This window comes from Mycobacterium sp. TY814, assembly GCF_030755175.1.
In the GTDB taxonomy this organism is placed as follows: Bacteria; Actinomycetota; Actinomycetes; order Mycobacteriales; family Mycobacteriaceae; genus Mycobacterium.
In genome coordinates, this window is sequence record NZ_JAUFRY010000001.1 from 461,372 (window position 1) to 922,744 (window position 461,373).

At 68.4% G+C, this 461,373-nt stretch carries 410 protein-coding genes, 4 tRNA genes and 8 pseudogenes (1 of these 422 running past the window's edge); 152 read left to right on the forward strand and 270 right to left on the reverse strand.

Features of this window, described 5'->3' with window-relative positions:
* The 10 genes from mihF to QXH22_RS01720 all read right to left on the reverse strand — a co-directional run.
* Positions 1–310, reverse strand: the 5' portion of a protein-coding gene (gene mihF, locus QXH22_RS01675; protein WP_036355303.1) for an integration host factor, actinobacterial type. Its footprint begins 5 nt before the window's first position; 310 of the gene's 315 nt are visible here — the first part of the coding sequence; its start codon is at positions 308–310; its stop codon lies off the left edge, out of view.
* Between the two features lie 395 nt (positions 311–705).
* The gene (pyrF, locus tag QXH22_RS01680; protein WP_306241039.1) at positions 706–1,524 is read right to left on the reverse strand and encodes an orotidine-5'-phosphate decarboxylase; all 819 of its coding nucleotides are present in this window, start codon (positions 1,522–1,524) and stop codon (positions 706–708) included.
* Entirely contained in the window at positions 1,521–4,865 is a 3,345-nt protein-coding gene (carB, locus tag QXH22_RS01685) for a carbamoyl-phosphate synthase large subunit (protein WP_306274799.1), read from the reverse strand. Before carB ends, pyrF begins: the two co-directional genes overlap by 4 nt.
* Positions 4,865–5,983 carry a glutamine-hydrolyzing carbamoyl-phosphate synthase small subunit gene (gene carA, locus QXH22_RS01690; RefSeq protein ID WP_306274800.1) on the reverse strand — a complete coding sequence of 373 codons (1,119 nt, stop codon included), beginning with the start codon at positions 5,981–5,983 and terminating at the stop codon, positions 4,865–4,867. Before carA ends, carB begins: the two co-directional genes overlap by 1 nt.
* A gap of 12 nt (positions 5,984–5,995) precedes the next feature.
* Complete coding sequence (locus QXH22_RS01695) at positions 5,996–6,496, reverse strand: transporter (protein ID WP_306241042.1); 501 nt, start codon at positions 6,494–6,496, stop codon at positions 5,996–5,998.
* Complete coding sequence (locus tag QXH22_RS01700) at positions 6,493–7,785, reverse strand: dihydroorotase (protein WP_306274801.1); 1,293 nt, start codon at positions 7,783–7,785, stop codon at positions 6,493–6,495. The genes QXH22_RS01695 and QXH22_RS01700 overlap by 4 nt, the downstream gene beginning before the upstream one ends.
* Positions 7,782–8,729, reverse strand: a complete 948-nt coding sequence (locus QXH22_RS01705) for an aspartate carbamoyltransferase catalytic subunit (protein WP_306241044.1) — start codon at positions 8,727–8,729, stop codon at positions 7,782–7,784. The genes QXH22_RS01700 and QXH22_RS01705 overlap by 4 nt, the downstream gene beginning before the upstream one ends.
* Positions 8,726–9,277 carry a bifunctional pyr operon transcriptional regulator/uracil phosphoribosyltransferase PyrR gene (pyrR, locus tag QXH22_RS01710; protein WP_306241045.1) on the reverse strand — a complete coding sequence of 184 codons (552 nt, stop codon included), beginning with the start codon at positions 9,275–9,277 and terminating at the stop codon, positions 8,726–8,728. Before pyrR ends, QXH22_RS01705 begins: the two co-directional genes overlap by 4 nt.
* A 154-nt stretch (positions 9,278–9,431) precedes the next feature.
* Positions 9,432–10,793: a PPE family protein gene (locus QXH22_RS01715; RefSeq protein ID WP_306241046.1), complete on the reverse strand. Its 1,362-nt coding sequence runs from the start codon at positions 10,791–10,793 to the stop codon at positions 9,432–9,434.
* A 50-nt stretch (positions 10,794–10,843) separates the two neighbouring features.
* Positions 10,844–12,250 carry a PPE domain-containing protein gene (locus QXH22_RS01720; RefSeq protein WP_306241047.1) on the reverse strand — a complete coding sequence of 469 codons (1,407 nt, stop codon included), beginning with the start codon at positions 12,248–12,250 and terminating at the stop codon, positions 10,844–10,846.
* Between the two features lie 276 nt (positions 12,251–12,526).
* Between QXH22_RS01720 and QXH22_RS01725 the strand changes: the two genes are divergently transcribed.
* A complete protein-coding gene (locus QXH22_RS01725; protein WP_306241048.1) occupies positions 12,527–13,189 on the forward strand; it encodes a bifunctional 2-polyprenyl-6-hydroxyphenol methylase/3-demethylubiquinol 3-O-methyltransferase UbiG in 663 nt (220 codons plus the stop codon).
* On the opposite strand, the gene QXH22_RS01730 is transcribed toward QXH22_RS01725, so the two are convergent.
* The 5 genes from QXH22_RS01730 to QXH22_RS01750 all read right to left on the reverse strand — a co-directional run bounded on the left by QXH22_RS01730 (position 13,178) and on the right by QXH22_RS01750 (position 20,524).
* On the reverse strand, positions 13,178–15,430 hold the full coding sequence (locus QXH22_RS01730; RefSeq protein ID WP_306241049.1) for a PE family protein: 2,253 nt from the start codon (positions 15,428–15,430) through the stop codon (positions 13,178–13,180). The two genes, QXH22_RS01725 and QXH22_RS01730, sit on opposite strands and share 12 nt — an antisense overlap.
* A 296-nt stretch (positions 15,431–15,726) precedes the next feature.
* Complete coding sequence (locus tag QXH22_RS01735; RefSeq protein ID WP_306241050.1) at positions 15,727–16,710, reverse strand: sulfotransferase domain-containing protein; 984 nt, start codon at positions 16,708–16,710, stop codon at positions 15,727–15,729.
* 5 nt (positions 16,711–16,715) lie between these two features.
* Positions 16,716–17,897 carry a type III polyketide synthase gene (locus QXH22_RS01740; RefSeq protein ID WP_306241051.1) on the reverse strand — a complete coding sequence of 394 codons (1,182 nt, stop codon included), beginning with the start codon at positions 17,895–17,897 and terminating at the stop codon, positions 16,716–16,718.
* On the reverse strand, positions 17,894–19,363 hold the full coding sequence (locus QXH22_RS01745; protein ID WP_306241052.1) for a fatty acid desaturase: 1,470 nt from the start codon (positions 19,361–19,363) through the stop codon (positions 17,894–17,896). Before QXH22_RS01745 ends, QXH22_RS01740 begins: the two co-directional genes overlap by 4 nt.
* A 297-nt stretch (positions 19,364–19,660) precedes the next feature.
* Positions 19,661–20,524 (reverse strand): LppX_LprAFG lipoprotein, encoded by an 864-nt coding sequence (locus tag QXH22_RS01750; protein WP_306241053.1) that lies wholly within the window; start codon positions 20,522–20,524, stop codon positions 19,661–19,663.
* 393 nt (positions 20,525–20,917) lie between these two features.
* Here QXH22_RS01750 and QXH22_RS01755 point away from each other — a divergent pair, with 393 nt between their 5' ends.
* Positions 20,918–22,126, forward strand: a complete 1,209-nt coding sequence (locus QXH22_RS01755) for a serine hydrolase (RefSeq protein ID WP_306241054.1) — start codon at positions 20,918–20,920, stop codon at positions 22,124–22,126.
* Entirely contained in the window at positions 22,123–22,674 is a 552-nt protein-coding gene (locus tag QXH22_RS01760) for a GNAT family N-acetyltransferase (RefSeq protein ID WP_306241055.1), read from the forward strand. The genes QXH22_RS01755 and QXH22_RS01760 overlap by 4 nt, the downstream gene beginning before the upstream one ends.
* A gap of 98 nt (positions 22,675–22,772) precedes the next feature.
* Here QXH22_RS01760 and QXH22_RS01765 read toward each other — a convergent pair whose 3' ends face one another.
* The 6 genes from QXH22_RS01765 to QXH22_RS01790 form a co-directional block, all read right to left on the reverse strand.
* The gene (locus QXH22_RS01765) at positions 22,773–25,616 is read right to left on the reverse strand and encodes an aminotransferase class I/II-fold pyridoxal phosphate-dependent enzyme (protein WP_371934145.1); all 2,844 of its coding nucleotides are present in this window, start codon (positions 25,614–25,616) and stop codon (positions 22,773–22,775) included.
* A gap of 21 nt (positions 25,617–25,637) precedes the next feature.
* On the reverse strand, positions 25,638–26,066 hold the full coding sequence (locus tag QXH22_RS01770; protein WP_306241056.1) for a DUF6636 domain-containing protein: 429 nt from the start codon (positions 26,064–26,066) through the stop codon (positions 25,638–25,640).
* Between the two features lie 114 nt (positions 26,067–26,180).
* Complete coding sequence (locus tag QXH22_RS01775) at positions 26,181–26,585, reverse strand: antitermination protein NusB (RefSeq protein WP_306241057.1); 405 nt, start codon at positions 26,583–26,585, stop codon at positions 26,181–26,183.
* On the reverse strand, positions 26,582–27,094 hold the full coding sequence (nusB, locus tag QXH22_RS01780; RefSeq protein ID WP_306241058.1) for a transcription antitermination factor NusB: 513 nt from the start codon (positions 27,092–27,094) through the stop codon (positions 26,582–26,584). Before nusB ends, QXH22_RS01775 begins: the two co-directional genes overlap by 4 nt.
* A 2-nt stretch (positions 27,095–27,096) precedes the next feature.
* On the reverse strand, positions 27,097–27,660 hold the full coding sequence (gene efp / locus QXH22_RS01785) for an elongation factor P (protein ID WP_205877699.1): 564 nt from the start codon (positions 27,658–27,660) through the stop codon (positions 27,097–27,099).
* Between the two features lie 14 nt (positions 27,661–27,674).
* Positions 27,675–28,781: a Xaa-Pro peptidase family protein gene (locus tag QXH22_RS01790; protein WP_306241059.1), complete on the reverse strand. Its 1,107-nt coding sequence runs from the start codon at positions 28,779–28,781 to the stop codon at positions 27,675–27,677.
* Positions 28,782–28,814: 33 nt separating this feature from the next.
* On the opposite strand from QXH22_RS01790, the gene QXH22_RS01795 reads away from it, so the two are divergent.
* A complete protein-coding gene (locus QXH22_RS01795) occupies positions 28,815–29,570 on the forward strand; it encodes a B-4DMT family transporter (protein WP_306274802.1) in 756 nt (251 codons plus the stop codon).
* Here QXH22_RS01795 and aroQ read toward each other — a convergent pair whose 3' ends face one another.
* The 10 genes and pseudogenes from aroQ to QXH22_RS01845 all read right to left on the reverse strand — a co-directional run bounded on the left by aroQ (position 29,571) and on the right by QXH22_RS01845 (position 39,208).
* Entirely contained in the window at positions 29,571–29,996 is a 426-nt protein-coding gene (gene aroQ, locus QXH22_RS01800) for a type II 3-dehydroquinate dehydratase (RefSeq protein ID WP_371934146.1), read from the reverse strand.
* Entirely contained in the window at positions 29,993–31,078 is a 1,086-nt protein-coding gene (gene aroB / locus QXH22_RS01805; protein ID WP_306241061.1) for a 3-dehydroquinate synthase, read from the reverse strand. The genes aroQ and aroB overlap by 4 nt, the downstream gene beginning before the upstream one ends.
* Complete coding sequence (locus tag QXH22_RS01810; RefSeq protein ID WP_306241062.1) at positions 31,075–31,599, reverse strand: shikimate kinase; 525 nt, start codon at positions 31,597–31,599, stop codon at positions 31,075–31,077. Before QXH22_RS01810 ends, aroB begins: the two co-directional genes overlap by 4 nt.
* 6 nt (positions 31,600–31,605) lie before the next feature.
* Complete coding sequence (aroC, locus tag QXH22_RS01815; protein ID WP_306241063.1) at positions 31,606–32,814, reverse strand: chorismate synthase; 1,209 nt, start codon at positions 32,812–32,814, stop codon at positions 31,606–31,608.
* A gap of 117 nt (positions 32,815–32,931) precedes the next feature.
* Positions 32,932–33,351, reverse strand: coding sequence for an A24 family peptidase (locus QXH22_RS01820; protein ID WP_306274803.1), 420 nt, complete (start codon positions 33,349–33,351; stop codon positions 32,932–32,934).
* 10 nt (positions 33,352–33,361) lie between these two features.
* A complete protein-coding gene (locus QXH22_RS01825; RefSeq protein WP_306274804.1) occupies positions 33,362–34,168 on the reverse strand; it encodes a shikimate dehydrogenase in 807 nt (268 codons plus the stop codon).
* A gap of 44 nt (positions 34,169–34,212) precedes the next feature.
* Positions 34,213–35,448, reverse strand: a complete 1,236-nt coding sequence (mltG, locus tag QXH22_RS01830; protein ID WP_306241066.1) for an endolytic transglycosylase MltG — start codon at positions 35,446–35,448, stop codon at positions 34,213–34,215.
* Positions 35,441–35,935, reverse strand: a pseudogene (gene ruvX, locus QXH22_RS01835) (Holliday junction resolvase RuvX); the annotation flags it as partial. The pseudogene ruvX and the gene mltG, both read right to left, overlap by 8 nt.
* A 72-nt stretch (positions 35,936–36,007) precedes the next feature.
* Positions 36,008–38,713 carry an alanine--tRNA ligase gene (gene alaS / locus QXH22_RS01840; protein WP_306274805.1) on the reverse strand — a complete coding sequence of 902 codons (2,706 nt, stop codon included), beginning with the start codon at positions 38,711–38,713 and terminating at the stop codon, positions 36,008–36,010.
* Between the two features lie 105 nt (positions 38,714–38,818).
* Positions 38,819–39,208 (reverse strand): secondary thiamine-phosphate synthase enzyme YjbQ, encoded by a 390-nt coding sequence (locus QXH22_RS01845; protein ID WP_306244258.1) that lies wholly within the window; start codon positions 39,206–39,208, stop codon positions 38,819–38,821.
* Between the two features lie 118 nt (positions 39,209–39,326).
* On the opposite strand from QXH22_RS01845, the gene QXH22_RS01850 reads away from it, so the two are divergent.
* A complete protein-coding gene (locus QXH22_RS01850) occupies positions 39,327–39,947 on the forward strand; it encodes a hypothetical protein (RefSeq protein WP_306241069.1) in 621 nt (206 codons plus the stop codon).
* Between the two features lie 90 nt (positions 39,948–40,037).
* Here QXH22_RS01850 and QXH22_RS01855 read toward each other — a convergent pair whose 3' ends face one another.
* Positions 40,038–41,390, reverse strand: coding sequence for a replication-associated recombination protein A (locus QXH22_RS01855; protein WP_306275936.1), 1,353 nt, complete (start codon positions 41,388–41,390; stop codon positions 40,038–40,040).
* A 135-nt stretch (positions 41,391–41,525) separates the two neighbouring features.
* Here QXH22_RS01855 and QXH22_RS01860 point away from each other — a divergent pair, with 135 nt between their 5' ends.
* From QXH22_RS01860 to QXH22_RS01885, 6 genes are all read left to right on the forward strand, one after another.
* Positions 41,526–42,623 carry a hypothetical protein gene (locus QXH22_RS01860; protein ID WP_306241070.1) on the forward strand — a complete coding sequence of 366 codons (1,098 nt, stop codon included), beginning with the start codon at positions 41,526–41,528 and terminating at the stop codon, positions 42,621–42,623.
* A gap of 149 nt (positions 42,624–42,772) precedes the next feature.
* On the forward strand, positions 42,773–46,090 hold the full coding sequence (locus QXH22_RS01865) for a DUF2126 domain-containing protein (protein ID WP_306274806.1): 3,318 nt from the start codon (positions 42,773–42,775) through the stop codon (positions 46,088–46,090).
* Positions 46,090–48,753, forward strand: coding sequence for a circularly permuted type 2 ATP-grasp protein (locus tag QXH22_RS01870; RefSeq protein WP_306274807.1), 2,664 nt, complete (start codon positions 46,090–46,092; stop codon positions 48,751–48,753). Before QXH22_RS01865 ends, QXH22_RS01870 begins: the two co-directional genes overlap by 1 nt.
* 138 nt (positions 48,754–48,891) lie before the next feature.
* On the forward strand, positions 48,892–49,767 hold the full coding sequence (locus QXH22_RS01875) for a ribose-phosphate pyrophosphokinase (RefSeq protein WP_306241073.1): 876 nt from the start codon (positions 48,892–48,894) through the stop codon (positions 49,765–49,767).
* On the forward strand, positions 49,767–51,269 hold the full coding sequence (locus QXH22_RS01880) for a nicotinate phosphoribosyltransferase (protein WP_306275938.1): 1,503 nt from the start codon (positions 49,767–49,769) through the stop codon (positions 51,267–51,269). The genes QXH22_RS01875 and QXH22_RS01880 overlap by 1 nt, the downstream gene beginning before the upstream one ends.
* On the forward strand, positions 51,266–51,874 hold the full coding sequence (locus QXH22_RS01885; protein ID WP_306274808.1) for an NUDIX domain-containing protein: 609 nt from the start codon (positions 51,266–51,268) through the stop codon (positions 51,872–51,874). Before QXH22_RS01880 ends, QXH22_RS01885 begins: the two co-directional genes overlap by 4 nt.
* Before the next feature lie 108 nt (positions 51,875–51,982).
* Here QXH22_RS01885 and QXH22_RS01890 read toward each other — a convergent pair whose 3' ends face one another.
* Both QXH22_RS01890 and QXH22_RS01895 read right to left on the reverse strand, forming a co-directional pair.
* Positions 51,983–53,026 carry a putative zinc-binding metallopeptidase gene (locus tag QXH22_RS01890; protein WP_306274809.1) on the reverse strand — a complete coding sequence of 348 codons (1,044 nt, stop codon included), beginning with the start codon at positions 53,024–53,026 and terminating at the stop codon, positions 51,983–51,985.
* Complete coding sequence (locus QXH22_RS01895) at positions 53,019–53,930, reverse strand: transglutaminase family protein (RefSeq protein ID WP_306244264.1); 912 nt, start codon at positions 53,928–53,930, stop codon at positions 53,019–53,021. The genes QXH22_RS01890 and QXH22_RS01895 overlap by 8 nt, the downstream gene beginning before the upstream one ends.
* Before the next feature lie 173 nt (positions 53,931–54,103).
* Here QXH22_RS01895 and QXH22_RS01900 point away from each other — a divergent pair, with 173 nt between their 5' ends.
* The 3 genes and pseudogenes from QXH22_RS01900 (at position 54,104) to QXH22_RS01910 (ending at position 56,311) form a co-directional block, all read left to right on the forward strand.
* Positions 54,104–55,384 carry a triacylglycerol lipase gene (locus QXH22_RS01900; RefSeq protein ID WP_306274810.1) on the forward strand — a complete coding sequence of 427 codons (1,281 nt, stop codon included), beginning with the start codon at positions 54,104–54,106 and terminating at the stop codon, positions 55,382–55,384.
* Positions 55,381–55,840: pseudogene (locus tag QXH22_RS01905) on the forward strand (SDR family oxidoreductase). Before QXH22_RS01900 ends, QXH22_RS01905 begins: the two are co-directional and overlap by 4 nt.
* Before the next feature lie 72 nt (positions 55,841–55,912).
* Positions 55,913–56,311 carry an MmcQ/YjbR family DNA-binding protein gene (locus QXH22_RS01910; RefSeq protein ID WP_306241077.1) on the forward strand — a complete coding sequence of 133 codons (399 nt, stop codon included), beginning with the start codon at positions 55,913–55,915 and terminating at the stop codon, positions 56,309–56,311.
* On the opposite strand, the gene QXH22_RS01915 is transcribed toward QXH22_RS01910, so the two are convergent.
* The 3 genes from QXH22_RS01915 to aspS all read right to left on the reverse strand — a co-directional run bounded on the left by QXH22_RS01915 (position 56,274) and on the right by aspS (position 59,626).
* Entirely contained in the window at positions 56,274–57,341 is a 1,068-nt protein-coding gene (locus tag QXH22_RS01915) for an aromatic acid exporter family protein (protein WP_306241078.1), read from the reverse strand. The two genes, QXH22_RS01910 and QXH22_RS01915, sit on opposite strands and share 38 nt — an antisense overlap.
* Before the next feature lie 84 nt (positions 57,342–57,425).
* Positions 57,426–57,854 carry a nitroreductase family deazaflavin-dependent oxidoreductase gene (locus QXH22_RS01920; RefSeq protein WP_306274811.1) on the reverse strand — a complete coding sequence of 143 codons (429 nt, stop codon included), beginning with the start codon at positions 57,852–57,854 and terminating at the stop codon, positions 57,426–57,428.
* On the reverse strand, positions 57,851–59,626 hold the full coding sequence (aspS, locus tag QXH22_RS01925) for an aspartate--tRNA ligase (protein ID WP_306241080.1): 1,776 nt from the start codon (positions 59,624–59,626) through the stop codon (positions 57,851–57,853). The genes QXH22_RS01920 and aspS overlap by 4 nt, the downstream gene beginning before the upstream one ends.
* Positions 59,627–59,711: 85 nt before the next feature.
* Here aspS and QXH22_RS01930 point away from each other — a divergent pair, with 85 nt between their 5' ends.
* From QXH22_RS01930 to QXH22_RS01945, 4 genes are read left to right on the forward strand one after another with little or no spacing between them, the layout of a single operon-like run.
* Entirely contained in the window at positions 59,712–60,599 is an 888-nt protein-coding gene (locus tag QXH22_RS01930) for an oxidoreductase (RefSeq protein WP_306275940.1), read from the forward strand.
* 10 nt (positions 60,600–60,609) lie between these two features.
* On the forward strand, positions 60,610–61,113 hold the full coding sequence (locus QXH22_RS01935; RefSeq protein WP_306274812.1) for an SRPBCC family protein: 504 nt from the start codon (positions 60,610–60,612) through the stop codon (positions 61,111–61,113).
* A 43-nt stretch (positions 61,114–61,156) separates the two neighbouring features.
* Complete coding sequence (locus tag QXH22_RS01940; RefSeq protein ID WP_306241082.1) at positions 61,157–62,038, forward strand: neutral zinc metallopeptidase; 882 nt, start codon at positions 61,157–61,159, stop codon at positions 62,036–62,038.
* Entirely contained in the window at positions 62,035–63,246 is a 1,212-nt protein-coding gene (locus QXH22_RS01945) for a cytochrome P450 (protein ID WP_306241083.1), read from the forward strand. The genes QXH22_RS01940 and QXH22_RS01945 overlap by 4 nt, the downstream gene beginning before the upstream one ends.
* A 3-nt stretch (positions 63,247–63,249) precedes the next feature.
* On the opposite strand, the gene QXH22_RS01950 is transcribed toward QXH22_RS01945, so the two are convergent.
* The gene (locus QXH22_RS01950) at positions 63,250–64,128 is read right to left on the reverse strand and encodes a dihydrodipicolinate synthase family protein (protein ID WP_306274813.1); all 879 of its coding nucleotides are present in this window, start codon (positions 64,126–64,128) and stop codon (positions 63,250–63,252) included.
* Positions 64,129–64,140: 12 nt separating this feature from the next.
* Complete coding sequence (locus QXH22_RS01955; protein WP_306274814.1) at positions 64,141–64,938, reverse strand: aldolase; 798 nt, start codon at positions 64,936–64,938, stop codon at positions 64,141–64,143.
* Between the two features lie 77 nt (positions 64,939–65,015).
* Between QXH22_RS01955 and QXH22_RS01960 the strand changes: the two genes are divergently transcribed.
* Both QXH22_RS01960 and QXH22_RS01965 read left to right on the forward strand, forming a co-directional pair.
* Positions 65,016–65,525: a helix-turn-helix domain-containing protein gene (locus QXH22_RS01960; RefSeq protein WP_306241086.1), complete on the forward strand. Its 510-nt coding sequence runs from the start codon at positions 65,016–65,018 to the stop codon at positions 65,523–65,525.
* Between the two features lie 306 nt (positions 65,526–65,831).
* A complete protein-coding gene (locus QXH22_RS01965) occupies positions 65,832–66,509 on the forward strand; it encodes a trans-aconitate 2-methyltransferase (RefSeq protein WP_306274815.1) in 678 nt (225 codons plus the stop codon).
* Between the two features lie 282 nt (positions 66,510–66,791).
* Here QXH22_RS01965 and QXH22_RS01970 read toward each other — a convergent pair whose 3' ends face one another.
* A complete protein-coding gene (locus QXH22_RS01970) occupies positions 66,792–67,229 on the reverse strand; it encodes a hypothetical protein (protein ID WP_306241088.1) in 438 nt (145 codons plus the stop codon).
* A 62-nt stretch (positions 67,230–67,291) separates the two neighbouring features.
* Here QXH22_RS01970 and QXH22_RS01975 point away from each other — a divergent pair, with 62 nt between their 5' ends.
* The gene (locus QXH22_RS01975) at positions 67,292–68,137 is read left to right on the forward strand and encodes a patatin-like phospholipase family protein (protein ID WP_306274816.1); all 846 of its coding nucleotides are present in this window, start codon (positions 67,292–67,294) and stop codon (positions 68,135–68,137) included.
* A gap of 57 nt (positions 68,138–68,194) precedes the next feature.
* Entirely contained in the window at positions 68,195–69,763 is a 1,569-nt protein-coding gene (locus QXH22_RS01980; protein ID WP_306274817.1) for a metallophosphoesterase family protein, read from the forward strand.
* On the opposite strand, the gene QXH22_RS01985 is transcribed toward QXH22_RS01980, so the two are convergent.
* From QXH22_RS01985 to QXH22_RS01995, 3 genes are all read right to left on the reverse strand, one after another.
* Positions 69,760–70,788, reverse strand: coding sequence for an Rv2578c family radical SAM protein (locus QXH22_RS01985; RefSeq protein ID WP_306274818.1), 1,029 nt, complete (start codon positions 70,786–70,788; stop codon positions 69,760–69,762). The two genes, QXH22_RS01980 and QXH22_RS01985, sit on opposite strands and share 4 nt — an antisense overlap.
* A 178-nt stretch (positions 70,789–70,966) precedes the next feature.
* Positions 70,967–72,223: a histidine--tRNA ligase gene (gene hisS, locus QXH22_RS01990; RefSeq protein ID WP_306241092.1), complete on the reverse strand. Its 1,257-nt coding sequence runs from the start codon at positions 72,221–72,223 to the stop codon at positions 70,967–70,969.
* Positions 72,220–72,894 carry an MBL fold metallo-hydrolase gene (locus tag QXH22_RS01995; RefSeq protein ID WP_306274819.1) on the reverse strand — a complete coding sequence of 225 codons (675 nt, stop codon included), beginning with the start codon at positions 72,892–72,894 and terminating at the stop codon, positions 72,220–72,222. The genes hisS and QXH22_RS01995 overlap by 4 nt, the downstream gene beginning before the upstream one ends.
* A gap of 43 nt (positions 72,895–72,937) precedes the next feature.
* Here QXH22_RS01995 and QXH22_RS02000 point away from each other — a divergent pair, with 43 nt between their 5' ends.
* The 3 genes and pseudogenes from QXH22_RS02000 to QXH22_RS02010 all read left to right on the forward strand — a co-directional run bounded on the left by QXH22_RS02000 (position 72,938) and on the right by QXH22_RS02010 (position 78,746).
* A complete protein-coding gene (locus QXH22_RS02000) occupies positions 72,938–73,840 on the forward strand; it encodes a peptidylprolyl isomerase (RefSeq protein WP_306241094.1) in 903 nt (300 codons plus the stop codon).
* Between the two features lie 99 nt (positions 73,841–73,939).
* Positions 73,940–74,696, forward strand: a pseudogene (locus QXH22_RS02005) (serine/threonine-protein kinase); the annotation flags it as partial.
* Between the two features lie 594 nt (positions 74,697–75,290).
* Positions 75,291–78,746, forward strand: a complete 3,456-nt coding sequence (locus QXH22_RS02010) for a PE family protein (protein WP_306274820.1) — start codon at positions 75,291–75,293, stop codon at positions 78,744–78,746.
* A gap of 98 nt (positions 78,747–78,844) precedes the next feature.
* On the opposite strand, the gene QXH22_RS02015 is transcribed toward QXH22_RS02010, so the two are convergent.
* The 7 genes from QXH22_RS02015 to yajC form a co-directional block, all read right to left on the reverse strand.
* Positions 78,845–81,205, reverse strand: a complete 2,361-nt coding sequence (locus tag QXH22_RS02015; protein ID WP_306244267.1) for a bifunctional (p)ppGpp synthetase/guanosine-3',5'-bis(diphosphate) 3'-pyrophosphohydrolase — start codon at positions 81,203–81,205, stop codon at positions 78,845–78,847.
* A gap of 48 nt (positions 81,206–81,253) precedes the next feature.
* Positions 81,254–81,694: a hypothetical protein gene (locus tag QXH22_RS02020; RefSeq protein ID WP_306241096.1), complete on the reverse strand. Its 441-nt coding sequence runs from the start codon at positions 81,692–81,694 to the stop codon at positions 81,254–81,256.
* 27 nt (positions 81,695–81,721) lie between these two features.
* Entirely contained in the window at positions 81,722–82,228 is a 507-nt protein-coding gene (locus tag QXH22_RS02025; protein WP_306244269.1) for an adenine phosphoribosyltransferase, read from the reverse strand.
* A gap of 25 nt (positions 82,229–82,253) precedes the next feature.
* Positions 82,254–83,906, reverse strand: a complete 1,653-nt coding sequence (locus tag QXH22_RS02030) for an ABC transporter substrate-binding protein (protein WP_306241097.1) — start codon at positions 83,904–83,906, stop codon at positions 82,254–82,256.
* A gap of 5 nt (positions 83,907–83,911) precedes the next feature.
* Entirely contained in the window at positions 83,912–85,183 is a 1,272-nt protein-coding gene (secF, locus tag QXH22_RS02035) for a protein translocase subunit SecF (protein ID WP_306274821.1), read from the reverse strand.
* Between the two features lie 3 nt (positions 85,184–85,186).
* Positions 85,187–87,073, reverse strand: coding sequence for a protein translocase subunit SecD (gene secD / locus QXH22_RS02040; protein ID WP_306241099.1), 1,887 nt, complete (start codon positions 87,071–87,073; stop codon positions 85,187–85,189).
* A 117-nt stretch (positions 87,074–87,190) separates the two neighbouring features.
* Positions 87,191–87,547: a preprotein translocase subunit YajC gene (gene yajC, locus QXH22_RS02045; protein WP_306274822.1), complete on the reverse strand. Its 357-nt coding sequence runs from the start codon at positions 87,545–87,547 to the stop codon at positions 87,191–87,193.
* A 238-nt stretch (positions 87,548–87,785) separates the two neighbouring features.
* Here yajC and gabT point away from each other — a divergent pair, with 238 nt between their 5' ends.
* Positions 87,786–89,126 carry a 4-aminobutyrate--2-oxoglutarate transaminase gene (gene gabT / locus QXH22_RS02050; RefSeq protein ID WP_306241101.1) on the forward strand — a complete coding sequence of 447 codons (1,341 nt, stop codon included), beginning with the start codon at positions 87,786–87,788 and terminating at the stop codon, positions 89,124–89,126.
* Positions 89,127–89,188: 62 nt separating this feature from the next.
* Here gabT and QXH22_RS02055 read toward each other — a convergent pair whose 3' ends face one another.
* Positions 89,189–90,019 carry an alpha/beta fold hydrolase gene (locus QXH22_RS02055; RefSeq protein ID WP_306241102.1) on the reverse strand — a complete coding sequence of 277 codons (831 nt, stop codon included), beginning with the start codon at positions 90,017–90,019 and terminating at the stop codon, positions 89,189–89,191.
* A 58-nt stretch (positions 90,020–90,077) separates the two neighbouring features.
* On the opposite strand from QXH22_RS02055, the gene QXH22_RS02060 reads away from it, so the two are divergent.
* The 3 genes from QXH22_RS02060 (at position 90,078) to QXH22_RS02070 (ending at position 95,060) form a co-directional block, all read left to right on the forward strand.
* Positions 90,078–90,542, forward strand: coding sequence for a MarR family winged helix-turn-helix transcriptional regulator (locus tag QXH22_RS02060; protein ID WP_306274823.1), 465 nt, complete (start codon positions 90,078–90,080; stop codon positions 90,540–90,542).
* Positions 90,543–90,684: 142 nt separating this feature from the next.
* Positions 90,685–94,257 (forward strand): carboxylic acid reductase, encoded by a 3,573-nt coding sequence (gene car / locus QXH22_RS02065; RefSeq protein WP_306241104.1) that lies wholly within the window; start codon positions 90,685–90,687, stop codon positions 94,255–94,257.
* 107 nt (positions 94,258–94,364) lie between these two features.
* Positions 94,365–95,060 carry a GAF and ANTAR domain-containing protein gene (locus tag QXH22_RS02070; RefSeq protein ID WP_306241105.1) on the forward strand — a complete coding sequence of 232 codons (696 nt, stop codon included), beginning with the start codon at positions 94,365–94,367 and terminating at the stop codon, positions 95,058–95,060.
* 29 nt (positions 95,061–95,089) lie between these two features.
* Here QXH22_RS02070 and QXH22_RS02075 read toward each other — a convergent pair whose 3' ends face one another.
* Complete coding sequence (locus QXH22_RS02075; RefSeq protein ID WP_306241106.1) at positions 95,090–95,773, reverse strand: hypothetical protein; 684 nt, start codon at positions 95,771–95,773, stop codon at positions 95,090–95,092.
* A 536-nt stretch (positions 95,774–96,309) separates the two neighbouring features.
* On the opposite strand from QXH22_RS02075, the gene QXH22_RS02080 reads away from it, so the two are divergent.
* On the forward strand, positions 96,310–100,455 hold the full coding sequence (locus QXH22_RS02080) for a PE family protein (RefSeq protein ID WP_371934197.1): 4,146 nt from the start codon (positions 96,310–96,312) through the stop codon (positions 100,453–100,455).
* Between the two features lie 96 nt (positions 100,456–100,551).
* On the opposite strand, the gene QXH22_RS02085 is transcribed toward QXH22_RS02080, so the two are convergent.
* The 5 genes from QXH22_RS02085 to ruvC form a co-directional block, all read right to left on the reverse strand.
* On the reverse strand, positions 100,552–101,229 hold the full coding sequence (locus QXH22_RS02085; protein ID WP_306274825.1) for a hypothetical protein: 678 nt from the start codon (positions 101,227–101,229) through the stop codon (positions 100,552–100,554).
* Between the two features lie 128 nt (positions 101,230–101,357).
* Positions 101,358–101,741 (reverse strand): DUF1304 domain-containing protein, encoded by a 384-nt coding sequence (locus tag QXH22_RS02090; protein WP_306241109.1) that lies wholly within the window; start codon positions 101,739–101,741, stop codon positions 101,358–101,360.
* A gap of 10 nt (positions 101,742–101,751) precedes the next feature.
* Positions 101,752–102,795, reverse strand: coding sequence for a Holliday junction branch migration DNA helicase RuvB (gene ruvB / locus QXH22_RS02095; RefSeq protein ID WP_306241110.1), 1,044 nt, complete (start codon positions 102,793–102,795; stop codon positions 101,752–101,754).
* The gene (gene ruvA, locus QXH22_RS02100) at positions 102,792–103,385 is read right to left on the reverse strand and encodes a Holliday junction branch migration protein RuvA (protein WP_306241111.1); all 594 of its coding nucleotides are present in this window, start codon (positions 103,383–103,385) and stop codon (positions 102,792–102,794) included. The genes ruvB and ruvA overlap by 4 nt, the downstream gene beginning before the upstream one ends.
* Positions 103,382–103,936 (reverse strand): crossover junction endodeoxyribonuclease RuvC, encoded by a 555-nt coding sequence (gene ruvC, locus QXH22_RS02105; protein ID WP_306244270.1) that lies wholly within the window; start codon positions 103,934–103,936, stop codon positions 103,382–103,384. Before ruvC ends, ruvA begins: the two co-directional genes overlap by 4 nt.
* A gap of 134 nt (positions 103,937–104,070) precedes the next feature.
* On the opposite strand from ruvC, the gene QXH22_RS02110 reads away from it, so the two are divergent.
* From QXH22_RS02110 to QXH22_RS02130, 5 genes are read left to right on the forward strand one after another with little or no spacing between them, the layout of a single operon-like run.
* Positions 104,071–104,688, forward strand: coding sequence for a DUF4178 domain-containing protein (locus QXH22_RS02110; protein ID WP_306241112.1), 618 nt, complete (start codon positions 104,071–104,073; stop codon positions 104,686–104,688).
* Between the two features lie 5 nt (positions 104,689–104,693).
* Complete coding sequence (locus tag QXH22_RS02115; RefSeq protein ID WP_306241113.1) at positions 104,694–105,188, forward strand: DUF2617 family protein; 495 nt, start codon at positions 104,694–104,696, stop codon at positions 105,186–105,188.
* Positions 105,185–105,616, forward strand: a complete 432-nt coding sequence (locus QXH22_RS02120; protein WP_306241114.1) for a DUF4247 domain-containing protein — start codon at positions 105,185–105,187, stop codon at positions 105,614–105,616. The genes QXH22_RS02115 and QXH22_RS02120 overlap by 4 nt, the downstream gene beginning before the upstream one ends.
* A 22-nt stretch (positions 105,617–105,638) precedes the next feature.
* Complete coding sequence (locus tag QXH22_RS02125; protein WP_306241115.1) at positions 105,639–106,097, forward strand: DUF350 domain-containing protein; 459 nt, start codon at positions 105,639–105,641, stop codon at positions 106,095–106,097.
* The gene (locus QXH22_RS02130; protein WP_306241116.1) at positions 106,094–107,662 is read left to right on the forward strand and encodes a polyamine aminopropyltransferase; all 1,569 of its coding nucleotides are present in this window, start codon (positions 106,094–106,096) and stop codon (positions 107,660–107,662) included. The genes QXH22_RS02125 and QXH22_RS02130 overlap by 4 nt, the downstream gene beginning before the upstream one ends.
* 1 nt (position 107,663) lies before the next feature.
* Here the strand turns inward: QXH22_RS02130 and QXH22_RS02135 are convergent, their stop codons facing one another.
* Positions 107,664–111,839 carry a PE family protein gene (locus tag QXH22_RS02135; protein WP_306274826.1) on the reverse strand — a complete coding sequence of 1,392 codons (4,176 nt, stop codon included), beginning with the start codon at positions 111,837–111,839 and terminating at the stop codon, positions 107,664–107,666.
* A gap of 269 nt (positions 111,840–112,108) precedes the next feature.
* A complete protein-coding gene (locus QXH22_RS02140; protein WP_306241118.1) occupies positions 112,109–112,864 on the reverse strand; it encodes a YebC/PmpR family DNA-binding transcriptional regulator in 756 nt (251 codons plus the stop codon).
* Between the two features lie 261 nt (positions 112,865–113,125).
* Between QXH22_RS02140 and QXH22_RS02145 the strand changes: the two genes are divergently transcribed.
* Positions 113,126–114,202, forward strand: coding sequence for an alpha/beta fold hydrolase (locus tag QXH22_RS02145; RefSeq protein ID WP_306274827.1), 1,077 nt, complete (start codon positions 113,126–113,128; stop codon positions 114,200–114,202).
* Here QXH22_RS02145 and pdxT read toward each other — a convergent pair.
* Genes pdxT through pdxS form a run of 3 tightly spaced genes read right to left on the reverse strand, consistent with a single transcriptional unit; the run spans position 114,199 to position 116,520 of the window.
* Entirely contained in the window at positions 114,199–114,792 is a 594-nt protein-coding gene (gene pdxT / locus QXH22_RS02150) for a pyridoxal 5'-phosphate synthase glutaminase subunit PdxT (protein WP_306241120.1), read from the reverse strand. The two genes, QXH22_RS02145 and pdxT, sit on opposite strands and share 4 nt — an antisense overlap.
* Entirely contained in the window at positions 114,789–115,634 is an 846-nt protein-coding gene (gene tesB / locus QXH22_RS02155; protein WP_306274828.1) for an acyl-CoA thioesterase II, read from the reverse strand. The genes pdxT and tesB overlap by 4 nt, the downstream gene beginning before the upstream one ends.
* A 37-nt stretch (positions 115,635–115,671) precedes the next feature.
* On the reverse strand, positions 115,672–116,520 hold the full coding sequence (pdxS, locus tag QXH22_RS02160) for a pyridoxal 5'-phosphate synthase lyase subunit PdxS (protein ID WP_371934198.1): 849 nt from the start codon (positions 116,518–116,520) through the stop codon (positions 115,672–115,674).
* Positions 116,521–116,727: 207 nt separating this feature from the next.
* On the opposite strand from pdxS, the gene QXH22_RS02165 reads away from it, so the two are divergent.
* Positions 116,728–118,437, forward strand: coding sequence for a PE-PPE domain-containing protein (locus tag QXH22_RS02165; RefSeq protein WP_306274829.1), 1,710 nt, complete (start codon positions 116,728–116,730; stop codon positions 118,435–118,437).
* A 66-nt stretch (positions 118,438–118,503) separates the two neighbouring features.
* Here QXH22_RS02165 and QXH22_RS02170 read toward each other — a convergent pair whose 3' ends face one another.
* From QXH22_RS02170 to QXH22_RS02225, 12 genes are all read right to left on the reverse strand, one after another.
* Positions 118,504–119,529: an NUDIX domain-containing protein gene (locus QXH22_RS02170; protein WP_306241123.1), complete on the reverse strand. Its 1,026-nt coding sequence runs from the start codon at positions 119,527–119,529 to the stop codon at positions 118,504–118,506.
* A complete protein-coding gene (locus tag QXH22_RS02175) occupies positions 119,529–120,653 on the reverse strand; it encodes a glycosyltransferase family 4 protein (RefSeq protein WP_306241124.1) in 1,125 nt (374 codons plus the stop codon). The genes QXH22_RS02170 and QXH22_RS02175 overlap by 1 nt, the downstream gene beginning before the upstream one ends.
* Positions 120,653–121,603, reverse strand: a complete 951-nt coding sequence (locus QXH22_RS02180; protein WP_306274830.1) for a phosphatidylinositol mannoside acyltransferase — start codon at positions 121,601–121,603, stop codon at positions 120,653–120,655. Before QXH22_RS02180 ends, QXH22_RS02175 begins: the two co-directional genes overlap by 1 nt.
* On the reverse strand, positions 121,600–122,271 hold the full coding sequence (gene pgsA, locus QXH22_RS02185; RefSeq protein WP_306274831.1) for a phosphatidylinositol phosphate synthase: 672 nt from the start codon (positions 122,269–122,271) through the stop codon (positions 121,600–121,602). The genes QXH22_RS02180 and pgsA (QXH22_RS02185) overlap by 4 nt, the downstream gene beginning before the upstream one ends.
* 7 nt (positions 122,272–122,278) lie before the next feature.
* A complete protein-coding gene (locus QXH22_RS02190; RefSeq protein WP_306274832.1) occupies positions 122,279–122,839 on the reverse strand; it encodes an HIT domain-containing protein in 561 nt (186 codons plus the stop codon).
* Positions 122,832–124,901 (reverse strand): threonine--tRNA ligase, encoded by a 2,070-nt coding sequence (gene thrS, locus QXH22_RS02195; RefSeq protein ID WP_306241128.1) that lies wholly within the window; start codon positions 124,899–124,901, stop codon positions 122,832–122,834. The genes QXH22_RS02190 and thrS overlap by 8 nt, the downstream gene beginning before the upstream one ends.
* 147 nt (positions 124,902–125,048) lie before the next feature.
* Complete coding sequence (locus tag QXH22_RS02200; RefSeq protein WP_306274833.1) at positions 125,049–126,050, reverse strand: glycosyltransferase family 2 protein; 1,002 nt, start codon at positions 126,048–126,050, stop codon at positions 125,049–125,051.
* 194 nt (positions 126,051–126,244) lie between these two features.
* Positions 126,245–126,868, reverse strand: a complete 624-nt coding sequence (locus QXH22_RS02205) for a PaaI family thioesterase (protein WP_306241130.1) — start codon at positions 126,866–126,868, stop codon at positions 126,245–126,247.
* A 39-nt stretch (positions 126,869–126,907) separates the two neighbouring features.
* Positions 126,908–128,749: a PE family protein gene (locus QXH22_RS02210; protein WP_306274834.1), complete on the reverse strand. Its 1,842-nt coding sequence runs from the start codon at positions 128,747–128,749 to the stop codon at positions 126,908–126,910.
* 150 nt (positions 128,750–128,899) lie between these two features.
* Positions 128,900–130,708, reverse strand: a complete 1,809-nt coding sequence (locus QXH22_RS02215) for a PE family protein (protein ID WP_306274835.1) — start codon at positions 130,706–130,708, stop codon at positions 128,900–128,902.
* 122 nt (positions 130,709–130,830) lie between these two features.
* A complete protein-coding gene (locus QXH22_RS02220; RefSeq protein ID WP_306241135.1) occupies positions 130,831–131,694 on the reverse strand; it encodes an aldo/keto reductase in 864 nt (287 codons plus the stop codon).
* A 54-nt stretch (positions 131,695–131,748) separates the two neighbouring features.
* Positions 131,749–132,291 (reverse strand): TetR/AcrR family transcriptional regulator, encoded by a 543-nt coding sequence (locus QXH22_RS02225; RefSeq protein ID WP_306241136.1) that lies wholly within the window; start codon positions 132,289–132,291, stop codon positions 131,749–131,751.
* 574 nt (positions 132,292–132,865) lie between these two features.
* Here QXH22_RS02225 and QXH22_RS02230 point away from each other — a divergent pair.
* A complete protein-coding gene (locus tag QXH22_RS02230; RefSeq protein ID WP_306274836.1) occupies positions 132,866–139,414 on the forward strand; it encodes a PE family protein in 6,549 nt (2,182 codons plus the stop codon).
* A 25-nt stretch (positions 139,415–139,439) separates the two neighbouring features.
* A complete protein-coding gene (locus QXH22_RS02235; protein WP_306275942.1) occupies positions 139,440–139,943 on the forward strand; it encodes a DUF1990 domain-containing protein in 504 nt (167 codons plus the stop codon).
* Between the two features lie 6 nt (positions 139,944–139,949).
* Here the strand turns inward: QXH22_RS02235 and QXH22_RS02240 are convergent, their stop codons facing one another.
* From QXH22_RS02240 to QXH22_RS02255, 4 genes are read right to left on the reverse strand one after another with little or no spacing between them, the layout of a single operon-like run.
* On the reverse strand, positions 139,950–140,867 hold the full coding sequence (locus QXH22_RS02240; RefSeq protein WP_306241138.1) for a nitronate monooxygenase family protein: 918 nt from the start codon (positions 140,865–140,867) through the stop codon (positions 139,950–139,952).
* Between the two features lie 2 nt (positions 140,868–140,869).
* Positions 140,870–141,217, reverse strand: coding sequence for a cupin domain-containing protein (locus QXH22_RS02245; RefSeq protein ID WP_306241139.1), 348 nt, complete (start codon positions 141,215–141,217; stop codon positions 140,870–140,872).
* Between the two features lie 12 nt (positions 141,218–141,229).
* Positions 141,230–141,655, reverse strand: a complete 426-nt coding sequence (locus tag QXH22_RS02250; protein WP_306241140.1) for a hypothetical protein — start codon at positions 141,653–141,655, stop codon at positions 141,230–141,232.
* Complete coding sequence (locus QXH22_RS02255; protein ID WP_306241141.1) at positions 141,652–142,314, reverse strand: metalloregulator ArsR/SmtB family transcription factor; 663 nt, start codon at positions 142,312–142,314, stop codon at positions 141,652–141,654. The genes QXH22_RS02250 and QXH22_RS02255 overlap by 4 nt, the downstream gene beginning before the upstream one ends.
* 134 nt (positions 142,315–142,448) lie before the next feature.
* Here QXH22_RS02255 and QXH22_RS02260 point away from each other — a divergent pair, with 134 nt between their 5' ends.
* Positions 142,449–143,249 (forward strand): class I SAM-dependent methyltransferase, encoded by an 801-nt coding sequence (locus QXH22_RS02260; protein ID WP_306241142.1) that lies wholly within the window; start codon positions 142,449–142,451, stop codon positions 143,247–143,249.
* On the opposite strand, the gene QXH22_RS02265 is transcribed toward QXH22_RS02260, so the two are convergent.
* From QXH22_RS02265 to pcaH, 3 genes are read right to left on the reverse strand one after another with little or no spacing between them, the layout of a single operon-like run.
* Positions 143,246–144,463 carry a lyase family protein gene (locus QXH22_RS02265; protein ID WP_306274837.1) on the reverse strand — a complete coding sequence of 406 codons (1,218 nt, stop codon included), beginning with the start codon at positions 144,461–144,463 and terminating at the stop codon, positions 143,246–143,248. The genes QXH22_RS02260 and QXH22_RS02265 overlap by 4 nt on opposite strands.
* The gene (gene pcaG / locus QXH22_RS02270) at positions 144,460–145,029 is read right to left on the reverse strand and encodes a protocatechuate 3,4-dioxygenase subunit alpha (RefSeq protein ID WP_306274838.1); all 570 of its coding nucleotides are present in this window, start codon (positions 145,027–145,029) and stop codon (positions 144,460–144,462) included. The genes QXH22_RS02265 and pcaG overlap by 4 nt, the downstream gene beginning before the upstream one ends.
* A 4-nt stretch (positions 145,030–145,033) precedes the next feature.
* Positions 145,034–145,768, reverse strand: coding sequence for a protocatechuate 3,4-dioxygenase subunit beta (gene pcaH, locus QXH22_RS02275; RefSeq protein ID WP_306274839.1), 735 nt, complete (start codon positions 145,766–145,768; stop codon positions 145,034–145,036).
* A 207-nt stretch (positions 145,769–145,975) separates the two neighbouring features.
* On the opposite strand from pcaH, the gene QXH22_RS02280 reads away from it, so the two are divergent.
* The 3 genes from QXH22_RS02280 to QXH22_RS02290 all read left to right on the forward strand — a co-directional run bounded on the left by QXH22_RS02280 (position 145,976) and on the right by QXH22_RS02290 (position 150,360).
* Complete coding sequence (locus QXH22_RS02280) at positions 145,976–147,673, forward strand: PE family protein (RefSeq protein WP_306274840.1); 1,698 nt, start codon at positions 145,976–145,978, stop codon at positions 147,671–147,673.
* A gap of 205 nt (positions 147,674–147,878) precedes the next feature.
* Positions 147,879–149,546 carry a PE family protein gene (locus tag QXH22_RS02285; RefSeq protein ID WP_306241146.1) on the forward strand — a complete coding sequence of 556 codons (1,668 nt, stop codon included), beginning with the start codon at positions 147,879–147,881 and terminating at the stop codon, positions 149,544–149,546.
* Between the two features lie 34 nt (positions 149,547–149,580).
* Complete coding sequence (locus tag QXH22_RS02290; protein WP_306241147.1) at positions 149,581–150,360, forward strand: bifunctional 2-polyprenyl-6-hydroxyphenol methylase/3-demethylubiquinol 3-O-methyltransferase UbiG; 780 nt, start codon at positions 149,581–149,583, stop codon at positions 150,358–150,360.
* Here the strand turns inward: QXH22_RS02290 and QXH22_RS02295 are convergent.
* Together QXH22_RS02295 and QXH22_RS02300 are read right to left on the reverse strand one after the other, a co-directional pair.
* Positions 150,357–150,842, reverse strand: a complete 486-nt coding sequence (locus tag QXH22_RS02295; RefSeq protein ID WP_306241148.1) for a hemerythrin domain-containing protein — start codon at positions 150,840–150,842, stop codon at positions 150,357–150,359. The genes QXH22_RS02290 and QXH22_RS02295 overlap by 4 nt on opposite strands.
* Positions 150,839–151,738 carry a Rieske 2Fe-2S domain-containing protein gene (locus tag QXH22_RS02300; protein WP_306274841.1) on the reverse strand — a complete coding sequence of 300 codons (900 nt, stop codon included), beginning with the start codon at positions 151,736–151,738 and terminating at the stop codon, positions 150,839–150,841. The genes QXH22_RS02295 and QXH22_RS02300 overlap by 4 nt, the downstream gene beginning before the upstream one ends.
* A 206-nt stretch (positions 151,739–151,944) precedes the next feature.
* Here QXH22_RS02300 and QXH22_RS02305 point away from each other — a divergent pair, with 206 nt between their 5' ends.
* From QXH22_RS02305 to QXH22_RS02325, 5 genes are read left to right on the forward strand one after another with little or no spacing between them, the layout of a single operon-like run.
* Positions 151,945–153,228, forward strand: a complete 1,284-nt coding sequence (locus QXH22_RS02305; protein ID WP_306275944.1) for a Rieske 2Fe-2S domain-containing protein — start codon at positions 151,945–151,947, stop codon at positions 153,226–153,228.
* A complete protein-coding gene (locus QXH22_RS02310; protein ID WP_306241150.1) occupies positions 153,225–153,746 on the forward strand; it encodes a 3-phenylpropionate/cinnamic acid dioxygenase subunit beta in 522 nt (173 codons plus the stop codon). The genes QXH22_RS02305 and QXH22_RS02310 overlap by 4 nt, the downstream gene beginning before the upstream one ends.
* Positions 153,743–153,994, forward strand: a complete 252-nt coding sequence (locus tag QXH22_RS02315) for a dihydrodiol dehydrogenase (RefSeq protein WP_306241151.1) — start codon at positions 153,743–153,745, stop codon at positions 153,992–153,994. The genes QXH22_RS02310 and QXH22_RS02315 overlap by 4 nt, the downstream gene beginning before the upstream one ends.
* Positions 153,978–154,772, forward strand: coding sequence for a 3-(cis-5,6-dihydroxycyclohexa-1,3-dien-1-yl)propanoate dehydrogenase (gene hcaB, locus QXH22_RS02320; protein ID WP_306274842.1), 795 nt, complete (start codon positions 153,978–153,980; stop codon positions 154,770–154,772). Before QXH22_RS02315 ends, hcaB begins: the two co-directional genes overlap by 17 nt.
* On the forward strand, positions 154,769–155,494 hold the full coding sequence (locus QXH22_RS02325; protein WP_306274843.1) for a class II aldolase/adducin family protein: 726 nt from the start codon (positions 154,769–154,771) through the stop codon (positions 155,492–155,494). Before hcaB ends, QXH22_RS02325 begins: the two co-directional genes overlap by 4 nt.
* Here the strand turns inward: QXH22_RS02325 and QXH22_RS02330 are convergent.
* Both QXH22_RS02330 and QXH22_RS02335 read right to left on the reverse strand, forming a co-directional pair.
* Positions 155,482–156,246 (reverse strand): IclR family transcriptional regulator, encoded by a 765-nt coding sequence (locus QXH22_RS02330; RefSeq protein ID WP_306274844.1) that lies wholly within the window; start codon positions 156,244–156,246, stop codon positions 155,482–155,484. The two genes, QXH22_RS02325 and QXH22_RS02330, sit on opposite strands and share 13 nt — an antisense overlap.
* A 33-nt stretch (positions 156,247–156,279) precedes the next feature.
* Positions 156,280–158,517, reverse strand: a complete 2,238-nt coding sequence (locus QXH22_RS02335; RefSeq protein WP_306274845.1) for a PE family protein — start codon at positions 158,515–158,517, stop codon at positions 156,280–156,282.
* 126 nt (positions 158,518–158,643) lie between these two features.
* Here QXH22_RS02335 and QXH22_RS02340 point away from each other — a divergent pair.
* A pseudogene (locus QXH22_RS02340) lies at positions 158,644–158,825 on the forward strand (hypothetical protein); the annotation flags it as partial.
* Positions 158,826–159,286: 461 nt separating this feature from the next.
* Positions 159,287–161,077 carry a PPE family protein gene (locus tag QXH22_RS02345; RefSeq protein ID WP_306241156.1) on the forward strand — a complete coding sequence of 597 codons (1,791 nt, stop codon included), beginning with the start codon at positions 159,287–159,289 and terminating at the stop codon, positions 161,075–161,077.
* Here the strand turns inward: QXH22_RS02345 and QXH22_RS02350 are convergent.
* Positions 161,070–162,707 (reverse strand): acyl-CoA synthetase, encoded by a 1,638-nt coding sequence (locus QXH22_RS02350; protein ID WP_306274846.1) that lies wholly within the window; start codon positions 162,705–162,707, stop codon positions 161,070–161,072. The two genes, QXH22_RS02345 and QXH22_RS02350, sit on opposite strands and share 8 nt — an antisense overlap.
* Positions 162,708–162,816: 109 nt before the next feature.
* Here QXH22_RS02350 and QXH22_RS02355 point away from each other — a divergent pair, with 109 nt between their 5' ends.
* Positions 162,817–163,485, forward strand: coding sequence for a DedA family protein (locus QXH22_RS02355; protein WP_306241159.1), 669 nt, complete (start codon positions 162,817–162,819; stop codon positions 163,483–163,485).
* Between the two features lies 1 nt (position 163,486).
* Here QXH22_RS02355 and QXH22_RS02360 read toward each other — a convergent pair whose 3' ends face one another.
* Positions 163,487–164,128, reverse strand: coding sequence for a TetR/AcrR family transcriptional regulator (locus QXH22_RS02360; protein ID WP_306274847.1), 642 nt, complete (start codon positions 164,126–164,128; stop codon positions 163,487–163,489).
* A gap of 157 nt (positions 164,129–164,285) precedes the next feature.
* Between QXH22_RS02360 and QXH22_RS02365 the strand changes: the two genes are divergently transcribed.
* Positions 164,286–164,711, forward strand: a complete 426-nt coding sequence (locus QXH22_RS02365) for an anti-sigma factor antagonist (RefSeq protein WP_306241161.1) — start codon at positions 164,286–164,288, stop codon at positions 164,709–164,711.
* Positions 164,712–164,717: 6 nt separating this feature from the next.
* Here the strand turns inward: QXH22_RS02365 and QXH22_RS02370 are convergent, their stop codons facing one another.
* On the reverse strand, positions 164,718–165,377 hold the full coding sequence (locus QXH22_RS02370) for a TetR/AcrR family transcriptional regulator (protein WP_306241162.1): 660 nt from the start codon (positions 165,375–165,377) through the stop codon (positions 164,718–164,720).
* 209 nt (positions 165,378–165,586) lie between these two features.
* Between QXH22_RS02370 and QXH22_RS02375 the strand changes: the two genes are divergently transcribed.
* A complete protein-coding gene (locus QXH22_RS02375) occupies positions 165,587–166,693 on the forward strand; it encodes a glutamate--cysteine ligase (protein ID WP_306274848.1) in 1,107 nt (368 codons plus the stop codon).
* Between the two features lie 27 nt (positions 166,694–166,720).
* Here the strand turns inward: QXH22_RS02375 and QXH22_RS02380 are convergent, their stop codons facing one another.
* The 9 genes from QXH22_RS02380 to QXH22_RS02420 form a co-directional block, all read right to left on the reverse strand.
* Positions 166,721–167,071 carry a hypothetical protein gene (locus tag QXH22_RS02380; RefSeq protein WP_306241164.1) on the reverse strand — a complete coding sequence of 117 codons (351 nt, stop codon included), beginning with the start codon at positions 167,069–167,071 and terminating at the stop codon, positions 166,721–166,723.
* 56 nt (positions 167,072–167,127) lie between these two features.
* Positions 167,128–168,063: a catalase family peroxidase gene (locus QXH22_RS02385; RefSeq protein ID WP_306241165.1), complete on the reverse strand. Its 936-nt coding sequence runs from the start codon at positions 168,061–168,063 to the stop codon at positions 167,128–167,130.
* 29 nt (positions 168,064–168,092) lie between these two features.
* Complete coding sequence (locus QXH22_RS02390) at positions 168,093–168,875, reverse strand: sulfite exporter TauE/SafE family protein (RefSeq protein ID WP_306241166.1); 783 nt, start codon at positions 168,873–168,875, stop codon at positions 168,093–168,095.
* Positions 168,876–169,108: 233 nt separating this feature from the next.
* Positions 169,109–169,984, reverse strand: a complete 876-nt coding sequence (locus QXH22_RS02395; RefSeq protein ID WP_306241168.1) for a hypothetical protein — start codon at positions 169,982–169,984, stop codon at positions 169,109–169,111.
* Between the two features lie 210 nt (positions 169,985–170,194).
* Positions 170,195–170,485, reverse strand: coding sequence for a hypothetical protein (locus tag QXH22_RS02400; protein WP_306241169.1), 291 nt, complete (start codon positions 170,483–170,485; stop codon positions 170,195–170,197).
* A gap of 39 nt (positions 170,486–170,524) precedes the next feature.
* On the reverse strand, positions 170,525–170,818 hold the full coding sequence (locus tag QXH22_RS02405; protein ID WP_306241170.1) for a putative quinol monooxygenase: 294 nt from the start codon (positions 170,816–170,818) through the stop codon (positions 170,525–170,527).
* Positions 170,819–170,990: 172 nt separating this feature from the next.
* A complete protein-coding gene (locus QXH22_RS02410) occupies positions 170,991–171,359 on the reverse strand; it encodes an STAS/SEC14 domain-containing protein (protein ID WP_306241171.1) in 369 nt (122 codons plus the stop codon).
* A gap of 81 nt (positions 171,360–171,440) precedes the next feature.
* Positions 171,441–172,187, reverse strand: a complete 747-nt coding sequence (locus QXH22_RS02415; protein ID WP_371934199.1) for a polysaccharide deacetylase family protein — start codon at positions 172,185–172,187, stop codon at positions 171,441–171,443.
* 271 nt (positions 172,188–172,458) lie between these two features.
* A tRNA-Val gene (locus QXH22_RS02420) sits at positions 172,459–172,530 on the reverse strand.
* 179 nt (positions 172,531–172,709) lie between these two features.
* Here QXH22_RS02420 and QXH22_RS02425 point away from each other — a divergent pair.
* From QXH22_RS02425 to QXH22_RS02450, 5 genes are all read left to right on the forward strand, one after another.
* A tRNA-Gly gene (locus QXH22_RS02425) sits at positions 172,710–172,782 on the forward strand.
* A 29-nt stretch (positions 172,783–172,811) separates the two neighbouring features.
* Positions 172,812–172,882: transfer RNA gene (locus tag QXH22_RS02430), tRNA-Cys, on the forward strand.
* 17 nt (positions 172,883–172,899) lie between these two features.
* Positions 172,900–172,974, forward strand: a tRNA-Val gene (locus QXH22_RS02435).
* An 83-nt stretch (positions 172,975–173,057) separates the two neighbouring features.
* The gene (locus QXH22_RS02445) at positions 173,058–173,234 is read left to right on the forward strand and encodes a hypothetical protein (RefSeq protein WP_306241172.1); all 177 of its coding nucleotides are present in this window, start codon (positions 173,058–173,060) and stop codon (positions 173,232–173,234) included.
* 98 nt (positions 173,235–173,332) lie between these two features.
* The gene (locus QXH22_RS02450) at positions 173,333–173,677 is read left to right on the forward strand and encodes an amino acid aminotransferase (RefSeq protein WP_306241173.1); all 345 of its coding nucleotides are present in this window, start codon (positions 173,333–173,335) and stop codon (positions 173,675–173,677) included.
* A 57-nt stretch (positions 173,678–173,734) separates the two neighbouring features.
* Here QXH22_RS02450 and QXH22_RS02455 read toward each other — a convergent pair whose 3' ends face one another.
* From QXH22_RS02455 to QXH22_RS02465, 3 genes are all read right to left on the reverse strand, one after another.
* Positions 173,735–174,505 carry an alpha/beta fold hydrolase gene (locus QXH22_RS02455; protein ID WP_306241174.1) on the reverse strand — a complete coding sequence of 257 codons (771 nt, stop codon included), beginning with the start codon at positions 174,503–174,505 and terminating at the stop codon, positions 173,735–173,737.
* A gap of 214 nt (positions 174,506–174,719) precedes the next feature.
* Positions 174,720–175,574, reverse strand: a complete 855-nt coding sequence (locus tag QXH22_RS02460; protein WP_306241175.1) for a serine hydrolase — start codon at positions 175,572–175,574, stop codon at positions 174,720–174,722.
* A gap of 25 nt (positions 175,575–175,599) precedes the next feature.
* Positions 175,600–176,253, reverse strand: coding sequence for a DUF732 domain-containing protein (locus tag QXH22_RS02465; protein WP_306241176.1), 654 nt, complete (start codon positions 176,251–176,253; stop codon positions 175,600–175,602).
* Positions 176,254–176,449: 196 nt separating this feature from the next.
* On the opposite strand from QXH22_RS02465, the gene QXH22_RS02470 reads away from it, so the two are divergent.
* Positions 176,450–176,680 (forward strand): DUF2510 domain-containing protein, encoded by a 231-nt coding sequence (locus tag QXH22_RS02470; protein ID WP_306241177.1) that lies wholly within the window; start codon positions 176,450–176,452, stop codon positions 176,678–176,680.
* Between the two features lie 37 nt (positions 176,681–176,717).
* Here the strand turns inward: QXH22_RS02470 and QXH22_RS02475 are convergent, their stop codons facing one another.
* Together QXH22_RS02475 and QXH22_RS02480 are read right to left on the reverse strand one after the other, a co-directional pair.
* Positions 176,718–177,671 carry an alpha/beta fold hydrolase gene (locus QXH22_RS02475; RefSeq protein WP_306241178.1) on the reverse strand — a complete coding sequence of 318 codons (954 nt, stop codon included), beginning with the start codon at positions 177,669–177,671 and terminating at the stop codon, positions 176,718–176,720.
* A 164-nt stretch (positions 177,672–177,835) separates the two neighbouring features.
* Positions 177,836–178,165: a DUF732 domain-containing protein gene (locus QXH22_RS02480; RefSeq protein ID WP_306241179.1), complete on the reverse strand. Its 330-nt coding sequence runs from the start codon at positions 178,163–178,165 to the stop codon at positions 177,836–177,838.
* A 130-nt stretch (positions 178,166–178,295) separates the two neighbouring features.
* Here QXH22_RS02480 and QXH22_RS02485 point away from each other — a divergent pair, with 130 nt between their 5' ends.
* The 3 genes from QXH22_RS02485 (at position 178,296) to QXH22_RS02495 (ending at position 180,178) form a co-directional block, all read left to right on the forward strand.
* Entirely contained in the window at positions 178,296–179,027 is a 732-nt protein-coding gene (locus tag QXH22_RS02485; protein ID WP_306274849.1) for a Clp protease N-terminal domain-containing protein, read from the forward strand.
* Between the two features lie 79 nt (positions 179,028–179,106).
* Positions 179,107–179,631, forward strand: a complete 525-nt coding sequence (locus tag QXH22_RS02490) for a hypothetical protein (protein ID WP_306244275.1) — start codon at positions 179,107–179,109, stop codon at positions 179,629–179,631.
* A gap of 58 nt (positions 179,632–179,689) precedes the next feature.
* Positions 179,690–180,178 carry an N-acetyltransferase gene (locus tag QXH22_RS02495; RefSeq protein WP_306275946.1) on the forward strand — a complete coding sequence of 163 codons (489 nt, stop codon included), beginning with the start codon at positions 179,690–179,692 and terminating at the stop codon, positions 180,176–180,178.
* On the opposite strand, the gene zapE is transcribed toward QXH22_RS02495, so the two are convergent.
* Positions 180,156–181,250: a cell division protein ZapE gene (gene zapE / locus QXH22_RS02500; protein ID WP_306241181.1), complete on the reverse strand. Its 1,095-nt coding sequence runs from the start codon at positions 181,248–181,250 to the stop codon at positions 180,156–180,158. The two genes, QXH22_RS02495 and zapE, sit on opposite strands and share 23 nt — an antisense overlap.
* Between zapE and QXH22_RS02505 the strand changes: the two genes are divergently transcribed.
* From QXH22_RS02505 to msrB, 4 genes are all read left to right on the forward strand, one after another.
* Entirely contained in the window at positions 181,249–182,040 is a 792-nt protein-coding gene (locus QXH22_RS02505) for a pyrimidine reductase family protein (protein WP_306241182.1), read from the forward strand. The genes zapE and QXH22_RS02505 overlap by 2 nt on opposite strands.
* A 27-nt stretch (positions 182,041–182,067) precedes the next feature.
* The gene (locus QXH22_RS02510; RefSeq protein ID WP_306274850.1) at positions 182,068–183,624 is read left to right on the forward strand and encodes an alpha/beta hydrolase; all 1,557 of its coding nucleotides are present in this window, start codon (positions 182,068–182,070) and stop codon (positions 183,622–183,624) included.
* 88 nt (positions 183,625–183,712) lie between these two features.
* Positions 183,713–185,032, forward strand: a complete 1,320-nt coding sequence (gene aftC / locus QXH22_RS02515) for an arabinofuranan 3-O-arabinosyltransferase (protein ID WP_306241184.1) — start codon at positions 183,713–183,715, stop codon at positions 185,030–185,032.
* A 9-nt stretch (positions 185,033–185,041) separates the two neighbouring features.
* Complete coding sequence (gene msrB, locus QXH22_RS02520; protein WP_306241185.1) at positions 185,042–185,461, forward strand: peptide-methionine (R)-S-oxide reductase MsrB; 420 nt, start codon at positions 185,042–185,044, stop codon at positions 185,459–185,461.
* 199 nt (positions 185,462–185,660) lie between these two features.
* Here msrB and QXH22_RS02525 read toward each other — a convergent pair whose 3' ends face one another.
* The 4 genes from QXH22_RS02525 to hemE are packed head-to-tail and all read right to left on the reverse strand — an operon-like array spanning position 185,661 to position 189,506.
* Positions 185,661–186,413: a class I SAM-dependent methyltransferase gene (locus QXH22_RS02525; protein WP_306241186.1), complete on the reverse strand. Its 753-nt coding sequence runs from the start codon at positions 186,411–186,413 to the stop codon at positions 185,661–185,663.
* Positions 186,410–187,105, reverse strand: a complete 696-nt coding sequence (hemQ, locus tag QXH22_RS02530; RefSeq protein ID WP_306241187.1) for a hydrogen peroxide-dependent heme synthase — start codon at positions 187,103–187,105, stop codon at positions 186,410–186,412. The genes QXH22_RS02525 and hemQ overlap by 4 nt, the downstream gene beginning before the upstream one ends.
* 5 nt (positions 187,106–187,110) lie before the next feature.
* Complete coding sequence (locus QXH22_RS02535; protein WP_306241188.1) at positions 187,111–188,445, reverse strand: protoporphyrinogen oxidase; 1,335 nt, start codon at positions 188,443–188,445, stop codon at positions 187,111–187,113.
* Positions 188,442–189,506: a uroporphyrinogen decarboxylase gene (hemE, locus tag QXH22_RS02540; protein ID WP_306241189.1), complete on the reverse strand. Its 1,065-nt coding sequence runs from the start codon at positions 189,504–189,506 to the stop codon at positions 188,442–188,444. Before hemE ends, QXH22_RS02535 begins: the two co-directional genes overlap by 4 nt.
* A gap of 58 nt (positions 189,507–189,564) precedes the next feature.
* Between hemE and QXH22_RS02545 the strand changes: the two genes are divergently transcribed.
* Genes QXH22_RS02545 through QXH22_RS02555 form a run of 3 tightly spaced genes read left to right on the forward strand, consistent with a single transcriptional unit; the run spans position 189,565 to position 192,322 of the window.
* Positions 189,565–190,371, forward strand: a complete 807-nt coding sequence (locus QXH22_RS02545) for an enoyl-CoA hydratase/isomerase family protein (RefSeq protein ID WP_306241190.1) — start codon at positions 189,565–189,567, stop codon at positions 190,369–190,371.
* Between the two features lie 57 nt (positions 190,372–190,428).
* Positions 190,429–191,013 (forward strand): DUF3000 domain-containing protein, encoded by a 585-nt coding sequence (locus tag QXH22_RS02550; protein WP_306241191.1) that lies wholly within the window; start codon positions 190,429–190,431, stop codon positions 191,011–191,013.
* A 1-nt stretch (position 191,014) separates the two neighbouring features.
* Entirely contained in the window at positions 191,015–192,322 is a 1,308-nt protein-coding gene (locus QXH22_RS02555) for a ribonuclease D (protein ID WP_306241192.1), read from the forward strand.
* Here QXH22_RS02555 and dxs read toward each other — a convergent pair.
* Positions 192,319–194,235, reverse strand: coding sequence for a 1-deoxy-D-xylulose-5-phosphate synthase (dxs, locus tag QXH22_RS02560; protein WP_306241193.1), 1,917 nt, complete (start codon positions 194,233–194,235; stop codon positions 192,319–192,321). The two genes, QXH22_RS02555 and dxs, sit on opposite strands and share 4 nt — an antisense overlap.
* 49 nt (positions 194,236–194,284) lie before the next feature.
* Positions 194,285–195,748 carry a cation:proton antiporter gene (locus tag QXH22_RS02565; RefSeq protein ID WP_306241194.1) on the reverse strand — a complete coding sequence of 488 codons (1,464 nt, stop codon included), beginning with the start codon at positions 195,746–195,748 and terminating at the stop codon, positions 194,285–194,287.
* A 494-nt stretch (positions 195,749–196,242) separates the two neighbouring features.
* On the opposite strand from QXH22_RS02565, the gene QXH22_RS02570 reads away from it, so the two are divergent.
* Positions 196,243–197,046, forward strand: coding sequence for a hypothetical protein (locus tag QXH22_RS02570; protein ID WP_306241195.1), 804 nt, complete (start codon positions 196,243–196,245; stop codon positions 197,044–197,046).
* A 26-nt stretch (positions 197,047–197,072) separates the two neighbouring features.
* On the opposite strand, the gene QXH22_RS02575 is transcribed toward QXH22_RS02570, so the two are convergent.
* The 7 genes from QXH22_RS02575 to QXH22_RS02605 all read right to left on the reverse strand — a co-directional run bounded on the left by QXH22_RS02575 (position 197,073) and on the right by QXH22_RS02605 (position 203,398).
* A complete protein-coding gene (locus QXH22_RS02575; RefSeq protein WP_306241196.1) occupies positions 197,073–197,717 on the reverse strand; it encodes a hypothetical protein in 645 nt (214 codons plus the stop codon).
* Positions 197,717–199,006 carry a putative toxin gene (locus tag QXH22_RS02580; protein WP_306241197.1) on the reverse strand — a complete coding sequence of 430 codons (1,290 nt, stop codon included), beginning with the start codon at positions 199,004–199,006 and terminating at the stop codon, positions 197,717–197,719. Before QXH22_RS02580 ends, QXH22_RS02575 begins: the two co-directional genes overlap by 1 nt.
* Positions 199,007–199,009: 3 nt before the next feature.
* The gene (locus tag QXH22_RS02585; protein WP_306241198.1) at positions 199,010–199,303 is read right to left on the reverse strand and encodes a WXG100 family type VII secretion target; all 294 of its coding nucleotides are present in this window, start codon (positions 199,301–199,303) and stop codon (positions 199,010–199,012) included.
* A 15-nt stretch (positions 199,304–199,318) separates the two neighbouring features.
* Positions 199,319–199,594 carry a WXG100 family type VII secretion target gene (locus tag QXH22_RS02590; RefSeq protein WP_306241199.1) on the reverse strand — a complete coding sequence of 92 codons (276 nt, stop codon included), beginning with the start codon at positions 199,592–199,594 and terminating at the stop codon, positions 199,319–199,321.
* Positions 199,594–200,022 (reverse strand): hypothetical protein, encoded by a 429-nt coding sequence (locus tag QXH22_RS02595; protein ID WP_306274851.1) that lies wholly within the window; start codon positions 200,020–200,022, stop codon positions 199,594–199,596. The genes QXH22_RS02590 and QXH22_RS02595 overlap by 1 nt, the downstream gene beginning before the upstream one ends.
* A gap of 188 nt (positions 200,023–200,210) precedes the next feature.
* Positions 200,211–201,404: a class I SAM-dependent RNA methyltransferase gene (locus QXH22_RS02600; RefSeq protein ID WP_306241201.1), complete on the reverse strand. Its 1,194-nt coding sequence runs from the start codon at positions 201,402–201,404 to the stop codon at positions 200,211–200,213.
* Positions 201,401–203,398, reverse strand: a complete 1,998-nt coding sequence (locus tag QXH22_RS02605; protein WP_306274852.1) for an APC family permease — start codon at positions 203,396–203,398, stop codon at positions 201,401–201,403. The genes QXH22_RS02600 and QXH22_RS02605 overlap by 4 nt, the downstream gene beginning before the upstream one ends.
* A gap of 133 nt (positions 203,399–203,531) precedes the next feature.
* On the opposite strand from QXH22_RS02605, the gene QXH22_RS02610 reads away from it, so the two are divergent.
* Positions 203,532–204,203, forward strand: a complete 672-nt coding sequence (locus QXH22_RS02610) for a TrkA family potassium uptake protein (RefSeq protein WP_133435350.1) — start codon at positions 203,532–203,534, stop codon at positions 204,201–204,203.
* A gap of 61 nt (positions 204,204–204,264) precedes the next feature.
* The gene (locus QXH22_RS02615) at positions 204,265–204,927 is read left to right on the forward strand and encodes a TrkA family potassium uptake protein (RefSeq protein ID WP_306241204.1); all 663 of its coding nucleotides are present in this window, start codon (positions 204,265–204,267) and stop codon (positions 204,925–204,927) included.
* Here QXH22_RS02615 and QXH22_RS02620 read toward each other — a convergent pair.
* Together QXH22_RS02620 and QXH22_RS02625 are read right to left on the reverse strand one after the other, a co-directional pair.
* Entirely contained in the window at positions 204,924–205,583 is a 660-nt protein-coding gene (locus QXH22_RS02620; protein ID WP_306241205.1) for a DUF3159 domain-containing protein, read from the reverse strand. The genes QXH22_RS02615 and QXH22_RS02620 overlap by 4 nt on opposite strands.
* A 33-nt stretch (positions 205,584–205,616) precedes the next feature.
* Positions 205,617–205,985: an OB-fold nucleic acid binding domain-containing protein gene (locus QXH22_RS02625; protein WP_205877551.1), complete on the reverse strand. Its 369-nt coding sequence runs from the start codon at positions 205,983–205,985 to the stop codon at positions 205,617–205,619.
* Between the two features lie 155 nt (positions 205,986–206,140).
* Between QXH22_RS02625 and QXH22_RS02630 the strand changes: the two genes are divergently transcribed.
* Entirely contained in the window at positions 206,141–206,854 is a 714-nt protein-coding gene (locus QXH22_RS02630) for an alpha/beta hydrolase (RefSeq protein ID WP_306274853.1), read from the forward strand.
* A 10-nt stretch (positions 206,855–206,864) separates the two neighbouring features.
* On the opposite strand, the gene QXH22_RS02635 is transcribed toward QXH22_RS02630, so the two are convergent.
* Both QXH22_RS02635 and dut read right to left on the reverse strand, forming a co-directional pair.
* Positions 206,865–207,638, reverse strand: a complete 774-nt coding sequence (locus QXH22_RS02635; RefSeq protein ID WP_306274854.1) for a DUF3710 domain-containing protein — start codon at positions 207,636–207,638, stop codon at positions 206,865–206,867.
* 34 nt (positions 207,639–207,672) lie between these two features.
* Positions 207,673–208,137 carry a dUTP diphosphatase gene (gene dut / locus QXH22_RS02640; protein WP_306241208.1) on the reverse strand — a complete coding sequence of 155 codons (465 nt, stop codon included), beginning with the start codon at positions 208,135–208,137 and terminating at the stop codon, positions 207,673–207,675.
* A 25-nt stretch (positions 208,138–208,162) separates the two neighbouring features.
* Between dut and QXH22_RS02645 the strand changes: the two genes are divergently transcribed.
* Positions 208,163–208,639, forward strand: a complete 477-nt coding sequence (locus tag QXH22_RS02645; protein ID WP_306274855.1) for a DUF3093 domain-containing protein — start codon at positions 208,163–208,165, stop codon at positions 208,637–208,639.
* A gap of 27 nt (positions 208,640–208,666) precedes the next feature.
* On the opposite strand, the gene QXH22_RS02650 is transcribed toward QXH22_RS02645, so the two are convergent.
* A complete protein-coding gene (locus QXH22_RS02650) occupies positions 208,667–208,969 on the reverse strand; it encodes a DUF4193 domain-containing protein (RefSeq protein WP_036468275.1) in 303 nt (100 codons plus the stop codon).
* A gap of 191 nt (positions 208,970–209,160) precedes the next feature.
* Between QXH22_RS02650 and cei the strand changes: the two genes are divergently transcribed.
* Positions 209,161–209,814: an envelope integrity protein Cei gene (cei, locus tag QXH22_RS02655; RefSeq protein ID WP_306274856.1), complete on the forward strand. Its 654-nt coding sequence runs from the start codon at positions 209,161–209,163 to the stop codon at positions 209,812–209,814.
* A 2-nt stretch (positions 209,815–209,816) separates the two neighbouring features.
* Here cei and QXH22_RS02660 read toward each other — a convergent pair whose 3' ends face one another.
* Positions 209,817–210,689 (reverse strand): inositol monophosphatase family protein, encoded by an 873-nt coding sequence (locus tag QXH22_RS02660; protein WP_306274857.1) that lies wholly within the window; start codon positions 210,687–210,689, stop codon positions 209,817–209,819.
* Between the two features lie 114 nt (positions 210,690–210,803).
* Between QXH22_RS02660 and ppgK the strand changes: the two genes are divergently transcribed.
* Together ppgK and QXH22_RS02670 are read left to right on the forward strand one after the other, a co-directional pair.
* A complete protein-coding gene (gene ppgK, locus QXH22_RS02665) occupies positions 210,804–211,592 on the forward strand; it encodes a polyphosphate--glucose phosphotransferase (protein ID WP_306241212.1) in 789 nt (262 codons plus the stop codon).
* A 178-nt stretch (positions 211,593–211,770) separates the two neighbouring features.
* Positions 211,771–213,249 (forward strand): RNA polymerase sigma factor, encoded by a 1,479-nt coding sequence (locus QXH22_RS02670; protein ID WP_306274858.1) that lies wholly within the window; start codon positions 211,771–211,773, stop codon positions 213,247–213,249.
* Positions 213,250–213,252: 3 nt separating this feature from the next.
* Here QXH22_RS02670 and QXH22_RS02675 read toward each other — a convergent pair whose 3' ends face one another.
* The gene (locus QXH22_RS02675) at positions 213,253–213,687 is read right to left on the reverse strand and encodes a DUF4352 domain-containing protein (RefSeq protein ID WP_306274859.1); all 435 of its coding nucleotides are present in this window, start codon (positions 213,685–213,687) and stop codon (positions 213,253–213,255) included.
* A gap of 106 nt (positions 213,688–213,793) precedes the next feature.
* Between QXH22_RS02675 and QXH22_RS02680 the strand changes: the two genes are divergently transcribed.
* Complete coding sequence (locus QXH22_RS02680; RefSeq protein WP_306274860.1) at positions 213,794–214,165, forward strand: RidA family protein; 372 nt, start codon at positions 213,794–213,796, stop codon at positions 214,163–214,165.
* A gap of 44 nt (positions 214,166–214,209) precedes the next feature.
* On the opposite strand, the gene QXH22_RS02685 is transcribed toward QXH22_RS02680, so the two are convergent.
* A complete protein-coding gene (locus QXH22_RS02685; protein ID WP_306275947.1) occupies positions 214,210–214,590 on the reverse strand; it encodes a DUF952 domain-containing protein in 381 nt (126 codons plus the stop codon).
* 120 nt (positions 214,591–214,710) lie between these two features.
* Between QXH22_RS02685 and QXH22_RS02690 the strand changes: the two genes are divergently transcribed.
* The gene (locus QXH22_RS02690; protein WP_306241216.1) at positions 214,711–214,896 is read left to right on the forward strand and encodes a hypothetical protein; all 186 of its coding nucleotides are present in this window, start codon (positions 214,711–214,713) and stop codon (positions 214,894–214,896) included.
* A gap of 65 nt (positions 214,897–214,961) precedes the next feature.
* Positions 214,962–215,957, forward strand: a complete 996-nt coding sequence (locus tag QXH22_RS02695; RefSeq protein WP_306241217.1) for a YihY/virulence factor BrkB family protein — start codon at positions 214,962–214,964, stop codon at positions 215,955–215,957.
* On the opposite strand, the gene QXH22_RS02700 is transcribed toward QXH22_RS02695, so the two are convergent.
* Positions 215,958–216,197: a DUF3039 domain-containing protein gene (locus tag QXH22_RS02700; protein ID WP_065043172.1), complete on the reverse strand. Its 240-nt coding sequence runs from the start codon at positions 216,195–216,197 to the stop codon at positions 215,958–215,960.
* A 76-nt stretch (positions 216,198–216,273) separates the two neighbouring features.
* On the opposite strand from QXH22_RS02700, the gene QXH22_RS02705 reads away from it, so the two are divergent.
* The 3 genes from QXH22_RS02705 (at position 216,274) to QXH22_RS02715 (ending at position 218,640) form a co-directional block, all read left to right on the forward strand.
* Positions 216,274–216,681 carry a DUF3099 domain-containing protein gene (locus QXH22_RS02705; RefSeq protein WP_306241218.1) on the forward strand — a complete coding sequence of 136 codons (408 nt, stop codon included), beginning with the start codon at positions 216,274–216,276 and terminating at the stop codon, positions 216,679–216,681.
* A 147-nt stretch (positions 216,682–216,828) separates the two neighbouring features.
* Positions 216,829–217,800, forward strand: a complete 972-nt coding sequence (gene sigB / locus QXH22_RS02710; protein WP_306241219.1) for a sigma-70 family RNA polymerase sigma factor SigB — start codon at positions 216,829–216,831, stop codon at positions 217,798–217,800.
* A 147-nt stretch (positions 217,801–217,947) separates the two neighbouring features.
* Positions 217,948–218,640, forward strand: a complete 693-nt coding sequence (locus QXH22_RS02715) for a metal-dependent transcriptional regulator (RefSeq protein WP_306274861.1) — start codon at positions 217,948–217,950, stop codon at positions 218,638–218,640.
* 14 nt (positions 218,641–218,654) lie between these two features.
* On the opposite strand, the gene QXH22_RS02720 is transcribed toward QXH22_RS02715, so the two are convergent.
* Positions 218,655–219,710 carry a DUF4192 domain-containing protein gene (locus tag QXH22_RS02720; protein ID WP_306274862.1) on the reverse strand — a complete coding sequence of 352 codons (1,056 nt, stop codon included), beginning with the start codon at positions 219,708–219,710 and terminating at the stop codon, positions 218,655–218,657.
* A 112-nt stretch (positions 219,711–219,822) separates the two neighbouring features.
* On the opposite strand from QXH22_RS02720, the gene sthA reads away from it, so the two are divergent.
* Positions 219,823–221,229, forward strand: a complete 1,407-nt coding sequence (sthA, locus tag QXH22_RS02725) for a Si-specific NAD(P)(+) transhydrogenase (protein WP_306244279.1) — start codon at positions 219,823–219,825, stop codon at positions 221,227–221,229.
* 7 nt (positions 221,230–221,236) lie between these two features.
* On the opposite strand, the gene QXH22_RS02730 is transcribed toward sthA, so the two are convergent.
* A complete protein-coding gene (locus tag QXH22_RS02730) occupies positions 221,237–222,043 on the reverse strand; it encodes a serine protease (RefSeq protein ID WP_306274863.1) in 807 nt (268 codons plus the stop codon).
* A 180-nt stretch (positions 222,044–222,223) separates the two neighbouring features.
* Here QXH22_RS02730 and QXH22_RS02735 point away from each other — a divergent pair, with 180 nt between their 5' ends.
* Genes QXH22_RS02735 through QXH22_RS02745 form a run of 3 tightly spaced genes read left to right on the forward strand, consistent with a single transcriptional unit; the run spans position 222,224 to position 224,976 of the window.
* A complete protein-coding gene (locus QXH22_RS02735) occupies positions 222,224–223,201 on the forward strand; it encodes a proteasome assembly chaperone family protein (protein WP_306241222.1) in 978 nt (325 codons plus the stop codon).
* 39 nt (positions 223,202–223,240) lie between these two features.
* Positions 223,241–224,266, forward strand: a complete 1,026-nt coding sequence (locus QXH22_RS02740; RefSeq protein ID WP_306274864.1) for an alpha/beta fold hydrolase — start codon at positions 223,241–223,243, stop codon at positions 224,264–224,266.
* A 23-nt stretch (positions 224,267–224,289) separates the two neighbouring features.
* Positions 224,290–224,976, forward strand: a complete 687-nt coding sequence (locus QXH22_RS02745) for a PhzF family phenazine biosynthesis protein (protein ID WP_306274865.1) — start codon at positions 224,290–224,292, stop codon at positions 224,974–224,976.
* An 8-nt stretch (positions 224,977–224,984) separates the two neighbouring features.
* Here QXH22_RS02745 and QXH22_RS02750 read toward each other — a convergent pair whose 3' ends face one another.
* The 3 genes from QXH22_RS02750 to QXH22_RS02760 form a co-directional block, all read right to left on the reverse strand.
* Positions 224,985–225,470, reverse strand: coding sequence for a peroxynitrite isomerase (locus tag QXH22_RS02750; protein ID WP_306274866.1), 486 nt, complete (start codon positions 225,468–225,470; stop codon positions 224,985–224,987).
* A 21-nt stretch (positions 225,471–225,491) separates the two neighbouring features.
* Complete coding sequence (nrdR, locus tag QXH22_RS02755; RefSeq protein WP_306274867.1) at positions 225,492–225,953, reverse strand: transcriptional regulator NrdR; 462 nt, start codon at positions 225,951–225,953, stop codon at positions 225,492–225,494.
* A 153-nt stretch (positions 225,954–226,106) separates the two neighbouring features.
* Positions 226,107–226,613, reverse strand: a complete 507-nt coding sequence (locus QXH22_RS02760) for a LysM peptidoglycan-binding domain-containing protein (protein WP_306274868.1) — start codon at positions 226,611–226,613, stop codon at positions 226,107–226,109.
* Between the two features lie 293 nt (positions 226,614–226,906).
* On the opposite strand from QXH22_RS02760, the gene lexA reads away from it, so the two are divergent.
* Positions 226,907–227,629: a transcriptional repressor LexA gene (gene lexA / locus QXH22_RS02765; protein ID WP_306274869.1), complete on the forward strand. Its 723-nt coding sequence runs from the start codon at positions 226,907–226,909 to the stop codon at positions 227,627–227,629.
* Between the two features lie 28 nt (positions 227,630–227,657).
* On the opposite strand, the gene QXH22_RS02770 is transcribed toward lexA, so the two are convergent.
* Positions 227,658–230,057 carry an LGFP repeat-containing protein gene (locus tag QXH22_RS02770; protein ID WP_306274870.1) on the reverse strand — a complete coding sequence of 800 codons (2,400 nt, stop codon included), beginning with the start codon at positions 230,055–230,057 and terminating at the stop codon, positions 227,658–227,660.
* A 311-nt stretch (positions 230,058–230,368) separates the two neighbouring features.
* On the opposite strand from QXH22_RS02770, the gene QXH22_RS02775 reads away from it, so the two are divergent.
* Positions 230,369–231,544 (forward strand): TerC/Alx family metal homeostasis membrane protein, encoded by a 1,176-nt coding sequence (locus tag QXH22_RS02775; RefSeq protein ID WP_306274871.1) that lies wholly within the window; start codon positions 230,369–230,371, stop codon positions 231,542–231,544.
* Positions 231,545–231,547: 3 nt separating this feature from the next.
* Here the strand turns inward: QXH22_RS02775 and QXH22_RS02780 are convergent, their stop codons facing one another.
* From QXH22_RS02780 to QXH22_RS02805, 6 genes are all read right to left on the reverse strand, one after another.
* Positions 231,548–232,708, reverse strand: coding sequence for an acyl-CoA dehydrogenase family protein (locus tag QXH22_RS02780; RefSeq protein ID WP_055578405.1), 1,161 nt, complete (start codon positions 232,706–232,708; stop codon positions 231,548–231,550).
* 89 nt (positions 232,709–232,797) lie between these two features.
* Entirely contained in the window at positions 232,798–234,234 is a 1,437-nt protein-coding gene (hflX, locus tag QXH22_RS02785; RefSeq protein WP_306274872.1) for a GTPase HflX, read from the reverse strand.
* Positions 234,235–234,280: 46 nt separating this feature from the next.
* Positions 234,281–235,153 (reverse strand): diaminopimelate epimerase, encoded by an 873-nt coding sequence (gene dapF / locus QXH22_RS02790; RefSeq protein ID WP_306274873.1) that lies wholly within the window; start codon positions 235,151–235,153, stop codon positions 234,281–234,283.
* 54 nt (positions 235,154–235,207) lie between these two features.
* Positions 235,208–236,128 carry a tRNA (adenosine(37)-N6)-dimethylallyltransferase MiaA gene (gene miaA / locus QXH22_RS02795; RefSeq protein WP_306274874.1) on the reverse strand — a complete coding sequence of 307 codons (921 nt, stop codon included), beginning with the start codon at positions 236,126–236,128 and terminating at the stop codon, positions 235,208–235,210.
* Positions 236,125–236,811 (reverse strand): hypothetical protein, encoded by a 687-nt coding sequence (locus QXH22_RS02800; protein ID WP_306274875.1) that lies wholly within the window; start codon positions 236,809–236,811, stop codon positions 236,125–236,127. The genes miaA and QXH22_RS02800 overlap by 4 nt, the downstream gene beginning before the upstream one ends.
* 47 nt (positions 236,812–236,858) lie before the next feature.
* A complete protein-coding gene (locus tag QXH22_RS02805) occupies positions 236,859–237,794 on the reverse strand; it encodes a DMT family transporter (RefSeq protein WP_306241236.1) in 936 nt (311 codons plus the stop codon).
* Between the two features lie 570 nt (positions 237,795–238,364).
* Between QXH22_RS02805 and QXH22_RS02810 the strand changes: the two genes are divergently transcribed.
* Complete coding sequence (locus QXH22_RS02810; RefSeq protein WP_306274876.1) at positions 238,365–239,735, forward strand: DUF349 domain-containing protein; 1,371 nt, start codon at positions 238,365–238,367, stop codon at positions 239,733–239,735.
* Here QXH22_RS02810 and QXH22_RS02815 read toward each other — a convergent pair.
* The 4 genes from QXH22_RS02815 to recA form a co-directional block, all read right to left on the reverse strand.
* Complete coding sequence (locus QXH22_RS02815; RefSeq protein ID WP_306274877.1) at positions 239,732–240,343, reverse strand: hypothetical protein; 612 nt, start codon at positions 240,341–240,343, stop codon at positions 239,732–239,734. The genes QXH22_RS02810 and QXH22_RS02815 overlap by 4 nt on opposite strands.
* Positions 240,344–241,888, reverse strand: a complete 1,545-nt coding sequence (miaB, locus tag QXH22_RS02820) for a tRNA (N6-isopentenyl adenosine(37)-C2)-methylthiotransferase MiaB (RefSeq protein ID WP_306274878.1) — start codon at positions 241,886–241,888, stop codon at positions 240,344–240,346.
* An 84-nt stretch (positions 241,889–241,972) separates the two neighbouring features.
* A complete protein-coding gene (gene recX, locus QXH22_RS02825; protein WP_306241239.1) occupies positions 241,973–242,497 on the reverse strand; it encodes a recombination regulator RecX in 525 nt (174 codons plus the stop codon).
* Positions 242,463–243,503 carry a recombinase RecA gene (gene recA, locus QXH22_RS02830; protein ID WP_306241241.1) on the reverse strand — a complete coding sequence of 347 codons (1,041 nt, stop codon included), beginning with the start codon at positions 243,501–243,503 and terminating at the stop codon, positions 242,463–242,465. The genes recX and recA overlap by 35 nt, the downstream gene beginning before the upstream one ends.
* A 169-nt stretch (positions 243,504–243,672) precedes the next feature.
* Between recA and QXH22_RS02835 the strand changes: the two genes are divergently transcribed.
* Positions 243,673–244,323: a (2Fe-2S)-binding protein gene (locus tag QXH22_RS02835; protein ID WP_306275948.1), complete on the forward strand. Its 651-nt coding sequence runs from the start codon at positions 243,673–243,675 to the stop codon at positions 244,321–244,323.
* Between the two features lie 85 nt (positions 244,324–244,408).
* Here the strand turns inward: QXH22_RS02835 and QXH22_RS02840 are convergent, their stop codons facing one another.
* Together QXH22_RS02840 and QXH22_RS02845 are read right to left on the reverse strand one after the other, a co-directional pair.
* Positions 244,409–244,612 carry a DUF3046 domain-containing protein gene (locus tag QXH22_RS02840; RefSeq protein WP_156452565.1) on the reverse strand — a complete coding sequence of 68 codons (204 nt, stop codon included), beginning with the start codon at positions 244,610–244,612 and terminating at the stop codon, positions 244,409–244,411.
* Positions 244,613–244,620: 8 nt separating this feature from the next.
* Positions 244,621–245,781: a glycosyltransferase gene (locus QXH22_RS02845; protein ID WP_306274879.1), complete on the reverse strand. Its 1,161-nt coding sequence runs from the start codon at positions 245,779–245,781 to the stop codon at positions 244,621–244,623.
* A gap of 43 nt (positions 245,782–245,824) precedes the next feature.
* Here QXH22_RS02845 and QXH22_RS02850 point away from each other — a divergent pair, with 43 nt between their 5' ends.
* Together QXH22_RS02850 and QXH22_RS02855 are read left to right on the forward strand one after the other, a co-directional pair.
* Positions 245,825–246,277 carry a limonene-1,2-epoxide hydrolase family protein gene (locus QXH22_RS02850; protein WP_306274880.1) on the forward strand — a complete coding sequence of 151 codons (453 nt, stop codon included), beginning with the start codon at positions 245,825–245,827 and terminating at the stop codon, positions 246,275–246,277.
* 155 nt (positions 246,278–246,432) lie between these two features.
* Positions 246,433–248,067 carry a PE family protein gene (locus QXH22_RS02855; RefSeq protein ID WP_306274881.1) on the forward strand — a complete coding sequence of 545 codons (1,635 nt, stop codon included), beginning with the start codon at positions 246,433–246,435 and terminating at the stop codon, positions 248,065–248,067.
* A 9-nt stretch (positions 248,068–248,076) separates the two neighbouring features.
* On the opposite strand, the gene QXH22_RS02860 is transcribed toward QXH22_RS02855, so the two are convergent.
* The 4 genes from QXH22_RS02860 to pgsA (QXH22_RS02875) form a co-directional block, all read right to left on the reverse strand.
* Positions 248,077–248,892 (reverse strand): hypothetical protein, encoded by an 816-nt coding sequence (locus QXH22_RS02860; protein ID WP_306241249.1) that lies wholly within the window; start codon positions 248,890–248,892, stop codon positions 248,077–248,079.
* A gap of 10 nt (positions 248,893–248,902) precedes the next feature.
* Entirely contained in the window at positions 248,903–249,724 is an 822-nt protein-coding gene (pspA, locus tag QXH22_RS02865; protein WP_306241250.1) for a phage shock protein PspA, read from the reverse strand.
* A 135-nt stretch (positions 249,725–249,859) separates the two neighbouring features.
* Positions 249,860–250,174, reverse strand: coding sequence for a transcriptional regulator ClgR (gene clgR / locus QXH22_RS02870; RefSeq protein WP_306241251.1), 315 nt, complete (start codon positions 250,172–250,174; stop codon positions 249,860–249,862).
* A gap of 77 nt (positions 250,175–250,251) precedes the next feature.
* On the reverse strand, positions 250,252–250,848 hold the full coding sequence (pgsA, locus tag QXH22_RS02875) for a CDP-diacylglycerol--glycerol-3-phosphate 3-phosphatidyltransferase (RefSeq protein ID WP_306241252.1): 597 nt from the start codon (positions 250,846–250,848) through the stop codon (positions 250,252–250,254).
* A 58-nt stretch (positions 250,849–250,906) separates the two neighbouring features.
* Here pgsA (QXH22_RS02875) and QXH22_RS02880 point away from each other — a divergent pair, with 58 nt between their 5' ends.
* Entirely contained in the window at positions 250,907–251,431 is a 525-nt protein-coding gene (locus tag QXH22_RS02880; RefSeq protein WP_306274882.1) for an amino-acid N-acetyltransferase, read from the forward strand.
* Positions 251,432–251,508: 77 nt separating this feature from the next.
* Here QXH22_RS02880 and QXH22_RS02885 read toward each other — a convergent pair whose 3' ends face one another.
* Complete coding sequence (locus QXH22_RS02885) at positions 251,509–254,067, reverse strand: DNA translocase FtsK (RefSeq protein ID WP_306241254.1); 2,559 nt, start codon at positions 254,065–254,067, stop codon at positions 251,509–251,511.
* Between the two features lie 119 nt (positions 254,068–254,186).
* Here QXH22_RS02885 and QXH22_RS02890 point away from each other — a divergent pair, with 119 nt between their 5' ends.
* From QXH22_RS02890 to QXH22_RS02905, 4 genes are all read left to right on the forward strand, one after another.
* On the forward strand, positions 254,187–256,136 hold the full coding sequence (locus QXH22_RS02890) for a SpoIIE family protein phosphatase (protein ID WP_306274883.1): 1,950 nt from the start codon (positions 254,187–254,189) through the stop codon (positions 256,134–256,136).
* A 91-nt stretch (positions 256,137–256,227) separates the two neighbouring features.
* The gene (locus QXH22_RS02895) at positions 256,228–256,542 is read left to right on the forward strand and encodes a putative quinol monooxygenase (protein WP_306241256.1); all 315 of its coding nucleotides are present in this window, start codon (positions 256,228–256,230) and stop codon (positions 256,540–256,542) included.
* Positions 256,539–257,360 carry a mycofactocin-coupled SDR family oxidoreductase gene (locus tag QXH22_RS02900; RefSeq protein WP_306244284.1) on the forward strand — a complete coding sequence of 274 codons (822 nt, stop codon included), beginning with the start codon at positions 256,539–256,541 and terminating at the stop codon, positions 257,358–257,360. Before QXH22_RS02895 ends, QXH22_RS02900 begins: the two co-directional genes overlap by 4 nt.
* 3 nt (positions 257,361–257,363) lie before the next feature.
* The gene (locus QXH22_RS02905; RefSeq protein WP_306274884.1) at positions 257,364–258,236 is read left to right on the forward strand and encodes an SAM-dependent methyltransferase; all 873 of its coding nucleotides are present in this window, start codon (positions 257,364–257,366) and stop codon (positions 258,234–258,236) included.
* Positions 258,237–258,319: 83 nt separating this feature from the next.
* Here QXH22_RS02905 and QXH22_RS02910 read toward each other — a convergent pair whose 3' ends face one another.
* From QXH22_RS02910 to QXH22_RS02950, 9 genes are all read right to left on the reverse strand, one after another.
* Positions 258,320–259,996 (reverse strand): ribonuclease J, encoded by a 1,677-nt coding sequence (locus tag QXH22_RS02910; RefSeq protein WP_306241258.1) that lies wholly within the window; start codon positions 259,994–259,996, stop codon positions 258,320–258,322.
* Positions 259,997–260,003: 7 nt separating this feature from the next.
* Entirely contained in the window at positions 260,004–260,906 is a 903-nt protein-coding gene (gene dapA / locus QXH22_RS02915) for a 4-hydroxy-tetrahydrodipicolinate synthase (RefSeq protein ID WP_306241259.1), read from the reverse strand.
* Between the two features lie 47 nt (positions 260,907–260,953).
* The gene (gene thyX, locus QXH22_RS02920; RefSeq protein ID WP_306274885.1) at positions 260,954–261,706 is read right to left on the reverse strand and encodes an FAD-dependent thymidylate synthase; all 753 of its coding nucleotides are present in this window, start codon (positions 261,704–261,706) and stop codon (positions 260,954–260,956) included.
* A gap of 5 nt (positions 261,707–261,711) precedes the next feature.
* A complete protein-coding gene (locus QXH22_RS02925; RefSeq protein WP_306274886.1) occupies positions 261,712–262,791 on the reverse strand; it encodes a restriction endonuclease subunit S in 1,080 nt (359 codons plus the stop codon).
* Positions 262,782–264,149 carry a type I restriction-modification system subunit M gene (locus QXH22_RS02930; RefSeq protein ID WP_306274887.1) on the reverse strand — a complete coding sequence of 456 codons (1,368 nt, stop codon included), beginning with the start codon at positions 264,147–264,149 and terminating at the stop codon, positions 262,782–262,784. Before QXH22_RS02930 ends, QXH22_RS02925 begins: the two co-directional genes overlap by 10 nt.
* Positions 264,149–265,375: a winged helix-turn-helix domain-containing protein gene (locus tag QXH22_RS02935; protein WP_306241262.1), complete on the reverse strand. Its 1,227-nt coding sequence runs from the start codon at positions 265,373–265,375 to the stop codon at positions 264,149–264,151. The genes QXH22_RS02930 and QXH22_RS02935 overlap by 1 nt, the downstream gene beginning before the upstream one ends.
* Before the next feature lie 50 nt (positions 265,376–265,425).
* Positions 265,426–266,151, reverse strand: coding sequence for a cell division protein DivIVA (locus QXH22_RS02940; protein WP_306274888.1), 726 nt, complete (start codon positions 266,149–266,151; stop codon positions 265,426–265,428).
* 89 nt (positions 266,152–266,240) lie between these two features.
* Positions 266,241–266,723 carry a dihydrofolate reductase gene (locus QXH22_RS02945; protein ID WP_306241264.1) on the reverse strand — a complete coding sequence of 161 codons (483 nt, stop codon included), beginning with the start codon at positions 266,721–266,723 and terminating at the stop codon, positions 266,241–266,243.
* Entirely contained in the window at positions 266,720–267,520 is an 801-nt protein-coding gene (locus QXH22_RS02950; RefSeq protein ID WP_306241265.1) for a thymidylate synthase, read from the reverse strand. The genes QXH22_RS02945 and QXH22_RS02950 overlap by 4 nt, the downstream gene beginning before the upstream one ends.
* Before the next feature lie 309 nt (positions 267,521–267,829).
* Between QXH22_RS02950 and QXH22_RS02955 the strand changes: the two genes are divergently transcribed.
* Complete coding sequence (locus QXH22_RS02955) at positions 267,830–268,567, forward strand: dienelactone hydrolase family protein (protein ID WP_306241266.1); 738 nt, start codon at positions 267,830–267,832, stop codon at positions 268,565–268,567.
* Between the two features lie 64 nt (positions 268,568–268,631).
* Here the strand turns inward: QXH22_RS02955 and QXH22_RS02960 are convergent, their stop codons facing one another.
* The 3 genes from QXH22_RS02960 to QXH22_RS02970 are packed head-to-tail and all read right to left on the reverse strand — an operon-like array spanning position 268,632 to position 271,677.
* Complete coding sequence (locus QXH22_RS02960) at positions 268,632–269,723, reverse strand: acyl-CoA dehydrogenase family protein (protein WP_306274889.1); 1,092 nt, start codon at positions 269,721–269,723, stop codon at positions 268,632–268,634.
* Positions 269,720–270,904, reverse strand: a complete 1,185-nt coding sequence (locus QXH22_RS02965; RefSeq protein ID WP_306241268.1) for an acyl-CoA dehydrogenase family protein — start codon at positions 270,902–270,904, stop codon at positions 269,720–269,722. Before QXH22_RS02965 ends, QXH22_RS02960 begins: the two co-directional genes overlap by 4 nt.
* Complete coding sequence (locus QXH22_RS02970; protein ID WP_306241269.1) at positions 270,901–271,677, reverse strand: SDR family oxidoreductase; 777 nt, start codon at positions 271,675–271,677, stop codon at positions 270,901–270,903. The genes QXH22_RS02965 and QXH22_RS02970 overlap by 4 nt, the downstream gene beginning before the upstream one ends.
* An 81-nt stretch (positions 271,678–271,758) precedes the next feature.
* Between QXH22_RS02970 and QXH22_RS02975 the strand changes: the two genes are divergently transcribed.
* Positions 271,759–272,106: a PE-PGRS family protein gene (locus QXH22_RS02975; RefSeq protein ID WP_306274890.1), complete on the forward strand. Its 348-nt coding sequence runs from the start codon at positions 271,759–271,761 to the stop codon at positions 272,104–272,106.
* A 12-nt stretch (positions 272,107–272,118) separates the two neighbouring features.
* On the opposite strand, the gene QXH22_RS02980 is transcribed toward QXH22_RS02975, so the two are convergent.
* The 6 genes from QXH22_RS02980 to QXH22_RS03005 all read right to left on the reverse strand — a co-directional run bounded on the left by QXH22_RS02980 (position 272,119) and on the right by QXH22_RS03005 (position 280,838).
* Positions 272,119–275,358 (reverse strand): carboxyl transferase domain-containing protein, encoded by a 3,240-nt coding sequence (locus tag QXH22_RS02980; protein WP_306274891.1) that lies wholly within the window; start codon positions 275,356–275,358, stop codon positions 272,119–272,121.
* 22 nt (positions 275,359–275,380) lie between these two features.
* Entirely contained in the window at positions 275,381–276,529 is a 1,149-nt protein-coding gene (locus QXH22_RS02985; protein ID WP_306241272.1) for a PPE family protein, read from the reverse strand.
* 208 nt (positions 276,530–276,737) lie between these two features.
* Entirely contained in the window at positions 276,738–277,880 is a 1,143-nt protein-coding gene (locus tag QXH22_RS02990; RefSeq protein ID WP_306275949.1) for a PPE family protein, read from the reverse strand.
* 14 nt (positions 277,881–277,894) lie between these two features.
* Positions 277,895–278,668: a PE domain-containing protein gene (locus QXH22_RS02995; protein WP_306274892.1), complete on the reverse strand. Its 774-nt coding sequence runs from the start codon at positions 278,666–278,668 to the stop codon at positions 277,895–277,897.
* A 192-nt stretch (positions 278,669–278,860) separates the two neighbouring features.
* Entirely contained in the window at positions 278,861–280,387 is a 1,527-nt protein-coding gene (locus tag QXH22_RS03000; protein WP_306274893.1) for a class I adenylate-forming enzyme family protein, read from the reverse strand.
* Between the two features lie 49 nt (positions 280,388–280,436).
* On the reverse strand, positions 280,437–280,838 hold the full coding sequence (locus QXH22_RS03005; RefSeq protein WP_306274894.1) for a nitroreductase family deazaflavin-dependent oxidoreductase: 402 nt from the start codon (positions 280,836–280,838) through the stop codon (positions 280,437–280,439).
* Between the two features lie 174 nt (positions 280,839–281,012).
* Between QXH22_RS03005 and QXH22_RS03010 the strand changes: the two are divergent.
* Positions 281,013–281,240, forward strand: a pseudogene (locus QXH22_RS03010) (thioesterase family protein); the annotation flags it as partial.
* A 15-nt stretch (positions 281,241–281,255) separates the two neighbouring features.
* Here QXH22_RS03010 and QXH22_RS03015 read toward each other — a convergent pair.
* Genes QXH22_RS03015 through dapB form a run of 4 tightly spaced genes read right to left on the reverse strand, consistent with a single transcriptional unit; the run spans position 281,256 to position 283,618 of the window.
* Complete coding sequence (locus tag QXH22_RS03015; protein ID WP_306241276.1) at positions 281,256–281,954, reverse strand: GAF and ANTAR domain-containing protein; 699 nt, start codon at positions 281,952–281,954, stop codon at positions 281,256–281,258.
* A 25-nt stretch (positions 281,955–281,979) separates the two neighbouring features.
* Positions 281,980–282,432 (reverse strand): flavodoxin family protein, encoded by a 453-nt coding sequence (locus tag QXH22_RS03020; RefSeq protein ID WP_306274895.1) that lies wholly within the window; start codon positions 282,430–282,432, stop codon positions 281,980–281,982.
* A complete protein-coding gene (locus QXH22_RS03025; protein ID WP_306274896.1) occupies positions 282,429–282,884 on the reverse strand; it encodes a hypothetical protein in 456 nt (151 codons plus the stop codon). Before QXH22_RS03025 ends, QXH22_RS03020 begins: the two co-directional genes overlap by 4 nt.
* Positions 282,881–283,618, reverse strand: coding sequence for a 4-hydroxy-tetrahydrodipicolinate reductase (gene dapB, locus QXH22_RS03030; RefSeq protein ID WP_306241279.1), 738 nt, complete (start codon positions 283,616–283,618; stop codon positions 282,881–282,883). Before dapB ends, QXH22_RS03025 begins: the two co-directional genes overlap by 4 nt.
* A gap of 103 nt (positions 283,619–283,721) precedes the next feature.
* Here dapB and QXH22_RS03035 point away from each other — a divergent pair, with 103 nt between their 5' ends.
* Together QXH22_RS03035 and QXH22_RS03040 are read left to right on the forward strand one after the other, a co-directional pair.
* Positions 283,722–285,074: an HNH endonuclease signature motif containing protein gene (locus tag QXH22_RS03035; RefSeq protein WP_306274897.1), complete on the forward strand. Its 1,353-nt coding sequence runs from the start codon at positions 283,722–283,724 to the stop codon at positions 285,072–285,074.
* 81 nt (positions 285,075–285,155) lie between these two features.
* Positions 285,156–286,919: an alpha/beta fold hydrolase gene (locus QXH22_RS03040; protein ID WP_306274898.1), complete on the forward strand. Its 1,764-nt coding sequence runs from the start codon at positions 285,156–285,158 to the stop codon at positions 286,917–286,919.
* Here the strand turns inward: QXH22_RS03040 and QXH22_RS03045 are convergent.
* From QXH22_RS03045 to QXH22_RS03060, 4 genes are all read right to left on the reverse strand, one after another.
* On the reverse strand, positions 286,916–287,998 hold the full coding sequence (locus QXH22_RS03045) for a PDR/VanB family oxidoreductase (protein ID WP_306274899.1): 1,083 nt from the start codon (positions 287,996–287,998) through the stop codon (positions 286,916–286,918). The genes QXH22_RS03040 and QXH22_RS03045 overlap by 4 nt on opposite strands.
* Positions 287,999–288,001: 3 nt before the next feature.
* A complete protein-coding gene (locus QXH22_RS03050) occupies positions 288,002–289,738 on the reverse strand; it encodes an SDR family oxidoreductase (protein WP_306274900.1) in 1,737 nt (578 codons plus the stop codon).
* A 3-nt stretch (positions 289,739–289,741) separates the two neighbouring features.
* A complete protein-coding gene (locus tag QXH22_RS03055; protein WP_306274901.1) occupies positions 289,742–290,668 on the reverse strand; it encodes a metal-dependent hydrolase in 927 nt (308 codons plus the stop codon).
* Positions 290,669–290,732: 64 nt separating this feature from the next.
* A complete protein-coding gene (locus QXH22_RS03060) occupies positions 290,733–291,194 on the reverse strand; it encodes an SRPBCC family protein (RefSeq protein ID WP_306241285.1) in 462 nt (153 codons plus the stop codon).
* A gap of 108 nt (positions 291,195–291,302) precedes the next feature.
* Between QXH22_RS03060 and ald the strand changes: the two genes are divergently transcribed.
* Positions 291,303–292,418, forward strand: coding sequence for an alanine dehydrogenase (gene ald / locus QXH22_RS03065; RefSeq protein ID WP_306274902.1), 1,116 nt, complete (start codon positions 291,303–291,305; stop codon positions 292,416–292,418).
* Between the two features lie 33 nt (positions 292,419–292,451).
* Here ald and QXH22_RS03070 read toward each other — a convergent pair whose 3' ends face one another.
* From QXH22_RS03070 to QXH22_RS03095, 6 genes are all read right to left on the reverse strand, one after another.
* The gene (locus tag QXH22_RS03070) at positions 292,452–293,480 is read right to left on the reverse strand and encodes a nitronate monooxygenase (protein ID WP_306241287.1); all 1,029 of its coding nucleotides are present in this window, start codon (positions 293,478–293,480) and stop codon (positions 292,452–292,454) included.
* Between the two features lie 4 nt (positions 293,481–293,484).
* Positions 293,485–294,816 carry a pitrilysin family protein gene (locus tag QXH22_RS03075; protein ID WP_306274903.1) on the reverse strand — a complete coding sequence of 444 codons (1,332 nt, stop codon included), beginning with the start codon at positions 294,814–294,816 and terminating at the stop codon, positions 293,485–293,487.
* A complete protein-coding gene (locus QXH22_RS03080) occupies positions 294,794–297,040 on the reverse strand; it encodes a polyribonucleotide nucleotidyltransferase (protein ID WP_306274904.1) in 2,247 nt (748 codons plus the stop codon). Before QXH22_RS03080 ends, QXH22_RS03075 begins: the two co-directional genes overlap by 23 nt.
* Before the next feature lie 334 nt (positions 297,041–297,374).
* Positions 297,375–297,911 carry a hypothetical protein gene (locus QXH22_RS03085; protein ID WP_306275950.1) on the reverse strand — a complete coding sequence of 179 codons (537 nt, stop codon included), beginning with the start codon at positions 297,909–297,911 and terminating at the stop codon, positions 297,375–297,377.
* Positions 297,908–298,177 carry a 30S ribosomal protein S15 gene (gene rpsO, locus QXH22_RS03090; RefSeq protein WP_036354818.1) on the reverse strand — a complete coding sequence of 90 codons (270 nt, stop codon included), beginning with the start codon at positions 298,175–298,177 and terminating at the stop codon, positions 297,908–297,910. The genes QXH22_RS03085 and rpsO overlap by 4 nt, the downstream gene beginning before the upstream one ends.
* A gap of 99 nt (positions 298,178–298,276) precedes the next feature.
* Positions 298,277–299,251 (reverse strand): bifunctional riboflavin kinase/FAD synthetase, encoded by a 975-nt coding sequence (locus tag QXH22_RS03095; protein WP_306241290.1) that lies wholly within the window; start codon positions 299,249–299,251, stop codon positions 298,277–298,279.
* Positions 299,252–299,415: 164 nt separating this feature from the next.
* Between QXH22_RS03095 and mntR the strand changes: the two genes are divergently transcribed.
* Entirely contained in the window at positions 299,416–300,120 is a 705-nt protein-coding gene (mntR, locus tag QXH22_RS03100; protein WP_306274905.1) for a manganese-binding transcriptional regulator MntR, read from the forward strand.
* A 42-nt stretch (positions 300,121–300,162) separates the two neighbouring features.
* Here the strand turns inward: mntR and QXH22_RS03105 are convergent, their stop codons facing one another.
* The 5 genes from QXH22_RS03105 to QXH22_RS03125 form a co-directional block, all read right to left on the reverse strand.
* Entirely contained in the window at positions 300,163–301,416 is a 1,254-nt protein-coding gene (locus QXH22_RS03105; RefSeq protein WP_306274906.1) for an acyl-CoA dehydrogenase family protein, read from the reverse strand.
* Between the two features lie 3 nt (positions 301,417–301,419).
* On the reverse strand, positions 301,420–302,622 hold the full coding sequence (locus QXH22_RS03110) for a lipid-transfer protein (RefSeq protein ID WP_306274907.1): 1,203 nt from the start codon (positions 302,620–302,622) through the stop codon (positions 301,420–301,422).
* Between the two features lie 153 nt (positions 302,623–302,775).
* Positions 302,776–303,675: a tRNA pseudouridine(55) synthase TruB gene (gene truB / locus QXH22_RS03115; protein ID WP_306241294.1), complete on the reverse strand. Its 900-nt coding sequence runs from the start codon at positions 303,673–303,675 to the stop codon at positions 302,776–302,778.
* Positions 303,672–304,352 carry a 4'-phosphopantetheinyl transferase gene (locus QXH22_RS03120; protein WP_306241295.1) on the reverse strand — a complete coding sequence of 227 codons (681 nt, stop codon included), beginning with the start codon at positions 304,350–304,352 and terminating at the stop codon, positions 303,672–303,674. Before QXH22_RS03120 ends, truB begins: the two co-directional genes overlap by 4 nt.
* Positions 304,349–305,311 (reverse strand): metallophosphoesterase, encoded by a 963-nt coding sequence (locus QXH22_RS03125; protein ID WP_371934147.1) that lies wholly within the window; start codon positions 305,309–305,311, stop codon positions 304,349–304,351. The genes QXH22_RS03120 and QXH22_RS03125 overlap by 4 nt, the downstream gene beginning before the upstream one ends.
* Positions 305,312–305,418: 107 nt before the next feature.
* Between QXH22_RS03125 and QXH22_RS03130 the strand changes: the two genes are divergently transcribed.
* Together QXH22_RS03130 and QXH22_RS03135 are read left to right on the forward strand one after the other, a co-directional pair.
* The gene (locus tag QXH22_RS03130; RefSeq protein WP_306241296.1) at positions 305,419–305,994 is read left to right on the forward strand and encodes a DUF3558 domain-containing protein; all 576 of its coding nucleotides are present in this window, start codon (positions 305,419–305,421) and stop codon (positions 305,992–305,994) included.
* 19 nt (positions 305,995–306,013) lie between these two features.
* A complete protein-coding gene (locus QXH22_RS03135) occupies positions 306,014–307,714 on the forward strand; it encodes a CocE/NonD family hydrolase (RefSeq protein WP_306274908.1) in 1,701 nt (566 codons plus the stop codon).
* Here QXH22_RS03135 and QXH22_RS03140 read toward each other — a convergent pair.
* Together QXH22_RS03140 and QXH22_RS03145 are read right to left on the reverse strand one after the other, a co-directional pair.
* Complete coding sequence (locus tag QXH22_RS03140; protein WP_306274909.1) at positions 307,673–308,233, reverse strand: DUF1802 family protein; 561 nt, start codon at positions 308,231–308,233, stop codon at positions 307,673–307,675. The two genes, QXH22_RS03135 and QXH22_RS03140, sit on opposite strands and share 42 nt — an antisense overlap.
* Positions 308,230–308,508 (reverse strand): DUF2277 domain-containing protein, encoded by a 279-nt coding sequence (locus QXH22_RS03145; protein WP_306275952.1) that lies wholly within the window; start codon positions 308,506–308,508, stop codon positions 308,230–308,232. Before QXH22_RS03145 ends, QXH22_RS03140 begins: the two co-directional genes overlap by 4 nt.
* A gap of 46 nt (positions 308,509–308,554) precedes the next feature.
* On the opposite strand from QXH22_RS03145, the gene QXH22_RS03150 reads away from it, so the two are divergent.
* The 3 genes from QXH22_RS03150 (at position 308,555) to QXH22_RS03160 (ending at position 314,051) form a co-directional block, all read left to right on the forward strand.
* A complete protein-coding gene (locus QXH22_RS03150; RefSeq protein ID WP_306274910.1) occupies positions 308,555–309,304 on the forward strand; it encodes an enoyl-CoA hydratase in 750 nt (249 codons plus the stop codon).
* A gap of 10 nt (positions 309,305–309,314) precedes the next feature.
* Complete coding sequence (locus tag QXH22_RS03155; protein ID WP_306241301.1) at positions 309,315–309,704, forward strand: hypothetical protein; 390 nt, start codon at positions 309,315–309,317, stop codon at positions 309,702–309,704.
* A gap of 261 nt (positions 309,705–309,965) precedes the next feature.
* A complete protein-coding gene (locus QXH22_RS03160) occupies positions 309,966–314,051 on the forward strand; it encodes a PE family protein (protein ID WP_306274911.1) in 4,086 nt (1,361 codons plus the stop codon).
* Positions 314,052–314,061: 10 nt separating this feature from the next.
* On the opposite strand, the gene QXH22_RS03165 is transcribed toward QXH22_RS03160, so the two are convergent.
* The 8 genes and pseudogenes from QXH22_RS03165 to QXH22_RS03200 form a co-directional block, all read right to left on the reverse strand.
* Positions 314,062–315,369 carry an ABC transporter substrate-binding protein gene (locus tag QXH22_RS03165; protein WP_306274912.1) on the reverse strand — a complete coding sequence of 436 codons (1,308 nt, stop codon included), beginning with the start codon at positions 315,367–315,369 and terminating at the stop codon, positions 314,062–314,064.
* Entirely contained in the window at positions 315,366–316,199 is an 834-nt protein-coding gene (locus QXH22_RS03170; RefSeq protein WP_306241304.1) for a carbohydrate ABC transporter permease, read from the reverse strand. Before QXH22_RS03170 ends, QXH22_RS03165 begins: the two co-directional genes overlap by 4 nt.
* The gene (locus QXH22_RS03175) at positions 316,196–317,095 is read right to left on the reverse strand and encodes a carbohydrate ABC transporter permease (protein ID WP_306241305.1); all 900 of its coding nucleotides are present in this window, start codon (positions 317,093–317,095) and stop codon (positions 316,196–316,198) included. Before QXH22_RS03175 ends, QXH22_RS03170 begins: the two co-directional genes overlap by 4 nt.
* Before the next feature lie 94 nt (positions 317,096–317,189).
* A pseudogene (locus QXH22_RS03180) lies at positions 317,190–318,529 on the reverse strand (MATE family efflux transporter).
* Between the two features lie 5 nt (positions 318,530–318,534).
* Entirely contained in the window at positions 318,535–319,557 is a 1,023-nt protein-coding gene (locus QXH22_RS03185; RefSeq protein ID WP_306274913.1) for a bifunctional oligoribonuclease/PAP phosphatase NrnA, read from the reverse strand.
* Positions 319,520–320,053, reverse strand: a complete 534-nt coding sequence (rbfA, locus tag QXH22_RS03190) for a 30S ribosome-binding factor RbfA (protein WP_306241308.1) — start codon at positions 320,051–320,053, stop codon at positions 319,520–319,522. The genes QXH22_RS03185 and rbfA overlap by 38 nt, the downstream gene beginning before the upstream one ends.
* Before the next feature lie 18 nt (positions 320,054–320,071).
* Positions 320,072–322,939: a translation initiation factor IF-2 gene (infB, locus tag QXH22_RS03195; protein ID WP_306274914.1), complete on the reverse strand. Its 2,868-nt coding sequence runs from the start codon at positions 322,937–322,939 to the stop codon at positions 320,072–320,074.
* A 76-nt stretch (positions 322,940–323,015) separates the two neighbouring features.
* Positions 323,016–323,384, reverse strand: a complete 369-nt coding sequence (locus QXH22_RS03200; RefSeq protein ID WP_306241310.1) for a YlxR family protein — start codon at positions 323,382–323,384, stop codon at positions 323,016–323,018.
* Between the two features lie 267 nt (positions 323,385–323,651).
* Here QXH22_RS03200 and QXH22_RS03205 point away from each other — a divergent pair, with 267 nt between their 5' ends.
* Positions 323,652–324,953, forward strand: a complete 1,302-nt coding sequence (locus tag QXH22_RS03205) for a PE domain-containing protein (protein WP_306274915.1) — start codon at positions 323,652–323,654, stop codon at positions 324,951–324,953.
* Between the two features lie 72 nt (positions 324,954–325,025).
* On the opposite strand, the gene nusA is transcribed toward QXH22_RS03205, so the two are convergent.
* Positions 325,026–326,057, reverse strand: coding sequence for a transcription termination factor NusA (gene nusA, locus QXH22_RS03210; RefSeq protein ID WP_306241312.1), 1,032 nt, complete (start codon positions 326,055–326,057; stop codon positions 325,026–325,028).
* Positions 326,054–326,584, reverse strand: a complete 531-nt coding sequence (gene rimP / locus QXH22_RS03215; RefSeq protein WP_306241313.1) for a ribosome maturation factor RimP — start codon at positions 326,582–326,584, stop codon at positions 326,054–326,056. The genes nusA and rimP overlap by 4 nt, the downstream gene beginning before the upstream one ends.
* A gap of 196 nt (positions 326,585–326,780) precedes the next feature.
* Here rimP and QXH22_RS03220 point away from each other — a divergent pair, with 196 nt between their 5' ends.
* Both QXH22_RS03220 and QXH22_RS03225 read left to right on the forward strand, forming a co-directional pair.
* Positions 326,781–327,317: a hypothetical protein gene (locus tag QXH22_RS03220; RefSeq protein WP_371934148.1), complete on the forward strand. Its 537-nt coding sequence runs from the start codon at positions 326,781–326,783 to the stop codon at positions 327,315–327,317.
* A complete protein-coding gene (locus tag QXH22_RS03225; RefSeq protein ID WP_306241315.1) occupies positions 327,314–327,760 on the forward strand; it encodes a ferritin-like domain-containing protein in 447 nt (148 codons plus the stop codon). The genes QXH22_RS03220 and QXH22_RS03225 overlap by 4 nt, the downstream gene beginning before the upstream one ends.
* Positions 327,761–327,871: 111 nt before the next feature.
* Here the strand turns inward: QXH22_RS03225 and QXH22_RS03230 are convergent, their stop codons facing one another.
* From QXH22_RS03230 to mqo, 8 genes are all read right to left on the reverse strand, one after another.
* Positions 327,872–329,626 carry a proline--tRNA ligase gene (locus tag QXH22_RS03230; RefSeq protein WP_306241316.1) on the reverse strand — a complete coding sequence of 585 codons (1,755 nt, stop codon included), beginning with the start codon at positions 329,624–329,626 and terminating at the stop codon, positions 327,872–327,874.
* 298 nt (positions 329,627–329,924) lie between these two features.
* The gene (locus tag QXH22_RS03235) at positions 329,925–331,517 is read right to left on the reverse strand and encodes an MFS transporter (protein WP_306274916.1); all 1,593 of its coding nucleotides are present in this window, start codon (positions 331,515–331,517) and stop codon (positions 329,925–329,927) included.
* Between the two features lie 22 nt (positions 331,518–331,539).
* Positions 331,540–332,772 carry a uroporphyrinogen-III C-methyltransferase gene (cobA, locus tag QXH22_RS03240; RefSeq protein ID WP_306274917.1) on the reverse strand — a complete coding sequence of 411 codons (1,233 nt, stop codon included), beginning with the start codon at positions 332,770–332,772 and terminating at the stop codon, positions 331,540–331,542.
* 20 nt (positions 332,773–332,792) lie between these two features.
* Positions 332,793–334,163: a cobyrinate a,c-diamide synthase gene (locus QXH22_RS03245; RefSeq protein ID WP_306241319.1), complete on the reverse strand. Its 1,371-nt coding sequence runs from the start codon at positions 334,161–334,163 to the stop codon at positions 332,793–332,795.
* A complete protein-coding gene (gene cobO, locus QXH22_RS03250) occupies positions 334,157–334,780 on the reverse strand; it encodes a cob(I)yrinic acid a,c-diamide adenosyltransferase (RefSeq protein WP_306241320.1) in 624 nt (207 codons plus the stop codon). Before cobO ends, QXH22_RS03245 begins: the two co-directional genes overlap by 7 nt.
* 14 nt (positions 334,781–334,794) lie before the next feature.
* Entirely contained in the window at positions 334,795–336,636 is a 1,842-nt protein-coding gene (locus QXH22_RS03255; protein ID WP_306274918.1) for a magnesium chelatase subunit D family protein, read from the reverse strand.
* Positions 336,633–337,115: a GNAT family N-acetyltransferase gene (locus QXH22_RS03260; RefSeq protein WP_306241322.1), complete on the reverse strand. Its 483-nt coding sequence runs from the start codon at positions 337,113–337,115 to the stop codon at positions 336,633–336,635. Before QXH22_RS03260 ends, QXH22_RS03255 begins: the two co-directional genes overlap by 4 nt.
* On the reverse strand, positions 337,115–338,596 hold the full coding sequence (gene mqo, locus QXH22_RS03265; protein ID WP_306241323.1) for a malate dehydrogenase (quinone): 1,482 nt from the start codon (positions 338,594–338,596) through the stop codon (positions 337,115–337,117). Before mqo ends, QXH22_RS03260 begins: the two co-directional genes overlap by 1 nt.
* 112 nt (positions 338,597–338,708) lie before the next feature.
* On the opposite strand from mqo, the gene QXH22_RS03270 reads away from it, so the two are divergent.
* Both QXH22_RS03270 and mtr read left to right on the forward strand, forming a co-directional pair.
* Entirely contained in the window at positions 338,709–339,734 is a 1,026-nt protein-coding gene (locus QXH22_RS03270; protein ID WP_306274919.1) for an alpha/beta hydrolase, read from the forward strand.
* Positions 339,735–339,741: 7 nt separating this feature from the next.
* A complete protein-coding gene (gene mtr / locus QXH22_RS03275) occupies positions 339,742–341,121 on the forward strand; it encodes a mycothione reductase (RefSeq protein WP_306241325.1) in 1,380 nt (459 codons plus the stop codon).
* A gap of 1 nt (position 341,122) precedes the next feature.
* Here mtr and QXH22_RS03280 read toward each other — a convergent pair whose 3' ends face one another.
* Positions 341,123–341,596, reverse strand: a complete 474-nt coding sequence (locus QXH22_RS03280) for a Fur family transcriptional regulator (protein ID WP_306241326.1) — start codon at positions 341,594–341,596, stop codon at positions 341,123–341,125.
* Between the two features lie 128 nt (positions 341,597–341,724).
* Between QXH22_RS03280 and QXH22_RS03285 the strand changes: the two are divergent.
* A pseudogene (locus QXH22_RS03285) lies at positions 341,725–342,519 on the forward strand (HoxN/HupN/NixA family nickel/cobalt transporter); the annotation flags it as partial.
* On the opposite strand, the gene QXH22_RS03290 reads toward QXH22_RS03285, so the two are convergent.
* Positions 342,516–351,863 (reverse strand): PE family protein, encoded by a 9,348-nt coding sequence (locus QXH22_RS03290; protein WP_306274920.1) that lies wholly within the window; start codon positions 351,861–351,863, stop codon positions 342,516–342,518. The pseudogene QXH22_RS03285 and the gene QXH22_RS03290 overlap by 4 nt on opposite strands.
* 536 nt (positions 351,864–352,399) lie before the next feature.
* Between QXH22_RS03290 and QXH22_RS03295 the strand changes: the two genes are divergently transcribed.
* From QXH22_RS03295 to QXH22_RS03385, 20 genes are all read left to right on the forward strand, one after another.
* Complete coding sequence (locus QXH22_RS03295; protein ID WP_371934200.1) at positions 352,400–356,833, forward strand: PPE family protein; 4,434 nt, start codon at positions 352,400–352,402, stop codon at positions 356,831–356,833.
* A gap of 36 nt (positions 356,834–356,869) precedes the next feature.
* A complete protein-coding gene (locus tag QXH22_RS03300) occupies positions 356,870–357,205 on the forward strand; it encodes a hydrogenase maturation nickel metallochaperone HypA (RefSeq protein ID WP_306275953.1) in 336 nt (111 codons plus the stop codon).
* Between the two features lie 278 nt (positions 357,206–357,483).
* The gene (locus tag QXH22_RS03305) at positions 357,484–358,539 is read left to right on the forward strand and encodes a hydrogenase expression protein HypE (protein WP_306241330.1); all 1,056 of its coding nucleotides are present in this window, start codon (positions 357,484–357,486) and stop codon (positions 358,537–358,539) included.
* Positions 358,540–358,593: 54 nt separating this feature from the next.
* Complete coding sequence (locus QXH22_RS03310) at positions 358,594–360,396, forward strand: nickel-dependent hydrogenase large subunit (protein WP_306241332.1); 1,803 nt, start codon at positions 358,594–358,596, stop codon at positions 360,394–360,396.
* 4 nt (positions 360,397–360,400) lie between these two features.
* Positions 360,401–361,270: a NifU family protein gene (locus tag QXH22_RS03315; RefSeq protein ID WP_306244295.1), complete on the forward strand. Its 870-nt coding sequence runs from the start codon at positions 360,401–360,403 to the stop codon at positions 361,268–361,270.
* The gene (locus tag QXH22_RS03320; RefSeq protein WP_306241333.1) at positions 361,267–361,890 is read left to right on the forward strand and encodes a DUF5947 family protein; all 624 of its coding nucleotides are present in this window, start codon (positions 361,267–361,269) and stop codon (positions 361,888–361,890) included. Before QXH22_RS03315 ends, QXH22_RS03320 begins: the two co-directional genes overlap by 4 nt.
* On the forward strand, positions 361,887–362,537 hold the full coding sequence (locus QXH22_RS03325) for a DUF6084 family protein (protein ID WP_306241334.1): 651 nt from the start codon (positions 361,887–361,889) through the stop codon (positions 362,535–362,537). Before QXH22_RS03320 ends, QXH22_RS03325 begins: the two co-directional genes overlap by 4 nt.
* Complete coding sequence (locus tag QXH22_RS03330) at positions 362,534–363,850, forward strand: hypothetical protein (protein ID WP_306241335.1); 1,317 nt, start codon at positions 362,534–362,536, stop codon at positions 363,848–363,850. The genes QXH22_RS03325 and QXH22_RS03330 overlap by 4 nt, the downstream gene beginning before the upstream one ends.
* Entirely contained in the window at positions 363,838–363,957 is a 120-nt protein-coding gene (locus QXH22_RS30435; protein ID WP_371872375.1) for a hypothetical protein, read from the forward strand. Before QXH22_RS03330 ends, QXH22_RS30435 begins: the two co-directional genes overlap by 13 nt.
* A gap of 13 nt (positions 363,958–363,970) precedes the next feature.
* On the forward strand, positions 363,971–364,456 hold the full coding sequence (locus QXH22_RS03335; protein ID WP_306274922.1) for a hydrogenase maturation protease: 486 nt from the start codon (positions 363,971–363,973) through the stop codon (positions 364,454–364,456).
* Positions 364,456–364,704 (forward strand): HypC/HybG/HupF family hydrogenase formation chaperone, encoded by a 249-nt coding sequence (locus QXH22_RS03340; RefSeq protein WP_306241337.1) that lies wholly within the window; start codon positions 364,456–364,458, stop codon positions 364,702–364,704. The genes QXH22_RS03335 and QXH22_RS03340 overlap by 1 nt, the downstream gene beginning before the upstream one ends.
* A gap of 1 nt (position 364,705) precedes the next feature.
* Positions 364,706–367,015, forward strand: coding sequence for a carbamoyltransferase HypF (gene hypF, locus QXH22_RS03345; RefSeq protein ID WP_306274923.1), 2,310 nt, complete (start codon positions 364,706–364,708; stop codon positions 367,013–367,015).
* Positions 367,012–367,731 (forward strand): hydrogenase assembly protein HupF, encoded by a 720-nt coding sequence (locus tag QXH22_RS03350; RefSeq protein ID WP_306274924.1) that lies wholly within the window; start codon positions 367,012–367,014, stop codon positions 367,729–367,731. Before hypF ends, QXH22_RS03350 begins: the two co-directional genes overlap by 4 nt.
* On the forward strand, positions 367,728–368,393 hold the full coding sequence (locus tag QXH22_RS03355; protein WP_306241341.1) for an SIS domain-containing protein: 666 nt from the start codon (positions 367,728–367,730) through the stop codon (positions 368,391–368,393). The genes QXH22_RS03350 and QXH22_RS03355 overlap by 4 nt, the downstream gene beginning before the upstream one ends.
* Positions 368,390–369,502 carry a hydrogenase expression/formation protein HypE gene (gene hypE, locus QXH22_RS03360; RefSeq protein ID WP_306274925.1) on the forward strand — a complete coding sequence of 371 codons (1,113 nt, stop codon included), beginning with the start codon at positions 368,390–368,392 and terminating at the stop codon, positions 369,500–369,502. The genes QXH22_RS03355 and hypE overlap by 4 nt, the downstream gene beginning before the upstream one ends.
* A 20-nt stretch (positions 369,503–369,522) precedes the next feature.
* The gene (locus QXH22_RS03365; protein ID WP_306241343.1) at positions 369,523–369,795 is read left to right on the forward strand and encodes a HypC/HybG/HupF family hydrogenase formation chaperone; all 273 of its coding nucleotides are present in this window, start codon (positions 369,523–369,525) and stop codon (positions 369,793–369,795) included.
* Between the two features lie 8 nt (positions 369,796–369,803).
* Positions 369,804–370,940: a hydrogenase formation protein HypD gene (hypD, locus tag QXH22_RS03370; RefSeq protein ID WP_306241344.1), complete on the forward strand. Its 1,137-nt coding sequence runs from the start codon at positions 369,804–369,806 to the stop codon at positions 370,938–370,940.
* Positions 370,937–371,668, forward strand: coding sequence for a DUF6390 family protein (locus QXH22_RS03375; protein WP_306241345.1), 732 nt, complete (start codon positions 370,937–370,939; stop codon positions 371,666–371,668). The genes hypD and QXH22_RS03375 overlap by 4 nt, the downstream gene beginning before the upstream one ends.
* A gap of 21 nt (positions 371,669–371,689) precedes the next feature.
* The gene (locus tag QXH22_RS03380; RefSeq protein WP_306241346.1) at positions 371,690–372,805 is read left to right on the forward strand and encodes an alkaline phosphatase family protein; all 1,116 of its coding nucleotides are present in this window, start codon (positions 371,690–371,692) and stop codon (positions 372,803–372,805) included.
* 117 nt (positions 372,806–372,922) lie between these two features.
* A complete protein-coding gene (locus QXH22_RS03385) occupies positions 372,923–373,867 on the forward strand; it encodes a PPE family protein (RefSeq protein WP_306274926.1) in 945 nt (314 codons plus the stop codon).
* Positions 373,868–373,919: 52 nt separating this feature from the next.
* Here the strand turns inward: QXH22_RS03385 and QXH22_RS03390 are convergent, their stop codons facing one another.
* The 13 genes from QXH22_RS03390 to dxr all read right to left on the reverse strand — a co-directional run bounded on the left by QXH22_RS03390 (position 373,920) and on the right by dxr (position 393,715).
* Complete coding sequence (locus QXH22_RS03390) at positions 373,920–374,696, reverse strand: 3-oxoacyl-ACP reductase (protein WP_306241348.1); 777 nt, start codon at positions 374,694–374,696, stop codon at positions 373,920–373,922.
* Complete coding sequence (locus QXH22_RS03395; protein ID WP_306241350.1) at positions 374,693–376,060, reverse strand: aldehyde dehydrogenase; 1,368 nt, start codon at positions 376,058–376,060, stop codon at positions 374,693–374,695. The genes QXH22_RS03390 and QXH22_RS03395 overlap by 4 nt, the downstream gene beginning before the upstream one ends.
* Positions 376,057–376,806, reverse strand: a complete 750-nt coding sequence (locus QXH22_RS03400) for a gamma-glutamyl-gamma-aminobutyrate hydrolase family protein (RefSeq protein WP_306244296.1) — start codon at positions 376,804–376,806, stop codon at positions 376,057–376,059. The genes QXH22_RS03395 and QXH22_RS03400 overlap by 4 nt, the downstream gene beginning before the upstream one ends.
* On the reverse strand, positions 376,772–378,139 hold the full coding sequence (locus tag QXH22_RS03405; protein WP_306241351.1) for a glutamine synthetase family protein: 1,368 nt from the start codon (positions 378,137–378,139) through the stop codon (positions 376,772–376,774). Before QXH22_RS03405 ends, QXH22_RS03400 begins: the two co-directional genes overlap by 35 nt.
* 18 nt (positions 378,140–378,157) lie before the next feature.
* On the reverse strand, positions 378,158–378,712 hold the full coding sequence (locus QXH22_RS03410; protein WP_306241352.1) for an alpha/beta hydrolase: 555 nt from the start codon (positions 378,710–378,712) through the stop codon (positions 378,158–378,160).
* A gap of 39 nt (positions 378,713–378,751) precedes the next feature.
* Positions 378,752–385,255: a PPE family protein gene (locus tag QXH22_RS03415; RefSeq protein ID WP_306274927.1), complete on the reverse strand. Its 6,504-nt coding sequence runs from the start codon at positions 385,253–385,255 to the stop codon at positions 378,752–378,754.
* 296 nt (positions 385,256–385,551) lie between these two features.
* Entirely contained in the window at positions 385,552–386,409 is an 858-nt protein-coding gene (gene map, locus QXH22_RS03420) for a type I methionyl aminopeptidase (protein WP_306241354.1), read from the reverse strand.
* 169 nt (positions 386,410–386,578) lie between these two features.
* Positions 386,579–387,163 (reverse strand): DUF1707 domain-containing protein, encoded by a 585-nt coding sequence (locus QXH22_RS03425; protein WP_306244298.1) that lies wholly within the window; start codon positions 387,161–387,163, stop codon positions 386,579–386,581.
* Positions 387,164–387,206: 43 nt separating this feature from the next.
* The gene (locus QXH22_RS03430; RefSeq protein ID WP_371934201.1) at positions 387,207–389,015 is read right to left on the reverse strand and encodes a penicillin-binding transpeptidase domain-containing protein; all 1,809 of its coding nucleotides are present in this window, start codon (positions 389,013–389,015) and stop codon (positions 387,207–387,209) included.
* 157 nt (positions 389,016–389,172) lie between these two features.
* Positions 389,173–390,027 carry a GNAT family N-acetyltransferase gene (locus QXH22_RS03435; protein WP_306241356.1) on the reverse strand — a complete coding sequence of 285 codons (855 nt, stop codon included), beginning with the start codon at positions 390,025–390,027 and terminating at the stop codon, positions 389,173–389,175.
* 49 nt (positions 390,028–390,076) lie between these two features.
* Positions 390,077–391,249, reverse strand: a complete 1,173-nt coding sequence (gene ispG, locus QXH22_RS03440) for a flavodoxin-dependent (E)-4-hydroxy-3-methylbut-2-enyl-diphosphate synthase (RefSeq protein WP_306241357.1) — start codon at positions 391,247–391,249, stop codon at positions 390,077–390,079.
* Positions 391,250–391,269: 20 nt separating this feature from the next.
* The gene (locus QXH22_RS03445) at positions 391,270–392,484 is read right to left on the reverse strand and encodes an RIP metalloprotease (RefSeq protein ID WP_306241358.1); all 1,215 of its coding nucleotides are present in this window, start codon (positions 392,482–392,484) and stop codon (positions 391,270–391,272) included.
* A gap of 19 nt (positions 392,485–392,503) precedes the next feature.
* Positions 392,504–393,715: a 1-deoxy-D-xylulose-5-phosphate reductoisomerase gene (gene dxr, locus QXH22_RS03450; protein WP_306274929.1), complete on the reverse strand. Its 1,212-nt coding sequence runs from the start codon at positions 393,713–393,715 to the stop codon at positions 392,504–392,506.
* A gap of 131 nt (positions 393,716–393,846) precedes the next feature.
* Between dxr and QXH22_RS03455 the strand changes: the two genes are divergently transcribed.
* From QXH22_RS03455 to QXH22_RS03470, 4 genes are all read left to right on the forward strand, one after another.
* A complete protein-coding gene (locus QXH22_RS03455; RefSeq protein ID WP_306274930.1) occupies positions 393,847–394,518 on the forward strand; it encodes a fasciclin domain-containing protein in 672 nt (223 codons plus the stop codon).
* Between the two features lie 146 nt (positions 394,519–394,664).
* Positions 394,665–396,395: a cytochrome c biogenesis protein DipZ gene (locus QXH22_RS03460; RefSeq protein ID WP_306275954.1), complete on the forward strand. Its 1,731-nt coding sequence runs from the start codon at positions 394,665–394,667 to the stop codon at positions 396,393–396,395.
* Between the two features lie 78 nt (positions 396,396–396,473).
* Positions 396,474–397,049 (forward strand): fasciclin domain-containing protein, encoded by a 576-nt coding sequence (locus tag QXH22_RS03465; protein ID WP_306274931.1) that lies wholly within the window; start codon positions 396,474–396,476, stop codon positions 397,047–397,049.
* 113 nt (positions 397,050–397,162) lie between these two features.
* Complete coding sequence (locus QXH22_RS03470; RefSeq protein WP_306244301.1) at positions 397,163–397,417, forward strand: DUF2631 domain-containing protein; 255 nt, start codon at positions 397,163–397,165, stop codon at positions 397,415–397,417.
* Here the strand turns inward: QXH22_RS03470 and QXH22_RS03475 are convergent.
* From QXH22_RS03475 to pyrH, 9 genes and pseudogenes are all read right to left on the reverse strand, one after another.
* Positions 397,410–398,213: a DUF4097 family beta strand repeat-containing protein gene (locus QXH22_RS03475; RefSeq protein ID WP_306274932.1), complete on the reverse strand. Its 804-nt coding sequence runs from the start codon at positions 398,211–398,213 to the stop codon at positions 397,410–397,412. The two genes, QXH22_RS03470 and QXH22_RS03475, sit on opposite strands and share 8 nt — an antisense overlap.
* Positions 398,214–398,239: 26 nt before the next feature.
* Positions 398,240–398,722 (reverse strand): histidine kinase, encoded by a 483-nt coding sequence (locus tag QXH22_RS03480; protein WP_306274933.1) that lies wholly within the window; start codon positions 398,720–398,722, stop codon positions 398,240–398,242.
* Between the two features lie 26 nt (positions 398,723–398,748).
* Positions 398,749–399,618: a cytochrome c biogenesis CcdA family protein gene (locus QXH22_RS03485; RefSeq protein WP_306274934.1), complete on the reverse strand. Its 870-nt coding sequence runs from the start codon at positions 399,616–399,618 to the stop codon at positions 398,749–398,751.
* A 2-nt stretch (positions 399,619–399,620) separates the two neighbouring features.
* Positions 399,621–400,133, reverse strand: a complete 513-nt coding sequence (locus QXH22_RS03490) for a protein disulfide oxidoreductase (protein ID WP_306274935.1) — start codon at positions 400,131–400,133, stop codon at positions 399,621–399,623.
* Positions 400,134–400,394: 261 nt separating this feature from the next.
* Positions 400,395–401,490, reverse strand: a pseudogene (gene rlmN, locus QXH22_RS03495) (23S rRNA (adenine(2503)-C(2))-methyltransferase RlmN).
* Between the two features lie 39 nt (positions 401,491–401,529).
* Positions 401,530–405,603 carry a PE family protein gene (locus tag QXH22_RS03500; RefSeq protein WP_306274936.1) on the reverse strand — a complete coding sequence of 1,358 codons (4,074 nt, stop codon included), beginning with the start codon at positions 405,601–405,603 and terminating at the stop codon, positions 401,530–401,532.
* 236 nt (positions 405,604–405,839) lie between these two features.
* Positions 405,840–406,781, reverse strand: a complete 942-nt coding sequence (locus tag QXH22_RS03505) for a phosphatidate cytidylyltransferase (RefSeq protein WP_306274937.1) — start codon at positions 406,779–406,781, stop codon at positions 405,840–405,842.
* Positions 406,782–406,813: 32 nt separating this feature from the next.
* Entirely contained in the window at positions 406,814–407,371 is a 558-nt protein-coding gene (gene frr, locus QXH22_RS03510) for a ribosome recycling factor (protein WP_306241369.1), read from the reverse strand.
* 91 nt (positions 407,372–407,462) lie between these two features.
* Positions 407,463–408,230 carry a UMP kinase gene (gene pyrH, locus QXH22_RS03515; RefSeq protein WP_306241370.1) on the reverse strand — a complete coding sequence of 256 codons (768 nt, stop codon included), beginning with the start codon at positions 408,228–408,230 and terminating at the stop codon, positions 407,463–407,465.
* A 275-nt stretch (positions 408,231–408,505) separates the two neighbouring features.
* Here pyrH and QXH22_RS03520 point away from each other — a divergent pair, with 275 nt between their 5' ends.
* Both QXH22_RS03520 and QXH22_RS03525 read left to right on the forward strand, forming a co-directional pair.
* Positions 408,506–408,742 (forward strand): CsbD family protein, encoded by a 237-nt coding sequence (locus tag QXH22_RS03520; protein WP_306241371.1) that lies wholly within the window; start codon positions 408,506–408,508, stop codon positions 408,740–408,742.
* A 222-nt stretch (positions 408,743–408,964) separates the two neighbouring features.
* Entirely contained in the window at positions 408,965–409,696 is a 732-nt protein-coding gene (locus tag QXH22_RS03525) for a response regulator transcription factor (protein ID WP_306241372.1), read from the forward strand.
* Positions 409,697–409,708: 12 nt separating this feature from the next.
* Here the strand turns inward: QXH22_RS03525 and QXH22_RS03530 are convergent, their stop codons facing one another.
* Together QXH22_RS03530 and QXH22_RS03535 are read right to left on the reverse strand one after the other, a co-directional pair.
* Positions 409,709–410,647, reverse strand: coding sequence for a lysophospholipid acyltransferase family protein (locus QXH22_RS03530; protein WP_306274938.1), 939 nt, complete (start codon positions 410,645–410,647; stop codon positions 409,709–409,711).
* Between the two features lie 111 nt (positions 410,648–410,758).
* Positions 410,759–411,523, reverse strand: a complete 765-nt coding sequence (locus QXH22_RS03535) for a DUF1942 domain-containing protein (protein ID WP_371934149.1) — start codon at positions 411,521–411,523, stop codon at positions 410,759–410,761.
* Between the two features lie 312 nt (positions 411,524–411,835).
* Here QXH22_RS03535 and QXH22_RS03540 point away from each other — a divergent pair, with 312 nt between their 5' ends.
* Complete coding sequence (locus QXH22_RS03540) at positions 411,836–412,255, forward strand: MarR family winged helix-turn-helix transcriptional regulator (protein WP_306241374.1); 420 nt, start codon at positions 411,836–411,838, stop codon at positions 412,253–412,255.
* Between the two features lie 3 nt (positions 412,256–412,258).
* Here the strand turns inward: QXH22_RS03540 and QXH22_RS03545 are convergent, their stop codons facing one another.
* Genes QXH22_RS03545 through rpsB form a run of 3 tightly spaced genes read right to left on the reverse strand, consistent with a single transcriptional unit; the run spans position 412,259 to position 415,373 of the window.
* Positions 412,259–413,671, reverse strand: coding sequence for an amidase (locus QXH22_RS03545; RefSeq protein WP_306274939.1), 1,413 nt, complete (start codon positions 413,669–413,671; stop codon positions 412,259–412,261).
* Between the two features lie 26 nt (positions 413,672–413,697).
* Complete coding sequence (gene tsf, locus QXH22_RS03550; RefSeq protein WP_306241376.1) at positions 413,698–414,513, reverse strand: translation elongation factor Ts; 816 nt, start codon at positions 414,511–414,513, stop codon at positions 413,698–413,700.
* Between the two features lie 23 nt (positions 414,514–414,536).
* Positions 414,537–415,373, reverse strand: coding sequence for a 30S ribosomal protein S2 (gene rpsB / locus QXH22_RS03555; protein ID WP_306241377.1), 837 nt, complete (start codon positions 415,371–415,373; stop codon positions 414,537–414,539).
* A gap of 303 nt (positions 415,374–415,676) precedes the next feature.
* Here rpsB and QXH22_RS03560 point away from each other — a divergent pair, with 303 nt between their 5' ends.
* Positions 415,677–416,234 carry a M23 family metallopeptidase gene (locus QXH22_RS03560; protein ID WP_306241378.1) on the forward strand — a complete coding sequence of 186 codons (558 nt, stop codon included), beginning with the start codon at positions 415,677–415,679 and terminating at the stop codon, positions 416,232–416,234.
* On the opposite strand, the gene QXH22_RS03565 is transcribed toward QXH22_RS03560, so the two are convergent.
* The 10 genes from QXH22_RS03565 to QXH22_RS03610 form a co-directional block, all read right to left on the reverse strand.
* Complete coding sequence (locus QXH22_RS03565) at positions 416,171–417,067, reverse strand: tyrosine recombinase XerC (RefSeq protein WP_306241379.1); 897 nt, start codon at positions 417,065–417,067, stop codon at positions 416,171–416,173. The two genes, QXH22_RS03560 and QXH22_RS03565, sit on opposite strands and share 64 nt — an antisense overlap.
* A 32-nt stretch (positions 417,068–417,099) precedes the next feature.
* A complete protein-coding gene (locus tag QXH22_RS03570) occupies positions 417,100–418,260 on the reverse strand; it encodes a lactate 2-monooxygenase (protein ID WP_306241380.1) in 1,161 nt (386 codons plus the stop codon).
* A 35-nt stretch (positions 418,261–418,295) separates the two neighbouring features.
* Positions 418,296–419,147 (reverse strand): siderophore-interacting protein, encoded by an 852-nt coding sequence (locus QXH22_RS03575; RefSeq protein ID WP_306241381.1) that lies wholly within the window; start codon positions 419,145–419,147, stop codon positions 418,296–418,298.
* A gap of 33 nt (positions 419,148–419,180) precedes the next feature.
* Positions 419,181–420,320 carry a DNA-processing protein DprA gene (gene dprA / locus QXH22_RS03580; protein WP_306274940.1) on the reverse strand — a complete coding sequence of 380 codons (1,140 nt, stop codon included), beginning with the start codon at positions 420,318–420,320 and terminating at the stop codon, positions 419,181–419,183.
* The gene (locus tag QXH22_RS03585) at positions 420,317–421,828 is read right to left on the reverse strand and encodes a YifB family Mg chelatase-like AAA ATPase (protein WP_306241383.1); all 1,512 of its coding nucleotides are present in this window, start codon (positions 421,826–421,828) and stop codon (positions 420,317–420,319) included. The genes dprA and QXH22_RS03585 overlap by 4 nt, the downstream gene beginning before the upstream one ends.
* Positions 421,828–422,205, reverse strand: coding sequence for a YraN family protein (locus QXH22_RS03590; RefSeq protein ID WP_306241384.1), 378 nt, complete (start codon positions 422,203–422,205; stop codon positions 421,828–421,830). The genes QXH22_RS03585 and QXH22_RS03590 overlap by 1 nt, the downstream gene beginning before the upstream one ends.
* Before the next feature lie 121 nt (positions 422,206–422,326).
* The gene (locus tag QXH22_RS03595; protein WP_306274941.1) at positions 422,327–424,222 is read right to left on the reverse strand and encodes a serine/threonine-protein kinase; all 1,896 of its coding nucleotides are present in this window, start codon (positions 424,220–424,222) and stop codon (positions 422,327–422,329) included.
* A gap of 76 nt (positions 424,223–424,298) precedes the next feature.
* Positions 424,299–424,529 (reverse strand): deoxyribodipyrimidine photolyase, encoded by a 231-nt coding sequence (locus QXH22_RS03600; RefSeq protein WP_306241387.1) that lies wholly within the window; start codon positions 424,527–424,529, stop codon positions 424,299–424,301.
* 48 nt (positions 424,530–424,577) lie between these two features.
* Positions 424,578–425,399, reverse strand: a complete 822-nt coding sequence (gene fdhD, locus QXH22_RS03605; RefSeq protein ID WP_306274942.1) for a formate dehydrogenase accessory sulfurtransferase FdhD — start codon at positions 425,397–425,399, stop codon at positions 424,578–424,580.
* Positions 425,400–425,461: 62 nt separating this feature from the next.
* On the reverse strand, positions 425,462–426,454 hold the full coding sequence (locus tag QXH22_RS03610; RefSeq protein WP_306274943.1) for an NAD-dependent epimerase/dehydratase family protein: 993 nt from the start codon (positions 426,452–426,454) through the stop codon (positions 425,462–425,464).
* Between the two features lie 127 nt (positions 426,455–426,581).
* Here QXH22_RS03610 and QXH22_RS03615 point away from each other — a divergent pair, with 127 nt between their 5' ends.
* Together QXH22_RS03615 and QXH22_RS03620 are read left to right on the forward strand one after the other, a co-directional pair.
* On the forward strand, positions 426,582–427,937 hold the full coding sequence (locus tag QXH22_RS03615; RefSeq protein ID WP_306274944.1) for a wax ester/triacylglycerol synthase family O-acyltransferase: 1,356 nt from the start codon (positions 426,582–426,584) through the stop codon (positions 427,935–427,937).
* A 57-nt stretch (positions 427,938–427,994) separates the two neighbouring features.
* Positions 427,995–428,744, forward strand: coding sequence for a GAF and ANTAR domain-containing protein (locus QXH22_RS03620; RefSeq protein WP_306241393.1), 750 nt, complete (start codon positions 427,995–427,997; stop codon positions 428,742–428,744).
* 4 nt (positions 428,745–428,748) lie between these two features.
* Here the strand turns inward: QXH22_RS03620 and QXH22_RS03625 are convergent, their stop codons facing one another.
* The 4 genes from QXH22_RS03625 to rplS are packed head-to-tail and all read right to left on the reverse strand — an operon-like array spanning position 428,749 to position 431,061.
* Positions 428,749–429,054, reverse strand: coding sequence for a DUF2469 domain-containing protein (locus tag QXH22_RS03625; protein ID WP_012393608.1), 306 nt, complete (start codon positions 429,052–429,054; stop codon positions 428,749–428,751).
* Positions 429,055–429,097: 43 nt separating this feature from the next.
* Complete coding sequence (locus QXH22_RS03630) at positions 429,098–429,805, reverse strand: ribonuclease HII (RefSeq protein WP_306274945.1); 708 nt, start codon at positions 429,803–429,805, stop codon at positions 429,098–429,100.
* A gap of 2 nt (positions 429,806–429,807) precedes the next feature.
* Entirely contained in the window at positions 429,808–430,662 is an 855-nt protein-coding gene (lepB, locus tag QXH22_RS03635; RefSeq protein WP_306241395.1) for a signal peptidase I, read from the reverse strand.
* 57 nt (positions 430,663–430,719) lie between these two features.
* Positions 430,720–431,061 carry a 50S ribosomal protein L19 gene (rplS, locus tag QXH22_RS03640; RefSeq protein ID WP_044510756.1) on the reverse strand — a complete coding sequence of 114 codons (342 nt, stop codon included), beginning with the start codon at positions 431,059–431,061 and terminating at the stop codon, positions 430,720–430,722.
* A 378-nt stretch (positions 431,062–431,439) separates the two neighbouring features.
* Between rplS and QXH22_RS03645 the strand changes: the two genes are divergently transcribed.
* On the forward strand, positions 431,440–432,393 hold the full coding sequence (locus QXH22_RS03645) for a hypothetical protein (RefSeq protein WP_306241396.1): 954 nt from the start codon (positions 431,440–431,442) through the stop codon (positions 432,391–432,393).
* 195 nt (positions 432,394–432,588) lie between these two features.
* Here the strand turns inward: QXH22_RS03645 and trmD are convergent, their stop codons facing one another.
* The 5 genes from trmD to QXH22_RS03670 form a co-directional block, all read right to left on the reverse strand.
* Positions 432,589–433,275: a tRNA (guanosine(37)-N1)-methyltransferase TrmD gene (trmD, locus tag QXH22_RS03650; RefSeq protein ID WP_306274946.1), complete on the reverse strand. Its 687-nt coding sequence runs from the start codon at positions 433,273–433,275 to the stop codon at positions 432,589–432,591.
* Positions 433,272–433,793: a ribosome maturation factor RimM gene (rimM, locus tag QXH22_RS03655; protein WP_306241398.1), complete on the reverse strand. Its 522-nt coding sequence runs from the start codon at positions 433,791–433,793 to the stop codon at positions 433,272–433,274. Before rimM ends, trmD begins: the two co-directional genes overlap by 4 nt.
* A 10-nt stretch (positions 433,794–433,803) precedes the next feature.
* Positions 433,804–434,046 carry an RNA-binding protein gene (locus QXH22_RS03660; RefSeq protein ID WP_036354608.1) on the reverse strand — a complete coding sequence of 81 codons (243 nt, stop codon included), beginning with the start codon at positions 434,044–434,046 and terminating at the stop codon, positions 433,804–433,806.
* A gap of 8 nt (positions 434,047–434,054) precedes the next feature.
* Positions 434,055–434,537: a 30S ribosomal protein S16 gene (gene rpsP, locus QXH22_RS03665; protein WP_306241399.1), complete on the reverse strand. Its 483-nt coding sequence runs from the start codon at positions 434,535–434,537 to the stop codon at positions 434,055–434,057.
* Positions 434,538–434,813: 276 nt separating this feature from the next.
* Positions 434,814–435,233, reverse strand: a complete 420-nt coding sequence (locus QXH22_RS03670; protein ID WP_306241400.1) for a nuclear transport factor 2 family protein — start codon at positions 435,231–435,233, stop codon at positions 434,814–434,816.
* A 44-nt stretch (positions 435,234–435,277) separates the two neighbouring features.
* Here QXH22_RS03670 and QXH22_RS03675 point away from each other — a divergent pair, with 44 nt between their 5' ends.
* Complete coding sequence (locus QXH22_RS03675) at positions 435,278–436,156, forward strand: D-alanyl-D-alanine carboxypeptidase family protein (RefSeq protein WP_306241401.1); 879 nt, start codon at positions 435,278–435,280, stop codon at positions 436,154–436,156.
* Positions 436,157–436,169: 13 nt separating this feature from the next.
* Here the strand turns inward: QXH22_RS03675 and QXH22_RS03680 are convergent, their stop codons facing one another.
* The 5 genes from QXH22_RS03680 to ffh form a co-directional block, all read right to left on the reverse strand.
* Complete coding sequence (locus QXH22_RS03680; RefSeq protein WP_306241402.1) at positions 436,170–436,772, reverse strand: TetR/AcrR family transcriptional regulator; 603 nt, start codon at positions 436,770–436,772, stop codon at positions 436,170–436,172.
* A gap of 1 nt (position 436,773) precedes the next feature.
* A complete protein-coding gene (locus tag QXH22_RS03685; protein WP_306241404.1) occupies positions 436,774–438,594 on the reverse strand; it encodes an amidohydrolase family protein in 1,821 nt (606 codons plus the stop codon).
* Positions 438,595–438,637: 43 nt separating this feature from the next.
* Positions 438,638–440,323: a serine/threonine-protein kinase gene (locus QXH22_RS03690; RefSeq protein WP_306241405.1), complete on the reverse strand. Its 1,686-nt coding sequence runs from the start codon at positions 440,321–440,323 to the stop codon at positions 438,638–438,640.
* A 63-nt stretch (positions 440,324–440,386) separates the two neighbouring features.
* Positions 440,387–441,466, reverse strand: coding sequence for an amidohydrolase family protein (locus tag QXH22_RS03695; protein WP_371934150.1), 1,080 nt, complete (start codon positions 441,464–441,466; stop codon positions 440,387–440,389).
* Between the two features lie 5 nt (positions 441,467–441,471).
* A complete protein-coding gene (gene ffh, locus QXH22_RS03700) occupies positions 441,472–443,037 on the reverse strand; it encodes a signal recognition particle protein (RefSeq protein WP_306274947.1) in 1,566 nt (521 codons plus the stop codon).
* A 205-nt stretch (positions 443,038–443,242) separates the two neighbouring features.
* On the opposite strand from ffh, the gene QXH22_RS03705 reads away from it, so the two are divergent.
* Complete coding sequence (locus tag QXH22_RS03705; RefSeq protein ID WP_306274948.1) at positions 443,243–443,506, forward strand: hypothetical protein; 264 nt, start codon at positions 443,243–443,245, stop codon at positions 443,504–443,506.
* Here QXH22_RS03705 and QXH22_RS03710 read toward each other — a convergent pair.
* Positions 443,496–443,819 (reverse strand): hypothetical protein, encoded by a 324-nt coding sequence (locus QXH22_RS03710; RefSeq protein ID WP_306274949.1) that lies wholly within the window; start codon positions 443,817–443,819, stop codon positions 443,496–443,498. The genes QXH22_RS03705 and QXH22_RS03710 overlap by 11 nt on opposite strands.
* A gap of 3 nt (positions 443,820–443,822) precedes the next feature.
* Between QXH22_RS03710 and QXH22_RS03715 the strand changes: the two genes are divergently transcribed.
* From QXH22_RS03715 to QXH22_RS03725, 3 genes are all read left to right on the forward strand, one after another.
* Positions 443,823–444,809: a hypothetical protein gene (locus QXH22_RS03715; RefSeq protein WP_306274950.1), complete on the forward strand. Its 987-nt coding sequence runs from the start codon at positions 443,823–443,825 to the stop codon at positions 444,807–444,809.
* The gene (locus tag QXH22_RS03720) at positions 444,809–445,585 is read left to right on the forward strand and encodes an alpha/beta hydrolase (protein ID WP_306274951.1); all 777 of its coding nucleotides are present in this window, start codon (positions 444,809–444,811) and stop codon (positions 445,583–445,585) included. Before QXH22_RS03715 ends, QXH22_RS03720 begins: the two co-directional genes overlap by 1 nt.
* A gap of 116 nt (positions 445,586–445,701) precedes the next feature.
* A complete protein-coding gene (locus QXH22_RS03725; RefSeq protein ID WP_371934202.1) occupies positions 445,702–447,408 on the forward strand; it encodes a DEAD/DEAH box helicase in 1,707 nt (568 codons plus the stop codon).
* A 99-nt stretch (positions 447,409–447,507) separates the two neighbouring features.
* On the opposite strand, the gene QXH22_RS03730 is transcribed toward QXH22_RS03725, so the two are convergent.
* The 11 genes from QXH22_RS03730 to sepIVA form a co-directional block, all read right to left on the reverse strand.
* Positions 447,508–449,979: a [protein-PII] uridylyltransferase gene (locus QXH22_RS03730; protein ID WP_371934203.1), complete on the reverse strand. Its 2,472-nt coding sequence runs from the start codon at positions 449,977–449,979 to the stop codon at positions 447,508–447,510.
* A gap of 39 nt (positions 449,980–450,018) precedes the next feature.
* On the reverse strand, positions 450,019–450,357 hold the full coding sequence (gene glnB, locus QXH22_RS03735) for a nitrogen regulatory protein P-II (protein ID WP_055577570.1): 339 nt from the start codon (positions 450,355–450,357) through the stop codon (positions 450,019–450,021).
* Positions 450,358–450,359: 2 nt separating this feature from the next.
* Positions 450,360–451,766 carry an ammonium transporter gene (locus tag QXH22_RS03740; RefSeq protein WP_306244304.1) on the reverse strand — a complete coding sequence of 469 codons (1,407 nt, stop codon included), beginning with the start codon at positions 451,764–451,766 and terminating at the stop codon, positions 450,360–450,362.
* A gap of 156 nt (positions 451,767–451,922) precedes the next feature.
* Entirely contained in the window at positions 451,923–453,257 is a 1,335-nt protein-coding gene (gene ftsY / locus QXH22_RS03745) for a signal recognition particle-docking protein FtsY (protein WP_306274954.1), read from the reverse strand.
* 86 nt (positions 453,258–453,343) lie between these two features.
* Complete coding sequence (gene smc, locus QXH22_RS03750; RefSeq protein ID WP_306274955.1) at positions 453,344–456,940, reverse strand: chromosome segregation protein SMC; 3,597 nt, start codon at positions 456,938–456,940, stop codon at positions 453,344–453,346.
* Positions 456,941–457,129: 189 nt separating this feature from the next.
* A complete protein-coding gene (locus QXH22_RS03755; protein WP_306241416.1) occupies positions 457,130–457,405 on the reverse strand; it encodes an acylphosphatase in 276 nt (91 codons plus the stop codon).
* The gene (locus tag QXH22_RS03760; protein ID WP_306241417.1) at positions 457,398–457,805 is read right to left on the reverse strand and encodes an OsmC family protein; all 408 of its coding nucleotides are present in this window, start codon (positions 457,803–457,805) and stop codon (positions 457,398–457,400) included. The genes QXH22_RS03755 and QXH22_RS03760 overlap by 8 nt, the downstream gene beginning before the upstream one ends.
* 84 nt (positions 457,806–457,889) lie before the next feature.
* Positions 457,890–458,762: a DNA-formamidopyrimidine glycosylase gene (gene mutM / locus QXH22_RS03765; RefSeq protein WP_306241418.1), complete on the reverse strand. Its 873-nt coding sequence runs from the start codon at positions 458,760–458,762 to the stop codon at positions 457,890–457,892.
* Between the two features lie 283 nt (positions 458,763–459,045).
* Positions 459,046–459,771 (reverse strand): ribonuclease III, encoded by a 726-nt coding sequence (gene rnc / locus QXH22_RS03770; protein ID WP_306241419.1) that lies wholly within the window; start codon positions 459,769–459,771, stop codon positions 459,046–459,048.
* Positions 459,768–460,364, reverse strand: a complete 597-nt coding sequence (locus tag QXH22_RS03775) for a DUF177 domain-containing protein (protein WP_306241420.1) — start codon at positions 460,362–460,364, stop codon at positions 459,768–459,770. Before QXH22_RS03775 ends, rnc begins: the two co-directional genes overlap by 4 nt.
* A 52-nt stretch (positions 460,365–460,416) precedes the next feature.
* On the reverse strand, positions 460,417–461,154 hold the full coding sequence (sepIVA, locus tag QXH22_RS03780) for a cell division protein SepIVA (protein ID WP_306244306.1): 738 nt from the start codon (positions 461,152–461,154) through the stop codon (positions 460,417–460,419).
* Between the last annotated feature and the right edge of the window lie 219 nt (positions 461,155–461,373).

A 461,373-nucleotide genomic window follows, 5' to 3' on the forward strand; every position in this document is an offset into this window, starting at 1 on the left:
AGCCGAACTTTTCCAGCAGAGCCTTGCGCTGGCGGTCACCCAGACCGCGCAGGCGACGGGTCGGCGCGATCTCGAGCTCGGTCATGATCTCCTGCGCCTTGACCTTGCCCACCTTCGGCAACGCTTCCAGCAGCGCAGAGACCTTCATCTTGCCGAGAACTTCGTCGCTCTCGGCGTCCTTGAGCACCTGGGTGAGGTTGGTGCCGCCACGCTTGAGCCGATCCTTGAGCTCAGCTCGTGCTCGACGTGCGGCAGCAGCCTTCTCCAACGCGGCAGCGCGCTGCTCGTCGGTCAACTGGGGAAGGGCCACGATTCCTCCGTCTCTCGTCGATAACTATCGATCGTTTCTTGTCTTGGCCGGGTACTCCAGCCAGCGCAGACGACCGTACCCACGCTTCCTGACGAAATCTAACCCGACCCCCCGGTTGCCGGGTCATTTGTCCAGCGTGGCGAGGCAGGGAGGCACCTGACGCGCCCGCGCGGCGATCCACCCAGCAACGTCGGCGAACGGTCCTCAAACGGCGCGCGACGGGTGCCCACGGCGCCGCTGCGATCCCGAAAAAGCGCCTTCACCTGCGAATTATTGGTTTCCGGCGAGGCCCGCCGGTCGACCGGGAGCTCCCGAGGTGGCGACGGCAGCAGACACCCGCAGGTCACAGTGCCGCGGATCACGCATTTGCGCGGCGCGTCGCGCGTGTCGCGCCGTCAGCTCCCGTTCAGGTAGCCGACAGCGTCGAGCATGCGTTCACCGGCGGCACGCAACTCGGCCACGCCGGGCCCGGCCCTCAGCACCTCGCGCGACACCGCGGGCCACAGCTGGCTCAACGGCGCCCCGCCCAGGCCGGCCAGCGCCTCGGCACGCCCGCCCTGGGCCCCCACGCCGGGCACCAGCACCGGGCCGCCCAGTTCGCTCAGATCGGGGGCCTGCAGCACCGTGGCGCCGACGACCACGCCCACGGAACCCGGGCTGGCCCCCTTATTAGCCGACGCCACGTGGTCCACGATCAGCTGCGCCACCGTCCGTCCACCGGCATCGGCGCGCTGCACCGTCGGGCCCTCGGGGTTGGAGGTTGCCGCCAGGACGAACACTCCGCGGTCGTGTGCCGCGGCGACTTCCAGCAACGGCCGCAGCGAGCCGAACCCCAGATAGGGCGACGCCGTCACCGCGTCGGCGGCCAGCGGCGAGTCGCCGGCCCATGCAGTCGCATAGGCCGCCATGGTCGACCCGATGTCGCCGCGCTTGGCGTCGGCCAGCACCAGCACACCGTTGGAACGCAGCGCGGCGGTGGTGCGCTCGAGCACCGCGAAACCGGCCGACCCGTACGCCTCGAAGAACGCGACTTGGGGCTTCACCATCGCGAAGCCCGCGTAGGCCTCGACGCAGACGTCGCAGAACGCGGCGAGACCCTCGGCAGTGACCGGCAGCTCCCAGGCCCGCAACAGCTCGGGATGCGGGTCGATGCCCAGGCACAGCGGTCCGCGACTCGACCGCGCCTGCGCCAGCCGCGCCCCGAAACCGGTCACCTTCTGGTACCGATGGCGCGATGCAGTTCCTGCAGCGATTGCACGTCGATGTCGCCGCGGATCCCGGCTTCGATCCCCTGCACGGCGGCCGAGGCGCCCTGCACCGTGGTGATGCACGGGATGTTGACGGCCACCGCCACCGACCGGATCTCATAGCCGTCCACCCGGGGACCCGAGTTGCCGTAGGGCGTGTTGATCACCATGTCGACCTCACCGGCCCGGATGGCGTCGACCGCCGACATCGCCGGACGGCCTTCCTGCGGCGCCTCGAAGTGCTTTCGCACCTCGTCGCAGGGAATCCCGTTGCGCCGCAGCATCTCTGCCGTCCCCTCGGTGGCCAGCACCCGAAAGCCCAAGTCCGCCAGCCGTTTCACCGGAAACACCAGGGATCGCTTGTCCCGGTTGGCAACCGAGACGAACACCGTGCCCTGGGCGGGCAATGAGCCGTAGGCGGCCGTCTGGCTCTTGGCGAAGGCGCTGCCGAAGTCCCGGTCGATGCCCATCACCTCGCCGGTGGACTTCATCTCAGGGCCGAGCAGCGAGTCGATCGCGGCACCGTCGGCGCGCCGGAACCGGTGGAATGGCAGCACCGCTTCCTTGACCGCGATCGGGGCGTCCGGCGGAACACTCGCGCCGTCTCCGGACTCGGCCAGCAATCCCTCTTCACGCAGCTTAGAAATGCTGGCGCCCAACATGACTCGTGCGCAGGCTTTGGCCAGCGGGATCGCGGTGGCCTTGGACACGAAGGGAACGGTACGGCTCGCTCTCGGATTGGCTTCCAGCACGTAGAGCACGTCGTCCTTGAGGGCGTACTGCACGTTGAGCAGGCCGACCACACCGATACCGTGCGCGATGGCCTCGGTGGCCTTGCGCACCTTCTCGATATCGCTGCGGCCCAGCGTCACCGGCGGGAGCGCGCACGCCGAGTCCCCGGAGTGGATTCCGGCCTCCTCGATGTGCTCCATGATGCCGCCGATGTAGACCTCGGTGCCGTCGCACAGCGCGTCGACGTCGATCTCGACCGCGTCCTCGAGGAAGCGGTCGACGAGCACCGGATGTTCCGGGGACAGTTCGGTGGCCCGGGTGATGTAGCCCTTGAGGGTCTCCTCGTCGTAGACGATCTCCATACCGCGACCGCCGAGCACGTAGGAGGGCCGCACCAGCACCGGGTATCCGATGTCGGCGGCGATGCGGCGGGCCTGCTCGAATGTGGTTGCCGTGCCGTACTTGGGCGCGGGCAGACCGGCCGAGTTCAGCACGTCACCAAAGGCGCCGCGGTCCTCGGCCAGGTCGATGGCTTCCGGCGGGGTGCCGACGATGGGCACCCCGGCATCAGCGAGCCGTTGCGCCAGACCGAGAGGGGTCTGGCCGCCCAGCTGCACGATGACCCCGACCACGCCTGGTCCGCCGGTGCCGGACTGTTCCTCGGCGTGGTAGACCTCGAGCACGTCCTCGAACGTCAGCGGCTCGAAGTACAACCGGTCGGCGGTGTCGTAGTCGGTGGACACCGTCTCCGGGTTGCAGTTGACCATCACCGTCTCAAAACCGGCCTGGCTCAACGTGGTTGCCGCGTGCACACAGCTGTAGTCGAACTCGATGCCCTGTCCGATGCGGTTGGGCCCGGAACCCAGGATCAGCACTTTGGGCCGCTCGGTCTGCGGGGCCACCTCGGTCTCGGCGGCGGGGTCGAGTTCGTAGCTGCTGTAGTGATACGGCGTCCTGGCTTCGAACTCGGCCGCACAGGTGTCCACTGTTTTGTAGACGGGGTGGATGCCCAGCCGCTCACGTAGCGACCGCACCCCGTTCTCGCCCGCCAATTCCGGCCGCAGAGCCGCGATCTGGCGGTCGGACAGCCCGCAATGCTTGGCGTGGCGCAGCAGCTCGGCATCGAGGACGGGGGCGTCGACGAGTTCGGCTCGCAGCGCCACCAGTTCGTCGATCTGGGCGACGAACCACGGGTCGACGCCGCTGGCCTGGGCCAACTGTTCCACCGACCCGCCCAGCCGCAGCGCCAGTTCGATGTCGTAGAGCCTGCCCTCGGTGGGAGTCTGCAGCCGGGTCAGCACGTCGTCGAGTTGACCTTCGGCGTCCGGTTTCGTCCAGAATCCCGCGCGGGTAGTTTCCAGCGAGCGCATCACCTTGCCGAGCGCCTCGACGAAGTTGCGGCCCAACGACATCGCCTCACCGACCGACTTCATGGTGGTGGTCAGCGTGTCGTCGGCACCGGGGAACTTCTCGAAGGCGAAGCGCGGCGCCTTGACCACGACGTAGTCGAGCGTCGGCTCGAAGCAGGCCGGGGTTTCCTTGGTGATGTCGTTGACGATCTCGTCGAGGGTGTAGCCGATGGCCAGTTTGGCGGCGATCTTGGCGATCGGGAATCCGGTGGCCTTGGACGCCAGCGCGCTCGATCGCGAGACCCGCGGGTTCATCTCGATGACGATGAGCCGGCCGTCTTTGGGGTTGACCGCGAACTGGATGTTGCAGCCGCCGGTGTCGACGCCGACTTCGCGCAGAATCGCGATGCCCAGATCCCGCATCCGCTGGTATTCGCGGTCGGTCAGCGTCATCGCGGGCGCCACGGTGACCGAGTCACCGGTGTGCACGCCCATGGGGTCCACGTTCTCGATCGAGCACACCACCACCACGTTGTCGTGGCCGTCGCGCATCAGCTCGAGTTCGAATTCCTTCCAGCCGTAGATCGATTCCTCGATGAGCACGTTGGCGCTGGGGCTGGCGGCCAGCCCGGCGCCGGCCATCCGGTCGACCTCCTCGACCGACCGCGCCATGCCCGAACCGAGCCCACCCATGGTGAAACTGGGCCGCACCACGACCGGCAGACCGACCTCCTCGACCGTCTCACGCACTTCTTCCATCGTGAAACAGACTCGGCTGCGGGCAGATTCGCCACCGACCTTGGCGACGATGTCCTTGAACTTCTGCCGGTCCTCGCCGCGCTGAATGGCCTCGAAGTCGGCGCCGATGAGTTCGATCCCGTAGCGCTCCAGCGCCCCGTTCTCGTAGAGCGCGACCGCGGTGTTCAGGGCGGTCTGGCCGCCCAGGGTGGCCAACAGTGCGTCGATCTTGTTGCCACGCTCGGCCTGCTGGGCCATCACCCGCTCGACGAATGCGGGCGTGATGGGCTCGACATAGGTGTGATCGGCGAACTCCGGGTCCGTCATGATGGTTGCCGGGTTGGAGTTCACCAGGCTGACCTGCAGCCCCTCGGCTCGCAACACCCGGCAGGCCTGGGTGCCGGAGTAGTCGAACTCGCAGGCCTGGCCGATGACGATCGGCCCGGAGCCGATCACCAGCACGTGGTTGAGGTCAGTGCGGCGCGGCACTAGCGGTTCCCTTCCATGAGGTCGATGAACTGGTCGAACAGGTATTCCGCATCGTGCGGTCCGGCCGCGGCCTCCGGGTGGTACTGCACCGAAAAGGCGCGCCCGTCAACGAGTCTGACTCCTTCGACCACCCCGTCGTTGGCACAGGTATGACTGACCTGCGCGGCGCCGAACGGGGTGTCGAACGTCTGGCCGGCCTCCCCTTCCAGTGCGAAGCCGTGATTCTGGGAGGTCACGGCGACCCGGCCGGTGGCATGGTCGATGACCGGGATGTTGATGCCCCGGTGGCCGAACACCATCTTGTAGGTCGACAAGCCGAGCGCGCGGCCCAGGATCTGGTTCCCGAAACAGATTCCGAACAGCGGTATCCCGGCACCGAGTACCTCGCGGGTGAGCGCGACGGTGTGGTCGGCGGTGGCCGGGTCGCCCGGCCCGTTGGACAGAAACACCCCGTCCGGCTTGATCGCGGCGATCTGGTCGAAGGTTGCCGAACTCGGCAGCACATGGCTGCGGATGCCGCGGCGGGCGAAGTTGCGCGGCGTGTTGGTCTTGATGCCGAGGTCGAGCGCGGCCACGGTGAAGCGCTGTGGGACTTCGGGTTCGACGATGTATGTCTCCGGTGTGCTGACCTCGCCGGCCAGGTCGGCGCCCAGCATCGGCTGCTGTCCGCGGACGCGTTCGACCAGCTGCTCGGGGTCGGCCAGCGCCGCGCCCGAGAAGACACCCGCCTTCATCGAGCCGCGGCTGCGCAGATGGCGCACCACCGCCCGGGTGTCGATTCCGGCGATGCCGACGATGCGCTGGCGGACCAGTTCGGCCTCCAGCGTGCTGGTGGCGCGCCAGTTGGAGGCGCGCGGCGACGGGTCGCGCACCGCATAGCCGGCCACCCAGATCTTGTCGCCGCGACTTTCGGCGTCCTCGTCGTTCCACCCGGTGTTGCCGATCTGCGGGGCGGTGGCCACCACGATCTGACGGTGGTAGCTGGGGTCGGTCAGGGTTTCCTGGTAGCCCGACATGCCGGTGCTGAACACGGCTTCGCCCAGCGTCTGGCCGATCGCCCCGAATGTGGTGCCGGTGAAGACGCGGCCGTCTTCGAGCACCAGCAGAGCTTTACTCATCTGCGCCACTCCTCACGCGGCATCCTCCTCTATCCAATGCACGTACTCGTCCCGGTTGTCCGCCCGGAACCCGGTGTCGATCTCGGTGCCCGACGGCAGGCGCCAGCGGATCGCCAGGATCCCGTTGCGGGCCGCGACCTTTCCGGCGACTCCGCGCTCGGTGCGGATAGCCGTGATGGACTCCGCCGGAATCCAAATAGGTTGCGCACGAATGCGTTCCACCAGAACGCCCTCGGGGTAGCGGATCAGAAACGCCTTACTCCGGTAACCCAGATCACCCACCGCGACCCGGTCGTTCCAGGCCGGCGACAACGTAGTGCCGACATACAGGCCCTGGGTGGTGACCGCCGGGGCGCCGACCGCGTCGGGCAGGCGGGGCAGCTCGCCGATCAGCTCGACCTGGGCTTCGGCCCGTCGCCGCCAGCCTCGCATCATCAGCTGGATCGCCACCGCCAGCACCACCACCAGCACCGCCGCGAAAATCAGCGAACCCACCAGGGTGCCTGAATTCATGCGGGACTCTTCCCGTCCCGGGCGGTGATCTTGCCGCGCAGCATTGTCGCCGTCACCGTGGCCGGCAGCGTCATCGACTCGTAGGGAGTGTTGTCCGAGCGGCTGGCCAGGTCGGAGCCGGCGACGGTCCAGCTGCCCTCGGGATCGACGACGGTCAGATTCGCCGGCTCGCCCACTTCGAGGGGACGGCCGTGGTCAGGCAGTCCGACGATGCGCGCCGGATTCTCACTCATCACCCGCGCGACATCGCGCCAGGTGAGCAATCCGGGCTGCACCATCGTCTGCACCACCACCGACAGCGCGGTCTGCAGCCCCAGCATGCCCGGGCGGGCGGCGGCGAACTCCACACACTTCTCGTGTTCGGCGTGCGGCGCGTGATCGGTCGCCACACAATCGATGACCCCTTCGGCCAGCGCCTGGCGAAGCGCCTGCGCGTCGGAGGCCTCACGCAGCGGCGGGTTGACCCGGTTACGCCCGTCGTAGCTGACCAGCCGGGCGTCATCGAGCAGCAGGTGGTGCGGTGTGACCTCAGCGGTGATCGAAATGCCTTGTTCCTTGGCCCATTTCACGATCTCCACGGTGCCCGCGGTGGAAGCGTGGCAGATGTGCACCCGGGCGCCGGCATCACGGGCCAGCAGGGCGTCGCGGGCCACGATGGATTCCTCGGCGGCCCTGGGCCATCCGGCGAGTCCGAGGCGGGCGGCGGTAGGCCCTTCGTGCGCGACCGCGCCGACGGTGAGCCGGGGTTCCTCGGCGTGCTGGGCGATCAGCACGCCCAGGCCGGTGGCGTATTCCAGCGCCCGGCGCATCACCAGCGGATCGTGCACGCAGATGCCGTCATCGGAGAACATCCGCACCTGCGCGGCGCCGGCGTGCATCATGCCCATCTCGGTCAGCTCGACGCCGGCCAATCCGACGGTGACCGCACCGACGGGATGGACGTCGACCAGGCCGATCTGGCGACCGCGGTGCCACACATGGTCGGTCACCACCGGGCTGTCGGCCACCGGGTTGGTGTTCGCCATCGCGAACACCGCGGTGTAACCGCCCAGAGCCGCTGCCGCCGAACCGGTTTCGATGTCTTCGGCGTATTCCCGGCCGGGTTCACGCAGGTGGGTGTGCAGGTCGACGAAGCCGGGCAACAGCACCTGGCCGGTGGCGTCGATGACATCTGCAGTGTCGGGAATGTCGAGCCCGGCACCGATGTCCGCGATCTGACCGTCATCGACCAGGACGTCGACCGGGTCTCCTTCGCCGTACAACCGGACACCCCGGATCAGCACACTCATGCCGCGACTTCCTCCGCCCCGACCAGCACGTGGAACAGCACCGCCATCCGCACGTGCACTCCGTTGGAAACCTGTTGCAGCACAGCGGATTGCGACGAGTCAGCCACCGACGACGAGATCTCCATGCCGCGCAGCATCGGCCCCGGGTGCAGCACCACGGCGTGATCGGGCAGCAGCGCCTGGCGCCGGGCGGACAAACCGTAGAGCGTCGAGTACTCCCGCACCGACGGGAAGAAGCCGCCGTTCATCCGCTCGGCCTGCACCCGCAGCATCAGGACTGCGTCCGCGGCGGGAAGTTCGGCGTCGAAGTCGTTGGAGACGGTGACCGGCCACCCCTCGACGCCGCGCGGCAGCAGCGTCGGCGGAGCCACCAGCACGACCTCGGCGCCCAGCGTGTCCAGCAGCATCACATTGGAACGCGCGACCCGGCTGTGCAGGATGTCGCCGACGATCACGATGCGCCGCCCCTCGATCCCGCCGAGGCGCTGGCGGATGGTCAACGCGTCCAGCAACGCCTGGGTGGGGTGCTCGTGCGTGCCGTCCCCGGCGTTGATCACCGATGGAGACCCATCGGCGACGCGGGTCCAGTCGGCGAGCAGGTGCGCGGCCCCCGATGCGGGGTGCCGGATGATCAGCGCGTCGGCGCCGGCGGCCCGCAGCGTGAGCGCGGTGTCGCGCAGCGACTCTCCTTTGCCCACAGACGATCCGGATGCGCTGACGTTGACCACGTCGGCGCTCATCCACTTGCCGGCCACCTCGAACGACACCCGCGTGCGGGTGGAGTTCTCGTAGAACATCGTGACCACGGTGCGGCCGCGCAGCGTCGGCAGCTTCTTGACGTCCCTGCCGACCAGCGCCTGGGCGAAGCGGTCGGCGTCGTCGAGGATCGCGGTGGCTTCGTCGCGGCTCAGGTCGCCCGCGGCCAGCAGATGTCTTGGGGTCATCGGGTGATCACCACGCCGTCTCGTCCGTCGTCTTCCTTGAGTTGCACGTGCACGCTTTCGTTACGTGAGGTGGGCACGTTCTTGCCGACGTAGTCGGCACGTATCGGTAGTTCGCGGTGGCCGCGGTCGACCAGTACGGCCAGCTGCACGGCCCGCGGCCGGCCCACGTCACGCAGCGCGTCAAGAGCGGAGCGGGTGGAGCGTCCGGAGTACAGCACGTCGTCGACGAGGATCACCAGCGCGTCGTCGATGCCGCCGGCCGGGATCGAGGTGGCTTCCAGCGGACGCGGCGGTTTGATCATCAGGTCGTCGCGGTAGAGCGTGATGTCCAGCGAGCCGTGGCCGACGTCCACGCCGCTGTATTCGGCGATGTTGGCGGCCAGGCGGCTGGCCAGCGTCACTCCGCGTGTCGGAATCCCGAGCAGCACCACCCGGTTGGAATCAGGATTGTCCAGCGCGGTCTTTTCGATGATCTGGTGCGCCATACGGGAAATGGTGCGACCGACATCGGCCGCTGACATCAATTCCCGCGGATCGTTAGCACCCATGCGAGATCTTGACCTCCTTCTCCGCCTCTCCGGACGGATCGTTAAAGGATGTCGACTTGCGGGGGCAGCCTAACACGGTCTGACCCCGGGTACGCGAGGCGCTCAGCCGGCGCGGGCGCGACGGACGGCATCGCCGTATCGATCGCCGTCTGATCTACTGGCCGAACGAGATGTCGAGCAGAACCTTCTTCTGCTCGGTGTATTCCTGTTCGCTCAGCAGTCCAGCGGCGCGCTGTGCGGCGATATCGCGGATCGCGGCGGCAACGCCGGTCATGACGGTCCGCGGCGCTGGCATTACCTCGACCTCCTCAGCCGGCGCATCCTCGTTGCGGCCAATGAGCTGCGCCGCAGCGGTGTTCTTCTGCCCACCCGCGGCGGCAGGTGGGCCTACCATCGGTTGCCCGGCCATGGCGCCGATTCCCATCTGATTCAACGTGTTCGCCTCGTTGAATTCTGCCGCAGGCCCCGCTGCCGTGTTCGCACTCGTCAGCGGTGTGACCAGTGCGGTCGGGCGTACTTCGGATACGGCAGGGGCGATTTGGGTCCAGCTCGGCGGCACCCTCAATCCCCCGACCGTGTTCGCCGCGCCGAAGGCCGCTGACATCGTCGCCGTGGAAATGCCTACAGTCGGCAGGTTCGCAACGGGCGCCACAAACGGCTCTTCCGGCGTCGGTTCGGTCCCCAACAAGGGCTCTACCCCGTCCCAGTCACTGACGGTCTCATCGTCATCGGCACCGGAAACAGCCATGAAGGCGGCGAGAGGAAAATCCCCGAATGTACCGATCACGTCCGCCGGGACGATCGCGAAGAGGGCCGCCGCGTCGATTGGCGCAATGAAAAAGAGATCGAGCAAGAGCGTCACGAATTCCAACTCGACCGGTACCGCCATCGCCGACAAGGCCTGTGGCACAACCGATATGGCATCTTGCGCGGCACCGGCGAGGGTGCCGATCTGGCTGATCGCGGCGGCCTGGCCGGCCGTCCCGCCCGGGTCGGTGTTCTGGTGCGGAGGGGTGAAGGGAGTCAGCACCGACGCGGCCGCCGACGAAGCTGCGTAGTTGTACATCGCCAGGCTGTCCTGCGCCCACATCTCGGCGTAAACCGCCTCGGTGGCCGCGATCGCCGGTGTGTTCTGTCCCAGAAAGTTGGTCGCCACCAGCACCGTCAGCAGGGCACGGTTGGCGGCGATCTCCGGCGGTGGCACCGTGGCTGCGAACGCCGCCTCGTAGGCGGCGACCGCGGTCCATGCCTGGGCGGCGGTCTGTTCCGTCCGCGCAGCGGTGGCGCTCAGCCATTCCACGTAGGAACCCGCCGCTGCGCTCATCGCCGCGGCCGACGGACCCGACCAAGCCCCCTCCGTGAGTTCGGACACCGCCGACTGATATCCGCCGACCGTCGTGTACAGCTGGTCCGCCACGCTCTGCCAGGCCTGTGCGGCCGCCAGCATCGGCCCCGCGCCCGGACCGGCATAGATCCGACCGGAGTTGATCTCCGGCGGATAGATCCCGAAATCCATTGCTGCGCTTACCTTTTCTCGATGACCGCGGCAGTTGCCCGACGGGCGGTTCAGCGACCGAGCAACCGGTTCTTCTGCTCGGTGTATTCCTCGTCGGTCAAAATCCCCTCGTCACGGAGCTTGGTGAACTCACGTAGCTCGGCCGCGACTCCGGTGACCACAGCCCGAGGCTTGTCGCTGGGTGCCTCGTCGACTTCGCGAGATGCCTTATCACCGGCGGCCGCCGCGGTTCTGGCGCGAGCGGCCCCGGTTGCCTCCTTGGCCTCCTTGCCGGCGCTCCGGCCGGTACCAACAGTTCCGGCCATCGCCCGTCCGGCCATGCCCGCCATCGCCATCTGGGCCAGCATGGTGCCTGTCCCGGCTCCCGCCGCCGGCGCGGCGGCGGCGCCGGACGGGGTCCCGCCCAGCGCCGGCAGCGAGTACGCCACTGGGCGCACCGCCGGCGTTGCAGCGGTCCACGCTGCCGGCACCGATAACGCCCCGACGGCGTTCGCCTCGCCCAGTCCCGCCGACAACCTTTGCGCCGGAACGGCGCCTGCCTGCAAGTTGAGCGGCGGCGACGGCAACGGCTTCACTGGCGCCACCTCCGAACCCGGAAAGGCCTCCACGTCATCCAAATCGCTGAGGACCTCGTCGCTGTGTAATCCCACCAGGGTGCTGTAGACAGCCACCGGAAGATTCACTATGCCGAGCACAGCGGCAGGCACGCCGATACCAATGGTGGCGACTCCCGCCGATACGCCGAAGGTGAGGGCGGACAGATCGGCCAGCAGGGACAGCAGGAACAAAGGGTCGTCCGTGGCCGCTGCCGGGGCCGCCGCGCTCTGCAGCGCGCTGGGCACCGCGGAGAAGGCTTGCTGGACTTTGCTCGCCACGGTGCCGGCGATACCGTTGGCAGGGACAGCGGCGGCTTGGTTGGCCAGGCCCTCCGGGTTAGTGGTCTGCGGGGGTGGGTTGAACGGCGTCAGCGACGTCGACGAGGCCGACGAGGCGGCGTAGCCGTACATCGCCGCCGCGTCCTGGGCCCACATCTCCGCGTACTGCGCTTCGGTGGCCGCGATCGCCGGGGTGTTTATTCCGAACACATCGGTCGCTATCAGGATCATCAGTTGACTGCGGTTGGCCGCCACGATCGGCGGCGGAACCGTCGCGGAAAATGCGGTTTGATAGGCAGCGGCCGCGACCTTGGCCTGCGCAGAGGTTTCTTCGGCCTGTGCGGCGGTGACTCGCAACCACGCCGCATACGACGCCGCTGCGGCGCTCATCGACGCCGACGACGGCCCCAACCAGGGACCAGCGGTCAATGCCGATACCACCGACTGGAAAGAATTCGCCGCCGATTGCAGTCCGGCGGCAAGCGCAGCCCACGCCTCGGCCGCGGCCAAGAACGGTCCTGACCCGGCACCGGCATACATGCGGCCCGAGTTGACCTCCGGCGGATAGCTCCCGAAATCCATGGCTCGTTGCTCCCTGTAACGCACCGCGGTCACGGCGAGCTTAGCGGCACCGCTCACGCTCTGCGACCCGACAGCGAAACCCCCTGCGAGTCAACGCTACATTAGCTGGCCGGGTGGCGGGCTGCGTTCGGCTACGGGATGCGCCGCAACCATTTTCGCCACTGCGACAACTTCGCCTCCCGATCTTGTGCGCCTCGGCGCGAAAATGACCGGGCTGAAGGCACTCTCAACACGCGCGAGAGTGCCCCCAGCCCGCACAGGCTTACCATGGCGGAAATGAGCTCTTCCAGTTCCACCCCACACATCGATTTCGACGCCCTCTACCGCGGTGAGAGTCCGGGCGAAGGACTTGCGCCGGTGCACACGCCACCGTGGGATACCAAGGCGCCCAAGGAGAACGTCGTCGCCTGGCACAACGCCGGTTGGGTGCATGGCGATGTGCTCGACATCGGCTGCGGGCTCGGCGACAACGCGATCTACCTGGCTCAGCAGGGCTACCACGTGACGGGTCTGGACATCTCCCCGACGGCGCTGATCACCGCCGAGCGGCGCGCCCACGACGCCGGCGTCGATATCCGGTTCGCGGTGGCCGACTCCACCAAACTCGACGGCTACTCCGACCGATTCGACACCGTCATCGACAGCGGCATGTTCCACTGCCTGGACGACGACGGCAAACGCAGCTACGCCGCCGCTGTACATGGGGCGACCCGGTCCGGCGCGACCTTGTTGATCAGCTGCTTCTCCGACGCCAACCAGCCTAGCGAGCAGTGGCCGCGGCCCTCGGTGTCAGAGCAGACCCTTCATGACGTCCTGGGCGGCGCCGGTTGGGACATCGACTCGGCCGATCAGGTCACGCTGACCCGCGAGATGGACGGCGCCGAGGTCGAGATGACGTTCTGGTACGTGCGCGCACTGCGGCACGATTTAACCGGGTAAGCCGGCTAAACCAGCGGTGCCGAACAGCGACCCACCGTTGCCGCCAAGCCCGCCGGCCGCATCGACCCCGTCCGTCCCGCCGCTGTTGCCGGCCCCGCCGGACCCGCCCGCGCCACCGGACCCGCCATTGCCGATCAGTTGTGCGGTGCCGCCGACACCGCCGGCACCGCCGTCGCCGCCGTCGCTGGTGGCACCGACGCCGTTGTTCCCGCCGCCTCCGCCGGCGCCACCGGACCCACCGGCACCGCCGTTGCCGTTGAGCATTCCGCCACTGCCGCCGCCACCGCCGGCTCCGCCAGCACCGCCGTCGCCGCCGGGGATCCCGAGAGCGTTTCCTGGGCCGATGCCGATCCGGCCGCCCTTGCCGCCGCCGCCGCCGGACCCACCCGCGCCGCCATTGCCGATCAGTGTTCCGCCGGCACCGCCGCTGCCGCCGGCCCCGCCCCGACTGCCGTTACCGCCGGCGCCATTGTTGCCACCGCCTCCGGGTCCCCCGTCACCACCGTTGCTGCCGAGCCCGCCGGAGCCTCCTGCCCCACCGTCGCCGAACATCCCAGCGGAACCGCCCCTGCCGCCACCGCCGGCGGCGCCGGCCGAACCGCCGGCGGCTCCTTCGCCACCTTTGCCAGGGCCGGCACCAAGCCCGCCGGAGCCAGCGTTTCCGCCCTCCGCACCGGTCCCGCCAGTGCCGCCGGCCCCCCCGTTGCCATAGAGCATGCCGCCGTCACCGCCCAGGCCACCGGTGCCGCCCGCCCCTCCGTTACCGCCGGCGCCGGCGGCTCCCCCGACCGTGCCGTCCGTGCCGTTGCCACCCAACCCACCGACCCCGCCGGCCCCACCGCTGCCACCGGCACCGCCATGTCCGAACAGCATTCCGCCACGAGCACCCGCGCCGGCGGCCCCGCCGGTGCCGCCGTTGCCGGCAGCCCCGCCGGCCGAGCCTGCGGATGTCGGGTCGATACCGGCGCTACCGGCCCCGCCATGCCCACCGGCCCCACCCACCCCGCCGTTGCCTATCAATCCGGCCACACCACCGGTCCCACCAACGCCGCCGATGCCGCCGTCCCCACTGGGTAGTCCGACAACACTGGCCGCGCCGGCCCCGCCTGCTCCCCCGGCGCCGCCCGCCCCACCATTGCCGGACAAGGAGCCGCCAGAACCTCCAGCACCACCCGCACCGCCCAGGCCGCCGGTCCCCCCCGCCGGGCCAAATATCGCGCCCTGACCACCGACCCCGCCCTGCCCGGCGTCACCGCCATTGCCCCAGAGGCCCGCATTTCCGCCGGCACCGCCTACCCCGCCGGCTCCGCCGGCGGCCCCGACAGGCGCATTGCCCTCTCCGCCCATACCGCCTCCCCCGCCGTAACCGCCCATCCCGCCGTCACCCCACAACCACCCACCGTGCCCACCTGCCCCACCTATCCCACCAATCCCACCAGCACCGCCAATGGCCTGCGGGCCCGACGGACTCATCGTCGTGCCGCCAATGCCACCGGTGCCGGCCATACCCCCAGCTCCACCCGCACCGATCAATCCGGCGGCACCGCCGTGGCCGCCGTTGCCCCCGGCCCCACCAATTACCGCGAGGGCGGGACCCATTTCGCCCCGAAAGCCGGCACCGCCAGAGCCGCCGGTCCCTCCGTCGCCGAGAAGCCAACCGCCGGCTCCTCCATTGCCGCCCGCGCCTCCGGCCATGCCGAACTCGCCGTTAGGGCCGAGCCCGGCGTTGCCGCCATTCCCGCCCGCCCCACCGTTGCCGATAAGACCCGCGGCACCACCGTTGCCGCCCTTTTGACCTGCCGCGCCCGATCCACCGGCCCCGCCGTTGCCGTACAACAGACCGCCGGCCCCGCCGTCGGCCCCGGTCCCTGCCGCGCCGTCGGTGCCGTTACCGATCAACGGACGGCCCAGGAGCAGCTGGGTGGGCCCGTTGATCGCGTCGAGGACTTGCTGAGCGACATTGGCCGATTCGGCTGCCGCATAAGCGTTTCCGCCTGCATGGAGCGCCTGCACGAATTGCTCGTGCACCGCCGCCGCCTGGACGCTGATCGCTTGATATGCCTGCCCGTGCGACCCGAACAGCGCCGCGATGGCCCGCGACACCTCATCGGCGCCCGCGGCCAACACCGCAGTGGTTGAGCGCGCGGCGGCCGCATTGACCGCGTTGATCGTGGAACCGATATCGGCTGCCTGCGCGGCCGCCGCCACCATCACCTCGGGCATCACCACGACATATGACATCGACTGTCCTCCGAACGCCCGCGCAATGCATTTAATTCCGGGTATTTTTTTCGCGCGCGAAATAACGGCGTCCACGCATCAATCCAACGCCCGTAATCGCGAGATCAGCTCAGCGTAGAGACCTTTCGGAAAGTCACGCCGATGCGTTATGGATATGAAATTATTTCGTTATACGAAAGTTATCAGAAATACCGCACCTGACAAATTGCTTTACAAAATCGCCAAAATGCCATTTGGAAGCATTCCAGTTTTCGCCCTGCCGCACGAATCTCGCGGCAACGCCTCGATGGAACCGCTCAACAAAAAACGCCAGCGGCGGCGGGTTCGCGCCCGCGACGACCCTCATGCGCCCACGCCAACAGGTCCGGCGGGGCGAGCTGGTTGATGCGGTCGTTGTAACGCCGGTACTCGGCGGGACCGAAATAGTGTTGCCACTCCCCACAGCCCCCGTTGCGGAAAAACCGCTCGTTGCTGTGCCAGATGCCGTCGGTGGTGTTCGGCGCGACGTCGGCCGCTCGCGAGCGCATCTCATCCAATGACGCGTACCGGGCCAACTCGCGCGCCCGATCGTCATTGACATCGAAACCGAGGACAGCGCCGAGCCGGATCAGTTCACCGACCAGGTCTTGCTGGAGATCCGCGTAGTGGAACAACGCGACGTTGGGCAGATGCCGGCGCTCCCAGCTCTTGCCGAACTGGTCGAGAATGTTGGCGAGCGTTCCGATTCCCCTCGGCGGCGCGAAACCGACACCCGGGGGCGGGTGCGCAGGACCTTCCATCCAGTCGCGGAACTCCTCGACAGGGCCGCGTTCAGCGGGCTCGTGGGCGGGTGCGGGGCCGGGCGGTCCATGCCGGTGCTGCGCGGGTACGGCGGCATCATGCAGCACGCGCATCCGGTCCCGATCCATATTGGCGGTTTGGAACAACATCGACACCGCCGCGTCGCGCGGATCGCGTCCGACACAGATGTAGGTCACCCGGTCGTCGAGGATCAGCCCGTCCAGTGGGGTGTGCGTCTTCATGAACCGGCGATGGGTCTGAGCCTCCAGAACCGCGACCACCTCATCGAGCGGCCGGATGGTCTGGTCGAACCAGGGCGACACCGTCGACAGCGGCCCCGGCAGGTCCGGCCCGTCGAAGACGAGCAGCGACACCAGCCGCTGCATCCAGGTCATCCCGCACTTCGACGGCGTCGAGATGATGATGTCGCCCTCGCGCAACCGCAGTGCGTCCCAACGCAGGTTGTCGCTCATCAGCGAGCGGTACAAGACACGGGTCATCTCAGTCACCGCCGGACGATGTCGAAGAGGATGCCCTCGACGGTAACCCCCGGCGCGAACGCGAAGGCGATGCCCGTCGAAATGGGTTTGGCCGATTCCTGTTGCCGCACCATCGTTTCCAGCACGAAGATCAGCGACACGCTCAGCATGTTGCCGAACCGGGCCAGCACATCCCAGCTCTGGGCCGCACAGTCAGCCGGAATCCCCAGCGATCGCACGGACTGCTCGATGATCTTCGGCCCACCCGGATGAACGGCCCACAGATCGATGTCGGATTTCGCCAAGCCGTTGTCCCGCAACACCTCCGCGACCACCGGTTCGACTCCGCGGTAGATGTAGTCGGGCAGATTCTCGGATAGCTCGCAGGTGATGCCGTTGTGGTTGACGCCGAGCACGATGCCGTCTTCGGCGTCGTCGAGCAACTGGGTGAAGCTGCTGCGGATCACCACACTGCCGACCGGCAGCGGCTGCTGAACCTGGCTGGCGCCGATCACCAGCGCACCGCAACCGTCGCCGAACAGGCTGTGAATGACGACGTCGTTGATGTCGTCAGCGAAAACGGCGTTCACCGAGCACAATTCGATGCACACCACCAACGCCTTCATGCTCGGATGAGCGCGCACATAGGTAGCGGCGGTACGGATCGCGTTCATCGCGGCCGCGCACCCCATGAAGTTGACCACCACGCGCGACACCGAGCGGGACAACCCCAGCTCCTTGACGACCGCGACATCCACTCCCGGCGCGATGAACCCGGTGCTGGTGACAAACACCAGCAGACCGATCTCGTCGGCGCCGTACGGGAGGCCGGCCAGTGCACGCCTGGCCGTGTCGACCGCCAGTGGCACCGCGTTCTCGAAGAAGAGGTTCATCCGGTCCCGGATGGTCCCGGGATTGCGCCGGAATTCGTCGAAATCAGGATTGAGCGGGTCGACCGCCATGCGGCGGGTGTCGATTCGCGTCTTCTGGTATAGGCGCGGAATTCGTTCCCGCTGTTCGGGATCGACGAAAAGCTCGGCGACCCGGCCGGCGGCGGAAGTCTGCTCCACTTCACGCTGCGGGCCACCAGTCGCGATGCCCTCGATAACCGCCACCGTTGTCGGTGGAGCGGGCGGCAACTGGGTCAGATCGATTGCGGACTGCTCTGCACGCGGCGACACGATGCCGCTCTCGGCTGCGGTGCTCATACCGACCCGATTCCAACGAATCCGGCGGCCACGTACTGGGCACTCTCTTTGAAGGCCGCGGGCGACAGGTGCTCGCGCACAACACCCCAGCGGTTTTCGCGGGCAACACGCGACGGCGACAACAGGTAGGTGCGGCACAGCTTGGGCAGCCGGTCGGTGAGGAAACTCTTCGCGGGTAGCCACTCGACACCGGACTTCGCCGCTTCTTCGCGCAACACATCCTCGGTGACGATGTTGGCGAATCCACTGCGCTGGAACGGCAGTACGTGATGGACGCGGTGCGAACTGAGCCCCGCCGACAGGAAGCAGTCGACATAGCGGTTTCCGATCACCATAAGGTCGTTGGCGTGCTCGACCTGATCGACTCCCCAATCCGGCCCGGCTGCGTCATCGGAATCGTCGTCCTCGAACTCGTGGCTGGCCACGACCAGGAACGTGCTGACCCACAACGTCGCCACGAATTGCAGTGCCCAGGCCCAGAAATCGCCGGCTGCAAGGAAGATGACCATCTCCGTCACCAGCATCAGACGCACCCCCGACGAGCCGAGAAAGTGCGGCAACGCGTTGCGCCAGCTTCCATACCCTTCCTGCACACCGACTTTGCGTGTCATGTTCCACACGTCGGCAATCCGGATGGCCATACCGGTGACCAGGTGGCCGAACTTGTGCAGGGTATGCACCGGAACGCGATACAGCCGCGGCAGCCGCATCATCATGGTGAACACGTTCTTCTTGATGTCCACGTCGCTCTGGGTGTAGGGATGGTGCAGCAGCGTGTGCCCGTCGGCGACCACCAGGGCGAGCGCGATGTAGTTCAGATCGAAGGTGTTGGAGAACACCCGATTCAGTCCGCGCTGGGCCCGGTGCAACGCGTAGTGACCGTACCCCACCAGCGAGCTGCGCAGTAGCACCATCGCAATCACGAAGGCCCACAGCGGCATCCACGCCGGTTCGACCAGTCGCACACCCTGAACGGCGAAGTAGGCGACGGCCAGCAGGGCGACCACGATGTTGAAAAGCCGGTCCATCCACTTGATCCGGGCGGCCAGCGCGGGTTCGGTCAGCCGCGCCTTGACCCGATGCATCAGGTCGTCTTTGTTGTCGAAGCAGTATTTCGGAGTGTCGCGCCAGCTGTTGAAGTCGTCCTTGAACAGGAAAGGCGGTGCGTTGTGCTTGGGGTGAATATCGCGCGGCTTCGCCTCACGGCCGAGCGAGTACCTGCTTTCCAGGATCCGCTCCACGACGGCCGGGTCGCGATGATAGGAGGCGATGATCGCAGTGATGTCACGGTTTTTGGTGCGCCCGATAAAGAAGGCGCCGCCCGGATGCTTGGATATCCAGTCACTCAGGTCGTAGGCCCGCCCGTTGTACACCCACACATCCGGCAGCACGGGAGGCCCACCCGGCGGCGGCCCGAGGTGTGGACCCGGGCCGCGCTCCTGAACTTCAGGGAGGTCGTTGGTCATTCGTGCTCCTGCAGATTCGTCGGGGTGATGTCGGCTGCGCGCCGGCAAGCCCGGCGAGCTGGCCCAATCGTCGGAGCGCGACCTCAAAGGATTCTCGGCGGATTCTCAAAGGGTGTGTGCCGATCACCAAACCGTCACTGCCCCAAGCACGCTCACCCGACTGAAGCGTGACCAGAACCCCCCGGCCCGTAGTAAGGCCGGCTCCGACGCCGATCGAGCCGCGCCGCGGAAGTGAACCGACCCGGCGCGCATGACTTGTCGCCATGCCGCACGTCCGGGCCGGTTCCTGATCCGCCGCTACCCGGCCGGGTTCGGGATGGTAACCGGCGCTCCCCAGTTGGACAGCGTGATCGTGACGTGGCCCTGGTCCTTGTCGATCACCATTCGGACCAGGTAGGCGCTCGGCGGCGTTCCGGGCGCACCTGGCGCCTTGACGTCGGCGATGTACAGGGTCACCGGGAGCGGGCCCTTCGCGTCCTTGCCGATCTGCGGCACCAGCGGGTCGATGATCGCCGGGTCGATGGTCCCCGTCACCTTGGTGGTGGCGACGCCGTCGATGGTTTCACTGCCGCCGGCCTGCGGGTTCGCGACCTTGCCGATCACCGCACCGATGCCCTTGTCCTTGTCCAAAACGACACCCGGGTCATAGATCTTGTCGGCCGGCCCGACCGACGTGTAGGCCCCGGACTCGTTCTTGGTGTACATGGTCTTGTTGGTGACGATGAACTGCTTGGGCACCGCCGGGGTCTTGGGCTGCAGCCTGATCATGGCGTCACCGACGGCCTGGCCGTTGCCTTCCGGCTGATTGGTGACGTCGGCGTTGACCGCTTCCATCGGCAAGGTGGTGATATCGGCGGTCTGCAGGTTGACGTGCAGGGAGTGCAACGCGGTGGTCGCCTTGGAGGCGTCCTTGAGGAGCTGCTGCGCTTCCGGCGACTGGGCGGCGGAAGTTCCGGATGCTCCGGAGGTCGCCCCGGACGACGTCGCAGCAGAGGTTCCCGATGAACCTGAAGTCTGGGAGGTCGCAGTGGAGGATTTGTGTCCACATCCGGCGATCGCCGCGACAAGAGCTGCTGCGAACACGATCGCAACAACGGGAGTCGAGTGTCGACGGGAGACACGTCGGTGGGAGATTTGCGCTTGTGACATCAAGCCATTCATGGCCAGCCTTTGCTGAGTTATCCAACCGGTGGTGATGACCAGCGGGTCGCTACCTTCGTCGTACGGTTTGAACGAGGCCCGTTATCCGGCCCCCGGCCAATGGTCGCGGATCTCGGTGACTGCACACCCGCACCCTGGTTCACCAGCAACGACAATGCGGTCTACCGCACGCCGCCGCCCTCGCAGCACGTTCCCCAGATTGCTTTTGCCGGAGAGCGCGACACTAACACGAGGCTGCTGCCCTGCAAACCGATTCGCGGAAGTAACTGTCGCCGGACCACCAGGCCCGCTGCGAGCCGCTCCGTTCTTTGCCGCAGTTCATATAGATTTCATACTCGCGCAGCGGCGATCCCACCTCGAGCACGATTACTTCGACCGGCTAACCTCATCCCGGTGAAGCTCGAAGGCAATCAGGCAACCATCCGTGAGGTCTGCGACGCGGGGCTGCTCTCGGGCGCGGTCACCGTCGTCTGGCAGCACGGAGAAATGTTGCAGGTCAACGAGATCGGCTACCGCGACGTCGACGCGAAGCTGCCGATGCAGCGCGACACCCTGTTTCGTATCGCATCGATGACCAAGCCCGTCACCGTAGCGGTGATCATGAGCATGGTCGACGAAGGGAAACTCGCGCTGCACGATCCGATCGCCCGGTGGGTGCCGGAGCTGGCGAACCTGCGGGTGCTCGACGACCCGCATGGCGAGCTGGACCGCACCCACCCCGCCCGGCGCCCCATCGTGATCGAAGATCTGCTCACCCACACCAGCGGTCTGGCCTACGGCTTCTCGGTGACCGGGCCGATCGCGCGGGCCTACCTGCGGCTGCCGTTCAACCAGGGCTCGGATGTCTGGCTGTCCGAGCTGGCCGCGCTCCCCCTCGTTCACCAGCCCGGCGAGAAGATGACCTACAGCCACTCCACCGATGTGTTGGGCGTGATCGCGTCCCGCATCGACGGCAAGCCGCTGTACGAGGTGTTCGACGATCGGGTGCTGGGCCCGGTGGGGATGCCGGACACCGGCTTCTTCGTCACGCCCGAGTCGCGACCGCGGGCGGCGACCATGTACCGCCATGACGAGCACGACCGCCTGCAGCACGACGTGATGGGGCCGCCGCACGTCAAACCCCCGTCGTTCTGCAACGCAGGAGGCGGGTTGTGGTCGTCGGCAGACGACTACCTGCGCTTTGCGCGAATGCTGCTGGGCGACGGTTCAATCGACGGCGTGCAGGTGCTGTCGCAGGACTCGGCGCGGCTGATGCGTACCGACCAATTGACGGACGACCACAAACGCCACAATTTTCTAGGGGCGCCGTACTGGGTGGGCCGGGGGTTCGGGCTGAACCTGTCGGTGGTGACCGATCCCGTCAAGTCCACGCCGTTGTTCGGACCGGGCGGCGTCGGGACATTCGGCTGGCCCGGCGCGTACGGAACGTGGTGGCAGGCCGACCCGGGCGCGGACCTGATTCTGCTGTACCTCATTCAGTACTGCCCCGACATAACCGCCAACGCCGCCGCCGCCGTCGCGGGCAACCCGGTAATGGCCCGGCTGCGTACCGCGCAGCCGAACTTCGTTCGCCACACCTATCGCGCTCTCGGCCTGCTGTGAGCGGTTACTCCTACAGCCGGCCGCCGACGCATCTGGAAGGGCCCCGGCTGCTGCTGCGCCCAGCCGTCGTCGAGGACGCCGACGAGATATTCGAAAGCGTGTCCGGCGATCCCGAAGTCACGCGGTTCCTGCTGTGGACCGCCCACCCGGATGCGGTCGAGACGCGCCGGGTGCTCATCGAGCAGCTCATCTCGACGAAGAACGACCGGAACTGGGTGATCGCGTTGCGCAACACCGGCGATATCGTCGGCCTGATCAGCTGCCGTCGTCCGGTGAGCCACTCCGTCGAGGTCGGCTACTGCCTCGGCCGTCGCTGGTGGGACATGGGCTACATGGCGGAAGCGATCAAGCTGGTGCTCGACGAGTTGGCAGCCGACCCCAGCGTGTTCCGCGTATGGGCGACCTGCCATGTCGACAACTCGCGGTCGGCGCGACTGCTGCAGCGTGCGGGGTTCGTCCTGGAAGGACGGCTACGCCGGCACGCGGTTTACCCCATGATGGGGACCGACCCGCACGACAGCCTGATCTACGCCAAGATCATGCACTGAGCGCTCCCGCCCGCCGCCAGCGCCGAGCGTGAAGCTGGCCGCACGTTCGGCGCCGAGCGTGAAGCTGGCCGCACGTTCGGCGGGTGCGGGGACCGCCGCTAATTCACCTGGACCGCATGCTCGTTGGCCAGCATCGGCGCTTCGGGCGCCCGGGCGGGCTCGGAGGACCCATTCGCGGACACTTTGGTGGCGCGGGTGACCGCTTCGCGGGCCGCCTCCATACGGGCCAGCGCCTCCTGGGTGAACACCGAAAGACCGAGCTCGTGGTTGTAGCCGTGGATCTCCTTGACGTCGAGCTGGGCCAGGAAGTACACGATCTCCTTGGACACCACCTGACCCGGCACCAGCACCGGGAAGCCCGGCGGATACGGCACCACAAAAGTAGTGGAAACCAACGTCTTTCCCTCGGCGATGCGACGTCCCGCCGTGCCGATCAGCACGTATTCGCGGTCCTTCTCCTCGTAGCCCGCGTAGAACGCCGAGCGGGTGTCGCCGTAGACGCTGCCCTCGTCGGGCCGGAAGGCCACGTCGAACTGGCTGAAGTCGGGCAGGTGCGGGAGATCCTCGGTGATCTCCTCGACCCGGCGCTCGTGCAGTTTCCAGTCGGCGGCGCTGGCTGCGGCTTGCGTGCGATCGAAATCGGTTGCCACCCTGCGCAGTACATCCAGCAGATGGTGAACGCTCGACCAGGTGACGCCGATGGTGAAGATCAGTAGCACGCTGTTGATCGACGTCTTGTTGATCTGAATGCCGAAGCGGTCCATCAGGATCTTCTCGCGGAAGTCGTAGCCGTTCATCCCGGTCTTGCCCAGGAACAGCGTGACCCGCGTCGGGTCCAGCACGAACTGATCCGAACGCCACGCCTCGTTCCACTCGTCGAGTGCGCCCTGCCTGACTTCGCGGTAGGAGCTGACATGGGAGGCTTGGCGATACTCCTCGGGCACCAGATCGGACTCGTCGAGGATGCGGAACCACTTGCTGATCAGGCGGTCCTTGCGGACCCGGTGCCGAAATACCAGGGCCATGTCGTAGGTCTGCCGCACCAGTTGGAAGCCTTCGATGTCGACCTGGCGGCGGGCCAGGTCCAGCGACGCCAGCAGTTGCTGGTTCGGCGACGTCGACGTGTGCGTCAGGAACGCCTCGCCGAACGCGTCCCGGGCCAGGGCGTTGAAGTCCTGGTCGCGCACGTGGATCATCGAGGCCTGCCGGAACGCGGAAAGCGATTTGTGGGTGGAGTGCGTGGCATATACCCGCACCCTGGCCTTCGCGGGATCGGGCAGCAGGCGGTGGTTCACCCACTCCGAACGGGGCACCCCTTCCATGGACGCCTGCCAATTGCGGTATTCCTCAGCGTATTCCGGCGACGCGAGCATCTGCTCGAGCCGCTCGGCCGACACCATCGCGGTGCGCTGCCGGGCCCAGGGCACGGCGGTAGCGAACGCGTACCACGCCTCGTCCCAGAGGAAGACGATGTCGGGCTTGATCGCCAGCACCTCTTCCATCACCCGCCGCGGGTTGTAGACGACACCGTCGAAGATGCAGTTGGTCAGCAGCAGCATGCGGACCTTGTCCAGGTGCCCGGCCTCTTCGAGATCGAGCAGCGCCTTCTTGATGGTGCTCAGCGGCACCGCCCCGTAGATGGCGAACTCCGGCAGCGCGTAGGACTCCAGGTACCGGGGATACGCGCCGGCCAGTACCAGGCCGTAGTGGTGGGATTTGTGGCAGTTCCGGTCGATCAGCACGATGTCACCCGGCCGCGTCAACGACTGCACCACAATCTTGTTGGCGGTGGAGGTGCCGTTGGTGACGAAGTAGGTGTGGTTGGCGTTCCAGGTGACCGCGGCCTTGTCCATCGCCTTCTTGATGTTGCCGTGCGGGTCCAGCAGCGAGTCCAATCCACCTGAGGTGGTTGATGTTTCGGCCATAAATATGTTGCGGCCGTAGAACTCGCCCATGTCCTGCAACGACTTCGAGTTGAAGATGCTGGCGCCGCGCGCGACGGGCAACGCGTGGAACTGACCGACCGGCGCCGACGCATACGCCCGCAATGCGTCGAAAAACGGTGTGGAGAACCGGTTGCGGAGTCCTGCGATCACGGTGCTGTGCAGGTCGGTGACGTCGTTGAGCCGGTAGAAGGTGCGGTCGTAGACATCGGGCTCGTCGTCGTTGCCCGCGGCGATCGACTCGTCGGTGAGCAGGTAGAGGTCGATGTGGGGCCGCAGTTCGCGGATCCACGCGCCGCATTCGACCCAGTCGTGCGACCGGTCGGACACCCTGGATGTCGAAGTGTCGTCGTTGGCGCCCAGCAACGTGTTCATCAACGGCACCCGGTCGCGCGAGCGCAGCGGCAGGTCGTGGCGGATGATGGCGGCCTGGATTTCACCGTTGAGGGCCACCGCGGTGATGGCGTCCTCGACGCTGGGGGCCAACAACACCTCGAACTGAATGTCGTCGGACGCGGTGCGCAGCGCGCGCAGCGCTTCGGCCAGGCAGTCGGGCGCCGTGCACGGGGAATCGTCGGCGAGCAGCACCGTGTAGAACTGCTGCTGTTTGGCCTGCGCTACCAGTTCCTGGTCGGCGAGCGGCGCCGAGAGGTCGAATAGCGCTGTGCGGTCGCCGTATTCGGACAGCAGCCGCACGGCCTGCGACACCTCTTCGGCAAGGCGGACCGTGGACAGGCTTTCCAGGTGCGCGCGGAAGATGGCCAGGTTTGCCGCGCCGGGGTACAGCCAGTACCGCTCGTAGGCCGCGATGCGGTCCATCAGCCGCTTTACCTTGGCCAGGTCGTGGGTTTTGTCGAGGCCGGCCAGATCCACCTCGGCGAGGTGACGGCAGGCGTCGTCGAGCAGGTTCCAGGTGTCGACGCGCGTGTACGACGGATTGGCCACCGCCGCAAGAGCGGAGACGCGGAGTCGTCGGGTGCGGGCACTGTCACGATTCATGTCGTCACCTGTTCTCGAGCGTCAGTTCAGCTCGTAGGTATCGCGGGAGAGTTGGAAAGAATGGCCCGAAGCGTCGTCAGTACATGTGATGCCGGACTGCCGGCTCTCGCAGGTTATCGAGTTGAGTGAGCGGGTCTGGCCGTACTGCAGCACCGGGTATCCGGTGCCCCGGACAGTATCGCTGTGGCAGCTCATCTTGGCCGCGCTGCCCTGGCGCAAGCTGAGCCGATCCCCGAACGCGCCCATGCAGGGCGACGGGCGCGCCGGCACCGCATAGGTGTAATCGCTGATCTCGCACTGGGCAAGGGCGGAGCCGTCCACCAGGCCCAGGGCGCAGCCGATGTTGCCCGACGGCGTCTGGAAGAACTCGAAGCCGTCGGCGTGCGCCGTGGCCGGCGCAACAGCTGCCACCGCCATCCAGGCGGCGATCAGAACGACCGCGGATCTCATTGACTTCACTGTCGACAGCTTTCCGTTGGTAACCAACGGCCATTCTGTCGCGCCCGCGCGCAAAGCGCGATCATTTCGATCGGTTATTTTGACGGCCGCGACCTCACCGAGGAATCAGCCCTCGAACTCGTCGTCGCTGTCGATGATCTGTCGATTGCCTTTGCTCAGCGGGTTTTCCATCCACTTGAACAGCGGCAGTTGCGGAAGCTCGAACCGCTTGCCGGGCAGGTCGGTGACGTCACCGAGCGAACGCACCACGCCCTGGGTCAGGCCCATGATCGCTGCCATGACCGGCAGCAGCGGCTGCAGCGGCTTGGCGGCGGTGCGCACGGTACTGATGCGGCGGGCCAGGATCAGACGTTCGACCGTGTGGTAAACCGCGGCACCCACGCCAAGCCCGAAGATCGCCAGCACCGAGGCGACGATCGTCCAGCCGAAGGCGGCGCTGACCACCGCTCCCACGACGACCGTCACCGCGGCCACGACGGCCATGACGACACGCAGTTCCAGCCGGGTCATGAGGCACCTCCTCGCACGGCCCGAGCAGCCGCGCGGATTTGCGGTGTCACCAACATCACCTGACCCAGCACGCCGTTGATGAAGCCCGGGGAATCATCGGTGGACAGTTCCTTGGCCAGCTCCACAGCCTCGTCGACGGCGACCGGCTCCGGTACGTCGTCGGCGTAGAGCAACTCCCACACGGCGACCCGCAGGATCGCGCGGTCCACCGCGGGCAGGCGGTCCAATGTCCAGGACTGCAGGTGCGAGGTGATCAGCTCGTCGACGTGTGCCGCGTGCTCGGCGACACCGCGAGCGACGACCGCAGCGTACGGAAGCAACGGGGACACGTCGGAATTCGACTGCGCCAACGCGTTGCGCATGTCGACCATCTCGAGTGGACTCAGGCCGCGTGCCTCGGCCTCGAACAGCACATCGACCGCGCCCTTGCGCGCCAGATGCCGGCCTTTGAAAGGTCGCGCCGGTCGCGACGGCCGCTCAGCCCGTTTAGCCGCGTGTTCATCCTGCATGGTCAGGTGTTGACCCGCCCCAGGTAGCTGCCGTCGCGGGTGTCCACCTTGAGCTTGTCGCCGGTGTTGATGAACAACGGCACCTGGATCTCCGCACCGGTTTCCACGGTGGCCGGCTTGGTTCCCGCGCTGGACCGGTCGCCCTGCAATCCGGGCTCGGTGTGGGACACCACGAGTTCGACGGACACCGGCAGCTCGATGTAGAGCGGCGCGCCGTTGTGGAACGCCACCTGCACCGGCAGGCCCTCCAGCAGGAACCGGGCGGCGTCGCCGACCAACGACTCGGGCAGCGGGTGCTGCTCGTAGTCCTGGCTGTCCATGAACACGAAGTCCGAACCGTCGCGGTACAGGTAGGTGGTGTCGCGCCGGTCGACGGTGGCGGTGTCGACCTTGACGCCGGCGTTATAGGTCTTGTCGACGACCTTGCCGGAGAGCACGTTCTTCAGCTTGGTCCGCACGAAGGCGGGACCCTTGCCGGGTTTGACGTGCTGGAACTCGGTAATGGTCCACAGCTGGCCGTCGATCACCAGGACGAGTCCGTTCTTGAAGTCAGCAGTGGTCGCCACGTCTTCTAAATCTCCTACAAAATGGCCAGTTCCTTCGGGAACCGGGTCAACAATTCCGGGGTCTGCCCGGGGTGCGGGGTGTTGCTGGGCACCACCAATGTGTCCTCGATGCGGACACCGCCACGGCCGGGTAAATAGACGCCGGGCTCCACGGTCACCACGGAGCCCGCAAGTAGTGTACCGGCGGATGTCGCCCCGATGCCCGGCGCTTCGTGTATCTGCAGGCCGACGCCGTGTCCCAGGCCGTGGCCGAAGTGGTCGCCGTAGCCCGCGTCCGCGATCATCCGCCGCGCGGCGCCGTCCACCTCGCGCAGCTCGATGCCGGGGCGCAGCGCCTCCCGGCCCGCGCGTTGGGCCTCGGCGACCAGCTCATAGATCTCCAGCTGCCAGTCGGCGGCGTTGCCGAGCACGAAGGTGCGGGTCATATCGGAGTGGTAGCCCGCGACCAGGGCGCCGAAGTCGATCTTGACGAAGTCGCCCGACGCCAGCACCGCGTCGGTGGGCCGGTGGTGCGGGATGGCCGAATTCGGCCCGGCCGCCACGATCGTCTCGAACGAGATGGCGTCGGCGCCGTGGTCGAGCATCAGACCTTCGAGCTCGCGGCTCACCTCGCGCTCGGTGCGGCCCGGCCGCAGACCACCGCGCTCCACCAGGTCGGCCAGCGCGGCGTCGGCCGCTTCACAGGCCAGGCGCAACAGCGCCAGCTCACCGGCGTCTTTGATTTCGCGCAGCGTCTCCACCGTCCCGGACGCCCGCACCAATTCGGTGTTGCAGCCGTCCAGCTCGCCGGCCAGCGCGTCCAGGCCGTCAACGGTGACCACGTGGCTCTCGTAGCCCAGCTTTCCGACGCCGTCCTGTCCTGCCCGCGCGGCCAGTGAGCGCCCGACTGCGCGCTCGATGGCGACCTCGAGATCGGGTGCCTGCTGCGCGGCCTGGGTGCGGTAGCGACCATCGGTGGCCAGCACGGCCTCGCGGTCGTCAGCAAACACCAGCAACGCGCCGTTGGACCCGCTGAAGCCGGATAGATACCGCACATTTATCAAGTCCGTGACCAGCATCGCGTCTAGTCCGGCGGCACTGATTTTGGTTTTCAGGTTGTGTCGGCGCTGGGAATGTGTCACGACCCTTGACCGTACTCGCTACGCTGTTTGCCCATGAACAAGTGGATGCTGCGTGGATTGATCTTTGCCGCCGGGATGGTCGTTCTTCGCCTGTTTCAAGGGGCGCTGATCAACGCGTGGCAGACACAGTCGGCGCTGATCAGCATAGTGCTGCTGACGATATTCGTAATCTGTGCCGCGATATGGGGCTATTTCGACGGCCGGGCCGACGCGAAGGCCAATCCGGACCCCGACCGCCGCGAGGACCTGGCCATGGTCTGGTTGCTCGGCGGTTTGGTGGCCGGTGTGGTCAGCGGGCTGGTGGCCTGGATCATCGCCCTCTTCTACAAGGGCATCTACACCGGCGGTTTGCTCAACGAGCTAACTACTTTTGCGGCATTCACCGCGCTGATCGTGTTCTTGTTCGCGATCGTCGGGGTGGCCGTCGGACGCTGGCGCGTCGACCGTAACGCCCCCCCTCTGGAGAAGCCCGACCACGACCCGAACCGTGATCGCAGCGCCGACACCGATGTGTTCTCCGCGGTGCGCGCCGACGACAGTCCCACCGGGGAGATCCGGACGTCCGGCGCCCAGACCGAGGAGCGGACGTCGTCGGTGGCCACCGTCGAGCGCGAGCACGACGCTCCCACTGAGGTCATCCGCACCGGCGACCACGGCGAAGACTCCAAGACCGAGGTCATACGCACCGGCAGCCACGGTCACGAGGACAAGACCGAGGTCATCCGTACCGGCGACAACAGTGACGCCAAGACCGAGGTAATCAACCTCGACAAGCCGGACAAGAAGTAGCTACGGCGCTGCCAGGTAGCGCAGGGCGAGCAGGTAGCCCTGCACACCCAGGCCCACGATCACCCCGGTCGCCACGGGGCTGAGGTAGGAGTGGTGCCGAAACTCCTCGCGCGCATGCACGTTGGAGATGTGCACCTCGATAAGGGGTGCACTCAACTCCGCGCAGGCGTCGCGCAGGGCCACCGACGTATGCGTCAGACCGCCGGCGTTGAGGATCACCGGTTCCGACGCATCGGCGGCCCGGTGAATCCAGTCCAGGAGTTCGGCTTCGCTGTCGCTCTGCCGCACAACGACTTCGAGTCCGAGTTGGGCGGCTTCGGCTTCGATCAGGGCGACCAGGTCGTCATGCGTCGTGCTGCCGTAGACGGCGGGCTCCCGCTTGCCGAGCCGGCCCAGGTTTGGGCCGTTGATCACGTTGATCGTCATGGGGCACACACTCCCGCGTAGGCCGTGACCAGCAGACCCGGGTCTGGTCCCACCAGCCGGCCGGGCTTGGCCAGGCCGTCCAGCACTACGAACCGCAACACACCGGCGCGGGTTTTCTTGTCTCCCGCCATGTATTCCAGCAGCTGCGGCAGCGCGTCCGGGTCGTAGCTCACCGGCAGGCCCAGCGACGTCAGGATGTCGCGGTGGCGTGCGGCGGTCGCGTCGTCGAGGCGGCCGGTGAGGCGGGCCAGCTCAGCGGCGAACACCAGTCCCACCGAAACGGCGGCCCCGTGGCGCCACTGGTATCGCTCGCGGCGTTCGATCGCGTGGGCCAAAGTGTGCCCGTAGTTCAGGATTTCGCGCAGCTCGGATTCCTTCTCGTCAGCCGCGACCACTTCGGCCTTGACGGCGATCGCGCGGCGGACAAGTTCGGGCAGCACGTCGCCTTCGGGATCCACTGCCGCTTCCGGGTCGGCCTCGATGAGGTCCAGGATTACCGGGTCGGCGATGAATCCGGCCTTCACCACCTCGGCCATGCCCGCGACGATCTCGTTGTGCGGCAACGTTTTCAGCGTCGAAAGATCGACCAGTACGGCCAGCGGCTGGTGGAACGCGCCGACCAGGTTCTTGCCTGCGTCGGTGTTGATGCCGGTCTTGCCGCCGACGGCGGCGTCGACCATGCCGAGCAGCGTGGTGGGCACGTGCACGATCGAGACGCCGCGCAGCCAGGTGGCGGCCGCGAATCCGGCGACGTCGGTGGCGGCCCCGCCACCCAGGCTGACCAGCGCATCCTTGCGGCCAATCCCGATGCGGCCCAACACTTCCCAGATGAAGCCCACGACCGGCAGCTCTTTACCCGCCTCGGCGTCCGGGATTTCGATGCGATGCGCGTCGATCCCGTTGTCCGCCAAGCGAGCTCGCATTTCCTCTGCGGTGTGCGCCAGCACCGGCTGGTGCAGGATCGCGACCTTGTGCCGTCCGGCCAGCAGCTGCTGCAGCTGATCGAGCAGTCCGGTGCCGATCACCACGGGATACGGCGGATCGACGGCCACCTCGACGGTGACCGGTGCGTTGTCTGTCATTTGGTTGCCTCTACCTGGGTCTGCAGCCGGGACACGATGTAGCGGACCACCGCGCCGGGATTGCGGCGGTTGGTGTCCACCCGGATCGTCGCGACCCGGCGGTACAACGGAATGCGTTTGGACATCAGCTCTCGGAACTTCTCGGCGCGGTCGGGCCCGGCCAACAGCGGCCGGACGGTGTTGCCACCGGTGCGCCGCACGCCTTCGGCGGCGCTGATCTCGAGATAGACGACCGTGTGTCCGGCCAGCGCCGCGCACACCCCCGGGCTGGTGACCGCGCCACCGCCCAGCGACAGCACACCGTCGTGCTCGTCGAGCGCCGCACGGATCACCTCTTCCTCGATGCGCCGGAACTCCGGTTCGCCGTCGGTGGCGAAGATGTCGGCAATGGTGCGCCCGGTCTGCTGCTCGATGGCCGCATCGGTGTCGAGCAGACTCACCCCGAGCGCCTTGGCCAACCGACGGCCGATGGTCGACTTGCCCGAACCCGGTAGGCCGACAAGTACCGCCCTGGGAGCCATCTCCGGCTAGCTTCCGGCGGCCCGGGCGGCCGGCGCCTCCCGGTCGGCGACCGTGCGCTGGTAGGAATCGATGTTGCGGCGGGTCTCGGCCAGCGAATCGCCACCGAACTTCTCCAGTGCCGCGCGAGCCAGGACCAGCGCCACCATCGTCTCGACGACCACTCCCGCCGCCGGCACCGCGCACACGTCCGAGCGCTGGTGAATGGCGACAGCCTCGTCGCCCGTCGCCAGATCGACGGTGGCCAGCGCCCGCGGCACGGTGGAGATGGGCTTCATCGCCGCGCGCACCCGCAGCGGCTGCCCGTTGGTCATGCCGCCTTCGAGCCCGCCGGCCCGGTTGGTCGACCGGACCACCCCGTCGGGCCCGGGATACATCTCGTCGTGGGCGCGGCTGCCCCGACGGCGGGCGGTCTCGAAGCCGTCGCCGATCTCGACGCCCTTGATCGCCTGAATGCCCATCACCGCCGCGGCCAGCTGGCTGTCCAGCCGGTTGTCGCCGCTGGTGAACGAGCCCAAGCCGACCGGCAGGCCCGATGCCACTACCTCGACCACGCCACCGAGGGTGTCGCCGTCCTTCTTGGCCGCCTCGATCTCGCTGATCATCGACTTCTCGGCCTCGGCGTCATAGGCGCGGACCGGGCTGGCATCGATCGCGGCCAAGTCCTCGGGGCGCGGCGGCGGGCCGTCGTACGGCGTCGAGGCACCGATGGAGATGACGTGCGAGAGCACCTCCACACCCAGCGCCTGGCGCAGGAACGCCCGGGCGATGGTGCCGGCTGCGACGCGGGCCGCGGTCTCGCGGGCGCTGGCACGCTCGAGCACCGGCCGGGCGTCATCGAATCCGTACTTGAGCATGCCGGCGTAGTCGGCGTGGCCGGGCCGCGGCCGAGTCAGCGGTTCGTTGCGCGCGCTGTCGGCCAGCTGTGCCGGATCGACGGGGTCGGGCGCCATCACCGTCTCCCACTTCGGCCACTCGGTGTTGCCGATCTCGATGGCGATGGGCCCACCCAGCGTGAGGCCGTGCCGAACGCCGGACAACATGGTCACCGCGTCGCGCTCGAACTTCATCCGGGCGCCGCGGCCGTAGCCCAAGCGGCGACGGGCCAACTCGTCGGCGATTTCAGAGGACGTCACCTCGACGCCGGCGACCATGCCCTCGACCATGGCCACCAGCGCGCGGCCATGGGATTCCCCAGCAGTGATCCAGCGCAACACCCGAACATCTTCCCACGTGTGCGGCGGTGTGCTTTCACGCCCTTGAGTCTGCAGCCAGGGTGAAGAAGTTCGAGTAGAAGCGGCACAGGCGCAGAACCAGCGCCACGCCGCGGGGCGCTACGCGATGGCAAGCGCCATTGCGAACCCCGTCGCCACACACATGGACGGCCCGTGCGGCACGGTCCGCAACCCGCAGAGCAACCCGACCGCGGCGGTCAGCAGCGGCGCGCCCAGCGCCGCCAGCAGCCACACCTCGACCCCGAAACAGCCGCTCAACTCGCCGAGGCCCACCGCGAGCTTGACGTCTCCGGCTCCCATGGCCGCCGGCGCCGCCAGATGGACGGCGAGGTACACCGCCGTCAACGCCAACCCACCCATCAGCGCCTGTGTGCCGCGACCGGCCAGCACCGCCCCGATCAGGATCACCGCACCGCCGGGCAGCGTCAGCCGGTTGGGCAGTCGCCGCTCCCGAACGTCGTAATAGCTGAGGGCGACCAGCCACGCCGCCACGATCCCGATCCCGATCCCGATCCGCATGCGCGGCAGGCTAAATCAATTCCTCGAGTGCGCAAGTCATGGCCTCACGGGGCGCGGGCATCCCGGTGAACTGCTCCACCTGCGCGAAGGCCTGGTGCAGCAGCATCTGCAGGCCGCTGATCACCCGTCCGCCGGCGTCGCGCACCGCGGCGGCAAGCGGTGTGGGCCACGGGTTGTAGATGGCGTCCAGCAGCACCGGGACGGCGGCGAAAGTGGTGGCATAGTGAGCGGCGACATCGGCCGGCAGGGTGCTGACCAGGACCTGCGCGGCCGCCACCTCCTCGGGCAGCGCGCCGTCGTCCAGGCCGCAGTGCCGCATCGCAACGCCCAACCGGGTGCCCAGCTCCACCAGTCGGGCCGCCTTCTCCGCATTGCGGGCCACCACCGCGATGCTGGCGATCCCGAGGTTGGCCAGCCCCACCACGGCCGCCGGCGCGGTGCCACCCGACCCGGCGACCAGGGCATGTCCCGACGCCTGACCGAGCGCGCCCGCGACACCGTCGATGTCGGTGTTGTCCGCGCGCCACCCGGTGGCCGTGCGTACCAGGGTGTTGGCGGAACCGACCTGCTCGGCGCGGGCGGTGCGCTCGTCGGCGAATCGCAGCGCGGCGAATTTGCCCGGCATGGTCACCGACACGCCGACCCACTCGGGGCCGAATCCCCCGACGATGCCCGGCAGTTGCTCGGCGCTGCACTCGATGCGGTCGTAGGTCCAGTCGTGCAGGCCCAGCGCGCGGTAGGCGGCCAGGTGCAACTGAGGGGACTTAGAATGGGCGATCGGCGAGCCGAGCACCCCGGCCTTTCTAGCGCCGCTCATCGCGCGGAGTCCTCATCGCGCGGAGTCTTCATCGCGCGGAGTCTTCATCGCGCGGAGTCGAGCACACCGTTGCGTTTGGCCAGTTCAATGTTCGCCAGATGCTGCTGATAGTCGCGGGTGAACAGCGTGGTCCCCTGGGCGTCGATGGTGACGAAGTACAACCAGTCACCCGCCGCCGGATGCTCGGCCGCGCGCAGCGCGTCGATCCCGGGTGAGCAGATCGCGGTGGCCGGCAGGCCTTCGGACATGTAGGTGTTCCACGGGGTCCGCTGCGCGCGATCGGCGTCGCTGGTGGCGACCTCCCGGCGGTCCAGCGGATAGTTCACCGTCGAGTCGAACTCCAGCTTCCGGTGCTCATGCAGCCGGTTGTAGATCACCTGCGCGACCTTGGTGAAGTCCTGCACGTTGGCTTCCTGCTGCACCAGCGACGCCACCACCAGGATGTCGTAGGGCGACAGGCCGATCGCCTTGGCGGTGTCCTCCAGCCCCGACGTCAGGTATTCCACGGTGCCCGCGCTGATGAGGCTGGCCAGGATGGTTTCCGCCGAAGCGGCCGGGTCGATGTTGAAGGTGCCGGGTGCGATCAGACCCTCCAGCCGGCGGTGATCATCGCGCAGCTCCCCGACCGGCTCAAGAGCCCACTTCGGCACCTGCAGCGCCGCTGGAGTGCTCTTGCTCGCCGACGCCTTGAGGTCGGCCAGCGACACGCACCGCTGATTGCCATCCAGATCCACGCACGTGGCCCGCGAGATCAGGGTGAGGATCCCCGGCGTCGTCTTGTTGGTCTTCATGTCGGTGGTGTCGTCGAGCTGGCGGCCCTCCGGAATCACCAGCTTGCCCACCCGGCTGTTCGGGTCGGCCAGGCGCGACACCGCGTTGGCCGCCGGGATCTCGGTACGCATCCGGTAGTACCCGGGCTGAATCGCCGATATCGCGGCGTTGCCGTGGGCGGCATCGACGAACGCCCGCACGGTGCGCACCACCCCACGCTTGAGCAGCGTCTCCCCCACCGCGGTCGTGGAGTCACCGGCCTGGATCTGGATCACCACGTCGTTCTTGCCGGTACCGGTGTAGTCGTCCTCGTTGCCGGAGAAGACCTGCCAGAGCTTCGCGCCGACGACGACGGCCGCCACCACCACGACGACGAGCACCCCGGCGGCGAACCCGCCGGCCACCCGGCGGCGACGGCGGGTGCGTTGCTCCTTCTTGCGGGCCGCGCGCGTACGGCGGTGCCGGCTCGGCTCGACTGCCATCGGCTTGGCCTTTTCCCGCTCAGACATCGGAGGCCTCTCTGCCGGCGGGGCCTGCGATGAGGGTGCGGCGCTGATCGAGCCAGCCCTGCAGAATCGCCACGGCCGCAGCCTGGTCGATAACCGACCGCTGCTGTTTGGCCCTGACTCCCGCGTCGCGCAGGGACCGTTGCGCGGTGACCGTGGTCAGCCGCTCGTCGGCAAGCCGGACCGGTGTGGGCGCGACCCGTTCGGCCAGTGCGTCGGCCACCTCGATGGCGTCCTGTGCCGACTGGCCGATGCGGTCGGCGAGGGTGCGCGGCAGGCCCACGATCACCTCGACGACCTCGAGATCGGCCGCCAGCGTCGCCAACCGGCGCAGGTGCCTGCCGGACCGGTCGCGGCGCACGGTTTCCACCGGGGTGGCCAGAATGCCGTCCGGATCGCTGGCGGCCACACCGATACGCACCGTGCCCACGTCGACGCCGAGTCGCCGGCCCCTGCCGGGGTCTGATTCGCCTGGCCGGTCAGGCTGTCGCTGCGGCGATCGCGAGGGCGGCGAAGCCGGGCGAAGCGGGTCGCCGCCGTGTGCCTGCGGTAATTCGACCACTCAAGCGACCCGCGCTATCACGGCGATCTCCGAGCGCAGCGCGTCCAGGGCCGCGTCGATGCCGGCCGGGTTCTTGCCCGAACCCTGGGCCAGGTCAGCCTTGCCGCCGCCCCGGCCGTCAACACTTCCGGCGAGCTGTTTGACCAGTTCGTTGGCATTGAGCCCCAGATCCTGAGCGGCCGGGTTGGCGGCCACCGCGTACGGAACCGTCGGCCCGTCACCTTCGGCGATCAGGGCGACCACCGCGGGGTCGCTGCCCAGCTTGCCGCGAATGTCGCCGGCCAAGGAGCGCAGATCCGCCGCCGTCATCCCGGCCGACATGCGCTGCGCGACCACCCGGACATTGCCGATGCGCTCGGCCCCGGCGGCGGCGTTGGTAGCTGCCGCGCGGGCGGTGGCCAGCCGGGCGCGTTCCAGTTCTTTTTCGGCTGCCTTGAGCCGTTCCACCAGACTCGCCACCCGCGCCGGCACCTCCTCGGACGGCACCTTCAGTGACGACGCCAATCCGGCCATCAGGGCCCGTTCCTTGGCAAGGTGCCGGAAGGAATCCAGCCCGACGTAGGCCTCCACGCGTCGCACCCCGGAACCGATCGAGGATTCGCCGAGGATGGTCACCGGCCCGATCTGCGCCGTGTTGTGCACGTGGGTACCTCCGCACAGCTCCAGCGAGAACGGCCCACCCATCTCCACCACGCGCACCTGTTCGGGGTAGGCCTCGCCGAACAGCGCCATGGCGCCCATCGCCTTGGCCTTCTCGAGTTTCTCGAGGAACGTGTGCACCTCGAAGTCGGCCTGGACGGCCTCGTTGGTCACCTCTTCTATCTGGGTGCGCTGGTCCTCCGAGAGCGGTCCCTGCCAGTTGAAGTCGAAGCGCAGGTAGCCCGGGCGGTTCAGCGATCCGGCCTGAACAGCGTTGGGGCCCAACACCTGTCGCAGCGCAGCGTGCACCATGTGGGTGCCCGAATGCCCTTGCGTCGCGCCCTTGCGCCAGCCGGGGTCCACCGCCGCGACAACGGTGTCGCCTTCGACGAACTCCCCGGACTCGACGTTGACGCGGTGAGCGTGCAAGGTCTTGGCGATCTTCTGCACGTCGGTGACCGCGGCGCGGGCGCTGGATCCCGAACCGGTGCCGCTGATGCTGCCGGCGTCGGCGATCTGGCCGCCCGACTCGGCGTACAGCGGTGTGCGGTCCAGGATCAGTTCCACCCGGTCGGCGTTCACCGCGTCGGCATGGGCCACCACGGGCACTCGCTTGCCGTCCACGAAGATGCCGAGAATCTTTGCCTCGGAGGTCAATTCGTCGAAGCCGGTGAACTCGGTGGGTCCCGCGTCGACCAGTTCGCGGTAGGCGGTGAGGTCGGTATGCGCGTGCTTACGCGCGGCGGCGTCGGCCTTGGCGCGCCGGCGCTGCTCGGCCATCAGTTCGCGAAAGCCTGCCTCGTCGACCGTCAGGCCGGATTCGGCGGCCATCTCCAGGGTGAGCTCGATCGGGAAGCCGTAGGTGTCGTGCAGGGTGAAGGCATCGGAGCCTTTGACGACCGTGGAGCCCGCGGACTTGGTGGCGCCGGCCACGTCGTCGAACAACTTCGAGCCCGAGGCCAGGGTGCGGTTGAACGCGGTCTCCTCGGCGACGGCGATGCGGTTGATCCGCTCGAAGTCGTTGACCAGTTCGGGATACGACGGGCCCATCGCGTCGCGCACGGTGGCCATCAGGTCGGCGACGATCGGGGTGTCGATGCCCAGCAGTTTGGCCGACCGGATGACCCGGCGCAGCAGCCGCCGCAGCACGTAGCCGCGGCCGTCGTTGCCGGGGCTGACGCCGTCGCCGATCAGGATCGCAGCGGTGCGGCTGTGGTCGGCGATGATGCGGTAGCGCACGTCGTCGGCATGGTTGCCGACGTCATAGCCGCGCGGCGCCCGGCCGGCGACCAGGTCGATGACCGGACGCAGCAGGTCGGTCTCGTAGACGTTGTGCACGTTCTGCAGCACCAGCGCGATGCGCTCGACGCCCATGCCGGTGTCGATGTTCTTGCGGGGCAACGGCCCGAGGATCTCGTAGTCCTCTTTCGAGGTGCCCTCGCCGCGCTCGTTCTGCATGAACACGAGGTTCCACACCTCGAGATAGCGGTCCTCGTTGGCGATCGGGCCGCCGTCGACGCCGAACTCGGGACCGCGGTCGTAGTAGATCTCCGAGGACGGCCCGCACGGACCGGGTATCCCCATCGACCAGTAGTTGTCGGCCATGCCGCGGCGCTGAATGCGCTCGGGCGGCAGACCCGCGATGTCCTGCCACAGCTGAGCGGCCTCGTCATCGTCGAGATAGACTGTCGCCCAGAGCTTTTCGGGATCAAGACCGTAGCCGCCGTCGGCAACCGGATTGGTCAGCAGTGCCCAGGCCAGCTCGATGGCGCCACGCTTGAAGTAGTCGCCGAAAGAGAAGTTGCCGGCCATCTGGAAGAAGGTGTTGTGCCGGGTGGTGATCCCGACCTCGTCGATGTCAGGGGTGCGGATGCACTTCTGGATGCTGGTGGCCGTGGCGTAGGGAGGCGTGCGCTGGCCGAGGAAGAATGGCACGAACTGGACCATGCCGGCGTTGACGAACAACAGGTTGGGGTCGTCGAGGATCACCGAGGCGCTGGGCACCTCGGTGTGGCCCGCCTTCACGAAATGATCAAGGAACCGCTTCCTGATCTCGTGTGTCTGCACTGTGCTTCTTCCTTAGTTTCCTGGGCTGGCTGGCGACAGTCGGGTATCAGCCTATTCGCCGGAGCTTCCCGCCGAACACGCAATGAGGCCCGCTTAGCCTTCCATCTAGCCGTCGACGAAGGTCAACCGGACCGACCGCCGCGGATTATCGCGGTTCAGGTCGACCAGCACGACGCTCTGCCACGTGCCCAACAGCGGCTCGCCGCCACTGACCGGCACCGTCACCGAGGGCGAAACAATCGCCGGCAACACGTGGTCGGCGCCGTGCCCCGGCGAGCCGTGCGAGTGCCGGTACCGGTCGTCGCGGGGCAACAGCCGCTCCAGTGTCTCCACCAGGTCGTCGTCGGACCCGGCACCAGTTTCGATGATGGCCAGCCCGGCGGTCGCGTGGGGGACGAACACATTGCACAGCCCGTCCACGTGGTTGCCGCAAAATTCGCGTACCTCGTCGGTGAGGTCAACGATGCGGCGACGCGCGGTGTCCACATCCAGCACATCGGTATCCATCCTGACCAGCCTACGGGGCTTGATCAGCCGACAGTGCCGGAGGAAGGTGGTGGTGGACCGGTGGCGCCGCCGGTGGCGCCGCCCCGACCGAGAGGAGGGGTCGATCGTGTTTGCACGTTCCACAACCATCCAGGCGCAGCGCTCGTCGATCAACATGGGCATCGAATATGTTCGCGACGTGGTGATGCCGGCCCTCGATGACATGGAGGGCTGCCTGGGCCTCTCGCTGTTGGTCGATCGCGAGTCGGGCCGCTGCATCGCCACCAGCTCATGGGAAACCGAATCGGCGATGCAGCGCAGCGCCGAGCGCGTATGGCCGGTGCGCTACCGCGCGGTCGAGATCTTCGGCGGCAGCGCCGTCGTCGACCAGTGGCGCATCGCGGTGTTGCATCGCGACCACCGCTCCGCCCCGGGCGCCTGTGTGCGCGCCACGTGGTTGCGAACGCGGCCCGAGCAGTTCGAGCGCGGCATCGACTACTACCGGTGGGCGGTGCTGCCGGCCATCGAGGAGTTCGACGGGTTCTGCAGCGCCAGCCTGATGGTCGACCAGACGTCGGCACGGGCTGTCGTCTCGGTGACCTACGACAGCCATGAGGCGATGGAGCGCTGCACAGACGCCGCCCGCTCGATGCGGACGGCGATGATGCGCGATCTCGGCCTCGACCAGGACGACGTCGGGGAGTTCGAGCTGGCGCTGGCGCACCTGCGGGTGCCGGAATTGGTCTGAGGGGCCCAGGCTCACCGAGCCTGCACGATTGGCGGGAAAGTACGCGTAACGCCCACCCGATCTACAGGCTCGACGGGACACGTGGGTTTCTCATGACCTCCCCCGCTTTCCGCGGATCGCGCGCAACCGGTCCAGCCGGCCGGCGATCTCCCGTTCCCCACCCCGCCCGGTCGGCCGATAGTAGTCCACACCTACCAGCTCATCCGGTGAATACTGTTGTGCGACAACGCCATCGGGGTCATCGTGGGAGTACTTGTAGCCTTGCGCGTTGCCCAGCTTGGCCGCACCGGAATAGTGTCCGTCGCGCAGATGGGGCGGCACCAGACCGGCCTTACCCGCCTTGATGTCGGCCATCGCCGCGCCCAGCGCCGTCGTCACCGCGTTGGACTTCGGCGCGGTGGCCAGATGGATGGTGGCGTGGGCCAGCGTCAACTGCGCCTCGGGCATGCCGATCAGCGCAACCGTCTGTGCCGCGGAGACGGCCACCAGCAGTGCCGTCGAATCCGCCATGCCGATGTCCTCGCTGGCCAGGATCATCAGCCGCCGGGCAATGAACCGCGGGTCTTCGCCCGCCACCAGCATCCGGGCCAAATAGTGCAGTGCCGCGTCGACGTCCGAGCCGCGCACCGACTTGATGAAGGCGCTGACGACGTCGTAGTGCTGATCGCCGTCCCGGTCGTAGCGCACCGCTGCCCGGTCCAGGGACTGCTCGATGGTTTCGACGACAACGTGATCGGAAGCCTCGGCGGCCACCTCGAGCGCGGTCAGCGCGCGCCGGGCATCACCGGCGGCCAGTTGCACCAACAGCTCGAGAGCCTCGGGCGCGACCGTCACCTTGCCGCCCAGTCCGCGCGGGTCGTCGATCGCCCGCTGCACCACCGTGCGGATGTCGTCGGGGGTCAGCGGCCGCAGCTGCAGGATCAGCGAGCGCGACAGCAACGGGGCGACCACCGAGAACGACGGATTCTCGGTGGTGGCCGCGACCAGCAGCACCACCCGGTTCTCCACCGCAGCCAGCAGGGCGTCCTGCTGGGTCTTGGAGAACCGGTGCACCTCGTCGATGAACAACACCGTCTGCTCGCCACGGAGCAGCCCGGTTCGAGCCGAATCAATAACGGCCCGAACATCCTTGACACCGGCCGACAACGCCGACAGCGCCTCGAAACGTCGTCCGGTGGCGTGTGAGATGAGCGCCGCCAGCGTCGTCTTCCCGCTCCCCGGCGGCCCGTAGAGGATGGCCGACGCGACACCCGACCCTTCAACCAGGCGCCGCAGGGGTGACCCGGCGGCCAGCAGGTGCTCCTGACCCACCACCTCTTCGAGCGAGGCCGGGCGCATCCGCACCGCCAACGGGGCACCGGCACCCGACACACTCAACGCGGAATCGGTCGATTTCGGCGCACCGGGCAGGTCGAACAGACCGTCGGACACGACTTCAGGCATACCACGCAGCGCGGACACGCCAACCACAAGGAAGCCGCCCACGACCAATGCGAGCATCCAGGGCGCACATTTGCTAAGTTCCCGTTTGCTACGCCCCGATCGACCCGAGCGAACTACGAGGCAACGAGGACAGCCATGAGCCAGCCGCCAGAACATCCCGGCAACCCGGCCGACCCTCAGGGCGGCAACCCGCCGGGCTACCAACCCCCGCCGCGGTACAGCCCACCGCCGCCTCCCGGTTACGGGGCGCCCCCGCCCCCGCCGCCCGGCTACGGCGCTCCCCCGCCACCGCCCGAATACGGCCAGCAGAGCCCCGGCGGCTACCAGGCTCCGGGATACGGGACTCCCCCTCCGCCGCCACCACCGCCGGGTTACGGCGCTCCGCCGCAGGGTTACCCGCCGCAGTCAGGCCTGGGAGGAGGTCCCGGCGGCCCACCGTTCAGCGTCGGCGACGCCTTCAACTGGTCGTGGGGCAAGTTCAAGAACAACGCCGCCGCGCTGGCCGCGCCGGTCGCGATCTACTTCCTGATCCTCGCCGCCGTCATCGGCATCCCGCTGGGGATCGCATTCGCGACCGCCGACACCACGACCACCACCACGGATTACGGGTACGGCGTCAGCTACGAGTCGAGCAGCACCGAGTTCGGCCTGATCAGCTGGATCGTGATGACGGTCGGCATCATCCTCGCCCTGGTCGTCGCGGCATTCCTGCAGGCCGGCCTGACCACCGCTGCCCTGGACCTCGCCGACGGCCGTCCAGTCAGCATCGGGACCTTCTTCAAGCCGCGCAACGTGGTCGGAGTGCTGCTCACCACCCTGCTGATCGTGCTGGCGTCGTCGCTGCTGTCCTGCACCATCATCGGGCCGCTGGTCATCGCCTTCTTCACCCAGTTCGCCGTCGCGTACGTCGTCGACAAGAACCTGTCGCCGTTGGACGCGATCAAGGCCAGCTTTGCGACCGTGCGCGCCAACATGGGGCCGAGCGCATTGTCCTGGCTGGTTCAGTACGCGGCCGTGGCGGTCGGCCAGCTCGCCTGCTACATCGGTCTGGTGGTGGGGGCGCCCGTCGCGGCCCTGGTGCAGATCTACACCTACCGCAAGCTGACGGGCGGACACGTCGCCGAGCTGGAGCAGGCCGGTGTTCCGGGCCAGTACCCGCCGGGCCCACCGCCGGGACAGTACCCGCCGGGTCCGCCGCCCGGGCAGTACCCGCCGCCGCAGCAGTATTCCTAACTGTCGGGCACAGCTGCCACCAGCGGTAAAACGACCGAAACAGGCCGTTCACACGGAGCGGCCGGACAGCCGAATGACAGCCGCCCGCAACGCAAGCCACCATAGGCGCGCGCTGCGGGCGGCTGTCTCTTGTGATGGGATCAGCGGTTATGAGCATCAAAGTTGCACTGGAGCACCGCACCAGTTACACCTTTGACAAGCTGGTCCAGGTCTATCCGCACGTGGTGCGCCTGCGCCCGGCTCCGCACTCCCGCACGCCCATCGAGGCCTATTCGCTGCGGGTCGAGCCGGCCGAACACTTCATCAACTGGCAGCAGGACGCGCTGGGCAACTTCCTCGCCCGGTTGGTGTTCCCCAAACCCACCCGCGAGCTGACCATCACCGTCGGCCTCATCGCCGACCTCAAGGTGATCAACCCGTTCGACTTCTTCATCGAGGACTGGGCCGAGACGTGGCACCCGGACCGGTCGCTGTACCCCAAGCCGCTGGCCGACGACCTGGAGCCGTACCTGCGGCCCGTCGACGAGGACGGCGAGGGATCCGGTCCCGGTGACCTGGCACAGGCCTGGGTGCGCAACTTCTCGGTGCCCGAGGGCACCCGCACCATCGACTTCCTCGTCGCGCTGAACCGAGCGATCAACGTCGACGTCACCTACAGCCTGCGGATGGAGCCCGGCGTCCAGACTCCGGACTTCACCTTGCGCAGCGGCGTCGGCTCGTGCCGCGACTCGGCGTGGCTGCTGGTGTCGATCCTGCGGCAGCTCGGGCTCGCCGCCCGGTTCGTCTCGGGCTACCTGGTCCAGTTGACCTCCGACATCGAAGCCCTCGACGGCCCGTCCGGGCCCGCCGCCGACTTCACCGACCTGCACGCGTGGACCGAGGTGTACATCCCGGGCGCCGGCTGGATCGGCCTGGACCCGACGTCAGGGCTGTTTGCCGGGGAAGGACACATCCCGCTGGCGGCCACCCCGCACCCGGCGTCCGCGGCTCCCATCACCGGCAGCACCGAACCCTGCAGTTCGGTGATGGAGTTCTCCAACACGGTCACCCGCGTCCACGAGGACCCGCGGGTCACGTTGCCCTACAGCGACGACGCGTGGGACACCATCTGCGCGGTGGGCCACCACGTCGACGAGCGGCTGGCCGCCGGCGATGTCCGGCTGACCGTCGGCGGTGAGCCGACGTTCGTGTCGGTGGACAACCAGGTCGACCCGGAGTGGCGCACCGCCGCCGACGGCCCGCACAAGCGGAAGCTGGCATCGGAACTGGCCGCCCGGTTGAAGGCGCAGTGGGCGCCGCAGGGCCTGGTGCAGCGCAGCCAGGGCAAGTGGTATCCGGGAGAGCCGTTGCCGCGCTGGCAGATCGGGCTGTACTGGCGCACCGACGGCCGGCCGCTGTGGACCAACGAGGCACTGTTCGCCGATCCCTGGGGGCCTGACGAGGTCGATCCGGTCGAGATCGACACCGCGCACGAGGTGCTGGCCGGCATCGCCGAGAGCCTGGGGCTGCCGCTGTCGCAGGTGCGCCCGGCCTTCGAGGACCCGCTGGCCCGGCTGTCCGCCGCGGTGCGGTTGCCGGCGGGCGACGCGGTGGCACCCGACGACGACCTGGCTGACGACGGGGTCGCGCGCCGGGCCGAGTTGCTGGCGCGTCTGGACGAAGCCGTCACCAGCCCGTCGGCCTTCGTGCTCCCCCTGCACCGCCGCGACGACGGCAGCGGCTGGGCCAGCGCCGACTGGCGCCTGCGCCGGGGCCGTCTGGTGCTGACCGAAGGCGACTCGCCGGCAGGTCTGCGGCTGCCGCTGAACTCGATCAGCTGGAGCCCGCCGCCGGCCTCGTTCGCCGTCGACCCGGTGGCCATCAGCGACCCGCTGCCCCCCGCCGCACCCGATCAGGCCGTCCTCGTCGAACCCCACAACGCACCGACGACCGCGCTCGTCGCCGAGGTCCGCGACGGCTTGCTCTATGTGTTCATGCCGCCGACCGAAGCACTGGAAGACTTCGTCGACCTGGTCGCGCGCATCGAGACCGCCGTGGCGAAGGTCGATACCACGGTGGTGATCGAGGGGTACGGCCCGCCGCCGGACCCACGGCTGACCTCGACGACGATCACCCCGGACCCGGGCGTGATCGAGGTCAATGTCGCGCCGACAGCCAGCTTCGACGATCAGCGCCAGCAGCTGGAAACCCTGTACGCGCAGGCGCGGCTGGCGCGGCTGTCCACCGAGTCGTTCGACATCGACGGCACCCACGGCGGCACCGGCGGCGGCAATCACATCACGCTGGGCGGAGTGACTCCCGCCGATTCACCGCTGCTGCGCCGTCCGGACCTGCTGGTGTCGCTGCTGACCTACTGGCAGCGGCACCCGTCGCTGTCGTACCTGTTCGCGGGGCGGTTCGTCGGCACCACTTCACAGGCTCCCCGGGTCGACGAGGGCCGCGCCGAGGCCCTCTACGAACTCGAGATCGCCTTCGCCGAGATCGCCCGCCTGAGTGCGGGTGGGGCCGCCAAGCCGTGGGTGACCGACCGCGCGCTGCGCCATCTGCTCACCGACATCACCGGCAACACCCACCGCGCCGAGTTCTGCATCGACAAGCTCTACAGCCCCGAAGGTGCCCGCGGCCGGCTCGGGCTGCTGGAGCTGCGCGGCTTCGAGATGCCGCCGCACCTGCGGATGGCGATGGTGCAGTCGCTGCTGGTGCGCTCGCTGGTGGCGTGGTTCTGGGAGCAGCCGCTGCGTGCCCCGCTGATCCGGCACGGCGCCAACCTGCACGGGCGATACCTGTTGCCGCACTTTCTGATTCACGATATCGCCGATGTGGCGGCCGATCTGCGCGCCCACGGTATCGCGTTCGAGACCAGCTGGCTGGACCCGTTCACCGAGTTCCGGTTCCCGCGGATCGGCACGGCCGTCTTCGACGGCGTGGAGATCGAGTTGCGGGGTGCCATCGAACCGTGGAACACCCTGGGCGAGGAGTCGACCGCCACCGGAACGGCCCGCTACGTCGACTCGTCGGTGGAACGCGTCCAGGTCCGCGTCATCGGGGCCGACCGGCACCGCTATGCCGTGATCTGCAACGGATATCCCGTCCCCCTGCTGGCCACCGACAACCCCGACATCCACGTCGGCGGGGTGCGGTTCAAGGCCTGGCAGCCGCCCAGCGCCCTGCACCCGACCATCTCGACCGACGTCCCGCTGCAGTTCGAGCTGGTCGACCTGACCGCCGGGACCTCGCGCGGCGGCTGCACCTACCATGTCGCCCACCCCGGCGGGCGCGCCTACGACGAGCCGCCGGTCAACGCCGTGGAAGCCGAATCCCGCCGCGCACGCCGCTTCGAAGCGGCCGGGTTCACCCCCGGGAAATTCGATCTCGCCGGGCTGCGGGAGAAGCAGGCCCGATTCCTCACCGACATCGGCGCGCCGGGCATCCTCGATCTGCGGCGCGTGCGTACCGTGCAGCAGTAATGGCGCTTCCAGATTTCTCGGTCGGTGACCGCTACGACGTCGACCGCCTGCTGGCCGGTTACCGGACCGCGCGCGCCCAGGAAGCCCTGTTCGACCTGCGAGACGGCCCGGGCGGCGGGTACGACGAGTTCGTCGACGCCGACGGCGACGTGCGCGAGACCTGGACGGAGCTGGCCGACACCATCTCCCACGGCGGCCGGATGGGGCTGGACCGGATGCGTTCGGTGGTGCACAGCCTCATCGACCATGACGGCATCACCTACACCGGTGTGGACCCGTCGCGCGAGGCGCAGCCGGCCCCCGGCCACGGGCCGGAGCCGGGGCCCTGGAGTCTGGACACGTTGCCACTGGTGGTCTCCGCAGCCGACTGGGAAGTGCTGGAAGCCGGGCTGGTACAACGCTCGCGCCTGCTCGATGCCGTGCTCGCCGATCTGTACGGGCCGCGCAGCCTGCTCACCGAGGGCCTGCTGCCGGCCCCGCTGGTGTTCGCCCATCCGGGCTATGTGCGGCTCGCCAACGGCATCAAGGTGCCCGGACACCACCAGCTGTTCATGCACGGCTGCGATCTGAGCCGGTTGCCTTATGGCGGGTTCCAGGTCAACGCCGACTGGACACAGGCTCCCTCGGGCGCCGGTTATGCGCTGGCCGACCGCCGGGTGCTGGCCCACGCGATTCCCGATCTGTACGAGCGCATCGCACCGCGGCCGACCACGCCGTTCGCGCAGGCGCTGCGGCTCGGCCTGATCGATGCCGCGCCCGACGTGGTGCAGGACCCGGTGGTGGTGGTACTGAGCCCCGGCATCTACTCCGAGACGGCATTCGACCAGGCGTATCTGGCGACCCTGCTGGGCTTCCCGTTGGTGGAAAGCGCCGACCTGGTGGTGCGCGAGGGCAAGTTGTGGATGCGCTCGCTGGGCACCCTCAAGCGTGTCGACGTCGTGCTGCGGCGGGTCGACGCGCTGTACGCGGACCCGCTGGATCTGCGTGCCGACTCCCGGCTCGGCGTGGTCGGACTGGTCGAAGCGCTGCATCGCGGGACGGTGACCGTGGTCAACACACTGGGCAGCGGCATCCTGGAAAGCCCTGGGCTGCTTCGGTTTCTGCCCGAGATGGCCGAGCGCCTGCTCGGCGAAGAGCCGCTGCTGCCCACCGCGCCGGTCTACTGGGGCGGCATTCCCAACGAACTCTCCCACCTGCTGGCCAACCTGTCGTCGCTGCTGATCAAACCGACCGATGGCGGGGAAACCCTTGTCGGACCGACACTTTCGTCGGCGCAGTTGGCCGAGCTGGCGGCCCAGATCGAGGCGGTGCCCTGGCGCTGGGCCGGCCAGGAACTGCCGACGTTCTCCTCGGCCCCCACCGACCACGCGGGCGTGTTGTCCTCTGCCGGGGTGGGAATGCGGTTGTTCACGGTCGCTCAACGCAGCGGATACGCGCCGATGATCGGCGGACTGGGCTACGTGGTGGCTCCGGAGCCGGATGCCTTCACGCTGAAAACGGTTGCCGCGAAAGATATCTGGGTTCGGCCGACGGAACGGGCGATCGCCGAGAAGGTGATCTCCCTCCCGTCGGCGCCGCAACCCGCCGCCGCGGCCGGCGCGGGGCGATGGACCGTCAGTTCTCCGCGTGTGCTGTCCGACCTGTTCTGGATGGGGCGTTACGGCGAGCGGGCGGAGAACATGGCCCGGTTGCTGATCGTGGCGCGCGAGCGCTACCACGTTTACCGCCACCATCAGGACACCGAAGAAAGCGAGTGCGTGCCGGTCCTGATGGCCGCGCTGGGCCAGATCACCGGGACCGACACCGGGGCCAGCGGCGACGGCGACTCCGACAAGGCCGAGATGATCGCCGTGGCCCCCTCCATGCTGTGGTCGATGACGGTGGATCTGGACCGGCCGGGTTCGCTGATCCAGTCGGTGGAAGGGCTGGCATTGTCCGCCCGGGCGGTGCGCGACCAACTGTCCAACGACACCTGGATGGTGCTGGCCAACGTGGAACGTGCCGTGGGACTGCGATCTGATCCGCCGCAGTCGCTGGCCGAGGCGGACGCGTTGCTGGCCTCGGCACAGTCGCAGGCGCTGGCCGGCATGCTGACGCTGTCCGGGGTGGCCGGCGAGTCCATGGTGCACGACGTCGGCTGGACCATGATGGACATCGGCAAACGCATCGAACGGGGACTGTGGCTGACCGCGTTGCTGGCCGACACACTGAGCGAAGTGCGGGGCACCGTCGCCGAACAGTCGGTGGTCGAGGCGATGCTGGAGGCCTGCGAATCGTCGGTCATCTACCGGCGGCGCACGTTGGGCAAGATCAGCATCGCCGCGGTGACCGACCTGATGCTGTTCGACGGACAGAACCCGCGCTCGCTGCAGTTCCAGCTGGAGCGGCTGCGCATCAACCTCAAAAACCTGCCCAGTTCGACCGGTTCGTCGCGCCCGGAACGGATCGTCGATGAGATCAGCGCCCGGCTGCGGCGTTCGGATCCCGCCGAGCTGGAAGAGATCACCGACGGCGCCCGCGAGGAACTGGCTGAGCTGCTCGGCGCGGTGCATGCCGGGCTGCGCGACCTCTCCGACGTGATCACCGCGACACAGTTGGCCCTGCCCGGCGGGATGCAGCCGCTGTGGGGCGGACCCGACGAGCGCCGGACGATGCCGGCCTAAGTCCGGCAGGTTGCGCGAGCAGACACAAAATCACCACGGAGCGTGCGCTCCACGGTGATTTTGTGTCTGCTCGGCTCGGGGAGGTGACCCCTGCCGCATTTCTCACATTTTGTGAGAAATGGGTGCTACGGTGAGTGCATGTCCGATTACGAGTTCTTCGCCCTCGACACCGAAGCCTTGACACCCGAACCGATCGAGGTGTTCGCCTACCCGATGGGTGACGTGACGGTGCGGCGCACCGGCGACGCCGAACTCTCCCCTGGATTCCAGGTGCTGTGGGTTCGCACGCCGGCCCCGGATTGGTCCGTCGTCTTCAACTGGGCATCGCTGGTCGGTGACAGCGACCGACGGGTGCTGGTGATGCCTTACCTGCCGAGCGCACGGGGCGACAAGGATCTGCCGAGCCCCGCCCGCACCAACGCCAGGCTGGCGGCCCTGTCCGGTATCACCGACATCGTCACCGTCGATCCACACTCGACGGTGTGGTTGGACGCGTTGAGTGCCGCTAATCCGGCCGTCGGCCGCTGGGAACTCGACCTGGCGACAATCGTCGGGGACGCCGTCGCCGCCAGCGGCCCCTACCAGGGCGTCATCGGGCCGGATGCCGGATCGAAAGCTCGTGCGTCGCTGGTGGGCGAGCAGCTGGAGATACCGGTACTCATCGCTTCCAAGTCACGAGACCAGGCCACCGGGAAGCTCAAGGGATACCAGGCGCCTGACGGCGTGCAGACCGGCCGGTATCTGGTGATGGACGACATTTGCGACGGTGGAGGGACGTTCGCGTTGTTGCGGGACGCGATGCCTCCCGAGGTGACGCTGGACCTGTGGGTGACCCATGGCGGGTTCACCGGTCCGGAACACTCCCGCAAGGCGCTGTCCGGGTACCGCCGCGTCCACACCACCGACTCACTGTCCGGGGCCCGTGACGCGCACGTCCACATCACCAGGCTGGCGCCGTACGTGACGCAAACCATCCGCCGCATCGCCGGCAATTCCGAAGGGACACAACGATGATGAACGACCGGCAGGACCGCGCCCTGGACACGCTGCTGTCCACCGACGCCTACAAGCTGGACCACCGCCGCCAGTACCCGAAGGGCACCGAGTTCGTCTACTCGAATCTGACCGCACGCGGAAGCCGGCTTCCCGACGTCGACGCCACCGTGTTCTTCGGGCTGCAAGCCTATCTGCGCCAACTGCAGAAACGCTGGCAAGTGTTCTTCGACCTCTCCCCCGACGAACTCGACGCGGTACTGGCCGGATACGAGGAGTTCGTGACGGCGCTGCTCGGCACGAATGATATTGGTGCAGAACACTTCCGGCAGCTGCACACACTGGGTTACCTACCGCTTCGGGTGCGGGCCGCCAAGGAAGGGGCGCTGATCCCGTTGCGGGTGCCCTACCTGACGGTGGAGAACACCGACAGCCGGTTCTTCTGGCTGACCAACTATCTGGAGACCGAGATGTCGGCCCAGCTGTGGCAGCCGATCACCAGCGCCACCCTCGCCTGGCGCAACCGCGTACTGCTGGACGAGCGCGCGGCGGAGTCCGGCGACGAGGACGCGGTGAAATTCCAGGGGCACGAGTTCGCCTATCGCGGCATGAGCGGTACCGAGGCGGCAGCGGCATCGGGCGCCGGCCACCTGATCAGTTTCAGCGGCACCGACACCCTGCCGGCCATCCGGTATATCCAGCAGTACTACCCGGGGAACGACGGGGAACTGATCGGGGCCAGTGTCCCGGCCACCGAGCACTCGGTGATGTGCGCCGGCGGCCAAGACGGCGAACTGCAGACCTTCGACCGGCTGCTCCAGCTGTACCCGACGGGCACTCTGTCCGTAGTGTCCGACACCTGGAATCTGTGGCGGGTGCTCACCGAGTACCTGCCCGCGCGCGCCGAGGAGATCAGGACCCGCGACGGCAAGCTGGTGATCAGGCCAGACTCCGGCGACCCCGAGCTCATCCTGTGTGGCGATCCGGATGCCCCGGCCGGCACACCCGAAAACAAGGGCGTCGTGCGGCTGCTCGCGGAGACGTTCGGCACCGTCGTCAACGACAAGGGCTACCGCGAACTGGATCCGCACGTGGGCGCGATCTACGGCGACTCGATCACCTATGAACGGGCCGACTCCATCACCGGGAACCTGATGGCCCAGGGATTCGCCTCTACGGCAGTCGTTTTCGGTTTCGGCTCGTACACCTACCAGTATCAGACCCGGGACACGTTCAAAATGGCCGTCAAAGCCACCTGGGTTCAGGTCGACGGGCAGGGCCGCGACATTCTCAAGGATCCCATCACCGACGACGGCTCCAAGAAGTCGGCCACCGGGCGCCTCGCGGTCCGTCGCGACACTGACGGCCGCCCGTACCTGATCGAACACGCCGATCGGGAAGCCGACGATGAACTGCAGCTCGTCTTCGAAGACGGAAAGTTGCTGCGCACCCAGACTTTCGCCGAGGTACGCGCAAACCTGAGGCAGGAGAACGCGATCCGCGATCGCTGGAGCCGACCGTGACACAGACCTGGCTCAGCGTCGACGTGGTGGCGCTCACCGGAGACGAGCCGGTGCCGCGCATCGTTCTGATTCGGCGCGCCGGCACCCCGCACCGCGGGGCCACCACCCTGCCGGGGGGACTGCTGGCCGCCCAGGCCGGTGAAACCGTCGAGCAGGCCGCCAGGAGGATCGTGCGGGAAAAGGCCGGCGCGGAGATCACCAGCGGCGTCACGGTCGTCGACGTGGTCAGCGACCCGGCACGCGACGAACGCGGACACACCGTGTCGATCGTCGTGGCCGCCCGGGTCGCCGCCGGTACCGAGGGCGCGGTATCTGTGACCGAGATCCCCGACGCGATGCCGTTCCACCACACCGCGATGGCGAGGTCTGCGCTGTCCCGGATCGGTGAGCGCCTGCTCACCGATGCCGGCACAACCTACGCGCTGTTGGGCCCGGAAACGACCTTCGTGGAGGTCTTTTCGTTGCTACGGGCCTGCACCTCGATCACCGATACGGCCGCGCGCGCACGCCTGGACCGCTCCCCGCTCTATGTCCGGACCGACCGGTACCGCAAACCCGCCGGGGCCGGCCGGCCCGCCCGCATCTACCGCGCCAGACCCGCCTAGGCGGCACCTAGGTGTGAAGCCTAGGTGGAGCCGCTTCAGTGGCGCCAGCAGACGCAGAATCGCCCTGGAACGGATGTTCCAGGGCGATTCTGCGTCTGCTCGCCAGGGTCAGCTAGCCGCCTGCAACTGCGAGGTCACTTGCTCAATCACGTTATGGACGAACTGCATCTTGTCGAGCACCGCGGGCGGCAACACGAACGGATACAGGTCATCGTGACCCATCGACCGGTTCACCATGTTCAGCGACCACGACAGCGGCAGCCACATCTCGATGATGGTGGGAAACGCGCTGGGCCCCAGGGGCGGTCGATCGAACGTGGCGGCCGCCGGGGCCAGACCGCAGGATGCCGAGGTGTCCAGAGTGTCCCGGATGTGCAGGTAGTGCGCGAACGTCTCGGCCCAGTCCTCGGCCGGGTGCATGGTCGCGTACGAGGAGACGAACGTCTCCTGCCAGCCCTCCGGCGCGCCCTGGCTGTAATGACGGTCCAGCGCGGCCTGGTAGTCGGCGTCGGGATCGCCGAACAACTCATTGAACCGCTGCAGGTACTCGGGCGACCTGATCAGCCGGTAGAAGTAGTAGTGCCCGACCTCATGGCGGAAGTGCCCCAGCAGGGTGCGGTACGGCTCTTCCATCTCGACCCGCAACTGCTCGCGGTGCACATCGTCGCCCTCGGCCAAATCCAAAGTGATGACGCCGTTTTCGTGCCCGGTGATCACATTCTCGTGCGCACTGGACAGCAGCCGAAACGCCAGTCCGTAGTCCGGGTCCTGGTCGCGTCCGATGATCGGCAGGTGCAGTTCGTGCAGTTCGGCGACCAGCCGCCGTTTGGCCGCCTCGGCGCGGGCGAATTCCGCCAGCCCGACGGTGTCATTGTCATTAGGACGTTCGATGGTCAGCGCGCACGACTCGCACAACCCGCCCGGATGACCCACCGGAACGAGCCAATTACATTCGGCGACGTAAAGATTCGCGCAGAGTTGATACTGGTCCGCGGGCACCGCACCGGCGTGGTCGCTTTCTTCGTCGCGTTTGGCGATCACCAGCAGCGCCATCTGGTCCAGGGAGAACCCCAGCGAGCTGCCGCACGACAGGCATTCGGAGTTCTCGAACGCCAGTCGCTGGCCGCAGTTGGGGCAATGGAAGTCACGCATGCAGCGCATCTCCTTCGAACGGGACGACGTCGACACCGACGTCGATCACGCTACGTTCCGAGTTCGTGTAGATGATGCCGCGCAACGGTGGAACGTCTGCGTAGTCGCGGCCGCGGCCGACCACGATGTAGCGCTGGTCGACCAGTTGGTCGTTGGTCGGGTCAAGTCCAAGCCATTCGAACTGACCCGGCTGCTGCGGCGTCCACACCGACGCCCAGGCGTGGGTGGCGTCAATGCCTATCATGCGATCCTTTCCAGGGGGTGGGTCAGTAGCCAGATAACCGGATACGTAGCAGGCCGCCAACCCATGGGCACGCAAGCAGGCGATCGCCAGCCGCGCGAAGTCCTGGCATACCCCTTCCCGGGCCGTCAGAACCTCATTGACGCGTGTCGAAACCGTCGTCGACCCCGAACGGTAGGTGAAATCGCGGAAAATCCGTGATGCGAGGTCACGCAACACCTCCACGAGCGGACGTCCGGGCTCGAAGCTGGGAGCCGCATACTCGCGAACCGCATCGGTGATTTCCGGCGGTGTCAGGTCCAGGACGAAGTCGCTGGCCAGCGCGCCTTGCGCTCCGGTGGGACGCGCCTTCTCCCACGGCTGCAGCGCCGGCCCGGTGGTGTAGATGCCGGTCGCCTGCGGCGCGACGTCGACGATCGAGTCGCTGACGATGGTCAGGGCCCGGTGCGGCTCGGTGACGTGGAAGTAGGAGCTGATGTTGCCGTACGTGTCGCGGCTGGTCGAGCTGTCGGCCGGAGCCGGGTCGATGATCAGTTCGTGCGCCACGCAGCGCTGCCGCAACGAGTCCCGGGGGGTGAGGAACCCGCGCCCGTATGAGCTGGTCACGACGTCGGAGTAGCGGTACTCCGTGCGGTGTGTGACCCGGTAGCGTTTCGCGGCCAACGGCGCCGACCAGCCGTTTAACTCCTCGGACGGCTCCTCAGACGGCAAGACCAACCTCCATGTCTACGGGTGGCGGCATGTAGGGCTCACACCGCATGCTGACAGTCTGTACTCCTGGTCTAGTCCCGGGCGAAACGGGAACCCTATCCGACAAGTCAGAAAGGAGTTGGCCCGTGCAGGGACACGAAATGAAGTCGCTGGCCGACCTTGCGGGTGAAGGCACGCGGGTACTGACGACGCTGGTCCGTGATGTGCATCACGGCATCGCCAGTCGCGTGTTCACCTCGATCGGCCCGGCGGCCAAACCCGTGCAGCTGATCCACGACACCACCGCCTCGACGATCTACACCCTGGTCGACGGCGCGGTCCGCGGTTCTCTCTACGGCGCGGGGGCGCTGGCGGCGCACACCTTGAGCAATGACGACGACGAGACCGTCCTGGCACGCCCGCGAGTTGCCGGGGCGCTCGCCGCGGTCAACGGGATCTACGGCGACGAGATGACCAACCGGGAGAACGGATTCGCGCTGTCCATGCAGGTCCGGCGTCGGGGCCAGCCGGTCGAATTGACCCCCGAGGGAATCGCCGAGGCCTTCCCTCGTGCCACCGGGCGGATCGCGGTGTTCGTCCACGGCTGGTGCATGACCGAACGGTCATGGTGGCGCACGCCGCGCACCGGGGAGACGCTGCGTCCGTACGGAAAACGGCTGCGCAAGGACCTCGGATTCACCCCGGTATTCGTGCGGTACAACAGCGGTCATCACATCTCCGAAAACGGTCATGCGCTGGCCGGTTTGCTGCACCGGCTGCACGAGGTGTGGCCGACGGCGGTGGAAGACGTCGTGCTGGTCGGCCACTCGATGGGTGGCCTGGTGTCCCGCAGTGCCTGCCACTACGGCCGTGAGCAGCAACACGCCTGGACCGACGCCATCCGGCATGTCGTGTGCCTCGGGTCCCCGCACCTGGGCGCCGACTTGGAGAAGGGCGTCAACATCGCCGCATGGGCGCTGGCCAAGCTGCCCGAGACGCGGGGCGTGGCGGCGTTTCTGAACACCCGCAGCGCCGGGGTGAAGGACCTGCGGTTCGGCGCACTGGTCCACGAGGACTGGCGCGACTGCGACCCGGACGAGTTCCTGCGCGACCGCTGCCGGGAAGTGCCCTTCCTGCCCCACGCGGTGTACCACTTCGTCTCCACCACCGCCGCCCCCAAGGCGGTCGGCCTGCTCATGGGCGACCATCTGGTGCGGCCCAGAAGCGCGTCCGGTCGGGGCAGGTCACGCAAGGTTCCGTTCGAGGCCGCACACGGGCTCACGTTGACCGGTCTCAACCACTTCGACCTGCTCAACCATCCGTCGATCTACGACAGGCTGGTGACGTGGCTCAGTCATTCGCCGGCGCGGCCGCACGACGACTCGCTGGTTATGAGCACGGCTCTCGAAGCGGGCAGTTCCCCGTGAGTCAGCTGAGCGGCAAGACGGCGCTCGTCACCGGCGGCAACTCGGGCATCGGCCTGGCGGCCGCCCAGCGGCTGGCAGCCGAAGGCGCGCATGTCTTCCTGACCGGCCGCAACCAGCAAACGATCGAGGCCGCGGTGGCCTCGATCGGTGACAATGCGAGCCGCGAGCAAGGCGGCGATTCGCTCGTTCGGCCGTACCTGGGCTGCCGAACTCGTGAGCCGCGGCATCCGCGTCAACACCGTCGTACCGGGACCGGTAGAGACACCGGGCCTCAAAGGCCTCGCGGCCGCCGGCCAGGAGCAGGAACTCCTGGACAACGAGGCTGCGAAAGTTCCGATGGGCCGCCTCGGCAGGCCGGAAGAGATCGCGGCCGCGGTGCTCTTCCTCGCCTCAGATCAAAGTAGCTTCATGACAGGCACCGAATTGTTCGTCGACGGCGGCGCCGAACAGATCTGACCGTGCACGTTTGCCGCCCAGGCAATTCCGGATAATGCGCCGAACTGCGGCGTTGGGGCGCACAATCGAACTGTGGCCACCTGGGAAGACGTGGCCCGCGTCGTCGGTGCACTGCCGCTGACCGCCGAGCAGTCACCGCGCGACTGGCGGGTGGGTAAGAAGTTGATCGCGTGGGAGCGTCCGCTGCGAAAATCCGACATCGACGCGCTGATGAGTAACGGGGTGCATCCCCCGTCTGGCGACATCCTGGGCGTGCGGGTACCGGACGAAGGGGTCAAGTTCGCGCTGGTTGCCGACGAGCCGGAGGTGTACTTCACCACCCCGCACTTTGACGGTTACCCGGCGGTGCTGGTTCGGCTGGCCGAGATCGGCGTCCGTGACCTGCGTGAGCTGATCACCGAAGCCTGGCTGGCCCAGGCGCCGAAACAGCTGGTCAAGGAGTTTTTGGCGCAGTCACCGGCCGATCGATGACCTGTTGCAGATCGTCGGCGCACCCCGAGACGACGTCGGCGACCACCACTTCGGCCCGGTCTCGGGCGCCGGCCTGCAGCTCCGCGGCATAGCGGCGCGCGGCTGCCAGGTGGGCGGCCGCCGCCGCAGGATCGGCATCGGCCAGACCGGTCGCGTGGGTGAGTTCCGCCACCGCTGTCTTCAGCGCCGGTGCGGCTTCTCTCCCCCGCGGCCGGGTGACCGAGCGCGCGAGATGCAGTACGCAACTGGCGAACAGACCCAGCTGCGCGGACTGGGCGTCGATCTCCCGAATCAACCCGCGCGACGCCCACCGGCGTGGTGCGCGACGCGCGGCCACTTCCGCCGTTGACCGCGCCTCGATCAGCGCACCGACCTCCTGATGCAGGTGATCGGAGATCGTCCGGAGCCAAGCCGGAGTGCTGGCGTCGGAATTCTCGAGGATTTCCGCGGTCTGCAGCAGCGTCTGGTGGGCCGCCGCCAGGACAGCCGCACGCGCATCGCTCAACAGCCGCTCGGGATCGGCGGGGAACAGCAGCAGGGCGAACACCAGCGCCAGACCGCCGCCGATCAGCGAGTCGAACAGGCGCTCGGTCACCACGATGCCGGTGTGCGAGAAGACGAGGACCAGCAACGCCGAGACGGCGGTCTGGTTGGCGAACATCAAGCCCTGCCCGATCGCGCCCCGGCCGACGAGCATCGCCACCGTCAGCGCCGCGAATACGGCCACGCCGATACCGAACTGTCCGGGACCGAAGAAGCCGTCCGCCCCGCCACCCACCGCGATACCCAGAGCGACGCCCACCATCATCTGGGTGGCGCGGCGCGCACGCAGGACATTGCTCGCCGACATGCACACCACCGCCGAGATCGGCGCGAAGAACGGTTGCTTGTGGTGCAGCAGGTCGTGGGTCAGGTACCACGCCAGCGCGGCGGCGACCGATGTCTGGGTGATCGGCCACAGCGCGGCACGCAGTCGGTGGACGGCCGCGGTTCCTTCGCCGGCCGCCCCGGCCAGCAGCGAGCTTTTCATCCCGCTTGCTTACCGCATGCCAGGCCCGGCGCGCCTGCCGGGACAATCGCCCAACAGAAGCATCCCCCGGGGCGCTGTGTCGGCCTATACGCGCCGCAACTCGAACAGCGGGATGACCCGTCTGGTCTTGGCCTGGTACTCGGCGAAGCCCGGTGCGGCCGCGGTGATCTGGTCGAAGATCGCGTCACGCTCGGCGCGGTCCAGCTCGTGCGCGGTCGCGTCGAACGCCTCGGTGCCGACTTCCACATGTGCCTGAGGCCGGGCACGTAGGTTGTGCACCCAGCCCGGGTCGACCGGTGCGCCGGCGAACGACCCGATGATGATCAGCCGCCCGTCGACGCGGAAGTAGGCCAGCGGCGCGATCCGGAGCTGGCCCGACTTGGCACCGGTGGTGGTGAGCAGCAGCAGGTCGGCATTGGCGAATTGGCCGCCGACTTTGCCGCCGTTGGCGCGGAATTCCTCGACGATGCCCTGGTTGAACGCTTTGAGGGTGTCGGTGTCAGGCGTTGTCATGCTTGGTCAAGCCGCTTGGGCTTGGCGTCTATTCCCGATTCCTTGCGCTGCTGAGCCGTGATGGGGGCCGGCGCATCGGTCAGCGGGTCGACGCCCCCGCCGGTCTTGGGGAACGCGATCACCTCGCGGATCGAGTCGACGCGCGACAGCAGCGCGTTGATCCGGTCCCAGCCGAAGGCGATTCCGCCGTGCGGCGGCGCACCAAAGGTGAACGCCTCCAACAGGAATCCGAACTTCTCCTCGGCCTCGGCCCGATCCAGGCCCATCACCGCGAACACCCGTTCCTGAATGTCGCGACGGTGGATACGGATCGAACCTCCGCCGATCTCGTTGCCGTTGCAGACGATGTCGTAGGCATCGGCCAGCACGGCACCGGGGTCGTTTTCGATGCTGCCCTCGTGTTCACGCTTGGGCGAGGTGAATGCGTGGTGCACCGCCGTCCAGGCTCCTGCACCGACGGCCACGTCACCCGAGGCAGTGGCGTCCTCCGCGGGCTCGAACAGCGGCGGGTCGACGATCCACACGAACTTCCAGTCGTCCGGATCGATCAGGCCCAGACGGTGCGCGATCTCGATGCGCGCCGCGCCCAACAGCGCCCGAGACGTCTTGACCGGCCCGGCGGAGAAGAAGATGCAGTCACCGGGGTTGGCGCCGACGTGGCCGGCCAGGCCGTCGCGCTCGGCGTCGGACAGGTTCTTGGCCACCGGGCCACCCAGCGTCCCGTCCTCGCCGACGAGGACATAGGCCAGGCCGCGGTGTCCGCGCTGCTTGGCCCACTCCTGCCAACCGTCCAGCGTGCGCCGCGGTTGCGAGGCGCCGCCCGGCATCACGACGGCACCGACGTAGGGCGCCTGGAACACCCGGAATGTGGTGTCTTTGAAGAACTCTGCGCATTCGACCAGCTCCAGTCCGAACCGCAGATCGGGTTTGTCGGACCCGTACCGGCGCATCGCCTCGGCATACGTCATCCGCGGGATGGGCGTCGGGATCTGGTAGCCGATCAGCGCCCAGAGCGCGGACAGGATCTCCTCGGAGACCGCGATGACGTCCTCGACGTCGACGAAGCTGAGCTCCATGTCGAGTTGGGTGAATTCCGGCTGGCGGTCGGCGCGGAAATCCTCGTCTCGGTAGCAGCGTGCGATCTGGTAGTACCGCTCCATCCCGGCCACCATCAGCAGCTGCTTGAACAGCTGGGGGCTCTGCGGCAGCGCGTAGAACATCCCGGGATGCAGCCGCGCCGGGACCAGGAAGTCGCGCGCCCCTTCCGGCGTCGACCGGGTGATCGTCGGCGTCTCGACCTCCACGAAGTCGTGCCGCCCCAGCACCTCACGCGCGGCGGCATTGACCTTGGAGCGCAACCGAATTGCCGCAGCCGGGCCCTCGCGGCGCAGGTCCAGGTAGCGGTATTTCAGCCGCAGCTCCTCCCCCGCCGGCTCATCGAGCTGGAACGGCAGCGGCGCGGATTCACCCAGCACGGTCAGCGACGTGGCGTTGACCTCGATGTCACCGGTGGCGATGTCGGGGTTGGCGTTGCCTTCCGGACGGATCTCGACGACACCGGTGACCGCGACGCAGAACTCCGAGCGCAGCCGGTGCGCCTGCGCCAGCACCTCAGGTTCACGAAACACCACCTGGGCGACGCCCGACGCGTCCCGGAGATCGATGAAGATGACACCGCCGTGGTCGCGGCGGCGGGCCACCCACCCGGCCAAGGTCACCTGCTGCCCGGCATCGCCGTCCCGAAGCGATCCCGCGGCGTGGCTGCGCAGCACAAATACTCCTTTACACCGGGTGAGATTGACTGCTTAGTCTAGAGGGCCGGTTGATTTGCCCGATCCTGCCGGTACTTTTGGCTGCATCGCAACCGAAATTGCACTCGTTGGCCCCGGCGCCGTCGGCACGACCGTCGCGGCGTTGCTTCACGCCGCCGGACACCATGTGCTGCTGTGCGGGCACACACCGCGTGACGGCATCGAACTGCGCCCGGACGACGCCGAACCGATCGTGGTACCGGGCCCGGTGCATACCGATCCCGACGCCGTCAGCGGTCCGGTGGACGTGCTCATCCTCGCGGTCAAAGCCACCCAGAACGCCGCCGCGGCCGGCTGGCTCGCCCGGTTGTGCGACGAAAACACCATCGTCGCCGTCCTGCAGAACGGCGTCGAACAGGTCGAACAGGTCGCGCCGCTGTCCCCGTCTCCGCACGTCATACCGGGCAGCGTGTGGTTCTCGGCCGAGACCCAGCCGGCCGGCTGGGTGCGGTTGCGCGGTGAGGCCGCGCTGGTGGTGCCTACCGGGCGCGCCGCGGAATCATTCGCCGAACTGCTGCGCGGCGCGGGATGCCAAGTGGAGTGCAACGCCGACTTCGTCACGGTCAACTGGCGCAAACTGCTGCTCAACGCGCTGGCCGGACTGATGGCATTGTCGGGCCGACGCTCCGGCATGTTCCGCCGCGACGACGTGGCCGAACTGGGTCGCCAATACATGGCCGAGTGTGTGGCGGTGGCGCGCGCCGAGGGCGCCCAACTCAGCGACGATGTGGCCGAGCAACTGGTCGAGTCCTTCCGCGCGGTACCGGAAGACATGGGCACCTCGATCCTGACCGACCGGGAAGCACACCGCCGGATGGAGTGGGACCTGCGCAATGGGGTGATCGTCCGCAAAGCCCGGGCGCACGGCCTGCCCACTCCGATCAGCGACGTAGTGGTGCCGCTGCTCGCCGCGGCCAGTGACGGGCCGGGTTAGGTTTGCAGGCATGCATCCCTGCGAACGCGTCGACCTGAGCTTCATCGAGACGGCGCCCTACCGCTTCCGCAACAGTGTCGATCTGGCCATCACACCCGAGCAGCTCTTCGAAGTGCTCGCGGACGCCGAGTCCTGGCCGCGCTGGGCCAAGGTGATCACCAAGGTCACCTGGACCAGTCCGGAACCCCGGGGCATCGGCACCACCCGCGTTGTCGAGATGCGGGGCGGAATCGTCGGCGACGAAGAGTTCATCGCCTGGGAGCCGTTCACGCACATGGCATTCCGGTTCAACGAGTGCTCCACCAAGGCGGTCGCGGCGTTCGCCGAGGACTACTTGGTACAGGCGACACCCGGTGGCTGCCGACTCACCTGGACCATGGCCCAGCGGCCGGCCCGCGGCGCGGGCCTGGGCATGGTGCTGTTCGGCCCGCTGCTCAACCTGTCGCTGCGCCGGTTCCTGCGCAACCTGCGGACTTACACCGACACCCGGTTCGCTGCCACACAGCAGCGATAGGCTGTGTCGGCGCGGTTGAAACTCTAGCTCCGGGGAGCGTGCGATGACCTTCAACGAGGGTATGCAGATCGACACCAGTTCCGCGACGTCCTCGGGCGGCGGCGGAATGGGCCGGATGGCCATCGGTGGCGGCATCGGCGGCCTGCTGCTTGTCGTCGTGGCCATGCTGCTCGGCGTCGATCCCGGCGGCGTGATCAGCCAGCAGCCGCTGGACTCCCGCGAGGACGTGGCGCCCGGTTTCGACTTGAACCGGTGCAAGACGGGTGCGGACGCCAACAAATACGTGCAGTGCCGCGTGGTCGCCACCAGCAACTCGCTGGACGCGGTGTGGAAGCAGCTGATGCCGAAGTACACCCGCCCACACCTGCGGCTGTTCAGCGGCCAGGTGAGCACCGGGTGCGGGCCCGCCAGCAGTGACGTCGGTCCGTTCTACTGCCCGGTGGACAAGACGGCCTACTTCGACACCGATTTCTTCCAGGTTCTCGTCACCCAATTCGGTTCCAGCGGAGGGCCTTTCGCGGAGGAATACGTGGTGGCCCACGAATACGGGCACCACGTGCAGAACCTGCTCGGGGTGCTCGGACGGGCCCAGTCCGGGGCGCAGGGCGCCACCGGCAGCGGGGTTCGCACCGAGCTGCAGGCCGACTGTTACGCCGGGGTGTGGGCGCACTACGCCTCCACCGTCAAGCAGGACAGCACCGGCCAGCCGTTCCTTCAGCCGTTGACCGACAAGGACATTCAGGATGCCCTGTCGGCGGCGGCATCGGTGGGTGACGACCGGATTCAGCAGCAGGTGAACGGGCGGGTGAACCCGGAGTCCTGGACGCACGGCTCGTCCGCGCAGCGGCAGAAGTGGTTCACCACCGGGTACTCCACCGGCGAACCCAACAAGTGCGACACGTTCAACACCAACGATCTGGGGTGAATCTCGAGCACCCGATCACGGTCGGGACGGCTGAGTTCAACGCGGACCAGCACCGGTATTACGACTGGATGCGCCGGGAGGCGCCGGTTTACCGGGGGCGGCTGGCGCTGCGCCCACCCGATCAGGACGTCTATTTCGTCTCCCGCTACCAGGATTGCGCGAACCTGGTCACCGATCCGCGGATCCGCCGCGTGCTGGACGGTGCCGCCGAAGACGCCTCGGTGGTACCCGAGGCGATCCGCGTGCTGACCACCGACACCATGGTCTACCAGGACGACCCGTCGCACCTGCGCCTGCGCAAGCTGGTGAGCCGGCCGTTCACCCCGCGCGCAATCGAGCGGCTCGGTGACCGGATTCGCACGGTCGCGCGCGAACTGCTGGACGGTTTCGAGCCCGGGCAGCGCATCGAGTTGCATCAGCAGTACGCGCTGCCGGTGCCGACCACAGTGATCAGCGAAATAGTGGGTGTCGCAAGCGAAGACCGGTCCACGTTCTACGCCTTCATCGAGCTGCTGTTCGAGGCGATGCTGAACCACAACGCGGCCGGCGCCGCCCAGCAGATGGAAGCCTTCGTCGCCTATCTGCGCGAAATGGTCGAGCAACGTCGGGCCGACCCCGGCGCGGACATCATCACCGAGTTGATCACCGCCAGGGAAGATGGTGGCCTCACCGACGACGAAATCGTCGCGATGGTGTTCCTGCTCATCACCGGCGACTACCAAACCACCCCCAACGTGATCACCAACGGCGTCGCGGCACTACTCGCCCACCCTGACCAACTGCGCCTGCTGCACCAGCGACCCGAACTCATCGGCAGCGCCGTGGAAGAGATCCTCCGCTACTCCGGCACCGTCGGCGGTACCGAAGCCACCACGTTCGCCGGTGAGGACATCACGCTGCACGGAGTCACGATCCCCCGGGGGTCCATGGTGACGACGCTTCTCACGTCAGCCAATCGCGACCCCGCTCAATTTCCCGACCCCGACCGCTTCGACATCACCCGCAGCCCGAACAACCACCTCGCATTCAGCAAGGGCACCCACTTCTGTCTCGGTTCACATCTGGCACGGCTGGAAACGGGGATCATCATCGGCGAGCTGATCGGGCGTTTCCCGAATCTGACGCTGGCGTTTGCCCCGGAAGATCTTCGGCTGCAACCGATTCCGCTGCTCAACCGGTTCGACGAGGTGCCCTTGGTACTGGCTTGAGGTTCACGAACCGGCCAGCAGAGCCTGCAACTCGGCACGACGCCGCTCGTCGAGTGCCAGCAGCGGCGGCCGCGGGTCGCCGGCCGGGAAGCAGAGCAGATCCAGGCCGGCCTTGACGGTGGTGGGCAGCCCGCCCGCAACGATGAACTGCAGCAACGGCTTTAGGTCGTCGTAGCGGAGCTGCGCCTTCTCGAGGTCGTCGGCTCGCACCGCGTTGTACAGGTCGATACACGGCTGCGGGCGCAGATTCGGTGCGGCCGTGCACCATCCGGACGCGCCCACCCTGAGCGCGTCGAGCACAAGCGGATTGCTGCCGTTGTAGAAGGGCAACTCGCCGCCGCTGAGTTCGGCGATGCGCCGCATCCGGTTCAGGTCACCGGTGGATTCTTTCACCATGGTGACGTTGTCGATGTTGTCGAACAGGGTGACCAGCAGTTCGGGGCTCATGTCCACACCACTGGTGGCCGGGTTGTTGTAGGCCATGATCGGGATTCCGATCGACTCACCGATGCTGCGGTAGTGCTGAGCGATCTCGCGATCGCTGAGCTTCCAGTACGAGACGGGCAGGATCATCACCGCGTCGGCGCCGGCCTGCTCCGCGTACCGGGCGCGCCGAATTGTGTTGGTGGTGGTCAGATCTGACACCCCGACCACCACCGGAGCGCGGCCGTTGACGGCGGTCAGCGTGGTGTCGACGACGGCATCGAACTCGGGTTCATCGAGATAGGCCAGTTCGCCGGTGCTGCCGAGCGGGGCGATCGCGTGAACACCGGAGGCCACCAGCCGGTCGACGAGGGCGGCGAGCCGGTCGGTGTCGACGCCGGACGTGTCGGCTGTGAACGGGGTGATCGGGTAGGCGATGATGCCGTGGATCTCGGGCACGTTTCCTCGAATTCAGTTGGCGGGCAGAGTAGTCAGGGCGTCGGGGTGCCGCGTCAGCGCACGCCGGGCGTAGTAGGCGAAATTGGCGCGGCTGCGTGAAGGCGTCAGCGTCCAGTCATGGGCCTCTCGGGCGAGTGCTTCGGGGAGCTCTTTGACGTCGCCTGCGGCCATCGCGGCGAGCTGCAACTTGGCGGCACGTTCCATCAGCACCGCCAGGGAACAGGCCTCCTCGATGCTGGCGCCGGCCACCACCTGTCCGTGATGCGCGAGCAGGACGGCCTTCTTGTCGCCCAGCGCGGCGGAGATGATCTCGCCCTCCTCGTTACCGACGGGCACGCCGGGCCACTGCGCCAGGAACGCGCAATCGTCATAGAGCGGGGTGGTGTCCATGTGCGACACGACCAGGGGCACCTCCAGCATCGACAGGGCTGCCACATGGAAGGGATGCGTGTGCACGATGCACTGGACGTCAGCTCGGGCGCGGTAGATCCAGCTGTGAAAACGATTGGCCGGGTTGGCGATTCCGGAACCTTCCAGGACATCGAGATCCTCGTCGACGAGCAGCAGATTGTCCTCGGTGATCTCGTCGAAGCCCAGACCCAGCCGCTGGGTGTAGTAGGTGCCCGGCTTTCCGGCACGTGCGGTGATCTGACCGGCCAAACCGGAGTCATGACCGGCGTCGAACAGCGCGCGGCAGGTGAGCGCGATCTTCTGGCGGGTACTCAGTCCGGAATCGGCATTCTCGGCATCGAGGAGTTCCTGGGCGCGACGCATCAGGTCGGCTTTTGCCGCGGAAAAAGTGGTTGCCATCAACGACTCCCTCGATCGGGAAAGTGTGACACAATAGTAGCACTATAGGAAACTTTGTGTCATAGGGGGCCTCGCCGATGACCGCTCTCCTGCGGACGGTGCGCAAGCAGCGCGGGCTCACCCTCGAGCAACTGGCCGATCAGACCGGCCTGACCAAGAGCTACCTGTCCAAGATCGAGCGCGGCCAGAGCACGCCGTCGATCGCGGTGGCCCTCAAGGTGGCACGGGCACTCGACGTCGATGTCGGTCGGCTGTTCTCCGACGATGCCACTGAGGAGCGGATCACCGTCGACCGCGCCGATCCGGCCGGCGGTCGCTACCGGGCACTGGCCACCACGCTGCTGGGCAAATCGATGTCACCCTTCCTGGTACGGCCGACCCACGATGCCTCCGACGATCCCCACCCCGAGCACACCGGCCAGGAATTCATTTTCGTGCACGCCGGGAGCATCGAACTGAGCTACGGCGAGCACGTCATCTCATTGGCGCCGGGCGACAGCGCATACTTCGACGCGTCCGTGGGCCACCGACTCAGAGCCGTCGGCGGGCCCGCTGAGGTCGTCGTCATCACCGCACCCGGCCCGTAGCCCGCTGTCCCCCGATTGGGGGACAGAAGACGACCCGGTCGTGGGATACACACCGGGTCGGACTTCGCCCACACTTGACGTTACAGATTGACATGTTTCGTCACTATGTAATGACCACCGGGTCAGAGATTCGTGAAGGAGAAGGATTATGTCCTACGAAATGCTGTTCGCCGCCGAGGAGGCCACGTACGGTTTGATCTCGTTCATCGTCGACGAGATCGCCGAGTGAACACGGCCCGCGGCCGACGGAAGGCCTTCGTCTCCGCGGGCACTCGCCGGCAAACCTCACACGAGTTCGGAACCACTATGGCCTCAGACAACACTTCCGCCAGCCCGATCACCCGCGACGGCAGCCTCGTCGAGATCTACCGACGCGTGTCGGTGACCGACGAGATCAGCCTCATCACCACGCTGCTCGAGCCCGGCGGCTCGGTACTGGACCTGGGCTCCGGCGCCGGACGCATCGCTAATCCGTTGGGAGAAAAAGGATTCGAGGTCACGGCGGTAGACGACTCGGCCGATATGCTCGCGCACGTGCGCGCCGCGAGGACCGTTGAGGCCCGCATCGAGGACCTGCGACTGTCCGAGAAGTACGACCTCGTGCTGCTGGCGAGCAGCCTGGTCAACCACCCCGGCGTGGACGGGCGAAGGGGCCTGCTGGCCACGGTTGCCCACCATCTCAAGCCGACCGGCAAAGCGCTCATCCAGTGGCGACCACCGGAGTGGTTCACCTTGCGACCGGCGGGCAGCTACCACCGCGCCGACGGCGACATGCAGCAGACCATGACCATCCTGCACAACGATGGCGACCGGGTCCTCGGCGAGTTCACCCTCGCCTACGGCGGGCAGAGCCTGACCCAGTCGTTCGAGGCACACCGGATCGGCGTCGACGAGTTCCGCTCGTTGCTCGACGAGGTCGGCCTGACGCTGGAGACTGAGAACCCCGAATCCTCCGAATGGCTCACCGTCTCCGCTCGGAGTTGATCCGCCCGGTGGAGGGCTCTGTACGTCGTTCGGGGGACCAGAATTAGGACCATCCGTAGGCTGCCCAGAACCCCTGGGCGCGTTGCACCATTGAGGCTCAATCACATTGAGCGAAAGGTGGTGTGTGCACCCATGGCACACGAAGTTCTGTTCTTCGACGAAGAGGCCTCGTACTCGTTGTTCGGCTTCGTCGTCGGCGAGATCGCGGAGTAAGCCTGCGAACCCGTCAAGGACTGACGACGCCGGCGGGACCGCATTCCCCCGCCGGCGTTTGTCTGTCTGCTACCAGGGCCGCGTCGAGCAGGTGACGCCGGTGGTGGCGCTGCGGGTATCCACCACCTGGCCGTCGACGGAAATCTCACAGCGCAACTCCGGCGTGCTTCCCGAGCCGCAGTCCGGCCAGTGGCAGCCGCCGCTGGCGCTGACGAAGGCCCACTGGCTCGGGTTCGCGAGAGTGGCGGTGTAGACCAATGGTTGGTCGGCGCTGAAAGTGGCCGCCACGGTCGTCAAGAATTGCGAGGAGTTCGCGTCGAAAGCTCCCTGACTGGGCGGATCGGCGCTCATGTAACGGACGTTGCCGGTGAGGTTGCCGGTGGTGGTGATCGTGTAGGTCACCTGGTGGCCGGCAGGGTCCGCGTGCGCGGTCGGGCTTACGGCCACGAAAGCCGCACCCAGGAGTCCCGCGGCGACCGCGCTGGCCAGTTTGTGCACGTTCGTCATATCGGAAACGCTACCGGATTCGTTACCCGCCGATTTTGGACAAACGTCTCTACCATCTAGCTGTGCCCACAGCGTTCGTGTTGTCCGGTGGCGCCAGCCTGGGAGCAATCCATGTAGGGATGCTGCGTGCCCTCGCCGACGAGGGGATCACCCCTGACCTGATCGTGGGCACGTCCGTGGGCGCGGTCAACGGCGGCTGGCTCGCCTCCCGGGCCGACGCCGCCGGCATCCGCGGGCTCGCCGACCTGTGGATATCGCTGACCCGCCAGCAGGTGTTTCCCGCTCACCCGCTGTCGGGTGTGCTGGGCATGTTCGGGCGACGAACACACCTGGTGCCCAATTCCGGCCTGCGACGCATCCTCTCCGAGAAGCTGCAGTTCGCCCGCCTCGAGGACGCCCCGATCCCGCTGCACGTGGTGGCGACGGACGTGGTCTCGGGCACCGACGTGTTGCTGTCGTCGGGCGACGCGGTGGACGCGATCGCGGCCAGCGCCGCCATCCCGGGCATCTTCCCCCCGGTCAAGATCAACGGACGCGACCTGATGGACGGAGGTGTCGTGAACAACACACCGGTTTCGCACGCCGTCGCCCTCGGCGCCGATCGGGTCTGGGTTTTGCCGACGGGCTACTCCTGCAACCTGCCCGCGACACCGAAGTCGGCGGTCAACATGGCGCTGCACGCCATGACGATCGCCCTGAACCACCGCCTCGCTGACGACATCTCCCGCTACGAAACCACCTGCGAGCTGCACGTCATTCGCCCGCTGTGCCCGGTCAGCATCTCCGGGTCGGACTTCTCGCAGGCGGCGACGTTGATCGAGCGCTCGCACGCCGCGACCCGCGACTGGCTGTCGGAGCACCGGCCGTCCACGGGTCAGGGTGCGTTGCTGGAGCCACACCGGCACTAGCTGCCCTTGCTCACCCAGTTCTGGCGACGTTCACCCGGGTCGGGTAAGAAGCACCCCATGAGCGAGGATCCGGAACAGGGCGAACCGCCGGGCTTCAGCCGCCGCGCGCTGATTACGACCGGCGCGGTGGCCGGTGTGCTCGGTGCGGGCGTCGGGGTGGGCGGCGCCACGCTGCTGCGGTCGAATCGCTCGGAGGTCTGGTCGCAGCCGGATCGCGCCGGCGCGCCGCCCGTGGGCGGGCTACATCTGCAGTTCGGCCGGGATGCCGGCACTGAGGCGGTGGTGTCCTGGCACACCACCGACGCCGTCCGCAATCCGCGAGTGATGGTGGGCGCGCCGACGTCCGGATTCGGCAGCACGGTGACGGCCGAAACCCGGACCTACCGAGATGCCAAGTCCAATACGGAGGTTCGCGTCAATCACGCGCGTCTGACGGGCCTTCAGCCGGACACCGACTACATCTATGCCGCGGTGCACGACGGCGCCCAACCCGAGCTGGGCACTTTGCGAACGGCGCCGACGGGACGAAAGCCCTTCCGCTTCACCAGTTTCGGCGATCAGTCGACACCGACGCTGAGCACCCTGACCGACGGCCGCTACGTCAACGACCACCTCGGATCGCCGGCGGCCGGCGACACCACGGCGGCAATCGAACGGATGGCGCCGCTGTTCAACCTCGTCAACGGCGACCTCTGTTACGCCAACCTGGCTCAAGACCGGATTCGCACCTGGTCGGACTGGTTCGTCAACAACAGCCGTTCGGCACGCCACCGGCCGTGGATGCCTGCCGCGGGCAACCATGAGAACGAATTGGGTAACGGCCCCGTGGGTTACGGCGCCTACCAGACATACTTCGCGGTGCCGGACTCAGGAGCGAGTACGCAATTCCGGGGGTTGTGGTACTCGTTCACCGCGGGGGCCGTGCGGGTGATCAGCCTCAACAATGACGACGTGGCCTACCAGGACGGTGGCAACTCCTACATCCACGCCTACTCCGGTGGAGAGCAGAAGCGTTGGCTAGCAGCCGAATTGGACGCCGCGCGGCACGATCCAGGGATCGACTGGGTGGTGGTGTGCATGCACCAGACGGCGATCTCCACCGCCAAAGCCAACGGGGCGGACCTGGGCATCCGCCAGGAGTGGCTGCCGCTGTTCGATCAGTACCAGGTCGACCTGGTGGTGTGCGGGCACGAACACCACTACGAGCGGTCGCATCCGTTGCGCGGCGCCCTCGGTGGTGATACGCGGACACCGATACCCGTGGACACCCGCATGGATGTGATTGACGTGACCAAGGGCACCGTGCACCTGGTGATCGGCGGGGGCGGTACGTCGCACCCGACCAACGGTCTGTTCTTCCCCGACCTGCGCTGCCAGGTGATCACCGGGGTGGGCGCCTTCGACCCGGCGGTCAGGCGCAAGCCGCCGATCTACGTGATGGAGGACGCGCCGTGGTCGGCATTCCGTGACCGCGACAACGCGTACGGATTCGTGGCGTTCGACGTCGATCCGGGTACGCCGGGCGGCCGGACGTCGATCAAGGCGACCTACTACGCGGTGCGGGGACCGTACGGCGCCGTTGTCCCGATCGACCAGTTCACCTTGACCAAGCCGCGCGGGGGCTAGAAGAGGGCCTGCTGCAACGGTTCCGGGTTAGTTGCGATTGCGGCCGGCGGTGTCGACGGTCGCGGATCGCTGCCCAGCCGATATTTGGCGATCAGCGGTCTGGCGCGTTCCCGAAGCATGTCCCGGTAGCTCTGCGGCAGGTACGCACCGCGGCGATAGAGGTCGCGGTACCGGCCGGTCAGCTCAGGGTGCGCGCGAGCCAGCCAGGCCATGAACCAGCCCCGGGTGGCACCGCGCAGGTGTAGCCCGAACACGGTGACGCTGGTGGCGCCGGCGGACGCGATCTGTCCGAGTAGAGCGTCGAGGTGTTCGGTCGAATCGGTCAGGTGCGGCAGCACCGGCGCGACCATGACGTGACAGCCGAGACCTGCTTCGCGAATGGCGGTGATGAGCGCCAGCCGAGCCTGCGGCGTCGGCGTGCCCGGCTCGACATCGCGGTGCAGGTCCGGATCGCCTACCGCGAGCGAGATCGCGACCGACAGCGGAACCTGTTGAGCGGCTTGGGCTATCAGCGGCAGGTCGCGGCGGAGCAGGGTGCCTTTGGTGAGGATGGACATCGGCGTGCCCGACTCGGCGAGCGCCGAGATGATGCCGGGCATCAGTGCGTAGCGGCCCTCGGCGCGCTGGTAAGGGTCGGTGTTGGTGCCCAGCGCGACCGTTTCGCGTTGCCACGACGGCCTGCGCAGTTCCTGCCGCAATACCTCGACGACGTTGGTTTTGACGACGATCTGCGTGTCGAAATCGGTGCCGACGTCGAAGTCCAGGTATTCGTGGGTGGGACGCGCGAAGCAGTATCGGCAGGCGTGTGAGCAGCCGCGATAGCCGTTGACCGTGTAGCGGAATGGCAGGGCGGACGCGTTGGGCACCTTGTTCAGCGCCGACTTGCACAGCACCTCGTGAAACGTCATGCCCTCGAACTGCGGCACCCGCACGCTCTTGACCAGGCCCAGCCGCTGCAGCCCCGGCAGCGCTCCGTCGTCGACCGGCGTCCCGTTGACCGCCACCGCTTGGCCTGCCCAGCGCATGCCTCCATTCGAACAATAGTTCGATGCGGCGTCAAGTGGGTGAGCGAGGCGCGCCGTCGGGTGGCTTGGCGAGGGTGCGCAGATGAACGCGATCGACGACGTGTCGCCGGCATTATGCGCACCCTCGCCGCCCGGCAGCCCAGGCCCCCTCGCCACCGGGCAGCCCAGGCCCCAGTAGCTACAACCGCGAGAGCACCTCAGCGACGACCGAATCCACCGGCACCGACACCTGCTCCCCCGACCTCAGGTCCTTGACGCCGATCGTGCCGGCACCCAGATCCCGATCTCCGGCAACGAGCGCCACCACCGCACCCGAGCGGTCGGCTGCGCGCATCGCACCCTTGAGGCCGCGGTCTCCGTAGGCCAAGTCGACCCGAACTCCGGCGCCCCGCAGCGCGGCACCCAGCACCGCCAGCCGCAACTTGGCGGCCTCGCTCAACGGCACACCGAACACGTCACATCGTGCCGCGGACCCCACGCTCTTGCCCTCGGCGCGCAGAGCCAGCAGCGTCCGGTCCACCCCGAGTCCGAAACCGATGCCGGAAAGGTCTTGCCCGCCAAGCTGTTTCATCAGGCCGTCGTAGCGGCCGCCGCCACCGATGCCGGACTGCGCGCCCAATCCGTCGTGCACGAACTCGAAGGTGGTCTTGGTGTAGTAATCCAGGCCGCGGACCATGCGCGGGTTGATGACGTAGGGAACCCCGAGCGCATCCAGATGCGCCAGCACCGTGTCGAAGTGTTGTTTGGCGGCATCGGACAGGTGATCGAGCAGCACCGGCGCATCGGCGGTCATCGCCTTCACCTCCGGACGCTTGTCGTCGAGCACCCGCAGCGGGTTCAACGCAGCCCGCTGTCTGGTCGGCTCATCGAGGTCGAGGCGGAAAAGGAACTCCTGCAACAATTCCCGGTATTGCGGACGGCAGCTCTCGTCACCGAGCGAGGTGATCTCCAACCGGAACCCGTCGAGCCCCAGCGACCGGAACCCGGCGTCGGCCACTGCGATCACCTCGGCGTCCAACGCGGGGTCGTCGACCCCGATCGCTTCGACACCCACCTGCTGCAACTGCCGGTACCGGCCGGCCTGCGGACGTTCGTAGCGGAAGAACGGACCCGCGTAGCACAGCTTGACCGGCAGCGCTCCCCGGTCGAGGCTGTGCTCGATCACCGCGCGCACCACACCGGCAGTGCCCTCGGGTCGCAGCGTCACCGAGCGGTCGCCGCGGTCGGAGAACGTGTACATCTCTTTGGACACCACATCGGTGGACTCCCCCACCCCCCGCGCGAACAGCGCGGTGTCCTCGAAGATCGGTAGCTCGATGTGTCCGTAGCCGGCCCGCCGGGCCGACGCGAGCAACCCGTCGCGCACCGCGACGAACTCCGCTGAATCCGGCGGGATGTAATCCGGAACACCCTTGGGAGCAACGAATTCCGTCACGGGCTCAGGCCTTCGATGAACGGGTTGAAGCGGCGTTCGGCGCCGATCGTGGTGGAGTTGCCATGTCCGGGTAGTACCACGGTCTTGTCCTCGAGCACCAACAGTTTATTGACGATCGAGCGCAACAGGTCCCGTCCACTGCCGCCGAACAGGTCGCTGCGGCCGATGGACCGTTCGAACAAGGTGTCGCCACTGAATACGACGTCAGCCTCCTTCTCCGCCGCCTGCAGCACGCGGAAACACACCGAACCGCGGGTGTGCCCCGGGGTGTGGTCGATATTGACCGAGATGCCTCCCAGGTCGATCTTGTCGCCGTCGCGGTCCAGTTCGACGACCTGCTTGGGCTCCCGGAAGAACGCGCCGGCGAACACCTGCGCCACCCGCGGCCCCATGCCGTAGATCGGGTCTTTCAGCATGAACCGGTCCTCGGGATGAATGTAGGTGGGGCACCCGAAGGTGTCCGAGACCTTCTGGGCCGACCACATGTGGTCGATGTGACCGTGGGTGATCAACACCGCCGCCGGAGTCAACCGATTCTTGTCGAGTATCTGCCGCAACTGGCCCATCGCGCGCTGGCCGGGGTCGACGATGATGGCGTCGGCGCCTGGCCGCTCGGCCAGCACATAGCAGTTGCACTGCAACAACCCGGCCGGAAATCCGGTGATCAACACGGTCCCAGTTTCCCATCCCGCAAGCCATGGAAAGATAGCGGCCGTGCCGACCAATCAGCAGCGACGTGCGACAGCAAAGCGCAAACTCGAGCGGCAGCTGGAGCGCCGCGCCAAGCAGGCCAAGAGGCGCCGCATCTTGACGATCGCCGGTGGCGCGGTCGCCGCGGTGGCGGTGGTGGCGGCCGTGGTGGTTGCCGTCGTCGTCACCAAGGACGACAACAAAGGCAACCCGTCGGCGTCGAGCACGTCGAGCAGCGCCGCGCCCAGCTCGTCGGCCGCCGGCCTGCCGCCGGTGCAGCTCGGCAATGCCGTGCCGTTGCCGCAGTTCAAGGCGCCGGCCAACCTTGGCGCCAACTGCCAATACCCGGCGTCCCCGGACAAGGCCGTCAAGCCCGTCAAGCCGCCGCGCACCGGCAAGGTCCCGACCGAGCCCGCACAGGTCAGCGTCAGCATGGTGACCAGTCAGGGCAATCTGGGCCTGATGCTGGCCAACAACGAATCGCCTTGCACGGTCAACAGTTTCGCCAGCCTGACCAACCAAGGGTTCTTCAAGGACACCAAATGCCACCGGTTGACCACCTCACCGTCGCTGTCGGTGCTGCAGTGCGGCGACCCCAAGGGCGACGGCACCGGCGGGCCGGGCTACCAGTTCGCCAACGAATACCCCACCGACCAGTACCCCGCCAATGACCCGAAGCTCAAGGAGCCGGTGATCTATCCCCGCGGCACCCTGGCCATGGCCAACGCGGGACCCAACACCAACAGCAGTCAGTTCTTCCTGGTCTACCGCGACTCGGCGCTGCCGCCGGAGTACACGGTGTTCGGCAAAATTCAGGACGACGGGCTGGCCACGCTGGACAAGATCGCTGCGGCGGGTGTCGCCGGAGGCGGGGAGGACGGCCCGCCCGCCCTCGACGTGACCATCACCTCGATGTTGCTCGACTAACCTGGGACCCCGGGGCGGCGGCGGCTTACCGGGAGGAGATTCGTGGCCGAGAGCTCGTTCGGTCGGTACCAGCTGCAGGGGCTGCTGGGTCGAGGCGGCATGGGTCAGGTGTATCGCGCCTACGACACCCAGACTGACCGCGTCGTCGCCATCAAGCTGCTGCCACCGAATCTGGCCGAGGACAAAGAGTTCGAGCACCGATTCCGCCGCGAGGCGCGCATCGCAGCCAGCCTCAACGACCCGCACGTGGTGCCGATCCACAGCTTCGGTGAGATCGACGGCCAACTCTATGTCGACATGCGTCTGGTCGAGGGCCGCGATCTGGCGCGGTTTATCGCCGAGAACGGCGGCCGGCTCAGCCCGGCGCAGACCGTCGCGATCATCGAACAGGCCGCGGCTGCGCTCGACAGCGCGCACCAGGCGGGGTTGGTGCACCGCGACGTCAAGCCGTCGAACATCCTGGTCGCCAAAGCCCGCGACTTCGTCTACCTGATCGACTTCGGCATCGCCCGCGCGACCACCGACACGGCCCTGACGCAGACCGGGCTCACGATGGGCACGCTGGCCTATCTGGCTCCCGAACGCTTCCGCGGCATCACCGACCCACGCGCCGATGTCTATGCGCTGGCCTGCACCCTCTATGAATGCCTCACCGGCAAGCGGCCCTATCCCGGTGACAGCTTCGAAGAGCAGATCTCCGGGCACCTCCACGCACCGCCGCCGCGCCCCACGGCCATCGCTCGTGATGTGCCGCCAGCCTTCGACGCGGTGATCGCGCGCGGGATGGCCAAGGACCCGGAGGCCCGGTACCAGACGGTGACCGACCTCGCCGATGCCGCCCGGGCGGCGTTGGGTGGCGCCGGCCTGGCATTGCCTCCCCCGCCGCCCCCCGAGGCACACACCGGCCTGGCCCCGGCGGGCCCCGACGCGCCGGCCCCGGACAAGGCGAGCCGCACCATGCTGATCGCAACGGTCGCGGGCTCAGGGCTGGCGCTGGTCCTGGTCGCTGCCCTGGTCGCGTTTTTCGCCGGCGGCGACGACAACGGCTCGAACACCCCCACGACCCGCACGACAGTGACGACTACGACGCAGGCGCCAGAGACGACCACCGAGACAACCGCGGACCAGTCGGACAGGGGCAAAACCGAGTCCACCGACACGGTCGACACGACCGACGTGTCGGGTACGCCCTAGACGTACACCCAGCAACCCGAGATAAATATTCTGGGGCGGCCATCATCGCCAATAAAGGCCCCAGTCTGCGCTTATTACGCCAGATATTGAATTCAAATTTCACGCGGGGTCGAAGGCACAAACTTTGAGCTGGGAGTGCCCGATGCAATGTCAGCGTGACGCCTAAACTCCGCTTTCATTGTGTAAGGGCGCAAATCTGTCGGCAGACGGATAGCGAACTTCGCATCGTGTCCATTCGAGACAGTAGGTGGTTGCCGTGTCGTGGGTGAACGTTGGGCTGGACAACTTGGCAACGGCCGCAACGGATCTGGGCACGATAAGCGTCGCAATCCAGACTGCCGGCACCGCCGCCGCCCTACCCACGACCGCCATCCTGCCGGCGGCCGCTGATGACGTATCGGCAGCCATTGCGGCATTGTTCGGCGGCTACGCCGTGGATTTTCAACAACTGAATAACCGCCTGGTGGCAATACAGGAACAATTCGCATCGGGCATCAATGCCGCGGCGAATGCCTACGCGCAGACAGAACTGGCCAACGTGCAACGGCAGCTCCTGGATGCGACGAATGCGCAGTCGCGGGCGCTGTTAGGCCGGCCACTCATCGGCAACGGTGTCGACGCCACGGCGCCGGGCCAAGCGGGCGAACCCGGTGGGCTGCTGTACGGCAATGGCGGAAACGGCATGGCCGGGTCCACTCCGGGGATGGCCGGTGGCGCCGGCGGCGCTGCGGGACTGCTCGGAAGCGGCGGACAAGGGGCCGCAGGGGGTGCGGGCGCCCCGGGAGGCGCGGGCGGCGCGGGCGGCTGGTTGTTCGGCAACGGCGGCAGCGGCGGGGTGGCGGGTGGATCAGGTGGGCTGGGCGGACGCGCCTGGCTGGTGGGCAACGGTGGCGCGGGTGGCGCCGGAGGGGCGACAGCGGTTGGCGGCGCAGGCGGCGTAGGCGGATGGCTGTTCGGCAACGGCGGCGCCGGCGGCAGCGCAGCGGCCGGCGGGGTTGGCGGCCAGGGTGGCCAAGCCTGGTTGTTCGGCAACGGCGGCGCCGGCGGTGACGGAGGTGGTGGAGCCGCCGGCGGCAACGGCGGCCGAGGCGGCTGGCTGATCGGCGACGGCGGTGACGGCGGGATCGGCGGGGCGGCCCTCGACCCCGGCCAGGCCGGCGGGAGCGGCGGAAACGGCGGTGCCGCGGGACTGATCGGGGCCGGCGGATTCGGCGGCGCCGGGGGTAACGGCCTGGCCGGAAAGGCCGGACTGGCGGCCACTGTCGCAGGCAACTCCGGCACTGCCGGTAGCACGGGCGGGGCCGGGGGCGACGGGGGTGCAGGCGGCGCCGGCGGGTTGCTGTTCGGCAAAGGCGGACCGGGCGGAGACGGCGGCCTGGGCGGCGCCGGTGGTGCCGCCGGTGCCGGCGCGAACGGAGTAGATGCTGCGGCTGTGCCCGGCGGTACCGGTGGCACGGGTGGTGACGGGGGCGCCGGCGGGACGGGCGGCGCCGGCGGCAATGGCGGGGTCGGTGGTGCCGGTGGTCTGACCGGTAGTGCCGGCAAGAACGGCGTCGGTGGCGCAGGCGGCGCAGGCGGCGCGGGCGGAGACGGCGGTAACGGCGCCGTCGGTGCCCGCGGCATCGACGGCGGTCCCAACGGAGGAACCGGTGGTGACGGCCGGGACGGAGGCGCCGGCGGTGCCGGCGGAAAAGGCGGCGACGGCGGCGCGGGTGGCGCGACGCCGGCGGGCAAGGCCGGCCTACAGGGCGCTGGTGGGGCCGGCGGCAAGGGCGGATCCGGGGCCGCCGGTGGTGACGGCGGGCGCGGTGGCGACGGGTCTGTGGGCCCTGGCGCCGGCGGCAGAGGCGGCAACGGCGGAAATCCGGGTGGCGGCGGCGCAGGCGGGCTAGGCGGCTCTGGCTCCACTCCTGGCACCAAGGGTCTCGACGGCAGCGCGGCCCTGACCGGGGGTAACGGCGGCGCGGGCGGCAACGGCGGCAACGGTTTCGAATTCGCCGGTGTGAGCAGACCTGGTGGTGCCGGTGGCGACGGCGGCAACGGCGGGCTGGTGGGCAATGGCGGGGCAGGCGGCAACGGCGGCGAAGGAGGCCCCGGCGGCGAGGGCGCGATCGAGACCCAACCAGGCGCGAAAGGGCAGGTCGGCGCTACCGGCGCCGCCGGGGGCGACGGCGGGAAAGGGGGCGCCGGCGGAGCACTCGCGGGCAACGGCGGCGCCGGCGGACATGGCGGAACCGGCGGGTCCGGCGGGACTGGCGGCCAAGGCGCCGACGGAGCCGATGCCACAGTCCTGGGTGGCGACGGAAACCGGGGCGGTGACGGAGGCAAAGGGGGTACCGGCGGAGCGGGCGGCAACGGCGGCCTCGGTGGCGCCGCGCCGGCGGGCAAAGCGGGCGCTCAAGGGGTTGGCGGGGCCGGTGGCCAAGGTGGGACCGGTGGCGTCGCGGGCAACGGCGGCAAAGGCCAGCTCGGCGTTCAGGGCACCAACAGCGGCGCGGGCGGCAACGGCGGAAACGGCGGCGATCCCGGACAGGGCGGGGACGGTGGAATCGGAGGTCTCGGGTCCACCCCCGGCGCGAAAGGCGGAATCGGCGCCGGCGCCGTCAGCGGGGGCAACGGCGGCGAGGGCGGACAGGGCGCGGCAGCCACCACGGTCGGCGGCACGGGTGCGACCGGCGGCAAGGGCGGCGACGGCGGTTTGGTCGGCAACGGCGGCAAAGGCGGAACCGGCGGCACCGGCGGGCCGGGCTCGGTATCGAGTGATCCAAACGCGCCGGGTGGCGCCGGTGGAACGGGCGGGATCGGAGGCAGCGGCGGCCGGGGTGGGTCATGGGCCGGCGACGGCGGCGCCGGCGGCGTCGGTGGTACCGGAGGGACCGGCGGCACCGGCGCCAACGGCACCAACGGTGGCCTCGGTGCGCCGTCTGGCGGGGCCGGCGGCGACGGCGGCAAAGGCAGCGATGGCGGCATCGGTGGGAAGGGCGGGACCGGCGGAAGCGGCGGGGCAGCCCCCGTCGGCAAGGCCGGAATCCAGGGTGCCGGCGGAACCGGAGGTCTGGGCGGCACCGGGGGCAACGGCGGAAACGGCGGCAACGGCGGACCCGGGCCCGGGGTCACGATCAACACGCCGCCGAACGGTAGCGGCGGCACCGGCGGACGGGGTGGCGACGCCGGCAACGGCGGAACCGGCGGCGCCGGCGGGTCGGGCTCCAGCGTGGGAGCCACCGGCGCCACTGGCATCCGCGGCAATGGTGGAGACGGCGGAAACGGCGGCAACGGTGGCGACGGCGTCGCAATCTTCTTCCCCGACCCCGGCAACGGTGGTAACGGCGGTTTCGGAGGCAGCGGCAACATCGGCGGTAACGGCGGAAACGGCGGTACCGGCGGCGACGGGGTGCAGGCGCGAATCGGCGGCAAAGGCGGCAGAGGCGGAGACGGCGGCGCCGGTGTGGTCAACGGGGGTAACGGCGGCAACGGCGGCAACGGCGGCAGAGGCTCGGACGGTAGTTCCGGAATCTTTGGCTTTCCCGGCGAAGCCGGGGGTTCCGGGGGTGATGGGGGTAGCGGCGGCAGCGTTTCCGTCAATGGAAAAGCGGTGCCGGGAGGCTTCCCGAGCGGGGGCTTGTCCGGCAACCCGCCCACCGGAATCGGTGGCATCTTCGGCGGGAGCGGCGGCGCCGGCGGAAAGGGTGGGACCGGCGCGAAGGCCTAGGCGGCATCAGACAGCGGACATCACTCGTATCCGTGGTGCACCCCGCAACGGTCGTCCGCGTGTTTCGGCACCGGCGCCTCATGCGCCCGCAGGACGAACTACGAAGCTGACGTCACCCGGTACACGTCGTACACACCCTCGACGTTGCGCACCACGTTGAGCAGATGCCCCAGATGCTTGGGGTCGCCCATCTCGAAAGTGAATCGGCTGATCGCCACCCGGTCACCTGATGTGGTGACCGACGCCGACAGGATGTTCACCTTCTCGTCGGCCAGCACCCGGGTGATGTCGGACAGCAAGCGGTGCCGGTCGAGCGCCTCGACCTGGATCGCCACCAGGAATACCGAGGACGCCGACGGCGCCCACAGCACCTCGATGATGCGCTCGGCCTGCTGCTGGAGCGACGCGGCGTTGGTGCAGTCGGTGCGGTGCACGCTGACACCGCCGCCGCGGGTGACGAACCCCATGATCTGGTCGCCGGGCACCGGCGTGCAGCACTTGGCCAGCTTGGTCAGCACACCCGGCGCCCCGGGCACCGACACCCCGACATCCTCGGTACTGCGGGGACGGCGCAGCATGGTCGTCGGAGTGGAGCGCTCGGCCAGTTCCTCTTCGGCCTGGTCGATGCCGCCGAGTTCGGCCAGCAGCCGCTGTACCACGTGGCGGGCCGAGACGTGACCCTCCCCAATCGCGGTGTACATCGCCGACACGTCGGTATAGTGCAGTTCGCGGGCCACCGCGGCCATCGACTCACCATTGACCAAGCGCTGCAACGGAAGTCCGCCCCGGCGCACCTCGCGGGCCATGACTTCCTTGCCGGCCTCCAGCGCCTCCTCACGGCGCTCCTTGGCGAACCACTGCCGGATCTTCGTCTTCGCCCGCGGCGACACCACGAACTGCTGCCAGTCCCGCGACGGCCCCGCGTTCTGCGCCTTGGAGGTGAAAACCTCGACGACTTCCCCGTTCTCCAGCTTGCGTTCCAGCGCCACCAGTCGTCCATTGACCCGGGCGCCGATGCAGCGGTGGCCGACTTCGGTGTGCACCGCGTACGCGAAGTCCACCGGCGTGGACCCCGCCGGCAACGTGAAGACGTCACCCTTGGGCGAGAACACGAAAATCTCTTGCACCGCAAGGTCGTAACGCAACGACTCGAGGAACTCCCCGGGGTCGGCGGCCTCCCGCTGCCAGTCGAGCAGCTGACGCATCCAGGCCATGTCGTCGATCTCGGCGGCAGCGTGGGGATGCGGAACACCGTTGCGGCCCTTGGCTTCCTTGTACCGCCAGTGCGCGGCGATACCGAACTCGGCCGTCTTGTGCATGTCGCGGGTGCGGATCTGCACCTCCAGCGGCTTGCCCTCCGGTCCGACGACCGTGGTGTGCAGCGACTGGTACACGCCGTAGCGGGGCTGGGCGATGTAGTCCTTGAACCGCCCCGCCATCGGCTGCCACAGCGAATGCACCACGCCCACAGCGGCGTAGCAGTCGCGGATCTCATCGCACAGGATGCGGATGCCGACCAGGTCGTGGATGTCGTCGAAGTCACGGCCCTTGACGATCATCTTCTGATAGATCGACCAGTAGTGCTTGGGCCGGCCCTCCACCGTCGCCTTGATCTTCGACCCGTTCAAGGTGTTGGTGATCTCGGTGCGCACCTTGGCCAGGTAGGTGTCCCGGGACGGAGCGCGGCCGGCGACCAGGCGGACGATCTCTTCGTACTTCTTGGGGTGCAGGATCGCGAACGACAGGTCTTCCAGTTCCCACTTGACGCTCGCCATGCCGAGTCGATGGGCAAGCGGGGCAATGACTTCCAGTGTTTCACGGGCCTTGCGTGCCTGCTTCTCCGGCGGCAGGAAGCGCATGGTGCGCATGTTGTGCAGCCGGTCGGCCACTTTGATCACCAGCACGCGCGGATCGCGGGCCATGGCGGTGATCATTTTGCGGATCGTCTCGCCCTCGGCTGCGCTGCCCAACACGACCCGGTCCAGCTTGGTCACGCCGTCGACGAGGTGGCCCACCTCGTCGCCGAAGTCCTCGGACAGTTGCTCGATGGTGTAGCCGGTGTCCTCGACGGTGTCGTGCAGCAGAGCGGCCACCAGCGTGGTGGTGTCCATGCCCAACTCGGCCAGGATGTTGGCGACGGCCAGCGGGTGGGTGATGTAGGGGTCGCCGGAGTGGCGGAACTGGGTAGCGTGCCGTTGGTCGGCGACCTCGTAGGCACGCTGCAGGATTGCCAGATCCGCTTTCGGATAGACCTCGCGGTGTACCGCCACCAACGGCTCGAGAACCGGGTTGATGGCGCCGCTGCGTGCGGTCATGCGTCGCGCCAACCGGGCGCGAACCCGTCGGGATGCGCTGGTGGTCGTCTTCAGCGGCTCTGCCGGCGGCTCGGGGATCTCCGCGACGGGCAGCGGCTCGGTCGGTGGCGCGGCAGCCTGCAACGTGCTCTGGTCTTCCGCCACGTCAGTCACCTCCGCCTAGAGGATATCCGGTCCGCGCACATCGTTCAGTTATCCGTTGTTCTCGTCGGGGCGGGCTTCATGGTGTGGCCGGCCGGCCGTGCGGCGGTCTTCCTTCATCTCCGATTCGAAAAGATGCCGCAGGCCGCCCTGCAGCTCGTCGCGCACCCGGCGCTCGTGATCGCGTAACACCGACCAGTAGTCGTCGTCGAACTCCTCGACGATCTGAAAGGTCCATCGCCCCTGAAGCACGTTGCGGCCCACCATGTCGGTCTCCAGCCGATCGGCGATGTCGTCGTGTCCTGCGGCACGCAATTTGTCGCACGCTTCGCCGAGCAGCAGATCCGCGTGCCCCATCAATTGGTGAAACGAATACAGGTGTCCGCGGGCCCGTTCCACCCACTCCAGCGCTTCGGTCACCGCCCCGACCGCCTCTACCGTGTCGTCGCTCACCCCGGCGGGACGCGGCCGCGGGTTCTTGGCACCGCTCATCAGACTCCCCTTCCGTTGGCGAACCGCTTACGAGCGGCTCAAGCTGTGCAGGGGCAGCGGAGCGATCGCGTCGCGACCGCCCAGTGCCTCCAGTTCCATGACCACCGCCGCGCCGGTGACGACAGCGCCGACCCGCTCGAGCAACCGCTGCGCGGCTCCCACGCTGCCTCCGGTGGCCAGCACGTCGTCGATGACCATGACGCGCAGACCCGCCAATTCGATTCCGTCGGCGGGAATCTCGATGGTGGCGGCGCCGTACTCCCGCTGGTAGTCCTCGCTCAAGACCGGCGGCGGGAGCTTTCCGCCCTTGCGGATCGCCAGCACGCCGGTGTGCAGCCGGGTGGCGACGGCGGCGGCAAGCAGGAACCCTCGCGAATCGATGCCGGCCACCAGGTCGGCTCCCTCGGAAGCTCGGGCCAGCCCGTCGGTGATGGCGGCCATCGCGTCGCGGTCGGCGAACACCGGGGTGAGGTCGCGAAACAGCACGCCGGGTTCGGGGAAATCAGGGACGGTGCGGGCGAGTGAGGTGATCATGGCGGGGACGCTGCTCACTGCGACCTCATTGCATCAGGGCCCATCGGTCCATGTTCCAGCCGACCCCCCAGCGCGTGGGGTTGCGGCTGACGGCGTACATCTTCTTGGACATCAGCAATGTGCGCTGCTGCCGGTACAGCGGCAAGGTCGGCATGTCACCCCACAGGATCGGGGCGCCTTCACCCAGCAGCCGGGCCCGTTCGGCAGGGTCGGCCGAGACCGCGAGCGCACCGATGATGCCGTCGACCTGCGGGTTCGCATAGCCGGACAAGTTGTTTCCGTTGCCGCTGTGCAGGTCGTAGGCATCTATCGACGACGATCCGGTGGACCCGCTGCCGCTCGCTCCCCCGGTGCTGGCCAGCAGCACGTCGATCTTGCCGTCGCGCAGTGCCTGTGGCCCGGACGTGTCCAGCGTCACGTTGGAGACGGTGATTCCGGCCGGCGCGCACGAGGCCGCGATGGATCCGACGGTGGCGGCCAGGCGGGCATTGGGTCCGCGGTAGCCGATCCGTACCGTCAGCGCCGCGTTGTTCAGCGCAGCCCGTGCGGCGTTCGGGTCGGCCTTGGTGAACTGGGCCGCCTCGTTGGCGCCCTCGGCCGCGGACAGCGCGTCCTCCGCAGCCGGCGACAGCCGCGAGTTGGCGATCGGCACGCCGGCGTCGCGGGCGATCGTGTCCCGCGGTGTGCACAGTGCGAACGCGTGCCGGGCAGCGCTGGTCGCAAGTGGGCCCTGCGCGGCGAAGATCAGCTGCTCGATGCCGGCCGACGGCGCGTCGGAGCGCTCGTAGTTATCCGGAGTGGCCAGCGATCCCGACGATCCGGCGGCCACGTCGACGACGTCGACGCTGCGGTTGTTCACCCGGTCCTGGATGTCACCGCCCTGCGGCCACACCGTGATGCGTTTGGTGATCGCCTTGGCGCCCCACCAGCGGTCGTTGGCCACGAGCACCACCGCGCCGCCGTCGAGCACCCGCTCGATCTTGTACGGGCCGGATGACGGGAAGCGCTTGAGGTCCACACCCGGTTTGAGGTCCCAGGTGCTGTTCCACACCTTCGCGACCTGTTCCACCACCGCGCCCTTGTTGGTCAGGAGCGCCGTGGTGATGTCGGTGCCGAGGGTGTCGGCGATGACGTGTGACGGCATCATCGAGGTGGCGGTGAACAGCTGCGTGTAGTCGACGACGCCGCGATCCGGGATGAACGAGACCCGGGCTTTCTTCTGGCCGGGTGTGCACTCGATGTTGGCGATGTCGACGTAGCCCGCCTGAGTCGCGGCGTCGAACCCGCCGAAGCGCCCGGACTGCGCCGCCCAGGCCAGTACCAGGTCGTCACACGTCACCGGCTTGCCGTCGGAATAGACCGCGTTGTCCGCGATCTGGTAGTCGAGCACCAGCGGCGAGCCGCCCACCACCGAGATGGTTCCGAAGTCGTGGTCAGCGACCACCTGCCCGTCGGGACCGTGATAGCCGAACCCGGTGAGGGTGCGGGCGAACGCCTGGGCACCGGCCGAGGCCGCACCGACCACGGTGTTGGCGTTGTAGGTCGACAGGACGCCGTCCACCACGTAATCGACGCGCCCCGCGGCGCTACCCGAGCATGCGGTGAGGGTGGACGCCGCCAGCACTGCCGTCGCTCCAGTGGCCAGCATGGCGCCCCGCCAGCGAGACCAGGTGGACATGCGAGCTACCGCTTGCCGGCGTTTCGCTTGCCGGTGGGACGCCGCGTGCCGGTGGGACGAGCCGGCCGCGCACCGGGTGCCGGTTTGTTGGTGGCGGCGGGCTTGCTGACGGTGACGGCCTCGGTGACCTGCTCCGGCGCGTCAGAGGCGTCCTCGTCGTCACTGTCGGCGGGCTCATCCTTGGGGGCGGGGTGCTCGGTGACCGCACCGGCACTGCGCCGTCTGAGCACCCGCCGGGTGTGCGTGCGCACCAACTCGGTGCGTTCCCGCAGCGTGACCAACAGCGGGGTGGCGAAGAAGATCGACGAGTAGGTGCCCACGATGATGCCGATGAGCTGTACCAGAGCCAGGTCCTTCAGCGTGCCCACACCCAGCAACCACACCGCCACCACCATCAGCGCCAGCACCGGCAACACCGAGATCAGGCTGGTGTTGATGGAGCGCATGAACGTCTGGTTGACGGCCAGATTGGCCTGTTCGGCGAAGGTGCGCCGGGTGGTGTGCTGGAAACCGTGGGTGTTCTCCTCGACCTTGTCGAACACGATGACCGTGTCGTAGAGGGAGAACCCGAGGATGGTCAGCAGGCCGATCACCGTCGCCGGGGTGACCTCGAATCCCACCAGTGCATAGACGCCCGCAGTGACGGTCAGGTCGAAGACCATGGCCGCCAGCGCCGACATCGTCATGTAGCGCTCGTAGCGCACGGTGATGTAGACGGCGACCAGCACCAGGAACACCACCAGGGCGATCACCGCCTTGGTGGTGATCTGACCGCCCCAGGTCTCTGACACCGCCGCGTCGCTGATGGCCTTCTTGCTGGGGTTACCGTCGGTGCCCTTGGGGTGGAACGCGTCGAACAGGGCGTTGCGAAGTTGCTCGGTCTGCTGGTTGGACAGGGTCTCCGACCGGATCTGCACGGTGGCCGAGGATCCCTTGCCGACCGTGACCACCGATTCGGGGTCCTTGCCGATCGTCTTGTGGAAGACGTCCACCACCTGGCTGACCTGGATCGTGCCCGACGTGCCCGCAGACGGCATGGAGACCGTTGTGCCGCCCTTGAAGTCGATACCGAACGTGAATCCGCGGATCAGGATCGCCAGGATGGCGATGGCCATGATCGCCCCGCTGACGCCGTACCAGAGCTTGCGACGCCCGACCACCTCGAAAGCGCCGGTGCCGGTGTACAGCCGGGAGAGGAAACTGTGTTGCGACCCAGCAGTTTTCGAGTCGTCGTCGGGTCCGATGACTGTTGTCTTCGTGTCGGCCTTGGACGCCATGGCTTAACCCCGTCCCGTCTTGGCGGCCGAACTCGACGCCCGGCGCTCACGTGCGACCTGCTGGACTGCACCCAGGCCGTTGTACGCCGGCTTGCCCAGCCTCGGGGACTTGGAAGCCAGGTACACCAGCGGCCAGGTGACCAGGAATACGACCACGAGGTCGAGGATCGTGGTGAGGCCCAGCGTGAAGGCGAATCCCTTGACCTGCCCGATCGCGAGGAAGTACAGCACGGCGGCGGCCAGGAAGGTCACCGCGTTGCCGGACACGATGGTCTTGCGCGCCCGCGCCCACCCTCGCGGAACCGCTGAGCGGAACGAACGGCCTTCGCGTATCTCATCTTTGATGCGTTCGAAGAACACCACGAACGAGTCGGCGGTGGTACCGATACCGATGATCAGACCCGCAATGCCGGCTAGGTCCAGGGTGTAGTTGATGTACCGGCCCAGCAACACCAGGATCGCGAAAATCATTGCGCCGGAAGCAACCAACGACAACGCGGTGAGCAGTCCCAGCACCCGGTAGTACAGCAGCGAGTACACCAGGACCAGCAGCAGTCCGATTCCGCCGGCGATCAGCCCGGCGCGCAGCGACGTCAGACCCAGTGTCGCCGAGACGGTTTGGGCTTCCGACGACTCGAATGACAGCGGCAGCGACCCGTACTTCAGGACGTTGGCCAGCTGCTTGGCGGTGGCCGCGCTGAACGGTGGATCACCGCCACTGATCTGGGTCCGGCCGCCGGGGATGGGTTCCCGGATCATCGGGGCACTGACCACCTGAGAGTCCAGCGTGAAGGCGGTCTGGGTGCCGGTATGGGCTGCGGTGTAGTCGGCCCAGACGTTGGCTGCGGCGCTCTTGAACTGCAGGTCCACCACGTAGCCCAGGCTGCTCTGGTTCATCCCGGAGGTCGCGTCCTGAATCTGGTCACCGCTGATGATCGACGGCCCCAGCAGGTAGGCGGTCTTGTGGTCGGTGGAGCAGGTAACCAACGGCAACTTGGGGTCGTCGTTGCCGGCCAAGATGTCGTCCTTGTCGCACCGGGTGGCCTCGAACTGCAGGGCGATCATCTGGATGTACTGGCTGGTGTTCTGCCGCCACTTCTTCTCCTGCGCAATGCGCTCGGCGAGGTCCTTGCGTGGATCCGGTGCGGCAGGTGCATCCGTCGGCGGCACGTCGGACGGTGGCGCCTGACCGGTCGGCGACGGCGCGGGGGCCGGGCTGGGCGCCGGCGAACCGCTGGGCGCCGGGGAACCGCTGGGCGCCGGCGCGGGACTCGGGGCGGGCGAGGGGCTGGGCGCCGGATCTTGCGGGTAGGGCCTGGGCTGCCCGCGGGGCGGCGCCGGAGCGGGGGCGCCCGACTGTGGCGGCGCGGGAGCGGGAGCACCCGGAGCCGGAGCCGGAGCCGGAGCGCCCGGCGCGCCGGCACCGGGGGCGCCCGGAGCGGGACCGGGACCGCCTGGCTCACCGCCGGCGGGCGGTTGACCGGGCTTCGGCTCTTCGGGAGCTTTCTGGGCCGGCATCGAGTTGAGCACCGGCCGGATGTACAGCCGCGCAGTCTGACCGAGGTCACGCGCCTCGTTGCCGTCACTGCCGGGCACGGTGATGACCAGGTTGTCGCCGTCGACGACGACCTCCGAGCCGGAGACACCCAGCCCGTTTACCCGGGAACTGATGATCTGTTGAGCCTGCGCCAGCGCGTCCCGGCTCGGCCGCGAGCCATCCGGGGTGCGCGCCGTCAGCGTCACGCGGGTGCCGCCCTGCAGATCGATGCCCAGCTTGGGCGTGGCCTTTTTATCCCCGGTGAGAAACACCAGCAGGTAGACGCCGACGAGCATGAGCAGGAACACCGACAGGTAGCGGGCAGGCTGCACCGGCGCCGAAGACGATGCCACGTTCCTTCTGTCTCCTTGAGAATCGGTCTTGAGGATCCGTCCAGCCCTGGACAGAACCTCCGAAAAGACTACGTGCCGCGGTGGGGCGCATGTCCCGCACGCGGCAGTCGGTGTCGGTCAGGAGTCCTTGATGACGCGGCTGGTGTCCGAATCCGCGTCTTCGTCTTCATCGGCCGCCTCGAGCGCGGGACTCTCCTCGTAGTCCTCATCGTCGTCGGGCAGGATCCGGTCCCGCACCGCCAGCTTCATCCACGTCGTGACGACGCCGGGTGCGATCTCGAGGTCGACGGTGTCGTCGGTGAAGCTGACGACGGTCGCTTCCAGTCCGGATGTCGTGTGCACCCGATCCCCCGGCTGCAACGACTCGTGCAGGTCGATGGTCGCCTGCATCGCCTTGCGTTGCCGCCGCGACGCGAAGTACATGAACCCGCCCATGATGAGCAGGAACGGCAGAAACAGGACAAAACTCTCCATCAGAACGCCCGTCTTTCATATCGGTGGTGCTCGAATTTCCCCGCATAATCCGGGGCTGGCGCCGGTCTGACCCGGGCTCGCTCGCGTCGCTAGGGGTCCAGTCTGCCATTCCCGCAGGTCGCAAACCGACCGGCATCGTCCTGGCCGGGGGTCGGCACAGCTGAAGCCGCTTGCGCGCCGGTCACCGGCTAGGCTTTTGATCGCGACGTGACCTGCGCGTCCGCGGGAGGAGGAGTCCGTGGCCAGCCTCGAGCAGAGCCGTCATTTGGCCACTGAAATCCCTGGTCCCGCGTCTTTGGAGCTGAACAAGCGACGGACCGCCGCGGTGTCGCACGGCGTCGGGGTCACCCTGCCGGTGTTCGTGGCACGCGCCGGCGGGGGCATCGTCGAGGACGTAGACGGCAACCGGCTCATCGACTTGGGCTCCGGCATCGCCGTGACCACGATCGGCAACGCGGCGCCACCCGTTGTGGAAGCGGTACGCCAGCAGGTAGCCGAGTTCACCCACACCTGCTTCATGGTGACGCCGTACGAGGGTTACGTCGCCGTGGCCGAGGAACTGAACCGGATCACCCCGGGCGAGGGCGAGAAGCGTTCGGTGCTGTTCAACTCCGGCGCCGAGGCGGTCGAGAGTGCGATCAAGGTCGCGCGGTCCTACACCGGCAGGTCCGCCGTCGTTGCGTTCGACCACGCCTACCACGGCCGCACCAACCTCACGATGGCGCTGACCGCCAAGTCCATGCCCTACAAGAGCGGCTTCGGTCCGTTCGCCCCGGAGATCTACCGGGCGCCGCTGTCCTATCCTTACCGCGACAGCCTGCTCGACAAGGAATTGGCCACCGACGGCGAGAAGGCCGCGGCGCGTGCCATCAGCATGATCGACAAGCAGGTCGGGGCGAAAAACCTGGCGGCGGTCATCATCGAGCCCATCCAGGGCGAGGGCGGGTTCATCGTCCCCGCCGAGGGATTCCTTCCCGCTCTGCTGCGCTGGTGCCGCGAAAACGACGTGGTGTTCATCGCCGACGAGGTGCAATCCGGCTTTGCGCGCACCGGCGCCATGTTCGCCTGCGAGCACGAAGGCATCCAGCCCGACGTCATCGTGACGGCCAAAGGGATTGCCGACGGGCTGCCGCTGTCGGGAATCACCGGCCGGGCCGAGGTGATGGATGCGCCGCACGCGGGCGGCCTGGGCGGAACGTTCGGCGGCAATCCCGTCGCGTGTGCGGCGGCGCTGGCCACCATCGCGACCATCGAGTCCGAGGGACTTATCGGGCGCGCGCAGGAGATCGAGCGCCTGATCACCGAGCCACTGCTGCGATTGCAGGCGGGAGACGACCGGGTCGGTGATGTACGTGGGCGCGGCGCGATGATCGCCATGGAGCTGGTCAAGTCCGGCACCTCCGACCCCGATCCTGAGCTCACGTCGAAGCTCGCCACCGCCGCGCACGCGGCTGGGATCATCGTGTTGACCTGCGGGATGTACGGCAACATCATCCGCCTGTTGCCGCCCCTGACGATCAGCGACGAGCTGCTGACCGAGGGACTGGACGTGCTGACCGGGCTACTCGCGGACCTCTGAGCCGACCCGGCGTTCGAGATTGACACCAGGCACACCCTCGGCGGCGTGTCGTGCGCCTTGGTTCAGTGTCGCGGCGGAGCGGTCGCGGTAGACCAGAAGTCGACCAACGTCCGCGCGATCGTCTGCGCGTCGATCAGCAGGGGCGCCACCCGGCCGCCACCCCTCACGACGCCGACGCGGGCGTCGCGCATCGCGGCGCAGGCTGCCCTGGCCTGTTCCGGCGGCCAGCCTTCGTCGTCGTCGTGAGCGGCAAGCATCAGGGTCGGTGCCGCGATCTGCGGCAGTCGGTTATGCAGGCTCGGGCGCTTGAGCATCATCGAGCGCACGGCGTGATACATCCCGACGCGGTCGGCCTGGCGGAACGCCTCCATCACGCCGGTCGAGCCATCCGGCCCCAGCAGCGCGTCCGACAGCGGATCGCAGACGAGGCTGACAGGTCCGAAAAGGCGATACAGGGCCACCAGGGGCAACCCCTTCGTCAGGCGAAATCGGGTGTCGGTGCCGTGTACGGGGGTGCCGATGGTGGTGAGCGTTCGGATCCGCTGCGGTTGCGACGCGGCGAGCACGATGCCGACGTGACCGCCCCAGGCGTTGCCCACCCAATCCACCGGCCCGCCGCCACACATCCCGTCCAAGACGTCGGCAGCGGCCTGCGCACACTCGTCGAATGTGAAGTCGCGGTTCAGTGGCTCGCTGCGCCCGTGTGACGGCCCGTCGACGGCGATGACGGTGCGATCCGGCGCCAGATCGGCGAGCGCGCCGATCAGCGGAACCCACGAGCGGGAGTCCAGGAACAGGCTGTGCCACAGGAGGGTGACCGGTCCGGTGCCCCGGCGCAGTACGTGAAGCCGCCCCAGATCAGTCTCGACATACTCGTCGTTAAGGCTGCTCATGATCACCCCATTTACTTCGGAAACCGAAACTTCGGTATCCGTAGTATCTTCGTGAACCATGGCGGCGTCAAGTGGGCTCCCGACGGATCGGCAGGCGATCGGTCAATTGCTGGTGCGGCTGACGCGGCAGTTCCGCACCGATCTCGCGGCACCGCATATCGACCAGGGCTACGGCGACATCCGGGACCCGCACCTGCAGATATTCGGCAACATCCGGATGGGCGGCATCCGGCTGACCGAGCTGGCGGCGCGGGCGCAGCTGAGCCTGGCGGCGACGTCTGAACTGGTCAACGACCTCGCAACACTGGGATATCTGACCCGCCGCCCCGACCCGAACGACGGCCGCGCCAAACTCATCGATCTGACCGACCGCGGACGACGCCTGCTCGCCGATGCCGGCGATCGGGTAGCCGACATTGAGACTCGGTGGTCACAACTGGTCGGCCCCGATGACTTCGCGCACATGTGCGCCACCATGCAACGACTACTCGACGCTCTCGACCCGGCCGACTCCCGGGCGTGAGGCTGGTGGCGCAACTCACAGCGAACTCGCAGTGGCCCACCATTGAGGAATATCTTTACTTTAGCTAACGTTCTTTCTATCAGCGCAGCGTTGCGCCCACTTAGATTTCATTCTCTCCAGTTCATTTCAAAGAGGATCTGATATGACGACCACACAAGACGAGCGGATCGCCCGCCGCGCCGAGGAGCTTGCTGCCACCGACCCCCAGTTCGCCGCCGCCCAGCCCGACCCTGCGGTGGCCGAAGCGCTGGAGAACCCCGACCTGCGACTCCCCCAGGTCATCCAGACCGTCCTCGACGGCTACGCCGACCGGCCGGCGCTGGGCCAGCGTGCAGTCGAGTTGGTCGCGGACCCGGTGACCGGCCGCACTTCGCTGAACCTGCTCCCCCGGTTCGAGACCGTCACCTACCGCGAACTGGGCGATCGGATCGCGTCATTCGGGCGCGCCGTGACCGCCGCTGATGTTCAACCGGGCGACCGCGTCTGCGTGCTGGGCTTCAACAGCGTGGACTACGCCACGATCGACATGGCGCTGGGGCAGATCGGGGCCATCTCGGTGCCGCTGCAGACCAGCGCCGCGATCGCCCAGCTACAGCCGATCGTCACGGAGACCGAGCCCAGCCTGATCGCCGCGAGTGTCAACCAGTTGAGCGACGCGGTCGAGCTGATCCGCCGGGCCGAGCAGGCACCCCGGAAGCTGGTGGTGTTCGACTACCACCCGCAGGTCGACGACGAGCGGGAGGCTGTGGACTCCGCCGTGGCCGCCCTGGCGAACACCGGTGTCGCGGTCGAAACGCTGGCCGACATCCTGCAGCGCGGCGCGGACTCGCCGGCGCAACCGCTTACCGAACTGGCCGACGACGCGCTCGCCCTGCTGATCTACACCTCCGGCAGCACCGGCGCCCCCAAGGGCGCGATGTACCCGCAGCAAAACGTCGGCAAAATGTTCCGCCGGTCCGCTAAGAACTGGTTCGGACCGACCGCCGCGTCGATCACGCTGAACTTCATGCCGATGAGCCACGTCATGGGCCGCGGCATCCTGTACGGCACGCTCGGCAACGGTGGCACCGCATACTTCGCCGCCAAGAGCGACCTGTCCACCTTCCTGGAAGACCTGGCCCTGGTGCGGCCCACGGAGATGAACTTCGTGCCGCGAATCTGGGAGACCTTGTACGGCGAATTCCAGAGCGAGGTGGACCGCCGCCTGGCGACGATGCCGACGAGGCACGAGTCGGAGGAGGAGTCAGGCCATCAAGCCCGGCTTCTCGAGGGGGGCGACCGTGCCGCCGTCGAGGCCGAGGTCCTGGTGGACCAACGGGAGAACCTGCTCGGCGGACGATTCATCTTCGCGATGACGGGATCAGCGCCCATCTCCCCCGAGCTCAAGACCTGGGTGGAATCGCTGCTGGAAATGCACCTGCTGGACGGCTACGGCTCCACCGAAGCCGGAATGGTGCTCTTCGACGGCGAGGTGCAGCGCCCGCCGGTGATCGACTACAAGCTGGTCGACGTTCCGGACCTGGGTTACTTCACCACCGACCGGCCTCACCCACGGGGTGAGCTGCTACTGAAGACCGAGAACCTGTTCCCCGGCTACTACAAGCGCCCCGAGATCACGGAAAGCGTGTTCGACGAGGACGGGTACTACCGCACCGGCGACGTCGTGGCCGAGGTGGCGCCGAATCAGGTGCGCTACGTCGACCGCCGCAACAACGTGCTCAAGCTCGCTCAGGGCGAGTTCGTCACCGTCGCCAAGCTGGAGGCGGTGTTCGGCAACAGCCCGCTGGTCCGGCAGATCTACGTCTATGGCAACAGCGCGCACCCTTACCTGCTGGCAGTCGTGGTGCCGACCGCGGACGCACTGGCCGCGCACGGCGTCGAAGCGCTCAAGCCGATGATCGCCGATTCGCTGCAGAGCGTCGCCAAGGAGGCCGGACTGCAGTCCTACGAGGTGCCGCGCGACTTCCTCCTCGAGACCACCCCGTTCACCCTGGAGAACGGTCTGCTGACCGGTATCCGCAAGCTGGCGTGGCCGAAGCTGAAGGCGCACTACGGCGAGCGGCTGGAGCAGCTCTACGCCGACCTGGCCGCCGGCCAGGCCAGCGAACTCAGCGAGCTGCGTCGCGGCGGGGCCGACGGGCCGGTGCTGGAGACGGTGAGCCGGGCCGCGGCCGCAATGCTGGGCACAGCCAGCAGCGATCTGTCCCCCGACTCGCACTTCACCGATCTCGGCGGAGACTCGTTGTCCGCGTTGACCTTCGCCAACCTGCTGCAGGAGATCTTCGGGGTCGAGGTGCCGGTCGGCGTCATCGTCAGCCCGGCCAACGACCTGCAGGCGCTGGCCGCCTACATCGAGGCGGAGCGTCAGCCCGGTTCCAAGCGGCCCACGTTCACCTCGGTGCACGGCCGGGACGCCGTCGAGGTGCACGCCAGTGACCTCACGCTGGACAAGTTCATCGACGCCGACACCCTGGCCGCGGCACCCGGCCTGCCGGCGCCGAGCGACCAGGTGCGCACCGTGCTGCTGACCGGAGCCACCGGCTTCCTGGGCCGCTACCTGGCGCTGGAATGGCTGCAGCGGATGTCCCTGGTCGACGGCAAGGTGATCTGCCTGGTTCGGGCCAAGTCGGACGAGGACGCCCGCGCCCGCCTGGACAGCACCTTCGACAGCGGGGACCCCAAGCTGCTGGCGCACTACCGGGAACTGGCCGACAAGCACCTCGAGGTGCTCGCCGGCGACAAGGGTGAGGCCGACCTCGGCCTGGACCGCGTCACCTGGCAGCGGCTGGCCGACACCGTCGACGTCATCGTGGACCCGGCGGCCCTGGTCAACCACGTGCTGCCCTACAGCCAGTTGTTCGGGCCCAACGCGCTGGGAACCGCGGAGCTGATCCGGTTGGCCCTGACCACCAAGATCAAGCCCTTCAGCTACACCTCGACGATCGCGGTGGGCGGCGGAATCGAGCCGGGTGCGTTCACCGAGGACGCCGACATCCGGACGATCAGTGCCACACGCCAGATCGACGACGGCTACGCCAACGGCTACGCGAACAGCAAGTGGGCCGGCGAGGTGCTGCTGCGGGAGGCGCACGACCTGTGTGGCCTGCCGGTCGCGGTGTTCCGCTGCGACATGATCCTGGCCGACACCACCTGGGCGGGTCAGCTCAACGTGCCGGACATGTTCACCCGGACGATCTTGAGCCTGGCCGCCACCGGTATCGCCCCCGGATCGTTCTACGAACTGGACGACGACGGCAACCGGCAGCGCGCCCACTATGACGGTCTGCCGGTCGAGTTCATCGCCGAAGCCGTGGCCGTGCTCGGCGCACAGAGCGGCGACGGGTTCGCCACCTACCACGTGATGAACCCCTACGACGACGGCATCGGGTTCGACGAGTTCGTCGATTGGATGATCTCTCCGACTAACGGTGCCGGATGCGCCATCCAGCGGATCGCCGACTACGGCGAATGGTTGCAGCGGTTCGAGACGTCGCTGCGGTCGCTGCCGGAGAAGCAGCGTCAGGCCTCGTTGCTGCCGCTGCTGCACAACTACCAGAAGCCGGAACGGCCGATCAACGGATCGATCGCACCGACCGTCGTGTTCCGCTCGGCGGTGCAGGAGGCGAAGATCGGCCCGGACAAGGACATCCCGCATGTCACCCCGGCGATCATCGCCAAGTACGTCAGCGATCTGCGGTTGCTCGGGCTGCTCTGATTCCACAGCCGGGGGCAGGCGTTCGGAGATTTCCGCCGAATGCCTGCCCCCGGCTTTTGGATCGTGGGTCGGTTTGACGACCGGTGGCGGTGGGGAAACTCAAGGCCATGTCTGAGCCGTCCAACCACGATCTGGCAGTGCGCATGGCCGACCTGGCTCGCGTCGTCGCGGCGCCCCGGCGGGCCGGGGACATCCTCGCCGAGGTCACCGCGGCGGCCGTGGAACTGATTGCCGGTGTCGACACCGCGGGCATTCTTCTGATCAGCAAAGGCGGCCAGTTCGAGTCGGTCGCCACCACCGATAACGTGCCGCACGAACTCGACGAACTGCAGTATGCGCTCAACGAAGGACCCTGTATCGAGGCGGCGTCATCGTCGGACTACGACGTAGTGCGCACCGACGACTTTCGTCACGAGACGCGCTGGCCCTCCTACTCGGCAGCCGTCTGCAAGCTGGGCGTGCTCAGCGGCCTGTCTTTCCGGCTGTACACCCATGAGCGCACCGCCGGCGCGCTGAACTTGTTCGGGTACCAGCCGACGACCTGGGATGTCGAGCAGCAGACGATCGGGACGGTCCTGGCCGCCCATGCCGCCGCGGCCATCATGTCGAACAGACAGAGCGAGAATCTGCGCTCCGCGGTGGCCAGCAGGGACCGGATCGGACAGGCCAAGGGCATCATCATGGAACGCTATGACGTCGACGACGTGCGGGCCTTCGACATGCTGCGGCGGCTGTCCCAGGAGAGCAACACCTCGTTGGTGGAGATCGCGCAACGGGTCGTCAACACGCGCGGTGACCGCTGAGCGCTGCGGGTTCGCTCAATTCGCGGCGATCATCCTTGCGGGTGGGGCCACCGCAGATACGCGTTGGAGCGGCCCGCCCCGACGTTTTCACGCGGACGGCGAACCTCCCGCCAGCGCCGGGGGTCGTTGGCGGGGGTGACCTGTCCGCGGGGCTTTGTCGCTGCGTCCGGAGTCGGCTCGGTCTTGGGCGCCACAGCAGCGACGGGCTCGCGGGTGACGTCCTGCGCAACCGGCGCCGGGAGGTCGCGTGCCAACCGGGCGGCGGTGCCGGCCAGCGCGAATCCGCCGATCAAGACGATCAGGGTTCCTAAGCCGGTGAAGTAGCAAAGCTCCAGGACGGCGCGCTTACGTTCGGTCGATGCGACGGGATCGCCGATGGTTCCCAGGTGCAGCAGCGGCGCGATCCGCTGACCGAGAACGAACCAGGCACCGGCCAGCGCCGCCACGAAGCCGCCGGCCATGGCGACAACCCGGTTCCGGGACAGGATCAGGAGCAGACCGCCCAACACCGCGGCCGCTCCGGGCAGCACTTCGAACCACCCGCGTGCCGCTGTCCACGCCCAATCCTGGGCGGGTGTGAAGGCGAAGTGAAAGCGCGGCCCGACGAACGGGATCAGCGCCCCCCAAGCACCCGCGACAACCAGCAGCAGTCCACTGACGGCGCCGCGGGACCGGGGCATCTGCAGTCGATGTTCATGCTCTGCACTTTTCATGGCCGCCGGGTACCCGACATCGCTCGATATAACCGGCGATGCCGACAAGATCATTGCGCCGCCGACGACGACTCCGGATCCGTCCGCATAGGCACGACGCTTGGTCGCCGGTCGCTCCCAAGTGCTCCCGTCCGCGGCCGCAAGAAGGTTGCTGCAAGACGGGACCATAACCAGTGATCGCCGGGATGAATTGAAAACTGATTCTAAAATGAGGTCGGCACATTTTTCGCGCGCCGTCCAAACGCGACCGGCTGACACCACGAAGGTCGACCAGCGACTCTCCAAATTGCTTGCTTCAAAAGCATTTACACGCGATTTCACTGCTTAGTGACCTTTCAACGGTGACCGCCACAGCAATCGCACGAGCGGCGCAAGGTTGACGAGAGCTTTTTTGCGCAACCGGGATCTTTGATTTTGTATGCAAATTGACGGAATCGCTGAAAATTCCTCACGACGCGCGATAACGTTCGCGGCGCAGTCCCATCGGGGATCTGTCCCAAGCGAGGCCAAGGGAGCCGGATTTGTCTTCTTACGTGATCGCTACACCCGAGACCTTGGCCGCAGCGGCGAGCAATTTACGCGGGATCGGAGAGGTACTGCGGGCCGCCGGCGCGACCGCGGCGCCCCTCACGACGAACATCGCCGCGTTGGGCGGTGACGAGGTCTCGGCGGCGGTGACACGACTGTTCGGCGCCTTAGGCGAGGAGTACCAGGCACTCAGCGCACAGGTGGCCCAGTTCCATGGCCAGTTCACGCAAACCGTTGCTGGCGGCGCACACGCCTACGCTGCCGCTGAAGCTCTGAACGCTGCACCGCTGCGCGTGCTTGAGCAGAACGTGCTGGGGTTCATCAATGCACCGACCAACACGTTCTTGGGGCGCCCGCTTATCGGTGACGGCGTCAACGGCGCCGCGGGCACCGGGGCGGCAGGCGGGGCGGGCGGGATTCTCTGGGGCAACGGCGGCGCGGGCGGATCGGGCGCGCCCGGCTCAATCGGTGGGCGTGGTGGCGATGCGGGCCTCTTCGGCAACGGCGGCGCTGGCGGCGCCGGGGGCGTGGGTGCGGCCGGCCTGGTGGGCGGTACCGGTGGAGCGGGCGGCTCCGGTGGTCTGCTGAGTGGGTTCGGTGGAGTGGGAGGTGCCGGAGGCGCCGGCGGTGTTGGTGTGGCTGGTGTCGGGGGTGCCGGCGGGACCGGCGGCCTCGGAGGGGCAGGGCGAGCCCTGTTCGGCGGCGGCGCCGGAGCCGGCGGCGCTGGCGGAACCGGAGGTGCAGGTGCGATCGGCGCTGCCGGCGCCGACGGGGCAGGTCCGCTGGGCGGCAAGGGTGGCCTCGGTTTTGCCGGCGGTGCAGGCGGAGCGGGCGGCGATGGCGGCGCCAGCTCCGGGTTGATGAGTGCAGGTGGCGCCGGCGGAGCCGGCGGACTGGGCGGAGCCGGCGGCCAAGGCGGGTTCGGCGGCAGCGGCGTGGGGTTCGACGCCGACGGCGGCAACGGCGGTACCGGCGGTCACGGCGGCGCGGCAGGGGTAGGAGGAGCCGGCGGATCCGGCGGCTACCTCGGGGCAGCAGGTCACGCGGGTGGCACCGGATCCGGCGGCGTCGGTGGCACCGGCGGCACCGGCGGCCAGGGCGACGCCGGGGCGATCGGCAGCTCCACTGCGACCCCGACGGCCGGCGGCATGGGCCGAATGGGGGGCGCCGGCGGCCAGGGAGGTGGCGGCGGCGCGGGTATCGGCGGACTCAACGGAGGAGCTGGCGGCCAGGGCGGCGACGGTGGCGGCGGCGGCGCCGGCGGCCACGGCGGCAATGCCACCGCCACGACAACCACCGGCGCGACCGGAGGCGGCGCGGGCGCCGACGGCGGACATGGCGGCGCCGGGGGTGCCGCGGGGGCCGCAGGAAGCGGCTTAGACGGCGGGGCAAACGGGGGTGTCGGCACCGGCGGGACGGGCGGCGAGGGTGGTGCCGGCGGATCGGGAGCGAGCGGAGCCAGTGGTACCGACGGCGCCACCACGCCCACGGTCGGTTTACAGGGCGGCCACGGAGGCACCGGCGGGACGGGCGGCGACGGCGGCGCCGGGATCGGCGGAATCGGTGGCGGCAAAGCCGGTGCCGGCGGCTCCGGGGGCGAGGGCGGTGCGGGCGGCCAAGGTGGTTCATTTCTGGGCACCACGTCGACCGGAGCCACCGGTGGCGGTATCGGCGCCGCGGGCGGCCAGGGCGGCAACGGCGGCGCTGCCGGTGCCGCCGGCCAGGTCACCGACGGCGGAGCTGTCGGCCTCAACGGCACCGGCGGCGCCGGCGGGCACGGCGGCGCAGGCGGCGACGGCGCGACCGGCACTGCCGGCAAGAACTCCATCGCCAACCCGACCTCGGGTAACCAGGGCGGCCAAGGTGGAGCCGGTGGTGCCGGCGGCACCGGCGGTGCCGGGATCAACGGCCTCGGCGGCGGCCAAGCCGGCGACGGCGGCGACGGCGGACGCGGCGGGGGCGGCGGCAACGGCGGTACCAACACCGGCATCACTACGACCGGAGCAACCGGCGGAGGCATCGGCGGCCAGGGCGGACAAGGCGGAACGGGCGGCAGTGCGGGAGCCGCCGGCACCCGCGCCGACGGCGGTGCCGCCGGCGCTCACGGTACCGGCGGCACCGGTGGTCTCGGTGGCAATGGCGGCAACGGCGCCACGGGCGCCAACGGCTCCGATGACGTCATCAACCCGACCGCCGGTCGCCAGGGCGGCCAAGGCGGCACCGGCGGCGCCGGAGGTACCGGCGGTGCGGGCATTGACGGCGCCGGTGGCGGCAAAGCCGGCGGTGGCGGCCGCGGCGGAAACGGGGGCGCCGGCGGAAACGGTGGCACCAACACCGGTGTTACGGGCGGCGACGGCGGAGCAGGCGGCCAGGGCGGCAACGGCGGCACGGCCGGCTCGGCCGGCGCCACTCGCGACGGCGGCGCGACCGGCCTCAATGGCACCGGCGGCAACGGCGGCCTGGGGGGTAACGGCGGAAACGGCGCCGCTGGCGGCAGCGGCACATCCGGCAACCTGGCAACCGCCGGCCAACAAGGCGGCCAGGGCGGCGGAGGCGGCCAAGGCGGCACCAGCGGCGCCGGCCTCAACGGCACCGGCGGCGGCCAAGCCGGCAACGGCGGCAACGGCGGAACCGGCGGAACCGGCGGCAACGGCGGCACCAACTCCGGCACCACCGGCGGCGACGGCGCCGCGGGTGGTCAGGGCGGCACCGGCGGAACGGCCGGCTCGGCCGGAACCACCCGCGACGGCGGCGCGACCGGGCTCAATGGCACCGGCGGCAATGGCGGCCTGGGGGGCAACGGCGGAAACGGCGGCACCGGAACAACCGGCACCTCTAGCGCAGCCCCCTCCGACGGAGGCCAAGGCGGCCGCGGCGGTGACGGCGGGCAAGGTGGCACGGCCGGCGCTGGTATCGACGGCATCGGCGGCGGCAAAGCCGGCAACGGCGGCAACGGCGCCGACGGCGGTCTAGGCGGCACCGGCGGTACCAACACAGGCACCACCAGCGGCGCCGGCGGCGCCGGCGGCCAAGGCGGCGCCGGCGGCAAAGCCGGCGTGGCCGGCACCGTCCAAGGCGGCGGCACCCGAGGCTCCAACGGCACCGGCGGTAACGGCGGTTTGGGCGGCAATGGTGGTGACGGCGCCGCAGGAACCAGCGGAACTAGCGGCACCACGTCTACGGCCGGCGGGATCGGCGGGACCGGCGGTGCAGGCGGCAAGGGTGGCACCGGGGGCGACGGCATCGACGGTATCGGGGGTGGCGCCGGAGGCAACGGCGGAACCGGTGGCAACGGTGGAGACGGCGGTCTCGGCGGCCAAACAACAGGTCCCAGCGGCACCACTAGCTCCCGTGGCGGAAGCGGTGGCGACGGCGGCAGAGGCGGTGACGGCGGCGCACCCGGTGCGGGCAACATGCTGGCCGGCGACGGCGGCAACGGCGGCAAAGGCGGCAACGGTAATAACGGCGGCGCGAATACCTCCGGCACCTCAACCAGCAATGGCTATTCGGGCGCAGGTGGCGGCGGCGGCGTAGGCGGCGCCGGTGGAAACGGCGGCAGCATCACCGCTGTTGGCGGCACTGGCGGCTTCGGCGGCAATGGAGGTAATGGCGGATTTGCCACCGACACGACTGGGGCGGCCCTCGCCTCCGGTGGTCGTGCCGGCGGCGGTGGTGGAGGCGCAACCGCCAGCGACTCGCTCGGCGGTGCCGGAGGCGGCGGCGGTGGCGGCGGCGCGGGTGCTGCGGCCGGTGGAAGCGGTCAGTTGGGCTTCGCCGCCTACGGAGGCGGCGGCGGAGGAGGCGGTGCAGCGGGCGGCCCCGGCGGCAACGGAGGAAGCGGCGGCAAGGGCGGCACCGCATCCCTCGTTATCGCCGGAAGTCAAACTTCCGGCGCGGGAGGCGATGGCGGAGGCGATGGCGATACCGGTTATGGCGGCGGCGGTGGTGGCGGCGGCCTTGCGGCCGCCAAAGGATACCCCGGCGTATCCGGAAGAAGCGGTGCGGACGGTAGTGGGAGCGGCGAGGGAGCTTTTGGCGCCTTCTACGGACTGGACGGAGGTGCAGGTGCTCGTTTAGCGGCCTCAGGGGGCGAAGGCGGTTGGGGATATAGCTCGCTCGCTGCCCTTCGTGGTTCTGATGGCCGCTCGGGCTGAAAGTCCGACGAAGCGCCGGACTGCTAGTGCGCGGCTGCTAGTGCGCGATAGCGGCGCCGCACGCGGCGCCCCCCACTGCCTCACGCGGGGCGGCTGCTAGGGGTGCGAGACCGGCGTCCGATGCCGCCGGAACAGCCCCCGCCGCTGCTCGGTCCCCTCGGCCGGCGCCGCAAATCGGTCCCGCGGCGTGGTCAATGCGTCGGTCGACACCTCGCGTTCGGGTTCGACCAATCCGCTGTACTGCGGCTGCGCCGGGACCTGCTCCACCGGGTGGGCGACGGGCGCAACGGGTTCAAGGGGCCGGACGTCACGTGCCAGCCGGAACGCCATCCGCGCCAGCGCAGCTCCGGCAAGGAAGGCGATCAGGACGCCTAACCCGGAGAAGTACGCGAGTTCCACCGCGACCCGCTTGCGATCGGTGGCACCGACCGGGTCACCGACCGAGCCGATGCCCGACAACGGCGCGAAGGTACGGCCGACCACGAACCAGGCCCCGCCCAGCGCCGCCAGCCAACCACCGAGCATGGCGCTGCCGCGATTACGCGAAACGATGAGCAGCAGGCCGCCGACCGCGGTGGCAACACCGGGCAGGACCTCCAGCCAGCCGCGGGCGGCGGTCCAGGCCTGGCCGGGCGTATAAGAAAAGTCGAAGTTCGGGCCGATGAATGGGATCAGTGCTCCCCAGACGCCCAGGATCACCAGCAGCAGTCCGATCACGGCGCCACGTGAGCGCGGGATTCGTCCCCGGGTGGGCCGGTCCTCGATGGTTTTCATGACATCTCCCTCGGTAGGTACCGGGGTGGGTACCCGGACGCGGAGACGTTGAAGCATGCCGCTCAGCGTGTCCTGGTGGCGAAGAAAGTGCCTGATCGCCGCCGTGAGCGCCCGTCCGAGGTGAGCGACTACCGGAGCCCGATCAGCAGCAGCGCAACCGCGATCACCGGGAACAGGCCCTGCGTCACCGCCGCCCGTGCCTTGTCTCGCGCCGAGAGCAGCAACACCACCGCGGCCGCTGCCATCGATCCGACGCCGGCGAAAACCAGCGCCGCCCCGACGTCACGGTGACCGGCGAACATCGCGGCGATACCGATCCCGGAGACGATGGCCAGGAACAGGTTGTAGAAACCCTGGTTGAACGCCAGCAGCTTGGTGGTCTCGGCTTCCTCCGCCGTGGTGCCGAAGGTGGCACGGGTGCGCTTGGAGGTCCACGTCAGCGACTCCATGGTGAAGATGTAGACGTGCAGGACCGCGGCCAGCGCGGCGAAAATCAAAGCGGCGGTGACCATCTGCGTTCTCCTAGTCGAAAAGCCCGGGCTGCGAGACCCCGGCCGGCGGCGTCATGCCCAGATGTGTCCAGGCCAACGCCGTGGCCACCCGGCCTCGCGGCGTGCGCGCGACCATACCGGCGCGCACCAGGAAAGGCTCGCACACCTCTTCCACCGTCGCAGCCTCTTCCCCCACCGCCACCGCCAGCGTCGACACCCCCACCGGACCGCCGCCGAAACTGCGGGTCAACGCCGACAGCACCGCCCGGTCCAGCCGGTCCAACCCCAACTCGTCGACGTCGTAGACCTGCAGCGCGAATTTCGCAACGTCCCGGGTGATGATGCCGTCGGCGCGCACCTCGGCGTAGTCCCGCACCCGGCGCAGCAACCGGTTGGCGATCCGCGGTGTGCCCCGCGAGCGGCGCGCGATCTCCGCCCCCGCCTCGGCACCCAACTCGATACCCAGGATCCGGGCGGAGCGAGCCAGCACCCGCTCCAGTTCGGACGGCTCATAGAAGTCCATATGCGCGGTGAAGCCGAAGCGGTCGCGCAGGGGGCCGGTCAGAGCGCCGGACCGCGTGGTCGCCCCGACCAGCGTGAACGGCGCCACCTCCAGCGGAATCGACGTCGCGCCCGGGCCTTTGCCGACGACCACGTCGACCCGGAAGTCCTCCATCGCCAGATACAGCATCTCCTCGGCGGGCCGGGCAATGCGGTGGATCTCATCGATGAACAGCACGTCGTGTTCCACCAGGTTGGACAGCATGGCGGCCAGGTCGCCGGCGCGTTCCAGCGCCGGCCCCGACGTCACCCGCAGTGAGGACCCGAGTTCTGCGGCGATGATCATGGCCAACGACGTCTTGCCCAGGCCGGGCGGCCCGGACAGCAGAATGTGGTCCGGGGTGCCGCCGCGGTTCTTGGCTCCCTCGATAACCAGTTGCAGCTGCTCACGTACCCGCGGCTGACCGATGAACTCCTGCAGCGAGCGGGGCCGCAGGCTGCCGTCGATGTCGCCTTCGCCGACCGCCAGGGCCGGTGACACGTCGCGCTCGTCGAAGTCTTCGGGATCGTTCATTTCGCCTTGCCCAGCAGCGACAACGCGGCCCGCAGGGCCGTCGACGTCGACGCCTCACGATCGGCGGCGAGCACCTTGTCGGTGGCGTCTTCGGCCTGCTTGGCCGCAAACCCCAGGCCGACCAGCGCCTCCACCACCGGGGCACGCACGGCGTGACCGTTCACCGCCGGTGCGGCGCCGGACCCGGTGACCAGGCCCACCTTGTCGCGCAGTTCCAGCACCATCCGCTCGGCACTGCGCTTGCCGATGCCGGGCACCCGGCAGAGCGCGGTGACGTCGCCGTCTGCCAGGGCCTGGCGCAGCGCCGTCGCATCGTGCACGGCCAGGGTCGCCATCGCCAGCCGCGGCCCGACGCCCGAGACCGACAACAGCGTCTGGAACAGGTCGCGGGTCTCCGCGTCGCAGAACCCGTACAGCGTCATCGAATCCTCGCGCACAATCATCGCCGTGATCAGCCGCGCCTCGCTGCCCGACCGCAGCGTGGCCAGCGTCGACGGCGTCGCATTGACCCGGTATCCGACCCCCGCGGCCTCGATCACGACGTGGTCCAGCGCCACCTCCAGCACCTCACCGCGCACCGAGGCGATCATCGGGCCGCCTTCAACTTGGCCAGATACTTGCTGCGCTGCTGCGCGGCCTGCGCCTCGGCAGCGGCCATCCGAGTCAGCATCGGCGCCCGCCAGCAGTGACAGATCGCCAGCGCCAGCGCGTCGGCGGCGTCGGCCGGGGTCGGTTTGGCCTGTAGCGCAAGGATTCTGGTGACCATCGCGGTGACCTGCGCCTTATCAGCGTTGCCATTGCCGGTGACCGCCGCCTTAACCTCGCTCGGCGTATGGAAGTGGACGTCGATGCCGCGTTTGGCGGCCGCCAGCGCAATCACCCCGCCGGCCTGCGCCGTACCCATCACCGTGCTGACATTCAGCTGCGAGAACACCCGCTCGATGGCAAGCACATCCGGGTGGTGGGTATCGAGCCAGTGATCGACGGCGTCGCTGATGGCCAGCAACCGCCGGTGCAGCGGCTCGCCCGACGGAGTGCGCACCACGTCGACGTCCAGCGCGGTGATCTGCCGCCCGCGCCCGCTTTCCACCAGCGACAACCCGCACCGTGTCAAGCCGGGGTCGACGCCCATCACCCGCACCGTAGCTCCCCACGTCATCGTCAGCCGAAGTTCCGAACAGCTGTTCGATAGCGTAGCCGCTGGATGCGACATCACCGATGAGGGACACGCGCTGGGGGCGTGAGTTACGTTATGCGCACTACGGAAGGGTTCGCGTGGGAGCACAACTGATCGTGATAGCGATGGCGCTGTTCATCGCATCGCTTCTGGTTCTCGTCTACGCCCTCAAGAAGAAGCCCAAAACGCCCAAGACGCCCGCACCCCGGCAGGACCCACTCGCGTTCGCCACGCCGCACGAATACGGTCCCCGCCAGCTCGGCCCCGGTGCCATCGTCAGCTACGGCGGCGTCGACTATGTGGTGCGCGGATCGGTCACCTACCGCGAAGGCCCGTTCGTGTGGTGGGAACACCTGCTCGAAGGTGGACCGGAAACCAGCAGCGAGCCGATCTGGTTCAGCGTCGAGGAGGACGACGGCCGACTCGAGCTGGCGATGTGGTTCAAACGTACTGACCTCGACCTGCAACCCGGCGGGCCGCACACGGTCGACGGCACCGCTCTGCATGAAGTGGAGCGCGGTCACGCCGGTTACACAACCGAGGGCACCACCGGCCTCCCGCCCGGCGGCGAGATGGATTACGTCGACTACGCGAGCGCCGACAATGCAGCGCTGCTCTCCTTCGAGCGGTGGGCCCCGGACATGCCGTGGGAGATATCCACCGGCAAGACCGTGCGCACCGGGGAAATGACCGTCTACCCCGCGCCCGCGGGCTGATCGAGGTGCCGCTTCACCACCTGGCGGTGGCTCCGGCCGATGTGTCCGGAGCCCGACTGGCGTTGGTGCTCAACGCGGCGGCGCCGCCCACCCTGGCCAGCTACCGGCTGGAGCACCCCCGCGGCGGCGCCCTGGTGCTCGGCGTCCTGGGCGCCTCGCATGTCGTCACCGTGCAACACGGCATGGGCGAGTTCTCCGAACAGGTCTCCTGCGCCGCGGGGGACGGTCTGCCCGCCCGATCGGAGGCGCCGGGCTATCACCTGGAATCACACAGCACGACGCATAACGAAGCCGCGTTCCGCGCGCTGGCCAGGGACTTGCGGCAACGGTGTGCCCGCGAACCCGGCTGGCTGGGCGGCGTGTTCCCGGGCGACGATGCCGCACTGACCGCCCTGGGCGCCGAGCCCGACGGCGACGGCTGGCAGTGGCGGACCTGGCACCTCTACCCCACCGGCGCGGGGGGGACGGTGGTCTACACGGCAAGCCGGTGGCATCCGTGAGCCGCAACCGACTGCTGCTGCTCGCATTCGGGCTGGCCGTCGCCGGGAGCGCATTCCTGGGCGTCGGGCTGGTGCTGGTCAACCGCGACGTCGGCTCCTACATCGCCGACCACTATCAGGAATACGTGCACGACGCCAATGCACGTCGCTACATCTGCTCGGGATCACCCAGGCAGGTTGCCGACACGCTGGCCCACTACAAAACCCCCGCGGCGCGGGCGTCCAGTGGCGGCACCGAATATCTGCGGTACCGCGACCACATAGTGGTGATCGGACCCGACGGCACGCGCCCCTGCAGCATCCGGGTTGAAGACCTGGGCGCCGGTTACAGCCACGGCTCCTATGTCTTCCTCGGCCCCGGGTTCACCCCCGGATCCCCGTCTGGCGGCTCGGGCGGCAGACCCGGTGGGCCGGGTGGCGTCAAGTAGGTAATCGCGAAGGAGGACTGTCATGTACAACAGCGCGGTGGAGTTCGGCAGCGTCAGCGTCGATCCGATCCTGCACGGGGCCGTCGCCACCGTCCTCTACTTCGCGGTCGGCGTCGTCGTGCTCATCGCAGGGTTCGTGATGGTCGACGTCCTGACACCGGGAAATCTGCGTCGGCTGGTGTTCATCGAGCGCCGGCCCAACGCCGCCATCCTGGCTACCGCGATGTACGCGGCTCTGGGCACGGTGATCATCGCGGCCATCTCCACCAGCTCCAATCAGCTGGGCGAGGGCCTGCTCGGTGTGGCGATCTACGGCGGCATCGGCGTCATCCTGCAGGGACTGGCTCTGGTCATATTGCGGGTCGCGGTGCCGGGCAACTTCCACGAACATGTCCAGGAACCTCAGCTGCATCCGGCGGCCTTCGCCACAGCGGCGATGCTGCTGGCGGTGGGAGGGGTCAACGCGGCCGCGTTGTTATGACGACGACCGCTGCGGCCGAACCCGTCTCGCCGTCACTGGGCCGGTGGCGCGCAGTCCTGCTGGCCGCCGTGGCGGCGTGCGCGGCCTGCGGGATCGTCTACGAGCTGGCGATGCTGACACTCTCGACCAGCCTGAACGGCGGCGGCATCGTGGCGACGTCGCTGATCGTGGCAGGGTATATCGCCGCACTCGGGCTGGGCGCGCTGCTGATCAAGCCGTTGCTGGCGCGCGCTGCGATCACTTTCATCGCAGTGGAGGTGCTGCTCGGCATCGTCGGCGGCCTGTCCGCCGCAGCCCTGTACATCGCCTTCGCCTTCGTCGACGGCTCGACGTTGGTGCTGGCCGTCAGCACCGGGCTGATCGGGTGCCTGGTGGGTGCCGAAGTGCCGCTGCTGATGACGCTGTTGCAGCGCGGACGGGCATCAGGCCCCACCGATCTGGCCACCGACACCGGTCGCACGCTGGCCAATCTGAACGCGGCCGACTACCTGGGCGCACTGGTGGGCGGCCTGGCATGGCCCTTCCTGCTGCTTCCGCATCTGGGGATGATCCGCGGCGCGGCGGCCACCGGCATCATCAACCTGGCGGCAGCGGCGATCGTCGCCGTTTTCCTGCTCCGCCGCGTCGGCTCGGCGCGGCAGTTGGCGGCGGCGCTGACGGCGCTGGCTGCGGCGTTGGCCGTACTGGTGACGCTGCTGATCCGCGCGCAGGACATCGAGGTCTCCACCCGCCAACAGCTCTACGCCGACCCGATCATCGCCCACCGGCACTCGGCGTACCAGGACATCGTGGTCACCCGCCGCGACAGCGATATGCGCCTGTATCTGGACGGCGACCTGCAGTTCTCCACTCGCGACGAATACCGCTACACCGAGAGCCTGGTCTACCCGGCGCTCGGGGCCGGCACCCGCTCGGTGCTGGTGCTCGGCGGCGGCGACGGGCTGGCGGCGCGCGAGCTGCTGCGCCTGCCGGGTCTGCAGCGGATCGTCCAGGTGGAGCTGGACCCGGCGGTCGTCGAACTGGCGCGCACCACCATGCGCGACGCCAACGGCGGGTCGCTGGACAACCCACGGGTGCAGGTGGTGATCGACGACGCGATGACCTGGCTGCGGGGCGGCCGGTCCGACCGCTTCGACGCGGTAATCGTCGATCTGCCCGATCCGGACACCCCGGTGCTCGGGCGCCTCTATTCGACCGAGTTCTATGCGCTGGTCGGGCGGGTGCTGTCCCCCGGCGGGCTGCTGGTGGTGCAGGCAGGCAGCCCCTTCTCGACGCGCACGGCGTTCTGGCGCACCGTCTCGACGATCCATTCCGGCGGCTACGCGGTCACGCCCTACCACGTCTACGTGCCCACCTTCGGCGACTGGGGATTCGTCCTGGCCCGCCGCGGTGATGCCGCTCCCGTGGCGGCGCTCCCGCGAGACGTCCCGCCACTGCGCTACCTCGACCAGCACGTGCTGGACGCCGCCACAGTGTTCTCCGAGGACGTACGGCCGCGTCCGGTGGAGCCGTCGACACTGGAAAACCCGCGGATCGTCGACGACATGCGGCGCGGATACGACTGACTCAGCTGGCGCCCCCGCCACCGGCGCCGCCCTGACCGCCAGTGGTCCCATTCGGCAGCCCTCCGGCTTCTGCCTGGCCCGGGAACTCTCCGTCGCCACTGAAGCCGCCGGCGCCTCCGCCACCGCCCTTGCCGCCGACGCCGGAGCCGAGCGGCACACCGATGCCGTTGCCGCCGTTGCCGCCGCGCCCACCGTTGCCGCCCGCTCCGCCGAGGCCGGGCAAACTCCCCTTGCCCCCGCCTCCGGCGTTGCCGCCGATGCCACCGTCACCTGCATCGAACGCGACAGACGCGTCCCCGCCGTTGCCGCTGTCGCCTCCGTTACCGCCCCTGCCGCCGAAGCCCTGCAGGCCGGTGCCGCCGACACCGCCGGTGCCACCGCGCGCACCGTCGGCGTTGATACCGGTGCCGCCATCACCGCCGCGACCACCGGCGCCGGCGTTGCCACCGTTGGCTCCGGTTCCGCCATTGCCACCGTTACCGCCCTGTCCGCCGGCGGGGTTGATGACGCCACCCACGTCGCCGTTGCCGCCGCTGCCGCCGTTGCCGCCCTGGCCGCCGTTGCCCTGAATACCGGCTCCGCCCGTAACGCCCTGGTTCGCGCCCGACCCGCCACCGATTCCGCCTGCTCCGGCGGCACCGCCCTCGCCACCGTCACCTCCCCGGCCGCCCTGACCGGCCTGGGGCCGGCCTGCGGTGGACTCGCCCCCGTCGCCGCCGGTGCCCCCGGTGCCGCCGGTGCCACCGGTCCCGCCCTGGCCGCCGGCGCCACCCATGCCGATGGCGCCGTCTTTGCCGTTACCGATGAAACTGCCCTTGCCGGCTGCGCCGCCTTCTCCGCCGGTACCGCCCTGCCCGCCTCTGCCCCCGGTACCGCCGTTGTCGGCAATGCCACCGTCGCCGCCACCGGGACCCCGGTCAGCGCCGTTTCCGCCGGTCGTACCCTGTCCGCCCTGGCCACCCTTGCCGCCGACCCCGCCGGCACCACCGTCGCCGCCGTCACCGCCGAACAGTCCGCCGTTGCCGCCGGCGCCGCCCTTGCCGCCGCTCCCGCCGGTGCCGCCCGTCGCCGCGGTGGCAGTCACGTTGGTACCGATGCCACCCCTGCCGCCCGTTCCGCCGTCGCCGCCGTTACCGACGATGCCCGCGTTGCCACCGGCTCCACCGTTGCCGCCGGTCCCGGTGACGGCGTCGGCACCGTTGCCGCCCTTGCCACCGTCCCCACCGCTGGTACCGAAACTGCCGGACCCCCCGGCGCCGCCGGCGCTTGCACCGGGGCCGCCACCGGCACCTCCTGCGCCGCCGGTACCGCCCGCCCCGCGGTCCCCACCATTGCCGCCCGCTCCGCCGGTGCCATCGCCGCCGGTGAAGGTGCCCCTGGCGCCGTTTCCGCCGTTTCCTGCGTTGCCGCCGTTGCCGCCCTTGCCGCCGGCCCCACCGGTGCCCGCGACACCGTTGCCGTCCTTACCGGTGCCCGCCGCGCCGCCCTTTCCGCCCTGCCCGCCTTGTCCGCCGACGCCGCCGTCCCCACCGTCGCCACCCGCGGCTCCGTTCGAGTTGGCCGAGTTGTCGAGGCCGTTGGTGCCGCTGGCGGCGTTCCCGCCATTGCCACCGATACCGCCGGTCCCCCCGTTTCCGCCCTTGCCGGCGACGCTGCCGCCCTTGCCGCCGGCGCCGCCCGCTCCGCCGGTCCCACCGGTCCCGCCGTCGCCGCCGTTCAGTCCGGCGCCGGCGACCGGAATGCCTGAATTGCCCACTCCACCGGATCCGCCGGTGCCCCCGTTGCCGCCGTTGCCGACCGATCCGCCGTTGCCTCCCGCGCCGCCGGCGGCGCCGCTGAGGCCGGCGGCGGGCGCGTCGGCACCCCTGCCGCCGTTGCCCCCGTTTCCGCCGCTGGTGGGTGCGCTTCCGGCCTTGCCGCCGGCGGCGAAGGTGCCGCCACCGCTGCTGCCGCCGGCGCCACCTGCCCCGCCGTAACCCGGGTTGCCACCGTCACCTCCCCGGCCGCCGACACCGCCATTGACGCTGATCGTGCCGTCGCGGCCGTGACCGCCGTCACCAGGTGTTCCGCCGTTACCGCCATCGCCGCCGGCTCCGCCCACGCCGTGCGCACCGGCTTTGCCGGCGGGCGCGCTGCCGCCGGCGCCACCGGCGCCGCCGGCGCCGCCGTGGCCGCCGTTTCCGCCGCTGGCGCCGTTGCCTCCGTTTGCACCGGGGCTGAACCCGTCGAAGCCGTCGAAACCGTTGCCGCCGTCCGCGCCCCGGCCACCCAGGCCGCCCGCACCACCGGCGCCACCGTTGCCGGCGGCCGCTCCCCCGTTGCCGCCGGCGCCGCCCGCGCCACCTGCGCCGCCGTCGCCACCGTTGCCGGGGGTCGCGCTGGAGAAGGCGGGATTGCCGGACATGCCCCTGCCGCCATCGCCGCCCGCCCCGCCGTTGCCGAACGTTCCGCCGTTGCCGCCGCGCCCGCCGTTGCCGCCGGCCTGACTGGTGCCGATCGCGTCGGAACCGTTGCCCCCGTGGCCGCCGTCGCCGCCACTGGTGGGACGGCTACCCGTCAGCCCGTTCGGACCGGCCCCACCCTTGGCGCTCGTCCCGCCGGCGCCGCCCGCCCCGCCGAAGCCCGGGTTACCGCCGTCGCCGCCATTGCCGCCGGCCCCGCCGTTGGTGCCGTTGGCACCGTTGCCGCCGTTGCCCGGCATGCCGCCGTTACCACCGTTGCCGCCGCTACCGCCCGGGCCTTCGCCGCCGGTAGGTGTCAACAGGCTGTTCAGCCAGCCGCCAGTGCCGCCCGCTCCACCGGTCCCGCCGGCGCCGCCGTTGCCGCCGTTGCCGCCGGACTGGCCATGAGCGCCGGCGGCCGACGGACTGGCGCCGCTGCCGCCCGCACCGCCGTCGCCACCGTGACCGCCGAGACCGCCCGCTCCGCCGGTGCCGATGAGCGCGCCACCGCGGCCGCCCACACCACCCGCGCCGCCAGTTCCCCCGATCAAACCGGACTCTCCCGCTGAGCCAGTGGCGCCCGCGGCCCCGTTGCCCCCGAAGCCGCCGGCACCACCATTGCCGTAGAGAATGCCGCCGAGGCCGCCGCTGCCGCCGGTGCCACCATGTGGGGTTCCCGTGGCGCTACCGTCTCCGCCGGCCCCTCCGGCCCCACCCATTCCCAGGAACCGGGCGTTACCGCCGAGCCCTCCGGCACCACCAGCCTGACCGGCACCTCCCACACCGCCGTCACCGAACCAACCGGCCGTGCCTCCGGCGCCGCCAGCGCCGCCTTGGCCACCGACACCGGCACCGCCCGTCCCACCCGCACCGCCGTTGCCGAACGCGCCGCCTTCACCCCCGGCGCCCCCGGCGCCGCCGAACCGTCCCTCCCCGCCGGCGCCACCGACGGCTCCGGGTCCGAACAATCCGGCGGTACCGCCACCCCCTCCGGCCCCGGCCGTTCCCCCGGGCGCGTTTCCGCCGGCGCCTCCGGCCCCGGGAGCACCAATCAGGTAGGAGTGTCCGCCGCCACCGCCGTTGCCGGCGACACCGAGAGCACCCGCCTGTCCGCCGGTGCCGCCGACGCCGCCGTTGCCCCAGAGCAAGCCGCCGCTACCGCCACTGCCACCGCTGCCGGCACCGCCGTTCGGCGTGGCCGCCGCGCCACCGGCACCGCCGGCACCGCCGTGGCCGATGAGCCCTCCCGCACCACCGGCGCCGCCGGATTGTCCGGCCGCTCCGGACCCGCCGGCGCCACCATTGCCGTACAGAAGCCCCCCGGGCGCGCCTGCCTGACCGGTTCCCGGCGCTCCGTTGGCCCCGTCGCCGATCAGCGCGCGCCCGAACAACAACCGCGTGGGCGCGTTGATCGCGCCCAGTGCCTGCTCTTGGACGGACTGCAGCGGGTTGGCGTTGATCGCCTCGGCCAGGGCATAGGTACCGCTCGATGAGATCATGAGCTGGACGAAACGCTCGTGGAACAGCGCCGCCTGAGCGCTCGCCGCCTGATACTGCTGGGCGTGGGTGCCGAACAGTGCCGCGATGGCGGCGGACACTTCGTCGGCGCCGGCGGCCAGCAAGTCCACCGTCGGCGCCAGCGCGACCGCGTTGGCGGCCTCCACCGCCGTGCCGATTCCGTACAGGTCGGCGGCTGCTGCGCTCAACAATTCTGAATCAGCGACCAAAAAAGCCATCGGACTGCCTCTCATCCCCCCGGGCGACACAGAAATTGGGAATCCCGATGAAGATGATCACGAGCGCCGGACAGGACCCGCAAAGTCAAATTGCACAGAGCCCCGGGGCTGAATAGGGCAATGTGCACAGCGCCCTAGAACACCGCAACGCGGTCAAACGCCGGCGTTGCGGGCGGGGTCCTCCGAAGGTGTGCAGAGTGCACACGCGCGCGTGGCTGGCGAGCAGCTTCTCCGCAGGTCTATGGGGCCTGCTTCCGGCTAACCCGGGCTCAGTCCTCGTCGAGCGCGGCCAGCACCTCGTCGGACAAATCGACGTTGGTCCACACGTTCTGCACGTCGTCGCTGTCCTCCAGCGCGTCGACCAGTTTGAACACCTTGCGGGCACCTTCGACGTCCACCGGGACACTCACGGAGGGCTGGAAGCTCGCCTCGGCCGACTCGTAGTCGATGCCGGCCTCCTGCAGCGCGGTTCGCACGGCCACCAGGTCGGTCGGCTCGGAGATGACCTCGAAACTGTCGCCGAGGTCGTTGACGTCCTCGGCGCCGGCCTCGAGCACGGCGGTCAACACGTCGTCTTCGGTGAGGCCGTTCTTCTCCAACGTCACCATGCCTTTGCGGGAGAACAGGTAGGCGACCGAACCGGGATCGGCCATGGTGCCGCCGTTGCGGGTCATCGCCACCCGCACCTCGCTGGCCGCGCGGTTGCGGTTGTCGGTCAGGCACTCGACCAGAACCGCGACGCCGTTGGGCCCGTAGCCCTCGTACATGATCGTCTGGTAGTCGGCGCCGCCGGCTTCCTCACCCGCGCCGCGCTTGCGCGCCCGCTCGATGTTGTCGTTGGGCACCGAGGTCTTCTTCGCCTTCTGGATGGCGTCGTACAGCGTCGGGTTGCCCGCCGGGTCGCCGCCGCCGGTGCGGGCGGCGACCTCGATGTTCTTGATCAGCCGGGCGAACTCCTTGCCACGGCGCGCGTCTTTCACGGCCTTCTGGTGCTTGGTGGTTGCCCACTTGGAATGGCCGCTCATCGGTGCCTCGTACCTCTTTCGCCGGAAAAGTCGCCTTCAGAGTCTACGTGGCCACTCGGCGACGCCGTCCGCCAGCGCGGCGCCGCCCGGCGAACGTCGCGCGCGATCGCCGATATGAGTTCAACCCACCGAGAACGCGGTCGCAGCCGTCAGTCGACCACCCCTGCCGTACATCCGGAAGAGTTTCATCTTGTGTTGAAACTAGTTTCAACGTACGGTGAAATTAACCTGTTGAGCATTGGTGAGGACCTGAGGATCGCAATGAACGCAACTGTTTCGACGCCCATCTCGACGAACTTTTCGACAACCTTTTCCGCGAAGCCGCATTACACCGAGTTGCCCGAGCGCATCGTGCCGGCGTTGGCCTCCTACCGAGCCGATCCCTCCCTGGTCGAGGAACGGCTCGCGAGACTGGGCGTCCCGGCCCCGCGCGACCCCGACGTCGAGGGCGCCACCGAACTACTCGACGACGTGACCTTCACCCACCGGTTCGTCGACGTCGACGGCACGGACGGCGAACCTGTCCGATTCCACTGCGTGGAAGCCGGGCCGGCCGACTCCGAAATAGTCGTCTTTCTCCATGGCCTACCCGACTCCTGGTACCAGTGGCACCACCAGATGGCGGCGTTCGCCGGCGAATACCGTTGCATCGCCTTCGATCTCAAGGGCTACGGACAGTCGAGCAAGGCCGAGGGCGACTACCGCCACGAGGCGGCGGCCGAGCAACTGGTGGCCGCACTCGACCGCGTCGGCGTCGACCGATTCAACTTGATCGCCCACGACCGCGGCAGCGTGCAGGGCGACTTCATCGCCGCCAATCATCCCGACCGCGTGCTGCGGTACGGCCGCGGCGAGCAGCACCTCTACCACTTCCACCCGGCACTGGCCCCGCAGGCCGCGATGTTCCGGGATGCGCCGTTCACCGGACTGATGGCCGACCGGACCCGGTTCGTCGTCCTGGTGTACGCGTGGATAGGCCGCATCGACCTGCCGGACCACGAAATGCTCCGGGTGATCCAGGAATTCAGCTACCCCGACATCGAGAAGGCCGTACCGCGCTACTTCAACACCACCACGTTCCACATGGAGTGGATTGCCCGGCGAACGCGACTCCTCGAGCGCTGGACATGCCCGGTCATGGTGCTACAGAGCTACGAAGGCACCGTCCAGCCCCGCGAGTACTACGTGGACGCCCGCGACCACATCCCCCACGCGGCCGAAGTCCTGGTCCGTTTCGTCGACGCGGGCCACTTCTGGAGTCTGGAAGACCCGACGACCACCACCGCGCATCTGCGCGAACTGCTGGCCCTGCCCATCGCCGGCGTATCGGGGAGCTAGCGCTTCCTGACCATGTCCACGAACAACTGGTGCACCCGCCGGTCGCCCGTCACCTCCGGATGGAACGCCGTCGCCAACACGGCACCTTGGCGCACCGCGACGGGGTGCCCCGCGGCCTCGGCGAGCACCCGCACACCGGCGCCGATCCGCTCGACCCACGGCGCCCGGATGAACACCGCGCGCACCGTCCCGTCCAGCCCCTCGAACCGGATGTCGCCCTCGAACGAATCGACCTGACGTCCGAAAGCGTTGCGCCGCACCGTCATATCGATCCCGCTGAGGGGCACCGCTGCCCGGCCCTCCGCGCCGGCGTCCAGGATCTCGCTGGCCAGCAGAATCATTCCGGCACACGCCCCATAGGCGGGCAGCCCCTCGGCCAACCGGGCCCGCAGCGGGTCGAGCAGATCGAAGTCACGCAGCAGGTGACTCATCGCTGTGGACTCGCCGCCGGGTAGCACCAACCCGTCCACGGCGTCCAGTTCGGCGCGGCGGCGCACCGTGACGGCCTCGGCGCCGGCTTCGCGCAGCGCGGCCAGGTGCTCGCGGGTGTCGCCCTGCAGCGCCAGCACACCGACCAGCGGCGCACTCACGGGGTGGCCGGCTGGTATCCGCGCTTGAAGCGGGTCAGCCCCTCCTGCATCACCGCGGCCACCATCTCACCGCTCTGGTTGAAGATCTTGCCCTGGCACAGCGAGCGGCCCCCACTGGCGGACGGCGAGGACTGGTCGTAGAGCAGCCATTCGTCAGCCCGGAAGGCCCGCATGAACCACATCGCGTGGTCCAGTGACGACACCTGCAGGTGCTCGCGCTCGGCCATGTGGGTGACCTGCGCCGAACCCAGCAGCGTCAGATCGCTCATGTAGGCCAGCGCGCAGATGTGCAGGACCGGGTCGTCAGGCAGCGGATCACGATGCCGGAACCATACCTGCTGCTGAGAAGCCTTGCCGGGCAACAGTTTCAAGCGATCACGGGGGACGATGCAGACGTCCCATTCCTCGAACTGCTTGAAACCCGCGTCATCGAAGACCTTGACCGAGGACAGGCCCGGCAGCCCGTCCGGTGGCGGCGCCGCGGGCATGGCGTCCTGGTGGTTGATGCCTTCCTGGTCGACCTGGAAGGAGGCCCCCATGCTGAAGATGATCTCGCCGTGCTGGATCGCGTTGACCCGCCGGGTGGCGAACGATCCGCCGTCTCGGGTGCGCTCCACGATGAAAACCGTGGGCTCCTTTGCGTCCCCGGGCCGCAGGAAATAGCCGTGCAGCGAATGCACCTGGTAGCGCGGGTCGACGGTACGCACCGCCGACACCAGCGACTGCCCGGCCACGTGCCCGCCGAAGGTGCGCTGCAGGAATCCCGATTCGGGGCTGAACACGCTGCCGCGGTAGATATTGACCTCGAGTTGTTCGAGATCGAGGATCTCTTCGATCGCCACGGACTGTTTTTACCAGCCGCCCGTCATCAGCCGCCCGTCACCAACCGCGTTGTGCCAGGCGATGCGGCTGCGGGATCTCCTCCACGTTGATGCCGACCATCGCCTCGCCCAGCCCGCGTGACACCTTGGCCAGCACATCCGGGTCGTCGAAGAACGTGGTCGCCTTGACGATCGCCGCGGCGCGCTGCTCCGGGTCGCCGGCCTTGAAGATCCCGGACCCGACGAACACCCCTTCGGCGCCGAGCTGCATCATCATCGCGGCGTCGGCGGGGGTGGCGATACCGCCGGCGGTGAACAACGTGACCGGCAGCTTGCCGGCCCGGGCCACCTCCACCACCAGATCGTAGGGCGCCTGTAATTCCTTTGCGGCGACAAACAATTCGTCCTCGGACAGCGACGTGAGCCGACGGATCTCCCCACCGATCGCGCGCATGTGCGTCGTGGCATTGGAGACGTCGCCGGTGCCGGCCTCACCCTTGGAGCGGATCATCGCCGCGCCCTCGGCGATACGCCGCAGCGCCTCTCCGAGGTTGGTGGCCCCACACACGAACGGCACGGTGAACTTCCACTTGTCGATGTGGTGGATGTAGTCGGCCGGGGTGAGCACCTCGGACTCGTCGATGTAGTCCACCCCGAGGCTCTGCAGGATCTGCGCCTCGACGAAATGCCCGATGCGGGCCTTGGCCATGACCGGAATGGTCACCGCGTCGATGATGCCCTCGATCATGTCGGGGTCGCTCATCCGCGACACCCCGCCCTGGGCCCGGATATCGGCGGGCACCCGTTCCAGCGCCATGACGGCGACGGCACCCGCGCCTTCGGCGATGCGGGCCTGCTCAGGAGTGACGACGTCCATGATGACGCCGCCCTTGAGCATTTCTGCCATGCCGCGCTTGACGCGCGCGGTTCCGGTTTGGGCCCCGGTTTTGCTCAAAGCCGGCTGGGCGCCGTTCTGCTGGCTGTTCACTACGCTCCTTGAATTTCGGGAAGTGACCACCAGTCTAAAGGGGACCGACAACCGGATTTACCCGCAGCGAAGGCCCACGTTGCCTTAAGCTCCGCGTTGTTGGCCAGCGAGTTGGGGAGCCTCGCGATGAATTTCGCTGTTCTGCCGCCGGAACTCACGTCGGCGCGCATCTTCGCAGGTGCGGGGCTGCAGCCCTTGCTGTCCGCGGCCGGCTCGTGGGACGGGTTGGCAGCCGAGCTGGAGGCCGCGGCGCGCTCGTTCAGCGCGGTCACCTCGGGGCTGGTTGACAGTGCCTGGCAGGGCCCGGCGATGCTGGCGATGACCCGCGCCGCGGCCCCGTATGTGACGTGGTTAACGACGGCGGCGACGCAGGCGGGCCAGACGGCCGCACAGGCGCGAGCGGCGGCGGCCGCGTTCGAGACCGCGCAGGCGGCCGTCGTGCACCCCGCGATGGTCGCCGCCAACCGGTCGGGACTGGTGTCACTGGTGGCGGGCAACCTGTTCGGCCAGAACAGCCCGGCGATCGCCGCCGCCGAGGCCCACTACGAGCAGATGTGGGCCCAGGACGTCGCCGCCATGGCCGGCTATCACGCCGAAGCGTCGGAGGTGGCCGCCCAGCTGGCCGGCGCCTATGCCGCCACCGGGCTGCCGGGCCTGAGCATCGACTGGGCCAACGGCACCGTCAACCTGGGCTCGGGCAACAAGGGCGCCAACAACATCGGGTTCGACAACGTCGGCAACGGAAACATCGGGATCGGAAACCGCGGCGACGGCAACATCGGCGTCCAGAACCGGGGCAACTGGAACGTCGGGCTGATCAACACGGGTAACCGGCTGATCGGGTACGGACTTCCGGGCGACGGCAACATCGGCGTCAACCTCATCGACCTCAACCCGGTGGGCGGTGGCAGCCCGACGACAACCGCCCTGCTGATGGGCGGGACGGGGCCCAGCCCGCTGCCCTGGTCAGGCTTCCAGACGCTGGCGAACAGCTTCATCACCCCGACCCATCCGTCCTACGACGCGCAGTTCCTGGTGACGCCGTCGAAGATGTTCCCACTCACCGGGCCGACCAGCCTGACCTTCGATGCCTCGATCGCCGAGGGCATGCAGCGTCTGAACGCCGCGATCATGAGCCTGCACGCGGCGGGCAAAGACACCGTGGTCTTCGGCCTGTCGCAGAGCTCCACGGTGGCGACGCTGGAAATGCGCTACCTGCAGTCGCTGCCGGCGGCATTGCGCCCGGGGACCGACGAATTGTCTTTCGTGCTGGTGGCCAACCCCAACCGGCCCGACGGCGGCCTGTTGTCGCGCTTTCCGGGCCTGTCGATACCGTTCATGGGCTTCACGTTCAACGGCGCGACGCCGGCCAACGTCTACCCCACCATCGATTACGCGATCCAGTACGACGGCGCCGCCGACTTCCCGCGCTACCCCCTCAATCTGCTGGCAACGGCCAACGCGCTGGCCGGCTTCGCCTACATCCACCCCTCGTACTCGCTGTCAGCGGCCCAGTTCGCGACGGGCATCGTGCAGCCGGTGTCCCCGGACAGCCTCACCACGTACATCCTGATCCCGACGCACGACCTGCCCCTGCTCAACCCGCTGCGCGCCGTGCCGTTCGTGGGCAACCCGCTGGCCGACCTGATCCAGCCGGACCTGCGGGTGCTCGTCGAGCTGGGCTACGACCGCACCGCCTACCAGGATGTGCCGGCGCCGTTCGGGCTGTTCCCGCAGATCGATCCGGCAGCGCTCGCCGCGCAGCTGCAGCAGGGCGCGGTGCAAGGAGTCGACGACGCGCTGAGCGGCCTGGGGTGGCCGCTGCGCTTACCGTGAGGCGGCGGCCGCGGGACTGACTACAGAGCGCCGTAATCCGGGCTCGCAGTCTGCGCGAACGGGGCCTCAGCTGATGGACTGCGGGACGACGGCGTCGCGCGGGGCCGAGTCGACCAGCTCGTTGGCGGTGGGCAGCAGCTCCGCCAGTTGCCGCGGGTACACGATTTCACCGGAGGCGACCAACTCGGCAATATCGGCCGGGCCGCACCACCGGGCGCCGTGAATGTAGCTGCGTTCCAACGCCGTTCGGCCGTCCAGCGCCGGCTCGAAACGCCGGGTGCGGTGCACGAGGTAGAACTCTTCGCTGTCGATCATCGAACCGTTGAACTCGAATACCTCGTCGCGCCGCCAGACGGGTCCGACCAGCGCGGCCGGCGGGACCTGCAGGCCGGTCTCCTCCGCCAGCTCCCGGGCCGCCGCTTCGGCCAGCCGCTCCCCCGGCCTGACTTCGCCGCCGACGGTGAACCACCACCGCGGGGCATGGGCGATCGCGGGATCCGACCCGCACAACAACAACACCGCGCCGCACTCATCGAGCAGTACCACCCGCGCCGAGGTGCGATGGTTGAGCTTGTCGCCGGTATGCCGCTGCGCGTGCGGCCGCTCGGCGATCTCGAAATAGGTTGGCAGCGGCGCCCTTCCGCCCAGATGGAACAACCGCACCATACGGCGCTCGGCCAGCACCAGGGTGTCGCGCACCGCGTCGTTGTGGAACCGGCGAGCCAGCAACACCCGTGCCTCGGCGTCGGCCAGCTCGGCCACCAGGGCCGCCGGCACCGACGCCGGGTCGACCAGTGCCAGGGCGGCCGACAGCTCGTTCTCCGCGGTCTCCCGCATGCCGCGCGGCGCCCGCTCGGCGACATCGGCCAGCGTCGCCAACCGTTGCCCCTCCGGCGAGCCGCCGTAGGCATCGATGGCGACCGCGCGCGCCACCACCGCGCGCCGCGCCAGCGCGCTGTCCAGTGCCTGCCAGGACAGGTCGTAGCGGACGTTGAGCCGGTCCAGCCGGTTGGCCCGCTGGTAGCCCCAGGCGCCGAACACCACCAGCACCACGAACAGCCCGGCAGCCAGAGCCCACAGCAGCCACGTCATCAGCTGGCCACCTGGACCTTCACGCCCGACCCGGCAACCGTCTCGTACACCCGCATGATCTGGCTCGCCACCACCGACCAGTCGTAGCGGTGCACCGCCTCACTGCCCGCGGCGACGTAACGCTCGCGCAGCGCGTCGTCCTGCAGCACCGCGATCAACGCCTCGGCCAGGGCATCTCCATCTTCGATCGGAACCAGCCGTCCGAGTTCACCGTCCTGAAGCACCCGCCGGAACGCGTCGAGATCACTGGCCACCACGGCGGTGCCGGCGGCCATGGCCTCCACCAGGACGATGCCGAAGCTCTCACCGCCGGTGTTCGGTGCGCAGTACACGTCGGCGCTGCGCATCGCCGACGCCTTTCCGGCGTCGTCAACCTGACCCAGGAATTTCAGGTGGTCCACGAATCCCGTTGCTTGAGAACGTAATTCGTCCTCATCACCGCGGCCCACGATAAGCAGTTGCACGTCCGGAAAACGCTGCACGACGGCAGGCATGGCGGCCAGCAGCGTCGCCATGCCCTTACGCGGCTCGTCGTAGCGCCCGAGGAACAGCACCGTCTTGCCGGGCCGCGGATATCCCTCCAAGAGTGGTGCTGACGCGAAGGAACCGACGTCGACGCCGTTGGGGATCTCCACCGCATCCGATCCCACCGACTCCATCTGCCAGCGCCGCGCCAGGTCGGACACCGCGATCCGGCCGACGATCTTTTCGAACCTGGGGCGCAGCATGCCGCCCAGGACCGACATGGCCATCGACTTGGTGGTCGAGGTGTGAAACGTCGCCACGATCGGGCCTTCGGCGATGTCCAGAGCCAGCAGGGACAGGCTCGGAGCGCCCGGCTCGTGCAGGTGCAGCACGTCGAAATCGCCTTCGGCGAGCCACTTCTTCACCTTGCGATAGGTGACCGGGCCGAACCGCAGCCGGGCCACCGACCCGTTGTAGGGAATCGGGACGGCCTTGCCGGCGGACACGACGTAGTCCGGCAGAGAGGTCTCCGGAGACATCGGCGCCAGCACGCTGACCTGGTGTCCGCGCTCGATCATGACCTCGGCCAGCTGCAACACGTGCGACTGCACCCCGCCGGGCACGTCGAACGAGTAGGGGCAGACCATCCCGATCCGCATCAGCCGTCCTTCAACCAGGCCTGCCGGTCGTCCGACAGATCCGCCAGCCACTGCGGTTGCAGCATGTGCCAGTCTGCGGGATGGGCAGCGATATTGCGCGCGAACTCATCGGCCAGCGCCTGGGTGATGGCGCCGACGTCGCCGCTGCTGCAGTCCAGGGGCTCCTGCATCTTGCATTCCCAGCCGTCGCCGGAGAACCAGCAGTGCGAAGGCAGCAACGCCGCGCCCGTCTCGATCGCAAGCTTGGCCGGCCCGGCGGGCATCCGGGTGGGTTCGCCGAAGAACTCGACCTCGACGCCGGTGCGGGTGAGGTCGCGCTCGGCCATCAAAGCCACGATTTGGTTGCTGCGCAACCGGTCACAGAGCACCTCGAACGGCGGTCGTTTCCCGCCGGTGTGCGGAATGACCTCGAATCCGAGGGTCTCCCGGTAGTCGATGAAGCGCTGGTACAGCGATTCCGGTTTGAGACGCTCGGCCACCGTGGCGAAGGTGCTGTAGGTCTGCGCCAGCCAGACACCGTTCATGTCCCAGTTGCCGCTGTGCGGTAGTGCCAAGACCACGCCGCGGCCAGCGGCCAGCCCGCCGTTGAGATTGTCCTGGCCGTGGGTACCGCTGTCGAGCTGGCGCGTCAGCTCCTGCAGATCCATCGTCGGCAGCCGAAACGCCTCACGCCAGTACCGCGCGTAGGACGCCAGCGAGGCGCGCATCAGCGAGTCCGGAACCCGCGCAGGCGGCACCCCGGTGACCCGCGCCAGGTTCTTGCGTAGCTGCTCGGGCCCCCCGTTGCGGGCCGCATAGCGGGCACCGGCCTCAAAAGCGTTGCGCGCGGCGAACTCCGGCAGCACCCGCACAGCCCGCCATCCGGTGGCATAGGCCCAGTCGGTGGCCTTGCCGGTCAACAGATCACGGGGGCGGCCGGGCAGTTTGAGGCCTACTGATGGCGGAATCACTGCTCGTTCTTTCCTGGGATCTCGTTCTTTCCTGGGATGGGGATACGGTCGACGGCCCCGGGCGAGGTGCGGACCGCGTACAGGCGCTGCCCGCAGGTAACCACGCTGAGCACAGCCAGCAACCACATCGCGATCGGCAGCGCCGGCGGCCAGGGCACGAACGGGAAATCCGAAACCCCGGCCCCGACCAGCACGATGATGAGCCGCTCGGGGCGCTCGATGAACCCGCCGTCACCTCGCAGACCGCTGGCTTCGGCCCGGGCCTTGATATAGGAGATGACCTGCGAGGTAACCAGGCAGATCAATGTCGCCGCGGTCAACAGCATGTCGTGCATGTGGAAGGCGATCCACCACGCCAGTCCGCAGAACACCGCTCCGTCGCTGATGCGGTCGCAGGTGGCGTCCAGCACCGCGCCGAACCTCGTGCCGCCGCCGCGGATGCGCGCCATCGCCCCGTCAGCCATGTCGAACAGCGTGAAGAACCACACCACACACCCGCCGACGAACAGCTTGCCCATCGGAAAGAACACCAGGGCGCCCGCCATCGAGCCGACGGTGCCGATGACGGTGACGAGGTCCGGGGTCAGGCCGACCTTCAAGGCGCCCTTGGCGACCGGGTCGGTGGCGCGGGCGAAAAACGCCCGGGACAGGAACGGCAATTTGCTCATGAGTGCCTCATGGCTGGTTCGCCCACTCGTCGGCGAGCAACCGGCGGGTTTCGCGCAGCAACTGCGGTATCACCTTGGAGCCGCCGACGATGGTGATGAAGTTGGCGTCGCCGCCCCACCGCGGGACGACGTGTACATGCAGGTGTTCGGCCAGCGAACCGCCTGCCGAGGTGCCCAGATTCATGCCGACGTTGAAGCCGTGCGGACGCGACACCTTCTTGATCACCCGGATCGCCTTCTGGGTGAAGGCCATAACCTCGGCACTCTCGGCTTCGGAGAGGTCCTCGAGCTCCGACACCCGCCGGTAGGGCACCACCATCAGGTGACCCGGGTTGTACGGGTAGAGGTTCAGCACGGCGTAGACCAGTTCGCCGCGCGCCACCACCAGTCCCTCTTCGTCGGACATTCGCGGGATGTCAGTGAACGGCTCGCCGCGGCTGGCACTGTCGCGGGTCGCGGGCGCTTCGGCCAGATAGTTCATCCGGTACGGAGTCCACAACCGCTGCAGGTGGTCGCGCTCGCCGGCGCCGCGGTCGTGAATGGTGTCTTCGCCACTCGGATCAGTCACTGCCACTCTCCACGACTTTCACCAGTTCGGCTGTGGGAGTGGCGTTCTCGCGGCGGGCGATCCAGTCGACGATGGCCGCCACCGCGGTGTCCCGGGGCACCCCGTTGATCTGGGTGCGGTCACCGAAGCGGAAACTCACCGCCCCGGCCTGCACGTCGCGGTCACCGGCCAGCAGCATGAACGGCACCTTCTGGTTGGTGTGGTTCACGATCTTCTTGGCCATCCGGTCGTCGCTGGTGTCCACCTCGACCCGCACACCATGCGATCTCAGTTGTGCCGCAACATCTTCCAGGTACGGGATGTGCTCGTCTGCCACGGGTATGCCGACCACTTGATGCGGCGCCAGCCAGGCCGGGAACGCGCCCGCATAGTGTTCGGTGAGGATGCCGAAGAACCGTTCGATCGATCCGAACAGCGCCCGGTGGATCAGCACCGGACGCTGCCGGGTTCCATCGCTGGCGGTGTATTCCAGCTCGAAGCGGTCCGGCATGTTGAAGTCGACCTGCAGCGTCGACATCTGCCAACTGCGACCCAGCGCGTCCTTGACCTGCACGGAGATCTTGGGGCCGTAGAACGCCGCGCCACCCGGGTCGGGCACCAGTTCCAGGCCGGAAGCCTCACCGACCTCTCGCAGGATCTCGGTGGCCTGCTCCCACACCTCGTCGGAGCCGACGTACTTGTCCGGGTCCTTGGTGGAGAGCTCCAGGTAGTAGTCGTCCAGGCCGTAGTCGGCCAGCAGGTCGAGCACGAACCGCAGCACCGAGGTGAGCTCGTCGCGCATCTGGTCGAGGGTGCAGTAGATGTGCGCGTCGTCCTGGGTCATGCCGCGCACCCGGGTCAGGCCGTGGATGACGCCGGATTTCTCATAGCGGTAGACGCTGCCGAACTCGAAGAGCCGCAACGGAAGTTCGCGGTAGGACCGGCCGCGGGAGCGGTAGATCAGGTGGTGCATCGGGCAGTTCATCGGCTTGAGGTAGTAGTCCTGGCCGGGCTTGCGCACGGTGCCGTCCGGGTTGAACTCGGCGTCGAGTTGCATCGGCGGATACATCCCGTCGGCGTACCACTCCAGGTGTCCCGAGGTGATGTACAGCTGTTCCTTGGTGATATGCGGGGTATTGACGAACTCGTACCCGGCCTGCTCGTGCTTACGCCGCGAGTACTCCTCCAGTTCCCGACGGATGATGCCACCCTTGGGGTGGAAAACCGCCAGGCCGGAACCGATTTCGTCCGGGAAGCTGAACAGGTCGAGCTCGACGCCCAGCTTGCGGTGGTCGCGGCGCTGGGCTTCGGCGATCAGCTCCAAATGGTGGTCGAGGGCCTCCTGCGACTCCCATGCGGTGCCGTAGATGCGTTGCAGGCTCGCGTTGTTCTGGTCTCCGCGCCAGTACGCGGCCGAGCTTCGGGTCAGCTTGAACGCGGGGATGTGCTTGGTGGTGGGGATGTGCGGTCCGCGGCACAGATCGCCCCACACCCGTTCGCGGGTGCGCGGATTGAGGTTGTCGTAGGCGGTGAGCTCGTCTCCCCCGACTTCCATGACGTCCGGGTCACCGGACTTGTCGTCGACGAGCTCGAGCTTGAACGGCTCGTTGGCCAGTTCCTCGCGCGCCTCGTCCTTGGACGCGAAGACGCGGCGGTCGAAAAGCTGGCCTTCCTTGACGATCTGGCGCATCCGCTTTTCCAGCTTGTCCAGATCGTCGGGGGTGAACGGTTCGGCGACGTCGAAGTCGTAGTAGAAGCCGTCGGTGATGGGCGGGCCGATGCCGAGTTTGGCGTGTGGAAACAGGTCCTGCACGGCCTGGGCCAGCACGTGTGCCGCCGAGTGCCGGATGACGCTGCGGCCGTCGTCGGTGTTGGCTGCCACCGGGGTGACCTCGGCGTCGGCGTCCGGCACCCAGCTGAGGTCGCGCAGCTTGCCGTCCGCGTCCCGGACGACCACGATCGCGTCGGGCGAACCACGCCTGGGCAGCCCGGCCTCGCCGACAGCGGCCGCCGCGGTAGTCCCGGCGGGAACCCGGATCGGGGCTTCAACGGCTCCTGAGACGGGCTGTGCGGGGACGCTCATTGCGTGGTTCTCCGTGGCTTGGGCATGTTCGCGGGCATGGCGGAATCGATCGCGACCATGCTATGCCGAACGAGACGGGCCCGAGCCGATGCCCCCGGAGCGGTTCACAAATCGGCGGGGCGGGCCCAGTAGCCGCCCAAGAGCGTCCTAGTGGCCGAGCATCGCCACTGCCACTGCCGGCCGCAGCGCGTGGGCGGGCCGGAACGAGCCGGTCCGCGCGCCGACGAGCCTGCCGCTTACCTGCCGGTGCGTGCGCCCGTGGCGCCTCGAGTCGTGCAGCTTCGCCAACGTAAATCGGTTGCTCTCGCCGTCGTAAAACAAGCGCAAGATATGAGCCGGAAAGTATCCCATCAACAGAATCGCGATGGTCATCAGCGCAGTGCGGCTGTTGACGCGGTGCACCTTGGTGGTTCGCAGATAGCGCGTCGCATAGCGATAGAAATCGCGCGGCGAATTCTCCACCCGCCGTCCGGACAGGCCGGCGATCAAGCTGCGCTCGTATTCGATGTCACAGCCATTCTTGAACAACGCCAGGGCGAGGTCGATATCTTCATGCAGTTGGTCTTCGAGGTCCAGCCGGGTGAGGTGGCGAACCGCGCGCCACGCCGACGCCCGGACCGCCATATTGGAGCCGAACAGGAACCGTTGGTCTTTCGCCTTGCGGTGCAACCTGTCGCGCACGGCACGGTCGAGACGAAAGGTCGCTTGCCGCAACGGCATATCGTAATAGAACACCGGACCGGTGACCGCGTCGACAGCCGGATCGCGGAATCGGCGGCGTATCGTCGCGACCCAGTTGGGCGCTATGACGGAATCAGCGTCGATCCGGCCGATGACCGTGCTGCGCACCTGGTCGAAGCCGCAGTTGCGGGTGGGCGTGATGCCCTGATATTCGTTTTGGGTCAATATCCGGATAGGGATATGACGGTTCTCGGCTTGCAGCCGACGCACAATCGTTTCGGTGCCGTCGGTGGACCTGTTGTTGACGACGATGATTTCGTCCGGAAGCGATGTCTGGCGGAGACAGGACGCGACGCACCTGCCGATAAAACGTTCCTCGTTATAGGCGGGAATGACGATTGCGACGGAGGGTCCCGATCGCTCGGCTGACCGCGCTGGACGATTTACCGCATTCACGATTTCGGTCATGGTCCCGACCCATTGCCTCTGCTGCCGCATATTGCCCGATGCGTCCCCACGAGATGCGACAGGGACGCCCAGGTCGATCAGCGAGCGGCCATCGATCGACCTTCATCAATATTCGACACCTATGCAATGATTTGTCAAGGACATTATTTCTGACGAATATTCAGTTTTCGGACAGGTGCATCAACCGCCCCGTGTTACGGCTGCCCCGGCTTGAGTCGCACGAAAAGGGCGTTCGCCTCGGTCAGCAAGGTGTCCCCGTCGCGCAACCGGCCGGACACGAAGATCTTGCGTCCGTCCTCGACATCGACTCCCGCGTCGAACTGCAACTCCCTTTCGATCGGCACGATATTGCGGTAGTCGATCTTGAGGTATGCGGTGCGCTGACGGCGGCTGCCGGTGAGCACCGACGCCGTCAGCCCGAGCACCGTGTCGAACAGCATGCCGAGCGATCCGCCGTGTACGGCTCCGTTGCGGCCGAGGTGGAAGCGGGCGAACCGGGCCCAGCCCTCGATGCGGCCCGCGTCGGTCTTGTGCGCCTGCATCGGGATGGTCAGGACGTTGCCCCGCATCGGCAGGTCCATCCGCCGCCCCGACGGCGACTGCCATTCGTCGGCGTCGAACGGGGCCAGCAGTGCGGACAGTTCTTCGAGCCGGTTGGCTGCTTCCGTGATCACCTCGTCCGGCGCGTCGACAGCCCGGGCGTGGTCCTGCAGCCTGCGCACCCCTTCGATGAAACGGTGGTAATCCGGGCCGCCCTTGTCGGTGGGTTCAGGGGGGTTGAATCCCCCGCCGGGGTGCGGGGCCGCGTTGCTCGTCACCAAGACACCGTATGCGAGCCCCGAGGGGCGCCGGTCGCGCTAACCGGGTTGGCCGGGGGCGCCCTGAACGCCCGCTTTCCCGGAGGCACCGCCGGCTCCGACGCCGGACGACCCGTCACCGCCCTTGCCGCCGGCGCCCAGGGCACCGCCCGCCCCTCCGGCGCCGCCCCCGCCACCCCCGCTGGCCGCACCGTTTGTGCCCGTATGACCAAACAACATGCCGGCCGATCCGCCGATCCCACCGCCACCGCTGCCGCCGCCATCGCCGCCGGCGCCACCGGCACCGCCGTCGCCACCCGCGCCGCCCGGTCCGCCCTGTCCGCCCTGACCGGCAAAGCCGCCGCCGCCGTTGCCACCAGTTGCTCCGGCGCCACCCACGCCGCCTGTGCCGCCGACGCCGCCCAGACCCGACCCACCGCCGCTGCCGCCGTCACCGATCAACAGGCCGCCGCGTCCGCCGTTGCCGCCGTCGCCGCCCAGACCGCCGACGCCTCCGGTGCCGCCGGCGCCACCGGGACCCGCGTTGCCGCCAAAACCACCGCTGGCAAAGTTGGCCCCGCCTGCGGTAGCGGAGCCGCCCTCACCGCCACTGCCTGCAGTACCGCCCGTGGCTCCCGAGCCACCTCCACCGCCCGTGCCCCCCAGGCCGCCGGCACCGCCGTTCCCGATAAGCAGCCCCGCATTGCCGCCGTGACCGCCCGCGCCACCGGTCCCGCCGGCACCGCCCGACACCCCGGTTGCGCCACCGCCACCCGCTCCGCCACTGCCGCCAACGCTGTTGCCGGAAATGTTGCTGAGCGCCCCGCCGCCGGCACCGCCTGCACCGCCTGCACCACCGGGCGCGCTGGCGATGTTCCCATTGCCGCCGATGCCTCCATTGCTGGCCCCGTTGTCAACGAACACGAACCCACCCTCGCCGCCGGCGCCGCCGTTTCCGCCCGCTCCGCCCGTGCCCCCGTTGCCACCGATACCGTCTCCGACCGCGCCGGCGAAGATTCCCGCGAAACCGCCGGCACCACCGGTACCGCCGGTGGAGCCGAGGCCGACGTCCGCCCCGTCTCCCCCGGTGCCCCCGACCACTCTTCCGTTGACACCGCTCAACACGTCAATGCTGCCGGGGGCGCCCGTGGCGCCGACTCCACTGATGCTCGGATTGATGCCCGCCGCACCGGTGAGGCCGGTACCGCCTTGACCGCCAACTCCGCCGTCGCCGAACAAGAGGGCACTGCCGCCAGCGCCTCCATGCCCGGCGATTCCTCCCTTGATGCCTGCCATCGCCGCCCCGCCGTTTCCTCCCGCGCCACCGTTACCGAACAGCAGTCCACCGGTGCCGCCGGAGCCACCCGCCACGCCGGCGCCACCCGTACCGCCGGCACCGCCGTTACCCAGCAGGCCCGCCGCGCCACCATTGCCGCCCACCTGACCCGGCAGGCCGTCGCCGCCGCGGCCACCGTTGCCGAAGAGCAACCCGCCCGCACCGCCGTTCTGCCCTGGTCCGCCGTTGCTGCCGTCGCCGATCAACGGTCGCCCCAGCAGCGCCTGCGTCGGTGCGTTGACCACACCGAGGATTTGTTGTTCCACGGCTTGCAGCGGCGAGGCGTTGGCCGCCTCGGCGCCCGCGTACGTCCCGGCGCCCGCGATCAATGCCTGCACAAATTGCCCGTGAAACGTCGCGGCCTGCGCGCTGACCACTTGGTACGCCTGCGCGTATCCACCGAATAGAGCTGCAACGGCCTCCGACACCTCGTCGGCCCCGGCGGCAAGCACCGACGTCGTCGGGCCCAGCGCTGTCGCGCCGGCCCCGGCAAGTGCGTCGCCAATACGGCCCACATCCCCTGCCGTGGCGGACAATAACGCCGGTATCGCAACTACGTATGACATGAGAACCTCCTGCAACGAATCAGTGCTGGATGAACACGAACGGCCATATTCAGGGCTCCTTTCGTCGGAGATAGGGAACTCGGAGATAGGGAACAAAGCCCTTCACCGTTGACCATGACGTGGACGCCTGCGTGTCAGGCAACGCATGCATCAACCGTGCTGCCCGGTCCCGCCGGGGCTGCCGGGGCTCCCGTCAGTGCCGTTCAGGCCGCTCGAGGTGTTCCCGACGCCTTTGGCCCCGCCCTTGCCGAAGGCGCCGCCCGCTCCACCCTGCCCACCGGCACCGCCCTGGCCGGCGGTTCCGTTGGTGCCCTCTTCGCCGAAAAGCAGTCCGCCGGCACCGCCCAAGCCCCCGACGCCGCTGCCGCCCCCGGCACCCCCCGTACCACCGGTGCCTCCGTCACCACCTCCGCCCCCGGAGCCGCCCGCGCCGGCAACGCCGGTACCGGTTGCGCCACCTCCGTTACCCCCAAACCCGCCGGCACCGCCCACGCCGCCGGTACCGCCGGCGCCACCAACGCCCGCAGCGCCACCGGCACCGCCATTGCCGATCAGGAAACCGCCGGCACCGCCGTTTCCACCCCGCCCACCCGATCCCCCGCTTCCTCCGAGCCCGCCCGTACCGCCGTCTCCTGCGGCGCCGCCATTGCCGCCCTTGGCGCCGCTACTCCCACCGAGGGCTGTCGCCTTCCCACCATTGCCCGCGTCACCACCGTCACCACCGGCCGCACCAACTCCCCCGATCCCGCCCTGCCCACCGACGCCGCCGTGACCCCCCTGCCCGACGAAGACGCCACCACGCCCGCCGTCACCGCCCGCACCCCCGGCACCACCCGCACCGCCAGCGGTGCCGAAGCCACCGTCACCGCCTCTACCGCCGGCACCGCCGAAACCCCCGGCTCCTATGCTGTCGGCGCTGGCGCCATGGCCTCCGGCCCCGCCAACCCCACCGGACGCCTGCGCGGCGGCGCCATCTCCGCCGATGCCGCCGATTGCGGTACCGCCCCCGCCGTACGCCGTTCCGCCACTGCCGCCATTTCCCCCGTTGCCACCGGCGCCGCCGGCGCCGCCGTTGCCGCCGATCGCGAAATTCGTCAGGGAATTGGCGCTGCCACCATTTCCTCCGGTGCCGCCGCCGGCACTGAGCCCACCGTCGCCGCCGGTGCCTCCTGAGGTGCCGTAGGCGCTGCCGCTCACGGAATCATTCAGGCCCGGCGTCCCGGAAGCGGTCGGGCCGTTCACCACCGGATTCACCCCGTTGACTCCCGCCAGGCCGCTACCGCCCTGTCCGCCGGCCCCACCGTCGCCAAACAGCAGGGCGTTGCCGCCATGGCCGCCCTGGCCGGGAATGCCGCCGTTGATACCGGCCAGCGCGGCGCCACCCTGACCACCCGCGCCGCCGTTGCCGAACAGCCATCCACCGCTGCCGCCGTTGCCGCCGACCGCACCGGCTCCCCCGGTGCCTCCGGCTCCGCCGCTGCCAATCAATCCGGCCGCGCCGCCGTTGCCGCCCACCTGTCCCGGCAGCCCGTCGCCCCCGCGGCCGCCGTTGCCGAACAGCAATCCGCCGGCCCCGCCGTTACGGCCGGGTGCGCCGGCGGCGCCGTCGCCGATCAGCGGGCGGCCCAGCAGCGCTTGGGCGGGCGCATTCACCACGCCCAGCAGAAGTTGGTCAGCGCTGGTGGCCTCGGCACCGGAATACGCCAGGGCACCGGCATTGAGTGCCTGCACGAACTGTGCGTGAAATACGGCGCTCTGCGCGCTGACGGCCTGATAGGCCTGCGCGTGCCGACCGAACACGGTCGCGATCGCCGCCGATACTTCGTCGGCCGCTGCAACCAGCACCTCAGCCGTCGGGGCGAAAGCCGCTGCGTTGGCCGCCCCGAGCGCGGCGCGGATGCTGGCGAGATCCGTTGCTGCGGTGGCTAATAGCTGCGGGTGAGCGACGACAAACGGCATGGCGGCCTCCAGTTAGGACCCACTCCCGGTTCGGGCACACGTATTGTGCGCCGCGGGACCGCTATGCGTTTGCGTTTCGGACTGAACCTAAATCAGTTCGCACTCCACCGGCGAAATTGAATTCAATTGCTTTGTGCGGCACCGGCCGCCGACAATGCCTCGAATTCTTCATCGGTGAGGTCGATGTCCGCGGCAGCGACGTTCTCTTCCAGGTGCGCGACCTTGGACGTGCCCGGGATCGGCAGCATCACCGGTGACCGTTTGAGCAGCCAGGCCAGCGCCAGCTGTGACGGCGTCGCGCCGTGCGCGGCGGCGATCTTGTGCAGCGGCCCGTCCGGTGCCGCCAGCGGACCGGACGCCAGCGGAAACCACGGGATGAATCCGATGCCCTGCGTCGTCGCGGCGTCGAGCAGCGGTTCGGCGGTACGGGTCGTCAGGTTGTACATGTTCTGCACCGACACGATCGCGGCGATCTCGCGGGCGGCGTTGAGTTGGTCCACGTCGATTTCGGACAGGCCGATATGGCGGATCTTGCCTTCGCCCTGCAGCGTCACCAATTCACCCAATTGGTCGCTCAGCGGAAAATTCGGGTCGATGCGATGCAACTGGAACAGATCGATCGTCTCGACGCCGAGCCGACGCAGGCTCATCTCGCACTCTTGCCGGAGATAACTCGGATTCCCCAGGGGAATCCAGACATTCGGCCCGGTGCGCAGCAGCCCGGCCTTAGTGGCGATCACCAGACCCGGGTAAGGGTGCAACGCCTCGCGGATGATCTCTTCGGACACGTAGGGGCCGTAGGAATCGGCGGTGTCGATGAAATTCACGCCGAGGTCGACGGCCCGACGCAGCACACGCACACATTCGTCGCGGTCAGCCGGCGGCCCCCAGACGCCGTCGCCGGTCAACCGCATGGCGCCGAATCCGAGTCGATTGACGGTCAGGTCGCTTCCCAGGGTGAATCTTCCCGATACGTGTGCAGCCACGGTGTCGACCGTACGCGCGTTGGGCGGCGAGTTCTGCTCTACAACCGCGCGACCTCAGCTCAACCACGGCGCGACGAAGCGGCGGACGATCGCCTCTTCCGCGCCGTCAATGCCGGTGACCGGCCAATAGAGCAGGCCCAGCACTACCCGCACCATCCACAATGCGGCGAGCTTGTCATCACCGGGTAGGCCGGCGATAACGGCCGCCGCCTCGGGAATGCGCGGCGAACCGATCAGCGTCTGTTCCACCAGTCGGCCCGTCTCCCGCGAAGCACCTACCGACGCGAATACCGGATGCGAGCGAAGGACCTTGAGTGACACCAGGATTGCTCCCACAGTGCGTTCCTCTGCGGGCAGCGCTTTGACCGTCTGCGCCACCGTTTCGGCCACCTGGTTGGTCGCCCGAATCAAGATCGCATCCCGGATCGCGTCAATCCCGCCCGCGTGCCGGTACACAGTCGCGCGTGAACAACCGACGTTCCGGGCAATCAGATCGATACTGAGCCGATCAAAGCCACGAGTCTCCACCAGTGCAGCAGCGGAATCGTAGATGCGCTCCCGCGCGTGATGACGCCTATCGCCGGCCAGCCAATCCACGGCCCTGATACTAACGACATCGATCGCGCGATCGGCGCGCATTTGTGATCAAATGTTCACGGCGTTGCTCAATTGTCCGTGTGTGCCGATGTTTAGCACCGAATCGAGCCCCGTACACCGTTGATCAATATGTCTCGCGGTGAGACGCCGCCGCGCTGCACCCGGGGCAAAAGCGCTGGTCGAGCGGTCGAGGTGAGACACCGCGGCGCCACCGAATTCACGGCCGATTATCGATTCCCGGCAACCGCTTGACACTTTCCATCACTACACCGAATGATCCTGTTATGCAAATGAATTCGGCCGCGTTGCCACAGCATGGCGGCGTGCCGAATGGGCATTGCGCGGCCCCACAACGGTCGGGCACGGCCGGGGTTGCAGTGCGCGACCTCACCTTCTTTCGTGGACATCGAACCCCACGCCACGAATAGGTGACGCGGCCGGCCCCGAATCCGTAAATCGGATAGTGACAGCTCGCGCTGTGGCCTGCACCCGGATCACTTATTGCCGTCGTGCGCCGGTTAACCGTGCGCACGGCTATTTCCGCTCGGCAGATTGAATTAGTTGGAGGATGGCGATGTCTCTGGTAACCGCGACCCCGGAATTGATTGCAGCGGCGGTGACAGATCTCAACCGGCTGGGTGCTGCGATCAGTACGGCGAATGCGACGGCCGCCCGGTCTACCACCACACTGGCCGCCGCCGCCGAGGACGAGGTATCAGCCGCCATTGCAGCGCTTTTCGGCAACCACGGTCGCGAGTACCAGGCTCTGGGCAGTCGACTGTCGGCATTTCACGAGCAGTTTTCGGCCCTCATGACGTCAAGCGCGCAGTCATATGCGAGCGCCGAGCTCGTCAACGCCGAACAGCTGCTGCTCAACGTGATCAATACGCCCACCGCGACATTGCTGGGACGTCCTTTGATCGGTAAGGGCGCCGACGGCGCGGCGCCGGGCCAGGCGGGCGGCGCCGGCGGGCTGCTGTGGGGCAACGGTGGTAACGGGGCCGACGGGGTCGCCCCCGGGGTCGCCGGCGGCTCCGGAGGCGCAGCCGGGTTGATCGGCCGCGGCGGCGCGGGTGGAACGGGCGGAGCGGGTGCCATGGGCGGCGCGGGCGGCCGCGGTGGGTGGCTGTTCGGTCACGGCGGAACCGGTGGTGCGGGCGGTGTTGCGGCGTTGCCCGGTGCCGTCGGCGGCACCGGGGGTACCGGCGGCGCCGGCGGAATGTTGTGGGGCAACGGCGGAGCGGGTGGCGCGGGCGGAACCGCCACAACGCTCGATGCCGTGGGTGGAGCGGGCGGGCAGGGCGGTCGGGCGGTCCTGTTCGGCAACGGTGGCACCGGCGGCGCGGGCGGCGCCGGCGCCGCCGGCATCGCCGGTATCGCAGGCGGTGTGGGGACAGGCGCCGACGGGACGGCCGGCGGTGCCGGGGGCAACGGTGGTCAGGGCGGCAACGGCGGGTCTGGCGGCTGGCTGATCGGCAACGGCGGCTTCGGCGGCGCAGGCGGGACGGGCGGTGCCGGCGGCTCCGGCGGGGCCGGCGGCAGCGGGGCCGACGCGTTGGTCGCCGGCGGGACGGGCCTGACCGGCGGTAACGGGGGCGACGGCGGGTCCGGCGGAGCCGGTGGCGAAGCCGGCACGGGCGGCAGCGGCGGACTGCTGGGGGTGAGTCGCGGACCCGGTGTCGGCGGGGCAGGCGGAGCCGGTGGCGCCGGCGGTGTGGCCGGCGATGGCGGCGCGGGGGCCAACGGTACGGCGGGCCATGTCGACGGCGGCGCCGGCGGTCAGGGCGGTGACCCGGGCTCCGGTGGCAGGGGCGGCGCCGGCGGGACCGGTGCCAACCCCGGAACTGCCGGCGCAACCGGCAGCACCCCCGGCACCGGTGGCAACGGCGGCTCCGGCGGCCGTGGCGCCGATGCCAACACCCCGGGCGGCACCGGCGGTGCCGGCGGCAGAGGCGGTGACGCGGGCAGCGTCGGCACTGGCGGCGCCGGCGGCAACGGTGGCGACGGCCTGGCCGGCGAGGCGGGCGACACGGCCACCGCAGCGGGAAGTTCGGGTACCGCCGGCACCCACGGCGGGTCCGGCGGCCGCGGTGGGGATGGCGGCCTGGGCGGCACTATTTCCGGTGATGGCGGCGCCGGTGGCGGCGGCGGCAAAGGCGCGGCCGGCGGAGCCGGCGGAGCGGGCGGCTCGGGCACCACCGCGACCACGGCCGGCACCGCAGGCATGACCGGCGGCAATGGCGGCGCCGGCGGGGACGGCGGTGCGGGCGGTGACGGCGGCCAGGGCGGCGCGGCACGGGCCGCCGGCCAGACCGGCAGCCACGGGGCCGGCGGCGTAGGCGGCAACGGAGGGGCCGGCGGTCATGCCGGCGACGGCGGCAACGGCGCCGACGGGACCTTCGCCGGCGGTGACACCGGCAACGGCGGAGCCGGCGGTTCCGGCGGCAATGCCGGGACCGGTGGAACCGGCGGAAGCGGCGGCGCCAGCGGCGCTACCACCCGCGCCGCCCACGGCGCGGCGGGACTCAGCCCGACCAGTGGCAATGGCGGGACCGGCGGCCGCGGAGCAGACGCCACCACCCCGGGCGGCACTGGCGGTGCCGGTGGCAGGGGCGGCAGCGGCGGGTCGTTCGGCAACGGCGGGGACGGCGGCGCGGGTGGTCGCGGTGCGGCCGGCGGTGTCGGCTCGGATGCCGGTACGCCCGGTGGCACCGGCGGAACCGGGCACAGCGGCGGCGTCGGGGGCGCCGGGGGCAGCGGTGGCGACGGCGGAACCCAGGCGGGCAACGGCGGCGCCGGCGGCGCCGGGGGCGGCGGCGGTGACGGCGGTGCAGGAGGTCGCGGCGCACGGGGCGCCGACGCCACTGCGGCGGGCGCGGCCGGCGATGCGGGCGGCACCGGCGGTACGGGCGGAACCGGCGGGGCCGGGGGCACCGGCGGGGCAGGTGGAGCCGCGCGGTCGGCGTCCGGGCTTGCGGGCAGCCAGGGCGTCGGCGGAGCCGGCGGCACCGGCGGGATTGGGGGCGTCGCCGGCGACGGAGGTACCGGGGCCGCCGGCGACCTGACCGTCAACGGCGGTGTCGGCGGAGCCGGGGGTGCCGGTGGCGACCCGGGCACCGGCGGCGCGGGCGGCGCCGGGGGTGCCGGTGCCAGCACCGGTAAGCAGGGCGCCACCGGCGGCACCGCCACCAGCGGCGGCAACGGCGGCAACGGCGGCGCCGGCGCCTCCGCCTCCACGCCCGGCAGCGCCGGGGCGGCCGGCGGCAACGGCGGTGACGGCGGGCGAGTCGGCAACGGCGGAGCGGGCGGCACCGGCGGCAACGGCGCAACCGGCACCACGGGATCAGCTGCGGCCGCGGCGGGGGCAACCGGCGGGACCGGTGGCACTGGCGGCGCCGGTGGTCAGGGCGGCGTCGGCGGTCAGGGCGGAACAGAGGCCGGTAACGGCGGTGCCGGTGGCGCCGGCGGGCTCGGTGGCGCGGGCGGGACGGGAGGCACCGGTGGACGCGGTGCTGATGCCACCGCTCCGGCCGCAACCGGTGGCGAAGGCGGTGACGGCGGCAGCGGCGGAGCCGGTGGCGTAGGCGGTGCCGGTGGAGCGGGCGGCGCCGCCCGCTCCGGTACGGGCCTGGCCGGCGATCGTGGTGCCGGTGGCACCGGCGGCACCGGCGGCACCGGCGGGACGGCCGGTGACGGCGGCACCGGGGGCAACGGCAGCCTGTCGATCAACGGGGGCACCGGCGGGACCGGCGGCACCGGCGGCGACCCCGGCGCCGGTGGTGCCGGCGGGGCCGGCGGAAAGGGCTCCATCGCCGGCAAAGACGGTGCGGCCGGCAACGCCGCCACCACCGGCGGCAACGGCGGCCGGGGCGGCACTGGCGCCGATGCGACCGTGCTGGGTGGCACGGGCGCGGCGGGGGGTAGAGGTGGCGACGGCGGGCTGGTCGGCAACGGCGGCATGGGCGGGACCGGCGGCGCCGGCGGCACCGGTGTTGCCGGCGACTCGGCGGTCGCCTTCGGCGACTCGGGTCACCAGGGCAAGACCGGCGGTACAGGCGGCGTCGGCGGCGCCGGAGGTAGGGGTGGCGCCCTCGCCGGCGACGGCGGAGCCGGCGGCATGGGCGGGACCGGCGGGGTCGGCGGTGCCGGCGGCTTCGGCCAGTCGGGCTTGTCCGGCCTGTTCGCCGACGGCTCGGGGCAAAACGGTGGCAGTGGCGGCGCTGGGGGAACTGGCGGAACCGGCGGGGCGGGCGGCGCCGGCGGAACCGCGCTGGCCGCGAGTGGGAAGAACGGCAGCCAGGGCGCGGGCGGGACCGGCGGGGCGGGCGGTGCCGGAGGTGCCCCCGGTTATGGCGGCGCCGGTCTCGCGGGCGACTGGGCAGTCAACAATGGCGTCGGCGGCACCGGCGGCAACGGTGGCAACCCCGGCGCTGGTGGAACCGGCGGGGCCGGCGGCGCCGGCTCCAGTGCCGGTAAGCAGGGCGCTACCGGCAGCGCTCCCGGCAGCGGCGGCGACGGTGGTGCGGGCGGCGCCGGCGCGAACGCCACCACTCCCGGGGGCACCGGCGCGGCCGGCGGCCGAGGCGGCAACGGCGGTCTCGTCGGCAACGGAGGTAACGGCGGCAACGGCGGCAACGGCGGAACCGGCAACGCGGGCGCTGACACCTCCCCCGGCGGTACCGGGAATACGGGCGGAGTTGGCGGCACCGGCGGAGCCGGCGGTCAGGGCGGCAAGGGTGGGACCCTGGCCGGCAACGGCGGGAACGGCGGCACGGGCGGAACAGGCGGCACCGGCGGCACCGGCGGCACCGGCGGTCGCGGCACCGACGGCAGCTTGTTCGGCGCAGCAGGCGGCGACGGCGGCGACGGCGGCAAGGGCGGATTCGGTGGTGGCGGCGGCGCCGGCGGAGCCGGTGGCGTCGCCCAGTCCGCGACCGGCAAGGCCGGCAGCCAGGGCGCCGGCGGCGCGGGCGGAGCGGGCGGCACCGGCGGCGTCGCGGGCGACGGCGGCAACGGCGCGGCGAACATCAACGGTGACACGGGCGGTGCGGGCGGCAACGGCGGTGACCCAGGCTCCGGCGGCACCGGCGGCCTGGGCGGGTCCGGCTCGAGCGCCGGCAAACAGGGCGCCACCGGCGTGTCCCCCACCAGCGGCGGCAACGGCGGGAAGGGCGGCAACGGCGGCGTCGCCGGCACGCCTGGCGGCACCGGCGGCATCGGCGGCAAGGGCGGCAACGGCGGCCTGGTCGGCAATGGCGGCGCCGGAGGGAACGGCGGCGCGGGCGGCCAAGGTCAGCAGGGTCCTGGGGGCGCCTCGCCCGGGGCGTCGGGAGGATCCGGAAGCACCGGTGGAATCGGCGGCGCCGGCGGCGCCGGCGGGTTGGGTGGCGCGCAGGCCGGCAATGGCGGAGCCGGCGGAACCGGTGGCGTCGGCGGAGTCGGCGGCACCGGCGGCACGGGTGCCGACGGCTCTGACGCCACCGCCGCCGGCGCCACCGGCGGGAAAGGTGGCGGCGGCGGTGTCGGAGGCACCGGCGGTAAAGGTGGTGCCGGAGGCCAGGGCGGCCAGGCGCTGGCCGGTTCGAGCAAGAGCGGCGGCCAAGGCGCTGGTGGAGCGGGTGGCGCGGGCGGCACCGGAGGAACTGCCGGTGACGGCGGCCGTGGTGGCGACGGCGACGTGACGGTCAACGGCGGTGTGGGCGGTCGTGGTGGCGACGGCGGTAACCCCGGCACTGGCGGCTCCGGCGGAGCCGGCGGCACCGGTTCGAGCACCGGCAAGCAGGGTGCCGCGGGTGCCGTGCCTACCAGTGGCGGCAACGGTGGAACGGGCGGCACCGGTGCGGCCGCCACCACGCCGGGCGGTGCCGGAGCTGCTGGCGGCCGAGGTGGTGACGGCGGACAGGTCGGCAACGGCGGAACCGGCGGTACCGGCGGTGCCGGCGCTGACGGCGTCGACGGCGAGAACGGCAGCGCCCCGGGCATCCGCGGTACCGATGCGAGTGCCGGTGGGACAGGCGGCATCGGCGGGGCCGGCGGCAAGGGCGGCACGCTGGCCGGCAACGGCGGACTGGGTGGCGCCGGCGGCGCCGGCGGGAACGGCGGCACCGGCGGGAACGGCGTGGACGGCATGGACGGAATCGGTACCGGCGTGAGCGGTCAGAGCGGCGGCAGCGGAGGGCGCGGCGCAGACGGCGGCGCGGGCGGCGCCGGGGGCGCCGGAGGAGCCGCGCAAGCCGCCACCGGCAAGGCTGGAATCCAGGGCGTCGGCGGGGCCGGCGGCAACGGCGGTAACGGTGGCACCGCAGGCAACGGCGGCAATGGCACCGACGGCAAGGGCGGCGGTGAAGGCGGCGGTTACGGCGGGGCCGGCGGCTACGCAAGCAAGGGCGGCGTGGGCGGTGTCGGGGGCGCCGGCTCCACAGCCGGCAAGACGGGCGCGGCCGGCGTGCAACAAGCGGGCGGCAACGGCGGTCGCGGGGGTGACGGTGGAGGCGCCGGCCTCTCCGGCAAGGGCGGCATGGGTGGCTGGGGCGGCTCCGGCGGCGACGGTGCGACGGGTGGCCACGGCGGCGACGCGGGCAATGGCGGTGCCGGCGGGCTGGTCGGCACGGGCGGTCAGGGCGGAAAGGGCGGCCATGGGGGCTACGGCCAAGTCGGCGCCGGCGGCTCCGGCGGCGACGGCGGCGACGGCGGCAAAGGATCGCAGGGCACCGGCAACGGCGGTGCCGGCGGGGACGGCGGGACCGGCACCACCACGGGCGGCCGCGGCGGCAATGGCGGGCGAGGTGGTGATGGCCTCGGCGGTGAGGCCACCGGAACGGGCGGCGACGGCGGCGACGGCGGCAACGGCGGCTCGGGCCTGACCGGGGCCGGCGGCAAGGGCGGCAACGGCGGTGCCGGCGGTACAGGCGGCAGTGGTCCGTTACCGCCGTTCGGACAGGGTGGCTCACCGGGTGGCAAGGGCGGCGACGGCGGCAACGGCGGCAGCGGCAACATCCTCGGCAACCTGGAACCCGGCGGCGGCGGCCGGACGGGCCAGGACGGCCTCCCCCCCGATGGCTTCAGCGGTGCGGGTGGCAGAGGCGGCGCCGGCGGCACCGGAGGATCCGGCGGCGGATCCTGAGCGGATTAGTGGCAAGCTGGGCCGGGTGGACCTGCACGCGCTCGCCCAGGAACAGCTGACCTATCAGGAAGTGGGCGCCACCGCCGCCGATCAGCTTCCGCCGGGCTACGACCACATGAGCGCGTCGGCGCAGATCGGCACTGGGCGGGACCGCTTCGAGCAGGCAGCCAAGGCGCTCATGCATTGGGGCATGCAACGAGGCGCCGGGCTGCGGGTGAACGCCAGCACCGACACCGTCGCCGTCTCCTCGGTGGTCGTCGTCACGATGCTGGGCGTCCTGCGCGCGCCGTGCCGGGTGGTGTACGTGATCGAAGAGCCCGACGTCCGCGGCTTCGCCTACGGCACACTGCCGGGCCATCCGGAGTCCGGCGAGGAGCGATTCGCCGTCCGCTACGACCCGGGCACCTCGGCGGTCTATGCCGAAGTCTCCGCGTTCTCCCGGCCGGCCACCTGGTACAGCAAGCTGGGCGGGCCTTTCGTCACGGTCGCGCAACGGGTGATCGCCAAGCGCTATCTGCGCGGGGTCTGACGCGCCTTACCCCGTCCACCGGGTCAGCAGGTGTCGGGCTCCCGAACACAGCGCCTCGATGACCTCAGCCACGCTGGCATCGTCGCGAATCATCCCGACCCCCTGGCCCGCGTCGACCGGTGTCAGCGGCCCGGCACACGCCGCCGGGTCGCGGGCAAGAGCCTCCTCACGGCCCGTCCAGCGCGCGACGAACTCGTCGGCCAGCACCCGCGACGGAAACCTCTGCGGCCACGGCAGCCCGGCGGCGACATCGAAGACGCGGGTGACCCGCGTGTCGGTCGCGGCCGCGTCGATCAGGGCTTGCCGGCCCGGGGCGCCGGTCAGCGCCTCCGGACAGGCGGCCAACCGGGTGCCGATCCACGCCCCGTCGGCGCCGGCGGCCAGCACCGCCGCCAGACTTCGCGGTGACGCGATCCCGCCGCCCGCCAGGACCGGGACATCCACGGCATCGAGCACGACGTCCAGCAACGGCAGCGTCGCCAACCGCACCTCGCCGTGGCCGCCGCCTTCCGCCCCGCGCGCCACCAGAACGTCCACCCCTGCATCAACTGCCCGGCGGGCGCCTTCCGCGTCGTAAACCTGTGTGGCGGTGGGTATTCCGACGTCGCGCGCGGCAGAAACCCAGGACAGGTCGGTGCCGAAACTGACCGACAACAGCGCCGGCCGGGCGGCCAGCGCGTCGTCGAGCAGTCCGCCCTGACTCCGCATCACCCAGTCGACCAGGCCGATCCCGAACCGCCCGCGCACCTGGCGCAGTTCGGCCGCCAGCGACGACCGGGTTGCGGTACTGCCCATCCCCACCATGCCCAAACCGCCGGCCGCCGTCACCGCCGTCGCCAGCCGTCCCCCCGCGACCCCGCCCATCGGCGCGTTGACGATCGGTACCCGCAACCCGAGGTCTCGCGACCACGGCGTGGCCAACACGGTCAGTGCGAGGCGCCCGGTTGTGACTTCAGCACGGTCAGCATCACCACCGAGTCCTGCACCGCCAGGAGGGCGTGACGCACCTGAGGGATGGCCAGATAGTCACCTGCCTTGCCCTCCCACGTGTCCTCGGCTGCGGTCAACCGCACATGACCCTCCAGCACCTGCAGGGTCGCCTCACCCGGGCTGTCATGTTCGGACAGCTCGTGCTCGGCCAGCAGGGCCAGCACGGTCTGGCGCAGTTCGTGGGTGTGACCCCCGTGGATGGTGTGGGCGGCGCGGCCGCTGTGCGTCGTGCGCGCCTCGGCAAGCTTTTCGGACGCCAGGTCTGTCAGCGAGATAGATTCCACGGCCCTCACCTTTCAGTTGTTCAGTAGCAGTATCCCCGCCACAAGCAACGCCACCACCTTGACCACCTCTAACCCGACGTAGGCGTAGTGGGCCCGGGAACGTGGTGCATCCAGCCCGGCGAGGACTTGGTCGGAGCGCCGGGTCAGACGGGGTCGCACGGCGATCAACTGCGCGGCCAGGACGACGGCGGCGACCGAAAACGCGGCCACGATCCGCGGCGGGGTCGGACCGGCCACCACCAGAGCCCCGATGGTCAGGGCGAATGCGACTTCTACGGTGTTGAGCGCGCGGAAGACCAGTCGGCCGATACCCAGCCCGATCTGCAATGTCACGTTCGGAGCCCGAAACTTCAGCGGAGCCTCCAGGAACGAGATGGCCAGCACCATGCCGAGCCAGACGAAAGTGACAGCGACCTCGATGGAGCGGCCCGCGTTCATGTCGTTGAGACGGCCGGTGCGAGGTGCGCAAGACACAGGTCGGGTGCGGCGAACGCTTCCAGGCGCTCCACGGTCACCGGCGCCGCCCAGGTTTCCAGGGCGCCGCGCATTAACCCGAGATGGACGGGGCAGATCACGCTCGACTGCCGTTCGGCGAGTTCGAGAAACGGGCAATGCCGCAGACCGAGCTGCCGCTTTCCGTCGGCGGCTTGCAGCTCGGGCTCAAAACCCAGATCGTCGAGAACGCCGATCAGGTGGGCGATGGATTGTTCAGCGTCCGGCTGAGGTCCGGGAGATCCGAGCCGCTCGCCCCACGCGCGGCCGGCAGCCACCGCCCGGGAGGCGGAATCGGGTTCGGCGGCAAGCCCGATGGCGAGGATCTCGGCCAACAGCCGGTATTGCCGGGTGCCTTCACGATCCATCTGCGCCACCGCCCGGAACATCAGGGGCGGGCGACCAGGGCCGCGACGAGACGGCTGCACGTGCTCCACGCGCCCCTCACCGACCAGGGTGTCCAGGTGGAAGCGCACGGTATTCGGGTGCACCCCGAGCTTCTTCGCGATCGCAGCGATGCTCAGCGGTGTGCGGGACGCCCGCAGAATCCGCAGCACCTCGCGACGGCGCCCGGTCGACTCTGGTCCCGAATCAGGATCTGCCATGGCGAGTCACTCACCCCTTCCGAGCGCGTGCGGCGTGGACTAGCGAGTTTACACAAGTAATATTGTACAAATACAGCACTGCCGTCTCCGGTATACCGGCTGCGCTACCTTTCTGTTCAGCAACACACTCCACTATGAACTCCGAAAAAGACCCGCTTCCGCTCTCCGCCCGGGACGATGCACACGTCCCCGGCCATTGGCTGCTGGCGCGGTTGGGCAAGCGGGTGCTGCGGCCCGGCGGCGTGGAGCTCACCCGCACCCTGCTGGCCCGCGCCGAGATCGCCAATGCCGACGTGCTGGAGCTGGCTCCGGGGCTGGGCCGCACGGCTGCGGAGATCATTGCCCGGGGGCCCAGGTCCTACGTCGGTGCGGAAGCCGACCCGGACGCGGCGAACCGGGTTCGCGGTGTGGTGGCGGGGCACGGTGAAGTGAAGAACATCGACGCAGCCGATACCGGTCTGCCCGACGCCAGCGCCGACGTGGTGATCGGCGAGGCGATGCTGACCATGCAGAGCGATACGGCCAAGCACGCCATCGTTGCCGAAGCCGCGCGGGTACTGCGGCCACGGGGACGTTACGCGATCCACGAGCTTGCCCTGACACCCGACGATCTGCCCGAAGAGGTGACCACCGATGTGCGGCAGTCGCTGGCCCGCGCGATCAAAGTCAATGCGCGCCCGCTGACGGTCGCGGAGTGGTCGGAGCTGCTCGGGGGCCATGGGCTGGTGGTGCAGCACGTCGCGACAGCGCCGATGGCGCTGCTGGCACCGCGGCGCGTGATTGCCGACGAAGGACTCCGGGGCGCAATCACATTCGGCAAGAACGTGCTCACCCAACCCGACGCCCGTAAACGGGTGCTGGCGATGCGCGAAACGTTCCGCAGGCACCGCGAGCGGTTGGCCGCGGTGGCCATCGTCGCGCAGAAGCCCGGTTAACCTCCCAGAGCGCGCCGGGCTCGCTGCAGGCTCTGCTCGATCAACCTGTCGGTTGCGCCGACGTAGCTCGGCGAAGGCTGCCGCCCGGCGAGTTCGGCGATTGCCTGTTGCTCTCCGAGAACGTCTGCCTTGCAGAGGTTTTCGTTCATCCGACCGGTGTGCACCTGCAGCCCGGCCAGCAGTTCGCCGCATTGCGAACCCGCCACCAGCGTGCGCCGGCCCAACGTGCGCACTGTGTCCCATTCGACATGCCAGGCGCCGTCGGGCCGCTCATCGTTGGCCAGTGCGGCCACCTGATGCAGCGTGGCGGCCACCGGCGGGGCCGCCAGCGCGGCCCGCCGGATCAGGATGGACAGCACGGGGTTTCGCTTGTGGGGCATCGCCGACGAACCGCCCCGACCCTCGGCGGCAGGCTCGCTCAGCTCACCGACCTCGGGGCGGGCCAGGGTGACGACGTCGGAGGCGATGCGACCCCAGCCATCGGTGCATGTCACCAGCGCATCGGCTACGGCGGTGAAGGGAGCCCGTGCGGTATGCCAGGGCGCACGGTAGTCCAGTCCCAACGTCGTCGCTGCGGTGCGCGCGACGCGTTCGGCGAGTTCGCCGGGGTCGGTGGCGCCGGTGCGCAGGGCGGCCAATTCCGCCGTGGCCGCCCACGTTCCGACTGCCCCGCCAAACTGAGCGGGGGTGGACAGGGCAGCAAGCCGGTCATGGGCGTCGAGTACGCCGGCAAGCCAGCCGGCCGCCTTGGCGCCGAACGTGGTCGGCGCGGCATGCTGGGTGAGCGTGCGGGCGACCATGGACGTGTCCCGATGCGTCTCGGCAAGTGCGGACAACGTGCCGATCTGTGTTTCCAGCTGGGTCCGCAGTTCGGCGAGGACGCCGCGCAACGCCAGCATCAGGGCGGTGTCGATGACATCCTGGCTGGTCAGTCCCCGGTGGATCCACGGGCTCACCGCCGGTACTGCCCGCCGGCGCAGCAGGGCCACCAGACCGATCACCGGAGTGCCGCCGTCCTCGGCGGTGACGGCGAGACGCTCGCAGTCCTGCTCCCCCACCAGCTTCCGCAGGTCGGCGCCCGATACGGGTGCCAAGCCGGCAGTCCCCAGCGCGCCCAACCAGGCAGACTCCACCGCGACCATCGACTGCAACAGCGCCCGATCGCTCATCTGCTCACCGGCACGTTCGTCACCGGGCCACAGCAGGTTGCTCACGTCCGGTCGTCCCGATAGGCCAGGAACACCGTCTGGTCAGGACCTTGCAGGCGCACATCGAAACGGTATCGCGTTCGGCGGGAATCACTTTCGGCGACACAGCGCATCGTCATCCGGCGCCGCGGTGCCAGGCCGCCCAGCTCCGGGACGGTGTCCAGGTCGGCATCAGGCAGATAGGCGCGGGTGAACAGCCGATCCAACAATCCCCGGGCGAAGACGGTGACCGCGAAGTACGGCGGCCGCCCGGCACCCGTCGGACCCGGGGCGAGCGTGGTGAACGCGTAGCGTCCGTCCGGGTCGGTCGCCGCCCGGCCCCAGCCGGTGAATGATTGACCGTCACGGCGCAGCAAACCTGACGACCGAAGGATTCGGCCTTCGCTATCGGGCTGCCAGATCTCCACCAATGCGTCCGGCACCGCAGCTCCGGCCCCGTCGTACACCGTGCCGTGCAATTCCAGCGCACCGGGAAATGCGGCGCCGACTAGTTCGCGGTCGCGCGGGAACGGCAGCCCGATGCCGAAGAATGGTCCGACCGTTTGCCCTGGGGTGCAACGGGATTCGGCCATCACATCAACCCCGGCTCAAGACGATGTCCCAGCGGTAGCCGGTTGCGTACTCCGGCTCGGTCACGTCATGGTCGTAGTGGGCCACCAACTGGTGCCGCGCCACGGGATCGAGGACGGACTGGACGATCGGATCCAGCGCGATGAGCGGGTCACCGGGAAAATACATCTGGGTGACCAGGCGCTGGGTGAAAGCGGTTCCGAACACCGAGAAGTGGATGTGCGCCGGCCGCCACGCGTTGTGGTGGTTGCGCCAGGGATAGGGACCCGGCTTGATGGTCGTAAACCGATAGGAACCGTCGGGGCCGGTCAGACAGCGGCCGGCGCCGGTGAAATTCGGGTCGAGCGGGGCGGGGTGCTGGTCACCTTCGTGGCGGTAACGCCCGCCGGCATTGGCCTGCCAGATTTCCAACAGCTGTCCGGCCAGCGGCCGGCCCTTGTCGTCCAACAGGTGTCCGGTCACGATGATGCGTTCCCCGATCGGTTCACCCCGGTGCCCGGCCGTCAGGTCGGCGTCAAGCGGGTCGGCATCCTGATGGCCGAAACACGGTGCCGATCGCTCGATCTCGTCGGGGTCGATGGCCAACAGCGGGTTGTCGGGGTGGCGCAGGATGCTACTGCGATAGGGCGGGTAATTCAGGCGCGGCGTTGCGTCGGCGCTGCCCGGCTGGTGGCCGACCGCGAGGGCGGCAATCTGCGCGGAGATGTCACGCTGCGACGCGACGCGCTCCCCGGCCTCCACACCGCGTGAGGCTACTCGCTGCCAATCGCTGCGCCGCCGCCGGCAAGTCCGGTTTGGTTGATGCCCGCTGCGATCCCGTGTGCCGCCCACGGCGAATTGACGTTTTTATCAAAACGCCAACCCAGAGCAGATGCCGGTGTTAGATTCCGGCACGCTGGCAAACACGTTCGTGGCAATTTCTCTCAACTGATCGTTGGAAGGACATCCATGTCATATGTCGTCACCGTGCCCGAGTTCGTCGGATCTGCCGTCGGCGATCTGACCAACCTCGCGTCATCGATCAACGCGGCCAGGGCTGCGGCGGCAGGCTCGACCACCGGCGTCTTGGCGGCCGGCGCCGACGAGGTGTCGGCGGCTATCGCGAGCGTCTTCAGCTCGCACGCCCACAGCTTTCAGTCGCTGAGCGCGCAGGCTTCGGCCTTCCACAGCCAGTTCGTGCAAACCCTGAGCTCCAGTGCGGCGTCGTACGCCGGCGCCGAAGCCGCGAACTTGGCGAGCATCGCCGCGGCGCAGCCCGGCCTGGAGCTGTTCGGAGTGCTGCTCGTCGGAGACGGCGCAGCTGGGACCGCGGCGAATCCCAACGGCGGCAGGGGCGGCCTGCTGTGGGGTAATGGCGGTGCCGGCTACACCCAAACGGGGGCGTCCGGACTGGCCGGCGGTAACGGCGGCCGCGCGGGTCTGATCGGCAACGGCGGGGCGGGCGGCGGTGGCGGCTTCGGTGCGGCCGGCGGTCAGGGCGGGGCCGGCGGTTGGCTCTACGGCAACGGCGGCGCCGGCGGAGTCGGCGGCGCGGCGGCGTCGGGCTTCAACGGCGGATTGGCCGGCACCGGCGGCCTCGGTGGAAACGCGGTCTTGTTCGGCAGCGGCGGCGCCGGCGGCAGCGGCGGCGCGGGCCTGGCCGGCGCCAACGCGATTACGCCCAACAACGGCACCGCCGCGTCCGGCGGCGATGGGGCAGCAGCCTCGGGTGGTGCATTTCCGCCGGCCGTTAGCGGTGGCTCAGCCCAGCCCGGCGACCCTGGAACGCTCGGCCAGGTTGGTGGCACCGGCGGAGTCGGCGGTAGCGCGTCCTCAGCCAATGGCGGCATCCCGAGCGGGGTCTACCTGGCCCAAGGGGCGCCCGGTGGCCAGGGCGGTTTCGGCGGGGCCGGGATCGACGCAGGTGTCGCCGGCGCCGGTGGCGTCGGTGGAATCGGCGGAGCCGGTGGCAACGCGGGACTCTTTTACGGTGACGGCGGCAATGGCGGACTCGGCGGCGTCGGTGGAATCGGCGGCTCGGGTGGCACCGCCGCCAACGGCGGCGTCGGCGGTACCGGCGGCGCCGCGACGGTCAGTACCATCGCCAACTTCTCCGCAAGCGGTCAGGCCGTCGGTGGCCAGGGCGGCACCGGCGGCCAGGGCGGAACCGGCGGCACCGGCGGCACCGGCGGCACCGGGGGCGCCGGCGGAGCCGGAGGCCGAGGAGCATTCTTCTTCGGCAGCGGCGGGGACGCGGGCTACGGCGGCGCCGGCGGCGGCGGCGGCACCGGCGGAATCGGCGGCGTCGGAGGCGGAGGTGGAGCCGGGGGCAACGCAGCGATCACCGGTGCAAGTGCGTTCAACGCGTCCGACGGCGGTTTCGGCGGCAACGGCGGCCGGGGCGGGACCGGCGGCGACGGGGGTGCCGGCGGCAGCGGCGGCGCGGCCGGCACGGCCGGGGCAGGCGGGTTGTTCGGCCTGGCGGGCGCCGCCGCCACCGGTGGCGCGGGTGGCTTCGGCGGTGACGGCGGGGCGGCCGGTGCTGCGGGCGCCGGATCGACGGTCGTCGGCACCGCGACCGGAACCAACCCGGCACCGGGGCAGCCGGGCGTCGCGGGTCCCGCGGGCAGCAACGGCAACGACGGCGCCCCCGGCGCGAACGGCTGACCATAGCCAGGAGCAGCACCTTCTTCGACACGGCCGGGCATGGCGTCATCCGTCATGCCCGGCCGTGTCGCATTCCCGCACCGTTGCTGCGCGACTCTGGGCCCGATCATCGCTGAACTAATCTTCGTGGTTGAAGATTTGTTCATAATCGGATAAAACCTTCACTAGATCGGTTCCGCCCGGCGGGCAAAGAAGGTTTTCCGCGATGTCATATCTGCTCAGCACACCGGACTTAATCGGAGTCGCCGTCGGTGACCTGACCACGCTGGCGTCGTCCATCGACGCGGCGAGAGCGGCTGCGGCGTGCTCCACCACCACCATCGCGGCAGCCGGCGCCGACGAAGTCTCGTCGGCCATCGCGGCACTGTTCAGTACGCACGCCCAGAGTTTTCAGGCGCTGAGCAGTCAGGTGTCGGCGTTCCACAATCAGTTCGTCCAGACTCTGCACGACAGCGTGGCGTCCTACGCCAGCGCCGAGGCCACCAACCTCGCCGGCCTCGCCGCCGCCGAACCCAGTCTGGATCTGTTCGGTGTGCGGCTCGTCGGCAACGGAGCCAACGGCACCGCGGCGAATCCGGACGGCGGCAACGGCGGGCTGCTGTGGGGCAACGGCGGCGCCGGCTACACCCAGCCGGGTTCATCCGGACTGACCGGCGGCAACGGCGGCAACGCCGGCCTGTTCGGCAACGGCGGACGCGGCGGTGGTGGCGGATACGGCGCCGCCGGTGGCCGCGGTGGCGCCGGCGGGTGGCTCTTCGGCAACGGCGGCGCGGGCGGAACCGGGGGCGCCGCCGTCGCGGGCTTTCACGCCGGATCCGCCGGCAACGGCGGCGCTGGCGGTAGCGCGAATCTGTTCGGCAATGGCGGCGCCGGCGGCCTGGGCGGCACGGGCCTGGCCGGAACGGGTGTTGCGACACCGGTCAGCGGCCCCGCCGCCATTGGTAGCAGCGGTGGCGATCACATCGGCACGGTGCCCGGGCTGTTCACCGGCGGTGACGGCGCTGTCGGCACGTCCGGATCCGCGGGACAGGTTGGTGGCACCGGTGGCAGCGGCGGTACGGGCGGCAATTCCGGCACCAACAACGCGCTCTACCTCGCCGAAGGCGGCGCCGGGGGCCAGGGCGGTATGGGCGGTCTGGGCAGTAACGCCGCCATCGCGGGAGCCGGCGGTCACGGCGGGGCCGGCGGCAATGCCGGGCTGTTGTTCGGAGACGGTGGGGCCGGTGGGGCCGGCGGTGTCGGCGGCCTCGGCGGCTCGGGCGGCGCCGGCGCGACAGGCGGCGCGGGCGGTGCCGGAGGTGCGGCGTCCGTCAGTGCCGCCGCCCCGGGCATCGGGCAGGCTAGCGGCGGTGTCGGCGGCACCGGAGGCGTCGGCGGCACCGGAGGTGTCGGGGGCACCGGCGGGGCCGGCGGTGACGGGGGCAACGGCGGGCGCGGCGGGATGCTGATCGGCCATGGCGGCGATGCCGGGCACGGCGGCGCCGGCGGCATTGGTGGCGCCGGCGGTGTGGGCGCTGCCGGCGGGGCCGGTGGAGTCGGCGGCAACGCCACCGCTGCCGGTACCGGAGACAACGATTCGACCGGCGGCACCGGCGGCACCGGTGGATCAGGCGGCACAGGCGGGGCCGGTGGCACCGGCGGCACCGGCGGTGCGGCTGGCACGGCGGGGGCCGGGGGGTTGCTCGGCTCGGTGGGTGACGGCGCGACCGGCGGCGCAGGCGGTGCGGGCGGTGCCGGTGGTGCGGGCGGCGCGGGCGGCGCCGGAGGGGCGGGTGGTCGCGCCGCCGGCGGCAACGCGACCGCGGGCAGCGTAGGCGGCAACGGCGCCAACGGAAGCACCGGTAGCCAGGGCGCGAGCGGCGCCAGCGGGTGACACGGGACCCTCGCCGACCGATACCCTGAGCGCCATGCCGAGCGACTACGTGTACGACCAGGACTTCGCCGAGGAACGGACCCGGTTGGGCGCCATGGAGAGCCTGTGGGACGCGGGAACCCAGGCGCTGCTCGAAGAACTCGGGCTCGGTCGTTCCGAAAAGTCCTGGCGCTGTTTGGAAGTCGGTGCCGGGGGCGGGTCACTACTGCACTGGATGACCGGTCGCGGCGCTTCCGTGGTGGCCGTCGACATCGACACCCGCTTCATCGAACCACTGGCCAGTGACGCCATCGACGTGCGCCGCCTCGACATCCGCACCGATGAACTCCCCGAAGGCCAATTCGACCTGGTGCACTCGCGCCTGGTGCTCGAGCATCTGCCGGACCGGCGACAGATCATCGACCGCCTGGCGACGACCCTGCGCCCCGGCGGATGGATGGTGATCGAAGATCTGGACTGGACACCGTTCGGCTTCGACAAAGCCGACGCCCAACTCGAGCTCGTCACCGATGCCATCCTGTCGTTCATGCAGCAGGCCGGTTTCGAGCCGCGTTACGGCCGTCGCGTGGTCGCCGATCTTGCCGCCGCCGGGCTGACCGAAGTCCGCGGCGAAGGCCGGGCGCGGGTAATCGATTCCAGCGCAGCGGGTTTCGACTTTTTCAGGTTGTCCTTCGAGAGTCTGCGCGCGGCCGTCGTCGAGGCTGGGCTGATCGCGAGTGCGGACGCCGATGCGGCCGCGGCACGCTTCACCGGCGACGTCCGCGTTTTCACGCCGATCATGATGGCCGGCATCGGACGACGGCCGCTGGACTAAATCGCCTTGAACAGCGCGGCTTTGCCCCGGGTACGCAGCTTGTGCAGGGACGAACCGCGCAACTGGGCGATCCGCGCCGCCATCTTGTTCCCGAGTTCCTCGAGTTCGGCGTCAGTGATCTGCACCGGCGGCGGCGCGGGAATCATGTCGCGTTCCTCTTCGTCGGCATGCGCCTCCAGCACGGTCTTGAACGTGTTCCACTCGTCCTCGTAAGCCGATGAACTCTGCGGGGTCCGCAGCAGCACGCCCAACTGATCCACCACCTGGCGATGTTCGGCGTGGGCAACCGCGATCAACTCACTGGCCGCCGCCAACGCCGGGTAATACAGGTCATCCTCGATCCGGAAGTGAATATCGAGTTCCAGCAGCATCTCATCGAACAGTTCATGGCGCTCCTGACTGTTCACCGGCGCCTCACTGACCTTGCGCCCCAAGCCTTTCAGCACCACATGGTGATCCTTGAGCACTTCATATGCATTCAATTGGCCACTCCGCGCACTTCCACATTTCCCTCCCTCAATCGAGCCTCGTAGCACGGCAACGGTGCGGCCGACGGACCACGCAGCACTTCGCCGGACTCCAGCGCGAATCGTGATCCATGCCAGGGACACACGATCCGACCGCGATCGACCCAGCCGTCGGCCATCGGCGCCGCCAGGTGGGGACAGAACTCGCCGAATGCCGCCACTTCTCCCGGCTTGCTCTGGCACACAACCAGTCCGACGCCGTCCACCTCCACGCGAACCGGCTTGCCGTTGAGTGCGCCGGCCGGCAGCACCGGTGTCCACTGCCGGGTGCGTAACCGCGCACCGCTCTGGTCGACGCCGATGCCGGAATCGAACACCAACGCACCACCGAGGTAGCTGCCGCCCAGCGTGATCGCATACCCGGCCGCCGCCAGCCCCGCTTCCCGCAGACGGTGCCCGTGGTGGCGGTCCCGCCAGGACAGTACGTAGAGCAGCGTCGCGACGGAATTCACCGCACCGTGCACCAACCCGACGCGTCGATCCGCCTGGTGGGTGTGCTGCCAATCGGACACCCCGGTGACCGCCGACGCGATGCTGGCCGCAATCCCGAGGCCGAGGGCATGCGAGGCGATCTGAGCGGTGTTCCGCTCGGCGCCCGGTCGCCGTGCCGGCACCAGACTCAACGCATCCAGCGCCACTGCCGTGCCGAGTGCTCCGCTGGCCAGCGATGCCAGGGGCGGATGCACCGGATGCCCGAGCCAGACGCCGTTCAGCGCGTTCATCACCCGGTCCCTCATCCGCCCCAGAGCGTTGAACAGGAAAGCCATGATGTGCTCGAGGCGATAGCTGGGCCGATCGAGCCACTCCTGTCGTTCGATCATGGCCAGCACCCGCGGACCGAACTTCCGCATGTAATCCTCCCCTGGTGCGACGACCGATTGGGCCGCAAATGCCAGAATTCCCTGTCATCGCCGCGGTTTGAATGTGAGGCGCCTGTGAGTTGCCGTTTGAACTGCTGTGGCCGCAGGGCAGAATGGCTCTCTGTAGAACAGAAGGATGCCGGGAGCGAGGCGAGGTGCAGGTGAGCGATCAACTCTTCGACCATGTCCGTCGGGGCATGATCCCCGCGCACATCTACAACGACGCCGACCTGTTCGCACTGGAAAAGGAGAAGCTTTTCAGCCGAGCGTGGATGTTCGTGGCGCACGAGTCCGAAGTTCCGCACGACGGTGACTACGTGGTGCGCCGGGTGCTCGACGATTCGTTCATCGTCACCCGCGACTCCGGTGGCCGGGTACGGGCCCTGTTCAACATGTGCCTGCACCGCGGGATGCAGGTGTGCCGCGCCGAGATGGGCAACGCCTCCAATTTCCGCTGCCCCTACCACGGTTGGACGTACCGCAACGACGGCCGCCTCACCGGTCTGCCGTTCCATCGGGAAGCCTACGGCGGCGACCAGGGCTTCGACAAAAGCCAAACGCTGCTTCCTGCACCGAATTTGGACAGCTACAACGGCATGATCTTCGTCAGTCTGGACCCGCACGCTCCGCCGTTACGGGAATTTCTCGGCGACTTCGCGTTCTACCTCGACTTCTACACCAAGCAGAGCACCCAGGGACTGCAGGTGCGGGGTCCGCAGCGGTGGCGGATCAAGGCCAACTGGAAGATCGGGGCGGAGAACTTCTCCGGCGACATGTACCACACACCGCACACGCACGCCTCGATCGTCGACATCGGCCTGTTCCGGGAACCCAAGGCGCAGAAGCGCAAAGACGGCGCCACCTACTGGGCCCACCGCGGCGGCGGAACCACCTACAAGCTGCCCCCGGGTGACTTCGACGAGCGCATGCGCTACGTCGGATATCCCGACGAGATGATTGACCGGATCAAGTCGGTCTGGTCGCCGGCACACCAACAGCTGGTGGCCCAGGACGGCTTCATGTTCTCGGCGGCAACCTGTTTCCCGAACCTGAGCTTTGTGCACAACTGGCCCAAGCTCCCTCATAGCGAGCAGGTACTGCCGTTCATCTCGATCAGGCAGTGGCAACCGATCAGCGAGAACGAGACCGAGGTGTGTTCGTGGTTCGCCGTCGACGCGGCCGCCCCGGAGCAGTTCAAGAAAGACTCCTACCAGGCGTATTTGATGTGCTTCGGGTCGACCGGCATGTTCGAGCAGGACGACGTGGAGAACTGGGTGTCGCTGACCACCACCGCGGGCGGTTCGATGGCGCGGCGGCTACTGCTGAACAGCAGGATGGGACTGCTCTCCGACGACAGCCCGGTGATCGAGGCGCTGCCCCCGGAGTCGTTCCACGGGCCCGGCAGGGCGCAGGTCGGCTACAACGAGTACAACCAGCGGGAGCTGCTCAAGCTGTGGGCGCAGCAATTGGAGTCGGTATGAGTAAACCACTGCCTTTCAACGATATTCGGCATAACCAGGCACACCAGTTCTTGGTGGACGAGGCTTACCTGCTGGACGCGCAGCAGTACGAGGCCTGGCTGGACACCATGACCGACGACATCCGCTACGTCATGCCGGTGCGGGTTACCACCGCCCGCAACGCGGGATTCGACACCTCTCCGGGCATGGACCACTTCGCCGAGGACAAGTACTCGCTGACCCAGCGGGTGGCCCGGATGGGCACCGAACACGTATGGGCCGAAGATCCGCCGTCACGACTACGGCACTTCATCACCAACGTGCGCACCTTCGAACAGGATCCGGCGCACCTGCTCGTCGAGTCCGCCGAGCTGCTGTTCCGCAGCCGCGGCGACGTGAACGAGAGCGCCCTGCTGTCCTGCGGGCGCGAAGACCTGCTGCGCTGGGACGAGAGTCAAAGTTCCTGGAAGTTGGCCCGCCGCAGGATCTTTGTCGACGAATCGGTGTTGCGGATGCAGAATTTGGCGGTGTTCCTGTGATCCCTGCCGGTGAGCCCATCATGCTGGCGAATGAATTCACCGAAGTCGTGGTGCAGCGGGTCGACACGCGCAACGGCGCGCGACTGCTGATCCGCTCGCCCCGCATTGGGCGGTCGATCACGCTGGATGCCTTGGAGGTGGAGGCTCTCACCTGGCAGAACCCCCGTACCCTGGCGGCCATGGTCGGCAACTCCCAGGCCCCGCTGCTGCCCGATGAGCCAGAGGACCACGATGACCGGATGGCTTGACGGCAAACGCGCCCTGGTCATCGGCGCCGGGTCGGGAATCGGGCGGGCGGTGGTCGACGCGTTCCTCGGCGAAGGCGCCACAGTGGCTGTGCTGGAACGTGATCCGGACAAATGCGAGCGGCTGCGCGCGGAGCTGCCCGACGTTCCCGTGGTGGAGGGTGACGCCACCACCCGCGCCGACAACGACCGGGCGGTCACCGCGACGGCCGATGCCTATGGCGGCCTGGACACGCTCGTCAACTGCGTCGGAGTGTTCGACTTCTACCGCGGCATCGACGATATCGACGCCGACGACCTGTCCGCCGCGTTCGACGAGATGTTCCGCACCAACGTGCTGAGTCATCTGCAATCGGCCAAAGCCGCGCTGCCGTTGCTGCGTAACGGGACCGGACCCGCGATCGTGCTGACGGAATCCACGTCGGCCTACTACCCGGGCCGTGGCGGCGTGCTGTACGTGCCGTCGAAGTTCGCGGTGCGCGGCCTGGTGACGGCGCTGGCACACGATCTGGCCCCCCTAATCCGGGTCAACGGCGTGGCGCCGGGCGGCACCCTGAACACCGACCTGCGGGGGCTGGCCAGCCTCGGACTCGGCGATGTCCGCCTCGACGACTCTCCTGGCCGGGCAACCGATCTCGCCGCCCGCACCCCGCTCCATGTCGCCCTGACCGGCGCAGATCATGCCTGGAGCTACGTGTTCCTGGCCTCGGATCGGTCACGCGGTATCACCGGCGAGACGGTCCACCCCGACGGCGGATTCCGCTTGGGCGCACCGAAATGAGCCTGGAGGCGCAGCGCGAGCTGGTGGCACAGGGTTGTCGCGTCGCGGCGGCCCGCGGCTTGGTGGACGGCATGCTGGGGCATCTGAGCCTGCGGATCGACGACCATCACTTGCTGGTCCGCTGCCGCAGCGACACCGACACCGGGGTGGCCTTTACCCGGCCCGCCGACATCCGGCTCATCACCTTCGCCGGAACCGAAGGCGCCCCAGGGGAACTCGACGGTTACCGGGTGCCCAACGAGCTACCGATCCACCTCGAAACGATGCGGGCCGACGCCAGGCACCAGGCCGTCGCCCATTTGCACCCGCCGGACGTCGTCGCCGCCGATCTGGCCGGTATCGCCATCCGGCCCCTCTACGGCGCCTTCGATATTCCCGGCGCGTGGCTGGCCCGCGGCGGTGTGCCGGTCTACCAGCGCGCGGTGCTGATCCGGAATGCGCTGCTGGCCAACGAGATGGTGGCCGCCATGGCCGGCAGGCCCGTGGTGATTCTGCGTGGCCACGGCATCACCAGCGCCGCCCCCGGCATCGAACAGGCGGTGTTGCAAGCGATCAGCATCGACGCGCTGGCGCGCATGTCGTTGCGGGTGCGCGCCGCCGGGGGGTCCCTGCGCGATATCGACGACGCCGACTGGGATGAATTGCCGGACTTGGGGTCTGGTTTCAACGTCGAGTCGGCCTGGCGGCATGAGGTCGCTCGGCTGGGTGCTCAGCCCAGCTGATCGCCGATCTCTTCGGCAGCCTCGGTCAGTGCGGCCGCCACCGACGAATACTTCGACGTGGGCAAGCGCTGCAACGGCGCGGCGGCATTGAGCGCGAGGCGCAGGCCGGGCGCGCGGGTCGGAATCTGCACCGCGACCGAGGCGACGCCCTCCTCACTTTCCTCGCGGTTGGTGGCGTAGCCCTGTCTGCGGATGCGGGACAACTCGCCGCGCAGGCGGGCCCGGGTGTCGATCGACCGCTCGGTGACGCGCTCCAGTGGCTCATGCGAAAAGAGTTGCTGCCATTCGTCTTCCGGCAATCCGGCCAGCAGGACCTTGCCCGTCGACGTGCAGTGCGCCGGCATCGTGCGCCCCAGCCGGGAGGCCACCCGCACCGCTTTGGGACCCTCGACCGCGGCGACGAAGCGAACCGTGGCACCGTCGAGCATCCCCACGTGGATCGACTCGCCGAGGCGTTCGCTGAGTCGCCGCATGACGGGCATCGCGGTGCGCGGGATGTCGAGGCGGCCGAAGATCGCGAACGCCACGCTGGTCAGCGCCGGGCCCGGTAGGTATGCCTTGGATTCGGGGTCCTGGCGCACGAAGCCACGGTAGGTCAGCATCGCCAGCAGTCGGTGCGCGGTCGACGACGCGACGCCCAGGTACCGGGTGGCCTCGGTCAACCGGATCTGGGGTTGCTCGCCAAGGAGCAGTAGCAGTTTCAGCGCGTTGTCGACCGACTCGATCGGGTACTGCGGCACCTCATTCGGCACTTCGCGAGCGTAGCCCGCCGCCGGCGGCAATCTCTAAACGAACTGCCCGGCCTTCCCGTTACTGCCCGACACCCCCGACAAGCCGGTGCTCCCGGTGCTGCCACCTGGACCGCCGGCGGCACCGCCGAGGCCGCCCTGTCCACCCAGCGCCAGATTTCCGCCTGAGCCGACCGCGCCACCCGTGGTCGCATCCCCGCCGTTGCCACCGTTGCCGCCAGTGCCACCCTGACCACCGGTGCCACCGGAGCCGCCGGCCCCCGCGGCGCCCGAGGTGCCAGCCCATCCGATCAGACCTCCGGCTCCCCCGCTGCCGCCGCCGGTTCCCCCGGCACCGCCCGCTCCGCCGGCGCCGCCGTCACCGCCGAGGGCACCGTTGTTGCCCTGGCCACCGGTCGCTCCCGACGGCGCGGCCGTCATCATGACTCCACCGCCCCCGCCGCCATCGCCCCCGGCACCACCGATGCCACCGACTCCGCCGACTCCCCCGGCACCGGCGGCGCCACCGGCGCCGCCGATTCCGAGGAATCCGGCCGCACCGCCATTTCCGCCGATGCCACCGATGCCACCCGTGCCGCCCGTTCCACCGATACCGCCGTGGCCTGCGGTCCCGCCGTCACCACCGATCGCGCTTCCGGTCGCGGTGTTGACGGCAGAGCCGCCTCCGCCGCCGTCGCCACCCGCAAAACCGGACGCCCCGGCACCGCCGGTGCCGCCGATCCCTCCGGCTCCCCCGGCACCTCCATTGCCGATGAACAGCCCGCCATGTCCTCCGGTGCCGCCCGCGCCGCCAGTGCCGCCGCTACCGCCGGCGGACCCGGCTGCTGTACCCGCCGCACCACCGGCGCCGCCGTCACCGCCGGTCGCGGTCCCCGCATAGGGGCTGTTCGCGAAGCCGCCCAGGCCGCCCGCGCCACCCGCACCGCCGGTGGGGCCGCCGGAGGCACCGTTTCCGCCGGTCCCGCCGGAAACCGTAGTCACGCCTCCCACGGTGCCGCTGGCCACGATCAGCGAATTGCCGCCCCTTCCGCCCGCGCCCCCGTCGCCGCCAACGCCGGCCGAACCCCCGTTGCCCCCGGCCCCACTGCCGATGGTGAGGGTTCCCGTGATACCGGGCGACCCAACGGTGACAATAAGATCCATCCCGGTTCCACCGGTGCCGCCCGTCTCGCCCACGCCGCCGGTGCCTCCGGTACCGCCGCCGGTGCCCTGCACAGTTACGTTGCCCAGGTTGCTAATGGTTAGTGGAGCGAGGGTGGGACTGTTGCCGGGTGCGGCCGTGCCGGTCGGCACGGGATTCACCCCCGCGACGCCGGTCAGACCCGTACCACCCTGCCCGCCGGCGCCGCCGGAGCCGAACCAGTTGGCATTGCCGCCGTGACCCCCGGTGCCGGGAGTTCCACCGAGCACCCCCGCGGCCGCGGACCCACCCTGCCCACCCGCACCACCGTCGCCGAACAACGTCCCGCCGGCACCGCCGTTCCCGCCGGCGGCGCCCGCCCCTCCATGGCCACCTTCACCGCCGTTTCCGATCAGCAGCGGTCCCGCGCCACCGTCGCCGCCGTGCGCGCCGGCGCCGCCCACACCGCCGACACCACCGCAACCGACAAAACGTGCCGCACCACCTACACCGCCGACCCCACCGACGGCCGTCGCGCCCTGCGCCCCACCGAGTCCACCGGTGCCGCCGTTGCCGAACAACCAGCCACCTCGACCGCCCGCGCCACCGGCGGCACCCGACACGGTCACACCCGCGCCTCCGGCACCGCCGATGCCGCCGTTACCGAACAGGCCCGCATCTCCACCGGCCCCGCCGGCCTGGCCGGGCGCGCCCGAACCACCGCGACCACCGTTGCCGAACAACAACCCGCCGGCACCACCAGGTGCCCCCGAAAAGTCCGGTGCATCAACGCCATTGCCGATCAACGGGCGCCCCAACAGCGTCTGCGTCGGAGCGTTGACCAACCCCAGCAGACTCTCCAGCGGCGACGCGCCGGCCGCATCGGCGGCGGTGTACGCACCCGCCGCAGCGGCCAACGACCGCACAAACTGCTCGTGAAACGCTGCGGCCCGCGCACTGAGAGCCTGGTAACCGCGACCGTGTGCCGCGAACAACGCCGTAACCGCCGCCGACACCTCGTCTCCGGCCGCCGCAACGATCCCGGTCGTCGGCGCGGCCGCCGCCGCGCCGGCCGAAGACAACGCCGATCCGATCCCCGCCAGATCGCCCACGGCCGTCGCGACCAACTCGGGCACAGCAATGACGAACGACATCAGCAACCTCCCGACAGGCCTGGCGACGGCTTCAGAGTAGACCCGACGCGAACACCGCGATGGACATTGCGTGACGAAGCCGCAGAAAAGCAGCGCGGCTACCCCAGGATTCCCGGTCCTGACCGGATGTCGCGCCCACCCGGCGGGTTCACCACAGCAAAGCCGCAAGCGTTTCAGGATGTGGCCTGCGAGTGCTGGATGCACCTGGGCAGTGTTCTGGCTGGCGCTGCCCCCCGAACAAACTCGACCTGGCCCGGGTGCGCCCCGAGTACCACACCTGGGACTGCGCGCTCGAGGACGACGGCCTGCACCTCCACGGGCTTTACCAGACCTGCCCCGAGCCACAGGCGTTCGACCGGCTGCGCCGGCGCCTGCTGCCGACAACGGTTTTCACCGAAAACGCCCCTATGGACTCGTGATTCTCGGTACGGTTGGCCTGCGTCGCGTTGCAGAGTGGTCGGGGAATCAAGACTGGTTGGCAACGCGGCGCCCACTTTGCCGGGTAATGTCGGCCCGGGCCTCAATCCCCTTCTCTAACTTGCCCTTTCGCTGACAAGCGGTGTTCCGGCGCACCATTTCTACGCGTCGGGCGCCCCGGGCGCCGACTCAGCGCGCGATGGCACCGGTCTGTCGCGCCCAGCTGGCAGATGCGGTGCGGCATCCCGAACGATCCAGCGAAACGCGAATATTAGCCAGGCGCGTCATATACAGTCCCGCGGTATGCAAAACCGGTCATGACGTGACCCTGGGGAAGTCGCTGGAGTCTGTTATGAACTTTTTGGTATCGCCGCCGGAGGTGAATTCGCTGCGCATCTTCAGCGGAGCGGGTTCGGCACCGATGTTGGGGGCGTCGGCCGCCTGGGATGGGCTGGCTGCCGAACTGGCCTCGGCGGCCGAGTCCTTCGCATCAGTGACGTCTGTGCTGGCGGGGCAGGCGTGGCAGGGTCCCGCGGCGACGGCCATGACCGCGGTTGCCGCACCCTATGCCCAGTGGCTCAGCGCCGCGGCAACCCGGGCCAGTGAGGCGTCCGGTCAAGCGATGGCGGTGGCCGACTTGTTCGAGGCCGCACGGGCGGGCACCATTCATCCAGCGGTGGTGGCGGCCAATCGCAAAGCGCTTGTCCAGCTGGTGATGTCGAACTTGTTCGGGCAGAACGCGCCCGCGATCGCAGCCGCCGAGAGCAGCTACGAACAGATGTGGATCCAGGACGTGACCGCGATGGTCGGCTATCACTCCGGCGCATCCGCGGCCGCAGCCGAGTTGACACCGTGGCAGTCTCTGGGGGGTCTGGCAGATCTGAACACCAGCATCGGCAACAGCGGTGCATGGAATCTCGGCGTCGGGAACACTGGCGACAACAACCTCGGCAGCGGAAACACCGGAAAAGCCAACGTGGGCAGTGGAAACTACGGCAACGCCAACCTGGGCAGCGGCAACGGCGGCAACACCAATCTGGGCAGCGGAAATACCGGTAACGCCAACCTGGGCAGTGGCAACTGGGGCAACACCAACTTCGGCAACGGCAACTACGGCAATCTCAACCTGGGTGGCGGAAACCAGGGCAATGGAAACCTCGGCCCCGGAAACGTCGGCGACGGCAACCGCGGTGGTGGAAACATCGGCTCCACCAACGTGGGCAGCGGAAGCCTCGGCTCCTTCAACCTCGGTAGCGGCAACGCCGGCGACTCGAATGTCGGCTTCGGGAACAAGGGCAGTTTCAACTTCGGGTTCGGCAACAACGGCAACAACGACGTGGGGTTCGGGCTCACTGGTGACAACCAGGTCGGTATCGGCGCGCTGAATGCCGGCATCGGAAACCTGGGATTCGGCAACTCAGGCAACAACAACATCGGCTTCTTCAACTCCGGCGACAACAACGTCGGCTTCTTCAATTCCGGCAACGGCAACTGGGGATTCGGCAACGCTGGGACCACCAACACCGGCTTCTGGAATGCGGGATCGGTCAACACGGGTTTCGGTAACGGTGGCAGCACCAACTTCGGCTTCGACAACGCCGGCATCGCCAACGTGGGCGCGGGCAACGCGACATACAACAGCGTCGGCTTCGGTAACGCAGGCTCGGGCAACACCGGATTCTTCAACTCGGCCCAATACGGAACGAACACCGGCGCATTCAACTCGGGCTACTGGAACACCGGTCTGTTCAGTTCCGGCAACACCAACACCGGCCTGTTCAATTCAGGAAGTCTGAATACCGGGTTCGCCAGCTCGGAAACACCTGTGGGCGTGACGAATTCAGGATTCGGCAACGTCGGCAGCAATTTGTCCGGCTTCTACAACACCGGCTCGGACTCGTCAGGGTTCCAGAACAGCACCGCTGACGCCTTCGGCTACACCTCCGGTTGGGGCAACTCCGACGGCCGGGGCAATGTCGGGTTCCACAACACGGGCTTCGCACTGTCCGGCTTCGGTAACACGGGTTCCTACAACGCCGGGATCAACAACTCGGGTAGCTCCAACTCCGGTCTGGCCAACGCCGGCAACACCAGTTCCGGCGGCGGGCACCGGGGCGACGACCAGTCGGGATTCTTCAACTAGCCTGTGTCGCCTGCTGTTTCGCCCACCGATAGTCGGCCTTGCCGGACGGCGACCGCTGCAGCTTGGCGCAGAAGATCACCTCTTTGGGCAGCTTGTAGCGCGCGACGTGACGGGCCGCCTCGGCGATGATGCTCTCGGCGTCGACCTGCTCGCCGTCCGCCAGCTGCACCAGCGCGACCACCTCGTTTCCCCACCGCTCACTCGGACGGCCGGTCACCACCACGTCGTAAACGGCAGGGTGCTCGTTGATCGCGGCTTCCACCTCCTCGGCGAAGATCTTCTCGCCGCCAGAGTTGATGGTCACCGAATCCCGGCCCAGCAGTTCGATCTGGCCATCGGCGTCCCACCGGGCGCGATCACCGGGGACCGAATGACGCACCCCGTCGATGACCGGGAACGTCCGGGCGGTCTTGGCCGGATCGCCGAGGTATCCCAACGGGATCGGGCCCTGTTGGGCGAGCCAGCCGATCTCGTCGTCACCGGGTGACAGGATCCGCGTCAGGTCCTCGCTGACCACCACGGCACCCGGATTGGGCGCGAACCTGCCCGACGCCTGCTGGGCCGCACTCGACACCTGGCCCATCTGGGCCCCCGATTCCGACGAGCCGCCCGCGTCCAGGATGGTCAGGTGCGGCAGCAGCTCCACGAACCGCTGCTTCAGCGGGGCGCTCAGCGCCGCACCGCCAGTGACCAGCACGAACAGCCCGGAAAGGTCGTAGTCGCCGGTCTGCAGTTCGTCGAGCAGCGGGCGGCCGAAGGCGTCGCCGACGATCGATAACGACACCACGCGTTCGCGGCTGGCCAGCGCCCACACCTCGGCCGGATCCAGATGGGTGGTTGTCGGCGCCATCACAAACGGCCGTCCCGCGCACAGGTTGATGAACGCCGCCCACTGCGCTGCGCCGTGCATCAGCGGTGCGGCCGTCATCGACCCCGGCCCGTCGGGCCGCGAGCGCTCCACGATCTCCTCCAGGCTGCTCACCGGCTCGCCGGTGCCGAAGGTCCGCCCGCCCATCGCGTTCATGAAGATGTCGTTCTGACGCCACAGCACCGCCTTCGGCATGCCGGTGGTGCCCCCGGTGTAGAGCATGTAGAGGTCGTCGGGTGAGGGCACCACGTCCAGGGGTTCGTCGCACACCGACGCCAGCAGTTCCTCGTAGCGCACCGCCCCGGGCAACGGCGCGTTGCCGGACTCGTCGTCGACGTGGATCAGCCGAACCGGCCGGGACACCCGTTCCAGCGCCTGCGCCAGTGTCGGCGCGAAGCGCGCCTGATAGAGCAGCGCATCCGCATCGGCGTTGCCGATCAGATACACCAACTCGTCGGCGACGTAGCGGTAGTTGACGTTGAACGGAGCGACCCGGGCCTGGTACGCCCCGAGCATCGCCTCCAGAAACTCATTGCAGTTGGCCAGATACAGACCCAGATGACTCTGCCCGGATTCGTGCGGCGCCAACTCGGCGCGTTCCTTGCGGGCACCGAATCCCCACCCGTGCAGCGCACGCGCGAACCGGCGGGCCCGTTCCTCGGTCTGGGCGAAGGTGAAGCGCCGGTCGCCGAACACGATGGCGTCCCGGTCCGGATTAGCCGCGGCGACCGCCGAAACCACCTGGGCGAGGTTGAATTCCACCGGAACCTCCCGAGCCGTCCTGACGTCGTGACCTCACGACAGTATCGACACCGGGATCCGCTGACACCGTTGCGCCGCGCGGCCGGACGCGGTCAGGCATTCTTTATTCATGGATCTGGACGCCCTGCTGCATTCAATCCCGCCGCTTGCGGTCTATCTGCTGGTCGGCGGCGTCGTCGGAGTGGAGAGCCTGGGCATTCCGCTGCCCGGCGAGATCGTGCTCGTCAGCGCGGCGCTGATGTCCTCGCATCACGAAATCGGGGTCAACCCGATCGGTGTCGGCGCGGCTGCGGTGATCGGCGCGGTGGTGGGCGACTCGATCGGTTACTCGATCGGCCGCCGCTTCGGGATGCCCTTGTTCGACCGCCTGGGCCGCAGGTTCCCGAAGCACTTCGGTCCCGGCCATGTCGCGCTCGCCGAGCGAACGTTCGAGCGCTGGGGTGTCCGCGCGGTGTTCTTCGGACGGTTCATCGCCTTGCTGCGTATCTTCGCCGGGCCGCTGGCCGGGGCGCTGAAGATGCCCTACCCGCGCTTCCTGGCAGCCAACGTGAGCGGCGGCATCTGCTGGGCCGGAGGCACCACCGCCCTGGTCTACTACGCCGGTGTCGCCGCCGAACGCTGGATGTCGCGGTTCTCCTGGGTCGCCCTGGTGATCGCGGTCGTCTGCGGCGTCACCGCGGCGATCCTGCTGCGCGAACGCACGTCGCGCGCGATCGCCGAACTCGAGGAAGAGCACTACCGCAAGACCGGGACTCCGGCTCCGGAAAAGGCCGCCTGACTCAGCTGAGCGCCCCTTGGGGGTCGTGCTCAGGTTGAACGCCGTCCCGCGGCCGGTGCTGCTCGATGAGGCCGCGGGCCATGGTGCGCGAGCGCAGGGCGGCGTCGATGTCGCCGACCGCCGCCAGGATGATCGCGCCCTTCATGAGGATCTGCCAGGAGCGCGCGAAGTCCTCGACGTCGCGTAGACCGGCGGCCACCGCCCGCTTAAGGACGATTTCCCGCACGTTGTTGATATGGACGATGCTTGCCTTTCCGGCGGGGTGGTCGGCGCCCAGTTCCAGCAGCACGTTGATGAAGGAGCAGCCCTCGAATCCGTCGCGGTTCTGGAACCACTCGTGCAGGACGTCGAAGATCGCCAGCAACTGTTCCTCCGGGGTGCTGCCGAGCGAGGCGGAGCGCTCCTCGATCAGACCGTGCGTCCACAGCACTTCCCGACGTTCGAGCACCGCCAGGACCAGCGCGTTCTTGGTCGCGAAGTGCCGGTACAGCGTCGCCTTGGCCACGCCGGCGCGCTCGATAACTTCCTCGGTGCCTACCGCCCGGATTCCACGCCGGCTGAACAACTCGTAGGCGGCAGTCAGAATCCGTTCGCGCGCGGGCACGGCGGGCCCCCCGGGACCCGTGACGTCGGGCGTTGTCATAACGAGTTTTACCGTACTCTTACCGAAGCCATGTAGACAGACAGCCCTGTCTTGTTATACAAATGGAACTTACACGGCGATCAAGCTGTCTGTCTTCAGATATGCAGGGCGGGCATCCATCGCGGCGCGATCTGCGCCAGCCGATTAGGAGTGCACCATGAGCCTGGTCATTGCAGAATCTTTTTCCACACATCTCACACTCAGCACCCGCCTGGTCTATCAACTCGGCGAACCACGCAGCACCTTGCGTGCGATCACCGATCGCAGCGGCGATGCGGTGGTGATTCACGCCGGCGGCGAAATTGACGCGTGCAACGAGAACACCTGGCACCAGCTGGTGACCGAAGCGGCCGCCACAGCCACCGCACCGGGTCCCTTCGTCGTCGACGTCACCGACGTCGATTTCATGGGCTGCTGCGCCTACAGCGTGCTCGCCGAAGCCGCCGAGCACTGCCGTCAGCGCGGCGTCGAGTTGCGTCTGGTGAGCCATGCGCCGATCGTCGGCCGCATCGTGGCAGCCTGCGGGCTGAGCGCGGTGCTACCGATCTACCCGACGGTGGACAACGCCCTGGCGATGGCCTGACGACGGTTACGCCGCGCCGTGGCGAGCACCGCTGGTAGCCAGCTCGCGGTCCGGCCCGGCGGGCGGCGGGCCCACCTCCAGCACCGAGCGCACCGCCGCGCGCAGGTACTCACGCAGATTGGGCAGGCTGTACCGCCCGCCACGCAGACCGATCCACTTCGGCAGATCGATGATGCAGGTTGCGATCAGGTCGACCGCCCCGTCGTCGCTGCGTCCCCAAAGCCCTTCTGCCAGTTGGGCCATCACGGCGGCCAGCTCACGCTCGAGAGCCTGCAGGTGCTCGGCGATATCGGCCGGCATCGGCTGACTCACGACGTCGTCACGACGCACGGTCATCAGGCAGGCCGACGAGCCCGGATACAGGTCCGGGTACAGCAACGAGGTCTCGGCGGCGGCGTAGACGGCGTCCAGGGGCTCGCTGCCAGGCTGGGACCTGGCCTCCTCGATCAAACTGATCAGCTGGTCCAGGAAGCGCCGTTCCGCGCGGATCCAGACCCGGCCGAGCAGGCCGCCACGGGATTCAAAGGTGCGGTAGATGGCGCCGTTGGACACGCCGGTGGCCTTGGTGAGCGCACGAATCGTCACCGCTTCGATGCCGTCCTGGGCGACCAGGTCCTCGGTGGAATCAAGGACGTAGTCATGTTCTTGCAACCGGGGACTCAACACTGCTAGATCGCTCCTTCATTGGGACGTGCTTCGCACGCCGCCGAACCCACCCAAGAGACCCCGTAAGAGCCGAACTCTCGGTTCCCTCCGAGGCCATTGTCCCCAACGAGGCGGCTTCGTACTGGGAAATGGCCGACATGGCCAACTTCTCCGTCCTAACGCACATGAACGGCAGGTTTGCCCCGCCGTCGCAGGGGTAGGTTGCGGGCATGAGCACGCGGCGCTCGGGGGGCGGCCTTCCGACGGTGGGTGTGGAGGAAGAGTTTCTCCTGGTCGACCCGGACACCGGGGAACCGGCGCCGCGCAACCGCGAGGTGGCCGCCGAGGCCGCTCGCCGCGGAGTCGAGCTCGAGCTGGAATTGGCCAGCTGCCAGGTGGAGACGACCTCCAGCGTGGCGACCAGCGCCGCACAGCTGCACGAAGAGCTCACCCGGCTGCGGCGCACGGCCGCCCGGGCCGCTGCGGCCGTCGGCGTGCGCCTGCTGGCACTGGGATTGCCTCCCGTGACACCCCACGAGTTCCCGGTCACCGACACACCGCGCTACCGGCAGATCGGTGACCAGTACGGGATGGTGGCCCATGAGCAGGGCATCTGCGGGTGTCACGTCCACGTCGAGGTGCCCGACCGCGCCGCGGCCGTCCACGCCGGCAACTGGCTACGCCCATGGCTCCCGACTTTGCTTGCGCTGTCGGCGAATTCGGCGATCTACCGCAACAGCGACTCCGGTTACGCAAGCTGGCGCAGCGTGCTGTGGCGGCGCTGGCCGGTCGCCGGGGCCCCGCCGTACTTCACCTCCATCGACGAGTACGACCGCACGGTGCGCATGCTGGTCGATACCGGAGTGATCCTGGATAGCGGGATGGTCTACTGGGACGTGCGCCCCTCGGCGGATTTTCCGACCGTAGAGGTCCGGGTGGCCGATGTTCCGGCGACCGCGGCCGACACCGTGCTGCTGGCCACGCTGATCCGGGCGGCCGTGATCACGGCGGTCGACGAGCGCGACCGTAGCGTCGACCGGTTGGCGCCGGCCGCGCTACGGGCCGCGTACTGGAAGGCCGCCCATGACGGTTTGGCCGGCAGCACTTTGGATCTGGTCGGCGACCGCGGGGCAGTGCCGGTGCGCGAGCAATTGAGTGCGTTGGTTCATCGGGTCCGCCCGGCGCTGGACGCGCTCGGCGAATACCACCACGTCGTCGACCAACTCGACCGCGTGACGACGCAGGGCAACGGGGCGATGCGACAACGTCAGGCATGGCACCGCCGGGAGACGGCACTGGACGTCATCGAGGACGCAGCGGCGGCGACGGTCAGCTGAAAAACGTTGCCGCGCCTAGTGTGATGCCTATGGAGTAGGCCGGGTGGTGGTGGTGGGCGCTTGCGCCGGGGCTCCCGGTCGCCCGGGACCCATCGTTGCGCCAGGGCCCATCATTCCCCCCGGTCCCATCCCTCCGCCGGGTTGCATCGTTCCCCCGGAGCCCATCATCGGGCAGGTTCCGGTGCGCCCGCCGCCGGAGCCGCCCTGACCCCATGGGTGGCCATCCTGCGACCACGCCACGGAGAAGCCCGCGAAAAAGACCACCGCAACGATGAAAACGACACCGGCCACGATGCCCACCCAGGCCGCCAATTGCCCCAGCCAACGACCTTCGGTCGCGGAGGCGGCCGCCGAGGTGGATTCGGATTCTTGCGTCATATGTCAACGCTAAGGTGCAGATACCCCTCCGGGGTAGGGCATTAAGTCCCTGATCGTCAGGTGTGCGGCGCTCCCGGGCCACGGTCGACGCCGGCACGCAACTTCACCGACGCGGAGTAGGCCAGGGTGCGGAAGTGCAGCACCGGATCCTCGGAGGGTTCGATGCCGTCGGTGACCCGCATCGGGTCGAAGACCACGATGTCGCCGCCGTGTTCGCGCTCGGTGTCCACGCCGGTGACCTCGATCGTGCCGACGCTGATGGTGTCGGCGCTGTGCCAGGGCGCCGACGGATCAACCGTCGAGTCCTCCGGTCCGGCGAGCTGAACACGGAAATCGAACCGCACCGGACCGTCGCCGAGGCGGGTGTGCAGTTCGTCGTCGAGGAAGTCCCGGTCCTTCTTGCGGGCCGCCCGCAGTGGCAGGTGCTGTACTCCGGCCGCCGGAATCAAGTGGTAGCGAACGAATCTGGCGCTGCCGTCGGCGGCGACCCAGCGAAAAGCGTGCAAACCGTGGTATTCGATGGTGGCGTAACTTGCCGGCGTCTTGCCGGCGGCCGCCAGGACCGGCAGAGCACGCAGCAACGCCGGGCGGGTCGCGAAAAGGCGGGCCAGCCGGGCCGGCATCGCCGGGCCGGGCCGCAGCGCCTTGAGCAGATCGACGAATCCCTCCGGCCCGCTCGCCGCGAACAGCCGGGCAGTCTGGGTGGAGACATCGGTCGTCGTGCCGTCCGGCAGCGTGAACTTCACCGCCAGCCCGCGCACGCCCGGCGCCCCGTCCGGCTGGGCGGGGTTGCCCGATCCGTTGGAGAACCGCACCAGCACCGGCACCGGTGAGCCGTCGAGATGCCTTGCGCGCGAGAGACCTGCGGCCTCTGGCGTCGCAATGAAGGTACCCCGGTACAGGGCGCCTTTGGCGTGCAGCGCCCGATAGCCCGGACACGCGCCGCCGCCGTCCCGGATCGCGGCGATTGCGTCATCAGGAGTAACCGGCATTGCCGAATCGTATGTCCTCGCGACCGCATTTACACGGCGAGCAACCGGTACAGACCGATCAACCCGACCACCACGATGGTGCCGCGCAGCGCATTTGACGAGAGCCTTCGTCCGTAGCGCGCGCCGATCAAACCCCCGATCAGTGACCCTACCGCGATCAGTCCGGCCACCGGCCAGCTGATGCGCTCCCAGGCGACGAGCGTATAGCTCACCGCGGCAACGATATTCACAATCAGCGTGAGCAGATTCTTCGCGGCGTTCATGCGCTGCACCGATTCCGGCAGCAGCGCGCCCATCACCCCGACCAATAGAATGCCCTGCGCCGCGGTGAAATAGCCTCCGTAGGCACCCACCAGGAACGTGCCGATCACCAGGGCCGCCATCCTGGCCGGCGTGATGTGCTCGGCGGAGCGGCCCGCGTCTTCAGCGCGCCGGCGCGCCCACGACTGGATGCGCGGTCCGATGACGACCAGGATCAAGGCCAGCACCAGCAGCACGGGCACGATCCGGGTGAAAACCTTCTCGGGCAGGTGCAGCAGCAGGTATGCGCCCAGCACGGCGCCGGCCAGCGATGCAGGGATTTGCCATCGCAACCGGTTCCACTGCCCGCGCAGTTCCCTGCGGTAGCCCCAGGTGCCCGATACGCTGCCGGCCACCAGCCCGATCGCATTCGACATGGTGGACGTCACCGGCGGATAGCCCAGCGCGACCAGTGTCGGAAAGGTGATGAGGGTGCCCGATCCGACGAGCGCATTGATGGCGCCGGCCCCGAGCCCGGCGAGTCCGATCAGGAGCATGTGGGAAACCGACACCCGAAAACCCTAGACTGCCTAGCGAATCGGTGTCTGACCGCCGTATGCACCGATGCGCTCGGGCCGGTCGATGTGGTGTCGATCAGCGATGACGAGCATCCCTACCCACGGTCTGTATCAGCGGCGACAACGCCTCGATCGACGGTGGCCAGGCCGGGATCAGCGGTGTGCCCGGGCTGGCCGCCCACGGCGAATGGATCGACTGGATCGACCCGGGCACCCGCTGATTCCGCTTAGCTACCGGTGTAGGGAATGTTGGGGATGTTGGGGATGTGGGGAAGGCTGTCCAGCGACGGCATTGGTCCGCCCTGCTGGAATAGCTGGACCGCGGCGTTCTGACCGTTCTCGTTGGCGACCCAATCCCGCACCGTGGTGTACAGGTTGGTGCTGGCCTGGGTGGCCAGCTTCGCCGCCAGGTCATACATCGTCATGCTCGTGCCCGGGATGACCTGGCTGCCCCGCGGGGTGTGTGGGCCGTCCTTGTTCAGCACCGTGTGGCACTCCTGGAATCCGGGCGGCGGTCCGCCGGCCGGGCAGCCCTCGAGGGGGAACTGCTGGGAGAAGTCGATGTTGTAGTAGCCGGTGTGCAGATCCGCCGGGAAGTCCGCCGGGTTGCAGGTCGGGAAGATCGGCGGTGCGAGCCGGTCCAGTTGGCCGATGGCGACGTTCTCCTCGACCCAGTTGGAGTGCGCGTAGAAGTCCTGCTGCGTATGCAGCAGGGCGCCGAAGGCGGCGCGGGCGCCCGGTCCGTCAGCCTCGACGTTGCCGTTGAGCACCGATCCGCTCAGCACGATGGGCGAGAAGACGTCCCAGGCCTGGCGGGCCCGGTTGCAGATGTCAACGGGGTTGATGGAGTTGTCCAGGTGACGGAACTCGTCCGTGGCGAACACGTCACTGCCCATCGCTCCCCCGCCGGGCGGCGGGCCGATGAGGATCTGGTTGACCGCCAGCTGGCTGACCTGGTCGGCGGGCAGGGCGTTGCGGGTGATCGTCTCGTGGTACTTGACGTAGAAGGCTTGCGCCGTCGGGGCCCCGAAAGATGCGACCGCGGCGAGGCTCGCCACTATCGCGACGAGGACACCCATCGGGCGTCTGCGGATGAGCGTCATGAAATCTCCGTGCTAGTAGGACCGAGAAGGACGTGCTGGCGTGCGCTTTCGTAGACGTTTCCTGATGAACCTTACGAAATCAATAAATGGTCGGCGATATCAGCATGGGCGAATACCAGCGACTCTTACTGCGCAAGCGTCAAATAGGAGTCGGCCGACCGTTACGCAGGCGGACCTTCGGAAGCTCGGAAGATGTTGCGCTGGTGCGTATTAGAGGTACGGCAGCGTGGTGGTGCGGTACGTCTCGCCGGTGTCGGCGAGCAGCTCGGTGAACTTCTCCCGCAACGTCACCGTGGCCTCGCCCACCGGCCTGTCGCAGAATCGGCAGTGCGCCGTGAACTGCGTCTGCTCGCTTTCCTCGGGCCAGAACCGGCGGGGTCCGACCGTGGCCCCGGGGTCGTACTGGACCGACTGGTGCGCGGTTTCGCGCAGGATCCTTCCCACCGGATGAGCCTGCGGGCATTCGAGTTTGAGCGTGCCTATGCCTTCGGAAAAGCTCATGCGGATGAGGGTAGGCCGTCGTGCTGGCGCTCGCCCGCCCTAGACGTCTGCGGTGGTGTACCTCGTCTTGTTCGGCGGCGCAGCCAACAGCGGCGGAAGCTCGGTCACCTTGCCTTCACCGGCACGGAAACGGCGGTACGCCTCATCGGCTTCGACGGATTCCCAGACCTCATAGATGAGCCAGTGCGCTTCGTCGTCCTCGTCGATCCACACATCGGTCTGCAGGTTGCCGTCAAACGCACGGGTGACTTCCAGGGTGCGGCCCATCAGCTCGCGGCCGGCAGCCACCGACTCGGGCTTGAACCGGAGCTCGAGAATCACCGTGACCGCCATGTCGTCTCCCTTTCGCGCATCTGGATGCGTTGCTCAGTCAGGCGCATCACCGAGAATGTATTTCTGCAGGCCTCCACTCGCACTTTCGCTGCAGATTTGCAGCCTCGGCGACTGGACGCGTGCTGGTGGTGCGAGCCAGTCTCTAGTTATAGACGGGCCGAAATCTGGGACGTCAGCCGGCAGCCCACTCCTTGGCCTGTTCCAGCTCGTCGAGGCCGAACACGGCAAGCTCGCCGGGAACGAGCCAAGCCAGCGCATGCAGCACGTGAGCGACCCATTCGAGGTCGGTGACGATCGCGATGCGCTTGAAAGCGGCATGGTGCGGCAAGACGGTGCCGAAGCCGAGCTTCAGGTCCTCGATCAGCCCGCCGGGCCCGAAACCCTCGTAGTCGGACGGGATAACCTCGACAATCCTGATCTCGCCGGTGTTCAGCCGCTCCTGCAGGCTTGGCCTCATCTCGCGTAGCTCGTCGCCACGAAGTCGGCCTGATACGCGGATGCCGGTTACTCCCTCCGGCATGTCCGGCAACAGTTCAATCATCGGAATCTTCTTTCTGTGGCGGGGTCCCAACCCCTACCGCCAGTCAACCCCCGCGTCATCATGCGCGCAATGGAGGCCGTTTCATCCGGGCAATGCTGTTGTTCCGTAAGGCATTTCGGGGTGCACGAAGACGTCGTTCAATGTCACGGTGCGGAGCCTGCGCGCGCGGATGATGTCGACCAGTTGACCGTAGACATGCGTGACCGGTGTGTGGTTGAGGTGGCCGATCACGATGTTCTGGGCAGCAAAGTACTGGTATGCCAGCCGGACGATGGTGTCTTCCGGGAGCAGCGCGGAATCCCGCAGGTCGCCGCTCCACAACGTGGGGTTCTGATAGCCCAGATCGGCAGCTACCGCGTCGACCGACGCGTTGTGGTGGCCGTACGGCGGGCGGAAGTACGGCGCGGCATCGACTCCGTAGGTGTTACGCAGGAACACGTCGGTGCTTTTGAGTTCGTCCGCGATCTGTCGCGGCGTGAGTTTCGTCAGGTCCGGGTGCGTCCAGGTGTGATTGGCCAGCTGGATCTGACCGGATTCCACAAGCGGTCGCAGGGATGCGGCATTCTCCGTCCAGGCGCGATAGGCGCCGGTGACGAAGTAGGTGAGCCGCACGCCGGTGTCCCTGGCGAATTGCGTGTAGAGCCGGACCACTTCGGTGTCAGCGCCGTCATCGACCGTCCAGGCCAGCAGATCGCCGGCCCCGGGAAGCTGCTTGAGCACCGCGCCTCGCGCCAGCGGCACCCGCGCGCCCGGATCAGGCGGCGGCAACACCTTCAGTGACGACGGGTTGGGATCAGGCGCCGAACCGAGGACGTCAGCGTGCGCCACCGGCACGCCGGTGGCCGCGACGGTTGCGGCCAGGGCGATCAGGAACCGCCGCCGCTCCAGTTCGCTCACGTCTGCGCTCCTCAGCCCGCGGCGCCGGTCAGGGCGGCACGGCACATCATCGGTCCAAGTGCCAGACAGGTTAGGCCGCCGGCCGCCTCGCGCGGCCGTTCAACAGCCGGGTGTCGCGGTCAGGTACGGACTTGTGACCTCGGGGTGCTCAGGCCGCAACCAGGCCGAGCGTCAAGGACGGTGAGGAGGCAGGGTTTGGGAGTGGTCCCGGCTGGGATCGAACCAGCGACCTTCCGCGTGTGAAGCGGACGCTCTTCCACTGAGCCACGGGACCGGCGCCGAGAGGCGAACGACGTCGAACACTAGCACGGTCACGGCGAGGGCCGGACGGGCCAGGGGTTTCCACGCCCGTCCGGAGCCCCCGTCGACATGCTCTGACCAAGCAATTTGTGCGGGACTGCTCACTGGACTATCGTCGTGCTTCGCACCGGGCGACGATCTCGCCCGTTGCGCGCGGATGTAGCGCAGTTGGTAGCGCATCACCTTGCCAAGGTGAGGGTCGCGGGTTCGAATCCCGTCATCCGCTCGAAGGTGCGAATTGGCATCAATCCCAGCGGTGGAGTGGCCGAGTGGTGAGGCAACGGCCTGCAAAGCCGTGCACACGGGTTCGATTCCCGTCTCCACCTCCGATTTCGATCCCCCAGCGCGATTAGCTCAGCGGGAGAGCGCTTCCCTGACACGGAAGAGGTCACTGGTTCAATCCCAGTATCGCGCACCACGTTCTAACTGCGGTTTCATCCGCAAAATCAGTCCGCGTGAACTCAATGTGAACTGCTCGGCGCAAACCTCAAAGGTTTCGCCATGTCCAGTGCCGCCGCCGAAACGGCGCTGAGCGACCACCTGCACGACGCCCGTAAGCATCTTCTGCACGCCTATGTCGCCGTCGATGAGTCCGACCGCGATGTTGTCGGCGCCCTCATCAACGACGTTGACCGGGTGTTGGCCGGCGTGACTGCGCGGCAGTTGCGCCGTTCCTGAAATATGCCCGCTTCCGGCATTTGCGCTGCTAGCGACATATTTCTGAGTTTCTTTGCAGCCCTTGGCAATTCGCCATTTTCGTGGGTTAGCTTGGCGGCATGACAACTCCCACCAGCACCCCACCGACCGGTCCCGAAACCGCAGCGCTGGACTACCTCGTTCGCATCGGCGAAGCCGTTCCCAAAGCGACGGCCCTCGCCGGTGCGCTGCGCGACTTCGCCGGCGCCCTGCACGTCGAGGGCGCACTTGCCGGCCTCACCACCGCCGCCGATGCACGGCTCGCCGCCGCGACTATCGCCGAGGCGGCCTGCACGGCCGACGATCCCGCCGCCGCGCTCAGGATCCGCGCCGCCGCGATCCGTGCCGGGTGCTGGGACTGCGCCAATCCCGACGGGCTCGCCCAGGCGCTCGACGGCGCCGCAACCGTGCTGGACGTGATGTGAGCGGGCCCGCGCCGCGATCGTTCCCGCCGGCGTGGGCCGGCCTGGTCGACGCCATCCTCAGGGCCTGGGCTGTTCGTACAAACGGCAACGCCCGATGAGGATCTCTGCCAGCCGTTCAGGTTCGCTCACCATCAGCATGTGGCAGGTGTCGATCTCAATGAGCGTCTGCACTCCGCCAAGCGCGGCGATGCACTCGCGTTGAATCTTCACCGAGACGGCGCGATCACGCCGAGTGAGTATCCACGTACGTGGCACATCGTCGGGCATTCCACTGCGGTCAACTTTTTCAATCATTATTGAGGGTGATTCCTGACAGGACCGAGCCAGCGTGAACCTGCGCTGTGCGGGAGTCATTCCGTTGCAGAATACAAACCTCGCCAACGCAGTAGGCAAACCTCCCGGGCGTAATGAACGGGATTTCTGCACATGACGTTTCGCGGTGCGACGTGCGTACCAGCTCTGCGCCCCGGAAAGCGTGTCCACCAGGGCGCTGCCGTTGGTTGGTACTTGCGCGGTGGCCAAGATCATCTCCCGCACCCGCGCCGAGCCGAGCTTGGTGACAACACCGGGGACGATCACGCCCGCCAGCGAATGGCCGACGATCACGAGGTCGTCGAGCGCAGCATTCTCGATGTCCGACACCACCGAATCGACCCACCCATCGACACAAGCGGTGATCAAGTCACCGCCTTTAGTTCCCCGACCCGGCAAATCAACGGTGAGCACCTTTAGTTCCGGCTCCAGGATGCGGATCACGTCGATGGTTGGGTCCCAAGAATCAGCGGCGAACCCGCCTCCGTGCACGAGAACCAATGCGGGCAATCCCATCGCCAGGTCCTCCTTCAGCGTCGTGAGCCCAGGACCGCATCGTAAAGCGCTGCCACGACGGAGCGGTATACCGCGGTCGACAACGACGCGATTCGGGCCGCGGCGTTGTCTGCGCTCCAGGCGTCGTCTGGCCGGCGTTCGGGCGTCTGATCGGCTCCGCCGCGTAGGTACTCGGCCAACGTCTTTCGTATCGCGGCTGGTGTAACACCCAGATTCAGGATTCGTGCGCCAGCAGGTCTCTGAGCGCCCCACCAATCGAGCGCATTCCAGCAACCACCGTGTCCCGCAGATCTGAGCCGCCGGCATCCCAGTTGGCAATGACGGCATAGGAGAACGAGGTGCCATTTCGTTCGACGGTGCCCACGTCGGCTCTGACGGCTGCGTCGGTCCCGGTCTTATTGCGGATGGTGAAGCCGCGATCGGGTTCGGTATGCGCCAGCGGATCAAGGCCGAATGCGGACGCCACCATCGACAGATCCACGCCCGTCGCCAGCCACGCGTTCAACTCGTTGGAGACCGACGACGAGATGAGACGCTTGGCGGCCAGGTGACACATGAAATCGGACAACTCGGCGGCCGAACCCACCGAGAACGTCCACGCGTCATCGGGGCCGCGCTGGTCCCGAACCCGATCGAGCAGCGCAGTCTTGGTGAAACCAATTGCCCCACCGAGTTCTTGGACGCTCTGCAATCCCACACGGTTCAGCAACACGTTGGTGGCGAGGTTGTCGCTTACCGACGCGACCAGCACGCACAGATCGCGGACACATAACTGCTGAACCTGCAGATGCTGCCAGATACCCGAATCGGCAACGTGCACGGCAGGATTGCGGTCCAGTACTTCGTCGAAGTCCATCGTGCCGTCGTCGCACCGCCGCGCAACTTCGGCTAATAGCAACAGCTTTCCGACACTGGCAGTCTTCATGGCCGCATCGCAATTGTGGTGAACCAGCGGGCGACCGGCGGCGTCTCGAATACAGATCGACCAATTGATGTCGGGCGTGCTGCCGACGGTGTTGCTGATCGACCGGTGCAGCGCGGCGTGCGGAATCGGCAGCCCATGCGGCATCACAGCACCGTAGATCGACTGAGCGTTATGGCGCCAGCGTGATGATCCCCGGCTCCAGAGGCGGCATCGGGGAGACCCCACCGGTGCCACCGCCGGTGCCTCCTCCCCCACCGCCACCGCCGGGCGGAGGGCCGACAACGGGAGGTGCCGGCTTCCTCGGCTGGGGCGGGGCCACTACGGCCGGTGGCGTGAGGTTCTGCGCCTCAACTCCCGGTCCCGGCGGAGCCGGGATTTCCGGATTGGCGCCTTTGATCAGCGAAGAAGCCAGCACCACAACATGTTTCGACTGACTCCAGGCTGCGGGATTGGTGAACACCACCCGTCCCCGGTTGTTCGGGCAGTAGGCCTCCACTGCCGCGTCGAGAAATCGCGATTCGGTACGCACCAGGCGGGCCGGGTCGGCGCCGGGGGTGACGGTGTTCGCGGTATCCACCAGCGCATCCAGTAGGGCGTCCGCCGACATGCCGGACGCGAGCCCGCCGCAAATTTGATGCGCTGTGGCGATGAGGGCCGGCACACCGGAGATGGCCGAGACGCCCTTTTGGTCGAGCAGAGCCAGGAACTGATCATCCTGGGCCGTGTCGGCCCACGATGCGGCGGCGTTCACAGCGGCGGCGCCATACAGCAGCGAGACGCCAGCTAGTAGGGACCCGGCAGCGAGGGTGATGCGGGTGGACATAGCGGGGCTCCGATTGGCTCGAGACCGGTAATCCAGACTCCCAATACATCGGGAGTTAGCAGAAAGTTTACCTCACGTTAACCCTTAAAATCACCCTGCGCTGATGTTCGGCGAGTCTTATCTCGGCGTTGTCAGCGTCGCGTGATCAGCACCGTCGCCGCCCATGTACTGCGCGAACCTGGAAGAGTGACCAGGTATGTCACTGCTCGCAATCCTGCTCGTCGTCGGTCTCGTCGGACTCGGCCTCGTCGCCGGACTCATTGCGTTGGTGGTGCGTATGACGAGATCACCGAAGCCCCAGCCCTACGTGCCGCACGCGTGGCAACCGGCTGCGGGCTGGTATCCCGATCCGTCGACGCCGAACGTGTTGCGCTACTTCGATGGTCAGACCTGGACGCAGGCTACGAAGCCCACGGGCCAGGGCTGACCCGAAGCCGCACGGCGATAGTCGGTGACCAACCGGTCTAAGCCGTCAGCGATTCGATGACCTTGACCAGCTCATCGGGGGCCTCCCAGTTCAGCGCGTGCCCCGCGTCGGCCACTGTGACCAGCCGGGCGCCGGGAATGCCGTCAGCCATCCGGCGCGAGTGATTGGGCGGTGTGGTGCGATCCGCCGCCCCGACCATGACGACGGTCGGCACCGTGATCTCGCCTAGGCGCGGATAGCGGTCTTCACGCGAAAAGGCCCGCACGATCGGAATATGCGGACCGTGTTCGTCGACGTGCTGCCGGAAGCCCTCGGTGAACACCGAGACCATTGCCGGGGACGGTCGCTTGCCGCACTGGGCGGCGCCGAATAGCACTGCCATCGTCCGGTAGCGCAGCAACCGCGGCAGTATCCCGCGCTCCAGCAGCGGCATCTGCACCTTGTTCTGAGGCGCTCCGTCCATCACACGGCCGGCCCAGGTGGCGAACAGCACCAGGCCTCGCAGACGCTCCGAGACGTCGGCATGGTCGAGCATTGCGCGGATGGAGACGAATCCGCCCATCGAATGGCCGACGAGCACCGCGTCGTCGACGCCGAAATGTTCGAGCACCGCGGCGATGTCGGCGGCCATGGGCCCAGAACCGATCCCCTCGGAGCCGAGCGTGGACCTGCCGTGCCCGCGCTGATCGAAAGCGATAACGCGATACCCCCTGGCCAACAACGCATCCCACACGACGTTCCACTCGGCGAGGGTGACGGTGTAACCGTGCACGAGTACGACCGGCGAACCCTCGCCCGCGGACAGCGCGCGCAGCACCGTCCCGTCGGGGCGGGTGATCGTGACCTCGTCGCCTTCCGGCTCGGCCAGCAGTTGCTCCCGGGTGAGCGGATCGGGGTTGCGTTCGATCCACCCGACAAGTGCGCGCAGTCCGGCCCAGCTCAACACGCCGGTGGTCCCCAGTGCCGCGCCCGCGGCCAATCCCGTCCTCACCGGCGATAGTCCTGCGTCATCACGGCACACTCTCCCTCACGCACGCGGGTGTCTTCCGCCCTCCTTGGTACACCGGGTGCACACGCCCGGGCTACCGGTGGGGACGCACTTGCCGCGCAGGATGTCGCGGACCCCGCCTGCGCCCGAGGGACGCCGGCTGAGGCTCAGCCGCCGTTGCCGGCCGGTTGTGCCGGCGGCAACTGCGACGGGCAGTACACGCCGGCCGAGATCGCGGTGAAACGGGCCGCATTCACTTGCGACAAAGCGGGGTTCGCGTCCTGCAGCACCTTGACGACCTCGACCCCCGTCTTGCCCTCGTTGGCCATATCGCACACCTTCTTGCCGGCTGCGATCGCACTCTCGGGGTCCTTGTAGGTGAGCCCGGCCGCACCCAGGGAGACCAGAAAGGCCTGATCCTGGTTGGCATCTGCGTGCGCGGGGGCCGCCCAGCCGATGACGGCCACCGCGGCGGCCGCGCAAACGAGGATTCTCATAGCCCTGAGATTCTCCCAAACCCGAGGTCAGGCCGCATCTCGAGCGACGACGAACGCGAGGTGAACTTTCCCGGCGAAGTCGTCAACCCCAGGTTGACAGACCAGCAATCGTCAACCTAGCGTTGACGGCATGGTCGAGCCCACCAAGATCACCCATCCCGTCCGTCTCGACGAGCTGATCGACACCATCAAAAAAGTCCACAGCGACGCCCTGGACCAACTCAGCGACGCCGTCCTCACCGCGGAGAGCCTCGGCGAGGTCGCCGACCACCTCATCGGACACTTCGTCGATCAGGCGCGGCGCTCGGGTGCTTCCTGGACCGACATCGGCAAGGCGATGGGAGTTACCAAGCAGGCTGCCCAGAAACGGTTCGTCCCCAAGGCCGACGCCACCCCGCTCGACCCGGAGCAGGGCTTCTCCCGGTTCACCCCACGGGCCCGAAACGCCGTGGTGGCCGCGCAGAATGCCGCACACGAAGCGGGCAACGACCTGATCACCCCCGACCATCTGCTGCTGGGCACGCTCGGCGACCCCGCGGCGCTGGCCACCGTGTTGATCCGCCAACAGAAGATCGACGCCGAGGCCCTGCAGAAGTCGATAGAACTTCCCGCGCGCGCGGCGGAAATCCCCGCGCTGATCCCCTTCAGCGGCCCGGCCCGCAAAGTGCTCGAGTTGACCTTCCGTGAGGCACTTCGGTTGAGCCACAACTACATCGGGACCGAACACATGCTGCTCGCGCTGCTCGAAGCCGAGGGCGGTGCCGGTCCGCTGCACCGCGCCGGCGTCGACAAGGAACGCGTCGAGGCAGACCTTGCCACCGCTCTGCAATCCTTCACCGCTCCCCCGGACGCACAGACCTGAGGGGACCAACCCTGCCCGCAGCAAAGCTGCGTGTGTAATCATGCGAAGGTCCGGAGAACAGGCAGCCCAGGAGGCGAAGATGCACCGCTGGCTGATCGTCCTTTCCGCGTTCCTCGTCATGGCGGCGGGCGTGTTGTCGGTAGACGCCGCTCTTCCCCGGGCGCGGGCCGGCGACGCACCGATCGGCCACATCGGCGACACGTTGCGAGTGGACACAGGTACCTACGTCGCTGACGTCACCGTGACCAGCGTGGTCCCCGTCGACCCGCCACCGGGATTCGGCTACACCCGCAGCGGCGTTCCGGTGAAAAGCTTCCCGGACAGTTCGGTGAACCGCGCCGACGTGGTGGTCCGTGCGGTCCGGGTGCCCAACTCCTACGTCATGGCGACCAACTTCAGCTTCGACGGTGTCACCCCGTTCGCTGATGCCTACAAGCCGCGGCCGTGTGATGCGCCGGATTGGCTCGACGCCGCGCTGGGCAATGCGCCACAAGGTGCAGTGGTCCGGGGCGGGGTGTACTGGGACGCCTACCGCGACCCGGTATCGGTGGTCGTGCTGCTGGACCGCAAGACCGGTGAGCACCTCGCACAGTGGAATCTCTGATCTGCACGACGATCTGCACGACGATCTGCACGACGCTCGTTACGACGATCCGGATAGCGTGGCCGCCGCCGTTGCCGCGGATGCCGACCAGCTCGCCACCCTTGCGGCCCAGACATTTCCGTTGGCATGCCCGGCTTCGGTGGCGCCCGAGCACGTCGCCGCGTTCGTCGACGCGCACCTGTCCCCCAACCGGTTCGCCGAATACCTGACCGACCCGCAGCGCGCGATTCTGGCCGCCCGCCGTAACGGCCGGATCGTCGGCTACGCGATGCTGGTTCGCTCAGCACCGGGTGAGCCCGTGGAACTGTCAAAGCTCTACACGCTCAGCGACTTCCACGGCACCGGGGTCGCCGCTGCATTGATGACGGCCGCACTCGCCCGCGCCGCCGCCTGGGGAGCACGCCAGGTCTGGCTGGGTGTGAACCAGAAGAATCAACGCGCGCAACGCTTTTACGCGAAGAACGGCTTCGCGGTCAGTGGCACCCGCACCTTCCAGCTGGGCCCCCACCTGGAGGATGACTACATCATGATCCGGGAGGTCGGGTAGTCAATGCGAGCAGCCGCGAGGTGGCCCGCAGGTACTTCTTCCGGTAGCCCCCCGACAGCATCTCCTCGCTGAAGATGGTGTCCAGCTTCGCACCGGAAGCCACCACCGGGATGCCGGCGTCGTAGAGCCGGTCGGTCAGCGCCACCAGCCGCAGCGCCACGTTCTGGTCGTCCAGCGCGTGCACACCGGTGACGAATACCGCTGTCACGCCTTCGATCAGGGTCAGGTAGCGCGACGGGTGCATGGTCGCCAGATGCGCGCACAGCGCATCGAAATCATCGAGCGTCGCCCCGGCAACGCCGATGGCGCGGGCGGCGACCTCCTCATCGCTCAGCGGCGGCGGCGCGGGCGGCAGATCCCGGTGCCGGTAGTCCGGGCCCTCGATCCGAACTGTAGTGAAAATGCTTGCCAGCGTGTTGATTTCACGCAGAAAGTCCTGAGCCGCGAAGCGGCCCTCACCGAGTTGCTCGGGCAACGTGTTGGAGGTCGCGGCGACCGACACGCCCCGTTCGACCAATGACGACAACATCCGCGAGATCAGCGTGGTGTTGCCCGGATCGTCCAATTCGAACTCGTCGATGCAGACCGCGGTGTAGCCGGCCAACAGGTCGATGCACTCGACGAACCCGAACACCCCGGCCAGTTGGGTCAGCTCACCGAAAGTGGCGAACGCCTTGGGACTGTCGTCGGTGCCCGGTCCGCTGCCAGGCAACTGGTAGTACGCGGATGCCAGCAGGTGCGTCTTGCCCACCCCGAACCCGCCATCCAGATAAAGCCCGACCCCGGGCAGGACCTCGCGCCGGCCGAACAGCTTCTTGCGCCCGGCCCGTCGCTCCTGCGCCTGCCGGCAGAACTCCTGACACGCCACCACGGCCGCGGACTGAGTCGGCTCGGCCGGATCGGGCCGGTAGCTGGCGAAGCTCACCTCCGCGAATGTCGGCGGCGGCCGCAACTGGGCGATCAACCGCTCCGGTGACACCGCCGGACGCCGGTCCACCAAGTGACCCACCGCGGCCGAAGAGGTGGACCCGTGCATGGTGGCACTGTAGCGACGTGCTGCAATCGAGCACATGTCCGACTTCGAGGCCGGTATCGCATCCGGTCTGGCCGCTGAGACGTCACTGAATCTGCTCGGGTCCCAACGCCAACTCGACCACGCCGAATTACCCCAGCTCTATGCCTATCCGGAAGGGGCAGCCCGGGTACGGGCGAACTTCATCACCAGCCTGGACGGCGGCGCCACCGTCGAGGGGCTGTCCGGCGCACTGGCGGGGCCCGGCGACCGGGCCGTTTTCGTGGTGCTGCGCGAACTCGCCGACGTGATCGTGGTCGGGGCGGGCACGGTGCGCTCGGAGGGTTACTCGGGTGCGCAGCTGAGCGTGGGGCAGCGCCAACAACGGCAGGCGCGCGGCCAGAGCGAGATCCCGCCGCTGGCCATCGTCACCAAATCCGGTCATCTGGACCGCGATCTCGCGGTGTTCACTCGCACCGAGGTGCCGCCGCTGATCCTGACCTGCACGGCCGCCGCCGACGACACCCGGCGTCACCTCGTCGGGCTGGGCGCCGAGGTGATCGACTGCTCGGGCGACGATCCCGCCGAGGTCGACGTGTCCGTCCTGGTGACCGCGCTGGCCGACCGGAACCTGCGCCACGTGCTGACCGAGGGTGGCCCGACGTTGCTCGGCGCGTTCATCGAGGCCGACCTGCTTGACGAGTTGTGCCTGACCATCGCGCCGCTGGTGGTCGGTGGCGAGGCGCACCGGATCGCCTCGGGACCCGGGCAGGTGACGACGCGGATGCGCTGCTCCCACGTCCTCACCGATGACGCCGGCTATCTCTACACGCGCTACGTCAAGGAGTAGTCGGCGGTTCCCGCTACTGTGGTCGGCATGCGTCGGCACCTCACGTCCGCCACGATCCTGCTGGCAGTGACCACAGTGCTGGCCGGCTGCGTCCCGGTATTCGGCGCCGACCCGCGCTTCGCCACCAATTCCGGCGCCCGCCCGCAAGGCGCCGTCACCACGAAACCACCACCGAGCGGTCCGCCGCCCATCGCGGCACCGAAGAACGACCTGTCCTGGCGCGACTGCACGTCGAAAGTCAACGCCGACGCGGGCGTCCCCGCCGCACCTGGCGTCAAGCTGGACTGCGCCACATTCGACGCAGACCTGGACCCGGTCAACGGCGGGTCGGGGTCGGTGAGCATCGGCGTGGTCCGCGCCCGCTCCCCCAAGACACCCAAGGACGCGGGACCGCTGGTCTTCACGACCGGCACCGACATCGCGTCTTCCACCCAACTTCCGGTCTGGTTGTCCCGCGCCGGCACCGACGTGCTGGACGCTCACCCGATCGTGGCCATCGACCGCCGCGGCATGGGTACGTCGAGTCCCATCGACTGCCGCGACCGGCTCGACCGCGACAACATGCGCGATCAGGCCCAGTTCGAGACCGGTGACGACCCGGTGGCCAACCTTTCCGAAATCTCCAACACCGCCACCACCAATTGCACCGACGCCATCGCGCCCGGCGATTCCGCCTACGACAACGCGCACGCGGCCTCCGACATCGAGCGCCTGCGCAACCTGTGGGACGTACCGTCGGTCGCGCTCGTCGGTGTCGGCAACGGCGCGCAGCTCGCGCTGACCTACGCCGGCTCCCGTCCCGACAAGGTGGCCAGACTGATCCTCGACTCGCCCGTCGCCATCGGCGCCAGCGCTGAGGCCGCGGCCGAACAACAGGTCAAGGGCCAGCAGGCCGCGTTGGACGCCTTCGCGGCGCAGTGCGTGGCGGTGAACTGCGCTCTGGGTCCCGACCCCAAGGGCGCGGTCAGTGCGTTGCTCGCCGACGCCAGGACCAGCAAGGGTGTGCGCGCGTCGGTCGCCTCGATCGCCAACGCGATCAGCACCGCCCTCGGATTTCCCACCGGCGACCGGGTCAACACCACCGTGGAGCTGGCGAACGCGCTGGCGGCAGCCCGTTCCGGTGACGAGAACCCACTGAACAACCTCGTCAACCGCGCCGAAAGTATCCGGGACAGTGACGGCCAGTTCGTCAACCGCTGCAGCGACGCGCTGAACCGGCCCACCCCGGACCGGGTGCGCGAGCTGGTGGTCGCCTGGGGCAAGCTCTACCCGCAGTTCGGTGCCGTCGCCGCCCTGAATCTGGTCAAGTGCGTGCACTGGCCCACCGGCTCGACCCCCCAGGCGCCGAAAGAACTCAAGATCGACGTGCTGCTGCTCGGCGTGCAGAACGACCCGATCGCGGGCAACGAGGGCGTCGCGGCGACGGCGGCCACCGTCATCAACGCGAACGCCGCCAGCAAGCGGGTGATGTGGCAGGGCATCGGTCACGGCGCCAGCATCTATTCGTCGTGCGCGGTTCCTCCGCTGGTCGGCTATCTGGACACCGGAAGGCTGCCCGGCACCGACACCTACTGTCCGGCGTAATCAGCGCCCAGACCGCCTGGCGCCCACCCAGAAGCCGATTTGTCCGGCTTCTCCCCGGCCCCTGCACGGCCGGGCGAACGCGACGCCGGTGTACGGTGCGCTGGTGACGGCAGCTGACTCGACCAGAACCGGCTTACGCGCATCAGTGCAGGCCGCATTCCGTCCCGGCCCATCGACCACCGCATCGGTGCTGCGAGCGGTCCTATGGCCGGCGGCCATTCTGTCGGTGCTCCACCGCAGCATCGTGCTCACCACCAACGGCAACATCACCGACGATTTCAAGCCGGTGTACCGGGCGGTGCTGAATTTCCGGCATGGCTGGGACATCTACAACGAGCACTTCGACTACGTCGACCCGCACTACCTGTATCCGCCCGGCGGCACGCTGCTGATGGCACCCTTCGGCTATCTGCCGTTCGCGCCGTCGCGCTATCTGTTCATTTCCATCAACACCGTCGCCATCCTGGTCGCTGCCTACCTGCTGCTGCGGATGTTCCACTTCACGCTGTCCTCGGTGGCCGCACCGGCGCTGATCCTGGCCATGTTCTGCACCGAGACCGTCACCAACACACTCGTTTTCACCAACATCAACGGCTGCATCCTGCTGCTGGAAGTGCTTTTCCTGCGGTGGCTGCTCGATGGCCGGTCCAGCCGTCAGTGGTGGGCGGGCCTGGCCATCGGGCTGACACTGGTGCTCAAACCGTTGCTGGGACCGCTGTTGTTGCTGCCGTTGCTCAACCGCCAGTGGCGGGCGCTGGTGATGGCGTTCCTGGTGCCGCTGGCCGCCAACCTTGCCGCGCTGCCGCTGGTGCCGCACCCGATGGACTTCTTCACCCGCACGGTGCCCTACATCCTGGGCACCCGCGACTACTTCAACAGCTCGATCGAGGGCAATGGGGTCTATTTCGGCCTGCCCTTCTGGCTGATCATCGCGCTGCGGCTGCTGTTCACCGCGATCGCTATCGGCGCCCTGTGGCTGCTGTACCGGTACTACCGCACCCGCGACCCGCTGTTCTGGTTCACCACGTCCTCCGGGGTGCTGATGCTGTGGTCGTGGCTGGTGATGTCGCTGGCCCAGGGCTACTACTCGATGATGCTGTTCCCGTTCCTGATGACCGTCGTGCTGCCCAACTCGGTGATCCGCAACTGGCCGGCGTGGCTGGGCATCTACGGTTTCATGACGCTGGACCGCTGGCTGCTCTTCAACTGGATGCGATGGGGACGGGCGCTGGAATACCTGAAGATCACCTACGGTTGGTCTCTGGTGCTGATCGTGACGTTCACGGTGCTGTACTTCCGGTTCCTGGATGCCAAGGCGGAGAACAGGCTCGAGGACGGGATCGATCCGCCGTGGCTGCTCGCCGAGCGTGAGCGAGCTAGCGTGGGAGAGGGACCGCCAAGCGATTGAGGAGAAGCGATGACTGAACTCGCGCGACCGAAACTGCAACTCTCCGACGACGAGTGGCGCAAGAAACTCAACCCGCAGGAGTTCGAGGTGCTGCGGCGTGCCGGCACCGAGCGCCCGTTCGTCGGAAAATACACCGACACCAAGACCAGAGGTGTGTACAACTGCCGGGCCTGCGGTGCCGAATTGTTCCGCAGCACAGAAAAATTCGAGTCGCACTGCGGGTGGCCGTCGTTCTTCGACCCGTCGAGCTCCGAGGCGGTGGTGCTGCGTCCCGACCATTCGATGGGCACCACCCGCACCGAGGTGCTGTGCGCGAACTGCCACAGTCATCTGGGCCACGTGTTCGCCGGCGAGGGCTACCCGACGCCGACCGACTTGCGGTATTGCATCAACTCGATTTCGCTGACGCTGGTGCCGGACGAGGGCTGACACCCGCCGCGTCGCCCACATCGCCGCGCCGCGCCGCCCACATCGCCGCGCCGCCCCGCCCACATCGCCGCGCCGCCCCGCCCACATCGCCGCGCCGACTGTGAATTGGGCGACGCTTCGTCGGCTTGTCGCGGCGCCGAATTCACACTCGCCGAGCCGACGCGGCGGCCACACTCCGCGGCCGAGCTCGGCAACCCGATCAATCCACGCGGGTCGCGTGCACTTCCCAGAACGGCGCGTGCACCCGCCCACCGGCCAGCCACGGCTCCATCGCCCGGTACTGCGCGAGCATCGACTCCACCTCTTCGGCCATGTCGGGATTGCGCGCGGCGAGCAACGCGATCGATTCGGGGCTCACGTTGATCAGATAGGTGGTCGGGCCCATATAGGTGATCTCCCAACCGCCCAACGGCAGGATCTCCCGGAAGTCATCGGCGGACACCGACCGCAACATCGTGAATCCGTTGACCTCGCCCACGCCGAACTCGTACATGAACAACCGCGCCCCCGGCCGGGTTGCGCGGTGCAGCGCTTGCACGTAGGACTTCTGCAGTTCCGGCGCGGTGATGAAGGTGTGAAAGAACGCGCAATCCACGACGGTGTCGAAGCGGCCGTCCAAACCTTCCAGCTTGGTGGCGTCGGCGACCTGGAAATCGACAGTCACCCCGGCCTTCGCCGCGTTGTCACGGGCCCGTTCGATCGCGGTGGCCGACCCATCAATGCCCGTCGCCGAAAGGCCTTGCGAGGCATAGTAAATCGCGTGGTGGCCGGGCCCCGTTCCGGGGTCGAGCACCTCCCCCCGCACGGCACCCACAGCGACGAGTTGCTGCACGACGGGCTGCGGGCCGCCGATGTCCCATGGCGTTGCGGCGGGCAGGCCGCGCACGACGCGTTCGTCGCGGTAGCTCTCTTCGAAGCGGGCCGGGTCGGTGGAATCGAAAGGGGCACTCACGGCAGCGCGTTCACCAACTGCTCGACTCCCACCCGGGGGCCGGTGAAGAACGGCGTCTCCTCGCGGGTGTGCCGGCGAGCGTCGGTGGCGCGCAGTTCCCGCATCAGGTCGACGATCCGGTACAACTCGGGCGCCTCGAACGCCAAGAGCCACTCGTAGTCGCCCAGCGCGAAGGCCGGCACGGTGTTGGCGCGCACGTCCTTGTACTCGCGCGCGGCCATCCCGTGCTCGGCGAGCATCCGGCGCCGTTCGTCATCCGGCAGCAGATACCACTCATAGGACCGCACAAAGGGATACACGCAGATGTAGTTCCCCGGCTCCTCGCCCGCGAGGAACGCCGGGATGTGGCTCTTGTTGAATTCGGCCGGCCGGTGCAGCGCCACACTGCTCCACACCGGTGCGCAGGCACGGCCCAGCGTGGTGGTGCGGCGGAAGTCGGCATACGTCGCCTGCAACGCCTCGATCCGTTCGGCGTGGGTCCAGATCATGAAGTCGGCGTCGGCGCGCAGCCCAGCCACGTCGTAAAGGCCGCGCACCACCACGCCGCCCTCTTCCTGCTGCTTGAGGAAGGTGGCGGTCTCGTCGATGATGGCGTCGCGCTGATCGCCCAGCTCACCGGGCCGCACGGAGAACACCGAAAACATCAGGTAGCGAATGGTTGCGTTGAGGGCGTCGAAGTCGAGGCGTGCCATGACTCCTATGGTGCCACCAGGCCGGTGACCGCCCGCCCGGCCGCCCCGACGCAGGCCGGCACACCGATCCCGTCGAGGTAGCTGCCCGCCACGGCCAGCGTCGGCGGCAAACCCGCCCGCAGCTCGGCGATAAGGTCCGCGTGCCCCGGCCCGTACTGCGGCATCGCATCGAGCCAGCGCTGCACGCGCGCGTCGATCGGTTCCACGGTCAGCCCGAACACGTCGGCGATGTCCTGGCGGGCCCAGGCCAGCAGCTCGTCGTCAGGGGTGGCCGCGGCGATGTCATCACCGAACCGTCCATACGACAGCCGCAACAACTGCACGTCGCCACCGCCGCCCCATTTGCGCGACGACAGGGTTATCGCCTTGGCGTGCAAGGGCTCTCCGCTGGCCACCAGCACGCCGGAGGACTGCGGGAAGGCCGTGTCGCCCGGCACCGCCAGGGCCACCACCGCCGCCGAGGCGGTCATGATCCGGCCCGCGGCCGCAGCCGTGCGCGGCGCGATCGTCTGCACCAGGCGGGCCAGCTGTGCCGCCGGGACGGCGAGGATCACGGCGTCCGCGGCCCAGCCGGCGCCGGTCTCGTCGTGCAGGGTCCAGCCGGGTTCCAGACTGCGGATCCCCGTGCGCACCCAACGGATTCGGCTGCGTGCCACGAGTTCGTCGAGCAGCACCTGGTAGCCGCCCTGCAACGACCCGAACACCGCTCCCCCGCCGGCCGGCGGCAGGCAATGCAGGACCGCATCGGTGAGGCTGGTGGCGCCGCGGTCCAGGGCTGCGGCCACGGTGGGCACTGCCGCCCGCAACCCGATCGTCGCCGCGGAGCCCGCGTAGACCCCGGCCAGCAACGGCTCCACCGAGCGGTCCACCACCTGCTCCCCGAACCGGTCTGCCACCAACTCGCCCACTGCGGGATCGCTGCCGGGTGTCCAGTGCAGCGGCCGCTGCGGTTCCGCTTCGATGCGGGCCAGCGTCTCGTCGTCGACCAGCCCGCTCACCGACGCGGCCGATGACGGAATCCCGGCCACGGTGTCCGACGGCAGGGCGTGCAACCGCCGGCCGCTGTAGATCAGTGGCCGCACCCCCGTGGTTGCGCGCTGCAGGTCCGACAGCCCCAGCTCGGCCAGCAGCGCCGGCATCTCGGGCCGGCGCGCCACGAACGCCTCGGCCCCCAGGTCCATGCGCTGGCCGCCCACCACGTCGGTGCGCAGGATGCCGCCGAGTCGGTCGGCCGGCTCGAACAGCGTGATGGTGGCGTCGTCGCCGACCGCGGCGCGCAGCCGGTACGCTGCCGTAAGACCCGAAATGCCGCCGCCTACAACGCAATACGAGCGGGTCATAACGATTGGACCAGCGCCACCAGTTCGGTCAGCACACCGGGGTCGGTTTCCGGCAGCACGCCGTGTCCGAGGTTGAAGACGTGACCCGCCGCTCCCGCGTCGACGGCGCGACGTCCGTCGTCGACGACCGCGCGCGCAGCACGCTGGGCCACATCCCAGCCGGCCAGCACCACCACCGGGTCGAGGTTGCCCTGTAGCGCCGTGCCGGGAACGACCCGGCTCGCGGCGTCGGTCAACGAGGTCCGCCAGTCGACACCGACGACGCGCGCACGCCCGGGTTGCACGGCCTCCGACATGGCGCCCAGCAACTCGGCGGTCCCGACACCGAAATGCGTCATCGGCACGCCGTGCTCGGCCAGGGTGGCGAAAACCCGGGAGCTGTGCGGCAGCACATACCGGCGGTAGTCCGCCAGCGACAGCGTTCCGGCCCACGAGTCGAACATCTGGATCGCGTCCACCCCGGCCTCGATCTGGCCGCGCAGGAACGCGATGGTGAGGTCGGTCAGTTTCGTCAGCAGCGCGTGCCAGGTGTCCGTCTCTGCCAGCATCATCGCCTTGGTGCGGGCGTGATTGCGGCTCGGCCCGCCCTCGACCAGGTATGAGGCCAGCGTGAACGGCGCCCCGGCGAACCCGATCAGCGGTACGTCACCCAGCGCGGCCACCAGCAGGCCGACGGTGTCCAGCACCGGTTGAACCGCTTGCATGTCAAGGGGTTTCATGGCGTCGACATCGGCCGCGGTGCGGATCGGATCGGCGATCACCGGCCCCACGTCGGGGACGATGTCCAGATCCACTCCCGCGGCGCGCAGCGGCACCACGATGTCGGAGAACAGAATTGCGGCGTCCACGCCGTAACGCCGGACCGGCTGCAGGGTGATCTCGCAGGCCACGTCCGGCTCGAAGCACGCGGCCAGCATGCTGTGCTGTTTGCGCAGCGCCCGGTACTCGGGCAGCGAACGGCCGGCCTGCCGCATGAACCACACCGGCACCCGGGTGGGTTTGCGGCCGGCGACCGCGGCCAGATACGGCGACGAGGGGAGGTCGCGACGGGTTGTGTTCATCGCGCTCAATGCTGCCAGAAGCGAACGCCGCCGCCACCGCTGCGTAACATCAGCCGGGATGCCCGCAACCTATGACGACTTCCCCAGCCTGCGCTGCGAACCCGGCGACAACGGAATCCTCAACCTGGTGCTCGACGCCCCCGGGCTGAACTCGGTCGGACCACAGATGCACCGCGACCTCGCCGACGTCTGGCCGGTGATCAACCGCGATCCCAACGTCAACGTCGTCCTGGTCCGAGGCGAAGGCAAGGCGTTCTCCTCCGGCGGCAGCTTCGACCTGATCGACGAGACGATCGGTGACTACGAGGGCCGGATCCGCATCATGCGTGAGGCCCGCGACCTGGTGCTCAACCTGGTCAACTTCGACAAGCCGGTGGTGTCGGCGATCAGGGGCCCCGCCGTCGGCGCCGGCCTGGTGGTGGCGCTGCTGGCTGACATCTCGGTGGCGGGGCGGACGGCGAAGATCATCGACGGGCACACCAAGCTGGGCGTGGCCGCCGGGGACCATGCGGCGATCTGCTGGCCGCTGCTGGTCGGCATGGCCAAGGCCAAGTACTACCTGCTGACCTGCGAGACGCTCTCCGGCGAAGAGGCCGAACGGATCGGCCTGGTGTCGACCTGCGTCGATGACGACGACGTGCTGGCCACCGCCACCAAGCTGGCGGAAAATCTGGCCGCCGGCGCGCAGCAGGCGATCCGCTGGACCAAGCACAGCCTCAACCACTGGTATCGCATGTTCGCCCCGGCCTTCGAGACCTCACTCGGCCTGGAATTCATCGGCTTCAGCGGCCCTGACGTGCAGGAAGGGTTGGCCGCGCACCGCGAGAAGCGCCCGGCCCGGTTTGACAGCCGTCCGTCGAGCTGAGCCCGATTCGGCGCGCCTGTGCGCGCGTGTCGACCGATGGGTCTACCGTCGAAATTCATGACATCAGCGGTCGAACCCGAGCCATTCCGCGAAGCGGTCGCGGCGATGAACGGTGTCACCGTGCGGCCCGAGATCGAGCTGGGCCCGATTCGCCCACCCCAGCGCCTGGCGCCGTTCAGCTATGCGCTGGGCGCCGAGGTCAAGCACCCGGACCTGGAAATCGTTCCCGAGCGATCCGAAGGTGACGCGTTCGGCCGGCTCATCCTGCTGTACGACCCCGAGGGCTCCGATGCCTGGGACGGCACCATCCGCCTGGTCGCCTACATCCAGGCGGACCTGGACTCCCACGAGGCCATTGATCCCCTGCTGCCGGAAGTCGCGTGGAGTTGGCTGTCCGAGGCGCTGGACTCGCACACCAAACACATGACCGCGCTGGGCGGGACGGTCACCGCCACTACGTCGGTGCGTTACGGCGACATCTCCGGTCCTCCGCGCGCCCACCAGCTGGAGCTGCGCGCATCGTGGACTGCCACCACCCCGGATGTGGGCAGCCACGTCCAGGCGTTCTGCGACGTTCTCGAGCACGCCGCGGGTCTGCCGCCGGCCGGTGTCACCGACCTGAGTTCACGGTCACGCGCCTGACATGTGCCCCGACCCGTCTCCGGCGGAGACCGATCCGCCGGGCAGCACGGAGCCCGAAGTTCCGCTGCTCTTGCACCCGGCCGACGGCATGCCGAATCTGTCCGTGTACGCCAGCGACATCGCCGCGGCCGCCGAACAGCTCGACCGGGGCCACGGCCCCTTCGCCGTGGATGCCGAACGGGCCTCGGGGTTCCGCTATTCCAACCGCGCCTATCTGATCCAGATTCGCCGGTCCGGCGCCGGCACCGTGCTGATCGACCCGGTCAGTCACGGCGGTGATCCGCTCGACGTCCTGCAACCGGTGGCCGAGGTGCTCGGCCAAGACGAATGGATTCTGCACTCCGCCGACCAGGACCTGCCCTGCCTGGCCGAGGTCGGCATGCGGCCGCCGGCGCTGTATGACACCGAATTGGCCGGCCGCCTGGCCGGATTCGATCGGGTCAACCTGGCGACCATGGTCGAACGGTTACTGGGCCAGGGCCTGGCCAAAGGACACGGCGCCGCCGACTGGTCCAAACGCCCGCTGCCGTCGGCCTGGCTCAACTACGCCGCACTGGACGTGGAACTGCTCATCGAGTTGCGCCACGCGATCGCTCAGGTGCTCGCCGAGCAAGGCAAAACCGATTGGGCCGCACAGGAATTCGAACATCTGCGGACATCCGAGGAGCGGCTGTCCGCCGCGCCCACCCGGCGTGACCGCTGGCGCCGCACCTCGGGCATCCACAAGGTGCACGATCGCCGGGCGCTGGCCGCGGTCCGCGAGTTGTGGACCACCCGCGACCGGATCGCCCAGCGGCGTGACATCGCGCCGCGCCGGATCCTGCCGGATTCGGCCATCATCGACGCCGCGTTGGCCGACCCGAAGTCCGTCGACGAACTGGTGGCGTTACCGGTGTTCGGTGGCCGCAATCAGCGCCGCAGTGCGCCGATGTGGTTGGCGGCGTTGGAGGCGGCCCGGCAGAATCACGATCTGCCGGACGTCGCGGAGCAGTCCGCCGGACCGCCACCGCCCGCGCGGTGGAGCCGCCGCAAGCCTGACGCCGCCGCGCGACTGGAAGTCGCCCGCGCAGCGCTGGCCGGATTGTCGGAGCGGGTGAGTATCCCGACCGAGAACCTGGTCTCGCCGGACCTCGTGCGCCGGCTGTGCTGGGACTGGGAGAGCCTCGCCGCGGCGGGCGACGACGCCGTCGCCGTTGCCGAGGAGTACCTGCACGCCGGGCAGGCGCGGCCCTGGCAGCGCGAGCTCGTCGTCCCCGTGCTGGCCGCTGCGGTGACGCGGGCCCCGCAGGCCGGCTCCGGAGCCGACTAGTCCAGCTGCTCGCTGATCGCGGACTGTTCGACCGGCGAAGTGCCCAGTGCGGCAACCCAACCCGTGATGCGACGGGCTACATCCTGGTCGGTGAGCCCCAGGTCGGCCAGCACCTCACCGCGCGACGCGTGGTCGTAGAACTCCTGCGGCAGGCCGACATCGCGGCACGGGATATCGATATCCACGGCACGCAGCGCCGCCGACACCGCCGAACCGACACCGCCGGCCACTCCGTTGTCCTCCAGCGTGACCAGCAGCTTGTGCTGAGAGGCCATGTCGCGCAGCACGTCGGGAACCGGCAACACCCAGCGCGGGTCGATCACCGTCACACCGATCCCCTGGTCGAGCAAGCGCTTGGCTACGGCGAGCGCCATCGACGCGAACGCACCGACCGCCACCAGCAGCACGTCGTTGTTCAGGCCGTCCGCCGGCACCGCCAGCACGTCCACCCCGTCGCGCCGTTCGAGGGCCGGAATGTCTTCGCCCACATCACCTTTGGGGAAACGCAGGGCCGTCGGCCCGTCACTGACGTCGAGCGCCTCGCCGAGTTCCTCCCGCAACCGGGTGGCGTCGCGCGGGGCGGCCACCCGCATGCCCGGCACCACACCCAGAATCGACAGGTCCCACATGCCGTTGTGGCTGGGGCCGTCGTTGCCGGTGACGCCGGCGCGGTCGAGGACCATGGTGACCGGCAGTTTGTGCAGCGCCACATCCATCATGATCTGGTCGAACGCCCGATTCAGGAACGTCGAATAGATCGCGACCACCGGGTGCATGCCGCCCATGGCCAGCCCGGCCGCCGACGTCATCGCGTGCTGCTCGGCGATGCCGACGTCGAACAACCGGTCCGGGAACGCTTCCCCGAAGGCCGACAGGCCGGTCGGCCCGGGCATCGCCGCGGTGATGGCCACGATGTCGCGGCGCTTGCGGCCCACATCGATCAGTGCCTCGGCGAACGTCGACGTCCAACCCGGGCCCGCCACCTTGGTCGCCACCCCGGTGACGGGGTCGATCGGCACGGTGGAGTGCATCTGCTCGGCTACGTCGGCCTCGGCCGGGCCGTACCCCATGCCCTTGCGCGTGACGACGTGCACGATCACCGGGGCGCCGAAACCACGGGCGCTGCGCAGCGCCACTTCTACCGCCCGCTCGTCGTGACCGTCGACCGGGCCGACGTATTTCAGGCCGAGATCGGTGAACAGCAGCTGCGGGGACAGCGAGTCCTTGATGCCGGCCTTCACGCTGTGCATGAAGTGGTAGGCCACGTCACCGACCACCGGCACCGCCTGCATCGCGTTGCGTCCGCGCTCGAGCAACCGCTCGTAGGCCGGCTGCAACCGCAGGGTGGCCAGGTGATCGGCCACGCCCCCGATCGTCGGCGCGTAGCTGCGCCCGTTGTCGTTGACGACGATGATCACCGGACGGCGGGAACCGGCGATGTTGTTCAGCGCCTCCCAGCACATGCCGCCGGTGAGCGCGCCGTCGCCGACCACCGCCACCACGTGCCGGTTGCGGTGTCCGGTGAGTTCGAACGCCTTGGCCAGGCCGTCGGCGTACGACAGCGCCGCGCTGGCATGGCTGGATTCGACCCAGTCGTGTTCGCTCTCGGACCGGGACGGATATCCCGACAGGCCGCCCTTCTTGCGCAGGGTCTCGAAGTCCTGGGCGCGGCCGGTCAGCATCTTGTGGACGTAGGCCTGGTGGCCGGTGTCGAAGATGATCGGGTCGTGCGGTGAATCGAACACCCGGTGCAACGCGAGGGTCAGTTCGACGACACCGAGGTTGGGGCCAAGGTGTCCTCCGGTGGCAGCAACCTTATGGATCAGAAACTCGCGGATCTCTTGGGCCAAGTCCCGGAGTTGCTGTTGCGAAAGGTGCTGCAGATCGGCGGGCCCGCGGATCTGTTCCAGCATCTGGCCAGTCTACGCAGCGCGCGCAACCGGAGCAGGGTGAGCGGCCGGTCTAGGCGGCTCCGAACAGTTCGGCGAGCGTGTCGTGCAATTCGGGATCTGCCAGGACGACGACCTCGTCGCCGGCCTGCAGTTCGGTATCGCCGCGCACCGGCACCAGGCCGGTGGTGCGCACGACGATGCTCACCCAAATGTCGCCGACCTGGTCACTGAGCCCCTCGACGGTGCATCCCTGGGCTGTGGAGCCCGGAGCGACGGTGAAGCGGTGGACTCCGTGCGGCTCGTCCGCGAGCCGGACACCGATCTCCCAGGGCTGCGTCTCAACCGTCCGCATCGGCAACCGCAACAGCCTCGCGACTCCGGGCACCGCGCTGCCCTGCACCAGTACCGAGAAGATGACGACGACGACAACGATGCCGTACAGCCGCTCGGCTTCGGGGATGTGCGCGGCGCGCAGGAATTCCCCGAGCAGGATCGGCACCGCACCCTTGAGGCCGGCGAACAGGATGAAACTGCGTTCGTTGCGCTCCAGTCGCACCGGCACCAGGCACGCGCCCACCGCCAGCGGCCGGATCAACGCGGTCAGGCCCACCCCCAGCACCAGCCCGGGAATCCACACGTCCGGGTGGGTGAGTACCCGGAGGTCGACGGTCAGCCCCAGCACCGTGAAGGCGATGATCTCGGCCAGTCCCGCCAGTGCAGCATGGAACCGCTTGATCTCGGGCTTGTACGGGGCGCGCGCGTCCCCGATCACGATGCCCGCGACGAACACCGCCAAGAATCCCGAGCCGTGGGCCAGTGTGGCGATGCCGTACAGCATCAGCGCGCACGCCAGGGTTCGCAGCGGGTAGAGACCTTCGCTGGGCAGGGCGACGCGGCGCATGAAGACGAGCAGGGCGCGCCCGCCGATGAGACCGACGGCCCCGCCGACAGCCATCTGAAGGACGAATTGGGTTCCCACGCCGGCGAAGCCCGCGGCGCTGAGGCCACCGGCGGCGATCAGGCTCGCCATCAGGGAGATGCCCACCGGGTCGTTCGCGCCGGACTCGCCTTCCAGGATGGTGCTGCTGCGACCGGAGATCTCGCGCTTGCCCAACACCGAGAAGACCACGGCCGGATCAGTGGGCGCCACCGCGGTAGCCACCAGAACCGCGGCGTACCAATCGATTCCACACGCGTAATGCAGCATCAGCGTCGCCCCGGCCGCGGTGAGCGCGGTCCCGAGGACGCCGACCGACAGAATCGGGGCCGTCGCCGCGCGGAAGCGCGCGGGGCCGATATGCATGCCGCCGTCGAACAGCACCAACACCAGCGCGATGGTCAGCACCCGCTCCACGGTCCGCTCGGCCGGCGGCTGCACCACCGGCACCGCGTGTACCGTCACCGCTGCGCCCACCAGAACGAGCAGGGGCACCGGAATTTTCACCCGCTCGGTCAGACGGTTCGCCAGCACAGCGATCAATCCGACGCCACTGGAGAACAAGACGATCAGTGCGTAGCGGGCGCTCTCGTTCATCGGAGCCGCCTCTGACCCTCACGATTCACAGCCGGTACGTTAGCGGCGATGTGCTGCGGCCGTCCGGCAGCGGAACCTTCGGTGTTAAGGCGCCGGCCGGTAGCACATTCCGGCACCAGCGCTCCGTGGATGCGGCCAACACTGACCACCCGCACGGACCGTTCTTCGGTGGTAGGCACCTACGCCTTTCGATCGGTCGACACAAGCGTCGCCGACCAGACTTCCCGGCACACCGCGACGGAGTATATCAGCGGGCTGCGGTAGCACCTTTTGCTTGAGCTTCGATCACAGCCGCGGACTGCGGGATGTGGCGCAGCAGCCCTGTGCCGCTGGCGCGCTACAGGTTTGATGTAAAAACGACTGCTGCACAGAGCACTTCGCACACCGATGAGGTTAGGACGACCCCGCGCACCGCATTCGCCAGGAGCTGTCAGGACAACCTACAGATCGACGATCGCGGCAGAGCCCTGCGTCGGGACAGTATCGTTCTGCTGGTGGCCACGCAGACGGTTTCCCTGAAACGTGTTGGCAGCGTTGCGTTGAACGACCTTATCGGTATGTGCGCCGAGTCTGGCGACGGTGTGCCGTACCCGCTGTGGCGCACGGAAAGGGAGCCGTACTGGGGCGAGCTCGAACAGGCGACGGTGCCCTTCACCGCGCGAATGGATGCCGACTTCCGGCACCTTCGTCAATGGGCGGAGACGTACAAGGAAGCTGACATCTGGGTTGAGTGCCGGCTCAAGCCGTTCGCGCCCGCGATTCCCCCTGTCCGGCTGGTTGCCCACCGAGCAGGTGAAGCCGGCTTTGTCGCGGTACAGCGTCCGACCGCTGAAGTCGTTGACGTGTACAGCCTTTCGCCGTTGGATATTGGAGCGGCGACCGCAGGTTTGACCGGGCTCACCCAGCCGGGGAGGCGTTCGGCCATCTGCATACCAGGCTTTCTGGCGAACTTCGGCGACCGCGACCTCGGGTGGGCAGGCGGTTCAGAGGACGAAAGCTACGCCGATGTGAACATCCGCGAGCGGCCGAATGTGCGAAGCACCACCACAATTTCCGACTTCGACGACGTGACGCTGATGGCAACCGTGCAGTCCCGTGCTGAACCTTCGGCGGTCCGCGGGGTGGACTGGGCGCGCGGCGTTGTGGTCTTGGTGCGGATCACGGGAGACGGAGACTATGTGTACACACCGGATCGCAGCCGGGCAGTACCCGTGACGGCACAAAGCCTGCGGGCTCGAATCGACGATCTCATCGCTGCCGATGTGGCAATCCTTCGACGACGCCGCGGCCTTACCTGAGGCAGTTCGCTCACTGCTGAGGCTATTTACTTGCCAACTTTCGCCAGGGTCCGCTTCGCCTGCAGTCGCACTTCGCTGTCAGGGTCCTCGAGAAGTGGCTCGATGTGCGGACGCAGGGACGCCGGTAGATGCTTGATGACCCGCAGCGACCGCAGGATGTACGGCCGGACCGACGGGTCGTCGAGTTCACTGAGGGCCACCGACAACCCATCGTCGGGGTCGGCGCGCAGCAACCACTCGAAGATCTGTGCTCGTCCGTAGCCCAACGTGCGGTCGACCGCCAATTGGCGCATCCGCGGGTAGTCGGTCGGCGCCGCGAGATACTTCAGTGCAGTCCCGATCGTTGCCAGGATGATCGGGGGGGCGGGTGGCTGCAGATAGAAGCTGTCGAACAAGAGTGGCACTGCTTCGGTGCCCATCGCGTCGATCGTGGTCAACGACCGGTAGAGAGCTTCTCGGAAATCGTGCAGCTCGGCTGGAGTAGTAAGCCCGCTTTTTGCCTCGACGTTCTGGAGCCAGTCGATCAGGACGGGTAGCAACTCCGGATACCGTTTGTCGGTATTGATGAGATCTGTGATGGTGCGAAACGGCAGTCCTGCCTTTTTGGCAGCTTTAGCAATGTCGTGACTGAGCCGTTCATGCGCCCGTATCCATTGCGCTGGTGCAGGCATTAGTTCAACGCCATTCTGATAAGGCGCAGTTGACCACTGTTGACCAGCTGCTGAAGGGGTCCCGAAATTGCGGTACGCGTATCGACTACCAAAGTCATGGTATAGCCTCTTTGACTAGCATAAGCCAACATGTCCTCGATTTGTTTCGTTTTACCCACGGAATTTACATTCTTTACTTCGGTAAGTTCTCGGGATATCGGATCGATTCTATCAGGTATTCTTGTTCGCCCGTTGATAACAATCTCCGTCTTTGGAACATTGGGATCGATCCCGGCTTTCAGCTCACCGATCCGACCTTTGAGGTTGTTTTTCATGCCCTGCGTCCGGGCACTCTTCAGCTGCATCTGAAGAAATCTGATGAGCTTCTCATTCTGGCTTGACGCGCGAGACCCGGCAAAGAACTCTGATATCTTCTTAAACGCCTTCAGTCTCTTGACCGCCTGGATGACGTCTCTGATTTTCATGGCATACCGCGCGATCGTAGCGGCGGCCTTCCCACCTGCTACTGCAGCACCAGCTCCGAAGGATACGAATGACGAAAGAATGCCTATCGCGGCAGTAACGGCAAGGTCGATCGCAAGTGATTGTAGAATATCGTCAAGTTCGTTGCGTAATTCAGTGAGATATTCGAAGTGGTTGGCGCATGCATCTCTGAGCGAGTTGGCGAGGCTTGTGTAGTCTTGGACGAGCGAACCAAGTTCCTCCAGATCCTCGACGATGATATCGACCTCGTCGCCGTTGAGTTCGTCGAACTTCGATGAAATCGCATTGACCTTGTCGGCGAAGTTCATCGACTGACCTGATCCGAGTCGGGCCCAGGCGTTCTCTGCTTTTTTCAGTTTCTCCGTATCGCCGTCGGGAACGGGGATGCCGATCTCTTCGAGCAGACCGATGTTCTCCATCAATCCGTCGCTGCTACCACCGCTGGCTCGCGGAATGTTGACGCACGAGGCGAGAAGCTCGCCGGGATCGGCGGGCGGGGGCATCGGGGCGCCACCGTTGATATTCGAATCGGCCTCCGCGTCGGCGTGATTTATACCCGCTTGACGCAGCACGCGACCGTAGTTTTGCACCGCGGCCGCAAGATCGCGGCCGAACATTTCGATCCGACTGGCTTGCTCGTCGTAGGCCTCGCCGAATTCTTTGCCGCGCTCGTCCTTCCCCGCCATGCCTTCGGTGCCGGCAAGATCCTCGGCGAGGGTGGCCTGCGCGCGCTGCAGCGCCTGGGCGACGTCGAAAAGTGCGGTCGCGCCGTCAAAGTAACTCTGGGTGTTGATCCTGTCGACCACGAACTACCGCCCGAGCATGGCGCGGTTTGCCGACTTCGCGGCCGAATAGTTGTCATGTGCTCGCTGAGCCGCAGCCCGCATCTCCGCCATTTCACCGTTGGCACGCGTAATCAGCTCGGACCATTGAGCGTGCCTGTCCTGGAACGCATCGCCCGTCTGCCCCATGAGTGCCTCCTGGCATGGAGCAGCGACGTCGCTATGCACTGTCTCGATCGCCGTCGTGATATCGCGCACGAGGCGTTCGATCCTGTCAGTTGTCTCCTGCAGCAGCTTGAGATCGACGGAATACTCGACCACCGGAACCCCCCGCCGTCACTCGACCAGGTCTGACTCGACGAAGGCGGCAGTGCTGCGGCTGACGTGCTCGCCGAGGCGATCAAGCTCCGCGGCCATCGACTGCAGCAACGGCAAAAGCTCGCGCCAAGCATCCGAATAGGCCATCGCGGCATCGCCTTTCCAGGTAGCCACGAGGTCTTCGACATCCTGGTCGACGGACCTGAGGTACGCGGTCACCGCCTCCGACTGTTCGCGCGCAACGGCGCCCGCATGCAGTGCTGCACCCGGATCGACGAACAGGGGCCTGCTCATCAGCGGTACTCGCGGGTGAACAGCCGATGGTCCGCGACCGCTGAGCGGGGCGTGCCGAGATCGAAGGTGGCGCTGTCCGGGATCTCGTAGGGGAAAACCATCTGAATGGCGATGTCGCGGTGCTCGAGGTGAATCTCGATCAACGTGTCCGCGGAGTCATCGCTGACTCTGCTGACAATGGCGAACGATCTGATTGCCGACGCCGAACTCCGCAGGGAGTTCACCAATTCCTCGCGGCTGGACAGGCCGTGTGAATCCTCAGCCATCACGACCGACTTGCCGCCCCTTGCGTCGACCGCGATTGCGGTCGGGTCCAACCCCCAGTTGCGTACCAGGTTGTTCGCTGCGATGTCGATACACTCATCCAGCAGCGCATCGAAGTCAGCCTGACAATCGTCGCTGGCCGTTTCCCGCCACGACACACTCATTCGATCTCCGCTCTGGTCTTCTCGCGCGGGCCTCCGAACCGTACCGGCCGGCCCGGCCCGGCGTCCCCTCCATGTGCCTGCGCGCTGACCCCACTGCCGTCAGCTCACGTCCCCGTGTAGGGCAAATCCTAACAACGGGCTGACGTACATTTCGGCGCCAATTCATGCGTCACCCCGTCTGCCACCCCCTAACGGGTCAACAGCGCCACGCACTCGACGTGATGGGTCAGCGGGAACGCATCGAACACCCGGATCTTCTCGACGGCGTAGCCGTGCCCCCGGTACAAGCCGATGTCACGGGCGAAAGACGCCGCCTCACAACCGATGTGAACCACCCTCGGCACGCCGGCAGCGGCCAGCAGATCGACCACTTCGCGGCCGGCGCCGGTGCGCGGCGGGTCGAGCACCGCAACGTCGGCGCAGCTGTCCTGCGCTGTCAGCGCGCGGCGCACCGAATCAGTGACAACCTCGACCTGCGGCAGGTCAGCCAAGGCGGCACGCGCCGCTCCCGTCGCCCCACGCGCGGTGTCGACCGAAAGCACCCGGCCCGCCTCCCCCACCGCGGCGCCGAGCACCGCGGCGAACACTCCGGCACCGCCATAGAGGTCCCATGCCGTCGCACCGGACGCGGGTTGTGCCCAGTCGGCGACCAAGTCGCTGTAGACGCGGGCGCCCTCGCGATGTGACTGCCAGAACGCCGTCACCGGTACGCGCCAGCTGCGTGCACCGACCCGCTGCACGGCGTGGTAGTCACCTTCGATCACCTGCGACACCGCGCGTTTGCCGTGTCGCACCGTACGCAGCACATGACGCTCACCGTCGTCGTCGACGACGACGTGCACGTGGGCGCCGGCCGGCCAGTCGGCCCCGGACAGCCCGTCGAGCATCCCCACCGGCAACTGGCCGCAGCGCAGATCGGTGACCAACTGGTCGCTGTGGTAGCGATGAAATCCGGGGCGCCCGTCGGATCCGACGTCGAGGCGAACCCGGGTTCGCCACCCGGTCGACCCGGCGGAGAGCGCTTCGGCCGCGCCCGTCCAGCTGTGTCCGCCGAGACGGTCCAGCTGATTCGACACCACCTGCGCCTTGAGGTCGCGTGCCGCCGCCGGCGCGGCGAAAGCCAGGTCGCAGCATCCGGCGCCGTCCACACCGGCGATCGGGCATAACGAGTCCGTGCGGCTCTCGGACGCCTCGAGAACCTCGATAACCTCTGCGTGCCAATAAGATCCGCGATCGGCCGTCACCCGGGCCCGCACCCGTTCGCCGGGCAGCGCATAGCGGACGAAGACCACGCGGCCCTCGTGATGCGCAATGCAACTGCCGCCGTTCGCGGGGGCGCCGGTGACCAAAGTCAGTTCCCCGCCGGCGGATTCGAGGTTCAATCGAATATGCCCCGTCGGGCGTCCCCGGGTGCGACACGCGGCTGCAGCGTCTTGATCCGTTCCGAGGACGTCAGCTGCCAGGGCACCGATGTGACCATGACGCCCGGCATGAACAGCAGACGCCCTTTGAGCCGCAGCGCACTCTGGTTGTGCAGCAACTGTTCCCACCAGCGACCCACCACGTACTCCGGGATGAACACCGTGACCACCGTGCGCGGCGATTCCTTGCTGACCCGTTTGACGTAATCGAGTACCGGACGGGTGATTTCACGGTAGGGGGAGGCGATCACCTTCAACGGGACGCTGATGTCGCTTTCTTCCCATTCGTGCTTGAGTTCGCGGGTCTCGCCGTCGTCGACGCTCACCGTGACGGCCTCGAGCACATCGGGCCGGGTGGCGCGGGCATAGGCCAGGGCCCGCAGCGTGGGCAGATGCAGCTTCGACACCAGCACCAGAGCGTGGTTGCGACTGGGCAGCACTATTTCGTCGCCGTGCTCGGCGGCCTGCTCGGCCAATTCGCGGGTGACGCCGTCGTAATGCCGGCGGATCAGCTTCATCAGTGCGAACAGCAGTGTCATGGCGACCAGAGCGATCCAGGCACCGGCCAGGAATTTGGTGACCATGACGACCAACAACACCGCGCCGGTCGCGAGGAACCCGATCGTATTGACGATCCGCGAACGGTGCATCCGCCGCCGCTCCGCCGGATCGGTTTCGGTGCGCAGCAGCCGGGTCCAGTGCCGCACCATGCCAATCTGACTCAGCGTGAAGGAAATGAACACGCCGACGATGTAGAGCTGGATCAAGGCGCTCAGTTCAGCACGGAACGCAACGATCGCCAGCAGCGCAGACAGGGACAGGAACGCGATCCCGTTGGAGAACGCCAATCGGTCGCCGCGCGTATGGAACTGGCGGGGCAGGTAGCTGTGCTGGGCCAGCACCGAACCGAGCACCGGGAAGCCGTTGAACGCGGTGTTGGCCGCCAGCACCAAGATCAAGGCGGTTACGGCGGTGATCAGCACGAAACCGATGTGGAAGTTGCCGAATACCGTTTCCGCCAGTTGAGTAACCAGCGTCTTCTGGTAGTAGCCGGCCGGGGCCCCGGCCAGTTGTGTCGCCGGATCGCTGACCAGCTGCACGCCGATCTTCTTGGCCAGCACGATGATGCCCATCAGCAGAGTGACCGCGATGGCGCCGAGCATCAGGAGGGTGGTGGCGGCGTTCTTGGACTTGGGCTTTTCGAATGCGGGCACGCCGTTGCTGATCGCCTCGACACCGGTGAGCGCCGCGCACCCCGAGGAGAACGCCCGCGCCATCAGGAAAACCAGCGCGAAGCCCAGGATCTTGCCGTGCTCGGCATGCATGTGGAAGCCGGCGGACTCGGCCCGCAGCGGGTTTCCCAACACGAAGATGCGGAACAGACCCCAGCCGATCATGGCCGTGACGCCGATGATGAAGCCGTAGGTGGGGATGGCGAACGCCAGCCCGGATTCCCGCACGCCGCGCAGATTCATCGCCGTCACCAGCAGGATCGCGGCCACACAGAACCACACCTTGTGGTGGGCCACGATTGGCACCGCCGAGCCGATGTTCGACATCGCTGACGCCGTCGAAACCGCAACGGTGAGAACGTAATCCACCATCAGGGCACTGGCCACCGTCAGGCCGGCGTTGGGCCCGAGATTGGTGGTGACCACCTCATAGTCACCGCCGCCGGAGGGGTAGGCGTGCACGTTCTGCCGGTAGCTGGCCACCACCACCAACATGACCGCCGCCACCGCCAGACCGATCCACGGCGCCAGCGCGTAGGCCGCCAGTCCGCCGATCGACAGCATGAGGAAGACCTCTTCGGGGGCATAGGCCACCGAGGACAGCGCGTCGGAGGCGAACACCGGCAGCGCGATGCGCTTTGGCAGCAGCGTGTGGGCCAGCCGGTCGCTGCGAAACGGCCGTCCGATCAGCAGCCGGCGCGCAGCGGTTGAAAGTTTGGACACGAGAGCCAAGAGTAAGCCCACCTGGCTTTAGCGGTAGCGTTCCGTAGGCGAGAATTCTCACGACCGAAATCGGCCCGCCAGCGAAGGTTGCCGATCACAATGACGCGCAGGACACAACCGAAAGGACCTCCGAGTGAAGGTGGTTGTGATGGGTTGCGGCCGGGTCGGTTCTTCGGTGGCAGACGGACTGTACCGAATCGGCCATGACGTGTCGGTCATCGACCGCGACAGCGCCGCGTTCAACCGGCTCAGTCCGGAGTTCGATGGCGACCGGGTGCTCGGTCAGGGTTTCGACCGCGACGTGCTGCTGCGGGCCGGCATCGAGGGAGCCGACGCATTCGCCGCGGTGTCCTCCGGCGACAACTCCAACATCATCTCGGCGCGGCTGGCCCGCGAGACCTTCGGCGTGCGGCGCGTGGTCGCGCGAATCTATGACGCCAAGCGCGCCGAGGTCTACGAACGCCTGGGCATCCCGACGATCGCGACCGTCCCGTGGACCACCGATCGCCTGCTCAACGCCCTGACGCAGGAGACTGAGACGGCGAAATGGCGAGATCCGACGGGTACCGTCGCGGTCGCGCAGGTGGTGCTGCACGAAGACTGGGTCGGACACCGCGCGACCGACTTGGAGCAGGCCACCGGCGCCCGGGTGGCATTCCTGATCCGCTTCGGGACCGGCATCCTGCCCGAACCCAAGACCGTGCTGCAGGCCGGCGATCAGGTCTATGTCGCCGCTATCTCCGGGCGCGCCGCCGAAGCCGTGGCCATTGCGGCTTTGCCGCCGAGCGAGGACTTGGACAAGTGAAACGCGGGCACAAGGACGCCGACTTGCCCTATTTCCAAGCCGGCGTTAAGGAGTGGCGCAAATGAAGGTAGCTGTTGCCGGCGCCGGTGCCGTCGGGCGCTCGGTCACCCGCGAACTCGTCGCCAACAATCACGACGTGACGCTGATCGAGCGCAACGCCGATCATCTCGACACCGACGCCATCCCGGCCGCGCACTGGCTGCTGGGTGACGCCTGCGAGTTGAGCCTGCTCGAGCATATGCATCTCGAGGATTTCGACGTGGTCGTCGCCGCCACCGGTGACGACAAGGTGAACGTGGTGCTCAGCCTGCTGGCCAAGACCGAATTCGCGGTTCCGCGGGTGGTGGCCCGGGTCAACGACCCGCGCAACGAATGGCTGTTCACCGATGCGTGGGGCGTCGACGTGGCGGTGTCCACACCACGGATGCTCGCTTCGCTGATCGAGGAGGCCGTCGCGGTGGGCGATCTGGTGCGGCTCATGGAGTTCCGCAAGGGCCAGGCCAATCTGGTCGAGATCACCCTGCCCGACGACACCCCGTGGGGCGGCAAGCCGGTGCGCAAGCTGCAGTTGCCGCGCGACGTCTCACTGGTGACCATCTTGCGGGGTCCGCGGGTGATCGTCCCGGAGGGCGACGAGCCGCTGGAAGGCGGGGACGAGTTGCTGTTCGTCGCGGTCACCGAAGCCGAAGAGGAGCTGCGCAGGCTGCTGCTGCCCAGCAGCTAGTCGCGAACGGGCTCGCCGTCGATCTCGGCCGCCACCGGGCGCTCCGCGGCCGGTAATGCCCTCAGCACGACCTTGATCGCCCCGTACGTCACCAGGGCGGCCAGCGCCGTCAGCGGCCACCCCATGGCGATCCGCGTCACCCCCAGCCAGCCGGTCTTGCCGAGCTCGTACAGATGGCCCTGGACGCCGAAACGCGCGATGAACACGACCGTCCAGCACAGCGTCGCGATGTCGAACGCGTACACCGCCCGCGACACCGCGCGCCAGCCGTTGTCGCGGCCGCTCGCCCAGCTCCAGAGGTAACCGACCAACGGACGCCGGATCACGATCGACGCCGCGAAGACGACCGCCCAGACCAGCGACATCCAGATGCCCAGCAGGAAGTAGCCCTTGGACTGTCCGACCAGATACGCGATCAACGCGCACACGGCCACACCGAAGAATCCGGACAGCGCCGGCTGCAGGGAATCTCGACGGATCAGCCGCCACAGCAGAACCAGGGCCGCCGCGGCCAGCGCGCTGGCGATGGCGGCCAGCAGGCCGGCGACGCTGGAAGCGATCACGAACGTGACGACGGGAAGCGTGGAATAGACCAGGCCGCTCACGCCGCCGGCCTGTGCCAGCATGCGCTCGGCACTGAAACGATTAGCGCTCACGGTAATTCGGTGCGCTGGTGACGGCGGAAATCGTCACCGCTGAATTTCGTAGTGCGGGTTGTAGATGGCCTTGGTGCCGTTCTCCATCTTGCCCATCCGGCCCCGGACCCGCAGGGTGCGTCCCGACTCGATGCCGGGGATGCGCCGCTGCCCCAACCAGACCAGCGTGACTGTGTCGCTGCCGTCGAACAATTCCGCACGAACCCCGCCGGAGCACCCCTTGCCGTTCGTCTCGACGCTGCGCAGCGTGCCCACCATCGTGACCTCCTGGCCCCGCTGGCAGTCGATTGCTCGCTGCGCGCCGGTACTGAGGACTTCGTCGGACAGTTCTTCGACGTCGCGTTGCTCCGGGTCCTCCGTCAACCGACGGGTGAGCCGGCGTAGATAACCTTGGGCCCCCATGGCCACTCCTGACACCTCAACGTCGTTAAGAAAGCTATGTCTCAAATCAGCATTCCACCATGCCAACGGTCACCGTAGACCTGTTGGTTCCCGCATGCCACACAGATGAAACCACTGATATTCGGGTGTCTCACAACACCAGGCACTATGGGGAGGTGGTGATCGACCTGAGCGGTGTCACAACGGTGCTGCTGGCGGGCACCGGATCCGACGACAACTACGTCTACCGGGCCTTTTCAACCCCGTTGCAGGCATCTGGTGCGGTGTTGGTCACACCTGCGCCGCAACCACAGGGATTGATCGACGGCTATCTGGCCGCGCTCGACGACGCGGCGCAATCCGGACCCATCGCGGTCGGCGGAGTGTCGATCGGTGCGGCCGTTGCGGCGACCTGGGCGCTGGCTCACCCCGAGCGCACCGTGGCCGTGCTGGCGGCGCTGCCGGCCTGGACCGGGGACCCAGGCCCGGCACCGGCGGCTCTCGCCGCGCAGTACACGGCTTCGCAGTTGCGCCGCGACGGCCTGGAAGCCACGACGGCACAGATGCGGGCCTCGAGCCCGCCGTGGCTGGCCGACGAGCTGGCCCGGTCCTGGGCGGTGCAGTGGCCGCTACTGCCGGACGCCATGGAGGAGGCGGCGTCGTACGTGGCACCGAGCTGCGCCGAACTGACGCGGCTGGTCCCGCCGTTGGGCGTGGCGGCCGCGGTCGACGACCCGATTCACCCCTTGCAGGTCGGCGCGGACTGGGCGAGCGCCGCACCCCGCGCCGCCTTGCGCACGGTTACCCTCGACGAGATCGGCGCGCACCCGGCGGCCCTGGGGGCCGCGTGCCTGGCGGCGCTGGACGACGCCCGCAGTCTCGATCGCTGACCGGTGAAAGTCAGCCGCCGGTCGAGGTGCTGCGCAACTGCTGCATCGCCGAACCTTCGGTGCTGCGACGCGCCGCGGGCTCATTGGACGGGGCTGGCGCCTCAGGCTGATCGGGCGCCTGCTCACCGGCCTGCTGAGCGGCTGCGGCCTCCCGCAGCTGCTGCACCATCGGTTCGGGCAGCTGCACCGGCAGCGGGGTGCGTACCGGCAGCGGAGTGTCGCCACGGCGAACCACGGTGTCCGCCAACGCCTCACGCGCCTCGTCGGTCAGCGCGTCGATGGTCTCGTGCGGTCCGTTGACCACGCACCGGATCATCCAGCGGTAGCCGTCGACGCCGATGAAGCGCACCGCACCGGATGCGCTGCCCACGACTTCACGTCCCCACGGACCGTCCTTGATGGACACCGTGGCCGAGTCTTTGCGCAAGGAGTCGGCCAACTCGCCGGCCACCTCCCGCCACAGCCCCGCCGTCTTCGGCGCCGCGTAGGCGGCGATGGTGAATCGTCCGTTGGGCGTGACGACCCACACCGCACTGGGCACCCCGGTCTCAGTCAGCTCGACCTGCACCTGGCCCGCCGCGGGCATGGGTATCAGTACCGAGCCCAGGTCGAGGCGCGCCGCCTCGGCGTCGGCCGGATCGTCGAAATCCTCGATGTCGAATGGGCCTTCGACCGCCTCGTCGCCGTCGGCGGGGTCGTCCCCGGCGGCGCTGACGGGCGGATCGGCCGGCTGCGGTTTCGAAGCGCTGTCGTCCTTGCGTGTGCGTCTACCGAATGCTGGCATCAGCCCCGCTCCTTCTCATCGCTTCGTCTCCCGCTCACAGACTCGCGTGGCCGCCGGACGAACCGTGACCACCTTCGCCACGCGACGTTTCGGCCAGCCCGGCTTCATCGAACGACGAAACCTCGACCAATTCGACCAATTCGACCCGCTGCACCAGCAACTGGGCAATCCGGTCGCCGCGGTGCACCACGATCGGGGTGGTGGGGTCGAGGTTGATCAGCGCGACCTTGATCTCGCCGCGATATCCGGCATCGATGGTGCCGGGACTGTTGACGATCGACAGCCCCACCCTCGAGGCCAGTCCCGAACGCGGGTGGATCAACCCGACCATGCCGAACGGGATGGCAACCGCGATGCCGGTGGGCACGAGAGCCCGGTGGCCGGGTGCCAGCTCGACGTCTGCGGCGCTGAACAGGTCGACGCCGGCGTCACCGTGGTGAGCGCGACTGGGCATCGGAAGGCCCGGGTCGAGACGGACTATGGCCAGACTGGTCGACACGGGGGCACAGACTACCCTTGACCGCGTGTCCGATACGCGCGTCGCGCCGCAAAGCGTGCGATATCGCGAGCGGCTGTGGGTGCCCTGGTGGTGGTGGCCACTGGGGTTCACGCTCGCGGCAATCATCGCGTACGAGGTCAACCTGGGCATACGGTCGCTGCCCGGCTGGCTCCCGTTTGCCACCCTGTTCGCCGTGGCGACCGGCGTGTTGCTGTGGCTGGGCCGCGTGGAGGTCCGGGTCACCGCTGGTGAATCCGGCGTCGAACTGTGGGCCGGCGATGCGCATCTGCCGGTCACTGTGGTCTCCCGATCGGCTGAGATTGCGCGTACCGCCAAATCGGCAGCTCTGGGCCGCCAGCTCGACCCGGCGGCCTACGTCCTGCACCGCGCATGGGTCGGCCCGATGGTACTGCTGGTGCTCGATGATCCCGATGACCCGACGCCGTACTGGCTCGTGAGTTGCCGCCACCCGGAGCGGGTGCTGTCGGCGCTGCGGAGCTGAGAACGTCCCCGAAGCTGAGTGCGGCGGTCAGGCCGCGCAGTCGGTACAGATCATCACGCCGTTCTTCTCGCTGGCCAGCCGGCTGCGGTGTTGCACCAAAAAGCAACTCGAGCAGGTGAATTCGTCGGCCTGCTTGGGAATCACGCGCACCGACAACTCTTCGCCCGAAAGATCAGCGCCAGGTAGCTCGAAATTCTCGGCGGACTCGGATTCGTCGACGTCAACCACGGCTGACGCCGCCTCGTTGCGTCGTGCTTTGAGCTCCTCCAGCGAGTCTTCCGAGACGTCGTCGGTCTCGGTACGCCGTGGAGCGTCATAGTCGGTAGGCATCTTCTTCCCCGTCCTTATCCCCTCAGGGCCCTCATAAGCTCAAGGAACGCTTTGTACCAGCGTCGAACGCGTGCACCAAACTATTCGTGCCCGGAATGCGGATGGATTGGTTGTGATTTACGTCACACCGCTGGAATAGCCCTTGTACTTGGCCTTAAACGGTGTGATTACGGTGCGATTAGAGTGCATGTGTGGTTGCACACATCACCGAGGGTACCGCCTTCGACAAGCACGGTCGGCCCTTCCGGCGCCGCAATCCCCGCCCCGCCATCATCGTGGTGATTTTCCTGGTGGTGGTCACCGGTGTGGTGTGGACCGTCGCCCTGACCCGGCCGGCGGACGTCCGCGAGGTCGCGGTCTGCAATCCTCCTCCGCAGTCGACCGGAAGCGAGACGCCCGCCAAGCTCGGCGAGCAGGTGTCCCGGACAGAGATGATCGACGTCGCGCCCGCCAAGCTCAGCGATACCAAGGTGCGGGTCCTCAACGCCAGCGGCAGAGGTGGCCAGGCCGGCGACATCGCCGGTGCGCTACAGGATTTGGGCTTCGCGCAACCCACGTCCGCCAACGACCCGATCTACGCAGGAACCCGGCTGAACTGCCAGGGACAGATCCGTTTCGGCACGGCCGGGCAAGCCACCGCGGCGGCACTGTGGCTGGTGGCGCCATGCACGGAGCTGTTCCACGACAGCCGCGGTGACGACTCCGTCGATCTCGCGCTGGGTACCGACTTCAGTTCCCTGGCCCACAACGACGACATCGACGCCGTCCTGGCGACCTTGCGCCCCGGGGCCAGCGAGCCCGCAGATCACACGCTGCTGGCAAAGATTCACTCCAACAGCTGCTGAGCTCACTCGATCGGATCCAGGCCTCCAACGCGGCGCAGGGCCGCCAGCAAGGCGTCGGCGATGCCCGGCGCGGCGGCGACCACCAGGCCGGCCCCGTCCGCGTCCGGCGGCGGCAACACCACGCGTGCGCCCGCCTCCGCGGCGATCAGGGCGCCCGCCGCGCTATCCCACACCTGCAAGCCGTGCTCGTAGTACGCGTCCAGTTGGCCGGCGGCAACCATGCACAGGTCCAGGGCCGCCGAACCGATGCGGCGCACATCGCGGACCACCGGCAACATCTGCGCCACCAGTTCGGCCTGGCGTACCCGGCGCGTCGGTGAATATCCGAATCCGGTACCCAGCAACGCCATTGAGAGCTCGGCCACGGCGGTGCACCGCAACTCCCGGGTGCCGTGCCCGTCGGTGACGTGCGCCCCGAGCCCGCTGCCCGCCGAATACACCCGGCCGGCAACGACATCGGCTACCGCGCCGGCCACCGACACACCGTCGACCTGCGCGCCGACCGACACCGCGTAGGCCGGGATGCCATAGACGAAATTCACCGTCCCGTCGATGGGATCGAGTACCCAGGTGACCGCGCCGGCGGCGTCGGACGCCGCATCACTCGGCCCACCGCCCTCCTCGCCGAGGATGGGGTCACCCGGGCGGAGTACGGCCAGCCGTTCGCGCAGAAACTGCTCGGTATCGGTGTCGACGACGGTTACCGGATCGGTCGGAGTGGTCTTGGCGCGCACTTCGACGGCATCGGGGGCGAGGTCTCTGCTCGGCCCGAACACTTCGGCGCGGCGGCTCCGCACGAAAGCGGCCGCCTCGCTGGCGACCGTCACGGCTATTTCGCGCAGCAGCGCGGGCTCAGGTCCGGCGGGGCTTGTCACCGGTCTATCGGACCACACGCGCCGAGTCCGCAACGGACGCAACCCGCCTCACCCCGTTTGCCGCAGCGGGTCGATAAGGTGAGCGGACCACCCAGTCTCGCCGAGGAGATTTCGATGACCAGCACCGCCTCTGGGACCGATGCCGGCACTGCACAGCGCCGAGGATTCGGCATCGACGTCGGCGGCAGCGGCATCAAGGGTGCAATCGTCGATCTGGACACCGGACAGTTGATCGGCGACCGCATCAAACTGCTCACTCCCCAGCCCGCCACGCCCGACGCGGTCGCCAAGACCATCGCCGAGGTCGTCAACGGTTTCGGCTGGACCGGCCCGCTCGGGGTCACCTATCCCGGCGTCGTCACCCACGGCATCGTGCAGACGGCGGCCAACGTCGACAAGTCCTGGATCGGAACCAACGCCCGCGACATCATCAGCGCCGAACTCGCGGGCCAGGACGTCACGATTCTCAACGACGCCGACGCCGCGGGGCTGGCCGAGGAACGCTACGGCGCCGGCAAAGGCCATGAGGGTCTGGTCGTGCTGCTCACCTTCGGCACCGGCATCGGTTCGGCGCTCATCCACAACGGAAAGCTGATTCCCAACACCGAGTTCGGCCACCTCGAGGTCGGCGGAAAAGAAGCCGAGGAACGTGCTGCCTCGTCGGTGAAGGAGCGCAACGACTGGAGCTATGAGAAATGGACCAAGCAGGTCACCAGGGTGCTGGTTGCCATCGAGAACGCCATCTGGCCCGACCTGTTCATCGTGGGCGGCGGGATCAGCCGCAAGGCCGACAAATGGGTGCACCTGCTGGAAAATCGCACCCCCGTGGTGCCCGCCGCGCTGCAGAATGCGGCCGGTATCGTCGGCGCGGCAATGGCGTCAGTGGGAGACGTGACGCACTGAATTTCGTCCGCTCGGCCAGTCAAACGGCATCGTGAAGTTACAATGGTCGTCGGCGGCCGCCCAAACCGATAGCGCGCGATACTCACGCTGATATCAAACGCCGACATTCGACATAGCAGACACTTTCGGTCTTCCATGCCCAGACCCACCGGAAGTGCGTCCAACTGAAGGGGTGTATGTGGCACCGACCAAGGCAAGTGCGGCGACCGAAGAGCCGGTGAAGCGCACCGCCACGAAGTCTCCTGCCAAGCGCACGGCGGCCAAGGCCGCCACCAGTTCCGCTCCGGCGAAGCGGGCTGCGAAGGCCGCCGGTCCCACGGCAGACGGCGCGCCCGGCGCCGCTCCGAGGAAGACCCGCGCCAAGGCCGCAGCCAAGGCGCCGGCCAAGTCCAAAGACGCCGACGGCGCATCGCCTGAAGACCTCGCCGTCGACACCGAAGAACTCGACACCGACCTCGACGTGGAGCCCGGCGAAGACCTGGAGATCGACGCCGGCGACCTGAGCCTGGACGACCTGGACGAAGAGGTGACTCCCGACGCCGAGGACGGCGAGATCGAGGAGGGTGAAGCCGAGGATGGCGAGGCCGTGACGACCGCTGTGGTCACCGCCGCCCCCGTCGAGGAAGACGAGGACATCTCCGAGCCCACCGAAAAGGACAAGGCATCCGGTGATTTCGTCTGGGACGAAGACGAGTCCGAGGCACTGCGCCAGGCGCGCAAGGACGCCGAGCTCACGGCGTCGGCTGACTCGGTGCGCGCCTACCTCAAGCAGATCGGCAAGGTGGCGCTGCTCAACGCCGAAGAAGAGGTCGAGCTCGCCAAGCGCATCGAAGCAGGCCTGTACGCCACACAGCTGATGGTCGAGCTGACCGAGCGCGGCGAGAAGCTGCCCGCGGCTCAGCGCCGCGACATGATGTGGATCTGCCGCGACGGCGATCGCGCGAAAAACCATCTGCTGGAAGCCAACCTGCGTCTGGTCGTGTCGCTGGCCAAGCGTTACACCGGTCGCGGCATGGCGTTCCTGGACCTCATTCAGGAAGGCAACCTCGGCCTGATCCGTGCGGTGGAGAAGTTCGACTACACCAAGGGCTACAAGTTCTCCACCTACGCCACCTGGTGGATCCGCCAGGCCATCACCCGCGCCATGGCCGACCAGGCCCGGACCATCCGCATCCCGGTGCACATGGTCGAGGTCATCAACAAGCTGGGCCGCATCCAGCGCGAGCTACTCCAGGACCTGGGCCGCGAGCCCACTCCGGAGGAGCTCGCCAAGGAAATGGACATCACGCCGGAGAAGGTGCTGGAGATCCAGCAGTACGCCCGTGAGCCCATCTCGCTGGACCAGACCATCGGCGATGAGGGTGACAGTCAGCTCGGCGACTTCATCGAAGACAGCGAGGCCGTCGTCGCGGTGGACGCCGTGTCGTTCACGCTGCTGCAGGATCAGCTGCAGTCGGTGCTGGACACGTTGTCCGAGCGCGAGGCCGGCGTCGTGCGCCTGCGCTTCGGGCTCACCGACGGCCAGCCGCGCACCCTGGACGAGATCGGCCAGGTGTACGGGGTGACCCGTGAGCGGATCCGTCAGATCGAGTCCAAGACCATGTCCAAGCTGCGCCACCCCAGCCGCTCGCAGGTGTTGCGCGACTACCTGGACTAGGGTTCAGGCCCCGCCCAGCAGCGTCACACTGACGCCCCGGGAGTACGGCGAGTCGCGTAGTTCGATGGCGGCGGGCAGCGTTCCGGACGCCACGTCGAACGCACACTTGACGAGCGCCTTCGTGCCGGGGCCGAGCGAGACGAGGTCGGCGGCAGAGTCGAGGTTCACCGCGTTCGTGTACCGCGTGCCTGCGTGATCTTTGAGCGTCTGGTCCTGGCAGAACACCGAACGGGGCCGATCGCCCTTGTTGTCCACCATGACGTTGACGATCACGAAGACGCCCTGCGCGCTTCGGTGACCTGTCTGCGCAACCCCGATACTGATCGCCGTCACGGTGAAGGCAAGGTCGCCGATGCTGACCTCGTCGTTCAGTGAGGGCGCAGAGGTGTGCCTGGCGCCGAGGCAACCCGAAGTCGCCAGCGCTACAGCGATCCACACCAGTGGCCGATTGCCACGCACCAAAGCACAGCTACCAGCAGATGCCCAGCGGGTAAAGGGCGGTCTGCATGCGACGTCAAGATCCGTCACTCCGTACTGTGACGCCATGTCCGCCACCCGCCAGAACGTTTCTTCGGACTCCGCCTTCGAATCGGCCGTCGGTTACTCCCGAGCGGTCCGCGTCGGCCCAATGGTCGCCGTGGCCGGCACCACCGGACACGGTGACGGTCTGGCCGCTCAGACGCGGGATGCCCTGCGCCGCATCGAGACTGCGCTCGGGCAGGCGGGCGCGACGCTGGCCGACGTCATTCGCACCCGCATCTACGTGACCGACATCTCCCGGTGGCGCGAAGTCGGCGACGTGCATGCCGAGGTGTTCGGTGAGATCCGTCCGGTGGCCACCATGGTCGAGGTGCCGGCGCTGATCGCACCCGAATTACTGGTGGAGATCGAGGCGGACGCCTACCTCGAGTGTTGAGTAGTCGGGTCCTGGGTCCGGGTGCCGCCAAGACGCGGCGTCAGTCACGGGCCGTGAGCCTTGAGGGCCGGGAAGCTGCCGTCGGCGGCCGGCGGGTAGGGCACGACCTCAGTGACCGCTTCGACCGGCAGCGGCCCGTACAGGTGGGGAAAAAGCATGGATTCCGGATCGCTCGGCACCCCCGGCTCCCACCGGACCGGCCCCGGCAGAGCCGACGCGTCGACGTACAACAGGACCATGTCGTCGCGGCCGTGGTAGATCCGGTTGGCCGGCAGATGGACCTGCTCGATCGTCGACAGGTGAACGAACGGCTCCGCTTGCGGCTCCGGGGGTTCCGCGGGGATCAGGCCGCGCTCCCTGGCGTCGGCCCACTCCTGCTCAGAGCACAATCGCACTAAAAAATCGGCAGTTGGTAACACGGTGATTACCCTGCCCCAATTGTGGGCAAATATTCGTGAGAAACGACACACCCCATAACGGTCGGGGAACAAGGCGAAAACTCTGAACGTCTGTCAGAGTGAAATTATCGCCAGAACGGAGGAGCCATGAACGCAACTCTGACCAGTCCCGAGCTCACTCGAGCGGACCGCTGCGACCGCTGCGGCGCCGCTGCCCGGGTCCGCGCCAAGCTGCCTTCGGGCGCTGAGCTCCTCTTCTGCCAGCACCACGCCAACAAGCACGAGGCCAAGTTGGCCGAGCTGGCGGCGGTGCTGGAGGTCAGCAGCCAGTAATTGCCGCAGAACTCGCCCGGCGCAATGTCGCGCGTGCGAGGTCTGATGGGCAATGCTGGGGGGGTATGAACGACCAGGTCCCAAAACCGTCCCGCCACCACGTCTGGCAAATCAGTCGTAGAACACTGTCCAAGGCGTGGGACGATTCCATTTTCTCCGAATCGGCAGAAGCCGGTTTTTGGACCTGTTTGTCGACCCCACCGCTTCTGCTGGGCATTTTGGGGGCTTTGGCGTGGGTCGCGCCGCTGTTCGGCGCGGACACGCTGCCCTCGATCATCAAGAGCACGCTGTCGACTGCCCGAAACTTCTTCTCGCCCAACGTCGTCAACGAGATCATCGAGCCGTCCATCCGCGACATCACCGAGACCGCGGGCGGCGAGGTGGTGTCGCTGGGTTTCCTGATCTCACTATGGGCGGGCTCGTCGGCGATTTCGTCGTTCGTCGACGCGGTGGTGGAGGCCCACGACCAGACGCCCTTGCGTCACCCGGTGCGCCAGCGCTTCTTCGCGCTGTTCCTGTACATCATGATGCTGGCGTTCGTGGTGATCACTGCGCCGGTGGCGGTGGTCGGTCCGCGCAAGGTGAGCGAGCACATTCCGCTCGGCCTGCAGAACCTGTTGCACTACGGCTACTACCCTGCGTTGATCCTCGGCCTGATGGCCGGGGTGACGGTGCTATACCGGGTGGCGTTGCCGGTGCCGCTACCGACGCACCGGTTGATCCCCGGGACGGTACTGGCCTCGGTAGTGTTCCTGGTCGCCACCCTCGGCCTGCGGTTCTACCTGCGGTGGATCGGCAGCACGGGCTACACCTACGGCGCACTGGCCACGCCGATCGCGTTCCTGCTCTTCGCGTTCTTCGGCGGCTTCTCGATCATGATCGGCGCCGAGCTCAATGCTGCGATTCAAGAGGAATGGCCGGCTCCGGCCACCCACGCCCACCGACTGCGCAACTGGCTGGTTCGCCGCACCGCAGCGCTGACCGGCTCGACCGATCCGGCGCCACCCCAGTCGAACATCCCCGCGATGCAAGCGCCGGACCCGGTCGAACCGAAGTCCTGATCAGCCCTTCTTGAGCCGCTCGTAGATCTGCTTGCACTCCGGGCACACCGGCGAGCCCGGCTTGGCGGCCTTGGTGACGGGAAATACCTCGCCACACAACGCGACAACGTGATTGCCCATGACCGCGCTCTCGGCAATCTTGTCCTTCTTGACGTAGTGGAAGTACTTCGGCGTATCGCTCCCGGTCCCGTCGTCGGTGCGTTCGCGGGTATCGGTGCGCTCGATCGTCTGGGTGTCCATCCCACATATTGTGCCCCCTGACCTGCCGTCAGACACCGGGGAAACGGGAATCGGCAGAGTGTGCAACAGTGGAGGTATGAAGCGGGGCCCGGAGTTCGACGGCTTCGACCATGAGGGCCGGCCTGTACTGATCACTGCTGCCGCACCGTCCTACGAGGTGCAGCATCGCGCTCGAGTGCGTAAGTACCTGTCCATCATGGCTTTTCGTATTCCGGCACTGCTGCTGGCCGCGCTCGCGTACGGCGCCTGGCACAACGGTCTGGTGTCACTGTTGATCGTGGCGGCCTCTATTCCGTTGCCGTGGATCGCCGTTCTAATCGCCAACGACCGGCCGCCGCGCAGCGCCGACGAACCACGGCGCTTCGATCACGTCAGGCAACGCACGCCGTTGTTCCCGACGGCCGAGCGTCCGGCCCTGGCGCCGCGACCGCACGTCGCACCGCGGCCCGAACCGCAGACAATCGACCCGGACGGTTCCGACTAACCGTCCCTGCGCGCCACTTCTCAGGACATTCTCAGGTCTGCGCCGTATTTCTGCACGTCACGGGGTGTGAGATGACGATCCCGTGGGAACTCAACCGGCGGGCTTCTCGTTAACCACATGACAAGACAAGCCAATCGGGAGGGCGCAATGGCCGAACTCACTGCACGGGCCACCACAAGCCGGTTCGACGGCGATCTGGATGCTCAAAGCCCAGCGGCAGACTTGGTGCGCGTGTATCTGAACGGCATCGGCAAGACGGCGTTGCTCAACGCCGCCGACGAGGTCGAGTTGGCCAAGCGCATCGAGGCCGGGCTGTACGCCGAACATCTGCTGGAAACGCGGAAGCGCCTCGGCGAGAACCGGAAACGCGATCTGCAGGCAGTGGTCCGCGATGGTCAGGCGGCGCGTCGTCACCTGCTGGAAGCGAACCTCCGACTGGTGGTGTCGCTGGCCAAGCGCTACACCGGCCGCGGAATGCCGTTGCTGGATTTGATCCAGGAGGGCAACCTGGGCCTCATCCGTGCGATGGAAAAGTTCGACTACGCAAAGGGATTCAAGTTCTCCACCTACGCGACCTGGTGGATCCGGCAAGCCATCACCCGCGGCATGGCCGACCAGAGCCGCACCATCCGGCTCCCGGTCCACCTCGTCGAGCAGGTCAACAAGTTGGCGCGGATCAAGCGGGAGATGCACCAGAACCTGGGCCGCGAGGCGACCGACGAGGAACTGGCCGAAGAATCCGGCATTCCGATCGAGAAGATCAACGACCTGCTGGAGCACAGTCGCGACCCGGTGAGCCTGGACATGCCGGTCGGCTCGGAGGAGGAAGCCCCGCTGGGCGACTTCATCGAGGACGCCGAAGCCATGTCCGCGGAGAACGCGGTGATCGCCGAACTACTGCACACCGACATCCGCAGCGTGCTGGCCACGCTGGACGAACGTGAACACCAGGTGATCCGGCTGAGGTTCGGCCTGGATGACGGTCAGCCGCGCACCCTCGACCAGATCGGTAAGCTGTTCGGGCTGTCGCGCGAACGGGTGCGCCAGATCGAGCGTGACGTGATGTGCAAGTTGCGCCACGGCGAGCGGGCCGACCGGCTGCGGTCATACGCCAGCTAGGTGTAGCTCACGCCAGTTTGGCAAGCTTGGTAGGAGACGGTGTGCCCGCCGCGCGTGCGCGGCGGGCATACTGCTGCCGGTGGGGCGTTTTGGACAAACCACTCGCGCGGCTGGCGAAGTAGACTCGGCGGCAACGGAGGATGCTGAATGAACGATCTGGTCGATACCACCGAGATGTACCTACGGACGATCTACGACCTCGAAGAAGAGGGCGTGACGCCGCTGCGTGCCCGCATTGCCGAGCGGCTTGAGCAGAGTGGACCGACCGTCAGCCAAACCGTCTCCCGGATGGAGCGTGACGGGTTGCTCCGTGTCGCGGGCGACCGGCATCTGGAGCTCACCGACAAGGGCCGGGCACTGGCCATCTCGGTGATGCGGAAGCACCGGCTCGCCGAGCGCCTCTTGGTCGACGTCATCGGGCTGCCCTGGGAGGAAGTGCACGCCGAGGCATGCCGCTGGGAGCACGTGATGAGCGAGGACGTCGAGCGCCGACTGGTCAAGGTGCTCAACAACCCGACGACATCACCGTTCGGCAACCCGATTCCCGGTCTTCTGGACCTTGGCGTCGGCCCGGACTCCGGCGCCGACGACGTCAGCCTGGTGCGGCTGACCGAACTTCCGCCTGGATCGCCGGTCGCCGTCGTGGTCCGTCAGCTCACCGAGCACGTGCAGGGCGACATCGACCTGATCGCGCGCCTCAAGGACGCCGGCGTGGTGCCCAATGCGCGCGTCACCGGGGAGAACGGCCAGAGCGGCGGGGTGACCATCCTCATCCCCGGCCACGAGAACGTCACCCTGCCACACGAGATGGCGCACGCCGTCAAGGTCGAGAAGGTCTGACCGCGCCCCTACGCCTAACCCGCTCGCTGCCCGAAGGACTGCCGCGGCGGCAACCGCACGCCGAGTTGCTCGGCCAGCCGGTAACCCGTGCCGCCCAGTCGCCGAATGTCATTGGGCCGCAAGCCTGACTGCAGCGCCTGGTCCAGCATGCCCGCCATCCGGTGCTGCGGGTCGTCGCGCAGCGCCGCGTCCAGCGACAATCCCGCCAGCGGCCCGTCGCCGCGCACGTACGCGCTGAACGCCAGCAGTACCAGCGCCTCGATCCGCCACGGCAGCGGCAACAAGCGCGCCAGCAGCGCCCACAACGACTCGGCAGCGTCGGCGTCCTCCCCCACAGCGAGCGCGTACAGCGTGTCGCGCACCTGGACGTCGGTCAGCGCACAGCCCACCTCGGCCAGGTCGCCGTCGGACAACAGTTCGCCGTCGCTCACCCGCGCGGCGACCGCCATCGCGTTCTCCACGTCGCGGCGACTACAGCCGGTCGGGTCGGCGTCGTGCTCGATCGCGCGTGCGCGTGCTGCCTGATCCACGGCCCAGGCCAGAGCGGCGCTGCGCGCTGTATCCGGGGCGATCACCGCCTGCAGGTCGGCCCGCCGCGCGTAGAGGCGGCGGCCTTCCAGTACCGCAGCGGCGGCCAGCGGTGACGCCGACGGGTCGTCGATCGGGCCGCTCGCGCCGCAACCGTCGACGCAATGCCAACGTCCGCCCGCGACAACGAAATCCACTACGTGCGCCGCGTAGTGCTCGATCCCGTGCTGCGCCAGGGCGTCGGCGAGCGCGCCGCACAGCAGCCGATGGTCCTCGTTGCATCCCGGACATTGCGCGCCCTCGGCGTCGACGATCACCGCGATCGCCGCCTCCGGATCCGCCGTGGCGGCGAGCCGCGCCAAGTCGTCCACCCGGCCGGTGAGGTCTTCAGACAGGTCGGCCCGCATCACCGCCCCCAGCAACCCGTCTTCGATAGTCACCAGCACCAGCGATTTCTCCGGCACGAAGCCGAGGACGGCCGGTAGCGCGGCGATCAAAGCGCCGGGTCGATTCAGTGCAAAGTCGGGTTCATGCGTCGTCATGGCATCCACGGTGACGACCGGCTCCGTCACTTCGTGCTCGCGCAACGTGATTCAGCAGCCCGCTTGTGGAGAAAGTCACGACTGTGGGCTTTATCGTCTACACATGACTTCGATGCGCGAGTACGACCTGGTCGTTATCGGATCCGGGCCCGGTGGCCAGAAGGCCGCCATCGCGGCGGCCAAGCTGGGCAAGTCAGTCGCTATCGTCGAGCGCGGCCGAATGGTCGGCGGCGTCTGCGTCAACACCGGCACCATTCCGTCGAAGACTCTGCGCGAGGCGGTCGTCTACCTGACCGGGATGAGCCAGCGCGAACTCTACGGCGCGAGCTACCGGGTCAAGGACAAGATCACCCCCGCCGACCTGCTGGCGCGCACCCAGCACGTGATCGGCAAGCAGGTGGACGTGGTGCGCTCGCAGCTGATGCGCAACCGGATCGACCTGGTGCTGGGGCACGGCCGCTTCGTTGACCCGCACACCGTCCTGGTCGAGGAGGACGCCCAGGGCGAGCGGGTGACGGTCAGCGGCGACTACATCGTCATCGCCACCGGCACCAAGCCGGTGCGGCCGTCCGGGGTGGAGTTCGACGAGAAGCGGGTGCTGGACTCCGACGGGATCCTTGACCTGAAGTCGCTGCCGGCGTCGATGGTCGTCGTCGGCGCGGGTGTGATCGGCATCGAGTACGCCTCGATGTTCGCCGCGTTGGGCACCAAGGTCACTGTCGTGGAGAAGCGGGACACCATGCTCGACTTCTGCGACCCGGAGATCGTCGAGGCGCTGAAGTTCCACCTGCGCGACCTGGCGGTCACCTTCCGGTTCGGCGAGGAGGTCACCGCGGTAGACGTCGGCGCGTCGGGCACCGTCACCACCCTGGGTAGCGGCAAGCAGATCCCCGCTGAGACGGTGATGTACTCCGCAGGCCGGGAAGGCCAGACCGAGCACCTGGGCCTGGAGAACGCCGGCCTCGAAACCGACCACCGCGGAAGGATTTTCGTCGACGACCAGTTCCAGACCAAGGTCGAGCACATCTACGCCGTCGGCGACGTCATCGGGTTCCCGGCGCTGGCCGCGACCTCGATGGATCAAGGCCGGTTGGCCGCCTACCACGCGTTCGGAGAGCCGACGGACGGCATTACCGCACTGCAGCCGATCGGGATCTACTCCATCCCCGAGGTGTCCTACGTCGGGAAGACCGAGGTGGAGCTCACCAAGGACTCGATCCCGTACGAGGTGGGTGTGTGCCGGTACCGGGAACTGGCGCGCGGCCAGATCGCCGGCGACTCCTACGGCATGCTCAAGCTGCTGGTGTCCACCACCGACCGCACCCTGCTGGGCGCACACATATTCGGCACCAGCGCCACCGAGATGGTGCACATCGGACAGGCCGTCATGGGATGCGGAGGCACCGTCGACTACCTGGTGGATGCGGTGTTCAACTATCCGACGTTCTCCGAGGCATACAAGGTCGCCGCGCTGGACGTCACGAACAAGATGCGCGCGCTGCACCAGTTCCGGCGCTAGCGATGCGTCAGCAGGTGTCGCTGTAGTCGGCCGGCGGACTGTCACCGGGACCACCGGCTTCGGCGCGGGCCAGGAGTTGGGCGGTGCGTTCGTCGAAAGGCGCTGAGTACGAGATGTTCTCGGTACACCCCCCGCCTTCAAAGCCGCCGACCACGCCGACGACCGTCGCGCCGCTCACCCAGGGCGCGCCGCTGGTTCCATCGACCAGCCCCTTGCACGGAAGCGACGGAAACCCGTCGTCGGTGAGCCCGGTGGTGCCTTCACAGGCGACGGGCCGCCCGCCGACGCCGACGGGATAACCCGTGACGCCGACCCGGCTGCCGGGCGGCGGCGCGGTGCCCAGCGATAGCGCCGCGCCGGCCCGCCGCTCCACCGATCCGGTGCCGCTGACCTTGGCGATCGCGTAGTCCGCGCGCGGATCCCGGCTGGCGATCCAGCGGGCGTCGAAGTAGACCTCGTCAACGGTGAAGGTGTCGGTGGTCGTCGCTTCTCCGGCGAAACCGGGCACGAAGGTGGCGTCGATCTCACCGAGCAGACAGTGCGCAGCGGTGAGCACCAGGTCGCCGCCCGTCGAATGGACCACTGACCCGGTGCAGACGTGCAGATTGCCGCCCTCTTGAGAGACACCCCGAAATATCGCGCCCACCCGCGGGTCCGGTGCCGCGCTCCCGGGTTCGCCGAGCCGCTGCACCGAGCTGCCCGGCTTTGGCACCGGCGCACTGCTCACCGACGCATGATGGGCCGGCCGGGCGCATGACGTGAATAACACCGTCAGGCTGACCGGCAGGCACAGGATCCCCGTCACGGCGCGCATTGAGCTCCATCATGCCTGATGGCACGCCCCGGCAAGCGAATAGAAACCGGCTGCGATGCGTTGCTGAAGGGGGCGGCACACACAGCTTGGGTGTTCGGCGATGTAGCCCGCCTCGATTGAGCGACACTGGACAGGGCACCCTGGAGTGACCTTGCGAGACCCCGAGAGGAGGCAGCACCGATGTCCGACCACTACGACCCCGAAGAGGCGCAGGAGTACCAGCCAGGACAACCCGGCATGTACGAGCTGGAGTTCCCGGCGCCTGTGTTGTCCACGTCCGACGGCCGCGGTCCGGTGTTGATCCACGCCTTGGAAGGCTTCTCCGATGCCGGCCACGCGATCCGGCTGGCTTCGCGTCACCTGAGGGCGGCGCTGGACACCGAACTGGTCGCGTCGTTCGCCATCGACGAGCTGCTGGACTACCGCTCGCGGCGGCCCTTGATGACGTTCAAGACCGATCACTTCACCCACTACGACGACCCCGAGCTGAGCCTGTACGCCCTGCGCGACACCGTCGGCACGCCGTTTCTGCTGCTGGCCGGCATGGAGCCGGACCTGAAATGGGAACGGTTCATCACCGCGGTGCGACTGCTCGCCGAACGACTGGGCGTGCGTCAGACCATCGGACTCGGCACGGTGCCGATGGCGGTCCCGCACACCCGCCCCGTCACGATGACCGCACACTCCAACAACCCGGCACTGATCGCGGACTTCCAGCCTTGGATCTCCGAAATCCAGGTTCCCGGTAGCGCTTCCAACCTGCTGGAGTACCGGATGGCACAACACGGCCACGAAGTCGTCGGCTTCACGGTGCACGTCCCCCACTACCTGACGCAGACCGACTACCCCGCCGCCGCCCAGGCATTACTCGAGCAGGTGGCCAAAACCGGAGCGCTGGAGTTGCCGCTGACCGCACTCACCGAGGCGGCCACCGACATTCGGGCCAAGATCGATGAGCAGGTACAAGGGAGCGCCGAAGTCGCTCAAGTGGTGGCCGCACTCGAGCGCCAGTACGATGCCTTCATTGACGCTCAGGAAAACAGATCCTTACTGACGAACGACGAGGATCTTCCTAGCGGCGATGAGCTTGGCGCCGAGTTCGAGCGGTTCCTGGCTCAGCAGGCTGAGAAGAAATTCGACGACGACGACTCGAATTAACCCGACACGCCTACCCGGCCCGACAACGAGGTTGCCGACATGACCGAGCGGACGCGCAATCTCCGCCCGGTGCGAGAAGTGACATCCCCGTCGCTGCAGTTCCGCACCATTCACGGCTACAAGAGGGCCTTCCGGATCGCCGGCTCCGGACCGGCGATCCTGCTCATTCACGGTATCGGTGACAACTCGACCACGTGGACCGGCGTCCACGCCAAGCTCGCCCAGCGATTTACCGTCATCGCTCCGGACCTGCTCGGCCACGGCAAGTCCGACAAGCCGCGCGCCGACTACTCGGCCGCGGCCTACGCCAACGGCATGCGGGACCTGCTCAGCGTGCTGGACATCGAACGGGTGACCATCGTCGGCCATTCCCTTGGAGGCGGGGTCGCGATGCAATTCGCTTACCAGTTCCCGCATTTGGTGGACCGGCTGATCCTGGTCGGGGCCGGCGGCGTCACCAAGGACGTCAACATCGCCTTGCGGTTCGCGTCGTTGCCGATGGGCGCCGAGGCGCTCGCGCTGCTCCGGCTGCCCATGGTGCTCCCGGCGGTCCAGATCCTGGGCCAGGTGGCGGGGCTGGCGCTCGGCTCGACGGCCATCGGCCGGGATCTCCCCAACATGCTCCGCATTCTCAATGACCTGCCGGAGCCGACAGCGTCCTCGGCCTTCACCCGCACGCTGCGGGCCGTGGTGGATTGGCGCGGCCAGATCGTCACGATGCTCGACCGATGTTATTTGACCGAAGCTATTCCGGTTCAGATCATCTGGGGTGAGAAGGACTCGGTGATCCCGGTGCGGCACGCCCACATGGCGCACGCCGCGATGCCGGGCTCCCGGCTCGAGATCTTCGAGGATTCCGCCCACTTTCCCTTCCACGACGACCCGGCCCGCTTCCTCGACGTCGTCCAGCGGTTCATCGACACCACCGAACCGCCCGAATACGACCAGGCAGCGCTGCGGCAACTGCTGCGCAGTGGTGGTGGCGAACGCACCGTGTCCGGGCCGACAGACACCCGGGTCGCCGTTCTCAACGCCATGGGAGCCGACGAGCGCAGCGCCACCTGACCGATCCCCCGTAGGGTCGGTGCATGAGCATCGACGTCACCGTTCTGCGGGTGTTCACCGACACGGACGGAAACTTCGGCAATCCGCTGGGCGTGGTCGACGCCAGCCTGGTCGACTTGGCCGACCGCCAGCGCGTGGCACACGAATTGGGTTACAGCGAAACAATTTTCGTCGAAATGCCCGCGGCGGGCGTGACCACCGCGCGCGCCACCATCTACACCCCCCGCACCGAACTGCCGTTCGCCGGCCACCCGAGCGTGGGCGCGGCATGGTGGCTACGCCACCGGGGAACTCCGATCAACACGCTGCAGGTGCCCGCCGGCCTGGTACGGGTGAGTTACTCCGGCGATTTCACCGCGATCAGCGCCCCTGCGGAATGGGCGCCGGAGTTCGCCATCCACGACCTGCCTTCCCCGGACGCGGTGTTGCAGGCCGATCCCGACGATTTCCCGGACGACATCGCGCACTATCTGTGGGCGTGGACGGATCAGGAAAGCGGCTCGGTGCGCAGCCGGATGTTCGCACCGAATCTGGGAGTGCCTGAAGACGAGGCGACCGGCTCGGCGGCGGTCCGCGTCACTGAGTACCTGAGCCGTGATCTCGTGATCACGCAGGGCCGCGGCTCGCTCATCACGACCACGTGGAGCCCGGAAGGCTGGGTGCAGGTTGCCGGCCGCGTCACCGAGGACGGTGTGCGCCGGCTGGATTGACCCCCGGCTCAGTGCTGCCGGCGCAGCACGGCGGACAGGTGATGCTGCTCTGGCTGCCCGACCGCACCCATCCGCAGCGAGTAGGACAGTTCATCGCCGTCGATCCGGAACGAACGGCTCAGGGCGGTCACCTCTTTGGCGGTAGGCGTGAGCCCGATGTCGACGGTCGCCAGCTCGATCTCGATCACGGGGCCGGTGACCTCGTAGGTACCGACCTCGATCTCGGTGATGCCACTGGGGTGGGCGAGCACCAGCTCAACCCTTCCGGGCTGCGGTACCCGCAGGTAACCGGTCTCGGCGTGTAGGGGTCTGCCGTCTGCGACGGCCTTGGTCTTATGCCCGTAGACCAGAAAAGGCTTACCGACGTGGGTGAAGACCGCTTCTTCGAGGTACTCGAAGGGCTCGATCGTCGGATACTCGCCTGCGCCCCGCCCCACCCAGGTGCCCAGCAAGGGCGCTAGCGCTGCGAGATCGGGATGCAGATCGACGGGCATGTTAAGAGCCTATGGCTGTGCTCAGCCCGTAGTCGACACGTTGCGGTGGGCACGCAGTGCCTCGATCTCCCGCTCGAAGTCGTCGGCCGACGAAAAAGACCGGTACACCGAGGCGAAGCGCAGGTACGCGACTTCGTCGAGATCCCGCAACGGCCCCAGGATGGCAAGACCCACCTCGTGACTAGGCACTTCCGGCCCCGCGGCCCGCACCGAATCCTCTACCTGCTGGGCCAGCAGGTTCAGCGCATCGTCGTCGACCTGACGGCCCTGGCAGGCTCGGCGCACACCACTGATCACCTTTTCGCGGCTGAACGGCTCAGTCACGCCACTGCGCTTGACTACGGCGAGCACCGCGGTCTCCACGGTGGTGAATCTGCGTCCGCACTCGGGACATGACCGGCGTCGGCGGATCGCCTGACCTTCATCGGTCTCTCGCGAGTCGATTACCCGCGAATCGGGATGGCGGCAGAACGGGCAGTGCATAACCGCTCCTTCGCTGCGCCTGACTTCGGGGTACCGCAGAACCACCCCGAGAGTACCTGCGCACCCCCGGCGGGGCCACTGCTGGCACGCCCGTTCACACACTGACCGGAACGGGCCGAGCAACGTTGGTGCAGAGCGCTATTCGGCCGGGCTTCACCCGATCGGAGCGATCAACGTCTGGCCGGCCGCCACCGAATTGGAGTCCAGGGCGTTGAGGTTGCGGATGCGCTCCACAACGTCGCGGACCGGTGCGCCGGGTGCCACCCGGGAGGCCAGCTGCTGCAACGACTCTCCGGGTTCCACGCGGACCACCGCGAGCGCGGCGGGCACCTGCGCCGCCGCCTCGGCGGGCTCGTCGTTCAGCACGCTGCCGAAGTTGGCCATCAAACCGAGCCAGAGCGTGATGATGCCGGCGAGCAGGGCCAATCCCACCGTCGTCAACACTGAGACCGGACGGCGGCGGTGCGATGCCGTCGACACCGCGACACCGGTTCCGTGGTACCGCATGGGCGTGCCGCCTGGACGGGTGGGGCCCGGCCTGGTCGAACGGATCTGCCCCGCCCGGTAGTAAGGCGACTCGTCGAACGGCCTGTTGGCAGGCCTGGTCACCAGCCTTTGCCCGTTCCAGGTGCGCTGCGGGCCCGCGTAGCTGATTGTCATGTCGTTGCCTCCGGTCGACGAAAAATCGCTCGTGTGTTCGACCTTAGTCGCTCAGGTGTTCGATATCGAACACCTGAGCGACGCGTGTCGTACGAGCAAAACGGTAGACCTCACCACCGACAGGGTTTTGTCGGTGCAACCAGCTGGGTGAATTTCGGATACCCGATCCACCGGAAAGTTACACACTTGTGATTCCGCAGATCCGGGCCGATAGAGGCGCTGCCGACGCCGGCCTGACACGCCCGTCGAACACATGTTTGATTCTTCGGTCGGAGGCGGTTACATTCAGTGGCATGAGCGACAGCAACGACCCCCCAGTAGCTGATCGAGCCGGTTCCCGCGGAACCACCGCAGACGGACGGCTGCACTCCGTCGACTCCGCGCTGACCGAGCGGCAGCGCACCATCCTCGAAGTCATCCGGGCCTCGGTCACCACCCGCGGGTATCCGCCGAGTATTCGCGAGATCGGCGACGCGGTGGGCCTGACGTCGACATCCTCGGTGGCTCATCAATTGCGCACGCTGGAGCGCAAGGGCTACCTGCGCCGGGACGCGAATCGACCGCGGGCCGTGGATGTGCGGGCGGCTGACGACGCCGTGACTCCGCCCACCACCGATGTGGCCGGCTCGGATGCCCTCCCGGAACCCACTTTCGTGCCCGTACTGGGCCGCATCGCCGCCGGTGGGCCCATCCTCGCCGAGGAAGCCGTCGAGGACGTCTTTCCGCTACCCCGTGAGCTGGTCGGCGAGGGGACGTTGTTCCTTCTCAAGGTCGTCGGCGACTCGATGGTGGAGGCCGCCATCTGCGACGGCGACTGGGTGGTGGTACGTCAGCAGAACGTCGCGGACAATGGCGACATCGTGGCCGCCATGATCGACGGCGAGGCCACCGTCAAGACCTTCAAGCGAGCAGGTGGCCAAGTGTGGCTGATGCCCCACAATCCGGCGTTCGACCCGATCCCCGGGAATGACGCGACCGTGCTCGGGAAGGTCGTCACGGTCATCCGCAAGGTGTAAGGCCGAACCGCTCCAGCAGGCCTACGGCTCAGTCGGCTCTTACGAAGCCGTTGGCCTGCGCCACTGCCTCGTTGGCGAACCAAATCTCAGCCAGAGTGTCGTGGTACAACGCGCTGTTGGGCGTGTAGTACAGACCGAATCGGGCGCTGGCCTTGATCGGGTAGCCATCCGGGGCCCGGTACGGGTCATCCTCGAGAGGCAGGTGGATGGTTGGCCGCACTGCAGCACCCTCCGCGCCTCGGGCCGCCTCGGCCTGCGGCGCCGCGGCGTAAGCCGCCTCGGTCGCTGCCGGCGCATAACCAGGGTCATCGGCGGCGGCATGCCGCCCCTTCCTCGGCTCAGGCGCCACGTTCGCGTCCTCCGGCGCCACGTCGGGCACCTCCTCTTCCGCGGGACCTCCACGCGGATAGAAGATGTCCGGAAATTCGTGCTCCGGATGGGCCTCGGGAACGTCCGGCGCCGCAGCACCTTCGCTGTGCGGTATCGAGGACTCCTCCGCGAACGCTTCCGGCGAGACCGTTTCCGCAACGTGGGGCTCGGCCTCCACGAGCTGGCCGAATGCGCCGCGTGTGACGATAGGTGTCGGGGTGGTGTCCACCGCGTCGGGGTCTTCATCGCCTTCGAACCCGCCGGACTCGTCGTGCTCCTCGAAGTCCGTGTCCTGCTCGGCCGCAGCCACGTATTCCTCGGATCCGGCGGCGTAATCGTCGGCGCCGTGCGCGTAGTCGTCGGCGCCATGCGCGTAGTCGTCGGCGCCATGCGCATAGTCGTCGGCGCCATGCGCATAGTCGTCGGCGTATTCGGCGCTGCGGTCGTGCTCGTCGTGGTATTCCTCACGGCCCAGACCGCGCTCGTCGGGCGCGGCCACGGTCCCGCCCCCTCTGGACCAGCTCACCCGCGGCGCTGCACCGTACTCCGGCATCTCGTGCTCTTCAGGGTGGTGCTCGACTGGCGGGAAGCGCTCGGAGCCGTAATCGATGTCGTCGTGCGACCAGCGCCCGTCGGCGCCCCTGTCGAACTCGTCGGCCACATCGTGACCGTGGTCGTACGCGGGCACTGCCCGGCCGGCGCGACGGCGGCGCAGGCCGAACACCACCAGCACAGTCATCAGAACAAGCAGCAACACCGGCACCGCCACCGCCAACCACCACCAGTGGAAGGTGAACTTCTTGCCGGGCGGTGGCGACGCGGTGGTGCTGGGCTGGTTCTGCCCCGACACCTGCAGGCCGGACAGCAGCGGCGCCAAGTTCGCTGGATCGGTGGTGAAGGTGTTCTTCGCACGGTTCCACGACACCTTGCCGCCGGTGAACTTCTGCGAGACCACGTCTCCGTCGACGCTCTGGTCGCCGACGGGGGCGCCCAGTTTGCCGGTGGCCCCCTTCAGCTTGTCCCATGCCGCCTTCATGGCGCCGCGCACGACGAACGCGCCGTGATCAGGAGTCCAGAAGATCACCGGCTTGTCGGCGGCGGAGAACGTGGCGATCCGGCTGGCCGGGGTGATGCCGCCGTCCGCCTCATTCGAGATCGGGAAGCCCAGGTCACTGCTGACCGGTCCGCCCAACGACTCGTACTTCTGCAGGATCGGCCCTTCGACGGCGTTGGCGCCGGTGGCCGGGCTGAAGAAGATCTTGCCGCCGTTGAACTCCTGGACGATGCCGTCGCCACCGATCGGATTCGGGCCGCCCTTCTTGGCGCCCAGCGGACCGTTCGCGCCGCCGGCCGCACGCCATGCCATGTTGATGGCAGCGGTGGGGTCGATCGCTATCTGCAGGCCCTTGAGCTGATCGGCCAGGGCCGGCGGGTTGGTGCTGAATTCCTTGGTCTTCCTGTTCCAGGACACCTCTCCGCCGGTGAACTTCTGCGACGCCACTTCACTGTCGTAGGTTTCGTCGCCGACCGGCGCCCCCAGCACCCCGCCCGAGCTGCCGAGTTTGTCCCAGGCGGCGTTGAGTGCGCCGCGGACCACGAATGCGCCGTGATCGGGTGTCCAGAAGATCACCGGGTTGTCGCTGGCCGCGAATGTGCTCACCCGGCTGTCGGGCCCGGCGAGTCCGGGCACCTCGTTGATGGTCGGAAATCCGAGATCGCTGTTGGCCGGACCGCCCAGTGACTCGTATTTGTCCAGGATGGGGCCGAACATGTACTTGGCACCGGTGGCGGGAGTGAAGTACATCTTGCCGCCGTCGAAGTCCAGAGCGAATCCGTCCCCGAGGGGGTAGACGTCGCCTTTTCTGGCGCCGAGCGTGGACGAGGCACCGCCCGCCTTATCCCATGCGGCCATCATGGCCGCCTCGGCGTCGCCGATCGGCGACGCGGACGCGGCAGGCGCCAGCAACCCCAGGGCCAAACCGGTCGCCAACGCGGCGGCCGTCAGGCCGACCAGCGCACGCCCAACCAACTTGTTCAATTGACCCCTCTGCCCGTTCACCAAGCCTCCAAGCCGACGCCCTGCCCACCTGGCAAGCAGGCGGATTCACCGCCGTGGGCCGTTTCCCGGCCACGATTCACATCGCCACCGGGCTCGCATAACTTTGCTCTAGCGAACGAGATATGCGAAGTCAAATCGTACATATTACGGAAACGGATACCGAGCCGATGTCGAAATGATGCCGGCCCGCGCTCGTGTCGCGAGAAACCGGTGAAACCGCGCTGCGCCCCTGTCACCCATTGGGTTACCGTGCCGGAGACAACATCCCGCCTGGCATGCCGGCCGATCCCGTGAGAGGAAATCCAGCGCGCATGGGCGTTTCCGGACTTGGCTGGGCCGTCACCATCGTCCTCATCGCCGGGTTGATGCTGTTCGACTATGTCTTTCAGGTACGCAAGACGCACGTGCCGACGCTACGTGAGGCCGCGATCTGGTCGGCGACCTATATCGGCATAGCGGTGATCTTCGGTGTGGGCGTCGCCGTCCTGGGCAGCCCCCACATGGCGGTCGAGTATTTCGCCGGCTACCTGAGCAACGAAGCCCTTTCCGTGGACAACCTTTTCGTCTTCCTGGTGATCATCAGCAGCTTCGCGGTGCCCAGGGTGGCGCAGCAGAAGGTGCTGTTGTTCGGTATCGCTTTCGCGCTGATCGCGCGCACCGTCTTCATCATTCTGGGCGGCGCACTCCTCAACAGCTTCAACGCGGTCTTCTACGTATTCGGCCTGGGCCTGCTGGTGATGGCCGGCAAACTCGCCAAACCGGCAGAGACAGAAGACAGTAACGCCGACAACCTGGTCATCCGATTGGCCAACCGCTTCCTGCGGACATCCACCGAGTACGACGGAGACGGGCTGTTCGTGGTGCAGGACGGTCGGCGGGTGATGACGCCGCTGCTGCTGGTCATGATCGCCGTCGGCGGTACCGACCTGTTGTTCGCGTTCGATTCGGTGCCCGCGATGTTCGGTCTGACGCAGAACATTTACCTGGTGTTCGCCGCGACCGCGTTCTCACTACTCGGCCTTCGCCAACTGTACTTTCTGATCGACAATCTGCTGGACCGGCTGGTCTACCTGACCTACGGACTGGCCGTGGTACTGGGCTTCATCGGTGTGAAGCTGATTCTGGAAGCGCTGCACGACAACAACCTTCCCTTCATCAACCACGGCAGGCCGGTTCCGGTCGTCGAATTGAGCATCACGGTGTCGCTGCTGGTGATCGTCGCGGTGCTGCTGATAACGACGCTGGTGTCGTTGTATTCAGCGCGCGGCCGCAGACAGAACGCCGTCAGCCGGGCACGCCGGCATGCGAAGGAGTACCTGGCCTCGATGCAGGATCCGGCGCAACGCGACGAGGCGTACGCCGCGCTGCTGCAGGCGGAACGCGAAATAGACGTGCTGGCAAGCAAATACAACGCCAAGCTCAGACCGGACGACGAGCTGGCGGAGCTACTGCGGCGGGTGCACGAGGCGCACCGCGACGCGGACTAAGCGCTAGACGCCCAGCCCGCGGCCGATGATCTCTTTCATGATCTCGGTCGTGCCGCCGTAGATGGTCTGCACCCGGGCGTCGAGATAGGCACGGGCAACATCGTATTCGCGCATGTAGCCGTACCCACCATGCAGTTGCAGGCAGCGGTCGATCAGATGAACCTGCTTTTCGGTGGAGTACCACTTGGCCATCGCGGCCTGCTCGGCCGTCAGCTTCCCCTCCAGGTGGAGCGCGATGAAGTTGTCCACCATGATGCGTACCACGGTGGCCTCGGTCGCCAGCTCGGCCAACACGAACCGGCTGTTCTGGAAGCTACCGATCGGCTTGCCAAAAGCCTTGCGCTCCTTGGTGTATTGCAGCGTCTGCTCGAGCACCGTTTCCATGGCAGTTGCCGCCATGACGGCGATGTTCAGCCGTTCCTGCGGCAGGTTCTGCATCAGGTAGATGAAGCCCATGCCCTCCTGGCCGAGCAGGTTCTCGGCCGGAACCTTCACGTCCGTGAAAGACAGTTCGGCGGTGTCCTGGGCGTCCAGGCCTATCTTGTCGAGGTGACGGCCGCGTTCGAAGCCCTCCATGCCGCGCTCGACGACCAGCAGGCTGAAGCCCTGCGCGCCCTTCTCCGGGTCGGTCTGCGCCACGACGATCACCAGGTCGGAGTTGATTCCGTTGGTGATGAACGTCTTTGACCCGTTGAGCACGTAGTGGTCGCCCTCTTTGACCGCGCGGGTCTTGATGCCCTGCAGGTCACTTCCGGTGCCCGGCTCGGTCATCGCGATCGCGGTGATCAGTTCTCCGGTGCAGAATTTCGGCAGCCAGCGCTGCTTCTGCTCTTCGGTGGCCAGGTGCAGCAGGTAGGGCGCAATGATGTCGTTGTGCAGGCCGAACCCGATGCCGCTGTAGCGACCGCGGGTGGTCTCCTCGGTGACGATCGTGTTGTAGCGAAAATCCGGGTTTCCCCCGCCGCCGTACTCCTCCGGCACCGCCATGCCCAGGAAGCCCTGTTTGCCGGCTTCCAGCCACACTCCGCGGTCGACGATGTGGGCCTTCTCCCATTCATCGTGATACGGCGCGACGTGCCGATCGAGGAATGCGCGATACGACTCCCGGAACAGCTCGTGCTCCGGTTCGAAAAGTGTGCGCTGATACTTGACGGCGCTGCCCATGGGTGCGACCTCCGGCTGTCATAGGTGGAAGACTCTTGAGCCCAACATATACCAACCGGGCGGTTGGTCGAGCGGGCGCGTCTGCCTGGTTAGGCTTCCGACCCGAATTGCCGCAGCGCAGCGGCCAGCGCCACCGGGACCCGCGCCTGGATGCGGGTGCCGTCGGCCTGATGGTCTGCCTGGTGGACCCGCCCGTCGGAGTGAACCCTGGCCACCAGGTCGCCGCGGTCGTAGGGGATGACGACATCCACGGCCGTATCGGTGGGCACGGCGAGTTCGGCCATCCGCTGGCGCAGCGCGTCGATACCGTCGCCGGTGCGAGCGGAGACGAAGACCGCGCCGGGAAGTTCGTGGCGCAGCCTGGCCAGCATCAGATCGCCGGCGGCGTCGATTTTGTTGACCACCACCAGTTCCGGCGGAGCTTCGGCTCCGTGATCGGCGACCACGTCGGAGATCACCTGCCGCACGGCACTGATCTGGGCCAACGGGTTGACGTCCGACCCGTCGACGACGTGCACCAGCAGATCCGCGTCGACGACCTCCTCCAAGGTGGAGCGGAACGCCTCGACCAGCTGGGTCGGCAGATGACGCACGAAGCCGACAGTGTCGGTGAGCACGAATGGGCGGCCGTCGTCGAATTCGGTGCGCCGGGTGGTGGGTTCCAGGGTGGCGAACAGCGCGTCCTGGACGAGCACGCCGGCCCCCGTGAGCGCATTGAGAACGCTGGATTTGCCGGCGTTGGTGTAGCCCACGATGGCGATGGACGGCATGTCGGAGTGCAGGCGACGGCTGCGCTGGGTGTCGCGGACCTGCTTCATCGCCCTGATCTCGCGCTTGAGTTTGGACATGCGCTCGCGGATGCGGCGCCGGTCGGTTTCGATCTTGGTTTCACCCGGGCCACGAAGGCCCACACCGCCGCCGCTACCACCGGCTCGACCGCCGGCCTGCCGGGACATCGACTCACCCCAGCCGCGCAGCCGCGGCAGCATGTACTCCATCTGTGCCAGCGAGACCTGCGCCTTGCCTTCCCGGCTGGTGGCGTGCTGCGCGAAGATGTCCAGGATCAACGCGGTCCGGTCGATGACTTTGACCTTCACCGCCTTTTCCAGCGCGGTCAGCTGGGCCGGGGACAGTTCGCCGTCGCAGATCACGGTGTCGGCGCCGGTGGCCAGCACCACCTCGCGAAGCTCCTGGGCCTTGCCCGAACCGATGTAGGTCGACGGATCGGGGCGATCGCGGCGCTGAATGAGCCCCTCGAGCACCTGGGACCCCGCGGTTTCGGCCAGCGCCGCCAACTCGGCGAGGCTGGCCTGGTTGTCGGCCGAGGTGCCCTCGGTCCAGACGCCGACCAGCACCACGCGTTCCAGGCGCAGCTGGCGGTACTCGACCTCGGAGATGTCGGTGAGTTCGGTCGACAGCCCCGCGACCCGGCGCAATGCAGATCGGTCTTCCAGGGCAAGTTCGCCAGTGCTGGGCTCCGGCCCGATGGTCTCGGGAAACTCGGGAAATGAATCAGAATTTTTCATAGGCAATTAGCAATGTTGCACGCCGAATCGGCGTCATGCACCTGATTTAACGCTCTTGCGCGCGCCACCATTCCCCGCTCACTTCGCCGTGTGCCACCAGTACCGACGGCCCGCGCAGGAAGCTGGTCGATTCGGTGACGGTGACAGTGACGTCGCCGCCGGGCACCCGCACGGTCAGGACGCCGGTGTCGGCGCCGGTGGTGGCCAGCGCGGCGACCGCGGCCGCCACCGTTCCGGTGCCGCAGGAGCGGGTCTCCCCCACGCCGCGTTCGTGCACCCGCATGCAGACCTGGCCATCGACCGGCAGGGTGAGCACTTCGACGTTGACACCCTCGGGGAACTGGTCCGCGTCGAAGTGCACCGGAGCCGCAACGTCCAGAGCCGCCAGAGCCTCCACCGTGAGCCCCGGATCGGCGCACGCGAGGTGCGGGTTGCCGACGTCGACGGCCACGCCGGTAAACCGCCGGCCGCCGACCACGGCATGGCCGGTGCCCAGTTTGTTGGCCTTGCCCATGTCCACGGCGACATCGGCGTCGGTCGCATCGACGTGGTGCAGAGTGACCGGCCGCGGCCCGGCGAGCGAGCCGACGACGAACTCGTCGCGCGACTCCAGCCCGCTGGCCCGAAGGTAGTGCGCGAACACGCGCACGCCGTTGCCGCACATCTGCGCTGTCGACCCGTCGGCGTTGCGGTAGTCCATGTACCAATCCGATTCGGCGACCCCGTCCGGCAGACGGTCGAGGACACCGGAGCCCAGGGCCGCACCGGCGGTGGTGACCCTCAGGACGCCGTCGGCGCCCAGTCCCCGGCGCCGGTCACACAGGGCGGCAACGCGCGCGGCGGACAGGGTCAACCGGCAATCCACGTCGGGCAACAGCACGAAGTCGTTCTGCGTGCCGTGGCCCTTGGCGAAGATCATGGGCGCTCCTAGATGCCGCGTCTGATCCGCAGGGCGTCGGCGCGGATCACCCGGTCAGGATACGTGTCGCCAGACACGCAGCGCCTCGTCGACGGCACCGGCAGCAGACGGGTCGATCCAGTGCACGCGGTGGTCGCGGCGAAACCAGGACCGCTGGCGTCGCACGTAGCGGCGGGTGCCGACGAAAGTCTGCTCCTGCGCCTCGTGCAGCAACTCCGGTGTGCCGCCGGCATCCAGTGCGGTAATCACCTGGGCATAACCCAGGGCCCGCGAAGCGGTGACGCCGTCACGCAGCCCGCGGCCGAGCAGACCACGCACCTCCTCGACCAGCCCTTCGGCGAACATCAGCTCGGTGCGTCGCGCCAACCTCTGATCCAGAATCGTTGTCTCGCAATCCAACCCGATGATGGCCGTGCCCCAGCGCGGCGCACCGATGCGCGGCGCCGACGCCGCGAACGGCTGTCCGGTCAGCTCGATCACTTCCAGGGCCCGCACCGTGCGTCTGCCGTCGGTGGGCAGGATGACGGCCGCCGCGGCCGGATCCCGACAGGCCAGTTCGGCGTGCAGTTCGGCGACACCGATCTCGGCCAGCCGCTGCTCCCAGCGGGCCCGCACTGCCGGATCGGTCGCGGGAAAGGTCCAGTCGTCCAGCAGCGACTGGATGTAGAGCATCGAGCCGCCGACCACGACCGGCACGGCTCCCCTGCACTGGATCCCTTCGATGTCGGCGACCGCCGCCTGCTGGTAGCGGGCCACGGTCGCGGTCTGGGTGACGTCGAGGACGTCGAGTTGGTGATGCGGGATGCCGCGGCGCTGCCCGACGGGCAGCTTGGCGGTCCCGATGTCCATACCGCGATAGAGCTGCATCGCGTCGGCGTTGACGATTTCGGCTGCGCCGCCGAGTCGTTCGACCACATCGAGCGCCAGCTGCGACTTCCCGGCACCGGTGGGGCCGATGATCGCCAGTGGCCTCACGGCTGCCAGACGCCGACGAAGTAACCCACGCCGTAGGGGGCGCCACGGTACAGCTCCTTGGCCGAGCGCGGTCCGGGCCCGGCCAGGCCGGCCACGACGTTGAAAGCCACCCGTCCGAGAATCCGCTGCGGCAACCGGCTCAGGGCTGCGACGTCCCCACCGGCCAGCGCATCGTCGAGCAGTCGCTGGGCATCCGCGCCGCCGGGGTCGTAGCCGCCGGGCGCTCTGTCGGTCAGGGTGTTGGCACCGTCGGCCACGACCAGTACGCCAACCGGGTCCGGATGCTCGTCGATCTCGGCCCGCAAGTCGCGGCCGCGGTGCACCGCGGCGCCGGGGTCCTGGTCGCCCGCGTAAACCCGCACCTCGACAGAGGCGTCAGGGCGCGCCTGACCACGCACCCAGCCGGCCATCAGCGCGCACAGGGGCATGTCCATCCCCGCGCCCGCAGCCTGGGGCGTCAGGCGGACCGGCACGTCAACGCCGAATCCGGCGAAGGTGCCGACGCTATCCGGGCCCACCACGGCGTCCACCGGGCCGGTTCCCACGGCGACCCAGCGATCCGGCAGCACGGCTGCCGCGGCGAGGACAGCGGCCGATAGATCGGCGATCTCGGCAGCGGCGGCTCCGGCGAGTTCGGGAACGAGCACCGGCGCGCACGGGATGACGACGATGGCGCTCAGCACGCCATCAAACTAACGTCTCGGCGCGCGGGACATGCGAAGCAGTGCGCCTACCCGTCAGCGGCGGTGATGACCGGGGCTCCCTTGTCCGGCCCGTCGACCCGATGCACCTCTTCGGCGTCGGCTTCCATGTTGGCGGCCTCGCCGCGGGCCAGCGCCACCGTCGCGGTGATCACCACGGCCGCGGCGATGGCGAGCACCACGCCTTCAATACCGTCCGTGTCCAGCGTCTCACCGAGCACGAGGACCCCCAGGATGGTCGCCACCACCGGCTTGGCGACGGTCATCGTGGGCAGCGAGGCGGTCAGCGAACCGGCGCGGAATGCCGACTGCTGGAAGATCATCCCGCACAGCATGACGACCAGCCAGGGAAAGAACTCCGGGGTGGTCACGGCGGCCCCCAGACCCTGGTGGTGCAGAACGTCGACCACGCCCTTGGTCAGCACGGCGAACAGCGCCAAAGACGAACCAGCCACCAGCGCCAGGAGCGCCGCGGCCTGCGGACGGCCGTGCCACACCTTGGCGGCCACCACGCAGGACACCAGGATCGGTCCCATCACCGCCGCCACCACCATCCAGGTGCCCAGCGGCGCCCGGTCGTGGCCGGCGGCCGGATCGCCGACGATGATCACCACGGCCAGCGACGCGGCCAGCACAGTTGCCCACAGCCACTGCGACCGCGTGATCCGGTGGCGTGCCAGCCGGGCGTAGATCGGCAGGGCAAACAGCAGCGCGGTCACCTGTAACGCGGTCACCAGCACCACTGACGCAAAGGCCAGGGCCATCGCCTGCAGGCTGTAGTTGAGCACCGCGCACCCGCCGCCCGTCCACCACTTGGCGTCGCGCAGCGACATGCCGAAGAGCTTGAGGTGGCCGACTTCTTCATCGGTGATCTCGTGAGCCGATCGCTGCCGGATCACGTCTCCGGTGGCCGATGCGAGCGCGGCGAACAACGCGATGATCGCGGAGATTCCGACCATTGACATGGCGACCCTCAATTCCCCAACTTCGCCACCAGCGTTCCCGCGATGTTCGCCGGCAGTTCATCAAACACTCTATGGCTCTGCCCGTGGTCTGGACAGTGATCGTGCTCCGCTCAGACTTTCCAACCGAGCTGAGATCCTCCCAGAACCAGCTAAGAGGCAGCTGTGAAAACCCGAGCGGACGACCTAGGTAACGGTACCCAACCGCGCAGGATCGCTATCAGCCGCAATTGAACGGGAACCGAGTTGTTACCCGGGGCCCGCCCGCCGACCGGTTCAGAAAAGGGCCGATTGGCCTGGGGGTTTCACGCCGTCGCGGGACGGCTCCGGCATGGCGGCCTCGTCGCGAGCACAGGGGGTCCCAGCCTGGAACAGCTCAATACCCGGGCGGAAAACGCACCAGTGCGCAGAAGGTGGCGGCACACCGCCGTCCAAGCTGCTTGAATACTTGTTGGAAACCGGTCGGAAACTGCGGGGGTTCGCACCACAATGCCGACCGGACGGGTGCCGCTTCGCGCGGCAGCTGCGCGGGAAGTCGACCGCGCTACTGGCAGAGGGTAGGTGACGAGCGCAATGACGGGTGAGCAGCCCAGCAGCAACGACGCAGCAATAGCCGAACCGGTTTCCAGGCCGGTTCCAGGGCCACGGCCCGGGCCACGACCCGGCCCCCGGCCGGGTGCAGCGCCCAGACCCGCCGCGCACGCGTCGCCACATCCGACGTCGACGTTGCCGCACAGCGATCCCCACCGGTTCGGACGGGTCGACGACGACGGCACGGTGTGGTTGCTCAGCGCCGCCGGCGAGCGGGTCGTGGGTTCGTGGCAGGCCGGTGACCCGGAGGCGGCGTTCGCCTATTTCGGCAGGCGCTACGACGATCTGAGCACCGAGATCGCTCTGATGGAGGAGCGGTTGGTGTCGGGAACCGGGGATCCCCGCAAGATCAACGCCAACGCGGGGGCCCTGCTCGAGACACTGCCGACCGCCTGCGTGCTGGGTGACATCGATGCGCTGGCCGGCCGGTTGTCCGACATCCGCGCCCGTATCGACGTCTATGTCACCGCGCACCGCTCCCGCCGCATGGAGCACCGGGCCGCCCAGACCGCCCGCAAGGAGGCGCTGGCCGCCGAGGCGGAGGACATCGCCGCCAACTCGACGCAATGGAAGGCCGCCGGCGACCGGATGCGGGCGATCCTCGACGAATGGAAGACGATCACCGGGCTCGACCGCAAGGTCGACGACGCGCTGTGGAAGCGCTACTCGGCGGCCCGGGAGATCTTCAACCGCCGGCGCGGATCCCACTTCGCCGAACTCGACCGGGAGCGGTCCGGGGTGCGCCAGTCCAAGGAGCGGCTGTGCGAGCGGGCCGAGGCGTTATCCGACTCCACCGACTGGACCGCGACCAGCGCGGAGTTCCGCAAACTGCTCACCGAGTGGAAGGCGGCGGGCCGCGCCAGCAAGGACGTCGACGACGCGCTGTGGCGCCGGTTCAAGGCCGCCCAGGACTCGTTCTTCACCGCCCGCAACGCCGTCACCGCGGAGAAGGACGCCGAGTTCAAGGCCAACGCGGCCGCCAAGGAGGCGCTGCTGGCCGAGGCCGAGAAGATCGACACCAGCAATCACGACGCCGCCCGGGCCGCGCTGCGGAGCATCGCCGATAAGTGGGACGCGATCGGCAAGGTCCCCCGGGAGCGGTCCGCGGAATTGGAGCGGCGACTGCGCGCGATCGAGAAGAAGGTGCGCGACGCCGGCGAATCGGACTGGGCCGACCCGCAGGCCCAGGCCCGCGCCGAGCAGTTCCGCGCCCGCGCTGAGCAGTTCGAACAGCAGGCCGCGAAGGCGACCGCGGCCGGTAAGACCAAGGAAGCCGACGAGGCGAGGGCGAACGCCGAGCAATGGCGTCAGTGGGCTGATGCCGCGGCCAAGGCTTTGACCCGCCGGTCTTAAGGGCCCTTGGGTTCGGCGCCGGCATCGGCGTCGGGAGTTCCGGTGCCCAGGCTGTCCAGCAGCGTCCTGGACTGTTCTTGCGCGACGATACGGCGGCGCTGCTCCTCGGCGGCCAGCTGCACGATGGTGCGCTGCCACACCACCCGGGCCCAGTGGAACGTCAGCAGTATCACGGTGATCCACGCGACGAACAGGCCGATGCCCGGTCCGGGGTGGCCCGCCGGCACGGTCTGGCGCGACCAGACCGCAAGCAGACCCGTACCGCTGGCGAGCATGGAACCGGCCAGCGCCACCCAGGCCACCGCCCAGAGCCGGGTCAGTAAGGCCAGAATCGAGAAGCCGACGCTGAACACCAGCGCCAGCCAGGTGAATACCTGCGAGGGCAGCCCCACCGCGGCGTAGCCGGCGCCGTGGGTGCCGAACAGCACGTCCCAGCCCCGCACGCTGCCCGTGTGCGGCAGGATGAACGAGCCCAGCAGCACGAATACCAGGATCGCGACGACGAGAGCCCTGGCCCCGGGCTCGATTTCGCGAGCAACCCGGCGCTCGGCCGCCTCGATTTCAGACCGGTAGGCGTCGAATTCCGCCACGTGAAGTTCTCCGTTCATTCATTGGCCACAACCGGCCGGCTGGGCCGGCGCGGCGACGGGCACCCCGACACCAGGCATACCCAGTCCGACGCCGGTTCGACCCGAAAGGTGCGCATCGCCGGCGCGCGTGCGGCGGTGGGTCAGGATGCCGGCGTCAGCGATGAGATGGTGCGGCGCGGCGTCGGTGACCATGGCGGTGACGACGTCGCCAGGACGCACCTCACGGGCTCCGGCGGTGAAGTGGACCAGCCGGCCGTCGCGGGCGCGGCCGGTCATGCGCGCGGTGCGGCTGTCCTTGCGTCCTTCGCCGGAGGCGACCAGCAGTTCGACGGTCTGGCCCACCACCGCGCGGTTGTGCCGCAAAGAGATGCTCTCCTGCAACTCCACGAGGCGCTCGTAGCGTTGCTGTACAACGGCTTTGGGCACCTGATCGGGAAGGTCGGCGGCGGGCGTGCCGGGGCGCGGAGAGTACTGGAAGGTGAACGCGGCCGCGAAGCGCGCCTGGGCCACCACGTCGAGGGTGGCGGCGAAGTCCTCTTCGGTCTCGCCGGGGAAGCCGACGATGAGGTCGGTGGTGATCGCGGCGTGCGGCATGGCCGTCCGCACCCGTTCGATGATGCCGAGATAGCGATCGGCCCGGTAGGAACGCCGCATGGCACGCAGGATCCGGTCCGACCCCGATTGCAACGGCATGTGCAGGGCCGGGCAGACGTTCGGTGTCTGCGCCATCGCCTCGATGACGTCGTCGGTGAACTCGGCCGGGTGCGGCGAGGTGAACCGGACCCGCTCCAGGCCGTCGATGTCGCCACAGGCCCGCAGCAACTCGGCGAACGCGCCCCGGTTGCGCGGGGTCGCCGGGTCGGCGAAAGAGACGCCGTAGGCGTTGACGTTCTGGCCCAGCAGGGTGACCTCGAGAACGCCGGTATCCACCAGCGACCGCACTTCGGCCAGGATGTCGGCCGGGTTGCGGTCGACCTCCTTGCCCCGCAGCGACGGCACAATGCAGAACGTGCAGCTGTTGTTGCAGCCCACCGAGATGGAAACCCAAGCGGCATAAGCGGATTCGCGGGCACTGGGCAGCGAAGACGGGAACTGCTGCAGTGCCTCGGCGATCTCCACCTGGGCTTCGTTGTTGTGCCGGGCCCGCTCCAGCAGCGTCGGCAGCGATCCGATGTTGTGGGTGCCGAAGACGACGTCGACCCACGGCGCCTTGCGCAGTACGGCGTCGCGGTCCTTTTGTGCCAGACAACCGCCGACCGCGATCTGCATGTCGGGGTTGCTGCGCTTGCGCGGCGCCAGGTGGCTGAGGTTGCCGTACAGCTTGTTGTCGGCGTTCTCCCGGACCGCACAGGTGTTAAAGACGACGATGTCGGCGTCGTCACCCTCTGCCGCGCGGCGGTAGCCGGCGGCTTCGAGCAGTCCGGCGAGCCGCTCCGAGTCGTGGACGTTCATCTGACAGCCGTAGGTGCGGACCTGGTACGTGCGGCCCGAGTCGCTGGCAGGCGCGCCAACGCCTGTCACGCCCGCAGCGCCCGCAGCGCCCGGTGCCACCGTCGAAGTCACGGGGCCATCGTACTGGCGGGCGACACAGAGCCTGGTTGTCGGCCGTTCATGGCGGCCGCAGCGGTGGCCACTCCGGTGGGCCCCTCAGACCCGCCGGCGCTCCCGTTCGGCCGCTAACTCACCCAGCACCACCTCGCACGCCACCGTCTGGCTGTACCCGCGGCGGGCCAGCATCCCGACCAGGCGGCGAGTCACCTTGGCGTCGTCCTCACTCAGCACCTCGCGCCGCAATTTTGTCCGGACCAACTGCTCTGCCCGCTCACGTTCGGCACCGGCGTCGATACCGGCCAGCACCGTGTCGATCACCTCGTTGTCCACGCCCTTGGTGTGCAACTCGGCGGCCAGTGCTCGCTTGCTCTTTCCGGCGTTCACGCGGCGGGACCGCACCCACTGCTCGGCGAAGTCGGCGTCGTCGATCAGACCGACGCCGGCTAGCCGATCCAGCACCCGGTTGCTGACGTCGTCGGGGTATCCCCGCTTGGCCAGCTGGCCGGCCAACTCGGCCCTGGTTCGTGATCGCGCGGTGAGCAGGCGCAGGCACAGGGCCCGCGCCTGCTCGTCGCGACGAGACGACTCAGAAGTCGACGGGGGCGGGCAGGACGCCGTCATCGGTCACCACGGCACCAATGCCGAGCTTTTCCTTGATCTTCTTCTCGATCTCGTTGGCGATATCGCCGTTTTCGAGCAAGAAGTTGCGAGCGTTCTCCTTGCCCTGACCGAGTTGCTCACCCTCATAGGTGAACCAGGCGCCGGACTTGCGAATGAAGCCCTGATCGACGCCCATGTCGATCAGCGATCCTTCCCGGCTGATGCCCCTGCCGTAGAGAATGTCGAACTCGGCCTGTTTGAACGGCGGCGAAACCTTGTTCTTGACTACCTTGACCCGGGTGCGGTTACCCACCGCATTGGTGCCGTCCTTGAGCGTCTCGATCCGCCGCACGTCCAAGCGCACCGACGCGTAGAACTTCAGCGCCTTACCGCCCGTGGTCGTCTCAGGCGAGCCGAACATCACGCCGATCTTGTCCCGGAGCTGGTTGATGAAGATCGCCGTGGTGCCCGAATTGTTCAGTGCACCCGTCATTTTCCGCAGCGCCTGGCTCATCAGCCGGGCCTGCAGTCCGACGTGGCTGTCACCCATCTCGCCTTCGAGTTCCGCGCGCGGCACCAGCGCTGCCACCGAGTCGATGACCACGATGTCGAGCGCACCCGAACGGATCAGCATGTCGGCGATCTCGAGCGCCTGCTCTCCGGTGTCCGGCTGGCTGACCAGCAACGAATCGGTGTCGACGCCCAGCTTCTTGGCGTAGTCCGGATCCAGCGCGTGCTCGGCGTCGATGAACGCCGCCACACCGCCGGCAGCCTGGGCGTTGGCCACCGCGTGCAGTGCGACGGTGGTCTTACCCGAGGACTCCGGGCCGTAGATCTCGACGACCCGGCCCCGGGGCAGGCCACCGATGCCCAGAGCCACGTCCAGTGCGATGGACCCGGTGGGGATCACTGAGATCGGCTGGCGCACCTCGTCCCCGAGGCGCATCACCGAGCCTTTGCCGTAACTCTTCTCGATCTGGGCCATAGCCAGTTCGAGAGCCTTCTCGCGATCGGGGGCTTGAGCCATGATGCCTCTCCTGTAGTCGGTGTTCCGGTGACCGGTATCGGTCGGTTGGCCGTGACACTAAAGAAGGCCACCGACAAGTTGAGATCTCCGAGTGATCACCACAGTAGCCGAACACCTGTTCGACTCAAGTTCGACACGCCGCGTGTGGCAGGATCACCTCGAAGAACACATGAACATCGCTGCGGAACTGGCCGAAATTTCCACCTATGGCGGGTTTTTCGCCTTGACCGTGGGCGGAGATCCGGTCGGGTGGCACCCCGTCACGCGGTCCTACGCCACCGGCTGCGCTGACCTCATCGAGGCCACCTCCCGGCACTACGGCACTGCCGACCTGCGCATCGGCACTTCCCTCGTACACCTCGGCCACGCCGCCCGGCTGTGGTCGCCGGTTCTCGCGTGCGTGCTGGCCCACGGGGTCGTTCCGGACCTGACCGACCTCCAACGCGCCGACGACGGCGCCCGGTTGCGGCTGCCCCAACCCGTCGGGGAGCCCGCCTCGCTGTCCCCCGAACTGCTGTACCGGGTCGTCGTCGAGGACCACCTGGAGCGGCTCGCGGCCGGCTTCCGGGTCGGCCTGGCGCCCGGACTGCTCTACGGCAACATCGCGTCGGCACTGGTGGGAACGGCGCGGCAACTACTACTGGTGCGCCCGGATCTCCACACGCCGATCACGCGAACCACGTCCGCGTTGCTGGACATCGGCAACCTGGCCGGCACCGGGGTGATCACCAGCGCGAACCTGGATTTCCGGCGGAACAGCTGCTGCCTGTACTACCGCATCCCGGGCGGGGGCACGTGCGGCGACTGCGCACTCGGCTGACGGCGACGGCGCCGACTCTGCGGTGAGGGCGGGTGTTTTCGATTGACTGTCACCCTGAACGCAGACTCAACGCACCCAGTAAAAGTCACCACTGATCGCGAGGCACGTCGAAGTCGGCGCACAACGCGCGCCACACCTCACGAGGCTCGATACCCTCCTCGATCGCCTGCGCAGCGGTACGGCCGCCGAGCCCGGTCAGCACGTGGTCGACCAGCACCGAGGAGCCGTACGCCGCGCCGAAGCGCAGCACCACCCGTTCGTTGAACTCGGTCAGTCGCACGCCCGCCAACCTACCGGTCAGCGGACAACCGCCTCGTGACACACCTGCACCGGATCGGCCACCTCGGCGACGCTCGCCGCGGCCTGCCGCGCGGCCGCGCGGTACCGCGGCGACGACAGGACCTCGCCCACCTCGGCCACCAGCGCGTCAGCGGTCAACGGACGGATCAGCCGGCCGCTGCCCTGGCGTACCACCCGATTGGCGATCTCCCACTGATCTCCGCCGCCGGGAACCACCACCAGCGGCACCCCGGCCAGCAGCGTCTTGGCCACCATTCCGTGGCCACCCCCGCAAATCGCCACATCGGCATGCGCCAGCAGCTCGTCCTGCCGGCCCAGCCCCACGGTCGCCCAGGGCGGTACCGGCAACTCGTCGCCACCCAGCCGGGACACCACCACCCGCGCACCCGCGGGCAGGGTCTCCCCCGGCCTCAGGGACTGCAGTGCAAGTTCCGCCATTCCGGTGGTTCCGGTCGACGCCGTCGACGGGGCGACCACCACCACCGGCCCCGAGCCCGGCGGGATCTCCAACACCCGCTCGGTCGGCTCGAAGTGCAGCGGGCCCACCACGACCGCCTCGCGCGGCCAGTCCGGCCGTGGGACCTCCAATGCGGGCAACGTGGCGATCAGGCGCCGGACCGGTCCGGGATCGCGTGCCGGCAGTCCGATCTCGGCCCGGACGGCCGACCGCTGCCTCAGACCGGCGCGCACCGACCGCGCCGTCAGCGCACGCATCACGGTGTCGCGCAGGACGCCCCGCACGCCGGTGCCGGGTGCCAGGCCGCTGCCGATCGGCGGCAACCCTTTCGACGGCAGATACAGCGGATGCGGGCTGAGCTCCACCCACGGGATCCCCAACAACTCGGCGGCCAGGCCGCCGCCGGAGGTGATGACGTCGGACACGATCAGATCCGGAGCCAGGTCGCGCAGGGTCGGGGCGATGAGCACGGCCATCCGCGCCGCACGACGATGAATCCGGGCGCCCGCGTCGAGGTCCTCGTCGGCGGCCACCAGGCCGTCCAGCTCGACCGCTTCGATCCCCACGGCGCGGGCGGTCTCCAGCCACTCCACCCCGGTCAACAAGGTCGGCGAATCTCCGGCGGACAGGAAGCGCCGGCACAGCGCGATCGCCGGGAACGAGTGTCCGGGATCGGGCCCGGCGACCACGGCGACGCGCATCCGCTTCACCCTGCCACACCAGAGCTCGCCTACTCTGGCAACCATGACTGAGCTGACGCAGCAGGGGCCCGGGTCGGGAGCCGACACGACCGAAAACATCCGCGCAGTCGAGGACTTCCTCAACGCGCTGCAGGCCGAGGACTTCGACACCGTCGACGCGTTATTGCACGACAATCTCGTTTACGAAAACGTCGGATTCTCCCGCATCCGTGGCGGCCGCAAGACGACTGCGCTGCTGAGCAAGATGCAGGGCCGCGTCGGTTTCGAGGTGAAAATCCACCGCATCGCCGCCGACGGTTCGGCGGTCCTCACCGAGCGCACCGACGCGCTGATCCTGGGCCCACTGCGGATTCAGTTCTGGGTCTGCGGGACGTTCGAGATCCGCGACGGGCGAATCACGTTGTGGCGGGACTACTTCGACAGTTACGACATGCTGAAAGGGTTCCTGCGCGGCCTGGCGGGCGTGGTAGTTCCGTCACTACGCGCAACGCTGTAAGACCCCGATCGGGCGTCGCCAAAATACGAAAAATTCCGACCGAAACCGAAATCACCTCGGTCGGGTCGCTATACCATTCCTCTGCCTAGTCTCAAGGGTGAGCTGGCGATCCTGGACTGGCATGACCTATCGGGCATGGCGTGTGGAGGTCTGGGATGTCATTTGTCATCACCTCGCCGGAATTCGTGACGGCGGCAGCAACGGAATTGGCCGGTCTCGGCTCAACAGTCAGCGCGGCTAACGCCGCGGCCACCGCCCGCACCACGTCGCTGCTGGCCGCAGGTGCGGACGAGATCTCTGCAGCCGTCGCTGCCCTCTTCAACGGACACGCGCTGTCCTATCAGGCCCTCAGCGCGCAGGCGGAGGCCTTCCACCAGCAGTTCGCGCAGACCTTGGCGGCGGGCGCCGGACAGTACGCGGCCGCCGAGGCCGCCGCGGCGACGCCTCTGCAGAGCCTGCTCGACCTGGTGAATGCGCCGTTCCTCGCTGCACTCGGCCGACCGCTGATCGGCAACGGCGCCAACGGAAAACCCGGATCCGGTCAAAACGGCGGCGACGGCGGCATTTTGTGGGGAAACGGCGGCAACGGCGGGTCCGGCATCGCGGGCGGCGGCCAAAAGGGTGGTAACGGTGGGGCGGCCGGACTGTTCGGCAACGGGGGGCGCGGCGGCGACGGCGGATACGGGGCTTCGGCCCTGACACCCAACGGCGGGGCCGGCGGCAACGGCGGGGCGGCCGGGCTGCTGGGAGGCACCGCGGGGGCGGGAGGCAACGGGGGCTACGCCGTGAACGTCGCCGGTGGCACCGGTGGCGCCGGCGGTGCCGGCGGCGCCGGTGGGCTGTTCTCCGCAGGCGGCAGCGGCGGCATGGGTGGCGCCTCCAACGAGCCCACCGGCGGCGCCGCCGGCAGCGGCGGCGCGGGCGGGGCTGGCGGACTGTTCAGCGCGGGCGGCGCCGGCGGCGCGGGTGGCGCCAGCGTCAACGGAAACGGCGGGGCCGGCGGTGTCGGCGGGGCGGGCGGACTGTTCGGCCCGGGCGGTGGCCATGGCGGCTCCGGCGGCACCTCCCTTGCCGCAACTGGTACGGGCGGCCACGGTGGTGCCGGCGGGGCCGGCGGGCTGTTCGGCTACGGCGCGGACGGCGGGGACGGCGGCGCCGGCGGGAAGGCCGGCGGTGGCGGCGGAGTGGGCGGCGCGGGCGGCACCGTCCTCGGTGCCGGCGGGGGCGGCGGCGCGGGCGGCGACGCCACTCTCGCCAACGGGCTCGCCGGCGCCGGCGGTACCGGAGGCAGTGCGGGCCTGTTGTGGGGCCCCGGTGGGGCCGGCGGCAGTGGCGGGTACGGCATCGGCACCAACGCCGCCGGCGGCGCCGGCGGAGGCGGCGGTACCGGCGGGCTGGTCGGCAACGGCGGGGCCGGCGGCTCCGGCGGGTCGGGTCGATCGAGTGGCGGACAGGGCGGCGCCGGTGGCAATGCCGGCGCGCTCTACGGATCCGGCGGTGCCGGCGGCGGCGGCGGGGCGGGCATCAACGGCGGCGTCGACGGCGGTGCCGGCGGCGCCGGCGGCAAAGGTGGGCTGATCGGCGACGGCGGCAACGGCGGCAACGGCGGCGACGGGCTGGTAGGCAAGGCCGGCAACGGCGGCAACGGCGGCAGCGCCTTCTTGTGGGGCCTGGGTGGTAACGGCGGCAACAGCGGAGTCAGCGCCACGGTTGGTGCCGTCGCCGGCGCCGGCGGCACCGGCGGACTGCTGCTGGGCCTGAACGGCCAAAACGGATTGCAGTTCCCGTAGCAGCGAGACCTAGATCGCCCGCGGCAACCCGCCGAGCTCGTCGAATGCCTGCGCCCAGCTCAGCAGGCGATCGGTCGCACCGACCAGCTCGTCACGGTAGCGCTGCTGCGAAAGGGTGGCTGCACCTTCACCGTTCGCAGAAGACACCAATTGCGCTGCCGCAGTAACCATTTCGTTGTACTGACGGACCCCGGCGCCGAGCTGCGCGGTGTAGGCGTTAATGGTCGGCACCAGGTAGTGACGAGATGCTTCAGTGTTGTGCGCGGCTCGCTCCATCGACACCACCTCGGCGGCGGTCGCCGCCATGGCCGCCGAGGTTCGCTTGGCGGCGTCGGTCAGGTCGCTGATCTCGTCGGGCGGCAACATCTCGCCCCGCTCGATCACGCCCAGCAGCGAGAAAAAGCCACGCTCGGAGGCCCCCAGGGCGTACATGGCGGGCCGGGCGGCCGAACCGGCGGGCGGCAGCCGGCGAGGACTGGCCGGCCGCTGCGCGGGCAGGGGCTCGGACTTCAACCAGTAGTAGCGGAAGAACAACAAGGTCGCCGGAATCACCATGACGACGGCGACGGCGCCGGTGATCTGCAGCAGTAGCGCGAACCAGCCCCAGGCCGCCAACACCGCGGTCACCAGACCCCAGAACACCACCCCGGCGGTGAAGATCCAGGCCCACCGCAGGGCGCGGCGCCGTCGGCGCAACTGGCGCGCTCGCGGATCGCTGGCGGCGCTGATCTTGCGGGCGAGCAGGTCGGTCACGTCGGCGGCGGTGTCGAATCCGCGCTGCAGCAACCCGCGCCACAGACCCCGCTGATTCGACTTCGCCGCCATCGGCTCGCCCCTACTGACCGAACGGCTTATCGGGGACGGCTCCGCCCGGCTCGGTGGCCGGGGTTGCCGGGGTGACGCCCGGTGCGGCCGCGCCGCCGGCGGGCAGTGCCTCGCCCCGCATCGACGCGCGGATCTGCTCGAGGCGGGAATGACCGGCCATCTGCACCCCGGCCTGCTCGACCTCGAGCATGCGGCCCTGCACCGAGCTCTGCGCGAGCTCCGCGGAGCCGATCGCATTGGCGTAACGACGTTCGATCTTGTCGCGCACCTCGTCCAGGCTGGGGGTGTTGCCCGGCGCGGCGAGCTCACTCATCGACCGCAGCGACGCGCTGACCTGCTCCTGCATCTTGGCCTGCTCGAGCTGGCTGAGCAGCTTGGTGCGCTCGGCGATCTTCTGCTGCAGCACCATCGCGTTGCGCTCGACGGCCTTCTTCGCCTGCCCGGCCGCCTGCAGAGCCTGGTCGTGCAGCGTCTTGAGGTCTTCGACGCTCTGCTCGGCGGTCACCAGCTGGGCCGCGAAGGCCTCGGCGGCGTTGTTGTACTCGGTGGCTTTGGCGGCGTCCCCGCTGGCGACGGCCTGGTCGGCCAGGGTGAGCGCCTGACGAACGTTGACCTGCAGCTTCTCGATGTCGGCCAGCTGCCGGTTGAGCCGCATCTCCAGCTGACGCTGGTTACCGATCACCTGCGCGGCCTGCTGGGTCAACGCCTGGTGGGTGCGCTGCGCCTCCTCGATGGCCTGCTGGATCTGCACTTTCGGGTCGGCGTGCTCGTCAATCTTGGAATTGAACAGCGCCATGAGGTACTTCCACGCTTTGACGAACGGATTGGCCATCAGTTAGCTCCGCCTTCGCTTCTTCTTGTGGTCCGGATGGGCCGCAACGCTTACCCTGCCGCTCAATTTAGTGGGTCAGCCGTCGTCGCCCCACCCATGGTGCATATCTCGTGGACGCGGGTCTACCCGCGGCGCTCACGCCACGGCCAGTGAGACCACCGGAGGGATGACCACCTTGATGCTGGTATCGATGGACGCAGCGCGGCTGGTGCGCTCTTCGCGGGCCATCCGCTCGCCGGCGTCGATCAGTACCTGCGACAACGGGACCTGCAGGGCGTCGCAGATCGCGGTGAGCAGCTCGCTGGACGGTTCTTTGCGGCCGCGCTCGATCTCCGACAAGTACCCGAGACTCACCCGCGCCGAATCGGACACCTCCCGTAGCGTCCGGCCCTGCGACGTCCGGGCCCCCCGCAGCACGTCGCCAACCACCTCACGCACTAGTGACGCCATCGTGCTCCCCTTCGTCTGGTCATCCCCAAGAATTCCTGGGACTTCACGTGAACGCAGGCGGTGGGCGCAATGGTTCCCTAGGCGTCGTGTTGGGTTCGGCGAATTTCTCTGACCGTCGACGCGACGTAGTCGATGCCGGTGACCACGGTCAGAACAATCGCCAGACCCATCACCACCACCGCCGCGGTGTGCAGAATCCCGGACAGGGGCAGCACGAACAGCCCGATCGCCACCGCCTGGACCACCGTTTTGAGCTTGCCGCCCCAGCTGGCGGGAATGACGCCGCGGTGGATGACAGCCAGCCGCAACACGGTGATCGCCACTTCGCGGGTCATGATCAGCACCGTCACCCACCACGGCAGGTCACCGAGCATGGACAGCCCGATCAGGGCGGCTCCGATCAGCGTCTTGTCGGCGATCGGGTCGACGAAGGCGCCGAATTCGGTCGCCATGCCGTAGTTGCGGGCGAGCTGGCCGTCAAAGCGATCGGTGATGACGGCCACCGCGAAGATCGCCCACGCCACAACGCGCGCATAGGTGTGGTGACCGTCGCCGTAGAACAGCGCGTAAAGAAAGATCGGAACCAGCAGTAACCGCACCAGGGTGAGGACATTCGCCAGATTCGCGATACGGGCCTGACCCGCTGCCTGACCCGCCTGCGGTTGCCCCGACACGGCCTCAGAATAACGGCTGGCCAGCTCATGTGGTCAGTGATGTCGATACTGTTGCCCCGTGACCGAGAATCGACGGGATTACCGGCCGGTTGTTCGGCGGGCGCGAACGTCTGACGTCCCTGCGATCAAACAACTGGTGGACACCTACGCCGGCAGGATTCTGCTGGAAAAGAATCTGGTGACGCTTTATGAGTCCGTCCAGGAATTCTGGGTGGCTGAAGACCCGGACATGACCGGGAAAGTGGTCGGCTGCGGCGCACTGCACGTGTTGTGGTCGGACCTCGGCGAAATCCGCACGGTCGCCGTCGACCCGGACCTGACCGGTCACGGAGTCGGCCACGCGATCGTGAACCGGCTGCTCGAAGTGGCCCGGGAGCTGGAACTCGAGCGGCTGTTCGTGTTGACGTTCGAGACCGAGTTCTTCGGTAAGCACGGGTTCACCGAAATCGAGGGCACTCCGGTGACCGCCGAGGTGTTCGAGGAAATGTGCCGTTCGTACGACATCGGTGTCGCCGAATTCCTGGATCTGAGCTACGTCAAGCCCAACATTCTGGGTAATTCCCGGATGCTGCTGGTCCTGTAGCCCCCCCGCGAGCAGACGCGAAATCACGCAAAACCGGCGGTTTTAGCGCGATTTCGCGTCTGCTCGCGCTGTTGGGCCTAGTCCTCGTCGAGGTCGCTGCCGTCGGCGCCGCTGCCGCCCCGGATCAGCGCCAGGGTGCCGGCCAGCTCATCCGGCTTGACCAGCACCTCGCGGGCCTTGGAGCCTTCGCTGGGCCCGACGATGCCGCGGGTCTCCATCAGGTCCATCAACCGGCCGGCCTTGGCGAAGCCCACCCGCAGCTTGCGCTGCAGCATCGAGGTCGAGCCGAACTGGCTGGACACCACCAACTCGACGGCCTGCAGGAACACGTCCATGTCGTCGCCGATGTCGGGATCGACGTCAGCGCGCTCACCGCTGGGCTTGGCTGCGGTGACACCCTCGGTGTATTCCGGTTCGGCCTGGTCCTTGCAGGCGGCGACGACGGCCTGGATCTCCTCGTCGGTGATGTAGGCGCCCTGCAACCGGATCGGCTTGCCGGCCCCCATCGGCAGGAACAGGCCGTCGCCCATTCCGATCAGCTTTTCCGCGCCGGCCTGGTCCAGGATTACGCGGCTGTCGGTCAGCGATGACGTCGCAAACGCCAGCCGGGACGGCACGTTGGTCTTGATCAGCCCCGTCACCACGTCCACCGACGGGCGCTGGGTGGCCAGCACCAGGTGGATGCCGGCGGCGCGCGCCTTCTGGGTGATCCGCACGATGGCGTCCTCGACGTCGCGCGGCGCGGTCATCATCAGGTCGGCGAGCTCGTCGACGATCGCCAGGACGTACGGATAGGGCCGGTACACCCGCTGGCTGCCGAGTGGCGCGGTGATCTCGCCAGATCGCACCTTGGCGTTGAAGTCGTCGATGTGCCGCACCCGCGACGCCTGCATGTCCTGGTAGCGCTGTTCCATCTCCTCGACCAGCCAGGCCAGCGCCGCCGCCGCCTTCTTCGGCTGGGTGATGATCGGCGTGATCAGGTGCGGAATGCCTTCATACGGCGTCAGTTCCACCATCTTCGGGTCGATCAGGATCATCCTGACCTCTTCCGGGGTGGCGCGGGTCAGCAGCGAGACCAGCATGGAGTTGACGAAGCTGGACTTGCCCGAGCCGGTGGAACCCGCCACCAGCAGGTGCGGCATCTTGGCCAGGTTGGCCGAGATGAAGTCGCCTTCGATGTCCTTGCCCAGCCCGATCACCAGCGGGTGGTGGTCCCGGCGGGTCGACGGCGCGGTGAGCACGTCGGCCAACCGCACCATTTCGCGGTCGGTGTTGGGCACCTCGATGCCGACGGCGGACTTGCCCGGGATCGGGGCCAGCATCCGCACGCTCTCGGTGGCCACCGCATAGGCGATGTTCTTCTGCAGCGCGGTGATCTTCTCCACCTTGACGCCGGGGCCGAGCTCCACCTCGTAGCGGGTGACCGTCGGCCCGCGGGTGCAGCCCGTGACCGCGGCGTCGACCTTGAACTGGGTGAGCACCTCGCCGATGGCGCCGGCCATGTGGGTGTTGGCGGCGCTGCGCTTCTTGGGCGGCTCACCGGCCACCAGCAGATCGAGCGGCGGCAGTGTGTAGGGACCTTCGACCACCCGGTCGAGCACTGGGGTGTCTTGTTTTTCGGCTTTGTCGGCCTTCGCTCCACGCCGACGGGTCCGCGGCTCGGGAACGGTCGGCGTCTCGTCGGCGATGGGCTCGGCGAGCGCCGCGTCCGCCGCCGTGGGCCAGGGCTTCGGCTCGTCCTCGGGGCGCAGCGGGGCCTCGTCGTAGTAGCCGTCCGAGAAGTCCTCGGAGGGGGCGACTTCGACCGTGTCCGCGTCGTCACCGGCGAAGTCGTCGTATTCGTCATAGTCGTCGTATTCGCGTTGGAACAGTCTGGTGCCGAACATGTTTCGCAGGGCGTCAGGCACCTCGCGGATAGTGATGCCGGTCAGCAGCAACACCCCGAACAACGCACAGATGAACAACAGGGGCGCCGCGATCCACGCGGTCAAGCCGTCCGAGAGCGGCCCACCGATCGCGAAGCCGATGAATCCCGCTGCGCGCTTGCGTAATTCGGGGTCCTCCGGCGATCCGGACCACAAGTGGCGAAGGCCGAGAAACGACAGTGCGATCAGGCTGGAGCCGAGGATCAGCCGCGGCCGCGCGTCGGGGTCGGGCTCCGTGCGCATCAGCACTATCGCCGCGGCGGCCGCAACCAACGGCAGCAGCACAACACCTGAGCCGACGAATAGGCGCAGACCTGAATCCACCCACGCCCCCACCGGTCGGGCGGCGCCGAACCATGAACTGGCGGCAACGATTACGGCGACGCCCAGCAACGCCAGCGCGATCCCGTCCCGGCGGTGTCCGGGTTCGATGTGGCGGGCCTGACCGATCGAGCGCGCCGCGCTCCCGGTCCCCCTGGCGGCCATCATCCAACTGGCGCGAGCAGCCCGTCCGCACGCGCGTCCGGTCAGCACGAGCACCGACTGATTGCGGCGTTTGGCGGGCCTGCTGACCCGTTTGACGGGCTTGCCCGGACGCTTCTTGGGTGCACGGGGAGACGCGCTTGCTCGCCCACCTGCGGCCCCGGCCCGCGAAGTGGCCCCTGACCTGCTCGTTCGTGTTCCGGAGCGGGCTGCGGTCTTACTGGCCATGCCCGCAAGCGTAGTCGCATCAATAACATCAACACCACCCGCCACACTGGTAACGGATCGTTAATCCCGGCTTGCTCATCCCGTTACCGCGCAGGCTGCGGAGAGTGCATTGTGGTGGGGTGCTGGAAGATAGGCATCTCGACAGCCGGGTCGGTGATCCGGCGGTGGTTCGGTCGGTATTCGAGGCGTTGGACGTCATGGCGTGTTGCTGGCAGGGGCCGGAGCTGCGCCTGATCGCGGCGAACGCCGCGTTCCGCTACGTCGCAGGCCGAGACGACGTGATCGGATGCACCGTCTCCGAGGTGTTCCCCGAACTGGACGGTCAGCTGATGAACCCGGTGATCGAGCGGGTCTACTCCACCGGCCGCACCGAAGTCGGACGGGAGTGGCGAGTCCAGTGGGAGCACCCGGCGTCCAATCGGGTCGAGGAACGCTGGCTCAGTTTCGTCGTCGCACCACATACCGACAACCGGGAATGGGTGCTCGCGTACGCGATCGACGTCACCGACCAGGTGATGGAGCGTGAGCTCGCTGGGCGGCAGGCCGCCGAGGCCCAACGCCGCTACGAGGCGACCCGCGATGTCGTCGACGAACTGCAGCGGGCACTGCTGCCCATTGAGCTGCCGGTCGTCCCGCATATCGACCTCGCTGCCCGCTACCTGACCGCCTCGCGCGACCAGGCCGCCGGCGGGGACTGGTTCGACGCGTTACCGCTGGACGACGGCCGCATGGCACTGGTGGTCGGGGACGTAGTGGGGCATGGCGTGGCGGCGTCGGCGGCCATGGGACAGCTTCGCGCGGCGCTCGAACTGGCGGTGACCACGGCCGCGGACCTCGGCTCTGCCATCGCCCAGGTCGACGCGTTCGCCGCACAGAAGCGACCGCTGCGGGCCGCGACCGTCGCCATCGTCGTGATCGACCCGCGGACCGCGGACATGGAGTTCTGCCTGTGCGGGCACCCGCCCCCCGTCGTTGTCGGGGCGGACGGCAACACCCGGTTTCTACACCAAAGCGGAAGCGCCCCACTGGGAGTCGGGCATCACCATGCGGTCATCCGGAGATCGCTCAAGGCCGGCGATGTGGTCCTGCTGTACTCCGACGGACTCATCGAGCGCCCGGGCAGAACCATGGCAGACGGTTATGCGGAGGTGGCGCAAGTGGCGGCCGACGCGGTGGCGAACCGGGTGCTGCCCACCGGCGCGGCGGTTTCACCGGCAGCTCGTGCGTGCCAGCTGACCGTCGAATTACTCACGCGCACAGGCTATGACGATGATGTAACCACGCTGGCGGCACAGCTTGTCGCCGCACCCCCACCCGAGCTGGCCGTGTCCACCATCGCCGACGATCACGGCATCACCGAAGCGGTCGACGGGATCCGAACGTGGCTGGCCGCGCTCGACATCAGCGACGAGGCCACGCTGGCGATAGAGCTGGCCGTTAACGAAGCGGTCGCCAACGTCGCGGTACACGCCTATCCCGACTGCGCACCCGGACCGTTGCGTATCTCGGGCGTTCTGCGTTCCGGCGGGGTGGCCGAAGTGTGCGTCGGCGACGACGGGCAGTGGCGTACGCCCGGAATCGCCGACATCGGCCGCGGGCGTGGTTTGGCGATGATGGAACGGCTCCTGGACGAGGTGACGATCAAACATGACGGCGCGCCCCGGCCGGCCGGGAAAGGCACGGTACTGACGCTGCGCCACAAGGTATCTCGGCCCGCGCTGGTCGCCTCCCGAAGCTTCGGGAGCAGCCCGTCGCCTGCGCCGCCTACTTACCGCGCCGAGCGCAACGACGAACCCGGCAAGGCGACGCTGACGGTGACCGGCGCCGTGGATGCGCTGACCGCCGACCGGTTCAACGCTGACCTCGCCGACGCCGCCCAGGGCGGTACCGTCGGGCTGACCGTGCTGCTGGACCAGGTCACGATGCTGACGAGCAGAGGTGTGCGGGCGCTGTTCATGACCCGCGAGCAGCTGGCCGCCCACCAGCGGCCGTTCACTCTGGTGGCCGCTTCGGGCACTCCGGCGGCCGTCGTGCTCGATCTGGTGGGTCTGGAGCGCACCACGGAGTAAGGCGACGGCTGAAACCGTCGTGCGATAGCGGTGTGAGTAGGGTGGCCACAGTGCTCGAACCCGCCCGCCAAAGTCGCCAGGAGGCCCCAGCATGCCCGTCGTCGTCGTCGCCACTCTGACCGTCAAGCCCGAATCGGTCGACACCGTCCGCGACATCCTCACCACCGCGGTCGAAGAAGTGCACGGCGAGCCGGGCTGCCAGCTGTATTCGCTGCACCAGACGGGCGAGACCTTCGTCTTCGTGGAGCAGTGGGCCGACGAGGAGGCGCTCAAGACCCACAGCACGGCGCCCGCGATCGGCAAGATGTTCGGTGCCGTCGGCGAGCACCTGGCCGGGGCGCCGGACATCAAGATGCTGGCCCCGGTTCCGGCCGGCGATGCCGACAAAGGGCAATTGCGCGCCTGATGGCCCGGCCCCTGGAAGGCAAGACGGCCTTCATCACCGGCGCCGCGCGTGGTCAGGGACGCGCCTATGCGGTCCGGTTGGCCACTGACGGCGCGAACGTGATCGCCGTCGACCTGTGCGACCGGATCGACAGCGTGCCCTACCCGCTCGGCACCGCAGAGGACCTGGCACAGACCGTCAAACTCGTGGAGGACGCCGGGGGGCGCATCGTCGCCCGACAGGGTGACGTCCGGGACCGCGCTTCGCTGGAGGCTGCGTTGCAGGCGGGCCTCGACGAGTTCGGCCGGCTCGACATCGTGATCGCCAATGCCGGGATCGCCCCCATGCAGTCGGCCGACGGCTGGCGCGACGTCATCGACGTCAACCTGACCGGCGCCTACCACACCGTGGACGTCTCGACGCCGACCATGATCGAGCAGGGCGAGGGCGGCTCGATCGTGCTGATCAGTTCGGCCGCGGGCCTGGCGGGTGTGGGCAGCGCAGACGCCGGCTCGATCGGCTATACCGCCGCCAAGCACGGTCTGGTCGGACTGATGCGACTGTACGCCAATCTGCTTGCACCGCACGATATTCGGGTTAACTCGGTGCACCCCTCCGGAGTCGACACACCGATGATCAACAACGAGTTCATCCGCCAGTGGCTGACCGATCTGGTCAGCAAGAGCGGTCGGGCACCCGGCATGAGCAACGCACTGCCAGTGCAGATTCTGCAGGCGGAGGACATCGCCAATGCGGTGGCGTGGCTGGTGTCCGACCAGGCCCGCTACATCACCGGAGTCACGTTGCCGGTCGACGCGGGCTCAGTGAACAAGCGGTAGCTCGTGGCCCGAAACCCCGCTGCCGGAACCGCGTTCGGACCGATGCTGTTGGCCGCGGTCGAGCAGAACGAACCGGCCGGCCGCAGGCTGGTGGACGACGACCTCGCGGAGGTTTTCCTGCCGTTGCCGCTGCGCTGGCTCGCCGCCGCTACCCGCGCGACGGTGTTTCGGCGGGCGCTGATCGGCGCATCGGAGCGGACCGGCCCGGGATTATGGGCCAATCTGGCCTGCCGCAAACAGTTCATCGGCGACAAGCTCGCGGACGCTCTTGAGGACATCGACGCGGTGGCGATACTCGGCGCGGGCCTGGACACCCGCGCCTACCGGTTGACCCGCCAGATCCGCAGACCGGTCTTCGAGGTGGACCTGCCGGTCAACATCGCCCGCAAGGCCAGGACTGTCCGCAAGGTGCTGGGTGAGCTGCCGCTCTCGGTTCGGTTGGTGGCGTTGAACTTTGAGCGCGACGACCTGTTGACCGCACTGGCCGAGCACGGCTACCGGCCCGACTACCGGACGTTCTTCATCTGGGAGGGTGTCACGCAGTACCTCACCGAGGACGCCGTCCGCGCGACGTTGCAGGGTCTGCGGCCGACCGCGCCGGGCAGTCGACTGGTGTTCAGCTACGTCCGTCGCGACTTCATCGACGGCACGAATCGCTATGGCTCCCGCGCGCTGTACCGCTCGGTGCGGGGACGCCGCCGGCTGTGGCATTTCGGCCTGCTGCCCGACGAGGTCGCGGCCTTCCTCGAGGAGTACGGCTGGCGACTGGTGGAACAGGTCGGGCCGGACGAACTCGTCGAGCGCTACGTCAGGCCCACCGGCCGCACGTTGCCTGCATCCCAGATCGAATGGTCGGCCTACGCCGAGAAGGTCTAGCGGTGTCTGCCACCCCGTCGAGCGTGGAATCTACGACGCCTCAGCGGCGTGTCCCGTCGTGAACTTCACACTCGCGGGGCCGTTTACACCTCGAGGATCGTCGGCACGATCATCGGCTGCCGGCGGTATGTCTCACCCACCCATTTACCGACGGTGCGCCGCACGCTCTGAGCGATGCGGATCGGATCGGTGACGTTGTTGGCCGCCAACGATTCCAGCTCTGCCTCGACCTTGCGCACGACGGGTTCCAGCGCCTTGGGGTCCTCGGAGAAGCCCCGGGAATGCAGGTGCGGGGTGGTCACCGGCTTACCGGTGCCCCGGTGCACCACCACGGTGACGGCGACGAAGCCCGAGGACAGAATGAGCCGCTCCCCCAGCGTGATTTCGCCGACGTCGCCGGTGATCAGGCCGTCGACGAACATCTTGCCGACCGGTACCGCTCCGGCGATGCTGGCCTTCCCGGCGACCAGGTCGACGCTGACGCCGTTCTCCGCCAACATGATCGACTCCTCCGGCACCCCGGTGCTGGCGGCCAGCTTGGCGTTGGCCCGCAGGTGCCGCCAGGTGCCGTGCACCGGCATGACGTGGCGCGGGCGTACCCCGTTGTAGAGGAACAGCAGTTCGCCGGCGTAGGCATGACCCGAAACGTGAACTCGCGCTTGGGCGTTGGTGACAACGCGGGCGCCGATCTTGGCCAGTGCGTCGATGACACCGTAAACCGCTTCCTCGTTGCCCGGGATCAGCGACGACGACAGCACGATGAGGTCACCGGCGGTCAGGGTGATGCTGCGGTGCTCGCCGCGGGACATCCGCGACAACGCGGCCATCGGCTCGCCCTGAGTTCCGGTGGTGACCAACACCACCCGGTTGGCCGGCATCTCCTCGGCCGCGGCGATGTCGATCAGGTCGGAGTCGGCTACCTTCAGAAAGCCGAGCTCGCGGGCAATGCCCATGTTGCGCACCATCGACCGCCCGACGAACGACACCCGCCGGCCCAATGCCACTGCGGCGTCGATGATCTGCTGGACACGGTCGACGTTGGAGGCGAAACACGCCACGATGACGCGTCCGTCGGCACCGCGGATCAGCCGGTGCAGTGTCGGGCCGATCTCGCTCTCCGACGGCCCGACACCCGGATGCTCGGCGTTGGTGGAGTCGCACAGGAAGAGGTCCACACCTGCGTCGCCGAGCCGCGACATCCCCGGCAGGTCGGTGGGACGGCCGTCGAGCGGCAGTTGGTCTAGTTTGATGTCGCCGGTGTGCAGCACGGTGCCGGCACCGGTGTAGACGGCGATGGCCAGCGCGTCGGGGATGGAGTGGTTGACCGCGAAGTACTCACACTCGAACACCCCGTGCCGGCTGCTCTGCCCCTCCTTGACCTCGACGAACACCGGCTTGATGCGGTGCTCGCGGCACTTGGCGGCGACCAGCGCGAGGGTGAACTTGGAGCCGACGACCGGGATGTCGGGCCGCAGCTTGAGCAGGAACGGGATCGCGCCGATGTGATCCTCGTGGGCGTGGGTGAGGACCAGCGCCTCGATGTCGTCCAGCCGGTCCTCGATATGGCGCAGATCGGGCAGGATCAGGTCGACGCCGGGTTCGTCGTGGGTGGGGAACATCACGCCGCAGTCGATGATCAGCAGTCGGCCCAGATGCTCGAAAACCGTCATATTGCGGCCGATTTCGCTGATCCCGCCGAGCGCGGTGACCCGCAACCCGCCCGCGGTCAATGGACCGGGCGGTGCGAGCTCCTCGTACAACGTCAGATCACCGTAGAACAGAGGCGGCGCGCATATCGGCCGCCAGTGCGTCGAGTTGCTCCGGTGTCGCCGGCACCTGCGGCAACCGCGGGTCGCCGGCGTCGATGCCCTGCAGCCGCAGGCCTGCCTTGGACAGCGTCACTCCGCCCAGCCGGCTCATCGCGTTGCACAGGGGCCCCACCGAGAGATTGATTTTGCGGGCTGTCGCCACGTCACCGGAATGAAAGGCGGACAACAACTCACGCAGCTGACCCGCCGCCAGGTGGGAGATCACGCTGATGAAACCGGTGGCGCCCATGGCGAGCCACGGCAGATTCAACGCGTCGTCGCCGGAGTAGTAGGCCAGGCCGGTCTCGGCGATGATCTGACCCGCGCCGTGCAGGTCGGCCTTCGCGTCCTTGACGCCGACGATGTTGGGATGTGCCGCCAGCGTTCGCAGTGTGTCGAATTCGATCGGCACCACCGAGCGCGGCGGGATGTCGTAGAGCAGCACCGGCAGGTCGGTTGCGTCGGCGACGGCGGTGAAGTGCGCGATCAGCCCGGTCTGCGGCGGCCGTGAGTAGTACGGGGTGACCACCAGCAGTCCGTGTGCACCCTCGGCTGCCGCCGCCTTGGCCAACTTGATGCTGTGTGCGGTGTCGTAGGTGCCGGCGCCGGCGATGATCCGCGCCCGGTCACCCACGGCCTCCAGGACCACTCGCAGGAGTTCGCGCTTCTCGTCGTCGGTGGTGGTCGGCGACTCACCCGTGGTTCCCGAGACGACCAGACCGTCGCATCCCTGGTCCACCAGGTGGCTGGCCACCCTCGCCGCGGCGGCGGTGTCCAGAGCGCCGTCGGCGTCGAATGGTGTCACCATCGCGGTCAGCAGGGTTCCCAGCCGCGCTGGGGCATCGAATCCGACGGTGCTCACGGTTCCCCAGATTACCTGGCTACGGCGAGGTTCATAGCACCGCGGGCTCAGGCTTCGGTCGCGAGCGGGCTGGTTGCGACCTCACTGCCGTCGGCGAGCGTGGAGACCTCGAAGTCGGCGAACACCGCGGGTGCGACGTCGACCAGCTGGCGCAGGCACGCGATGGCCAGCCGCCGAATCTCGATGTCGGCGTGCTCGCTGGCCCGCATCGCGATGAAGTGCCGCCAGGCCCGGTAGTTCCCGGTGACGACGATCCGGGTCTCGGTGGCGTTCGGCAGCACCGCGCGGGCGGCCTGGCGGGCCTGCTTGCGACGCAATACCGCGTTGGGTTGGTCGGCGAACTTGGCCTCCAGCTTGGCCAGCAGCTCGATGTAGGTGGCGCGGCTGGCGTCCGCGGCGGCGGTCAGGATCTCGCGCAGCTCCGGATCGTCCTCGATGTCGGGCGGCAGCACCACCTGGGAGTCGTGCTCCGGAACGTAGCGCTGGGAGAGCTGCGAGTAGGAGAAATGCCGGTGCCGGATCAGCTCGTGGGTGCACGACCGCGAGATGCCGGTGATGTAGAACGACACGCTGGCGTGCTCGAGCACCGAAAAATGCCCGACGTCGATGATGTGCCTGATGTAGCCGGCGTTGGTCGCGGTCCGGGGATTGGGCTTGGACCAGCTCTGGTAGCAGGCCCGGCCGGCGAACTCGACCAGCGCCGAACCCCCGTCGGCGTCGGTGGTCCAGGGGACGTCCGGGGGCGACAGGAAGTCGGTCTTGGCGATCAGTTGCACGCGCAGCGGCGCGGTTTCGGCCACGGCGATCAGCCTATCTGGCCGACGAGCACGGCGTCCCCGATGCGCACCTCGCCCGACATCAGCAGCGGGAGCAGCGCGTCGCGATACGCCGCCAGCCGTGCGATCTCGATGCGGCGCGTCTGACACAGCGCACCGAGGTCCGTGATGGTCTGCGCCGCATCCGGAGGCAGCCGCCGGACGTCGCGAACCCCGACGTCGAGTAGGTCGCGCGGGCGGATCCGCTGATGACTCCCTGATGTTCCCACCACCTGTCGCTGCAACGCTTCTGAGACGTCGGCCTGGCACAGTGCGGCCCAGAGCACGGAGGCGCCGACGCCGGCTGGGGTCAGTACGACGAACTCGCTGCTGGCCACCGGCAACTGTGGTGGCATGTCCGCCACGTTCCAGACGCGGGGAATGCGGGGGTTGAGTTTGGCGAACAGCACGCACGGCTGCCTCAGCAGGAATTTGCCGCTCCTGATCGATGCACCCGCGACCACGAGGGGCGTCGCGCCCTCGTCGAACGCCGGAAGGCTGAAATGCGCAACGAACTCGGGGAAATGCTGCGGATCCGCGAATTCGCCCGATCGGGCCGCCAGGCTCGACAGCGGCACCCGGTGCGAGACCATCTCGGCCATGCCCACCATCAGGGCCTCAGCCGCTGCTATCACGCGCCGGCCGGCGGCGATCTTGTGATCGACGGCGCCGAGCAGAGCGCCGATCCGCGGCCGGTGCTCGGCCGAGACATCAGGTGCCGGAATGTCGCAGAGGATGCTCTGATTGAGCAGCGGCTGCCCGGATCCGCAACGGTGCCCATTGAGCCCAACGGCCCGCAGCGCGTAGTACCAGAAGCGCGTCTCTGCCGCGTTTTTCGGGCGGCAGGTGAACGCATTGTCGGTGACCCAGATGTCGGAATCACTGTAATGCACGCTGCCGCAATATGTTCCGACCCGACCGATGACTATCACGGGGCCGGCGGCGTTTCTTGCGGCTGCTGAACCGATCGCCCCGTTGGCGCCGTAGACCCGGAACGGCCCGCGGATCCGGGGTTTCGGCGCCGCGCGGCCGCTGCGGAAGTCGAGATGATCGCCCAGCCTCAGCGCCACTGGACGCGTCCTAATCGGTCGCGCACCACCGCATCCAGCCGATCGGATTCGTCCAGGGCGTCCAGCAGCTCTGCAGTCAACCGCGCGATCTTCTCGTCGGGAGGTTCGGCGCCGGGTTGGGCGGTGGCCGCCCCGACGAAACGCCCGGGACTGAGCACGTATCCCGCGGCTCGGATCTCGTCCAGCGTGGCCGATCTGCAGAACCCCGGGATATCTTGATAGTCGGCATTTTTGGAAAGCCACGCGTGATAGGTCTGACCTATCCGGAGGATCTCGTCAACGGCCAGCGCGCGCTCGGCGCGGTCGACAAGGTGCCCGAACCCGCGCGCATCGACGAAAAGCACCTGACCCGCCCGGCGCGTCTTGGCCTTGTCAAAGAACCACAGGCACACGGGAATCCCGGTGTTGCGGAACAGCTGGGTGGGCAGGGCCACCATGCAGGACACCAGGTCCGCGTCGACGATGCCAGCCCGAATCTTCCCTTCGCCGGCCGTATTTGACGACATGGAGCCGTTCGTCATCACCACTGCGGCCCGGCCCTGTGGCGCGAGCTTGGACAGGATGTGCTGAATCCAGGCGAAATTGGCATTCTTAGCCGGGGGAACACCGAAACGCCAGCGCGGATCCTGCTCGCTGCGCGCCCAATCCTTGATATTGAAAGGCGGATTGGCCATTACGTAGTCCATCTGCACGCCTGCGTGCTGGTCACGGACGAAGGTGTCTCCGCGAGCCAGACCCCTGTCGTCGATGCCGTGCACGGCCAGATTCATCCTGGCCATCCGCCACGTGTCCTCGACGCTTTCCTGCCCGTAGATGGCGATGTCACCCGGCCGGCCCTTACGCGCGGCGATGAATTGCTCTGTCTGGACGAACATTCCACCGGAGCCGCAACACGGGTCGTACACTCGCCCGTTGCCCGGCTGCAGGACCTCGACGATGACCCGGACGACGCTCGGCGGTGTGAAGAACTCGCCACCACGACGTCCTTCCGCGCGGGCGAAACTGCCCAGGAAATACTCGTACACCTCACCCATGAGATCCCGGTGGCCACCGGCCATGGCGGCCTGATCGAGAATCGCGATGAGTTCACCGAGGCGGCGCTCGTCGACGCGCTGGTAGTGCCGCGGCAGCATTCCGGCCAGCGCCGGATGTTCCGTCATCACCTCGTCCATCGCCCGGTCGACCAGCTCACCGATGTCCGGCGCTTCGGCGTTGTCGGCCAACGATTTCCAGCACGCGTCGCAGACGTGTTTAAGGAACACCAGTCCGAGGACGACGTCTTTGTACTGGCTGGCCGGCAGGGAGCCGCGCAATTTGTTGGCGGCGTGCCACAGCGTGTCCTTCAAGCTTTGATCCATCAGCCGGCTCGCTTACCGGCTGCGCGCAACTCCGCGGCCAGATCGCCGCGGTCAGCAACCTCCACGCGGCTCAATTCCAGCCAGGACGCCATCTGTGACAGCTCATCGGCCAGCGCCGCGGCGACCCTCGGCCGCGCGATATCCGGCTCGCCGAAGGCGCCCACCACCTGCAGCGTGTCCCCGGCACGGTCGGCCTTGAGGTCCACCCGCGCCACCAGCTCGCCATCGAGCAGGAATGGCCACACGTAATAGCCGTACTGCCGTTTGGCGGCAGGGGTATAAATCTCGATGCGGTAGTGGAAATCGAAGATCCGCTCCACGCGCGGCCGGAAGAAGATGAGCGGGTCGAACGGACAGAGCAGCGCAGTGCCGCGATCGCGGCGCGGAACCGTCCTCCCGGCCCGCAGGTAGCCCGGCGCGGACCAGCCCTCGACGTCCACCGTTTCGATCTCGCCCGCGGCCACCAGCCCGGCAATGGCCGGTTTCGTCTGCTGGGCGGACAGCCGGAAGTAGTCGCGAATGTCGGCCTCGGTGCCGACGCCCAGTGATGTGGCCGCGCGCAGCGTCAGCTCTCGGACGGCTTCGTCATCGTCGACCTCGCGGGTGAGCACCTCGGCGGGCAACACCCGCTCCACCAGGTCGTAGTGCCTCGCGAAACCCACCCGGGTGGCGGTGGTCAGCACTCCGGAGGCGAACAGCGCCTCACACACCCACTTGGTGTCGCTGCGGTTCCACCAGGCGCCCTTGGCCCTGCGCGGCGCCGCTTCCAGGTGCGTCTCGATCTGTCCGGCGGTGCTGGGGCCCAGCTCGGCGACGGCGGCCACGATGTCGTCGGCCAGTTGCGGGTTGGCTTTGACGATGTGGGTGCCCCAGCGCCCGTGCCGGTACTGACGCATCCGCCAGCGCAGCAGCGGCCAGTCGTCGACCGCCATCAGCGCCGCTTCGTGCACCCAGTACTCGGCCAGCAGTCGCGACTTCGGCGGCCCCCACGCGGCGCTGTCCAGCATGTCGCGGTCGTAGGGTCCCAACCTGCTGAACACCGGGGCGTAGTGGGCGCGCACCGCCACCGAGACCGAATCCAGTTGCAGCACCTGGATCCGCGAGATGAGCCGCCGCAGGTGTGCGCGGGTGACGACGCCGCCCGGGCGGGGCTCGCTAAACCCTTGCGCCGCAACGGCGATCCGCCGGGCCTGCGCGGCGGTCAGCCTGGCTTTGCGGACCGACACGGCGCCGAGACTACCGGTCCGCGCGGTCCGGCGGCGGGACCGGCGCGGGGTTACGCCGTCCTGACTTGGCGATCCGCCGTCCCGTTGGTTGCCGACTGGTTGCGCTGTTGGTATGCCGACTCGAGTGCAGCCGGCACCGGTTCGAGGTCGCGGTAGACGCTCATCAGCTGTTCCAGCACGTTGATTCGTTGCTGTGTCGCCTGGTCCACCGCACGCCGGGCCTGCTCACGGTAGTGATCGGCCTCCTGCTTGGCGTCGGCGAGGAGTTGGTCGCGCTCTCGCCGGGCCTGCTCCCACGCTTCACCGATCTCCGATTCGGCGTCGTTGCGCATGTTTGCCAGTTCGGCTTCCTGCTTTGCCTTGGTCTCTTCGTATTCGGCCTGCAGGGCGTTCAGCTGCTCAGCCATCTCTGCCAACCGCTCCTTCGACTTCTGCTGCTCGGCTTCCGCATCGGCCTCGGCCGCCGCGATCATCGCGTCCGCTTCCGCGCGCGCCTCGGATTGCATCTGCGACACCTCGTCGACCGCACGTCTGAGCATCTTGGCCATCCGCTGTTGCATCGCGTGCGGCGAGGGCGAGGTGTCGGTGAGCAACGCCACTTCCTTGCGCAGCGCGGCCGCTTGGTCGCCGGATTCTTGCAGCCGCGTCCGCAGGCTCTCCACGTCGTCACGCAGCAGCCGCTGCTTGGTGGTCAACACTTCGATGTGCGCGTCCACCGCGGCCTGGTCGTAGCCCAGGAACTTGCGAGAAAACGTCTTGACGGGTTCGGTTACCACTCTTGATTCCCCCTTCTGATGCTTGATATCCGGTGAGACCGCCCCCAAGCCGAGTATGTCAGCTCAATCGGTCGCGCCGAGAGGGCCGATCACGGATGGAAGTAGCTGTGAAACCGGTAACGCAACCCTGCGCGGCTGACCTGCCACTCCCCCGTTTCACCCTGCCATGACTCGTCGAGCACGGGTGCCAGCGCGTCTTCGTCGTCGCGCGGTAGGTCGATGTCGACCTCGGTCACCTCACACCTGCTGGCCAGCGGTAGCGCCAGGGCGTAGATCTGACCACCACCGATAACCCACGTCTCGGGCTCGGTGAGGGCCTGGTCGAGCGACCCGACCACCTCGGCCCCGTCAGCCGTGAAACCGGCCTGGCGGCTCAGGACGACGTTTCGCCGGCCCGGTAGCGGACGGAAGCTGGGCGGCAGCGATTCCCACGTGAGCCGGCCCATCACCACCGTGTGCCCCATGGTGATCTTCTTGAAGTGCGCCAGATCCTCCGGCACCCGCCACGGTATATCGCCTCCGCGCCCGATCACACCAGATGTCGACTGAGCCCAGACCAGGCCTACCTTCATACGGCTACTGGGGCTTTGATCGCGGGATGGGGGTCGTAGTTTCGCACTTCGATGTCGTCATAGGTGTAGTCGAAAATCGAATCCCTATGAGCCAGATGCAGTTTCGGGTATGGCCGGGGCTCGCGCGTGAGTTGCAGCCCGACCTGCTCGACGTGGTTGTCGTAGATGTGGCAGTCGCCGCCGGTCCAGACGAACTCGCCGACCTGCAGGCCGGCCTGGGCCGCCATCATGTGCGTGAGCAGCGCGTAGCTGGCGATATTGAACGGCACTCCGAGGAACAGGTCGGCGCTGCGCTGATACAGCTGGCAGCTCAGACGGCCGTCGGCCACGTAGAACTGGAAAAACGCGTGGCACGGCGGCAGCGCCATCTGCGGGATCTCGCCGACGTTCCAGGCCGAGACGATGATGCGGCGACTGTCCGGGTCGGTGCGCAGCAGCTCGAGTGCGGCGCTGATCTGGTCGATGTGCTGCCCGCTCGGAGTGGGCCAGGATCGCCACTGCACACCGTAGATGGGCCCGAGATCGCCGGTGGTGCTTGCCCATTCATCCCAGATGGTGACGCCGTGCTCGTGCAGCCAGCTGACGTTGGAGTCGCCGCGCAGGAACCAGAGCAGTTCGTAGACCACCGACTTCAGGTGCACCTTCTTGGTGGTGATCAGCGGGAAACCGGCCGACAGGTCGTATCTGATCTGCTGGCCGAACAGGCTGCGGGTGCCGGTGCCGGTGCGGTCGGATTTGGCGGTGCCGGTGGCGAGCACCTGACGCAGCAGGTCCTCGTACGGCGTCGCGATCGGCACGCGGTCAGCTTAGCGCGATCGCAAGCGCGGCGAAGCCGGGCGCGGCGAAGCCGGGCGCGGCGGGTCGCGCCATCAGACCGCGGCGATCGCAAGCGCGGCGAAGCCGGGCGCGGCAGGTCGCGCCATCAGACCGCGGCGATCGCAAGCGCGGCGAAGCCGGGCGCGGCGGGTCGCGCCATCAGACCGCGGCGATCGCAAGCGCGGCGAAGCCGGGCGCGGCGGGTCGCGCCATCAGACCGCGGCGATCGCAAGCGCGGCGAAGCCGGGCGCGGCGGGGCGCCGGGACGGCGACGGAGTAGAACGGACACCATGCCGAAAATCACCGACCACGTGACCACCGCCGACGGCACCTGCAACGTGACACTTCACACTCCGGAGGGTGCGGGTCCGTGGCCGGGTGTGGTCATGTTTCCCGACGCCGGCGGGGTCCGCGACACCTTCGACCAGATGGCGGCCAAGTTGGCCGGCTTCGGTTACGCCGTGCTGCTTCCCGACGTGTATTACCGCGAGGGCGACTGGGCCCCGTTCGACATGGCCACCGCCTTCAGCAACCCGAAGGAACGGGCCCGCATCATGTTCATGCTGGGCACCGTGACGCCGGACCGGATCACCCGCGACGCCACTGCGTTGTTCGACTATCTGGCCGGACGCCCGGAGGTCCGCGGTGAACGCTTCGGCGTCTGCGGCTATTGCATGGGCGGCCGGATCTCGGTACTGCTGGCTGGCCGGCTCCCGGAGCGGGTCGCCGCAGCGGCGTCGTTCCACGGCGGGGGCCTGGTCAGCGACAACGACCAGAGCCCGCACCTGCTGGCCGACAAGATGAACGCGCTGGTGTACGTGGGCGGCGCGGAGAATGATCCGTCCTTCACCGCCGATCAGGCCGAGCAATTGGAAAAGGCGCTGACGGCGGCGGGCGTGCGCCACACGATCGAGTGGTACCAAGCCGGGCACGGGTTCGCCGTCCCGGACAACCCGCCTTACGACCCTGTTGCCGACGAGCGGCATTGGGCGGCAATGACGCAAACGTTCGCCGAGGCACTCGCCTGACCGTGCCGAGCCGGGGGGCACGCCGCCACACGCGGGAGGTACCCCAACGCGCTCGCGAGCGCCATTAGGTGACCGGGAGGTCGACGAGGTCACCGAGCCGGGAACGGTGCCGGTAGGCGGTGCCGAACACCAGTTGATCGCTCTTGGCGCGCTTGAGGAATAGGTGCGCGGGATACTCCCAGGTCATGCCGATGCCGCCGTGCAGCTGCACGCACTCCTCCGCGGCGTGCACCGCCGCGCCACTGCAGTAGGCCTGCGCCAGAGACACTGCCACCGCCGCATCGTCATCGCCGCGGGCAGTGGTGTCGGCCGCGTAGCGGGCCGCCGACATCGCCGAGCTGACCTCGAACCACAGATCCGACAGCCGATGCTTGATCGCCTGATAAGAACCGATCGCGCGGCCGAACTGCTTGCGCTCCTTCGCGTATGCCAGCGTGGTGTCGAAGCACCACTGCGCGACACCGAGCTGCTCGGAGGCCAGTAGCGCCGCGCCCGTGTGCAACGCCGCCGCCACCGCTTCGGTACCGGCTCCGACGAAAGTCGAGCTGGCACCTGAAAACTGAACATCCGCAATGGGTCTCGTCATGTCCAGGGCCAGTCTCGGTGACACCTGCACGCCGTCGCCGTCGCGCGGGACGGTGTGCAGCTCAAGCCCTTCCGGTCCGGCAACGGGCACCACCAGCACGCCGGCCTCCGCGGCGCCGGCCACGCTGGTGACCTGCCCGCTCAGGCCGCCATCGCCGACGTCCAGTCCGGTGACCGCATCCCAGGGGGCGGTGGACAGCGGCACCACCAGTGCCGCGCTGAGTTCGCCGGAGGCCAACGCTGACACAGTCTCGGTGTCACCGGCCCGCAACAACGCGACGGTGGCGAGCACCGCGCTGGACAAGTACGGCACCGGCGCTACGGCGCGACCGATCTCCTCCATCACGACGGCGGCCTCGCGGGCGCTCGCGCCCGCCCCGCCGAGCGACTCCGGTACCAGCAGACCCGCCACACCGAGCTCTACTGCCAGCGTTCGCCAGACTCCGGAAAAGTCTTGTGGCGGAGTGTCGTAACACTTCGCCACCGATTCCGGCGGACACCGGTCGGCGAACAACTGCCGGACACCGTCGCGCAACGCGTCCTCGGTGTCGGAGTACAGCAGGTCGCTCATCGGGGCAGGTCCTTCCACGCGAGGGCCTTGTCCACCCGGTGTTCGCCGGGCAGGCCCAGCACCCGTTCGGAGACGGTGTTGCGCAGGATCTCCGAGGTACCGCCTTCGATCGAGTTGCCCCTGGCGCGCAGGTAGCGGTACCCCGGCTCGCGGCCGGTCAGATCCACCACCTCCGGCCTGCGCATGGTCCAGTCGTCGTAGCGCAACCCCGCCTCGCCGTGCAGTTCGATCTCGAAGCCCGAAATCGCTTGCGCTATGCGGGCGAAGGCAATCTTCATTCCCGCACCTTCTGGTCCGGGCTGACCACTGGCGGCCTGCTGGCGCAGTCGCTCACCGGTCAGGCGGAGCACCTCCGCCTCGACCCACAGCCGCATCAGCTCGTCGTGCATGGCCGGATTGCGCAGTGCCGCATCACTGCGCCAGGCCTTGGCGACCTTTCCGATGTGGCCGCTCTCCCGCGGCGTGCCGGCCCGCGATCCGATCGCGACCCGCTCGTTGTTGAGCGTGGTGGTCGCCACCCGCCAACCGCCGCCCTCGGGACCGAGCCGGTTGGCATCGGGTACCCGGACGTCGGTGAGGAAAACCTCGTTGAACTCGGCTTCGCCGGTAATCTGACGCAACGGCCGGACGTCGACGCCCCGCTGCGTCATGTCGCACAGAAAGTAGGTCAGGCCCGCGTGTTTGGGGACGTCGGGGTTGGTGCGTGCGACGAGGATCGCCATCTGCGCGTGCTGCGCCTGCGATGTCCAGACCTTCTGCCCGTTGACGACCCACTCATCGCCGTCGCGCACGGCGCGGGTAGCCGCGGCGGCCAGGTCCGATCCGGCACCCGGTTCGCTGAACAGCTGACAGTAGATCTGTTCGCCAGTGAACAACGGACGCAGGAACTTTCGCTTCTGCTCATCGGTCCCGTACGCAATGATCGTCGGCGCGGCCATACCCATGCCGATGTAGTTCTTGACGGTGCCGCCCATGGGCGCACCCGCCGCGGCCAACTGCGCGTCGACCCGCGCTTGCGCGCTCCGCGGCAGATCGAGTCCGCCGAAACCAACCGGCAGATGCACCCACGCCAAACCCGCGTCGTACTGTGCGCCAAGGAAGTCCCGCGCCGAAGTGCCGGCCGGGTCGTGTTCGTCCAGCAGCGCACGGACCAGGGCGTCCAACTCGGCCTCGGTGGTCACTGCCGGCCGCCGGACTGATAGCCCTGCGCCGGCCCCAGCAGCAGGCCGCCGTCGATCACCAAGGTCTCGCCGGTGATCCAGCTGGCCGCATCGGAAACCAGGAACGCGACCGCACCGGCCACATCGTCGGGCTCGCCGATCCGGCCCAGCGCGATCGAGGACGCCAGCGGGTCCTCGTGGTCCTTCCACAGCGCCTCGGCCAGCCGGGTGCGGACCACGCCGGGGGCGATCGCGTTGACCCGGATCCGGGGCGAAAGTTCCAGTGCGAGTTGCTTGGTGACGTGAATCAGCGCCGCCTTGGTGGCGTTGTACAGGCCCATAGCCGGCGACTGGTGCATGCCACCGATCGAGGCGGTGTTGACGATGGCGCCACCGTGCTCTCCCATGCCCGACTTGACCACCAACGACGTCCACAGCAGCGGCGCCCACAAGTTGACGTCAAAGATCTTGTTGAACCGGGCGTGGTCCTGGTCGATCAGCGGGCCGTAGGCCGGGTTGGTGCCGGCGTTATTGATCAGGATGTCCACTCGCCCGAACCGCTCGAGGGTCAAGTCGACGCAGCGCCGTGCGGCATCCTCGTCGACCGCATGCGCGCCTACGCCCAGAGCGCGCTCGCCCACCTCCGCCGCGGCGGCGTCTGCCGCCTCCTGCTTCCTCGCGGTCAGCACCACATTGGCGCCCGCGTCCGAAAGCTTCTGTGCGATCGCCAATCCGATGCCCCGGGAGGCGCCCGTGACAATGGCGGTGCGGCCGGTTAAGTCCAAAGAGGTCATGTGCTTACGCCTTCTGTTGTTTCAGGAAAGAGGCCCGCCTGGTGCAGGTTTGAAAATTCGTGAACGTGGTATGCGATTTGCATGTTAGCGAAATCACATCTCCTCAAACCACTGGTGGTGGCCGGGGCTGTCGCTGCAGCAATTGCCGCGGCACCGATGGCCGCCGCTGACGTTGCCGCGACCGGGCCGGGCGCTACCAGTACCGGCATCACCCACTTCATCCCGCTGGACCCCGGTGGCGGCGGTTGCGACGCCAACGGCAACTGCGGTTCCGGTGGCACCGACCAGGGACCGAACGGCGGTCCTGGCGGCCAGGGCTGCATCCCGGGCGTCGGGTGCGGCAACGGGGGCCAGTTCTGGGGTCCGGGCGGGGTTCCCGGCGGCGAGGGCTGTCTGCCGGGCGTCGGCTGCGGCTCCGGCCACGCCTGACGGACCTGGATGTCAGGAGTCCCGGAGCCTGGTGATCCAGGCCCGGGATTCCGCCGGGTCTATCACGTCGTCCAATTCGAACGTGGTGCCGGCGCGCAGCGCTTTTCCGTGCTGATAGGCCGCGGCGACGAGTTTGTCGAACAGCGCCTGGCGCTGCGCCTCGTCGGGCGCGGCAGCCAGCTCCTTGCTGAACCCAAGGCGCACAGCACCTTCCAAGCCCATGCCACCGATCTCACCGGTGGGCCACGCGACCGTGAACTGTGGCGCGCGGAACGAGCCGCCGGCCATGGCCATCGCACCCAGGCCGTAGCCCTTACGCAGAATGATCATCCCGAACGGCACGGTCAGTTGCGCTCCCAGGATGAACATCCGACCGAATCGGCGCACTGCGGCGTCTTTCTCTGCCTCCGGGCCGACCATGAACCCAGGTGTGTCGCACAGCGATACCACGGGCAGCCGGAATGACTCGCACAGTGTCAGGAAGTCGCCCACCTTATCGGCCGCTTCCGCATCGATCGCGCCGCCGAGGTGATGGCTGCTGTTGGCGATCAGGCCGTAGGGCGTGCCCTCCACTCGGACCAGGGCGGTGACGACGCCGACTCCGTAGTCGGGTCGCAGTTCCAGCACCGAACCGACGTCGACGATGCTGTCGATAGCCCGGTGCACGTCGTAGGCGCGTAACCTGTTCTGCGGCACCACATGCCGGGCCAGACGCGGATCCGGCGCCGCCCAGTCCGCCACGGCGCCCTGGAAATAGGACAGATACCGCTTGGCCAACGACACCGCATGTGCCTCGTCGCGGGCCACCAGGCTCACCACGCCGTTGCGCCGCTGGACATCGATCGGCCCGATCGCCTCAGGCGGGTAGGCACCGAGGCCGCCGCCTTCGATCATCGCCGGGCCGCCCATGCCGATGTTGGCATCCGGCGTCGCGATGATCACGTCGCACACCCCGGCCAGCGCCGCATTGCCGGCGAAGCAACGCCCGGAAACGATCGAGATGAGGGGCACCCGGCCGGACAGTCCGGCAAGCATCCGGAATGTCGGTACGTCCAGCCCCGCCATCCCGCCGACGTCCGTGTCGCCCGGACGCCCACCACCGCCCTCGGCGAAAAGCACCACCGGGATCCGTTTCCGGACGGCGAGGTCGAACACGCGGTCGGTCTTGGCATGGTTGCGCATGCCTTGCGTCCCGGCCAGCACCGTGTAGTCGTAGGACACCACCACGGCCCTTGCGGACTGCGGGCCGAAGCGATCCGCGCCGATGGTTGCCAGCCCGGCGACCAGGCCGTCCGCGGGGGTGTTGGCGATCAGGTCTTCTTCGGAGCGCCGGCTGCGCTGGGCGGCGATGGCCAGCGCGCCGTACTCCACGAAGCTGCCCGGGTCGACGAGATCGGCGATGTTCTCCCGCGCGGTACGACGGCCCAACTTGTGCCGCTTGGCCACCGCGGCCGGACGGCCCTCGTCGAGCGTCACCAGGTGCCGTTGCCGCACTTCATCCAGATCTTCCCTGGGGTGATCCAGATCCACTGCGGCCGAGCTCTTCTCATCACCGGAACCGGATTCCGTGCGGGTAAAGACCACCAGTGGGTCTCCGGTCCCGACGACCTGTCCCGGGGCCACCAGGTTGCGAACAGTGCGCAGCGCGTCGGGTGCCACAAGAACGTGTTGCATCTTCATCGCCTCGAGCACCACCACCTGACCCCCGGCGCCCACCTCCGTGCCGTCACGAGCCACCTCGACGACCGTCCCGGCGAGCTGCGCCCGGAGCACCTCCTCACCCGGGTAGAGCTCGACCGCCGCCGGCGCCGGGTGCTGTCGCTGGTGCGCCGCGGCCGCCGACGCCAATCGGGGAAGTCTGTCGTCGACGAAGCTCGTTGTCACCAAACCAGATTGAAATTCACTGTCGGACAACAGCTCTTGCAGCACCGCGATGTTGGTGCCCACGCCCTCGATGCTGAACTCCTCCAGCGCGGTGTGCGCCTTGCGGGCCGCGGCGGCAAAGGAGGTGCTGTGCACGTGGGTGATCACCTTGGCCAGCAGCGAGTCGTACCGCGGGCTGGGTGCCAGACCGGGCCGGCCGTAGGTGTCGACGCGCACTCCCGGACCGGTCGGCGGGGTGAAAGCCGTCAGAGTGCCGGCGCTGGGCAGCACCGCACCGTCGGGCGCGATGGTCTCCATGTTGACCCGGGTCTGGATGGCGATGCCGGACCGGGCGGCAGGATCACCGGCGATATCGGTTCCGTCGGAGGAGATTCCGGGAGGGATCGCCAGGTCGCCGAATGTGGCGCCACCGGCGATGGCCAACTGGATACCGACCAGGTCCAGACCGGTGACCTGCTCGGTCACGGTGTGTTCTACCTGAATGCGCGGATTGATTTCCAGAAACACGAATTGTTCTCCGCGGACCAGGAATTCGACGGTGGCCAGACCGTGCAGAGCCACCCTGGCACACAGTCGCGCCGCCGCCCCGTGCAATTCACGACGCAGGCCGTCGGAAAGGTGCTGGGCGGGCGCGATTTCCACCAGTTTTTGGTATCGCCGTTGAATGCTGCAGTCCCGATCGCCCAGCGCGAGAGCACGGGTCTGATGGGCATGCGGAGCAGCGACGATCTGCACCTCGACGTGCCGTGCGTCGGGGAGCAACGCTTCGGCGAACAGCGCCGGATTACCGAACCCGAGTTGGGCTTCCGCCGCGGCGAGGCGGTAGGCATCCTCGATCTGGTCGGCGCGCTCGACCCTGCGCATCCCCCGCCCCCCGCCGCCGGCGAGGGCTTTGAGCATGATGGCGCCGTTCTGCGCGGCGAAGAACGCGCGGATGTCCTCGACGCCGGCCGGACCGTCCGTGGCGGCCAGTACCGGCACGCCGGCGGCGATCGCCGCCGCGCGGGCCGAGGTTTTGTTGCCCACCAGTTCGAGGACGCCGCCATCCGGACCGACGAACACAAATCCGGAGTCCGCGCAGGCGCGGGCGAATTCGGGGTTCTCACTGAGGAATCCGTATCCCGGGTGGATCGTCGTCGCCCCCGCCGCCTTTGCCGCGCCGAGCACCGCGGTCCGGTCGAGATAGGCTGCTACCCCGTTGCCCGGCAATGCGATCGCTTCGTCGGCCGAGTGCACGTGGGGGCTATCGGCGTCATCCTCGGCGTAGACCGCGACGGTGCGCCAACCGAGTTCGGTGGCGGTGCGAATGATGCGGAGAGCGATCTCGCCGCGATTTGCGATCAGGACATCGCGCGGTGGTGGCCGCATAGGGCACAGCGTACGGCCCGGTTCAAAGGAGTCCTTGCCTGGGCATAACGACCGGCTTGACGCCGAAGCGGGGCCCCGGGCGGGTACGGCCGTCGAAGATGGCCGCGACACTTCCGGGAGCGGGCGTCGGTTGCTCGAACGAATCCTCGTCCCGGGGCACCTCCCAGTAGGTGCCCTCGGCAGCCGGAATATCGGCGGCCGGCACTGAATTCGACCAGCTCGCCGGAACCGACAGTGCACCGACCAGGTGCGCCGTGCCCAGTCCGGCAACCGTCGGGGTTTTGCCGACGACCCCCGGCTTCGCCGAGTGAGCCGCAGCGCCGTGATGGGCCGCGTCGTGCGAAATCTCCTTGGGCTCGTCGTCATCGTTTCCGCCACTGCCGATCTGGCCGACCGAGTAGTCCCAGTAGGTGGCCCTGTTGTGATCGAACGTGCCGGCCCACCACAGTTCTTCGCGGTCGAAAGCGATGAACAAGTCCAGCAACGTGGACCCGGTGCTGGCCGGGGCCTCGGCCGGTCCGGCCAGGCTCAATACGGCGTCCGGCCCTGCACCGACGATCGCGCCCAGCGCCGCCTGCTCCGCGGAAGCAGAACCGGATGCGGCGGCTTGAGCGACAGCCGCGGCTTGGTTGCCGAGACCGGCGGGATTCGTCATCTCCGTGGGGCTCAGCAGCGGATCAAGCCTTCCCGCTGCTGCCGAAGATGCGGCATAGGCGTACATGGCGGCGGCATCGCGCGCCCACATCTCGCTGTAAGCCGACTCGACGGCGGCGATGGCAGGCATGTTCTGCCCAACCGTGTTGGTCTCGATCAGTGCGGCCAGCTGGGCTCTGTTGGCCGCGACCTCGGCCGGCGGCACCGTCATCGCGAAGGCGGTCTCGAATGCGGCCACCGACGACATCGCCTGAGCGGCCGCGACCGCCGACGCGTCGGCGGTGCGGCTCAGCCACGTGACAAACGGCTGGGCGGCGGCCGCCATCGACAATGACGCCGCACTGACCCATTCTTGGGTGCTCAGCCGGGTGATGAGCGACTCGACGGAGGTCGCAGCGGTGCTCAGCTCGTCCGCGATACCGTTCCAGGCACTCGCCGCTGTGAGCAGCGGAGCGGCGCCCGCGCCCGTATGCATGAGGGCGGAGTTGACCTCCGGCGGTAGCGCTCCAAAGTCCACGTGAGATGTTCCGTCGTTGCGTAGGCCCGCTGCGGGCTTCTTCTACGAGGCGGTTACGTCAGCGCCGATGCTGGCTAGCCCCCCGACTAGTGGTCGCGTGAAGGCGCGGCCTCCAGAAACGATACCGGCCACCGCTCAGCGTGATTTTAATGAGTTTTGGCAATCGCGCTCCTCGCCAACTTGCCGTTCTCATAGGAACTTCCAATGATCAGCCGATGACGTGTTTGGGCATGACCACCGGCTTGAACCCGTAGCGAGGTCCGGCCATGCCGGACCCGCCCTTGGCCGCCATCGCCGCTCCGGGTGCCCCGGGCACACCGGCGACCACTCCGGTTTCCTCGGGCACCGCCCACCCGCTGCCCTCGCCGACCGTCGTGCCGGTGGTGACCGCCGGCGCCGCGGCAGACCAGCTTGCCGGCACGGAAAGCCCGCCGACCGACGTTGCCGCGCCCATCAGCGGAGCGGCACCAGCACCAACCGGGCTCACCACGTTGGCCACCGCGGCGGCGCCCGCCGGACCGATCCCGGCGGCCGCCCCGGCGGCGGGCAGCGTATCCAGGGTGTGTTGCAGGAACACTCCGGTGGTGATTCCGGCAGTGGTGAACCATCCCGCGGTGTTGACCGCGCCGTTGATGGTGTTCTGTACGAACGGGACGGCCAGCAGATCGGTGATGACTTGGGTGACCGGATCCAGCGCCGCCGCGTCGGCTGCTGCCGGAGACGCCAAGACTCCAACCGCGTTGGGGATGTCGCCGATCAGAGTGTTCAATCCGGACTGCTGGGCGGCTCGGGTTACTGCCGCGGCCTGGTTGGCCACCGCCGCGGGGTTGGTGGCCTGCGCCGGCACCGCCAGCGGGTTCAGCTTCCCCGACGCGGCCGAGGACCCCGCGTAGCCGTACATGGCCAGCGCGTCCTGCGCCCACATTTCGCCGTACTGCGCCTCGACCGCCGCGATGGCAGGGGTGTTCTGTCCCAGTACGTTGGTCGCCACCAGGACGGCCAGCAGGGCCCTGTTCGCGGCCACCTCTGCCGGAGGCACCGTCATCGCGTGCGCCGTCTCGAACGCCGCCGCGGACGCGACCGCCTGGGAGCCCGCCAGCGCCGTGGATTCCGCGGTGTAGGTCAGCCAGGCCAGGAAGGGTTGCGCCGCAGCGGCCATGGACAGCGAGGCGGGCCCCATCCACTGCTCGGTGGTGAGCGCACTGATCACCGACTCGAAGGAATCCGCTGTCGTGCTCAGCTCGACCGCCAGTCCGTTCCACGCCGCGGCGGCGGCCATCATCGGCGCGGCCCCGGCGCCGGTGTACATCCGCATGGAGTTGATCTCCGGAGGCAATGCGCCAAAGTCCAGCATGTGCAATCCCTTCAGGCGTGCACCGGCCGGGCCATGACCAGGGGTTTGACCCCGTAGCGCGGCGCCCCGAATCCGGTGCTGCTGCGGCTCGCTGACGCCATTCCCGGCATGCCGGGCAGCAGTGTCGTTCCTGTCACCGTCGGCGCCGCGGCGGCTGTGCTGCCCATTGATTTCGGCGCGGTGCTCGACACCAGGGCGGCGGGGCCGGCCCAGGCAGATGAGGCCGACATCGTCGGGGGTGCCCCGACGATCCCGGCGGCGACGGGTGCCGACCCGACACCCGCTGCCCCTTCCATGCCTGCGATATCGGCGGCACCGCCTGCGGTATCGGCGGCACCCTCGACCGCACCTTCTTCGACCGGCACTAACAGGCCTCCATTGGCCATGCCCACCAGATTCGAGGCTGCCGAGGCCCAGTTGCCTACCCCGATATTGACGATGTTGGCCACGTCGGCCAGCGGTGAATCCGTCAGGGCAGCCGGTAGTGCAGCGGCGGCCGAATTGGCCGACTCGGTCGCGGCGTACGTCTGCGCGCTGAGGCCGAGAGTGTTGACGAAGGCGTCGTACATGGCGGTTGCTTGGTGGCTGACCTGCTGATAAAGCGTGCCGTACGCGGCGAACAGGGATGCCTGCAGCGCCGACACCTCGTCTGCGGCGGCGGGAGTCATGCCGGAGGTGGTCGGCGCCGCAGCGGCGGCGTTCTGAGCGGCCTGCTGGGCGCCAACGGTCTGCAGCTTCCCCGCTGCGGCCAGCAACTCGTCGGGTTGTGTGGTCACGAAAGACATGTGTTGCTCCTCTTGTGTACGGACAGTCGGGACTGTTTGTGATTGCTGAAGATCCGCACCCCCGTCCGGCAAAAACGGCGCGCCGATTCACGGCTTCGTTACACCGCCATATTGAGCGTGTCACTTTGCTGTGGTATCGGCGCCCAAATCACCGATAGAGGAGGTGATTTTCGGGCGAAAAGCCGGGGTGCGTCAGCGCAACGCAGGACCCCACTGCGCGTTTTCGCGCAGCCTGGCTTTGAGCAACTTTCCGCCGGCGTTGCGTGGCAGCGGTGTGGTCGCCACCGTCACGTACTGCGGGACCTTGTAATCGGCGAGTTGCTCGCGGCAGTATTCGAGCACCACCGGCACATCGATCTGCTCTCCGACAAGCACCGCGCCGACCTTCTCCCCCATGACGTCGTCCGGCACCCCGAGAACGCATGCATCGATGACGCCGGGCGCGGCTAGCAGCGCCGCTTCGACCTCGACGCTGGAGATGTTCTCACCGCCGCGGTTGATGATGTCTTTGAGCCGGTCGACGATGTGCACGCGTCCGGCCTCGTCGACGCGCACCACGTCTCCGGTGTGCAGCCAGCCGTCCACGATGGTGCTGGAGGTGGCCTCTGGCCGGTTCCAGTAACCGGCGGTGATATTGGGCCCTCTGGTCACCAATTCACCGACAAGCTGGCCGTCTTTGTCCGGAATCAGACCGAGATCCACTGAGGGCACCGCGTATCCGACGGAGTCGGCGTGCTCGACGGCCTCGGCGTCGGGCAGCACGGTCATCAACGACGCGGATTCGGTCATGCCGTAGCCGTTGAACACGGTGGCAGCCGGAAAGGCCTGCTTTACGGACCGGACCAGCGAGGGTGCGATGGGCGCCCCGCCGTACCCTACCCAGCGGACACCGGACACATCGGCGTTGGCGAACTCCTTGTGCCGCAGCAATAACGCGTATATCGCCGGAACGGTGACCATCACCGAGATGCGCTCGGCGCCCAGCGAGGATACCAACTCGTCCAGGTTGAGGCTGGGCGTGATCACTGCCGCACCACCGAGCCGGGTGGCCGCCAAAAGCTGTGAGTTACAACCTGTCACGTGGAACAGCGGCACCGAGATGAGGGTGCGTAAGCCCTCACCTAGGTCGCGCGGCTGGTCGATACACCGGATCCCGTTCTCGGTGTTGGTGACGAATGCTTCGTGGGTGGTCGGCACGCCCTTGGGATGCCCGGTGGTGCCCGACGTATAGAACAGCGCGGCAACATCTTTGGGGCCGAGATCTTCGGCAACATAAGGCGGGCCGTCCGGCAGCGGCGTATCCGCGGCCAAGTCGATATGCGCGCCGGCATCGGACAGGACGAAATCCACCTCCGGCTGGGCCGATCGTGTATTGACGGCGACCGCGATGCCGCCGGCCATCACTGTGCCCCAGAACGCCAGCACCCAATTGACTCCCGCGGGGTAGCGCACCGCGACCCGATCCCCCGGTTTCAGACCGCCGGCGCGCAGGCCGCCGGCAACGCGTGACGCACGGTCCCAGAGCTGACGGTAGGTCAGCCGCTCCGCGCCCAATTCGACCAAGGCTTCGCTGTCCGGCCGGGCAGTCACCTGCGCGTCGAGCATGTCGAGCAAGGTGGCCGGGATGTCGTCGTAATGTGCGACGCCGTCCCTGTCGGCGGTGATCCCGTCTCGCGGGAAAGGGTTGCTGCTGCGCGAAATTTCCACTACGTCAGGCATGCCCGTTCCTCCCGTCGCCCGTGTCATTACGCTAGGGCGAAACGCAGGATCAGGCCAGTGCGAATTTGGCGAAGCTGTCGACGTCGAAGGCGTGAAAGGCTCTGCGCCGGGCTGCCGGCAACTGGGGATCGACGCTGGCTGCGTCGACCACTTCCGGTCGCACCACGTGGTAGGTCCGGCCCTTGCAGCGGATCGTCGCGGATCCGGCCGCAAGCACATTGCGCAGCCAGTCGACGCCGGTTCCGTAAGGCAGCGGCACGACGATCCCGTCCGGGACTGGGACCGCGACGACCGGTGTGGCATAGCGCCGTCCCGAATTCCGCCCGGTGTGCTCGATCACCGACGCATACCAGAAGCGACGGCCGGCCACCGCCATCATGGCCGGGTTGAGTACGTGCTTGTTGAACTGTCGGACCGCATCTCGAACGCGCGGCTTGATGGAGGTAGTCATACTCTCCGAGCTTGCTCGCACCGCTGGTCTCGGGACAGGGGCCTTGGTCCACTCCTGCGGGGACTTCTGCCGATGACCGAATATGGCTGTCCTATCGTCGTTGCGGTGACGATTCAGGAGCCGTTCTTCACTGCCGACGGTGACCGCTACATACCGGGCCCGATGGCACGGCGGACCCATTGGGGCACGGCCGGGCTGCGCCATATCAATGCCGACTACACGGTTACCGCGATCCGCTTGCCGGACGGCGAATTCGTGGCTTTGGCGGCCCAGAGCCATTACGGCACAGCCGGAGTCGCCACCGGAAGCGCGACGCTGTTCGACCGGCACGGGCCGATCGGCACCAGTTCGGCACTCGCACTTGGTCAGCCGGCGGAGGCGTTTCGGCCGGCGCACACCTGATTCTGGTGAATCCGCTTACGAAAGCCCGGATTCATGCGCCTTCACCAGCCACCGCGCAACGTCGACCAGCTTCGTGTGGGTCTCCTGCGACACCTTGAGCAGCATGCGGAACGCATGCAGACCGTCGACGTTGTTGCGCTCCATCAGCAGGCCCTTGGCCTGGCCGATGACGTCCCGGCTGTCGAGCGCCCGCTGAAAGCGCGCCTCCGAGCTCAGGCGGGCCAGCGCAACCGACGCGTGTTGAGCCAGCACCTCGCCGACGAGAACAGATTCCTCGTCGAAGACGCCTGTCTCGCCGCCGTAGAGGTTGAGAGCACCGAGACTTCCTCGACGCACGAACAATCGGAATGCCAAGAGACTCCGGATGCCACGGTCCAGCGCCGCGCCGGCAAAGCGTGGCCATCGCACTTCGCTGGCCATGTCGTCGATCTTGACCGTGTGGTGTTCGCGCAGCGCGCTCAGACAGGGTCCCTCATCCAGGGTCGACTGCAATTGGTCCAATTCCGCGACGACCTGATCGGTGGGAGCGCGTGATTCCACGCGGTCTCCCTCGAGAAGCGAGATACCCGCCCAGCGTGCACCCGGCACGATCTGCACCGAGGCTTGCACGATCTCGTGCAGCACCGTCTTCGGGTCCCGGTGGCCCTCGAGTTCGACCGCGAGGCTGCCGAGGCGGTGCAGAAGCTCACCCTCTGAACTAGGCGGTGTGCCCATCGCGCTGCTCCCGTCTCCGGCCGGCTCAGCCCATTAACGTCGCGGCGATCGTCGCGCCCAGGTTCCAGCACTGCTCGAGGTCCGTCTTCGACGGCTTGCCCGACACCACGACATGATCCGCCGCCTTCACCCACGCCAGGCCGGCGGTGATGCCGTCGACAGCTCGCACGGCTCCCTCGCTGCCCTCGTTGCCATGGATGTAGACGCCGAACGGTCTGCCCCCACTAGCGTCGAGCAGCTGGTAGTAAGACTGATCGAAGGCGTGCTTGAGGGCGCCGCTGATGTACCCGAGATTGGCCGGGGTGCCGAGCACATATCCGTCGGCATTGAGCATCTCGACCGGCGAAACGGTGAGGGCCGGGCGCCGGATCACCTCCACGCCCTCGATCTCCGGGTCGGTCGCGCCGGCCACGACCGCCTCGAACATCTCCTGACAGTGCGGACTCGGGGTGTGGTGGACGATCAGCAGCGTGGTCACGCTTTGGCCTCCAGCTGGACCGCAGCCTTCATCGCTTCCCGGGCCCGACGCCGATCCCCCGCATAGTCATAAGCGCGCGCCAGCCGGTACCAGCGCCGCCAGTTGTCGGGATCATTTTCCAGCTCGGTACGTACGGTTTCGAACAGCGCATCGGCGGCACCGCGTTCGATGCGCCCGGATGCCCGCCTGGGCAGCGCGCTGACGTCGAGTTCCATTCCGTCGTCGGCGATGCGACGGGCCAGTTTCTGATGGGCGAATCCGGCGCGCAGCGTCGCGATCATCGCCCACAGTCCGAGAAACGGCATGATCAGCAGCGCCGCCCCCAAGCCGACGGCCGCGGGCCGGCCTGACCCGATCATCACCAGGGCAATGCGGCCGAGCAGGAAGAAATACACCAGCATCGCCGCGCAGAGGAAGGCGATCAGCAGCTGGATCCGCAGAGTCTTCGTCATGTCAGGTTGAGCAGCGGCTCTATACCTATGGTCAGTCCCGGGCGCTCGCGGATGCGACGGACCGCCAACAGCACGCCGGGCACGAAGGACGTGCGGTCCAGGCTGTCGTGGCGGATGGTCAGCGTCTCTCCCTCGGTGCCGAACAGGATTTCCTGGTGCGCGACCAGTCCGGCCAGCCGCACCGCATGCACCGGAATGCCGTCGACGTCCGCCCCGCGGGCACCGGGCAGGCTGGTGGTGGTGGCATCGGGGTTGGGCGGCAGGCCTTTTCGGGCCTCGGCGATCAGCTTGGCGGTTCGGGTGGCGGTGCCCGAAGGCGCATCGGCCTTGTGCGGGTGGTGTAGTTCGATGACCTCGATCGAGTCGAAGAACGGCGCGGCCTGTTTGGCGAAGTGCATGGACAACACCGCGCCGATGGCGAAGTTCGGTGCGATCAAAACGGACGTACCCGGATTCTTCGCGAGCCAGGACTCGACCAGCTCGATGCGCTCGTTGGTGAAGCCCGTGGTGCCGACGACGGCGTGAATGCCGTTGTCGATCAAGAACTTCAGATTGTCCATCACGACGTCAGGGTGAGTGAAGTCGATGACGACCTCGGTGCCGCTGTCGCTCAGCAGGCTCAGCGCGTCCCCCTGGTCCACCTGCGCCGAGAGGGTCAGATCATCGGCGGACTCGACCGCCCGCACCATCGTTGCCCCGACTTTGCCTTTTGCTCCCAGTACACCGACCCGCATGGCGTGAAGCCTACTGGGCAGGGTTTCATCCACAGTCGGGTGTTTGTCCACAGGCCGGGATTCCGAAACGGCGGACGAACCCGCCGTTCAATAGAATTCGAACATGCGTGCGATCACGGCTTCGGCGGAATTGGTGGCCGCTTTCGACGCCCTCGACGCCGCCGTCGCCTCAATCGCTGACCTGCAGCACCAGATGCTGGACCCTGTGGTGCGGTGCAGGGCCCTGGAACGCCTCGAAACCTCCCGCCGACAGCAAGCCGTGGTCAGCCACGACCTGATCGCGGGCCTCGCCACGGAAGACCCTGCCGACATCGGCGGCCCCACCCACCAGGTCATCGCCGACTGGTGCCGCATCAGCTACGCCGAAGCGCGCCGCCGCATCCGCGACGCCACCCAACTGGCCCCACGCACCACACTCACCGGCCAGCGGTTGCCCCCCGAACTCCCGGCCACGTCCCAGCAATGGCGTCGGGGCCTGCTCGACGCCCAGCACCTGCGAGTGATCCAAACGTTTGTCCGCAATCTGCCCACCCCCACCCCGGCCACCGTCATCGAGCACGCCGAACACCTGCTGGCCCAGCAAGCCACCCAACTTCGGCCCGACCAACTCGACAAAGCCGCCAAACGCGCCGCCGTCCTGATCAACCCCGACGGAAAATTCTCCGACCACGACCGCGCCCGCCAGCGCAGCTTGACCTTCAAACCCCAGCGCGCCGACGGCATGAGCGAAGCCACCCTCATCGCCACCCCCGAACTGCGCGCCAACATCGAAGCCTGGCTGGCTCGGTTCGCGGCCCCTGGCATGTGCAACCCCGACAACCTCTCGTCGGATGCCACCCCCGAGATCGACACCCGCACCCCCGGCCAACGCCAGCATGACGCCCTCAACGATCTGCTACGCCGCCAGCTCGGCGACCCCGGTCTCGGCCAGCACAACGGCCTGCCCGTCACCGTCGTAGTGACCACCACTTTGCAGGAACTGACCACTGCTACCGGCCACGGCGTCACCGCCAGCGGCACTGTGATCCCGATGCGCGAACTGGTCGAAATGGCCAGCCGCGCCGTCCACTACCTCGCCATCTTCGACGGACACTCCAACCGGCCCCTCTACCTCGGGCGTGCCCGCCGCATCGCCTCAGCCGATCAACGACTGGCCCTGATCGCCGCCGAACGCGGCTGCACCTTCCCCGGCTGCGACGTCCCCGCCGACAAATGCGAAGTCCACCACATCAACGAATGGGCCACCGGCGGCAACACCGACGTCGACACCCTCACGCTGGCCTGCGCCCCTAACCACAAACTGATCGAAAGAGGTTGGACCACAACCAAATTTGCCAACCATCGCACCGCGTGGACCCCGCCGAAGCGCTTCGACCGCGGCGGCCCCCGCACCAACGATTACCACCACCCTGAGCGACTTCTCAACGACGACGACGACGAACGGGCCGGGCCGTAGGGATGCGGCAAGACGCGGCACGCCGACGCCTCTCTAGGCTGGGATGGTCGAGACGTCGGTGCGAGAAGCGGAGGTGCGCGCGTGAGATCCAGCGAAATCCGGATCCGCGAGGCCAAGCCGAAGGACTACGCCCGGGTCGCGGCGATGCACTATCCGGTGTGGCGTCGGTCCTGGCAAGGCATCGTGGCCACCCACGTCCTGGACATGATCAGCACGCCGAAGACGTGGGCCGACACGTTCTATCCGACGACGCTCAAGCGGGGCGGCTGGCAGATGTGGATGGCCGAGGCCCGGGGGAAGCTGCTGGGGATGACGCTGTTCGGGCCGGACCTGTCCAACCCCCAGCACATTCAGATCGACGCGCTCTACGTCGTCGACGAGAGCCAGCGCCACGGCATCGGCGGCATGCTGCTGAGCAAGGCGCTACGCACCTATCCGAACAACGACATCATCCTGTGGGCCGCCAACAAGAACGAAAAGGCCCGGAACTTCTACGAAAAGCACGGCTTCACACTCGACGAGCGCACCTACGTATGGAAGCCGCTGCCCGGTGTGACCGTGCCCCACGTGGGTTACCGCCTGTACCGCTCGCTCGGCGAGGAGCCGCTAGAACAGGCAGCGGCGCCCGTCGAGGCACCGGCGAGCATTCCAGCCGTAGTCTCGCTGATCGCGCCACCGGTAACCGCGCCGAGCACAGCACCCGCCGCCTCCCCGATCCGGCCCCACCCGATCGAGGTACCCCAGGCCCACCTCGACGACCTGCGCCATCGGCTCAGCACCGCGCGCTGGCCGGCCGAAATCTCCGGAGCCGACTGGGATTACGGCACCGAACAAGCGTTCCTCAAGAACGTCATCGATCACTGGCTGCACCGCTACGACTGGCGGGGCACCGAGGCCGAAGTCAATGCTGCCGGTTCATTCCTCACCGAGGCCGCCGGCCAGCGGGTGCACTTCCTGCACACCAGGTCAGCCCGTGACGACGCCATTCCGCTGGTCATCACCCATGGCTGGCCGGGTTCGGTGGTGGAGTTCTTCGATGTACTCCCCCTGCTGCAGAAGCGTTTTCATGTGGTGCTGGTGTCGATGCCCGGGTACGGCTTCTCCGGACCTACGAAAGAGCGCGGAGTCGACGTGGCGAAAGTCGCCGCTGCCGTCGCAGACGTGATGGCCCAGTTGGGATATGACCGCTTCCTCGCGCAAGGCGGCGACTGGGGTGCACTGGTCACCCGCCACCTCGGTGAGCACTACCCCAACCACGCGGTCGCGATTCACACCAACATGCTGTTCTCGCCACCCGACCAGAACGACCAGGCACTGCTGGCCGATGTCACCGAACAGGAATGGGCGGCGATCGCGGCGGGCGTGGAACGGGTCAAGGACGGCACCGCGTACATGGAAATCCAGTCCACCCGGCCACATTCGCTGGGTTTCGGCTTGGACGACTCGCCGCTGGGCCTGGCCGGCTGGATACTCGAGAAGTTCCACGCCTGGTGCGATATCTCTGACGGCATGCCCATCAGTACCGATCGGCTGATCGACAACCTGATGTTCTATTGGCTCACCGGCACCGCCACGTCGGCGGCGCGACTGTATTGCGAGTCCGCCCGCGCGGGCACCGGCCCGCTCAGCGACTGGTCCGGCCGTGTCGACGTTCCGACGGGTTACGCCGTCTATCCCGGCGAGATGCTGCAGACTCCGCGCGCATGGGCCGCCGCCCGATACAACCTGGTGCACTACACCGTTCATGAGCGCGGCGGTCATTTCGCCGCGTTCGAGCAGCCACAGGTGTTCGCCGACGACCTGACCAACTACGCCGATGTGCTGGTCGAAAAAGGGGTCTTCTAGGCGTCGATCACCAGGCGGCCGCCGGCCGAGCGGGAGACACAGATCAGCATCTCGTCTGCTGCCTCAGCGGTGCGGCCGCGCCGATCCACCTGCCCGGCAATGACTTTGACCTTGCAGGTGCCGCAGAACCCCTGCTGGCAGGAGTAGGCCGTCATCGGGTCGTGGTCGAGCATCACGTCGAGCGCCGAGCGGTTCGCCGCGACGCTGAGCACCTCCCGCGAGCGGGCCAGCTCCAGCTCGAAGGGAACTCCGTCGACGATCGGGGCCGGGCTGAACCGTTCGTAATGCAGTGGCGCGTCTGCGTGTTCGTTGCGGGCCACCCGGACCGCCTCCAGCATCGCGGCCGGCCCGCAGACGTACACCGCGGTCGTAGGTCCGGCCCCGGCCAGCAGGTCATCCACCGTGGCGATCCCGCCGCGTTCGTCGTCGGCCCACACGGTGACCCGCTCCGGTCCCAGCGCAAGCACTTCGTCCAGCAGCGGCATGTGCTCGCGGCTGCGACCGGCATAGACAGCGCGCCAATTGATTCCGCGCTGAGCAGCCACTCGCATCATCGGCAGGATGGGCGTCACCCCGATGCCGCCGATCACGAACAGCACCTCTCGCTCGGACGTTCCGAGATAGAACGCGTTGCGGGGACCTTCGAACACCAGGGTGTCACCGACGTCGAAGGCGTCGTGCATCTCGATCGACCCGCCGGCACCGTCGGGGATGCGGCGTACCGCGATGCGGTAGTCGGTCCGGCGTCCGGGCGGTCCGCACAGCGAGTACTGCCGCCGCCGGCCCGAGGGCAGCTGCACGTCGATATGCCCACCCGGCGTCCAGGACGGCAGCAACCCCCCGTCCTCGTCGGCCAGCGTCAGGGCGACCACATCGGGGGCGACGAACTCGCGTGCGATGACCCTCGCGCGGTGTGTGCGCGGCACCGGCGTCACCCGCGAAGGCTTCCACCGCGATGCCGCGGCGAGGCCGCCCATCACGGTGCGTATCCCCCACAACACCGTGAAGAAGCGGTCGTGGTCACGACGGCCATAGAGGTCGGCGGGCCTACTCGTCCAAATGCTGTCCGGCACGGTCATTCCCTATTGCTGCCTGATGTCCAGGCGGGCCAGCAACCGAATCGCGGACGGGCTGATGCGCCGCATCGCATACCCGAGCCTGGACTCCGGAGCGACGGGCAGCACCGCCGGACCGGTCCTGACGGCTTTGACGATCGCCTTCGCGGTGGCCTCCGGGGTGTAGTTGCGCCGACGGTAGGCGGCGTCCGCCTTGGCGCGGGCCTGTTCCTGCTGCTGCGCCGACATGCCGGCGTAGACGGTGTTCCTGGCGATATTGGTATTGACGAAACCCGGGCACACGGCCGTGACGGTGATGCCCTCGTCGGCCAGGTCGGCCCGCAGGGCTTCGCTGAATCCCAGCACCGCCGCCTTCGTCGTGCTGTAGGCCACCATCGATTTCGACGGCAGGAAGGCCGCCGCCGACGACAGGTTGATGATGGTTCCGCCCTCGCCGCGCTTGACCATCTGGGCGCCGAAGGCCCGGCTGCCGGTGATGACGCCGCGGACGTTGACCGCCATGATGTCGTCCCAGTGCCGAGGCGAGGTCTCCAGGAACCGGCCGGCCATCCCGATGCCGGCGTTGTTCACCAGGATGTCCACCACACCGTGATCGTTAAACACCTGTGCGGCAAGGTCATTCATCATGCCCTCGTCGGTGACGTCGGCCTGGTAGACGACCGCCTGGGCGCCGGCAGCACGCACGGCGTCCGCCGTTTCGCCGGCGGCGCCGGGGTCGCGGTCCACGATCACGACCTTCGCCGCGCCGTTGCGGGCCAATTCCACCGCGGTCGCACGCCCGATGCCGGAGCCGGCCCCGGTGACCAGGGCCAGCTTGCCGCCCACTTCCCGCGGGCCGGCGCGCACTTCAGATTCGGGCTCGCCGCCGACGACCTGGTCGATCCATTCCGCGGCCAGCCGCGCGATGACGTCGGGTCGCGAGGTGACCACCCAGTGCCCGCCCTGGATCGGGACGACCCTGCCCGTCGGTGGAATCGCGCCGACATACCGTTGCAGCGCCGGGGTGATGAAGAGGTCTTTGCCGGGGATCAGCACCTGCACCGGAACGGCGGTCTGCGGCACCTCGTCGCCCGGCGACACCAGCGGCGCGGGCAGGTTTTCGCGGTACAGGTTCAGGCCGTTGAGGTAATCGCCGAGCGTGCGCTGCGGCGTGATGCGGCGGCTCAGCGTGCTCGACCGCCCGAACCGTTCCAGGCCTTCGACGACTTTCACGCCGAGCCGGGACCGAAAGAACACTTCGGGCAGCCCAGGGCTCAGGAAGAACCCGACGTATACCGACGAACTCGCCTGCCGGGCCACCCGACCGATCTCGCGCGGGCTGCGGGCCGAGCGCACGAACTGACCCATGTGCCGCACGTGCGGCCCCGAAATCGAGGTGAACGAGGCAACTTTGGCCACCACCGCCTCGTCGGTGACCGCCGACCACGCCTGCACCGAGCCCCAGTCGTGTGCGAGCAGATGCACCCGTCCGACGCCCAAGCTGTCGATCACGGTGCCGATGTCGTCGACCAGCTGCGGCAGGGCATATCCGGATCTGCTTGCCGGCGAGGATGATTCACCTGCGCCGCGCACGTCGTAGGCGACCACGTTGTAGCGCTGGGCAAGCAGGTCGGCAACCCCGTCCCAGACGTGATGGTTGTCCGGATAGCCATGAATGGCCAGCACCGTCGGGCGCCCTGGATCGATGTCGTTGTAACGGTGTACGGCCAGCGTGACACCGTCAGATGCGTTGACAGTAGCCATGTTTCAGTGCGAGGCCCGCGCGGCGGGCGACACCGCGAGATAGTCGACGGCGCGCTCCAGCCCACCCAGCTGGGACGGGTGGAAGCCCGGGCGATAGTAGGACCCGACGACACCGATCAGCCGGCGCAGCCCGGGCACCAGCCCGCGCCGTGCGGCGCGCAGGTAGTCGCGCCAGCGCGCCTTGGTGCCGGGCGGCACGCACGGGTCCACCGAGAACATGAACCGCACGCCGCGAATCCACAACAGGGTCAGCACCGGTGTCACGGCCAGCTGGGCCCGCACCTGCCGCCAGTACCCGGCCCGCAGGTGCCGCATGGTGTCGAATGCGACGGCCTTGTGTTCCACCTCTTCGGCGCCGTGCCAGCGCAGCATGTCCAGCATCACCGGGTCGGTACCGACGGCGTCCAGCGCCGGCGAGTCCAGGATCCACTCGCCCAGCACGGCGGTGTAGTGCTCGATCGCCGAGATGAACGCCACCTGCTCGAGCAACCAGGTGTGCTGCCGGCGCACGCTGCGATGCGGCCGCTCCCCCAGGAGCTTTCCGAATAGCCAGCGCACCTGGTCGGTGAACGGCGTCAGATCGATACCCTGCGCGTCGAAGTGGGCCAGCACTCCGGAGTGCGCCTGGGAGTGCATCGCCTCCTGCCCGATGAATCCCTGCACGTCCAGGCGCAGTTGGTCGTCTTTGATCAGCGGCAGCGTCTTCTTGAAGACGTCGACGAAGAATTCCTCACCGGCGGGCAGCAGCAGGTGCAGCACATTGAGGACGTGGGTGGCCATCGGCTGGCCGGGCACGTAGTGGAACGGCAGGTCGGCCCAATCGAAAGAGACGTTGCGCGCCTCGAGAACCAGCCGTTCATGGTCGGCCGGCGCCCTGGCCGAGTCCGACCTCGAATGCGGACCCACCGCCCGATCGTCAACTGTGCTCATCACGGCCCCCTTGCCTCGAGTGGCAAGTGTACTGAAATGCCCCAGGTATGCGATACCCGCGGTACTACCTTTTCTCGGCGCGCTGCTTCAGACGCTGCAGCGTCAGCTCGATGTGCTTGGCGTTGGCCGCCGTCCGATCGGCGACTCCGGTGGCCCTACCTGCCACTTTGGCGAACCAGCCGGGCCGGCGGTCCCAGGTGCTCTCGGTCACCCGGCAGCCGCCGTCGGCCGGCACGATGTCGTACTGCCAGCGTGCGATTGGGAAGATCGTGTGCCGCACGTCGAAAGCGAAGACCTTGCCCGGCTCGGCGTCGGTGACGGTGCATTTCGTCGTCCAGCGTTTGCTGCCGTTCTCGTTGTGGCCGACGAACACCGCCCCCTTGGTGACCGCGGCACCCTTGCGCAGCTCCATCGACACCGCCTCCTCGGCCAGCGCGGCCAGCGTCGGAAGATCGGTAATCAGTCCGTACACCGCCTCCGGGCTGGCGTCGATCTGGACGGTCGCTGTCGCCGAGGGCTGGTTCATGGGCTGATCATAGCCAGGGCGGTCACCGCCGAATCTGCGATGTTTGAGTTGTCTCCGAACGCGCGGCGTGGCTCGCGTCATCCCCGATGTTTCTACACACTGGAAGTCATGCGCATCGGAATTCCGACCGAGACCAAGAACAACGAATTCCGGGTCGCGATCACCCCGGCCGGAGTGGCGGAGTTAGTTCAGCACGGTCATGACGTGCAGGTTCAGGCCGGGGCCGGGGAGGGGTCGGCGATCACCGATGCCGAGTTCAAAGCGGCCGGGGCCGTGCTGGCCGATACCGCGGCCGAGGTGTGGGCCGCGGACCTGGTGTTGAAGGTCAAGGAACCGATGCCCGCCGAATACCCCCACCTACGTTCCGGGCTGGTCCTGTTCACCTACCTGCACCTGGCTGCCTCGCGATCGTGCACCGACGCACTGCTGGCCTCCGGGGCCACCTCGATCGCCTACGAGACGGTCCAGACCGCCGACGGATCGTTACCGCTGCTGGCTCCGATGAGCGAGGTGGCCGGGCGCCTCTCCGCTCAGGTCGGGGCCTATCACCTGATGCGGACTCAGGGCGGCCGCGGCGCCCTGATGGGCGGGGTGCCCGGCGTCAAACCCGCCGACGTCGTGGTGATCGGCGGTGGCACTGCCGGCTACAACGCGGCCCGGGTCGCCAGCGGCATGGGGGCATCGGTGATGGTGCTCGACGTCAACCTGCACAAGCTCCGGCTGCTCGACGCGGAGTTCGCCGGCCGGATCGGCACCCGCTACTCCTCGGCCTACGAGCTGGAGGGCGCCGTCACACGCGCCGACCTGGTGGTCGGCGCGGTGCTCGTGCCCGGCGCGAAGGCGCCCAGCCTGATCCCGAATTCGCTTGTGGCACAGATGAAGCCGGGAGCAGTACTGGTGGACATTTCGATCGACCAGGGTGGCTGCTTCGAAGACTCCCGCCCGACCACCCACGACGATCCGACGTTCACGGTGCACGACACGCTGTTCTACTGCGTGGCCAACATGCCCAGCGCGGTACCCAAGACGTCGACGTACGCGCTGACCATCGCCACCATGCCGTATGTGCGCAAACTGGCCGATCTGGGGTGGCAGGCCGCCTGCCGGTCAGATCCCGCTCTGGCCAAAGGACTTTCGACGCATGCGGGCGAACTGCTGGCCGACCATGTGGCCGAGGACCTGGGCCTGCCGTTCACCGATCCGGCCGGCCTGCTCGCCGGTTAGCGAACCCGGTCAGCAGGCCGGTCAGCAGGCCGGTCAGCGAATGTAGGGGGCCAGCGCGGTGACGATGTCGGCCGCCGGCCCGCTGCGGGTCTCCCGGTAACCCTCGCCCGCCCACAGGTTTGTGCCGTGCGGGTCCTCCATCTCGATCGCCGCCGCGCGGATCGGCTTGGTCATCTGATTGACCTCCGGATATCCAAGCGGCGCAACGTGATCCAGCAGACGGGTGAAATTGTTCGCCAGACCACGGGCATAGCGGCCGGAGAACGCGCGGGTGACGACGGTCGAGTCGAACTCCGGGTTCTTCAGCGCGACCCGGTAGGCCGGGTGCGTGCCGGCCTCGTCGGCCAGCAGCAGCGCGGTGCCCACCTGCGCGGCCACCGCTCCCCTGCGCAACACCGCCGCGATCTGTTCGACGGTGCCCAGCCCGCCGGCCGCGATCATCGGCACATCATGCGCGCTGCCGATCCGGTCCAGCAGCTGGTGCAGCGACTCGGCGCCGGGCTCCATGTCCGGCGCAAACGTGCCGCGGTGGCCTCCGGCCGCGGGGCCCTGGACCACTAGGTTGTCCGCACCTGCGGCGACGGCGATTCCGGCCTCGTAGGCCGACGTCACCGTGACCGACACCAACAGGCCCTGCGCGCTCAGCATCCGGATGACATCCGGCGGCGGCGCCCCGAAGGTGAACGACACCATCTCCGGGCGCACGTCGGCCACGACCTCGAGTTTGCGTTGCCAGTCGTCGTCGTCGCCGTGCACCGGATGACCCACTTCGACGCGGTAGTGGTCGGCGACCTCCTCGAGGTCTTCGGCGTAGTACTCGAGTTGCACCCAGTCGGCGACGCTGGGCTGAGGGACGAACAGGTTGACCCCGACGGGTCCCGTCGTCGCGGCGCGTGCCTTGGCGATATCGTCGGCGAACTGCTCCGCGGTCAGGTAGCCGCCGGCGACCATGCCGAGCCCGCCCGCGTTCGACACCGCCGCGGCCAGCTCGGGGGTCCCAGGGCCGCCAGCCATCGGCGCACCCACGATGGGCGCGGCGATGTCCCAGAAACCCAAAACCATCGGGTTAACTTACCATCGCTCGAAGTTGTTGGGGCAGCGATCGTTTCGTGCTGTACGGGCCGAGGACGGCAGCGCCGTAAGGCTTGTTCAGCAGGCGCCGGGCCACCGCGTTGACCTCGTCGAGGGTGACCTGCTCGATCTTTCGCAGCGTGTGCTCGATGCTGCGGTGGCTGCCGTAGTTCAGCTCGCTGCGACCGATCCGGCTCATCCGGGAGCCGGAGTCTTCCAGGCCCAGCACCAGCCCGCCGCGCAGCGACCCTTTGGCGATCCGGCATTCGTCCTCGGTGATGCCGTCGCGGGCCACCGACTCCAGCACTTCGTTGGTGATCTTCATGACGTCGGCGAAGCGTTCGGGCAGGCAGGCGGCGTACACCGAAAACGCGCCACTGTCGGCGAAGATGTCCAGCGACGAGTAGACCGAGTACGCCAATCCCCGCGCCTCGCGGATCTCCTGGAACAGCCGCGAACTCAGCCCGCCGCCCAGCGCGGTGTGCAACACCGACATCGCCCAGCGGTGCTGCCAGCCGCGGCCCGGCGTGCGGACGCCGAGCGAGACATGCGTCTGCTCGGCGTCTCGACTGCTCATCACCAGGCCGGGGTCGCCGGTCACCCGCCCCGCCCCCTTGCGCGGCGCCACCGGCCGGCGCCCGCGCACCAGGCGGGCCGCGAAATGCTCGCGCGCCAGCGCGACGACCTCGTCGTGGTCGACGTTGCCGGCCACCGCCACGACCATCCGCTCCGGGGTGTACCGGCGCAGGTGGAACGAGTGCAGTTGCGACCGCGACATCGACGACACCGATTGCACGCTGCCGATCACCGGGCGGCCCACCGGGTGGTCACCGAACAGCGCCGTCATGAACATGTCGGCCAGCGCGTCCTCGGGGTCGTCGTCGCGCATTGCGATCTCCTCGAGGACCACATCGCGTTCCAGCTCGACGTCCTCGACGGCACAGCGACCATTGAGCACCACGTCGGCGACCAGGTCGATCGCCAGCGCCAGGTCGGTGTCCAGCACGTGCGCGTAGTAGCACGTGTGTTCCTTGGCGGTGAACGCGTTGAGCTCACCGCCCACGGCGTCCATCGACCGAGCGATGTCTACCGCGGTACGGGTCGGCGTCGACTTGAACAGCAGATGCTCGAGGAAGTGCGCGGCACCGGCCACGGTCGTGCCCTCGTCGCGGGATCCCACCCCGACCCAGACACCGACCGATGCCGAGCGCACCGCGGGCAGATATTCAGTGACGACGCGCAGACCGCCGGGCAGGGTAGTACGACGCACTGCTCCCTTATCCGGGGGCGGAGCGCCCCCGGTGTCAGCTGCTGACCGTCGCGGCATCGGCGGGCGCTGCTCCCGAAGGCTCCGGAGCGGCAGCGGCATCGTCGTCGTCCACCAGAACCAGCGAGATCTTGCCCCGCTTGTCGATGTCGGCGATCTCCACCCGCAGCTTGTCGCCGACGTTGACCACGTCCTCGACCTTGGCGATCCGCTTGCCCTTGCCGAGTTTGGAGATGTGGACCAGACCGTCGCGTCCCGGCAGCAGCGACACGAACGCACCGAAATCGGTGGTCTTGACCACGGTTCCGAGGAACCGCTCCCCGACCGTCGGCAGCTGCGGGTTGGCGATGGCGTTGATGCGGTCGATCGCGGCCTGGGCCGAGGGACCGTCGGTGGCCCCGACGAACACGGTGCCGTCGTCCTCGATGGAGATCTGCGCGCCGGTCTCCTCGGTGATCGCGTTGATGACCTTGCCCTTGGGGCCGATGACCTCACCGATCTTGTCCACCGGCACCTTGATGGTGGTGACCCGGGGGGCGTACGGGCTCATCTCGTCGGGACGGTCGATGGCCTCGGCCATGACCTCGAGAATGGTGAGCCGGGCGTCCTTGGCCTGCGCGAGCGCGCCGGCGAGGACCTTCGAGGGGATCCCGTCGAGCTTGGTGTCCAGCTGCAGCGCGGTGACGAAGTCCTTGGTGCCGGCGCACTTGAAGTCCATGTCGCCGAACGCGTCCTCGGCGCCCAGGATGTCGGTCAGGGTGACGTAGCGGGTTTCTCCTTCGACGTCGTCAGAGACCAGGCCCATCGCGATGCCGGCCACCGGCGCCTTGAGCGGCACCCCGGCATTGAGCAGCGCCAGCGTGGACGCGCAGACCGAGCCCATCGACGTCGAGCCGTTGGAGCCCAGGGCCTCCGACACCTGCCGGATCGCATACGGGAACTCCTCGACGCTGGGCAGCACCGGGATCAGAGCCCGCTCGGCCAGCGCGCCGTGCCCGATCTCACGCCTCTTGGGCGAACCGACCCGGCCGGTCTCGCCGGTGGAGAACGGCGGGAAGTTGTAGTGGTGCATGTAGCGCTTGGAGGTTTCCGGCCCGAGCGAGTCGATCTGCTGGGCCATCTTGACCATGTCCAGGGTGGTCACACCCAGGATCTGGGTCTCGCCGCGCTCGAACAGCGCGCTGCCATGCGCCCGCGGAACGACAGCGACCTCGGCCGACAACGCGCGGATGTCGGTGATGCCGCGCCCGTCGATGCGGAAGTGGTCGGTGAGGATGCGCTGGCGGACCAGTTTCTTGGTCAGCGAGCGGAACGCGGCGCCGATCTCTTTCTCCCGGCCCTCATAGGTGCCGGCCAGTCGCTCGACCACCTGGGTCTTGAGCTCGTCGGTGCGCTTGTCACGCTCGGCCTTGCCGCCGATCGACAGTGCCTCGGTGAGTTCGTCGGTGGCCACCGATGCCACCGAGTAGTAGACGTCGTCCTCGTAGTCGGGGAACGTCGGGTAGTCGCGCGTGTCTTTCGCGGCCGCCTCGGCCAGTTCCTGCTGCGCCGTGCACAGGGCGGCGATGAACGGCTTGGCCGCCTCCAGCCCTTCGGCGACCACGGTCTCGGTCGGCGCCTGGGCGCCGCCCTCGACGAGCTCGATGACCTTCTCGGTGGCTTCGGCCTCGACCATCATGATCGCGACGTCCCCGTCGACTTTGCGGCCGGCGACGACCATGTCGAACACCGCACGATCGAGCTGCTCGACGGTGGGGAAGGCAACCCAGGTGCCGTCGATGAGCGCCACCCGGACGCCGCCGACCGGTCCGGAGAACGGCAGGCCGGAAATCTGGGTGGACGCCGACGCGGCGTTGATCGCCACGACGTCGTACAGGTCGTTGGGGTCCAGGCTCAAGACCGTCACGACGACCTGGATCTCGTTGCGCAAGCCGTCGACGAAGGACGGGCGCAGCGGCCGGTCGATCAGCCGGCAGGTCAGAATCGCGTCGGTGGAGGGCCGGCCCTCCCGACGGAAGAACGACCCCGGGATACGTCCCGCGGCGTACATCCGCTCTTCGACATCGATGGTCAGGGGGAAGAAGTCGAAATGTTCCTTCGGGTTCTTGCTGGCGGTGGTCGCCGACAGCAGCATGTTCTCGTCGTCGAGGTAAGCGACCACCGAGCCGGCAGCCTGTAAAGCCAGGCGTCCCGTCTCGAACCGGATGGTGCGGGTGCCGAAGCTCCCGTTGTCGATGGTGGCGGTGGACTCGAAGACGCCTTCTTCGATTTCAGTCGCAGACATAACGTCAGTGCGGCCTCTCTGGTTATTCAGCTGTTTCGCAAGTCGGTGCGCGAGCAAACCAGGGAGCAGTGTCTGAATGCGGCTACGGCCATCGATCGAAGCTGCCGACCTGCCCCAGATCCTGGGAGCCCGGCAGCCACTACCGAAGACCGCCCGATACAGAGCTGCTTCCCGTGACACGCGTGGCGACTCGCTGGAACGGCGCACGCGGATCTGCGCGAACCGCACCAAGGTGCTCGGGCCGAACAGGCCCAGAACGTCCTCACTCTACACCGAGCTAACTCCGGGTACTGGAAACATGGGGGCACAACCCGCCACCCTGTGCGTCCGACCTCTAGCTCCGGGGTGCGCTGCTGATGTCCTCGACGCACACGGCGAACCGCCGCTGGGAATACGTGTAGCCCAGGCCGCTGGTGCACTGATCCACCGAGACGGGTGGGTCCAAGTCTCTGAGGATCTGGGTGGCGCGCTGCCGGTTGGGCACCGAGACGTCGTTGCAGTCGACGCGGAAGGGATCGGCGATGTGGTGTGGATCCACGCTCATGCAGCCACCGATCACCCAGTCGATGTCCAGGCAGACGGTAGCGTCCGAGCCGCTGATCGAGTTGTGGGTCGAGTACGACGAATCGACGTCAGACGGGCACTGGGCCCGGTCTTTCACGACAGCGACAACTTTGAAGTTGGACTCCGGGCTCCCGCACGGCGCCTTGGCTGCCTGCGGCTGAGCAGCGGTGCCGCCAAGCCGCAGACAGTCCCCCACTGTGAATTCACTCAGGTCGGAGCCACTTTTCCCCGCCGAACACCCGGTCACTGCGCCGACGACGACGGCCACGATGAGGGCCGCGACGGCGCCTGACGCGCCACGGGTCAGCGGCGCAGACCCAGCCGCTCGATCAGCGAACGGTAGCGCTCCACGTCGACCTGGGTCAGGTACTTGACCAGGCGCTTGCGGCGGCCGACGAGCAGCAGCAGGCCGCGGCGCGAGTGGTGGTCATGCTTGTGGACCTTGAGGTGCTCGGTGAGGTCGGCGATGCGCTTGGTCAGCAGCGCGATCTGCGCCTCCGGGGATCCGGTGTCGGTCTCGTGCAGTCCGTAGGACTTCAGAATTTCTTTCTTCTGCTCGGCAGTAAGCGCCACGAAAACATCTCCATCAATAGGTCCGCGATCAAGGATTTTCACAGCGCGGCCACCGCGAACCGCAGCACGCGCCGATGTCGTCGGGCAGTCTAGCAGGGCTCAGGGCTGGTTCAGCAGGCCGCGGGTGCGCTCGGTGTCCCTGCCGATCTCCTCGACCAGGTCGGCGATCGAGTCATATCTCTGCTGACCGCGAATCCGCGCGACGAAGTCCAGCGCCACATGCTGGCCGTACAGGTCGGCGCTGGTGTCCAGGACGAAGGCCTCCACGGTGCGGGTCCGCCCGGAGAATGTCGGGTTGGTGCCGACGGACACCGCGGCCTGGTACCGCTCACCAGGAATCACGGTGCCGGTCACCGGCCCGTGCCCGAGCACCGTGAACCATGCCGCGTACACGCCGTCGGCCGGAATGGCGGAATACATCGGCGGCGCCACATTCGCGGTGGGAAACCCAAGTTCGGACCCCCGGCCGTAGCCTCGCACCACGACGCCTTCGACCCGGTGCGGGCGGCCCAGCGCTTCGGTAGCCGCCAGCACGTCGCCGGCGTCCACGCAGGACCTGATGTAGGTCGAAGAGAACGTCACGGTCTCGTTGCTGTGGTGCTCGGACAGCAGCGACATCGCTTCCACCGCGAACCCGAACCGGTCACCGGCCTTGCGCAGGGTTTCGACGCTGCCGGCCGCCTTCTTGCCGAAGGTGAAATTCTCACCCACCACCACCTCCACCACGTGCAGGTGTTCTACCAGCAGCTCGTGGATGTAGCGGTCCGGCGTGAGCTTCATGAAATCGGTGGTGAAGGGCATCACCAGGAAGACGTCGATGCCCAGCTCCTCGACGAGTTCGGCCCGCCGCGTCAGCGTCGTCAGCTGGGCCGGGTGGCTGCCCGGATAAACGACCTCCATCGGATGGGGGTCGAAGGTCATCAGCACCGACGGCACGCCGCGGGCGCGGCCCGCCTTGACCGCATGCGCGATCAACTCGGCGTGCCCTCGGTGCACCCCGTCGAAGACCCCTATGGTCAGCACACATCGGCCCCAGTCTGTGGGGATCTCGTCCTGGCCGCGCCACCGCTGCACGCCGCAAGCCTATCGGGTGTCCGGTAGGCCGCTTTCATACCGAGGCCGCGTCCACGCCGGAGACTGCTCGGCGGGTCCGCTCCTGGGCGCAGACGCGATGTCGTGGGTGCAGGCTCGGCGCCCACGGCGCCGGATTAGGCGTGGATTGCCTAAGATTTGTGGTTGTGAGGGCTGACGACGAGCCTGGCGGGCTCACCCCGGTTGCCCAGGACTATTTGAAAGTCATTTGGACTGTCCAGGAGTGGTCCCCCGACGGGGTTCCACAGAAGGTGAGCACCAAGATGCTCGCCGAGAAGATCGGGGTGTCCGCCAGCACCGCATCGGAGTCCATCCGCAAGCTCGCCGAGCAGGGGCTGGTGAACCACGAGAAGTACGGCGCGGTGACGCTGACGGAATCTGGCCGGCGGGCGGCGCTGGGCATGGTGCGCCGGCACCGGCTGCTGGAGACGTTCCTGGTCAACGAGCTGGGATACGGCTGGGACGAGGTGCACGACGAGGCCGAGGTGCTCGAGCACGCGGTGTCCGACCGGCTGGTGGCGCGCATCGACGCCAAGCTGGGCTACCCCCACCGCGACCCGCACGGCGACCCGATACCGGCCACCGACGGGCAGGTGCCGACGCCACCGGCGCGTCAGCTGTGGGCCTGCCGCGACGGCGACACCGGCAAGGTGGCCCGCATTTCCGACGCCGACCCGGAAATGTTGCGGTACTTCGACAGCGTGGGAATCAACCTGGATTCACAGCTGCAGGTGCTCACGCGCCGCGAGTTCGCCGGCATGATCTCGGTGGCGGTGTCGTCGGGCGACGGGGCGACGGCCACCGTCGAGCTGGGCAGCCCGGCCGCGCGGGCGATCTGGGTAGTGGGCTAGCGGCGTGTGTGGCGTTCTCGCCTTCGCCGAGCGGACGGTCTCTCAGCCCGACAGCAGCCCCTTGGCGATGTGGGTCACCTGAACCTCGTTGCTGCCGGCGTAAATCATCAATGACTTCGCATCGCGCGCAAGCTGTTCCACGCGGTACTCCGCCATGTAGCCGTTGCCGCCGAACAATTGCACGGCGTCCATCGCGACGTCGGTGGCGGCCTCGGAGCTGTACAGCTTGATCGCCGATGCCTCGGCGAGTGTCAGCGGTTTGCCGGCCTGCTGGCGCTCGATGGTGTGAAACACCATGTTCTGCACGTTCATCCGGGCGATCTCCATCCTGGCCAGTTTCAGCTGGATCAGCTGGAACTGCCCGATGTTCTTGCCCCACAACGTGCGACTCTTCGCGTAGTCCACGCACAACCGGTGGCATTCGTTGATGATGCCCAGCGCCATCATCGCAATGCCGATCCGTTCGGCGGCGAAGTTGGCCCGGGCGCTCTCCCGGCCGTCGCCGTCGCCGGGCTGCTCACTTTCGCCCAGCAACCGGTCGGGACTCAGCCGGACGTTGTCGAAGAACAACTCCCCCGTCGGCGAGGACATCATGCCCATCTTCTTGAACGGCTTGCCCTGGGTGAGGCCGGGCATCCCGGAATCGAGCACGAACACCAGCACCGGCCGGTTGCGTGGGTCCGTGGCGGAAGCACCGGCCGCATCGTCGGCGAGCTTGGCGTAGACGACCAGCACATCGGCGTACGGCCCGTTGGTGATGAACGTCTTCTGGCCGTTGAGGATGTAGTCCTGGCCATCCCGTTTGACATAGGTCTTCATTCCGCCGAATGCGTCCGAGCCGGAATCCGGTTCGGTGATGGCCCAGGCAGCGATCTTGTTCAGCGTCATCAAATCGGGCAGCCAGCGCTCCTTCTGAGCCAGGGTGCCGCGGCTCATGATGGTCGCCGCACCCAGGCCCAGGCTCACCGACGCCGTGCTCAGCAGCCCGATGCTGACCCGGGCGATCTCGGACACCAGCACCGCGACCATCGAGCCCTGGGCGCCGAAACCGTCTGCACTGTCAGCTTTTTCGGGCTCGGAGTCACCGTCCTTGCTGGCGCGCTCGCGGTCGAGCATCTTCTTCACCGATTCCGCGGCCAGCACATCGAGACCGAACTGGCTGAACAGTTTGCGCGCGATCGGGTAAGGCGGCATTTCGCCGGTTTCCAGGGCATCCAGGTTGGGCCGGATCTCCTTGTCCACGAACTGACGGACGGTGTCGCGCACCATCAGATCGGTTTCGGACCACTCGATCACAGCTCAGCGCTCGGCGCGCTGGTAGGCGGTGACGACGGCCGCGCCACCCAGCCCGATGTTGTGCTGCAGGGCGGCGCTGACGTTGTCCACCTGGCGCTTGTCCGCGGTTCCGCGCAGTTGCCAGGTGAGCTCGGAACACTGCGCCAGCCCCGTCGCACCGAGCGGGTGGCCCTTGGAGATCAGCCCGCCCGACGGGTTGACCACCCAGCGTCCGCCGTAGGTGGTCTGGTTGTCGTCGATCAGCTTGGGCGCCTCGCCCTCGCCGCACAGGCCGAGGGCTTCGTAGAGCAGCAGCTCGTTGGCGGAGAAGCAGTCGTGCAGTTCGATCACCTGAAAGTCGTCGGGACCGAGCCCCGACTGCTGGTAAACCTGTTGGGCGGCTTGCACATTCATGTCGTAGCCGATGATGTTGCGGGCGCTGCCGTCGAACGTGGAGCCGAAATCGGTGGTCATCGACTGCCCGACGATCTCCACCGCCTGCCCGGCCAGGTCATGCCGGGCGACGTAATCCTCGCTGGCCAGCACCACCGCCGCCGATCCGTCCGAGGTCGGTGAGCACTGCAGTTTGGTGAGTGGGTCGGAGATCATCTTCGCGGCCAGGATGTCATCGAGGGTGTACTCGTCCTGGAACTGGGCGTAGGGGTTGTTCACCGAATGCTTGTGGTTCTTGAAGCCGATCTTGGCGAAATGCTCAGCCGTGGTGCCGTACTTCTTCATGTGCTCGCGGCCGGCCGCGCCGAACATCCAGGGCGCCACCGGAAAGGCGAACTCGTCGATCTCGGCCAGCGCCTTGACGTGCCGGCCCAGCGGGGACTCCCGGTCGTTGGCGCCGCCCTGCAAGGAGCCCGGCTGCATCTTTTCGAAGCCCAGCGCCAGCACGCAGTCGGCCAGCCCGCCGCGAATGGCCTGCGCGCCCAGATACAGCGCGGTGGACCCGGTGGAGCAATTGTTGTTGACGTTGACGATCGGGATCCCGGTCATGCCGAGCTCGTAGAGAGCCCGCTGTCCGCAGGTGGAGTCGCCGGCCACGTATCCAACGAAACCCTGTTCGATCTCGGGGTAGTCGATGCCCGCGTCCTGCAGCGCTTTGGTGCCGGATTCCTTGGCCATCTGCGGGTAGTCCCAGCCTTCACGCCGGCCCGGCTTCTCGAACTTCGTCATGCCCACGCCCACGACGAAAACCTTGTTACGACTCTTAGCAGGCACCTTTGCCCCCTCGGCTTGATCGACTTGTCTCCCAGTGTGCAACTCGGCTGACCAAGACGGCCGACCGGGGGCGGTCCAACGTCGAGGCTGAAGAATTGCAGACCCGCACTCGCACTTTCGCTGCAGAGTTACAGCCTCGGCGAGCAGAGAGCTCTACAACGTCGACGGGCGGATCACCACCACCGATCTGGTGCGGCGACCCTCGTCGCACAGCAACGCGATCACCCGGCCGTCCTCGGCGGCGGCCGCGTACACGCCATCGAGACCGGCCGGTGTCAGCGGCCGGCCGTTGGCGGCGGCGTCGGCCTCCTCGGCCGTCAGGTCACGACGCGCGAACATCAGCAGGCACGCCTCATCGAGGCTCAGCGACAGGCGCGGGCGCTCGGCCAGGTCCTCGAGCGTCACGGCGTGGCGCAGGTCGAACCGCCCGACCCGGGTGCGCCGCAGCGCGGTCAGGTGACCACCCACACCGAGCGCGGCGCCGAGATCGCGGGCCAGCGCGCGGATATAGGTACCCGACGAGCAGTCGACCGCCACGTCGAGATCGATCAGGCCCTCCGCGCGACGCGTCGCCAGCACCTCGAACCGGTCGATGCGCACCGGCCGGGCCCGCAGTTCGACGGCCTGACCTTCGCGGGCCAGCTGGTAGGCGCGCCGGCCGGCGACCTTGATCGCGCTGACCGCCGACGGCACCTGCTCGATGTCACCGCGCAGCCCGTCCAGCGCCGCCGCGATCGCCTCGTCGGTGACGTGGTCCGCCGGAACCGACTGCAGCAGTTCACCTTCCGCGTCATCGGTGGAGGTGGACTGGCCCAGCCGGATGGTGGCCGCATACGACTTCGTCGTGGCGGTCAACAGGCCGAGGATCTTGGTGGCGCGCTCGATGCCGATCACGAGGACACCGGTGGCCATCGGGTCCAACGTCCCGGCATGACCCACCCGGCGGGTGCCGAAGATCCGTCGGCACCGCCCCACGACGTCGTGACTGGTCATCCCGGCCGGTTTGTCGACAACGACCAATCCGGCGCCCAGCCCGGGGCCGGTTTCGGTCATAGCACGATCGCGGTGAGCACCAGCCCGCGCTCGACCGACCAGCGCCCGGTCAACGACGCCAGCGGCGGACCCGACAGGGCTTCGGGATCGATCAGGATCCGGGAGACGAAGCGGCCGGCGGCCGGCGAGTCCGCCTGGAACGTGATGTGTGCGTCCTCGAAACCCAGCCAGCGCTTGGTCAGCGGGAACCACGCTTTGTACGTTGCTTCCTTGGCGCAGAACAGGATTCGGTCCCAATGCAATTCGTTCGGCAGTGCCGCAGGAATCTCGGCGCGCTCGGCCGGCAGGCTGATCGCGTCCAGCACGCCGTTGGGCAGCACATCGTGCGGTTCGGCGTCGATGCCCACCGAGCGCACCGGCCCGTCACGTCCCACCACCGCGCCCCGGTAGCCGGCGCAGTGGGTGAGGCTGCCGACGACACCGTCGGGCCAGCACGGTTCGCCCTTGTCCCCCTTGAGGATCGGGACGGGCGACACGCCGATCTCACCCAGCGCCACGCGGGCACAGTGCCGCACGGTGATGAACTCATTGCGCCGCTTGGCCACCGACCGGGCGATCAGCGGCTCCTCCTCGGGCAGCGGCTGCAGGTCCGGCGGGTCCGAATACAGCTCGGCATGGCCCAGGTTGTCGACCAGGGTGCCGGGCAGCAGCGACGACACCAGTGTGCGGGTGTTCACCGGGACTGCCGCTGGCGCAGTCGTTCCTGAAATTGGGCGTGCTGGGCCCGCATCTCAGGGGTGATCGTGAAGTGCCCGCCGAAGTCGTTCAGGTAGCCCGGCGCGTACTGCGGGTCGGGCAGCACCTGGCGCAGCCAGCTGTACGGCTTGCGCCGGCGCCACTCGCGCGGGTAACCCACCGACACCTCTTCGAACCGCACGTCGTCGTACCAGGTGGTGCGCGGAATGTGCAGGTGACCGTAGACCGAGCAGATCGCGTTGTAGCGGGTGTGCCAGTCGGCGGTCTTGGTGGTGCCGCACCACAGCGCGAACTCGGGGTTGAACAGCGCGTCGCAGGGGTCGCGCACCAGCGGGAAATGGTTGACCAGCACCGTCGGCTGCATCCAGTCGAGCTGTTCGAGGCGGGCCCGCGTCTTGGCGACCCGCTCGCGGCACCAGGCATCGCGGGTGGCGTACGGCTCACAGGACAACAGGAACTCGTCGGTGCACACCACGTTGCGTTCCTTGGCGATGGCCAGACCTTCGGCCTTGGTGGCGGCTCCGTTCGGCAGGAACGTGTAGTCGTACAGCAGGAACATCGGCACGATGGTGGCCGGGCCGCCCCGCTCGGTCCACACCGGGAAAGGGTGCTCGGGGGTGACGACGCCCATCTCGTCACACATGTTGACCAGATAGTCGTAGCGGTCACGGCCGAAGATCTGCAGTGGGTCTTTGTTGGTGGTCCACAGTTCGTGGTTGCCCGGCACCCAGATCACCTTCGCGAACCGCCGCCGCAGCAGATCCAGCGCCCAGCGGATCTCATCGGTGCGTTCGGCGACATCCCCGCAGACGACCAGCCAATCGTCCGGCGACGACGGATGCAGCGACTCGGTGACGGGCTTGTTGCCGAGGTGACCGGTGTGCAGGTCCGAGACAGCCCACAGTGTCGGCTGTCCCCCGCCCTGCTCATGTCCTGTCACGATTCACCACCCTAGCGATCCGCAGTGGATTGCCTCGTTTCGCTTACGGCTGCATTGCAGCGACTTGTACACTCCCGGCAAGAGGATCGCCGGGAGCAGGGGGTGTCGTGTTCGCCAAAGTGCGTCTGGCTGCAGCGCTGAGTGCGCTGGTCACAGCGGTGATCATCGGCTTCCAATTCGCTCCCCCGGCCCCGACGGCGCGCGGGCCCGTCGAGCTGCGGTCGACGGCTCAGCCAATGGAAACCACCATGAAGAGCCCGATCGTTGCGACGAGCGACCCGAGTCCGTTCGATCCCTGCACCGATATTCCGTTCGACGCGGTGCAGCGGCTGGGACTGGCTTTCACCCCTCCTGAGCCGCTCGAAGGCCTGCGCTGCCAGTTCGACGCCGGCAACTACCAGTTGGCCGTGGAGCCGATCGTGTGGCGGACCTACGCCCAGACGCTGCCCGCCGACGCCGTCGAGACCACGATCCAGGGCCACCGCGCCGCCCAGTACTGGACCTTGAAGCCGACTTATCACAACAGCTTCTGGTACATCTCCTGCATGGTGACGTTCAAGACCAGCTACGGCGTCATCCAGCAGTCGCTGTTCTACTCCACCGTGTATTCCGAGCCCGACGTCGACTGCCCGTCCACCAATCTGCAGCGGGCCAACGACCTCGCTCCGTTCTACAAATTCTGATCCTGCCTACTCTGGCTGTGTGAGCATCACATCCCTTCGGCGTGAGCAACTCAAGCAGCGGACTCTGACCAGCGGTCTCGGCCGTCGGGCCGCTCTCGGCGCGATCGGCGCCGCGTTCGGACTGCCACGAGCCACCACGCGTTACACCGTCGACCGCGTCGAGATTCCGATGCGCGACGGCGTCCATCTCATCGCCGACCACTACTCTCCCCAGACGTCCAAGCCGACCGGTACGTTGCTGGTCCGGGGACCCTACGGGCGCAAGCTGCCGTTCTCGCTGGCCTTCGCCACCCTGTATGCCGCCCGCGGCTATCACGTGGTGATGCAGAGCGTCCGGGGCACCTTCGGCTCGGCCGGCGAGTTCGAGCCGATGGCCAACGAGGCGGACGACGGCGCCGACACGGTGCAGTGGTTGCGCGAGCAACCGTGGTTCACCGGCCGCTTCGCCACCGTCGGGCTGTCCTACCTCGGCTTCACCCAGTGGGCGCTGCTCAACGATCCGCCCCCGGAACTGGCCGCCGCGGTGATCGCGGCCGGTCCGCACGACTTCTGCGAATCCATTTGGGGCACAGGCACATTTGCGGTCAATGACTTCCTCGGCTGGAGCGACATGGTGAGCCGGCAGGAGGACCCCCGCCGCCTCCGGCACGCCATCCGGCACCTTCGGGCGCCCCGCAAAGTGGCGAAGACCGTCCAGAGGGTTCCGTTCGGGCCGGCCGCACGCGATCTGCTCGGCTCGGGGGCACCCTGGTTCGAAACGTGGGCGACGCAACCCGAACCCGGCGACCCTTTCTGGGAGCGGTTGCGCTTTCCCGACGCGCTGGATCGCGCCGAGGTGCCGGTGTTGCTGCTCGGCGGTTGGCAGGACCTGTTCGTCGGCCAGACGACGCGGCAGTACCGGCACCTGTCCCGGCGGGGGGTGAACGTCGCGATGACGGTCGGCCCCTGGACGCACGTCCAGATGATCACCAAAGCCCTCCCCCTCACGACGCGGGAAACGCTGGACTGGCTGGACTTCCACCTCGGCGGCGCACCGGCGCTGAGCCGCCCGAGCCCCGTGCACGTCTTCGTGACCGGCCAGGGCTGGCGTCACCTGCCCGACTGGCCGCCGGCCACCGACGAACTGGCCCTGTACCTGCAGCCCTACGGGCACCTGGGCGACACCCCGCCGGAGACCAAAACCCGGCCCGCGAACTTCCGCTACGACCCGAAGAACCCGACCCCGACGACCGGCGGGCCGCTGCTGTCGGCGAAGGGCGGCTACCGCGACGACACCGAGCTCGCCCAGCGCGACGACGTGCTGAGCTTCACCGGCGCCACCCTGACCGAGGACCTGTTCGTCTATGGCAGCCCCGTCCTGGAATTGGCGCACAGTTCCGACAACCCGCACGTCGATTTGTTCGTCCGGGTCAGCGAAGTGGATGCCAAAGGCCAATCCCGAAACGTGAGCGACGGGTACCGCCGGCTCGGGGACTCCGCACGTAGCGTCCGCGTCGAACTCGATCCGATCGCGCACCGCTTCGCGGCCGGGTCGCGCATCCGCGTCCTGATCTCCGGAAGCTGGGTCCCGCGCTATGCGCCCAACCTGGGCACCGGCGAACCGGTGCTGACCGGACGCGAGCTCAAGCCGGCCACCCACTCGGTGCACTTCGGCGAGTCCCGATTGCTGCTGCCGGCTTCAGGCGATGGCGGCACGGACCCGGTGGACGACCTCGGCTAACTCGGCATCGGCGTGCACGGGCGCCGACAGCTGGGGCGCGCCGGGCAACTGCACCCAACTGGTACAGCCGGCGTAGTCGGGGGTGCGGGTCAGCCGCACCGGTTCGACGAGCGGTATCGCCGACACCACCAGGACGGCGAGCTGATGTCTGGGCCGGAAGTCGAGCCGGTCGGCGCGCACCGAATCGGCGGTCCAGATATGCAGATCCTCTATGTCGGGCAATCGCTCAGGCCGGTTAACCGCAAGTGCAGCAACGATTTTCGCAGCTGCTCGCACCGTCACCCAGTCCTCGGTGCTGTCCGCGGCGCCGGCCGCGAGCAGATCCTGATGCTCGGGACGGACGCGCTGGGCGTGGCTGTGCGCCACCGTCGGGAACAGCAGGAACTCGTCGGCAGCCACCTCGAAGCGCTTCTCGCCGATGCCGCCCTTGCGCAGCAGGATCGTCTGGCGTCCGTCGAGCAGCGCCCGCACCGCCGCGCTCCACTCTTTGAGCGCTGTCGTGGCTCGAGCGCTCGTCATCTCAGCGCTTGGCGGGCCACTACTGGACCTTCTTGAGGGGCGCGGCGCAACGGCGGGACGGTCTTGGGCGGCTGCCGCCGAGGCGGCAGCGCGTCAAGCAGCCGGGCGGTCGAGGCGGTCACCTCGGCGACCGCGGCTTCGAACGCGTCGGCGTTGGCGGCGGACGGATGGGTGATCCCACTGACCTTGCGTACGTACTGGCGCGCCGCGGCCGCGATCTCCTGGGCAGTGGCGGGCGGCTCCAGCCCACGAAGTTCGGTGATATTGCGGCACATGGTCTCCACGATAAGCGCGGCATCGGCTTTGGCTACGGTAAGAGCCATGACCGACGAGATCCTGCTGATCGACACAGACGAGCGGGTGCGCACCCTGACCCTGAACCGTCCGCAGTCCCGCAACGCGCTGTCCGCGGCGCTGCGCGACCAGTTCTTCGGTGCCCTCGCCGACGCCGAGGCGGACGACGGCGTCGACGTCATCATCGTCACCGGCGCCGATCCGGTGTTCTGCGCCGGACTGGACCTCAAGGAGTTGGGCGGGCAGACCGCTCTGCCCGATATCTCGCCACGCTGGCCGGCGCTGACCAAGCCGGTGATCGGCGCCATCAACGGTGCCGCGGTCACCGGCGGGCTCGAGCTCGCGCTCTACTGCGACATCCTGATCGCCTCCGAGCAGGCCCGTTTCGCCGACACCCACGCCCGGGTCGGCCTGCTGCCGACCTGGGGCCTGAGCGTGCGACTGCCGCAGAAGGTCGGCGTCGGACTCGCCCGGCGGATGAGCATGACCGGCGACTACCTGTCGGCCGCCGACGCACTGCGTGCCGGGCTGGTCACCGAGGTGGTGGCGCATGACCAACTGCTGCCCACCGCCCGCGCCGTTGCAGCCTCCATCGTCGGCAACAACCAGGATGCGGTCAGGGCGCTGCTCGCGTCCTACCACCACATTGACGACGCCCAGATCGGCGGCGGTCTGTGGCTGGAAGCCGCTGCGGCACGGCAGTTCCGCACCAGCGGCGACGACATCGCGGCGAATCGTGAGGCGGTACTGCAACGCGGACGTTCCCAGGTGCGCTAACCGACTGGTGATGCCACAACCGGCTCCGCAACGCGCACGGCGTTCGAGCACCGACGTCGTCCTCACGGTCGTCCTGTTCGTCGCGCAGTTCGCGGCCAGTGTGCTCTCCTTCATCGGCGCGTTGGGGCCGGCGATGTGGTTGATGCTGCCCGGGTGCAGCGACAACTGCGACAGCGCCGGCGTCGAGCACTTCTACTCCCAGACCGGCTTCGGTATCGCCGTGGTCGCCGGTGGGATCATTGCCGGTTTGCTGGTGGCGGTGATCGGTTCGGTGACAGCCGGAATTCGACGGTCGGTGATGTGCCTCTGGCCCGCCCTGGGCCTGACCATCGTCGGTGTCACTTTCGTTGCCGCACTATTCATCTGGCTGAACGCCGTACCTGACACAGCGCCACGCTGAACTCGACCGTGACGTACCGGCGAGCGTCGCCGGCAGTGGCTGACGGGTTCGGTAAAACGCGGCGCGGCGCGCCCACGGCCAGGGCCGACCGCCCTACTCGCCCGCCCGGTTGGACGTCTGATGCATGAATGTATTTTATGTGTTGACGTATCGGATTTGGCGTCGTATTTTTTCTGGTAGCGCCGAGCAGGCGGCGCGCCCCACCCTTCCCCTCTGCTCCCCTCTGCGCGCGATGCATCGCGGCTCGAGAAAGGCACTGCCATGTCATTCGTCATCACATCGCCGGAGTCGATCACGACCGCCGCCTCGGATCTGGCCCGCATCGGGTCGGCCATCAGCGAGGCCAATCTGCTTGCGGCACTGCCTACTTCGTCGGTGTTGCCGGCGGCCCAGGACGAGATCTCGGCTGCCATCGCCGCACTGTTCGGCAATCACGCGCAGACCTACCAGGCGATCAGCGAGCAGGCGGCGAACTTCCACGCGCAGTTCGTGCAGTCGATCGGCACCGCCGCCGGGTCCTACGCCACCGCCGAAGCGGTCAACGCGTCGCCGTTGCAGGCCATCGAGCAGGGTGTGCTGGGTGCGGTCAACGCCCCCACCCAACTGCTGCTGGGCCGTCCGCTGATCGGCGACGGCGCCAATGGTGCGGCCGGTAGCGGTCAGGCCGGCGGCGCGGGCGGAATCTTGTGGGGCAACGGCGGTGCCGGCGGTTCGGGTGCCGCCGGCCAGAGCGGTGGCTCCGGCGGGGCGGCCGGATTGATCGGTAACGGTGGAGCGGGCGGTGCCGGCGGGGTGGGTGGTGCCGGTGGAACCGGCGGCGCGGGCGGTTGGCTGTGGGGCAGCGGCGGCGTGGGCGGTTCAGGTGTCGTCGGCGGCGCCGGCGGCACCGCCACCCTGCTCGGCTCCGGGGGTGCGGGCGGCGCCGGTGGATACGGCGGCACCGGCGGCACCGGCGGCTGGCTCTGGGGCAACGGCGGGGCCGGAGGTTCGGCCGAGGCCGGGTACTTCGGCGGAGCCGGCGGGGCGGCCCGGCTGCTGGGCGCAGGCGGAGCCGGCGGCGCCGGTGGATATGGCGGCACGGGCGGCACCGGCGGCTGGCTCTGGGGCAACGGCGGGGCCGGTGGCGCCGGAATCGACGGCGGCAGCGGTGGAGCCGGCGGCAATGCTGTGCTCCTGGGCAGCGGCGGCGCGGGCGGTGTCGGGGGCGTGGGCACATCCTTGACACCGCACGGTGGTACCGGCGGAAACGGGGGTACGGGCGGGTTCCTCTACGGCGACGGCGGGGCCGGCGGCACCGGCGGCGCCGGCGTCGCGGGGGTCAGCGGCGGCGCCGGCGGGTCAGGCACCTCTGGCGGCGACGGTGGCGCCGGGGGTATCGGCGGACGGGGTTCGCAGCTGCTCGGATCCGGTGGAGTCGGCGGCACCGGCGGGCAGGGCGGTGCGGGCGGCGCCGGCGGCAACGGCAGCCACGGCGGCGCGGGCCAGACCGGCCAGGCCGGCGGCAATGGCGGGAACGGCGGCGTCGGCGGCGTGGGCGGCACCGGCAACGAGGGCGGCTGGTTGAACAAGATCTTCACCCCCTCGGGCGGCCAAGCCCTCGGTGGTGCGGGCGGCAACGGCGGTACCGGCGGAGCCGCCGGCGACGGCGGCAACGGTGGCGACGGCACCTGGAACATGAACGGCGGCAATGGCGGTAACGGCGGCAATCCCGGCACCGGCGGCGCCGGTGGGGCAGGTGGCGCCGGCGGCCGCTTCGGCCAGGCGGCAAGTGGCGCAATCGGCAACAGCCCGCACAGCGGCGGAAACGGCGGAAACGGCGGCGCCGGCTCGGTCTCGGTTTCACCCGGCGTCAAGGGGAATGACGGTGGCAACGGCGGCAACGGCGGCCTGTACGGCAACGGTGGCAACGGGGGTGCCGGCGGCAACGGCACGTTCGGTTCCGACGCGATCGCCGGCGCCGATGCCGCCAGCGGCAGTGCTGGCGGGAACGGCGGCACCGGCGGCAAGGGCGGTGCCCTGGCCGGCAACGGTGGCAACGGCGGGGCCGGCGGGCACGGCGGCGACGGCGGCGACGGCGGCCGGGGCTTCGACGGCCAGGTCGGCAAGGCCGGCGGCGGCACCGGTGGTGACGGCACCAACGGCGGCCGGGGCGGCAACGGCGGAGCGGGCGGCAATGGCGGGGCCGGGGGTACCGCCACCGCGGGACAGGCCGGCAAGCAGGGTGCCGGCGGCAATGGCGGCAATGCAGGCAACGGCGCCGTCGGAGGGAACGGCGGCAACGGCGGCGACGGCAGCTTCGCCAACGGCGGCAACGGCAACGGCGGCACCGGCGGCAACGGCGGCAATCGCGGAGTCGGCGGCACCGGCGGCGCCGGTGGACTCGGTCCCGACGGCACCACCGGCGCCCGCGGAGCCGACGGCTACACCCCCGTCAGCGGCGGCAACGGCGGCAATGGCGGTAACGGGGCCACCTCGGTAAACCCGAACGTGGCCGGCGGAAACGGCGGCAACGGCGGCAACGGCGGCTCTCACGGCAACGGAGGCACCGGCGGGGCCGGTGGCAACGGTGCATCCGGCACCAACGCGGTGGCCGCGGGCGGCGACGGCACCAGCGGGAGCTCCGGCGGAAACGGCGGCACTGGCGGCAAGGGTGGCTCGATGGCCGGCAACGGCGGTACCGGCGGAGCCGGTGGAAACGGCGGCGAGGGGGGTGATGGCGCGGTCGGCTTGAACGGCCAGCCGGGCAAATTCCCCGGCGGCACCGGCGGCGACGGTATGAACGGCGGCCGTGGCGGCAACGGCGGCGCCGGCGGCAACGGCGGGGCCGGCGGCACGGCAACCGCCGGGCAGGCCGGCAAGCAGGGCGTCGGTGGCAACGGCGGCAACGCCGGTGACGGCGCCGTCGGCGGCAACGGCGGCAAGGGCGGCGACGGCAGCTTCGCCAACGGCGGCAACGGTAGTGGCGGCACTGGCGGCAATGGCGGCAACCGAGGAGTCGGCGGAACCGGGGGGGCCGGCGGCACCGGGTCCGCCCCCGGCGCCCGGGGCGCCGACGGCTACACCCCCACCAGCGGCGGGAACGGCGGCAACGGCGGCAATGGCGCGGACTCCTTCAACCCGAACCTGGCGGGTGGCGACGGCGGCAAGGGCGGCAACGGCGGGCTGGACGGCAACGGTGGCAACGGCGGACGCGGCGGAAACGGAGCCACCGGCACTAACGGAACCAACAACACCACGGCCGGGGGCACCGGCGGCAACGGCGGCAACGGCTCGGCCGGGGGTTCCGGCGGCGCCGGCGGCAACAGCGGGGTGTTCCACGGCAACGGCGGCAACGGAGGTGCCGCCGGTTCGGGCGGCAATGGCGGCAGCGGCGGCGCCGGCGGAAACGGGACATCAGGCACCACGGGCATGCCCCATGGAAGTGACGGGGGCACCGGCGGAACCGGCGGCCAGGGCGGTCAAGGTGGTCAGGGCGGAACCGGCGGAGCCGCGGGCAAAGCGGTAAATCTGAACGGCGGCACGAACGGCATTCAGGGCGCCGGCGGCAACGGCGGCCAAGGCGGCGGCGGAGGTAACGGCGGGACTGGCGGCAACGGCGGCAACGGCGCCTCGGCCAGCGGCATCACCCCGCAGGCCGGCAACGGCGGCAACGGCGGTGCCGGCGGCACCGCGGGCAAGGGTGGCAACGGCGGCGCCGGCGGAGCCGGCTCCACCACCGGAACCACCGGCGGCACCGGAATGCAGGGCAAGGGCGGCAGCGGCGGCGCGGGCGGAAACGGCGGAAACGGCGACACCACCGGTGTGGCAAACCCCACCGCCGGCAACGGCGGGACAGGCGGCGCCGGCGGTGAAGGCGCCACCGGCGGCACCGGTGGCGCGGGCGGTCACGGCGGCAACGGCGGCGTCGGCAATAACGCGGACGGCGGCGCGGGCGGCACCGGTGGCCGGGGCGGCAAGGGCAATCTCGGCGCGGGCGGCGTCGGCGGAATCGGCGGCAACGGCGGAAACGGCGGCAACGCCACCAACTCCTACCTGGCGGGCAACGGCGGCAATGCGGGCAACGGCGGCTACGGCGGTGACAGCACCAACGCCCCGGGTGCGTCGGGCGGCACCGGCGGCACCGGCGGCACCGGCGGCACCGGAATCAGCAACGGCGGCAACCTCTCTCGGCCGGGCGGCTTCGGCGGCACCGGGGGGACGGGTGGCACGGGTGGCGCTGGACGATATGGCTTGCAGATCCTGGCCGGCTCCTTCGGCAACACCGGGGGACCCGGCAGCGGATCCGGCGGCATCGCGGGTGGCGCCGGTGGCGGCGGCGGTGCCGGGGGCAAGGGGGGCGGAAGCTGACCGCCGGCCCTCAGTGGCGGAACCCGGAGAGCTTGCGCTTGATCTGTCGGTTGTAGATCGCCTGCAGCTGTTTCTGGATGCTGCCGAACGTTGCGCCGACGTCAGCCCCCTTCAGGCCGATGGACTCCAGACCGGCGGATATGACACGGTCGCCGCCGGGAAGGAAGACGCGGGCGTAGTCCTGCGGACGGGTGTGTGGCAGCTGCTCGAAGGCCACCCGGGCTCGCGGATTGTCGTTCAGATACCGCTGCTGGCTGGGGTCGTCTGCTGCCGATTTCCGCACCGCGAGATAACCCGTGTGCTGACTGAAGTACGCGGTGTTACGCGGATTCGTGACGTACGCGATGAACTTGAGCGCGTTGAGCTTTCGATCGTCGGACAGCTTGGTCGGGATCGCCAGACCGGCACCGCCGGTCGGGCATGCGGGTGCTCCGCCGGGGCCGGTCGGCAACGGCGACACGCCGAAGTCGAACCGGGCCGCGGCGGTGATCCCGACCAGCGCGCCCGTCGAGGCCACCGTGGAGGCGAGGATGCCGGTGGCGAACTCGTTGGCGATATTGTTGGCAATCGCCGCGTACCGCTTGTCGTGGATCGATTCGCGCAGAAAGGTCCCTGCCGCGATGGTCGCCGGGTCGGTGAACCTCAACGTCCACTGGTCGGAATACGCACCGCCGAACGCCCAATTCGGCCCTTCGAAGGTCCAGGAGATCGCTTCGGAATTCGACCAGCCGTGCGCCAGGTTGCCCGCGCCGACAACGCTCTGCAGGCGCGGTCCCCACTCGTCGAACTCCGGCCAGGAGATCGGCCCGCGGTCCGGCAGCCCGGCCCGTTCCCAGGCGGCCTTGTTGTAGTAGAACAGCGGCGTCGACCGCGCATACGGCACCGCGTAGTGGTGCCCGCCGAACTCGTAGTCGGCCAGCAATGAGTCGACATAGTCCGTGGTGTCCACGCCCACCTGGCGGAACAGGTCGTCCAGCGGGGCCAGGACGCCACTCAGCGCGAAGTGGAACCACCAGATGTCATCCAGCACAACGACATCGGGCACGTCGGCGCCGATGAGCGCAGCGTTGAACTTCTGCGCGACCTCGTCGTAGTCCTTCCCGGCATCGATCAACTTGACCTGCAAGTCCGGGAATTCCTGCTGGAACCGGTTGATCAGCTCGCGCTCCACCCCGGTCGACAGACCGGGATGGTTGGACCAGAACGTGATCGGGCCGTTTCCGGACTTGACCGGGCTACGGTCGCCCATGCCCGCGCAGCCGGCCGTCACACCGGCCGCCGCCAATGTCAGCAGCGCTCTGCGGCTCAGCACCGTCACCCCTTCACCGCACCGGAGGTCAGGCCCTTGATCATCTGCCGCTGCAAGACAATGAAAATCAACAGGATCGGCAACATCGCCAGCAGCGTCACCGCCATCACCGGGCCCCAGTTGGTGACGCCTTCGGCCTGCTGCAGGAAGGTCAGGCCCACCGGCAGCGGTGCCACCGACTCGTCGTCGGACATCAGGAACGGCCACAGGTATTCGTTCCACTCGTTGACCACCGTGATGATGCCGAACGCCACCATCGTAGGCCCGGACATCGGTAACACCACCTGCAGCAGCAGTTGCCACCAGCGCGCGCCGTCCATCCGTGCCGCTTCGATGACCTCGGCAGGAAGCGACAGAAAATGGTTGCGCATCAAGAAGGTTCCGAACGCGACACCGGCCAGCGGCAGGATGATGCCGGGAAAGGTGTTGCGCAGGCCCAATTGAGAGATCAGCGCATAGTTGGAGATCACGGTGATCTGGTTGGGCACCATCAGAGCGGCGATGATCAACAGGAACACCGCGTTACGCCCGGGAAACCGCACGAACACCAGGCCGAAGGCGCTGAGCACGCCGAGGACGAACTTCACCGCCGCCAGCGACGAGGTGATGATGACCGAGTTGCGCACATAGGTCCAGAACGGAATCTGTTGCGTGGCAGTCCGGTAATTCTGCGGATGCCAGTGCGGCGGCCACCAGGTTGTCGGCTGCGAGTAGACGTCGGGCTGCTCTTTCAGCGACGTGAAGAACACGAACGTCAGCGGTCCGGCGATCAGCGCGACCACCACCAGCATCGCCGCGTAGCCGAGCAGACGTGCGGGGCGAAAGCGATCGGAACTCACTGGCGCTGCTCCCTGTCCATGACGCGCACCTGGTAGTAGGTGATGGCCAGCAGTACCAGGAACATGATCGTGGCGACGGCGGCGCCGTAACCGGCGCGGAAGTTTCGGAAAGTCTCGAGATACACCTGGTAGACCATGGTGGTGGTGCCGGTGCCCTCCGGGCCGCCGCGGGTCATGACGTTGATGACGTCGAAAACCTGCAGCGAGCTGATCAGCACGGTGATCGACAGGAAGAACGTGGTGGGACGCAGCTGTGGCAACGTCACCATCCGGAATGTGGTCCACCGGCCGGCACCGTCGATCTGCGCCGCTTCCAACAGGTCTCGTCGCACCCCTTGTAGCGCTGCCAGGTAGATGACGAAGGTGTAGCCGAGGTTCTTCCAGATGTAGGTGACGATGATCATGAACATGGCCCAGTGCGCGTCCTGGTAGAAATCGGGAACCCCGAGCCCGACGCGGCGCAGCAGGTCCTGGATCAGACCGAAGTGCGGGTCGAAGACGAACTGGGCGGCCAGCCCCACGGCAGCACCGGAGATCACGAACGGCGCGAACACCGTGGAGCGCACCACATTCCGGCCGCGCAGCGGCTGATCGAGCAGCATGGCCAGCGCCAGCCCCAGCACCATCGAGCCGGCCACCGCGGCCACGGTGAACACCGTCGTGTTGAGCACGATGCGCGCGGTGTCGGAACGGGTGAACCATTCCGCGTAGTTCGACAGGCCGATGAATTCGGCTTGCGGGTCGGAGATGTTCCAGTCGAAGAAGGACAGCCGGATGTTGTCGGCCAAGGGGCGGTAGATGAACAGCGCCAGCAGCGCCACGTTCGGTCCGACGAGGACGAGGAACAGCGCGTAGTCACTCCACGGGCGGCGCCGGGCCCGCTGCGTCGTCCTCACCGGCGCAGTCTAGCCCCGGGTATCGGCGCCGAGATTGCTATCAGGGCTGTGGAGAGGTGACCAATCGCAACCGCCACCGCAATCTCGGCGCGCATCAGAGCGGGCCCGTCCCGGTGACGGCCCAGCGCCCCGACAGCGCCCGCCAGGCGCCGAAGACCAACCGCAACACCATGAATGTGCTCAGCCCCGACCAGATCCCGGTCAGCCCCCAGCCGTAGGCCAGCGACAGCCAGATCAACGGCAGGAACCCGAGCAAGGCGCTCGCGACGGTGGCGGTGCGCATGAACGCGGCGTCACCGGCCCCCAGCAATACGCCGTCCAACGCGAAAACGATTCCGGCGATAGGCAATTGGGCCACCATGAACCACCACGGGACCGCCACCGCGGTGAGCACGGAGTGGTCGTCGGTGAAGAGGTGGGGCAACACCGGAAAGCCGGCCCCGAACGCGACGGCCAGCAGCACCGCCGCCAGCAGCGAGAACCACGTCACCCGCCACGCGACCCACCTGGCATGCGCGGCGTCACCGGCCCCCAGCGCGGCACCCACCAGTGACTGCGCCGCAATGGCCAGCGAATCGAGAACGAGGGCGAGAAACGTCCACAGCTGCAACACGATCTGGTGGGCGGCCAGCGCGGCGGCACCGAACCGGGCCGCTACCGCAGCGGCCGAGACGAAGCAGATCTGAAAAGCCATGCTGCGCAGGATCAAATCCCGCCCCATCACCAGCTGGGCACGCAGCGCGGCACCGTCGAGCCGCAGCGGCACCCGCTCGGCGAGCAGGGCGCCGCCGAACAGCAGCGCCGCCAGCCACTGACCGATCAGATTGGCCACCGCCGACCCCGCCAGACCCAGCCGCGGCAGGCCGAGAAAGCCGTACACCAGCACCGGGCACAGCACCGCCGAAAGCCCAAAGCCCGCAACCACATAACGCAACGGCCGCACGGTGTCCTGCACGCCGCGCATCCACCGTTTCCGGCGAGCGAGACGAGAATCGCCGGGGCACCCAGAATAGCGATCCGCAACCACGGCAGCGCCGCGGACGCGATCTGGTCACTCGAGCCGATCGCAGACACCACCGGCACCGCCGTGACCTGCACGACGACGACGATCGCCGCGCCCAGACCCACGCCGAGCCACGTCGCCTGGACACCCTCGTGCACGGCGGCGGCGCGGTCTTCGGCGCCGAAATAGCGCGCCGCGCGCGCCGTCGTGCCGTAGGACAGGAAGGTCAACTGGGTGCTGACCAGGCCGAGCACCAGGCTGCCGACAGCCAGGCCGGCCAACGCCACCGCGCCTAGCCGCCCGACCACCGCGGTGTCGAAGAGCAGGTAGAGCGGCTCCGCAGCCAGCACACCCAGAGCCGGCAGGGCCAGCGCGGCGATCTGCCGCCCCCCGGCAACCGGTCGGCCAGGGCCGGGCCCGCCGTCGTGCAAGGCCGCTAGTCGAGCGCCGTGCGCAGCGCCGCCACCACGTCGTCGATGGTGCCGGCGGTGGAATAGCCGGCCGCCAACCGGTGCCCGCCGCCGCCGAAGCCCATCGCGACCGTGGCCAGGTCGATCGATTTGGCCCGCATCGACACCGACCAACGCTGTGGTTCGACTTCCTTGAACACCGCTGCCACCTCGGCCTGCTGCGTGGTGCGCACGATGTCGACCACGCTCTCCACTTCCTCAGAGCGGGAGTGGAGCCACTCGTGGTGGTCGACCACCGCGTAGACCAGTCCCAGACCGCCTGCGGCGTCGGGCAGCAGGCGGGCCGTGCCCAGCACCCGGGACAGCATCGGTAGCCAGGCGTACGGGTGGCTGTCCATCAGCGAGCGGCTGACGGCGGCGTTGTCCACCCCGATGTCCACCAGGCGGGCGGCCAGCCGGAGCGCCCTCGCGCTGGCCCACCGGAACGACCCGGTGTCGGTGGTCAACCCCGCGTAGATGCAGTGCGCCACCGCCCGGTCGATCGGTTTATCCCAGACGTCGAGGATCTCGGCGACCATCATCGTGGTCGAATCCGCGGACGTGTCCACGTAGTTCGCGGTGCCGAACAGTCCGTTGGACGCGTGGTGGTCGATCACCAGCATGTGCTGGTCATCCGCGGCCAGATCCTGCAGCGAGCCGAGCCGGTGCATGCTGGGGACGTCGACGGTCACCACCAGGTCGACGTCGCGACGCACGTCGTCGGGACCCACCAGCAGGTCGCATCCGGGAAGCGTACGCAGCGACTCCGGCAGGTTCGCCGGCGCTGCGAAGCTGACCTGGACTCGTTTGTCGCACCTGTCCAGCACCATGCCCAATGCCAGCCCGGCGCCGATGGTGTCGGCATCGGGATGGACGTGACAGATCACCGCCACCGACTCAGCGGCAGACAACAGCTGCACGGCGCCGGCTGCATCGACGCGCGCCCCGTTGAGGCGCGGTATGCCGGTCAGCTCAATCTTCGGATCGATCTTGCGATTGATAATCGTCATCGGTGTCCTCAGCTTCGATGCCTCGAGCACTGCCAAGTCCCCCGGCGACCAGCGGTTCGGCCGCCGATCCACTATCACGGTACGGGTCGGCCTCCCCCGCCGGTTTGGCACCCACCCGAACCCGCGCCAGATCGGCATCCGCGGCGCGGGCACGCGCCAGCAGCTCCTCCATCCGGTTCACCGTGTCCGACGTCGTGTCGCGGGTGAAGGTCAGGGTCGGCGTGAAGCGCACACCGGTGCCCGCTCCGACCTTGGTGCGCAGCACTCCCTTGGCGCGGTCCAGCGCCGCCGCGGCACCCGGATAGTCGGGCTCGTCGTCCAGCGTCCGGCCCATCACCGTGTAGTAGACCGTCGCGTCGTGCAGGTCGTTGGTGACCTTGGTGTCGACGATGGTCACACCGGCCAGCCCCGGATCCTTGATCTCGTATTCGATCGCCGAGGCGACGATGGTGCTGATCCGTTTGGCCAGCCGGCGTGCCCGTGCGGGGTCAGCCATGGGCGCTCAGCACCGTCGTCATGACCGTTCCTTCTGAACGAGCTCGAAGGACTCGATGATGTCGCCTTCCTTGATGTCCGAGTAGCCCAGCGTCAGACCGCACTCGAAGCCCTCCCGGACCTCGGTGACGTCGTCCTTCTCCCGGCGCAGCGAGTTGATCGACAGGTTCTCGGTCACCACGATGTTGTCCCGCAACAACCGGGCCTTGGCGTTGCGGCGCACCACCCCGGAGGTGATCATGCAGCCGGCGATGACACCGACCTTGGAGGACCGGAAGATCGCGCGGATTTCCGCACGACCCAGCTGGTTCTCCTCGTAGATCGGCTTGAGCATGCCGCGCAGGGCCTTCTCGATCTCGTCGATCGCCTGGTAGATCACCGAGTAGTAGCGGATCTCCACGCCTTCGCGGTTGGCCAGCTCCGTCGCCTTGCCCTCGGCGCGCACGTTGAAGCCGATGATGATCGCATCTGAGGCCGAGGCCAGGTTGACGTTGGTTTCGGTGATGCCACCGACACCGCGGTCGATGACGCGCAGCGCCACCTCGTCGTCCACCTCGATACCCATCAGGGCCTCTTCCAGCGCCTCGACGGTACCGGCGTTGTCGCCCTTGAGGATGAGGTTCAGCTGGCTGGTTTCCTTCAGCGCCGAGTCCAGGTCCTCCAGGCTGATCCGCTTGCGGCTGCGGGCGGCCAGCGCGTTGCGCTTGCGCGCGCTGCGCCGGTCGGCGATCTGGCGGGCGATGCGGTCCTCGTCGACGACCAGCAGGTTGTCACCGGCACCGGGCACCGACGTGAAGCCGATGACCTGCACCGGGCGCGACGGCAGCGCCTCGTGGACGTCCTCGCCGTGCTCGTCGACCATGCGGCGCACGCGGCCGTACGCGTCGCCGGCGACGATCGAGTCGCCGACCCGCAGCGTGCCGCGCTGGATCAGCACGGTGGCCACCGGACCGCGACCGCGGTCCAGGTGCGCCTCGATGGCCACACCCTGGGCCTCCATGTCGGGGTTGGCCCGCAGGTCCAGGGCGGCGTCCGCGGTCAGCAGCACCGCTTCTTCCAGCGCCTCGATGTTGGTGCCCTGTTTGGCGGAGATGTCGACGAACATGGTGTCGCCACCGAAGTCCTCTGCCACCAGGCCGTACTCGGTGAGCTGACCACGGATCTTGGCCGGGTCGGCGCCCTCCTTGTCGATCTTGTTGACCGCCACCACGATCGGCACGTCGGCGGCCTGCGCGTGGTTGATGGCCTCCACCGTCTGCGGCATGACGCCGTCGTCGGCCGCGACCACCAGGATGGCGATGTCGGTGGCCTTGGCACCGCGGGCACGCATGGCGGTGAACGCCTCGTGACCGGGGGTGTCGATGAAGGTGATCAGCCGCTCAGTGCCCTCGAAATTGACGCCGACCTGGTAGGCACCGATGTGCTGGGTGATGCCGCCCGCCTCGCCCTCACGGACGCTGGCGTTACGGATGGTGTCCAGCAGGCGCGTCTTGCCGTGGTCGACGTGACCCATCACGGTGACCACCGGCGGACGCGTCTGCAGGTCCTCCTCGCCGCCCTCGTCCTCGCCGTAGGTCAGGTCAAAGGACTCCAGCAGCTCGCGGTCCTCGTCCTCGGGGCTGACGACCTGAACGTTGTAGTTCATCTCGCTGCCCAGCAGCTCGAGCGTCTCGTCGCCGACCGACTGGGTGGCCGTGACCATCTCGCCCAGGTTGAACAGCGCCTGCACCAGCGCGGCCGGGTTGGCGTTGATCTTGTCGGCGAAGTCGCTCAGCGATGCGCCGCGGGCCAGCCGGATGGTCTCGCCGTTGCCGTGCGGCAACCGCACACCGCCGACGACCGGGGCCTGCATGTTCTCGTATTCAGCGCGTTTGGCCCGCTTGGACTTGCGGCCACGCCGGGGTGCGCCGCCGGGACGGCCGAACGCACCGGCTGCACCGCCGCGCTGACCGGGACGGCCGCCGCCACCACCGCCACCGCCGGGGCCACCGCCGCCGGGACGACCGCGGAAGCCGCCGCCACCGCCGGTCGCCGCGCCGACACCGCCGCCGCCGCGGTAGTTACCGCCGCCGCCGCCGCCGGGACCGCCACTACCACCGGGGCGGGCGCCACCGGGCCGGGGTGCGCCGGTCCGCGGCGGACGGGGCCCGCCGGAGGCGCCACCGGGACGCGGCGGCATGCTGCCGGGCGAGGCTCCGCCCGGCCGCGGCGCGCCCGGGCGGGGTGCGCCGGGACGCGGAGCCTGCGGGTGCGGACGCGGGATCGGCCGGTCGACCGGCTGTGCCGAGGAGAACGGGTTGTTGCCGACGCGGGGGGTACGCACGCCGGGCTTGGGCATGGGACCCGGACGCGGACCCGGCGTCATCCCTGGTTGTGGGGCCTGTGGGGCCGCGGGCTGTCCCGGTGCGGGCGCCGCCGGGCCGGGGGTCGGCGGGGCCGGGGGCGCGGGCTTGGCCCGAGCCGCGGGAGCCGGCGGGGTGGCCGGCGCAGCGGGTGGCGCCGGAGCCGCCGGGGCGGCCGGGGCGGCCGGGGCGGCCGGCCGGTTGGGCGCCGCCGGCTTGGCGGGAGCGCTGGTGGGCGCGCCGTTTCCGACGGCCTTGTCCAGTGCGCGGTCGAGTGCCGCATCGGTTGCCGCGGGCGCCACCTTCTCGGCGGGCCGGGCCGCCGGCGGGGCGGCAGCCGGCGGAGCTGACGGTGCGCTCTTGGCTGCACCGGCCGCGGGCTTGCCACCTCCGAACGACTCGCGGAGCCGCCGGGCCACGGGTGCTTCCACCGTGGATGATGCCGATTTGACGAATTCGCCCTGCTCGGTCAGTCGAGCGAGGACTTGCTTGCTGGTGACACCGAGTTCCTTTGCCAACTCGTGTACGCGGGCCTTACCTGCCACTACATCTCCTGTCTATGAGGCGACAAGCGGTTGGGCCGCGCCTCGGGTTTAGCTATGACGCATGGTCATCGGGACTTCACGGTGTGCTCATGTTCGTTGCTACCTGTTCTGTTGCCTTGGTGGACGGGCCCGCCAGGGAACTGACGTGCTCGATCACCGCGGATGTATCCGGTGAACCGGTGATGCGCAGCGCGCGGGTGAAAGCTCGCCGCCGAATCGCTTCTTGTACGCACTTCGGGCCGGGGTGCAACCAGGCACCTCGCCCCGACAGGCTTCCGGCAGTGTCAACGATTACGGAGTAGTTACCGTTCCCGGTCGACCGAGCCACCACTCGAAGCAGTTCGACGGCCAGCTCTCGCTTCCGGCATCCGACACACGTCCGCACCGGTCCGCTGGGGTTGTCCGGGCGTTGGCGCGCCGAGACCGAAGGCTCGCGCTGGATCACGGCTCAGTCTAGCGTCACCCGACCAGTGGTCAGAACCACCCGGGGTGCGGGTCAGCGCTCGCCTCACCCCGGTGATCTCCGAGCGTCGGCCCGCGCGTGCTTGAAGCGCTCAACGCTCAACACCCGGTGGGCTCAGCATTCCCCCGCACGCCGGCACTCAATTCAGTACACGACTACTGCGGATCACCCGATCGATCGGCGTGAGGCTGGTTTGCCTGATCCCACGATCAGTGCGAGGCCCTCAAACGAGAAAAGGGGCGTATTGCCATGTCGTATGTGCTCGCTGTGCCGGAGATGATGGGGTCGGCAGCAACGGAACTGGCGACCATCGGCTCGAGGCTCGGCGAAGCCAACGCGGCGGCAGCGACCTCCACCAGCACGGTGCTCGCTGCCGCGTCCGATGAGGTATCCGCGGCCATCGCGGATCTGTTCTCGGCCCACGGTCGGGAATTTCAGGCGATGAGCGCCCAGGCTGCGGCTTTTCAGTCCCGAGTCATCGTGGCGCTGAGTTCGAGTGCGGAATCGTTTATCAGCGCGGAAGCCGTCAATCTTTCGGCGCTCGGAAACTCGCTTTGGACCTCGATCTTCGGATCATCGGCCATCGAGCCGGTCCCGGCCGGGCAGAATCCGGCCTTCAGCGGCACACAGGACCTGCTCACCCGCATTGAAACGGCGGCGCTGCGGCCGGTGAAAACCTTCCTGACCTTGACCGGGATTTACGACCAACTCGGGACACTGGGTTCTCCGGTTCAGCAGCTGTTTGTCAGCGGCCTCTTGAACCCGCTCTTCAGCGACGCGCCACCGCGCCTATTGACCGCGCTACTGGGCGAAACGGTTCGCTACACCACCTATGAGGGGATGAGCGTCGTCGAGATCGTCCCGGCAAACCCGACCGGCAATTATGTCGTCGCACTGCACGGTGGCGCATTTGTCTGGCCGCCGATGATCTTCCACTGGCTCGGCTACTCAGTGATGGCGTATCAAACCGGCGCGACCTTTGCGGTGCCGATCTACCCGCTGATTCAGCAAGGCGGTACGGCCGGCACCGTGGTACCCAAAGTGGCCGGCTACATCTCCACCCAAATAGCGGCTCACGGCGTTTCCCACGTGAGCGTGCTCGGTGACTCCGCGGGCGCAACCATCGGACTATCGGCCGTCCAATATCTGGTGGCCCACAACCAAGCCGTGCCGCGATCGATGGTTCTACTGTCGCCACTGCTGGACCAACGGCTGGTAAATCCGAACATCGGCCTGATCGACGACCCGTTCTTCCCCGATCGCTCGAACAGGATCTATCAGGCCAACCAACTCTGGGCGGGCGATCTTGCGCTGACCGATCCCCTGGTAAGCCCGCTATTCGGGTCCCTCGCGGGGCTCCCGCCGACCTATGTCTACGCGGGCTCCTTGGATCCCGTCGCGCCAGACCAGTTCATCCTTGCGCAAAACGCCGTGTTGCAATCGGCGCCGATCAACTTCGTCCTGGCCACCGGCGGCTTCCATGACTGGATTCTGCTGAGCCCGGGCGGTCTGCGCTACTGGCCGCAGATCGAGCGGGAGCTCGGTCTCTGAGCCGCTGTCAGGGCCTCGGCGGCCGAGTTGACGCGGGCCACCGCGGCCATCAGCGCGCCGCCAGGTTGCGCTTCAGCGCTCGTGCGCCATCCCGTGGCTCGCGCCCTCCTCGGGCTGCCCCGGCGCGTCGCCCCGGATGTCGATGCGCCACCCCGTCAGGCGGGCGGCGAGCCGGGCGTTCTGTCCTTCCTTGCCGATGGCCAGCGACAGCTGGAAGTCGGGAACCACGACGCGGGCGGCGCGGGCGTTCGCGTCGATCACCGAGACCGAGACCACCTTGGCCGGTGACAGCGCATTGGCCACGAAGCGCGCCGGGTCCTCGTCGTAGTCGATGATGTCGATCTTTTCGCCGGACAGCTCGCTCATCACATTGCGGACCCGTTGCCCCATCGGCCCGATGCAGGCGCCCTTGGCGTTCAGACCGGGCACCCGCGACGCGACGGCGATCTTGGACCGGTGGCCGGCCTCGCGGGCGACCGCCACGATCTCCACTGAGCCGTCGGCGATCTCGGGCACCTCGAGCGAGAACAGCTTGCGCACCAGGTTCGGATGCGTCCGCGACAGCGTGATCAGTGGCTCGCGGGAACCGCGACTGACCCCGACGACGTAGCAGCGCAGCCGATTGCCGTGCTCGTAGCTCTCGCCGGGCACCTGTTCGGCGGCCGGGATCACCCCTTCAGAGGCCTTGGCCTCGGTACCTATCCGGACCACGACCAGGCCGCGGGCGTTGGCCCGGCTGTCCCGCTGGATGACGCCGGCGACGATCTCGCCCTCGCGGGTGGAGAACTCGCCGAAAGTGCGCTCGTTCTCCGCGTCGCGGAAGCGTTGCAGCATCACCTGCCGTGCGGTGGTGGCGGCGATGCGGCCGAATCCCTCGGGGGTGTCGTCCCACTCGCTGATGAGGTTGCCGTCTTCGTCGGTCTCGCGGGCGATCACCCGCACCACGCCGGTTTTACGGTCGATCTCGATGCGCGCGTCGGACTGGTGTCCCTCGGTGTGCCGATAGGCGGTCAGCAGCGCGGATTTGATGGTCTCGAGTAGTTCGTTGACCGAGATGCCCCGGTCCACCTCGATCGCATGGAGCGCGGCCATGTCGATGTTCATGCTCCGGCCTCCGTCCCCTGTGCCTGCCCCAACAACTCCAGCTCCGCTCGGGCTGGTGGCGAAAACTCAACTTGTACAACGGCTTTGACGACATCGGTCAACGGGATCTCCCGTATCGCCAGCTCGCGGCCGGCGCGGACCACCAGCGACAGCGTGCCGTTGCCGGCTTCGGCGACCCGGCCGGACAGCTGTGATCCGTCGGCCAGCGCGAGGTCCACCTTGCGGCCCCGCGCTCTGCGGAAGTGCTTCTCGGTGGTCAACGGGCGTTCCACGCCGGGCGAGCTGACCTCAAGGATGTAGCCGTCAGCGCCAGGACCGTCCAGACCGTCCAGCAAATCCGACGCCGTGCGGGATAGCGCCGCGATGGTGTCCAGGTCCAACGCGGTGTCGCCGTCGGCGATCACCGTGATGCGCGGCGGGCGCGTGCGGCTGTTGATGACCACGTCTTCGATCTCGTAACCTGCGCGCGCGAACTCTGCGGTCAGTAGCTCGATCACCTGCGTCTGCGAAGGTAGCCCGGTGGTCACGGCGAGCTCCTCATCTTGAGTTGTCGGTCATCGGCGGGCGCACGGCTTTCACAGCGAACTCAGAGAGCCCGGCTACCAACGATACGCCAGGATCCGCTATTGACGCCCGTACAACGACGCCGTAGTCGCATCGCCGGTCCCAGACCGCGTCGTGGCTGGCGCTGACGCGGTGCGCGGTGATGGCAGGATGTGGGGCGTGTCCAGAGCAGTACCCGTCATCAGCAGGCGGCGCGTGCTCGCCGGTGGTGCCGCTCTCGCACTCGGGGTGGCGGCAACCGCCTGCGGCGAGTCGGCGCCCAAGCCTCCGTCCGTTGAGGAGCTGGTGGGGCCGTTGGACCAGGCCCGGCATGACAGCGCGCTGGCCGCTGCGGCCGCCGGAGCGATCGGGAGTCCGCCGCAGATCGCCGCCGCGCTGACTGTGGTCGCCACGCAGCGCGCCGCGCACGCGCGGGCGCTGTCCACCGAGATCGCCCGGGCCGCGGGCAAGCTGGTTTCTTCGACCAGTGAAACGGGCAGTGTTACCTCGAGCACCAGCCCGACCGAGCCAGAGGCACCGCCCCCGCCTCCGCCACCGGTTTCCGACGTGATCGACTCGCTGCGCAAATCGGCGGAGGATGCCAACCGCCTGGTGTCGACGTCGTCGGGTTACCGGGCCGGACTTCTCGCCTCGATCGCGGCGTCGTGCACCGCGTCCTGCGAGGTGGCACTGGTGCCGGGAGGTCCGTCGATATGAGTGGTGGCAAAGACGCCGACGTCACCGCGCTCAGCGACGCGCTGGCCGTCGAACACGGCACCATCTACGGCTACGGCATCGTGTCGGCGCTGTCGCCACCCAGCGTGAACGACCTGGTGGTGGAGGCACTCAACCAGCATCGCCAGCGCCGCGACGACGTCATTGCGATGCTGAGTGCCCGCAAGGTCACACCCGCGCCGGCCGCCGCGGGCTATCAGCTGCCTTCGCCGGTGGGCAGCCCGGCGGATGCGGCGCGGCTGGCGGCACGCATGGAGAACGACGGGGCGACCGCATGGCGGGCGGTCGTCGAGCACGCCGAGACCGCCGAGGACCGCGCGTTCGCCTCGACCGCGCTGACCCAGAGCGCGGTGATGGCCGCCCGGTGGAACAAGGTGCTGGGCGGCTGGCCGATCACCACGACGTTCCCGGGCGGGAACGAGTAGTTGATAGCCACGGCGGCGACCCGCCGCGCGCGGCACCGCCGCGCTTGCGATCGCCGCTAGGCACACGGCGGCGACCCGCCGCGCGCGGCACCGCCGCGCTTGCGATCGCCGCTAGAGGCTGATCGCGGCGACCAGGTCGGTGGTCAGCGAATCGCCGACGGCCAGCTCGCTGGTCTGCCCGCTGAAACGATTGCGCAGCTCCACCCGGCCGTCGGCCCAGCCGCGCCCGACCACGACGATCCAGGGCACGCCGAGCAGCTCGGCGTCCTTGAACTTGACCCCGGGTGAGGCCTGGCGGTCGTCCAGCAGCACATCGACTCCGATTTTGTCCAGGTCGGCGGCCAGCTTGGCGGCGCCCAGCCGGGCCTCGGGGTCCTTATTGGCCATCACCAGGTGCACCCCGAACGGCGAGATCGACGCCGGCCAGCGCAGGCCGAGCTCGTCGTGGTGCTGTTCGGCGACCACGGCGACCAGACGCGACACCCCGATGCCGTAGGAGCCCATGGTCAGCCGCACCGGTTTGCCGTCCTCGCCGAGCACGTCGGCGCTGAACGCGTCGGTGTACTTGCGGCCCAGCTGGAAGATGTGGCCGATCTCGATGCCGCGGGCCATGACGAGCGGGCCGGCGCCATCGGGGGACGGGTCGCCCTCACGTACCTCGGCGGCCTCGATGGTGCCGTCGGCGGTGAAGTCACGGCCCGCCACCAGGCCGACCACGTGGCGACCGGGTTCGTCGGCACCGGTGATCCAGCTGGTTCCGTCCACCACGCGCGGGTCAACCAGATAACGGACTTCGTTGTCGCGCAGCGCTTTCGGGCCGATGTAGCCCTTCACCAGAAACGGGTATTTCGCGAAGTCCGCGTCGTCGAGCAATGCGTACTCGGCCGGTTCCAGTGCCGCGCCGAGTCGCTTGTCGTCGACCTCGCGGTCGCCGGGCACGCCGATGGCCAGCAGCTCCCACTCCTCGCCGGGCTGGCGGACCTTCAGCAGGACGTTCTTGAGGGTGTCGGCAGCTGTGACGGGGCGGTCCAATGCCTCGTTGGCCCAGGCGACCAGGGTGGCGATGGTAGGGGTGTCGCCGGTGTCGTGGACTTCGGCATCCGGCAGTCCGGCCACAGTTTCAGCGGGCAGGCCCTCGGGGCGGGCGGTGGTGACGGCTTCGACGTTGGCGGCATAGCCGGACTCCACGCACCGGACGAAGGTGTCCTCACCGATCGGGCTCTCGGCGAGGAACTCCTCGGAGGCGCTGCCGCCCATCGCACCCGACACCGCCGAGACGATGACGTAACGCACGTCGAGCCGCTCGAAAATGCGCTGGTAGGCCTCCCGGTGGGCGTGGTAGGAAGCCTTGAGGCCGGCGGCGTCGAGGTCGAACGAGTACGAGTCCTTCATGAGGAACTCGCGGCCGCGCAGGATGCCGGCGCGCGGGCGCGCCTCGTCGCGGTACTTGTTCTGGATTTGGTACAGGGTCAGCGGGAAGTCCTTGTAGGAGCTGTACTCGCCCTTGACCGTCAGGGTGAACAGCTCCTCGTGGGTGGGGCCAAGCATGTAGTCATTGCCCCGACGGTCCTGGACCCGGAACACGCCATCGCCGTACTCCGTCCACCGGTTGGTGGTCTCGTAGGGGGCGCGTGGCAGCAGGGCGGGAAACAGGATTTCCTGGCCGCCGATCGCGTTCATCTCCTCGCGGACGATGCGCTCGATGTTGCGCAGCACTTTCAGGCCGAGCGGCAGCCAGCTGTACAACCCAGGGGCGATCGGCCGGACGTATCCGGCGCGGATCAGCAGTTTGTGGCTGGCCACTTCTGCTTCGGCGGGGTCGTCGCGCAGGGTGCGCAGGAAAAGCTCGGACATCCGGGTGATCACAGGCGGCAAGCCTACTTGGGGGCCGGGTGCGTCCCGCGTCACGTGGGCCGCGGGCAGGGTCGGGCGACGCCAGGGCCGGCCACGGCGGCGGCCCCTGCCCCGCGCCGAGACTGCGGATCTGCAGAGAAAGTGCGAGAAGAGCCAACCAATTTCGCAGTCTCAGCGCAGCCTCGTTGGGCACGACGGGGTGTAAAACCTCGGCCCATCACCGAGACTGCGGATTTGCAGAGAAAGTACGAGAAGAGGCAACCAATTTCGCAGTCTCAGCGCGAAACGCCAGACCGAGATGGAGAAAGGCCTACAGCTCCCCGGCGTCGATCGCTTCCTTGACCTCTTGGGCGTGCGCAACCTGCTCGGGCGTGTAACCGATGAACAGGGCCGCAATACCGACGATCACCGCCGCTCCGGCAATCCACAGCAGGCCGTAGGTGTAGCCGTGGTCGAGCGCCTGCAGCTGCATGTCGTTCATGAACTTCACCGGGCCGGTCGTACCGCCCAGGAACAGCGTGCGCGACGTGATGACGGCCTGGATGACGGCCAGCACCAGCGGCCCGCCCAGACTCTGCAGCATCAGGGTCATCGCCGACACCGGGCCGATCTGGTCGAATCCCACGCCCGCGATAGCGGCCAGCGTCAGCGGCACTACCACCATGCCGATGCCGATCCCGCCGATCACGATCGGCAGCACCAGGTTCGGGAAGTACGGCGCCCCGCGGTGCATGCACATCGAGCCGTAGATCATCGCGCCGAGCAGCAGCCAGCCGCCGCCGATCGTCAGCACCCGCGGCGAGAACCGCGACACCAGCTGCGACGAGATACCAAGGCCGATGCCCATGGCGATCACGAACGGAATAAAGCCGACACCCGCGCGCAGCGCGCTGTAGCCCAGGATGTCCTGCACATACAGGCCGATGGAGACCGTCAGGGTGAACATGACGCCGCCGGCCAGGAAGATCGCAATAAAGGTGACCAGCCGGTTGCGGTCGCGGAACAGCTGGAACGGGATGACCGGGTTCTCCGCGGTGCGCTCGACGATGGCGAACGCGATGGCCGCCAGCACCGCCACCACACCGGAACCGATCGTGGTGATCGACACCCAGCCCTTCTCCGGGCCCACCGAGAAAGCGAACACGGCGGCGGTGCACGCCAGCGTGGCCAGCATGGCCCCGGCGGCATCGAGCTTCATCCGCTCGCGGTTGGTCTCGCGCAGCGCGGTGCGGGCCAGGTAGATCATCACCAGCCCGATCGGCACGTTGACCATGAAGGCCAGCCGCCAGGAGTACTCGGTCAGCGCCCCGCCGACCACCAGGCCCATCACGGACCCGATCGCTGTCATGGCCGCGAAGACGGCGGTCGCGGCGTTACGCGCCGGGCCCTTCGGGAAGGTGGTCGCCACCAGCGCCAGACCGGTCGGTGAGGCGATAGCCGAACCGACACCCTGCGAGAGCCGGGCGATGACCAGCGTCACCTCGTCCCAGGCCACCGCGCACAGCACCGAGGAGATGGTGAACAGCGCGACACCGACGATGAAGGTGCGTTTGCGCCCGATGGTGTCTCCGAGCCGGCCACCGAGCAGCATCAGCCCGCCGAAAGTCAGCACATAAGCGGTGATCACCCAGCTACGGCCGGCGTCGGACAGGCTGAGCTCGTTCTGAATCTTAGGAAGCGCGACGATCGCGACCGTGCTGTCCATGGTGGCCAGCAGCTGCATCCCGCCGATCGCGATCACCGCGGCGATGAATCGGCGTGAGGGCAACCACGTGGGGTAATACCTGCTCAAGCGCTGCAAAGGGGTCTCCACTGTTTGCGTGGGACGCTCCTGGGCCGAACGTTCCGAGCGTCCCTCAGTCCAAGTGTGGACTGCCCGCTCTGAGTCGTTGAGAGCCGTCATAGCGGGTTACCTTACAGTAATCTTAAGAATTGTTTAAACCCTGAGCGCCGCCGAGACCCGCCACGGGCCCGATAACGATGATCGCGGGAGGTCGAATGCCCTCCGCGCGGACCTTCTCCGGCGTGTCCGCCAGGGTCGCCCGCAACGTCTGCTGGGCCGCCGTCGTTCCGTGTTGCACCACCATGACCGGAGTATCCCCAGGTCGGCCGCCTTTTAACAGCGCGGCGACAAAAAGTTCGATCCGTTCGACCGCCATCAGCAAAACAATGGTCCCGGACATTGCTGCCAAAGCATCCCAATTCACTAACGATTCGGGATGATCGGGCGCCAGATGGCCGCTGACCACCACAAACTCGTGATTTGTGGCCCGGTGAGTCACCGGAACGCCCGCCAGAGCGGGCACGGCTATGGCACTGGTCACACCTGGCACCACAGTCACCGGAATTCCCGCCTCGGTGCATGCCAGGACTTCCTCGTAGCCCCGGGCGAACACGAACGGATCGCCCCCTTTGAGCCGGACGACGAACTTGCCGGCCCGGGCCCGCTCGATCAGGACCTCGTTGATCGCGTCCTGGGCCATGGCCCGCCCATACGGGATCTTGGCGGCATCGATCACTTCGACGTGCGGCGACAACTCCGCCAGCAGTTCGGGCGGAGCGAGCCGGTCGGCTACCACCACGTCGGCCTGCGCGAGCAGCCGGCGACCGCGAACGGTGATCAGCTCGGGATCACCCGGACCACCGCCCACCAGCGCCACCCCACCGCGCAGGATCTCCTCGGACCCCCAATCGGGGCCCTCCGCCGCGATGACGCCCTGCTGCAGCGCCTCGCGGATGGCCGACCGGATGGCCGCCGAGCGCCGGTGCTCACCGCCGGCCAGCACCCCCACCGACAGCCCCGCGTAGCTGAAGGACGCCGGCGTCACCGCCGTTCCCTCGACCGCGACGTCCGCGCGAACACAGAAGATATGCCGCCGTTCGGCCTCGGCGACGATGGCGGCGTTCACCTCCGGGTCGTCGGTGGCCGCCAGGGCGTACCAGGCGCCGTCGAGGTCGCCGTCTTGGTAGTCGCGCAGCGAGAGGCTGATCCCGTCCATCGCCTCGACCGCACGGGTGGCGCTGCGGGTGATCACGTGGACGTCGGCGCCGCTGGCGATCAGCAGCGGCAAACGGCGCTGAGCGACGCCTCCCCCGCCGACGACGACGACCTTTCGGCCGGTCAGTCGCAGTCCCACCAGATAGGGGCTCTCGGTCACCGGGCAAGCTTAATGTCGCGCTAGACCCGCGGCTTGGCGGCCTGCGCGACGAAGCGGGCCACCGCTTCGGGCGCCGCGGCCGGATGGATATGCAGATACGACGCGTGCACACCGGCGTGGACGGCGCCGTCGTGTTTGCGGTCGGCCTGGCCGCCCCGGTAGACCCAGGCCGGCTGGTAGCTGTCGGCGAAGGTGACCGTGGTGCGGTGGAATTCGTGGCCTACCACCCGCTGCCCGGCCGCGAACAGCGACGAATCGGTAACGGCCACCGCGTCGCGATACCCCAGGGTCAGTTGCTCGGTGAACCGCGCCGACCCGGCCAGCACCCCGCACATCGGAAAGCCGTCCAGCTCGTCGGCGAGATAGATCAGGCCGGCGCATTCCGCATGCACGGGTGCTCCCGTGGCGGCCAGTTCGGCGATCTGGCGCCGGACGACGTCGTTGGCGGACAGCTCCGCGGTGAACTGCTCGGGAAACCCGCCTGGCAACAGGACCGCGTCGGTCCCCTCGGGCAGGCTCTCGCTGAGCGGGTCGAATTCGGCGACCTGCGCCCCGGCGGCCCGCAGCAACTCGGCGTGCTCGGCGTACCCGAACGTGAACGCCTTGCCGGCCGCCAGAGCGACACGGACTTCCCTGCCCGCGGCTCCCACCGCGGTGGCCGGCTCCCACGGCGGGTCCTCCACCCGGCCGCCGGCGGCCGCCACCACCGCGGCCACATCGACGTGCCGCGCAACCAGGGCCGTCATCGCCTCTATCGCCTGCTGGGCGTGGCGGCCGTACTCCACCGCGGTGACCAGCCCCAGATACCGTGACGGCAGCTCCAATTCGGTGTCGCGGGGGATGGCGCCCAGCACCGGAACCCCGGCCTGCTCACAGGCCTGCCGCAACACCAGCTCATGGCGGGCCGTCCCGACCCGGTTGAGGATGACGCCGCTGATCCGGGTATGCGGATCGAAGGTGGAAAAGCCGTGCAGCAGTGCGGCCATGCTGTGACTCTGGCCCCGCGCGTCGACCACCAGGATCACCGGCGCACCCAGCAGCCCCGCAACGTGTGCGGTGGATCCCGCGGCAGGACCGGTCGCGTCCGGGCCGATGCGGCCGTCGAACAGGCCCATCACCCCTTCGATGACCGCAATGTCGGCGCCGCGGGCGCCGTGGCCGAATAACGGGCCGATGAGCTTGTCCCCCACCATCACCGGGTCGAGGTTGCGGCCGGGCCGCCCCGCGGCCAGTGCGTGGTAGCCAGGGTCGATGAAGTCGGGGCCGACTTTGAAGGGCGCCACCCGGTGGCCGGCCCGACGTAGTGCGCCGATCAAACCCGTTGCCACCGTTGTCTTTCCGCTGCCCGATGCGGGTGCGGCGATGACGACGGCGGGCGTTGAGCTCACCATTCGATGCCCTTCTGGCCCTTGCGGCCGGCATCCATCGGGTGTTTCACCTTGCCCATGTCGGTCACCAGGTCGGCGGCCTCGATCAGCCGTGCCGGCGCGTCGCGGCCGGTGATCACCACATGCTGGTGGCCCGGGCGGTCCCGCAGTGCGTGCACCACCTCCTCGACATCGAGCCAGCCCCACTTCAGCGGGTAGGTGAACTCGTCGAGGACATAGAAGTCGTGCCGCTGCTCCTGCAGGCGGCGCCGGATCTCGGTCCAACCGTCGGCGGCGGCTGCGGCATGGTCGATTTCGCTGCCGGACTTGCGCGACTTGCGTGTCCAGGACCAGCCGGAACCCATCTTGTGCCACTCGACCGCGCCACCCGCGCCGGTGCGTTCGTGCAGTTGGCCGAGCTCGCGGAATGCCGCCTCCTCCCCCACCTTCCACTTCGCACTCTTGACGAACTGGAAGACCGCGACGCTCATCCCGACGTTCCACGCCCGCAACGCCATACCGAACGCCGCCGTCGACTTGCCCTTGCCCTCGCCGGTGTGCACCGCCAGCACCGGAGTGTTGCGCCGCGCCCGGGTGGTCAGGCCGTCGTTCGGCACCTCGGTCGGATTACCCTGTGGCATAGTCGATTACCAGCTCACGCGACGCTGCGGACGGCCTGGGTGAGGTGATCGGCGTGCAACTGCTCGAGCCGGATGGCCGGCGCGCCCAGCTGCCGCGCCAGCTGCCCCGCCAGGCCCAGCCGGACGTAAGAGGTCTCACAGTCGATGACGACGGCGGCCGCACCTTCGGCCACCAACCTGGCCGCCGCAATCTTGCTGCGGCCCAACGGGTCCGGCCCGGCCGTGGCGCGCCCGTCGGTGAGCACCACCACCAGCGGACGGCGGGCACGGTCGCGCACCTTCTCCCGGATGACCAGTCCCCGCGCGGCCAGCAGGCCCTCGGCGAGCGGAGTTCTGCCGCCAGTGTCGAACCGGGCCAGCCGTCGCCCGGCGATGTGCGCCGACGACGTCGGCGGCAGCAGGATTCTGGCCTCCTGCTGCCGGAAAGCGATCACGGCGACCTTGTCGCGGCGCTGGTAGGCGTCGCGCAGCAGCGACAGGGCGGCCCCGCCGACGGCGGCCATCCGGTCGCGGGCGGCCATCGAGCCCGAGGCGTCGACGACGAAGATCACCAGGTTGCCTTCCCTGCCCTCGCGAACGGCCCGGCGCAGGTGGCCGCCGTGCAGGCGCAGCGGACCGGCCCGGTCGGCGTCCTCGGCCGCGGATAACAGGGTCGCGAACAGATGCAGGCCGTGCGCGCCCGGGTCGGACGGGTCGGCGGCGGCCACCACGCTGCCGGCGGCGTTGCGGGCGCGCGACCGCCGGCCGGGCGCGCCTTCGCCGACCCCGGGCACCGTCAGCGCCCGGGTGCGAAAGACTTTTGCCGGTGGCGCGCTGGGCCGGGGAGCCGGCGGCGCCTGCGTCTGAATCGAATCCGGCTGCGAGGCAAGGTCGTTGGCGGACTGACCGCCGCCGGGAGGATCGGGATCCGGTTCCGGCTCGCCCTGGGATTCCGCATCCGCGCGGGCCAGCGCTTCGTCGAGTTGGTCGCGCTCGATGCCGTGATCGTCGAACGGGTCGCGCCGGCGACGATGCGGCAACGCCAGTTCGGCGGCGACCCGGATGTCCTGTTCTTCGACGGTCAGGGCACCACGCCAGGCCGCGTGGGCGGTGGCGGTGCGGGCCACCACCAGATCGGCACGCATGCCGTCGACGTCGAACGCCGCGCACAGTGCGGCGATCCGCCGTAACTCGTTGTCAGGCAACACCACGTCGTCCACAAGGGCCCGGGCGGCGGCGATGCGCCGGGCCAGTTCGGCGTCGGCGTCGGCGTATTTCCGGGCGAACGCGTCGGGATCGGCTTCGTAGGCCATCCGCTGCCGGATCACCTCGACGCGGACGTCGACGTCACGCGAGGCGTGAACGTCGACGGTCAGGCCGAACCGGTCGAGCAACTGCGGACGCAGTTCTCCCTCTTCGGGATTCATTGTTCCGATCAACACGAACCGGGCTTCGTGGGTGTGGGAGATACCGTCACGCTCGATGTGCACGCGGCCCATGGCCGCGGCGTCGAGCAGGATGTCGACCAGGTGGTCGTGCAACAGGTTCACCTCGTCGACGTAGAGGACACCCCCGTGTGCGCGGGCCAGCAGGCCCGGCGAGAAGGCGTGTTCGCCGTCGCGCAGCACCCGCTGCAGATCCAGCGAGCCGACCACCCGGTCCTCGGTGGCCCCCAACGGCATCTCCACCAGACCGGCGCCGCCGGAGTCTGTCGCGGCCGACAACAACGCGGCGAGCCCGCGCACCGCCGTCGACTTGGCGGTGCCCTTTTCGCCGCGGATGAGCGCGCCGCCGATCTCCGGACGCACCGCGCACAACAGCAGCGCGAGCCGCAACTGGTCATGCCCGACGATCGCGCTGAACGGATAAGGCTTCACCGGGCACCCGCCGCGGGCGAACCAGGTCCCGAACCAGGTCTCAGCATCGGCACGTGCGGGATGCCGTCGTCGAGAAAATCGTCACCGTCGCGCACGAACCCGTGCCGGGCATACATATCGAACAGGTATTTCTGCGCGTCGATGCGGCAGGGGTAGTCGCCGACCTCGGCCAGGGCGGCGCGCAACAGGCGGGTGGCGTGACCGTGTCCGCGGGCACTGCGCTTGGTGCACACCCGGCCGATCCGGAAAGCCTTCTCACCGCCGGCGTGTTCCTCCATCAGACGCAGGGTGCAGATCACCTCGCCGTCCGGAGATTCCAGCCAGAAATGCCGGGTTTCGGCGAGCAGGTCGCGTCCGTCCAGTTCCGGGTAGGGACAGGCCTGCTCGACCACGAACACCTCGACCCGCAGTTTGAGGATTTCGTAAAGGGTCCGCGCGTCAAGGTCTTTGAACCAGGAGCGGCGCAACGCCTCACTCATTACGCCGCCTCCAGCTGCAACGCCTTGTTCGTCCACGACCTCAGTTCGTCGTACAGGGCGGGTTCACGCGACAAGTCAGCTCCCAGTGACGGCACGATCTCTTTGAGGGTAGGTAACCACGACGGGTACCGGTTGGCGAAACAGCGCTGCAGCACGTCCAGCATCGCCGGGACAGCGGTCGAGGCACCCGGCGAGCCACCGAGCAGGCCGGCGATGCTGCCGTCGGCGGCGCCCACGATGGTGGTGCCGAATTCCAGCGCACCGCCCTTGCCCCGGGCGCGCCGGATCACCTGCACGCGCTGCCCGGCAACCGTCAGCTCCCAGTCGGAATCCACTGCGGTCGGCGCGAATTCACGCAAAGCCGCGACCCGGTCCGGTTCGGTGAGGCGCAGCTGGGCGAGCAGATACCGCAGCAACGTCCTCTCCCGGACGCCCACGCCCAGCATGGCCGGAAGATTCGCCGGCCGTATCGACCGGGGCAGATCGCTGACGTGGCCGTGCTTGAGGAATTTCGGTGACCAGCCGGCGTACGGCCCGAACACCAGCCACGGCCGGCCGTTGACCAGTCGCAGGTCCAGGTGCAGCGCGCCCAGCGGCGGGGCTCCTGGCGACGGGCTCCCATACACCTTGGCCCGGTGCGCGGCGGTGAGTTCGGGGTTGGCGGTGCGCAGGAACCGGCCGCCGATCGGGAACCCGGCAAAGCCGCGGATCTCCTCGATTCCGGCCTTCTGCAGCAATGGCAGGGCGTCGCCACCGGCGCCGACGAAGACGAATTCCGCTGCCAACTTCCGTTTTTCACCCGTGCGCCGGTTGCCGACCGTAACCGTCCAGCCACCGTCGCGCTGACGCGACAAGCCGCGTACCTCGTGGCCGAACAGCGCGGTGGCACCGCTTTTGACGCAGTAACCGATGAGCTGTCGTGACAGGGCTCCGAAGTCGACGTCGGTGCCGCCGGCGGCCCAGTTCAGGGCAACAGGTTCGGTGAAGTCGCGACGGGCGGCCATCAACGGCAGCCGGCGTGCGAACTCGGCAGGGTCCACGATCAGTTCGGTGGCGGCGAACAACGGGTTGCGAGCCAGAGCGTCACGGCGTCGCCGCAGATAGTCGACGCCGGCGGCGCCACGCACGAAACTGACGTGCGGAACCGCGTGCAGAAAAGCCGGCACGTCGGTCAGGATGCCGTTCTCGGCCGCGTAAGCCCAGAACTGCCGGGTGATCTGGAACTGCTCGTTGACCGAGACCGCTTTGCTGATGTCGATCGTGCCGTCGGGACGCTGCGGGGTGTAATTCATCTCGCACAGCCCCGCGTGACCGGTGCCGGCGTTGTTCCACGGGCTGCTGCTCTCGGCGCCGACGCCGTCCAGGCGTTCGATCACGGTGATCGACCAGTCGGGCTCGAGCCGTCGCAACAACGCCCCAAGGGTGGCGCTCATGATTCCGGCACCCACCAGCACGACGTCGGTTCTGGCTAGCTGTGCCACGCCGATCGCTAGTCCTTTCCCCTGGAGAATGCCGGTCCCCAAGGTTATCGCCGAAGGAGTTGGCCACCCAATCCACCGCATCGGCCGAGGCCGCAACCTCTAAGCTGGCCTCGTGACTGGCTGGGTGCCCGACGTCCTGCCCGGCTACTGGCAGTGCACCATCCCGCTCGGGCCCGATCCGGACGGTGAGGGCGAGATCTTCGCAACGCTGGTCCGCCGTGGCCCGCAGTCGGCGGCCGACCACGCGGTGCTGGCCGTGCACGGCTACACCGACTATTTCTTCAACACCGCGCTGGCCGACCACTTCGCCGACCGCGGCTTCACCTTTTACGCCCTGGACCTGCGCAAGTGCGGCCGCTCCCACCGGGCGGACCAGACGCCGCATTTCACCACCAGGCTGGACCGCTACGACGACGAGCTCAACCACGCACTGGCGCTGATCCGCGAGCAGTCCGACACCCGAGTGCTGATGTACGGCCATTCGGTGGGCGGGCTGATCGTCTCGCTGTGGCTGGACCGATTGCGCCGGCAGAGTGCGGGCACGCCGGCCGGTGTCAGCGGCCTGGTGCTCAACAGCCCGTTTCTGGACCTGCACGGCCCGGCGGTTTTGCGTCTGGGCGTCACCTCGGCCACCATCGCCGCGCTGTCGCGGATGCGCAGCAAGGGTGTCGCCCGGGCCAGCGGCAGCGGCGGTTACGGCTCCAGCCTGCACCGGGACTACCACGGCGAATTCGAGTACAACCTGCAGTGGAAACCATTGGGCGGCTTCCCGGTCACGTTCGGCTGGTTGCACGCGGTGCGCCGCGGACAAGCCCGGCTGCACCGCGGGCTCGATGTCGGGGTGCCCAATCTGATCCTGCGTTCGGACCACACCGTGCCCGAGAGCGCCGAACCGGCGGCCCTGCAACGCGGCGACGCGGTGCTCGACGTCAGCCAGATCGCGCGGTGGGCCGGCTGTATCGGCAACCGCACCAGCATCATTCCGGTGCCGGATGCCAAACACGATGTGTTCCTGTCGCTTTCCCAACCGCGTCAGCTAGCGTATCGCCATCTGGACCGCTGGCTCGACGAACACCTCAGCAGGCTCAACGACACCGACGCCTCGGTCCCGCCCGAGAACCAGTCGGGGAAAGGGTGACGCATCGATGGAGACCTACGACCTCGCGATCATCGGAACCGGTTCGGGCAACAGCATTCTCAACGAACACTATGCGGCCAAGCGGGTGGCGATCTGCGAACAGGGCGTCTTCGGCGGCACCTGCCTCAACGTCGGGTGCATTCCGACCAAGATGTTCGTCTACGCAGCCGAGGTGGCCAAGACCATCCGGGAAGCGGCCCAGTACGGCGTCGATGCCCACATCGACGGGATTCGCTGGACCGACATCGTTTCGCGGGTGTTCGGGCGTATCGACCCGATCGGCCCGAGCGGCGAAGACTACCGCCGGTCGGCACCGAATATCGACGTGTACGGCAGCCACACGCGCTTCGGACCGGTCGCGGCCGACGGGCGATACCTGCTGCGCACCGAAGACGGCGAGGAATTCACCGCCGACCAGGTGGTGATCGCCGCGGGTTCGCGGCCCACCGTTCCGCCGGCCATCACCGCCTCCGGCGTGAAATACCACACCAGCGACACCATCATGCGGATTCCCGAGCTGCCCGAGCATCTCGTGATCGTCGGAAGTGGTTATGTGGCAGCGGAATTCGCGCATGTTTTCTCAGCACTGGGTTCGCGCGTGACACTGGTGATCCGAGGCAGCTGCCTGCTGCGCCACTGCGACGACACCATCTGCGAACGGTTCACCCGGGTGGTGGCGAGCAGGTGGGAACTGCGCACGCACCGCAACGTCGTCGGCGGGCACAACCGGGGTTCCGGTGTGTCGCTGCAGCTCGACGACGGCAGCACCCTGGACGCGGACGCGCTACTGGTGGCCACCGGGCGGCTGCCCAACGCCGACCTGCTGGACGCCGAGCAGGCCGGGATCGACATCGAGGACGGCCGCGTCGTCGTCGACGAATACCAACGGACCTCCGCACGTGGGGTTTTCGCGCTCGGCGACGTGTCATCGCCGTATCAGCTCAAGCATGTGGCCAACCACGAGGCACGTGTGGTGCAGCGGAATCTCCTCTGCGACTGGGATGACACCGGGTCGATGGCCGTCACCGATCACCGGTTCGTCCCCTCGGCGGTGTTCACGGATCCCCAGCTTGCCAGCGTCGGATTGACCGAAAACCAGGCATTAGCACAGGGATTCGACATCTCGGTCAAGGTTCAGGACTATGGCGACGTCGCCTACGGCTGGGCGATGGAGGACACCACCGGGATCGTCAAGCTGATCGCCGAACGCGGCACCGGCCGGTTGCTGGGCGCGCACTTCATGGGCCATCAGGCGTCGTCGCTGATTCAGCCGCTGATCCAGGCGATGAGCTTCGGACTCACCGCCCACGAGATGGCCCGTGGCCAGTACTGGATCCACCCGGCGCTGCCCGAGGTGGTGGAGAACGCCCTGCTGGGCCTGAGCTGACTCAGTCCTGCGCCAGCTGCTGACAGGCCGGACACAGGCCGTGCAACGTCAGGCCGGCGCGCTCGGAGAGCGCGAAGGAGCTGCCCGCTATCGCGTGCTCGAGCGCCGAGCTCAGCTGGCGGGCCGGCACCTCGATGATCGACCCGCACCGGGTACACACGGCGTGGTGATGCGGCGCGGTGGCCATGCCGTAGGTGGTGACGCCGCCCTCGAGCGTCAACGCGTGCAACACCCCCTGGTCGACCAGGGTGGTCACGGTGCGGTAGATGGTCGCGAGGTCGGGGGGCTGGACTCCCGGCGCCAAGCACGCCGGCAACCGGTGCTGGATCTCGGCCACCGACAAGTGGCCGTTTACGGGTTCGAGTACCGCCAATACCTGGATCCGCGAGGCCATCCGACGCAGCCCGCGGGCGCGTAGCAGTTCGCCGATCCGCTCGGTGGCCGCCGGGTCCAGGCCCGCCGGTTCAGTCGTCACCTGTTCAGTGTCGCGCTGCCGGCCCGGGATTGCCAGCGCGGCCCTGCGGCGCGTCGGCTCCTGCAAGTCACTTGCAGCCATTTGACCGGCGAACCTACAGTTGAGCGCGTCTTCGACGGCGGGAAGGATCCTCGGTGGTGTTCACCCTGGCGCTGCTGCTGGCGCTCGGGCTGCGCGCCGTGGTCGGTCCCGTCGAGGACGATTCGTCGCGGCTGCATTTCTATACGGGGCTGATCGGCAGCAGCGTCTCGGGCGGGTTCCTGTACCTGATCGCCCTGCTCAACATCTTCGTGCTGGTCGGCATCCTGCGAGTGTTCAAGCGAATGCGGCAGGGCGAGTTCAACCCCGAAACAGATGGAGCTGAACTCGAGCAGCAGCTGGACAATCGCGGCCTGATCAACCGCTTCCTCGGACGCCTCACCAAGTCGATCACCAAGTCCTGGCACATGTACCCACTGGGACTGCTGTTCGGCCTGGGCTTCGACACCGCCACCGAGATCGCCCTGCTGGTGCTGGCCGGCACCAGCGCGGCCTCCGGGCTGCCCTGGTACGCCATCCTGTGCCTGCCGGTGCTGTTCACCGCCGGCATGTGCCTGTTGGACACGATCGACGGCTCGTTCATGAACTTCGCCTACGGCTGGGCGTTCTCCAACCCGGTTCGCAAGATCTACTACAACTTCACCGTCACCGCGCTGTCGGTGGCGGTGGCACTGCTGATCGGCACGGTGGAACTGCTCGGGCTGTTCGCCGGCCATCTGGGCTGGCGTGGTGGCCTGTGGGACTGGATCGCCGGCCTGGACCTGAACACGGTGGGCTTCGTCGTCGTCGGGATGTTCGTCCTGACCTGGGCCGTCGCGCTGCTGGTGTGGCGTTACGGACGGCTCGAGGAGAAGTGGGCGCCGGCGCCGGAACGCGTGGGTTAGCTGGATCCGCCGCCGCCGGTGCCGCCGGTGCCACCGGAGCCGCCGTTGCCGCCGAGCGCGCCGACGGGTCCGCCGCCCGTGATACCGGTGCCGCCGCCGATACCGCTGCTGCCCGGGACACCGCTGGATCCGGTGCCGCCGGTGCCTCCGGTGCCGCCGTTGCCGCCCTTGCCGCCGGTGCCCCCGGCCTGACCGCCGGTGCCGTCTCCGGCGTCACCACCGGAGCCGCCCTTGCCTCCGACACCGCCGGTCCCGCCGGTTCCCGCGGTGTTGGCGCCGCCTGCGCCACCGAGACCGCCGGCGCCGCCGAGCCCACCGCTGTAACCGGTACCGCCGCTGACCGGGCCGTCTGCGCCCTGCCCACCCGCGCCACCCTGGCCTCCGACACCGCCTGTGCCGGCGCTGTTTCCGGCGTAGGTGGTACGGCCACCGGTACCGCCCTGGCCGCCCTGACCACCGACTCCTGCCGCGCCCGCACTTGCCGCCGCGCCGGCGCCGGTGCCGGCCAGCCCGCCGCTGCCGCCGGCTCCGCCGGTGCCACCGGTCCCGCCGCTGCCGGCGACGTTGCGTCCGTCGTCGGCGAAGCCCGCACCGCCCTTGCCGCCCTGCCCGCCGGTACCCCCGGCACCACCGGCGCCGTTGGTTCCGCCGGTGGCGGCGCTACCGCCCTGGCCTCCGGTGCCCCCGGCTCCGCCGGTTCCGCCGGTGTCGCCCGGGCGCAACCCGGCATCTCCGGTCCCGCCGACGCCTCCGACGCCGCCGGTTCCGCCTTTGCCGCCGACGCCACCGTTGGCGCCTGCCGTCGCGGTGCCGCCGGACCCGCCGGTGCCGCCGGTTCCGCCGCGGCCGGCGGTGGCGCCGTAGTCGGCGTCGCCACCCTGGCCGCCGACACCGCCCGCACCACCGTTGCCCGCGGCGTGACCGGTGCCGGTCGCGGCGCCTCCGCTTCCGCCGGCGCCGCCTCCGCCCCCGACGCCGCCGTTGGCGCCCAGGCGCCCACGGCCACCCTGGCCGCCGGTGCCGCCCTGGCCGCCGTTGCCGCCATCACCCGTCGCGCCCGCCGCGCCCTGGCCGTTACCCGCAGCGCCCCCGGCGCCCGCGGCGCCGCCGGTACCGCCCTGGCCGCCCGCTCCCGCCGTGCTGCCCGACCCGGTCTGGCCGCCACCGTTGCCGCCGGTTCCGCCGGTTCCACCGGTGCCGCCCGCCCCGCCGGCGCCGTTGGTTCCGCCGCCGACCGTCGCGCCGCCGGCACCGCCCTGGCCGCCCGCCCCGCCGATGCCGCCTTGCGCGCCGTCGCCGGCGCCACTTCCGACGTTCCGGGACAGCCCGGCGCCGCCCTGGCCGCCCTGACCACCGGCGCCACCGGCCCCGGCGACCCCACCGAAGTAGTCGGTCCCACCGACACCGCCGGTGCCGCCGACCCCACCGGCGCCTGCGCCGGCGCCGGTGTCGGCGCCGCCCTGACCGCCCTGCCCGCCCTGGCCGCCCGCGCCGATCGGGTCGCCGAACCTGACGTTGAGGCCCCCCGTACCGCCGGTGCCGCCTTGACCACCGGTGCCGGCGGCACCCCCCTGCACGCCGACGCCGCCCTGGCCACCGGTGCCGCCGGTGCCGCCAGTCAAGTTGGTGCGGCCGCTGCCGCCGGTCCCGCCCTGGCCACCGGCGCCACCGGCACCACCGGAGAACTCGTTGGCACCGGCACCGCCCTGACCACCGGCACCACCGGTGCCGCCGGTGTGGCCGGTCCCGGCCGCGCCGTCACCACCACGCCCGCCGGTCCCGCCGGCGCCGCCGTCGCCACCGCCGGCGTAATCGTTGGGGTTCGCGCCCACGGCGCCTCCGGTACCGCCCTGGCCGCCGGTACCGGCGCCGCCGCGCACGTCGGCGCCGCCCTGGCCGCCGGTACCTCCCTTGCCGCCCGCGCCGGCGCCGCTGCCCAGGTTCTCGCCACCCTGGCCGCCGGTGCCGCCCCGGCCTCCGGTGCCGCCGCCGAGACCGGTGTCGGTGCCGCCCTGGCCCCCGGTGCCGCCCTGACCGCCGGTGCCGCTGGCGTACTCACCCGTGCCGCCTTGACCGCCGGTGCCGCCCTGACCGCCGGCGCCCGCCGTGCCGGCCGCACCGGCGCCGGTGCCGGCCGTTGCGCCGGCGCCACCGATTCCGCCGGTGCCCCCGACGCCGCCCCGGCCGCTGCCATCTGCCGCGGTGCCCTGCCCCGCGCTGCCGCCGGTACCGCCCTGACCGCCGGCGCCGCCACCGCCGTTGGTTCCACCGGCGGCCGCCGCACCGCCCTGACCGCCGACGCCGCCGGCGCCGCCCAGGCCGCCGGTGACGCCGGTGCCGTTGGGGAGGCTGTTGTCGGCGCCGGTGCCGCCCTGACCGCCCGTGCCGCCGGTGCCGCCCCTGCCACCGGTGCCGCTGCCGCTGAGGTCAGCGCCGCCACTGCCGCCGGCTCCGCCCGCGCCGCCCTGCGCGGGAGCCGTGCCGGCGGCGCCCTGACCGCCCTGGCCACCCGCGCCGCCTTGGCCGCCGGTCATGCCGGCGGTGACGTTGCCAGCACCGGTTCCGCCGGCACCTCCGTCTCCGCCGATTCCCGATGCACCGGTTGCGCCACCGGTGCCTCCGGTTCCCGCCGCGCCGCCGACGCCACCGGAACCGCCGTCGCCACCCCGGCCTCCGTCTCCGCCGCCCAGGCCGGTGTCGGCGGTACCCGAGCCGCCGACACCGCCGTGGCCGCCGGTCCCCCCGGCGCCTCCGCTGCCGTTGACACCCGTGGTGCCACCAGAGTTACCGCCCTGGCCGCCCTGACCGCCCTGGCCGCCGGCGCTGCCGTTCTTGCCGGTGCCGGCCAAGCCGTCGGCGCCGCTGCCGCCGATGCCTCCGGCACCGCCGGTGCCGCCGTCACCGGCCGACCCGCCGCCCTGGCCGCCGCGTCCGCCCTGCCCGCCGGTACCGGCGGCGCCCGCGTTGCCACCTACCCCGGCGCCGGCGCCCGCCGCTCCTGCCGTCCCGCCGGTGCCGCCCGACCCGCCGGTGCCGCCGTCGCCCTCGGCGCTACCGGCACCGCCGGTACCGCCCTGGCCGCCCGTGCCACCGGATCCGCCGTCACCGTTGTAGGCACTGCCGTTGCCGCCCTGACCGCCGACGCCGCCGGCCCCACCCCGGCCACCGGTGGAGCCGGTGCCGGCAGGACCGGTGGTGCCCGCACCGCCGGTGCCGCCGACGCCGCCACCGCCGCCGATGCCGCCCGCGCCGCCGCCGCTGGCGTCCAGCCCCCCGGCACCGCCGGTGCCACCGGCACCGCCGTTTCCGGCACCGCCGCCGAGGTCGGCGGCGCCCTGACCGCCTGCGCCGCCGTTGCCGCCCGTACCGGCGGTGATCAGGACGTGGTTGTTGGTGCCGCCGACGCCGCCGGTCCCACCCTGGCCGCCGTCGCCGCCGAGGCCCACCGCTCCGCCGGTGCCGCCGGTGCCGGCCAGCCCGCCGGCACCGCCGGTGCCGCCGCGCCCGCCCGTGCCGCCGGTGCCGGCCCCGACGCCGGTGTCCGGACGACCCGTGGCGCCGGTACCGCCCTGACCGCCGGTGCCACCCGCTCCGCCGCTGCCATTGATGCCGCCGGCACCCGCGTTGCCGCCCGCGCCACCGACGCCACCGGCACCGCCGGTGTAGCCGTTGCCGTTGCCGTCCCGGCCGGCGACGCCTCCGTCACCGCCGCGACCACCCCTGCCGCCGTCACCGGAGAGGCCCTTGCTGCCGGCCGCCCCGGTGCCGGCGCCGGATGCGCCGCCGGCGCCGGCGTCACCACCGCGACCGCCGGTGCCGCCGGTGCCGCCGTCGCTACCGGCAACGGTCGCACCGGTGCCGCCCGCACCTCCTGTGCCGCCACTACCTCCGCGGCCGCCGTCACCATTGGCGCCACCCGCGCCTGCCGAACCGCCCTGGCCGCCCGCGCCGCCGGCGCCGCCGGCATACCCTGCTTGGCCGGCGAGCGTGTTGGCGCCACCCGCACCGCCATCGGCACCCTGGCCACCGGTACCGCCGGTGCCCGCGCGGCCCGCGCTGCCCGCGGCGCCTACGCCGCTGCCGGCCGCCCCGCCGGCGCCCGCGTCACCACCCTTGCCGCCGGCGCCGCCGTCCTGTCCGGCGGTACCCACGCCCGCGGCGCCGGCCGCGCCCGCACCGCCCCGGCCGCCGTCGCCACCCTGGCCGCCCGCGCCGTTGGTGCCACCGGCGCCTGCTGAACCGCCGTGGCCGCCGGCACCGCCGGCGCCGCCGGAATACCCGGCCTGGCCCGCTGATGTGTTGGCCGCACCGCTTCCGCCGTTGCCTCCGTGGCCGCCGGAGCCGCCGCTGCCCGCCTGACCAGCACTGCCGGCAGCACCGACACCGGTGCCTGCCGCGCCGCCGGCACCCGCGTCGCCGCCTTGACCGCCGGCACCGCCGGCCTGTCCCGCGGTCCCGACGCCTGCCTGACCGTCACCGCCGCGACCGCCGGAACCGCCGTCGCCACCCTGGCCACCAGCACCGTTGGTGCCACCGGCACCGGCCGACCCGCCCTGACCGCCGGCGCCACCGGCACCACCGGCGTATCCGGTGCCGCCCGCGACGCTGTTGGCGTCACCGGACCCGCCGTCACCGCCGTGGCCCCCCGCACCGCCGGTGCCCGCGTGACCCGCGCCGGCGGCGGCACCCGCACCCGTGCCGGCCGCTCCGCCGGCACCGGCGTCGCCGCCATGACCGCCGGCACCGCCGGCCTGACCGACCGTGCCGACGCCCGCCTTGCCGTCACCACCGCGACCGCCGGCGCCACCGTCACCACCCTGACCGCCGGCACCGTTGATGCCGGTCGAGCCTGCCGAACCACCCTGGCCGCCAACGCCTCCGGCACCACCGGCATAGCCCGTACCGCCCGCGCCGGTGTTGTCGCCGCCGGTCCCACCCGTGCCACCGGCGCCGCCCGTACCGCCGCTACCGGCGTGCCCGGCACTGCCGGCTGAACCCGCCCCGGTACCGGCGATGCCGCCGCTGCCCGAGTCTCCGCCTTTGCCGCCGGCGCCGCCGGTCTGACCCGCGCCGCCCACGCCCGCGGCACCGACACCGCCGGCGCCGCCGGTGCCACCGTCACCGCCCTGCCCGCCATCGCCGTTGACGCCGGTGTAGGCCGAACCGCCAAAGCCGCCGGCACCGCCGCGACCCGCCGAGCCCCCGGCGCCGCCGGTGTGGCCGCTTCCGGCCAGGCCGTCGGCGCCGGTGCCGCCATCGCCACCGCGGCCACCGGCACCGGCGTCGCCCGCGGTGCCACCCTGGCCACCGAACCCGGCGGCGCCACCGGCCCCACCGATGGCCCCGTTACCGCCTTGGCCGCCTGCTCCGGGACCGTTGCCGGTGTCGACGGTGCCCGCGCCCCCCTTACCACCGCCGCCGGCCGCCCCACCGGCACCGCCGTCACCGGCACGGGCGGTCTCGCCGCCGGCGTCACCGCCGTCGCCACCGCGACCGCCGTTGGCGCCGTTACCACCGTTGTTGCCGGTGCCGTCGAGGCCGGCGCCGCCACTGCTGCCGGCGCCACCGGCGCCACCCTTGCCACCGTCGCCGCCGTTTCCGCTGGCTCCGGCGCCGGAGCCGGCCACCCCGCCCCGTCCCCCGGCACCGCCGTCTCCGCCGAAGCGACCGTTCTGGGAAGCTCCCGCCGCCCCGCCGTCACCGCCGGAACCACCACCGCCGCCGGTACCGCCGTCGCCGTTCACGCCGCCCGCGGCCGCCGTGCCGCCCTGGCCGCCCGCACCTCCGGAGCCGGCGGTACCGCCGCCTCCGGCGACCCCGGTGGGACCGAGTGCGGTGCCCCCGGTACCGCCGTCGCCACCCGCGCCACCTGTCCCGCCGGTACCGCCCGTGCCCCCGGCACCGGCGGCCCCACCAGTGCCGCCGACGCCGCCGGTTGACCCGGTCCCGCCTTTGCCGCCGAAGCCGCCGTAGCCGTCGCTGCCCACCACGGACTTGCCCCCGTCGCCGCCGTTGCCGGCCGCGCCGCCGCTGCCGCCGGCCCCTGCGACGCCGCCGGGCGCACCAGCGCCACCGGTGCCACCGGCACCACCGCTGTTGCCCGCGCCGCCGATACCGCCCTGGCCGTTGTATCCGCTGGCAGTGCCGCCGACCCCGCCGTCGCCGCCGGCGCCTCCGGTACCGCCGGCGCCCGCCAGGTTGCCGGACGCCTTCGCGGCTCCGCCGGTACCACCGGCGCCGCCTTTACCGGCGGTTCCGCCCGTTCCCGCCGCGCCGTTGAAGGCGCTGTCGCCGCCGGCACCGCCCGCTCCGCCCGCACCCCCGGCACCGCCGTCACCAGCGGTCGCACCGATGCCGCCCACACCGGCCGCACCGCCGGCGGCGCCTGCACCACCGTTGCCGCCCTGGCCGCCGGCCCCCGCCGCACCGGTACCGACCGAGACGCCCGAGCCGCCGCGGCCGCCGCTACCGCCGACGCCGCCGTCACCACCGCTGCCATTGACGCCCGTCGCTCCACCGGCGTTGCCGCCGAGGCCCCCGAAGCCGGCGTCGCCGCCTGCGCCGCCGTTGTGCCCGGTGCCGGCGAGGCCGTCGGCACCGTTACCGCCGTCGCCGCCACGTCCGCCCTGGCCACCGCTGCCGTCAACCCCGCCGACACCGCCGGTGCCGGCCGCCCCGCCACTGCCGCCCCGGCCACCGACCCCGCCGGCGGCGCCGGCCCGGGCGCCGCTGCCGTTGTCCGGAATGCCATTGCCGCCGACACCGCCGCGGCCACCGGCGCCGCCGTCCCCACCGTCGCCGTTGTGCGCGGTGGCACCCCCGGCGTTGCCGCCGACACCGCCGGCACCACCGTCGCCCGCATAACCGCCGGCGGCTCCGTAATAGGTGGAAATGCCGCCGCCGTCGGCGCCGTTTCCACCGTCACCCGCATTGCCGCCGTCGCCGCCGACTCCCGCAGCGCCCGCGCCGGTCCCCGCAGTTCCGCCGCTGCCACCGTTGCCGCCCCTGCCTCCGAACCCTCCGTTCTCGGTGCCGCCGGCAGCGCCGCCGTGCGCGCCATCCGCACCGACGCCACCGGCGCCACCGGCACCGTTGATTCCGCCGGCGGCCGCCGCGCCACCCTGGCCACCGCCGCCGCCGGCCCCACCGTCGCCCCCGTTGCCGGCCACTCCCGCGGGAGCCAGCCCGTTGCCCCCTAGCCCGGCAGCGCCACCGGAGCCGCCTTTGCCACCGGCACCTCCGGTGCCTTCAGCGCCGGCCACCCCGCCGTTGCCGCCCAGGCCGCCGGTACCGCCGCCGCCGCCGTTACCGGCGTAGCCGCCCAATCCGTCCTCGCCTGCCAGCACATCGCCGCCGGCACCGCCGCTGCCGGCCGCACCGCCCACACCACCGGTACCGGCGACGCCACGATCCGCTCCGGCGCCGCCGGTGCCGCCCGCTCCGCCGTTGCCGCCGCTGCCCCCGGTGCCGCCCTGACCGGCCAGGCCTGACGAGATGCCGCCGGTGCCGGCCGCTCCGCCGGTGCCGCCCGCTCCCCCGCTGCCGGCGACGCCGCTGAGCGAGGTCGCCGCCCCGCCGGTACCGCCGGCGCCGCCCGTGCCACCGGATCCGCCATTGCCGGCGACACCGTCGAAGGTGGCGGCCGCACCATCGGCACCGGCACCCGCGTCGCCGCCTCGGCCGCCCTCACCTGCCCGGCCGCCGGTGCCGCCGGTACCGGTGGCACCCCCCTGACCGCCGGCACCCCCGTCGCCGCCCGAACCGCCGTCGCGCGCGACGTTGCCCGTGGCTCCGGCGACACCGTTGCCGCCCTGGCCGCCGGCACCGCCGGCCCCGCCGCTGCCGTTGGTGCCGCCCGTCCCCGCGCTACCTCCTTGACCGCCTGCGCCGCCATGACCACCGGCATAGCCGGCCGCACCGGCGGTGGTGCCGTCGGCGCCTGCACCACCCTCGCCGCCCTGGCCACCGCCACCGCCGGAACCGCCGTGGCCGGCCGAGGCCGCGGCACCGGCACCCGAACCGGCTGCACCGCCCGCCCCCGCGTCACCGCCGGCGCCACCCGCACCGCCCGCCCCGCCGGCTTTGCCGGCCGTGGTGACGCCTTGGGCACCGGCGCCGCCGTCGCCACCGTCGCCACCGACACCGCCCACACCATTCGTGCCGCCGACGCCCGCGGAGCCGCCCTGGCCACCGGCGCCACCGGCGCCGCCGGCAAACCCGTCAACGCCGGCGGGCGAACCGTCGGCGCCCACCCCACCGTGACCGCCCTGACCGCCCGCCCCACCGGTACCGGCGCTGCCCGCCGCGCCGCCGCCGTTACCGAACCAATTGGCCGCTCCCCCAGCGCCGCCCGCACCCGCAGCGCCGCCGTCGCCGCCGGTTCCGCCCGCAACGCCGACACCCGAGCTGACGCCTCCCATGGCTCCGGCACCGCCCGCACCGCCGGTGCCTCCGACGGCTCCGGCGCCGGCCGAGCCGAACAGCAGAGCGTTGTTGGAACCGCCGGCGCCGCCAGCACCTCCGATGCCTCCGTTGCCGCCGCCGCCGGCAATGCGCGCGCCCGCGTCGCCGGCGAGGCCGGTTCCACCGGCGCCACCCGTACCGCCGATGCCGCCGGCCCCGCCCTGGCCGAACAGCACCTGCATGTTGGCCCCGCCGGCACCACCCGCGCCGCCCGCGCCGCCGGCCTGCCCTGCCGCACCGGCGGCACCCGCCCCGCCGGCCCCACCGTTGCCCCCGCCGAAGCCACCGAGAAGTCCGCTGGCCCCGCCGGCACCGCCGTTGCCACCGGCGCCGCCTGCAGTGACCGCCGCCCCGCCCGCTCCACCGTTTCCGCCCCGCCCGAACAACCCGGCCGATCCGCCGGCGCCACCGTTGCTCCCGGCGGCCCCGGATCCGCCATTGCCCCCGCTGCCCCACAGCCATCCGCCGTCGCCACCACGGCTGCCGGTGCCCGCCGCGCCGTCGGCGCCGTCGCCGATCAGCGCGCGGCCGGTGAGGAACTCGCTGGGGGCGTTGATGAGATTCAGCGTCGCCTGCTCGATCTGCTGCAGCAGGTTTCCGTTTGCGGCCTCCGCCGCGGCATACGAGCTACCGCCGCTCGCCAGCAACTGGGCGAAGCGCTCCCGGAACAGCTCCACCTCAAGGCTCACCGCGCGGTATTGCTCAGCGTGGTCGGTGAACAGCGCGGCGATCGCCGCCGAAACCTCGTCAGCGGCCGCGGGCAGCAGATTCGCCGTGGCCCCGCCCGCCTGAGCGTTCGCCGCGCCGAGGGCCGATCCGATCCTCGTCAGATCATTCGCCGCCACGGCCAATACGTCGGGTGCTGCAAACAGGAAGGACATGCCCCGGACCCTCTCAATTGGTTGGCTGCTGGCGAATCGAACACGCGGAGTATATGAACGTGGGCCATTTCATTCCAGCAATTCACGCAGAAATCTAGCAATTATTCTTGACGACCGCAATGCGAATCTTTTAGTACCGGCGACATGACCGTCCGCCCCCTGCAGCCGACTGATCAGTGCCGATCCGTGTGATGAAAACCCCTCTTGTACAGCCCTTTTCGCCGCAAGACGGGTGCGCTCGAGACGTTACCGGCCAGCTCAGGCCCCCTCCTGGACGCCAACCCTCCAACCAGGTACTGCGATCCGCATAGCGGCCTTAAGGGGGATGGAAGTTTCTGAATAATATTCAGAAATTGCTGAATTTTCTTCAATTATCGGACGCCGGGAAGGATCACTCCGAAACGAGTTAACCTAATCGTGCGAAAACCGCGATAAACGGTCTCGGATGCTGCTAATTTCTAGCGCCGTCTGCACTCGCAGGGCTTACCGGCCCGAGGTGGGCGCGCATGGTCGTCAGAGGACATGAAGGGCTGGGCATGGACTTTCCGATGTTGGCACCGGAGATCAACTCCGCGCTCCTCTACGGGGGCGCCGGGTCGGGTCCGTGGGTGGGGGTCGCGACGGCCTGGGACGGGCTGGCCGCCGAACTCAGCGCGGCTGCTGAGTCCTTCGGATCCGCGACGTCGGGGCTGGTGGGTGGTGCGTGGCAGGGCGCGGCCGCATCGGCGATGCTCGCCGCGGCCGCTCCGTACGCCGGTTGGCTGCACGCCGCGGCGGCCGGAGCCGAGGGCGCGGCGGCACAGGTGCGAGCGGCCGCCGAGGAGTTCGAGTCGGCGTTGACGAGCGCCGTGCCGCCCGCGGCGGTCGCGGCCAACCGCGTCGAGTTCGTGTCGTTGGTGACCTCCAACTGGTTCGGTCTCAACGCCCCGGCGATCGCCGCCGCCGAAGCGTCCTACGAGCAGATGTGGGCGCAGAACGTCGCCACCATGTTCGGGTACTACTCCGGCGCGTCGGCGGTGGCCGCCGCCATTCCCTCCTTCGCCTCGCTGCCCGACCTGCTGAACGACTCGGTGATCAATTTCGGTTTGGCGGATGTGGGTCGGTTCAATGTGGGGTGGGGGGATGTGGGTGCGTTCAATGTGGGTGGGGGGAATTTGGGGAATTTCAATGTGGGTAGTGGGAGTGTGGGGGATTCGAATCTGGGTGGCGGGAATCTGGGGAGTTTGAATTTCGGGTGGGGCAATCTGGGGTCGTCGAATCTGGGTGGGGGGAACCTGGGCAGTGTCAACTTCGGCAGCGGCAACCTGGGCAGTCTGAATATCGGCAGTGGGAATGCGGGGAGTCTGAATTTCGGGTTCGCCAACACCGGCGACGGCAATATCGGGATCGCCAATACCGGCAGCGGCAACATCGGGATCGGGTTGACCGGGGACAACAAGTTCGGGTTCGGCGGCTTGAACTCGGGGGTGGCCAACACCGGGTTGTTCAACTCCGGTTCGGGCAACTCCGGGTTCCTCAACGCGGGGTCGGGAAATACGGGGTGGTTGAACTCCGGCACCGGCAACTGGGGCTTTACCAACTCCGGCAACTACAACACCGGGTGGGCCAATTCCGGTGTGGCCAACTCGGGTTGGTGGAACTCGGGCAGCTTCAACACCGGCGGCCACAACACCGGCAGTTACAACACCGGCTTTGCCAACCCCGGGGACTACAACACCGGCAGCTTCAACGTCGGCGACACCAACACCGGGGACTACAACACCGGCAACACCAACACCGGATACGCCAACACCGGTGACCTCAACACCGGCGCCTTCATCTCCGGAGACCGCAACAACGGCCTCTTCTGGCGCGGCAACGGCCAGGGACTGATCACCCTGAACTACTCGGTGATCGAGACAACGATGTACAAGAACACATTTTTTGCCTCGTATAACGCGCCGAATTTCTACGAGCAACAACTACAGGCTTACTACAACATGCCGTATACGGTGCAGACGACGTTGCATACGTTGTTCTCCGTCGGTGGGGAGCCGGGCTTCGGGAATGTGACGACGTCGGAATCGTCGGGCTTCTTCAATTCCGGTGCCGGTAATTCCTCGGGGTTCGGCAATTACGGGTCGGGCAGTTCGGGGTTGTTCAACATCGCCTCGGGCGCCAGCGGGTTGAGTTCAGGGCTGGGCAACATCGGCGGTCTGCTCTCGGGGGCACTGAACACCGGAGTCGCGGTCTCGGGCCTCTACAACGCCGGTCAGGGTGCGCTGGCGGTGGTCTCCGGTTTCGGCAACATCGGCTCGAACCTGGCCGGCATCGACATCTTCACCGCCCTACCCCACAACATCGGCTTCGCCGACGTCGGCTTCTGGAACATCGGCAACGGCAACGTCGGCAACTTCAACTACGGAAACGGCAACCTGGGCAACTACAACGGCCTGGGCTTCTCCTTCCTGCCGCCCTTCCTCAACCCCTTCTCCAGCAGCGGCAACACCGGCGACTTCCTCACCGGCGGCGGCAACACCGGCAACTGGGCCGTGGGCAGCGCCAACATCGGCCACAACAACGCCGGCAACGCCAACATCGGCTACCGCAACTACTTCGGCGACGCCAACATCGGCGCCTGGAACTTCTTCTCCAGCGCCAACCAAGGCAGCTACAACATCTTCGCCCAGGCCAACATCGGCGACCACAACTTCCTCAGCCTGGCCAACCTGGGCAGCGCCAACCCCCTGGGCATCGCCAACTGGGGCTCCAACAACTTCGGGCTGGCCAACCTGGGCAACCTCAACCTGGGCTGGGCCAACAACGGCAGCGCCAACATCGGCCTGGCCAACACCGGCGACTACAACCTCGGCCTGGCCAACACCGGCACCGGCAACATCGGCATCGGCCTCACCGGCGACCACCAAATCGGCATCGGCGGCCTGAACTCCGGCTCGGGCAACACCGGCCTGTTCAACTCCGGGGCCAACAACACCGGCCTGTTCAACGCCGGAAACGCCAACGTCGGCCTACTCAACACCGGCGACAACAACCTCGGCCTGCTCCTCGCCGGCTCCAGCAACGTCGGCCTGCTCAACGCCGGAAACGCCAACGTCGGCCTACTCAACGCCGGCACCTACAACTTCGGCCTACTCAACGCCGGCGACCACAACTACGGCCTGTCCAACACCGGCACCGGCAACTGGGGCTGGGCCAACTCCGGGCAGTACAACACCGGCTGGTACAACTCCGGCCAAGCCAACAGCGGCTTCGCCAACTCCGGGGACTACAACACCGGCTGGAACAACTCCGGAGACCTCAACACCGGCTTCGGCAACGCCGGGGACTCCAACACCGGCGCCTACAACGTCGGCAACCTCAACACCGGCATCGCCAACCCCGGTGACCTCAACACCGGCGCCTTCAACACCGGCAGCTCCAACAACGGCTTCTTCAACACCGCCGACCACAACGGCACCGCCGGCTTCTCCGCCACCATCCCGCTACCCCAAACCATCCTCGGCGACACCGGCATCACCGTGTCCAACTCCATCACCTTGTTCACCATCCCCGCCGGCACCGGCTTCTTCAACGCCACCACCTCCCCCTCCTCCGGCTTCTTCAACTACGGCTTCGGCGGCGCCGTCTCCGGCTTCGGCAACTCCGGCACCGGCACCTCCGGCCTGCTCAACTTCACCAGCGACTCCGACGGATTCGCCTCCGGCATGGCCAACTTCGGCAACGCCATCTCCGGACTGTTCAACGCCGGAGACTCTTCCACCCTCAACCCCGCCAACCTCGACATCATCTCCGGGGTCGGCATGAGCGGACACAACCTGGCCGGCCTGTTCGGCATCACCTACACCAGCCCCGCCAACCTGGGCTGGGGCAACCTCGGCGGCGGCAACGTCGGCAACGGCAACTGGGGCAACTTCAACTTCGGCCTGGGCAACGAAGGCTCCACCAACGTCGGCAGCGGCAACCTGGGCAGCACCAACATCGGCAACGCCAACTGGGGCTCCAACAACTTCGGCAGCGCCAACACCGGCAGCTCCAACTGGGGCTTTGCCAACCTCGGCGACTTCAACTTCGGCCTGGCCAACACCGGCACCGGCAACATCGGCCTGGCCAACACCGGCACCGGCAACATCGGCATCGGCCTCACCGGCGACAACCAAATCGGCTTCGGCGGCTTCAACTCCGGCACCGGCAACACCGGCCTGTTCAACTCCGGCACCAACAACACCGGCTCCTTCAACTCCGGCAGCCACAACACCGGATCCTTCAACACCGGCAACTACAACACCGGCAACTTCAACCCCGGCAACTACAACTTCGGCAACCACAACATCGGCACCTTCAACACCGGCCACCTCAACATCGGCAACTACAACACCGGCGCCCACAACATCGGCAACACCAACACCGGCGCCGACAACATCGGCAACACCAACACCGGACTCGGCAACACCGGCAACCTCAACACCGGCGCCTTCATCGCCGGCAACCAAGACATCGGCCTGTTCTGGCGCGCCAACAACATCGGCATCAACTTCTCCCTCGACATCCCCCTGAGGACGAGCATCAGCTGGTTCTCCGGCAACCCGTATGTCCCGGACGAACTGGCCTCGGCTTTCCTGGTCGACTACACCGACACCTACACGCTGCTGCAATTCTCCGGACTGGGAAACACCACCACCGCACCCAGCAGCGGCATCGGCAACACCGGCGGCGGCAACAGCAGCGGCTTCTTCAACACCGGATACGGCACCAGTGGCTTCCTCAATACCGCCGTCCTGGACCCCATCACCAACGGCTTCACCAGCGGCTGGCAAAACTACGGACAAAACCTCGCCGGCATCCTCAACACCGGCACCTACATCACCGGCCTCTACAACACCGGCATCAACAACTTCCAAACCCCCGACCTCATCACCGGCATCGGCAATATCGGCGCCAATATCACCGGATTCTTCCGCCAGTTGTTCTGATCCACAGCGGTTTTCGGGGTGTTACCGTTGGCGACGGTGCATGAGCTCTCGCTGTGCCACGCGATCGCCGGGGTGGCCAAGTCCCACGCCGCGGGTCGTCACGTCGACCTGGTGCGGGTGCGGATCGGCGCCCTGCGGCAGGTCGTGCCCGAATCCCTGTCCTTCTGCTGGACGCTGGTGCGCGATGCCGAGGACATGCCGGACGCCGAGTTGCACATCGAACACGTCGCCGCGCAGATCCGCTGCCGTGCCTGCGACCGCGGGTCGGAGGTCACTTCGCCGTGGTCCATCTGGTGTCCGGAATGCGAAAGTCCCGACGTCGAAGTACTGTGCGGCAACGAGTTTCTGGTTATTTCACTCGACGTGTCCTGAAATCCCGTCCGTACAAAGTTATTTCAGCGTAAGCGATCTTGCGAAAGGTCCGCAGCAGAGTAACTGACGGAGCCGAAAATAAACTACGCCCGTTGCGTGCCAGACGATTTGATCGAAGCGGTCACGTTATGCAATGCGTGTGCAACTGAAGTTCTGGCACATCGAACCGTTGACATTGCTCCCCACCGCGAGTAGGCCTGAAAATAGCGCCGTGCAAGTGGGCCGACGGTCGACTCCGGCGGCGTAGGGGTCTCAGCCCGGCCCCGGAAAGCTGCACTATGCCCACAGAAGCAGCAGTCAAAGCAGAACAAACGTTGATTCACGTTCTGTGGATCAACGCCGGCCTCAGTTGCGACGGTGATTCGGTGGCGTTGACTGCCGCCACCCAGCCCAGCGTCGAGGAGATCGCCCTAGGTGCCCTCCCCGGTCTCCCGCAGGTCGCCGTCCACTGGCCGCTGATCGATTTCGAATGCGGACCCAACGGAGGCGCGGACGATTTCCTGGAATGGTTCTTCAAGGCCGATCGAGGCGAGCTCGAGCCATTCGTGCTGGTTGTCGAAGGGTCCATTCCCAACGAGCAGATCAAGAGCGAAGGCTATTGGTGCGGCTTCGGCAACGACCCGGCCACCGGCCAACCGATGACCACCAGCGAGTGGCTGGACCGGCTGGCACCCAAGGCCACCGCAATCGTCGCCGTCGGCACGTGCGCGACCTATGGCGGCATCCACGCCATGGCCGGCAACCCGACCGGCGCGATGGGTGTGCCCGACTACCTCGGGTGGGACTGGAAGAGCAAGGCCGGCATACCGATCGTCTGCGTGCCGGGCTGCCCGATCCACCCGGACAACCTGGCCGAGACGTTGACATACCTGCTGTACATGGCGACCGGCCAGGCACCGATGATCCCGCTCGATGACGCCCTGCGCCCCAAGTGGTTGTTCGGCCAGACCGTGCACGAAGGGTGCGACCGAGCGGGCTACTACGAGCAGGGCGACTTCGCCACCGAGTACGGCTCGCCGAAATGCATTGTCAAACTTGGCTGTTGGGGCCCCGTGGTGAAGTGCAATGTGCCCAAGCGGGGCTGGATCAACGGCATCGGGGGCTGCCCGAACGTCGGCGGCATCTGCATCGGGTGCACGATGCCCGGCTTCCCGGACAAGTTCATGCCGTTCATGGACGAGCCGCCCGGCGGCAAACTGTCCAGCACCGCCTCGGGTCTGTACGGGACCGTGATCCGAAGCCTGCGTCACATCACGGCGAAGACCGTTGACAAGGAACCGCGTTGGCGCCACAAGGGCACCGAACTGGTCACCGGCGCCCGCCGTACCTGGTGAACGGCTCAGTTCACCATTCCCAGAGAGCCGTCTAGACGGAGAGCAGTATTCGCTATGACAACCATCATTCCCGAACCGTCAACGTCCAAGCGGGAACCCGGTCAGCTCGTCGAGATGGCCTGGGACCCCATCACCCGGATCGTCGGCAGCCTCGGCATCTACACCAAGATCGACTTCGAGAACCGTGAAGTGGTCGAGTGCCACAGCACGTCGTCGATCTTCCGGGGCTACTCGATCTTCATGAAGGGCAAGGACCCGCGCGACGCCCATTTCATCACCAGCCGCATCTGCGGCATCTGCGGCGACAACCACGCCACCTGCTCCTGCTACGCGCAGAACATGGCCTACGGGGTCAAGCCGCCGCACATCGGCGAATGGATCGTCAACCTGGGCGAGGCCGCGGAATACATGTTCGACCACAACATATTCCAGGAGAACCTGGTGGGGGTCGACTTCTGCGAGAAGATGGTCGCCGAGACCAACCCCGGTGTGCTGGCCAAGGCGGAGAAGACCGCCGCACCACATGCCGACGCGCACGGGTACAAGACGATCGCCGACATCATGCGCTCGCTGAACCCGTTCAGCGGTGAGTTCTACCGCGAGGCACTGCAAGTCAGCCGCTGGACCCGAGAGATGTTCTGTCTCATGGAAGGTCGGCACGTGCATCCCTCCACGCTGTACCCCGGCGGGGTGGGCACCGTGGCCACCATCCAGCTGATGACCGACTACATGACCCGGCTTATGCGCTACGTCGAGTTCATGAAGAAGGTCGTCCCGATGCACGACGACCTGTTCGACTTCTTCTACGAGGCACTGCCCGGCTACGAGAAGGTCGGCCTGCGCCGCACCCTGCTGGGCTGCTGGGGGTCGTTCCAGGATCCCGAGGTGTGCAACTTCGAGTACAAGGACATGGAGCGCTGGGGCAACGCGATGTACGTCACCCCGGGCGTCGTCGTCGACGGCAAGCTGCTCACCCATTCCCTGGTCGACATCAACCTGGGCATCCGGATCCTCTTGGGCAGTTCGTATTACGACGACTGGACCGACCAGGAGATGTTCGTCAAGACCGATCCGCTGGGCAACCCGGTGGACCGTCGGCACCCGTGGAACCAGCACACCAACCCGCATCCGCAGAAGCGCGAAATGGACGGCGGCAACTACAGCTGGGTGATGTCGCCGCGCTGGTTCGACGGCAAGGACCACTTGGCGCTCGACACCGGTGGCGGCCCACTGGCCCGGTTGTGGTCGACCGCGCTGGCCGGCCTGGTCGATATCGGCTACGTCAAGGCCACCGGCAACAGCGTCAAAATCAACCTGCCCAAGACGGCGCTGAAGGGCCCGGTGGAGTTCGAGTGGAAGGTGCCCAGGTACGGCTCGAACACGATCGAGCGCAACCGCGCCCGCACCTACTTCCAGGCGTACGCGGCCGCCTGCGGACTGTACTTCGCCGAACAGGCACTGGCCGAGATCCGGGCCGGACGAACGAAGACGTGGGAGAAGTTCGACGTGCCCGACGAGGGCATCGGCTGCGGGTTCACCGAGGCGGTGCGCGGCGTGCTGAGCCACCACATGGTGATCAGGGACGGCAAGATCGCCAACTACCACCCGTATCCGCCGACCCCGTGGAACGCCAACCCGCGTGACAGCTACGGCACGCCGGGCCCCTACGAGGACGCGGTGCAGGGGCAGCCGATCTTCGAGGAGAACGACCGGGAGAACTTCAAGGGCATCGACGTGATGCGCACCGTGCGCAGCTTCGATCCGTGCCTGCCTTGCGGCGTGCACATGTACCTGGGCAAGGGCAAGACGCTGGAGAGACTGCACACACCCACCCAGTCACCCGCTGCCGGTGAGTGAGGAGATGGTGGATGTCCCGCAGAACTCCGACTCGGAAGCGCAATGGCGCGCCGCGGGCGATCGGATCCAGACGCTGCTGGATTCCTTCACCGCCGGCGGGACGGCCGCCTACGAGCGGGCGCAGCACCTGGTGCGCGAAGTGGTCGGGCTTTACGGCGCTGGGCTGGAACGGATTCTGGCCCACGCGGGCCCCGAGTTGACCGAGCGGCTGGCCACCGACGACCTGGTGGCCAGCCTGCTCCTGGTGCACGGTCTGCATCCGCACGATATGCGGCGCCGGGTGTCCGAGGCGCTCGACCGGGTGCGGCCCTACCTGGGATCGCACGGCGGGGACGTCGATCTCATCGAGATCGAGGGCGGCACGGTGCGACTCGCATTCCAGGGCAGCTGCAAGAGTTGTCCCTCCTCGGCGGTGACATTGGAGCTCGCGGTGGAAGACGCGATCAGAGCTGCCGCACCGGAGATCACCGACATCGAGGTGGTGACGACCGCACGGACCGACGTGATCCCGGCCGAATCCCTGCTGGCCCCGATGCGTTCGGGTGCAGTCCCTGCCTGGCACGCCGCGCCGGAGTTGGCCGGCCTGGCACCCGGCGAGGTGGCGGGCTTCCTGATCGCCCCCGTTCCGGTGCTCGCCTGCCGGGTGGACCAGCGGATCTTCGTCTACCGGGACCGCTGCCCGGTCTGTGCGGACACTCTGGCCGGGGCACTGCTGCACGGAAGCATGCTCGAATGCCCCAGGTGCGGGACGCAATTCGACGTCGTTCGGGCCGGCGCCGGGCCCGGCGGCCACCTGGAGCCGCTGCCGCTGCTGGAGCGCGACGGAGTGCTGTCGGTGGCGCTGCCACGCGAGATACTGGGGGCTTCGGCATGAGCGGTCCCTACGACGTGTTGACCCGTATCAACAGCCGGCGGCCCCCCGAGCCGGCCGGCGAACGGTGCGAAATGTGTGCCGAGTCGATTGCCGACGAGCACCAGCACGTGGTCAATGTGGCTGGCCGACAACTGATGTGCGTGTGCCGCGGCTGCTACCTGCTGTTCACCGACCCGCACGCCGAACTGCGCTACCGCGCGGTGCCCGACCGGTATCTGGCATTCCCCGGGTTCGCGCTCGACCGCCGGGCGTGGGAGGCGATGCAGATTCCCGTCTCAGTGGCGTTCTTCTTCACCAACTCCGCGCTGGGCCGCACCGTCGCGTTCTACCCCGGCCCGGCCGGTGCCTGCGAGTCCGAGCTGGAGCTGGACATGTGGGAGGCGATCCGGGCCGCCGACCGCCGCGTCGACCTGCTCGCCGACGACGTCGAGGCGCTGCTGGTGCGGGTACCGGAAAGTGGTTCGCCGCAGACGTTTCTGGTGCCGATCGACGCCTGCTACGAATTCGTCGGCCGGCTGCGGATGCTGTGGCGCGGCTTCGACGGTGGCCAGCAGGCGCGACACTTCATCGACGACTTCTTCGCGCAGATCGCCGCCCGGGCCCGGGATACCCTGCCATGACCGAGCACCTGGATGTGTCGTTCGCCGTGCTGGACGTGGCGCCCGAACCCTATGCCGTCACACCGATACTGACCGCGCGTATCGGCGTCGTCGCCGAGGACCCCGTGCACGCGATCGCGCTGCGCTGCCAGGTCCGCATCGAACCACTGCGCCGCTCCTACACCGACGAGGAGGCCGCCGGCCTCACCGACCTGTTCGGCACCCGGGATCGCTGGGCGACCACCCAGCGCACCTTTCTGTGGCAGCACTGCGGCGCGATGGTGCCGGGATTCGCCGGCAGCACGACGGTGGCGCTGCCGCTCGAGTGCACCTACGACTTCGAGGTCACCGCGGCGAAGTACCTGCACGCGCTCCGCGACGGTGCACTGCCCCTGCAATTCCTGTTCAGTGGAACCATTTTCGTGAAGTCCGCGCGAGGATTCTCGGTGCAGCAGGTGTCCTGGGACTGCGAGGACCGCTACGACATGCCGGTCAGTGTGTGGCGCGACCTCATCGCCGTGCACTACCCCAACACCGGTTGGGTGCGTCTGCGGCACGAGACCGTCTCGGCGCTGGCCGGTTACAAGTCGGCGCACGGCTTGCTCGATCTCGACCATGCGGTGACCGCGCTCCTGACCGAGTCGGCAGTACGGGAGATGGCACCATGAGCTGGGACCAAGCCCGCGCCGTCGCGGACGCGGTGCTCTACGAGGGGTACCTGCTCTATCCCTATCGCGGGACATCGAGCAAGAATCAATCCCGTTGGCAATTCGGCGTACTCGGCCCACCCGGTGCTGCCGCGGCCGGACTCGGCGAGGACGAGGCACTGGCGGCGCAGTTCCTGGTCCGCTCGGGTGATGCGATCACCCTGGTGGTGCGTTTCCTGCAACTGCAACACCGTCAGGCCCAACGAGAGGTCGCCGGCGGCTTCGAGTCGGTCGACGCGCTCAGCACCGCAGCCGGGTCCTGGCTCACCTGGGACGAAGCGGTGGAGTGCGAGCTTTCGTTCGGCCCGTTGGCTTTCGACGACGCGCCGTTCGACCTGCCGGTACTGGCCTCCGCCGCGACCGAGATCGAGTCCGTCGGCGGCGGCCGCCTAGTCCGGGATCGGCGCGAGGTACGCGCTCACCTCACGGTCTCCGTCGAGACGGATGGGGATCTGCTGCGAATGTCCCTGCGGCTGGCCAACACCGGGACGACGGCCGGCGACAAGCGCGACGCGCTGGCCCGCTCGATGATCGGCTGCCACGTGATCGCCGCGGTCGAAGGCGGTGAGTTCGTGTCGCTGTTGGAGCCACCGGCCGCCGCGGCGGGCGCGGCAACACGGTGCCGGCACCATCGGTGTTTCCCGGTGCTGGCCGGACCGCCGGATGCCCGCGACATGCTGCTGATCTCGCCGATCATCCTCTACGACCACCCCGAGGTGGCCGAACAGAGCAGCACAGCACTGTACGACTGCACGGAGATCGACGAGATCCTCACGCTGCGCGTGATGACGATGACCGACGACGAGAAGGCGCAGGCCCGGGCCACCGATCCACGCGCTGCGCAGATCATCGACCGGTGTGACGCGATGTCCGCCGAGGACATGGGCCGCCTGCACGGAGTGTTGCGCGATCCCCACCGGGCCGCCGGGCTCGTTCCCGACGTACCCGACGGTATCGACTGGTGGGATCCACTGGCCGACAACGCGGTCCGCCCGGATGTCGACGCCGTGCTGGTGCACGGAGTGCGGGTGGCGCGCGGCAGCCGGGTCGTGTTGCGACCGCGCCGCAACGCCGACGCCCAGGACATCTTCGTGGCCGGCAAGACCGCCCGCGTCACCTCGGTGCACCAGGACGTCGAGGGCAACAGCCACGTGGCGGTGGTGGTGGAGGACGACCCGGCGGCCGACCTGCACGACTGGTACGGCCGCTACCTGTACTTCTCCCCCGACGAAATCGAACCGCTCACCGAAAGGAACCCGTCATGGATGTCTTAGGTTGGATATTCCTTGCGCTCATCGCGCTGGTCGTCGCGGCCGCAGTGGGCCTGGGCCTGGCGTCCCTGCCGGATGCCAAGCGGTACCTGCGATTGCGGCGCATGTAGGTCGGGACGGCCCGTGGCAGCGCGCATTCTGGTAGCCGGCATCGGCAACATCTTCCTCGGCGACGACGGTTTCGGCTCCGAGGTGGCCCGACTCACCGACGTTCCGCACGATGACGCACGCGTCGTCGACTACGGCATCGGCGGCATGCATCTGGCATACGACCTGCTCGAGGAGTGGGACGCGCTCGTTCTCATCGATGCCATCCCCGGCCGCGGCAGTCCGGGAAGGTTGCACGTCTTCCAGGCCAATCACGACAGCGATTCCGGTGCAACCGGTTTGGACGCGCACAGCATGGATCCCCAGACGGTGTTCGCCAGCCTGCGGGCATTGGGCGGCGCCCCGCCCTACACCGTCATCGTCGGATGCGAGGCCGGCAGCGTCGAGGAACACCTGGGACTGACCGAACCGGTCGCCGCCGCCGTCCCGCGCGCCGTCCGCGCGGTGCGCAAAATCGTTGCGGCGTTGCAGGCTTCGGCACCGGCAGAGCGGCAGTGCTGATGTGTCTGGGGATTCCCGGCCGGGTGATCGGGATGCTGGAGGGATACGAGGGCCAACTCGCCCTGGTCGACGTCGCCGGGGAGCAGCGCAAGGTCAACATCGGGATGCTGCCGGAGGAGATCTTCGAACCGGGCGACTGGGTGATCATCCACATGGGCTTCGCCGTGCAGAAGACCGACCGCGCCGGCGCCGAGGAGGCCATGGCAGGCCTGCAACTGATGGGCCGGGGCCCTGCGGAGGGCGGTTGAGGTGACCACCGCACCCCTGACCCGGTCTGACGATGTGCGGCGGCGCATCACGGTGACCGGGGTGGTTCAAGGGGTCGGCTTCCGTCCGTTCGTGCACCGCCTCGCCGTGGAACTGGGGCTGACGGGATTCGTCGGGAACGACTCGGGTGCGGTGTTTCTCGAGGTGCAGGGAGATCGCGGCCGGGTGGACGAATTCTCCCGCCGCTTACGCGGTGAGGCACCCCCACTGGCCCGCATCACGTCGGTATCGGTGACCGACGCCGAATTTCCCGACGCGAGCGCACCGGCATTCCGCATCGTGGCCAGCCAGGCCGTGGACGGACCGGCGACGCCGATCCCACCCGACGTGGCGGTGTGCGACGACTGCCTCGCCGAACTGTTCGACCCGCACAACCGCCGCTACCGCCACCCGTTTGTCACGTGCACCAACTGCGGGCCGAGGTTCACCATCATCCGGTCGCTGCCCTACGACCGGCCGGGCACCACCATGTCGGGGTTCGCCATGTGCGGTCGATGCGCCACGGAGTACCACGATCCGGCCGATCGGCGGTTCCATGCCCAGCCCATCGCGTGCCCGCAGTGCGGACCGTCACTGTGGTTCGACGGCAAGCACGGGCGCACCGACGGATCCGACGCGGCTGTCTCGGCGGCCCAGCAGGCGCTGGCTTCGGGCGCCGTCGTCGCCGTCAAGGGCATCGGCGGCTACCACCTGGCCTGCGCCGTCGACGACGAGTCGGTGGTCACCGCATTGCGGGCACGAAAGTCGCGCGGGGGCAAGCCTTTCGCTGTCCTGGTTCGCGACCTCACGGTCGCGCGGCGGTATGCGCGCATCGATGACACCGAGGCCGCGGTCTTGGCCGGTCCGGCGCGGCCGATCGTGTTGCTGCGCCGCCGGCCCGGCGCACCGGTGGCCGGCGCGGTCGCACCCGGCAGCCCCCTGATCGGCCTGATGCTGCCGTACTCCCCTGTTCACCATCTGCTGCTGGACGGACCGCTCGAGGCGGTGGTGCTCACCAGCGCGAACCGCTCCGACGAGCCGATCTGTTTCACCGAACGGGATGCCGCAGAACGACTTCCGCTTTTGTGCGACGCCGTCCTGAACCACGACCGGCCGATTCACGTGCCGTGCGACGACTCGGTGGTGCGCGTGGTAGACGGGCGGGAACTGCCGATCCGCCGCTCACGCGGCTATGCGCCGCTGCCGGTCGAGCTCGGTCTCGACGGCCCCGCGGTGCTGGCCGTCGGTGGCGAGCTGAAGAACACGTGCTGCCTCACCGACGGTTCGCGCGCCTACCTGTCCGGTCATCTCGGCGACATGGCCGGGTATGAGGCGCTGCGGTCCTTCGAGCGGGCGGTAGGACAGCTCAGCGAGATACGCGGCCGTCCGGCACGATTGGCGGCCGATCTGCATCCCGGCTACCACACCCGCGCCTGGGCGGAGCGGCACGCGCAGGACCGGCCGCTGGATCTGGTTCAGCACCACCACGCGCACGTCGTGTCGCTGCTGGCCGAACACGGGCGACTCGGCGAGCCGATCGTCGGGGTGGCCTTCGACGGCACCGGCTATGGATGCGACCAGACCATCTGGGGCGGCGAGATCCTCATCCTGGGTCACGACAGTCACCGGTTCCGGCGGGCCGGGCACCTGCGCCCGGTGCCGCTGCCCGGCGGCGACGCGGCGGTGCGCAATCCGTGGCGCATGGCCCTGTCCCAGCTGTGGCAGGCCGGGATCGGCTGGGATGCCGATCTGGCGCCGGTGCGCGCGGCCACGGCCGACGAATTGCGGCTCACCCGTTCCCTTCTCGAGAGCGGGGCGGCGTGCGTGCCGTGCTCCAGCATGGGGCGGGTGTTCGATGCGGTCGCCTCTGTGCTGGACGTGCGCCACCGGATCGACTACGAGGGCCAGGCGGCCATCGAATTGGAGATCCTGGCGCACGCGGCGCCGGCCGTCGAACCGCTGCACCTCGCGGTGAACGCGGACGGGATGATCGACCCCGCTCCGATGATGCGGGCGATGGTGGCGGCGCTGCGGGGCGGAGTGCCGGCGGCGGCGCTGGCCGCGGGCTTTCACCGGGCGGTGGCCGAGGCCGTCGCCGACGTGGTGTGCCGGGTGGCCGGCCCGATCCGGCTGGCCGGGCTTACCGGCGGCGTCTTCCAGAACGTACTGCTGCTAGAGCTATGTCGTAAAAAGCTGCAGGACAGAGGCTTTGAGGTGCTGACCCACCGGGCCGTGCCGCCGAATGACGGGGGGCTGGCGCTGGGCCAGGCCGCCGTCTGTCTGCTGATCGCGCGGGAGGAGGGACACCGATGAACAGCAGCACCGTCGTGGAAGGCGGACTCGCGGCCGGTTTGGCTGCTGATCTGGCGAGTGCGGCCTTCACGGCAGCCAGGCGGTTCGCCGCGGGCGCCACCATGTGGTCGATCGCGCCGTCGTGGGAACCGCATGCCAGGCACATCGCGGTCGAGTTCGTGCACCCGGTGATCGTGGGTAAGCGGGCACTGCCGGCGGTCGCACTGACCGGGCCTGACCTGGTGGACCTGGTCCGGGTGTCGGTACGGCCCGGTGACCTGGTGATCGCGGTCGCCGGCGCCGACGACCCGGACGTGCGATCGGTGGCGCGTCGCTGTCCGGCCTGGGGAGCCACCACCATCTGGATCGGCAGCGGTAGCCGGCCCGAACCCGGAGCCGCCGATCATGTGCTGTGGCTGGACGACCCCGATCCCCTGGTTCCCGTGACCGGTGGCTTCGTGTTGTTCTACCACCTGCTGTGGGAACTGACCCATGTCTGCTTTGAGCACCCTGGATTGTTGAAAGCGCCTCCCGCCGAGACGGTTTGCGTCACCTGCAGCGACGAGGGCCGGCTCGGTGAAGTGCTGGCCCCGGGTGACGGCGACCATGCCACCGTGCGAACGGCACGGGGCACCGAAACGGTGGTCACGACCCTGATCGGGCCGGTCGCTGCCGGCGACCTGGTGGTCGTGCATGCGGGGACGGCGATCTCACGCGCGGCGCGGGAGGACTCATGACGGACCAGGAGCCGACCAACTTCCTCTACCCGTTCATCGACGCGCAGGAAGAAGATCCCGATTCGCTGCTGGCCGACCTGGCGGCGTCTGCACAGGCCAAGGCCGCCGAGAGCCTCGCCGTGCGCCGTGCCACCCTGGCCGCCAATGCCGGCCTGATGGAGCGTGCCGCAACTGAAATGGCGCGGCGGTTCGGCGCCGGCGGACGGATGTTCACCTTCGGCAACGGCGGCAGCAGCACCGATTGCACCACGCTGGCCGGGCTGTTCGCCCGCCCGCCGGTCGGAAACCCCTTGCCGGCCTGGTCTTTGAGCACAGATCAGGCGATCGTCACCGCGCTGGGCAACGACGTGGGATTCGAGTTGGTGTTCGCCCGCCAGTTGATCGCGCGGGCCACGTCCGGCGACATCGCGGTCGCCATGTCCACCAGTGGGAGTTCACCGAACCTGCTCACCGCGCTCGCAGAGGCCCGCCAACGAGGCTTGTACACCATCGGTTTCGCGGGATATCACGGCGGCGCGTTCGCGGACAACCCGAATGTGGACGCCTGCTTCACCGTCGGATCCCAGAGCGTGCACCGGATTCAGGAAGCCCAAGCGCTGCTCGGCTATCGGCTGTGGCTGGCCGTGCAGCACAAGTGTGACCAGAAGGTGGGGGCCGCATGACGAACTCAGCCGGGGAATACCTCTCGTCAGGACCGCGATTCGCCGAGGGGCAGGTGATCGAGCGCATCGAGTCGTTCCGCAGGCGGCGTCCCCGCTTACTCGACGACCACATCACGCTGGCGCACGGAGCCGGCGGCAAGGCGTCGGCGGCACTGGTGGACGCCGTGTTCCTGGACGCCTTCCGCAACCCGCTGCTCGAGTCACTGGGCGACGGTGCGGTGCTCACCCTGCCCGGGGGCCAGCGGATCGCCATGTCTACCGACTCATTCGTGGTGCAGCCCAGACGGTTTCCGGGTGGCTCGGTGGGGACCCTGGCCGTGCACGGCACCTGCAACGACCTCGCGATGGCCGGTGCCGTGCCGTCCTGGATCTCGGCGGCCTTCGTACTCGAGGAGGGCTTCCCGATCGCGGAACTGCGGGAGATCGTGGCCGACATGGCGTCCGCGGCCGCCGATGCCGGTGTGCAGATCGTCACCGGTGACACCAAGGTGGTGCCCAACGGCGCCGCCGACGGCATGTTCATCACCACCACCGGCACCGGGGTGATACCCGCCGACCGCGCTTTGTCGGCCGGGTCGGTGCGTGCCGGCGACAGAGTGTTGCTGTCCGGGACGATGGGCGATCACGGCATGGCGGTTATGCTGGCCCGCGGTGACCTGGCCATCGAGGCCGACATCGCCTCGGACACGGCGTCATTGAGCCCGCTGGTGGAGCTGTTGATGACGGCTGCGCCGTCCACCCGGTGGCTGCGCGACGCCACCCGCGGCGGGGTGGGAACGGTCTGCAACGAACTGGCCCAGTCCTGCGGGCTCGGCGTGCTGCTCGAGGAAGAGCGCCTGCCGGTACAGCCGATGGTCACCGGCGCATGTGAACTGCTCGGCATCGACCCGCTCTACGTCGCCAACGAAGGAAAGTTCGTCGCCGTGGTGCCGGCCGGGGAAGCCGAGGCGGGGCTGGCCGCCCTGCGCTCCCACCCGCTGGGCGCCGAGGCCGCCGACATAGGTCAGATCGTGACCGAACCGCGCGAAAGCGTGCTGCTACGAACCGGATTCGGCGGCACCCGGATCGTCGACATGCTGGTCGGCGACCCGTTGCCGCGAATCTGCTGACATCAGAGAGGAGCCGGCCGATGTGCCTGGGCATTCCGGGACGGATCGTCGCCATCACCGATCCCGCGAACCATTTGGCCAAAGTGGACGTCAGTGGTGTGCAGCGCACCATCAGTGTGCGCCTGCTGGAAGGCGACCCGCCCGCGCCCGACGACTGGGTGCTGGTCCACGTCGGCTTCGCGATGGCCAAGATCGACGAAACCGAAGCGCTGCTGACCCTGGCCGCCATCAAGAAGCTCGGCGAGGCCTACACCACCGAGCTGGAAGCCTTCGATTCTTCCGCGATTGTTTAGGGAGCGCAATGAGATTCGTCGACGAGTTCCGGGACCCGGCGGCGGCCCGCACGCTACTGAGTGCGATCGAGCACCTCGCGGGGGCCGGTCCCGAGCACTTCAAATTCATGGAGGTGTGCGGCGGTCATACGCACACCATCTACCGCCACGGCATCGAACATCTGCTGCCCGAGAACGTGGAACTCGTGCACGGCCCGGGCTGCCCGGTCTGTGTGATCCCGATGGGCCGCATCGACGACGCGATGTGGCTGGCCGAGCGGCCCGGTGTGATCTTCACCTGTTTCGGCGACATGATGCGGGTGCCCGGCTCGGCCGGAAGTCTGCTGGACGCCAAGGCGCGCGGCGCGGACGTACGGTTCGTCTACTCCCCGTTGGACGCGCTGAAGATCGCCCTCGACAACCCGCATCGCGAGGTGGTGTTCTTTGCGATCGGCTTCGAGACCACCGCTCCGTCCACCGCCGTGACGCTGGTGCGGGCCCGTGAGTTACGGCTGCCCAACTTCAGCGTGTTCTGCAACCACGTCACGATCGTGCCGCCGATCAAGGCGATCCTGGAATCGCCGGACCTGCGACTGTCCGGATTCATCGGCCCGGGACACGTGTCGACGGTGGTGGGCAACCGGCCCTACCGGTTCGTCCCGCAGGTGTACCGAAAGCCGTTGGTGGTCGCCGGTTTCGAGCCGTTGGACATCCTGGCCTCGGTCGCGATGCTGCTGCGGCAGATCCGCGAGGGCCGGTGCGAGGTGGAGAACCAGTACAAGCGGGTGGTGCCGGAGAACGGCAACCCCGCCGCGCTGGCCCTGATGGGCAGGGTGTTCGCACTGCGACCGCATTTCGAATGGCGCGGGCTCGGTTTCATCTCGCAGAGCGCACTGCGCCTGCACGACGACTTCGCGGATTTCGATGCGGAACAACGCTTCTCGATGCCCGGCGTGCGGGTCGCCGACCCCAAGGCGTGCCAGTGCGGCGAGGTGCTCAAGGGCGTCCTCAAACCGTGGGAGTGCAAGGTTTTCGGCACCGCCTGCACACCCGAGACACCGATCGGCACCTGCATGGTGTCCCCGGAGGGGGCCTGTGCCGCCTACTACAACTTCGGGCGCATGCACCGTGACGCCGTCACGGTGGCGGGGTCAGCCCAGCCGTGACCGACGCGGCGGGCGCCGAGATGTTCGCCCGATACGCCTACGCGCCCAACGCGCTCGGCTATTGCGGCCCGCCGCTGGGCGCCACCCTGCGGGACGGCACGGTGGACGATGTGCTGACCGCGGCGCGCCGCTTCTCCGGCGCCTGGCCGTATCTGCGGGTGCTGTCGCGGCTGACTCACATCGCCGATCCGCTGGACCATCGGTTGGTCGAGTCGTATTGGCTCGGCGGCGGTGTCGGAGCGGAAGTCGCCGGGCCCCGATTCTTCGGCGAACTGCTCGCCATCATCGGCCCACAGGCCGGCCGATACTGGTCACACCTGACCCCCGACCTGGCCGGCGAGGCGGCCGGTAACCACTGCTTTCACGTCTTCGGCGTGTATCCCTGGACGCGTTTCCTGGGCCGCGGCATGGATGAACACCCCCTGCATGTGCTCGACAGTTGCCGGATCAACTGGGGCACGGTCAGCTCCCGCACCGGTGACGCTGTCGAGGTGCGGTGCCGGCGGCTGGTGTGGGACGGCCGGGGGCTCGGTCTGTCCGAACCGGAGCACCGGGTGCTCGAGGTCTGGGCCGACGGGTACTGCGCGGTGCCGGACGTGGCGGCCGGTGACGACGTCGCGCTGCACTGGGGCCGGCTGTGCGGCCGGCTGCACCCGGACCAGGTGCGCGCGCTCGCCGACAGCACGGACCGGCAAATACGGGTGACCAACCAACGTCTTGATAGGTGATTCCGTGTCACACTGGCCCTCGTGCCCGATTCCCTGTGCGACGTGCTGCCCAGCACGGCGGCTCTGCTCGGGGTACCTGGCGCGGTGGACGCGCTCGGGCTGACGGAATCGCTCGGGGACGTCGACCGGATCATGGTGGTCCTGGTCGACGGGCTGGGCTGGCACCTGTTGCCGGATCTGGTTGACGACGCCCCGCTGCTGGCCTCCGTGCTGGCCGGTCGCACGGGCCGGTTGCGCCAGCTGAACTGCACGTTCCCGTCCACCACGCCGACGAGCCTGGTGTCACTGGGCACCGGCGCCCAGCCCGGGCAGCACGGCATCCTCGGCTTCACCCTCAACATCCCGGGCACCGACCGCGTGCTCAACCACATCCGGTGGCGGGACGAACCGCCGGTGGACGAATGGCAGCCTCTCCCAACGTGGTTCGACCGGTTCGCCCATGCCGGGGTCAAGGCCCGCGCGCTGCTGCCGGAGTGGTTCATCGGCAGCGGTCTGACCGAAGCCGCCTACCATGGCGCCCTCTTCCTGCCCACGCACGCCGACGACGACTACGCACAGCTGATGATCGACGAGGTGCACGCCGCCCCCGGCCTGATCTACGGCTATACCGCTGACCTGGACACGATGGCGCACGTGTTCGGCGTCGGCTCGCCGGAGTGGCATGAAGCGGCGGCCCGCGTCGACGCCCTGCTGAGCAGGCTGGCCGAGTCGCTGCCCGCCAATGCGGCGCTGCTGGTGACCGCAGACCACGGCGGCCTGAACGTCGCCGCGGACGCGCGTATCGACATGGACGCCAACCCCGAACTGGCCGCCGGGATCAGAGTGGTCGCCGGAGAGCCGCGCGTGCGCTACCTGCACACCGAGCCCGGCGCCACCGCCGACGTAGTGGCCGCCTGGACCCAACGCCTCGCCGGTCGCGCCGATGTCTACACGCGCGACCAGGCCGTCACGGCCGGGTTGTTCGGTCCGGTCAACCCGGTTCATCTGCCCCGCATCGGTGACGTCGTAGTCGTGTGCACGGGCGGATCGGCGGTGCTGGCGACCGGCCACGAACCGCCGGAGTCGGCACGGCTGGTCGGCTTTCACGGTGCGGCGACAGCGGCCGAGATGGCCATCCCGCTGATCGAATTGCTCTAATCAAACTCAAATCTCTTTTGCATCCTCGCGGTGCGCCGGGCGCGATAGATTCAAATTTGTGGAGCTCCCAGCCGTCGTGTGTGCGCGTCGCCTGTTCGCAGGGCGGGAGATCTAGCCGTGGATTACGGGCAGTTGCCGCCGGAAATCCACTCGGCGCGAATGTATTCGGGCCCTGGTGCGCAGTCGCTGCTGGACGCTGCGGTCGGGTGGAGCAACGTCGCTGAGGGACTCGAGGAGGCCGCGGACGGATTCCGCCACGTGGCCGCGAAGCTGAACTGCGGCTGGCAGGGTACGGCGGCAGTCGCCATGACCCAGGCCGCGACGCCCTACCTCGGGTGGCTGAACGCCGCAGCGGCCAAGAGCAGACAGACCGCCGAGCACGCCCGGGCGGCCGCGGCCGCGTACCAGGAAGCCTATGCGGCGATGGTGCCCCCGCCGGTGGTCGCGGCCAACCGCTCCCACCGTGCGTCGCTGGCGGCGGCCAACGCGCTGAGCCAGGACACTCAGACGATCGCGGAGATGGACGCACACTACGAACAGATGTGGGCCCGCGACGTCGAGGCCATGTACACCTACGCCGAATCCGCGGCCGCCGCCGCGCAGCTGGCGCCGTTCACCTCCGGCCCGCTCGCCCTGGACCTGCCGGTGCTGGCCCGGCAAGGTGCACTCGGCGACCCCGACGTGATGGCCGCCGGCTCGCAGTTGATCTCCTCGATACCGCAGGTGTTGCAGTCGCTTTCGGCATCGCCGTTGACGTCCCTGGGCACCGCCCTTGCCACGGTGTCCTCGTCACTGGCGAAGCTGAGTTGCCTTGCCGTCCCGGTGAAGTTCCCGATGCACCTGCTCAACTTCCTCGGCAAGGGCCCGGCCGCGGCCCGCAAGGTCCAGGCAACGGTCCAGGCGACCTGGGGCAGAGGCATGTCGGTCGGCCGGCTGTCGGTGCCACCGGCCTGGGGCACCGCGGAACCACCCAAGCCGGCCGTTGTCGACCTCTACTGCTCGAGACGGCGCCTGCGAACCATCGGAGGGCTCGCGGTCAGCGGGAGCCTGGTCTACTCCTAACGCCTCGCCGAGGCCGCGGTCAGGCCCGGTCCGGCTTCCGGAACTATGTCGGCTACAGCGGCGTCACATAGGCGGAACTGATACCGCCGTCCACCAAGAACGTCGAGGCGGTGATGAACGAGGCGTCGTCACTGGCCAGAAATGCGACGGCAGCGGCGATCTCGTCGGGGTCGGCGAAGCGCCCCAGCGGCACGTGCACCAGCCGGCGGGCGGCCCGCTCGGGGTCTTTGGCGAAAAGCTCCTGCAGCAACGGTGTGTTCACCGGTCCCGGGCACAGTGCGTTGACGCGGATGCCCTGCCGGGCGAATTGCACCCCGAGTTCCCGCGACATCGCCAGCACTCCGCCCTTGGATGCGGTGTAGGAGATCTGCGACGTCGCCGAGCCCATGACCGCGACGAAGGACGCCGTGTTGATGATCGAACCCTTGCCGGCGGGCACCATGTGCCGCAGGGCCGCGCGGCAGCACAAATACACCGATTTCAGGTTGACGTCCTGGACGTGTTGCCAGGCAGGCAGTTCGGTGCTCTCGATCAGGTCGTCCTCCGGCGGCGAGATGCCGGCGTTGTTGAACGCGATGTCGACCGACCCGCATGCGTGCGCGGCGCCGTCGAATAGCTTGTTCACCGACTCCTCGTCGGAAACATCAACTGCCACATACAGTCCGGAGAGTTCTTCGGCGGCAGCACCACCGGCCTCGGCGTCGATGTCGCCGATGACGATGGTCGCGCCCTCGGCGTGCATGCGCCGCGCCGCGGCCAGCCCGATGCCGCTGCCGCCGCCGGTGATGACCGCCACCCGGCCCGCCAGCCGTCGACTCAGGTCGATCACTGCTCCTCCTTGATGGCGATGAACACGTTCTTGGTCTCGGTGAAATGTAGCGGGGCGTCGGGCCCGAGCTCACGGCCCACACCGGATTGTTTGAACCCGCCGAACGGGGTGGTGTAACGCACCGAGGAATGCGAATTCACGGACAGGTTGCCGGATTCCACCGCCCGCGACACACGCAGGGCGCGGGACAGGTCGTTGGTCCAGATCGAACCCGAAAGACCGTATTCGGTGTCGTTGGCCAGCGTGACAGCGTCGTGCTCGTCGTCGAAAGGCAGGACGGTGACGACCGGACCGAAGATCTCCTCGGTGACGCTGCGGTCGGTCCGCCTCGGGGTGAGAACCGTTGGCGGGAACCAGAATCCGGGACCAGCAGGGGCGGTGCCGCGAAACGCGACGGGGGCATTCGGGGGCACGTAGGAGGCCACCTTGTTCCAGTGCGCCCGCGACACCAGCGGACCCATCTGGGTGCCGTCGGCCGCGGGGTCGCCCACCACGACGGCGCGCACGGCGGGTTCGAGCAGCTCCATGAAGCGGTCGTAGACACTGCGCTGCACCAGGATCCGGCTGCGTGCGCAGCAGTCCTGACCGGCGTTGTCGAACACCCCGTCCGGCGCCGTCGCGGCCGCCCGCTCGAGATCGCAGTCGGCGAACACGATGTTGGCGCTCTTGCCACCGAGTTCCAGCGTCACCCGCTTGACGTGCGCCGCCGCACCGGCCATCACCTTCTTGCCCACCGCGGTGGATCCGGTGAACACGACCTTGCGGATGCCCGGATGGGTGACGAACCGCTCCCCCACCACCGAGCCCTGACCCGGCAACACCTGCAACAGGTCGCCGTCCAGCCCCGCCTCGACAGCCAGCTCACCCAGGCGCATGGTGGTCAGCGGCGTCCACTCGGCCGGCTTGACCAGCACCGCGTTGCCCGCCGCCAGCGCAGGCGCGATCCCCCACGTCGCGATCACCATCGGGAAGTTCCACGGGGTGATCACCCCTACCACGCCCATCGGCTCGTGGAAGGTGACGTCGATGCCGCCGGCGACGGGAATCTGCTTGCCGGACAAGCGTTCCGGGCTGGCACTGTAGTACTGCAGCACGTCGCGGACATTGCCCGCCTCCCACCGGGCCGAACCCAGTGGGTGCCCGGAATTGGCGACTTCGAGCGCGGCCAGTTCGTCGAGGTGCGCGTCGACGGTGGCCGCGAACGCCCGCAGTCCGGCGGCGCGTTCGGCCGGCGCCAGCCGCGCCCAGCGCCGCTGCGCGGCGCTCGCCCGTGCCACCGCGTCGTCGACGGCGGCGGCGTCGGCATGCTCGACCGAGCGCAGCACCTCTTCGGTGGCGGGGTTGATCAGCTGCGCGGAGGTCATGCGGCCGCATAGGATCGGGCGGCGTCGACCAGGGCGGTGAACAGCCGCAGATCGTCCAGCGACTTCTCCGGATGCCATTGCACCGCAAGGGCGAACGCATCCCCGGGCAGCTCCACCGCCTCGACGACGCCGTCCACGTCCCACGCGCTGACCACCAGCGCCTCGCCCACCGCGTCGATCGCCTGATGGTGGTAACACGGCACCTCGGCGGTCTCGCCGATCAGCGCCGCCACCCTGGTTCCGGGAACGGTGCGCACCGGCAGCCTGCTGAATACGCCGTTACCGGCGCGGTGACCGGAGTGGCCGATCACCTCGGGCAGGTGCTGGTGCAGGGTGCCGCCATAGGCGACGTTGAGCAGTTGCGCGCCACGGCAGATGCCCAGCACCGGCAGCCTGCGGTCCAGCGCGGCGCGCAACAACGCGAACTCCCACGCGTCGCGGTTGACGCGCGGCTCGTCGGTGGTGGCATGGGGTTGCTGCCCGTACGCCGCGGGGTCCAGGTCGTAGCCCCCGGTGATCACCAGCGCGTCCAGGCTGTCCAGCAGCCGGTTCACCGCGTCGACGTTGACCGGCTGCGGCGGCAGCAGCACCGGTATCCCACCGGCCAGCATGACGCCCTCGAAGTAGTCGGCGGGCAGGTACGCCGCGGGAATGTCCCACACCCCGGTCCGCACCTGCTCCAGGTACATCGACAGTCCCACCACCGGGGCGTTACAGCCGCTCAAAGCCACGAATCCTCTCCCAATCGGTGACCGCGGCGTTGAACGCCCGGAGTTCGACGCGCGCGTTGTTCAGGTAATGCGCGACCACGTCGTCGCCGAAGGCCTCCCGCGCCAGCGCCGACTCCCCGAACAGCGTGGCGGCCTCGGCCAGCGTTCCGGGCAATCGCTCGACGTCCTGCGCCTGGTATGCGTTGCCGGCGTAGGGCTCGCCGAGTTCCAGGCCCCGGTCGATACCGTACAGACCGCCCGCGATCAGCGCGGCGACCGCCAGGTACTGGTTGACGTCGCCACCCGGTATCCGGCATTCCACCCGAATGCTGCGTCCGTGCCCCACCACCCGCAGTGCGCAGGTGCGGTTGTCCAGCCCCCAGGCAACCGCGGTCGGAGCGAAGCTGCCGTCGGCGAAACGCTTGTAGGAGTTGATGTTCGGCGCGAAGAACAACGTGAGTTCGCGCACCGTGGCCAGCAGGCCGGCGACGAAGCTACGGAACGTCGCCGACATGCCGCCGCTGCCGTCGGCGAATGTCGCGGTGTCGTCCGGGCCGCGCAGCGACAGATGGACGTGACAGCTATTGCCTTCGCGCTCATCGTATTTCGCCATGAACGTCAGGCTCTTGCCGTGCTGGTCGGCGATCTCCTTGGCGCCGTTCTTGTAGATGGCGTGGTTGTCGCAGGTGACCAGCGCCTCGTCGTAGCGGAAGCCGATCTCCTGCTGGCCGTTGTTGCATTCGCCCTTGATCGCCTCGACCCGCAGACCCGCGCCCTGCATCCCCAGGCGGATGTCGCGCAGCAGCGGCTCCATGCGCGAGGAGGCCATGATCGCGTAGTCGATGTTGTAGTCGCTGGCCGGCGTCAGGTCCCGGTAGCCGCCGGCCCACGCCTGACGGTAGGACTGGTCGAACACGATGAATTCCAGCTCGGTGGCCACGTCGGCGACCAGTCCGCGCTGCGCCAGCCGGTCAAGCTGGCGGCGCAGCACGGCGCGTGGCGACACGGCCACGGGGCTGCCGTCGGCCCAGGCCAGGTCCGCGATCACCAGCGCGGTGCCCGGCAACCACGGCACCGGGCGCAGCGTCGACAGGTCCGGCGTCATCACCATGTCGCCGTAGCCGGTCTCCCAGCTCGACATGGCGTAGCCGGGCACGGTGTTCAGGTCGACATCGACGGCCACCAGGTAGCTGCAGCACTCGGCGCCGTGCGCGGCCACCTCGTCGACGAAGAACCGGCCGGCCACCCGCTTGCCGACCAGCCGGCCCTGCATGTCGGTGAACGCGACGATGACGGTGTCGATGTCACCGGTGCCCACCAGCTGCACCAGTTCCGTCAACGCCAGGCGTGACGAATCATGTTGTGGCACTTGACTGAACCCCCGCGCCTACCAGGCGCTGGTGCGCAACACGATTTCGGTGGCCAACTGTGCTGTCGACTCCTGGGCGTTGCGGCGGCCCGCCAGGTCCACGACCCGGTAGTCGGAAAAGACCAGCCGCTGGCTGTCGCGCGCCGCGTCTCGCGCGGCGGGAGAGCTCACCAACACGGTGGTGCCGATCTCCACCGGTGGGCAGTCGTCGTCGCGAACCACCCCGTCGGCACCGGCCACGGCCGGGTGCCCGCGATCGATGGCGACCAGGCCGGCGAACCGGCCCAGCCTCGTAGCCGCCAGTTCCCAGGCGAGTTCCGCGCCGTCGCGGTCACCCACCACCACGGCCCAGCCGATCCCCAGCGAATCGAGGATTCCGATGACCGACTTCGCGGTCAACCGCGGATCCGCGGCGATCACGACGGTTCGCAGCGACGCGGTGTGCAGGCGCTCGCAGATCGCGTCGTACGCCACGACGGCGCGCTGCTCGGCGCCGAGGATCACCACCACGACACCCTTCTCCGGACCGGCAACTCCTACCTGGGCGGAGAACCCGTCGAGCGTGGTCATCATCCTGGACACCCCGCCAAAACTACGCCCAATGGTCCGCGTTTACACGCCGGGAAGCAGACCCGTCAGTTGGCGGAGCAGGAAGGTGGCGACCTCGAACGCGAGATTGCCGACATAGAGCGCCCGCGGCAGGTAACCGACGTCCAGCAGACCTGCGTTGTAGATCCCGAGGTTGGCGAAACCGGACAGCGTGGCGCCGACATTGAGCAAGCCCGAATTGGCGGCGCCGAGATTCAACGGGCCGGACAGCGCCGTGCCCAGATTCAGCGTCCCGGAGTTGCCCAGCCCGGCGAGCAGCAGGCCGGAGTTGCCGGCGCCCGGCGTCACCAGGCCGGAGTTGCCCGCACCCAGTGTCAGCAGACCCGAGTTGCCCAAACCCGATGCCAGCCAGCCGGAGTCGCCGGCATAGATGTTCAGCAGGCCCGAACTGCCCGCGCCCGGGTTCAGCGTTCCCGAGTTGCCGGCGCCGGCGTTGTAGTTCCCGGACGTGCCGAAGCCGAAGTTCTGGTTACCGGAGCTTCCCGTGCCGGGGTTGTTGATGCCGGACGTCCCCCCACCGACGTTGCCGGTGCCCGCGTTGCCCGCTCCGGGATTGCTGGTGCCGGAACTGCCGGCCCCGATGTTGGTGCCGCCGGAACTGCCGAAGCCGATGTTGCCCGAACCGGCATTGCCGCCGCCGACGTTGCCGCTGCCCGAACTGCCGGCCGTGCCGTTGTTGTTGTTGCCGGAGCTGCCCGCGCTGCCCGCGTTGTCGGTGCCGGAATCCCCGCCGCTGCCGGAGTTGCCCGAACCCGAGCTGCCCGAGGCGGCGATGTTGCCGGTGCCTGAACTGCCGAAGCTGATCGCGTTGTTGTTGGCGCCGGAACTGCCGGCGCTGCCGTTGTTGTTGGAGCCCGAGTTCCCGGCGCTGCCGTTGTTGCCGGTACCCGAGTTGCCCGCAGTGCCGTTGTTGCCCGAACCGGAGCTGCCGCCGGCGGCGTTATTGCCCGAGCCGGACGTACCGGCGCCGCCGTTGTTGCCGGTGCCCGACTGTCCGCCGCTGCCGTTGTTGTTGAAGCCCGAGTTTCCGGCGGTCCCGTTGTTGCCGGTGCCTGAGCTGCCACCGGCCGCCGCGTTGTTGAGGCCCGAGCTCCCGAAGGTCGCCCCGGTGTTGCTGGTGCCCGAGTTGCCGCCGCCGCCGCTGTTGTTCAGACCTGAGTTGCCGGCGCTGCCCGCGTTACCGGAGCCGGAGTTGCCGCCGCTACCGGAGTTGCTGGTTCCCGAGTTTCCGCCTGCGGCAATGTTATTGGCGCCCGAACTGCCGAAGGTGACGCCCGTGTTGTTACGGCCCGAGTTGCCGCCACCACCGCTGTTGCTGAAGCCCGAGTTGCCGGCGCTGCCGGAATTGCCTTCGCCGGAGTTACCCGCGCTGCCCCTGTTCCCGATGCCCGAATTGCCGCCCGCGCCGGCGTTGGCCTCACCTGAACTGCCCAGCGACCCGCTGTTATTGGTGCCGGAGTTTCCGGCGCCCCCGCTGTTGTTGGTCCCCGACTGTCCGGCGCTGCCGCTGTTGCTGAAGCCGGAGTTCCCGCCGCTGCCCTGGTTGCCTTCGCCGGAGCTGCCGTTGCTGCCGGAGTTGTTGGAGCCGGCGTTGCCGCCGCCGGCACCGCTGTTGCTGGTACCCGAGTTGCCGCCACCGACACCGCTGTTGAAATTGCCGGAGTTTCCGCCGCCGGCCACATTGTTTCTACCGCCGGAGTTGCCGCCGCCCGGGCTCGCGTTGCCTGTACCAGAATTGCCGCCGTTGGCGAACCCGCCGTTGTCTTTCCCGGAATTGCCTGAGCTGCCGAAGCCACCGTTGCCGGTGCCCGAGTTCCCGCCGCCCGCACCACCGTTACCGATGCCTGAGTTTCCACCGCCCAGACCGACATTGTTGGCACCCGACGTGCCGTTGCTGAGGCTGTTTCCGAAGCCGGAAGTGCCGGACGCCGCGGCATTGTTGAACCCTGACGAGCCCGCACCGTTGTTGGTTCCCGAGGCGGCGACCGGAGCCCCGTTGCCGGTGTTGTTGTCGCCGACGTTCCAGCTGCCGGAGTTGTTGTTGCCGGTGTTGGTGTTCCCGGAGTTGTTGTTGCCGGTGTTGGTGTTCCCGGAGTTGCCGTCGCCGGTGTTGGTACTGCCGGTGTTGTCGTTGCCGGTATTGGTACTGCCGCTGTTTCGGCTACCGGTATTGGTGTTGCCGGAGTTGTTGTCGCCAGAGTTGGTGTTTCCGCTGTTTCCGTCGCCGGTGTTGGTGTTGCCGGAGTTGCTGGATCCGGTGTTGGTGTCGCCGCTGTTGCCGGTACCGGTGTTGGTCCTACCGGAGTTGTTGGCCCCGGTGTTGGTATTCCCGCTGTTGCCGTCGCCGGTGTTGGTGAAGCCGGCGTTCTTGTTGCCCGTGTTGGTGTTGCCGGAATTGAAGTCAAACCTGTTGGTATTGCCTGAGTTTCCGTTGCCGGTGTCGGTGAAGCCGGAGTTCTTGTCGCCGGTGTTGGTGTTGCCGGAGTTGAAGCTGCCGGTGTTGGTGCTTCCCGAGTTCTTGTCGCCGGTATTGGTGAAGCCCGAGTTGTAGTTGCCGCTGTTGGTGTTACCCGAGTTGCCCGTGCCGGTGTTGGTGTTGCCTGAGTTCCGGAAGCCAGTGTCGGTGAAGCCGGAGTTGTAGCTACCGGTGTTGGTGTTCCCTGAGTTGTAGCCGTCCGGGATGCTGGGGTTGTAGTAGCTGTTGGTGTTCCCCGAGTTGAAGTTGCCGGTATTGGTGTTGCCGGAGTTGGCGTTTCCGGTGTTGGTGTTGCCGGAATTGAGGTTGCCGGTGTTGGTGTTGCCCGAGTTGCGCGCACCGGAGTTGGTGTTGCCGGAGTTGAGGTCGCCGGTGTTGGTGTTGCCGGAGTTGTGGTTTCCGGTGTTGGTGTTGCCGGAGTTGTAGCTTCCGGTGTTGGTGTCGCCGGAGTTGTAGCCGTCGGGTCGGGAGGCGTCGCCGAAGGTGTTGGTATTGCCCGAGTTCAGGTTGCCGGTATTGGTGTTGCCCGAGTTCTGGTTGCCGGTATTGGTGTTCCCGGAGTTCTGGTTGCCGGTATTGGTGTTCCCGGAGTTCTGGTTGCCGGTATTGGTGTTCCCGGAGTTCAGATTGCCGGTATTGGTGTTGCCCGAGTTGTAGTCGCCGGTGTTGGTGCCACCGGCGTTGTAGTTGCCGGTGTTGGTGCCACCTGCGTTGTAGTTGCCGGTGTTCGTCCCACCGGCGTTGTAATTGCCGGTGTTCGTCCCGCCGGCGTTGTAATGGCCGGTGTTGGTGCCACCGGAGTTGTAGTTGCCGGTGTTCGTGCCACCGGAGTTGTAGTAGCCCGCGTTGGTGCCGCCCGAGTTGTAGTACCCGGTGTTGGTGCCGCCCGCGTTGAAGCTGCCGGTATTGGTGCCGCCCGCGTTGTAGCTGCCGTAGTTGGTGCCACCGGCGTTGAAACTGCCGGTGTTAGTACCACCAGAGTTGAAATTGCCCGTGTTGGTGCCACCGGCGTTGTAGTTGCCGGTGTTCGTCCCGCCGGCGTTGTAGTCACCCGTGTTGGTGCCGCCCGAGTTGTAGTCGCCGGTGTTGGTGCCGCCCGAGTTGTAATTGCCGGTGTTGGTGCTGCCCGCGTTGAACCGCCCGGTGTTCGTGCTGCCGGAGTTGTAGAGGCCGGTGTTGGTGCTGCCCGAGTTGAACAGGCCGGTGTTGGTGCTGCCCGCGTTGAAGAATCCCGTGTTGCCGCTGCCGGAATTCCACAAACCGGTGTTCAAGTTGCCAGCGTTCCAGAATCCGGTGTTGTAGTTACCGGAGTTCATCGCGAAGGTGTTGCCGGTGCCGCCGTTCCACCAGCCCAAGTTGCCGCTGCCGGCATTACCGAAGCCGATGTTGTAGTTCCCCGAATTACCGAAGCCGATGTTGCCGCTGCCCGAGTTCCCGAAGCCGATATTGAAGTTTCCGGAGTTGCCCAGGCCCAGGTTGAACCACCCCGAGTTCAGTCGGCCGATACCGAACTGGTTGTCACCGGTGAGCCCCAGCCCGACGTTGTTGTTCCCGGTGTTGCCGAAGCCGATGTTGTTGGTGCCGTTGTTGCCCCACCCCTGGTTGTTGGTTCCGGTGTTCCCGCCACCCTGATTGCCGGTCCCGGTGTTTCCCATGCCGGGGTTGTTGTTGCCGACGTTGCCGTTCCCGGCGTTGCCGTTGCCCCGGTTGCCCTCTCCGACGTTGCCGCTGCCGGTGTTGCCGCCACCCTGGTTGTTGCTGCCGGCGTTGCCGTTGCCAACGTTGCCGCTCCCGGTGTTGCCGCTGCCGGCGTTGGAGTTGCCGATGTTGCCGCTGCCGGTGTTGTTGCTGCCTTGATTGCCGTTGCCCATGTTGTTGTCACCGGTCCCCAGTCCGATGCCGCGCTTGCCGCTGCCCGCATTCCCGCTACCGATGTTGCCGCTACCGGTGTTGTTGCTGCCCTGATTGCCGTTGCCCAGGTTGTTGTCACCGGTCCCCAGCCCGATGCCGCGGTTGCCGCTGCCCGCATTCCCGCTACCGATGTTGCCGCTACCGGTGTTGTTGCTGCCGATGTCGCCGTGACCGACGTTTCCGTTGCCCTGGTTGCCCGACCCCAGGTTGTTGTCGCCTTTGTTGCCGAAACCGGCATTGCCGTTGCCCAGGTTGCCATTACCGGTGTTGTTGTCGCCCCGGTTGCCCAAACCTGAATTGGCATTGCCGAAGTTGCCGTTGCCGACGTTGTCATTGCCCCGGTTACCGTTGCCCTGGTTGTTATTGCCGGTATTGCCGTCGCCTGAGTTGGCGTTGCCCTTGTTCCCGTCACCGGTGTTGTTGTCGCCGGCGTTACCGAAGCCGGCGTTGCCGTTGCCCTTGTTGCCGTCGCCGTTGTTGGCATTGCCGGCGTTGCCCAGTCCGGCGTTGTTGTCGCCTTTGTTCCCGTTGCCGACGTTTCCATCGCCCAGGTTGCCGGAACCGCCGTTGGCGCTGCCCTTGTTGCCGTCGCCTCCGTTGGTGTTGCCCAGGTTGCCGTCACCCACGTTGTTGTCGCCCTTGTTGGCGTCGCCGGTGTTGCCGCTACCCAGGTTGCCGTTGCCCCGGTTGTTGTTGCCTTCGTTGCCGTTTCCGACGTTCGAGTCACCCAGGTTGCCCATGCCCTGATTGGTGGCGCCCTTGTTGCCGTCGCCGATATTGCCGTCGCCGAGGTTGCCGTTGCCCTGGTTGTTGGCGCCTTTGTTGCCATCTCCGGCGTTGCCGCCGCCCAGGTTGCCGTCGCCGGCGTTGCCGTGGGCGAGGTCGCCGGTGTTGTTGTTTCCGTCGCCGCTGTTCAGGTTGCCGATGTTGCCGTTTCCGGCGTTGCTGTTGCCGGTGTTGCCGCTACCGGTGTTGAAGTTGCCGCGGTTGCCGTCGCCGGTGTTGCTGATGCCCTGATTGCCGTTGCCCTGGTTGCTGTTACCGGTATTCCCGTTGCCCGGGTTCGAGCCGCCGGTGTTGCCGTCACCGTTGTTCAGGACACCGTTGTTGCCGTTGCCTACGTTGCCGTTACCGGTGTTGCCACTCCCGGCATTGCCGCTGCCCCGGTTCCCGTCCCCGGCGTTGTTGCTGCCCCGGTTGCCGTTGCCCTGGTTGGAGTTGCCGGTATTCCCGCTGCCGCGATTGTTGTCGCCGATATTGCCGTTACCGTCGTTGCCGGTGCCCTGGTTGCCGCTGCCGCCGTTGGTCGAACCGGTGTTGCCGTCACCGTTGTTGCCGCTGCCCCTGTTGCCGCTGCCGACGTTGTCGTTGCCCCTGTTTCCGTTGCCGCTGTTGCCGGTGCCCTGATTGCCGATGCCGGCAGCCAACGCCGCTGCGGCGGATCTGGGCGCTGCGACCGGATCGCCGGCAGCAGCCGCCCCCGGAACGGGGGTTGCTTCAGCGGCGCGGCTTGTCTGCGCGGCTGCGCTGTCTGCCGCGGGAGTTGCGGCCGGCGGGTTCGCCCGGATCCCCAGCAACCCGGCGACCCGGCCGGCCAGGTCCTGTAGGGAGCTCTGCCATGGCACCAATTGAGCGACGGCAGCCGAAACCTGCGAATAGTAATCCGACATTGCCGCGACGTCCTGCGCCCACATTTGCTCATAGACCGCTTCGGCCGCCGCGATAGCCGGGGTGTTCTGCCCGAACAGGTTCGAGAAAACCAGTGATAACAATTGTCCTCGATGCGCGACCAATGCGGCTGGATGCACCGTCGCGGCCCTGGCCGCCTCGAAAGCCCCGGCCGCGACCCGCGCCTGACCGGCAACCTCCGCCGCCCCGGACGCCGCCGCATTAAGCCAGCCCACATAGGGGGCGGCGGCGTTTGCCATCGCCGCCGCGGACGGCCCCTGCCAGACGCCACCAGCCAGCCCTGACGTCACTGAATCGAAAGATGCTGCGGCCGAATCTAATTCACTGGCCAATCCGTCCCATGCCGCCGCAGCGGACAGCATGGGGGTAGGGCCGGCTCCGGTGAAGATACGGGCAGAGTTGACCTCCGGCGGAAGGGCGAAGAACGTCATGACCCGGCCAGGGAGCAACTCGACGCACGAGCCGCGCCACTCGCCCAACCGTGCGCAGGTCGCACCATACCGCCTCCAGAATTCAGCCCGAGCAGTCAAGCTACAACACAGGAAGCTGTCCGATATCCGAATTCGTAGAACGCACTTCTACTTTAACCGGAGCAAATGTGCGCTGTTGAATTCATCTGGTGCGGCAGTTATTGCTACATTTCCTCGGGGCCCCGTTGCGGACAGACGCGAAATCGCACGACTGCGGGTGAACCAGTGCGAGTTTGTGTCTGCTCGCGCCAACAGGCTCAGGGCAGGGTGAGGATTTCCGCGCCCGTCTCGGTGACCAGCAGGGTGTGCTCGAACTGCGCCGTCCACTTGCGGTCCCTGGTGACCACCGTCCAGCCGTCGTCCCAGATCTCGTAATCCAGGGTGCCGAGGTTGATCATCGGCTCGATGGTGAACGTCATCCCCGGCTGGATGACCGTCTCCACCGCGGGCTGGTCATAGTGCAGCACCACCAGCCCGTTGTGGAACGTGGTGCCGATGCCGTGGCCGGTGAAGTCGCGAACCACGTTGTAGCCGAACCGGTTTGCATAGGATTCGATGACGCGGCCGACCACCGACAGCTGCCGTCCCGGTTTGACGGCCTTGATGGCGCGCATGGTGGCCTCGTGGGTCCGCTCGACGAGCAGCCGGTGCTCCTCGGAGACGTCGCCGGCCAGGAAGGTCGCGTTGGTGTCGCCGTGCACTCCATTGATGTAGGCGGTCACGTCGATGTTGACGATGTCGCCGTCCTCGATCACCGTCGAGTCCGGGATGCCGTGGCAGATCACCTCGTTGAGCGATGTGCAGCACGACTTCGGGAAATTTTTGTAGCCCAGTGTCGACGGGTAGGCGCCGTTGTCGACCATGTACTCGTGTGCGATGCGGTCGAGTTGGTCGGTGGTGACGCCCGGCGCGACGGCTTTGCCCGCCTCTTGCAGCGCGCGCGCCGCGATCTGGCCCGCCACCCGCATCTTCTCGATGACCTCGGGGTCTTGCACCCAGGGCTCGGAGCCCTCTTTGGCGGTGGACTTGCCGACGTACTCCGGGCGCGCGATCCACTTGGGTACCGGCAGCGTCGGGGAGAGCACGCCGGGAGACAGCGCGGTTCGAACAGGCATGGCAGCTAGCTTAACGATGCTGCGCCGTTAGTGCCGCCGAGCGGCTGCGCCGCATCGAGCCTGCCGAATTGGCGAGCCCCACTCGCACTTCCACTGCAGAATTACAGCCTGGGCGGAGCGTCCAAGCCGATCCGGCGCCACACCGCACATTGCGCAGGTCGGCGGGCAGTCACAACCGGGGACGGCGCAGCAACGTCCGTCGCGGCCCGCGGATGATCACCGAGCCGAACACCACCTGACCGCTCAGCACCACGTGCGGATTGCCTTCGGCCGGCGGGTCTTTGCGCCGATCCGACGCACTGCCCACATAAGCTTCGACGTTGTCGATCGACGCGCTGGCCCCCTCGGGCAGCCACAGGTTCAGCGAGCCGAACTTCATGTCGATCTCGATGACCACCACCGGACCCGCGAACCGTGCCTTCGTCAGGTCCAGGTCGATCGACCCGAACCGGCGCACCAGCGACAGCCGGGTGGGCACCGTCCACTCCCCGTGGCGCTTCAGGGAGCCGGCCCAGCCCCGCAGTTCCACGCGGTCGGTCGCCGAGGTGACGATCTCTCCCGGCGCGGGCAGGTCGCCGACCAGCCTGTCCAACTCGTCGCGGGTGCGCGCGTAGGACACCTGGCGGGTGCGCTGTTCGAACTCGTCGATGTTGATCAGCCCGAGCGCCAGGGCATTCTGCAGTCGGCGCATGGTGCCGTTGCGGTCGGCGTCCGACACCCGCATCGCCGCCATGTCTCCGCCCGGCCCGGTCATGCTCACCTTCGCAACTTACCGCTGATGCGGGCCCGCAATCGCGTTAGGCCAGGTAGCCGGGCGGTAGCGAGTCGAACATCACTTTCGTCATCCGCACGGCGTACTCCGAGCTGCCGCCTCCGACAATCAGGGCAGCGAACGCCAGGTCACCGCGATATCCGGCGAACCAGGAATGCGAGCCGCCCGCGAATTCGGCTTCCCCGGTCTTGCCGTAGATCTCCCCGCAGCCCGCGATCTCTTTTGCCGTGCCGTTGGTGACGACCAACCGCATCATCGGGCGCAACGCCTCGACCATCTTCGGGCTGATCGGCGTGTTGTCGCCGGCGACCGTGGTCGGCCGCCCCGCGATCAGCTGCGGCACCGGGGTCTTCCCCGCTGCGACGGTCGCCGCCACCAGGGCCATGCCGAACGGGCTGGCCAGCACCCGGCCCTGGCCGAAGCCGTCCTCGGTGCGTTCGGTCAGGTCAACCGTCGGCGGCACCGAACCGGTGACCGTGGTGATCCCCTCGACCTGGTAGTCCAGCCCGATGCCGTAGCGGGTGGCGGCCTGCGTCAGCCCGCGCGGCGGCAGTTTGGCGCTCAGTTCGGCGAACGTGGTGTTGCAGGAACTGGCGAAGGCGCGCGACATGGGCACCACACCGAGATCGAAGCCGCCGTAGTTGGGAATGGTGCGGTGGCCGATGTCGATGTGGCCCGGGCAGCCGACCATCGTGTTGGGGGTCGCCATGTCGCGGTCGACGGCGGCACCGGCGGTGACCATCTTGAAGGTAGAGCCGGGCGGGTACAGGCCGGTGGTGGCCAGCAGGCCCTCGGCGTTGGCACCGGCGTTCTGAGCGATCGCCAGGATCTCTCCGGTCGACGGCTTGATCACGACCAGCATCGCCTTGCCACCGCGAGTGTCGACCGCATGCTGAGCCGCGTCCTGCACGGCCCGGTCCAAGGTGATCGACACCGACGGCGCGGGCGAGCCTTCGACCTCGTGCAGCACCGCGACGTCGACACCGTTTTGGTTGGTGCTGACGATGCGCCATCCGGCCTGGCCGTCGAGCTGATCGATCACCGACTTCTTGACCTCGGCCATGACCGCCGGCGCAAAGTGCGGATCGGTGGGCAACAACTCCGGATGCGGGGTGATCACGACGCCGGGCAGCTGCCCGATCGCCGGGAACACCCGGTTGCTGTCGTCGGGCAACAGCGTGGCCAGGTCGATCGGCTGGGTGGCCGAGCTGGCCGTTTCAGCCAGCAGCTGAGGATCGTTGAGCGTGTCGTTGAACGGATGCAGTGCGTCGATGACGGCGTGCGCGGTGCCGATCAGGTCGGGTCCCGCCTTGGTGGCGTCCAGCGAGTAGTTGTAGATGTAGCCGGGCGCCAGGACGTCCGAGCCGCCCAGCTCGTTTACCGAGGCGCGCCGCGGCTGGTCGGCACGCAACGCGAACGTCTGGTGTTCCCCCAGCTTCGGGTGCAGCCCGGTGGTCGCCCAGCGGACCTGCCAATGCCCTTCGTCGCGAGCCATCTTCAACTGGCCGTCGTAGGTCCAGGTCCGGTTCTTCGGCAGGTGCCAGGTGAAGCGGTAGACGACGGTGCCGGTGTCCTCGGCGTACTTCGAGCTCAGCACCTGTGCGTCCAGGTGGGTCGCTTGCAGGCCGGCCCAGGCGGCATTGAGCGCCTCGCGTGCCTCATTGGGGTTGTCGCTGAGCTGAGCGGCGGTCGCGGTGTCCCCGACGGACAAGGCCGCCAGGAACTTCTCGGCGGCGGGGCCTGGCCCTTCCGGCTTCGGGGTGCATCCGGGCAGTACGACCAGCGCCATCAGCAGAACTGCAACGGATGATGCCAGTGTGGTTTTTGAGCCTATTGTGACCATCGGTACTGATGTTAAGAACTGATGCGGTCACGTCGGCGCAGACACACCGAGACCTGACCGTTATCCGCGCGAAAGCAACGAGGCTGCGATTTCGAGCGCCGAGTGTCGCAGGGCGGTTCCACTCGCGGAATGAACCGCTACCCCGCCACTAATCCAGCAGCACCGTGGCGAACGTGCCGACTTCTTTGAAACCGACCCGGGCGTAGGCGGCCCGGGCGACGGTGTTGAAGTCGTTGACGTAGAGACTGGCGATGCGCCCGCTGCCGACGATGACGGCGGCCAGCGTCGCGGTGCCGGTGGTGCCCAGTCCGAGGCCCCGCCGCTCGGGGTGCACCCACACCCCCTGGATCTGGCCGACCGACGGCGACTGCGACCCCACCTCCGCCTTGAAGATGACCTGCCCGTGCTCGAAGCGGGCCCAGGCCCGTCCGGCCGCAATCAGGCTGGCCACCCGCCGCCGGTAGCCTCGGCCGCCGTCGCCCAGCCGCGGGTCCACGCCGACTTCGCCGATGAACATGTCGACGGCAGCCACCAGGTAAGCGTCGATCTCCTCGGGCCGCACCTGCCGCACTTCGAGATCCAGCGCGCAATTGGGATGACTGTCCAGCGCCATCAGCGGTTGCCGATCGCGCACGTCGCGGGCCGGGCCCCAGGCCGGCTCGAGTCGCTGCCACATCGGCAGCACCAGATCGGCCCGGCCGACCAGCGACGAGCACCGGCGGGCCGTGCTCTTGGCTTCGTCGGCGAAAGCGTTCAGGTCGATCAGATTGCCGCGTAGCGGGATGAGGTTAGCCCCGGCGAAGCACAGCGATTCCTCGGGAGCGCGCCGGGTCCACAGTTCGCCACCGATGGAGTTGGGTTCGACACCGTAGTCCGCGACTCGCGCGGCCACCATGCAGGATTCGACCGGATTGTCACCCAGGACCCGCCATACCGCGGCGGCATCGCGCACCACCGAAACCCGTCTCTCGCCGACGAGGCGCAAGATGGGCGGAGCCGACATCTCATAACTCTCTGTGGTGCGTACCGGGGGCCAGTTAACTTGGCCCCTATCAGCTTACGGTCACAATAGGCGAACCGCTCGCTGCCGTCCCGGGATCGTCTTCGGTTTCCAGGCCCATTTCCTCGGCGAGCCGCATCGCTTCCTCGATCAGCGTCTCGACGATCTGCGCTTCGGGCACGGTCTTGATCACCTCGCCCTTGACGAAGATCTGGCCCTTGCCGTTGCCCGACGCCACTCCGAGGTCGGCTTCGCGAGCCTCGCCCGGACCGTTGACGACGCAGCCCATCACCGCGACCCGCAGCGGCACCTCCAGGCCGTCCAGGCCGGCGCTGACCTCGTTGGCCAGCGTGTAGACGTCGACCTGGGCCCGTCCGCACGACGGACACGACACGATCTCCAGCTTGCGCGGCCGCAGGTTCAGCGACTCCAGGATCTGGGTGCCGACCTTGACCTCCTCCACCGGCGGCGCCGAGAGCGACACCCGGATGGTGTCCCCGATGCCACGCGAGAGCAACGCACCGAAGGCCACCGCGGACTTGATGGTGCCCTGAAATGCCGGACCGGCCTCGGTGACGCCGAGGTGCAGCGGGTAGTCGCACTGCGCGGCCAGCTGCTCGTAGGCCGCCACCATCACCACCGGGTCGTTGTGCTTGACGCTGATCTTGATGTTGCCGAAGCCGTGCTCCTCGAACAGCGACGCCTCCCACAGCGCCGACTCCACCAGCGCTTCGGGGGTGGCCTTGCCGTACTTCTGCATGAACCGCTTGTCCAGCGATCCCGCATTCACCCCGATGCGGATCGGGATACCCGCGGCGCCGGCGGCCTTGGCGACCTCCCCGACGCGGCCGTCGAACTCCTTGATGTTGCCCGGGTTCACCCGCACCGCCGCGCAGCCGGCGTCGATGGCCGCGAAGATGTACTTCGGCTGGAAATGGATGTCGGCGATGACCGGGATCTGGCTGTGCCGGGCGATCTCGGCCAACGCGTCGGCGTCTTCCTGCCGCGGGCAGGCCACCCGGACAATGTCACAACCAGCCGCAGTCAATTCCGCGATCTGTTGCAGCGTCGAGTTGACGTCATGGGTCTTGGTCGTGCACATCGACTGCACGGAAATCGGGTAGTCGCTGCCGACGCCGACGTCGCGGACCATGAGCTGACGCGTGGGACGCCGAGGAGCGAGCGTGGGCGCCGGTGGTTGCGGCATACCCAGGCCAATGGTCACTGTGTTTCGCCTTCTCTCTATTACTGGAAGAGCCGGATCGGGTTGACCAGGTCAGCGGTGACCGTCAACAACATGTAGCCGACCACGAAGATCAGCACCACATAGGTCGCCGGCATCAGCTTCAGATAGTTCACCGGCGCGGCGGCAACCTTGCCGCGGGCCGTACGGATCGAGTTGCGGATCTTCTCGAAAACAGCCACGGCGATGTGGCCGCCATCAAAAGGCAGTAAAGGCAACAAATTGATGGCGCCCAGCACGAGGTTCAGCTGGGCCAGGAAGAACCAGAACGCCACCCACAACCCGTGGTCGACGGTGTCTCCGCCGACGATGCTGGCACCGACCACGCTCATCGGCGTCTGGGGGTCGCGCTGTCCGCCGCCGATCGCGTGGAAGAGCGCCCCGACTTTGGTCGGGATGGCGGCCAGCGACTTGCCGACCTCGACAGTCAGCTGGCCGGCGAACGCGACGGTGGCCGGCGCGGCCGACAGCACGTTGTAACGGGTGGGTTCATTGCGCGGAGCGCCGACACCGATGGCGCCGACGTTGGCCGGCTCGAGTTTGTTGTCCTGTCCGGTGGGGACATAGCGGCGGGTGGATTCGACAGTGACGTTGGTGGTGATCGTCTTGCCGTCGCGCTCGACGACGATCGGCACGCTGCCGTGCATCTTGCGCACCGCCGTGGCCATGTCCTCGAACGTGCTGACCGGGGTGTCGCCGACCTTGACGACGACGTCGCCGGGGCGCAGTCCCGCGAGCGCCGCGGGCCCCGGGCCGTCACACTTGTCGAGCTTGCCCTGGCTGACTTCCTGAGCGACACAACCGGTTTCGCCGACGATGGCCTTCGTGGACGGGTGCAGATTCGGCAGACCCCAGATCAACGCGATCGCGTAGAGCAGCACCAGGCAGATGACGAAGTTCATACCCGGACCGGCGAACAGCACGGCGACCCGCTTCCAGGTGGCCTGCTTGTACATCGCGCGGTCCTGCTCGTCGGGAGCCAGCTCCTCGACCGGGGTCATACCGGCGATGTCGCAGAAGCCGCCCGCCGGGATGGCCTTGAATCCGTATTGGGTCTCGCCGCGCTGGGTGGACCACAGCGTCGGGCCGAAGCCGACGAAGTAGCGGCGCACCTTCATGCCGGTGGCGCGGGCGGCCCACATGTGGCCGCACTCGTGCAGTGCGACCGAGATGAGGATCGCGAGTGCGAACAGCACAATGCCGATAACGAACATCATCTGTCTGTTACGACCTTTCTCACGCCATGCCCGAGACTCTGACCGCCGCCGGTGCCGAGCTTGCTGCCGCGATCGCACGTTGCGCTCGCTCACGGGCCCAGCGCTGCGCCTCGAGTACGTCATCCACGGTAGCTGGTGACGCGGCCCATTGGTCGGCAGCGTGCAGCACGTCGGCAATAGTGGCGACGATGGCAGGAAACCGGATGCGTCCGGAAAGAAACGCCTCTGCCGCTTCCTCATTCGCCGCGTTGTAAACGGCGGTCAGGCAGCCTCCGGTTCCCCCGGCCTGTCGCGCCAGCTCGACGGCCGGGAACACCTCGGCGTCCAGCGGCTCGAATTCCCAGGTAGAGGCGGTGGAGAAGTCGCAGCAGGTGGCCGCCCCCGGCACCCGGTGCGGCCAGCCCAGCGCCAGTGAAATCGGCAACTTCATGTCCGGAGGGCTGGCCTGGGCGATCGTGGAGCCGTCGGTGAAGGTCACCATCGAATGCACGATCGACTGCGGGTGTACGACGACCTCGATGCGGTCGTAGGGAATGCCGAACAAGAGGTGGGTTTCGATGAGTTCGAGCCCCTTGTTGACCAGCGACGCCGAGTTCAGGGTGTTCATCGGGCCCATCGACCAGGTGGGGTGGGCGCCGGCCTGTTCGGGGGTGACGTGCTCGAGGTCGGCGGCCGGCCAGCCCCGGAACGGTCCCCCGGAGGCGGTCAGGATCAGCTTGGCGACCTCGTCAGGGGTGCCGCCGCGCAGGCACTGAGCCAGCGCGGAGTGTTCGGAGTCGACCGGAACGATCTGCCCGGGCCGAGCCGCGCGCAGCACCAATGGGCCGCCGGCGACCAGAGACTCCTTATTGGCCAGGGCCAGCCGAGCGCCCGATTCCAGCGCGGCCAGGGTCGGCCGCAGGCCCAGCGCCCCGACCAGCGCATTGAGGACGACGTCCGCCTCGGTCTCCTGCACCAACCGGGTGACGGCGTCAGGGCCCTGGAATGGGATGTCCCCCGCCCGCTCGGCGGCGCCGGCGTCGGCGACGGCGATGTTGGTGACTCCGGTCTCGGCGCGCTGACGCAGCAGCGTGTCCATGTTCCCGCCCCCGGCGGCCAGCCCGACGATCTCGAACCGGTCCGGGTTGGCCGCGATAACTTCCAGCGCCTGGGTGCCGATGGAACCGGTGCTGCCCAGCACCAATACGCGTACCCGCTCGACGGGAGCCTGCCCGTCACCCGAGAAAGTCACCCACCCATTGTGCCGTCTTTTCGAAATCGCACCCATCCGTGATCGCCGCCACTCCGAATGACTTCATGTACGGCACCAATGGCGGCGTCGGCCGTCAGTTCAAATTTGTTTCCTAACAAAGGAATTGACACGTGATGAATACTCAGGCCAAGTCAGTGGCAGCAGCGGCTCTCGCGGCGATCGCGATCGCGGGTGTCGCCGGCTGTTCCAACAGCAAGCCCGCATCCCAGGGCACCAGCAGCGCGACCTCCGCGAGCGTGTCGGCGACTGTGAGCTCCGCACCTTCGTCGGCCAAGGCTGACCCGGCCGCCGACCTGATCGGCCCGGGCTGCTCGGAGTACGCGGCCCAGAACCCCACCGGACCCGGCTCGGTGGCGGGCATGGCGCAGGACCCGGTGGCGACCGCGGCGTCGAACAACCCGATGCTGACCACCTTGACCTCGGCGCTGTCCGGCAAGCTGAACCCGCAGGTGAACCTCGTCGACACGCTCAACAGCGGCCAGTACACCGTCTTCGCGCCCACCAACGCCGCGTTCGACAAGCTGCCGGCAGCCACCCTCGACCAGCTCAAGACCGACGCCAAGCTGCTCAACAGCATCCTGACCTACCACGTGGTGAACGGTCAGGCGAGCCCGGCCAAGGTGGCAGGCACCCACAAGACGCTGCAAGGCGCCGACGTGACGGTGACCGGAGCCGGCAACGACCTGAAGGTCAACAACGCGGGGCTGGTGTGTGGCGGCGTGCACACCGCGAACGCCACCGTCTACATGATCGACACGGTGCTGATGCCCCCGGGCCAGTGACATCGCGTCTATCAGGACAAGGCTTTCTGGACAAGGCAGCCCACCTCAGGTGGGCTGCCTTTTTCTTGACGGATTTCCCTAGCCTTTCCCTGGCCTTTCCCTGGAGTTGAACCAATCCGGGACCGCCGCCGTGACGAATGACTGACATGTGGACCCTGGCGCTGATCGGCTTTATCGGCGGTTTGATCACCGGCATCTCACCGTGCATCCTGCCGGTGCTGCCGGTGATCTTCTTCTCCGGTGCGAACAGCACCTCGCGCGAAGCACCGGCCGAAGGTGCGGTGGCGGTCAAACACAAGGTGAATCGATCGGAGGCGACCCGCCCCTACCGGGTGATCGGCGGGCTGGTGCTCAGTTTCAGCGTGGTGACCCTGCTCGGCTCGGCCTTGCTGTCGGCGCTGCACCTGCCGCAGGACGCCATCCGCTGGGTGGCGCTGGTTGCGCTGGTGGCAATCGGGGCCGGTCTGATCTTCCCCCGTTTCGAGCAGCTGCTCGAGCGGCCCTTTTCCCGTATCCCACAGAAGCAGATAGCCATGCGCGGCAACGGTTTCGGGCTCGGACTGGCGCTGGGTGTGTTGTATGTGCCGTGCGCGGGGCCGGTGCTGGCCGCGATCGTGGTGGCCGGGGCGACCGCGCGGATCGGTGCCGGCACAGTGGTGCTCACCACCGCCTTCGCCGTCGGCGCCGCCTTGCCGTTGCTGTTCTTCGCGTTGGCCGGCCAGCGAATAGCGCAGCGGGTGAGCGCATTTCGGCGTCGCCAGCGCGAGATCCGGATCGGCGCCGGGATCGTGACGATCCTGCTGGCGGTCGCGCTGGTGTTCGACCTGCCGGCCGCGCTGCAGCGCGCGATTCCCGACTACACGGCGTCGCTGCAGGAGCGGGTCGGCGGCTCACCTCAGGTGCAGGAGAAACTCGGCGGAATCGTCACCGATCAGAACGTCGCGTTGTCCAATTGCACACAAGGCGGCACCAAGCTCGAAAACTGCGGGCCCGCACCGGATCTGCGGGGCATCACCGGGTGGCTGAACACCCCGGGAAATCAGCCGATCGCGCTGAAGTCCTTACGCGGCAAGGTCGTTCTGATCGACTTCTGGGCCTATTCCTGCATCAACTGCCAACGGGCCATCCCGCACGTGGTCGGCTGGTACCAGGCCTACAAGGATGCCGGCCTGGAAGTGATCGGCGTTCACACCCCGGAGTACGCGTTCGAGAAAGTGCCGGAGAACGTGGCCAAGGGAGCGGCGGATCTGGATATCAAATACCCAGTGGCGCTGGACAATAACTACTCGACGTGGACCAACTACCGCAACCGGTACTGGCCGGCCGAGTACCTGATCGACGCCAATGGCACGGTGCGGCACCTCAAGTTCGGCGAGGGCGGCTACGACGACACCGAGCAGCTGATCCGACAGCTCCTCAGCGATGCCAGGCCGGGCGTCACGCTGCCCGGGCCGGTGGGTGCACCCGACCTCACGCCGAAGGCGATCACCACGGCCGAAACCTATTTCGCCGTCGGCAAAGCCGTCAACTACGGGGGCGGCGGCGAGTACGACGAGGGCACCCAGACGTTTCGCTATCCGCCCACCCTGGCGGCCGACAGCTTCGCCCTGAGTGGCCCGTGGGCGCTGGACTACCAGGGCGCCACCGCAACCGGCGACGATTCGGCCATCAAGCTCAACTATCACGCCAAGGACATCTATGTCGTCGTCGGCGGCACCGGAACACTCACGGTGACCCGAAACGGCAAGCCCACCAGCATGGCGATCGACGGGCCGCCGACCTCGCGCCAGATCGTCGCCGATCCACGTCAGGGTTCGGGCACCATCGAGGTGCGTCCCAGCAAGGGACTACAGGTTTTTTCCTTCACTTACGGCTGACACCCGTCCGGACGCTGTCCGGCTCCGAATCAAAGATGACAAGGGTCCGTCCCACTCACCACGAGGAGCGAACTAACCATGAAGAAAACATCAATGGCAGCAACCGGTTTCGCGGTAGCGCTGATGTCGTGCGGCGTAGCGCTGGCTCCCACGGCAGCGGCGAGCGACCTGGTCGGTCCTGGATGTGCGGACTACGCGGCGGCCAACCCCACCGGCCCCGCGTCGGTGCAGGGCATGTCGCAGGTTCCGGTCACCGAGGCGGCGGCCGCCAACCCGCTGCTGACCACGCTGACGTCGGCGCTGTCCGGCCAGCTCAACCCGCAGGTCAACCTGGTCGACACGCTCAACAGCGGCCAGTACACGGTGTTCGCACCGACCGACGCCGCGTTCGGCAAGCTGCCGCCCGCCACCATTGACCAGCTCAAGACCGACTCGAACCTGCTGACCAGCATTCTCACCTACCACGTGGTCAGTGGGCAGGCCAGCCCGAACCGGGTGATCGGCACTCACAAGACGTTGCAGGGCGCCAACGTCACGGTCACCGGCATGGGCAACAACATCCGGGTCAACAACGCCAATGTGGTCTGCGGCGGCGTGTCGACGGCCAACGCGCAGGTCTACCTGATCGACACGGTGCTGATGCCCCCGGCGTAATGCCTGCAGCCACGTTGCGGCGATCCCTCCGGGTGGAGTGCTGACCGCAGGCCAACGGCCTGTGCCAGAATGTTCAGGCAGTGTCAGTCCGAGTGACAACCGGAGGGATCGCCGTGGCCAGTACTGAGGTAGAGCCGTTTGCCGGCGTCGACGAGGCCGAGGTGCCGTCCGCGCGCTGGGGATGGAGCCGCATCAACTACCGCACCTGGCACGCCGTCGGGATCTTCGTCGTCATCTTCCTGCTGGCAATGCTGCGCGGTAACCACGTCGGCCATGTCGAGGACTGGTTCCTCATCGGATTCGCCGCGCTGTCGCTGTTCGTCCTGGTGCGCGACATCTGGGGTCGCCGGCGCGGCTGGCTCAGATAGCCGGTGCAGCGGCCGGGTCGCGATGGATGTGTACATCGCCGGAGCCGCTGCGGACTTGTAAGACAAGCGTTTCATCATCGGCTTGCGGACCGTCCGCCGCCGTCAGGCGGTTGGTGACGCTGCCGGAGCCGGTGACGATGTCGAACCGGACGGCCGTGCCTTCCGGAACGCCGACCGCAACCTCACCACTGCTGGTGTGCGCCGATACGACGCCGCGGATGCCCGCCTCTACGATCACGCCTCCCGACGCGGTCCGCGACCTGACGGCGCCACGCACGGTGTCGACCGACAGCGATCCGCTGGCCGCCTTGAACCTCAGCTCGCCGTCGAGGTTCTCGACGCGCACCGCACCAGAGGACGTGGCGATCGATGCGTAGCCTTCGATCCGCTGCACGGACAGCGAGCCGGAAGCGCTGGTGCTCTTCAGCTTTCCGGTGACCGCGTCGATGTCGATGTCGCCGGCGGCGGCCGCGACCCGCACGTCGCTGTAGTCGCCTTCGGCGCGCAGCTCGGCCGTTCCCAGCGTGGCGGACACCCGGGAGCCAGACGGCAGTGCGATGTCGATCTGCACGGCGCCGCCCCGGTGTCGCGCCCGCTTGGGCGTGGAAACCGTCAGCCGGCCGTCACGGAAGTCGACGCGGACGTGTTCGGCAGTCCACACGTCGGCGTCGCACGTGTCGTCGTCCGGGCGCACCTGTACGGAGGTGTCGGTGCGATCGGTCGCCGTGAGCCGCACCGACCCTGTTCCGGCTGCGACTCGGACGCTGATGGGATCAGGTGTGGTGAATAAGGACATGGTGGTCTCCTCGGTGTTCAGTGTGTTCAGCGCGCCCAGCCGGTGAGGCGGTGCGCATTGCGGTGTGTGGACCGGCCGCCGCCCGCGGCGGTGGCCGCGGCTCGTACCAGCCAGCTGTTCAGCGAGGCGCCCTCGCGGCGCGCCGCCGCTTCTACCGGAGCCCGCAGGCCTTCCGGCAGGCGGAGGGTGACGCGCCAGGTGGCGCCGTCGTCGTCGAAAGGCGGGACGACCACCTGCTCGTCGGGTCCGTCGACGCTCAGCTCCTCCGGCGCGGCGCTTACGACGAACTCCGGGTCGCGGCCTCGCAACCGAAGTTCGACCGACCCCGGTGCCAGCTCGCCGGTGATTTCGTCGGCGGCTGCCGAGAGAGCTTCCAGCAGCGCCAGCCGCAGGGCGGACTCCAGCGTGGCGGTCAACCGCTCGGCCAGATCCTGCGCGTCGGTGCCGGCGGCCGATGCGGCCACCGTCAGCTCGTCGCGCACCGTGTCGATATAGGGCTGCAGATCCACACTGTCATAATGACACCATTGTGGTGTCACACACAACCATGTGTAGTGTCACGGCCGCGTCGCCGTCGGTACCAGGTGCCCGCCAACACGGCCGCCAACGCCACGGTCAGTGCCACCACCCATGGCAAGCCACCGTGCTCGTGCACCCAGCCGGCAATCGCGCCCTGCACGCGAGCGGCGGCGGCGATCACGGCGTCATCAGGGTTGCCCTTGGCGTCGAACAACCGCACTTCGTACACCCCGTAATAGGTGACATACGCCCCCACCAGGACCAACAGCACGCCGCTGAGGCGATTGACGAACGGCAGGACCGTCCGCATCCTGGCGACCAGCGTCGAGCGCGCGGTTGCGGCCGCGACCGCCAACGCGCCCACGACCAGCGTCAGACCCGCGATGTAGGAGGCGTATACGGCCACACTGCCGAGTACCGAGCCACCGCGCAGTCCGGCCCCGGTGACCGCCAGGAACGGTCCGACCGTGCATGACAGCGAGGCGATCGCGTAGCTGATCCCGTATCCGTAGAAGGAACCCAGCCGCGCGCTCGGCGCCCACCGCGGGCCGAACGGTGCCAGTGCCGTCAGTTCCCGGCCGGACAGCAGCCAGCCGCCGAGCGCAATCAGCATCACGCCTATCACCACCGTCGCGTAGGGCAGGTAGCGCTGCACGGTGGTGGCCGCCGAGATGGTCAGCGCGCCGAACACGCCGAAGACCGTCATAAACCCCAGCGCCATTCCCAGGGTCGCGGCCAGCGCTCGGCCGGCGGCGGTGACTGGGCCGACTGGCTGCCGTCCCCGGACGACCAGCAGCAGATAGGCAGGGAGCATGGCGAATCCGCACGGGTTCAGCGCTGCCACCAGTCCGGCGGCGAAAGCCAAGCCGATGAGGGCGTCGTTCACCCTCAGGACGTCAGCGCCGCGACCCGGCCCTGCAGATCCTGCTGCGAAATGGCCGAGGTGGTGTTGTTAACGAAGGTGGAGGACCCGTCCGCTCGGTAGAAGACCCAGGCGGGCTGCCACGGGACGTTGTAGCGCGCCCAGATCGCACCGTCGGCGTCATTGAGGTTGGTGAAGTTCAGGCCGTATTTAGACACGAAGCCCTGCATCTGCCCGACGTCCGAGTGGGCCGCGATGCCGACGAATGTGACGCCCGGGTTCGCGGCGGCGACCTGGCTGAGGCCGGGCGCCTCGGCGTTGCAGAACGGGCAGAACGGCGTCCAGAACCACAGCACCGCCGGCTTGCCCTGCAGGGTGGCGCCGTTGAACGGGGCACCGCTGAGGGTGGTTCCGGTGAAATTCAGCCGATCGTCGGCGGCGACCGCGCGCGGAGCGACAGTCAGCCCGAGCGTCAGAGCGACCGCGGCTGCGGCGGTGAAGATCTTCAGCAGGGACAGCAGTTTCATGACACACCTCATTCGCCGGCTTTTGCTTTGAGCACGTATGGCCAGCGGGGAAAGGTTCAAAACCTTGCGGCATCTGGGCGGCGGGGGCTCACTCAGACTGCGACATTGGCGGCCGCTACTCGCGCTTTCGCTGCAGATTTGCAGGCTCAACGAGCTGCCCTACCCGCCTTCGGCGGCCAGCTGTCCGCACCGCAGGCACAATCGCGTGCGCTCCAGCTACCCGCCTTCGGCGGCCAGCTGTCCGCACCGCAGGCACAATCGCGTGCGCTACAGCTACCCGCCTTCGGCGGCCAGCTGTCCGCACGCGGCGGCGATCTCGCGGCCGCGGGTGTCCCGCACCGTGCACGAAACACCCTGCGCGCGAACACGTCTCACGAACTCGCGCTCCACAGGCTTCGGGCTGGCATCCCAGTCGCTGCCCGGGGTCGGGTTCAGCGGGATCAGGTTCACGTGCGCCAGTGCGCCCAGCGCCCGATGCAGCAGCTTGCCCAGCAGGTCGGCCCGCCAGGGCTGGTCGTTGACGTCGCGGATCAGCGCGTACTCGATCGAGACCCGCCGGCCGGTCACGTCGGCGTAATAGCGGGCCGCCTCCAGCACCTCGCTGACCTTCCACCGGTTGTTGACCGGCACCAACGTGTCGCGCAGTTCGTCGTCGGGCGTGTGCAGCGACAGCGCCAGCGTCACCCCGAGCCGCTCGTCGGCCAGTTTGCGGATCGCGGGGGCCAGACCCACCGTCGACACCGTCACCGAACGCGCCGAGATCCCGAACCCGGACGGCGGCGCCTCGGTGATCCGCCGCACCGCGGCCACCACCCGGGAGTAGTTTGCCAACGGCTCCCCCATGCCCATGAACACCACGTTCGACAAACGGTCACCGAAGTCGTCGCGTAGCGCCACCGCCGCGGCCCGTACCTGCTCGAGGATCTCGGCCGTCGACAGGTTGCGGGTCAGCCCGCCCTGCCCGGTGGCACAGAACGGGCACGCCATGCCGCAGCCGGCCTGCGACGAGATACACACGGTGTTGCGCTGCGGGTAGCGCATCAGCACCGACTCGACGGTGGCGGCCATCGCCCGCCCGCCACAACGTCTTGCGCGTCTGGCCGGCATCGCAGGTGACCTCGCGTGCGGCGGTGAGCAGCACGGGGAACATCGTGGTCGCGACGGCATCGCGCACCGCCGCGGGCAGGTCGGTCATCTGGTGCGGATCGGCGATCAGTCGTCCGTAGTACTGGTTGGCGAGCTGCTTGGCGCGAAACGCCGGCAGGCCCATCTCCGCGACGGCCTCCGCGCGCCCGGCCGCATCCAGGTCGGCCAAATGCCGCGGCGGCTTGCCGCGGCGGGGCGCCTCGAATACCAATTGCTGGACCATGACCCGTCCAGTCTGTCACGCCGAATCAGGTGCGAAAGCTCACACAGCGCCGCCGTCGCCGCCGGTGCCACCGGCGCCGCCCCTGCCACCCCGATCGGTGTCCGGAGAAATCCCGGCAGCACCGGGGCCCCCGGAGCCGCCCGGATACTGGCCCCGGTAACCGGACCCGCCGGCAGCGCCGCTTCCCCCGGAGCCGCCGCTGCCCCCGTAGGACCCGCGGCCACCGCCGCCGTCGCCGCCGGTACCTCCTGCACCGCCCCCGCCGCCGTCACCACCGGGAGCGTCGCGACCGGCGCCGCCCACACCGCCCTGACCGCCGGTACCACCGTCGCCGCCGCTGGTACCGATCGCCACGGAACTGCCGCCGTTGCCACCCCGTCCGCCGACGCCGCCGTCGCCACCGGGACCGTTGTTGCCGACGCCGCCGATGCCACCCTGACCGCCGCCGCCGCCGGAGCCGCCGTTGTTGAAGTTGCCGCTGGCGTTGCCGCCCACGCCACCGGCGCCACCTGCGCCACCGTTGCCGCCGGGACCGTTGTTGCCGGTACCCCCGGTACCGCCCCGCCCGCCGTCGCCGCCGTTACTCGGGTCGCCGGTCGCGCCGTTCCCCGCCCCGCCGGTGCCACCTGCGCCGCCGTCGCCGCCGGCCCCGGCTGTGCCGTTCCCGCCGCGACCGCCGGCACCGCCGGTGGCGCTGGTTTCGAAGCGGCTCGAGGCAGAGATTCCGCCGGTGCCGCCACCACCCCCGTCACCACCGTTGGCACCGGTTCCGCCGACGCCGCCGTTGCCACCGACGCCCGCCTGGGGACCGTTGAGGACGGCGCCGCCGCCGTTGCCGCCGCGGCCGCCATTGCCGCCGTCACCGTCAACGGCCGTTACACCGTCTCGGCCGACGGTGGAGCCCGTGCCGCCCTTACCGCCATACCCGCCGCTACCGCCGTCGCCGCCGCGGCCGCCAGTCCCGCCGGCCGCATCCCCCTCGGGGAAGAAGCGGGATGTGTAGTCGGCGCCGTTGCCACCGCGCCCGCCGTCACCGCCGTCACCGCCGCGGCCGCCGTTGCCGCCGTCACCACCAGCACCGGTCCGGCCATCGCTGAACGACCCACCTGCTTGGGTCCTGCCGCCGAGGCCGCCTGCTCCGCCGTCCCCGCCGGCCCCGCCGTCACTCCCGCGGACACCGGCCCCGCCGTTGCCACCGTCGCCACCGTTGCCGGTGCCGGCCGAACCCTGCCGACCGGCGCCGCCGGCCTGGCCGGCCTGACCCTGGCCGCCGAAACCGCCGTCGCCTCCGTCCCCACCGTTGCCGCCCAGCGCCCCGCCCATGCCTCCGGCCCCGCCGGCGCCTCCGACCCCGCCATCGGTGCCAGATGCGGTGGCGTTGCCGCCGTTTCCGCCGGCCCCGCCGAGGCCGCCGTTGCCATAGAGCCCGCCATCGCCACCCGCCCCGCCGGCGCCGCCTGCGCCGGGGAAGTTCGCGTCCCCACCGCGGCCGCCGTTGCCGCCGTTACCACCTGCGGTCAGCGTTGTGCCAGCGGCACCGTCCGACCCTCGGGTCGAGCCACTACCGCCCGTCCCCCCGGCGCCGCCGACGCCGTTGTCGCCGCCGTGGCCGCCGCGGCCGCCGGACAGTCCAGTTCCTCGAGTGGCATCGCCACCATGACCACCGTCACCAGCCAGCCCGCCCGCACCACCCTTACCTCCGGCACCGCCCACACCCTGGGTGCCATCGGCGTATCCGACCGCCTGCGCCCGGCCTCCCATACCGCCGGCGCCACCGACTGCGCCAGTACCACCAGCACCGCCGTTGCTGCCGTCTCCCCCGTTCACGTCGCCACCGGCTACCCCGTCGGCGCCGGTGACGCCGTTGCCGCCCGCTCCGCCTGCGCCGCCTCTGCCACCGGCCCCGCCGTCGCCACCGGCACCGGCCAGCGCTCCGCCCTTGCCGCCGGCCCCGCCGACACCACCGGCACCACCATTGCTGCCGTCCTCGCCGGGCGTTCCCGGGGTGTCGCCGCCCGACCCCGGGCGGCCGGCCGCGCCATTGCCACCGGCACCACCATGACCGCCGTTGCCGTAGAGCCCGCCGTCACCACCGGCCCCACCGGCCGACCCCCGCCAGCCTTCGCCCGACGCGAACGTGTTCGTGGCATCGGTCCCGCGGCCTCCGTCGCCTCCGTTCCCACCGATGGTGGGCGTCGCCCCTGCACTGCCGTCTGCACCTCGCGCCGAGCCGCCGCCGCCGCTACCGCCGGCCCCGCCCGCACCGTTGTCGCCGCCGCGCCCACCGGCGGCCCCGTCACCGAATAATGAGCCCCCAGCATTCGGTAGGCCGTCGGCGCCGCGGCCGCCGTCGCCGGCGGTCCCTCCGGACCCGCCCTTGCCTCCTGCCCCGCCCACACCCTGGGTGCCGTCGTGGTAACCGGCGGCCAGCGCGTGACCGCCGAGCCCACCACTACCACCGGATCCGCCCACGCCGCCCACGCCACCGTCACCGCCGGCGCCGCCGGTTCGGGAACCCGGGGTGTTGGGGCCGACGCCGTCAGCGCCGTCTGCGCCGTGAGCGCCGGCACCACCGGCGCCGGCCGCACCGCCGGCACCCCCGTGACCGCCGTCGCCAGCGAGGGTTCCGCCACTGCCGCCCGCACCGCCGGCACCACCGTCCCCGCCTGTCAGGCCGTTCCCGCCGGAGGCACCTGGTGCGGCAGCGGCCGTGCCGGTGGCGCCGACCGCGCCAGTGCCGCCATCGCCACCGGTACCCCCGTTGCCGTAACGCCCACCACCGCCACCGACCCCGCCAGTTCCGCCCTTTCCGCCGAAGGTGGTCGCGTCCGCGCCGCGGCCCCCGTTGCCGCCGTCACCGCCACTGGTCGAGTTCACGCCGTTCGAACCGTGGGCACCCGGGGTCGCGCCGACACCTCCGGCGCCGCCTGCGCCACCCATGCCTGGGTCACCGCCGGAGCCACCGGCCCCACCGATACCCGTGCCGCTGCCCGCAAATGTTCCTGTCGCGCCGCTACCGCCATGACCGGCAGCTCCACCGGCGCCACCGGTTCCGCCCGCACCGCCGGCACCCTGGCCGCCCAGGAAACTGATCAGACCACCATCACCGCCCGCTCCACCGACCCCCCCGGATCCGCCATCGCCGCCGTTGCCGCCCTGGCCGCCGGCACTACCGAGAGCCGTCCCGTCGGCGCCGGACCCGCCGGCACCCCCGGCGCCGCCCACGCCACCGAGACCTCCGGCGCCGCCCGCGCCGATCAACGACCCACCGCGTCCACCGATACCGCCATTGCCGCCGTCGCCGCCAACACCACCGGACTGCCCGGCCCCAGCCAGTGCGCCGTCGCCACCCGACCCTCCCCAGCCACCGGCGCCTCCCGCGCCGATCAACCCCGCAGATCCTCCCGCCCCGCCGTTGCCCCCGGTCAGGCCCTGCCCACCAGCTCCGCCGGCCCCACCGCCCCCGAACAGTTGGGCGTACCCGCCGGCACCGCCGGCGCCCCCGCTGATCGTGCCCGCACCACCGGCGCCTCCGCTGCCGCCGTTGCCGAACAACATCCCGCCCCGTCCGCCGATACCGCCGGCACCGCCCGAGCCGGAAGCCCCGCCGATGCCGCCCGCACCACCGGCGCCGCCGTTGCCGAACAGACCCGCCGCCCCGCCCGCGCCTCCGGGCCTGCCGACCGCACCCGAGCCCCCGTCACCACCATTGCCCCACAGCAGGCCCCCTGCCCCACCCGCCTGGCCGGTGCCGGGGGCTCCGGCGGTTCCGTTGCCGATCAGAGGACGCCCCAGCAACGTCTGGGTCGGCGCATTGATGAGGTCCATGGCGTTGAATGCCTCGGCTGCCGCATAGGAGCCCACGCCGGAGGTGAGCGTCTGAACAAACCGCTCGTGAAACTCCGCCACCTGCGCGTTGACCGCCTGGTATTCCTGCGCATGCGCACCGAATAATGCCGCGATCGCTGTCGACACCTCGTCCGTTCCGGCGGCCAGCACCGCAGACGTCGAACCCGCAGCCACCGCATTCGCGGCCGTAACGGAGGCCCCGATACGGGCCAGGTCCGAAGCCGCGGCGCTGGCCAACTGCGGCGCTACACGCACAAAAGACATCGCGACCTCCGAGCACCCGATTCAGGAAGATACTGTCGCCGCGATCCTGACCAGCGGATACGCCGAAGTCAACGGCCTAGCGACAAGTGAGACCGCGCTGCGGCGACGCGGTCGTGCGGCTGTCTCACCCCGCGGGCCGGACGTGCGGATATCCGGTCGATGAGCTTTATCGGCGTCTCACGGCGTGACAGATTGATCCGCCGCCCGGCGACCGGAATCGACCAGCCGGCGGTGTCTCAGGGCAACAGCGTCAGAACGGTCCAGGCGGCCACCGCGGATGGCAGGATGCCGTCGAGCCGGTCCATCAGACCGCCGTGGCCGGGCAGCAGCCGCCCCATGTCCTTGATCCCCAGATCACGCTTCACCTGGGACTCGATCAGGTCGCCGAGCGTGGTCGTCAGCACGAACAGCAAACCCAGCAGCGCGCCGACCCACCACAATTTGCCGGCCAGAAAAGTGGCCGTCAGGATCGTCGCGGTGATGCCGAAGACCAGCGAGCCGCCGAAGCCCTCCCAGGACTTCTTCGGGCTGATCATCGGAACCATCGGATGTTTGCCGAACAGTGCTCCCACCGCGTATCCGCCGGTGTCGGAGCACACGACGGCGATCATCATGCAGAACACCCAGCCCGGGCCGTGCTGAGGGTCATAGACCAGCATCGCGGCGAACGACGCGAACAACGGGACCCAGACGCACAGGAACACGGTGGCCGAGACGTCGCGCAGGTAGTTCCTCGCCGGTGGCACACCGTCGGCTGCTGCCTGATCATCGGCGGCCGGCTTCTCCTGCATGAACAACCGCCAGATCATGCAGACCACCACCATGCCGCCGAATCCGGCGAGCGCGCCGACAGCCCGGTACGGCCAGGTCAGCCAGACCGTCACCTGGCCACCGATCAGCAGTGGGATAACCGGGATCAGATACCCGGCCTCGCGCAACCGGCGGACCACCTCATGGCTGGCCACCACGGTGGCCAGCGCGCAGTACGCGACCCAGAAATGCGGAAACCAGAGCAAGGTCGCGATGAGGACCGCGCCGATGCTGGCGCCCACCGCGATCGCCGCCGGCAGATCGCGCCCGGCCCGGGACGTCTTCTTCACCGGCTCGGTGGAGACGTGTGCCGGTTCATGGGCCGGTTCGTCGGACGGGCTTCCGGTGCCGGCATCGTAGGTTGCCACGGACGTCAATGGACTGAGCTGCGGGGTGGTCGTCAGACCTCCAGCAGCTCGGCTTCCTTGTGTTTGACCAGCTCGTCGATCTGGGCGACGTACTGGTGGGTGGCCTTCTCCAGGTCCTTCTCCGCGCGCCCGACCTCGTCCTCGCCGGCCTCGCCGTCCTTGCGGATGCGGTGCAGCTCCTCCATCGCCTTGCGGCGGATATTGCGCACCGAGACCCGGGCGTCTTCGCCTTTGGACTTCGCCTGCTTGACCAGCTCCCGGCGCCGTTCCTCGGTGAGCTGCGGTATGGCGACCCGGATGATGGTGCCGTCGTTGGTGGGGTTGACTCCCAGGTCAGAGTTGCGGATCGCGTTCTCGATGGCGTTCAGCTGGCCGGCCTCGTAGGGCTTGATCACCACCATCCGCGCCTCGGGAACGTTGATGCTGGCCATCTGGGTGATCGGCGTCATGGCGCCGTAGTAGTCGATCGCGATCCGGGAGAACATTCCCGGGTTCGCGCGGCCGGTCCGGATGGTGGAGAGGTCGTCACGGGCCACCGATACAGCCTTTTCCATCTTCTCCTCGGCATCGAAGAGAGCCTCGTCAATCACGTGCGCCGCTCCTTCCCCCGCAAGCGGGTGGTGCCCCCGCATCGGTGCTAGCTGCATCGTCGCAAGCGCGGACCATTATTTCGTCTTCCCGTCAGGTGGTGACCAACGTCCCGATTTTCTCACCTGCCACCGCCCGGGCGATATTGCCGTCGGTCAGCAGGTTGAACACCAGGATCGGCATGCCATTGTCCATACACAGACTGAAGGCGGTGGCATCGGCCACCCGCAGGCCGCGGTCGATGACCTCACGGTGGCTGATCGCGGTGAGCAACTCGGCGTCGGGATTCTCGCGAGGGTCCTCGGCGAACACACCGTCGACCGCCTTGGCCATCAGCACCACTTCGGCGCCGATCTCGAGGGCCCGCTGTGCGGCAGTGGTGTCGGTGGAGAAGTAGGGCAGTCCCATACCCGCGCCGAAGATCACCACGCGACCCTTCTCCAGGTGCCGCACCGCGCGCAGCGGCAGGTAGGGCTCGGCCACCTGGCCCATCGTGATCGCCGTCTGGACGCGGGTGGCGATGCCTTCCTTCTCCAGGAAGTCCTGCAGCGCAAGGCTGTTCATCACGGTACCGAGCATGCCCATGTAATCCGAACGGGTGCGTTCCATACCGCGCTGTTGCAGCTGCGCACCACGGAAGAAGTTGCCGCCGCCGATCACGACGGCGACCTGCACGCCGCTGCGGACCACTTCGGCGATCTGCCGGGCCACCAGCGCGACGACGTCGGGATCCAGCCCGACTTGCCCTCCACCGAACATCTCGCCACCGAGCTTGAGCAGCACGCGCGAGTACTTCGACGACGAGCCGTTAATCCTTGGAGCCGCCGAGCCGGCGGCGTCGGGCTCCCTGGACTCCGTCATCAGTCTCCTCGCATGAGAGTGCCATCCCGGTCACCACCCCGGAACGGCGCCTCATCATCCTGCCTCATTGCCACGCTCTGGCGTGGGCGGGGTGCACAATCTCCCCGCTCATGTTTGACCGCCGCAGGGTGGGGGAATCCGCAGCACGCGGCGATGGATCGGCGTCTTGAGAAGCAGGACCCGCATCGTCATGAAGCAGCGGTCGTTTCTTCGACCGGTGAACCCACCCCCGAAGACCCGTCGTCGCTGATGCGACGGCCAGTGAGAGGAACACCATGGCGGACAGCAACTCCGGCCCGGCTGAAGCAGTCAAGGGAATCGTCGAGGACGTCAAAGGTAAGGCCAAGGAAGCCGTCGGTACCGTGACCGGGCGCGGTGACCTGGTCAACGAGGGCGAAGCGCAGCAGGACAAGGCCGAGGCGCAGCGCGAGGCGGCCAAGAAGGAAGCCCAGGCGGAGGCTGCCCGCGGTGCCGCCCAGGTCGCCGAGGAACGGCAGAAGTCCAACCAGTAGAGCTTGTTTCGAGGATGGGCCCGGTCTGTGCATACGGACCGGGTCCATCGAACTTTGCGGAGAAGTCGCCGTTTCGCAGTACCCGCGGTATCAAAAATGGAATAATCGCACGCTGAACGGGGTATTCGGCCTTCCGTCGGGGCGGCATCTCTACCGGAGGTGACGAACGGGGTCGGAGGATGGTTCGCTGGGATTGCGGGCACCTAGGTTTGGAGATGGCGGTTGGACGTTCTTCTGCTCACCAATGAGGCCGACTTTCAATCCGCGTTGCCCACTTTGGACACGTTCGCCCTGACCGTTCGCGTCGCACCTCTGGGCGACGGAGAAGTCGGCCTCACCGAGGGCGCGGATGTCGCCATCATCGATTCCCGCACCGACCTGGTGGCCGCCCGCTCGGCTTGCCGGCACCTGACGGCCAATCGGCCGGAACTGGCTGTTGTCGCCGTGGTGGCGCCGGCCGATTTCGTCGAAGTCGACATCGACTGGAACTTCGACGACGTGTTGCTGGCCGCGGCCGGTGCCGCCGAGTTACAGGCTCGACTGCGCCTGGCCATCACCCGCCGACGCAAGGCCGTCGGCGGCACGCTGGAGTTCGGCGACCTGCTGCTCCATCCGGCCAGCTACACGGTGTCCCTGCACGGCAAGGACCTGGGCCTGACGCTCACCGAGTTCAAATTGCTGAATTTCCTTGTGCAGCATGCTGGTCGGGCCTTCAGCCGGACGCGCCTGATGCATGAGGTGTGGGGTTACGAGAGTAACGGCCGGGTGCGCACCGTCGACGTGCACGTGCGGCGGTTGCGCGCCAAGCTCGGCCCCGCGCACGAGTCCATGGTCGATACCGTGCGGGGCGTCGGGTATATGGCGGTGTCTCCCCCGCAACCGCGCTGGATCGTCGGCGAGCCGATGCTCAATCCGGTGTGGACGGAATTCGACCGCGACTCAATCGCCCAATAAGCGGGCGCACGGTCAGCCGAACACCGGCAGTGCCCGCTTGCGGGCCAGCGCATCCATGCCGCGCTGGATGCTGTCCTGGACCTCGCGGTACTTGGCGTCGACGTAATCCTCATCCTCGGCGCGTTCGGGGTCGTGATCCAGCTCGATCGGCGGCATGAACCGGGTCCTGATCTTGGCCGGTAGCGGCAGCTGCGGCAGCGCCGCCGGCGCGATACCCCAGGGCATCGAGATCGCCACGGGGAACACCTTGAGCCGAAACAGCTTGTCCAGCCGCAACATTCGGGAGAGACGGTCACCACGGATGAGCACCGGCATGGCGTCGGCGCCACCGACGGTGGCGATCGGCACAATCGGGACGCCGGCGCGGATCGCCATCTTCACAAAGCCCTTGCGCCCGGCCAGGATCGCGCGGTCGCGTTCGACCCACGGCCGCAATGAGTCCACCTCGCCGCCGGGCCACAGCGCCACGTCGCGTCCCTCGGCGAGTGCGGTCGCGATGGCATCCGGCGCCGCCGGCAGCACGCCCATCGCGCGGAAGTACTTGCCGATACCCGGAATGGCCATCAGCGCGTCGTGGGCCGTGCCGTGCAACGGGCGGTCGGGGCCGAACCGTCGCCACCATTGCAGGCCGACGGTCCATGCGTCCCAGACGAACGGCGCGCCCGAGTGGATGCCGATCAACAGCGCGGGTGCCGGGCCGATGTTCTCCCAGCCGTCGATCTCCATGCGAAACCAATAGTCCACCAACGCATTCCAGAAAAACTTCTGGCGGTGCATGGTGTCCTCGTCCTGGCCTTCGAGGTCCCACGCGCCGGCGCGCTGCGCCACCCAGCCGCTGACGCCGCCGTCCTGCTTGTCGCGCTTCTTCTGCATGGCCGTCAGCGCGTCGTCGGCGAATCGCTGCGCCTGGTCGCGGACTTCCGGCGGCCGGTGGTCTGTGGTGTGGGTCATACCGTGTTCATACCCACAACGCGCATAGACAACTCACATTGCTGCCGGCTCCTGCCGCGAACAGCAACCTCCCCGCGCCATGGCCGTGGCGCGGGGAGGGGGCGATGCTGGTTAGCTCTGCTGAATCGGCTCGTTAGGCGTCATCCCAGGAGCCGGGTTCGGCTGGCCGGGCATGGTGTTCGGCTGGCCGGGCATGGTGTTCGGCTGGCCGGGCATGGTGTTCGGCTGGCCAGGCATGGTGTTCGGCTGGCCAGGCATGGTGTTCGGCTGGCCAGGCATGGTGTTCGGCTGGCCAGGCATGGTGTTCGGCTGGCCAGGCATGGTGTTCGGCTGGCCGGGCATGGTGTTAGGCAACTGGCCTGACTGGCCCGGGACCGAGTTGGGCGCCGGTGCGCTCGCCGGGTTGGTGTCCCACACCAGCACGTCCTGCATGCCGTCGTTGTAGACGACCTCGCTCGGTGCCGGCCCGGTCACGTCAAAGTAGATCTTGCCGGTCGAGGTGCCGCCCTGAGTGATCGGAGCGGGGCTCAGACCCTGCGGGGTGGCCGGCGCACTGATCACCCGGTAGTTCTGCTCGCCGGCGCGGGCATTGAAGTTGGACACGACCGGAGTCACCACGCCGCTGTTGGCGCGGGCGTTGATGTCGGCCTGCCACAGCTGGCCCTGCGGGGTGTAGCCGGGGATGGTCACGTTGGCCGGCTGCAGGTTGCTGACGGTGTAGTCGGTAACCAGCGCGCCGTCGACCAGTGTTTGCGGGGTGCCGAGTCCCTCGGGGACGCCGGGCGTGGCCGACGCGGCCGCCGCACCGAAAAGGCTCACTGCCGCAATTCCCGCGGCTGCGATGGCAGTTTTAGCAGTGGTGGTGGTGAACTTCACGCTGAATCCTCTCCGTTGGTGTCGTTCGAGGCGGCGCGCGCCCTTGACTCAAGCGCTCAACCGCACCCCGGTCGCATTACCGGTGCCGCCGCGGCTCAAACACCCGCAGGTGCCGAAAACGTCACCTGCGAGCTTTCTAGCTGGGCAAACATCGCGAATTTGATTTGGGCCACATCCAATTCGCCGACTCACTTGCGCAACACCGGTCACTGCATTTGGGCGGAGACCGAATTGGCGGCGATTTACTGATTCGCGGAATCGCGCGGCTTTGTTCGCCGACGCCCAGGCCGCTGATATGTCAATATCCCTGATATGACTTCGGTCCAGGACGCGCCGCTGGGATATCTGCTGTACCGGGTGACGACCCTGCTCCGGCCTGAGGTGGCCGCGGCGCTGAGTCCCTTGGGGCTCACGCTCCCCGAATTCGTGTGTCTGCGGATCCTGTCCCTGAGACCAGGCTTGTCGAGTGCCGAGTTGGCCCGTGGCGCCGGCGTCACGCCTCAGGCCATGAACACGGTGCTGCGCAAACTCGAAGACCTCGGTGTGGTGTCGCGACCGGCGTCGGTGTCCTCCGGCCGCGCCCTGCCGGCGTCCCTGACCAGCCAGGGCCAGGAGTTGCTGCAACGGGCTGAGGCGGTGGTGCGCACCGCCGACGCCCACATCCTCTGCCGGCTCAGCGACGCCGAACAGCGCGAGTTCAAGAACATGCTCGTCAAGCTCGGATCGGACTGAACGTCAGTCGTGGATCCTTGCCCACGGCCGGGCCTCTTCGAGCTCATAGGCCAATTCGAGTAACCGCGCCTCCCGGCCGGTGTCGGCCGCCAGCATCATTCCCACCGGCAGCCCGTCCGCTGACTGCGCCAGTGGCAGCGAGATCGCGGGTTCGCCGGTCACGTTCTGCAGCGGAGTGAAGGCTACCCAGTCGATCAGCCGGTCGATGACCTGCTGATAGTCGGAGGGCGCGAGGTATCCGATGGCGGGCGTCGGCTCGGCGAGGGTCGGAGAGAGCAACACGTCGTAGTCGCCGAAGAACCGGGCGCTGCGCCGAGGCAGACCGCGCAGCCGCGCGATGGCCAGTGGCACCCGGTGGATGTTGCGTCGGGTGTGCCGGGCCAGTCCCAGTGTCAGCTCGTCCAGCCTGGTGCGGTCGAAGGTGTCGCCGAACAGTCGGCGACCGCTACCCACCTGCGCGAACGCCAGGAAGCCCCAGTACAGGACGAAGTCGTCGACGAAGCTGGCCGGCACCCAATCGTTGTCGATGTAGCTGACGTGATGGCCCAGTTCCTCGAGCAGCGCCGCCGATTTCAGGGTCAACTCCCTGATCTCGGGACTCGCCTCGCGCCGCACGGAACTGGTCAGTGCCGCGATCTTGAGGCGCTGCTTCCCCGGTCGCGTCACGTCGCCGATCGGCGGCAGCTTGGGATTGCGCCACAGCCGCTCGGCCTCACGGTAGAAAGCCGCGGTGTCGCGCACCGAGCGGGTCAGGACGCCGTTGGCGACGATGCCCACCGGCAACCGCCGGTATTGCGGGTCCAGCGGCATGCGCCCGCGCGACGGCTTGAGCCCGATCAGCCCGTTGCACGCTGCCGGGATCCGGATGGAACCGCCGCCGTCGTTGGCGTGCGCGATGGGCACCACCCCGGCGGCGACGAACGCGCCGGACCCCGAGGACGAGGCGCCGGCGGTGTGGTCGGTGTTCCAGGGGTTGCGGACCGGCCCCAGCCGCGGATGCTCGGCGGCGGCGCTGAACCCGAACTCCGACAGCTGGGTCTTGCCCAGCGATATCAGTCCGGTGTCGAGCACCACCCGGGTGACCGCACTGTCCGCGCTGGCCGGTCGCGGCTCCCAGGCGTCGGTGCCGTTCATCGTGGGCTGTCCGACGACGTCGATGTTGTCCTTGATCAGCGTCGGCACGCCTTCGAAAAAGCCTGTGCGGAAGCCGCCGCCGTGTTGCCCGGCGGCGGCCCTGGCCGCGTCGAAGGCCTGGTAGGCCAGGCCGTTCAATGCTGGGTTGACCGCCTCCGCGCGCGCGATGGCGGCCTCGACGGCATCAACCCGGCCCACCCGGCCGGTGCGGATCGCCTCGGCCAGGGCGACCGCATCCAGGTCGCCTAGGGCGTCGTCGCGAAAAGCGTGTACCCGAGCCATGCGTCGAGTGTCGAGGCAGACCCGGACTAGGCCTGCCCCACCTCGAAGCGCACGAAGCGCGTCACCGTGACTCCGGCCTCGTCGAGCAGTGCCTTAACCGACTTCTTGCTGTCGGACACCGACGGCTGCTCGAGCAGCACGCTGTCCTTGAAGAAGCCGTTGAGGCGGCCCTCGACGATCTTGGGCAGCGCCTGCTCCGGCTTGCCCTCGGCCTTGGCCGTCTCCTCGGCGATGCGGCGCTCGCTGGCCACCACGTCCTCGGGGACGTCGTCGCGGGACAGGTAGCGCGCCTTGAGGGCGGCGATCTGCAGGGCAACCGAGTGCGCCGCGTCGTTGTCCTCGCCGGTGAATTCGACGAGCACCCCGACGGCCGGCGGCAGGTCAGCGGCCCGCTTGTGCAGGTAGGTCTCGACGTTGCCGTCGAAGTACTGCACGCGGCGCAGCTCCAGCTTCTCGCCGATCTTGGCCGACAACTCGGCGATGGCCTGCTCGACCGTCTTGTCGCCGATGCTGGCCGCTTTGAGGCTCTCGACGTCGGTCGCCTTGGACTCCAGGGCGGCGTTGACGACCTCGTCGGCCAGGGCCTGGAACTCCGCGTTCTTGGCGACGAAGTCGGTCTCGGAGTTCAGCTCGATCAGTGCGCCCTGCTTGGCGGCCACCAGACCTTCAGCCGTCGCACGCTCGGCACGCTTGCCGACGTCCTTGGCGCCCTTGATCCGCAGCGCCTCGACCGCCTTGTCGAAGTCGCCGTCCGAGTCGGCCAGCGCGTTCTTGCAGTCGAGCATTCCAGCACCGGTCAGCTCCCGAAGTCGCTTGACGTCGGCAGCGGTGAAATTCGCCAATGCTCAGCCTTTCTTGAGATATCTCAGGATGCGTCTGTTGTTGATTCGGGGGTGCCACTCGGGGCTTCGGCGGCGCCGGCGGTAGCGGCGGCACCGGCCAGCAGCTCCTGCTCCCACTCGGGCAGCGGCTCGGCGGCTTCGGCCTCGGGCTTGCCGTCGCCACGGCCCAGCCCGGCACGGGCCTGCAGACCCTCGGCGACCGCGGAGGCGATCACCTTGGTGAGCAGCGCGGCCGAACGGATCGCGTCGTCGTTACCCGGGATCGGGTAGTCGACCTCGTCGGGGTCGCAGTTGGTGTCGAGGATCGCGATCACCGGGATGCCCAGCTTGCGGGCCTCGCCGACGGCGATGTGCTCCTTGTTGGTGTCGACGACCCAGATCGCCGACGGCACCTTGGCCATGTCGCGGATACCACCGAGGCTGCGCTCGAGCTTGTTCTTCTCGCGGGTCAGCATCAGGATTTCCTTCTTGGTGCGACCCTCGAAACCACCGGTCTGCTCCATCGCCTCGAGCTCCTTGAGGCGCTGCAGACGCTTGTGCACGGTGGAGAAGTTAGTGAGCATGCCGCCCAGCCAGCGCTGGTTCACGTACGGCATGCCGACACGGGTCGCTTCAGCGGCGACGGATTCCTGTGCCTGCTTCTTGGTGCCGACGAACATGACGCTGCCGCCGTGGGCGACGGTCTCTTTGACGAACTCGTACGCCTTGTCGATGTAGGTCAGCGTCTGCTGCAGGTCGATGATGTAGATGCCGTTGCGGTCGGTGAAGATGAACCGCTTCATCTTGGGATTCCAGCGACGGGTCTGGTGCCCGAAGTGGGTGCCGCTGTCAAGCAGCTGCTTCATGGTTACAACAGCCATGGCAATGCCCAGCTTTCAATGTCGGTTGTCGCCCGGAATCGGTTGAGACCGGGCCCTGGCGCCTGCTGCGATGCCGAACCCGCGTCCGGGGACTAACGGGACCGCTCGGCATGCTGATGCGGGTCCCTCGATTACTGGGCCGCGTTGCAGACGCGCGAAGTCAGCCCGCTTTCACGAGCTGCGTAGAGGAGTTTACACCGCGCGGGCGGGTGGTTTTTCCCGCTGCCCACCGGGCCGATCCCAGCGTCCACAGGGCCGTCCCAGTGACTGGCGGGGCGTGGGCGGGTCCGGTGCACTACCCGGATGCGATGGATATTGCTGGTCCTGGCGGTGTGTTGGGTGCTGCTCAACGCTCCGCCGGCCGACGCCGCCGGTGAGCGGCTGCAGTGGCCGCTGCGTCCGGCACCGGCAGTGACGCGCGCGTTCGATGCACCCAAGCCCGACTGGCAGGCCGGGCACCGTGGCGTTGACCTGGCGGGCAACCCGGGCCAGGCGGTCTACGCCGCGGGCGATGCGACGGTGATCTTCGCGGGGCTCTCGGGGGGCCGCCCGGTGGTGTCGCTGGCTCACCCCGGCGGCTTGCACACCAGCTACGAACCGCTGCGCGCGCGGGTGCGGGCCGGCCAGACGGTGGCATCCGGCGCGGTCATCGGTGAGTTGTTGGCCGGGCACGCCGGGTGCCCGGTGGCGGCGTGTCTGCACTGGGGGGCGATGTGGGGTCCGGCCTCGCACGCGGACTATGTCGACCCGCTGGGCCTGCTGGCGTCGACGCCGATCCGGCTCAAGCCGCTGACGGGTCAGGCCCGCGGGTGCGCCTGGTCATGCACCGCGCGCAACCGGGCGACCGCGACGTGGGTGTAGAGCTGGGTGGTGGCCAGGCTGGAATGGCCGAGCAACTCCTGCACCACCCGCAGGTCCGCTCCCCCTTCGAGCAGGTGGGTGGCGGCGCTGTGCCGCAGCCCGTGCGGTCCCATGTCGGGTGCGCCGTCCACCGCCGCGACGGTCTGGTGCACCACCGTGCGGGCCTGCCGCACGTCGAGCCGGCGGCCGCGCGCGCCCAGCAGCAGCGCAGGGCCGGACTCCGCGGTGGCCAGCGCCGGACGCCCGTTCGACAGCCAGGCGCTCAGCGCTTCGGCGGCCGGTGTCCCGAACGGCGCCGTGCGCTGTTTGTTGCCTTTCCCCAGCACCCGCACCACCCGATGCGCGGTGTCGACGTCGTCGACGTCCAGACCGCAGAGCTCGCTCACCCGGATGCCGGTGGCGTAGAGCAGTTCGACGATCAGCCGGTCGCGCAGGGCCAGTGGATCACCCTGTTCGGCTCCGGATTTAGCGGCCGTCATGGCGGCCAGCGCCTGGTCCTGGCGCAGCACCGACGGCAGCGTGCGGTGGGCTTTGGGCACCTGCAGGCGGGCGGCGGGATCGGTGGCCAGCAGGCCCCGGCGCACGGCCCAGGCGGTGAAGGCCTTGACCGAGGAGGTGCGGCGGGCCAGCGTGGTGCGGGCCGCCCCCGCACCGGCGGCCCCGGCCAGCCACGACCGCAGCACCGGCAGGCTCAGGGTTTGCAGATCCGATCCACGCGCGGTGAGGAAATCGAACAGCGAGCGCAGGTCGCCGCGGTAGGCGCGACGGGTGTGCGCCGAGCGACCGCACTGCAGTTCCAGGTATTCGTCGAACTCGTCGAGGACGGCCTGCATTCCCTCACGCTGACACGGCGCGCCCCGGTCTTTCAGAGGACGCGCCGCAGCGTGTCCGGGGTGAGATCTTTGAGCGACGGGTAGCCGTCCACGGCCATGGTCAGATCCGCTTCGGCGAGCAGGCTGCGCAGTACGTGGACGACGCCATCGACCCCGCCCAGGGCCATCCCGTAGGCGTAGGGCCGGCCGACGCCGACCGCGGTGGCGCCCATGGCCAGCGCCTTGACGACGTCGGCTCCGCTGCGGATGCCCGAGTCGAACAGCACCGGCAGCCCGCCGGCGGCCTCGACGACGCCGGGCAGGCAGTCCAGTGCCGGCAACCCGCCGTTGGCTTGGCGGCCGCCGTGCGTCGAGCAGTAGATGCCGTCGACGCCGCCGTCGATCGCGCGCCGGGCGTCGTCGGGGTGGCAGATGCCCTTGATGATCATCGGCAGGTCGGTCAGGGACCGCAGCCAGGTGAGGTCGTCCCAGGTGAGCGGGTTTCCGAAGGTCTGCGCCCAGGCCAGCACCGTGCCCTGCGGGTCTTCCTCGGGCGGCCGTTGCAGCCCGGCGCGGAACACCGGGTCGCTGGTGTAGTTACTCAGGCAGTGACCCCGCAGTTGCGGGAAGTTGGCCGTGGTCAGGTCGCGGGGGCGCCAGCCGGGGATCCAGGTGTCGAGGGTGACGATGATGGCCTTGTAGCCGGCGGCTTCGGCCCGCTGCACCAGGCTGGCGGCCAAGTCGCGGTCCTTGGGCGTGTACAGCTGGAAGAACCCGGGGGTGTCGCCGAACAGCGCGGCGACGTCTTCCAGCGGGTCGGCGGTCAAGGTGGAGACCACCATCGGCACGCCGGTGCGCGCCGCCGCGCGCGCCGTCGCCAGGTCGCCGTGCCCATCCTGTGCGCACAGGCCGATGACACCGATCGGCGCCATGAACAACGGCGAGGGCAGTGTCAGGCCGAACATCTGCACCGACAGGTCGCGCTCGGCGGCACCGACGAACATGCGCGGCATCAAACCCCAGCGGTCGAACGCCTCGCGGTTGGCGCGCTGGGTGCGTTCATCGCCTGCTCCCCCGGTGACATACGACCAGACTGAGGGCGCCATCGCCTTTTCCGCCCTGGCCTCCAGCTCGGCGAACGCCATCGGAAGCGAGGGCGCTACCCCGGCCAGACCCTGGAAATAGATTTCGAGCTGATAGTCGCCGAATGCCATGACTTAGAGGATGCCAGCCCGCGTCTGAGCCGAACCTACTGCTCCGCGGACTCCGCCTCAGCCAGCTCCTTTTTCCACTGCCGGAACGACTCCTCGGTGCGCCCGCGCCGCCAGTAGCCCGAGATCGAGGCAGCCCACTGGGCGTCGACGCCGCGCTCCTTGCGGATGTAGGGCCGCAGATTGTGCATGACGGCCTGCGCCTCGCCATGGATGAAGACATGCACCTGGCCGGGCAGCCAACGGGCGGTGGTGACCGCCTCGATCAGCGGGGCGTGGTCACCGGCGCGATCCTCCGGCACCAGATCCGCGCGTCCGCCGCGGTACACCCAGTTGACCTCGACTCCTTCCGGGGCGGTCAGCGGTATCTCGTCGTCGGGGCCGGCCACCTCGATGAACGCCATGCCCACCGCCGAGTCCGGCAGTGCCTCCAGGGCTGCCGAGATGGCCGGCAGCGCGGCCTCGTCGCCTGCCAGCAGGTGCCAGTCGGCGGCCGGGTCGGGCGCGTAGGCGCCGCTAGGGCCCATCAGATAGATCGGCTGGCCCGGCTGGGCCGTGGCGGCCCACTGTCCCGCCACTCCGTGCTCGCCGTGCACCGCGATGTCCAGCGTGATCCGTTCGGCGGCCTCGTCGACTCGGCGGACGGTGATGGTGCGCACCGGCGGCCGCTTCTCCGGCGGCAGTCCGGCGAAGCTGTCGATCGTCAGCGGCTGCGGCAGCGCAGCCACGTCGATGCCCTCGGCGACGAACACCAACTTGACGTAGGAGTCGGTGAACTTGCTGGGCACGAACGTGTCGAAGTTGTTGCTGCCCAGCACCACCCGCACCATGTGCGGCGTCAGCTGCTCGGTACTGACCACCTCGAAAGCCTGCACGGGCCGGCCTGCCACGTTTTCTCCTGTCCCGATCTGACCCCACGTCGACTATACGAGTCGGCTCTGGCGACGCCGCTGACGCACAATCCGCCAGCACCCGTCGCGGCACTCGGCCAGACCCATGAGTTCCAGCAGTGCCAGCGGCCCCAGCACGAGTTCTGGCGCCAAGCCTGCGGCGACGGCGATCTCGTCGACCACGGACGCGCCCCGGCCGGGTAGCGCCTCATAGACGCGTCGCTCGGTCTCCCCCAGCTCGTCGAGGGCGGTGGCGGGCCGCGGCTCGTCGGGCGCCAGCTCACCGATGTGGCCGACCAACTCCACGACGTCCTCGTAGCGGGTGACCAGCTCCGCGCCGTTGCGCAGCAGCGCGTGACAACCCGCCGATGCCGACGACGTCACCGGCCCCGGTACCGCGGCCACGACGCGGCCCAGCGATCGCGCCCAGGCGGCGGTGTTCGCGGCCCCACTGCGCAGTCCCGCCTCCACCACCACCGCGGCGCCCGCCAGGGCGGCCACCAGCCGATTGCGGGTGAGAAAGCGGAACCGGGCCGGGCGTACCCCGGGCGGGTACTCGGTGCAGACCAGACCGTGTTGGGCGATGCGGTGCAGCAGCGCGGAATGACCGGCCGGGTACGGGATGTCCAGCCCGCTGGCCAGGACGGCGACGGTGATCCCGTCGGCGGCCAGGGCGGCGCGGTGAGCCGCCCCGTCGATGCCGTAGGCGGCGCCGGAGACTACGGCGATGTCGCGCTGCGCGAGCCCGGAGGCCAGTTCGCCGGCGATGTGTTCGCCGTAAGCCGTCGCGGCCCGGGTGCCGACCAGTGCGGCCGCACGCGCGGCCACGTCGTCCAGGCGCGCGGGACCCGCCGCCCACAACACCATCGGCATGGTGTTCCTGGACCGGGCGCCGTCGAACGCGGCAAAGGCGAGCACCGGCCACTCGTCGTCATCCGGCGTCACCAGTCGGCCGCCACGGCGGTGAATCACCTCGAGATCCGTTGCAGTCCGGTCGATCTCGCGGCGCGCCGCGGTGAGCCGGACGAGGTTGTCATCGACCAAGCCGCGCCGGACCCGCTCGGCCGCCTCTTGCGGCCCGACACTGGCCACCAGGGCCGCGAGTTCCGCGCAGGGCGGTTCGGCGACCCGCGACAGGTATGCCCAGGCGCGCATCGTGGAGCTGTCGCTCATCGCAGCGCCCCCGCCTGCCGGAAACTCAGTGCGGTCGCGACCTCGGACAGACCGGGCGAGGTACGGCCGGCCAGATCGGCCAGGCTCCACGCGACGCGCAGCGTGCGGTCCACGCCGCGGATACTGAGCAGGCCGTCGTCCAGCGCCTTGCCCAGCGGCTCCATCGCGGTGCTGCTGGGCCGGAATTTGCGCCGCAGCAACGGTCCGGTGACTTCGGCGTTGGTGCGGAAACCGTGGGAACGCCACCGCTCGGCAGCCGCTTCCCGCGCCGCCGTCACCCGCTGGCGCACCTGCGCCGTCGATTCCCCGGCGGCCACCCCGAACGCGCCCGCCCGGACCGGATTCATCTGCACTCGCAGATCCACCCGGTCCAGCAGCGGGCCGGACAGCTTGCCCAGATACCGGCGCTTGACCGCTGCGGCGCAGATGCAGTCCTGCGGGTCGGCCGGTGCGCACGGGCAGGGGTTGGCGGCCAGCACCAATTGGAACCGCGCCGGGTAACAGGCCACCCCGTCGCGCCGCGCCAGCCGAATTTCGCCGTCTTCCAACGGTGTTCGCAACGCTTCCAATACGCTGACGCTGATTTCCGCGCATTCGTCGAGGAACAGGACGCCGCGGTGCGCGCGGCTGACCGCTCCCGGGCGGGCCATTCCCGAGCCGCCGCCGACAAGCGCTGCGACGGTGGAATTGTGGTGAGGCGCGACAAACGGGGGCCGCCTGAGCAGCGGTGTATCGGCGGACAACAGTCCGGCGACCGAATGGATCGCGGTCACCTCCAGCGATTCGCTGTCCGACAGCGGTGGCAACAGGCCCGGAAGCCGTTGTGCGAGCATCGTTTTGCCTACGCCGGGCGGTCCGGTCAGCATCAGGTGATGGGCTCCGGCGGCGGCCACCTCGACAGCGAACCGGGCCTGCGACTGGCCCACCACATCGGCGAGATCAGCGGGCGGCTCCTCGAGGGGGGCCGACGCGACGATCCGTTGATCCAGGGCGGCCGTTCCGCCGAGCCAGCCCTGCAGCTGCCGCAGCGTGCGCACCCCCCAGACATCGATGCCGTCGACCAGGCTCGCCTCGGCCAGGTTGTCGGCCGGGACGACGACCGACGGCCAGCCGTCCCGCTTGGCGGCGAGCACGGCCGGCAGCACCCCGCGCACCGCCCGCACCCGCCCGTCCAGCGACAACTCTCCCAGCAGCACCGTCTTCGCCAGCCGATCCCAGGACGTCTTCCGTTGCGCCGACAGCACCGCCGCAGCAAGGGCAATGTCGTAGACCGACCCCATCTTCGGCAACGTGGCAGGTGACAGTGCCAGCGTCAGCCGCACCATCGGCCATTCGTTGCCGGAGTTGTTGACCGCCGCACGCACCCGGTTGCGCGACTCCTGCAATGCCGCGTCCGGCAGACCCACCAGATACACACCGGGCAACCCCGAGGCGATGTCTGCTTCGATCTCCACGATCTGCCCGTCGAGCCCTTGAACGGCAACAGAGAACGCATGTCCCAGTGCCATCAGCCGATGCCTTGCACGTGAGTGAGCTCCGGTACCGGCTGCCGACCGACCCGCACCCCGATCACGTCGATGCGGATCGCGGCCCAGCGTTGATCTTGTCCGGCGAGCCACAGGGCGGCCAGGCGGCGCAACCGCCGCACTTTGGCTTCGGTCACCGCCTCGGCCAGCCCGCCGTAACCGTCCCCGGTGCGGGTCTTGACCTCAACGAAAACTATTGTGCTGCAGGTTTTCTCATAAGCGATGAGATCAAGTTCGCCGTAGCGGCAGCGCCAGTTGCGGCCCAGAATCTCAAGCCCGTGGCGGGTCAGATGGTCGACGGCCAGCTGTTCGCCCCAAGCCCCGAGCTGAGCTCTCGTCATCGATCTGTGGGTCGTCATGCCGCACAAGGTGCCCGCGGGTGCCGACATCGGCGGCCCGCAACCGGGGCCTCAATGCGCCGGAACCAGGGTTCCATCCCCAGTTACCCACTTATTCACAGGATCTGCGACGCAATGCCTTTCAGTCACCGATCCTGACGTACTTATCCTCGTAGTCGTTGTTGGCCGCACATGCCGAACCTGAGATTTCCTGGTGGCCGCGCCCGGTCAGCTGCCCGATCGGATCCTGAGGTGGCTGAGGCATCGGAAAGTCGACCGTATTTCGCACCGTGGACGTCCCGCCCTTGGCGCACGATCGGGAAAAGCTGTTGTTCTGACGCCAGCTTCCGTTAAAGAAGACCAATGGGGTAACGACGTCCGGGGCGAAAAATACCGTCATGCAGCGCGTCGCATCGCGCAGGCAGTCGGTGACTGATGTGAGGTCGTACTCGTAGGTCTTCGTCTTGAAGGACAACGTCTCGTGATAGCGGCCGCGGGCTCCCGCTGCCCGCGACGCCACCCGCGGCGCAACAGCGGTGGGATCATCGACTCCGTCGGCCTGGCCGACATCTCCGGTCCGTCTCACCGTCACCGTTCTCGTGCTCGAACAACCCTCGGCATCTTCGGCCCTTGCTTCACCGAAGAGCGAGCCGTCCGGCCGGGGTCGCAGCGAGATCGCGCGGAACTGCTCGACATCCTGGTCATGACATTTCCAGCGTGCGGTGTATACCGAAATCCAGACGCCGCCGATGTCGTCGAACACCAAGTCGGAAGCCGGCTTGTCCGACGTCGCACGACTCACCGCCGTGGCCACGCAACCCCGTGCGGCACATTGCGACCGCACCGCCCACTGCCGCTTGGTTGGCGACGAGTCTGTTATCGGCTTGCCACCCAATGTGGTTTCGGGTCCGTAGTCAACCGTGAAAACACCGGTGAACGGACCGGTGTTGGCGAGTGCGGCGGGCGGTTTGGAGACCGGTTTGCGGGGCTCCGGCCAGACGAGGAAGGCGACCACGGTTCCGATGACGACGAGCACCGCCGTGAGTCCCGCCGCGGCCATCTTGGCCGGGAATTTCTTGCGCCCCCTGGCATCCGGTGTGGCCGGCGGGTGCGGTGCGGCGAGGGTCGGATCAGTCGCCGACGGCCGGCGATCCGCAACCTGCGTTTCGTCATCTGAAACGGAAGGCGCTGCGCGAGAAGCCATGTCGACCTTCTGCACGCCGACCGGATCCGTCAGTGCCGCCCGGGCGGCCGCCGCCAGCTCCGTCACCGCCGCATAGCGGTCATCCGGATTCTTCGCCATCCCGGTGGCGATGACCTCGTCCAGTGCGGCCGGCAATTCGCCGCGGAGAACCGACGGCCGGGGCGGCGGCAAACCGAGATGACCGCCGATCTGTTGTTCGATGCTCTTGCCGGGGAACGGTTGGCTGCCGGTCAGGCATTCGTGCAGGACGCAGGCGAGGGCGTAGGTGTCGGCTCGCGCATCGGACTGCCCACTGGTCACCCGTTCGGGGGCCAGGTACGCCCAGGTGCCGATCACGTTGCCGGTGCCCGTCATCTGCGTCTCCCCGGCCGCGCGGGCGATGCCGAAATCGATCAGATACGCGAAGTCGTTTTCTGCGACCAGGATGTTGGACGGTTTGACGTCGCGGTGCACCAGGCCGACCCGGTGCGCGGCGCGCAGGGCCGAGGCCACCTGTTCGACGATGCCGATGGCACGGGACGGCTCCAGCGGGCCATCGGCGAGGACGGTTTGCAGGTCGCGCCCCTCAATCAGGCGCATGTCAACGTAGAGGCGACCCTCGATCTCCCCGAAGTGGTGGATGGGCACCACATGCGGGTCGGTGAGACCGGCGGCGGCCAGGGCCTCCCGGCGGAAACGCTGCTCGAACATGGGGTCACTGGCCAGATTGGCCGGCAGCACCTTGACCGCGACCACCCGCTGCGTCTCGGTGTCGAACGCGCGCCACACCTCGCCCATGCCACCCCGGCCAATCAATTCGATCAGCCGGTAACGGCCAAAGGGTGTCCCCTCCACGGCGCCTCCCCAGCGGACTGTCGCTTCAAGTCAGCAACAGATTAGACGGAAGGCAGCGCCAGTGCTGGGCAGTCGATCAGGTCTTCTTGCTGGGGATGATGATGACCACGATCAGCGTGAAGATGCTGAAGAACAGCCCGAGGATGCCCCAGAACAGAGCGCTGCGGCCCTTCATCGACGCGACCAGGGCGCAGATGACGGCCGCGATGACGCTGCCTATCGCGACGAAGATCCCTTTGATACCGCGCAGGATGAATCCCGCTGCCTCGGGATTGCTCTGCGCGGCTAACACCATTTCATGCAGCACGGCCGTCTCCTCACGTCTGTGATTCCGAGCGGCTACCCGCGCCGGGGGTCACTCAACCCGGTCCGCCCGGCTGTAGACGTTCATCGAGTCCTCCCGCAGGAAAGCCACCAGCGTGATCCCGGATTCCTCGGCCAACGCGACGGCCAGCGACGACGGCGCGGACACGGCGGCCAGCACCGGGATGCCGGCCATCAGCGCCTTCTGCGTCAACTCGAACGACGCCCGCCCGCTGACCAGCAACACCGATCCGGCCAGCGGCACCCGCCCGTGCTCCAGCGCCCAGCCGACGACCTTGTCGACCGCGTTGTGCCGGCCGATGTCCTCCCGCACCGCGAGCATGGTGCCGTCCACCCCGAACAGGGCCGCCGCGTGCAAGCCGCCGGTGGCGGCGAAGACCTTCTGCCCGCCGCGAAGCTGGTCCGGCATCGCCCGCAACGCGGCCGCGGAGACGGTTGCCGGGTCGTCTCCGGGCGCATGCCGGCTGATCAGTCGCACCGCCTCCAGCGAGGCCTTTCCGCAGACCCCGCACGACGAGGTGGTGTAGAAGTTGCGCGTCACGTCCAGGCTCGGCGGTTGGACACCGGGCGCCAACGTCACGTCGAGCACGTTGTAGCTGTTGGCGCCGTCGTCGTCGCGGCCGTCGCAATAGCGGATGGTCTGCACGTCTGCGCGCTGCGCGATGATCCCCTCGGTGAGCAGAAATCCTTGCGCCAGTTCGAAATCCGACCCCGGGGTGCGCATGGTCACGGTGCTCGGCGTCCCGTTGAGGCGGATCTCCAGCGGCTCCTCGACGGCCAGAGTCTCCTGACGGGTCGTCGCCTGGCCGGCGGCCAGATGCCGGACCCGCCGGCGCGCGGTCAGGTGCCGCACAGGGTCTTCCCCGCCGACCTCGCAGTCTGCGCTGTCACGGCCTCAACGTACCCCGGGCGGCCTCACACCGCTGAGGCCAGCGACTCGAGCGCCTCCGCCGACGTGTGCGTCGGATGCCAGCCGAGTTCGCGTTGGGCCCGGGTGGTGTCCATGACCACCGACGCGCGCGCCACATGCAGCCACTCCATCAGCGAGGGCACGAACGGCAGATGCGAGATCGCGGCCGATGCGGCCGACGCCGCCACGGCAGGCACGCGTACCGGTCGGCCACCCAGGGCCCGGGCGACATCGCTGATCGTCACAACCCCGTTGCCGGCGATGTTGTAAGCCCCCGGCGGGGCCGGGGCGACGGCCGCCAGGGCAATCGCGGCGGCGACGTCGTCGTGGTGCACCAGCTGCAGCGGCACTCCCGGATCAGGGATCACCGGCTTGAGTTTCTGCAGCACCTTGGACACCGCGCGCATCGGAGCGGGCAGCTGGTTCCACGGCATCGCGTCGGCCAGCGCGGGCGCCTCGGGACCCGCGACGATGCACGGCCGCAGCACGAACACATCCAGCGGCGAGTCCGCGGTGATTTCGGCCAGCACCGCTTCGCAGGCCGACTTCTGCGCCGAGTAGTAGTGCTCGGCCGAACCACGGGTCGGAACGTCCTCGGTCAGCGGCACCGGGTTGTCCGAGTGGTAGCCGTAGGCGGCCACCGATGAGGTGTAGACCAGACGGCGTGGCTGTCCGGATGCCTTCTGCGCTTCGACGGTCGCCTCGAACACGTTGCGGGTGCCCTGCAGGTTGACCCGTTCGCTCTCCTCGCGCGAGCCCATCACGATGAACGCCAGGTGGACCACCACGTCGGCGTCGGCGACCAGGGCGTCGACCGCCTCACGATCGAGGATGTCGCCCTGCACGTACGTCGTCTTGGTCCAGCCGCGCGTCAGCGGATCGAACGGCCGGCGCGCCAGCCCGAGGATCTTGGTGATAGCCGGTTCGCGCTCCAAAGCCGTGACAGCCGAAATGCCGATCTCCCCGGTCGGACCGGTCACGGCGACAGTAAGTCCCACTTGAACGAAGCTTCCCATCGCCGGCTCTGGCCAAACGCAAAAAGTCGTAGCTCACAGATGTGTGCGAACTGCGGCAGATGGTTATTCATAGCGCGTTCACATCGGGCCTCCCGGCGAAAGAGGAACCATGCAGCTGATAGCACCGGCCGACTCCATGTTCCTGGTCGGCGAATCTCGCGAACACCCCATGCACGTCGGCGCGCTGCAGCTGTTCAAGCCGCCGGAAGGTGCCGACGACGATTTCGTGACCGAGGCCTACGAGTCGATGCTGCGGTGCACTGACGTCCAACCCACCTTCAACAAGCACCCGGCGTTCTTCGGTCCGGTCACCAACCTTGCGTGGTCGCATCAACGCGAGGTCGAGCTCGACTACCACTTCCGTCGCTCCGCGCTGCCACGCCCGGGACGGGTCCGCGAACTGCTCGAGTTGGCCTCCCGGCTGCACGGCAGCCTGCTGGACCGCCACCGTCCGCTGTGGGAAGCGCACCTGGTGGAGGGCCTCAACGACGGGCGCTACGCGGTATACACCAAGTTCCACCACTCGCTGATGGACGGAGTGTCCGCGCTGCGGTTGATGCAGCGCGCCTTCACCGACGACCCCGAAGATGACGAAGTGCGGGTGCCATGGGAGCTGAAGCCCCGGCAGCGGGCCGGCGGCCACAAATCTTCGCCGCTGGACACGCTGACCGACACCGTGCGCTCGACCGCCGCTCTGGCGCCGTCGACACTGTCCCTGGCCCGTGCGGCGTTGCTGGAGCAGCAACTGACCTTCCCGTTCCGGGCACCGAAGACCATGTTCAACGTGAGGATCGGCGGCGCCAGGCGCATTGCCGCCCAGTCCTGGCCGTTGGAACGGATATTCGCGGTGAAGGACGCCGCGAATGCCTCCTTCAACGACGTCGTGCTGGCCATGTCCGCCGGGGCGCTGCGGACCTATCTGATCGAGCAGAACGCTCTCCCGGACACCCCGCTGATCGCGATGGTGCCGGTGAGCCTGCGCAAGGAAGGTGAGGCCGAGAGCGGCGGGAACTCGGTGGGCACCGTGCTGTGCAACCTCAACACCCACATCGAAGACGCGGGAAAGCGCATCCAGGGCATCAGCTCGTCGATGAGCGAGCAGAAAGAGGTGTTCAACCAGCTGCCCAAGGTTCAGCAACTCGCCCTGTCGGCCTTCATGACCGGCGGGCTGTTCCTCGGACTCATTCCCGGGTTCATCCGGACCGCCCCGCCACCGTTCAACATCGTGATCTCCAACGTGCCCGGCTCCAAGGAGCCGCTGTACTGGCGGGGAGCTCAAATGGTGGGCAACTACCCGTTGTCGATAACCTTGGACGGTCAAGCGATGAACATCACGGTGACCAACAACGCCGAGAATCTGGACTTCGGGCTCGTCGGCGCCAGAGGCAGTGTGCCGCACCTGCAACGCATGCTGAGTCACCTGGAGACATCTCTGAAAGATCTCGAACGCGCCGTCGGCGTGTGAGGCCGTGCGCGGCCCCGCTACTCTACGGCCATAGCAGCGCCGAAGGGAGGAAGCGACGTGGCCGACGAAACCACCGCCGCGAGTGCAGCACCTGGTGCACTCACGGCTGACCCGGGAACGGTTTTCGCCGCCCTCGCCGAGATCATCTATCAGGGTTCAGATGCGACCCAGATGTATGCCGCGATCTGCGTGGCAGCCACCCTGGTGGTCCCGGGTTGTGACCACGCCAGCCTGTTGGTCAAGCGGGACGATCGCTATGTGACGGTGGGCGCCAGTTCGCGCCTGGCCCACCGCATCGACGATCTCGAACGCCGTTCCGGCGACGGTCCGTGCATCGATGCGATCGAGGAAGAGACGCCGCAGATCGAACCCGACCTGACCAAGCCGAACCAGTGGCCGCACTTCGCCGCCCGGCTCATCGAGGAGACGCCGGTGCGCGGCGCGATGGGTTTTCGGCTCCTGATCGACAAGCGCAAAGGCGCGGCGCTGAACCTGTTCAGCGAGACTCCCAACAAGTTCGACTCGGAGGCCGCGGGCCGTGCCGCGGTGCTGGCGTCCTTCGCCAGCGTCGCGATTAACGCCATCGCGCACGGCGAGGACGCCACCAGCCTGCGCCGGGGGCTGCTGAGCAACCGGGAGATCGGCAAAGCGGTCGGCATGCTGATGATGCTGCACGACATGAACGAGGACGACGCCTTCGATCTGTTGCGGCGCCACTCGCAGAGCCTCAACATCAAACTCGCCGACGTGGCGCGCAAGGTCATCGAGTCCCGCGGCAATCTGCCGGACTCGGAGGAGGACGCCTGAGCTGCTATTCAGGCAGCCGCAGCTCGGGCTTCTCGACCTCTTCGATGTTGACGTCCTTGAACGTCACCACCCGCACCTGCTTGACGAAACGAGCCGGGCGGTACATGTCCCACACCCACGCGTCGGCCAGGCGCAGTTCGAAATAGACCTCGCCGTCGGCGTTGCGCGGCACCATCTCCACGCTGTTGGCGAGATAGAAGCGGCGCTCGGTTTCCACGACGTAGCTGAACTGACCGACGATGTCCTTGTATTCGCGGTACAGCGAGAGCTCCATCTCGGTTTCGTACTTTTCGAGATCCTCGGCACTCATCAGTTCAGACGTCCTTCTCCCGGAGCTGCTGCCCCATCTTCTCTCAACAGAAATCGTCGCCATCGCTCGGGCACTCTGCGATGAACTCGGCCGTGCCGCCCGTCGCGACCCGGCGCACGTTGATGAACGAATACCGGTGTTGCGGGCACGGACCGAGCTCTGCGAGCGCGCGACTGTGGGCCGGCGTGCTGTATCCCTTGTGGTCGGCGAAACCGTAGCCGGGATGGTCGGCATCCATGGCGACCATCAGCCTGTCCCGGCTGACCTTGGCCAGCACGCTGGCCGCGGCGATGCAGGCGGCCGCCGCGTCGCCGCCGATCACCGGCAGGGACGGGACCGACAACCCGGGCACCCGGAAGCCGTCGCTGAGCACGTATCCCGGCCGCACCGACAAGCCGGCCACCGCGCGCCGCATGCCTTCTATGTTGGCCACGTGCACACCGCGGCGGTCCACCTCGGTCGAGGGAATGAACACCACGTGATAGGCCAGTGCATAACGACGGATGAGCGGAAACAGCTTCTCCCGGGCCTTCTCGGTCAACTTCTTCGAATCATCAAGTGCCGCAAGGCTTTCCAGCCGTCCCGAACCGAGCACGCAAGCGGCCACCACCAGCGGGCCGGCACACGCGCCGCGACCGACTTCGTCCACCCCGGCGACCGGGCCCAGACCGCTGCGGTACAGCGCGGATTCCAGCGTGCGTAGACCGGCAGACTTGCGGATCACCGTCCGCGGTGGCCAGGTGGTGGCCATGGTCACTGACCCTGCTGAGGGTCAATCGAACTCACACCACCCCATCGCTTGGGCGGCCACACGATGAACCGGGCCTTGCCGATGACGTTGGCGACCGGCACGGTGCCTGCCGTGGGGTCACCCGTGCACTGCATCGGGCAGTGGGCGCGGGAATCCGCCGAGTGCGTGCGGTTGTCCCCCATCACCCACAACCGCCCCTCCGGCACGGTGACGGGCCCGAACTCGCTGCCTAGGCACGGGTAGACCGACGGGTCGGCCATCATCGTGCTCGGGTCCAGGTACGGCTCCTTCAACGGCTTGCCGTTGACCGTCAGCCCGGTGTCCGCGCGACACTGCACCGTCTGCCCGCCGACTGCGATCACCCGCTTCACCAGGTCGTTTTCGTCGGGCGGCACGAAACCGATGAAGGACAGCGCATTCTGGACCCAGCGCACCAGGGTGTTGGGTGAGCGGATCGACTTGTAGCCGACGTTCCACGACGGCGGACCTTTGAAGACGATGACGTCGCCCGGTTTCGGCGAGCTGAACCGGTAGGTCAGCTTGTCGACCATGATGCGGTCACCGACACATGTGGAGCACCCGTGCAGGGTGGGCTCCATCGACTCCGAAGGAATCAGGTAGGGACGCGCCACGAAGGTCAGCATCACGTAGTAGAGCACGATCGCGACGACCGCGAGTGTGGTCAGTTCCCGCAGCGTCGAGCGCTTCTCGGGTTTGTCCTTCTTCCGCTTTCCCTTGGGATCGGCGACGGCCTCGCCCTCCGGATCGGTCTCCGGCGCAGCCGACTCCGGCTTGGCGGTGTCCGGCCGGCGCTCCGAGGGCGAGTCCTCCGGAGAAGAATCCTCAGTGTCAGTCACGAGATCAGGGTAGCCAGCACGAGGCGTGGGGCTGTGGACGCCGGGTCGCGTCCGCGGTCAGCGCTTTTCCTTGATCTTGGCCTTCTTGCCGCGGAGCTCACGCAGGTAGTACAGCTTGGCGCGGCGGACGTCGCCACGAGTCACCACCTCGATGTGGTCGATGTTCGGCGAGTGGACCGGGAAGGTCCGCTCGACGCCAACGCCGTAGCTCTCCTTGCGCACCGTGAACGTCTCGCGGATGCCACCACCCTGGCGACGGATCACGACGCCCTTGAAGACCTGGATGCGCTCTTTGGCGCCCTCGATCACCTTGACGTGAACGTTGATGGTGTCGCCCGGGTTGAACGCGGGGATGTCGTCGCGCAGCGACGCCTGGTCGACGAAGTCCAGCCTGTTCATTGGAAAGACACTTCCTCGGGGTTCGCGACTTGGCCGACCGCACGCAGGCATGCGACGGTCACCAAGCCGATGGTTAGGGCTTCTTGGGTGTATCCCCCAGCAGGCGGTAGGCACCGGGCCCGCCGACAACCGCTGAACGACAACTGGCCAATTGTGCCAGACGGGGCGCATGCAGTGAAAATCACAGGAAACTGTAGTGGTTCGCGACCGCCCTAAACCGCCTGCAAGTGGTACATATAGCTGGGGTCGAACCGCGCGGATCCAAACCCTTCCCAGGACCCGCTAAAGCCGGATACCCGGCGCAGATGGCACGGAATTGCGCAGCGGCCGCCCCGCACGGATGCCTTGAAGAAGCCCGAGGATGCCGAAGGAGTGCCCATGCGAGCCCGGCCGCTGACGTTGCTTTCCGCCGTAGCGGCGGCTGCGTTGGTGGTGGTGGCCGGGTGCGAGGCCACGGTCCACGCGAAAACGTTCAACTCCACCGATCAGACGGCGACCCAGCAGCAGGCCCAGCCGCAGCAGCAGCTGGTCGAGCTGTTGCTGCGGGCCATCACCCCCACCGCACAGCCGATGGCGCTGCCGAGTCTCACGCCGAGCGGGCTGGCCGGCGTGCAGGCGCGCATCCAGCAGGCCACCGACCAGGCTGCGGCCAGCGGCGCCACCCTAGCGGTGGCCATCCTTGACCGCGCGACCCACCAGCTGGTCTCCAACGGCAACACCCAGATCATCGCCACGGCGTCGGTGGCCAAACTGTTCATCGCCGATGACCTGCTGCTGCGAGAGTCCGAGGGCAGGTCGGTGCTCTCCCCCGAGGACCGCCAGTCACTGGATGTGATGCTGCAGTCGTCCGACGACGGGGCGGCCGAGCGTTTCTGGGGCCAGGACGGCGGCGACGCGATCATTACCCAGGTGGCGAGCCGGTACGGCCTGACCTCGACGGCGCCGCCCAGCGACGGGCGGTGGTGGAACACCATCAGTTCGGCGCCCGACCTGATCCGCTATTACGAAATGCTGCTCGACGGCTCGGGTGGGCTGCCCATGGAGCGCGCCAAGCTGATCGTCAACGACCTGGCCAAGTCGACCCCGACGGGCATCGACGGCTATCCCCAGCGCTTCGGGATCCCCGACGGTCTCTATGCGGAACCCGTCGCGGTCAAACAGGGCTGGATGTGCTGCATCGGCGCCGACTGGATGCATCTGTCGACCGGCGTGATCGGCAAAGACCGCCGCTACATCATGGTGATCGAGTCGCTGCAGCCCTCAGATGACGCGACTGCGCGCGACACCATCACCCAAGCGGTCAAGACGATCTTCCCCAACGGCCGCATCTAGCGCGTCACCGAGCCTGCAAAATTGCAGGCCGCCACTCGCACTTTCGCTGCGGATTTACAGGGTGGATGAGTGCGCCCGGGTGCGGGGGGTAGAGCGTCACCGAGCCTGCAAAATTGCAGGCCGCCACTCGCACTTTCGCTGCGGATTTACAGGGTGGATGAGTGCGCCCGGGTGTAGGGGGGGTGGACGCCTAAATCAGTCCAGCAGCTCCGGCCGGCGTTCCCGCGTCCGCTGCAGTGACACCTCGCGGCGCCAGGCGGCGATCCGCGCATGGTCACCCGACAGCAGAATCTCCGGGACGTCCAGGCCGCGCCAGCTCGGCGGGCGCGTATAACTGGGACCTTCGAGCAGGCGGTCCAGGCCCGGCGAATGCGAATCATGTTGAGCCGACGCAGGATTACCCAGCACACCGGTCATCAGTCGCAGCACGGCCTCGATCATCACCAGTGCCGCCGACTCGCCGCCGGGCAGCACGTAATCGCCGATCGACACCTCTTCCACGCGCATCCGGCGCGCGGAGTCCTCGACCACCCGCTGGTCGATGCCCTCGTAGCGCCCACAGGCGAAGACCAGATGCCGCTCCGAACTCCACCGCTGCGCGGTGGACTGGTCGAAGAGCACCCCGGCGGGACTGGGAACGACCAGAAGCGTGTCGTCCGAACAGATTTCGTCCAGCGCCTCACCCCATACCGGCGCCTTCATGACCATGCCCGGTCCCCCGCCGTAGGGCGAGTCATCCACCGAATGGTGCACGTCGTAGGTCCACCGCCGCAGATCGTGCACCTGCAGGTCGACGAGACCCGATGCAATAGCCTTGCCGGGCAGCGATTCCCGCAGCGGCTCGAGGTACGCCGGGAAGATTGTGACGACGTCGATTCTCATTCCAGATCCAGCAGACCGTCCGGCGGTTCGATCTCGAGGGTGCCGTCGTCCAGCGACACCGACGTCACGATCGCGCTGACGAACGGCACCAGCAGTTCACCGGATTCGCTTTTGACGGCGAGCAATTCGCCGCCTGCGGTATGCAGGACCTCCGCGACCACGCCGATCTCCTGACCCGCTGCGGTGCGGACCCGGAGTCCCTCCAGCTGGTGGTCGTAGTAGGTGTCCGGCTCGTCGATCGGTGGCAACTCGTCGGAGTCGATGACGAACAGGCAGCCGCGCATCGCGTCGGCGGTGTCACGGTCGGCGACCCCGGCCAGGCGCACCAGCAGCCGGGCGCCGTGCGGGCGCGCCTTTTCGACGACGTAGCTGCGGGCCGGACCCGGATCGCGGGGCTTCTTGGCGCGCAGGGTGGCACCCGGCGCGAACCGGACGTCGGGATCGTCGGTGCGAACGTCGACGACGAGTTCGCCGGTGATGCCGTGCGCCTTGGCCACGCGCCCGACGATCAGCTCCATGTGAGCGCTGCTATTGGTCGGTGTCCACCACGTCGACGCGGATTCCGCGGCCGCCGATACCGGCGACCAGGGTGCGCAGCGCGGTGGCGGTACGTCCGCCCCGGCCGATCACCTTGCCCAGGTCGTCAGGGTGGACGTGGACCTCGACGGTGCGCCCGCGACGGCTGGTCACCAGGTCGACCCGGACGTCGTCAGGATTGTCGACGATGCCACGGACCAGGTGTTCGACGGCGTCGACCACGACGGTGCTCATGGCGCCGGTCAGCTTTCGGTGGCTTCGGACTGCTCGCCGGCTTCGGCCGGTGCCTCCGCCGCGGCGTCGGCGGGCGTCTCGTCGCCCTTGGCGGCCTTCTTCGGCGCGGACTTCTTCTTCGGCTTGGTGGCCTCGGTGGTGGGTCCGCCGTCGGCGGCCGCCAGCGCGGCGTTGAAGAGCTCGAGCTTGCTGGGCTTGGCCGGCTTGACCTTCAGACGGCCCTCGGCACCGGGCAGGCCCTTGAACTTCTGCCAGTCACCGGTGATCTTCAGCAGCTTGAGGACGGGCTCGGTGGGCTGGGCGCCGACGCCGAGCCAGTACTGCGCGCGCTCGGAGTCGATCTCGATCAGGCTCGGCTCTTCCTTCGGGTGGTAGCGGCCGATGACCTCGATGGAACGACCGTCGCGACGGGTGCGCGCGTCGGCAACCGCGATGCGGTACTGGGGATTGCGGATCTTGCCAAGCCGGGTGAGTTTGATCTTCACAGCCATGGTTAAGCGACTCTCCTGTGGTGTCACGCTGCAATTCAGCGACGGGGGCGGGATGCCCGGGTCCGGTTTTGCCTCGCGTGTGTGACCACCCGGCGATCGTGATCGCGGGGCGGACAGCGGCCAATTGTGCCAGAACGGGGTCCCCGGGCGTTAATTGGCGTGGCGACCGCAAGAGCGGGCGCTGCGCCGCGCCGCGCCGCGCTCAGATTGCCGTCATGGTCGTGTCCGGGGGCCGTGGCACGACCCTGACGGCAATCTCGGCGACAGTGCACCCAGCTACATGACCTTCTGGAACGTCTTGGTCTCGACACGGCGGGTCATCCGCCAGCCCTCGGCCGTCCGCACGAACTCGTCGTCGTACCAGAGCCCGCAGAACAGGATCTGCTCCTTGTCGCCGCCGAGCACCATCGGGTTGAAGCAGATCACCCGCGACGAAGCCGTGTCGCCGTCGATGCGAACCGAGAAGTTTCCCAGCATGTGCGAGTACACCGGGAAGTTCGGCAACACCTCCGACAGCCACTTCTTCACCTCGGGGTACTCGCCGGCGATCCCGCCCAGGGCGGTGTAGTCGATGTGCGCGTCGGGGGTGAAAACCTTGTCCAGGTCGTCGAATCGGCGCTGGTCGATCGCCGTGGAGTAGTCGACGAGAAGCTGCTGGATCTCCAGCCGATCGGATATCTCTTCCAGGCTCAACATGTCTCGATTCAACACCGCGGTCCCGAACGATAAAATGTGCCTCCATGCGAAAGCTCATCGCCGCGGCCGCCGCGCTGCTCACGGTTACGTTGCCGGGCGCCATCCCGGTGGCGCACGCGGACACCGACGTCCAACAGGCAGCGGGTTCGATGCCCATTCCCGACGGTCCGGCGCAGACCTGGATCGTCGCCGACATGGACAGCGGTCAGGTGCTGGCCGGCCGCGAGCAGAACGTCGCCCACCCGCCGGCGAGCACCATCAAGGTGCTGCTCGCGCTCGTCGTGCTGGACGAGGTGCCGCTGGACTCCACGGTCGTCGCCGACCTCACCGATACCGCCGTCGAGTGCAACTGCGTCGGGGTGAAGGTGGGCCACAGCTACACCGCGCGCCAACTGCTCGACGGCCTGCTGCTGGTGTCGGGCAACGACGCCGCCAACACGCTGGCCGACATGCTGGGCGGCCAACAGGTCGCGGTGGCCAAGATGAACGCCAAGGCCGCGTCGCTGGGGGCGTCGAACACCCATGCGGCGACGCCTTCCGGACTGGACGGGCCCGACGACTCCGGCTGGTCGACGGCGCATGACCTGGCGGTGATCTTCCGCGCGGCCATGGCGAACCCGACGTTCGCCAGCATCACCGCCGAGCCGTCGGCGATGTTCCCCGGCGAGAACGGCGACCAGCCGATCCTGAACCAGGATGAGTTGCTCGCGCGCTACCCCGGTGCCATCGGCGGCAAGACCGGGTTCACCAACGCGGCCCGCAAGACTTTCGTCGGAGCGGCTAGCCGTGGCGGCCGGCGACTGGTGATCGCCATGATGTACGGCCTGGTCAAAGAGGGTGGGCCGACCTACTGGGATCAGGCGGCCAGCTTGTTCGACTGGGGCTTCGCGCTGGGCCCGCAGGCGGGCATCGGCTCGCTGTAGCAGCGGCGGAGCGTCAGGCGGTGACGCTCGGCCAGGCCGCGGTGAGCAGCGCGGTCAACACCGGAATCCTGCGCTCGGCGATCTCGGGCTGTGGCAGCACCCCCTCGACCACCGCGGCTCCGTCGAAGACGTTGGTGAGCAGGGCCACCAGCACCGGAAAGGAATCGTCCGGGAAGCCGTCCGCGCCGGGCATCGCACGCGCCGCGTCGAAGATCTTCGCCGAGTACTGCCCCAACTCGTGTTGCAGCGTCTCTCGGAGCTTCTCGTCGGTACGCGCGGCGATGAGCAGTTCATAGAGCACCGCGTTCGTCGGGCCGCCGGTGATGTCGCGCAGGATCGTCAGCGCCGCTTGCAGTGCCGGCTGGTCGGCCGGTATCTCGGCGACCTGCTTGTTGAAGGTTTCCAGCTGCCGGCGCAGCACCTCGGACGCGGTGGCCGCCATGAAATCGCCCATCGTCTCGAAGTGACGGAACAGGGCGCCCACCGATACCCCGGCGCGTTTGGTGATCACCGCGGCCGAGGCCCGGGCATATCCCACCTCGATGATGGTGTCGATGCAGGCCTGCAGGAGCCGGCCGACGGTCTCCTCGCGCCGCTGCTGCTGCGTCCTGGCCATCTCAGGCCGACAGGCTCATCGCTGCCGACTGGCGCTCGCCCGCGCGCAGGTAACGGCCCGACTTCACGGTCTGGCCGTAGCCCTCGCGGAACTCGCCGTTACGGTAGACGACAGCACCTCCCACACCGGTGGCGACCACGGTCGCGTCATTGCGGTTGACCATGCGCCGCAGGCCGCCGTAGAAGGGCACCGCCTCCTCGTGGTAGCCGTCCACCGAGTCATCCAGGTGGGCGGGGTCGATCACCACGAAATCCGCACGGTCGCCCTCACGCAGCGTGCCGGCGTTGAGCCCGAACCACTCGGCGACCTCGGCGGTGAGGCGGTAGATCGCTCGTTCCGGCGTCAGGAACGGCGACCCGGCCCGCTGTGCCTCCTGGATGCGCTTGAGCAGTCGCAGCGGGAAGTTGTAGAAGGCCATGTTGCGCAGGTGAGCGCCGGCGTCGGAGAAACCCATGTGGATGCTCGGGTCGGCGGCCAGCTTGTCCAGCTGCTTGGGCCGGTGGTTGGCAACGATGGTCGTCCAGCGCACGTTGCGCTCGCCGTTCTCGACCAGAATGTCGAGGAACGCGTCCAGCGGATGCAGCCCTCGCTCGTCGGCGATTGCGCCGAAGCTCTTGCCGACCAGCGACTCGTCGGGGCACTCCACGATCACCGCGTCGTGGAAGTCGCGGTGCCACAACGAAGGTCCGAGCTTGCGCCGGTCGAACTGCCGGCGGAATTCCCGACGATAGGACTCGTCTGCCAGTAACTCGTTGCGCTGCAACTGATCCCGCAGGTGCAGCGCGGCCGTACCGGCGCCGAATTCTTCGAAGACCGGCAGATCGATTCCGTCGGAATACAATTCGAACGGCACCGGCAGGTGCTGGAAGCGCACGCTGGCGCCCAGCAGTTTGTTGAGCACCCGGGTGCCGCGGCCGAAGGTGTGCACCGCCAGCGGCATCGACTTGGCGTCCGCCGACACCAGCATGCTCATCCGGACGCCCTTGCGCCGGTTGAGAAGCCGGCTGCTGGTCAGGAAGAACATCAGCGGGGACACCGGGCTGTTGACGTTGGGTGCGCTCTGCAGAATACGGCCGCGCTTGCGCAGCACCTTGATCAGGCGGCGCCGCTCGCGCCAGGTCGCGAAGGTCGAGGGCAGTGCCCGTGACCGGAACCGTTCCCCGTCGAGCTTGTCGATCGGCGCGTCCATCCCGGACATGCCGAGCATCCCGGCATCGAGCGCCTCGTCCAGCATTCGCGCCATCTTCTCCAGCTCGGCATCGGTGGGGCGCACGGTTTCGTCGGTGGCCCGCTCGAGTCCCAGCACCGCGGTCCGCAGATCCGAATGACCGAGCATGGAGCTCACGTTCGGCCCCAGCGGCAGCGCGTCGATCGCCTCGACGTACTCCGCCGGCGACGACCACGTCTTGTTGTTCTGCAGCGCGCCCAGGACGAAGTCGCGCGGCACCGCCTCGACGCGGCTGAACAGGTCGGCGGCGTCTTCGGAGTTGGCGTACACCGTCGACAGTGAGCAGTTGCCCAGCATCAAGGTGGTGATCCCGTGGCGTACCGACTCACGCAGACCCGGGTCGAGCAGAATCTCGGCGTCGTAGTGGGTGTGGACGTCGATGAAGCCGGGCGCGATCCACTTTCCCTTGGCGTCGATCACCTCCGGACATCCCGTCTCGTCCAGCGGGCCGGCCGATACGGTGGCGACCACGCCGTCACGGATGCCCAGGCTCCGTTTCTGTGGCTTGGCGCCGGTTCCGTCAAACCACAGGCCGTCGCGGATGATCACGTCGAAAGTCACAGTTCCTCCAAGAATGGCTGGCTGGGCTGCCACGAAGCTAACATAGATAGCGATCGCTCGCAATCTTTCCCAAGGTTCAGCGCCCCGGCCCGGAAGGCCTGGTGGTCGGCGGTTCCGGTGCCACCGTGGTCGCCGTCGTCGTGGTGCCCGGCGTGCCGGTCACCGGGTCCGGCACGTTCACCGCGGGCGGGATGTCACCGCTGCGGTCCGCCACGGCCGGGATGCGGATGAGACCTCCCAACTGGCCGCATTCGTTGCTGCGTACCGTCACGGACATCTCGCCGGCCAGGTCGCCCTGGGATTGCAGCCGCAGCGTCAGCACCTGGGTGGTCATCTGGGTGCTCGCCTGCCCGGTGGGCCCGATGCACGGAAACTTCGTGGTCTCCGGCCTGGACCGCCACTGGCCGTCGATGAACTCCAGCAGCAGCGGATGAACGTCAGGCGATTTCACCTGCGCGTGATCGGTGTCGTCGAGCAGCGTCGCCGCCGCCAGGCAGCGGGTGGGCGTGCAGGACGAGCGGATCGCCCACCAGGTCTGGACGTCGGGCGGCTGCGGCGTGGGATTGTCGTTGAAGGTCTGCCGGGAGCGCTGCACCTCGATGCGATAGGTGCCGTCCAGTGGGGGCGGTGGGGCAGCCTTGGTGGTGGCCGCCACGGCGCTCGACGTGGTCGACGGGCCCCCGGCGCGGACAGGAGTATCGGTGTGGCGCCCGACGCTGATGACAGCCGCGGACAAACCGGCCAACAATGCCAGGGCGACGGCGCCGATCAGTATCCGGCGCGGACCGAATCGCCTGGTGCGCCCGGTTCCGCTGGAAAAGGCGTCCAGTCGCCGCGCCAGCGAGCCCGCGGCGGATCGCAGGAGTCCCGCCGGCGGCCCGCTGGCCGGTTCCAGGACCGGTGCTGGCGGTGCCGGTTCCGGCCACGCGTAGACCGGGTAGTCGACGACGTAGGCGGGCTCGGCGGCAGGCTGCTCGACGGGTGTCGCCGCAGCGTCGTGGTCGGCGATTCCCGCCCGATCGGCGAGGGCGGCGGCGAACTCGCGGCAACTGCCGAATCGATCCGCCGGCTGGTCGGCCTGCGCCCGCCCGAGCACGTCGTCCAGGCGGGCCAGGTCCGGGCGCAACTCGCTGAGTCGCGGCGGGGTCCCTGCCGTCGGCGGCGCCCCGGTGAACAGGTGCAGCGCGGTCGCCGCCAGCGCGTACTGATCAGCGCGTCCGTCGACGGCGGCGCCGGTAGCCTCCTCGGGCGCAGCGTAGCCAGCTTCACCGGGCGGGCGCTGCAATCCGAAGTCGCACAACATCACTTGTGGGTCGCCGGCGCCCGGCGCGGTCACCAGGATGTTGCCGGGCCGGACGTCGCGGTGCAGCACGCCACGCAGGTGGGCAAAGTCCAGGGCAGCCGCCGCGGCCGTGATGATCCCGAGCACTTCACCGATCGGCAGTACCGCGGGGAAGCGATCGGCCATCAACCTGGCGACGTCGGTACCGTCGACGTAATCCGTTGCGATCCACAGCTGTCCGTCGGACTCACCGCGTTCGTGCACCTCGACGATGTTGAGGTGATAGAGGTTCGCCACCGCCACGGTCTCGCGGTGAAACCGGGCGCGGAAGTCGTCGTCGGCCGCGGGCGGCAGGACCTTCAGCGCCTGCCATCCGGGCAGATCCGGCCGCTGGGCCAGGTATACCTCGCCGGTCGCCGACGAACTCAGTTGCCGCACGACGGTGTAACCGGCAAAGGTTGCGCCGCTGGCCAACGCCATTCAGCGATGGTAACCACCGAGTTGCGGCCGGACGCGCTGCGCCCGGCTAACACTCGGCGAAATCTAATGTCCGGGGCGGAACACCTTGCCGCGCAGGATCACCAGATCAGGCCGGTTCAGCACGGCCGCGCCCCGGCGGGGGTCGTCGGCGTAACACAACAGGTCCGCCGATGCGCCGTGATCCAGGCCCGGCCTGCCCAACCAGCGCCGGGCGTCCCAGCACGCTGCCCCGAGAGCCTCCTCGGCGCTCATGCCGATCTTGCGCAGCGCGTCGACCTCGTCGGCGATACGTCCGTGCCTGATGGTGCCGCCCGCGTCGCTGCCGGCATACACCGGCACACCGGCGTCGCGCGCCGCGGCGACCCGCTGGTATCCGCGGTCGTAGAGGTCGCGCATGTGCGCGGCGTACGTCGGGTAGCGCACGGCAGCGTCGGCGATGCCCGGGAAGTTCTCCAAGTTGATCAGCGTCGGCACCAGCGCGGTGCCGTGCCGGACCATGAGTTCGATCGTCTCGTCGGTGAGGCCGGTGCCGTGTTCGATGCAGTCGATGCCGGCGTTGATCAGGCCGGGCAGCGCATCCTCGCCGAAGACGTGCGCGGTGACGCGGGCGCCGAGCGCGTGGGCGGTGTCGATCGCCGCCTTGAGGACGTCATCGGACCACAGCGGCGCGAGGTCGCCGATCCCCCGGTCGATCCAGTCGCCGACCAGCTTGATCCAGCCGTCTCCGCGCCTGGCCTGCTCGGCGACGAGATCCGGCAGCTGCGCTTCGTCCTCCATCTCGGCGGCCAGCCCGGGGATGTAGCGCTTGGGTTTGGCCAGGTGCCGTCCGGCCCGGATGAGGCGGGGCAGGTCGTGATGGTCGTCAAGACTCCGGGTGTCGATCGGTGAGCCGCAGTCGCGCAGCAACAGCGCGCCCACGTCGCGTTCGACTTCGGCCTGGGCAATCGCTTCGTCCAGTTCGACTGCGCCGTGTTCGCCGAGCCCCACGTGGCAGTGCGCGTCCACCAGCCCCGGCAGGATCCAGCCCCCATCGAAGACGGTGTCGGCACCGGAGACCGGCTCGGAGCTGATGCGGCCGTCGACTATCCACAGTTCGGTGGCGATGTCGCCGGGCAGGGCGAGCCCCCGCACGTGCAGTCGCACTGCGGCTATTTCTGGCCGGGGAACTTCAGCTTGGACAGGTCGAAGTCGGCCAGCCCCGGCGGCAGTTCGTTGAGGCCTTCCGGCATCTGCGACAGGTCGGGGAACCCGGCCGGCATGCCGGGCATGCCGGGCATGCCGGCGCCGAATGGACTGCGCGTCTTCGGCGGCGTCGGTCCGCGGGCCCCCTTCTTGCCCTTCTTGCCTTTGGAGTTGCGGGACTTTCGGGTCGCGGACTTACGGCCCAGCCCGGGGATGCCCATGCCGCCGAGCATCGAGGACATCATCTTGCGCGCCTCGAAGAAGCGGTCCACCAGCTGGTTGACCTCGGAGACCGTGACGCCGGAGCCGTTGGCGATGCGCAGCCGCCGCGAGGCGTTGATGATCTTCGGGTCGGCCCGCTCCTGCGGCGTCATGCCGCGGATGATGGCCTGGATCCGGTCGAGGCTCTTGTCGTCGACCTCGGCCAGCGCGTCTTTCATCTGTGCCCCGCCGGGCAGCATGCCCAGCAGGTTGCCGATCGGGCCCATCTTGCGCACGGCAAGCATCTGCTCGAGGAAGTCCTCCAGCGTCAGCTCACCGGCGCCGATCTTGGCGGCGGCAGCCTCGGCCTGTTGGGCATCGAAGACCTGCTCGGCCTGCTCGATCAGGCTCAGCACGTCGCCCATACCGAGGATGCGGCTGGCCATCCGGTCCGGGTGGAAGACGTCAAAGTCCTCGAACTTCTCGCCGGTCGAGGCGAAAAGGATTGGCACACCGGTGACTTCGCGGACCGACAGGGCGGCACCACCACGGGCGTCGCCGTCCAGCTTGGTCAGCACGACGCCGGTGAACCCGACGCCGTCGCCGAATGCCTGCGCGGTGGCGACCGCGTCCTGGCCGATCATCGCGTCCAGGACGAACAGCACCTCGTCGGGGTTGACAGCGTCGCGGATGGCCGCGGCCTGGGCCATCAACTCCTCGTCGATGCCGAGCCGGCCGGCGGTGTCGACGATGACGAAGTCGAAGTGCTTGGCTCTGGCCTCGGCGATGCCCGCCGCGGCGACGGCGACCGGGTCGCCCGGCCCGGACTCGGGTGAGGCGCCGGGGTGCGGCGCGAACACCGGGACGCCGGCGCGCTGACCGACGACCTGAAGCTGATTGACCGCGGCGGGACGCTGCAGGTCGCAGGCCACCAGCAGCGGGGTGTGGCCCTGGTTCTTCAACCGGAACGCCAGCTTGCCGGCCAGCGTCGTCTTGCCCGAACCCTGCAGGCCGGCGAGCATGATCACCGTCGGCGGGTTTTTGGCGTAGGCGATCTCGCGGGTCTCGCCGCCGAGGATGCCGATCAGTTCCTCGTTGACGATCTTGACGACCTGTTGCGCCGGGTTGAGCGCGCCGGACACCTCATGCCCGCGGGCGCGTTCCTTGATCCGGTGGACGAACGCCCGGACCACGGGCAGCGACACGTCGGCTTCCAGCAGCGCGAGCCGGATTTCGCGGGTAGTGGCCTCGATATCGGCGTCGGTCAGGCGGCCTTTGCCGCGCAGCCCCTGGAGGGCACCGGTCAAGCGATCGGACAGCGATTCAAACACGACAGCCAGCCTAGTGGTGCTGCCGTCGGGGCGGCAGACAAGGACCGAGTCGGGCGCTGGGGGTCACCACCAGCAGGCCTAGTGGTCCTGTTGCCGTGGGCCCGCGACACTGTCACGAGGCAGACGACACGCCGATGCGGGCGTGCGTGGTTTCAGTTTCGGCGAAGCCTGGTGGATCGAGGTTGGAAAACGCTACTTTTGCCGCGTGGTCACTGTGCTCGCAGACATGGCCCCCGCACCATCGGCGTCTTCTCCGGTGCTGCTGGTGGTCGTCGTGTTTCTGCTGTTGGTGGTAGCGGCCGCGGTGGCTGTCGTGATCTGGCTACGCCGCTCGCGGCGGCCGAAGCAGCCACCGCAGTGGGGCCCGCCGCCACCGCAATGGGGCCCGCCGCCGCAAGGCCCGCCGCCCCCACAAGGCCCGCCGCCCCAGTGGTCGCCGCCTCCCCCTCCAGGTCCGCCTACCGGTTGAGGACCAGCCCGGTGAGCAGCGACGAAGCATTGGCGCCGACACTCAGTAGCGCCAGTGTCGTCAGGTCACGCCGGACGGCGACCGCCAGCACAGCCGCCTCGGCGAGGGTCACCGCGACCTCCGTCAGCAGTAGCCGCGCAATAGTCGGGTCCGGCGCCAGGACCCACCACGCCACCGGATGGGTGACCGCGTTGACGCCGATCGTCAGCATCAGCGCCGACCACCACCGCAGCCCGACGATGCCCACGAGGCCGCCGACGTACCACAGCGATTCGACCGCGACCGTGATGACGAAAGCGGTCAGCTGGGACACGCGATGACTTTACGGGTGATCTGGCTGTTCGCGGGGGCCGCCGCAGTTGCCCTGGCCATCGCAGTGCGCGCTCCGCTGGCCACCACGGTGCTCGGGCTGATGGCCTTTGGGGTCCTGCACAACGTCCTGGAATTGCGCTACGTCACTGGACGTTTCGCCGCCGTACTCGCCGGCCGGCTGCTGTCGTGGCTGCTCGGGTTGATCACCGTCATCGTGCTGTGCCGGCTGGCCGCCATGATCGTCGGCGAGCCGGCGCGGCTGGCCGAGATCGTCATCGGCTACGCGGTGCTCTTGGCTGCCTGTGTGGCGGGGTTACGGGGGCCGGCGCTGGTCGCGGCGGCAGCGGTGCTGGCGATCGCCACGGCCGCCTCGCTGAGCTGGCCCGCCTACCACTTCGTCGTGCTGTCGCATCTGCACAATGTGGTGCCGCTGTTCTTCCTGTGGGAGTGGTCGGCCCGGCTGCCCACCCCGGCGTTGCGCCGGTCCTTCCGATCGGTGCAGCTCGGCTGGGTGCTGGTCGTTCCTGCGGTGCTGCTGTCCGGTGTGCTCGACCGCCACTTCGGCGGGACCAGTTCGTCGCTGGCCGGGTTCGCGGGAAATCCCCGCCCCATCGTGGCGGCCAGTGCCCCGCCGGCGGCCGTGCTGACCGAGATGGGCCTGAGGCTGCTCGTCGTGTTCGCCTTCCTGCAGACCATGCACTACTTCGTCTGGGTGTACTTCTTTCCCCGCCATGCACCCGATGCGGCGCGGGCATTCGAGGTGCGCGTCCCGTGGCTGAGCGGCGCGCGGGCGTGGACGCTGGGTGCCGCCGTCGGAGTGGCCCTGGCCGTCGTGTTCGTCACGGACTACGCCTCCGGCAAGGCGGTGTACTCCGCGTTCGCCAGCTATCACGCCTACCTGGAGTTCCCGGTGATCCTGGCCACGCTGCTCGGCCTGGGCGCGGCCACGGTGCCGAACCGCGCCGAGTACCAGGCAGTCGGAGCGCGGTGATGCTCGAAGTCATCGACAAGGGCTCCCGCACCGGCCCACCGCTGCTGTTCGTCCACGGCGGCTGGCACGGCGCGTGGTGCTGGGAGAACTTCCTGAACTATTTCGCCGACGCCGGCTACCGCGCCGTCGCGGTGAGCTTGCGCGGCCACGGCGCCAGTCCCGCACCCAAGGCCCTGCGGTGGTGCTCCATGGCCGACTACGTGGAGGACGTCCGCACGGTGGCCGACTCACTCGGCGGCCCACCGGTGCTCATCGGCCATTCCCTCGGCGGCTTCGCCGTGCAGCGGTATCTGGAAACCCGGCGTGCGCCCGCCGCGGTGCTGGTCGGCTCGGTGCCCCCGAAGGGTTTCCTGCGGCTGGCGATGCGCGTCTGGCGCCGCCATCCCCTGATCGCCATGCGGGCCTTCACCGGCGGCACGTTGCTCGAGTTCGTCGAATCGGCGACGCTGGCCCGCGACTACCTCTTCTGTCGGCAGACACCCGAGGAGATCGTCGAATCCTGCCGGTCGCAGGCCGGGCCCGAAAGTCTGCGGGCGGCCGCGCTGGATCCGATGACCCGGCGGGTCCGGACCGGACTGGTGACGACCCCGATGCTGGTTCTGGGCGCCGAGCATGACGGCTTCGTCAGCACCGCGGAGGTGCGGGCGACGGCCCATGCGTACCGGACCGAACCGGAGTTCTTCTCGATGGGCCACAACATGATGCTCGAACCCGGATGGCCCGACGTCGCCACGCGCATCCACGACTGGCTGCAGACCCGCGACCAGCCAATCTGACCGGACAGCCACGTCGTTGCAGCGCCGAAAAGCGTTGTCGTGCTAGATTTCACAGCCACTGCGCCGTCTCGCGCGGCCGAGCCACCAGGCCGAATCTGTATGGGGGGAATGTGTCGCTGCAGCCGGTCAGCCACTTCCCGGCCGACACGACCCGGTCGCTGCGCGGCTGGCAGCGTCGCGCGCTGGTCAAGTACCTGGGAACCGAGCCGCGGGACTTCCTGGCGGTGGCCACACCCGGTGCCGGCAAGACCGCCTTCGCCCTGCGGATCGCCGGCGAGCTGATCGCGCACCGGGCCGTCGAGCAGATCACCGTCGTCGTACCCACCGAGCACCTCAAGATCCAGTGGGCCCAGGCCGCCGGACGCCAGGGACTTTCCCTGGACCCGAAATTCTCCAACTCCAACCCGCAGACCTCGCCGGAGTACCACGGCGTGGTGGTCACGTACGCCCAGGTGGCCGCCCACCCGACGCTGCACCGGGTGCGTACCGAACAACGCAAGACGCTGGTGATCTTCGACGAGATCCACCACGGCGGTGACGCCAAAACCTGGGGTGACGCCATACGGGAAGCCTTCGGTGACGCGACCCGCCGGCTCGCCCTGACCGGGACGCCGTTCCGCAGCGACGACAGTCCGATCCCGTTCGTGAACTACGAACCCGACGCCGACGGCCTGATGCGGTCCAAGGCCGACCACACCTACGGCTACGCCGAGGCGCTGGCCGACGGCGTGGTCCGCCCCGTGGTCTTCATGGCCTATTCCGGGCAGGCCCGCTGGCGGGACAGCGCCGGCGAAGAGCATGAGGCGCGGTTGGGCGAACCACTGTCGGCCGAACAGACCGCCCGCGCCTGGCGCACCGCACTGGACCCGGCCGGCGAGTGGATGCCGGCGGTGATCGCGGCCGCCGACCAGCGGCTGCGCCAGAAGCGTGAGCATGTGCCGGACGCGGGCGGGATGATCATCGCCTCGGACCGCACCGCGGCGCGCGCCTACGCGACCCTGCTCACGAAGTTGACCGGCGAGGCGCCGACCGTCGTGCTCTCCGACGACCCCGGCTCGTCGGCGCGCATCTCGGAGTTCTCCGCCAGCACCAGCAGGTGGCTGGTCGCGGTGCGGATGGTGTCCGAGGGGGTCGACGTGCCGCGGCTGTCGGTCGGTATCTACGCCACCAGCGCCTCGACGCCGCTGTTCTTCGCCCAGGCCATCGGGCGGTTCGTGCGATCCCGGCGAGCAGGTGAGACGGCGAGCATCTTCCTGCCGTCGGTGCCGAATCTGCTGCAGCTCGCCAGCGAACTCGAGGCGCAGCGCAACCACGTGCTGGGCAAACCGCACCGCGAATCCGAGGGCGACCCACTCGACGAGGACCCGGCCACCAAGACGCAGACCGAACCCGGCGAAGAGAAGGGCTTCACCTCGCTGGGCGCCGACGCCGAACTGGACCAGGTCATCTTCGACGGCTCGTCGTTCGGCACCGCAACCCCGGCCGGCAGCGACGAGGAGGCCGACTACCTCGGCATCCCCGGCCTGCTCGACGCCGAACAGATGCGTGCGCTGCTGCACCGCCGGCAGGACGAGCAGCTACAGAAACGGGCGCAGGCAGGCACCCCGGCGGTGGCGCTGACCACGCACGGTCAACTGCGCGACCTGCGCCGCGAACTCAACGCCCTGGTCTCCGTGGCGCACCATCGCACCGGCAAGCCGCACGGCTGGATCCACAACGAGCTGCGCCGCCGCTGCGGTGGGCCGCCGATCGCCGCGGCCACCAGCGATCAGCTCAAAGCGCGGATCGACGCCGTGCGCCAGCTCAACGCCGAGCCGGTGTAACGCGAGCCAAAACCTTTCGCCGAGTGTGGACGATGCGACGGTGAATCGGCGTGTCCCGTCGTGAGGTTCACACTGAGGGCGGTGGCTCAGAGCATGGCGCTAGTCCCCGACGGGCTCGTCCTCCAGCACCACCGCGGGCGCACCCAGCACCGCCAGCAGGTGCTTTTCCACCGCGGACCGCGCATTGAGCTCCGGCGGCACCGCCACACAGAACACGTCGGCTGCCGTCGACCCGAACGTGTTGACCTTGGCCCACAGGATGTCGGTCTCGGCGCGCTCGAGCGCACGGGTCAGCAACGCGAGCAGGCCGACCCGGTCCATGGCGCGGACCTCCAGGATCAGCTGACCCGGGGTGTCGGTGTCCAGCCAGAGGATGCGCGGTGGGGCGGTGGAACGGGTGACGGGCACTCCCACCTGGACCTCGCCGGCCCGGGCGGTGGCCGAGCTGGTGGCCTCCATGTCGCGCTTTTCCAGCGTTCCGCACACGTCGATATCGCCGTGCAGGGCGCCGACGAACTGCTGGCGCAGCAGCTCGGCCGCGGGCGGCGAGCCGAACAGCGGCGACACGATGAATTCGGTGATCACCACGCCCTCGTGGATGTTCACCGAGGCCGAGTGGACCCGCAGCGAGTTCAGCGCCAGCACGGCCGCGGCTTTCGACACCAGCCCGCGCTGATCCGGGGCCACCATCACCGCGCACAGCCGTTCGCCGTCACCCTCTTGCAGCTCGACGTGCACGCCCTGCCGCTCAGCCAGCGAAAGATAGTGCGGCGCAGTCGGTTCCGCTTGCGGAAGCGTCTCCCCCGCCATCGCCAGCCGGCAGCGCCGCACCAGGTCCTCGACCAGCGACGCCTTCCAGTCACTCCACACGCCCGGACCCGTGGCCTTGGAATCGGCCTCCGACAGCGCGTGCATGAGCTCGAGCAGCTGCGGGTCACCGCCCAGCGCCTCGGACACCGCCTCGATGGTCTTGGGGTCGTTCAGGTCGCTACGGGTGGCCGTGATCGGCAGCAGCAGATGGTGGCGGACCATCTTGGAGATGGTGTCGACGTCAGCGGGCGACAAACCGAGCCGCTGCCCGATCGGGATCACCAGATCAGCGCCGAGCACGCAGTGGTCCATTCCGCGGCCCTTGCCGATGTCGTGCAGCAGGGCACCCAGGGCGAGCAGGTCCGGTCGCGCCACGTTGGTGGTCAACGGTGCCGCGTGCACGGCGCACTCCACGACATGACGGTCCACGGTCCACTTGTGCGAGACATCGCGCGGCGGCAGGTCGCGGATCGCATCCCACTCGGGCAACAACTGCCCCCACAACCCGGTGCGGTCCAGCGCCTCGATGGTGGCTACCGCGGTGGGACCGGCCAGCAGCACCACCAGCAGGTCGTCCAGGGCCTCCCGTGGCCACGGTGTCGGCAGCGGTGGCGCGCTGTCCAGCCGGCTCAGCGTGGCGGCACCGATGGGCACGCCGGTGTCCGCCGCGGCGGCGGCCACCCGCAACACCAGACCGGGGTCGCTTTCGGGACGGGCGTCGCGGGCCAGCACGATCTCGCCGGCGTACTCGACGACACCCTCATCCAGCGGTCGCCGCTTGGGTCGCCGCATCAGGGCGGTCAAACCGCGCTTGGGCAACGCGTTGGCGGCGGTGCGCAGTCCGGTGACGGCGTGGAAGCTGATGGTGCGACCGGCGCTGGACAGCATCCGCGCCAGGTCGAATCGGTCCCCGACGCCAAGCTTTTCGCTGATCTCGTCGGCGAACTGCGCCAGCAACTGGTCACGACCCCGGCGGGAGACCACGTGCAATTCGGTCCGGACGTCGAGCAACGTCAGGTACGCATCGTCCAGCGAGCCGACAGCGGTATCGGCCCGGGCCATCCCGTGACGGTCGATGAGTTGCGCCAGCGCCAGCGCGTTGAGCAACTGGACATCGCGCAACCCGCCGCGGCCGGACTTGAGGTCGGGTTCGGCGCGGTGCGCGATACGGCCAAGACGCAGCCAGCGGGCGTGCGTCATCTCCACGAGTTCGTCCATGCGAGAACGGATTCCGCTGCGCCACTGCCGTTTGATCCCGTCGATCAGTTCGGCTGACAGGGCTGCGGTTCCGGCGATGTGCCGCGCCTCGAGCATGCCCAGGGCGGCCGTCAGATCGGCGTTGGCGGTGCTCAGCGCCTCGCTGACGGTACGCACGCTGTGATCGAGCCGAATGTTGGCGTCCCACAACGGATACCACAGTTTGTCGGCGGTCGGCCCCAGTACTTCGGGCGGCTTCCCGTCGTGCACCAGCACCAGGTCGAGGTCGGAGTACGGAAGTAGCTCACGACGGCCGAGGCCGCCGACCGCGACGATGGCGTAGCCGCTGTCGTCGGTGATGCCGATTTCGGAAGCCTTTGCGGTCAACCAGTTTTCGTGCAGGTCCAGCACTGCCTGCCGCATCTCGGCAGGTTTCATGCCGCTGAGGCCGTCAGACAGCAGTTCGCGCCGCGCGGCAGCCAGATCGACTGCCGCAACGGCGCTTCCTGCTTGCGGTGCTTCCGTTTTCGAGGTTTCAGAAGGGTCCGGCCGGTTCGGTGTCACACCCGGCCGGCCCATCTGCCTTGGTTCGGCAACGCGCGACTACAGAGCGTCAGAACCGCGCTCACCGGTGCGCACCCGCACGATGGTGTCCACGGGGCTGACCCACACTTTGCCGTCGCCGATCTTGCCCGTCCGTGCCGCCCGGACAATGCTGTCCACGACCTTGTCGACGATGGAGTCGTCGACGACGACCTCGATCCGGACCTTGGGCACGAAGTCGACCGAGTACTCAGCGCCCCGGTAGACCTCGGTGTGGCCCTTCTGCCGCCCATAGCCCTGGATTTCGCTGACCGTCATGCCCAGGACGCCGGCGTCCTCCAGGCTGGTCTTGACGTCGTCGAGGGTGAACGGCTTGACGATCGCGGTGATCAGCTTCATATCTATTCCGCCTCAACTTTCTCGGCCACTCGCGCCTGCAGGCCGTTCGGGGTGTCCGGCAGGCTGGCGCGGGGAAGAACCGAACCGCTGGCAACCGCGAAATCGTAGCCGCTCTCAGCGTGCTCCGACTCATCGATGCCCGCCGCTTCCTGCTCTGCTCCCAGCCGCAGCCCAATGGTGTACTTCAGGATAAGCGCCAGGATCAGCGTGACAACGCCCGAGTAGGCCAGAACGGTGAACGCGCCCACTGCCTGGCGTTCCAACTGGTCGAACCCGCCGCCGTAGAACAGGCCCTTGGACACGCCCGCCACGCCGTTGATCGCGACGCTCTCGGGGGCGGCGACCAGGCCGACCATCAGGGTGCCGGCGAGACCGCCGACCAGGTGGACGCCGACAACGTCGAGCGAGTCGTCGAAGCCGAGCTTGAACTTCAGACCCACGGCCAGCGCGCACAGCACACCGGCGACCACGCCGATGATCAGTGCGCCCAGTGCGTTCACCGACGAGCACGACGGCGTGATCGCGACCAGCCCGGCGACGATGCCCGAGGCGGCACCCAGGGTGGTGGCGTGGCCGTCGCGGATGCGCTCAGTGAGCAGCCACGCCAGCATCGCCGCCGCAGTGGCGATCGTGGTGGTGACGAACGTCGACCCCGCGGCGCCGTTCGAGCTGGTCGCCGACCCGGCGTTGAAGCCGTACCACCCGAACCACAGCAAACCGGCGCCCAGCATCACGAACGGCAGGTTGTGCGGACGGAAGAGCGTGGTCGGCCAACCCTTACGCTTGCCCAGGACGAGCGCCAGCATGAGGCCCGCCACACCGGCATTGATATGCACCGCGGTTCCGCCTGCGAAGTCGATCGCGTGCAGCTTGTTGGCGATCCAGCCGCCCTTCTCCGATGCGAACCCGTCGAAGGCGAAGACCCAGTGCGCGACCGGGAAGTACACCAGCGTCGCCCACAGGCCCGAGAACACCAGCCAGGCACTGAACTTGAGCCGGTCGGCGACCGCGCCCGAGATCAGGGCGACCGTGATGATCGCGAACATCAACTGGAAGGCCACGAACACCGAGGCCGGCAGCGTTCCCGCCAGCGGGATGTCCGTCGCCGCGACGCCCTTGGACGCGTCGGCGGCAACCGAGTTGCCACCGATGAGGCCCTTCAGGCCCCAGTATTCGGTCGGGCTGCCGACGACATTGCCGGTGTCGTTGCCGAATGCCATGGAGTAGCCGTAGAGCACCCACAGCACCGTCACGACGCCCATCGCGCTGATGCTCATCATGATCATGTTGAGCACGCTCTTGGCACGAACCATGCCGCCGTAGAAGAACGCCAGGCCCGGCGTCATCAGCAGCACGAGTGCCGCACTCGCCAACATCCAGGCCGTATCGCCGGTATTGGGCTGGCCCATCACAGGGAAACTCACTCGCTATCACCTCCAGTCAGCGTTGGGAGGGCCCCAGAATGATGACTGGTGACCTGACGAGAACCATGCGCATAAGTTGTTGCGGCAATGGAGCCGCCGTGTTTCGTCAGGATTAACGTAAAAGTTGCTGTGTAAGAGCTTTCAGCCCAGCAGGGCGTCGACGAACGCCGCCGGCTCGAACGGCGCCAGGTCATCGGCTCCCTCACCGAGTCCGACCAGCTTCACCGGCACGCCCAATTCCTGCTGAACGCGGAAAACGATGCCGCCCTTGGCCGTTCCGTCCAACTTCGTGAGCACCGTCCCGGTGATGTCGACGACCTCGGCGAAAACCTTGGCCTGCGCCAGGCCGTTCTGGCCGATGGTGGCGTCGAGCACCAGCAGCACCTCATCAACAGCTGCCCGGCGGCTCACTACTCGTTTGACCTTGCCCAGTTCGTCCATCAGGCCGACCTTGGTGTGCAACCGTCCGGCGGTGTCGATCAGGACGACGTCGGCACCGGCCTGGATGCCTTTGTCGACGGCGTCGAACGCCACCGACGCCGGATCGGCCCCTTCGGCGCCGCGCACCACTTCCGCCCCGACCCGCGACGCCCAGGTTTCCAGCTGGTCGGCCGCGGCGGCCCGGAACGTGTCGGCCGCCCCGAGCACCACACGACGTCCGTCGGCTACCAGGACCCGCGCCAGCTTGCCGACCGTGGTGGTCTTTCCGGTGCCGTTGACGCCGACGACCAGCAGTACCGAGGGATGGTCGGCGTGCGGCAGCGCCCGGATGGATCGGTCCATCTCCGGGTGCAGTTCTTTGATGAGCACGTCCCGCAGCACCGCGCGGGCGTCGGCTTCGGTGCGGACGTTGCTACTGGCCAGCCGGGTTCGCAGCTGGGACACCACCGCTTCGGTGACCACCGGGCCGAGGTCGGCCACCAGCAGGGTGTCCTCCACGTCCTGCCAGGAGTCCTCGTCCAGGTCACCGCCACCGAGCAGGCCGAGCATGCTGCGGCCGAGCGCGTTCTGCGACCGTGCCAGCCGCCCGCGCAGCCGCTCCAGCCGCCCTTCGGTGGGCTCGATCGCCTCGATCTGCGGCGCTTCGGGCTCGGGCGCCGGCTCCGTTATCGGCTCCGGCTCGGGTACCGGCTCCGGCTCGGGTATCGGCTCCGGTTCGAGCTTGGGTTCGAGCTTCGGCTCGGGAAGGTGGACCTCAGAAATGGGACGCTTGGGGGCGTCGCGCGGGATGGTGGCGTCGTCGCCGACGGCCGGCAGACCGGTGGTGTCGATCCGTTCCGGTTGCAGCGTCGGGGTCCGGCTGAACGTGATGCCGGACGACGCCGTATAGCCCCCGGAGCGGTCGATCGCCTCGGGTGTGGGCTTGGGCGCGAGGCTGATCCTGCGCTTGCGGTGGCGCACCAGGCCGAAGACCAGCGCGGCGATGATGACCAGGGCGGCGATGACCGCGATGGCGATCCAAAGACCTTGCGACACGCTGTTGAATCCTTCCCAGAACTATTTCCCAGAACTACGGGGGCCGGTACGGGCTGGCGGACTGTCAGCCCCACGCTACGGGCAACCTACGAAGAGTTGGCCACCAGTCGGTCCACCTGCTGACCGCGAATGCGCTGCGAGATGACGGCGGTGATCCCGTCGCCCTGCATCGTCACGCCGTACAGCGCGTCGGCCACCTCCATAGTGGGCTTCTGGTGGGTGATGATGATCAGCTGCGAACGGTCCCGCAGCATCTCGAACAGGCTGATCAGCCGGCGCAGGTTGGTGTCGTCGAGCGCGGCCTCCACCTCGTCCATGATGTAGAACGGCGACGGGCGGGCCCGGAAGATGGCAACCAGCATGGCTACCGCGGTCAGCGCCTTTTCGCCGCCGGACAGCAAAGACAGCCGGGTGACCTTCTTGCCGGGGGGACGGGCCTCGACCTCGATGCCGGTGGTCAGCATGTCGTCGGGCTGGGTCAGCCGCAGGCGCCCCTCGCCGCCGGGGAACAGGGTGGTGAAAACCGTCTGGAATTCGCGTTCGACATCGACGAACGCCTCGCTGAACACCTGCAGGATCCGGGCGTCGACTTCGGCGACGACATCGAGCAGATCCTTGCGCGCCGCCTTGACGTCCTCGAGCTGGGTGGACAGGAAGTTGTATCTCTCCTCCAGCGCGGCAAACTCCTCGAGGGCCAGCGGGTTGACCCGGCCCAGCTCGTTGAGCTCCCGCTCGGCGCGTTTGGCCCGGCGCTCCTGGGTGGTGCGGTCGAACGGCATCGGGGCCGGCGCGACCACCTGTTCACCCCGCTCGCGGGCCTGTTCGAACTCGGCCATCTCCAGATCGGTGGGCGGCAGCGGGACGTCGGGGCCGTATTCGGCGATCAGGTCGGCCGGCGCCATCCCGAACTGCTCGAGCACCGTCTGCTCGAGTTGTTCGATCCGCAGCGCCGCCTGCGCGTTGGCCACCTCGTCGCGGTGCAGGGAATCGGTGAGTGCGGCCACCCGCGCGCCGAGCAGATTCGTTTCCTCACGTACCGCGGTCATGGCCGCGGACCGCTGCTGGCGCTCGGCGGCCAGCTCGTCGCGCATCAGTGACGCCGCGTCCACCACCCGGCTGAGCCGCCGGGCCAGCAGCCGTCCCGACTCGGCCACCGCCGCCGCCACCGCGGCTGCGCGCATCCGGGCGGCCGCCGCTTGTTCGGCCCGGATCCGAGCCTCGCGTTCGGCCGCGGCGGCACGGCGCAGCGAATCGGCCCGCCCGCGCACCGCGTTGGCGCGCTCTTCGGCGGTGCGTACGGCCAGCCGGGCCTCGACCTCGAAGCTGCGTGCCGCATCGGCGGCAGCCGCGATCTCCTGCCGGTCGACCGGCTCGGCCTGCTGGACGTGTTCGGTCTCCTGCGCATTGCGCAAACGCGTCTCGAGTTCGACGACCTCGTCGAGAGTGCGGCCCCGGCCCGCTTCGAGCTCTTCACGCTGGGCCAGCAGCCGGTTCCATTCGTCCTCGGCCGTTCTGGCCTCTTGCCCCAGCCGGCCGAGCTGGTCGTACATCGCCGAGATGGCGGTGTCGGATTCGTTGAGGGCGGCCAGCGCGTGCTCGGCCGCATCCTGACGGGCGGCCTGCTCGGTCAACGCGCCGGACAGCGCCGCGCTGAGCTGCGCCACTTGCGACTCCGCGGCGGCCAGTTCGTTGCGCGCCTTCTCGATCTCCGACGCGATCTCCAACGTGGAGACCTTGCGGTCGGACCCGCCGCTCACCCAGCCGGCGCCCACCAGATCGCCGTCGCGTGTCACCGCCCGCAGCTGCGGATGGCCGGCGACCAGCTCCAGCGCTGCGCCCAGATCGTCGACCACCGCGACGCCCGAGAGCATGGCCACCATCGCCCCGCGCAACCGCGGCGGCGCCTCGATCATGTCCAGCGCCCACACCGCGCCACCCGGCAGGCCGACCTGCGGCTGCGGCTGGGCCGGCCAGTCGCCGAGGACCAGCGCCGCGCGGCCACCGTCGGCCTGTTTCAGTGCGGCGACGGCATTGCGTGCGGCTCCCAGACCGTCGACCGCAAGCCCGTCGGCCGCCGAGCCCAGCACCGTGGCCAGCGCCGCCTCGTAGCCCGGACGCACCTTGACCAGTTCCGCGATCGAACCGAAAAGCCCTGCGGCACCGTGGTTCCGAGCCAGCCACGCGGTGCCGTCCTTGCGCTCCAAACTCACCGAGAGCGCATCGATGCGGGCCCGCAACGACGCCACCTGACGTTCGGCGGCACGTTCTGCGGCCTGCAGCTCGGTGACCCGTTCGTCGGTCTGACGCAGCGCGGCCATCGTCCGTTCGTGTTGCTCGTCGAGGCCTACCTCGCCCTGGTCCAGTTCACCGACCCGGCTCTGCACGCCCTCGAACTCGGCTCGGGTCTGCTCCACCCGGGCCGCGGCGTGTTCGATCCGCTCGGACAACCGCGCGACGCTGTCGTCGATCGATTCGACGCGCGCCCGCATCGTCTCCACCTGACCGGTCAGCCGCGCCAGGCCCTCCCGCCGGTCGGCTTCCGCCCGAACCGCCGCGAGGTGAGCCTTGTCGGCCTCCACCGCACGGCGCTCGCGTTCGGCCAGCTCGGCGCGCGCGGCATCGAGCCGGGTGCGGGCCTCCGCCAGCTCGGCCAGCAACTGCTCCTCGAAAAGCGCGACCTGTTCGGCCTCGGCTTCCAGTGCGTCGGGGTCGGTGTCGCTGGTCCTGGACGGCTCGATATCGAGGTGGTGGGCGCGTTCGCTGGCGATCCGGACGGTCGCGCCGACGCGTTCCGCCAGCGCTGACAAGCGAAACCAGGTCTGCTGAACGGCTTCGGCACGTTGCGACAGCTCGGTCAGCGATTCCTCGTGAGCGGCCAGCTCCTCGGATGCCACCGACAGCCGGGCGGCGGCTTCGTCATGCTCGCGCCGCATTCTCGCCTCGGTGTCGAAGATGGCCTGCCGCTCGGAACGGCGGTTGACCAGGTCGTCGGCGGCCAGTCTGAGGCGGGCGTCGCGCAGATCGGCCTGGATGTTCTGGGCTCGACGGGCCACTTCGGCCTGGCGGCCCAGCGGTTTGAGTTGGCGCCGCAGCTCGGTGGTGAGGTCGGACAGCCGGGCCAGGTTCGCGGCCATCGCGTCGAGCTTGCGCAGCGCTTTTTCTTTACGCTTGCGGTGCTTGAGCACGCCCGCGGCCTCTTCGATGAAGGCCCGGCGGTCTTCGGGGCGGGACTGCAGGATTTCGTCCAGCTTGCCCTGACCGACGATGACGTGCATCTCCCGTCCGATGCCGGAGTCGCTCAACAATTCCTGCACGTCCATCAAACGGCAACCGCTGCCGTTGATTTCGTACTCGCTGGCGCCGTCGCGGAACATCCGGCGGGTGATCGAGACCTCGTTGTAGTCGATCGGCAGCGCGTTGTCGGAGTTGTCGATGGTGACGGTGACCTCGGCACGGCCCAGCGGCGCGCGCGAGGACGTCCCGGCGAAGATGACGTCTTCCATCTTCCCGCCGCGCAGCGTCTTGGCCCCCTGCTCCCCCATCACCCAGGCCAGCGCGTCGACCACGTTGGACTTGCCGGATCCGTTGGGACCGACGACCGCGGTGATCCCCGGCTCGAAACGCAGAGTCGTTGGCGCGGCGAAGGACTTGAAGCCCTTCAGCGTCAGACTCTTGAGGTACACGAGGGGCCAGATTACCGCTCGGACTGTGCGACCCTTCGCCGCACGCGACGGCCCGGGCGGCAGTTTCGGTCGGATTCAGTCGTTGAACAGGCGACCGGTGTCGCAGTGGCCACAGCTGACACTTTGGTCTCTGGCTGGGGCCGCGCCTGATGTGCCCGGCTTCACGCCACCGCGGGGGAACGACCGGAGCTATCGCTCGACGAACCCGCTGAACTGCTCCGTCGGCTCCGACCAGTCGGCGATCACCTTGTCCACCCGTCCCGGCGTGCTCTCACCCCGCAACAGTTCGAGGAGCCGTTCGCCGCCCTCACGCGTTCCATTGGCCACCACCAGCACGCGGCCGTCGGCCTGGTTGGCCGCGTAACCGGTCAGGCCCTGCTCCAGCGCCCGGCACCGGGTCCACCAGCGAAATCCGACGCCCTGGACATGGCCGTGCACCCAGGCGGTCAATCGCACGTCAGACATCGACCACCTCGAACGTCACGGTGGTGCCGGACTTCAGCGTGCGCCCGACGGTGCAGACCGCGTCGATGGCCCGGTTGACGACGGTGATGAGGCGCTCCTTCTCCTGGTCTGTCAGGCCGGAGAGATCCAGCTCGAGCTTCTCCTCGAGCAGGGGGTAGACCTCGTTGTCGCGGTCAGCGGCGCCCGAAACCCGGATCACGGCCGGGTAGTCGTCTCCCAGGCGGCGGGCCAGCGGTTGGTCACTGGACATCCCGCTGCACGCGGCGAGTGCGATCTTCATCAACTCACCGGGAGTGAACACGCCTTCGACGTCCTCGCTGCCCACCAGCACCTGTGCTCCGCGGGAGCTGTGTCCGGTGTAGCGGCGCGTGCCGGTGCGTTCCACCCACAGATCAGTCATGACTTCCCTTCTTTTCGTTGAGCCTGCGTTGAGGGCGTGGATTTGACGAAATTGCCGCCCTGGACGCAGGGTCAATCCATATCGTCAACCACGTGGTCTCGGCTGGCAGCGCGGGCAGTAGAACGACGAGCGGTTCATGAACTTCTCCCGGCGCATCACCGCTCCGCACCGACGGCAGTTCTGGCCTTCTCGTCCGTAGGCGTCCAGCGAACGGTCGAAGTAGCCCGATTGCCCGTTGACATTGACGTATAGCGAATCGAAGGACGTGCCGCCCTTCGCCAGTGCCTCACGCATCACCTCGGCCGCCGAGTCCAGCACAGCCGTGAGCTTGGGCCGCGACAGGGTGTCGGCGATACGGGCGCCGTTGACTTTGGCCCGCCACAGCGCCTCGTCGGCGTAGATGTTGCCGATCCCCGAGACCACCTGCTGGTCGAGCAACTGGCGTTTGATCTCGGAGTGCTTGTGCCGCAACACGTCGACCACCGCTTTGGCGTCGAATCGGGGATCGAGCGGATCACGGGCTATGTGCGCGACGGGTTCCGGAACGACGCTGCCGTCCACGGTCAGCAGGTCGGCCAGCAGCCAGCCGCCAAAGGTGCGCTGGTCGGCGAAACTGAGCACCGTCCCGTCATCGAGCAACGCGGAGATCCGGACGTGGTCTTCCCGCGGCACCACGCCCAGCAACATCTGGCCGCTCATGCCCAGGTGGACGACGAGCGCGGTGTCCGGCTCGTCCTCTTCGGCATCCGGGGTGCGCAGGGTCAGCCACAGATACTTGCCGCGCCGATCGGTTCCGGTGATGCGCGCGTCGAGCAGGCGCGCGGTCAGATCCGCGGGCCCGGCTTCGTGACGGCGCACGGCACGGGGATGGTGAACCCGGACGCCAGTGATCGTCTTTCCCACGACATGGGTATGCAGACCGCGCCGCACCACCTCGACTTCAGGTAGCTCAGGCATTTAGTGATGATCGCAAGCGCGGCGAAGCCGGGCGACGCGGGTCATCACCATGGGACCCGTGATGATCGCAAGCGCGGCGAAGCCGGGCGACGCGGGTCATCACCATGGGACCCGTGATGATCGCAAGCGCGGCGAAGCCGGGCGACGCGGGTCATCACCATGGGACCCGTGATGATCGCAAGCGCGGCGAAGCCGGGCGACGCGGGTCATCACCATGGGACCCGTGATGATCGCAAGCGCGGCGAAGCCGGGCGACGCGGGTCATCACCATGCGCGGAGCACGTCACGCGGACGTCTTCCCCGCGGAGTCCAGTTCCTCGACCGCGTCCAGCGCCTTGTACGCCGCAGACGCCGCCTTCTGCTCGGCCTCCTTTTTGGAGCGCCCCACACCGGATCCGTATTCGGTATCCATCACCACCACCACCGCGGTGAATTCCTTGTCGTGGTCCGGTCCGGTGGAAGTGACCAGGTACGACGGCGGACCCAGGGCGCGTGCCGCGGTCAACTCCTGCAGGCTGGTCTTCCAGTCCAGGCCGGCGCCGAGAGTGGGCGCCGCGTCCAGCAACTGACCGAATAGCCGCAAAATCGTCTCGCGCGCCACCTCGATGCCGTGCTGCAGATAGATCGCGCCGAGCAACGATTCCATCCCGTCCGCCAGGATGCTCGACTTGTCGGCGCCACCGGTGTTGGCTTCACCGCGGCCGAGCAGCACGAACGCGCCCAGCCCGTCTTCGGTCAGGGTGCGTGCCACGTCGGCGAGCGCGTGCGTGTTCACCACGCTGGCCCGCAGTTTGGCCAGGTCGCCTTCGGAACGGTCGGGGTGGCGGTGGTACAGCTCATCGGTGATGGTCAGCCCCAGGACCGCGTCGCCGAGGAACTCCAGACGCTCATTGGTGGGCAGCCCCCCGTTCTCGTAGGCATAGCTGCGGTGCGTCAGCGCCAGTGAGAGCAGGTCGTCGGGCAGATCGACACCGAGCGCCTCGAGCAGTGTCTGTCGCGGCTGGCTCACTGCTCACCTCGCTGTTCGGTCTCCGCGTCATCGGAATGGGGCAGCATCGCGGCCAGCTTGGCCCATCGGGGGTCGATCTGTTCATGCCGGTGACCGGGCTCGGCAGCCAGCGAGACCCCACACTGCGGACACAGCCCCGGGCAATCCGGCGAACACACCGGGGAAAAGGGCAACTCCAGGCCGACGGCGTCGATGATCGGCTGCTCGAGGTCGATGGTCTGGTCGACGACGTGGCCCACCTCGTCTGCCTCGGTGGTGGCTTCGGTGGCGCTGTCGGGATAGGCGAAGAGCTCCGTCAGCCCTACCTGCACCCGGCCCTGGATCGGCGACAGGCAGCGGGAGCATTCGCCGGCAGTCGGTGCTTCCACCGTGCCCGTCACCAGTACGCCTTCGGACACCGATTCCACTCGCAGATCCAGGTCTAGCGGCGCGCCGGCTTCGATGGCGATCAGCTCCACACCGATGCGTACCGGACTTTCGACGGTGTCGTGGATCTCCATCATGGACCCCGGACGTCGTCCCAACCGGGCGACGTCGATGGTCAACGGGGTAAGAGCGCGTCGCTGCGCGGTGTGGCCGTGCTGCCTTGCCATACGGGAATCCTACGGCGCGCAGCCCGCAGGTCTACTGCTTATGAGGCGCGGACTACCGAGTTGCGTAGTCGTGGGTGCCCGCCGCGGTGCGCAGCTGGTGACGGCCGCGGCCGACGGAGCGCAGTGTGCCGTTGAGGAACTCCTCGAATTCGGCAAGCTTGTTGTCGACGTAGATGTCGCATTCCCCGCGCAGCCGGTCGGCCTCGGCGTGCGCGGTGTCGATGAGCCGGGTGGATTCGGCGTGAGCGGCCTGGACCACCTCGTTCTGCGACACCAACCGCTGCTGCTCCTTGATGCCTTCCTGCACGGCCTTCTCGTAGGAGATGTTGCCGTTCTCGATCAGCCGGTCACATTCGGTCTTGGCCCGGCTGACGCTGGCTTCGTATTCACGCTTGGCCGAGGCGGCGATGCGCATCGCCTCTTCGCGCGCCTCGCCGACCATCCGCTCGCTGTGCTGACGCGCCTCGCTGACCATCCGGTCGGCTTGCGCTTTGGCGTCGGACAGCAGCCGGTCCGCCTCGGCGCGGGCATGGTTGATCATCGACTCCGACTCGGTGGTCGCCGACGACACCATCGAGTCGGCGTGCGACTTCGCGTCGTGCAGCATCGAGTCACGGGCGTCGAGCACGTCTTGTGCATCGTCGAGCTCGCCCGGGATCGCGTCCTTGATGTCGTCGATCAGTTCCAGCACGTCGCCGCGGGGCACCACGCAGCCGGCCGTCATCGGCACGCCACGGGCTTCTTCGACAATGGCGCTCAACTCGTCCAGCGCTTCAAAGACTCGGTACACGGCCATACCCTCCTGGCGTTATTTGTTGTTACCAGTGTGCCTGGTGTTACGTCTGTGACAGCGGTGATGACTCCGGTGTGTCGGGCCCAATTTTCGGCTGCTTGTCTTCGGTTGGTTGTCGCGGTCACGGTCTCGACGGCCCGCAGACGATTCGTATGCACCTGGTTTGCCCACCAGACTATCGCCGCAGACCCCCCGTGGGCAGTGCATTGGCCACCG

What these genes read in the sequence shown, in the direction of transcription:
- carA (WP_306274800.1), bottom strand. Translation starts at nt 5,983, where the DNA reads ATGAGTAAAGCTCTGCTGGTGCTCGAAGACGGCCGCGTCTTCACCGGC.
- QXH22_RS01695 (WP_306241042.1), bottom strand. Translation starts at nt 6,496, where the DNA reads ATGAATTCAGGCACCCTGGTGGGTTCGCTGATTTTCGCGGCGGTGCTG.
- QXH22_RS01700 (WP_306274801.1), bottom strand. Translation starts at nt 7,785, where the DNA reads ATGAGTGTGCTGATCCGGGGTGTCCGGTTGTACGGCGAAGGAGACCCG.
- QXH22_RS01705 (WP_306241044.1), bottom strand. Translation starts at nt 8,729, where the DNA reads ATGACCCCAAGACATCTGCTGGCCGCGGGCGACCTGAGCCGCGACGAA.
- pyrR (WP_306241045.1), bottom strand. Translation starts at nt 9,277, where the DNA reads ATGGGTGCTAACGATCCGCGGGAATTGATGTCAGCGGCCGATGTCGGT.
- QXH22_RS01715 (WP_306241046.1), bottom strand. Translation starts at nt 10,793, where the DNA reads ATGGATTTCGGGATCTATCCGCCGGAGATCAACTCCGGTCGGATCTAT.
- QXH22_RS01720 (WP_306241047.1), bottom strand. Translation starts at nt 12,250, where the DNA reads ATGGATTTCGGGAGCTATCCGCCGGAGGTCAACTCGGGCCGCATGTAT.
- QXH22_RS01725 (WP_306241048.1), top strand. Translation starts at nt 12,527, where the DNA reads ATGAGCTCTTCCAGTTCCACCCCACACATCGATTTCGACGCCCTCTAC.
- QXH22_RS01730 (WP_306241049.1), bottom strand. Translation starts at nt 15,430, where the DNA reads ATGTCATATGTCGTGGTGATGCCCGAGGTGATGGTGGCGGCGGCCGCG.
- QXH22_RS01735 (WP_306241050.1), bottom strand. Translation starts at nt 16,710, where the DNA reads ATGACCCGTGTCTTGTACCGCTCGCTGATGAGCGACAACCTGCGTTGG.
- QXH22_RS01740 (WP_306241051.1), bottom strand. Translation starts at nt 17,897, where the DNA reads ATGAGCACCGCAGCCGAGAGCGGCATCGTGTCGCCGCGTGCAGAGCAG.
- QXH22_RS01745 (WP_306241052.1), bottom strand. Translation starts at nt 19,363, where the DNA reads ATGACCAACGACCTCCCTGAAGTTCAGGAGCGCGGCCCGGGTCCACAC.
- QXH22_RS01750 (WP_306241053.1), bottom strand. Translation starts at nt 20,524, where the DNA reads ATGAATGGCTTGATGTCACAAGCGCAAATCTCCCACCGACGTGTCTCC.
- QXH22_RS01765 (WP_371934145.1), bottom strand. Translation starts at nt 25,616, where the DNA reads ATGAATCGTGACAGTGCCCGCACCCGACGACTCCGCGTCTCCGCTCTT.
- QXH22_RS01770 (WP_306241056.1), bottom strand. Translation starts at nt 26,066, where the DNA reads ATGAGATCCGCGGTCGTTCTGATCGCCGCCTGGATGGCGGTGGCAGCT.
- QXH22_RS01775 (WP_306241057.1), bottom strand. Translation starts at nt 26,585, where the DNA reads ATGACCCGGCTGGAACTGCGTGTCGTCATGGCCGTCGTGGCCGCGGTG.
- nusB (WP_306241058.1), bottom strand. Translation starts at nt 27,094, where the DNA reads ATGCAGGATGAACACGCGGCTAAACGGGCTGAGCGGCCGTCGCGACCG.
- QXH22_RS01795 (WP_306274802.1), top strand. Translation starts at nt 28,815, where the DNA reads ATGAACAAGTGGATGCTGCGTGGATTGATCTTTGCCGCCGGGATGGTC.
- aroQ (WP_371934146.1), bottom strand. Translation starts at nt 29,996, where the DNA reads ATGACGATCAACGTGATCAACGGCCCAAACCTGGGCCGGCTCGGCAAG.
- aroB (WP_306241061.1), bottom strand. Translation starts at nt 31,078, where the DNA reads ATGACAGACAACGCACCGGTCACCGTCGAGGTGGCCGTCGATCCGCCG.
- QXH22_RS01810 (WP_306241062.1), bottom strand. Translation starts at nt 31,599, where the DNA reads ATGGCTCCCAGGGCGGTACTTGTCGGCCTACCGGGTTCGGGCAAGTCG.
- QXH22_RS01820 (WP_306274803.1), bottom strand. Translation starts at nt 33,351, where the DNA reads ATGCGGATCGGGATCGGGATCGGGATCGTGGCGGCGTGGCTGGTCGCC.
- QXH22_RS01825 (WP_306274804.1), bottom strand. Translation starts at nt 34,168, where the DNA reads ATGAGCGGCGCTAGAAAGGCCGGGGTGCTCGGCTCGCCGATCGCCCAT.
- mltG (WP_306241066.1), bottom strand. Translation starts at nt 35,448, where the DNA reads ATGTCTGAGCGGGAAAAGGCCAAGCCGATGGCAGTCGAGCCGAGCCGG.
- QXH22_RS01855 (WP_306275936.1), bottom strand. Translation starts at nt 41,390, where the DNA reads ATGCCTGAAGTCGTGTCCGACGGTCTGTTCGACCTGCCCGGTGCGCCG.
- QXH22_RS01860 (WP_306241070.1), top strand. Translation starts at nt 41,526, where the DNA reads ATGAGCCAGCCGCCAGAACATCCCGGCAACCCGGCCGACCCTCAGGGC.
- QXH22_RS01865 (WP_306274806.1), top strand. Translation starts at nt 42,773, where the DNA reads ATGAGCATCAAAGTTGCACTGGAGCACCGCACCAGTTACACCTTTGAC.
- QXH22_RS01870 (WP_306274807.1), top strand. Translation starts at nt 46,090, where the DNA reads ATGGCGCTTCCAGATTTCTCGGTCGGTGACCGCTACGACGTCGACCGC.
- QXH22_RS01875 (WP_306241073.1), top strand. Translation starts at nt 48,892, where the DNA reads ATGTCCGATTACGAGTTCTTCGCCCTCGACACCGAAGCCTTGACACCC.
- QXH22_RS01880 (WP_306275938.1), top strand. Translation starts at nt 49,767, where the DNA reads ATGAACGACCGGCAGGACCGCGCCCTGGACACGCTGCTGTCCACCGAC.
- QXH22_RS01890 (WP_306274809.1), bottom strand. Translation starts at nt 53,026, where the DNA reads ATGCGTGACTTCCATTGCCCCAACTGCGGCCAGCGACTGGCGTTCGAG.
- QXH22_RS01915 (WP_306241078.1), bottom strand. Translation starts at nt 57,341, where the DNA reads ATGAAAAGCTCGCTGCTGGCCGGGGCGGCCGGCGAAGGAACCGCGGCC.
- QXH22_RS01920 (WP_306274811.1), bottom strand. Translation starts at nt 57,854, where the DNA reads ATGACAACGCCTGACACCGACACCCTCAAAGCGTTCAACCAGGGCATC.
- QXH22_RS01935 (WP_306274812.1), top strand. Translation starts at nt 60,610, where the DNA reads ATGCATCCCTGCGAACGCGTCGACCTGAGCTTCATCGAGACGGCGCCC.
- QXH22_RS01940 (WP_306241082.1), top strand. Translation starts at nt 61,157, where the DNA reads ATGACCTTCAACGAGGGTATGCAGATCGACACCAGTTCCGCGACGTCC.
- QXH22_RS01955 (WP_306274814.1), bottom strand. Translation starts at nt 64,938, where the DNA reads ATGGCAACCACTTTTTCCGCGGCAAAAGCCGACCTGATGCGTCGCGCC.
- QXH22_RS01960 (WP_306241086.1), top strand. Translation starts at nt 65,016, where the DNA reads ATGACCGCTCTCCTGCGGACGGTGCGCAAGCAGCGCGGGCTCACCCTC.
- QXH22_RS01965 (WP_306274815.1), top strand. Translation starts at nt 65,832, where the DNA reads ATGGCCTCAGACAACACTTCCGCCAGCCCGATCACCCGCGACGGCAGC.
- QXH22_RS01970 (WP_306241088.1), bottom strand. Translation starts at nt 67,229, where the DNA reads ATGACGAACGTGCACAAACTGGCCAGCGCGGTCGCCGCGGGACTCCTG.
- QXH22_RS01980 (WP_306274817.1), top strand. Translation starts at nt 68,195, where the DNA reads ATGAGCGAGGATCCGGAACAGGGCGAACCGCCGGGCTTCAGCCGCCGC.
- QXH22_RS01985 (WP_306274818.1), bottom strand. Translation starts at nt 70,788, where the DNA reads ATGCGCTGGGCAGGCCAAGCGGTGGCGGTCAACGGGACGCCGGTCGAC.
- QXH22_RS02020 (WP_306241096.1), bottom strand. Translation starts at nt 81,694, where the DNA reads ATGAGCGGTGCCAAGAACCCGCGGCCGCGTCCCGCCGGGGTGAGCGAC.
- QXH22_RS02025 (WP_306244269.1), bottom strand. Translation starts at nt 82,228, where the DNA reads ATGATCACCTCACTCGCCCGCACCGTCCCTGATTTCCCCGAACCCGGC.
- QXH22_RS02030 (WP_306241097.1), bottom strand. Translation starts at nt 83,906, where the DNA reads ATGTCCACCTGGTCTCGCTGGCGGGGCGCCATGCTGGCCACTGGAGCG.
- secF (WP_306274821.1), bottom strand. Translation starts at nt 85,183, where the DNA reads ATGGCGTCCAAGGCCGACACGAAGACAACAGTCATCGGACCCGACGAC.
- yajC (WP_306274822.1), bottom strand. Translation starts at nt 87,547, where the DNA reads ATGGAGAGTTTTGTCCTGTTTCTGCCGTTCCTGCTCATCATGGGCGGG.
- QXH22_RS02055 (WP_306241102.1), bottom strand. Translation starts at nt 90,019, where the DNA reads ATGAGCAGCCTTAACGACGAGTATGTCGAGACTGATCTGGGGCGGCTT.
- QXH22_RS02060 (WP_306274823.1), top strand. Translation starts at nt 90,078, where the DNA reads ATGGCGGCGTCAAGTGGGCTCCCGACGGATCGGCAGGCGATCGGTCAA.
- car (WP_306241104.1), top strand. Translation starts at nt 90,685, where the DNA reads ATGACGACCACACAAGACGAGCGGATCGCCCGCCGCGCCGAGGAGCTT.
- QXH22_RS02070 (WP_306241105.1), top strand. Translation starts at nt 94,365, where the DNA reads ATGTCTGAGCCGTCCAACCACGATCTGGCAGTGCGCATGGCCGACCTG.
- QXH22_RS02075 (WP_306241106.1), bottom strand. Translation starts at nt 95,773, where the DNA reads ATGAAAAGTGCAGAGCATGAACATCGACTGCAGATGCCCCGGTCCCGC.
- QXH22_RS02085 (WP_306274825.1), bottom strand. Translation starts at nt 101,229, where the DNA reads ATGAAAACCATCGAGGACCGGCCCACCCGGGGACGAATCCCGCGCTCA.
- QXH22_RS02090 (WP_306241109.1), bottom strand. Translation starts at nt 101,741, where the DNA reads ATGGTCACCGCCGCTTTGATTTTCGCCGCGCTGGCCGCGGTCCTGCAC.
- ruvB (WP_306241110.1), bottom strand. Translation starts at nt 102,795, where the DNA reads ATGAACGATCCCGAAGACTTCGACGAGCGCGACGTGTCACCGGCCCTG.
- ruvA (WP_306241111.1), bottom strand. Translation starts at nt 103,385, where the DNA reads ATGATCGCCTCGGTGCGCGGTGAGGTGCTGGAGGTGGCGCTGGACCAC.
- QXH22_RS02125 (WP_306241115.1), top strand. Translation starts at nt 105,639, where the DNA reads ATGTACAACAGCGCGGTGGAGTTCGGCAGCGTCAGCGTCGATCCGATC.
- QXH22_RS02130 (WP_306241116.1), top strand. Translation starts at nt 106,094, where the DNA reads ATGACGACGACCGCTGCGGCCGAACCCGTCTCGCCGTCACTGGGCCGG.
- QXH22_RS02135 (WP_306274826.1), bottom strand. Translation starts at nt 111,839, where the DNA reads ATGGCTTTTTTGGTCGCTGATTCAGAATTGTTGAGCGCAGCAGCCGCC.
- QXH22_RS02140 (WP_306241118.1), bottom strand. Translation starts at nt 112,864, where the DNA reads ATGAGCGGCCATTCCAAGTGGGCAACCACCAAGCACCAGAAGGCCGTG.
- QXH22_RS02145 (WP_306274827.1), top strand. Translation starts at nt 113,126, where the DNA reads ATGAACGCAACTGTTTCGACGCCCATCTCGACGAACTTTTCGACAACC.
- pdxS (WP_371934198.1), bottom strand. Translation starts at nt 116,520, where the DNA reads ATGGCAGAAATGCTCAAGGGCGGCGTCATCATGGACGTCGTCACTCCT.
- QXH22_RS02165 (WP_306274829.1), top strand. Translation starts at nt 116,728, where the DNA reads ATGAATTTCGCTGTTCTGCCGCCGGAACTCACGTCGGCGCGCATCTTC.
- QXH22_RS02170 (WP_306241123.1), bottom strand. Translation starts at nt 119,529, where the DNA reads ATGACGTGGCTGCTGTGGGCTCTGGCTGCCGGGCTGTTCGTGGTGCTG.
- QXH22_RS02175 (WP_306241124.1), bottom strand. Translation starts at nt 120,653, where the DNA reads ATGCGGATCGGGATGGTCTGCCCCTACTCGTTCGACGTGCCCGGCGGG.
- pgsA (WP_306274831.1), bottom strand. Translation starts at nt 122,271, where the DNA reads ATGAGCAAATTGCCGTTCCTGTCCCGGGCGTTTTTCGCCCGCGCCACC.
- thrS (WP_306241128.1), bottom strand. Translation starts at nt 124,901, where the DNA reads ATGAGCGTCCCCGCACAGCCCGTCTCAGGAGCCGTTGAAGCCCCGATC.
- QXH22_RS02200 (WP_306274833.1), bottom strand. Translation starts at nt 126,050, where the DNA reads ATGACCGAAATCGTGAATGCGGTAAATCGTCCAGCGCGGTCAGCCGAG.
- QXH22_RS02210 (WP_306274834.1), bottom strand. Translation starts at nt 128,749, where the DNA reads ATGTCATACGTAGTTGCGATACCGGCGTTATTGTCCGCCACGGCAGGG.
- QXH22_RS02215 (WP_306274835.1), bottom strand. Translation starts at nt 130,708, where the DNA reads ATGCCGTTTGTCGTCGCTCACCCGCAGCTATTAGCCACCGCAGCAACG.
- QXH22_RS02230 (WP_306274836.1), top strand. Translation starts at nt 132,866, where the DNA reads ATGTCTCTGGTAACCGCGACCCCGGAATTGATTGCAGCGGCGGTGACA.
- QXH22_RS02250 (WP_306241140.1), bottom strand. Translation starts at nt 141,655, where the DNA reads ATGAACGCGGGCCGCTCCATCGAGGTCGCTGTCACTTTCGTCTGGCTC.
- QXH22_RS02255 (WP_306241141.1), bottom strand. Translation starts at nt 142,314, where the DNA reads ATGGCAGATCCTGATTCGGGACCAGAGTCGACCGGGCGCCGTCGCGAG.
- QXH22_RS02260 (WP_306241142.1), top strand. Translation starts at nt 142,449, where the DNA reads ATGAACTCCGAAAAAGACCCGCTTCCGCTCTCCGCCCGGGACGATGCA.
- pcaG (WP_306274838.1), bottom strand. Translation starts at nt 145,029, where the DNA reads ATGGCCGAATCCCGTTGCACCCCAGGGCAAACGGTCGGACCATTCTTC.
- QXH22_RS02280 (WP_306274840.1), top strand. Translation starts at nt 145,976, where the DNA reads ATGTCATATGTCGTCACCGTGCCCGAGTTCGTCGGATCTGCCGTCGGC.
- QXH22_RS02285 (WP_306241146.1), top strand. Translation starts at nt 147,879, where the DNA reads ATGTCATATCTGCTCAGCACACCGGACTTAATCGGAGTCGCCGTCGGT.
- QXH22_RS02290 (WP_306241147.1), top strand. Translation starts at nt 149,581, where the DNA reads ATGCCGAGCGACTACGTGTACGACCAGGACTTCGCCGAGGAACGGACC.
- QXH22_RS02300 (WP_306274841.1), bottom strand. Translation starts at nt 151,738, where the DNA reads ATGCGGAAGTTCGGTCCGCGGGTGCTGGCCATGATCGAACGACAGGAG.
- QXH22_RS02305 (WP_306275944.1), top strand. Translation starts at nt 151,945, where the DNA reads ATGATCCCCGCGCACATCTACAACGACGCCGACCTGTTCGCACTGGAA.
- QXH22_RS02310 (WP_306241150.1), top strand. Translation starts at nt 153,225, where the DNA reads ATGAGTAAACCACTGCCTTTCAACGATATTCGGCATAACCAGGCACAC.
- hcaB (WP_306274842.1), top strand. Translation starts at nt 153,978, where the DNA reads ATGACCGGATGGCTTGACGGCAAACGCGCCCTGGTCATCGGCGCCGGG.
- QXH22_RS02325 (WP_306274843.1), top strand. Translation starts at nt 154,769, where the DNA reads ATGAGCCTGGAGGCGCAGCGCGAGCTGGTGGCACAGGGTTGTCGCGTC.
- QXH22_RS02335 (WP_306274845.1), bottom strand. Translation starts at nt 158,517, where the DNA reads ATGTCGTTCGTCATTGCTGTGCCCGAGTTGGTCGCGACGGCCGTGGGC.
- QXH22_RS02345 (WP_306241156.1), top strand. Translation starts at nt 159,287, where the DNA reads ATGAACTTTTTGGTATCGCCGCCGGAGGTGAATTCGCTGCGCATCTTC.
- QXH22_RS02355 (WP_306241159.1), top strand. Translation starts at nt 162,817, where the DNA reads ATGGATCTGGACGCCCTGCTGCATTCAATCCCGCCGCTTGCGGTCTAT.
- QXH22_RS02360 (WP_306274847.1), bottom strand. Translation starts at nt 164,128, where the DNA reads ATGACAACGCCCGACGTCACGGGTCCCGGGGGGCCCGCCGTGCCCGCG.
- QXH22_RS02365 (WP_306241161.1), top strand. Translation starts at nt 164,286, where the DNA reads ATGAGCCTGGTCATTGCAGAATCTTTTTCCACACATCTCACACTCAGC.
- QXH22_RS02375 (WP_306274848.1), top strand. Translation starts at nt 165,587, where the DNA reads ATGAGCACGCGGCGCTCGGGGGGCGGCCTTCCGACGGTGGGTGTGGAG.
- QXH22_RS02380 (WP_306241164.1), bottom strand. Translation starts at nt 167,071, where the DNA reads ATGACGCAAGAATCCGAATCCACCTCGGCGGCCGCCTCCGCGACCGAA.
- QXH22_RS02385 (WP_306241165.1), bottom strand. Translation starts at nt 168,063, where the DNA reads ATGCCGGTTACTCCTGATGACGCAATCGCCGCGATCCGGGACGGCGGC.
- QXH22_RS02395 (WP_306241168.1), bottom strand. Translation starts at nt 169,984, where the DNA reads ATGACGCTCATCCGCAGACGCCCGATGGGTGTCCTCGTCGCGATAGTG.
- QXH22_RS02400 (WP_306241169.1), bottom strand. Translation starts at nt 170,485, where the DNA reads ATGAGCTTTTCCGAAGGCATAGGCACGCTCAAACTCGAATGCCCGCAG.
- QXH22_RS02405 (WP_306241170.1), bottom strand. Translation starts at nt 170,818, where the DNA reads ATGGCGGTCACGGTGATTCTCGAGCTCCGGTTCAAGCCCGAGTCGGTG.
- QXH22_RS02410 (WP_306241171.1), bottom strand. Translation starts at nt 171,359, where the DNA reads ATGATTGAACTGTTGCCGGACATGCCGGAGGGAGTAACCGGCATCCGC.
- QXH22_RS02445 (WP_306241172.1), top strand. Translation starts at nt 173,058, where the DNA reads ATGTCCAGTGCCGCCGCCGAAACGGCGCTGAGCGACCACCTGCACGAC.
- QXH22_RS02450 (WP_306241173.1), top strand. Translation starts at nt 173,333, where the DNA reads ATGACAACTCCCACCAGCACCCCACCGACCGGTCCCGAAACCGCAGCG.
- QXH22_RS02455 (WP_306241174.1), bottom strand. Translation starts at nt 174,505, where the DNA reads ATGGGATTGCCCGCATTGGTTCTCGTGCACGGAGGCGGGTTCGCCGCT.
- QXH22_RS02460 (WP_306241175.1), bottom strand. Translation starts at nt 175,574, where the DNA reads ATGCCGCATGGGCTGCCGATTCCGCACGCCGCGCTGCACCGGTCGATC.
- QXH22_RS02465 (WP_306241176.1), bottom strand. Translation starts at nt 176,253, where the DNA reads ATGTCCACCCGCATCACCCTCGCTGCCGGGTCCCTACTAGCTGGCGTC.
- QXH22_RS02470 (WP_306241177.1), top strand. Translation starts at nt 176,450, where the DNA reads ATGTCACTGCTCGCAATCCTGCTCGTCGTCGGTCTCGTCGGACTCGGC.
- QXH22_RS02480 (WP_306241179.1), bottom strand. Translation starts at nt 178,165, where the DNA reads ATGAGAATCCTCGTTTGCGCGGCCGCCGCGGTGGCCGTCATCGGCTGG.
- QXH22_RS02485 (WP_306274849.1), top strand. Translation starts at nt 178,296, where the DNA reads ATGGTCGAGCCCACCAAGATCACCCATCCCGTCCGTCTCGACGAGCTG.
- QXH22_RS02490 (WP_306244275.1), top strand. Translation starts at nt 179,107, where the DNA reads ATGCACCGCTGGCTGATCGTCCTTTCCGCGTTCCTCGTCATGGCGGCG.
- QXH22_RS02505 (WP_306241182.1), top strand. Translation starts at nt 181,249, where the DNA reads ATGTCCGACTTCGAGGCCGGTATCGCATCCGGTCTGGCCGCTGAGACG.
- zapE (WP_306241181.1), bottom strand. Translation starts at nt 181,250, where the DNA reads ATGTGCTCGATTGCAGCACGTCGCTACAGTGCCACCATGCACGGGTCC.
- QXH22_RS02510 (WP_306274850.1), top strand. Translation starts at nt 182,068, where the DNA reads ATGCGTCGGCACCTCACGTCCGCCACGATCCTGCTGGCAGTGACCACA.
- msrB (WP_306241185.1), top strand. Translation starts at nt 185,042, where the DNA reads ATGACTGAACTCGCGCGACCGAAACTGCAACTCTCCGACGACGAGTGG.
- hemQ (WP_306241187.1), bottom strand. Translation starts at nt 187,105, where the DNA reads ATGGCACGCCTCGACTTCGACGCCCTCAACGCAACCATTCGCTACCTG.
- QXH22_RS02535 (WP_306241188.1), bottom strand. Translation starts at nt 188,445, where the DNA reads ATGACCCGCTCGTATTGCGTTGTAGGCGGCGGCATTTCGGGTCTTACG.
- hemE (WP_306241189.1), bottom strand. Translation starts at nt 189,506, where the DNA reads ATGAACACAACCCGTCGCGACCTCCCCTCGTCGCCGTATCTGGCCGCG.
- QXH22_RS02545 (WP_306241190.1), top strand. Translation starts at nt 189,565, where the DNA reads ATGCCCGCAACCTATGACGACTTCCCCAGCCTGCGCTGCGAACCCGGC.
- QXH22_RS02550 (WP_306241191.1), top strand. Translation starts at nt 190,429, where the DNA reads ATGACATCAGCGGTCGAACCCGAGCCATTCCGCGAAGCGGTCGCGGCG.
- QXH22_RS02555 (WP_306241192.1), top strand. Translation starts at nt 191,015, where the DNA reads ATGTGCCCCGACCCGTCTCCGGCGGAGACCGATCCGCCGGGCAGCACG.
- dxs (WP_306241193.1), bottom strand. Translation starts at nt 194,235, where the DNA reads ATGCTGGAACAGATCCGCGGGCCCGCCGATCTGCAGCACCTTTCGCAA.
- QXH22_RS02565 (WP_306241194.1), bottom strand. Translation starts at nt 195,748, where the DNA reads ATGAACGAGAGCGCCCGCTACGCACTGATCGTCTTGTTCTCCAGTGGC.
- QXH22_RS02575 (WP_306241196.1), bottom strand. Translation starts at nt 197,717, where the DNA reads ATGCCTGCACCAGCGCAATGGATACGGGCGCATGAACGGCTCAGTCAC.
- QXH22_RS02590 (WP_306241199.1), bottom strand. Translation starts at nt 199,594, where the DNA reads ATGAGCAGGCCCCTGTTCGTCGATCCGGGTGCAGCACTGCATGCGGGC.
- QXH22_RS02595 (WP_306274851.1), bottom strand. Translation starts at nt 200,022, where the DNA reads ATGAGTGTGTCGTGGCGGGAAACGGCCAGCGACGATTGTCAGGCTGAC.
- QXH22_RS02615 (WP_306241204.1), top strand. Translation starts at nt 204,265, where the DNA reads ATGAAGGTAGCTGTTGCCGGCGCCGGTGCCGTCGGGCGCTCGGTCACC.
- QXH22_RS02625 (WP_205877551.1), bottom strand. Translation starts at nt 205,985, where the DNA reads ATGGGGGCCCAAGGTTATCTACGCCGGCTCACCCGTCGGTTGACGGAG.
- QXH22_RS02635 (WP_306274854.1), bottom strand. Translation starts at nt 207,638, where the DNA reads ATGCCAGCATTCGGTAGACGCACACGCAAGGACGACAGCGCTTCGAAA.
- QXH22_RS02650 (WP_036468275.1), bottom strand. Translation starts at nt 208,969, where the DNA reads ATGCCTACCGACTATGACGCTCCACGGCGTACCGAGACCGACGACGTC.
- ppgK (WP_306241212.1), top strand. Translation starts at nt 210,804, where the DNA reads ATGACCAGCACCGCCTCTGGGACCGATGCCGGCACTGCACAGCGCCGA.
- QXH22_RS02680 (WP_306274860.1), top strand. Translation starts at nt 213,794, where the DNA reads ATGTCCGCCACCCGCCAGAACGTTTCTTCGGACTCCGCCTTCGAATCG.
- QXH22_RS02690 (WP_306241216.1), top strand. Translation starts at nt 214,711, where the DNA reads ATGAACGCAACTCTGACCAGTCCCGAGCTCACTCGAGCGGACCGCTGC.
- QXH22_RS02695 (WP_306241217.1), top strand. Translation starts at nt 214,962, where the DNA reads ATGAACGACCAGGTCCCAAAACCGTCCCGCCACCACGTCTGGCAAATC.
- QXH22_RS02700 (WP_065043172.1), bottom strand. Translation starts at nt 216,197, where the DNA reads ATGGACACCCAGACGATCGAGCGCACCGATACCCGCGAACGCACCGAC.
- QXH22_RS02705 (WP_306241218.1), top strand. Translation starts at nt 216,274, where the DNA reads ATGAAGCGGGGCCCGGAGTTCGACGGCTTCGACCATGAGGGCCGGCCT.
- sigB (WP_306241219.1), top strand. Translation starts at nt 216,829, where the DNA reads ATGGCCGAACTCACTGCACGGGCCACCACAAGCCGGTTCGACGGCGAT.
- QXH22_RS02715 (WP_306274861.1), top strand. Translation starts at nt 217,948, where the DNA reads ATGAACGATCTGGTCGATACCACCGAGATGTACCTACGGACGATCTAC.
- QXH22_RS02720 (WP_306274862.1), bottom strand. Translation starts at nt 219,710, where the DNA reads ATGACGACGCATGAACCCGACTTTGCACTGAATCGACCCGGCGCTTTG.
- sthA (WP_306244279.1), top strand. Translation starts at nt 219,823, where the DNA reads ATGCGCGAGTACGACCTGGTCGTTATCGGATCCGGGCCCGGTGGCCAG.
- QXH22_RS02730 (WP_306274863.1), bottom strand. Translation starts at nt 222,043, where the DNA reads ATGCGCGCCGTGACGGGGATCCTGTGCCTGCCGGTCAGCCTGACGGTG.
- QXH22_RS02735 (WP_306241222.1), top strand. Translation starts at nt 222,224, where the DNA reads ATGTCCGACCACTACGACCCCGAAGAGGCGCAGGAGTACCAGCCAGGA.
- QXH22_RS02740 (WP_306274864.1), top strand. Translation starts at nt 223,241, where the DNA reads ATGACCGAGCGGACGCGCAATCTCCGCCCGGTGCGAGAAGTGACATCC.
- QXH22_RS02745 (WP_306274865.1), top strand. Translation starts at nt 224,290, where the DNA reads ATGAGCATCGACGTCACCGTTCTGCGGGTGTTCACCGACACGGACGGA.
- QXH22_RS02750 (WP_306274866.1), bottom strand. Translation starts at nt 225,470, where the DNA reads ATGCCCGTCGATCTGCATCCCGATCTCGCAGCGCTAGCGCCCTTGCTG.
- nrdR (WP_306274867.1), bottom strand. Translation starts at nt 225,953, where the DNA reads ATGCACTGCCCGTTCTGCCGCCATCCCGATTCGCGGGTAATCGACTCG.
- QXH22_RS02760 (WP_306274868.1), bottom strand. Translation starts at nt 226,613, where the DNA reads ATGACAATCAGCTACGCGGGCCCGCAGCGCACCTGGAACGGGCAAAGG.
- lexA (WP_306274869.1), top strand. Translation starts at nt 226,907, where the DNA reads ATGAGCGACAGCAACGACCCCCCAGTAGCTGATCGAGCCGGTTCCCGC.
- QXH22_RS02775 (WP_306274871.1), top strand. Translation starts at nt 230,369, where the DNA reads ATGGGCGTTTCCGGACTTGGCTGGGCCGTCACCATCGTCCTCATCGCC.
- QXH22_RS02780 (WP_055578405.1), bottom strand. Translation starts at nt 232,708, where the DNA reads ATGGGCAGCGCCGTCAAGTATCAGCGCACACTTTTCGAACCGGAGCAC.
- hflX (WP_306274872.1), bottom strand. Translation starts at nt 234,234, where the DNA reads ATGAAAAATTCTGATTCATTTCCCGAGTTTCCCGAGACCATCGGGCCG.
- dapF (WP_306274873.1), bottom strand. Translation starts at nt 235,153, where the DNA reads ATGATCTTCGCCAAGGGCCACGGCACGCAGAACGACTTCGTGCTGTTG.
- QXH22_RS02805 (WP_306241236.1), bottom strand. Translation starts at nt 237,794, where the DNA reads ATGTCAATGGTCGGAATCTCCGCGATCATCGCGTTGTTCGCCGCGCTC.
- QXH22_RS02810 (WP_306274876.1), top strand. Translation starts at nt 238,365, where the DNA reads ATGACGGGTGAGCAGCCCAGCAGCAACGACGCAGCAATAGCCGAACCG.
- QXH22_RS02815 (WP_306274877.1), bottom strand. Translation starts at nt 240,343, where the DNA reads ATGAACGGAGAACTTCACGTGGCGGAATTCGACGCCTACCGGTCTGAA.
- recX (WP_306241239.1), bottom strand. Translation starts at nt 242,497, where the DNA reads ATGACGGCGTCCTGCCCGCCCCCGTCGACTTCTGAGTCGTCTCGTCGC.
- recA (WP_306241241.1), bottom strand. Translation starts at nt 243,503, where the DNA reads ATGGCTCAAGCCCCCGATCGCGAGAAGGCTCTCGAACTGGCTATGGCC.
- QXH22_RS02835 (WP_306275948.1), top strand. Translation starts at nt 243,673, where the DNA reads ATGAACATCGCTGCGGAACTGGCCGAAATTTCCACCTATGGCGGGTTT.
- QXH22_RS02845 (WP_306274879.1), bottom strand. Translation starts at nt 245,781, where the DNA reads ATGCGCGTCGCCGTGGTCGCCGGGCCCGATCCCGGACACTCGTTCCCG.
- QXH22_RS02850 (WP_306274880.1), top strand. Translation starts at nt 245,825, where the DNA reads ATGACTGAGCTGACGCAGCAGGGGCCCGGGTCGGGAGCCGACACGACC.
- QXH22_RS02855 (WP_306274881.1), top strand. Translation starts at nt 246,433, where the DNA reads ATGTCATTTGTCATCACCTCGCCGGAATTCGTGACGGCGGCAGCAACG.
- QXH22_RS02860 (WP_306241249.1), bottom strand. Translation starts at nt 248,892, where the DNA reads ATGGCGGCGAAGTCGAATCAGCGGGGTCTGTGGCGCGGGTTGCTGCAG.
- pspA (WP_306241250.1), bottom strand. Translation starts at nt 249,724, where the DNA reads ATGGCCAATCCGTTCGTCAAAGCGTGGAAGTACCTCATGGCGCTGTTC.
- clgR (WP_306241251.1), bottom strand. Translation starts at nt 250,174, where the DNA reads ATGGCGTCACTAGTGCGTGAGGTGGTTGGCGACGTGCTGCGGGGGGCC.
- QXH22_RS02885 (WP_306241254.1), bottom strand. Translation starts at nt 254,067, where the DNA reads ATGGCCAGTAAGACCGCAGCCCGCTCCGGAACACGAACGAGCAGGTCA.
- QXH22_RS02895 (WP_306241256.1), top strand. Translation starts at nt 256,228, where the DNA reads ATGCCCGTCGTCGTCGTCGCCACTCTGACCGTCAAGCCCGAATCGGTC.
- QXH22_RS02930 (WP_306274887.1), bottom strand. Translation starts at nt 264,149, where the DNA reads ATGGATCAAAGCTTGAAGGACACGCTGTGGCACGCCGCCAACAAATTG.
- QXH22_RS02945 (WP_306241264.1), bottom strand. Translation starts at nt 266,723, where the DNA reads ATGAAGGTAGGCCTGGTCTGGGCTCAGTCGACATCTGGTGTGATCGGG.
- QXH22_RS02955 (WP_306241266.1), top strand. Translation starts at nt 267,830, where the DNA reads ATGCCGAAAATCACCGACCACGTGACCACCGCCGACGGCACCTGCAAC.
- QXH22_RS02960 (WP_306274889.1), bottom strand. Translation starts at nt 269,723, where the DNA reads ATGAGCGACCTGCTGTACTCCGACACCGAGGACGCGTTGCGCGACGGT.
- QXH22_RS02970 (WP_306241269.1), bottom strand. Translation starts at nt 271,677, where the DNA reads ATGACCTCTTTGGACTTAACCGGCCGCACCGCCATTGTCACGGGCGCC.
- QXH22_RS02975 (WP_306274890.1), top strand. Translation starts at nt 271,759, where the DNA reads ATGTTAGCGAAATCACATCTCCTCAAACCACTGGTGGTGGCCGGGGCT.
- QXH22_RS02980 (WP_306274891.1), bottom strand. Translation starts at nt 275,358, where the DNA reads ATGCGGCCACCACCGCGCGATGTCCTGATCGCAAATCGCGGCGAGATC.
- QXH22_RS02995 (WP_306274892.1), bottom strand. Translation starts at nt 278,668, where the DNA reads ATGTCTTTCGTGACCACACAACCCGACGAGTTGCTGGCCGCAGCGGGG.
- QXH22_RS03000 (WP_306274893.1), bottom strand. Translation starts at nt 280,387, where the DNA reads ATGCCTGACGTAGTGGAAATTTCGCGCAGCAGCAACCCTTTCCCGCGA.
- QXH22_RS03005 (WP_306274894.1), bottom strand. Translation starts at nt 280,838, where the DNA reads ATGACTACCTCCATCAAGCCGCGCGTTCGAGATGCGGTCCGACAGTTC.
- QXH22_RS03015 (WP_306241276.1), bottom strand. Translation starts at nt 281,954, where the DNA reads ATGGGCACACCGCCTAGTTCAGAGGGTGAGCTTCTGCACCGCCTCGGC.
- QXH22_RS03025 (WP_306274896.1), bottom strand. Translation starts at nt 282,884, where the DNA reads ATGACGAAGACTCTGCGGATCCAGCTGCTGATCGCCTTCCTCTGCGCG.
- dapB (WP_306241279.1), bottom strand. Translation starts at nt 283,618, where the DNA reads ATGCGGGTCGGTGTACTGGGAGCAAAAGGCAAAGTCGGGGCAACGATG.
- QXH22_RS03035 (WP_306274897.1), top strand. Translation starts at nt 283,722, where the DNA reads ATGCGTGCGATCACGGCTTCGGCGGAATTGGTGGCCGCTTTCGACGCC.
- QXH22_RS03045 (WP_306274899.1), bottom strand. Translation starts at nt 287,998, where the DNA reads ATGACCGTGCCGGACAGCATTTGGACGAGTAGGCCCGCCGACCTCTAT.
- QXH22_RS03050 (WP_306274900.1), bottom strand. Translation starts at nt 289,738, where the DNA reads ATGGCTACTGTCAACGCATCTGACGGTGTCACGCTGGCCGTACACCGT.
- QXH22_RS03055 (WP_306274901.1), bottom strand. Translation starts at nt 290,668, where the DNA reads ATGAGCACAGTTGACGATCGGGCGGTGGGTCCGCATTCGAGGTCGGAC.
- QXH22_RS03060 (WP_306241285.1), bottom strand. Translation starts at nt 291,194, where the DNA reads ATGAACCAGCCCTCGGCGACAGCGACCGTCCAGATCGACGCCAGCCCG.
- ald (WP_306274902.1), top strand. Translation starts at nt 291,303, where the DNA reads ATGCGCATCGGAATTCCGACCGAGACCAAGAACAACGAATTCCGGGTC.
- QXH22_RS03070 (WP_306241287.1), bottom strand. Translation starts at nt 293,480, where the DNA reads ATGGTTTTGGGTTTCTGGGACATCGCCGCGCCCATCGTGGGTGCGCCG.
- QXH22_RS03075 (WP_306274903.1), bottom strand. Translation starts at nt 294,816, where the DNA reads ATGCCGCGACGGTCAGCAGCTGACACCGGGGGCGCTCCGCCCCCGGAT.
- QXH22_RS03080 (WP_306274904.1), bottom strand. Translation starts at nt 297,040, where the DNA reads ATGTCTGCGACTGAAATCGAAGAAGGCGTCTTCGAGTCCACCGCCACC.
- truB (WP_306241294.1), bottom strand. Translation starts at nt 303,675, where the DNA reads ATGACCGAAACCGGCCCCGGGCTGGGCGCCGGATTGGTCGTTGTCGAC.
- QXH22_RS03140 (WP_306274909.1), bottom strand. Translation starts at nt 308,233, where the DNA reads ATGACGAGCGCTCGAGCCACGACAGCGCTCAAAGAGTGGAGCGCGGCG.
- QXH22_RS03145 (WP_306275952.1), bottom strand. Translation starts at nt 308,508, where the DNA reads ATGTGCCGCAATATCACCGAACTTCGTGGGCTGGAGCCGCCCGCCACT.
- QXH22_RS03150 (WP_306274910.1), top strand. Translation starts at nt 308,555, where the DNA reads ATGACCGACGAGATCCTGCTGATCGACACAGACGAGCGGGTGCGCACC.
- QXH22_RS03155 (WP_306241301.1), top strand. Translation starts at nt 309,315, where the DNA reads ATGCCACAACCGGCTCCGCAACGCGCACGGCGTTCGAGCACCGACGTC.
- QXH22_RS03160 (WP_306274911.1), top strand. Translation starts at nt 309,966, where the DNA reads ATGTCATTCGTCATCACATCGCCGGAGTCGATCACGACCGCCGCCTCG.
- QXH22_RS03185 (WP_306274913.1), bottom strand. Translation starts at nt 319,557, where the DNA reads ATGACGATTATCAATCGCAAGATCGATCCGAAGATTGAGCTGACCGGC.
- rbfA (WP_306241308.1), bottom strand. Translation starts at nt 320,053, where the DNA reads ATGGCTGACCCCGCACGGGCACGCCGGCTGGCCAAACGGATCAGCACC.
- QXH22_RS03205 (WP_306274915.1), top strand. Translation starts at nt 323,652, where the DNA reads ATGTCGTATGTGCTCGCTGTGCCGGAGATGATGGGGTCGGCAGCAACG.
- nusA (WP_306241312.1), bottom strand. Translation starts at nt 326,057, where the DNA reads ATGAACATCGACATGGCCGCGCTCCATGCGATCGAGGTGGACCGGGGC.
- QXH22_RS03225 (WP_306241315.1), top strand. Translation starts at nt 327,314, where the DNA reads ATGAGTGGTGGCAAAGACGCCGACGTCACCGCGCTCAGCGACGCGCTG.
- QXH22_RS03235 (WP_306274916.1), bottom strand. Translation starts at nt 331,517, where the DNA reads ATGACGGCTCTCAACGACTCAGAGCGGGCAGTCCACACTTGGACTGAG.
- QXH22_RS03245 (WP_306241319.1), bottom strand. Translation starts at nt 334,163, where the DNA reads ATGGTGAGCTCAACGCCCGCCGTCGTCATCGCCGCACCCGCATCGGGC.
- cobO (WP_306241320.1), bottom strand. Translation starts at nt 334,780, where the DNA reads ATGCCACAGGGTAATCCGACCGAGGTGCCGAACGACGGCCTGACCACC.
- QXH22_RS03260 (WP_306241322.1), bottom strand. Translation starts at nt 337,115, where the DNA reads ATGAGTGAGGCGTTGCGCCGCTCCTGGTTCAAAGACCTTGACGCGCGG.
- mtr (WP_306241325.1), top strand. Translation starts at nt 339,742, where the DNA reads ATGGAGACCTACGACCTCGCGATCATCGGAACCGGTTCGGGCAACAGC.
- QXH22_RS03290 (WP_306274920.1), bottom strand. Translation starts at nt 351,863, where the DNA reads ATGTCCTTCCTGTTTGCAGCACCCGACGTATTGGCCGTGGCGGCGAAT.
- QXH22_RS03295 (WP_371934200.1), top strand. Translation starts at nt 352,400, where the DNA reads ATGGACTTTCCGATGTTGGCACCGGAGATCAACTCCGCGCTCCTCTAC.
- QXH22_RS03305 (WP_306241330.1), top strand. Translation starts at nt 357,484, where the DNA reads ATGCCCACAGAAGCAGCAGTCAAAGCAGAACAAACGTTGATTCACGTT.
- QXH22_RS03310 (WP_306241332.1), top strand. Translation starts at nt 358,594, where the DNA reads ATGACAACCATCATTCCCGAACCGTCAACGTCCAAGCGGGAACCCGGT.
- QXH22_RS03315 (WP_306244295.1), top strand. Translation starts at nt 360,401, where the DNA reads ATGGTGGATGTCCCGCAGAACTCCGACTCGGAAGCGCAATGGCGCGCC.
- QXH22_RS03320 (WP_306241333.1), top strand. Translation starts at nt 361,267, where the DNA reads ATGAGCGGTCCCTACGACGTGTTGACCCGTATCAACAGCCGGCGGCCC.
- QXH22_RS03325 (WP_306241334.1), top strand. Translation starts at nt 361,887, where the DNA reads ATGACCGAGCACCTGGATGTGTCGTTCGCCGTGCTGGACGTGGCGCCC.
- QXH22_RS03330 (WP_306241335.1), top strand. Translation starts at nt 362,534, where the DNA reads ATGAGCTGGGACCAAGCCCGCGCCGTCGCGGACGCGGTGCTCTACGAG.
- QXH22_RS30435 (WP_371872375.1), top strand. Translation starts at nt 363,838, where the DNA reads ATGGATGTCTTAGGTTGGATATTCCTTGCGCTCATCGCGCTGGTCGTC.
- QXH22_RS03340 (WP_306241337.1), top strand. Translation starts at nt 364,456, where the DNA reads ATGTGTCTGGGGATTCCCGGCCGGGTGATCGGGATGCTGGAGGGATAC.
- QXH22_RS03350 (WP_306274924.1), top strand. Translation starts at nt 367,012, where the DNA reads ATGAACAGCAGCACCGTCGTGGAAGGCGGACTCGCGGCCGGTTTGGCT.
- QXH22_RS03355 (WP_306241341.1), top strand. Translation starts at nt 367,728, where the DNA reads ATGACGGACCAGGAGCCGACCAACTTCCTCTACCCGTTCATCGACGCG.
- hypE (WP_306274925.1), top strand. Translation starts at nt 368,390, where the DNA reads ATGACGAACTCAGCCGGGGAATACCTCTCGTCAGGACCGCGATTCGCC.
- QXH22_RS03365 (WP_306241343.1), top strand. Translation starts at nt 369,523, where the DNA reads ATGTGCCTGGGCATTCCGGGACGGATCGTCGCCATCACCGATCCCGCG.
- hypD (WP_306241344.1), top strand. Translation starts at nt 369,804, where the DNA reads ATGAGATTCGTCGACGAGTTCCGGGACCCGGCGGCGGCCCGCACGCTA.
- QXH22_RS03395 (WP_306241350.1), bottom strand. Translation starts at nt 376,060, where the DNA reads ATGACCTCCGCGCAGCTGATCAACCCCGCCACCGAAGAGGTGCTGCGC.
- QXH22_RS03410 (WP_306241352.1), bottom strand. Translation starts at nt 378,712, where the DNA reads ATGATGACCACGCTCGACGGGTTCTCCGCCCAGGTAGGAGTTGCCGGT.
- QXH22_RS03415 (WP_306274927.1), bottom strand. Translation starts at nt 385,255, where the DNA reads ATGACGTTCTTCGCCCTTCCGCCGGAGGTCAACTCTGCCCGTATCTTC.
- map (WP_306241354.1), bottom strand. Translation starts at nt 386,409, where the DNA reads ATGCCTGTTCGAACCGCGCTGTCTCCCGGCGTGCTCTCCCCGACGCTG.
- QXH22_RS03425 (WP_306244298.1), bottom strand. Translation starts at nt 387,163, where the DNA reads ATGACCGGGCCGGGCGGAGACATGGCGGCGATGCGGGTGTCGGACGCC.
- QXH22_RS03435 (WP_306241356.1), bottom strand. Translation starts at nt 390,027, where the DNA reads ATGTCGGCTCCGCCCATCTTGCGCCTCGTCGGCGAGAGACGGGTTTCG.
- QXH22_RS03445 (WP_306241358.1), bottom strand. Translation starts at nt 392,484, where the DNA reads ATGATGTTCGTTATCGGCATTGTGCTGTTCGCACTCGCGATCCTCATC.
- QXH22_RS03460 (WP_306275954.1), top strand. Translation starts at nt 394,665, where the DNA reads ATGTGGACCCTGGCGCTGATCGGCTTTATCGGCGGTTTGATCACCGGC.
- QXH22_RS03465 (WP_306274931.1), top strand. Translation starts at nt 396,474, where the DNA reads ATGAAGAAAACATCAATGGCAGCAACCGGTTTCGCGGTAGCGCTGATG.
- QXH22_RS03475 (WP_306274932.1), bottom strand. Translation starts at nt 398,213, where the DNA reads ATGTCCTTATTCACCACACCTGATCCCATCAGCGTCCGAGTCGCAGCC.
- QXH22_RS03490 (WP_306274935.1), bottom strand. Translation starts at nt 400,133, where the DNA reads ATGAGGTGTGTCATGAAACTGCTGTCCCTGCTGAAGATCTTCACCGCC.
- QXH22_RS03500 (WP_306274936.1), bottom strand. Translation starts at nt 405,603, where the DNA reads ATGTCTTTTGTGCGTGTAGCGCCGCAGTTGGCCAGCGCCGCGGCTTCG.
- pyrH (WP_306241370.1), bottom strand. Translation starts at nt 408,230, where the DNA reads ATGACGGAGTCCAGGGAGCCCGACGCCGCCGGCTCGGCGGCTCCAAGG.
- QXH22_RS03520 (WP_306241371.1), top strand. Translation starts at nt 408,506, where the DNA reads ATGGCGGACAGCAACTCCGGCCCGGCTGAAGCAGTCAAGGGAATCGTC.
- QXH22_RS03530 (WP_306274938.1), bottom strand. Translation starts at nt 410,647, where the DNA reads ATGACCCACACCACAGACCACCGGCCGCCGGAAGTCCGCGACCAGGCG.
- QXH22_RS03540 (WP_306241374.1), top strand. Translation starts at nt 411,836, where the DNA reads ATGACTTCGGTCCAGGACGCGCCGCTGGGATATCTGCTGTACCGGGTG.
- QXH22_RS03545 (WP_306274939.1), bottom strand. Translation starts at nt 413,671, where the DNA reads ATGGCTCGGGTACACGCTTTTCGCGACGACGCCCTAGGCGACCTGGAT.
- rpsB (WP_306241377.1), bottom strand. Translation starts at nt 415,373, where the DNA reads ATGGCTGTTGTAACCATGAAGCAGCTGCTTGACAGCGGCACCCACTTC.
- QXH22_RS03560 (WP_306241378.1), top strand. Translation starts at nt 415,677, where the DNA reads ATGCGATGGATATTGCTGGTCCTGGCGGTGTGTTGGGTGCTGCTCAAC.
- QXH22_RS03565 (WP_306241379.1), bottom strand. Translation starts at nt 417,067, where the DNA reads ATGCAGGCCGTCCTCGACGAGTTCGACGAATACCTGGAACTGCAGTGC.
- QXH22_RS03570 (WP_306241380.1), bottom strand. Translation starts at nt 418,260, where the DNA reads ATGGCATTCGGCGACTATCAGCTCGAAATCTATTTCCAGGGTCTGGCC.
- dprA (WP_306274940.1), bottom strand. Translation starts at nt 420,320, where the DNA reads ATGAGCGACAGCTCCACGATGCGCGCCTGGGCATACCTGTCGCGGGTC.
- QXH22_RS03585 (WP_306241383.1), bottom strand. Translation starts at nt 421,828, where the DNA reads ATGGCACTGGGACATGCGTTCTCTGTTGCCGTTCAAGGGCTCGACGGG.
- QXH22_RS03590 (WP_306241384.1), bottom strand. Translation starts at nt 422,205, where the DNA reads ATGACGACCCACAGATCGATGACGAGAGCTCAGCTCGGGGCTTGGGGC.
- QXH22_RS03615 (WP_306274944.1), top strand. Translation starts at nt 426,582, where the DNA reads ATGCAGCTGATAGCACCGGCCGACTCCATGTTCCTGGTCGGCGAATCT.
- QXH22_RS03625 (WP_012393608.1), bottom strand. Translation starts at nt 429,054, where the DNA reads ATGAGTGCCGAGGATCTCGAAAAGTACGAAACCGAGATGGAGCTCTCG.
- QXH22_RS03630 (WP_306274945.1), bottom strand. Translation starts at nt 429,805, where the DNA reads ATGGCCACCACCTGGCCACCGCGGACGGTGATCCGCAAGTCTGCCGGT.
- rplS (WP_044510756.1), bottom strand. Translation starts at nt 431,061, where the DNA reads ATGAACAGGCTGGACTTCGTCGACCAGGCGTCGCTGCGCGACGACATC.
- QXH22_RS03645 (WP_306241396.1), top strand. Translation starts at nt 431,440, where the DNA reads ATGCGAGCCCGGCCGCTGACGTTGCTTTCCGCCGTAGCGGCGGCTGCG.
- trmD (WP_306274946.1), bottom strand. Translation starts at nt 433,275, where the DNA reads ATGAGAATCGACGTCGTCACAATCTTCCCGGCGTACCTCGAGCCGCTG.
- rimM (WP_306241398.1), bottom strand. Translation starts at nt 433,793, where the DNA reads ATGGAGCTGATCGTCGGGCGCGTGGCCAAGGCGCACGGCATCACCGGC.
- QXH22_RS03660 (WP_036354608.1), bottom strand. Translation starts at nt 434,046, where the DNA reads ATGAGCACCGTCGTGGTCGACGCCGTCGAACACCTGGTCCGTGGCATC.
- rpsP (WP_306241399.1), bottom strand. Translation starts at nt 434,537, where the DNA reads ATGGCTGTGAAGATCAAACTCACCCGGCTTGGCAAGATCCGCAATCCC.
- QXH22_RS03670 (WP_306241400.1), bottom strand. Translation starts at nt 435,233, where the DNA reads ATGTTGAGCCTGGAAGAGATATCCGATCGGCTGGAGATCCAGCAGCTT.
- QXH22_RS03675 (WP_306241401.1), top strand. Translation starts at nt 435,278, where the DNA reads ATGCGAAAGCTCATCGCCGCGGCCGCCGCGCTGCTCACGGTTACGTTG.
- QXH22_RS03680 (WP_306241402.1), bottom strand. Translation starts at nt 436,772, where the DNA reads ATGGCCAGGACGCAGCAGCAGCGGCGCGAGGAGACCGTCGGCCGGCTC.
- QXH22_RS03690 (WP_306241405.1), bottom strand. Translation starts at nt 440,323, where the DNA reads ATGGCGTTGGCCAGCGGCGCAACCTTTGCCGGTTACACCGTCGTGCGG.
- QXH22_RS03715 (WP_306274950.1), top strand. Translation starts at nt 443,823, where the DNA reads ATGACTTTACGGGTGATCTGGCTGTTCGCGGGGGCCGCCGCAGTTGCC.
- QXH22_RS03720 (WP_306274951.1), top strand. Translation starts at nt 444,809, where the DNA reads ATGCTCGAAGTCATCGACAAGGGCTCCCGCACCGGCCCACCGCTGCTG.
- glnB (WP_055577570.1), bottom strand. Translation starts at nt 450,357, where the DNA reads ATGAAGCTGATCACCGCGATCGTCAAGCCGTTCACCCTCGACGACGTC.
- QXH22_RS03740 (WP_306244304.1), bottom strand. Translation starts at nt 451,766, where the DNA reads ATGGGCCAGCCCAATACCGGCGATACGGCCTGGATGTTGGCGAGTGCG.
- QXH22_RS03755 (WP_306241416.1), bottom strand. Translation starts at nt 457,405, where the DNA reads ATGTCTGACGTGCGATTGACCGCCTGGGTGCACGGCCATGTCCAGGGC.
- QXH22_RS03760 (WP_306241417.1), bottom strand. Translation starts at nt 457,805, where the DNA reads ATGACTGATCTGTGGGTGGAACGCACCGGCACGCGCCGCTACACCGGA.
- mutM (WP_306241418.1), bottom strand. Translation starts at nt 458,762, where the DNA reads ATGCCTGAGCTACCTGAAGTCGAGGTGGTGCGGCGCGGTCTGCATACC.
- QXH22_RS03775 (WP_306241420.1), bottom strand. Translation starts at nt 460,364, where the DNA reads ATGGCAAGGCAGCACGGCCACACCGCGCAGCGACGCGCTCTTACCCCG.